The organism is Shinella sp. R2-11 (assembly GCF_055330205.1).
Genome location: NZ_JBVAPC010000005.1, coordinates 1 through 357,517, shown reverse-complemented (window position 1 = coordinate 357,517; position 357,517 = coordinate 1). Strand labels below are relative to the sequence as shown.

329 protein-coding genes, 3 tRNA genes, 1 pseudogene and 2 riboswitches are annotated in these 357,517 nt (G+C 66.1%); of the genes and pseudogenes, 188 read left to right on the top strand and 145 right to left on the bottom strand.

The annotated features are described in order from the left end of the window. The first annotated feature begins 285 nt into the window (after positions 1 to 285). The 3 genes from hrpB (at position 286) to ACZ1A1_RS15840 (ending at position 4,733) form a co-directional block, all read left to right on the top strand. Positions 286 to 2,757 carry an ATP-dependent helicase HrpB gene (gene hrpB / locus ACZ1A1_RS15850; protein ID WP_463620633.1) on the top strand — a complete coding sequence of 824 codons (2,472 nt, stop codon included), beginning with the start codon at positions 286 to 288 and terminating at the stop codon, positions 2,755 to 2,757. Positions 2,758 to 2,785: 28 nt separating this feature from the next. Next, a complete protein-coding gene (locus ACZ1A1_RS15845) occupies positions 2,786 to 4,087 on the top strand; it encodes an ActS/PrrB/RegB family redox-sensitive histidine kinase (protein WP_463620632.1) in 1,302 nt (433 codons plus the stop codon). 76 nt (positions 4,088 to 4,163) lie between these two features. Then, the gene (locus ACZ1A1_RS15840; protein ID WP_119258000.1) at positions 4,164 to 4,733 is read left to right on the top strand and encodes an ActR/PrrA/RegA family redox response regulator transcription factor; all 570 of its coding nucleotides are present in this window, start codon (positions 4,164 to 4,166) and stop codon (positions 4,731 to 4,733) included. On the opposite strand, the gene ACZ1A1_RS15835 is transcribed toward ACZ1A1_RS15840, so the two are convergent. Beyond that, positions 4,734 to 5,264, bottom strand: a complete 531-nt coding sequence (locus tag ACZ1A1_RS15835; protein ID WP_313195267.1) for an MmcB family DNA repair protein — start codon at positions 5,262 to 5,264, stop codon at positions 4,734 to 4,736. It lies immediately after the preceding gene. Positions 5,265 to 5,633: 369 nt separating this feature from the next. Here ACZ1A1_RS15835 and ACZ1A1_RS15830 point away from each other — a divergent pair, with 369 nt between their 5' ends. After that, the gene (locus ACZ1A1_RS15830) at positions 5,634 to 6,299 is read left to right on the top strand and encodes a L,D-transpeptidase (protein WP_313195268.1); all 666 of its coding nucleotides are present in this window, start codon (positions 5,634 to 5,636) and stop codon (positions 6,297 to 6,299) included. A gap of 245 nt (positions 6,300 to 6,544) precedes the next feature. Here the strand turns inward: ACZ1A1_RS15830 and ACZ1A1_RS15825 are convergent, their stop codons facing one another. Beyond that, positions 6,545 to 8,713 (bottom strand): malate synthase G, encoded by a 2,169-nt coding sequence (locus ACZ1A1_RS15825; RefSeq protein ID WP_463620631.1) that lies wholly within the window; start codon positions 8,711 to 8,713, stop codon positions 6,545 to 6,547. A 227-nt stretch (positions 8,714 to 8,940) separates the two neighbouring features. Here ACZ1A1_RS15825 and ACZ1A1_RS15820 point away from each other — a divergent pair, with 227 nt between their 5' ends. After that, complete coding sequence (locus ACZ1A1_RS15820; protein ID WP_162911460.1) at positions 8,941 to 9,513, top strand: hypothetical protein; 573 nt, start codon at positions 8,941 to 8,943, stop codon at positions 9,511 to 9,513. Here the strand turns inward: ACZ1A1_RS15820 and ACZ1A1_RS15815 are convergent. The 4 genes from ACZ1A1_RS15815 to hslV all read right to left on the bottom strand — a co-directional run bounded on the left by ACZ1A1_RS15815 (position 9,458) and on the right by hslV (position 14,088). Next, entirely contained in the window at positions 9,458 to 10,867 is a 1,410-nt protein-coding gene (locus ACZ1A1_RS15815) for a cytochrome P450 (RefSeq protein WP_463620630.1), read from the bottom strand. The genes ACZ1A1_RS15820 and ACZ1A1_RS15815 overlap by 56 nt on opposite strands. Positions 10,868 to 10,979: 112 nt before the next feature. Continuing rightward, the gene (locus ACZ1A1_RS15810) at positions 10,980 to 11,927 is read right to left on the bottom strand and encodes a DUF1402 family protein (RefSeq protein WP_463620629.1); all 948 of its coding nucleotides are present in this window, start codon (positions 11,925 to 11,927) and stop codon (positions 10,980 to 10,982) included. A 181-nt stretch (positions 11,928 to 12,108) separates the two neighbouring features. Further along, entirely contained in the window at positions 12,109 to 13,416 is a 1,308-nt protein-coding gene (gene hslU, locus ACZ1A1_RS15805) for an ATP-dependent protease ATPase subunit HslU (RefSeq protein WP_415213205.1), read from the bottom strand. 111 nt (positions 13,417 to 13,527) lie between these two features. After that, complete coding sequence (gene hslV, locus ACZ1A1_RS15800) at positions 13,528 to 14,088, bottom strand: ATP-dependent protease subunit HslV (RefSeq protein ID WP_184145590.1); 561 nt, start codon at positions 14,086 to 14,088, stop codon at positions 13,528 to 13,530. Positions 14,089 to 14,297: 209 nt separating this feature from the next. Here hslV and hisB point away from each other — a divergent pair, with 209 nt between their 5' ends. From hisB to coaA, 7 genes are read left to right on the top strand one after another with little or no spacing between them, the layout of a single operon-like run. Then, a complete protein-coding gene (hisB, locus tag ACZ1A1_RS15795; RefSeq protein ID WP_119257990.1) occupies positions 14,298 to 14,891 on the top strand; it encodes an imidazoleglycerol-phosphate dehydratase HisB in 594 nt (197 codons plus the stop codon). A 25-nt stretch (positions 14,892 to 14,916) separates the two neighbouring features. Continuing rightward, on the top strand, positions 14,917 to 15,387 hold the full coding sequence (locus ACZ1A1_RS15790) for a DUF2628 domain-containing protein (RefSeq protein ID WP_463620628.1): 471 nt from the start codon (positions 14,917 to 14,919) through the stop codon (positions 15,385 to 15,387). A 1-nt stretch (position 15,388) separates the two neighbouring features. Then, the gene (gene hisH / locus ACZ1A1_RS15785; protein WP_463620627.1) at positions 15,389 to 16,030 is read left to right on the top strand and encodes an imidazole glycerol phosphate synthase subunit HisH; all 642 of its coding nucleotides are present in this window, start codon (positions 15,389 to 15,391) and stop codon (positions 16,028 to 16,030) included. Between the two features lies 1 nt (position 16,031). After that, the gene (gene hisA / locus ACZ1A1_RS15780; protein ID WP_463620626.1) at positions 16,032 to 16,775 is read left to right on the top strand and encodes a 1-(5-phosphoribosyl)-5-[(5-phosphoribosylamino)methylideneamino]imidazole-4-carboxamide isomerase; all 744 of its coding nucleotides are present in this window, start codon (positions 16,032 to 16,034) and stop codon (positions 16,773 to 16,775) included. Beyond that, on the top strand, positions 16,772 to 17,548 hold the full coding sequence (hisF, locus tag ACZ1A1_RS15775) for an imidazole glycerol phosphate synthase subunit HisF (protein WP_454633778.1): 777 nt from the start codon (positions 16,772 to 16,774) through the stop codon (positions 17,546 to 17,548). Before hisA ends, hisF begins: the two co-directional genes overlap by 4 nt. A gap of 10 nt (positions 17,549 to 17,558) precedes the next feature. Next, positions 17,559 to 17,879: a phosphoribosyl-ATP diphosphatase gene (locus ACZ1A1_RS15770; RefSeq protein ID WP_463620625.1), complete on the top strand. Its 321-nt coding sequence runs from the start codon at positions 17,559 to 17,561 to the stop codon at positions 17,877 to 17,879. Further along, positions 17,879 to 18,874, top strand: a complete 996-nt coding sequence (gene coaA, locus ACZ1A1_RS15765; protein WP_463620624.1) for a type I pantothenate kinase — start codon at positions 17,879 to 17,881, stop codon at positions 18,872 to 18,874. The genes ACZ1A1_RS15770 and coaA overlap by 1 nt, the downstream gene beginning before the upstream one ends. A gap of 63 nt (positions 18,875 to 18,937) precedes the next feature. On the opposite strand, the gene ACZ1A1_RS15760 is transcribed toward coaA, so the two are convergent. The 4 genes from ACZ1A1_RS15760 to ACZ1A1_RS15745 all read right to left on the bottom strand — a co-directional run bounded on the left by ACZ1A1_RS15760 (position 18,938) and on the right by ACZ1A1_RS15745 (position 22,273). After that, positions 18,938 to 19,558, bottom strand: a complete 621-nt coding sequence (locus tag ACZ1A1_RS15760; RefSeq protein WP_463620623.1) for an alpha-ketoglutarate-dependent dioxygenase AlkB family protein — start codon at positions 19,556 to 19,558, stop codon at positions 18,938 to 18,940. A gap of 3 nt (positions 19,559 to 19,561) precedes the next feature. Further along, positions 19,562 to 20,020 (bottom strand): peptidoglycan-binding protein LysM, encoded by a 459-nt coding sequence (lysM, locus tag ACZ1A1_RS15755; RefSeq protein WP_313195281.1) that lies wholly within the window; start codon positions 20,018 to 20,020, stop codon positions 19,562 to 19,564. Positions 20,021 to 20,114: 94 nt separating this feature from the next. Further along, positions 20,115 to 20,549, bottom strand: coding sequence for an alternative ribosome rescue aminoacyl-tRNA hydrolase ArfB (gene arfB / locus ACZ1A1_RS15750; RefSeq protein WP_463620622.1), 435 nt, complete (start codon positions 20,547 to 20,549; stop codon positions 20,115 to 20,117). Between the two features lie 113 nt (positions 20,550 to 20,662). Next, positions 20,663 to 22,273 (bottom strand): phosphoenolpyruvate carboxykinase, encoded by a 1,611-nt coding sequence (locus ACZ1A1_RS15745; RefSeq protein ID WP_463620621.1) that lies wholly within the window; start codon positions 22,271 to 22,273, stop codon positions 20,663 to 20,665. A 325-nt stretch (positions 22,274 to 22,598) separates the two neighbouring features. On the opposite strand from ACZ1A1_RS15745, the gene ACZ1A1_RS15740 reads away from it, so the two are divergent. The 12 genes from ACZ1A1_RS15740 (at position 22,599) to trxA (ACZ1A1_RS15685) (ending at position 40,486) form a co-directional block, all read left to right on the top strand. After that, on the top strand, positions 22,599 to 23,327 hold the full coding sequence (locus tag ACZ1A1_RS15740; protein WP_313195284.1) for a response regulator transcription factor: 729 nt from the start codon (positions 22,599 to 22,601) through the stop codon (positions 23,325 to 23,327). Positions 23,328 to 23,418: 91 nt separating this feature from the next. Further along, positions 23,419 to 25,197 carry a stimulus-sensing domain-containing protein gene (locus tag ACZ1A1_RS15735; protein ID WP_415214513.1) on the top strand — a complete coding sequence of 593 codons (1,779 nt, stop codon included), beginning with the start codon at positions 23,419 to 23,421 and terminating at the stop codon, positions 25,195 to 25,197. A 172-nt stretch (positions 25,198 to 25,369) separates the two neighbouring features. Then, on the top strand, positions 25,370 to 25,840 hold the full coding sequence (locus tag ACZ1A1_RS15730) for an HPr kinase/phosphorylase (RefSeq protein ID WP_463620620.1): 471 nt from the start codon (positions 25,370 to 25,372) through the stop codon (positions 25,838 to 25,840). A gap of 150 nt (positions 25,841 to 25,990) precedes the next feature. Next, positions 25,991 to 26,392, top strand: coding sequence for a PTS sugar transporter subunit IIA (locus ACZ1A1_RS15725; protein WP_119257979.1), 402 nt, complete (start codon positions 25,991 to 25,993; stop codon positions 26,390 to 26,392). A 15-nt stretch (positions 26,393 to 26,407) separates the two neighbouring features. Next, entirely contained in the window at positions 26,408 to 26,680 is a 273-nt protein-coding gene (locus tag ACZ1A1_RS15720; protein ID WP_119257978.1) for an HPr family phosphocarrier protein, read from the top strand. Positions 26,681 to 26,777: 97 nt separating this feature from the next. Continuing rightward, entirely contained in the window at positions 26,778 to 28,178 is a 1,401-nt protein-coding gene (gene ahcY, locus ACZ1A1_RS15715; RefSeq protein ID WP_463620619.1) for an adenosylhomocysteinase, read from the top strand. A gap of 293 nt (positions 28,179 to 28,471) precedes the next feature. Continuing rightward, positions 28,472 to 30,919, top strand: a complete 2,448-nt coding sequence (locus ACZ1A1_RS15710) for a sensor histidine kinase (RefSeq protein WP_463620618.1) — start codon at positions 28,472 to 28,474, stop codon at positions 30,917 to 30,919. Positions 30,920 to 30,923: 4 nt separating this feature from the next. Beyond that, positions 30,924 to 32,420, top strand: coding sequence for a tRNA (adenosine(37)-N6)-threonylcarbamoyltransferase complex ATPase subunit type 1 TsaE (tsaE, locus tag ACZ1A1_RS15705; RefSeq protein ID WP_463620617.1), 1,497 nt, complete (start codon positions 30,924 to 30,926; stop codon positions 32,418 to 32,420). A 13-nt stretch (positions 32,421 to 32,433) separates the two neighbouring features. Continuing rightward, complete coding sequence (locus ACZ1A1_RS15700) at positions 32,434 to 33,168, top strand: nucleotidyltransferase family protein (RefSeq protein WP_463620616.1); 735 nt, start codon at positions 32,434 to 32,436, stop codon at positions 33,166 to 33,168. A gap of 175 nt (positions 33,169 to 33,343) precedes the next feature. Then, complete coding sequence (gene addB / locus ACZ1A1_RS15695) at positions 33,344 to 36,520, top strand: double-strand break repair protein AddB (protein WP_463620615.1); 3,177 nt, start codon at positions 33,344 to 33,346, stop codon at positions 36,518 to 36,520. Then, entirely contained in the window at positions 36,513 to 40,070 is a 3,558-nt protein-coding gene (gene addA, locus ACZ1A1_RS15690; RefSeq protein WP_463620614.1) for a double-strand break repair helicase AddA, read from the top strand. The genes addB and addA overlap by 8 nt, the downstream gene beginning before the upstream one ends. A gap of 95 nt (positions 40,071 to 40,165) precedes the next feature. Continuing rightward, positions 40,166 to 40,486 carry a thioredoxin gene (trxA, locus tag ACZ1A1_RS15685; protein WP_119257972.1) on the top strand — a complete coding sequence of 107 codons (321 nt, stop codon included), beginning with the start codon at positions 40,166 to 40,168 and terminating at the stop codon, positions 40,484 to 40,486. Between the two features lie 196 nt (positions 40,487 to 40,682). On the opposite strand, the gene ACZ1A1_RS15680 is transcribed toward trxA (ACZ1A1_RS15685), so the two are convergent. From ACZ1A1_RS15680 to ACZ1A1_RS15660, 5 genes are read right to left on the bottom strand one after another with little or no spacing between them, the layout of a single operon-like run. Next, positions 40,683 to 42,026, bottom strand: a complete 1,344-nt coding sequence (locus tag ACZ1A1_RS15680; RefSeq protein WP_463620613.1) for a bifunctional folylpolyglutamate synthase/dihydrofolate synthase — start codon at positions 42,024 to 42,026, stop codon at positions 40,683 to 40,685. Position 42,027: 1 nt separating this feature from the next. Beyond that, a complete protein-coding gene (gene accD / locus ACZ1A1_RS15675; protein WP_463620612.1) occupies positions 42,028 to 42,930 on the bottom strand; it encodes an acetyl-CoA carboxylase, carboxyltransferase subunit beta in 903 nt (300 codons plus the stop codon). A gap of 38 nt (positions 42,931 to 42,968) precedes the next feature. Further along, on the bottom strand, positions 42,969 to 43,808 hold the full coding sequence (trpA, locus tag ACZ1A1_RS15670; RefSeq protein ID WP_313195293.1) for a tryptophan synthase subunit alpha: 840 nt from the start codon (positions 43,806 to 43,808) through the stop codon (positions 42,969 to 42,971). A 1-nt stretch (position 43,809) separates the two neighbouring features. Continuing rightward, positions 43,810 to 45,030: a tryptophan synthase subunit beta gene (gene trpB / locus ACZ1A1_RS15665; protein ID WP_313195294.1), complete on the bottom strand. Its 1,221-nt coding sequence runs from the start codon at positions 45,028 to 45,030 to the stop codon at positions 43,810 to 43,812. Next, a complete protein-coding gene (locus tag ACZ1A1_RS15660) occupies positions 45,027 to 45,701 on the bottom strand; it encodes a phosphoribosylanthranilate isomerase (RefSeq protein WP_313195295.1) in 675 nt (224 codons plus the stop codon). The genes trpB and ACZ1A1_RS15660 overlap by 4 nt, the downstream gene beginning before the upstream one ends. Positions 45,702 to 45,830: 129 nt before the next feature. Here ACZ1A1_RS15660 and ACZ1A1_RS15655 point away from each other — a divergent pair, with 129 nt between their 5' ends. Then, positions 45,831 to 46,025 carry a YqaE/Pmp3 family membrane protein gene (locus tag ACZ1A1_RS15655; protein ID WP_463620611.1) on the top strand — a complete coding sequence of 65 codons (195 nt, stop codon included), beginning with the start codon at positions 45,831 to 45,833 and terminating at the stop codon, positions 46,023 to 46,025. Between the two features lie 2 nt (positions 46,026 to 46,027). Here the strand turns inward: ACZ1A1_RS15655 and ACZ1A1_RS15650 are convergent, their stop codons facing one another. The 8 genes from ACZ1A1_RS15650 to gabD form a co-directional block, all read right to left on the bottom strand. Beyond that, positions 46,028 to 46,789: a M48 family metallopeptidase gene (locus ACZ1A1_RS15650; protein ID WP_463620610.1), complete on the bottom strand. Its 762-nt coding sequence runs from the start codon at positions 46,787 to 46,789 to the stop codon at positions 46,028 to 46,030. Positions 46,790 to 46,999: 210 nt separating this feature from the next. After that, positions 47,000 to 47,440 carry a DUF2852 domain-containing protein gene (locus ACZ1A1_RS15645; protein ID WP_463620609.1) on the bottom strand — a complete coding sequence of 147 codons (441 nt, stop codon included), beginning with the start codon at positions 47,438 to 47,440 and terminating at the stop codon, positions 47,000 to 47,002. Positions 47,441 to 47,568: 128 nt separating this feature from the next. Continuing rightward, entirely contained in the window at positions 47,569 to 48,858 is a 1,290-nt protein-coding gene (gene phaZ / locus ACZ1A1_RS15640; RefSeq protein WP_463620608.1) for a polyhydroxyalkanoate depolymerase, read from the bottom strand. 152 nt (positions 48,859 to 49,010) lie between these two features. Further along, positions 49,011 to 49,742, bottom strand: a complete 732-nt coding sequence (locus ACZ1A1_RS15635; protein ID WP_463620607.1) for an SDR family oxidoreductase — start codon at positions 49,740 to 49,742, stop codon at positions 49,011 to 49,013. 159 nt (positions 49,743 to 49,901) lie between these two features. Next, a complete protein-coding gene (locus tag ACZ1A1_RS15630) occupies positions 49,902 to 50,348 on the bottom strand; it encodes an RbsD/FucU family protein (RefSeq protein ID WP_313195301.1) in 447 nt (148 codons plus the stop codon). A gap of 26 nt (positions 50,349 to 50,374) precedes the next feature. Further along, on the bottom strand, positions 50,375 to 51,394 hold the full coding sequence (locus ACZ1A1_RS15625; protein ID WP_463620606.1) for an aldo/keto reductase: 1,020 nt from the start codon (positions 51,392 to 51,394) through the stop codon (positions 50,375 to 50,377). Positions 51,395 to 51,509: 115 nt separating this feature from the next. Further along, positions 51,510 to 52,310: an HpcH/HpaI aldolase family protein gene (locus tag ACZ1A1_RS15620; protein ID WP_463620605.1), complete on the bottom strand. Its 801-nt coding sequence runs from the start codon at positions 52,308 to 52,310 to the stop codon at positions 51,510 to 51,512. A gap of 67 nt (positions 52,311 to 52,377) precedes the next feature. Beyond that, complete coding sequence (gene gabD / locus ACZ1A1_RS15615; protein WP_119257960.1) at positions 52,378 to 53,829, bottom strand: NADP-dependent succinate-semialdehyde dehydrogenase; 1,452 nt, start codon at positions 53,827 to 53,829, stop codon at positions 52,378 to 52,380. Positions 53,830 to 54,055: 226 nt separating this feature from the next. Here gabD and ACZ1A1_RS15610 point away from each other — a divergent pair, with 226 nt between their 5' ends. Further along, positions 54,056 to 54,649 (top strand): nitroreductase family protein, encoded by a 594-nt coding sequence (locus ACZ1A1_RS15610; protein ID WP_463620604.1) that lies wholly within the window; start codon positions 54,056 to 54,058, stop codon positions 54,647 to 54,649. A 209-nt stretch (positions 54,650 to 54,858) separates the two neighbouring features. Here ACZ1A1_RS15610 and gyrB read toward each other — a convergent pair whose 3' ends face one another. The 5 genes from gyrB to ACZ1A1_RS15585 form a co-directional block, all read right to left on the bottom strand. Then, complete coding sequence (gene gyrB / locus ACZ1A1_RS15605; RefSeq protein ID WP_463620603.1) at positions 54,859 to 57,291, bottom strand: DNA topoisomerase (ATP-hydrolyzing) subunit B; 2,433 nt, start codon at positions 57,289 to 57,291, stop codon at positions 54,859 to 54,861. A gap of 146 nt (positions 57,292 to 57,437) precedes the next feature. Further along, positions 57,438 to 57,818 carry a helix-turn-helix domain-containing protein gene (locus ACZ1A1_RS15600; protein ID WP_119257957.1) on the bottom strand — a complete coding sequence of 127 codons (381 nt, stop codon included), beginning with the start codon at positions 57,816 to 57,818 and terminating at the stop codon, positions 57,438 to 57,440. Further along, positions 57,815 to 58,381 carry a Smr/MutS family protein gene (locus ACZ1A1_RS15595; protein WP_463620602.1) on the bottom strand — a complete coding sequence of 189 codons (567 nt, stop codon included), beginning with the start codon at positions 58,379 to 58,381 and terminating at the stop codon, positions 57,815 to 57,817. The genes ACZ1A1_RS15600 and ACZ1A1_RS15595 overlap by 4 nt, the downstream gene beginning before the upstream one ends. Next, a complete protein-coding gene (mltA, locus tag ACZ1A1_RS15590; protein WP_463620601.1) occupies positions 58,368 to 59,483 on the bottom strand; it encodes a murein transglycosylase A in 1,116 nt (371 codons plus the stop codon). Before mltA ends, ACZ1A1_RS15595 begins: the two co-directional genes overlap by 14 nt. Positions 59,484 to 59,494: 11 nt before the next feature. Next, the gene (locus ACZ1A1_RS15585; RefSeq protein WP_313195309.1) at positions 59,495 to 60,196 is read right to left on the bottom strand and encodes a Tim44/TimA family putative adaptor protein; all 702 of its coding nucleotides are present in this window, start codon (positions 60,194 to 60,196) and stop codon (positions 59,495 to 59,497) included. Between the two features lie 153 nt (positions 60,197 to 60,349). On the opposite strand from ACZ1A1_RS15585, the gene ACZ1A1_RS15580 reads away from it, so the two are divergent. Continuing rightward, entirely contained in the window at positions 60,350 to 60,808 is a 459-nt protein-coding gene (locus tag ACZ1A1_RS15580) for an FxsA family protein (protein ID WP_415214495.1), read from the top strand. A 69-nt stretch (positions 60,809 to 60,877) separates the two neighbouring features. After that, positions 60,878 to 61,354: a protein-export chaperone SecB gene (secB, locus tag ACZ1A1_RS15575; protein ID WP_313195311.1), complete on the top strand. Its 477-nt coding sequence runs from the start codon at positions 60,878 to 60,880 to the stop codon at positions 61,352 to 61,354. A gap of 77 nt (positions 61,355 to 61,431) precedes the next feature. Here the strand turns inward: secB and dnaQ are convergent, their stop codons facing one another. The 5 genes from dnaQ to ACZ1A1_RS15550 are packed head-to-tail and all read right to left on the bottom strand — an operon-like array spanning position 61,432 to position 65,020. Then, on the bottom strand, positions 61,432 to 62,136 hold the full coding sequence (dnaQ, locus tag ACZ1A1_RS15570; RefSeq protein ID WP_463620600.1) for a DNA polymerase III subunit epsilon: 705 nt from the start codon (positions 62,134 to 62,136) through the stop codon (positions 61,432 to 61,434). Further along, complete coding sequence (gene coaE / locus ACZ1A1_RS15565) at positions 62,136 to 62,726, bottom strand: dephospho-CoA kinase (protein WP_463620599.1); 591 nt, start codon at positions 62,724 to 62,726, stop codon at positions 62,136 to 62,138. Before coaE ends, dnaQ begins: the two co-directional genes overlap by 1 nt. Further along, a complete protein-coding gene (locus ACZ1A1_RS15560) occupies positions 62,723 to 63,583 on the bottom strand; it encodes a shikimate dehydrogenase (RefSeq protein ID WP_463620598.1) in 861 nt (286 codons plus the stop codon). The genes coaE and ACZ1A1_RS15560 overlap by 4 nt, the downstream gene beginning before the upstream one ends. Beyond that, positions 63,576 to 64,175 (bottom strand): Maf-like protein, encoded by a 600-nt coding sequence (locus ACZ1A1_RS15555; RefSeq protein WP_463620597.1) that lies wholly within the window; start codon positions 64,173 to 64,175, stop codon positions 63,576 to 63,578. Before ACZ1A1_RS15555 ends, ACZ1A1_RS15560 begins: the two co-directional genes overlap by 8 nt. A gap of 23 nt (positions 64,176 to 64,198) precedes the next feature. After that, a complete protein-coding gene (locus ACZ1A1_RS15550) occupies positions 64,199 to 65,020 on the bottom strand; it encodes a pyruvate, water dikinase regulatory protein (protein WP_313195316.1) in 822 nt (273 codons plus the stop codon). A gap of 407 nt (positions 65,021 to 65,427) precedes the next feature. Here ACZ1A1_RS15550 and hemE point away from each other — a divergent pair, with 407 nt between their 5' ends. From hemE to ACZ1A1_RS15510, 8 genes are all read left to right on the top strand, one after another. After that, a complete protein-coding gene (hemE, locus tag ACZ1A1_RS15545) occupies positions 65,428 to 66,462 on the top strand; it encodes a uroporphyrinogen decarboxylase (protein ID WP_463620596.1) in 1,035 nt (344 codons plus the stop codon). After that, positions 66,459 to 66,998, top strand: a complete 540-nt coding sequence (hemJ, locus tag ACZ1A1_RS15540; RefSeq protein ID WP_463620595.1) for a protoporphyrinogen oxidase HemJ — start codon at positions 66,459 to 66,461, stop codon at positions 66,996 to 66,998. Before hemE ends, hemJ begins: the two co-directional genes overlap by 4 nt. A gap of 186 nt (positions 66,999 to 67,184) precedes the next feature. Beyond that, positions 67,185 to 68,450, top strand: a complete 1,266-nt coding sequence (rho, locus tag ACZ1A1_RS15535) for a transcription termination factor Rho (RefSeq protein WP_119257944.1) — start codon at positions 67,185 to 67,187, stop codon at positions 68,448 to 68,450. A gap of 126 nt (positions 68,451 to 68,576) precedes the next feature. After that, positions 68,577 to 69,902: a tRNA uridine-5-carboxymethylaminomethyl(34) synthesis GTPase MnmE gene (gene mnmE, locus ACZ1A1_RS15530; RefSeq protein ID WP_463620594.1), complete on the top strand. Its 1,326-nt coding sequence runs from the start codon at positions 68,577 to 68,579 to the stop codon at positions 69,900 to 69,902. 67 nt (positions 69,903 to 69,969) lie between these two features. Continuing rightward, a complete protein-coding gene (gene mnmG / locus ACZ1A1_RS15525; protein ID WP_463620593.1) occupies positions 69,970 to 71,859 on the top strand; it encodes a tRNA uridine-5-carboxymethylaminomethyl(34) synthesis enzyme MnmG in 1,890 nt (629 codons plus the stop codon). Next, positions 71,856 to 72,491 (top strand): 16S rRNA (guanine(527)-N(7))-methyltransferase RsmG, encoded by a 636-nt coding sequence (gene rsmG, locus ACZ1A1_RS15520; protein ID WP_463620592.1) that lies wholly within the window; start codon positions 71,856 to 71,858, stop codon positions 72,489 to 72,491. Before mnmG ends, rsmG begins: the two co-directional genes overlap by 4 nt. Before the next feature lie 12 nt (positions 72,492 to 72,503). Further along, on the top strand, positions 72,504 to 73,298 hold the full coding sequence (locus ACZ1A1_RS15515; RefSeq protein WP_415214505.1) for a ParA family protein: 795 nt from the start codon (positions 72,504 to 72,506) through the stop codon (positions 73,296 to 73,298). Positions 73,299 to 73,322: 24 nt separating this feature from the next. Continuing rightward, positions 73,323 to 74,213 (top strand): ParB/RepB/Spo0J family partition protein, encoded by an 891-nt coding sequence (locus ACZ1A1_RS15510; RefSeq protein ID WP_463620591.1) that lies wholly within the window; start codon positions 73,323 to 73,325, stop codon positions 74,211 to 74,213. A gap of 15 nt (positions 74,214 to 74,228) precedes the next feature. On the opposite strand, the gene holA is transcribed toward ACZ1A1_RS15510, so the two are convergent. The 3 genes from holA to leuS are packed head-to-tail and all read right to left on the bottom strand — an operon-like array spanning position 74,229 to position 78,412. Continuing rightward, entirely contained in the window at positions 74,229 to 75,263 is a 1,035-nt protein-coding gene (gene holA, locus ACZ1A1_RS15505) for a DNA polymerase III subunit delta (protein ID WP_463620589.1), read from the bottom strand. Between the two features lie 7 nt (positions 75,264 to 75,270). Continuing rightward, the gene (gene lptE / locus ACZ1A1_RS15500) at positions 75,271 to 75,795 is read right to left on the bottom strand and encodes an LPS assembly lipoprotein LptE (RefSeq protein ID WP_318910351.1); all 525 of its coding nucleotides are present in this window, start codon (positions 75,793 to 75,795) and stop codon (positions 75,271 to 75,273) included. Then, positions 75,782 to 78,412, bottom strand: coding sequence for a leucine--tRNA ligase (gene leuS / locus ACZ1A1_RS15495; RefSeq protein WP_463620588.1), 2,631 nt, complete (start codon positions 78,410 to 78,412; stop codon positions 75,782 to 75,784). Before leuS ends, lptE begins: the two co-directional genes overlap by 14 nt. Before the next feature lie 175 nt (positions 78,413 to 78,587). On the opposite strand from leuS, the gene ACZ1A1_RS15490 reads away from it, so the two are divergent. Beyond that, positions 78,588 to 79,247 (top strand): YggS family pyridoxal phosphate-dependent enzyme, encoded by a 660-nt coding sequence (locus ACZ1A1_RS15490; RefSeq protein ID WP_463620587.1) that lies wholly within the window; start codon positions 78,588 to 78,590, stop codon positions 79,245 to 79,247. Positions 79,248 to 79,379: 132 nt separating this feature from the next. Beyond that, entirely contained in the window at positions 79,380 to 81,284 is a 1,905-nt protein-coding gene (locus tag ACZ1A1_RS15485; protein ID WP_463620586.1) for a propionyl-CoA synthetase, read from the top strand. A gap of 73 nt (positions 81,285 to 81,357) precedes the next feature. Here the strand turns inward: ACZ1A1_RS15485 and ACZ1A1_RS15480 are convergent, their stop codons facing one another. Next, entirely contained in the window at positions 81,358 to 82,059 is a 702-nt protein-coding gene (locus tag ACZ1A1_RS15480; protein ID WP_415214511.1) for a DUF1013 domain-containing protein, read from the bottom strand. Between the two features lie 230 nt (positions 82,060 to 82,289). Between ACZ1A1_RS15480 and acs the strand changes: the two genes are divergently transcribed. Continuing rightward, the gene (acs, locus tag ACZ1A1_RS15475) at positions 82,290 to 84,245 is read left to right on the top strand and encodes an acetate--CoA ligase (RefSeq protein ID WP_313195330.1); all 1,956 of its coding nucleotides are present in this window, start codon (positions 82,290 to 82,292) and stop codon (positions 84,243 to 84,245) included. A gap of 222 nt (positions 84,246 to 84,467) precedes the next feature. Here acs and ACZ1A1_RS15470 read toward each other — a convergent pair whose 3' ends face one another. Then, on the bottom strand, positions 84,468 to 84,665 hold the full coding sequence (locus tag ACZ1A1_RS15470) for a DUF1674 domain-containing protein (protein WP_313195331.1): 198 nt from the start codon (positions 84,663 to 84,665) through the stop codon (positions 84,468 to 84,470). 157 nt (positions 84,666 to 84,822) lie between these two features. Between ACZ1A1_RS15470 and htpX the strand changes: the two genes are divergently transcribed. The 4 genes from htpX (at position 84,823) to purH (ending at position 90,698) form a co-directional block, all read left to right on the top strand. After that, on the top strand, positions 84,823 to 85,788 hold the full coding sequence (htpX, locus tag ACZ1A1_RS15465; RefSeq protein WP_463620585.1) for a zinc metalloprotease HtpX: 966 nt from the start codon (positions 84,823 to 84,825) through the stop codon (positions 85,786 to 85,788). Next, complete coding sequence (locus ACZ1A1_RS15460) at positions 85,779 to 87,191, top strand: RsmB/NOP family class I SAM-dependent RNA methyltransferase (RefSeq protein WP_463620642.1); 1,413 nt, start codon at positions 85,779 to 85,781, stop codon at positions 87,189 to 87,191. Before htpX ends, ACZ1A1_RS15460 begins: the two co-directional genes overlap by 10 nt. Before the next feature lie 95 nt (positions 87,192 to 87,286). Further along, positions 87,287 to 88,960, top strand: a complete 1,674-nt coding sequence (locus ACZ1A1_RS15455) for a heparinase II/III family protein (RefSeq protein WP_463620584.1) — start codon at positions 87,287 to 87,289, stop codon at positions 88,958 to 88,960. Positions 88,961 to 89,087: 127 nt separating this feature from the next. After that, the gene (gene purH, locus ACZ1A1_RS15450; protein ID WP_463620583.1) at positions 89,088 to 90,698 is read left to right on the top strand and encodes a bifunctional phosphoribosylaminoimidazolecarboxamide formyltransferase/IMP cyclohydrolase; all 1,611 of its coding nucleotides are present in this window, start codon (positions 89,088 to 89,090) and stop codon (positions 90,696 to 90,698) included. 59 nt (positions 90,699 to 90,757) lie between these two features. Here purH and ACZ1A1_RS15445 read toward each other — a convergent pair whose 3' ends face one another. Both ACZ1A1_RS15445 and ACZ1A1_RS15440 read right to left on the bottom strand, forming a co-directional pair. Then, positions 90,758 to 92,143 carry an MFS transporter gene (locus ACZ1A1_RS15445; RefSeq protein WP_463620582.1) on the bottom strand — a complete coding sequence of 462 codons (1,386 nt, stop codon included), beginning with the start codon at positions 92,141 to 92,143 and terminating at the stop codon, positions 90,758 to 90,760. Between the two features lie 89 nt (positions 92,144 to 92,232). Continuing rightward, complete coding sequence (locus ACZ1A1_RS15440) at positions 92,233 to 97,014, bottom strand: NAD-glutamate dehydrogenase (protein WP_463620581.1); 4,782 nt, start codon at positions 97,012 to 97,014, stop codon at positions 92,233 to 92,235. 276 nt (positions 97,015 to 97,290) lie between these two features. Between ACZ1A1_RS15440 and pdxY the strand changes: the two genes are divergently transcribed. Together pdxY and ACZ1A1_RS15430 are read left to right on the top strand one after the other, a co-directional pair. Next, on the top strand, positions 97,291 to 98,166 hold the full coding sequence (pdxY, locus tag ACZ1A1_RS15435; protein WP_463620580.1) for a pyridoxal kinase PdxY: 876 nt from the start codon (positions 97,291 to 97,293) through the stop codon (positions 98,164 to 98,166). A 93-nt stretch (positions 98,167 to 98,259) separates the two neighbouring features. After that, on the top strand, positions 98,260 to 98,901 hold the full coding sequence (locus ACZ1A1_RS15430) for a carbonic anhydrase (protein ID WP_415213301.1): 642 nt from the start codon (positions 98,260 to 98,262) through the stop codon (positions 98,899 to 98,901). Positions 98,902 to 99,028: 127 nt separating this feature from the next. Here ACZ1A1_RS15430 and ACZ1A1_RS15425 read toward each other — a convergent pair whose 3' ends face one another. Together ACZ1A1_RS15425 and ACZ1A1_RS15420 are read right to left on the bottom strand one after the other, a co-directional pair. Further along, complete coding sequence (locus ACZ1A1_RS15425) at positions 99,029 to 99,850, bottom strand: lytic murein transglycosylase (RefSeq protein WP_313195339.1); 822 nt, start codon at positions 99,848 to 99,850, stop codon at positions 99,029 to 99,031. A 215-nt stretch (positions 99,851 to 100,065) separates the two neighbouring features. Continuing rightward, on the bottom strand, positions 100,066 to 101,100 hold the full coding sequence (locus ACZ1A1_RS15420) for an aspartate-semialdehyde dehydrogenase (protein WP_463620579.1): 1,035 nt from the start codon (positions 101,098 to 101,100) through the stop codon (positions 100,066 to 100,068). Positions 101,101 to 101,592: 492 nt separating this feature from the next. Between ACZ1A1_RS15420 and ACZ1A1_RS15415 the strand changes: the two genes are divergently transcribed. Continuing rightward, on the top strand, positions 101,593 to 103,482 hold the full coding sequence (locus tag ACZ1A1_RS15415; protein WP_463620578.1) for an MFS transporter: 1,890 nt from the start codon (positions 101,593 to 101,595) through the stop codon (positions 103,480 to 103,482). A gap of 58 nt (positions 103,483 to 103,540) precedes the next feature. Here the strand turns inward: ACZ1A1_RS15415 and ACZ1A1_RS15410 are convergent, their stop codons facing one another. The 5 genes from ACZ1A1_RS15410 to ACZ1A1_RS15390 form a co-directional block, all read right to left on the bottom strand. Then, positions 103,541 to 104,239 (bottom strand): phosphatase PAP2 family protein, encoded by a 699-nt coding sequence (locus tag ACZ1A1_RS15410; protein ID WP_463620577.1) that lies wholly within the window; start codon positions 104,237 to 104,239, stop codon positions 103,541 to 103,543. A gap of 83 nt (positions 104,240 to 104,322) precedes the next feature. Next, positions 104,323 to 105,435 carry a 3-isopropylmalate dehydrogenase gene (leuB, locus tag ACZ1A1_RS15405; RefSeq protein ID WP_463620576.1) on the bottom strand — a complete coding sequence of 371 codons (1,113 nt, stop codon included), beginning with the start codon at positions 105,433 to 105,435 and terminating at the stop codon, positions 104,323 to 104,325. A gap of 95 nt (positions 105,436 to 105,530) precedes the next feature. Next, positions 105,531 to 105,911 carry a RidA family protein gene (locus ACZ1A1_RS15400; protein WP_119257921.1) on the bottom strand — a complete coding sequence of 127 codons (381 nt, stop codon included), beginning with the start codon at positions 105,909 to 105,911 and terminating at the stop codon, positions 105,531 to 105,533. 4 nt (positions 105,912 to 105,915) lie between these two features. Next, entirely contained in the window at positions 105,916 to 106,521 is a 606-nt protein-coding gene (gene leuD, locus ACZ1A1_RS15395; RefSeq protein WP_415213295.1) for a 3-isopropylmalate dehydratase small subunit, read from the bottom strand. Between the two features lie 146 nt (positions 106,522 to 106,667). Beyond that, a complete protein-coding gene (locus ACZ1A1_RS15390) occupies positions 106,668 to 106,916 on the bottom strand; it encodes a hypothetical protein (RefSeq protein WP_463620575.1) in 249 nt (82 codons plus the stop codon). A 105-nt stretch (positions 106,917 to 107,021) separates the two neighbouring features. Between ACZ1A1_RS15390 and ACZ1A1_RS15385 the strand changes: the two genes are divergently transcribed. Both ACZ1A1_RS15385 and ACZ1A1_RS15380 read left to right on the top strand, forming a co-directional pair. Continuing rightward, positions 107,022 to 107,933 carry an HpcH/HpaI aldolase/citrate lyase family protein gene (locus ACZ1A1_RS15385; RefSeq protein ID WP_463620574.1) on the top strand — a complete coding sequence of 304 codons (912 nt, stop codon included), beginning with the start codon at positions 107,022 to 107,024 and terminating at the stop codon, positions 107,931 to 107,933. Further along, on the top strand, positions 107,930 to 108,136 hold the full coding sequence (locus ACZ1A1_RS15380; RefSeq protein WP_463620573.1) for a DUF1737 domain-containing protein: 207 nt from the start codon (positions 107,930 to 107,932) through the stop codon (positions 108,134 to 108,136). Before ACZ1A1_RS15385 ends, ACZ1A1_RS15380 begins: the two co-directional genes overlap by 4 nt. 182 nt (positions 108,137 to 108,318) lie before the next feature. Here ACZ1A1_RS15380 and ACZ1A1_RS15375 read toward each other — a convergent pair whose 3' ends face one another. Next, positions 108,319 to 108,753: a metallopeptidase family protein gene (locus ACZ1A1_RS15375; protein WP_313195347.1), complete on the bottom strand. Its 435-nt coding sequence runs from the start codon at positions 108,751 to 108,753 to the stop codon at positions 108,319 to 108,321. A gap of 377 nt (positions 108,754 to 109,130) precedes the next feature. Here ACZ1A1_RS15375 and ACZ1A1_RS15370 point away from each other — a divergent pair, with 377 nt between their 5' ends. Next, positions 109,131 to 109,442, top strand: coding sequence for a (2Fe-2S)-binding protein (locus ACZ1A1_RS15370; protein ID WP_313195348.1), 312 nt, complete (start codon positions 109,131 to 109,133; stop codon positions 109,440 to 109,442). Further along, complete coding sequence (gene bfr, locus ACZ1A1_RS15365) at positions 109,408 to 109,893, top strand: bacterioferritin (RefSeq protein ID WP_313195349.1); 486 nt, start codon at positions 109,408 to 109,410, stop codon at positions 109,891 to 109,893. The genes ACZ1A1_RS15370 and bfr overlap by 35 nt, the downstream gene beginning before the upstream one ends. A 181-nt stretch (positions 109,894 to 110,074) precedes the next feature. Here the strand turns inward: bfr and ACZ1A1_RS15360 are convergent, their stop codons facing one another. The 10 genes from ACZ1A1_RS15360 to obgE all read right to left on the bottom strand — a co-directional run bounded on the left by ACZ1A1_RS15360 (position 110,075) and on the right by obgE (position 119,931). Further along, complete coding sequence (locus ACZ1A1_RS15360) at positions 110,075 to 110,602, bottom strand: RNA pyrophosphohydrolase (protein ID WP_415213293.1); 528 nt, start codon at positions 110,600 to 110,602, stop codon at positions 110,075 to 110,077. A gap of 9 nt (positions 110,603 to 110,611) precedes the next feature. Next, entirely contained in the window at positions 110,612 to 111,805 is a 1,194-nt protein-coding gene (locus ACZ1A1_RS15355) for a divergent polysaccharide deacetylase family protein (protein WP_463620572.1), read from the bottom strand. A gap of 70 nt (positions 111,806 to 111,875) precedes the next feature. Continuing rightward, positions 111,876 to 113,198, bottom strand: coding sequence for a S41 family peptidase (locus tag ACZ1A1_RS15350; RefSeq protein ID WP_463620571.1), 1,323 nt, complete (start codon positions 113,196 to 113,198; stop codon positions 111,876 to 111,878). Next, positions 113,188 to 114,618 (bottom strand): murein hydrolase activator EnvC family protein, encoded by a 1,431-nt coding sequence (locus ACZ1A1_RS15345; RefSeq protein WP_463620570.1) that lies wholly within the window; start codon positions 114,616 to 114,618, stop codon positions 113,188 to 113,190. Before ACZ1A1_RS15345 ends, ACZ1A1_RS15350 begins: the two co-directional genes overlap by 11 nt. 139 nt (positions 114,619 to 114,757) lie before the next feature. Continuing rightward, on the bottom strand, positions 114,758 to 115,240 hold the full coding sequence (gene rlmH, locus ACZ1A1_RS15340; RefSeq protein ID WP_424548607.1) for a 23S rRNA (pseudouridine(1915)-N(3))-methyltransferase RlmH: 483 nt from the start codon (positions 115,238 to 115,240) through the stop codon (positions 114,758 to 114,760). Positions 115,241 to 115,319: 79 nt separating this feature from the next. Further along, positions 115,320 to 115,790 carry a ribosome silencing factor gene (rsfS, locus tag ACZ1A1_RS15335; protein WP_454633886.1) on the bottom strand — a complete coding sequence of 157 codons (471 nt, stop codon included), beginning with the start codon at positions 115,788 to 115,790 and terminating at the stop codon, positions 115,320 to 115,322. 40 nt (positions 115,791 to 115,830) lie between these two features. Beyond that, positions 115,831 to 116,439 (bottom strand): nicotinate-nucleotide adenylyltransferase, encoded by a 609-nt coding sequence (locus tag ACZ1A1_RS15330; protein WP_415212933.1) that lies wholly within the window; start codon positions 116,437 to 116,439, stop codon positions 115,831 to 115,833. Positions 116,440 to 116,476: 37 nt separating this feature from the next. Continuing rightward, a complete protein-coding gene (locus ACZ1A1_RS15325; protein WP_463620568.1) occupies positions 116,477 to 117,754 on the bottom strand; it encodes a glutamate-5-semialdehyde dehydrogenase in 1,278 nt (425 codons plus the stop codon). After that, entirely contained in the window at positions 117,747 to 118,919 is a 1,173-nt protein-coding gene (gene proB, locus ACZ1A1_RS15320; RefSeq protein WP_463620567.1) for a glutamate 5-kinase, read from the bottom strand. The genes ACZ1A1_RS15325 and proB overlap by 8 nt, the downstream gene beginning before the upstream one ends. A 1-nt stretch (position 118,920) precedes the next feature. Beyond that, on the bottom strand, positions 118,921 to 119,931 hold the full coding sequence (gene obgE / locus ACZ1A1_RS15315; protein ID WP_313195358.1) for a GTPase ObgE: 1,011 nt from the start codon (positions 119,929 to 119,931) through the stop codon (positions 118,921 to 118,923). 85 nt (positions 119,932 to 120,016) lie between these two features. On the opposite strand from obgE, the gene ACZ1A1_RS15310 reads away from it, so the two are divergent. Further along, the gene (locus ACZ1A1_RS15310) at positions 120,017 to 120,877 is read left to right on the top strand and encodes an endonuclease/exonuclease/phosphatase family protein (RefSeq protein ID WP_463620566.1); all 861 of its coding nucleotides are present in this window, start codon (positions 120,017 to 120,019) and stop codon (positions 120,875 to 120,877) included. Between the two features lie 40 nt (positions 120,878 to 120,917). On the opposite strand, the gene ACZ1A1_RS15305 is transcribed toward ACZ1A1_RS15310, so the two are convergent. The 4 genes and pseudogenes from ACZ1A1_RS15305 to rplU form a co-directional block, all read right to left on the bottom strand. After that, positions 120,918 to 121,508, bottom strand: a complete 591-nt coding sequence (locus ACZ1A1_RS15305; protein ID WP_463620565.1) for a GNAT family N-acetyltransferase — start codon at positions 121,506 to 121,508, stop codon at positions 120,918 to 120,920. Beyond that, positions 121,505 to 122,137 carry a GNAT family N-acetyltransferase gene (locus ACZ1A1_RS15300; RefSeq protein ID WP_313195361.1) on the bottom strand — a complete coding sequence of 211 codons (633 nt, stop codon included), beginning with the start codon at positions 122,135 to 122,137 and terminating at the stop codon, positions 121,505 to 121,507. Before ACZ1A1_RS15300 ends, ACZ1A1_RS15305 begins: the two co-directional genes overlap by 4 nt. 127 nt (positions 122,138 to 122,264) lie before the next feature. Continuing rightward, positions 122,265 to 122,534, bottom strand: coding sequence for a 50S ribosomal protein L27 (gene rpmA / locus ACZ1A1_RS15295; protein ID WP_119257900.1), 270 nt, complete (start codon positions 122,532 to 122,534; stop codon positions 122,265 to 122,267). An 88-nt stretch (positions 122,535 to 122,622) separates the two neighbouring features. Then, positions 122,623 to 122,934: pseudogene (gene rplU / locus ACZ1A1_RS15290) on the bottom strand (50S ribosomal protein L21); the annotation flags it as partial. A 330-nt stretch (positions 122,935 to 123,264) separates the two neighbouring features. Between rplU and ACZ1A1_RS15285 the strand changes: the two are divergent. Further along, positions 123,265 to 123,354 (top strand) — tRNA-Ser (locus ACZ1A1_RS15285). A gap of 37 nt (positions 123,355 to 123,391) precedes the next feature. Here ACZ1A1_RS15285 and ACZ1A1_RS15280 read toward each other — a convergent pair. After that, positions 123,392 to 123,913, bottom strand: coding sequence for a hypothetical protein (locus ACZ1A1_RS15280; protein WP_313196506.1), 522 nt, complete (start codon positions 123,911 to 123,913; stop codon positions 123,392 to 123,394). Between the two features lie 307 nt (positions 123,914 to 124,220). Here ACZ1A1_RS15280 and ACZ1A1_RS15275 point away from each other — a divergent pair, with 307 nt between their 5' ends. After that, complete coding sequence (locus tag ACZ1A1_RS15275) at positions 124,221 to 125,843, top strand: ABC-F family ATP-binding cassette domain-containing protein (RefSeq protein ID WP_313196507.1); 1,623 nt, start codon at positions 124,221 to 124,223, stop codon at positions 125,841 to 125,843. A 94-nt stretch (positions 125,844 to 125,937) separates the two neighbouring features. Next, positions 125,938 to 127,149 (top strand): TIGR03862 family flavoprotein, encoded by a 1,212-nt coding sequence (locus tag ACZ1A1_RS15270; protein ID WP_463620564.1) that lies wholly within the window; start codon positions 125,938 to 125,940, stop codon positions 127,147 to 127,149. Between the two features lie 6 nt (positions 127,150 to 127,155). Here ACZ1A1_RS15270 and ACZ1A1_RS15265 read toward each other — a convergent pair whose 3' ends face one another. Beyond that, on the bottom strand, positions 127,156 to 127,941 hold the full coding sequence (locus ACZ1A1_RS15265) for an IclR family transcriptional regulator (protein WP_463620563.1): 786 nt from the start codon (positions 127,939 to 127,941) through the stop codon (positions 127,156 to 127,158). A 220-nt stretch (positions 127,942 to 128,161) separates the two neighbouring features. On the opposite strand from ACZ1A1_RS15265, the gene ACZ1A1_RS15260 reads away from it, so the two are divergent. Genes ACZ1A1_RS15260 through ACZ1A1_RS15225 form a run of 8 tightly spaced genes read left to right on the top strand, consistent with a single transcriptional unit; the run spans position 128,162 to position 136,321 of the window. Beyond that, positions 128,162 to 129,232: a substrate-binding domain-containing protein gene (locus tag ACZ1A1_RS15260; protein WP_463620562.1), complete on the top strand. Its 1,071-nt coding sequence runs from the start codon at positions 128,162 to 128,164 to the stop codon at positions 129,230 to 129,232. A gap of 18 nt (positions 129,233 to 129,250) precedes the next feature. Next, positions 129,251 to 130,759, top strand: coding sequence for a sugar ABC transporter ATP-binding protein (locus ACZ1A1_RS15255; RefSeq protein WP_463620561.1), 1,509 nt, complete (start codon positions 129,251 to 129,253; stop codon positions 130,757 to 130,759). Next, entirely contained in the window at positions 130,756 to 131,721 is a 966-nt protein-coding gene (locus ACZ1A1_RS15250) for an ABC transporter permease (protein WP_463620560.1), read from the top strand. Before ACZ1A1_RS15255 ends, ACZ1A1_RS15250 begins: the two co-directional genes overlap by 4 nt. Next, positions 131,718 to 132,659 (top strand): ABC transporter permease, encoded by a 942-nt coding sequence (locus ACZ1A1_RS15245; RefSeq protein WP_415212918.1) that lies wholly within the window; start codon positions 131,718 to 131,720, stop codon positions 132,657 to 132,659. Before ACZ1A1_RS15250 ends, ACZ1A1_RS15245 begins: the two co-directional genes overlap by 4 nt. Then, complete coding sequence (locus ACZ1A1_RS15240; protein WP_463620559.1) at positions 132,656 to 133,591, top strand: amidohydrolase family protein; 936 nt, start codon at positions 132,656 to 132,658, stop codon at positions 133,589 to 133,591. Before ACZ1A1_RS15245 ends, ACZ1A1_RS15240 begins: the two co-directional genes overlap by 4 nt. Further along, positions 133,584 to 134,894: an alanine racemase gene (locus ACZ1A1_RS15235; protein ID WP_463620558.1), complete on the top strand. Its 1,311-nt coding sequence runs from the start codon at positions 133,584 to 133,586 to the stop codon at positions 134,892 to 134,894. Before ACZ1A1_RS15240 ends, ACZ1A1_RS15235 begins: the two co-directional genes overlap by 8 nt. 38 nt (positions 134,895 to 134,932) lie before the next feature. Further along, positions 134,933 to 135,277 (top strand): RidA family protein, encoded by a 345-nt coding sequence (locus tag ACZ1A1_RS15230; RefSeq protein WP_119257888.1) that lies wholly within the window; start codon positions 134,933 to 134,935, stop codon positions 135,275 to 135,277. Between the two features lie 30 nt (positions 135,278 to 135,307). Further along, positions 135,308 to 136,321, top strand: coding sequence for a succinylglutamate desuccinylase/aspartoacylase family protein (locus ACZ1A1_RS15225; protein ID WP_463620557.1), 1,014 nt, complete (start codon positions 135,308 to 135,310; stop codon positions 136,319 to 136,321). Here ACZ1A1_RS15225 and ACZ1A1_RS15220 read toward each other — a convergent pair. Next, on the bottom strand, positions 136,311 to 137,498 hold the full coding sequence (locus ACZ1A1_RS15220) for a hypothetical protein (RefSeq protein WP_463620556.1): 1,188 nt from the start codon (positions 137,496 to 137,498) through the stop codon (positions 136,311 to 136,313). The two genes, ACZ1A1_RS15225 and ACZ1A1_RS15220, sit on opposite strands and share 11 nt — an antisense overlap. Positions 137,499 to 137,868: 370 nt before the next feature. Here ACZ1A1_RS15220 and purU point away from each other — a divergent pair, with 370 nt between their 5' ends. Then, entirely contained in the window at positions 137,869 to 138,753 is an 885-nt protein-coding gene (gene purU / locus ACZ1A1_RS15215; protein WP_415212934.1) for a formyltetrahydrofolate deformylase, read from the top strand. 121 nt (positions 138,754 to 138,874) lie between these two features. Here the strand turns inward: purU and ACZ1A1_RS15210 are convergent, their stop codons facing one another. Together ACZ1A1_RS15210 and ACZ1A1_RS15205 are read right to left on the bottom strand one after the other, a co-directional pair. Continuing rightward, a complete protein-coding gene (locus ACZ1A1_RS15210) occupies positions 138,875 to 140,158 on the bottom strand; it encodes an NAD(P)/FAD-dependent oxidoreductase (RefSeq protein ID WP_463620555.1) in 1,284 nt (427 codons plus the stop codon). Between the two features lie 124 nt (positions 140,159 to 140,282). Further along, positions 140,283 to 141,176, bottom strand: coding sequence for a LysR family transcriptional regulator (locus tag ACZ1A1_RS15205; protein WP_313196518.1), 894 nt, complete (start codon positions 141,174 to 141,176; stop codon positions 140,283 to 140,285). A gap of 170 nt (positions 141,177 to 141,346) precedes the next feature. Here ACZ1A1_RS15205 and hglS point away from each other — a divergent pair, with 170 nt between their 5' ends. From hglS to ACZ1A1_RS15185, 4 genes are read left to right on the top strand one after another with little or no spacing between them, the layout of a single operon-like run. After that, positions 141,347 to 142,744, top strand: coding sequence for a 2-oxoadipate dioxygenase/decarboxylase HglS (gene hglS, locus ACZ1A1_RS15200; protein WP_463620554.1), 1,398 nt, complete (start codon positions 141,347 to 141,349; stop codon positions 142,742 to 142,744). 11 nt (positions 142,745 to 142,755) lie between these two features. After that, the gene (locus ACZ1A1_RS15195) at positions 142,756 to 144,174 is read left to right on the top strand and encodes an FAD-binding oxidoreductase (RefSeq protein ID WP_463620553.1); all 1,419 of its coding nucleotides are present in this window, start codon (positions 142,756 to 142,758) and stop codon (positions 144,172 to 144,174) included. Between the two features lie 21 nt (positions 144,175 to 144,195). Next, positions 144,196 to 145,719, top strand: coding sequence for an L-piperidine-6-carboxylate dehydrogenase (gene amaB, locus ACZ1A1_RS15190; protein WP_463620552.1), 1,524 nt, complete (start codon positions 144,196 to 144,198; stop codon positions 145,717 to 145,719). A 6-nt stretch (positions 145,720 to 145,725) separates the two neighbouring features. After that, positions 145,726 to 146,958, top strand: coding sequence for a pyridoxal phosphate-dependent aminotransferase (locus tag ACZ1A1_RS15185; RefSeq protein ID WP_463620551.1), 1,233 nt, complete (start codon positions 145,726 to 145,728; stop codon positions 146,956 to 146,958). 154 nt (positions 146,959 to 147,112) lie between these two features. On the opposite strand, the gene ACZ1A1_RS15180 is transcribed toward ACZ1A1_RS15185, so the two are convergent. After that, on the bottom strand, positions 147,113 to 148,213 hold the full coding sequence (locus ACZ1A1_RS15180; RefSeq protein WP_313196523.1) for a saccharopine dehydrogenase family protein: 1,101 nt from the start codon (positions 148,211 to 148,213) through the stop codon (positions 147,113 to 147,115). Between the two features lie 112 nt (positions 148,214 to 148,325). On the opposite strand from ACZ1A1_RS15180, the gene ACZ1A1_RS15175 reads away from it, so the two are divergent. Next, positions 148,326 to 148,766: an Lrp/AsnC family transcriptional regulator gene (locus tag ACZ1A1_RS15175; protein WP_244763294.1), complete on the top strand. Its 441-nt coding sequence runs from the start codon at positions 148,326 to 148,328 to the stop codon at positions 148,764 to 148,766. A gap of 167 nt (positions 148,767 to 148,933) precedes the next feature. Here the strand turns inward: ACZ1A1_RS15175 and ACZ1A1_RS15170 are convergent, their stop codons facing one another. Both ACZ1A1_RS15170 and ACZ1A1_RS15165 read right to left on the bottom strand, forming a co-directional pair. Next, entirely contained in the window at positions 148,934 to 150,187 is a 1,254-nt protein-coding gene (locus ACZ1A1_RS15170) for an NAD(P)/FAD-dependent oxidoreductase (RefSeq protein WP_463620550.1), read from the bottom strand. Positions 150,188 to 150,267: 80 nt separating this feature from the next. After that, positions 150,268 to 150,921: a GntR family transcriptional regulator gene (locus ACZ1A1_RS15165; protein WP_313196546.1), complete on the bottom strand. Its 654-nt coding sequence runs from the start codon at positions 150,919 to 150,921 to the stop codon at positions 150,268 to 150,270. Positions 150,922 to 151,101: 180 nt separating this feature from the next. On the opposite strand from ACZ1A1_RS15165, the gene ACZ1A1_RS15160 reads away from it, so the two are divergent. Together ACZ1A1_RS15160 and ACZ1A1_RS15155 are read left to right on the top strand one after the other, a co-directional pair. Beyond that, positions 151,102 to 152,448, top strand: coding sequence for a glutamine synthetase family protein (locus tag ACZ1A1_RS15160; RefSeq protein ID WP_409530085.1), 1,347 nt, complete (start codon positions 151,102 to 151,104; stop codon positions 152,446 to 152,448). Then, positions 152,448 to 153,752 (top strand): NAD(P)/FAD-dependent oxidoreductase, encoded by a 1,305-nt coding sequence (locus ACZ1A1_RS15155; RefSeq protein WP_463620549.1) that lies wholly within the window; start codon positions 152,448 to 152,450, stop codon positions 153,750 to 153,752. Before ACZ1A1_RS15160 ends, ACZ1A1_RS15155 begins: the two co-directional genes overlap by 1 nt. A gap of 63 nt (positions 153,753 to 153,815) precedes the next feature. On the opposite strand, the gene ACZ1A1_RS15150 is transcribed toward ACZ1A1_RS15155, so the two are convergent. Beyond that, positions 153,816 to 155,015 (bottom strand): MFS transporter, encoded by a 1,200-nt coding sequence (locus ACZ1A1_RS15150; protein ID WP_463620548.1) that lies wholly within the window; start codon positions 155,013 to 155,015, stop codon positions 153,816 to 153,818. Positions 155,016 to 155,121: 106 nt separating this feature from the next. Between ACZ1A1_RS15150 and ACZ1A1_RS15145 the strand changes: the two genes are divergently transcribed. From ACZ1A1_RS15145 to ACZ1A1_RS15120, 6 genes are all read left to right on the top strand, one after another. Then, positions 155,122 to 155,943 (top strand): AraC family transcriptional regulator, encoded by an 822-nt coding sequence (locus ACZ1A1_RS15145; protein WP_463620547.1) that lies wholly within the window; start codon positions 155,122 to 155,124, stop codon positions 155,941 to 155,943. Positions 155,944 to 156,057: 114 nt separating this feature from the next. After that, a complete protein-coding gene (gene cobF / locus ACZ1A1_RS15140; RefSeq protein WP_463620546.1) occupies positions 156,058 to 156,831 on the top strand; it encodes a precorrin-6A synthase (deacetylating) in 774 nt (257 codons plus the stop codon). After that, on the top strand, positions 156,828 to 158,153 hold the full coding sequence (cobG, locus tag ACZ1A1_RS15135; RefSeq protein WP_463620545.1) for a precorrin-3B synthase: 1,326 nt from the start codon (positions 156,828 to 156,830) through the stop codon (positions 158,151 to 158,153). Before cobF ends, cobG begins: the two co-directional genes overlap by 4 nt. Further along, the gene (locus ACZ1A1_RS15130; protein WP_463620544.1) at positions 158,150 to 158,782 is read left to right on the top strand and encodes a precorrin-8X methylmutase; all 633 of its coding nucleotides are present in this window, start codon (positions 158,150 to 158,152) and stop codon (positions 158,780 to 158,782) included. Before cobG ends, ACZ1A1_RS15130 begins: the two co-directional genes overlap by 4 nt. Continuing rightward, complete coding sequence (locus ACZ1A1_RS15125) at positions 158,779 to 159,510, top strand: precorrin-2 C(20)-methyltransferase (protein ID WP_463620542.1); 732 nt, start codon at positions 158,779 to 158,781, stop codon at positions 159,508 to 159,510. The genes ACZ1A1_RS15130 and ACZ1A1_RS15125 overlap by 4 nt, the downstream gene beginning before the upstream one ends. Continuing rightward, on the top strand, positions 159,507 to 160,271 hold the full coding sequence (locus ACZ1A1_RS15120) for a precorrin-3B C(17)-methyltransferase (RefSeq protein ID WP_463620541.1): 765 nt from the start codon (positions 159,507 to 159,509) through the stop codon (positions 160,269 to 160,271). The genes ACZ1A1_RS15125 and ACZ1A1_RS15120 overlap by 4 nt, the downstream gene beginning before the upstream one ends. Here ACZ1A1_RS15120 and ACZ1A1_RS15115 read toward each other — a convergent pair. Beyond that, positions 160,235 to 161,041: a cobalt-precorrin-6A reductase gene (locus ACZ1A1_RS15115; RefSeq protein ID WP_463620540.1), complete on the bottom strand. Its 807-nt coding sequence runs from the start codon at positions 161,039 to 161,041 to the stop codon at positions 160,235 to 160,237. The two genes, ACZ1A1_RS15120 and ACZ1A1_RS15115, sit on opposite strands and share 37 nt — an antisense overlap. Here ACZ1A1_RS15115 and cbiE point away from each other — a divergent pair. Continuing rightward, positions 160,986 to 162,248: a precorrin-6y C5,15-methyltransferase (decarboxylating) subunit CbiE gene (gene cbiE, locus ACZ1A1_RS15110; RefSeq protein ID WP_463620539.1), complete on the top strand. Its 1,263-nt coding sequence runs from the start codon at positions 160,986 to 160,988 to the stop codon at positions 162,246 to 162,248. The two genes, ACZ1A1_RS15115 and cbiE, sit on opposite strands and share 56 nt — an antisense overlap. A 1-nt stretch (position 162,249) precedes the next feature. After that, complete coding sequence (cobM, locus tag ACZ1A1_RS15105; protein WP_463620538.1) at positions 162,250 to 163,011, top strand: precorrin-4 C(11)-methyltransferase; 762 nt, start codon at positions 162,250 to 162,252, stop codon at positions 163,009 to 163,011. A gap of 76 nt (positions 163,012 to 163,087) precedes the next feature. On the opposite strand, the gene ACZ1A1_RS15100 is transcribed toward cobM, so the two are convergent. Then, the gene (locus tag ACZ1A1_RS15100; RefSeq protein ID WP_463620640.1) at positions 163,088 to 163,942 is read right to left on the bottom strand and encodes a LysR substrate-binding domain-containing protein; all 855 of its coding nucleotides are present in this window, start codon (positions 163,940 to 163,942) and stop codon (positions 163,088 to 163,090) included. A 78-nt stretch (positions 163,943 to 164,020) separates the two neighbouring features. On the opposite strand from ACZ1A1_RS15100, the gene ACZ1A1_RS15095 reads away from it, so the two are divergent. Beyond that, positions 164,021 to 165,055, top strand: a complete 1,035-nt coding sequence (locus ACZ1A1_RS15095; protein WP_463620537.1) for a YeiH family protein — start codon at positions 164,021 to 164,023, stop codon at positions 165,053 to 165,055. Between the two features lie 6 nt (positions 165,056 to 165,061). On the opposite strand, the gene metH is transcribed toward ACZ1A1_RS15095, so the two are convergent. After that, positions 165,062 to 168,856 (bottom strand): methionine synthase, encoded by a 3,795-nt coding sequence (metH, locus tag ACZ1A1_RS15090; protein WP_463620536.1) that lies wholly within the window; start codon positions 168,854 to 168,856, stop codon positions 165,062 to 165,064. Between the two features lie 567 nt (positions 168,857 to 169,423). Here metH and ACZ1A1_RS15085 point away from each other — a divergent pair. Then, positions 169,424 to 177,910: a GH36-type glycosyl hydrolase domain-containing protein gene (locus tag ACZ1A1_RS15085; RefSeq protein WP_463620535.1), complete on the top strand. Its 8,487-nt coding sequence runs from the start codon at positions 169,424 to 169,426 to the stop codon at positions 177,908 to 177,910. Between the two features lie 25 nt (positions 177,911 to 177,935). Beyond that, positions 177,936 to 179,093, top strand: a complete 1,158-nt coding sequence (locus ACZ1A1_RS15080; RefSeq protein WP_463620534.1) for an OpgC family protein — start codon at positions 177,936 to 177,938, stop codon at positions 179,091 to 179,093. 13 nt (positions 179,094 to 179,106) lie between these two features. Here ACZ1A1_RS15080 and ACZ1A1_RS15075 read toward each other — a convergent pair whose 3' ends face one another. Continuing rightward, positions 179,107 to 180,864, bottom strand: coding sequence for a glucan ABC transporter ATP-binding protein/ permease (locus tag ACZ1A1_RS15075; RefSeq protein WP_463620533.1), 1,758 nt, complete (start codon positions 180,862 to 180,864; stop codon positions 179,107 to 179,109). A gap of 303 nt (positions 180,865 to 181,167) precedes the next feature. Between ACZ1A1_RS15075 and ACZ1A1_RS15070 the strand changes: the two genes are divergently transcribed. The 3 genes from ACZ1A1_RS15070 to ACZ1A1_RS15060 all read left to right on the top strand — a co-directional run bounded on the left by ACZ1A1_RS15070 (position 181,168) and on the right by ACZ1A1_RS15060 (position 186,273). Continuing rightward, complete coding sequence (locus ACZ1A1_RS15070) at positions 181,168 to 181,908, top strand: helix-turn-helix transcriptional regulator (protein ID WP_463620532.1); 741 nt, start codon at positions 181,168 to 181,170, stop codon at positions 181,906 to 181,908. 223 nt (positions 181,909 to 182,131) lie between these two features. Further along, complete coding sequence (gene pyc / locus ACZ1A1_RS15065) at positions 182,132 to 185,590, top strand: pyruvate carboxylase (protein WP_463620530.1); 3,459 nt, start codon at positions 182,132 to 182,134, stop codon at positions 185,588 to 185,590. Between the two features lie 131 nt (positions 185,591 to 185,721). Next, positions 185,722 to 186,273 carry a GNAT family N-acetyltransferase gene (locus ACZ1A1_RS15060; protein WP_463620529.1) on the top strand — a complete coding sequence of 184 codons (552 nt, stop codon included), beginning with the start codon at positions 185,722 to 185,724 and terminating at the stop codon, positions 186,271 to 186,273. Positions 186,274 to 186,426: 153 nt separating this feature from the next. On the opposite strand, the gene ACZ1A1_RS15055 is transcribed toward ACZ1A1_RS15060, so the two are convergent. The 3 genes from ACZ1A1_RS15055 to acnA form a co-directional block, all read right to left on the bottom strand. Beyond that, positions 186,427 to 186,801, bottom strand: coding sequence for a DUF2794 domain-containing protein (locus ACZ1A1_RS15055; RefSeq protein ID WP_313194830.1), 375 nt, complete (start codon positions 186,799 to 186,801; stop codon positions 186,427 to 186,429). Between the two features lie 341 nt (positions 186,802 to 187,142). After that, the gene (locus ACZ1A1_RS15050; protein WP_409530037.1) at positions 187,143 to 187,901 is read right to left on the bottom strand and encodes a DUF1223 domain-containing protein; all 759 of its coding nucleotides are present in this window, start codon (positions 187,899 to 187,901) and stop codon (positions 187,143 to 187,145) included. 212 nt (positions 187,902 to 188,113) lie between these two features. Then, positions 188,114 to 190,807 carry an aconitate hydratase AcnA gene (gene acnA / locus ACZ1A1_RS15045; RefSeq protein ID WP_463620528.1) on the bottom strand — a complete coding sequence of 898 codons (2,694 nt, stop codon included), beginning with the start codon at positions 190,805 to 190,807 and terminating at the stop codon, positions 188,114 to 188,116. Positions 190,808 to 191,073: 266 nt separating this feature from the next. Here acnA and ccmA point away from each other — a divergent pair, with 266 nt between their 5' ends. The 9 genes from ccmA (at position 191,074) to ACZ1A1_RS15000 (ending at position 199,672) form a co-directional block, all read left to right on the top strand. Continuing rightward, positions 191,074 to 191,715, top strand: a complete 642-nt coding sequence (gene ccmA, locus ACZ1A1_RS15040; RefSeq protein ID WP_463620527.1) for a heme ABC exporter ATP-binding protein CcmA — start codon at positions 191,074 to 191,076, stop codon at positions 191,713 to 191,715. Positions 191,716 to 191,920: 205 nt separating this feature from the next. Further along, positions 191,921 to 192,580 (top strand): heme exporter protein CcmB, encoded by a 660-nt coding sequence (gene ccmB, locus ACZ1A1_RS15035; RefSeq protein WP_424548865.1) that lies wholly within the window; start codon positions 191,921 to 191,923, stop codon positions 192,578 to 192,580. Between the two features lie 60 nt (positions 192,581 to 192,640). Further along, on the top strand, positions 192,641 to 193,411 hold the full coding sequence (locus tag ACZ1A1_RS15030; RefSeq protein ID WP_463620526.1) for a heme ABC transporter permease: 771 nt from the start codon (positions 192,641 to 192,643) through the stop codon (positions 193,409 to 193,411). Further along, a complete protein-coding gene (gene ccmD, locus ACZ1A1_RS15025) occupies positions 193,408 to 193,575 on the top strand; it encodes a heme exporter protein CcmD (RefSeq protein WP_463620525.1) in 168 nt (55 codons plus the stop codon). The genes ACZ1A1_RS15030 and ccmD overlap by 4 nt, the downstream gene beginning before the upstream one ends. Continuing rightward, positions 193,572 to 194,186, top strand: coding sequence for a DsbE family thiol:disulfide interchange protein (locus tag ACZ1A1_RS15020; RefSeq protein WP_463620524.1), 615 nt, complete (start codon positions 193,572 to 193,574; stop codon positions 194,184 to 194,186). The genes ccmD and ACZ1A1_RS15020 overlap by 4 nt, the downstream gene beginning before the upstream one ends. A gap of 271 nt (positions 194,187 to 194,457) precedes the next feature. After that, a riboswitch (TPP riboswitch) is annotated at positions 194,458 to 194,569 on the top strand. Positions 194,570 to 194,608: 39 nt separating this feature from the next. Continuing rightward, on the top strand, positions 194,609 to 195,616 hold the full coding sequence (gene thiB / locus ACZ1A1_RS15015; RefSeq protein ID WP_463620523.1) for a thiamine ABC transporter substrate binding subunit: 1,008 nt from the start codon (positions 194,609 to 194,611) through the stop codon (positions 195,614 to 195,616). 1 nt (position 195,617) lies between these two features. Continuing rightward, positions 195,618 to 197,240, top strand: coding sequence for a thiamine/thiamine pyrophosphate ABC transporter permease (gene thiP, locus ACZ1A1_RS15010; protein ID WP_463620522.1), 1,623 nt, complete (start codon positions 195,618 to 195,620; stop codon positions 197,238 to 197,240). Then, entirely contained in the window at positions 197,233 to 197,952 is a 720-nt protein-coding gene (gene thiQ, locus ACZ1A1_RS15005) for a thiamine ABC transporter ATP-binding protein (protein WP_463620521.1), read from the top strand. Before thiP ends, thiQ begins: the two co-directional genes overlap by 8 nt. Before the next feature lie 241 nt (positions 197,953 to 198,193). Then, positions 198,194 to 199,672 carry a M48 family metalloprotease gene (locus ACZ1A1_RS15000; RefSeq protein ID WP_463620520.1) on the top strand — a complete coding sequence of 493 codons (1,479 nt, stop codon included), beginning with the start codon at positions 198,194 to 198,196 and terminating at the stop codon, positions 199,670 to 199,672. 107 nt (positions 199,673 to 199,779) lie between these two features. Here ACZ1A1_RS15000 and ACZ1A1_RS14995 read toward each other — a convergent pair whose 3' ends face one another. From ACZ1A1_RS14995 to ACZ1A1_RS14985, 3 genes are all read right to left on the bottom strand, one after another. Then, positions 199,780 to 200,517: a Bax inhibitor-1/YccA family protein gene (locus ACZ1A1_RS14995; protein WP_463620519.1), complete on the bottom strand. Its 738-nt coding sequence runs from the start codon at positions 200,515 to 200,517 to the stop codon at positions 199,780 to 199,782. Between the two features lie 166 nt (positions 200,518 to 200,683). After that, the gene (locus ACZ1A1_RS14990; protein WP_463620518.1) at positions 200,684 to 203,236 is read right to left on the bottom strand and encodes an ABC transporter permease; all 2,553 of its coding nucleotides are present in this window, start codon (positions 203,234 to 203,236) and stop codon (positions 200,684 to 200,686) included. Next, entirely contained in the window at positions 203,233 to 203,946 is a 714-nt protein-coding gene (locus ACZ1A1_RS14985; RefSeq protein WP_463620517.1) for an ABC transporter ATP-binding protein, read from the bottom strand. Before ACZ1A1_RS14985 ends, ACZ1A1_RS14990 begins: the two co-directional genes overlap by 4 nt. Positions 203,947 to 204,005: 59 nt before the next feature. Between ACZ1A1_RS14985 and ACZ1A1_RS14980 the strand changes: the two genes are divergently transcribed. The 8 genes from ACZ1A1_RS14980 (at position 204,006) to ACZ1A1_RS14945 (ending at position 212,254) form a co-directional block, all read left to right on the top strand. Then, positions 204,006 to 204,650: an arylesterase gene (locus ACZ1A1_RS14980; RefSeq protein ID WP_463620516.1), complete on the top strand. Its 645-nt coding sequence runs from the start codon at positions 204,006 to 204,008 to the stop codon at positions 204,648 to 204,650. An 82-nt stretch (positions 204,651 to 204,732) separates the two neighbouring features. Further along, entirely contained in the window at positions 204,733 to 205,314 is a 582-nt protein-coding gene (gene thpR, locus ACZ1A1_RS14975) for an RNA 2',3'-cyclic phosphodiesterase (protein ID WP_415214443.1), read from the top strand. Positions 205,315 to 205,341: 27 nt separating this feature from the next. Further along, positions 205,342 to 205,914: a hypothetical protein gene (locus ACZ1A1_RS14970; protein ID WP_463620515.1), complete on the top strand. Its 573-nt coding sequence runs from the start codon at positions 205,342 to 205,344 to the stop codon at positions 205,912 to 205,914. Between the two features lie 282 nt (positions 205,915 to 206,196). After that, positions 206,197 to 209,226 carry a helicase-related protein gene (locus ACZ1A1_RS14965; RefSeq protein ID WP_463620639.1) on the top strand — a complete coding sequence of 1,010 codons (3,030 nt, stop codon included), beginning with the start codon at positions 206,197 to 206,199 and terminating at the stop codon, positions 209,224 to 209,226. Positions 209,227 to 209,230: 4 nt separating this feature from the next. Continuing rightward, positions 209,231 to 209,650 (top strand): RNA-binding S4 domain-containing protein, encoded by a 420-nt coding sequence (locus ACZ1A1_RS14960; protein ID WP_415212208.1) that lies wholly within the window; start codon positions 209,231 to 209,233, stop codon positions 209,648 to 209,650. A gap of 191 nt (positions 209,651 to 209,841) precedes the next feature. Continuing rightward, a complete protein-coding gene (fdxA, locus tag ACZ1A1_RS14955; RefSeq protein ID WP_313194810.1) occupies positions 209,842 to 210,180 on the top strand; it encodes a ferredoxin FdxA in 339 nt (112 codons plus the stop codon). Between the two features lie 395 nt (positions 210,181 to 210,575). After that, the gene (locus tag ACZ1A1_RS14950; protein ID WP_313194809.1) at positions 210,576 to 211,145 is read left to right on the top strand and encodes a CarD family transcriptional regulator; all 570 of its coding nucleotides are present in this window, start codon (positions 210,576 to 210,578) and stop codon (positions 211,143 to 211,145) included. A 245-nt stretch (positions 211,146 to 211,390) separates the two neighbouring features. Beyond that, complete coding sequence (locus tag ACZ1A1_RS14945; protein WP_415212209.1) at positions 211,391 to 212,254, top strand: RNA polymerase factor sigma-32; 864 nt, start codon at positions 211,391 to 211,393, stop codon at positions 212,252 to 212,254. 3 nt (positions 212,255 to 212,257) lie between these two features. Here ACZ1A1_RS14945 and ACZ1A1_RS14940 read toward each other — a convergent pair whose 3' ends face one another. Genes ACZ1A1_RS14940 through ACZ1A1_RS14920 form a run of 5 tightly spaced genes read right to left on the bottom strand, consistent with a single transcriptional unit; the run spans position 212,258 to position 217,801 of the window. Beyond that, on the bottom strand, positions 212,258 to 212,908 hold the full coding sequence (locus ACZ1A1_RS14940; RefSeq protein ID WP_415212210.1) for a septation protein A: 651 nt from the start codon (positions 212,906 to 212,908) through the stop codon (positions 212,258 to 212,260). Further along, complete coding sequence (gene ftsY, locus ACZ1A1_RS14935) at positions 212,905 to 214,473, bottom strand: signal recognition particle-docking protein FtsY (RefSeq protein WP_463620514.1); 1,569 nt, start codon at positions 214,471 to 214,473, stop codon at positions 212,905 to 212,907. Before ftsY ends, ACZ1A1_RS14940 begins: the two co-directional genes overlap by 4 nt. 11 nt (positions 214,474 to 214,484) lie before the next feature. After that, positions 214,485 to 215,774: a tRNA (N(6)-L-threonylcarbamoyladenosine(37)-C(2))-methylthiotransferase MtaB gene (gene mtaB, locus ACZ1A1_RS14930; RefSeq protein WP_463620513.1), complete on the bottom strand. Its 1,290-nt coding sequence runs from the start codon at positions 215,772 to 215,774 to the stop codon at positions 214,485 to 214,487. Beyond that, positions 215,771 to 216,670, bottom strand: coding sequence for a diaminopimelate epimerase (gene dapF / locus ACZ1A1_RS14925; protein WP_463620512.1), 900 nt, complete (start codon positions 216,668 to 216,670; stop codon positions 215,771 to 215,773). The genes mtaB and dapF overlap by 4 nt, the downstream gene beginning before the upstream one ends. Before the next feature lie 60 nt (positions 216,671 to 216,730). After that, positions 216,731 to 217,801, bottom strand: coding sequence for an MBL fold metallo-hydrolase (locus ACZ1A1_RS14920; protein WP_463620511.1), 1,071 nt, complete (start codon positions 217,799 to 217,801; stop codon positions 216,731 to 216,733). A 317-nt stretch (positions 217,802 to 218,118) separates the two neighbouring features. Here ACZ1A1_RS14920 and ffh point away from each other — a divergent pair, with 317 nt between their 5' ends. From ffh to trmD, 5 genes are all read left to right on the top strand, one after another. After that, positions 218,119 to 219,663: a signal recognition particle protein gene (gene ffh, locus ACZ1A1_RS14915; RefSeq protein ID WP_313194802.1), complete on the top strand. Its 1,545-nt coding sequence runs from the start codon at positions 218,119 to 218,121 to the stop codon at positions 219,661 to 219,663. Between the two features lie 10 nt (positions 219,664 to 219,673). After that, positions 219,674 to 219,994, top strand: a complete 321-nt coding sequence (locus tag ACZ1A1_RS14910) for a chorismate mutase (RefSeq protein WP_203316793.1) — start codon at positions 219,674 to 219,676, stop codon at positions 219,992 to 219,994. Between the two features lie 31 nt (positions 219,995 to 220,025). Continuing rightward, entirely contained in the window at positions 220,026 to 220,391 is a 366-nt protein-coding gene (gene rpsP, locus ACZ1A1_RS14905) for a 30S ribosomal protein S16 (protein WP_415215160.1), read from the top strand. Positions 220,392 to 220,503: 112 nt separating this feature from the next. Then, the gene (gene rimM / locus ACZ1A1_RS14900; RefSeq protein ID WP_203316795.1) at positions 220,504 to 221,079 is read left to right on the top strand and encodes a ribosome maturation factor RimM; all 576 of its coding nucleotides are present in this window, start codon (positions 220,504 to 220,506) and stop codon (positions 221,077 to 221,079) included. 1 nt (position 221,080) lies between these two features. Further along, positions 221,081 to 221,776 (top strand): tRNA (guanosine(37)-N1)-methyltransferase TrmD, encoded by a 696-nt coding sequence (trmD, locus tag ACZ1A1_RS14895; RefSeq protein ID WP_463620510.1) that lies wholly within the window; start codon positions 221,081 to 221,083, stop codon positions 221,774 to 221,776. Here trmD and ACZ1A1_RS14890 read toward each other — a convergent pair. Continuing rightward, the gene (locus tag ACZ1A1_RS14890) at positions 221,758 to 222,504 is read right to left on the bottom strand and encodes a sulfite exporter TauE/SafE family protein (RefSeq protein ID WP_463620509.1); all 747 of its coding nucleotides are present in this window, start codon (positions 222,502 to 222,504) and stop codon (positions 221,758 to 221,760) included. The two genes, trmD and ACZ1A1_RS14890, sit on opposite strands and share 19 nt — an antisense overlap. Positions 222,505 to 222,796: 292 nt before the next feature. On the opposite strand from ACZ1A1_RS14890, the gene rplS reads away from it, so the two are divergent. From rplS to ACZ1A1_RS14865, 5 genes are all read left to right on the top strand, one after another. Continuing rightward, a complete protein-coding gene (gene rplS / locus ACZ1A1_RS14885; RefSeq protein WP_203316797.1) occupies positions 222,797 to 223,315 on the top strand; it encodes a 50S ribosomal protein L19 in 519 nt (172 codons plus the stop codon). Positions 223,316 to 223,463: 148 nt separating this feature from the next. After that, positions 223,464 to 224,261: a basic amino acid ABC transporter substrate-binding protein gene (locus ACZ1A1_RS14880; RefSeq protein WP_463620508.1), complete on the top strand. Its 798-nt coding sequence runs from the start codon at positions 223,464 to 223,466 to the stop codon at positions 224,259 to 224,261. Positions 224,262 to 224,270: 9 nt separating this feature from the next. Then, positions 224,271 to 225,086, top strand: coding sequence for an amino acid ABC transporter permease (locus tag ACZ1A1_RS14875; RefSeq protein WP_463620507.1), 816 nt, complete (start codon positions 224,271 to 224,273; stop codon positions 225,084 to 225,086). A gap of 247 nt (positions 225,087 to 225,333) precedes the next feature. After that, positions 225,334 to 226,743 carry a 3-isopropylmalate dehydratase large subunit gene (gene leuC, locus ACZ1A1_RS14870; protein ID WP_463620506.1) on the top strand — a complete coding sequence of 470 codons (1,410 nt, stop codon included), beginning with the start codon at positions 225,334 to 225,336 and terminating at the stop codon, positions 226,741 to 226,743. 70 nt (positions 226,744 to 226,813) lie between these two features. Beyond that, positions 226,814 to 227,326 carry a SixA phosphatase family protein gene (locus ACZ1A1_RS14865; protein WP_463620505.1) on the top strand — a complete coding sequence of 171 codons (513 nt, stop codon included), beginning with the start codon at positions 226,814 to 226,816 and terminating at the stop codon, positions 227,324 to 227,326. A 232-nt stretch (positions 227,327 to 227,558) separates the two neighbouring features. Here the strand turns inward: ACZ1A1_RS14865 and ACZ1A1_RS14860 are convergent, their stop codons facing one another. Together ACZ1A1_RS14860 and ACZ1A1_RS14855 are read right to left on the bottom strand one after the other, a co-directional pair. Continuing rightward, positions 227,559 to 228,389: an aldo/keto reductase gene (locus ACZ1A1_RS14860; protein ID WP_463620504.1), complete on the bottom strand. Its 831-nt coding sequence runs from the start codon at positions 228,387 to 228,389 to the stop codon at positions 227,559 to 227,561. Positions 228,390 to 228,497: 108 nt separating this feature from the next. Then, positions 228,498 to 229,043: a L,D-transpeptidase family protein gene (locus ACZ1A1_RS14855; RefSeq protein ID WP_463620503.1), complete on the bottom strand. Its 546-nt coding sequence runs from the start codon at positions 229,041 to 229,043 to the stop codon at positions 228,498 to 228,500. A 110-nt stretch (positions 229,044 to 229,153) separates the two neighbouring features. Between ACZ1A1_RS14855 and ACZ1A1_RS14850 the strand changes: the two genes are divergently transcribed. Together ACZ1A1_RS14850 and ACZ1A1_RS14845 are read left to right on the top strand one after the other, a co-directional pair. Continuing rightward, positions 229,154 to 229,837, top strand: a complete 684-nt coding sequence (locus ACZ1A1_RS14850; RefSeq protein WP_119257820.1) for a response regulator transcription factor — start codon at positions 229,154 to 229,156, stop codon at positions 229,835 to 229,837. 19 nt (positions 229,838 to 229,856) lie between these two features. Further along, positions 229,857 to 230,312, top strand: a complete 456-nt coding sequence (locus ACZ1A1_RS14845) for a cyclic nucleotide-binding domain-containing protein (RefSeq protein ID WP_313194792.1) — start codon at positions 229,857 to 229,859, stop codon at positions 230,310 to 230,312. A 223-nt stretch (positions 230,313 to 230,535) separates the two neighbouring features. Here the strand turns inward: ACZ1A1_RS14845 and ACZ1A1_RS14840 are convergent, their stop codons facing one another. The 6 genes from ACZ1A1_RS14840 to tesB form a co-directional block, all read right to left on the bottom strand. Beyond that, on the bottom strand, positions 230,536 to 231,342 hold the full coding sequence (locus ACZ1A1_RS14840) for an exodeoxyribonuclease III (protein WP_463620502.1): 807 nt from the start codon (positions 231,340 to 231,342) through the stop codon (positions 230,536 to 230,538). A gap of 137 nt (positions 231,343 to 231,479) precedes the next feature. Continuing rightward, positions 231,480 to 232,139: an outer membrane lipoprotein carrier protein LolA gene (locus ACZ1A1_RS14835; RefSeq protein WP_415215170.1), complete on the bottom strand. Its 660-nt coding sequence runs from the start codon at positions 232,137 to 232,139 to the stop codon at positions 231,480 to 231,482. 202 nt (positions 232,140 to 232,341) lie between these two features. After that, entirely contained in the window at positions 232,342 to 235,014 is a 2,673-nt protein-coding gene (locus tag ACZ1A1_RS14830; protein WP_463620501.1) for an FtsK/SpoIIIE family DNA translocase, read from the bottom strand. 238 nt (positions 235,015 to 235,252) lie between these two features. Next, complete coding sequence (locus ACZ1A1_RS14825) at positions 235,253 to 236,614, bottom strand: ammonium transporter (protein WP_463620500.1); 1,362 nt, start codon at positions 236,612 to 236,614, stop codon at positions 235,253 to 235,255. Between the two features lie 29 nt (positions 236,615 to 236,643). After that, entirely contained in the window at positions 236,644 to 236,994 is a 351-nt protein-coding gene (locus ACZ1A1_RS14820) for a P-II family nitrogen regulator (protein ID WP_064331794.1), read from the bottom strand. Positions 236,995 to 237,202: 208 nt separating this feature from the next. Next, positions 237,203 to 238,087, bottom strand: coding sequence for an acyl-CoA thioesterase II (gene tesB / locus ACZ1A1_RS14815; RefSeq protein WP_463620499.1), 885 nt, complete (start codon positions 238,085 to 238,087; stop codon positions 237,203 to 237,205). A gap of 110 nt (positions 238,088 to 238,197) precedes the next feature. Between tesB and ACZ1A1_RS14810 the strand changes: the two genes are divergently transcribed. Beyond that, on the top strand, positions 238,198 to 239,418 hold the full coding sequence (locus ACZ1A1_RS14810; RefSeq protein WP_463620638.1) for a ubiquinone biosynthesis hydroxylase: 1,221 nt from the start codon (positions 238,198 to 238,200) through the stop codon (positions 239,416 to 239,418). 163 nt (positions 239,419 to 239,581) lie between these two features. Here the strand turns inward: ACZ1A1_RS14810 and ACZ1A1_RS14805 are convergent, their stop codons facing one another. The 4 genes from ACZ1A1_RS14805 to ACZ1A1_RS14790 form a co-directional block, all read right to left on the bottom strand. Beyond that, complete coding sequence (locus tag ACZ1A1_RS14805) at positions 239,582 to 239,770, bottom strand: Trm112 family protein (protein WP_313194785.1); 189 nt, start codon at positions 239,768 to 239,770, stop codon at positions 239,582 to 239,584. Positions 239,771 to 239,779: 9 nt separating this feature from the next. Beyond that, on the bottom strand, positions 239,780 to 240,460 hold the full coding sequence (locus ACZ1A1_RS14800; RefSeq protein ID WP_463620498.1) for an LON peptidase substrate-binding domain-containing protein: 681 nt from the start codon (positions 240,458 to 240,460) through the stop codon (positions 239,780 to 239,782). 127 nt (positions 240,461 to 240,587) lie between these two features. Next, positions 240,588 to 241,550, bottom strand: a complete 963-nt coding sequence (gene trxA / locus ACZ1A1_RS14795; protein ID WP_463620497.1) for a thioredoxin — start codon at positions 241,548 to 241,550, stop codon at positions 240,588 to 240,590. 58 nt (positions 241,551 to 241,608) lie between these two features. Further along, positions 241,609 to 242,118: a prolyl-tRNA synthetase associated domain-containing protein gene (locus tag ACZ1A1_RS14790; RefSeq protein WP_313194782.1), complete on the bottom strand. Its 510-nt coding sequence runs from the start codon at positions 242,116 to 242,118 to the stop codon at positions 241,609 to 241,611. Between the two features lie 214 nt (positions 242,119 to 242,332). Between ACZ1A1_RS14790 and ACZ1A1_RS14785 the strand changes: the two genes are divergently transcribed. Further along, positions 242,333 to 242,407, top strand: a tRNA-Gly gene (locus ACZ1A1_RS14785). Between the two features lie 81 nt (positions 242,408 to 242,488). On the opposite strand, the gene ACZ1A1_RS14780 is transcribed toward ACZ1A1_RS14785, so the two are convergent. Then, positions 242,489 to 243,493: a helix-turn-helix domain-containing protein gene (locus ACZ1A1_RS14780; RefSeq protein WP_463620496.1), complete on the bottom strand. Its 1,005-nt coding sequence runs from the start codon at positions 243,491 to 243,493 to the stop codon at positions 242,489 to 242,491. Between the two features lie 145 nt (positions 243,494 to 243,638). On the opposite strand from ACZ1A1_RS14780, the gene ACZ1A1_RS14775 reads away from it, so the two are divergent. Next, a complete protein-coding gene (locus ACZ1A1_RS14775; RefSeq protein WP_463620495.1) occupies positions 243,639 to 244,706 on the top strand; it encodes an alpha/beta hydrolase family protein in 1,068 nt (355 codons plus the stop codon). A gap of 67 nt (positions 244,707 to 244,773) precedes the next feature. Here the strand turns inward: ACZ1A1_RS14775 and ACZ1A1_RS14770 are convergent, their stop codons facing one another. The 6 genes from ACZ1A1_RS14770 to ACZ1A1_RS14745 form a co-directional block, all read right to left on the bottom strand. Beyond that, positions 244,774 to 246,678, bottom strand: a complete 1,905-nt coding sequence (locus tag ACZ1A1_RS14770; protein ID WP_463620494.1) for a HAMP domain-containing methyl-accepting chemotaxis protein — start codon at positions 246,676 to 246,678, stop codon at positions 244,774 to 244,776. Positions 246,679 to 246,822: 144 nt separating this feature from the next. Further along, positions 246,823 to 247,839, bottom strand: a complete 1,017-nt coding sequence (locus tag ACZ1A1_RS14765) for an aldose epimerase family protein (RefSeq protein WP_463620493.1) — start codon at positions 247,837 to 247,839, stop codon at positions 246,823 to 246,825. Positions 247,840 to 247,923: 84 nt separating this feature from the next. Further along, positions 247,924 to 248,388 carry a GNAT family N-acetyltransferase gene (locus tag ACZ1A1_RS14760; protein ID WP_463620492.1) on the bottom strand — a complete coding sequence of 155 codons (465 nt, stop codon included), beginning with the start codon at positions 248,386 to 248,388 and terminating at the stop codon, positions 247,924 to 247,926. Positions 248,389 to 248,391: 3 nt separating this feature from the next. Beyond that, positions 248,392 to 249,315 carry a homoserine O-acetyltransferase MetA gene (metA, locus tag ACZ1A1_RS14755; protein ID WP_313194776.1) on the bottom strand — a complete coding sequence of 308 codons (924 nt, stop codon included), beginning with the start codon at positions 249,313 to 249,315 and terminating at the stop codon, positions 248,392 to 248,394. 59 nt (positions 249,316 to 249,374) lie between these two features. Beyond that, positions 249,375 to 249,452, bottom strand: a riboswitch (SAM riboswitch). Between the two features lie 68 nt (positions 249,453 to 249,520). Then, complete coding sequence (locus tag ACZ1A1_RS14750; protein ID WP_463620491.1) at positions 249,521 to 251,347, bottom strand: ABC-F family ATP-binding cassette domain-containing protein; 1,827 nt, start codon at positions 251,345 to 251,347, stop codon at positions 249,521 to 249,523. Between the two features lie 3 nt (positions 251,348 to 251,350). Then, positions 251,351 to 252,016 (bottom strand): thiamine diphosphokinase, encoded by a 666-nt coding sequence (locus ACZ1A1_RS14745; protein ID WP_463620490.1) that lies wholly within the window; start codon positions 252,014 to 252,016, stop codon positions 251,351 to 251,353. A 203-nt stretch (positions 252,017 to 252,219) separates the two neighbouring features. On the opposite strand from ACZ1A1_RS14745, the gene ACZ1A1_RS14740 reads away from it, so the two are divergent. The 4 genes from ACZ1A1_RS14740 to ispG all read left to right on the top strand — a co-directional run bounded on the left by ACZ1A1_RS14740 (position 252,220) and on the right by ispG (position 256,245). After that, positions 252,220 to 252,786, top strand: a complete 567-nt coding sequence (locus tag ACZ1A1_RS14740; RefSeq protein ID WP_463620489.1) for a ClpP family protease — start codon at positions 252,220 to 252,222, stop codon at positions 252,784 to 252,786. Between the two features lie 122 nt (positions 252,787 to 252,908). Beyond that, positions 252,909 to 253,679, top strand: a complete 771-nt coding sequence (locus ACZ1A1_RS14735) for a DeoR/GlpR family DNA-binding transcription regulator (protein WP_463620488.1) — start codon at positions 252,909 to 252,911, stop codon at positions 253,677 to 253,679. 26 nt (positions 253,680 to 253,705) lie between these two features. Then, positions 253,706 to 254,899, top strand: a complete 1,194-nt coding sequence (locus ACZ1A1_RS14730; protein WP_463620487.1) for an MFS transporter — start codon at positions 253,706 to 253,708, stop codon at positions 254,897 to 254,899. A 92-nt stretch (positions 254,900 to 254,991) separates the two neighbouring features. Then, the gene (gene ispG / locus ACZ1A1_RS14725; protein ID WP_234187474.1) at positions 254,992 to 256,245 is read left to right on the top strand and encodes a flavodoxin-dependent (E)-4-hydroxy-3-methylbut-2-enyl-diphosphate synthase; all 1,254 of its coding nucleotides are present in this window, start codon (positions 254,992 to 254,994) and stop codon (positions 256,243 to 256,245) included. Here the strand turns inward: ispG and ACZ1A1_RS14720 are convergent, their stop codons facing one another. The 3 genes from ACZ1A1_RS14720 to ACZ1A1_RS14710 all read right to left on the bottom strand — a co-directional run bounded on the left by ACZ1A1_RS14720 (position 256,246) and on the right by ACZ1A1_RS14710 (position 259,108). Continuing rightward, on the bottom strand, positions 256,246 to 256,890 hold the full coding sequence (locus tag ACZ1A1_RS14720) for a LysE family translocator (RefSeq protein WP_463620486.1): 645 nt from the start codon (positions 256,888 to 256,890) through the stop codon (positions 256,246 to 256,248). Between the two features lie 240 nt (positions 256,891 to 257,130). Then, positions 257,131 to 258,186, bottom strand: a complete 1,056-nt coding sequence (hisC, locus tag ACZ1A1_RS14715) for a histidinol-phosphate transaminase (protein ID WP_463620485.1) — start codon at positions 258,184 to 258,186, stop codon at positions 257,131 to 257,133. A gap of 4 nt (positions 258,187 to 258,190) precedes the next feature. Continuing rightward, on the bottom strand, positions 258,191 to 259,108 hold the full coding sequence (locus tag ACZ1A1_RS14710) for a polyprenyl synthetase family protein (protein ID WP_463620484.1): 918 nt from the start codon (positions 259,106 to 259,108) through the stop codon (positions 258,191 to 258,193). 100 nt (positions 259,109 to 259,208) lie between these two features. Here ACZ1A1_RS14710 and mtgA point away from each other — a divergent pair, with 100 nt between their 5' ends. From mtgA to ACZ1A1_RS14690, 4 genes are all read left to right on the top strand, one after another. Next, on the top strand, positions 259,209 to 259,991 hold the full coding sequence (gene mtgA / locus ACZ1A1_RS14705; RefSeq protein WP_463620483.1) for a monofunctional biosynthetic peptidoglycan transglycosylase: 783 nt from the start codon (positions 259,209 to 259,211) through the stop codon (positions 259,989 to 259,991). 69 nt (positions 259,992 to 260,060) lie between these two features. Then, on the top strand, positions 260,061 to 260,708 hold the full coding sequence (locus tag ACZ1A1_RS14700; protein WP_463620482.1) for a glutathione S-transferase family protein: 648 nt from the start codon (positions 260,061 to 260,063) through the stop codon (positions 260,706 to 260,708). A 145-nt stretch (positions 260,709 to 260,853) separates the two neighbouring features. After that, entirely contained in the window at positions 260,854 to 261,039 is a 186-nt protein-coding gene (gene rpmF / locus ACZ1A1_RS14695; protein ID WP_119257782.1) for a 50S ribosomal protein L32, read from the top strand. Positions 261,040 to 261,192: 153 nt separating this feature from the next. After that, positions 261,193 to 261,600, top strand: coding sequence for a hypothetical protein (locus tag ACZ1A1_RS14690; protein ID WP_119259039.1), 408 nt, complete (start codon positions 261,193 to 261,195; stop codon positions 261,598 to 261,600). 33 nt (positions 261,601 to 261,633) lie between these two features. Here the strand turns inward: ACZ1A1_RS14690 and phaR are convergent, their stop codons facing one another. After that, positions 261,634 to 262,212 carry a polyhydroxyalkanoate synthesis repressor PhaR gene (gene phaR / locus ACZ1A1_RS14685; protein ID WP_313194765.1) on the bottom strand — a complete coding sequence of 193 codons (579 nt, stop codon included), beginning with the start codon at positions 262,210 to 262,212 and terminating at the stop codon, positions 261,634 to 261,636. Between the two features lie 291 nt (positions 262,213 to 262,503). Here phaR and ACZ1A1_RS14680 point away from each other — a divergent pair, with 291 nt between their 5' ends. From ACZ1A1_RS14680 to ACZ1A1_RS14640, 9 genes are all read left to right on the top strand, one after another. After that, the gene (locus tag ACZ1A1_RS14680; protein WP_463620481.1) at positions 262,504 to 263,685 is read left to right on the top strand and encodes an acetyl-CoA C-acetyltransferase; all 1,182 of its coding nucleotides are present in this window, start codon (positions 262,504 to 262,506) and stop codon (positions 263,683 to 263,685) included. 87 nt (positions 263,686 to 263,772) lie between these two features. After that, positions 263,773 to 264,498 (top strand): beta-ketoacyl-ACP reductase, encoded by a 726-nt coding sequence (gene phbB / locus ACZ1A1_RS14675; protein WP_313194763.1) that lies wholly within the window; start codon positions 263,773 to 263,775, stop codon positions 264,496 to 264,498. A gap of 69 nt (positions 264,499 to 264,567) precedes the next feature. After that, positions 264,568 to 264,876, top strand: coding sequence for a 4a-hydroxytetrahydrobiopterin dehydratase (locus ACZ1A1_RS14670; RefSeq protein WP_463620480.1), 309 nt, complete (start codon positions 264,568 to 264,570; stop codon positions 264,874 to 264,876). 87 nt (positions 264,877 to 264,963) lie between these two features. Next, entirely contained in the window at positions 264,964 to 265,353 is a 390-nt protein-coding gene (locus tag ACZ1A1_RS14665) for a YkvA family protein (protein ID WP_463620479.1), read from the top strand. 305 nt (positions 265,354 to 265,658) lie between these two features. Further along, positions 265,659 to 266,162, top strand: a complete 504-nt coding sequence (locus tag ACZ1A1_RS14660) for an invasion associated locus B family protein (RefSeq protein WP_415215411.1) — start codon at positions 265,659 to 265,661, stop codon at positions 266,160 to 266,162. A 227-nt stretch (positions 266,163 to 266,389) separates the two neighbouring features. Beyond that, positions 266,390 to 267,619, top strand: coding sequence for a dual-specificity RNA methyltransferase RlmN (rlmN, locus tag ACZ1A1_RS14655; protein ID WP_463620637.1), 1,230 nt, complete (start codon positions 266,390 to 266,392; stop codon positions 267,617 to 267,619). A gap of 302 nt (positions 267,620 to 267,921) precedes the next feature. Further along, a complete protein-coding gene (locus ACZ1A1_RS14650) occupies positions 267,922 to 268,875 on the top strand; it encodes an ABC transporter substrate-binding protein (protein ID WP_463620478.1) in 954 nt (317 codons plus the stop codon). Positions 268,876 to 268,996: 121 nt separating this feature from the next. Continuing rightward, entirely contained in the window at positions 268,997 to 269,875 is an 879-nt protein-coding gene (locus ACZ1A1_RS14645) for an ABC transporter permease (RefSeq protein ID WP_203316757.1), read from the top strand. Next, complete coding sequence (locus tag ACZ1A1_RS14640; protein WP_463620477.1) at positions 269,875 to 270,669, top strand: ABC transporter ATP-binding protein; 795 nt, start codon at positions 269,875 to 269,877, stop codon at positions 270,667 to 270,669. Before ACZ1A1_RS14645 ends, ACZ1A1_RS14640 begins: the two co-directional genes overlap by 1 nt. An 8-nt stretch (positions 270,670 to 270,677) precedes the next feature. Here the strand turns inward: ACZ1A1_RS14640 and ACZ1A1_RS14635 are convergent, their stop codons facing one another. Then, positions 270,678 to 271,319 (bottom strand): LysE family translocator, encoded by a 642-nt coding sequence (locus ACZ1A1_RS14635; RefSeq protein WP_463620476.1) that lies wholly within the window; start codon positions 271,317 to 271,319, stop codon positions 270,678 to 270,680. Positions 271,320 to 271,389: 70 nt separating this feature from the next. Then, positions 271,390 to 272,241: an SDR family NAD(P)-dependent oxidoreductase gene (locus ACZ1A1_RS14630; RefSeq protein ID WP_463620475.1), complete on the bottom strand. Its 852-nt coding sequence runs from the start codon at positions 272,239 to 272,241 to the stop codon at positions 271,390 to 271,392. 185 nt (positions 272,242 to 272,426) lie between these two features. Here ACZ1A1_RS14630 and ACZ1A1_RS14625 point away from each other — a divergent pair, with 185 nt between their 5' ends. Then, entirely contained in the window at positions 272,427 to 273,650 is a 1,224-nt protein-coding gene (locus ACZ1A1_RS14625) for an argininosuccinate synthase (protein ID WP_203316753.1), read from the top strand. Between the two features lie 72 nt (positions 273,651 to 273,722). Here the strand turns inward: ACZ1A1_RS14625 and ACZ1A1_RS14620 are convergent, their stop codons facing one another. Further along, complete coding sequence (locus ACZ1A1_RS14620) at positions 273,723 to 274,208, bottom strand: MarR family winged helix-turn-helix transcriptional regulator (protein ID WP_313194753.1); 486 nt, start codon at positions 274,206 to 274,208, stop codon at positions 273,723 to 273,725. A 172-nt stretch (positions 274,209 to 274,380) separates the two neighbouring features. On the opposite strand from ACZ1A1_RS14620, the gene ACZ1A1_RS14615 reads away from it, so the two are divergent. Beyond that, positions 274,381 to 275,022 (top strand): LysE family translocator, encoded by a 642-nt coding sequence (locus tag ACZ1A1_RS14615; protein ID WP_313194752.1) that lies wholly within the window; start codon positions 274,381 to 274,383, stop codon positions 275,020 to 275,022. On the opposite strand, the gene ACZ1A1_RS14610 is transcribed toward ACZ1A1_RS14615, so the two are convergent. Both ACZ1A1_RS14610 and ACZ1A1_RS14605 read right to left on the bottom strand, forming a co-directional pair. Further along, positions 275,019 to 276,407: a sensor histidine kinase gene (locus ACZ1A1_RS14610; protein ID WP_463620474.1), complete on the bottom strand. Its 1,389-nt coding sequence runs from the start codon at positions 276,405 to 276,407 to the stop codon at positions 275,019 to 275,021. The two genes, ACZ1A1_RS14615 and ACZ1A1_RS14610, sit on opposite strands and share 4 nt — an antisense overlap. Further along, entirely contained in the window at positions 276,404 to 277,078 is a 675-nt protein-coding gene (locus ACZ1A1_RS14605; RefSeq protein WP_234187436.1) for a response regulator, read from the bottom strand. The genes ACZ1A1_RS14610 and ACZ1A1_RS14605 overlap by 4 nt, the downstream gene beginning before the upstream one ends. Before the next feature lie 77 nt (positions 277,079 to 277,155). On the opposite strand from ACZ1A1_RS14605, the gene ACZ1A1_RS14600 reads away from it, so the two are divergent. The 5 genes from ACZ1A1_RS14600 (at position 277,156) to ACZ1A1_RS14580 (ending at position 281,709) form a co-directional block, all read left to right on the top strand. Continuing rightward, positions 277,156 to 278,223, top strand: coding sequence for an ABC transporter substrate-binding protein (locus tag ACZ1A1_RS14600; protein ID WP_463620473.1), 1,068 nt, complete (start codon positions 277,156 to 277,158; stop codon positions 278,221 to 278,223). Between the two features lie 210 nt (positions 278,224 to 278,433). Beyond that, positions 278,434 to 279,378 (top strand): Bug family tripartite tricarboxylate transporter substrate binding protein, encoded by a 945-nt coding sequence (locus tag ACZ1A1_RS14595; RefSeq protein WP_463620472.1) that lies wholly within the window; start codon positions 278,434 to 278,436, stop codon positions 279,376 to 279,378. Next, entirely contained in the window at positions 279,375 to 279,863 is a 489-nt protein-coding gene (locus tag ACZ1A1_RS14590) for a tripartite tricarboxylate transporter TctB family protein (RefSeq protein WP_463620471.1), read from the top strand. Before ACZ1A1_RS14595 ends, ACZ1A1_RS14590 begins: the two co-directional genes overlap by 4 nt. A 10-nt stretch (positions 279,864 to 279,873) precedes the next feature. Further along, positions 279,874 to 281,391: a tripartite tricarboxylate transporter permease gene (locus tag ACZ1A1_RS14585; protein ID WP_463620470.1), complete on the top strand. Its 1,518-nt coding sequence runs from the start codon at positions 279,874 to 279,876 to the stop codon at positions 281,389 to 281,391. Positions 281,392 to 281,544: 153 nt separating this feature from the next. Then, positions 281,545 to 281,709 (top strand): hypothetical protein, encoded by a 165-nt coding sequence (locus tag ACZ1A1_RS14580; RefSeq protein WP_162911546.1) that lies wholly within the window; start codon positions 281,545 to 281,547, stop codon positions 281,707 to 281,709. 125 nt (positions 281,710 to 281,834) lie between these two features. On the opposite strand, the gene ACZ1A1_RS14575 is transcribed toward ACZ1A1_RS14580, so the two are convergent. Continuing rightward, on the bottom strand, positions 281,835 to 282,941 hold the full coding sequence (locus tag ACZ1A1_RS14575) for a DUF475 domain-containing protein (protein WP_463620469.1): 1,107 nt from the start codon (positions 282,939 to 282,941) through the stop codon (positions 281,835 to 281,837). 379 nt (positions 282,942 to 283,320) lie between these two features. Between ACZ1A1_RS14575 and ACZ1A1_RS14570 the strand changes: the two genes are divergently transcribed. The 4 genes from ACZ1A1_RS14570 to ACZ1A1_RS14555 all read left to right on the top strand — a co-directional run bounded on the left by ACZ1A1_RS14570 (position 283,321) and on the right by ACZ1A1_RS14555 (position 289,911). After that, complete coding sequence (locus tag ACZ1A1_RS14570) at positions 283,321 to 285,381, top strand: M3 family metallopeptidase (RefSeq protein ID WP_463620468.1); 2,061 nt, start codon at positions 283,321 to 283,323, stop codon at positions 285,379 to 285,381. 312 nt (positions 285,382 to 285,693) lie between these two features. Next, positions 285,694 to 287,256, top strand: coding sequence for an alkaline phosphatase D family protein (locus ACZ1A1_RS14565; RefSeq protein WP_463620467.1), 1,563 nt, complete (start codon positions 285,694 to 285,696; stop codon positions 287,254 to 287,256). A 116-nt stretch (positions 287,257 to 287,372) separates the two neighbouring features. Beyond that, a complete protein-coding gene (typA, locus tag ACZ1A1_RS14560; protein ID WP_313194743.1) occupies positions 287,373 to 289,199 on the top strand; it encodes a translational GTPase TypA in 1,827 nt (608 codons plus the stop codon). A 205-nt stretch (positions 289,200 to 289,404) separates the two neighbouring features. Beyond that, positions 289,405 to 289,911, top strand: coding sequence for a GNAT family N-acetyltransferase (locus ACZ1A1_RS14555; protein ID WP_313194742.1), 507 nt, complete (start codon positions 289,405 to 289,407; stop codon positions 289,909 to 289,911). A gap of 24 nt (positions 289,912 to 289,935) precedes the next feature. Here the strand turns inward: ACZ1A1_RS14555 and ACZ1A1_RS14550 are convergent, their stop codons facing one another. After that, positions 289,936 to 290,556: a hypothetical protein gene (locus ACZ1A1_RS14550; RefSeq protein ID WP_463620466.1), complete on the bottom strand. Its 621-nt coding sequence runs from the start codon at positions 290,554 to 290,556 to the stop codon at positions 289,936 to 289,938. Between the two features lie 135 nt (positions 290,557 to 290,691). Here ACZ1A1_RS14550 and ppa point away from each other — a divergent pair, with 135 nt between their 5' ends. Next, on the top strand, positions 290,692 to 291,225 hold the full coding sequence (ppa, locus tag ACZ1A1_RS14545) for an inorganic diphosphatase (RefSeq protein ID WP_119259013.1): 534 nt from the start codon (positions 290,692 to 290,694) through the stop codon (positions 291,223 to 291,225). Positions 291,226 to 291,228: 3 nt separating this feature from the next. Here ppa and ACZ1A1_RS14540 read toward each other — a convergent pair whose 3' ends face one another. The 8 genes from ACZ1A1_RS14540 to hemC all read right to left on the bottom strand — a co-directional run bounded on the left by ACZ1A1_RS14540 (position 291,229) and on the right by hemC (position 297,836). Next, entirely contained in the window at positions 291,229 to 291,543 is a 315-nt protein-coding gene (locus ACZ1A1_RS14540) for a DUF167 domain-containing protein (RefSeq protein WP_463620465.1), read from the bottom strand. Further along, positions 291,540 to 291,830, bottom strand: a complete 291-nt coding sequence (locus tag ACZ1A1_RS14535) for a YggT family protein (RefSeq protein ID WP_119259011.1) — start codon at positions 291,828 to 291,830, stop codon at positions 291,540 to 291,542. Before ACZ1A1_RS14535 ends, ACZ1A1_RS14540 begins: the two co-directional genes overlap by 4 nt. Positions 291,831 to 291,974: 144 nt before the next feature. Beyond that, entirely contained in the window at positions 291,975 to 292,691 is a 717-nt protein-coding gene (locus tag ACZ1A1_RS14530; RefSeq protein ID WP_313194739.1) for a glutamine amidotransferase, read from the bottom strand. A 3-nt stretch (positions 292,692 to 292,694) separates the two neighbouring features. Then, positions 292,695 to 293,180: a tellurite resistance TerB family protein gene (locus tag ACZ1A1_RS14525; RefSeq protein ID WP_463620464.1), complete on the bottom strand. Its 486-nt coding sequence runs from the start codon at positions 293,178 to 293,180 to the stop codon at positions 292,695 to 292,697. Between the two features lie 24 nt (positions 293,181 to 293,204). Continuing rightward, positions 293,205 to 294,836, bottom strand: coding sequence for a heme biosynthesis HemY N-terminal domain-containing protein (locus tag ACZ1A1_RS14520; RefSeq protein ID WP_463620463.1), 1,632 nt, complete (start codon positions 294,834 to 294,836; stop codon positions 293,205 to 293,207). Positions 294,837 to 294,848: 12 nt separating this feature from the next. Then, complete coding sequence (locus ACZ1A1_RS14515) at positions 294,849 to 296,081, bottom strand: COG4223 family protein (RefSeq protein WP_463620462.1); 1,233 nt, start codon at positions 296,079 to 296,081, stop codon at positions 294,849 to 294,851. A gap of 97 nt (positions 296,082 to 296,178) precedes the next feature. Then, positions 296,179 to 296,904 (bottom strand): uroporphyrinogen-III synthase, encoded by a 726-nt coding sequence (locus tag ACZ1A1_RS14510; RefSeq protein WP_463620461.1) that lies wholly within the window; start codon positions 296,902 to 296,904, stop codon positions 296,179 to 296,181. Positions 296,905 to 296,906: 2 nt separating this feature from the next. After that, positions 296,907 to 297,836: a hydroxymethylbilane synthase gene (gene hemC, locus ACZ1A1_RS14505; RefSeq protein ID WP_463620460.1), complete on the bottom strand. Its 930-nt coding sequence runs from the start codon at positions 297,834 to 297,836 to the stop codon at positions 296,907 to 296,909. Between the two features lie 73 nt (positions 297,837 to 297,909). Between hemC and tsaD the strand changes: the two genes are divergently transcribed. The 5 genes from tsaD to ACZ1A1_RS14480 are packed head-to-tail and all read left to right on the top strand — an operon-like array spanning position 297,910 to position 301,428. Next, positions 297,910 to 299,004, top strand: coding sequence for a tRNA (adenosine(37)-N6)-threonylcarbamoyltransferase complex transferase subunit TsaD (gene tsaD / locus ACZ1A1_RS14500; RefSeq protein WP_463620459.1), 1,095 nt, complete (start codon positions 297,910 to 297,912; stop codon positions 299,002 to 299,004). A 2-nt stretch (positions 299,005 to 299,006) separates the two neighbouring features. Then, complete coding sequence (locus tag ACZ1A1_RS14495; protein WP_463620636.1) at positions 299,007 to 299,987, top strand: NAD(P)H-dependent glycerol-3-phosphate dehydrogenase; 981 nt, start codon at positions 299,007 to 299,009, stop codon at positions 299,985 to 299,987. Between the two features lie 15 nt (positions 299,988 to 300,002). Beyond that, on the top strand, positions 300,003 to 300,296 hold the full coding sequence (locus ACZ1A1_RS14490) for a YciI-like protein (protein WP_463620458.1): 294 nt from the start codon (positions 300,003 to 300,005) through the stop codon (positions 300,294 to 300,296). 6 nt (positions 300,297 to 300,302) lie between these two features. After that, positions 300,303 to 300,734 (top strand): EVE domain-containing protein, encoded by a 432-nt coding sequence (locus ACZ1A1_RS14485; RefSeq protein ID WP_463620457.1) that lies wholly within the window; start codon positions 300,303 to 300,305, stop codon positions 300,732 to 300,734. Between the two features lie 43 nt (positions 300,735 to 300,777). After that, a complete protein-coding gene (locus ACZ1A1_RS14480; RefSeq protein WP_463620456.1) occupies positions 300,778 to 301,428 on the top strand; it encodes a class I SAM-dependent methyltransferase in 651 nt (216 codons plus the stop codon). Here ACZ1A1_RS14480 and ACZ1A1_RS14475 read toward each other — a convergent pair. After that, complete coding sequence (locus ACZ1A1_RS14475; protein ID WP_463620455.1) at positions 301,422 to 301,865, bottom strand: hypothetical protein; 444 nt, start codon at positions 301,863 to 301,865, stop codon at positions 301,422 to 301,424. The two genes, ACZ1A1_RS14480 and ACZ1A1_RS14475, sit on opposite strands and share 7 nt — an antisense overlap. Positions 301,866 to 302,165: 300 nt before the next feature. On the opposite strand from ACZ1A1_RS14475, the gene sdhC reads away from it, so the two are divergent. The 17 genes from sdhC to ACZ1A1_RS14390 all read left to right on the top strand — a co-directional run bounded on the left by sdhC (position 302,166) and on the right by ACZ1A1_RS14390 (position 319,589). Beyond that, the gene (gene sdhC / locus ACZ1A1_RS14470; protein ID WP_313194730.1) at positions 302,166 to 302,558 is read left to right on the top strand and encodes a succinate dehydrogenase, cytochrome b556 subunit; all 393 of its coding nucleotides are present in this window, start codon (positions 302,166 to 302,168) and stop codon (positions 302,556 to 302,558) included. A gap of 10 nt (positions 302,559 to 302,568) precedes the next feature. After that, positions 302,569 to 302,949, top strand: a complete 381-nt coding sequence (gene sdhD, locus ACZ1A1_RS14465; RefSeq protein ID WP_119258997.1) for a succinate dehydrogenase, hydrophobic membrane anchor protein — start codon at positions 302,569 to 302,571, stop codon at positions 302,947 to 302,949. Positions 302,950 to 302,955: 6 nt separating this feature from the next. Then, the gene (sdhA, locus tag ACZ1A1_RS14460; RefSeq protein WP_463620454.1) at positions 302,956 to 304,797 is read left to right on the top strand and encodes a succinate dehydrogenase flavoprotein subunit; all 1,842 of its coding nucleotides are present in this window, start codon (positions 302,956 to 302,958) and stop codon (positions 304,795 to 304,797) included. Positions 304,798 to 304,815: 18 nt separating this feature from the next. After that, positions 304,816 to 305,595: a succinate dehydrogenase iron-sulfur subunit gene (locus tag ACZ1A1_RS14455; RefSeq protein ID WP_119258995.1), complete on the top strand. Its 780-nt coding sequence runs from the start codon at positions 304,816 to 304,818 to the stop codon at positions 305,593 to 305,595. Positions 305,596 to 305,738: 143 nt separating this feature from the next. Then, positions 305,739 to 306,278: a protease inhibitor Inh/omp19 family protein gene (locus ACZ1A1_RS14450; RefSeq protein ID WP_463620453.1), complete on the top strand. Its 540-nt coding sequence runs from the start codon at positions 305,739 to 305,741 to the stop codon at positions 306,276 to 306,278. A 37-nt stretch (positions 306,279 to 306,315) separates the two neighbouring features. Continuing rightward, on the top strand, positions 306,316 to 307,509 hold the full coding sequence (gene zapE, locus ACZ1A1_RS14445; RefSeq protein WP_424549514.1) for a cell division protein ZapE: 1,194 nt from the start codon (positions 306,316 to 306,318) through the stop codon (positions 307,507 to 307,509). A 164-nt stretch (positions 307,510 to 307,673) separates the two neighbouring features. After that, positions 307,674 to 308,636: a malate dehydrogenase gene (gene mdh / locus ACZ1A1_RS14440; RefSeq protein ID WP_119258992.1), complete on the top strand. Its 963-nt coding sequence runs from the start codon at positions 307,674 to 307,676 to the stop codon at positions 308,634 to 308,636. 26 nt (positions 308,637 to 308,662) lie between these two features. Next, a complete protein-coding gene (gene sucC / locus ACZ1A1_RS14435) occupies positions 308,663 to 309,856 on the top strand; it encodes an ADP-forming succinate--CoA ligase subunit beta (RefSeq protein ID WP_313194726.1) in 1,194 nt (397 codons plus the stop codon). Positions 309,857 to 309,874: 18 nt separating this feature from the next. Next, positions 309,875 to 310,777, top strand: coding sequence for a succinate--CoA ligase subunit alpha (gene sucD, locus ACZ1A1_RS14430; RefSeq protein ID WP_415212945.1), 903 nt, complete (start codon positions 309,875 to 309,877; stop codon positions 310,775 to 310,777). 119 nt (positions 310,778 to 310,896) lie between these two features. Further along, a complete protein-coding gene (locus tag ACZ1A1_RS14425) occupies positions 310,897 to 313,893 on the top strand; it encodes a 2-oxoglutarate dehydrogenase E1 component (RefSeq protein WP_415212944.1) in 2,997 nt (998 codons plus the stop codon). 49 nt (positions 313,894 to 313,942) lie between these two features. Next, positions 313,943 to 315,169, top strand: coding sequence for a 2-oxoglutarate dehydrogenase complex dihydrolipoyllysine-residue succinyltransferase (gene odhB / locus ACZ1A1_RS14420; protein WP_463620452.1), 1,227 nt, complete (start codon positions 313,943 to 313,945; stop codon positions 315,167 to 315,169). A 75-nt stretch (positions 315,170 to 315,244) separates the two neighbouring features. Next, positions 315,245 to 315,670, top strand: coding sequence for an MAPEG family protein (locus tag ACZ1A1_RS14415; RefSeq protein WP_463620451.1), 426 nt, complete (start codon positions 315,245 to 315,247; stop codon positions 315,668 to 315,670). A gap of 32 nt (positions 315,671 to 315,702) precedes the next feature. After that, positions 315,703 to 316,344 (top strand): LysE family translocator, encoded by a 642-nt coding sequence (locus ACZ1A1_RS14410; RefSeq protein WP_463620450.1) that lies wholly within the window; start codon positions 315,703 to 315,705, stop codon positions 316,342 to 316,344. A gap of 3 nt (positions 316,345 to 316,347) precedes the next feature. After that, positions 316,348 to 316,833, top strand: coding sequence for a hypothetical protein (locus ACZ1A1_RS14405; RefSeq protein WP_463620449.1), 486 nt, complete (start codon positions 316,348 to 316,350; stop codon positions 316,831 to 316,833). Next, on the top strand, positions 316,830 to 317,582 hold the full coding sequence (locus tag ACZ1A1_RS14400; protein WP_463620448.1) for an SDR family oxidoreductase: 753 nt from the start codon (positions 316,830 to 316,832) through the stop codon (positions 317,580 to 317,582). Before ACZ1A1_RS14405 ends, ACZ1A1_RS14400 begins: the two co-directional genes overlap by 4 nt. Positions 317,583 to 317,605: 23 nt before the next feature. Further along, on the top strand, positions 317,606 to 319,012 hold the full coding sequence (lpdA, locus tag ACZ1A1_RS14395; protein ID WP_463620447.1) for a dihydrolipoyl dehydrogenase: 1,407 nt from the start codon (positions 317,606 to 317,608) through the stop codon (positions 319,010 to 319,012). An 82-nt stretch (positions 319,013 to 319,094) separates the two neighbouring features. After that, positions 319,095 to 319,589: a DUF2867 domain-containing protein gene (locus tag ACZ1A1_RS14390; RefSeq protein ID WP_424549522.1), complete on the top strand. Its 495-nt coding sequence runs from the start codon at positions 319,095 to 319,097 to the stop codon at positions 319,587 to 319,589. Here ACZ1A1_RS14390 and ACZ1A1_RS14385 read toward each other — a convergent pair. Together ACZ1A1_RS14385 and ACZ1A1_RS14380 are read right to left on the bottom strand one after the other, a co-directional pair. Beyond that, positions 319,573 to 320,655: a TraB/GumN family protein gene (locus ACZ1A1_RS14385; protein ID WP_463620446.1), complete on the bottom strand. Its 1,083-nt coding sequence runs from the start codon at positions 320,653 to 320,655 to the stop codon at positions 319,573 to 319,575. The genes ACZ1A1_RS14390 and ACZ1A1_RS14385 overlap by 17 nt on opposite strands. Before the next feature lie 62 nt (positions 320,656 to 320,717). After that, positions 320,718 to 321,653, bottom strand: coding sequence for a tyrosine recombinase XerC (locus tag ACZ1A1_RS14380; RefSeq protein WP_463620445.1), 936 nt, complete (start codon positions 321,651 to 321,653; stop codon positions 320,718 to 320,720). Positions 321,654 to 321,928: 275 nt separating this feature from the next. Here ACZ1A1_RS14380 and ACZ1A1_RS14375 point away from each other — a divergent pair, with 275 nt between their 5' ends. The 9 genes from ACZ1A1_RS14375 to ACZ1A1_RS14335 all read left to right on the top strand — a co-directional run bounded on the left by ACZ1A1_RS14375 (position 321,929) and on the right by ACZ1A1_RS14335 (position 332,879). Beyond that, complete coding sequence (locus ACZ1A1_RS14375) at positions 321,929 to 323,062, top strand: AAA family ATPase (RefSeq protein WP_463620444.1); 1,134 nt, start codon at positions 321,929 to 321,931, stop codon at positions 323,060 to 323,062. A 58-nt stretch (positions 323,063 to 323,120) separates the two neighbouring features. Beyond that, positions 323,121 to 325,325, top strand: coding sequence for a primosomal protein N' (locus ACZ1A1_RS14370; RefSeq protein WP_463620443.1), 2,205 nt, complete (start codon positions 323,121 to 323,123; stop codon positions 325,323 to 325,325). A 104-nt stretch (positions 325,326 to 325,429) separates the two neighbouring features. Then, positions 325,430 to 325,813 (top strand): AGROH133_08824 family phage infection protein, encoded by a 384-nt coding sequence (locus ACZ1A1_RS14365; protein ID WP_463620442.1) that lies wholly within the window; start codon positions 325,430 to 325,432, stop codon positions 325,811 to 325,813. 261 nt (positions 325,814 to 326,074) lie between these two features. Further along, positions 326,075 to 326,641: a F0F1 ATP synthase subunit delta gene (locus tag ACZ1A1_RS14360; protein ID WP_119258977.1), complete on the top strand. Its 567-nt coding sequence runs from the start codon at positions 326,075 to 326,077 to the stop codon at positions 326,639 to 326,641. Further along, a complete protein-coding gene (gene atpA / locus ACZ1A1_RS14355) occupies positions 326,641 to 328,170 on the top strand; it encodes a F0F1 ATP synthase subunit alpha (RefSeq protein ID WP_463620441.1) in 1,530 nt (509 codons plus the stop codon). Before ACZ1A1_RS14360 ends, atpA begins: the two co-directional genes overlap by 1 nt. Before the next feature lie 100 nt (positions 328,171 to 328,270). Further along, complete coding sequence (locus ACZ1A1_RS14350) at positions 328,271 to 329,152, top strand: F0F1 ATP synthase subunit gamma (RefSeq protein ID WP_203316700.1); 882 nt, start codon at positions 328,271 to 328,273, stop codon at positions 329,150 to 329,152. A gap of 26 nt (positions 329,153 to 329,178) precedes the next feature. Further along, positions 329,179 to 330,771, top strand: a complete 1,593-nt coding sequence (gene atpD / locus ACZ1A1_RS14345; protein WP_203316699.1) for a F0F1 ATP synthase subunit beta — start codon at positions 329,179 to 329,181, stop codon at positions 330,769 to 330,771. A 67-nt stretch (positions 330,772 to 330,838) separates the two neighbouring features. Beyond that, positions 330,839 to 331,246, top strand: coding sequence for a F0F1 ATP synthase subunit epsilon (locus ACZ1A1_RS14340; RefSeq protein ID WP_313194710.1), 408 nt, complete (start codon positions 330,839 to 330,841; stop codon positions 331,244 to 331,246). A 205-nt stretch (positions 331,247 to 331,451) separates the two neighbouring features. Continuing rightward, positions 331,452 to 332,879, top strand: coding sequence for a mannose-1-phosphate guanylyltransferase/mannose-6-phosphate isomerase (locus ACZ1A1_RS14335; RefSeq protein ID WP_463620440.1), 1,428 nt, complete (start codon positions 331,452 to 331,454; stop codon positions 332,877 to 332,879). Between the two features lie 107 nt (positions 332,880 to 332,986). On the opposite strand, the gene ACZ1A1_RS14330 is transcribed toward ACZ1A1_RS14335, so the two are convergent. Continuing rightward, positions 332,987 to 333,742 (bottom strand): metallophosphoesterase family protein, encoded by a 756-nt coding sequence (locus ACZ1A1_RS14330; RefSeq protein ID WP_463620439.1) that lies wholly within the window; start codon positions 333,740 to 333,742, stop codon positions 332,987 to 332,989. Positions 333,743 to 333,882: 140 nt separating this feature from the next. Between ACZ1A1_RS14330 and ubiG the strand changes: the two genes are divergently transcribed. After that, entirely contained in the window at positions 333,883 to 334,632 is a 750-nt protein-coding gene (gene ubiG, locus ACZ1A1_RS14325) for a bifunctional 2-polyprenyl-6-hydroxyphenol methylase/3-demethylubiquinol 3-O-methyltransferase UbiG (RefSeq protein WP_119258972.1), read from the top strand. A gap of 25 nt (positions 334,633 to 334,657) precedes the next feature. Here the strand turns inward: ubiG and ACZ1A1_RS14320 are convergent, their stop codons facing one another. From ACZ1A1_RS14320 to ACZ1A1_RS14305, 4 genes are read right to left on the bottom strand one after another with little or no spacing between them, the layout of a single operon-like run. Then, entirely contained in the window at positions 334,658 to 335,086 is a 429-nt protein-coding gene (locus ACZ1A1_RS14320; protein WP_463620438.1) for a DUF1178 family protein, read from the bottom strand. Beyond that, positions 335,083 to 335,952: a carbon-nitrogen hydrolase family protein gene (locus ACZ1A1_RS14315; RefSeq protein WP_463620437.1), complete on the bottom strand. Its 870-nt coding sequence runs from the start codon at positions 335,950 to 335,952 to the stop codon at positions 335,083 to 335,085. Before ACZ1A1_RS14315 ends, ACZ1A1_RS14320 begins: the two co-directional genes overlap by 4 nt. Positions 335,953 to 335,963: 11 nt before the next feature. Continuing rightward, on the bottom strand, positions 335,964 to 336,218 hold the full coding sequence (grxC, locus tag ACZ1A1_RS14310; protein ID WP_313194705.1) for a glutaredoxin 3: 255 nt from the start codon (positions 336,216 to 336,218) through the stop codon (positions 335,964 to 335,966). 34 nt (positions 336,219 to 336,252) lie between these two features. Further along, entirely contained in the window at positions 336,253 to 337,044 is a 792-nt protein-coding gene (locus ACZ1A1_RS14305) for a ComF family protein (protein ID WP_463620436.1), read from the bottom strand. A gap of 61 nt (positions 337,045 to 337,105) precedes the next feature. Here ACZ1A1_RS14305 and ACZ1A1_RS14300 point away from each other — a divergent pair, with 61 nt between their 5' ends. Beyond that, positions 337,106 to 337,975, top strand: coding sequence for a methyltransferase domain-containing protein (locus ACZ1A1_RS14300; RefSeq protein WP_463620435.1), 870 nt, complete (start codon positions 337,106 to 337,108; stop codon positions 337,973 to 337,975). Between the two features lie 105 nt (positions 337,976 to 338,080). Here ACZ1A1_RS14300 and ACZ1A1_RS14295 read toward each other — a convergent pair whose 3' ends face one another. The 6 genes from ACZ1A1_RS14295 to ACZ1A1_RS14270 form a co-directional block, all read right to left on the bottom strand. Further along, complete coding sequence (locus ACZ1A1_RS14295) at positions 338,081 to 338,254, bottom strand: Flp family type IVb pilin (protein ID WP_463620635.1); 174 nt, start codon at positions 338,252 to 338,254, stop codon at positions 338,081 to 338,083. Positions 338,255 to 338,303: 49 nt separating this feature from the next. Then, a complete protein-coding gene (locus tag ACZ1A1_RS14290; RefSeq protein WP_415213048.1) occupies positions 338,304 to 338,624 on the bottom strand; it encodes a hypothetical protein in 321 nt (106 codons plus the stop codon). Positions 338,625 to 338,737: 113 nt separating this feature from the next. After that, positions 338,738 to 339,160: a (deoxy)nucleoside triphosphate pyrophosphohydrolase gene (locus tag ACZ1A1_RS14285; protein WP_318910154.1), complete on the bottom strand. Its 423-nt coding sequence runs from the start codon at positions 339,158 to 339,160 to the stop codon at positions 338,738 to 338,740. After that, the gene (locus tag ACZ1A1_RS14280; protein ID WP_463620434.1) at positions 339,157 to 339,915 is read right to left on the bottom strand and encodes a GNAT family N-acetyltransferase; all 759 of its coding nucleotides are present in this window, start codon (positions 339,913 to 339,915) and stop codon (positions 339,157 to 339,159) included. The genes ACZ1A1_RS14285 and ACZ1A1_RS14280 overlap by 4 nt, the downstream gene beginning before the upstream one ends. An 80-nt stretch (positions 339,916 to 339,995) precedes the next feature. After that, positions 339,996 to 341,234: a bifunctional glutamate N-acetyltransferase/amino-acid acetyltransferase ArgJ gene (argJ, locus tag ACZ1A1_RS14275; RefSeq protein WP_463620433.1), complete on the bottom strand. Its 1,239-nt coding sequence runs from the start codon at positions 341,232 to 341,234 to the stop codon at positions 339,996 to 339,998. Positions 341,235 to 341,284: 50 nt separating this feature from the next. Beyond that, a complete protein-coding gene (locus ACZ1A1_RS14270) occupies positions 341,285 to 342,184 on the bottom strand; it encodes a peptidylprolyl isomerase (protein ID WP_415213044.1) in 900 nt (299 codons plus the stop codon). A 237-nt stretch (positions 342,185 to 342,421) separates the two neighbouring features. On the opposite strand from ACZ1A1_RS14270, the gene secA reads away from it, so the two are divergent. The 3 genes from secA to ACZ1A1_RS14255 all read left to right on the top strand — a co-directional run bounded on the left by secA (position 342,422) and on the right by ACZ1A1_RS14255 (position 347,961). Next, positions 342,422 to 345,142, top strand: a complete 2,721-nt coding sequence (gene secA, locus ACZ1A1_RS14265) for a preprotein translocase subunit SecA (protein ID WP_463620432.1) — start codon at positions 342,422 to 342,424, stop codon at positions 345,140 to 345,142. Positions 345,143 to 345,272: 130 nt separating this feature from the next. Next, the gene (locus tag ACZ1A1_RS14260; RefSeq protein ID WP_463620431.1) at positions 345,273 to 346,700 is read left to right on the top strand and encodes an oligosaccharide flippase family protein; all 1,428 of its coding nucleotides are present in this window, start codon (positions 345,273 to 345,275) and stop codon (positions 346,698 to 346,700) included. Next, entirely contained in the window at positions 346,690 to 347,961 is a 1,272-nt protein-coding gene (locus ACZ1A1_RS14255; RefSeq protein WP_463620430.1) for a GNAT family N-acetyltransferase, read from the top strand. The genes ACZ1A1_RS14260 and ACZ1A1_RS14255 overlap by 11 nt, the downstream gene beginning before the upstream one ends. Before the next feature lie 51 nt (positions 347,962 to 348,012). Here ACZ1A1_RS14255 and ACZ1A1_RS14250 read toward each other — a convergent pair whose 3' ends face one another. The 3 genes from ACZ1A1_RS14250 to ACZ1A1_RS14240 all read right to left on the bottom strand — a co-directional run bounded on the left by ACZ1A1_RS14250 (position 348,013) and on the right by ACZ1A1_RS14240 (position 350,395). Continuing rightward, a complete protein-coding gene (locus ACZ1A1_RS14250) occupies positions 348,013 to 349,656 on the bottom strand; it encodes an AMP-binding protein (RefSeq protein WP_463620429.1) in 1,644 nt (547 codons plus the stop codon). Between the two features lie 74 nt (positions 349,657 to 349,730). After that, complete coding sequence (locus tag ACZ1A1_RS14245) at positions 349,731 to 349,994, bottom strand: BON domain-containing protein (RefSeq protein WP_313194694.1); 264 nt, start codon at positions 349,992 to 349,994, stop codon at positions 349,731 to 349,733. Positions 349,995 to 350,310: 316 nt separating this feature from the next. Then, a tRNA-Leu gene (locus ACZ1A1_RS14240) sits at positions 350,311 to 350,395 on the bottom strand. Between the two features lie 169 nt (positions 350,396 to 350,564). Between ACZ1A1_RS14240 and ACZ1A1_RS14235 the strand changes: the two genes are divergently transcribed. Further along, a complete protein-coding gene (locus ACZ1A1_RS14235; RefSeq protein ID WP_415213809.1) occupies positions 350,565 to 351,068 on the top strand; it encodes a disulfide bond formation protein B in 504 nt (167 codons plus the stop codon). 63 nt (positions 351,069 to 351,131) lie between these two features. Here ACZ1A1_RS14235 and ACZ1A1_RS14230 read toward each other — a convergent pair whose 3' ends face one another. Both ACZ1A1_RS14230 and ACZ1A1_RS14225 read right to left on the bottom strand, forming a co-directional pair. After that, positions 351,132 to 351,689 carry an HNH endonuclease gene (locus ACZ1A1_RS14230; protein WP_203316658.1) on the bottom strand — a complete coding sequence of 186 codons (558 nt, stop codon included), beginning with the start codon at positions 351,687 to 351,689 and terminating at the stop codon, positions 351,132 to 351,134. A gap of 103 nt (positions 351,690 to 351,792) precedes the next feature. After that, a complete protein-coding gene (locus ACZ1A1_RS14225) occupies positions 351,793 to 352,443 on the bottom strand; it encodes a DNA-3-methyladenine glycosylase family protein (RefSeq protein ID WP_463620634.1) in 651 nt (216 codons plus the stop codon). Between the two features lie 51 nt (positions 352,444 to 352,494). Between ACZ1A1_RS14225 and gluQRS the strand changes: the two genes are divergently transcribed. Continuing rightward, a complete protein-coding gene (gluQRS, locus tag ACZ1A1_RS14220; RefSeq protein ID WP_463620428.1) occupies positions 352,495 to 353,418 on the top strand; it encodes a tRNA glutamyl-Q(34) synthetase GluQRS in 924 nt (307 codons plus the stop codon). On the opposite strand, the gene ACZ1A1_RS14215 is transcribed toward gluQRS, so the two are convergent. Beyond that, a complete protein-coding gene (locus ACZ1A1_RS14215; protein WP_234190336.1) occupies positions 353,365 to 354,309 on the bottom strand; it encodes a YihY/virulence factor BrkB family protein in 945 nt (314 codons plus the stop codon). The genes gluQRS and ACZ1A1_RS14215 overlap by 54 nt on opposite strands. 192 nt (positions 354,310 to 354,501) lie before the next feature. Here ACZ1A1_RS14215 and ACZ1A1_RS14210 point away from each other — a divergent pair, with 192 nt between their 5' ends. The 5 genes from ACZ1A1_RS14210 to ACZ1A1_RS14190 all read left to right on the top strand — a co-directional run. Continuing rightward, positions 354,502 to 355,350 carry an SDR family oxidoreductase gene (locus ACZ1A1_RS14210; RefSeq protein ID WP_463620427.1) on the top strand — a complete coding sequence of 283 codons (849 nt, stop codon included), beginning with the start codon at positions 354,502 to 354,504 and terminating at the stop codon, positions 355,348 to 355,350. A gap of 100 nt (positions 355,351 to 355,450) precedes the next feature. Beyond that, complete coding sequence (locus ACZ1A1_RS14205) at positions 355,451 to 355,651, top strand: twin transmembrane helix small protein (protein WP_234190340.1); 201 nt, start codon at positions 355,451 to 355,453, stop codon at positions 355,649 to 355,651. Continuing rightward, on the top strand, positions 355,651 to 356,229 hold the full coding sequence (locus ACZ1A1_RS14200) for a cob(I)yrinic acid a,c-diamide adenosyltransferase (RefSeq protein WP_463620426.1): 579 nt from the start codon (positions 355,651 to 355,653) through the stop codon (positions 356,227 to 356,229). The genes ACZ1A1_RS14205 and ACZ1A1_RS14200 overlap by 1 nt, the downstream gene beginning before the upstream one ends. A gap of 67 nt (positions 356,230 to 356,296) precedes the next feature. Next, positions 356,297 to 357,082, top strand: a complete 786-nt coding sequence (locus tag ACZ1A1_RS14195) for a rhomboid family intramembrane serine protease (RefSeq protein WP_415215735.1) — start codon at positions 356,297 to 356,299, stop codon at positions 357,080 to 357,082. Positions 357,083 to 357,265: 183 nt separating this feature from the next. Then, positions 357,266 to 357,517, top strand: a 252-nt coding sequence (locus ACZ1A1_RS14190; protein ID WP_463620425.1) for an electron transfer flavoprotein subunit beta/FixA family protein, incomplete at its 3' end; no start/stop codon positions are given.

The window sequence follows — 357,517 nt, the reverse complement described above, 5'->3', positions numbered from 1 at the left end:
GCATAATCACAAAATTGCAAAAAATCGGCAAGTCGTTGAAATTCAACAGATATCTTCGCTAGAAGGTGCTTCGGAGGCTTGAATAGCTCAGAAAATCCATCGAAAATCTTGTCCAGGTGGTAAAATTTGCCGTTTGGATCGTTTTACGTGTCCTCTCTGCCCCATAGCGACCTTCCGCCCCTTCTCTCGGATATCGGAGCCAGCTATTCAGGCGGAGGAAACAGAAGCGGAGAAATCCATGTCCAGCCTTGCGGCAGGCACCTTCCCGGCCGATCGGCGCGTGTAATGACGGTGTCCCTTATAGACCGTCTGCCGCGCCTGCCCGTTTCGGAGGCTCTTCCTTCTTTGGGTGAGGCCCTTCTTGCGGGCACGCGCGCGGTGCTTTCCGCACCGCCCGGCGCGGGCAAGACGACGCTGGTGCCGCTCTTCCTGCTCGACGCCGGCTGGCGGGGCGACGGGAAGATCATCCTTCTGGAGCCGCGGCGGCTTGCCGCCCGGGCGGCGGCAGGCCGCATGGCGGAGTTGCTGGGCGAAAAGGTGGGCGAGACGGTCGGCTATCGCATGCGGCTCGACAACCGCGTCTCGGCGAAGACCCGTATAGAAGTCGTGACGGAGGGCGTCTTCGCCCGGATGATCCTCGACGATCCGGAACTTTCCGGCGTTGCCGCCGTGCTCTTCGACGAATTCCACGAGCGCTCGCTGGATGCCGATTTCGGTCTCGCGCTGGCGCTCGACGTGCAGGCGGCGCTGCGGGACGATCTTCGCCTCCTCGTCATGTCGGCGACCCTCGACGTGGCGCGGGTCTCGGCGCTGCTCGACAATCCGCCGGCCATCGTCAGCGAGGGGCGCAGCTATCCGGTCGACGTGCGCTACCAGGACCGGCCGGCGGGCGAGCGGATAGAGGACGGCATGGCGCGCGCCATTGCCGAGGCGCATCGCAGCGAGAGTGGGTCGATCCTCGCCTTCCTGCCCGGGCAGGCCGAGATCACCCGCACCGCCGAGCGGCTGGAAGGCCGGTTCGGCCCGGAAACCACAATCGTGCCGCTCTATGGCAATCTCAGCCAGAAGGAACAGGACGCCGCGATCCGCCCCGCCCCCGCCGGCACACGCAAGATCGTGCTGGCGACCTCCATCGCCGAAACCTCCATCACCATCGACGGCGTGCGCATCGTCATCGATAGCGGCCTGCAGCGCCTGCCAGTCTTCGAGGCGGCGACCGGCATCACGCGGCTGGAGACCGTGCGGGTGTCGCGCGCCTCGGCCGACCAGCGCGCCGGCCGTGCCGGGCGAACGGAGCCGGGCATCGCGATCCGGCTGTGGCATGCCGGCCAGACGGCGGCGCTGCCCGCCTTCACGCCGCCGCAGATCCTGTCCAGCGATCTTTCCTCCTTCATGCTCGATCTTGCCCATTGGGGCGTGAGCGATCCGGCGGACCTCCGGCTCGTCGACCAGCCGCCGGCAGCGGCGGTGGAGGAGGCACGGGCGCTGCTTCGCCTGCTCAGCGCGCTGGACGAGACGGGCGCGCTGACGCCGGCGGGCAAGCGCATTCGCGATCTTGCCCTGCCGCCGCGGCTTGCGGCGATGATCCTGCACGCTGCCGGCGATGGCGCCCAGGCGGCGGCCGCGCGGCTTGCCGTGCTGCTCACCGAACAGGGGCTCGGCGGTTCGGCCGTCGATATAGAAGAGCGCCTTCGCCGCTTTGCCAATGAACGCGGCGAGCGGGCGGAGGCGGCACGGCGGATGGCGCAGCGGATGGCGGATGGCTTCGGCAAGGCCTCGGCCGCTCAAGCAAGCACACCGGGCGCATTGTTGCTGCATGCCTTCCCGGATCGTGTCGCCCTGCAGCGTGGCGGGCGCGGGCGATTCGTCATGGCGAACGGGCGCGGCGGCGAGCTGCCGGAGACCGAGCGGCTGGCGGGCGCCGGGATGATCGTCATCGCCGACCTCACCGGCCAGGCGGGCCGGCAGCGCATCCTCGCCGCCGCGGAAATCGACCGCACCACCGTCGAGGCCGAGCTTGCCGAGAAGATCGTGCGCGAGGACCAATGCGTCTTCGACCGGGCGAGCCGGCAGGTGCGGGCGCGGCGGGTCGTGCGGCTCGGCGCGATGATCCTCGAGGAAACGCCGCTTCCGCGGCCGGGCGGGCCGAAGGCGGCGCAGGCGCTTGCCGAAGGCGTGCGCCAGCTCGGCCTTCAGGTCCTGCCCTTTTCCCGCGAGGCGGCGCAGTTGCGCGACCGGATCGGCTTCCTCCACCGTTCCATCGGCGCGCCCTGGCCGGACACGAGCGACGAGGCGCTGCTGGCGCGGCTCGACGACTGGTTCGTGCCCTTCCAGGAGACGACGCGTGGCATCGACGACATTTCCGCGGGCAGCCTGCAGGAAGGGTTGCTGGCGCTGGTGCCCTATGAGGTGCAGCGCGACCTTGCGCGGCTCGCTCCCACCCATTTCGAAGCGCCGACCGGCCAGCGCCATCCGATCCGCTATGACGGCGCGGAGCCGGTGCTGGCGATCCGCGTGCAGGAGCTTTTCGGCTTGAAGCAGCACCCGGCCGTTGCCGGCGGACGTCTGCCGCTGCTCCTGGAGCTGCAATCGCCCGCACACCGCCCGATCCAGACGACGCGGGACCTGCCCGGCTTCTGGGCCGGCTCCTGGCGGGACGTCAGGGCGGACATGCGCGGGCGCTATCCGAAACATCCCTGGCCGGAGGATCCGGCCGAGGCCATGCCGACGGCGCGCGCCAAACCGCGCGGCACCTGAGAGCGACGATATTCAAAGGAGACGAAGGATGACAGGCTACCAGGATATCGATTTCGAGGGCTCCGGCCGGCGGCTTCGCCTCGAAACGCTCATTCGCCTGCGCTGGCTGGCGGTGGCCGGCCAGACGATCAGCGTCGTCGTCGTCGCGCTGTGGCTGAAATTCCCGCTGCCGCTGCTGCCGGCCCTCGTGCTGATCGCGCTGCTGGCGGCGGTGAACTTCTTCCTGGCCGTGCGCTTTCCGCCGGCCCATCGCCTGACGCCGCTTTCCGCCTTCCTGCTGCTCGCCTTCGACCTTTGCCAGCTGACGGCGCTGCTCTTCATCACCGGCGGCCTTGCCAATCCCTTCGCGCCGCTCGTCTGCGTGCCGGTCATCATCTCCTCCTCGCTCCAGCCGGTGCGCTTCAGCCTGACGCTGGGCCTGCTTGCCGTCGCCGGCATCACGGCGCTCGCCTTCACGCCCTTCCCACTGCCCTGGTATCCGGGCACGCTGCTGGTCGTGCCGCCGGTGCTGACGGCCGGCTTCTGGTTCGCCATCGTCTCGACCACCGCCTTCGCCGCCTTCTACTCCTACCGGGTGTCGCGCGAGGCAGGCGAGCTTTCCGATGCGCTGGCGGCGACGGAACTCATCCTCCAGCGCGAAAAGCACCTTTCCCAGCTCGACGGACTGGCGGCGGCGGCGGCCCATGAACTCGGCACGCCGCTCGCCACGATCAGCGTGGTGGCCCGCGAGATGGAACGGGAGCTCGGCACCGAGGACCGCTTCAGGGAAGACGTGCAGCTCCTGCGCAGCCAGAGCGAGCGCTGCCGCGACATCCTGCGGCGGCTGACGACGCTTTCCACCGAGGACGAGGCGCATATGCGCGTTCTGCCGCTCTCCTCCCTCATGGAAGAGGTGCTGGCGCCGCACCGCGAATTCGGCATCAGGCTCAATCTCGTCGAGAACGGCGAGCGGGCGAGCGAACCGGTCGGCAACCGCAATCCCGGCATTCTCTACGGCCTCGGCAATCTCCTCGAAAACGCCGTCGACCATGCCCGCGAGGAGGTCACCGTCACGGTCAGCCACACGCCGGAGCGGGTGACCATCGTCATCGAGGACGACGGCGACGGTTATGCGGCGGATATCCTCCAGCGCATCGGCGATCCCTATGTCACCAAGCGGCAGAAGGACGAGCGGGCCGGCGGGCTGGGGCTCGGGCTCTTCATCGCCAAGACGCTGCTGGAGCGCTCGGGCGCGAGGCTCACCTTCGGCAACCGCACGGGCGACCGGCCGGGCGCGCGCGTCTCGGTCGATTGGCCGCGGGCGCGGATGGAGGCGAAGGGTGCGAAATGACTTTACCCGCACCATCTTACAGGTGATAAGCTGACCGCGATCAAGAATGGACGAAAATCGGCCACGGAAGACGAAAATGGCAGAAAACACCGAACCGCAGACCGCAGCCGACGATATCGGCCCCGATCCCTCGCTCCTGCTCGTCGATGACGACGCGCCGTTCCTGCGCCGGCTCGCCCGCGCCATGGAAACGCGCGGCTTTGCCGTCGACACCGCCGAATCGGTGGCCGAGGGCATCGCCAAGGCCAAGACGAGCCCGCCGAAATACGCGGTCGTCGACCTTCGCCTCGGCGACGGCAGCGGCCTCGACGTCATCGCCGCCATCCGCCAGCGCCGCGACGACACGCGCATCATCATGCTCACCGGCTACGGCAATATCGCGACGGCCGTGAACGCGGTGAAGCTCGGCGCGGTCGACTATCTCGCCAAGCCCGCCGACGCCGACGACATCTTCGCCGCGCTGACGCAGCGGCCGGGCGAGAAGGTCGAGCTGCCGGAAAACCCGATGTCGGCCGACCGCGTGCGCTGGGAGCATATCCAGCGCGTCTACGAGATGTGCGACCGCAACGTCTCCGAGACGGCCCGCCGGCTCAACATGCACCGCCGCACGCTGCAGCGCATCCTCGCCAAGCGCGCGCCGAAGTAATCAGGCCGGCTCGTCCCGGCGTCCGGAGACGATGGCCGAGATATCCGGCCCGTCCCGCCGGGCATCCATGGAGAATTCCGCAAGAAGCAGCCGACCCGCGGCGACGCGGGCGAAGGCGAAGGTCACGGCCTTGCGCGTCGGGGCGGGGAGCCTGTGCTCCGGCGCCTCGCGCAGCATATGCGCGCCGTAGCCGTCGGAAAGGATGAGGCCGCACTCTTCCGGGAAGATGTCGAGCGGCACGTCCTTGTGGGTGGCGAAGAACAGCCGGTCGCAATGGCGGCGATAGTCCGGCCATTTGCGGTCGACGCGGAAATCCTCGATCGACGTCTTGATCTCGATGATCCAGATCTCGCCCTTGTCGGACAGGCTGATGAGGTCGGCGCGCCGGCCGCTCGCCAGCGTCAGTTCGGGCAGGACCGCATGACGCATGTCCATCAGCATGCGCTGGACGCCCCGGCGCACCATCATGGCGCGGTCGGACTGGCGGCCGTCGAGCAGCGGATTGTCGTTGTGCAGCGAAACGATCGTCATGGGGTTCCTCGGCGAATCGCAGTCTAGCGCGAATCACCCGGCCTGAAAAAGTTAAGAGGGGGCCGCTGCCGGATCATGCGGCAAGACTTCGTTAACCGCGCGAAGCGGTTCCTGTGCGATGACGGGTCAGCCGGCGGAATGACCGTTGAACGGCGCGTCAAGGCGTGCTTGGCAAGGAGCCGGGCCCAGCGAAAGCGGCAGGCGACCGGTATTGTTGTTGCAAAAAAACACTTCTCCGGTTTTTTGCTTGCGCGCGAGCCCTTGCCGTGCCGCACAGACTTGCATTGACCGGTTTAATCGAAAATAAACCATAGTCGATAAAAGTTCTGCGTCCCGGAACTTCTTAATTCCTGATCCTAAGAGAATCATATGCGCTTCCGCAATGCCCTCCTTCTGTGCGGCCTGGCAGCGGCCGTTACGCTCGCTGGTTGCTCCACCGCCCCGTCCGACTCCGCGCCGGGCGAAAAGGTGGCGACGAATGCCATCTTCACATCGGATTATGGCCCTGTTGAGGACAACGGCTACGCCCTGCCGGCGATTCCGATCAACAAGGTGAACACCAAGTTCCACCGCCAGATCGTCGATTACGCCACCAGCGAGAGGCCGGGCACGATCATCGTCAACACGCCCAACCGCTTCCTCTATTACGTGCTGCCGGGCGGCAAGGCCGTTCGCTACGGCATCGGCGTCGGCAAGCAGGGCTTTGCCTGGCAGGGCGAGGCCTATATCGCCTGGAAGCAGGAATGGCCGACCTGGCATCCGCCGAAGGAAATGGCGGACCGCAAGCCCGACGTCGCCCGCTACGTCAAGGACGGCATGGGTCCGGGCCTGAAGAACCCGCTCGGCGCCCGCGCCATGTATCTCTTCAACGAGAAGGGCCAGGACACGCTGTTCCGCCTGCACGGCACGCCGGAATGGGCCTCCATCGGCACCGCCGCCTCCTCGGGCTGCATCCGCCTGATGAACCAGGACATCATCGACCTCTACAAGCGCGTCCGCCCCGGCCGCAGCGCCCGCGTCGTCGTGCAGCAGTAAGGCGCAGGGTACCCGCATTCATGAAAAAGGCCGCCGGGATGACCGGCGGCCTTTTTCTTTGCGGCGTTGCCCCTCATCCGCCTGCCGGCACCTTCTCCCCGTAAACGGGGAGAAGGGATATGCCGCGCCGTTTTCCACATTACGGGAAGCCTTTGCCTCCTTCGCCTTCTCCCCGCTTACGGGGAGAAGGTCGCGGCAGCGGGATGAGGGGCGAAGCGGCAGGGAACTTTCCCGCCGTCACATTCTCAGGCGTTCGCAGCCTTCAGTTCCAGCCGGCGGCGATGGAGGACCGGCTCGGTATAGCCGTTCGGCTGCTCGCGGCCCTTCAGGACGAGGTCGAGCGCGGCCTTGAAGGCGATCGAGGTGTCGAAATGGCCGGCCATCGGGCGGTAGAGCGGATCGCCGGCATTCTGCCCGTCGACGACCGCGGCCATGCGCTTCATCGTCTCGAGGATCTGCGCCTCCGTGACGACGCCGTGGTGCAGCCAGTTCGCCATGTGCTGGGCGGAGATGCGCAGCGTGGCGCGGTCTTCCATCAGGCCGACATTGTTGATGTCCGGCACCTTGGAGCAGCCGACGCCCTGGTCGATCCAGCGCACGACATAGCCGAGGATGCCCTGGGCGTTGTTGTCGAGCTCGCGCTGGATCTCCTCCGGCGTCCAGTTCGGACGAACCGCGACCGGGACGGAGAGGATGTCGGAGAGCTTTGCACGCGGACGCGAGTGCAGCGAGGCCTGCACCTCGGCGACATTGACCTTGTGGTAGTGCGTCGCATGGAGCGTCGCGGCCGTCGGCGAGGGAACCCAGGCGGTGTTGGCGCCGGCCTTCGGATGGGCGATCTTCTGCTCCAGCATCGCCGCCATCAGGTCGGGCATGGCCCACATGCCCTTGCCGATCTGCGCATGGCCGGACAGGCCGCATTCGAGGCCGATATCGACGTTCCAGTTCTCGTAGGCGCCGATCCAGGCGGCCTGCTTCATGTCGCCCTTGCGGATCATCGGGCCCGCTTCCATCGAGGTATGGATCTCGTCGCCGGTGCGGTCGAGGAAGCCGGTATTGATGAAGACGACGCGGTCCCTGGCGGCGCGGATCGCCTCCTTGAGGTTGACCGTCGTGCGACGCTCCTCGTCCATGATGCCCATCTTCATCGTGTTCGGGGCCATGCCGACGGCGGCTTCGACGCGGGCGAAGAGCTTCGAGGCGAAGGCGACCTCTTCCGGCCCGTGCATCTTCGGCTTGACGACATACATCGAGCCGGCGCGCGAATTCCGGTGGAGGCCCTTCGGGCCGATATCGTAGAGCGCGATCAGCGCGGTGACCATGGCGTCCATGATGCCTTCCGGCACCTCGTTGCCGTCGCGGTCGCGAATCGCCGGATTGGTCATGAGGTGACCGACATTGCGCACCAGCATCAGCGAACGGCCCGGCAGCGTCAGGGTCGAGCCGTCGGGCGCGGTATAGACGCGGTCGGGGTTGAGCCGGCGGGTGAAGGTCTTGCCGCCCTTGACGACCTCCTCGGAAAGGTCGCCCTTCATCAGGCCCAGCCAGTTGCGGTAGACGACGACCTTGTCCTCGGCATCGACGGCGGCGATGGAATCCTCGCAGTCCATGATCGTGGTCAGCGCCGATTCGATGACGACGTCGGCGATATGCGCCGCATCGTCCTTGCCGGTCGGCGTGGAGGCGTCGATGCCGATGTCGATATGCAGGCCGTTATTGCTCAGGAGGACATGGGTCGGGGCGGAGGCGTCGCCGACATAGCCGGCGAACTTGTTCCCGTCGGCAAGACCCGCCTTGCCGCCGCCCGTCAGCACGACGGCGAGCTTGCCGCCCTCGACCGCGAAGCCGGCCGCATCGCGCCAGGAGGCGCCGGCGAGCGGCGCGCTGTCGTCGAGGAAGCCGCGTGCCCAGGCGATGACCTTCGCGCCGCGCACCGGATTGTAGCCCTTGCCCTTTTCCGCGCCGTCCGTCTCCAGGATCGCGTCCGTGCCGTAGAGCGCGTCATAGAGCGAGCCCCAGCGCGCATTGGCGGCGTTCAGCGCATAACGCGCGTTCATGACCGGAACGACGAGCTGCGGGCCGGCAAGGCTTGCGATCTCCGGGTCGACATTCTCCGTCGTCACCTTGAACGCGCCGCCCTCGGGCAGCAGATAGCCGATCTCGCGCAGGAAGGCCTCGTAGGCGGCCATGTCGCTCGGCGCACCGTTCTCGCGGTACCAGGCATCGAGCTTTTCCTGCAGCGCGTCGCGCTTCTTCAGCAGCGCGCGGTTTTCCGGCGCGAGGTCGTGCACGATGGCGGAGAAGTCGGCAAAGTAGCGCTCGGCATCCACGCCCGTACCTGGCAGGGCCTCGTCGACGAGGAAGTCATAAAGCGCGCTGTCGATCGAAAGACCGGCTTTTTCGGTAAAAGGCATCTGAAAAACTCCGAATGACGGGACGAAGGGGGAGTATCCCGAATGGAGTCACTTTCAGGAGCTTTCATTCATAGTCAATTCGGCAACAGCATAAAGAATTTATTCCGCTCCGGATAAAATCATATTTTTGCCGGCGCCGGACGGTTGCGGAAATGGCCGGAAACCTTTTCAAAACAGGGCCGCAATGGTGTTATGTCGCGCCCATGCCGAAGAATGAGGAACCGCCCGTGATCGCCCTTTCCCCGCCGCAACGCCCTTCGGGCCGGAAGCCGTTTTCGGCGAGCCTTCTTCTCGCCGCCGCCCTCCTCCTTGCCGGCAGCCTGCCGGCGGGCGCGCAGGAAGAGGACGAAGGCCAGTACCGGGCGCAGATCCCCGATGTCGCGATCTACAAGGCGATGCTGGACGCCAACAAGCAGACGGGCTGGGTGCAGTTTCGCGAATTCGCCGGCCAGCAGCTCATCTATTTCACGGCCTTGCAGACCATGCATTGCCGGCTGAAGGAAGTGCGCTACTCGATCAATTCCGACGCGCTCGACAAGACCTTCCCGATGGCGGAATGCGATCCGGAGCTGCCCTTCAACCTGCCGTCGGACGACAGCCAAAACTGGCTCTACCTGAACCTCAAGCCCGGCGAGGCCGAGACCATCGCCGTGCAGGCCGTCTGGGACGACGGCAGCGGCAGCGAGATCGTCGTCTACCAGCCCTGCAAGAACCCGGAGGCGACCTGCGCCTCGATCAAGACGATCAAGAAGGCGAAGAAGCGCTCCGACGAGCCGTCACCCTCAACGCCAGCCCGTTAGCCGGCTGCGTCGTCAGGCGCTGCACCGGCCAGGGCTTCGTCTGCGCCGTCATGTCGAAGCGGAAGCGATGCATCAGCACGCCGAGCGCGATGATCGCCTCCTGCATGGCGAACGTCGCGCCGATGCAGATGCGCGGCCCCGCGCCGAAGGGGAGATACTGGAAGCGGTGGATCGCCTCGCGGTTCTCCGGCAGGAAGCGCTCGGGCATGTAGGCGCGCGGCTTCTGCCAGAGCAGCTCGTGGCGGTGCAGCGTCCAGGGCATGACGAGAATGGTGACGCCCTTGGGGATCTCCACCATCTCGCCGGAGGGGCTCGTCCACACGTCGTCGGCGATCGCCTCGCGGTTGATCGAGGGCGCGGGCGGATAGAGCCGCATCGCCTCCTCGAAGGCGGCGCGGGTCCAGGGCATCCGCTCCAGCCAGTCGACGGGATCGGCGCCGCTTGCCACGACGCGGTCGATCTCCTCCTCCATCGCGTCGCGCACATGCGGGGAATTGGCGAGGCAGTAGAGCGTCCAGGCGAGCGCCCGGGCCGTCGTCTCGTGGCCGGCGCCGATGAAGGTGAGGATATTGTCCTCCACCTCCTCCATGGTCAGGCCCTCCGGCCCCGCCGCGCGCAGCAGCAGCGTCAGGAAATCGCTCGGCACGCTGTCGCCGTCCGCCGCCATGCGCTTGAGGCGCAGTTCCATCGTGTCGCGCACGATGCGGCGGAACTTGCCGAGCACCTTCAGGCCGCCGATCCGAGTCACCCGCGGCACCCATGAGGGCGCGCGCAACAGATCCATCGGGTCGACGCGGCCCATGGAATGGAGGAGGTCGTCCACGTCGTCGGCGAAATTGTCCGAGGAGGTGACGATCTCGCCGGAAAACAGCGTGTCGGAAAGCACGGCGAAGGCGAGCTCCGTCATGTCGTTGCCGATATCGAAGACCGCGCCGTCCGCGCCCTCGTATTTCTGCGCGTAAAGCTCCGACTGCGCCAGCATCTGCGTGGCAAAGCCCCTGGCATGGCGCGGCGTGAAGATCGGCGCGACGGCCTTGCGCGAGCGGCGCCAGACCGCGCCTTCGGCCGTCAGCAGCCCGTCGCGCAGGATCGGGCGCAGCACGAGTTGGCGGACGGTCGCCATCCTGTAGTTCTGGGCGTTGTCGACGAGGAGATGCTTGATGAGGCCGGGATCATTGACGATCAACGTCTTCTCGCCGAAGAAGCTCGTCATGATCCAGGGCAGCGTATAGGAGGGCACGCCCCACAGTTCCAGCGGGTTGCGGAAGACGGTCCGGATAATCTCGATCTTCGAGGGCGGCACCGTGCGGGGAACGGGCGCGGGCGGTTCGAATGGCTCGGGACGCATGTCCATCGTCTTCTTCCTTTCAATCGGCTTGCCCGGAGTGTGGGCCGAGAGCGAGGCAGAAATCAGGGCAGGCTCCCGCAAAAGCGCGCAGCGCCCTTCCGGCCGGACCTGCGGAAAGCTAGAGCAGTCCGCGCAGTTCCGCCAGCTTGTCGTTGATCAGCCAGCCGTAGTAGTTCTCTTCCGGCCAGGTCGCCTCGCCGGCCGCGCGGCGCGCGGCGAAGGCCGCGGCGCGGGCATCGGGATTGCCGATATTGTAAAGCGTCGCCGTCAGGCCGGGATTCTTCGAGATGTCGACGCCGGCGGTCTTCCTGTAGGCGTCGATCGAGCGGCGGATCGCGGCGGCCATGTAGGCGAGCGAGGTGTCCGGGTCCATGATCGCCTGGTAGACGCGGGCCGCGTCGTTCTCGTCGAGCCTGTCATAGCCGGAGATGCGGGCGACGTCGTCGGTGAGCGTCAGGGCCGTCAGCGGGTTGATCTGGCCGAGGCCGAAGGTCTGGCCGGCATAGAAGGGCTGGAAGAACACCGCGCTGAAGCGGTTGTTCGGATAGGATGTGCCGCCGACCGTCCGGCCCTTGAAGGTCTTGTTCCAGACGCCCTCGCGGCAGGTCCAGAGCGCGTAGGAGCCCTTCTTCGACGCGCATTGCGAAAATTCCGGCCGGGCGACGAAATCGCCGACCGTCTCGCCATCATAGGCGAAGCGGAAGTTGCCGGTATAGGACGCGGCCTTCACATAGTAGCTCTGCAGCCGGTCATAGGCGTCGACATTATAGGTATGCTCGCCGACGATGGCGCCGACCATGTGGATCGGGTCGATGCCGTATTTCGCGGCGGTCGACTTGATCTTGCCGGTGAGCTGGCGGTCGTTGGCGATGAGGTCGCGCACCTTCTCGTATTTCGCGTCGAAGGAGGTCTTGCCGGCCTTGGTGCGGCGCGTGGAGGCGCCCGGAATGGCGGGCTGCTCGGCATTGCGGTTGCCGGGCGGCACCACGTCGATGGCCAGCGCCGTCGTCTGGCTCTGGACAAAAAGGGCGGCTGCAAGGGCAAGCACAGGCAAGAACTGTCGCACGATTCCGTTTCCCGTCTGGTCAAATCTGTCGGCGGATGGCGGCGACCGATGCACGACGAACATGTCGGAATGATGCCAAGCGCGGCAAAGGCGTAAGGCGGGAGCGCCCCTCCTGTCGAGAGGCCCTGCCTTCAAAAATGCGGCACCGGCGGCTGCTTTGGCCGCCGCCGGTGCCGAAACGTCACAGGATGTAGCGCGACAGGTCCGTGTTGGCCGCAAGCGCGCCGACATGCTCGCGCACATAGCCGGCATCGATGACGAGCTTGTTACCGCCCTTGTCCGGCGCCTCGAAGGAGATCTCGTCGAGCACCCGCTCCATCACCGTCTGGAGACGCCGCGCGCCGATATTCTCGACGCTGGCATTTAGCTGCACGGCGACGTCCGCCAGCGCATCGATGGCGTCCTCGGTGAATTCCAGCTCGACGTCTTCCGTCTGCATCAGCGCCTTGTACTGGCGGATGAGGCTCGCCTCCGTTTCCGTGAGGATGCGGCGGAAGTCTTCCTTGGTGAGCGCCCTCAGCTCGACGCGGATCGGCAGGCGGCCCTGAAGCTCCGGCAGGAGGTCCGAGGGTTTCGAGACATGGAACGCGCCCGAGGCGATGAAGAGGATGTGGTCCGTCTTCACGGGCCCGTACTTGGTGGCGACCGTCGTGCCCTCGACGAGCGGCAGCAGGTCGCGCTGCACGCCCTCGCGGGAGACGCCGGCACCCATGCCGCCGTCGCGCGCGGCGATCTTGTCGATCTCGTCGATGAAGACGATGCCGTCGTTCTCCGCCGAGCGGATGGCCTCGCGCTGGATCTGCTCGTTGTCGAGCAGCTTGTCGGATTCGTCGTCGATCAACACCTTGTACGAGTCCTTGACCGTCGTCTTGACCTTCTTGGTGCGCCCGCCCATCGCCTTGCCGAACATTTCGGAAAGGTTGAGCACACCGATATTGGCGCCCGGCATGCCGGGGATCTCGAAGCCGCCGGGCATGCCGCCGGTATCGGCGATGTCGATCTCGATCTCCTTGTCGTCCAGCTCGTTGTTGCGCAGCTTTTTACGGAACGAGTCGCGCGTCGCCGGCGAGGCGGTCGCGCCGACGAGAGCGTCGAGCACGCGTTCCTCGGCGTTCATATGGGCTTTCGCCGTCACCTCGGCGCGCTTCTTCTCGCGCACCAGGCCGATGCCGACCTCCACGAGGTCGCGCACGATCTGCTCGACATCGCGACCGACATAGCCGACCTCGGTGAACTTGGTCGCCTCGACCTTGACGAAGGGCGCGCCGGCCAGCTTGGCGAGGCGGCGCGAAATCTCCGTCTTGCCGACGCCGGTCGGGCCGATCATCAGGATGTTCTTCGGCATCACCTCGTCGCGCAGGTCCGGCTCCAGCTGGTGGCGGCGCCAGCGGTTGCGCAACGCGATGGCGACGGCGCGCTTGGCGTCGTGCTGGCCGATGATGTAGCGGTCGAGTTCGGAGACGATCTCGCGGGGGGAAAAATTGGACATGGGCTTTTCCGTTTCTGGCAACGGTCCCGGGCCATGATCAGCGCCGAGCCGTCCCGTCTCTAGAAGTCATCGTTTCATCCGGCCCGCCCTCGAAGGCGCGGGCGGGATGGCTCAGCGGTCGGCGTCCAGCGTTTCCACCACGACATTCTGGTTGGTGTAGACGCAGATGTCGCCGGCGATCTGCATGGCGCGGCGCGCGATCTCCTCGGCCGACTTGTCGGTGTCCATCAGCGCGCGGGCCGCGGCATAGGCATAGTTGCCGCCCGAGCCGATCGCCATGGTGCCGTGTTCCGGCTCCAGCACGTCGCCGTTGCCGGTCAGCGCCAGCGTGACGGACTTGTCGGCGACCAGCATCATCGCTTCGAGGCGGCGCAGGTAGCGGTCGGTGCGCCAGTCCTTGGCAAGCTCGACGGCGGCGCGCATCAGCTGGTCGGGATATTGCTCCAGCTTGGCTTCCAGCCGTTCGAGCAGCGTGAAGGCATCGGCTGTCGCGCCGGCAAAACCGGCGATCACGTCGCCCTTGGCGAGGCGGCGGACCTTGCGCGCATTGCCCTTCATCACCGTCTGGCCAAGGCTCACCTGGCCGTCGCCCGCCATCACCACCTTGCCGTCCTTGCGGACGGTGATGATCGTCGTGGCGTGCATGGAAGCATAGGGGTTGTGTTCACTCATGGATGGACCTTTCGCGCCCGGATACCGGGCATGGCACCGCCGGCGAGGCGGCTTCGTTGCCATCTATGTAAGCAGCGCTTCGGCAATTGCAAACGGGGGAACGGCCGGTGAAGGCGCGGGCCTTTCCTCCTGCGGCGAAGGCCCGCGAAAGACTGGCATTTTCATGACAGCCCTGTTAAGGAGCGGCGGTAAAATCACCGGAGAAACCCATGAGCCGCACAGCCAGCGTTTCGCGCAAGACGAACGAGACCTCCGTTTCGGTCACCGTCGATATCGACGGCACCGGCACGTCGACCATTTCGACGGGCGTGGGCTTTTTCGATCACATGCTCGACCAGCTGTCGCGCCATTCGCTCATCGACATGGAGATCAAGACCGAAGGGGACCTGCATGTCGACGACCATCACACGGTCGAGGACACGGGCATCGCCATCGGCCAGGCCATCGCGAAGGCGCTCGGCGACCGGCGCGGCATCACGCGCTACGCCTCGCTCGACCTTGCCATGGACGAGACGATGACGCGCGCCGCCGTGGACGTCTCCGGCCGGCCGTTCCTCGTGTGGAACGTGAATTTCTCCGCCCCGAAGATCGGCACCTTCGACACGGAGCTGGTGCGCGAATTCTTCAACGCGCTCGCCCAGCATGCCGGCATCACGCTGCATATCCAGAATATCTACGGCGCGAACAACCATCATATCTCCGAGACGTGCTTCAAGGCCGTCGCGCGCGTGCTGCGCACCGCGACCGAGATCGATCCCCGCCAGGCGGGCCGCGTTCCCTCGACGAAGGGTTCGCTGGCCTGACCGAAGGCACAGCAGGAGGCCGTTCATGGCCACGTTCCTCGTTCTGATACCGCCGGGCACCCGAAGTGGCGATGAAAAGGCCCGCATCGTCCGCGACCGCTTCTCCTGGCTCGCGCTCTTCCTGCCGGTGATCTGGCTGCTCTGGCACAGGGCATGGCTCGCCGCCGCCCTCGCCTTCGCGGTGCAGGCGCTCGGCTCGGCCGTCGCCGACCATCCGGTCTTCGGCCTTGCCGGCCTCGGTCTCTGCCTTGCGACCAGCCTTCTCGTCGCGCTCGAAGGTCCCTCCATAGTTGTCGCCGGCCTCGAACGGCGTGGCTGGACGGTCGATGCGGCGATCTCCGCCGACGACCGGGAAACGGCGGAAGACATCTACTACATGGAAACCTCGGCCGGCGAGGTGGAGACGCACGACAACGTTTCCCTGCCGGCCTCCGAAACCTCCCAGCGCCGGCACGCTCCCATGCTCGGCCTCGTGGGTTTCAAGGAAGGACGCTGACATGCGCGTTGCAATCATAGACTACGGCTCGGGCAACCTGCGCTCGGCCACCAAGGCCTTCGAGCGGGCGGCGCGCGAAGCCGGCATCGCGGCGGAGATCGACCTTACCGACAAGGCCGAGCGCGTCGCCTCCGCCGACCGCATCGTGCTGCCCGGCGTCGGCGCCTATGCCGATTGCCGCCGCGGGCTCGATGCCGTGCCCGGCATGGTGGAGGCCCTGCGCGACACCGTCGAGAACAAGGCCCGCCCTTTCCTCGGCATCTGCGTCGGCATGCAGCTCATGTCCTCGCGCGGCCTGGAAAAGACCGTGACCGAGGGCCTCGGCTGGATCAGGGGCGACGTCGTGAAGATGACGCCCAACGACCCGGGCCTGAAGATCCCGCAGATCGGCTGGAACACGCTCGACCGCAGGCACCCGCACCCGCTCTTCGACGGCATCCCGGAAACGCTGCACGCCTATTTCGTGCATTCCTACCATCTTGCCGCGGAAAACCGGGAAGACGTGGTCGCGACCGTCGATTACGGCGGGCCGATGACCGCCTTCGTCGCGAGCGGCAATAAGGCCGGCGCGCAGTTCCATCCGGAAAAGAGCCAGACGCTCGGCCTTGCCCTCATCACCAATTTCCTGCGCTGGAAACCCTGACATGATCCTCTTTCCCGCCATCGACCTGAAAGACGGCCAGTGCGTTCGCCTCAAGCTCGGCGACATGGACCAGGCCACCGTCTACAATCCCGACCCGGCCGCGCAGGCGAAAGCCTTCGAGGACCAGGGCTTCGAATGGCTGCATGTCGTCGACCTCAACGGCGCCTTCGCGGGGGAAAGCGTCAACGGCGCGGCCGTCGACGCCATCCTGAAGGCGACGAAGAACCCGGTGCAGCTCGGCGGCGGCATCCGCACGCTGGAGCATATCGAACGCTGGCTGTCGCGCGGCCTCTCGCGCGTCATCCTCGGCACCGTCGCCGTGCGCGATCCGGCGCTCGTCATCGAGGCCTGCAAGCAATTCCCCGGCAAGGTCGCGGTCGGCATCGACGCCAAGGGCGGCAAGGTAGCCGTCGAGGGCTGGGCGGAAGCCTCCGAGCTCGGCGTGATCGAGCTTGCGAGGAAGTTTGAGGGCGCGGGCGTCGCCGCGATCATCTATACCGACATCGACCGTGACGGCATTCTCACCGGTATCAACTGGGCCTCGACGCTGGAGCTTGCCGAGGCCGTCTCCATCCCCGTCATCGCCTCGGGCGGCCTTGCCTCGATGGACGACATAAGCCGCCTCATCGCCGCAGACGCCCGCAAACTGGAAGGCGCGATCTCCGGCCGGGCGCTCTATGACGGGCGCATCGATCCCGCGGAAGCGCTGGCGCTGATCCGCGAAGCACGAGGAGAAGCCGCATGACTTTGAAAGCGCGCGTCATCCCCTGCCTCGATGTAAAAGACGGCCGTGTCGTCAAGGGCGTCAGCTTCGTCAACCTCGTCGATGCCGGCGATCCGGTGGAATCGGCCAAGGCCTATGATGCGGCCGGTGCCGACGAGCTCTGCTTCCTCGACATCACCGCCTCCTCCGACAACCGCGACACGATCTTCGACGTCGTGGCGCGCACGGCCGACCATTGCTTCATGCCGCTCACCGTCGGCGGCGGCGTGCGCACGGTCGCCGATATCCGCAAGCTGCTGCTCGCCGGGGCCGACAAGGTGTCGATCAACTCGGCCGCCGTCGCGAACCCGGATTTCGTGGCGGAAGCCGCCGACAAGTTCGGCAACCAGTGCATCGTCGTCTCGATCGATTCGAAGAAGGTTTCGGCGGAAGGCGAAGAGGACCGCTGGGAGATCTTCACCCATGGCGGCCGCAAGCCGACCGGCATCGACGCCGTTGCCTTCGCCGAGAAGATGGTGGAGCGCGGCGCGGGCGAACTGCTGCTCACCTCCATGGATCGCGACGGCCAGAAGGGCGGCTACGACATCGCGCTGACCCGCACGATCGCCGACCGCGTCTCCGTCCCGGTCATCGCCTCGGGCGGCGTCGGCACGCTCGACCATCTCGTCGAGGGCGTGCGCGACGGCCATGCGACGGCGGTGCTGGCCGCCTCGATCTTCCATTTCGGCACCTACACGGTGGGCGAGGCCAAGCGCTACATGGCCGAGCATGGCATCGCCATGCGGCTCGACTGAGGAGCATCCTATGAGCACCTTCACCCTTGCCGATCTCGAAGCCATCGTCGCGGCCCGCGCCGCGGCCGACCCGTCGGAAAGCTGGACGGCGAAGCTGGTTGCGGCCGGGCAGCAGAGAGCGGCGAAAAAGCTCGGGGAAGAGGCCGTCGAGACCGTCATCGCGGCCATCGAGGGCAAAAAAGCCGAATTGACGAGCGAAACGGCCGATTTGCTCTATCATCTCATGGTCGTATTGAAAATCGGCGGCGTGCCGCTACAAGATGTCATGGGGGAGCTGGAGAGGCGCACGGGCCAGTCCGGCCTTGCGGAAAAGGCCAGCCGGAAGAGCTGATGATCCAGGCAGCGCGCGACAAGGACCAGGCGGACATACCGGACGATTTCGGCAACCGCGACTATTCTCCCTACCGTTTCTTTCCGGCGGAGGAATGGGCGCGGTTCCGGGCCGATACGCCGCTGACGCTGACCGCCGACGAGGTCCAGCGCCTGCGCTCCCTCGGCGACCCCATCGACCTCGACGAGGTCCGGCGCATCTATCTGTCGCTGTCGCGCCTGCTGTCGGCCCATGTCGAGTCCTCGCAGATGCTCTTCGAGCAGCGCAAGCAGTTCCTCAGCCTTTCCGACGAGGCCAAGACCCCCTTCGTCATCGGCATTGCCGGGTCCGTCGCGGTCGGCAAGTCGACCACCGCGCGCATCCTGATGGAGCTCCTGTCGCGCTGGCCCTCCAGCCCCAAGGTCGATCTCGTGACGACCGACGGCTTCCTCTATCCGAACGCCGTGCTCCAGCGCGAGAACATGATGGACCGCAAGGGCTTTCCGGAGAGCTACGACACCGGCGCGCTCCTGCGCTTCCTCTCGGCGATCAAGGCCGGCAAGAAGGACGTCAAGGCGCCGATGTATTCGCATTTGACCTATGACGTGCTGCCGAACAGCTTCCGCACCGTCGACCGGCCGGATATCCTGATCTTCGAGGGTATCAACGTGCTGCAGTCGCGCAACCTGCCGGCGGACGGCAAGATCGTGCCGATGGTCTCGGACTTCTTCGATTTCTCCATCTATATCGATGCGGAGGAGAGGCTGATCCACGCCTGGTACGTGGAGCGCTTCATGCGCCTGCGCGAAACGGCCTTCAAGAACCCGGATTCCTACTTCCACCGCTATGCGACGATCAGCGAGGACGAGGCGCTGGCCATCGCCGAGGGCCTCTGGCGCAACATCAACCTGAAGAACCTGCACCAGAATATCCTGCCGACACGCCCGCGCGCCGATCTCATCCTGCAGAAGGGCAGGAACCACCTCATCGAGACGGTTGCGCTGCGCAAACTGTAAGCCGGCTAAAGTATTTCCGCATTTCCGAACGCAAAACCGCTTCGCACTTTTGCTGGAAATTCTCTAGGGATTGACGCGGCGAAGCGTCAGGTTGATGCGCCCGGCATTCTTCAAAAGCGTGGATGTATCGGGATAGATGCGGTCGACGCCGTGGAAGATCAGCCGGCTCTCGCCACCAAAGACGAAGACGTCGCCGCTCGACAGCCGGAAGGAGCGGGTCGGATCGCTGCGTGAAACACCGCCGACGCGGAACAGGCATTCATCGCCGAGCGAGACCGAAACGACGGGCGCGGAGAATTCGCTCTCGTCGCGGTCCTGGTGCAGGCCCATCTTCGCATCGGGATCGTAGAAATTGACGAGGCAGGCTTCCGGCGACCCGGGGAAGCCGGAGACCTCTTTCCACAAGGCCAGAAGCATGTCCGGAATGGCCGGCCAGGGACGGCCGGTCTCGGGATGCGTGGACTGGTAGCGGTAGCCGCGCTCCCTGTCCGTCACCCAGCCGAGCGATCCGCAATTGGTCATGCGGACCGACATCGGCTTGCCCGTCTTCGGCATGCGCGGCACGAAGAGCGGGGCCTCGGCCACGACCTGCCTTATGGCGGCGACGAGCGCCTCCTGCGCCGCGCGGTCGAAATGGTCGGGGAGATAGCGCAGCCCCGGGGCGAGGCCGCGCCCGGCCGTCACGGCTCAGGCTTCCGCGAGATCGGGAATGCGCAGCACCTGGCCGGGATAGATCTTGTCCGGGTGAGACAGCATCGGGCGGTTGGCGTCGAAGATCACCGTGTGCTTGGCGCCCTTGCCCTTGCCGTATTGCGCTTCGGCGATCTTCCAGAGGTTGTCCCCCTTCTTCACCGTATAGAAGACCGGTTCCCTGGCCGGGGCGGCCGCCACGGCGAGCGCCTCGGTATCGACCCTGGAAACGCCGAGCGTGTTGCCGACGGCGACGATCGCCTTCTCGAAGACGGCCTGGTCCGCGACGCTGCCCTTCAGCACGACCTTGTCGTCGACCACCTCGACCTGCACCTGGTCGGTGCCGAGGCCGTGCGATTCCAGTTCCTTCTTGACCGCCTCGGCATCCGGCGCCTCGTCGTCGCCGCCGATCCCGAGCTTCTTGCCGGCGTTCTTGATAAAGCTGAAGAGACCCATGTCCATCCTCCTGTTTTTCCCGACTTAAGCAGACCTTGTCCGCAAAGGGAAGGCGTCGTTTCCTTCCCACGCATAAACGGCCAAGTTGCGGCGATCATTCGCCCGAGGGCTTCGCCCGCATGCGTTTCACGTCCGACCGGCCGGACTTCGCCTTGAGCCGGCGCTCCACGGAACCCTTCGTCGGCTTGGTCTTGCGGCGCGGCGGGGGCGGCGGTTCGGCGGCCTTGAGGATCAGTTCCTTCAGCCGCTCGCGCGCATCCTCCCGGTTGCGCTCCTGGCTGCGGAAGCGGTTGGCCTCGATCATCAGCACGCCGTCCTTGGAGACCTTGCGGCCGGCGAGCTTTTCCGCATTCGCCTTGACCCGGTCGCTCAGCGAGGGCGAGTTGCGCAGGTCGAAGAAGAGCTGGACGGCCGTCGAGACCTTGTTGACGTTCTGCCCGCCCGGACCACCGGCCAGCACGAACTGCTCGGTCAGTTCCCAACCGGCAATCGTGATCGAACGGCTGATATAGAGGGGATCGCTGGCCATGGATGTTCCTTTCCAGGCCGTTGTAGCGGGCGGCGGTGCGAACGGGAAGCCGCCTGCAGAGACGAAAAACCCGGCCTTGCGGGCCGGGTTTCACGTGAATCATCGCCGAAACCTTACTCGGCGGCGACCTTCAGGCCCGGGGCCGCGTCGCGGACGCTGCCGTCGACCTGGTCCTCGAACTTGCCGAAGTTCGCGATGAACATGTCGACGAGCTTGCGGGCCTGCCTGTCGTAGGCGGCGCCGTTTGCCCAGGTCGAGCGCGGGTCGAGAATCTTCGTGTCGACATCCGGCACCGAGACCGGCACCTGGAAGCCGAAATTGTCGTCGCGGCGGAAGAGCGCGTTCTTCAGCGAACCGTCGAGGGCGGCGGCAAGAAGCGTGCGGGTCGCCTTGATCGGCATGCGGCGGCCTTCGCCATAGGCGCCGCCCGTCCAGCCGGTGTTGACCAGCCAGCAATCGACGCCGTGCTCGGCGATGAGCTCCTTCAGGAGGTTGCCATAGACCGTCGGGTGACGCGGCATGAAGGGCGCGCCGAAGCAGGTCGAGAAGGTGGCTTCCGGCTCGGTCACGCCACGCTCCGTGCCGGCGACCTTGGCGGTGTAGCCGGAGAGGAAGTGGTACATGGCCTGGTCGGGCGTCAGCCGTGCGATCGGCGGCATCACGCCGAAGGCGTCGGCCGTCAGCATGATGATCGTCTTCGGGTGCGGCGCGCGGCCGGTCTCGCTGGCATTCGGGATGAAGTGCAGCGGATAGGCGCAGCGGGTGTTTTCCGTCAGCGAGCCGTCGTTGAAGTCCGGAACGCCGTTCGCATCGAGCACGACGTTTTCGAGCACGGTGCCGAAACGCTGGGTCGTGGCGTAGATTTCCGGCTCGGCCTCGGCCGAAAGACGGATCGTCTTGGCATAGCAGCCGCCCTCGAAATTGAAGATGCCGTTCTCGCCCCAGCCGTGCTCGTCGTCGCCGATCAGCGTGCGGTTCGGATCGGCCGAGAGCGTGGTCTTGCCGGTGCCCGACAGGCCGAAGAACACGGCGGCATCGCCATCCGGGCCGACATTGGCCGAGCAATGCATCGGCATGACCTTTTCCGCCGGCAGCAGCCAGTTGAGGACGGTGAAGACCGACTTCTTCATCTCGCCGGCATAGTAGGTGCCGGCGATCAGCACGATGCCGCGCGTCAGGTCGCAGGCGATCATGGTTTCCGTGCGCGCGCCGTGGCGGGCGGGATCGGCCTTGAAGGTCGGCAGGTCGATGATCGTCAGCTTCGGTGCGAAGGCCGCAAGGTCCTTCTCTTCCGGGCGGATGAGCAGGTTGCGGATGAACAGCGAATGCCAGGCAAGCTCGGTGACGACGCGGGTCGGCAGGGCGTAATCGGCGTCGGCGCCGCCGACGAGGTCCTGCACGAAGAGGTCGCGGCCGGCCGCGTGGGCCAGCATGTCGGCATGCAATGCGTCGAAGTGCTCGCGCGACACGGCCTTGTTGTTGTCCCACCAGATGGCGTCTTCGGTGTTCTCGTCGCGCACGACGAACTTGTCCTTCGGCGAACGGCCGGTGTGCTGGCCGGTGAGCGCGCGAAGGGCGCCGTGGGCCGTCCTGACGGCCTCGCCGCGGCCGAGGGCCTCTTCATAAAGGGCCTCTGCTGCAAAGTTGTACCGGACCGTGCCGCTGGTGTTGATACCCATCGCGGTGATCCCCAGAGCGGGGTTGCGAACGCCGAGTTCCTGCATGGTCCAGATTTCCTCCGTGGACGAAGAGCCAGGTGAATTTCCGGGGAAGCTAATCCGCGATTGTCGCAAAAACAAGAGCGGAATCGAAATTAGGCAATGATATCAAACTATTAATCGATTTAAATATTTGTCTTACTTTTTTAATCGTTTGAATAATCGATTTAAAAAAGGATGGAAAACACGGCCCGCAACGTCTCCCTTTATCTTTGCCACAATTTGTTCCACCTTTACCCCCAGACAGGCGCTTCATTCGTCCAGGACAGGAACTCGATCCAAGGTCGGGCCGAGGTCGGGAAAGGCGCCCATGAATATGGAGACAAGCAGGATGCAGACGATCGCACTCGTAGACGACGACCGGAATATCCTCACATCCGTGTCGATCGCCCTGGAGGCGGAAGGCTACAAGGTCGAGACCTATACGGACGGCGCGTCCGCCCTCGACGGCCTTCTTGCCCGCCCGCCGCAGCTTGCGATCTTCGACATCAAGATGCCGCGCATGGACGGCATGGAGCTTCTGCGGCGCCTGCGCCAGAAGTCGGACATTCCCGTCATCTTTCTCACCTCCAAGGACGAGGAGATCGACGAACTGTTCGGCCTCAAGATGGGCGCGGACGACTTCATCACCAAGCCCTTCTCCCAGCGCCTGCTGGTGGAGCGCGTCAAGGCGATCCTGCGCCGCGCCTCGAGCCGCGAGGCGGCCGCCTCGGCGGGTGCGGCCGGCACGGCAAAGCCCGGCGAGGTCGCCGCACGCTCGCTGGAGCGCGGCCAGCTCGTCATGGACCAGGAGCGCCATACCTGCACCTGGAAGGGCGAGCCAGTGACGCTGACCGTCACGGAATTCCTGATCCTCCATTCGCTCGCCCAGCGCCCCGGCGTGGTGAAGAGCCGCGATTCGCTGATGGATGCCGCCTATGACGAGCAGGTCTATGTCGACGACCGCACCATCGACAGCCACATCAAGCGGCTTCGCAAGAAGTTCAAGATGGTCGATACCGACTTCGACATGATCGAAACGCTCTACGGCGTCGGCTATCGCTTCCGCGAAACCGCCTGAGGCGATTTTGCTTGCATCGACCGCGGCAGCGATGGCATGCCGCGGTCGGCGGCGTTGCGCCGCATGAAGGATCACCCGCTTGTCGCAGACCGTGCTGGAAAGGGATGGAGAGGACGCCGAGGGCAGGCCAGCGCCGCGCTCGGGACGCCGCTGGACCCATCCTTTCACGCTGGCGCGCCGCATCTTCGGCAATGCCGTCTTCTCCAGCCTCACGCGCCGCATCCTCTTCTTCAACCTCGTCGCGCTGGTCGTGCTCGTCGCGGGCATCCTCTATCTCAACCAGTTCCGCGAGGGGCTGATCGACGCCCGCGTCGAGAGCCTGCTGACCCAGGGCGAGATCATCGCCGGCGCGATCTCCGCCTCGGCCTCGGTCGACACCAATTCGATCACCATCGACCCGGAGAAGCTGCTGGAGCTGCAGGCGGGCCAGAGCATCACGCCGCTGCCGGGCGACGACGACCTCGAATTCCCGATCAATCCCGAGCGCATCGCCCCCGTCCTTAGGCGGCTCATCTCGCCGACCCGCACGCGCGCGCGCATCTACGACACTGACGCCAACCTGCTGCTCGATTCGCGCCATCTCTATACGCAGGGCCAGGTGCTGCGCTTCGACCTGCCGCCGGTGGAGCCGGAAAGCCCGAGCCTGCTCGACCAGCTCAACGTCTGGTTCAACCGCATCCTCCAGCCGAGCAACCTGCCGCAATACAAGGAAGCACCGGGCGGCGACGGCTCGATCTATCCCGAGGTGATGAACGCGCTGACGGGCGTGCGCGGCGCCGTCGTGCGCGTCAACGACAAGGGCGAGCTGATCGTCTCGGTCGCCGTGCCCGTGCAGCGCTTCCGCGCCGTGCTCGGCGTGCTGCTGCTCTCGACGCAGGCGGGCGACATCGACAAGATCGTCCATGCCGAGCGCCTCGCCATCATGCGCGTCGCCGGCGTCGCGGGCCTCGTCAACATCGCGCTGTCGCTGCTTCTCTCCAGCACCATCGCCAACCCGCTGCGCCGGCTTTCGGCGGCGGCGATCCGCGTTAGGCGCGGGGCGAAGGAGCGCGAGGAGATCCCCGACTTCTCCGTGCGCCAGGACGAGATCGGCAACCTTTCCATCGCGCTGCGCCAGATGACGACGGCGCTCTACGACCGCATCGACGCCATCGAGAGCTTTGCCGCCGATGTCAGCCACGAGCTCAAGAACCCGCTGACCTCGCTGCGCAGCGCCGTCGAGACGCTGCCGCTCGCCAAGACGGACGATTCGAAGAAGCGGCTGATGGACATCATCCAGCACGACGTGCGCCGCCTCGACCGCCTGATCAGCGACATTTCCGACGCCTCGCGGCTCGATGCGGAGCTGGCGCGCAGCGACGCGCGCGGCGTCGACCTCGAAAAACTGCTGGGCGACCTCATCGACATCTCCCGCCAGGTCAACACGCGCAAGAAGCCCGTCACGCTCGACTTCGTCGTCGACCGCAAGGACAATCCGAAGGCGCGCTTCGAGGTCAGCGGCTACGAGCTGCGCATCGGCCAGATCGTCACGAACCTCATCGAGAACGCGCGCTCCTTCGTGCCCGATCCCGGCGGGCGCATCGTCGTGCGGCTTTCGCGCGGGCGGAACGACCGCTGCATCATCCAGGTCGAGGACAACGGTCCCGGCATCCAGGCGGAAGACATCGACCGCATCTTCGAGCGCTTCTATACGGACCGCCCGGCAAGCGAGGGCTTCGGCCAGAATTCCGGCCTCGGCCTCTCCATTTCCCGCCAGATCGCCGAGGCGCATGGCGGCACGCTGAAGGCCGACAACATCGTCGACAAGGCGACCGGCGAAAAGCTCGGCGCCCGCTTCACCCTCTCGCTGCCGGCGGGGGCGCAGAAATGAGCGTGGTCTTGCATGATACGGCCCCTCATCCGCCTGCCGGCACCTTCTCCCCCCAAGCGGGGAGAAGGGCGATGTTGCGCCGCCTTCCCAGGACAGTCACCTTTTCTAGGGAAGCGGGGCATCGCCCCTGGTCCCTTCTTCCCGCCTGCGGGGAGAAGGTCGCGGCAACGGGATGAGGGGCATGGCAACCGCTGCGCTGCCCAATATCCACGCAACCGCAATCGTGATCGGCACGACCGGGATTCTCTTTGTCGGCCCCTCCGGCGCGGGCAAAAGCTCCGCTGCTCTCCAGTGCATTTATGAGGCCAGAATGCGCGGGCTTTCCGCCGCACTCGTCAGCGACGATCAGGTTCTCGTTTCCGAAGAAGACGGCCGGCTCATTGCGCGGGCGCCCGCCAGCATCGCCGGGCTGATCGAGGTGCGGGGCGCGGGGATCGTCCGGATGGAGACGGTCGGCGAGGCCGTGCTGCACCGGGCCGTGCGGCCCATCGCACCGCCCTTTGCCGAGCGCCTGCCGCCGGACGGGGAAACGGCGGAGATCCTTCCGGGGCGTTTCCTGCCGCTGACGCGGCTGCCGCTCCTTGCCGGCTGCACGGCTTTCTCGATATTGGCGACGCTGCACCCGGAAATCCTCCGGGATTGACCGCAAAAGCCCCGGCAAAACGCCAAAACGGGCATTTAGGGCTTGCACTTGGGCTTTTCATTGACATGATGGCCACCCCAACGGTGGACGGAATTGTTGCATTGCGGTAATGGGCCGTCCGTTTGTGTCGGGAAACTGGAGCGACTGCTGATGATCGGACTGGTGCTTGTCACCCATGGCAAGCTGGCGGAGGAATTCCGTCACGCCCTTGAACATGTTGTCGGTCCGCAAAAGGCCATCGAGACGGTCTGCATCGGCCCCGAGGACGACATGGACCAGCGTCGCCAGGACATCCTGGAGGCCGTCAACCGGGCCGACCAGGGCCATGGCGTGATCATCCTCACCGACATGTTCGGCGGCACCCCGTCGAACCTTGCGATCTCCGTGATGACCGGCGAGGGCATCGAGGTGATCGCCGGCGTGAACCTGCCCATGCTGATCAAGCTCGCCGGCATCCGCGGCGAGAACAACATGGAAAAGGCGCTGATCGACGCGTCGGAAGCCGGCCGCAAATATATCAACGTGGCAAGCCGCGTGCTGAGCGGCAAGTAAGGTCTCCCGCCGCCCATGACCGTCTCGAAAGAGCTCCTCATCATCAACAAGCGCGGCCTGCACGCCCGCGCCTCGGCCAAGTTCGTCCAGACCGTCGACGGCTACGACGCGGAAGTGACCGTCTCCAAGGACGGCATGACGGTGGGCGGCACCTCGATCATGGGCCTGATGATGCTGGCCGCCAGCCCCGGCTGCAGCGTGCTCGTCACCGCGACGGGCAGCCAGGCGCGCGAGGTGCTCGACGCGCTGGACGCGCTCATCGCCGACCGCTTCGGCGAGGAAATGTAAACCACCCGCCGACATAAGGATATAAAGACTTCTTTATGTCCGGTTGCTCCAGTCGCCGTTTCCTGATAGGAAGCGCCATCACGACTGGAGATTTTTGATGACCACCACGCAGGACTACCACGTCGCCGATATCGGGCTCGCCGATTTCGGCCGCAAGGAAATTCAGATCGCCGAGACGGAAATGCCGGGCCTGATGGCCTGCCGCGAAGAGTTCGGCGCATCCAAGCCTCTCAAGGGCGCGCGCATCACCGGCTCGCTGCACATGACCATCCAGACCGCCGTCCTCATCGAGACGCTGGTCGCGCTCGGCGCCGACGTCCGCTGGGCCTCGTGCAACATCTTCTCCACGCAGGACCACGCCGCCGCCGCCATCGCCGCCGCCGGCATTCCGGTCTATGCCGTCAAGGGCGAAAGCCTCACCGAATACTGGCAGTATACGGACAAGATCTTCCAGTGGGCTGACGGCGGCCTTTCCAACATGATCCTCGACGACGGCGGCGACGCCACCATGTACATCCTGCTCGGCGCCCGCGCCGAAGCCGGCGAGAACGTGCTGACGAATCCCGGTTCGGAAGAAGAGGAAATCCTCTTCGCGCAGATCAGGAAGCGCCTTGCCGCCTCCCCGGGCTGGTTCACGAAGCAGCGCGACGCGATCAAGGGCGTTACGGAAGAGACGACCACCGGCGTCAACCGTCTCTACCAGCTCCAGCAGAAGGGCCTGCTGCCCTTCCCGGCGATCAACGTCAACGACAGCGTCACCAAGTCGAAGTTCGACAACAAGTACGGCTGCAAGGAATCGCTGGTCGACGGCATCCGCCGCGGCACCGACGTGATGATGGCCGGCAAGGTCGCCGTCGTCTGCGGCTACGGCGACGTGGGCAAGGGCTCTGCCGCATCGCTCCGCGGTGCCGGCGCCCGCGTCAAGGTCACGGAAATCGACCCGATCTGCGCCCTGCAGGCCGCGATGGACGGCTTCGAAGTGGTGCAGATCGAGGACGTCGTCTCCAGCGCCGACATCTTCATCACCACCACCGGCAACAAGGACGTCATCCGCATCGAGCACATGCGCGAGATGAAGGACATGGCGATCGTCGGCAATATCGGCCACTTCGACAACGAGATCCAGGTCGCCGCGCTCCGCAATTTCAAGTGGACGAACATCAAGCCGCAGGTCGACATGATCGAGTTCCCGAAGGGCAACCGCATGATCCTGCTCTCGGAAGGCCGCCTGCTCAACCTCGGCAACGCGACCGGCCACCCGTCCTTCGTCATGTCCGCCTCGTTCTCGAACCAGGTGCTGGCCCAGATCGAGCTCTACACCAAGGGCGAGAACTACCAGAACGAAGTCTACATCCTGCCCAAGCAGCTCGACGAGAAGGTCGCGCGCCTGCATCTCGCCAAGCTCGGCGCCCGCCTCACGGAACTTTCCGAGGAGCAGGCCGGCTATATCGGCGTGACGCCGCAGGGTCCGTTCAAGGCCGAGCACTACAGGTACTGATCCTTACCCGGATTATCCACAACATCTAGAGGCGGCGCGCTTGACAAGGCGCGCCGCCTCTTTTTTGCCCCCGTCCCTTCCCGACGATTCGTGAAACAAGTATCGTTTAAGGCGTTGATTCGGCGTGGAGATGCGGACCTTGCGCGCCGGATTGGGATGTCTTGTCGATCAGGCGGCAAACGGACGGAGACATACCGGGGATGATGGCGGAACAGAAACGAGGCCGTTCCGGGCAGGCTTTCAGCCTGCCGGGGCGGGATACGGCGCATAGACTTGCGCCGCAAAATGCAAATATGGTTAACGGCTGGCTGACGGGCCGCGGCAGGCGCATCCTTGCGGCCGGCTCGGCGCTGGCATCGCTTGCCCTTGCCGGCCCGGCGCATGCCGCCGGCCATCTCGCCACCACGGAGATCGTCACCGGATCCATGATGCTCGGCGTCCTGTCGGCGGCGATGATCTCGGCGCTCTGGATGATCCGCCAGCGCGGCCGCATGGAGGCCGAGCACCGCGAGCTGCGCGCGCACCTTTCCGACGCGCGCCACACCGTTTCCCGCCTGCAGGCGCTGATCGGCGACAAGAACCGCCGCATCGTCATGTGGGACGGCCTTTCCGGCAAGCCGGAATTCCTGGGCCAGTTGCCGCCGGAAACCGGCGCGCCGCAGGCCGACCGCGATTTCCTTGCCTTCGGCCGCTGGCTGAAGCCGGCCTCCGCCAGCGAGATCGAGCGCGCCGTCGAAAAACTGCGCTCGCAGGCCCAGAGCTTCGACCTCGTCGTGGAAACCACCCGCGAGGAGGTGCTGGAAGCGCAGGGCCGCGTTTCGGGCGGGCAGGCCTTCGTGCGCTTCGTGGCGCTCAACAATCTGCGCGCGGAAGCCGCCGAGCTGAAGCTGGAGCGCGACCGGCTGGTCGCCGCGCTGACGACCCTGCAGGGCCTGCTCGACCAGATCGACCTGCCCGTCTGGCAGCGCGCCGCCGACGGCTCGCTCGCCTGGGTGAACGAAGCCTATGCCGAGGCCGTCGAGGCGAGGGACGCGGCGGGCGCGGTCACCGAAGGCCGCGAGCTGCTGCCAACCATCGCGCGTGAAAGGATCCGCTCAACCGCCACCTACGACACGCCGTTCCGCGACAAGGTCTCGACCGTCGTGCACGGCAACCGCAGCTTCTTCGACGTGGTGGACGCCCGCAGCACGACGGGCTCCGCCGGCATCGCCGTCAACGTCTCCGATGTCGAGGCGGTGCGCGAGGAACTGGCGCGCACGCTGAAGAGCCACGCCGAAACGCTCGACCATCTCGCGACGCCCGTCGCGATCTTCGATGGCGACCAGCGCCTGCAATTCTACAACCAGGCCTTCCAGACCATGTGGGAGGTCGACACGGCCTTCCTCGAAGGCAAGCCCGGCAACGGCGAGCTGCTCGATCGCCTGCGCGCCGCCGGCAAGCTGCCGGAGCAGCTCAACTGGAAGCAGTGGAAGGAAACCGCGCTTTCCGTCTACCGCGCCATCGATACGCAGACCGACCTCTGGCACCTGCCGAACGGCCAGACGCTGCGCGTCTTCGCCACCGCCCGCCCGCAGGGCGGCGCCACCTGGGTCTTCGAGAACCTGACGGAAAAGGTCGATCTCGAGACGCGCTACAACACGCTGGTGCAGGTGCAGGACGAGACGATCGATCACCTCGCCGAAGGCGTCGCGGTGTTCAGCCCTGACGGGCGCATCCGCCTCTCCAACCCGGCCTTCCGGGCGCTGTGGGGCATCAGCGAGGCCGAGGCGAAGTCCGGCACGCATATCCGCGCCATCGAGCAGGCCTGCGCGCCGTCCTACGACAAGCCTGACGGCTGGAAGCGCTTCGCGCACATCATCACCAGCTTCGACGACGAGCGCCCCTCCTGCCAGGGCGTGCTGGAGCTGCGCACCGGCCTCATCCTCGACTTCGCGGTCATTCCGCTCTCCAACGCGCAGACGATGCTGACCTTCGTCAACGTCACCGACAGCGTGCGCGTCAGCCGGGCGCTGACCGAGAAGAACGAGGCGCTGCGCAAGGCGGATGCCCTGAAGAACGATTTCGTGCAGCACGTCTCCTACGAGCTGCGCTCGCCGCTGACCAACATCATCGGCTTCGCCGACCTCCTGAAGACGCCGACCATGGGCGACCTCAACGACCGGCAGGCCGAATATGTCGACCATATCGCGACCTCCTCGGCGGTGCTGCTGACCATCGTCAACGACATCCTCGACCTTGCGACCGTCGATGCCGGCATCATGGAGCTCGACTATACCGAGATCAACCTGACGGACCTCATCGACGACGTGTCGATGCAGTTCGCCGACCGGCTGCACGACGCGCAGGTGACGCTGGAGATCACCGCGCCCGACAATCTCGGCACAATCGTCGCCGACCAGCAGCGGCTCAAGCAGATCCTCATCAAGCTGCTCGGCAATGCCGCGAATTTCGCGCCGGCCGGCAGCGCCATCGGCTTCCGCTGCTGGCGCGAGGGCAGCGACCTCGTCTTCACGGTCTCCGACCGGGGGCCGGGCATTCCGCAGGACGTGCTGAAGACCGTGTTCAACCGCTTCGAGAGCCATGGCCGCCATGGCGGGGCAGGCCTCGGCCTTTCCATCGTGGAGAGTTTCGTCAGCCTGCACCACGGCACCGTCAAGATCGACAGCCACGAGGGCCGCGGCACGGACGTCACCGTGCGTATTCCCTCGGCGACGATGACCTCGTTCGCGGCAGCGGAATAGGCGCATGGCGCTCGACATCTTCCTTGCCGACGAAGCCGCGACCATCCGCTTCGGCGAGGACATGGCGATTGCGTTGAAGCGCGGCGACTGTGTCGCGCTCTCCGGCGATCTCGGCGCCGGCAAGTCGACCTTCTCGCGCGCGGTGATCCGCGCCATCGCGGACGATGCCTTTCTGGAGGTACCGAGCCCGACCTTCACGCTGGTGCAGAGCTACGATCTCAGGCTCCCCGTCGCCCATTTCGACCTCTACCGCATCGCGGATGCCGCCGAGATCGACGAACTCGGCTTCGACGAGGCACTTGCCGACGGCATCTGCCTCGTCGAATGGCCGGAAAAGGGCGAAGGCGCCCTGCCCGCCGACGGTATCACCCTCACCTTCACGCATGAAGGCGAGGGCCGGCGCGTCGTCATCGACGGCCCGGCACCGGCGCTTGCCCGCATCGGGCGCTCCCTCGCCATCCGCGCCTTCCTCGACGAAGCCGGCTACCGGGATGCCGCCCGCCGGCACCTGACGGGCGATGCCTCCGTGCGTGCCTATGAGCATGTCACGTCCGGCGGCACGCGCTATGTGCTGATGGACGCGCCGCGCCACACGCCCGGCCCGATCCTCGCCCATGGCAAATATTACCAGCAGATCGCCCATATCGCCGAGGACGTGAAGCCGTTCATCGCGGTCGGCCGGCACCTCGTTTCCCGCGGTCTTCGCGCGCCCGCCATCTACGAGGCGGATATCGAACAAGGCATCCTCTTGATCGAGGACCTCGGCAGCGAGGGCGTTCTCGATGCGGAGGGCGCGCCGATCGCGGAGCGCTATCTGGAGAGCGCCGCCTGCCTTGCGCATATGCACGGGCAGGTTTTTGCGCGCGATCTGCCGGTTGCCGATGGCATCGTCCATCGGGTACCGGATTTCGACCGGGACGCCATGCAGATCGAGGTGAGCCTCCTCACCGACTGGTATCTGCCCTGGAAACGGGGCACGCCGGCGAGCGAGGATGAGCGCCAAGAGTACATCGCCATATGGGACGGGCTGATCGCCAGCCTTTCGGCGGCCGAGCACAATCTCCTGCTGCGCGACTTCCATTCGCCGAACATCATCTGGCGGCCGGAGGCGGCAGGCATCGACCGGGTCGGCATCATCGATTTCCAGGATGCGATGATCGGCCCCTCGGCCTATGATGTCGCCTCGCTGGTGCAGGACGCCCGCGTCGATATTCCCGATGACCTCGCGGACGGCATGCTGGCCCGCTACCTCTCGCTGCGCGAGGAACAGGGCGGCTTCGACCGGCAGCGCTTCCTGCGCGACTGGCACGTCATGGCGGCGCAGCGCAATTGCAAGCTAGTCGGCATCTGGGTGCGGCTGATGCAGCGCGACGGCAAGCCCGCCTATATGCGCCACATGCCGCGCACCTTCCGTTATCTGACGCAGGCGCTTTCCCATCCCGACCTCGCCCCCTTGCGCGTCTGGTGCGAAAAGGCTGGAATCCTCGCGACCGAATCATAGCGCGAGTGCCCCGATGAAGATCGAAGACGCCATGGTGCTGGCCGCCGGCCTTGGAACGCGCCTGCGCCCCATCACCGACACCATGCCGAAACCGCTGGTGCCGATCGCCGGCAAGCCGATGATCGACTACGGGCTGGATGCGCTGGCCGAAGCGGGCGTGAAGCGCGCCGTCGTCAACGTGCATCATTTCGCCGACCAGATGACGGCGCATCTCGCCAGCCGGACGGTGCCGGAGATCATCCTTTCCGACGAAACGGACCGGCTGATGAATTCCGGCGGCGGGCTTGCGAAGGGTCTGAAGCTGCTCGGCCGCGAACCCGTGCTCGTCATGAACGCCGATCTCTTCTGGATCGGCGAAAAATCCGACCAGAAGACCAATCTCCAGCGGCTCGCGGAAAGCTTCGATCCCGAGACCATGGACATCCTCATGCTCTGCGTGAAGCTGGAGGACACGACCGGGCACAACGGCAAGAAGGACTTTTCGCTCGATATGGAAGGCCGCCTCACCCGCTACCGGGAAGGCAGCGGCACGCCCGTCGTCTATGCCGGCGCGCTCGCGCTGATGCCGGCGCTGCTCGACGATGCGCCCAGTGACGCCTTCAACCTCAACATCTATTTCGACCGCGCCATCGAAGCGGGCCGGCTGCGCGGCATCATGCTGGAAGGCCACTGGATCACGGTGGGCACGCCCGAGGCCATCGGCGCGGCGGAGGCCGTGATCGGCGCCTTCCGCGAGGCGGCGGCATGAGGGCCGCAGGGCCGCAGGGGATCGCGCCCCTTGATAAGCCTGCCGGCACCCCGGCGAGGAGAAGGACAAGATTGCAAGCCTCTCGTTTTCCCTTCTCCCCTGCGGGGAGACGGTGGCCCGCAGGGTCGGATGAGGGGGGAGGCGCGGCCGCGGCCTCTTCGAACCGGTGGCAATCATGACGACGCGCGCGGGCGGCCGCATCTATTCGATCCTGGCGAGCCTGCCCTTCCTGAAGACGGTCGCGCAAAGCCTCGTCGACGGGCGGCTCGTTCCCGGCTTCACCTACGATCCCGCCGATCCGCTGGCGCTGGCCGACGTCACCATCTATGTGCCGACCCGGCGCTCGGCCCGCGTCATCCGCTCGGAATTCGTCGATCTCTTCGGCGGGCGCTCGGCCATCCTGCCCACCATCCGGGCGCTCGGCGAGACGGACGACGACAGCGGCTTCTTCGACGAGGTGGCCCCCGCCCTTCTCGACATGGCCGAGCCGCTTTCCGGCCCGACGCGGCTTCTCGAACTCGCCCGCCTCGTCCTTGCCTGGCGCAACCGGCTGCCGGCCGCCGTCACGTCCGTCCATGCCGACAGCCCGCTCGTCGCCCCCGCAAGCCCGGCGGACGCCGTGTGGCTTGCCCGCAACCTAGCCGAGATCATCGACGCGATGGAGACGGAGGAGCTCGACTGGTCGGCGCTGGAGAATCTCGACACTTCCAACCATGCGCTCTGGTGGCAGCTCACCGCCGAATTCCTGAAGATCGCCAGCGATTTCTGGCCGGCGCGGCTGACGGAGCTGAACCGCTCCTCGCCCTCCCTCCGGCGCAATGCGACGCTCCACGCCGAGACGGAGCGCTATCGCCATTCCCCGCCCAGCGGCCCCGTCATCATTGCCGGCTCGACGGGCTCCATCCCCGCGACGGCCGGGCTGATCGCCGCCGTCGCAGAGCTGCCGAACGGCGTCGTCATCCTGCCGGGGCTCGACCGCTTCATGTCGGACACGGAATGGATGCTGGTCGGCCGGCAGGACGGCGCCCAGAAGCCGGACGCCGCCTCCCGCAGCCATCCGCAATACGGCCTCCACCGGCTGCTCGCCCGCATGGGCTGCACGCGCGCCGATGTGGAAACGCTGGGCGCACCGCCCGAAATGCTGGAATACCGCACGAAAATCCTCTCCAGCGCCTTCCTGCCGACACAGGCGACGGCCGGCTGGGGCGAGGTCCGCGGCACGCTGGATGCCGGCCGGATGGCGCAAGCGTTCCGCGACGTGTCGCTCGTGGAAGCCGCGAACGAACGCGAGGAGGCGCTGGCCATCGCCATCGCGCTGCGGCTCGCGCTGGAGGACAGCGAGGAGGCGCAGGCGGCACTGATCACGCCGGACCGCAAGCTCGGCCGGCGCGTCGCTGCGGAACTCGCCCGCTTCGGCATCGAGGCGGACGATTCGGCCGGCACGCCGCTGCTCTCCACGCCGCAAGGAACGCTGCTGCGCCTCCTCACGGAGGCGGCGCTACGGCCCGGCGATCCGGTGCCGCTGGTTGCCCTCCTGAAACACCCCCTCGCCCACTTCGGCCTTGCCGAAGCCGCGATGCGCGCGGCCGTAACCGCACTGGAATTGACGGCGCTGCGCGGCGGCACGGCGGAGATCGACATTTCCACGCTGGAACCGCTGCTGGAGGCCGCCATCGCGCAGCAGGCAGGGGATCGGCACCCACCTTTCTGGCGCACAGCGCTGCCGGCGGAAGCCCTTCCGCTGGCTCGTGACCTTGCGCGCCGGATCGCCGACGCGGTCGAGCCGCTGACCGGCCTCCTCGTACAGCAAAGCCGGACAGGGCGGCGCTTCTCCTCGAAGCTGCCGCTCTCCGACTGGGCGGAGCGGACCGGGCGGGCGCTGGAGGCGGTGGTGGCGGACGCGCGCGGCGACCTTGCCGCGCTCTGGTCGGGCGAGGCCGGCGACAGCCTTGCGAACCTCCTGAAAAGCGTCATCGAGACGGACGGGCAGATCGAGGCCGACGGGCCGCAATGGTGCGATATCATCGAGGCGCTGGCGACGAGCGAGAGCGTCAAGCCGCGCTCCATGCGCCATCCGCGCGTGTTCATCTTCGGTGCGCTCGAATCGCGCCTGCAAAGCGTCGATACCGTCGTGATCGGCGGGCTCAACGAGGGCACCTGGCCGGGACAGGCGGCGAACGATGCCTTCCTCTCCCGCATCATGAAGGTGGAGATCGGGCTGGAACCACCGGAGCGGCGCATCGGCCAACTCGGCCACGACCTGCAAATGGCCGCCGGCGCACCGAAACTCATCCTGACGCGGGCGCTGCGCAACGGCACCGCCCCCACCGTCGCCTCGCGCTGGCTGCAACGGCTGCTCGCCGTTGGTGGCCCCGCCCTCGCCGGCGACCTGCGCGCGCGCGGCAAAAGCTTCATCGACTGGGCGAATGCGGTGGACAGGAGCGCGCCGGTGCCGAATGCCCCGCGCCCGGCGCCGCGGCCGCCTGCGGAGTTGCAGCCGAAGAAATATTCCTTCAGCCAGATCGGCCGGCTGCGGCGCGACCCCTACGCGATCTATGCCCAGCATATCCTCCGGCTCGATCCCATCGCGCCGTTCAATCTCGATCCCGGCCCGGCCGAGCGCGGCTCGCTCTATCACCGGATCGTCGACCGCTTCGTGCGGGAGGAGGCAACCGGCGAACCGCTTGCGCTGATAAGCCGGATTCTCAAGGAGGAATTTGATGCGGTCGCCCTGCCGCCGCATATCGACGCTGTCTGGCGGCCGCGCTTCGCCGCCGTCGCCCGCGCTTTCGTGGACTGGCACTTGAAGCGGGCAGGCAGCGTGCGGGAAAGCCTGACGGAAGTGCCGGCCTCGCTCGACCTCGCGCTGAGCGGCGTGCGGCTCACCGGCATTGCCGACCGCATCGACATCCTGCCTGACGGCAGCGCCGATCTTCTCGACTACAAGACCGGCAGCACGCCTTCCCTGAAGGTGGCGCGCGCGCTGCTCGACCCGCAGCTCGCGCTGGAGGCGGCGGCGATCAAGCGTGGGGCGTTTCGTGGCCCCGGTATCCGCGAGCCGGCGAACCTTCTCTATGTCCGCCTCAAACCCGGCGAACGGTTCAAGGAGGAGCAGGTCAACAACGAGCATGCGAAATCCGCCAATGCGACGCCGAAATCGGCATCCGACCTTGCCGAGGAAGCGCTGACGGAGTTGGAGAAGCTGCTGACAGGGCTGATCGCGGGGCGCTACGGCTTCGCCTCGCGGCTGATCCCCGAGCAGGAACGGGACTATGGCGGGGAATACGACCATCTGGCGCGCGTCGCCGAATGGTCGTCCGCCGAAAACAGCGGGGAGGGCGAGGATGCTTGAGGAAGACCGGCCCGTCTCCACCGAGCCCGCCGCCTGGCTGGACTGGACCACGCAGAAACAGGCGATAGCCTCCGATCCGCGCCGCTCGGCCTGGGTCTCGGCCAATGCCGGCTCGGGCAAGACGCATGTGCTGACGCAGCGCGTCATCCGCCTGCTGCTCGCCGGCTGCCGGCCATCGGCCATTCTTTGCCTGACCTATACCAAGGCCGCCGCCTCGGAAATGTCGAACCGCGTCTTCGAGCGGCTGGCGGAATGGGCGACGCTCTCCGACGAGGCGCTCTCCGACCGGGTGGCGGCCATCGAGGGCGAGCGGCCGGACCTCCTCAAGCTCGCCGAGGCGCGGCGGCTCTTCGCCCGCGCGCTGGAAACGCCGGGCGGACTGAAGATCCAGACCATCCACGCCTTCTGCGAGGCGCTGCTGCACCAGTTCCCGCTGGAAGCCAATGTCGCCGGGCATTTTTCCGTGCTCGACGACCGGGCGGCGGCCGTGCTGCTGGCAGATGCGCGACGGACCCTCCTGACCGCGACGGCCAGCGAGGACGACCGGACGCTCGCCGCCGCCTTCGCCACCGTGCTCGACATCGCCGACGATACGGGACTGGAAAAGCTTATCTCCGACATCGTCGCCAGCCGCGGGCCGATCCGCGAATTCCTCGAAGCCACTGAAAAGGCCGGCGGTGCGGAGGCGGTGCTTCGCCGGGAAATCGGGCTGGCGCCGGACGAGACGGCGGAGGACATCCTTGCCGCCTTCTGGCCGCTCGACGGCTTGCAGGGCACGATGCTGGAAAGCTACCTCGCCGCTGCCGAAGCGCTCGGCAGCGAGACGGTGAAGGCTTCCGCCGCCGGATTGCGCGGCGTCGCGCGGCTGACGGATGCCGAGGCGCGGCGGGCGGCGCTGCACGACCTCTTCTTCACCGGCACCGGCACGCCGCGCAGCCTGGAGCGCTCGTTCTTCTCCAAGAAGGTAAAGGACAGCGCGCCCCATCTCGAAGCGGCGCTGCAGGCCGCGCAGGCCCATGTGATCGCCTGCGACGACCGGCTGCGGCGCTTGCGCATGTACGAGGCGACGCTTGCCGCGCTCGTCATCGCCGAGCGGCTGATCGGCGACTACGAGGACCTGAAGCGCGCGCGCAGCCTGCTCGATTTCGACGACCTGATCGACCGCACCGCGTCGCTTCTGACGCGCGAGCGGGTGAGCGCCTGGGTGCATTACAAGCTCGACCAGGGCATCGACCATATCCTCGTCGACGAGGCGCAGGATACCAGCCCGCGGCAATGGCAGATCGTGAAGGCGCTGACGGACGATTTCTTCGCCGGCGAAACGGCGCGCATCGCCGGGCGCACGATCTTCGCGGTGGGGGACGAGAAGCAGTCGATCTATTCCTTTCAGGGGGCGCGGCCGGAGCGGTTCGCCGAGGAGGGACGCGAGGTCTCCCGCCGCACGCAGGTTGCGGAGGCGGCGTTCAGCCCGATCCGGCTGCTGCTTTCCTTCCGCTCGACGCGGGACGTGCTTTCGGCGGTCGACCGGGTGTTTCTCGATCCCGCCAATGCGCGCGGGCTGACGCCGGGCGGCGGCGAGATCGTGCATGCCTCCAATCGCGGGCGCGAGCCGGGCGCGGTCGATATCTGGGAGGTGATCGCCGCGCCGCCGGGGCTCGACGAGGAGGACTGGACGGCGCCCTTCGACGCCGTCGCCGAGGAAGCGCCGATCAATGTGCTCGCCCGGCGCATCGCCGATACGCTGGCCGGCTGGATCGGCCGCGAGAGCGTGACGGAAAAGGGCAAGGCGCGGCCGATGGAGGCCGGCGACGTGATCGTGCTGGTGCGCAAGCGCGACGCCTTCGTCAACGCGCTGACCCGCACTCTGAAACAGCGGCACAACCTGCCTGTCGCCGGCGCGGACCGGCTGGTGCTGACGAAGCATATCGCCGTGCAGGACCTGATGGCGCTCGGCCGCTTTGCCGTGCTGCCGGAGGACGATCTTTCGCTGGCGGCGCTCTTGAAGAGCCCGCTGTTCGGGCTCGACGAGGAAACCCTGTTCGAGCTTGCCGCCCGGCGCGGCGGGAAGCAGACGCTCTGGGCGCGGCTTCGCGACGTGGCGGAGACGGATGAGAGGCTGGCGGCGGTCGTTCGCCGGCTCGAAGGCACCATTCGCGATGCGCGCGGCCAGTCCGTGCATGACTTCTATGCGCGCATTCTCGGCGCAGGCGGCGGGCGACGGGCCTTCCTTGCGCGGCTCGGAGCGGAGGCGGGCGAGATCATCGACGAATTCCTGACCTTCGCGCTGGAGCAGGAGGACAACGGCCTGCCGGGCCTGCAGGCCTTCGTCTCGACGCTGGAACTGGAGGCGCCGACCGTCAAGCGCGAGCAGGACAAGGCGCGCGGCGAGATCCGTATCATGACCGTGCATGCGGCCAAGGGGCTGGAGGCGCCGGTCGTCTTCCTCGTCGATGGCGGGGCGAAGGCCTTCAGCCACAGCCACATGCCGCAGCTACGCTTCCTTGCGGCACCAAGCCTTGCCGGCGGCCTGCCGGCCTGGCTGCCGCTGAAGGACCTCGGAAACGCCATGACCGAGGCGGATGCCGAGCGGATCAAGGCGGGGGCGGAGGAGGAATATCGCCGGCTGCTCTATGTGGCGATGACGCGCGCGGCCGACCGGCTCGTCGTCTGCGGCTATCGCGGCCGGCAGGAGAACAAGGATACCTGGCACCCGATGATCGCGGCCGCGCTTTCCGCCGATGACGCGCGTTGCGTGGAAGCCACCTTCGCGACCGTGAGCGAAAGCTGGCAGGGCCTCGCCTGGCGCGAGGCGGGCGCCGCGGCGGTCGGCGAGGTCATCACGACGGCAGCCGAACAGAAGCCGCAGGCGGCGCTGCCAGAGGCGCTGGGACGTTCCCTGCCGCCGCAGAAATCCCTGCCGCGGCCGCTCAGCCCTTCCGGCGCGGCGGCGGTGATCGAGACGGACAAGGCGGACCTCCTGGTGCCCTCGGCGCTGTTCGGCCGGAAGGGCGGCGCTCAGGGGGCCGGGCTCGCGCTGGAGCGCGGGCGCATCCTGCACCGCTTCCTGCAAGTCCTGCCCGCCTTCGAACCTGTGGAGCGCGCGGCGGCGGCGCGGCGCTATCTGGAACGGGCGGCGGCAAACTGGCCGGAAAGCGCACGGACCGCGCTCATCGCGGCGGCGCTGGCCGTCATCGATGACGAAAGCCTTGCGGCGATCTTTTCGCCCGCGGCGCGGGCGGAGGTCTCGATCATGGGCACGCTGGCGCTCGGCAGCCGGGACTATGCCGTCTCGGGGCGTATCGACCGCATGGCGGTGACGGAAAGCGCGGTCGAGATCGTCGATTTCAAGACGAACCGCGTGCCGCCGGGCTCGGTGGACGAGGTTCCGTTCGAGCACCGGGCGCAGCTTGCGATCTACCGCGCGATCCTTTCCCCGCTCTATCCCGGACGGGAAATCCGTTGCGGGCTGATCTACACGGAAGCGGCAAAAACCTACTGGCTGGACGCCGCCCGCATGGAGGCAAGCCTTGCCGAACTTGCCTCGAAGTGAGATACCGAAAAGGACATTCCGCCGTCGGCCGGCCTTGAAACCGGGCGCCGCCAGCATCACATCCTGACCAACGATCACCATTCAAGGAGAGCCTCATGGCTACCGTCAAAGTCGACCAGTCCAATTTCCAGGCCGAAGTCCTCAATTCCGCAGAGCCGGTCGTCGTCGATTTCTGGGCCGAATGGTGCGGCCCCTGCAAGATGATCGCGCCAGCGCTCGAGGAGATCTCCTCGGAGCTCGCCGGCAAGGTGAAGGTCGCCAAGCTGAACATCGACGAGAACCCGGAACTCGCCGCCCAGTACGGCGTACGCTCCATTCCGACGCTCGCCCTGTTCAAGGGCGGCGAAGTCGCCGACATCAAGGTCGGCGCCGCGCCGAAGACGGCCCTCTCCTCGTGGATTTCCAGCGCCGCCTGAACGGACCGCGATTGGACAAGATCAAGCCCGGCCTTCGTGCCGGGCTTATTTTTTGGCGAGCGTCATCCCACCCGCGACGTCATCCTCGGCCTTGAGCCGAGGATCCATGCGGCAGGAGAGGGACCGCATTTGTCGGCCCTTTCGAACGCTCCGCGCCTGGCTGACACCTGGCGCCACGCATTTCTGCAGGATTGCTTCAGGCCGGCGGCGTGCCGTTGTCGGCGAGGACGTCGCCGACGAGATAGAGCGAGCCGCCGATGAGGATGCGCGGGGGGACGGAGTCCTCCGCGGTGATGCGGGCGATTTCGGCGAGCGCCTCTGCGACGGTCGAGAGCGGCGCGGCGTCGAGGCCGGCGCGGGCGGCGTCATCGGCGAGCGACACCGGGTCGAGGCCGGCATCGGAGCCGCGAATCGGCACCGTGAAGACGCGCTCGGCAAGGCCGCCGAAAGGCTCGAAATAGCCGACCGGGTCCTTCGTGTTGATCATGCCGGTGACGAGGAAGAGCGGGCGCGCCTCGCGCTCCTCGAAATTCGCCATGGTCTCGGAAATCACCTGGCCGGCGCCGGGATTGTGGCCGCCGTCGACCCAGATCTCGCTGCCGCGCGGGGCAAGCCGAAGCAGCGCGCCATCCGGCAGCCGCTGGAGGCGGCCCGGCCATTCGACGCGGGCAAGGCCGATTTCCATGGCATGTTCCGACACCGCAAGGCCCGCCGCCTTGACGGCACGGATGGCGGCGGCGGCATTGGCATATTGGTGGCGGCCCGGCAGGCGCGGCAGCGGCAGGTCGGCGAGGCCGAACTCGTCCTGGTAGACGAGGCGGCCATATTCCTCGTGCGCCATGAAATCCTGGCCGTAGACGGCATAGGGGCAGCCGAGGCGCTCGGCGGTCTCGATCAGCACGTCGCGGGCCGCTTCTTCGCTCTGGAAGCCGATGACGACGGGCGCGCCGCGCTTCATGATGCCGGCCTTCTCGGCGGCGATCAGCTCGACGCGATCACCGAGATAGGCCTGGTGATCGAGCGAGATCGGCATGATGACCGAGACGGCGGGATGCTGAATGACATTGGTCGCGTCGAAGCGGCCGCCGAGGCCGACCTCAATGATCGCGACGTCCGCCGGGTGCTCGGAAAACAGCAGGAAGGTGACGGCCGTCAGGATTTCGAAGACGGTGATCTTCTCGCCGCCATTGGCCTCTGCGACGCGGCGCACCGCATCGGCAAGGACGGCGTCTTCGACGAAGCGGCCGCGCCCGCCCTTGACGCCGAGGCGATAGCGCTCGTGCCAGTTGACGAGATGGGGCGAGGTGTGGACGTGGACGGAAAGGCCCTCGGCCTCCAGGATCGACCGGCAGAAAGCCGTGACCGAGCCCTTGCCGTTGGTGCCGGCCACATGGATGACCGGCGGCAGTTTCAGGTGCGGATTACCGAGCGCGGAGAGAAGCCGCGTGATGCGGTCCAGCGAAAGATCGAACCCCTTGGGATGGAGACCGAGAAGCTTCTCGATCTCCGCCGCCGCCTCGCTGGCCGCCACGCCGGTCATGTCACTGGGCCGCGATGGCGAGGGCGCCGTTCGCGGCCGCGGATGCCGCCGGCTTCTTCATCAGGATTTTGAGAAGACGGGCCAGCGTATCGGGAATGTCGTGGCGCTTGACGACCATGTCGACCATGCCGTGGTCGAGCAGGTATTCCGAGGTCTGGAAGCCTTCCGGCAGCTTCTCGCGGATGGTCTGCTCGATGACGCGCTTGCCGGCGAAGCAGATTTCCGCGCCCGGCTCGGCGAGATGGATATCGCCCAGCATGGCGTAGGAAGCCGTCACGCCGCCCGTCGTCGGGTTGGTGAGCACGACGATATAGGGCAGGCCCGCTTCCTTCAGCATCTCCACGGCGACCGTGGTGCGCGGAAGCTGCATCAGCGAGAGGATGCCTTCCTGCATGCGCGCGCCGCCGGAGGCGGGGAACATGATGAGCGGGCACTTTTCCGCGATGGCGCGCTCGAAGGCCTTGATGATCGCCTCGCCGGCGGCAATGCCGAGCGAGCCGCCCATGAAGGCGAATTCGTGCACGACGGCGACGAGCTTGACGCCGCGCACCTTGCCGACCCCGGCAAGGATCGTGTCCTCCAGCTCGGTCTTGGCGCGGCTGTCTTTCAGGCGGTCCGTGTATTTCTTCGAATCGCGGAACTTCAGCGGGTCCTGCGCGACCTTCGGCTGCTGCAGGGACTCGTAGACGCCTTCGTCGAAGAGGTCCTTCAGGCGGGCCTTGGCCGGCATCTTCATGTGGTAACCCGAAGCCGGGATGACCCACTTGTTTTCCTCGAGATCGCGGTGGAACACCATCTCGCCGGTTTCCGGGCACTTGATCCAGAGATTTTCCGGTACATCCCGGTCAGGGCGGCCAAGCATCGAGTTGATCTTCGGCCGAACGTAATTCGTGATCCAGTTCACGGTCTAGCTCCCGTTACAATGGTTCCCATGTGGGAACTTTACTCCGCCGCCGCAAGGCGCGATGCACGCACGCCCGATGCGAGGCTCATGACCAGCGTCTCGACACCAGCGACGGTGGCGGCGCTTGCCGTGCCTTCCGCCGTGAGGCTGGAGGCGATCTGGTTGACGATGGCGGTGCCGACGACGACGCCGTCCGCCGACGCGCCGATGGCGCGGGCATGCTCGGCCGTCTTGACGCCGAAGCCGACGCAGACCGGCAGCTTCGTATGCGCCTTGATGCGGCCGACCGCGCCGCCGATGAGAGAGGGGTCGGGCAGGGCCGAGCCGGTGATGCCGTTCATCGAGACGTAGTAGACGAAGCCCGACGTGTTCTTCAGGACGGCCGGCAGGCGCTTCTCGTCCGTGGTCGGGGTTGCGAGGCGGATGAAGTTGATGCCCCTGGCGAGCGCCGGGATGCAGAGCTCGTCATCCATTTCCGGCGGCAGGTCGACGACGATGAGGCCATCGATACCGGCTTCCAGCGCGTCGTTCAGGAAACGCTCGACGCCGTAGATATAGATCGGGTTGTAGTAGCCCATCAGCACGATCGGCGTCGCATCGTCCTCCTTGCGGAAGTCGCGGGCCATCTGCAGCGTCTTGGCGAGCGTCTGGCCGCCCTTCAGCGCGCGCTGGCCGGCGAGCTGGATCGCCGGGCCGTCGGCCATCGGGTCGGAGAAGGGCATGCCGAGCTCGATGACGTCGGAGCCGGCCTTCGGCAGCGCCTTCATGATCTCCAGCGAGCTCGCATAATCCGGATCGCCGCCCATGAAATAGGTGACGAGGGCCGGGCGGCCTTCCGCCGCGAGATCCGCGAAACGTTTGTCCATGCGTGCGGTCATCTTAGAGCTCCATGCCGAGGATCTTGCCGACGGTGAAGATGTCCTTGTCGCCGCGGCCGGAGAGGTTCATCAGGATGATCTGGTCCTTGCCCATCTTCGGCGCGCGCTTGATCACCTCGGCGACGGCGTGGCTCGGCTCCAGCGCCGGGATGATGCCTTCGAGCTTCGTCAGAAGCTGGAAGGCCTCCAGCGCCTCGTCATCCATGATCGGGACATATTCGGCGCGGCCGATATCGTGCAGCCAGGCATGTTCCGGGCCGATGCCGGGATAGTCGAGACCGGCGGAGATCGAGTGGCCTTCCTTGATCTGGCCATCGGCATCCTGCAGCAGGTAGGTACGGTTGCCATGCAGGACGCCCGGTGAGCCGGCCGTCAGCGAAGCGCAGTGCTCCTCGCCGTCGAGGCCCTTGCCGCCGGCTTCGACGCCGACGATCTGGACGTTCTTGTCATCGAGGAAGGGATGGAAGAGGCCGATGGCATTGGAGCCACCGCCGACGGCGGCGACGACCATGTCCGGCAGGCGGCCTTCGGCGGCGAGCATCTGCTCGCGCGCTTCCACGCCGATGACGGCCTGGAAGTCGCGCACCAGCTCCGGATAGGGATGCGGGCCGGCGGCGGTGCCGATCAGGTAATAGGTGTCCTCGACATTGGTGACCCAGTCGCGCAGCGCCTCGTTCATGGCGTCCTTCAGCGTGCCGTGGCCGGCCGTGACGGGACGCACTTCCGCGCCGAGCAGCTTCATGCGGAAGACGTTCGGCGCCTGACGCTCGACATCCGTCGCGCCCATATAGACGACGCAGGGGAAGCCGAAGCGCGCGGCGACGGTGGCCGAGGCCACGCCATGCTGGCCGGCGCCGGTCTCGGCGATGATGCGCGTCTTGCCCATGCGCTTGGCGAGCAGGATCTGGCCGATGCAATTGTTGATCTTGTGCGAGCCGGTGTGGTTCAGCTCCTCGCGCTTGAAGTAGATCTTCGCGCCGCCGAGATGCTGCGTCAGGCGCTCGGCATAATAGAGAGGGCTCGGGCGGCCGATATAGTGGGCGCCGAGGTCCTTCAGCTCCGCCTGGAAGGCCGGGTCGGTCTTGGCCTTGTTCCACTCTTCCTGAAGGTCGAGGATCAGCGGCATCAGGGTCTCGGCGACGAAGCGCCCGCCGAAGATGCCGAAACGGCCGTCCTCGTCCGGACCCTCGCGGTAGGAATTCAGGTTGGGTGACTGGTTCACTTGCCTCTCCCTGCGGCGGCGGTTTCGCGTTCCGCCTGTCGTGCCGCCTCAAAAAACGCTTCCATCAGGCCGAGGTCCTTGACGCCGGGCGCGCGCTCGACGCCGGAACTCGCGTCGATGCCGGGAGCGCCGGTCATCCGGATGGCCTCGGCGAGGTTATCCTTGTTCAGCCCACCCGAAAGCATGTAATCGACGCCGCCGTCAAGCAGATGCATGAGGTTCCAGTCGAAGGAGACGCCGTTGCCGCCCGGAAGCTCCGAACCCGCCGGCGGCTTGGCATCGAAGAGGAAGCGGTCGGCAATGCCGATATAGGGGTCGATCTTCTTGAGATCGTCCGCTTCGCGCACGGAAAAGGCCTTCATCACCGGCAGGCCATAGACCGCCTTGACGGTCAGCACCCGCTCCGGGCTTTCCGAACCGTGAAGCTGGAGAATATCGGGGGAGAGCTGGTCGACGATCTCGTCCAGCGTGTCGCTGTCGGCATTGACGGTGACGGCGACGATCTTCGCGCGGCCGCGCGCCCGCTCCGCCAGCCGGCCGGCATCGGCGGGCTCGATGTTGCGCGGGCTTTTCGGAAAGAAGATGAAGCCGATATGGCTGGCGCCGAGCGCGACGGCCCTGTCGACGGCCTCTTCGGTCTTCAGCCCGCAGATTTTGATGTCGAGTGTCATGGTCGAGGGAGTCGCACGAATCACCCGAAGAGTCGAGCCGAAAGACGGCGGCGACAGGGCCGAAGCCGGCACCCTTGCATGGACGGATACAGCGCCCATATGGAGGGGAGACCAAGACCGGAGACGACCATGCGGCTCATCATCGCCATCCTCCTGCCCTTCCTCGTGTTCTTCACCATCGGGCGCCCGATTGCCGGCATCATCTGCCTCATCCTGCAGGTGACGCTGATCGGCTGGCTGCCGGCCGCGATCTGGGCGGTCTATGCACTGGGGCAGTACAATACGGACAAGAAAATCCGCGAGGCGCTGGCAGATCGCCGCTGAAGCTAGCCGAAATCGACCGCGTGCAGCAGGCTGCCGTTGCGCTTGAGCCAGCGCTTGGCCTCCTCCGTCGCAGGGCAGAGCTGCGCGCAGAGCGACCAGAAGGCGGGGCTGTGGTTCATCTCGCGAAGATGGGCCACCTCATGGGCGGCGAGATAACCGATGACATACGGCGGGGCCATGGCGATGCGCCAGGAGAAGCTGAGCGCGCCATCAGCCGAACAGGAGCCCCAGCGGCTGCGCGTGTCGCGCAGCGTCAATGACTTCACGCGCTTGCCGATGCGCCCGGCATGGACGGCGACGAGCCTGTCCAGCTCCAGCCGCGCCTCCTTCTTCAGGAAATCGCTGATCCGGCGGGGAATGCTCTCCTCCATGCCGCCGACGCGCAGCACGGCCTCGTCATCGACGATGACGGCCTCCGTCAGCCCGCGCAGCCTGCCCGTCGCCTCGATGCGGTGGGCGACGCCGCGGATCATGACATAGCCACCGTCTTCCAGCTCGTTGGTCGAGCGGAATTTAGCCAGCTTCGTCATCAGCCAGCCCTGGTGGCGGGCGAGGAACTCGCGGATGTCGCGCTCGGCGATGCCGTTCGGCACCGTCATGCGCAGGGCGCGCCCGCCGGGCTCGATGCGCAGCGTCAGGCGCGTGGCGCGCAGGTCGCGTCGGATGGTGAGCGGCAGGGCCCGGCCATTGACGTCGATCTCGCGCCGTTCCGGCGGAGGCGGGGCCTTCAGGGCCTTGCGGGGCTTGCGAGCCAAGGAAAACATGCTGCCTTTCATAGCCGATTCGACGGCGGCTGAAACGCCTCGACGAAAAACCGGCGCACACGGCGCCGGTGATGCTTTGCTTTATTCACTGCCCTTGCCTGTCGTCATGGTCGGACTTGACCCGACCATCCATGCCGCGAACGGCACGTGGATCCTCGGGTCAAGCGCGAGGATGACAGAGGGTGGGGCAACGGACTGGCCCAAGCGTCCTTACGTAGCCGGGAAGCCCGGGACGTCGTTCTGGCCCCTGGCGCGGCGTTCGCGCATGAAGCGGTCGAACTCCTCCTGGTCCTTGGCGCGGCGCAGTTCCCGGCTGTAGGCGTCGAACTCCTCGCGCATCTCGTCGAGCTTGCGGCGCTCCTCGTCGAGGCGGGCGAGCTCGGCGTCACGCCAGTCGTCGAAGGCGGCGTTGCCGGTGGCGCTGCGGAAGGCGTGGCCACGGTTGCGGCCGCCACGGAACTTGCCGCGGCAGGAGGCGAACATGCCGTCCACGGTGTCGTTGGCGTCTTTCTTGAAGGTTTTCAGGCGGTCGCCGAAGATGATGTAGGCAAGCATGGCAAGGCCGAGCGGCCAGAACACCACGAAGCCGAGCACCATCAGGGCGATGGTCGCAGGCGTCCAGTCCGGACGGATCAGTGCTGACTGGTTCATGTGCAATCTTCCTCACGATCGGCGGAAACCACTCCGGCTTCCGGTGATTCCGATGTGGGCAGACTGGCCCGGGCGTTCAAGGCAATGCCCGGGAGATTCGGGCAAGTGCCTGAAACGAGCCCGGAAAATCAGGCGGCGTCGCCGGATTTCCCGCCCTTGATGACGCGCGGCACCGGCTTTGCCTTCTCGCCCCGGCCATGCGCGGCGATGAAGGAGAGGATGCGCGGCGCGATCTCCCTGCGGAAGCGCGAGCCGTTGAAGACACCGTAATGGCCGACATCCGGCTGGACATAGTGCATGCGCATATGATCCGGGATGCTGGTGCAGATGGTCTGCGCCGCCTCGGTCTGACCGACGCCGGAAATGTCGTCGTTCTCGCCCTCGACGGTGAGCAGCGCCACCTTGCGGATCGCCGTCGTGTCGACGGGCCGCGTCCGGTGCATCATCTCGCCCTTAGGCAGGGCGTGCTTCATGAAGACCGTTTCCACCGTCTGCAGGTAGAATTCGGCCGTCAGGTCCATGACGGCGAGATATTCGTCGTAGAAGTCGCGGTGCTTTTCGGCGGCATCGCCGTCGTTCTTCACGAGATGGGCGAAAAATTCCTTGTGCGCGATGACATGGCGGTCGAGGTTCATCGACATGAAGCCGGAAAGCTGCAGGAAGCCCGGATAGACCATGCGCATGAAGCCCGGCTGCGGCCACGGAACCGGCATGACGACATTGTCGCGGAACCACTCGATCGGCTTTTCCTCGGCGAGCTTGTTCACGGCGGTCGGGTTGATGCGCGTGTCGATCGGCCCGCCCATCAGCGTCATGGTGGCGGGCGAGAGCGGATCGTCCTCGGCCTCCATCACGGCCACGGCCGCCAGGACCGGCACGGCCGGCTGGCAGACGGCGATGACGTGGGTATCCGGCCCCAGCGCATGCAGCATCTGGATGACGTAATCGATATAGTCGTCGAGATCGAAGGTGCCTTCGGCGAGCGGCACCATGCGCGCGTCGATCCAGTCGGTGATGTGCACTTCCGCATGGGGCAGTATCGCCTCGACGGTGCCGCGCAGCAGCGTCGCATAGTGGCCCGACATCGGTGCGACGATCAGGACCTTCGGATCCTTGCGATGGCCGGCAGGCAGACAGCGCTCGAAATGGATGAGGTTGCAGAAGGGGCGCTGCCAGACGACTTTTTCATGCACGGAGACGGGCTTGCCCTCGATGACCGTGGTATCGAGGCCGAAAGCCGGCTTTCCGTAGCGCCGGGTGGTACGCTCGAGCACCTCGAAGCCGGCGGCCATGGTGCGGCCGAAATAGGTGTGGGAGAGCGGGTTGAGCGGATTGCGGAAGGCAATGCGCATCTGGTCCGCCGCGGCGCGCCAGGGCGCCATCATCGCATGATTGAGTTCGTAGAGCTGGTAGTACATCTGCGCGTTATCCCATTTCCCGGCGGGGCTCATGCCCGCGCCGTCTCACCCGGTTTCCGCAATTGCGAAAACACTAACAGGTTTTCGCTGCGTGGCAACATTCCACGGGGAGCATCCTACGCCCGCGAACCTTTCGCCAGAATGAACGGGATTCAGCCGGTCCAGCCGCCGTCGATGACATAGGCCTGGCCGGTCGTGTAGGTAGCGCCGGCAAGGTGCACCGCAAGATCGGCGATCTCCTCGGGCGTACCGATCCGCCCCATCGGCTGGCGGCCGATGAAGGCGGCGCGGGCGGCGTCATAGTCTCCCCCGGCGCGCATCCGGTCCTGCAGGGAGGGGCTTTCCACCGTGCCGGGGCAGATGGCGTTGCAGCGGATGCCCTTGCCGACATAATCGGCGGCGACCGCCTTGGTGAGGCCGATGACGGCGGCCTTGGTGACGCCGTAGGCGAAGCGGTTCGGCACGCCCTTCACGCTGGAAGCGACCGAGGCCATGTTTACGATGGCGCCGTCGCCGCGTTCCAGCATGCCTGGCAGCACGGCGCGAATGGTGCGCACCATGGCGAGCACGTTGAGGTTCCAGGCAAAGGCGAGGTCGCCCTCCTTCATCTCCAGGATCGTGCCGCCATGCACCACGCCGGCGCAGTTGAAGAGCACGTCGATGCGGCCGATATCGGCGACGACGGCGGAAACGGCGGCATCGTCGAGAACGTTGAGAAGGCGCGTTGCCATGCCGTTCTCATCCGCAAGGCTGGAGAGCGTCTCCGGATTGACGTCCGTGGCGACCACCGTCGCGCCCGCCCGCTGGAAGGCCAGCGCCGAAGCGCGCCCGATGCCCTGCCCCGCCGCCGTCACCAGCACGGTCCTGCCCTGAAGATTGCTCATGGATTCCATTCCTTCCTATGCCGCAACGCGCACGATGGCCTTGATGCGGCTGGATTTTTCCGTCGCCCGCAGGCAAGGTCAAGAGGGACGCGGCCGTCACGGATGCTCGAAATCGGCTCCGGGCGCATTGCGGCTGCCAGTATGGTCGAAGGGGTTCTGTTAGACCCGGTAGACCTCATGCGGATGCACGACGCCCTTCTTCAGGATGATATTGCCGTAAAGGCGGAATTCCGTGGTGGCGACGATATAGGCCGCCTTCTTCGCCATCTCGTAGAAGGCGAAGCGCTCGACGGCGTGCACCGTGAAATCGCCGGCGAGGCGGTTCACGAGGCTCTGGAAGGTCGCGCAGACCTCCGGCACCGCGCCCGGATCGCCCACCACCTCCATGCGCCAGGCGGCCTCGGGAACGAAGGTGTCGAGCGGCATATGCGCCAGAATGGCCTCGGTGATCGCCACCGCATCGACGCCGTCGGCCCGGATGACCTTCGGGCCGAGGAAGCTGGAAGGGAAATTGGCGTCCGCGATGACGATGTCGTCTCCATGCCCCATCGTGCGGATGGCATGCAGGAGATCGGGACCGAGCAGCGGGTGAATGCCTTTCAACATGGATTTCGATCCTCCTCGATCGAATGCTATTCGCGGACGGGCTCGAGCCCCAGCTCGGGCGCCACCAGCGTATGAGGCTCGAAAGCCGGGTAAATATCCTTCGGCAGGTCCATGCGCGCCAGCGCCATGTTACGGCGCAGGCTTTCCGGCTTCGCGGTGCCGAGCAGGACCGAGGCGATAGCAGGGTGGCGCAGCGGAAACCGAAGGGCTGCCGCCGCGAGCGGCACGCCGCGTTCCGCGGCGATCCCCATCATCGCGCCGACCTTTTCTGCGACCTCCGGCGTCGCCGGCATATAATCGAAATGCGCGCCCTCGACCGGGCCCGTCGCCAGGATACCGGAATTGAAGACGCCGCCGACCACCAGCGAGGTCCCCTTCTTCCCGCAGAGCGGCAGCAATTCCTCCACGGCGGAGCGGTCGAGCAGCGTGTAGCGGCCGGCAAGCAGAATGCAGTCGAGATCGGCCTCGCGCAGGATATCGAGACAGACGGGCACCTCGTTCACGCCGAGGCCGAAAGCCTTGATGGTGCCGGAGGATTTCAGCTCGGAGAGCGCCTTGAGGCCGGAATCGAGGAGCTGGCGCAGATAGATCGCATTGCGCTTCGCGCCATGCGTATAGACGCCGATATCGTGCACATAGAGAATGTCGATCCGGTTGAGGCCGAGCCGGGTATAGCTCAGCTCGAGGCAGCGCATGATGCCGTCATAGCTGTAGTCGTAGCGCGCGCCGAAGGGCAGCGGATCGACAAAGCCGTAATTCGGCAGCGCGTCGCCCTCGGCCGGCTGCATGACGCGGCCGACCTTCGTCGACAGCACATAGCTTCCCTTCGGCTTGCCGCGCAGGAAATCGCCGACATAACGCTCCGCAAGGCCGAAACCGTACCAGGGGGCGGTGTCGTAGTAGCGCAGGCCCTCCTGCCAGGCGGTCTCCAGCGTCGCCATCGCGACGTCGCGCGGGCAGGCCCGGTAGAGCCCGCCGAGCGGCGCCGTGCCGAAACCGAATTCGGTCACGGCAAGATCCGTCCTGCCGATGGTCCGCGTCTGCATGGTGCCTCCCGGCCGGCGTCCTCCCGCCGGCTTGTTTCGTCTTTATCGGCAATGGATGGATGGCCGTCAATCGCTGCCGCCGCCGGAGCAGCCGGCAAGCTTTTCGCGCCCGGCGTCAGTAACCGCCGCCGCGCTTTTCCGTCACGGTCTCGCCGAGGAACGTGCGGCGCAGGGTCTCGACGGCCGAGACGAGGCAATTGACGTCGGTGCCGATCGCCATGAAGTCCGCGCCGAGATCCCGGTAGACCTCCGCCTGCTGCAGCGAGACCGTCATGATGCCCCGCGCCTTGCCATGGGCCTTGGTGCGCTCGAAGATCCTGCCGATCGTCGCCAGCACTTCCGGCGCGCCGGGATCGCCGAGGAGGCCCATATCCGCGGCAAGGTCGGAAGGACCGATGAAGACGCCGTCAACGCCCTCGACCGCGGCGATATCGTCGATGGCGGCGAAGCCCGCCCGGCTTTCCACCTGCACGATCAGGCAAATCTCGTCATTGGCCGTCGCCAGATAATCCGGCGTGCGGTTGAAATCGCTAGCGCGGCCGAGGCCGGCGCCAACGCCGCGGATGCCGTGCGGCGGATAGCGCAGGGCCCGCACCAGCGCCTTGGCCTGCTCGGCCGATTCGACCATGGGAATGAGGAAAGTCTGGGCGCCCTGGTCGAGGAGCTGCTTGAGCAGCCAGGCCTCGCCCATCGGCGGGCGCACCATGGCGTGGGTCGGCGAATGGCGCAGCGCGCCGATCTGCGCGCTGATCATCGGCATGTCGTTCGGGCCGTGCTCGCCGTCGATCAGCAGCCAGTCGTAGCCGCTGGTGGAAAGGATCTCCGCCGCATAGGGACTGCCGAGCGCCGCCCACAGGCCGAGCTGGAACCGGCCTTCGCGAAGCGCGGCCTTGAAGGCGTTTTTCGGTGCTGCCACGATATATTCCTCTTCAAAAACGAAACCGGCCGGACGATGCCGGCCGGAAAACGAGCTGGGGCTGTTCTCAGCCGATGCCGCCGAGGCAGACATATTTCATCTCGGTGAACTCCTCGATGCCGTATTTCGAGCCCTCGCGGCCGAGGCCGGAGAGCTTGACGCCGCCGAAGGGCGCTTCCGCCGTCGAGATGAGGCCGGTATTGACGCCGACCATGCCGTATTCCAGCGCCTCGGCGACGCGGAAGACGCGCGACAGGTCCTTGGCGTAGAAATAGGAGGCAAGGCCGAATTCCGTGTCGTTGGCCTGCGCGATCACATCGTCCTCGTCCGTGAAGCGGAAGAGCGGGGCGACGGGGCCGAAGGTCTCTTCCCGCGCAACCGCCATGTCCGGCGTCACGTCGGCAAGGACGGTCGCCTCGTAGAAGGTGCCGCCGAGCGCATGGCGCTTGCCGCCCTGCACGACCCGGCCGCCCTTCTTCACGGCGTCGGCGACATGTTCCTCGACCTTTTCCAGCGCGGCATTGTCGATCAGCGGACCGAGCACCACGCCCTCGTCGAAGCCGTTGCCGGTCTTCAGCCTGCCGACGGCGGCGGCGAGCTTTTCGGAGAAGGCGTCGTAGACGGCATCCTGCACATAGAGCCGGTTGGCGCACACGCAGGTCTGGCCGTTGTTGCGGAACTTGGCGATCAGCGCGCCTTCGACCGCCGCATCGAGATCGGCATCGTCGAAGACGATGAAGGGCGCATTGCCGCCGAGCTCCAGGCCGAGCTTCTTGATGGTCGGCGCGCACTGCTTGTAAAGCTCCGCGCCGATTTCCGTCGAGCCGGTGAAGGTGAGCTTGCGGACGGTCGGGTTGGCGGTCATCTCGGCGCCGATCTCGCGGGCCGAGCCGGTGATGACGGAGAAGAGGCCGGCGGGAAGGCCGGCGCGCTCGGCAAGGATCGCAAGGGCGATGGCCGAGAAGGGCGTCTGCGAGGCGGGCTTCAGCACCATCGCGCAGCCGGCGGCGAAGGCGGGGCCGGCCTTGCGGGTGATCATGGCGTTGGGGAAATTCCAGGGGGTGATGGCCGCGACGACGCCGATCGGCTGCTTCATCACGAGGATGCGCTTGTCCTTCTGGTGGCCGGGCATGATGTCGCCATAGACGCGGCGGGCCTCCTCGGCGAACCATTCGACGAAGCTTGCGCCATAGACGATCTCGCCCGTGGCTTCGGCCAGCGGCTTGCCCTGTTCCATCGTCAGGATGCGGCCGAGATCGTCCTTGTTCTCGATCATCAGGTCGAACCACTTGCGCAGCACGGCCGAGCGTTCCTTGGCGGTACGGGCGGCCCAGGCCTTCTGGGCCTCTGCCGCCGCGTCGATCGCTTCCTTCGTCTCCTTCGCGCCGAGCTTCGGCACATGGCCGACAAGCTCACCCGTCGCCGGGTTCTTCACCGCGATGCCGCTCGCATCCGCTTCGATCCAGCGCGTGCCGACAAGGGCTGCCTGGCGAAGCAGGCTCGGGTCTTTGAGGCTCATCGGATATCTCCCATTTCGCGATGCCGTCTGACGTGTCGCAACGGTTATATTGCGTCCCACCCGGTTTCGACAATGCGACGGGGCGGGATTTTCGCCTCCGGCCGGCCATCGGCATGTTTCCCCGTCCGCCAGGTTATTTTCATGTACTTGTCGTCGCAAAAACGCTGCGCAACGGGCCGGACTGCTTTAGGTTCAAGCCGCTGATTTGAACATTCGAGGCTTTGCAATGACCCATCCCACCGGCCGCACCGCGGACCACGCCATCGACCCCGTCTTCCTCGACCGCTGGTCGCCCCGCGCCTTCACCGGCGAGGCCATGCCGCACGAGACGCTGCTTTCGCTGTTCGAGGCGGCGCGCTGGGCACCATCGGCCGCAAATGGCCAGCCCTGGCGCTTCATCTACGGCCACCGCGGCAGCCCAGCCTTTGACGCGATCTACAGCACGCTGGACGAAGGCAACCGGCGCTGGGCGGACAAGGCCTCGGTGCTTGTGGTCATCGTCTCTCAGACCCACCGCAAGGGCGCCGACGGCGAGATGCGCCCGGCCTATACCCACGCCTTCGACACCGGCGCGGCCTGGGCCTATCTCGCCCTGCAGGCGACCCATGCCGGCTACCATGCCCACGGCATGGGCGGCATCGACCGCGCGAAGGCGATGGAGGTTCTCGGCATTCCCGAGGGCTTCCGCGTCGAGGCGGCGGTCGCCATAGGCAGGATCGCGCCGAAGGAGACTCTGCCGGAAGACCTGATGAAGCGCGAAGTGCCGAGCACGCGCAAGCCGGTGGCGGAATTCGTCTCGGAAGGACAGTTCACGGCCTGAGTGACGGGCGTCTTCCCGCCTTTCTGCGGCAGGGCCCGCCACGCCATCCTCGGGCTTGCCCCGAGGATCAACCCGCCCCCGGGGGCGTGGGTGGTCGGGTCAGGCCCGACCATGACGGCGGAGAGGGCGGTGCGAAGTGAAGGCGATGGAGAGCGTTGGTTCAGACCGGCGAGGGCAAGAAGAAAGCCGCCTTTCGGCGGCTTTCGTGATCAGATGTCGAGATTGGCGACGCTGAGGGCGTTTTCCTGGATGAAGTCGCGCCGCGGCTCCACCTCGTCGCCCATCAGGCGGGAGAAGAGGCCGTCGGCATCGGTCGCATCGTTGACCTTGACCTGCAGCAGCGAGCGGACGTTCGGATCGAGCGTCGTTTCCCAGAGCTGCTCGGCGTTCATTTCGCCGAGGCCCTTGTAGCGCTGCATGGAAAGACCCTTGCGGCCGGCCGCGAAGATCGCGTCGAGCAGGGCGCGCGGGCCGGAGATCTCGACCTGCCCGTCCTTGCGGCGCAGCACCGGCGGCACCATGTAGGTCTCCTTCAGGCGGGCCGAGAGCTGGTCGATATGGCGGGCATCAGACGAGCCGATCAGCGCCATGTCGATATGGGCGAATTCCTTGACGCCGCGCACCATGCGCTCGAAGCGCAGGCCCCCGTCGGACGCGACCGAGCCTTCCCAGCCGCGTTCCGTCTCCTCGGCGATGAGGTCGAGGCGGCGGGCGACATCCTGAGCCTTGGCCGCATAGGCCTCGCGGTCGTGGCTGAGCTCGAGGTTCAGCGCACCGGCGATCGCCGCCTGTTCGACGATGGAACGGCTGTAGCGCGAATGCAGGCCGTCGAGCAGCGTGCGCAGGCGCAGCGCATCCTGGATGAGCTCCAGGATATCCTGTCCGGCGCGCACCTCGCCGGAGGAAAGCTCCAGCGCCGCGTCGTCGAGGCCCGTGCCGATCAGGTAGTCTTCCAGCGCCTTCTCGTTCTTCAGATACTGGCTCGATTTGCCGCGCGCCACCTTATAGAGCGGCGGCTGGGCGATATAGAGATGGCCGCGCTCGATCAGCTCCGGCATCTGGCGGAAGAAGAAGGTGAGCAGCAGCGTGCGGATATGGGCGCCGTCGACGTCGGCGTCCGTCATGATGATGATCTTGTGGTAACGCAGCTTGTCGGCATTGAACTCGTCCTTGCCGATGGACGTGCCGAGCGCGGTGATCAGCGTGCCGATTTCCTGGCTCGACAGCATCTTGTCGAAGCGCGCGCGCTCGACATTGAGGATCTTGCCGCGCAGCGGCAGGATCGCCTGGTTCTCGCGCGAGCGCCCCTGCTTGGCCGAGCCGCCGGCCGAGTCGCCCTCGACGAGGAAGAGTTCGGACTTCACCGGATCGCGTTCGGAGCAGTCGGCCAGCTTGCCGGGCAGCGAGGAGATGTCGAGCGCGCCCTTGCGCCGCGTCAATTCGCGCGCCTTGCGGGCGGCCTCGCGGGCGGCGGCGGCCTCGACCACCTTGCCGATCAGCGTCTTCGCATCGGTCGGGTGCTCTTCCATCCAGATGCTCAGCGCCTCGTTGACGAGGCTTTCAACGACCGGGCGAACTTCCGAGGAGACCAGCTTGTCCTTGGTCTGCGAGGAGAATTTCGGGTCTGGCACCTTTACCGAAAGAACGGCGGTCAGGCCCTCGCGGCAGTCGTCGCCCGTCAGCGTCACCTTCTCCTTCTTCATGATGCCGGAGCCCTCGGCATAGGAGACGACCTGGCGGGTCAGCGCGCCGCGGAAGCCGGCCATGTGCGTGCCGCCGTCGCGCTGCGGGATGTTGTTGGTGAAGCAGAGCACGTTCTCGTGGTAGCTGTCGTTCCACCACATGGCGACTTCGACGGTGATGCCGTCCTTCTCGCCCCTGATGGCAATCGGCTTGTCGACCAGCGGCTTCTTGGCGCGGTCGAGATAGATGACGAAGGCTTCGAGACCGCCCTCGTAAATCAGCTCGTCCTGCCTGACGTCGGAATGGCGGCGGTCGGTGAGCAGGATGCGCACGCCGGAATTGAGGAAGGCGAGCTCGCGCAGGCGGTGCTCCAGCGTCGAATAGTTGAACTCGATGTTCGAGAAGGTTTCCGGCGACGGCAGGAAGGTGACTTCCGTGCCTGTCTCGTCGCCGGCCTCGCCCGTGACCTTCAGCGGGCCGTCGGCAACGCCATGGGTGAAGCTCATCTCGTGGATCTTGCCGGCGCGGCGGATCTTCAGCTTCAGCGAGACGGAAAGCGCGTTCACCACGGAAACGCCCACGCCATGCAGGCCGCCGGAGACCTTGTAGGAATTCTGGTCGAATTTACCGCCGGCATGGAGCTGGGTCATGATGACCTCGGCCGCCGAGACGCCCTCTTCCTTGTGGATGTCGGTCGGGATGCCGCGGCCGTTGTCCGTCACCGTCACCGAACCGTCCGCGTTGAGCGTCACCGTCACGATGTCGGCATGGCCGGCCAGCGCCTCGTCGATGGCATTGTCGACCACCTCGTAGACCATGTGGTGCAGGCCCGAGCCGTCGTCGGTGTCGCCGATATACATGCCCGGGCGCTTGCGCACGGCATCGAGTCCCTTGAGGACCTTGATCGAATCTGCGCCATACTCGGCCGGGCCGTTTTCGGTCTCGGGTGTGTCAGTCATTCAAGCGTCTTTCCAGAGGTTTCGCGCCAAAGGCTTCGCGGTGGGCGGGAGCGCGGCGAATCACCGCTTTCCAAGTCTTTGAATATAGGGATTTTGACCCCAAGTTCCAAACCAGAGAGCGGTCAAACACGGCAGAAATCAGGGGATCACCCCGGTTTTACCCGTGAATTGCATGCTTTTTCGAGAATGCCGGCAAGGCGGCGCACTGTCTCGGGCGGCAGGCCGGCGATTTCGGCCGCGAGCCGGTTGGCGAAGGCCGTGTATTCCGGCGGAAGACCGGCCGTGTCGACCACCACGCGGGGGTCGGAAATCTCTGCAATGCGGAAGAGTTCCTCGGCCTCGTCCCAGATGACGTTGAAGTAGCCGGCGACGCGCTGGAGGAAATCGAAGCTCGGCATGCCGCGCTTGCCGTGCTCCAGCGCCGAGAGATAGGCGGGGCTGACACCGAGCGCCAGCGCCATCTCCTTCTGCGACACGCCCTTGCGGTCGCGCAGGTGCCGCACGGCCTTGCCGAAGGGCGTCGTCATCGCTTTTCCCCCGGCAGGCGGGCGAGGCGGACGTACAGCGCGCCCTCGCCGCCATGGTTGCGGGCGGCCGGCTCGTAGGAGGAGATCAGCGGCCGGAACTCCGGCAGCGAGAACCACAGCGGCACCGCCCGCTTCAGCGCGCCGTCGCTGCCGAGCGACGTACCCTTGCCGGTGATGACGAGGACATGGCGCAGGCCCCGCTCATGCGCCTTGATGAGGAAGCCGAGCAGGAAGCCGTGCGCCTCGCTCTGGATCATGCCGTGCAGGTCGATGCGCGCCTCGAGGGCAAGGCGGCCCTTGGCGATCTTGCGCTTGACGGGGCGCTCCAGCGGATGATGGCGGGTTTCCCTGCCGCGGCCGATGGTGAGCGCGATGCCTTCCGCCGGCTTTTCGGCCTTTGCCGCCTTCGGGGCGGGTTCCGGTTCCTTCTCCACCACCTTCTCGGCGAAGGCCTCTTCGAATTCCGTCAGGGCATCGAGCTTTCCCGGCAAGGCGCGCGTGCTGCGCGCCACCTTGCCCCAGAGAATACGGTCCTCGCTGGAAAGCGCCTTATCCTTCGGCATGGAGGTAGCGCTCCGCCGCCGCCCTGGGGATGAGGATATGGAAGGTCGCGGCATTGCGCACATGGCCGGCGAGCGCGCCCGCCGCATCGCCCGAGCCGGTGAAGATGTCGCCGCGCGCCGGGCCGACGATGGCCGTTCCCGTGTCGAGCGCCAGCATCAGCCGCCGGAAGGGTTTTCCGCCGTCCATGTGGGTGAGGCTGTCGCTCGAAATGAAGAAGGGCAGGCCGAAGGTGTGTATCAGCCGGTCGACCGCCAGCGAGCGGCCGGCGACCAGCGGCACCTTAGCGGCGGCGATGGGGCCGAGCGCGGCATCGTCCACCGCCGCTTCCTTGAAGAAGATGAAGGAACGATTGTGCCAGAGCACTGCGTCCACCTGGTCCTCGTGTCGCGCCAGCCAGTCGCGGATCGAGGCCATGGAGACAGTCGCGGCATGGATCTCACCGCGGTCGATCAGGAGCTTGCCGATGGCCGAGAAGGGGTGGCCGGACTTGGCCGCATAGGTGATGCGCTTCATCGCTCCGTCGGGATAGACAAGCCGCGCGGCGCCCTGAACATGGGCGAAGAACACATCCACCTTCGAGCGCGCATAGGCGATTTCCAGCCCGCGGCCTTTCAGGCAGCCGCGCTCGATCTCGCCGCGGTCGGGATGCTCGACGACGGCGCCGTCCTTCGCAAGGCCGAAGGCGTAGCCCTCGGGGAAGCCGGCGGGGCGATTGGCGTCGTCGAGGTCGACCAGATCGTCGGGCCGGCGGTAGAAGGGATAGCGATAGTCCGCATCCGGCTCGGCCTTCACGGCGACCTCGGGCTCGTAGAAGGCCGTGACGAAGCCGGCGGTGCCGTCCGCCTTCTCGATGCGGAAAGGCACGCAATGGGCTTCGAAGAAGGCCCGCACGGCGGCGGCACCCTCGGGCCTTTCATCCGCGGCGGCGTCCAGAAGTGCAAGAAGCTCGCCGGCGGTGATGCCGAGCGAGCCTGTCCTGTAGGGTTTCACGGTGCGGATATGATCGCGGCAACGGCTCATTGCCGCAAGCAAGGGTATCGGATCGTCCTCGTCCCAGCCGGGAAGCGCCGAAAACCGGGCCGGGACCAGACGGTAATCCATCGGAGCCTCGCTCAGCCTTCCGACTCGGTTGCGATCAGCTTCCAGTTCGGGTCGCGCGAGCGGATGTCGCGGGCGAAGGTCCACAGGTCGTTGACCTCGGCCACCGTTTCCGCGTCGCCATCGACCAGCGCGCCGGCCTTGTCATAGGTGGCGGAAATCAGCTGGCTGACGATGCGCAAGGTGACATTGGCCTCGCTGTCCTTGACCTCGGCGGAGACGATGTCGGCCTTCTCGATGCCGACGAAGCTGGAGCGAACGACCTCGCCCTTGGCCTCGCGCTCGGAGATGGCGGCGTCGAAGCCCTCGAAGACCTCGCGCGACAGGAGGTTCTTCAGCGTCTTGCGGTCGCCGTCGGCAAAGGCGACGACGACCATCTCGTAGGCCATGCGGGCGCCGGCGACGAATTCCTTCGGGTTGAAGGCGGGGTCCGTCTTGACGAGGGCACGCAGCTGATCGTTGAGGGGGGTGCCCGGCGCGGCGAAGCTGTCGACGGCGGCGTAGGGATTTTCCTCCTCGTCGGCATCGCGGCGCGGCAGCGTGACGACCTTGCCGCGGTCGGGCGAATCAGTCTCGCCCACGCTCTCGCGCTTCGAATAGGGATCGAAGGGCGGACGCTCGCTGCCGGTGCGGCGGCCAAGCACACTGCGCAATTGCAGGAAGATGACCACCGCAGCCACGAGGAAGAAAATCGTTACAAAGTCGAATGAGCCCATTATCGATCCGCTGCCGGTTCCTGTTCTTTGTTCCTTTTCCATATAGTCCGCAAAGACGCATCATTCAAATGGCGATGACGTGAATGCGGCGAAGACGCGCGGATATGCAGGCCACGGTATCGGCCCGGGAAAATCTGTGCGAGATTGGACACCATGTCGAGACGTCTCATTCCCCTTGCCATTCTTCTGCTGCCGCTGGCGGAAATCGCCTGTTTCATCCTTGTCGGGCGGCGGATCGGCCTCTTCCCGACCCTGTCGCTGGTCGTGCTCTCGGCCGTCGCCGGCATCGTGCTGATGCGGGTGCAGGGCTTCGGCGTCATCGCCCGGCTCCGGCAATCCGGCCAGGAAGGCCGCGCGCCCGGCAAGGAGGTGCTCGATGCGGCGATGATCATGATCGCCGGGATCCTGCTTCTCATTCCGGGTTTCCTCACCGATATCCTCGGCCTTGCGCTCTTCCTGCCGCCGGTGCGCGCGTTTCTCTGGAACCGGCTGATCCGTAACGTCGTTGTGGTCGATATCGGCGGAACGGGCACGAGCCCGCGCCCCGAGACGGGGCCGCGCCGCACGATCGACCTCGACGAAGGCGACTTCCATCGCGACGAGCCGCGCTGAGCCCAGGGTTGTAAGCCCCTTGCCGAAATGCTAGATGGCCTGACTTTCCAGAGTCCCGAGGATACTCCCATGACCGACGCAGTCACCGACAACAACGCCGCGAGCCCCTCGCTCAACATCCTGGCGCAGTATGTGAAGGACTTCTCCTTCGAGAACCCGGGTGCCCCGCGTTCGCTGCAGGCCCGTGACAAGGCGCCGGCGATCAATATCAGCGTCAACGTCAATGCCAACCCGCTCGCCGAATCGGACTTCGACGTCATCCTTTCGCTGAACGCGGAAGCCAAGGACGGCGACAAGGTGCTGTTCAATGCCGAACTCGCCTATGGCGGCGTCTTCCGCATCACGGGCTTCCCGCAGGAGCACATGCTGCCGGTTCTCTTCATCGAGTGCCCGCGCCTGCTCTTCCCCTTCGCCCGCCAGATCATCGCCGACGCCACCCGCAACGGCGGCTTCCCGCCGCTGATGATCGATCCGATCGATTTCGCCCAGATGTTTGCCCAGCGCATGGCCGAAGAACAGGTCAAGGCGAAGGTCCAGGCCAACTAAGGCCGCCATTCCCCTAAACGAAACGCCCGGCCGCATCGCAGCCGGGCGTTTTTGTTTCTGAAGATCGTGAGCCGGATTCAGGCGCCGTATTTCACCCAGATCGCCTTGGCGCCCATCGTCTCCACCATGGCCGCATGGGCCGCGCGCTCTTCTTCCGAAATGCGCGGCGGAAGGGGGCGCGGTCGGACGCCGAGCGGAAGGACGACCTCGTCTTCCGCATCGACCAGCGTCTGGCGGCCCATCTCCGCCGAGCCGAGGCCGAGCGCCGCCTGCCGGCCGCCGATCATCTCGATATAGACTTCGGCCAGCAGTTCGGAGTCGAGAAGCGCGCCGTGCTTGGTGCGGTGCGAATTGTCGATGCCGTAGCGCCGGCACAGCGCATCGAGCGAATTCGGGCCCATCGGATGCTTGCGGCGGGCGAGCGCCAGCGTATCGGTCACCCGGTCGGAGGAAACGGGCGGCAGGCCGACCCGGTCGAACTCGGCATTGATGAAGCCCATGTCGAAATTGGCATTGTGCGCCACCCAGCGGGCATCGCCGAAGAAATCGACGATCTCCTGTGCGACCTCGACGAAGGGACGCTTGTCCTGCAGGAACTCGTCGGTGATGCCGTGGACGGCAAGCGCGTCCGGATGGACCTTGCGGTCGCCGGGATTGATGAAGATGTGCAGCGTGCGGCCGGTCGGGAAATGGTTCTCCAGCTCCACGCCGCCGATTTCAATGACACGGTCGAGCTTGTTGTCGAGGCCGGTCGTTTCCGTATCGAAGATGATCTCGCGCATCAGTTCCGCCGCTCCGTCAGTCTTGCGATTATCTCTTCCACCTGTTCGCGCGCCGCATCAAGCCCCCGGTCCGTATCGATGATGAAATCGGCCCGCTGCCGCTTTTCCGCATCCGGCATCTGGCGCGAGAGGATGAGCTGGAATTTCTCCTCCGTCATGCCCGGCCGCGCAAGGACGCGCTCCCGCTGCGTCTGCGGATCACAGGTGACGACGACGACCTTGTCCACCCGCTTTTCCCCGCCCGTTTCATAGAGCAGCGGGATATCGAGCAGCACGAGCGGCGCGCCGTTCCGACGCTCGGCATCGAGAAAGGCCGTTTCCCGTGCCCGGACGAGCGGATGGATGACCGCCTCCAGTTCGCCGAACCGTTCCGGGGATCGTGCGAGAATGGCGGAAAGCGCCTTGCGGTCGATGACGTCGTCCTCCAGTGCCGCCGGGAAGAGCGCAGCCACCGGCGCCACCGCCTCGGCGCGGTAGAGATCGTGCACCGTCGCATCGGCATCGTGCACCGGCACGCCGAGATCGCGGAACATCGCGGCCGTCGTCGACTTGCCCGTGCCGATCGATCCGGTGAGGCCGAGAACGATCATCGATGCTTCTCCATGTCCGCAAGGATCAGGTCGCGCAGCACAGCATCGACCGTGGGCCGGACGCCGAACCATTTCTCGAAGCCGGGCACCGCCTGGTGCAGCAGCATGCCGAGGCCATCGACCGTGGCAAAGCCCTGCGCGGACGCCTGGCGGAGGATCGGCGTTTCCAGCGGCACATAGACAATGTCCGTCACCACCGCATCGCCTGCGAGCGGCGAGAAATCGAAGGCCGGCGCCGCCTCGCCATCCATGCCGAGCGAGGTGGTGTTGACGAAGAGTCCGGCTCCCTTCGTGACTTCGGCAAGGGCTTCCATGCCATGGGCATGCACCTTCGGCCCGAAGCGGTCGGCCAGTTCCTGCGCGCGGGCGACGGTGCGGTTTACCACATGGATCTCACCGACGCCGCGATCGCGCACCGCCTGGATGATCGCACGGCTCGCGCCCCCCGCCCCGAGGATCACGGCGCGGTCCGTCCGGCTCCAGCCGGGCGCCGCCGCGTCGAGATTGGCGAGAAAGCCGTAGCCGTCGGTATTGGTGGCGCAAAGCCGGCCGTCTTCAAGCCAGAGGGTGTTCGACGCGCCGAGCTCCTCGCTGAGAGCATCCGGCCGGTCGGCCAGCCTGTAGGCCGTTTCCTTGTGGGGAATGGTGACATTGCCGCCGACAAAGCCGGATTCACCGCTTTTCAAACGAGAAATGAAGCCGGCGAAATCTTCGGGGGAAACCTCCTGCCGCGTATAAGATCCCGCAAGCCCCAACATTTCCAGCCAGTGGCCATGGATCAGCGGCGAACGCGAATGCTTGACCGGATAGCCGGTGACGAAGGCGTGGCGGGCGGATGTTTCACGTGAATCATGCATCGATGGCACCGAGATCGCGAAGTTTAGCCAGCAGCGGAAGAAGCGGCAGGCCGAGAATGGTGAAATAGTCGCCGTCGATCCGCTCGAAGAGTTGCACGCCCTCCCCCTCCAGCTGGTAGGCGCCGACGCTGGCGAGCACTCGCGTGCCGACGCGGACAAGATGCCGGTCGATGAACCCTTCCGAAAGCGGACGCATCGTCAGCCGCGCGATGGAGACGTGAGTCCAGAGGGTTTCGCCGTCGCGCACCAGCGCGATGCCGCAGTTCAGGGCATGGGTGCGGCCCGACATCGCCATGAGGTGGGATTTCGCTTCCGCCATGTCGACCGGCTTGTGGAACACCCGGCCCTCGAGCGAGAGGGTCTGGTCCGAACCGATGACGAGCGCGCCCGGATTGCGGCCTGCCACATCCTTCGCCTTCTCGATCGCCAACGCCTCGGCAACGTCCGGCGGGGTGGGATTGCGCGCGGCGAGCGCCGCCTCGGCTGCACGCTCGTCGATCTCCGCCGCGCGCGCTTCGAAGGCAAGGCCGGCATTTTCCATCAGCATGCGGCGGAAGGGGCTTTGCGAGGCAAGGATCAGCGGCGGCGTCATGAAAATCTCCTGTTGCCTTCCGGTTAACGGAGCTTGGGGCGAAGAGCAACGATGGCGGCGGCCGTTTCCTCGATCGAGCGGCGAGTGACATCGATGACCGGCCAGTTGTTGCGCGCGCAGATGGCGCGGGCATATTTCAGCTCCTCGGAGATCTGCGCCCTGTCGATATAGTCATCACCGCGGAAATCCTGCGTCTGGCCCAATATCCGGTTCTGCCGGACCTGGGCGATGCGGTCGGTCGTGGCAATGAGGCCGACGATCAGCGGCTTCGTCGCCGCCGACAGCCGTTCCGGCAGCGGCACGCCGAGCACGATTGGCACATTGGCGGTCTTGATGCCGCGATTGGCGAGATAGATGCTGGTCGGCGTCTTCGAGGTGCGGCTGATGCCGATAAGGATGACATCCGCCTCGTCGAGATCGGCCGGCAACTGGCCGTCGTCATGGTCCATGGTGAAATTCAGCGCCTCGATGCGCGCGAAATATTCCGCGTTCATCACATGCTGCGCCCCGACCCGCCGGCGCGAGGGGGCGCCGAGATAGGACTGGAAGATCTCGATCACCGGCTCCAGCACGGAAACGCAGGGCACCCCCATCTCCCGGCAGCGCTGGTCGATGATCTCCGACAATTCCCGGTCGACGACCGTATAGAGCACGATACCCGGCGCGCCGTCGATGGCATCGAGCACGGGCATGAGCTGCTTGCGATTGCGCACGAGCGGATAGACATGCTCCAGCGCCTGGGAGGACTGGAACTGCGCCGCGGCGGCCCGCCCGGCGGCGATGAGGGTCTCGCCCGTCGAGTCCGAAATGAGGTGCAGATGAAAGTAGTTTTTGGTGCTTTCCACAATATCCTCCGGCCCCTGTTGATGACCCGGGACAAACCCGAGCTAAAAACGGGAGGGGCACGGAGGCAAGAGGATAAGTGCCGGTTTTTCCACAATCGGCAAACAGCGGGAGACGGATTCCGCGCCGCTGTGGACAAGACTCATGGCCACGGCAAAGTGTCGCGCTTGTCCACAGGCCGCCCACAGGAAGGTGCTTTCCGACGTCTTTCGAATCCCGTTGATTCCAAAGGGCGAATCCGGATTTGCCGGATTTGCGCCGCAAAAGCCTTCGCGGACTTTGTCTTTTCCCGCGGGTTCGCGCCGGGAGGGGGATTTTGTGGACAGGATTTAATCCTTGATAGTCACCGACTCTAAGAAATAGAAACCTCTTTAAAAGAGATTATTTCATGATTGGGAGAACCCCAGCGGTGTCTGCGAAAAGCCGGAAGATCGTCGAAGTCCTGAAGGGGAAGACGGTTTCCCCCCCTCCCCTCTGGCTGATGCGTCAGGCAGGCCGTTACCTGCCGGAATACCGGGCAACCCGCGCGGAGGCGGGAAGTTTCCTCGATCTCTGTTATTCGCCGGAGCTGGCGACGGAAGTCACGCTCCAGCCGATCCGCCGCTATGCCTTCGACGCGGCGATCCTGTTTTCCGACATCCTCGTCATCCCCGATGCCCTGAAGCGCAATGTCCGCTTCGAGGAAGGCCATGGGCCGCGCATGGACCCGATCGACGTCGACGGCATCTTCGCGCTGAAGGAGGATGGCGTTCAGGATCACCTCAAGCCCGTCCTGGAAGCGGTTCACCGCATCCGGCAGGCTCTTCCCGAGGAAACGGCCCTGCTCGGCTTCTGTGGCGCGCCCTGGACGGTTGCGACCTACATGATCGCCGGCCATGGCACGCCGGATCAGGCGCCGGCCCGGCTTTTCGCCTACCGGGAGCCGGAGGCCTTCGCCCGTCTCCTCGATCTCCTGGCCGATCTTTCGGCCGATTATCTCGTGGCGCAGATCGATGCGGGCGCCGATGCGGTGCAGATCTTCGATTCCTGGGCGGGCGTGCTCGGCGAGAAGGAATTTACCGATTACGCCGTCCGCCCGATGCGGCGCATCGTCGATGCGGTGCGGTCGCGCCGGCCTCAGGCGAAGATCATCGCCTTCGCCAAGGGGGCCGGCCTCCAGCTCAAGACCTACCGGCAGGAGACGCGGGCGGATGCGATCGGCCTCGACTGGTCGGTGCCGCTGTCCTTCGCGGCCGAGCTGCAGAAGGACGGCCCGGTGCAGGGCAATCTCGATCCGATGCGCGTGGTCGCCGGCGCCGCCGCGCTCGATGAAGGGGTCGATGCCATCCTGCAGGCGCTCGGCAACGGCCCGCTGATCTTCAATCTCGGCCACGGCATCACGCCTCAGGCCGATCCCGAAAACGTCACGCGGCTCGTGGCGCGCGTGCGCGGGCAAGCGCGATGAGCGAGCGGCAGACCAGCGAGAGCGCCGGACGCCGAGCCCGTTTGCGGGCGGCGGTGGCGCTCGCCGTCTTCGCACTGGTGGCGCTCCTCCTCGTCCTCCATCCGCCGGAGGATTTCTATCTCTGGATCAAGGCGCTGCACATCGTCGCCGTGATGTCCTGGATGGCGGGGCTGCTCTATCTGCCACGGCTCTTCGTCTATCACACGGATGCGCCCGTGGGTTCTGCCCAGTCGGAGACCTTCAAGGTGATGGAAGGGCGGCTCTACCGGACGATCATGCAGCCGGCCATGGGCCTTTCCTGGCTGCTCGGCCTCTATCTCGCCTGGTCGGTCTATGGTTTCCAGGGCGGCTGGCTGCATGCCAAGCTCGCCTTCGTCGTCCTTCTCACCGGCGTGCACGAGTATTACGGCCGCGCGGTGAAGGCTTTCGCGGAAGATCGCAACGTGAAAACCGGGCGGCAATGGCGCGTCTGGAACGAGGCGCCGGCCCTCCTGATGGTCCTCATCGTCATCATGGTCGTGGTCAAGCCGTTCTGATCGGCCGCGACAAATCGGACGAAATTGAATCGCCCCCTTGCGGGCCGGCACCGGAACCGCTATTTTCCGCGCATCTCATCTTTCGTGGCATGTGTATTCGTTCAGTGAGCTGCACCAGACCCCGCGCAGTTCGTCCCTGACCCGCACGCCTTTTCCCATCCCGATGACCTGCAGCATGGACCATTCATGGCCGAAATGAAGCTACAAGACCTCAAGAACAAGACTCCGACCGACCTCCTCGCCTTTGCCGAATCACTCGAGGTCGAGAACGCGAGCACGATGCGCAAGCAGGAGCTCATGTTTGCCATCCTCAAGATGCTGGCCTCTCAGGACGTCGAGATCATCGGCGAAGGCGTCGTGGAAGTGCTGCAGGACGGCTTCGGCTTCCTGCGCTCGGCGAACGCAAACTACCTGCCCGGCCCGGATGATATCTACATCTCGCCCTCGCAGATCCGCCGCTTCTCGCTGAAGACCGGCGATACCGTCGAAGGCCCGATCCGCGGCCCCAAGGAAGGCGAGCGCTACTTCGCTCTCCTCAAGGTCAACACGATCAATTTCGACGATCCGGAAAAGATCCGCCACAAGGTCCATTTCGACAACCTGACGCCGCTCTATCCCAACGAGCGCTTCAAGATGGAACTCGAAATCCCGACCTCGAAGGACCTTTCGCCTCGCGTCATCGACCTGGTGGCGCCGCTCGGCAAGGGCCAGCGTGCCCTGATCGTCGCGCCGCCGCGCACGGGTAAGACGGTTCTCCTGCAGAACATCGCCCATTCGATCACGGCGAACCATCCGGAATGTTATCTCATCGTCCTGCTGATCGACGAGCGTCCGGAAGAAGTGACGGACATGCAGCGCTCGGTGAAGGGCGAAGTGGTTTCCTCGACCTTCGACGAGCCGGCGACGCGTCACGTCCAGGTCGCCGAAATGGTCATCGAGAAGGCCAAGCGCCTCGTCGAGCATGGCCGCGACGTGGTCATCCTGCTCGATTCCATCACCCGCCTTGGCCGCGCCTACAACACGGTCGTTCCGTCTTCTGGCAAGGTCCTGACCGGCGGTGTCGACGCCAACGCGCTGCAGCGCCCGAAGCGCTTCTTCGGCGCCGCCCGCAACATCGAGGAAGGCGGCTCGCTGACGATCATCGCGACCGCGCTCATCGATACCGGCAGCCGCATGGACGAAGTCATCTTCGAAGAGTTCAAGGGCACCGGCAATTCGGAAATCGTGCTCGACCGCAAGGTCGCCGACAAGCGCATCTTCCCGGCGATGGACATCCTCAAGTCCGGTACGCGCAAGGAGGACCTCCTCGTGCCGCGCCAGGACCTGCAGAAGATCTTCGTCCTGCGCCGTATCCTTGCCCCGATGGGAACGACCGATGCGATCGAGTTCCTGATCGACAAGCTGAAGCAGACTAAGAACAACGGCGATTTCTTCGACTCGATGAATACCTGATCGAGGCCCGCCTTCGCGAAGACAGCCATGGTCCCGTCGCAAGACGGGGCCATTTTCGTTTGAAGACCCAGAATCGATTCTTATCCGTAACAAACCTCTTCGATTCGCATCCGGAATGTTCATGCCATGCGCGTTGCAGATACGATCTTTGCGCTTTCCAGCGGCGGATTGCCCTCCGGCGTCGCGATCATCCGTATAAGCGGCCCGAAAACCCGCGACGCGGTCACGAACCTATGCGGCCTCGTTCCATCCCCTCGCCGCGCCTCCCTGCTTTCGATTCGGAATCGCAACGGTGAAAAACTGGATGACGGTATCATTCTCTTTTTTCCCGGTCCGAATTCTTTCACCGGTGAAGACTGCGCAGAGTTGCAGATTCATGGCGGCCGCGCCACCGTACAAGCCGTGCTGACCGCTCTGGGCGAACTTCAGGGACTACGCGGCGCGGAGGCGGGCGAGTTTTCCAGGCGAGCCTTCGAGAATGGAAGAATGGATCTGGTCGAGGTGGAGGGATTGGCTGACCTGATCGCCGCCGAGACCGAGATGCAACGCCGCTTGGCCGCCGAACACGCATCCGGCGGTCTCTCCCGACTTTATGATTCGTGGGCGAAACGGTTGACGCACGCGCGGGCGATGATCGAAGCGGAGCTCGATTTTGCCGATGAGGACGATATACCGGGCTCCGTCGCATCGTCGATCTGGGCGGATATACGGGCTTTGGAGAAAGAGATTATTAACCATCTTGGCTCTGCTCGCGCCGGCGAAATCGTGCGCGACGGCCTCAAGGTGGTCATTGCCGGTCCGCCGAATGCCGGCAAATCGAGCCTGCTGAACCATCTGGCCAAGCGCGACGTCGCTATCGTTACGGACATTCCCGGCACGACCCGTGACATTCTGCATGTCGATCTCGATCTTTCCGGCTTTGCCGTTCGGCTTTATGATACGGCCGGCCTGCGCGAGACCGAGGATATCGTCGAGCGGGAGGGAATCCGGCGGACACGTCTTTCCATGGAAGAGGCGCATCTCGTCCTCCTGCTTTCGGATATGCCGACGAACGATTGGGCGAGCTGGCTTGGTACCTATCGCGGCCCGGTCATTCGCGTTCGCACGAAGGCGGACAAGACAACAGCGACTTGGCCCGATGGCGCGGTGGATGCTACGATCTCTGTTCAGACCGGTGCCGGCATGTCAGAATTGCTGGATGCGATCAGCCGATATCTCCCCGATCTCGAAGCAGGGTCCTCATTGGCGCTTCCGACCCGCCGGCGACATCTGGAGAATTTGCAGGCGGCTTGCGCCGAGATTGCATTGGCGCTTTCGATGACGGATATAGGTCTGGATATTCAAGCCGAGCACTTGCGATTGGCGGGCCAGGCGCTGGGAAGGGTGACAGGCCGGGTTGATGTCGAGGATTTGCTCGACGTGATCTTCTCGGAATTCTGCATAGGCAAATGATTCACGTGAAACAATGCAACGTGTGCGAGTCGCATCGTTTGTTTCACGTGAAACAGGTAGGTTTTATATGAAAGAGACCAGCAATTACGACGTCGTTGTTGTCGGTGGCGGTCATGCCGGCGTCGAGGCTGCTTCCGCCTCGGCTCGTCTGGGAGCAAGAACCGCCTTGGTGACGCACAAGGCGTCGACCATTGGGGTCATGTCCTGTAATCCCGCAATCGGTGGCTTGGGTAAAGGTCATCTGGTTCGCGAAGTCGATGCGCTGGACGGGCTCATGGGACGCGTTGCCGACCGCGCCGGTATCCAGTTTCGCCTCTTGAACCGGCGAAAGGGTCCGGCTGTGCGCGGACCACGAACGCAGGCAGACCGAAAGATCTATCGCGAGGCAATGCAGGCCGAGACCGCAGCTATCTCCAATCTCGATGTCATCGAGGGCGATGCCTTCGATATCGATCTGGTGAATGGCCAGGTGTCGGCTGTGATCATGAAGGATGGGCGCCGCCTGACGTGCCGTTCGGTCGTTATTACGACCGGTACGTTTCTCAGGGGTCTCATTCATATCGGAAACGAAAAGATTCCGGCGGGTCGTGTTGGCGAAGATCCCTCCCTGGGTCTTTCGGCTACCTTCGAACGGCTGGGCCTCGCCCTCGGGCGTCTGAAGACCGGCACGCCAGCCCGTCTGGACGGCCGCACGATTGATTGGAATTCCATCGGGCGCCAGGCAGCGGATGAGGATCCCGTTCCCTTTTCCTTCATGACGGATCGTATCACGACCCCGCAGATCGACTGCGGGGTAACGCGGACCACGCCGGCAACGCACCGGATCATCGAAGAGAATATCGGCAAATCCGCCATGTATTCTGGGCAGATCGAAGGTGTCGGTCCCCGCTACTGCCCGTCGATCGAGGACAAGATCGTCAAGTTCGGCGAGCGTGACGGGCACCAGATCTTTCTGGAGCCGGAAGGGCTGGATGACGACACGGTCTATCCCAATGGCATTTCGACTTCGCTCCCCGCGGATGTGCAGGATGCCTTCATCCGGACCATTCCCGGTCTCGAGCGCGTGACCATTCTTCAGCCGGGATATGCGATCGAATACGACCATGTCGATCCTCGCGAATTGTCGGCGACCCTGGAAGTGAAGCGGCAGCCGGGCCTTTTCCTGGCGGGCCAGATCAACGGCACGACGGGCTATGAGGAGGCTGCGGCGCAAGGTCTCGTCGCTGGTCTCAATGCGGCGCGCCGCGCCGCGGGCACGGAAGGTCATATCTTCAGCCGGACCGACAGCTATATCGGCGTGATGATCGATGACCTCACGTCACGTGGCGTGACCGAGCCTTACCGGATGTTCACATCGCGCGCGGAATATCGTCTTTCCCTCAGGGCGGACAATGCGGATGCTCGTCTTACACCCCTTGGCATCGATCTCGGGCTTGTACGGGCCGCACGTGAGGAAAGGTTCGCTGCCTGGTCGACCGAGATGGATGCGGCGCGCGATCATCTCCGGAACCTCCGGCTTTCGCCCAACGAGGCTGCTTCTCACGGCATCCGCATCAATCAGGACGGCGTGCGCCGCAGCGCCTATGATCTGCTGGCCTATCCCGATATCGACTATGCGCGCCTCGCGGCTGTTTGGCCCGAGGAGCTGAAAGCTTTTTCCGCGCGTGCCCGTGACGCGATCGAGATCGAGGCCGGCTATGCGGTTTATATGAACCGGCAGGAGACGGACATTACGGAAGCGCGGCGCGAGGAAGAGCGGCGGATTCCCGATCACTTCGATTTCAGCGCCCTGCCCGGACTTTCCATGGAGCTGCGGCAGAAGCTTTCCGCGGCACGTCCGGCAAATCTGGCGCAGGCGGCGCGGGTCGATGGCATGACACCAGCGGCCTTGACGCTTTTGCTTGCCTATCTCAAACGCCTACCTGCCGAAGCAATGAACCGGACCGCAAACGCATGAATACCCTGCCTCGCGAATTGAGCGGCCTGAATGTTTCACGTGAAACTGTGGACAGGCTGCATAGCTTCGTCGCGCTTTTCAAGAAATGGGCAAAGGCCATCAATCTGGTGGCACCGTCGACCCTGTCCGAGGTCTGGAACCGGCACATCATCGACAGTGTACAAATCTACGCCCTCTCTCCCGGGCCGCACCAGTGGGTCGATCTCGGCAGTGGCGGCGGCTTTCCGGGTATCGTCACGGGCATTCTGCTTGCTGGTGAAGGTGATGGATGGGTTCATCTCGTCGAAAGCAACAACAAGAAGGCTGCTTTTCTGAGGACCGCCATTCTGGAAACCGGCGCGCGCGCGTCCGTCCACGCGATTCGAATCGAGGAAGCGCCGGCGGCGATCGAACGCTGCGATGCCATCTCTGCCCGCGCCCTGGCGGATCTTGATCTGCTGATGGAATTCGGCTTCCCCTGGGCTGAACGCAATGCGGATCTGCGGTTCTTCCTGCACAAAGGGCGGGATTACCAGCGGGAGATCGATAAAGCGCTTGGTCGGTGGAGATTCGATCTGGTAAAACATGCCAGTATCGTCGAGCCGGATTCGGTCGTGCTCGAACTTTCGAAGCTTTCGCGCAAACCTCAGTGATTGGCGGCGTCCATGATAGGCGAGAAGAACCGGATCATCACCATCGCGAACCAGAAGGGGGGCGTCGGCAAGACGACGACTGCCATCAATCTGGCGACCGCCCTTGCCGCAATCGGCGAGCGGGTGCTCATCGTCGATCTCGATCCGCAGGGAAATGCCAGCACGGGGCTTGGAATCGACCGTCGCAGCCGCGAATTGTCTTCCTACGATCTTCTGATCGGCAGCCACAGCGTGGCCGACACCGTTCTCGAAACGGCGGTGCCAAACCTTTCGATCATTCCCTCGACCATGGACCTGCTCGGCATCGAAATGGAGATCGCCCAGCATAATGACCGTGTCTTCCGCCTCAAGCGGGCGCTGGCGGCGGCCGATGCGCTGTCTTACTCTTACGTGCTCGTCGATTGCCCGCCTTCCTTCAATCTCCTGACGATGAATGCCCTGGCGGCCGCCCATTCGGTGCTCGTGCCGCTGCAATGCGAGTTCTTCGCGCTGGAAGGTCTCAGCCAGTTGCTGGAGACCGTCGACCAGGTCCGCCGGACGGTCAATCCGCGCCTCGATATCCAGGGCATCGTCCTGACCATGTTCGATTCGCGCAACAACCTGGCGCAGCAGGTGGTCAATGACGTCCGCACTCATCTCGGCGAGAAGGTCTATCACACGCTCATTCCGCGCAATGTCCGCGTTTCCGAGGCGCCCTCCTACGGCAAGCCGGCGATCCTCTACGATCTCAAATGCGCTGGAAGCCAGGCCTATCTTCAGCTCGCCTCCGAGGTGATCCAGCGGGAAAGGCAGCGCAAGGCTGCCTGAAACCAGTATCTGTGAGTGAAATCGATGAACGAAGACAACTCGAAGCGGCGCCTTGGCCGCGGCCTTGCAGCCCTGATCGGTGAAATGGACCAGCTTCCCGCCGCCGATATCGGCGCGGGGCCGTCGGTCAATCCCGATCGGCTGGTTCCCATCGAGTTCGTCGGCCGCAACCCGCGCAACCCGCGTCGTTACTTCGACGAATCGGAGCTGCAGGACCTCGCTTCGTCGATCCGCCAGCACGGCATCGTCCAGCCGGTCGTGGTGCGCACTACGGCGGACAGCCGCTATGAGATCATTGCCGGCGAGCGCCGCTGGCGCGCGGCACAGCTCGCCGGGCTGATCGAAATCCCGGTGATCATTCGTGACGTCGACGACCGCACGGCGCTGGAAATTGCTATCGTGGAGAACGTGCAGCGTTCGGACCTCAATCCGCTTGAAGAAGCAATGGGTTACGAGCTGCTGATCGCCGATCATGGCTATACGCAGAACGATCTTGGCGAGATCATCGGCAAGAGCCGCAGCCATGTGGCAAACAGCCTGCGCCTGCTGAAGCTGCCGGAGCCGGTGCGTGAGATGCTGGCATCGGGCACGTTGTCGGCCGGCCATGCGCGCGCGTTGATTCCGACTTCCGATCCGGTTGCGCTTGCCAAGGCGGTCGTTGCCAAGGGCATGTCCGTTCGCGATGCGGAGCGGCTGGCCCAGAACGATATCAAGACGCAAGGCGATCCAAGCCACGGGCAGACGCCGCGGAAGGAAGAGAAGGACGCCGATACGCTCGCGCTGGAGCGCACGCTGACGGATGTCCTCGGCCTTGAGGTGACGGTCAACCACAAGGGCAACGGCGGGCATCTGCGCATCGCCTACAAGACGCTGGAGCAGCTTGAGGAAATCTGCCGGCTTCTCGAACGGCGCTGATTTATTTAGCCGGATTCATCGGCGCGCCGATTGCAGCACGGTTGCCAGCATGGTCTGCATGGCGATCGTATCTTCCAGCGCGGGGCGCTGGCGGCTTTGCAGGATGGCGGCCTGGAGGCGCTGGGTTTCACGGCGAATGGCCGGCCCCGTCCAGCTTTTCAGGGCATTTTCCACGATCGGCTTGCGACGGAAATGCAGGTGGCGGCCGAGCGTCGCCATGGCCTGGGCGGCGGGCGTGCGCTTTTCATCCATTTCGGCGCGCATCAGTTCCAGAAGCTGGAACTGGCGAAGGCATCCCTGCAGGACGAGGAAGACCGGCGTCTTCGACGAGACGATCTTCTGGATCGCATGCATGAAGCCCTCGCGGTCGCCCTTGAGGATCGCGTCGACCGCATCGTCCGTGGAGATCGCGCTGGCATCGCCGACGATTTCCTCCACATCCTGTTCCTCCACCAGCGCCTTGCCGCGGCAATAGAGGGCGAGCTTGCGCAGTTCGTTGCGGGAAGCCAGCCGGTCGCCGCCGATGGTCTCGACGAGGCGCTCACGTGCCGCGGGCGAGATTCGCAGCCCTTCGGCGGCGAGCTCCTGATCGATCAGGGCCTGAAGGGCGCGTCCGTCATCGGCATAGCAGGCGATGGCGACGGCTTGTGACGAGGATTCGGCGGCCTTGCGGAGCGCGGCGCCCTTCTTCAGGTCGCCGGCCTCGATGATGAGGGTGGAGGGGCCGGGGGGCATGCGGGCGAGGATATCGAGCCCGTCGGAAATGCCCTTCTCGCTGCCGGCATTGCGGATACAGACGAGCCGGTCGCCGCCGAAAAGGCCGATGGCATTCATCTCGTCGACGAGACGGCCCGGTTGGTTGCCGACTTCGCCGGCATCCAGCTTCACGACGGAGAAGGCATCGTCGAGATCGACGCCGCTTGCGGCGGCGAGCGCCGCGGCCCGTTCCGAAACGAGGCCGCGATCCGGTCCGTAAACCAGAAAGAGCCGCACGGGCAGAGGCTTGCGTTTCACGAAAGCGTCGAACTCGTGCGACTTGACCTCAGCCATCGGCGTTTCAGCGGCGGGCGAGCGCCGAGGCGACGTCCGCGCGGATCAGTTCGGCGAGTTCCCGGGCACCACGATTTTCCGCATCGCGGATGGCACGGAGCTTGGCGAATTCCTGGGTCGGGAAATCGACCATGGCGACGGCGGAGCGCTTGCCGGAAGCGAGCGTTTCCCCGGTGTCGGCCTTGGTGAGGTTGTAGTCCGCCGAGACGGTCACGCGCCCGGCGCGGGCCGTGTCGCGGGTGGCATCGTTCAGAACGCCGACGGTGCGGATGCTGACGTCCATCTCGAGATGATAGACCGGGTTCTGGGCTTCGCCCGCGCCACCGCCGAAGAAGAAGATCAGGTCGTTGCGGACCTGCTGCTCGACGCGGGAGGTCGCCTCGGAAATCGAGACGGAGGCGAGCTTGCCTTCCGTTCCCGCCGCGGTGGAATAGAGCGGCCGCACCTGGCAGCCGGCAAGCACGCCGGCAAGGGCGACGCCGGCCAGCACCCTGGCGAGCCGCGAGAGGCCGGTTCCGTCAGACAACAACATTCACGATCCTCTGCGGTACGACGATGATCTTCTTGGGGCGCTGGCCGCCGAGCGCGGCCTGGACCGCCTCGAGCGCGAGCACGGCCTCTTCGACCGCACTCTGGTCTGCGTCGCGGGCGATTGTCAAATCCGCGCGCTTCTTGCCGTTGATCTGCACCGGCAGCGTGACCTCGTTTTCCGCCACCAGCCGGTCGTCATAGGCCGGCCAGGCGGTGTCTGCGACGAGGCCCTCGCCGCCGATCTCGCGCCAGCATTCTTCCGAAAGGTGGGGCGTCATCGGGGCGACGATGCGGATCAGGATGCCGACGGCCTCGCGCAGCGCGGCGGCAAGGTCGGGCGACGCCTTGCCGGCGGCGGCCGTCGTCAGCGGCGCGGCGAGCGCATTGACGAACTCGTAGATGCGCGCCACGGCCTTGTTGAAGGCGAGCTTGTCATAGTCGCCCTGCACGGCCTTCAGCGTCCTGTGCGCGGCCTGCGAGACGGCGAGCGCTTCGCCTTCCGTGCCCGGACGGGCTTCGGCTGCCTTGAGGGCGGGAGCGGCTTCGGCGATGAGGCGCCAGACGCGCTGGACGAAGCGGTGGGCGCCCTCGACGCCGGCTTCCGACCAGATGACGTCACGGTCCGGCGGGGAGTCGGAGAGGACGAAGAAGCGGGCGGTATCGGCGCCGTAGGAGGCGATGATATCGTCCGGGTCGACGACGTTCTTCTTCGATTTCGACATCTTCTCGATGGAGCCGATGGCGATTTCTTCGCCGGATTCGAGATGGGTCGCGCGGCGCTTGCCGTCGACTTCTTCGATGCGGATTTCCGCTGGCATCACCCATTCGCGCTTGCCGTCGATGGCGCGGCTATAGGTCTCGTGCACCACCATGCCCTGCGTGAAGAGGCCCTTGAAGGGCTCCTTCAGGTCGAGATGGCCGGCGACCTGCATGGCGCGGGTGAAGAAGCGCGAATAGAGCAGGTGCAGGATCGCATGCTCGATGCCGCCGATATACTGGTCGACCGGCAGCCAGGCATCGGCGGCGGCGGGGTCCGTCGGTTTGTCTTCCCATGGCGCGGTGAAGCGGGCGAAGTACCACGAGGAATCGACGAAGGTGTCCATCGTGTCCGTCTCGCGGCGGGCGTCCTTGCCGCAATGCGGGCAGGCGACGTGGCGCCAGGTCGGATGACGGTCGAGCGGGTTGCCCGGCTTGTCGAAAGTGACGTCGTCGGGCAGCTTCACCGGCAGGTCGGCCTTGGGAACCGGAACCACGCCGCAGTGGTCGCAATGGATGACCGGAATCGGGCAGCCCCAGTAGCGCTGGCGCGAAATGCCCCAGTCGCGCAGGCGGAAGTTCACCTTGCGCTCGCCGACCGGCGCATTGCCGAGCGTGGCGGCGGTGAGGCGCCGTGCGACCTCCTCGAAGGCTTCCTCGGTGCTAAGGCCGTCGAGGAAGCGCGAATTGATCATCACGCCGTCGCCGACATAGGCCTCGTCGGCAATGGCGAAGGCGGCGGCGTCTCCGTCCTTCGGCATGACGACGGGCACGACCGGCAGGTCGTATTTGCGGGCGAAGTCGAGGTCGCGCTGGTCGCCGGAGGGGCAGCCGAAGACGGCGCCCGTGCCGTAGTCCATCAGCACGAAGTTCGCGACATAGACCGGCAGCTCCCAGGCGGGATCGAGGGGATGGCGGACGCGGATGCCCGTGTCCATGCCCTTCTTCTCGGCGGTTTCCAGTGCGGCAAGCGAGGTGCCGGCGCGGCGGCATTCCTCGCAGAAGGCCATGATCTCGGGGTTCTTCGCCGAGACTTCCTTCGCCAGCGGATGATCGGCGGAGATCGCCAGGAAGGAGGCGCCGAACAGCGTGTCGGGGCGGGTCGTATAGACGGTGACGTCCTTTTCGCTCGTCAGGCCGGCGGCGTCAGCGACTTCCCAGCGCACCAGCATGCCTTCCGAGCGGCCGATCCAGTTCTTCTGCATCAGCCGGACCTTTTCCGGCCACTGGTCGAGCGTTTCCAGCGAATCGAGCAGGTCCTGGCTGAAATCGGTGATGCGGAAGAACCACTGCGTCAGCTCGCGCTGCTCGACGAGCGCGCCCGAGCGCCAGCCGCGGCCGTCGATGACCTGCTCATTGGCGAGGACCGTATGGTCGACCGGGTCCCAGTTCACCTTGGACTGCTTGCGGTAGACGAGGCCCTTTTCCAGGAAATCGAGGAAGAGGTGCTGCTGGCGGTGATAGTATTCGACGTCGCAGGTGGCGAATTCGCGCGACCAGTCGAGCGACAGGCCCATGGACTTGAGCTGCTTGCGCATCGTCGCGATATTGTCATAGGTCCAGCCCTTCGGATGCACCTTGTTCTGCATGGCAGCGTTCTCGGCGGGCATGCCGAAGGCGTCCCAGCCCATCGGGTGCAGCACGTTGTAGCCGCGGGCGCGCTTGTAGCGGGCGACCACGTCGCCCATGGCGTAGTTGCGCACATGGCCCATATGGATGCGGCCCGAGGGATAGGGGAACATCTCGAGGACGTAGTACTTCTCGCGCGGGTCGTCGTTCTTCGTCAGGAAGACGTTCTCGTCGTTCCATCTTGCCTGCCAGCGGGGCTCGGCATCGCGCGGATTGTAGCGTTCTGTGGCCATGTCTTTGATGTTTCCGGAAAGTCTTTTGGAGGTCTTGGCGGGCGGTCCGCCCATGCGAATATGGTGCCGAGACCTTCATCATGAAACCGCCGGAGCGTCAAGTTTTCCGGGCCGCGCTTGGCAAGCGGCGCCGATTTCGCTAGGTCCGGTGCGTCATAGCCGATGGAGAGTGACCATGGACCTTCAGGATCGCCTCGAAGACGTTCGCAACCGGGTGCGCAAGGCCGCGAGCGAAGCGGGCCGCAAGCCGGAAGCGGTGACGCTGGTGGCCGTGTCGAAGACCTTCGACGCCGAGGCCATCCGCCCGGCCATCGCGGCGGGCCAGCGCGTCTTCGGCGAGAACCGCGTGCAGGAAGCGCAGGGCAAGTGGCCGGAGCTGCGCGCCGAGACCGCCGGCATCGAGCTGCACCTGATCGGCCCGCTGCAATCCAACAAGACGGCGGAGGCGGTGGCGCTTTTCGACGTCATCGAGACGGTCGACCGGGAGAAGATCGCCCGCGCGATCGCCGGGGAGATGAAGCGGCAGGGCCGGGCGCTGCGGCTCTATGTCCAGGTCAATACGGGGCTCGAACCGCAGAAGGCCGGCATCGCGCCGGACGATACGGTCGCCTTCGTCGCCCTCTGCCGCGAGGAACTCGGCCTCACCGTCGAGGGCCTGATGTGCATTCCGCCGGCCGACGAGAATCCGGGCCCGCATTTCGCCCTCCTCGCCAAGCTGGCCGGCCGGTGCAATCTCGACAAGCTTTCCATAGGCATGTCCGGCGACTACGAGGTCGCCATCGGATTCGGCGCGACCAGCGTGCGTGTCGGCTCGGCGATTTTTGGCACGCGCTGATCCTTCCTTTTGACGAAGGGCAAGGCCGAGGCTTGCCGCATCAGGCTTTCGTCTGGCTTTGCGGAAAGGCCGCCCTCTCCTATTCTTCCCTTCGGAGGAACCGGCCGCCCGGCGGCCGGCAAGGAGGATGCGATGCAGAAGACCTATGCCGAGATCTATCGTGCCTGGCAGGACGATCCCGAGGCCCACTGGGCCGCGCTCGCCCGGGCCATCGACTGGTTCACCGAGCCGACGGAAATCTTCGATGCCGCGCAGGGCGTCTATGGCCACTGGTTTCCCGATGCGGTGGGCAATACCTGTCACAATTGCGTGGACCGGCATGTGGCCGCCGGGCGCGGCGACCAGCCGGCGCTGATCTATGACAGCCCCGTCACCGGCCGGAAGGCGCGCTACAGCTATGGCGAGCTGCTCACCCATGTGAATGCCATGGCGGCGGTGCTCGCCGATCAGGGCGTCGTCAAGGGCGACCGCGTCATTCTCTATATGCCGATGATCCCCGAGGCGATTTTCGCCATGCTCGCCTGCGCGCGCATCGGGGCGATCCATTCGGTGGTCTTCGGCGGCTTCGCGGCGAGCGAGCTTGCCGCGCGCATCGACGATTGCGCGGCGAAGCTCATCGTTTCGGCAAGCTGCGGCATCGAGCCGAACCGGGTGGTCGCCTACAAGCCGCTGCTCGACACGGCCATCGACCTTGCCCGCCACAAGCCGGAGCGCTGCCTCGTGCTGCAGCGGCCGGAACTGGCGGCCGAGCTGAGGGACGGCTGGGATGTGGACCTCGGCCCGGCGCTGGCGGCGGCCAAGGGGCGAACGGTGCCCTCAGCGCCGCTCAAGGCGACCGATCCGCTCTATATCCTCTATACGTCCGGCACGACCGGCCAGCCGAAGGGCGTCATCCGCGACAATGGCGGCCACATGGTCGCCCTCGCCTGGTCGATGCGCGCGCTCTACGGGATCGAGCCCGGCGAGGTCTACTGGGCGGCTTCCGATATCGGCTGGGTCGTCGGGCATTCCTACATCGTCTATGCGCCGCTTCTGAACGGCAGCACGACGGTGCTCTACGAGGGCAAGCCGGTCGGCACGCCGGATGCCGGCGCCTTCTGGCGTGTCGTCGAGGACTATCGGGTATCGGTGCTTTTCACCGCACCGACCGCCTTCCGGGCGATCCGCAAGGAGGACCCTGACGGCGCCCTCGTGAAACGCTACGATCTCTCCAGCCTGCGGGCACTGTTCCTTGCCGGCGAGCGGGCCGATCCGGATACGGTGCAATGGGCCGAAAAGGTACTGGGCGTTCCCGTCATCGATCACTGGTGGCAGACGGAAACGGGCTGGGCCATCGTCGGCAATCCGCTCGGCCTCGGCCGGCTGCCCGTGAAGCACGGCTCGCCCACCGTGCCCATGCCGGGCTACGAGCTGCATGTGCTGGACGATGCCGGCCATCCTGTGCCGCCCGGTACGCTCGGCAATATCGCCATCAGGCTTCCCCTCCCCCCGGGTTGCCTGCCGACCTTCTGGAAGGCCGACGAGCGTTTTCGCGCGGCGTGCCTTTCGGAATTTCCGGGCTACTACAAGACGGCGGATGCCGGCTATGTCGACGACGAAGGCTATGTCTTCGTGATGGCGCGCACGGACGACATCATCAATGTCGCCGGCCATCGCCTGTCGACGGGGGCGATGGAGGAGGTCTGCGCCAGCCATCCGGACGTCGCCGAATGCGCCGTCATCGGCGTCGCGGATGCGGTGAAGGGCCAGGTGCCGGCGGGCTTCCTCGTCCTGAAGAGCGGTGTTTCACGTGAATCATCGCTGGTCGAGGCGGAGGTCATGCGCCTCGTGCGGGAACGCATCGGGCCGGTCGCGGCCTTCAAGACGGCGATCTGCGTGAAACGCCTGCCGAAGACGCGCTCGGGCAAGATTCTGCGCGGCACCATGCAGAAGATCGCCGACGGCGAGGAATGGAAGATGCCGGCGACGATCGACGATCCCGCCATCCTCGACGAGATCGCGGCGGCGCTGACGGGCCGAAGGGCGAACCAGGCCTGATCGCCCCTAATCGAGGCAATAAAAAACCCGGCTGCTCGGCAGCCGGGTTTCGATATCCCAAGACAGCCCTTGCTTAGAAGTTGTCGTCTTCGTCTTCGTCCGGCGTCGCCGACTTCAGCGACTTGAGCTTGGCGAAGACGGCATCGGCGTCGATTTCCTTCTCCTCTTCGCGGTCCGTGCTGTAGGGCAGCTTTTCGGTTTCCTGCGCCGATTCCAGCGTCGCGCCGAGTTCGGCGGCGGTCGGCAGCGGGCGGCCCTTGGAGGCGCGCTCGACTTCGAGGTCGAGGTCGATCTGCGAGCAGAGGCCCAGCGTGACCGGGTCCATCGGCGCAAGGTTCGCGGAGTTCCAGTGGGTGCGTTCGCGGATCTGCTCGATCGTCGACTTGGTGGTGCCGACGAGGCGCGAGATCTGCGCATCCTTCAGTTCGGGATGGTTGCGCACGAGCCAGAGAATGGCGTTCGGGCGGTCCTGGCGCTTGGAGACCGGCGTGTAGCGCGGGCCCTTGCGCTTGGATTCCGGCACGCGGACCTTCGGTTCGGAAAGCTTCAGCTTGTGATTTGGGTTCGCCTCGGCGCGGGCGATCTCCTCGCGGGAGAGCTGGCCGGTCGAGATCGGGTCGAGGCCCTTGATGCCCTGGGCCGATTCGCCGTCGGCGATGGCCTTCACTTCGAGCGGATGCAGTTTGCAGAATGTGGCGATCTGGTCGAACGACAGCGCCGTGTTGTCGACCAGCCAGACCGCGGTCGCCTTTGGCATGAGCAGCTGTTGAGCCATGGATATAGTCCTTCTGTCCGTCCGCGCCGGTGTCGCGGGCCGTGGGGTGTAACCACTATTTTCCGGGAATTCGGCCCTCTATAACGCCACTGTCGCAGAAATGCAATTCTTCAAGCGCAAATGACCTTTTGTCTAATTGCCGGAAGGCGTTGACCTGTTATGTATGCTCAAGGAGTGGCGGGGGCCGGAGGAGACTGGTTTCCCGCGCATCGCAGTCTAGGGAGGAATCCATGTCCGAAAAGACCTACCCGGTCCTGAAATCCGCAAAAAGCCGCGCGCTGATCGACAACGAGACCTATCAGAAATGGTATCGCGAGAGCGTCGATAACCCGGAGCGCTTCTGGGACAAGCACGGCATGCGCATCGACTGGTTCAAGCCCTATACCAAGGTGAAGAACACCTCGTTTACCGGCAAGGTGCCGATCAAGTGGTTCGAGGACGGTATCACCAACGTCTCCTACAACTGCATCGACCGCCATCTCAAGGCGCATGGCGACGACGTCGCCATCATCTGGGAAGGCGACAATCCCTATATCGACAAGAAGATCACCTATAACGAGCTCTACGAGCACGTCTGCCGCATGGCGAACGTGATGAAGAAGCACGGCGTGAAGAAGGGCGATCGCGTCACCATCTACATGCCGATGATCCCGGAAGCGGCCTATGCCATGCTCGCCTGCGCGCGCATCGGTGCCGTCCATTCCGTCGTCTTCGGCGGCTTCTCGCCGGATGCGCTGGCCGGCCGTATCGTCGACTGCGAATCGACCTTCGTCATCACCTGCGACGAGGGCGTGCGCGGCGGCAAGCCGATCCCGCTCAAGGAAAACACCGACATCGCGATCGACATCGCGGCCAAGCAGTTCGTCATCGTCAACAAGGTGCTCGTCGTGCGCCGCACCGGCGGCAAGACGGGCTGGGCGCCGGGCCGTGACCTCTGGTATCATCAGGAAGTGCTGACGGTGCCGCGCGATTGTCCGCCGGCGAAGATGAAGGCTGAAGACCCGCTCTTCATCCTCTATACGTCCGGCTCGACCGGCAAGCCGAAGGGCGTCCTGCACACGACTGCCGGCTACCTCGTCTATGCCTCGATGACGCACAAATACGTCTTCGACTACCAGGATGGCGACGTCTACTGGTGCACGGCGGATGTCGGCTGGGTGACGGGCCATTCCTACATCGTCTACGGGCCGCTCGCCAACCGCGCCACCACGCTGATGTTCGAAGGCGTGCCGAATTTCCCCGATGCCGGCCGCTTCTGGGAAGTGATCGACAAGCACAAGGTCAATATCTTCTATACCGCCCCGACGGCGATCCGCGCGCTGATGGGCGCCGGCGACGACTTCGTGAAGCGCTCGGAGCGCTCGTCGCTCCGCCTGCTCGGCTCGGTCGGCGAGCCGATCAATCCGGAAGCCTGGGAATGGTACTACCACGTGGTCGGCGAGGACCGTTGCCCGATCGTCGACACCTGGTGGCAGACGGAGACCGGCGGCATCCTGATCACCCCGCTGCCGGGCGCGACGGACCTCAAGCCGGGCTCGGCGACGCGGCCCTTCTTCGGCATCAAGCCGCAGCTCGTCGATAACGAGGGCAATGTGCTGGAGGGCGCGGCCGACGGTAACCTGTGCATCGTCGACAGCTGGCCGGGCCAGATGCGCACGGTCTACGGCGACCACAAGCGCTTCATCGAGACCTACTTCTCCACCTACAAGGGCAAGTATTTCACCGGCGACGGCTGCCGGCGCGACGAGGACGGCTATTACTGGATCACCGGCCGCGTCGACGACGTGCTCAACATTTCCGGCCACCGCCTCGGCACGGCCGAGATCGAATCGGCGCTCGTCTCGCACCATCTGGTCTCGGAAGCGGCGGTCGTCGGCTATCCGCACGGCCTCAAGGGCCAGGGTATCTATTGCTACGTCTCGCTGATGGCCGGCGAGGAAGGCACCGACGCGTTGCGGCAGGACCTCGTCAAGCACGTGCGCAAGGAGATCGGCCCCATCGCGACGCCGGACAAGATCCAGTTCGCGCCCGGCCTGCCGAAGACCCGCTCCGGCAAGATCATGCGCCGCATCCTGCGCAAGATCGCCGAGGACGATTTTGGCGCGCTTGGGGATACGTCGACGCTGGCCGATCCGGCGGTCGTGGACGACCTGATCGCCAACCGGCAGAACAAGGCCGCTGGCTGACGGGTCTTATGGAAAAAAGCGAAACGGCGGCCGATGGCCGCCGTCAGCTTGTTGCCCAACCTAGCCTCGCCCCACCGTCGTCATCCTCGGCCTTATGCCGAGGATCTGCTAGCACATTGAAAAATCGAGACGTTGCAGATGCTCGGGACAAGCCCGAGCATGACGGAGAAGAGGACGTCGGCTGGGAAAGACCCTGTTCGTTCCTGAGCCGGATTCCCGCCCTCAGAAATCGATCGCCCGGCCCTTGATCTCCCAGTCGCCGAAGCGCGCGGGGTCCTCGCCGCCGCGTCCGCCGATCTCCGGCGCGCGCTCGACGGGCGGGGCGGCCTTGCGCCGTTCCTCGGCTTCCTGGAGGGCGCGGAGGGCCGCCGGAGGAAGCACCTTCCGGCCGTCGGCGTGATTGTCGTTGTCGTTCTGCATGAAACGCGGCATCCTTCCCGGATATTGAAGAATTCCCTTCGGCTTACCATCATATAGGAGCGTGCCTGCGCTGTGGAAAGCGCTGATTCACGTGAAACATGCCCTTGACAGGAAGGGCCTCGAACATAGGCGCCAGGCCCGAAGGAGCCGGAAACGCATGAACCTCGTTCGCACAGCCATGCTGCTCGCCGTGATGACGGCGCTTTTCATGGGCGTGGGCCTGCTGATCGGCGGCAAGAGCGGCATGGCGATCGCGCTCGTCGTCGCGATCGCCATGAACTTCTTCTCCTACTGGAATTCCGACCGGATGGTGCTGTCCATGTATGGCGCCAAGGAGGTCGACGAGCGCTCGGCGCCGGAATATTACGGCATCGTGCGGGATCTCGCCAAACGCGCCGGCCTTCCCATGCCGCGCGTTTTCGTCATCAACAGCGACCAGCCGAATGCCTTTGCCACCGGGCGCAACCCGCAGAACGCCGCCGTTGCCGCCTCGACCGGCCTTCTCCATGCACTGAGCTACGAGGAGGTGGCGGGCGTGATGGCGCATGAGCTCGCCCATGTGCAGAACCGCGACACGCTGACCATGACGCTGACGGCGACGATCGCCGGCGCCATCTCCATGCTCGCCAACTTCGCCATGTTCTTCGGCGGCGGGCACAATCGCGAGAACAACAATCCGCTCGGCTTCATCGGCGTGCTGATCGCCATGATCGTCGCCCCCTTCGCCGCCATGCTGGTGCAGATGGCGATCAGCCGCACGCGCGAATATTCCGCCGACAGGCGCGGCGCGGAGATCTGCGGCAACCCGCTCTGGCTGGCCTCGGCGCTGAAGAAGATCGCGATTGCCGCCGGCCGCATTCCCAATGAGGCGGCCGAGCACAATCCGGCGACCGCGCATATGTTCATCATCAATCCGCTCTCGGGCGAGCGCATGGACAGCCTGTTTTCGACCCACCCCAACACCGAGAACCGCATCGCGGCGCTTCAGGAAATGGCCCGCGGCATGCAGGCACGCTCGACGGAACCGGTCCGGGCTGATAATCGGTCAGGCAAATCGCGCTCCGTACCGACGACCGGCTGGGGACGCGGTGGTTCCGAACCACCCAAGGGTCCCTGGTCTTGAACGACGAAAAAAGAAAAAACAAAGCCTATCCGAAACGACATGGCGGCAAGGGGCGAACGCCCGCCGATCCTGCCGCGATTGCCCCGGAAAAGCCGGGCCTGCGCGCCCGGCAGGCCGCGGCCAAGATCCTTGCCGCCGTCATCGATCGCCGCACGCCGCTCGACGGCATGCTCGATCTGGAGAATGGCAATGTCGCCTACCGCCAGCTCGGCGATGCCGACCGGGCGCTGGTGCGTGCCATCCTCAACACGGCGCTGCGCCACCTTCCCCGCATCGAGGCGATCCTCGACACGCTGGTCGGCACGCCCCTGCCGGAAGGCGCGCGGGCGCTGCACCATGTCCTGACGGTCGCCGCCGCGCAGATCCTCTATCTCGACGTGCCGGACCATTCCGCGGTCGATCTTGCCGTCGAGCAGGCGCAGCTCGATCCACGCAATCGCCGCTTCGCCAGCCTCACCAACGCGGTGCTGCGCCGGCTTTCCCGCGAAAAGGCCTCGCATCTGACGGCCACCCGCGCGGTTTCCGTCATTCCCGCCTGGTTCCACGAGCGGCTTGTCGCCGTCTACGGCAAGGAGCACGCGGCGCGCATCGGCGAAGCGCTGCTGGAGCCTTCCGCCATAGACCTGACGGTGAAATCCGATCCGGAAGGCTGGGCGGCGAAGCTCGGCGGCCGCGTGCTGCCGTCCGGCTCCGTGCGCCTTCCTGCCGCGTCCGGCGCGATCCCGGCGCTTGAGGGCTTCGAGGCGGGGCAATGGTGGGTGCAGGATGCGGCGGCGAGCCTGCCGGCAAAGCTCTTCCACGATCTTGCCGGAAAGCGCGTCGCCGACCTTTGCGCCGCCCCGGGCGGCAAGACGGCGCAGCTTGCGCTTGCCGGGGCCAAGGTGACGGCGCTCGACCAGTCGGGCAACCGCCTGAAGCGGCTCATCGGCAATCTCGAACGGCTCGACCTATCGGTCGAGGCCGTCGAGGCCAACATGGCGGACTACCGGCCCGAAGAGCTTTTCGATGCCGTCCTGCTCGATGCGCCCTGCTCCTCCACCGGCACGATCCGCCGCCATCCGGATGTGCTCTGGACCAAGGGGCCGGAGGATATCGACAAGCTCGCCCGCCTGCAGGAACGCCTGCTGCGCCACGCGCTGACCCTGGTCAAGCCCGGCGGCGAACTGGTCTTTTCCAATTGCTCGCTCGATCCGGGCGAGGGCGAGGACATGGTGGCGCGCGTGCTGGCCGACAATCCCGACTGGCGGATCCAACCCGTCGAGCCCGCCGACTGGCCGGGCCTCGAATCCGCGGTTTCGCCGCGCGGCGAGTTCCGCACCACGCCGGCCATGCTGCCGGCAACCGATAGCCATGCCGGCGGGGTGGACGGCTTTTACGCCGTTCTCCTGCGCAGGAACAATTGAGGCCCGTCATCGTCATCAACAGTCCATCAGCGGTCGATGAATTGACGCCGCTCTCCTCCTCGGCCTACCAATAGGTGAGGAGGCATTCGTTAACCATGCAGCTTTCCGACCGGCAGCGGCTTTCCTATCTGTATATGCGTGAGGGTTGGCGCCGCTTCTCGCGGAGGCTCGCGCTTGGCCGGATCAGCGCCATGCGGTTTTCCGGCAGCACGCCGGACCGGCTGATCGTCGCGCCGACGGATCTTCATCCGGCCGATTCCTTTGCCGGCGAAGAAATTACCGCCGGGCGCTTCCCGCTTGCGGGCCGCGTTCTCGAATGCGACGGCGAATCGCCCTTCGCGCTGGAGCTTCCCTCCGAGGAATTCGCCAACCGGCTGCATTCCTTCGGCTGGCTCCGGCACATGCGGCTGGTCGATCCCGAAAAGGCGGCGCTGACGACGCGCTTCATCGTCGGCGACTGGCTGCAGAGCCATGGGCGGGTCATCGGCGGGCTCGCCTGGCGGCCCGATGTGACGGCGCAGCGCATCATCGCCTGGCTTTCCCACTCCCCGGTGGTGCTGAAGGATGCCGATTATCCCTTCTATCGCCGTTTCCTGAAAAGCCTCGCCTTCCAGGTGCGCTACCTGCGCCACGTCGCCGATACGACGCGGGACGGCGAGCCGCGGCTGCGCGTGCGGATCGCGCTCGCCATGGCCTCCATCGCCATGCCGACCTCCGTTTCCAAGATGCGCAAGGCCGCCCGCAACCTTGATGAGGAACTGGACCGGCAGATATTGCCGGACGGCGGGCATTGCTCGCGCAGTCCGCGGGCGGCGCTCGACCTGCTGCTCGACCTGCTGCCGCTGCGCCAGACCTATGTCAATCTCGGCCACGACATGCCCTCGCAGCTCATTCCCTGCATCGACCGTATCTTTCCGGCCCTGCGCTTCTTCCGCCACCAGGGCGGCGAGCTTGCGCTCTTCAACGGGGCGACCTATACGCTGGCGAACGAGCTGATGTCGGTGCTGCGCTATGACGAGACCGGCGGCGCGCCCTTCAAGGCCCTCCCCTCGATCAACTACGATCGGCTGGCGGTGAAGGAGACGGTGGTGCTGATGGACACCGGCGTTCCGAAATCCGTCGATCTTTCCGCGACGGCGGCGGCCGGCACGCTTTCCATCGAGATGTCGTCCGGCAGGAACCGCTTCATCGTCAATTCCGGGCGGCCGCGCTTTGCCGGTGATGCCATGCGCCAGATGGCGCGGATGACGGCCGCCCATTCCGTGGCGACGCTGAACGACACGTCCTCCTCGCGCATCTCCTCCTCCCGTTTCCTCGGGCCGATCATTATCGGCGGCGTCGGCAAGGTGGAGGTGTCGCGCAGCGAGCGGGAGTCGGGCGCCGACGGCATCACGGCGAGCCATGACGGCTATCTCAAGCGCTTCGGCCTTCTCTACGAGCGCGACATCTTCGTCGCCGCCTCCGGCAACGAGATCCGCGGGCGCGAGCGCTTCTTCAAGGCAGGCCATCCGGTCGAGCGGGGCGTGGCGGTCGTGCGTTTCCATATCCATCCGTCCATCCAGCTCTACAATGCCTCGGAAAACGAGACGCGGCTCGTGGCGCCGGATGGCGAGGCCTGGGCGCTGACCTGCCTCGACGTCGCGGTGGAGGAAGAGGACGACGTCTTCTTCGCCGATCCTTCCGGCGTGCGCGCATCCCGCCAGCTCACCCTCACCATGCCGCTTGCCGAGGTGCCAGAGGTTCAGTGGTCGCTCGTCCGTCGGCGGTAGCGCCGGCCTCGAAAGCTGCGGCGTCGGCGGTTTTCCGCCCTTTCGCGGTTTTCTCGGGACGGCGCCTGTGTTAACGGGGCGCATGACCATCCGGCCCTCCTCCCGGGCCGTCAGAACGGAGCGTCCCATGGCCGTCATTTCCAAGAAAATCCCCGCCCCCGATCGCGTCGCCGTCCGCACGGCGCTCTTGTCCGTGTCCGACAAGACCGGCATCGTGGAGCTCGCCCGGGCGCTTGCCGGAAAGGGCGTGCGGCTGCTTTCGACCGGCGGCACGCACAAGGCGCTGTCCGACGCGGGCCTTGCGGTGACGGACGTCTCGGAGGTCACCGGCTTTCCGGAAATCATGGACGGCCGCGTCAAGACGCTGCATCCTTCGGTGCATGGCGGCCTGCTCGCCATCCGCGACGATGCGGAGCATGTCGAGGCGATGAAGGCGCATGGCATCGGCGCGATCGACCTTGCCGTCATCAATCTCTATCCGTTCGAGGACGTGCGCGCCAAGGGCGGCGACTATCCGACCACGGTCGAGAACATCGATATCGGTGGCCCGGCGATGATCCGCGCCTCGGCCAAGAACCATGCCTATGTGACCATCGTCACGGACCCGGCCGATTACCCCGCCCTTCTGGAAGAGCTTGCCGGCGGTTCGACCACCTACGCCTTCCGCCAGCACATGGCCGCCAAGGCCTATGCCCGCACGGCCGCCTATGACGCGGCGATCTCCAACTGGTTCGCCGAGGCGCTCGATATATCCATGCCGCGCCACCGCGTCCTCGGCGGTGTCCTCAAGGAAGAGATGCGCTACGGCGAGAACCCGCACCAGCAGGCGGGCTTCTATGTCACCGGCGAGAACCGCCCCGGCGTCGCGACGGCGACGCTGCTGCAGGGCAAGCAGCTTTCCTACAACAATATCAACGACACGGACGCGGCCTTCGAGCTGGTCGCCGAGTTCCTGCCGGAGAACGGCCCGGCCTGCGCGATCATCAAGCATGCCAATCCCTGCGGCGTCGCCACCGGCAGGACGCTGAAGGAGGCCTATGCGCGGGCGCTCGCCTGCGACCCGGTCTCGGCCTTCGGCGGCATCATCGCGCTCAATTCGACGCTCGACGGCGAGACGGCGGAGGAGATCGTCAAGCTCTTCACCGAGGTCATCATCGCGCCCGACGCGGATGAGAAGGCGCGCGCCATCATCGCCGGCAAGCCGAACCTGCGCCTCCTGGTGACGGGCGCCCTGCCCGATCCGCGCGTTCCGGGCCTTTCCGCCAAGACCGTTTCCGGTGGCCTCCTCGTCCAGAGCCGCGACAACGGCATGGTCGAGGACCTGGAGCTGAAGGTCGTCACCAGGCGCGCGCCGACCGCGCAGGAGCTGGAAGACATGAAGTTCGCCTTCAAGGTCGCCAAGCATGTGAAGTCGAATGCCGTGGTCTATGCCAAGGACGGCCAGACGGCGGGCATCGGTGCCGGCCAGATGAGCCGCGTCGATTCCGCCCGCATTGCCGGCCTCAAGGCCGAGGAAGCCGCGAAGGCCATGGGTCTTGCCGAGCCGCTGACGCGCGGTTCGGCGGTCGCCTCCGAGGCGTTCCTGCCCTTCGCCGACGGCCTGCTCTCGGCCATCGCCGCCGGGGCGACGGCGGTGATCCAGCCGGGCGGCTCGATGCGCGATGCGGAGGTCATCGCGGCTGCTGATGAAGCGGGCGTCGCGATGGTCTTCACCGGCATGCGGCATTTCCGGCATTGAGCCGGATTCCCAAAAGGGTCCAAGCAGATCGACGCCCCGTTTGCGGGGCGTCTTGCGTTTCAGACCTCGACCTTCGCGGCCGGATAGGGTGTGCGCAGGAGGAGCAGGAAGCCGGCGACGAGGAAGACGATGAGCGCCATCATGCCGAGGCGCGCCGAGCCCGTGGCGGTGGTGAGGATTCCCACCGAGAGCGGCGCGAGGAAGGATGTCGCGCGGCCGGAAAGGGCATAGAGGCCGAAATAGCGGCCGGCCTCGTCCGGATGGACACTTTGGGCGAGATAGGAGCGGGCGGACGCCTGTACCGGGCCGAAGGCCAGGCCGACGAGCAGGCCGTAGAGGATATAGGCCTTTTCCGCCACGGTGCCGAACAGGCCGCCGCTGTCGGCCGTCGGCAGCGGGATGAGGCCGAAGAGCGTGAAGCCGGGGCCGGTGGAGACGATGCCGACGGTCGCGACGGTGAGGCAGAGGAGGCTCATCACGACGACGGCCTTGGAGCCAAGGCGCCTGTCGAGGCGGCTGGCATAGAGGCAGCCGCCGATCGCCACGACATTGAGGATGATGCCGTAGATGCCGAGCTCGAAGGTCTGCCAGGCGAACATGCCGGCGGCGAAGGTGCCGCCGAGCGCGAGCAGGCCATTGACGCCATCCTGGTAGATCATGCGGGCGACAAGGAAACGCAGGATGCCGGGCTTCTTCCTGAGATCACGCAGCGCGGTGGAGAGATCGGCAAAGCCGGTGCGGACGGCAGCGGCGATCGGCAGGCCGCGGCTCTGGTCCGGGGTGAAGAAGAACATCGGCAGGATGAAGACGAAGTACCACAGCGCCGAGATCGGGCCGGTGATGCGCGCATCCTCGCCTGCCGCCGGGTCGAGGCCGAAGAGCGGCGCGATGCCGATGGCGGTTTTCCCGGTCTCGGGATTGGCGGCGAGCAGCGCCACGACGGCGATCAGCACGATCATGCCGCCGAGATAGCCGAGGCCCCAGGCGATGTTGGAGATGCGGCCGGTGTCTTCCGGGCGCACGAGCCGCGGCATCATGGAATCGTTGAAGACGATGGAGAATTCCGCCGCGACGGTGGCGAGCACGATCATCGCCATGGCAAAGGCGAGGCTGCTGCCCGGCACGGCCAGCCAGAGGGCGCAAAGCGACAGGATCTTCACCACCGCGAAGGCGGCGATCCAGGGCTTTCGCGCGCCAGAGGCATCGGCGATGGAGCCCATGACGGGCGCGAGCAGCGCGATGGCGATGCCGGCGAGGGTGAGCGTGTAGCTCCAGGCAGCCTGCCCTGCGACGGGGTCCGCGGTCAGGCGCGAGACGAGATAGGGGCCGAAGATGAAGGTGGTGATGACCGTGAAAAACGGCTGGGCCGCCCAGTCGAACAGCATCCAGCCCGCAATGCCGAGGCGGCCTGCGCGCGGCTCCCGGCTTTCCGTTGCGATCGTCATCGCCCCTCCTCGGTTGCGGGGGCGACGACCGCGCCCGTCCTCAAGCCGGCTAACGGAGCATTGGTCCCGTCAGCCGGCAGGGGACTGTCTCATTTCGCCCTTTCCTGTGCAAGGTCGCTCAGGATGCCTGCGGCGACGCTGACCTTGGCGAGCGTGGCCTCGCCCGTTTCCGTCAGCGCCGAGAGGTTCGCCGTCACACGGGAAAGACGCTCCTTCTCGGCGTTCTGCCAGGCGGCAAGCGGCGCCTTGTCGCCCTTGTGGCGGGCGAGCACGGCGGTCGAGAGGTCGCGGCGGGCATTGGCGATGTCGGTGAGGCTGCGCTGGAGGGCGAGGGCCTCGTAGAGATCGCCGGTCGGAATGCGGCCGGCCGCGGAAAGCAGGCGGCCGATATTCAGCGCGGAGCTGATGCCGGCGAAGGTCTGCGCCGTCTTGCCGAGGGAATCGCCGGTGGCGCCCGCGATCAGCATGACCTCCGGCACGAAGGTCAGCATGGAGAGCGTGGCGATCTCTTCCGCCAGGTCCTCCGGCACGCCCTCGTCTTCATAGGCATGGGCCTTGCGGCGAACCTCGTCGGCCGCCGCTTCCGAGACGAGCGTCGCAAGGTTCGGCCGAAGCTGCTTCAGCGCCTGCTTCAGCTTGTGCACCGCCTGGTCCAGCGGGCCGGAGACGGCGCCGGTGGTCAGCAGCAGGCCCGTGACGGAGGCGTAGATGCGGCCGATCTCATCGTAGAGGTCGTTCTGGACGGAGCCGGAAACCACATTGTCCAGCGCGTCGACGCCGGCATAAAGCGCGGCAAGGCCGTAGCCGTCGCGGGCGATGACCGCGGCCTTCACCGCATCGGAAGGGCCGAAGCCGGTGCCGTCGGTGAGGCCGTTGATGAAGGCCGGGCCGCCGCGGTTGATCACCTCGTTGGCGAGGATCGTCGCGATGATCTCGCGGCGCAGGCGATGCGAGCGGATATCGTCCGCATAGGCCTTCTGCATCTTGGCCGGGAAGTAGCCCGTCAGCGTCGGCTCGAAATAGGGCTCGTCCGGCAGGCTGGTGTGGATCAGCTCGTCGAACAGCACCAGCTTGGCATAGGAGAGCAGCACGCCGATCTCTGGCCGCGTCAGCGGCTTGCCGGCCTGGTAGCGCTCGGCGACGGTGCGGTCGTCGGGCAGCGTCTCGACCTTGCGGTTGAGCTGGCCGGCGGCCTCCAGGCGATCCATCAGGCGCGTCAGCGGCGCGCGGTTGGCAAGGCCCTGCCGTTCCGTCAGCGAGATCGCCAGCGACTGCAGGTAGTTGTTGCGCAGCACGAGATGGGCCACCTCGTCCGTCATCGAGGCGAGCAGCACGTTGCGCTTGGTGCGCGTCAGCCGCTCGTCGCGCATGGCCGAGGCGAGCGCGATCTTGATGTTGACCTCGACGTCCGACGAGTTCACGCCGGCCGAGTTGTCAATGGCGTCGGAATTGCTGCGGCCGCCCTTGAGGCCGAAGGCGATGCGGCCGCGCTGGGTGACGCCGAGGTTCGCGCCCTCGCCGATCACCTTGGCGCGCACGTCCTCGCCGACGATGCGGATCGGGTCGTTGGCGCGGTCGCCCACTTCCGCGTCCGTCTCGTTCTGGCCGCGGATATAGGTGCCGATACCGCCGAACCAGAGGAGATCGACGGGGGCCTTCAGGATCGCCGTCATGATCTCGAAGGGCGTCGCCTTGGCCTTGTCGAGGCCGATCACGGCCTGGGCTTCCGGCGTCAGCGTCACGGATTTCTCCGTGCGCGGGATGATCATGGCGCCCTTGGAGAGCACCGAGCGGTCATAGTCCTGCCAGCTCGAGCGCGGCAGGTTGAACATGCGGCGGCGCTCGGCGAAGGACGTGTCGGTATCCGGCGAAGGATCGATGAAGATGTCGCGGTGGTCGAAGGCCGCGACGAGGCGGATCTTGCGCGACAGCAGCATGCCGTTGCCGAAGACGTCGCCCGACATGTCGCCGACGCCGGCGACGGTGAAGGGTGTCTTCTGGATATCGATGTTCATCTCGCGGAAGTGGCGCTTGACGGTTTCCCAGGCGCCGCGGGCGGTGATGCCCATCTTCTTGTGGTCGTAGCCGGCCGAGCCGCCCGAGGCGAAGGCATCGTCCAGCCAGAAGCCGGCTTCCTGGGCAAGCCCGTTCGCCGTGTCGGAGAAGGTCGCCGTACCCTTGTCGGCGGCGACGACGAAATAGGGATCGTCCCCGTCGATGCGGACCGTATCGGCCGGCGGCACGACGTCCTGGCCGACGATATTGTCGGTGACGGAGAGCAGCGTGCGGATATAGGTCTTGTAGGCCTCGGTACCGGCCTTGAAGATCGCGTCGCGGCTGCCGCCGGCGGGGAGCTGCTTGGGATAGAAGCCGCCCTTGGCACCGACAGGCACGATGACCGCGTTCTTCACCTGCTGCGCCTTGACGAGGCCGAGCACTTCCGTGCGGTAGTCCTGCGCGCGGTCGGACCAGCGAAGGCCGCCGCGGGCGACCTTGCCGAAGCGCAGGTGCACGCCCTCCACCTCCGCGCCGTAGACGAAGATCTCGCGGAACGGGCGCGGCTCCGGCAGGCCGTCGAGGGCCTTCGGGTCGAGCTTGATCGCCAGTGTCTTGCGCGGCCTGCCGTCCGCATCCTTCTGGAAATAGTTCGTGCGCAGCGTCGCCTCTATGGCGTTGACGTAGCGCCGCAGCATCCGGTCCTCGTCGAGGCTCGGGACGGCAGCGAGCGCTTCCTCGATCGCGGTGGCGACCTCCGCCGACTTCTTCTCGCGCTGGCGGTCCGAGAGCTTCGGATCAAGGCGGGTCTCGAACAGGCGGAAGAGGTTGGCGGCAATGGCGGGATACTTGTTGAGCGTATCGGCGATATAGCCCTGCGAATAGGCGATGCCGGTCTGGCGCAGGTAGCGCGAATAGGTGCGCAGCGCCATGATCTCGCGGGCGGAAAGGCCGGCGGTGAGGATCAGGCGGTTCAGCGCGTCGTCGTCCACCTCGCCGTGCCAGGCCGCGAGGAAGGCTTCCTCCAGCATCGGGCTCAATCTGGCAAGGTTCACCTCCTGCCCATCGCGCTGCCGCAGCTCCATGTCGTGCAGGATGACGCGGCGCTCGTCGCCGTCGAGGCCGGCGACGGTCAGGTCGTGCGTCTGCTCACTGACCACGCTGAAGCCGAGGTTTTCGAGCAGCGGCACGCGCCTGGAGAGCGAAACCGGCTCGCCGGCATGGAAGATCTTCAGCTCGACGGAGGCGAGATCCGTGTTCCAGGCCTTGCGGTAGAAGGCGATGCGGATCGGGTTTTCCGGTGTTGCCGTGGTGATCAGGGCAAGGTCGGCATGGGCCTCGGCCGGGGTGAAGTCCTCCTGGTAGCTGCGGTCGGTGACGAGGCGCAGGCCGTCGGCGCCGGACAGCGCCTCGAAGCGGTCGGTCCAGCGCGTGGCGATCTCGCGCACGGCCTGTTCGAGCTTGCCCTGCGGAATGCGCGGCGTCTTGCCGCCGGAGCGGCCGATGATGAAGTGGACGCGCGCGAGGCCGCCTTCCGGGAAGGCCGGGTAATAGGCGGAGACGCGGCCATCATAGGCCGATTTCAGGTAGTTGCCGATCTTCTCGCGGACATCCGAATCGTATTGCTCGCGCGGCACATAGACGATGACCGATACGAAGCGGTCGAAACGGTCGATGCGCGGCAGGACGCGGATGCGCGGCCGGTCGGAAAGCTCGTTGATCTGCTCGCAGAAGGTGGCGAGCAGGCCGGGATCGATCTGGAAGAGATCGTCGCGCGGATAGGATTCCAGCGTGTTGATCAGCATCTTGCCGGAATGGCTCTTCGGATCGTAGCCGAAATGCTCGATGACCGTCTCCACCTTGGAGCGCAGCAGCGGGATCTGGCCGGCGGCGTGCGTATAGGCGGTGGAGGTGAAGAGGCCGACGATGCGCAGCTCCCCGATGACCTTGCCCTTCTCGTCGAAGCGCTTGAGGCCGACATAGTCCATATAGGCGCGGCGGTGGACGAGCGACTTCACATTGGCCTTGGTGACGATGAGGAAATCCGGGCCTTCGAGGAATTCGAGGATTTCCGGCGTCGTCGTCACGGCGTCCTTTCCGAGGCGCAGCACGCGCACGTCGGGATCGGAAAGGATACCCAGGCCCTCGCCGCCGCGCTCGACGGTCGCCGTCTCGCCCTTGCCGGAATAGGTGTATTCCCGCATACCGAGGAAGGTGAAATTGTTGCCGCGCAGCCAGTCGAGGAAGGCGAGCGCCTCGTCCTTGCCGGGCTTGGCCTTGGCGTAGCGTTCCATGTCCGCCATGGCGCTGTCGAGCTTTTGCAGCATCGCCGGCCAGTCCTCGACGGCAAGGTGCACCTGCGCGAGCACCGTCTTCACGCGCTCAGCGAGCAAGGCCGCCTCGCCCGGCGAAAGTTCCGGCAGGTGGATCTCGATATGGCTGACCCGCTGCCTGGGATCGCTCTCCTCGTCCGGCGAGAAGAGCTTCGGCGCCTCGCCCGGCGCGACAACCAGGATCGGGTGGACGGCAAGGTGGATGTCGCGATATGTGCTCGTCACCTCGCCCATGACCGAATCGTAGAGGAACGGCTGGTTATGGTCGGTGACGGAGAGGACCGAGACGGGCTCGCCGGCCGGCGTCACGCCCGGCAGCGTCGTCACGGTGACGCGCGGCGTGGTGCCGTCGAAGGCCTCGATCTCGGCCATGGCATGGGCGGCGGCAACGGCCAGCATCTCGCCGGTGTAGCGCTCCAGATCGTCCTTGCTGGCGCGTCCGAAAAGAATGTCCGGCTGGAGTGTCTTTGCGCCGAGGGCGGCGGCTGCGGCCTTTGCGGCCTCGATGTGTTTTTCTCGTTTCACGTTGGTCCTGGCACCCATGGAATTCTCCCTCGAATCCGATGCCGGGACGTTAGCAGAAGAAAAAATACCTGCGATGAAATTTGTCGTTTTGCGAGAAAATTCAATCGATTTTGTCCAGAACAGGTCAGTTATGCTGTCGTTTCGACGTGAAAACGGGTCTTTTTCGTCGAAAAGCAGCTCATAATCGGCTGAAGCCGTTCAATACGGCCATTCGGCCCGACGGGTTTTTCGGCGCCGGCGTTGACAGGCGGGGACCCCCTTGCCATCACTCGGCGAACGGAAAGGGAGCCGGCTATGGACGAGAGCGAAAAGGGCACGGTCATCGTGATTTCGAGCCATGTGGTGCGCGGCACGGTCGGCAACCGCGCGGCGGTCTTCGCGCTCGAAACGCTCGGCCATCCGGTCTGGGCCCTGCCGACGGTCATCCTGCCCTGGCATCCCGGCCATGGCCGCGCTACGCGCGTCTCGATCTCCGCGGAGGACTTCGACGCGATCATCTCCGACCTGATCCGCGCGCCCTGGCGCGGCGAGGTCAAGGCGGTGCTTTCCGGCTATCTCGGCAGTGCGGCGCAGGCCCGGTCCGTCGCGCGGCTCGTCGAGAGCCTTCGCGCGGACAATCCCGACCTCATCTATATGTGCGACCCGGTCTGCGGCGACGACCGCGGGCTCTATGTCCCGGAAGAAACGGCCGTGGCGATCCGCGACAGCCTGATCCCGCTTGCCTCGGTGGCGACGCCGAACCGGTTCGAGCTTGCCTGGCTTACCGGCGCGCCGCTCGAAACGAACAGGGCGATCATCGATGCGGCGCTTTCGCTCGGCCCGCCGCGCATGCTCGTCACTTCCGCGCTGCCACTGATGGCCGGCAGTACGGGCAATCTCTATCTTTCCGGCCGCAACGCGCTCCTCGCCGAGCACAGGCTCGTGCCGAACCCGCCGAACGGAACGGGCGACCTCCTCTCGGCGATCTTCCTCTCGCGCCTGATGGAGGGCCTGCCGGAAGAGCGGGCGCTGGCGACGGCGACGGCCAGCGTCTTCGAGATCGTCGCGCGCACCGCCAAGCGCGGGGCGGACGAGCTGACGCTGGAGCAGGACGCCTCCAGCATCGCGACGCCCATGGCCATGGTGCACATGCGCCGCCTGATGCATCCCGCCCAGATGCGCCGTCCGTAAATCGGTTCTTGCGCGGCTCCTTTCAGAGTGGTTTATGCACATCCGGATGCGGTCTCATCCGGTAGATCGCCGGCACGGGAGTATTCCGACACCATGAACCGCTTTCCCGATCGTCTTCTGAACGGCTACCGCAATTTCATGTCGGGCCGCTATTCCGAGCAGTCCGCGCGCTACAGGGCGCTCGCCGAAACGGGCCAGAAGCCCAAGACGCTCGTCATCGCCTGTTGCGACTCCCGCGCCGCGCCGGAGACGATCTTCGACAGCGGGCCGGGCGAGCTCTTCGTGGTGCGCAACGTCGCCAATCTCGTGCCGCCCTACGAGCCGGACGGCCAGTTCCACGCGACCTCCGCCGCGCTCGAATTCGCCGTGCAGTCGCTGAAGGTCAGCGACATCCTGGTGATGGGCCATGGCCGCTGCGGCGGCATCTCCGCCGCGCTCGACCCGGACGCCGAGCCGCTTTCGCCGGGCGACTTCATCGGCAAGTGGATGGGCATGCTCAAGCCCGTCGCCGAGCAGATCCAGGGCGCGGAGAGCCTGACGCAGGGCGAACGCCAGCGCGCGCTGGAGCGCGTCTCGATCCGCAATTCGCTCGCCAATCTCCGCACCTTCCCCTGCGTGCGCATCCTGGAGGAAAAGGGGCGCATCCAGCTCCACGGCGCCTGGTTCGACATCTCGACCGGCGAACTCTGGATCATGGACGCCGCGACGGGCGACTTCAAACGCCCGAGCGCATAGGCAATTCCAGTAAAAGCGTGCAGCGGTTTTGCGTCCGGAACTGCATTAGAAAAGCCCGGCGCGGGGTCCCGCGCCAGGCTCTTTTCCGGATTTCCATCCGCGCCGGCCCGAAGGCCGGGCCGCAAGATCAGTTGCCGTCGATTTCCGCGCCGATGATGGCGATCGCGCGCTGGTAGACGCTGGCGGCGTTCCAGCCCTGCAGGGCGCCGAAGTTCGGCTCGCCCGGCTGGTAGCCCGCACCGGCGCTCCAGCCGTGGCCGCGCAGGAAGTTCGCCGTCGAGGCAAGCGCGTCGGCCTTGGAGCCGACGAGGTCGATGCGGCCGTTGCCGTCGCCGTCGACGCCGTATTTCAGCACGTTCACTGGCAGGAACTGCGTCTGGCCGATTTCGCCATGCGCCGCGCCGCGCGCCGTCGTGCTCAGCGTGCCGTTCTGCACGAGCTGCAGGGCGGCATAGAGCTGGTTGGTGAAATATTCCGGGCGGCGGCAGTCATAGGCGAGCGTCGCCACGGCCGAGAGCGTGTGTTCCTTGCCGAGGAAGCCGCCGAAGCCTGTCTCCATGCCCCAGATCGCCAGCAGCGGGCCGGCCGGCACGCCGTAGCGCGCCTCGATGCGCTGGAAGAGCGCGGCATTCTGCTTCTTCAGGCCCTTGCCGCGGCGGATGATCGCCTGGCCGCCGCGCTTCTGCATGAACTGCTCGAGCGAAAGCTTGAAGCTCTTCTGGCCGCGGTCGGCGCGGATCGTGGCGCGGGCGTAGTCGACATTAGCAAAGGCCCTGTCCAGCGTCGAGCGGCTGATGCCGCGGCTGGCCGCCTCGCCCTTGAATGCCTCGACCCAGGCCGGAAAACCGCCTGCATCCCTGCCGCACTGGGCGGCTTCGGCCGCCGCCGGCACTGCCGCCGTGGCGATCATTGCGGCCAGCACCTTGGCCACGCTCCTTGTCATGCCCATGAAAAACCCCGTGATCTCTCGTCAAATCCGCTGCGGGAGCATGGCATGCTCCCCGGTTCCTGTCACCGCACCCTGCTTCGGGCCGTTCCGGCCCAAAGCAAAGTCCCGATTGTTCTCAAACGGAACAACCGGGACTTTTATTTAAACTTGCTTAACGGAACGTTGCCACTTTTCACGAAAATGCGGAAAGGCACCGTTCCGTCGATCTTCTACTATCAGGCAGCCTGCTTCTTCGCCTTGATCAGGCCGCGGTCCACGAGGAGCTCGGCGATCTGGACGGCGTTGAGGGCGGCACCCTTGCGCAGGTTGTCGGAGACGACCCACATGTTGAGGCCGTTCTCGACCGTGGCGTCCTCGCGGATGCGCGAGATGTAGGTGGCGTCTTCACCGGCCGATTCGTAAGGAGTGATGTAGCCGCCGTTCTCGTGCTTGTCGATGACCTGGCAACCCGGCGCCTCGCGCAGGATCTCGCGGGCCTCGTCCGCCGTGATTTCCTTCTCGAACTCGATGTTGACCGATTCGGAATGGCCGATGAAGACGGGGACGCGCACCGCCGTGCAGGTCACCTTGATCTTCGGATCGAGCATCTTCTTGGTCTCGGCGAGAACCTTCCACTCTTCCTTCGTGTAGCCGTCTTCCATGAAGCTATCGATATGCGGGATGACGTTGAAGGCGATGCGCTTGGTGAACTTCTTCGATTCGATCGGGTCGGCGACGAAGACAGCGCGCGTCTGGTTGAAGAGCTCGTCCATGCCGTCCTTGCCGGCGCCCGAGACGGACTGGTAGGTCGAGACGACGACGCGCTTGATCGTGGCGCGGTCATGCAGCGGCTTCAGCGCGACGACGAGCTGGGCGGTCGAGCAATTCGGGTTGGCGATGATGTTCTTGCGGGTGAACTGGGCGATGGCGTCCGGGTTCACTTCCGGAACGATCAGCGGCACGTCGGCGTCGTAGCGCCAGGCCGAGGAATTGTCGATGACGACGCAGCCCTGGGCGCCGATCTTCGGCGAATACTTCTGCGAGACGGTGCCGCCGGCCGACATCAGGCAGATGTCCGTGTCGGAGAAATCGTAGTTCTCGAGGTTCTGCACCTTCAGCGTCCTGTCGCCGAAGGAGACTTCGGTGCCCTGCGAGCGGGCGGAGGCGAGCGCGACGACCTCATCGGCCGGGAAACCGCGCTCGGACAGGATGTTCAGCATCTCACGGCCGACATTGCCGGTCGCGCCGGCGATTGCGATCTTGAAACCCATGTTCTTCAGCTCTCTTTCTCTGTCTCTCCGCGGGGTCAGGAGGGGAAACCCGCCAGCCATGACGCGGGTTTCGGTCCCCGGCCATACCGGGGAGAGAGCGGTGGGCCAGAGACGTCAGACGGTTTTCGTCGTCGTTTTGGCCGTTGTCTTGGAAATCGATACGCAATGGCGAACCCGCCCGGCGTTGAAGGCCGGAGCGATCATGCGGGCGATGGCGATCCCATAGCGGTACATGGCGGTTCCTTTGCGTGCGTGCTGAATACGCTCATCTGGCGAAGAGTCAAGCGTTGCTTGCGGGCCGGCGCATTTCGCCGCCCGACCGCCGTCTCCACTTTAGTCTTACGCCGAAAGTCATAAGCCCAAAGCAGCGCTGATATGACAATTGGTTTTCTGCCATCCTTCCATCAGGCGCACCCTGTCCGGGGTTTGAGGGAGAAACACCGGACCGCATACGGGCTGCCCCCATACGCCGTTTTTGTGGAGGACAAGCAAATGGCCAATGTTTCGACCGTGGGCAACGCCAAGGCGGCGCCCATGACGAGCGAGCAGAAGAAGGTGATCTTCGCCTCGTCGCTCGGTACCGTCTTCGAGTGGTACGATTTCTATCTTTACGGTTCGCTGGCGATCTATATCGGCGCCACCTTCTTCAGCCAGTATCCGGAGACGACGCGCAACATCTTCGCTTTGCTCGCCTTCGCCGCCGGCTTCCTCGTGCGCCCGTTCGGCGCGCTGGTCTTCGGCCGCCTCGGCGACCTCGTCGGTCGCAAATATACCTTCCTCGTCACCATCCTGATCATGGGCTTCTCGACCTTCGTCGTGGGCCTCTTGCCCGGCGCCGCCTCGATCGGCATCGCCGCGCCGATCATCCTGATCGCGCTGCGCATGCTGCAGGGCCTGGCGCTCGGCGGCGAATATGGCGGTGCCGCGACCTATGTCGCCGAGCATGCGCCGGCCGGCCGGCGCGGCTACTTCACCTCCTGGATCCAGACCACGGCGACGCTCGGCCTGTTCCTGTCGCTGATCGTCATCCTGGCGGTGCAGTTCATCGTCGGCAAGGACGCCTTCGCGGCCTGGGGCTGGCGCATTCCGTTCCTTGTCTCGGTCGTCCTGCTCGGCGTTTCCGTCTGGATCCGCATGAAGATGAACGAATCGCCCGCCTTCGCGAAGATGAAGGAAGAGGGCAAGGGCTCCAAGGCGCCGCTGACGGAAGCCTTCGGCCAGTGGCGCAACGCCAAGATCGCGCTGCTGGCGCTGTTCGGCGCCGTCGTCGGTCAGGCCGTCGTCTGGTATTCCGGCCAGTTCTACGCGCTGTTCTTCCTGACGGGCGTGCTCAAGGTCGACGGCCAGTCCGCCAACATCATGGTGGCGGTCGCGCTGCTCATCGGCTCCGGCTTCTTCGTCTTCTTCGGCTGGCTGTCGGACAAGATCGGCCGCAAGCCGATCATCATGGCCGGCCTGCTGCTCGCCATGCTGACCTACTTCCCGCTGTTCAAGGCCATGACCTGGGCCGGCAACCCGGCACTGGCGGAAGCCCAGGCGACGATCCGCGCCACGGTCACCGCCGCCCCGGGCGACTGCAAGTTCCAGTTCAACCCGACCGGCACGGCGAAGTTCACCACCTCGTGCGATATCGCCACCTCGTTCCTGACCCAGAACTCCGTTCCCTATGACGTCGTCACCACGGCGCCGGCCGGGACGGCCGCCACGGTCAAGATCGGCGAAGAGACGATCACCAGCTACGACGCCGTCGCTTCCGGCGAGGACGCCAAGGCGCATGAGGCGGCCTTCCGCAAGGGCATTAACATCGCGCTTCACGATGCCGGCTATCCGCTCCTTCGCGGCGCGGCGAAGGTTCCGGACTCCAAGCTGGACGCCTTCATCGCGGCTAACCCGGAACTCGGCCTCGATGCGGCTGCCGTTCGCGGCGGCGAGAAAGCCACCATGTCTTCGGCCGATCTCGTTGCCGGCAAGCTGCTGACGGCGGAAGAAGCCGCCGGGGCCGCCGACATGCCGGTCTATACGATCGACAAGGGCGGCGCCTTCACCATGGTCGCCGATCCGGCGCAGGTGAACTGGGTCATGACCATCGCCGTGCTGACCGTCCTCGTGATCTACGTCACGATGGTCTACGGCCCGATCGCCGCCCTGCTGGTCGAGCTCTTCCCGACCCGCATCCGCTATACCGGCATGTCGCTGCCCTACCATATCGGTAATGGCTGGTTCGGCGGCCTGCTGCCGGCAATGGCCTTCGCGATGAGCGCGGCCAAGGGCGATATCTACTACGGCCTCTGGTACCCGATCATCTTCGCGGGCATCACGCTGGTCATCGGCCTTCTCTTCCTGCCGGAAACGAAGGACCGCGACATCCACGCCATGGATTGATCACCCCCCTTCCGATCCGTTCATGGCGAGCCGGCCCGTGGCGACACGGGCCGGCTTTTCATTGGCTTTTCGGCGGTGTCGCGGATTTCGGCAGGGGCCAGCCGCGCGCGTCGAAACGGAAGAGCCAGTTTCGGCGGGCGAAGAGATAGGCCGTGGCGATGGCCGTCCAGAGGCCGAGCAACAGGCCGGCGGCCACGTCGCTCGGATAATGCGCGCCGACCACGACGCGCGAGACGCCGATCGCCAGCGCGCCGAGGAGGAAGAGCGGGCGCAGCCGCGGAACCAGCATGGAGAAGGCGCCGAAGAAGGCGCCGACGGCCGCCGAGTGGCCGGAGGGAAAGCTGGAATAGAGATCGTCATAGGCAAAGGGCGTGAGGCTGTAGGCGCCGTATTCGGCGAAAAGCTCCGGCCGCGCCCGCCCTACGATCAGCTTGACGAGATGGACGAGCGCGCTCGTCGCGCCGATTGTCAGGAAGAAGTAGAGCGACAGCCGCCCGCCGGTCCTCGCCCGCCCCGCCGTGCTCTCGTCGGCGCTTGCCCGGCCGACGACATAGGCGAGGATGACGAGGAAACCGGAGCCGTAGATCATCCAGCGGAAGGTGCCGAAATCGGTGATGCGCTCGTTGAAGGCGACCACGCCGCCCGGCAGCCCCCGGGCGCGCTCCGACAGCAGCGGATCGAAGGGAACGAGGGCCGCGACGAGGACGGCGGTGGCGGCGAGGATCCAGAGGGAGGAAGTCGCAAGCGATCGGTTCATGGTCATCCCTTGATACGGCGTTGCTTCCATGTGTTGGCCGCCGCCGGCAATTCAAGGGAGCCTTTTCAACGATCCGCGAAGGCTCAGGCCGAGAGCTTCCTGAAGGCGGCGAGGATGGCGTCGCCCATTTCGGCGGTGCCGACCTTGCGGCAGCCTTCGGCCATGATGTCGCCGGTGCGGATGCCGCTGTCGAGGACTTCGGCGATGGCCTTTTCCAGGTTGTCGGCGTCCGCGACCATGTTGAACGAATAGCGCAGGCACATGGCGAAGGAGGCGATCATGGCGATCGGGTTGGCGATGCCCTTGCCGGCGATATCGGGCGCCGAGCCGTGCACGGGCTCGTAAAGGGCCTTGCGCTTGCCGGTCTTGGTGTCCGGTGCGCCGAGCGAGGCGGAGGGCAGCATGCCGAGCGAGCCGGTCAGCATGGCCGCGACGTCGGAGAGCATGTCGCCAAAGAGGTTGTCCGTGACGATGACGTCGAACTGCTTGGGGGCACGCACGAGCTGCATGCCGCCTGCATCGGCGAGCATGTGCTCGAGCTGGACGTCAGAATAGCTACGCTTGTGCGTTTCCGTCACGACCTGGTTCCAGAGCACGCCGGACTTCATGACGTTGCGCTTTTCCATGGAGCAGACGCGGTTATTGCGCGTGCGGGCCAGCTCGAAGGCGATGCCGGCGATGCGCTCGATCTCGTAGGTGTCGTAGACCTGCGTGTCGATGCCGCGCTTCTGGCCGTTGCCGAGATCGATGATCTCCTTCGGCTCGCCGAAATAGACGCCGCCCGTCAGCTCGCGCACGATGAGGATGTCGAGGCCCTCGACGAGCTCCGGCTTCAGCGAGGAGGCATTGGCGAGCGCCGGGTAGCAGATGGCCGGGCGCAGGTTCGCGAAGAGCTTGAGGTCCTTGCGCAGGCGCAGGAGGCCGGCTTCCGGGCGCACCTCGTATGGCACGGCATCCCATTTCGGGCCGCCGACGGCGCCGAAGAGCACGGCGTCGGCCGCAAGCGCCTTCTCCATGTCGCCTTCCGAGATCGCCGCGCCATGGGCGTCATAGGCCGAGCCGCCGACGAGGCCTTCGTCGGTCTCGAAACCCGCGCCGCGTTCGGCGTTCATGTAGGCGATGATCTTGCGGACTTCCGCCATGGCTTCCGGGCCGATGCCGTCGCCGGGCAGAAGGAGGAGGGTACGCGCTGTCATGGGATTTTCCTTGATGTCACGGAAGGGTTGGCGCTTCTTAGCGCAACTTCCGTTCAAGGAAAATCGCCGAAAGGAAAGATTTTTGCGCGGACGACTCAGCCTCGGCGGAGCGCCGTGACCTCGATCTCGATCCGCATTTCCGGGCGGATCAGGTCGCAGACGATCATGGTGGCGGCGGGGCGAATGGCGCCGAACGTCTCGCCGAGGATCGGGAAGACGCGGTCTGCGAAGGCCGCTTCGGTCACGTAGTAGTGGCAGCGTACCACATCGGCGAAGGAGAAGCCGGCGTCTTCGAGGACCCTGCCGATGGTGGAAAGGCAGTTGCGCGTCTGGTCCTCGACGCTTTCGGGCATGGTCATGGTGGCATAGTCGTAGCCGGTCGTGCCGGAAACGAAGCACCAGTTGCCCTCCACGACGGCGCGCGAATAGCCCGCCGTCGTTTCGAAGGGGGAGCCGGACGAGATCAGCCGGCGCACCGGATCACGCCCAGGGGCGCGAGGCCGCGGTCTGCTTCTCGAAGCTGTCGATCGAGGTCGCCTTCTCCAGCGTCAGGCCGATGTCGTCGAGGCCGTTCAGGAGGCAATGGCGGCGGAAGGCGTCGATCTCGAAGCCGATGCGGCCGCCGTCGGGGCCGGTGATTTCCTGGGCTTCCAGGTCGACCGTCAGGATGGCGTTGGAGCCGCGGCTGGCGTCGTCCATCAGCTTGTCCAGGTCTTCCTGGCTGACGACGATCGGCAGAATGCCGTTCTTGAAACAGTTGTTGTAGAAGATGTCGGCGAAGCTCGTGGAGATCACGCAGCGGATGCCGAAGTCGAGCAGCGCCCAGGGGGCATGCTCGCGCGAGGAGCCGCAGCCGAAATTGTCGCCGGCGACCAGGATCGTCGCGTTCTGATAGGCGGGCTTGTTCAGCACGAAGCTTTCGTTGACGCTGCCGTCCTCGTTGTAGCGCGCTTCGGCGAAGAGACCCTTGCCGAGGCCGGTGCGCTTGATCGTCTTCAGGTAATCCTTCGGAATGATCATGTCCGTGTCGATATTGACGACGGGGAGCGGCGCGGCGACGCCGGTCAGCTTGACGAACTTGTCCATGCGGAAACCCTCGAAATGCGGTGATGTCGGTTGGCCAAGCGTTTAGATCAGTTTCCCCGGAATTTGAAGGAGAATCTTGATCGCCGGCCGCAAACGCAAAGGCCGGGCGTGCGTGACGCCCGGTATCCTGCCGGAGGAAGGCTTCCTCAGAGGTCGATGATCGTGCCCCGGCCGTCGTTCCAGATGCGCGGTTCGCGCTGGCCGGGTGTCCTGCGGTCGTTGCGCGCGGTGGCGCGGACGGGGGCCGGCTGGAGCTTGTTCGCGAGCATGGAGCCGAGCATCAGCACGGTGACGATGCCGGCGATGGCAAGGCCGATGGAGGCGGCGAACAGGAAGGTCGCGCCGGCGACCAGCATGGCGAAGACGGTGAAGACGATGGAGCGGATGCGCTGCATTGATTTGCCCTTTCTATGACAGCAATGTGGGGGGTGATTTTGTCCATTGCAAGGCCGAACCTGCAGGCGCTTGCGGGCTGCGACAAAGCGCGGCAAAAAGGACGGATGAACAGGACACCGCACCATCATCCGCTTCGCCTGCGCCGCTCGGTGCTGAGCGTTCCCGCCGTCAATCCGCGGGCGCTCGCCAAGTCCGCCTCGCTCGATTGCGACGCGATCATCTTCGACCTCGAGGATTCCGTGCTGCCGGAGAAGAAGGCCGAGGCGCGCGCGGCGCTGGTCGCGCATTTTTCGACGCTCGACCGATCGGGCGGCCGGGAGCATGTCATCCGCATCAATCCGCTCGACGGCCCGGACGGCGCGCTCGATCTCGAGGCGGTGCTCGACTGCATGCCCGATGCGGTGCTTCTGCCCAAGGTCAGCGAGCCGCAGGACGTGCTCACCGTCGCCGACTGGCTTTCAGAGGCGGGCGCCGATGACGGTCCGCGCCTCTGGGCGATGATCGAGACGGCGGCCTCGCTCCTCAACCTTGCGGCCATCGCCGAGACAGGGCGCACCCATGGCGGACGGCTCGACTGCTTCGTCGTCGGGCTCAACGACCTGCGCAAGGAAACCGGCATCGCCGATATTCCGGGCCGCCCCTTTCTCGTGCCGCTGCTGCTGCAGGCGGTCGTCGCGGCGCGCGCCTCGGGCCTCGATGTCGTCGACAGCGTCTTCAACGATTTTGCCGACGAGGACGGGTTCGCGGCGGAATGCCGGCAGGGCCGGCAGATGGGCTTCGACGGCAAGATGCTGATCCATCCCGCGCAGATCGACGGGGCCAATGCGGCCTATGGCGTGACGGAGGCGGAGGCCGCCGAGGCGCTTGCCATCGTCGCCGCCTTCGGCGCGCCCGACAATGCGGGCAAGGCCGTCGTCAGCATCGCCGGCCGCATGGTGGAAAAGCTCCATGCCGAACAGGCCGAGCGCCTGCTCGCCAAGGCCGACCTCATCAACGAGAGAAAGAAGAACGCATGAAAGTCTATCGCTTCCTGACCGGCCCCGACGACGCCTCCTTCTGCCACAAGGTCACGCTGGCGCTGAACAAGGGCTGGGAGCTGCACGGCTCGCCGAGCTACGCCTACAATGCCGAGACGAAGATCATGCAGTGCGGCCAGGCGGTTGTGAAGGATGTGCCCGGCAAGGAGTATACGCCGGATATCAAGCTTTCGGAGCAGTAAGGGTATCGCAGCGGCTGCCGGCCGTATCGGCTAGCAGCGTTATCGAGCCCGCTCACCTCCCCGTCGTCATGGTCGGACCTGGACCCGACCATCCATCACCATCACGGTCATGGCAGGTGGATCCTCGGGTCGGGCCCGAGGATGACGGAGCAAAGGTGGGCGGTTCGATCAATCCGGCCGCCCTACCCCGCCGCGATCTCCGCGCTCGCCTCGATGCGTTCCATGTCGTCGTCCGACAGGCCGAAATGGTGGCCGATCTCGTGGATGAGGACATGGGTGATGATGTCGCCGAGGGTCTCCTCGTTCTCCGCCCAGTAGTCGAGGATCGGGCGGCGGTAGAGGGTGATGCGGTTCGGCATCTCGCCGGTCTCGACCGTGAAGCGCTCGCTGATGCCGCGGCCCTCGAAGAGGCCGAGCAGGTCGAAGGGCGTTTCCAGCGCCATGTCCTCGAAGACGTCGTCGCTCGGGAATTCGGCGATCTCGATGATGAGGTTGCCCGTCAGCGCGCGGAACTCCTCCGGCAGGTGGCCGTAAGCCTCCAGCGCCAGGGATTCGAAGGTGCTGATGGTCGGGGCGTGGCGGTTCTGCCAATCCTCGGTCTGGTCGATGCGGGCCATGGGCACTCCTTTGCCCGTCATATAGACGATTTTCAGCGCTTTTCGAGAGGTGAATTTGGGAGTGCCGGCATGCGGCGCGGCAGCGCCACCACGATTCGGAGCCGCCGGCGAAGAGGCCATGGTGCCCCGACGGCGAAAAAAACGCCCTCGACCGGCGTTTTGCAACAAAACGTGATCGGTCAGTTTGACGCACCCCAGCGCGAGGATTCCGTCTGGAGGAAGATTGTAACTCACTGAAAAGGCGATCTTTTTATTCAAGTTTAGAACGACTCTAAAATGATGCGGCAGCAAGGCTGACCCGTTCATTCTTGACAACAAAGGTCCTCTTTTGCTTAATCCCGGAAACTCAGTACTTTGCGTATGGCAGGCAAGACGAAATGCTGGTTTGCAGCTGCAACTTCATCACCGAAAAAGAGATCGTCGACGTGATCAACAGCCTTCTCGACGAGGACTGTTGGCAGCTCATCGTGCCTGCGAAAGTCTATCACGCGATGCAAAAGCGCGGCCGTTGCTGCGGCTGTTTTCCCAATGTCGTCGACATCATCATCCGCACGACGGAGCAGTACCACGCCCGCGGCGACTCGACGGACGCCGAGATATTTGATTTCATGACCCGCCTCAAACAATTCCATGAAGAAAACAGGAGAGCGGATCTTGAAAGGCGACAAAAAGGTCATCGAGCAGCTTAACGAAGCGCTCTATCTCGAGCTGGGTGCTGTCAACCAGTACTGGCTCCACTACCGCCTTCTCGAGGACTGGGGTTACACGCTTCTCGCCAAGAAGGAGCGTGCCGAGTCCATCGAAGAGATGCAGCACGCCGACAAGCTCGTCGCCCGCATCATCTTCCTCGAAGGCCACCCGAACCTGCAGACCGTCGCACCGCTGCGCATCGGCCAGAACGTCAAGGAAGTCCTGGAAGCCGACCTCGCGGGCGAATACGACGCCCGCACGGCCTACAAGAAGTCGCGCGACATCTGTCACGCGGCCGGCGACTATGTCAGCATGAAGCTGTTCGAAGAGCTGCTGATCGACGAGGAAGGCCATATCGACTTCCTCGAGACGCAGCTCGAACTGCTCGGCAAGCTCGGCGAGGAAAAATACGGCCAGCTCAACGCGGCGCCGGCCAACGAAGCCGAATAGGCTTTCAATTCCGCAGATATGGAAAACCCCGGCCTTGCCGGGGTTTTTGTTTGTCGGGGTATGTTTACCTCGCCTCCGTCATCGTCGGGCTCGCCCCGACCATCCATGACGAGGATGACCCCATCGAGGGTTTGAGGGCTGTACTGTCGGTGTCGGAGCGTGGGCTTGCCTCCAAACCCGATCAGGGCGCGAGATGCGCGAAGGTCGCGACGACCTCCTCGTAGACCTTGCGCTTGAAGGGCACGATCAGCTCCGGCAGGTCGCGCATCGCCTTCCATTCCCAGGCGTCGAACTCGGCTTCATGGCCGCCGGGCGGCGGGTTGATGGCGATCTCGCTTTCGGCGCCTTCGAAGCGGAAGGCGAACCAGCGCTGCGTCTGGCCGCGATACCTGCCCTTGAGGCCGATGCCGATCAGGTGGGTGGGCAGGTCGTAGTTGATCCAGCGCCCGGCGTCGGCGAGGAGCGACACGCTCTTCATGCCGGTCTCCTCGTAGAGTTCCCGGTAGGCGGCCTCCAGCGGGTCCTCGCCCTTGTCGATGCCGCCCTGCGGCATCTGCCAGAGCTGCGGCGAGCCGTCATATTCGGAATTGCCGACGGCCAGGCGCCGGCCGGCCCAGACCCTGTTTTCGGCGTTCAGCACCATGATGCCGACGCAGGGGCGATACGGCAGGTCCTCGGCCCGAACCACCTTGTCCTTATCCTTGCCCATCAAGATGTCCTATTTTCTGGCGGGAACGGCTGCGAGCGACGCGACGCCGACGATCTCGATGCCGCGGGTCTCCGCTTCCTCGCACCATTTGCCGATGGCGTCCACACTTTCGTCGAAGGCCGAGGCGATGCCGATCGCCGTGCCGTTGCGGCGGGCGATGCGCTCCAGCTCGTCGAGCTTCTTCAGCACCGCCTCGCGGGAAAGGTCGGCGTCGAGCTGGAGGTCGGCGAAGGCATGCGGGGCCTCCACCGCCCCGGCGATCGTGCCGGAAAGCGACTGGGCGGAGCTGCCGTCGTCGAGGAAGAGCAGGCCGCGGCTGGCCACATCGCGGATCACCGGCTCCAGCGCATCTGCATCGGCGAGGAAGCGCCCGCCCATGAAGTTCACGAGGCCGGTATAATTGGTGATCTTCGCCATGGCGCGGTGCAGTTCGGCAAGGTTCTGCGTCTCGCTGAAATCCGTGCGCAGCGTATAGGGGCCGGGATCGTTCTGCGGATAGTCGAAGGGCTCCAGCGGCATCTGGAGGAGGATTTCATGGCCGCCGCGGCGGGCTTCCTGCATCCAGCGCGACAGGCTGTTGCCGCTGGCGGCAAAGGCGAGCGTCACTTCCGCCGGCAGCTCGCGGATGGCGCGCTGCGTGCCCGTCTGGCTGAGGCCGAGGCCGCCGACCACGATGGCGATGCGCGTGCCGCGCGTGCCGGACCAGGGCCGGGCATATTGGTCCATCGGCCGGGTGCCGTCGAGGCCGATGACGGGGATCTTGCCGTCCGAGGTCTCTTCCAGCAGGTCTTCGTTGGGGAAGGCCGCTGTGCGCGAATCCTGGCCGATGCGGTTCGCCTCGATGAGGAGCGGTCCGTTGCCGTCGCGCGTGCCGGGAGAATAGGTGCGCACGACATTGCTGTCGTCGGTCGTCGTTTCCTCGACGCGGGCGCCGGAAAGACCGTTTGCGCGCCGCACGCCACCCTTCGCCTCGGCGGTTTTCTGGTCGGCCCTGTCGGCTGCTGCCCGGGTATCTTCGGAAGGGGGCGTGAAGGGCGTGGTGGCAAGGCCGCTCGGCGCCAGCGCCGTCCAGCCGGAAAAGCCGAGAAGGCCGGCGGCCACGAGCGCGGACACGAGGGTGCCGGCGGAGAACCGGGAGGGTCCCGCCGGTCCGGGCCTTGCCTTGCGGTCCTGGCCGAGAGGTGCGTGAATATCTGTGCCCAAGGTCAGTCCGCGCTGGCCGAAAGGTGCGGGGGAAACAGGGCCCGCCGACGGCGGGCCCTGCGCAGATGTCTTAGTTCTTCAGCTCGGCCTTTTCCGGATTGGCCGGGAAGGACGGGTCCGTCTTCTCGCCGCGCAGCAGTTCCAGCGCATATTGAAGCTGGACGTCGTCCTTGGCTTCCGGCGGAACGTAGGCGGAGGAACCGGAGCCCTGGTCCGTCTCGCTCTGGCCCTGGATATGGCCGCGCAAGCTCGATTCGCTGGCATTCTCGACCTTGCCCTGCAGTTCCGGCGGCAGCGGCTGGTCGATCGTGATGTCCGGCGTGATGCCGGTGCCCTGGATCGATTTGCCGGACGGCGTGTAGTAGAGCGCCGTCGTCAGGCGCAGCGCGCCGGCATCGCCCATCGGAATGATGGTCTGGACCGAGCCCTTGCCGAAGGAACGGGTGCCGACGACGGTGGCGCGGCGCAGGTCCTGCAATGCGCCCGCGACGATTTCCGAGGCCGAGGCCGAGCCGCCGTTGATCAGCACGATCACCGGCTTGCCGTCGGAAAGGTCGCCCGGCGAGGCGTTGAAGCGACGGGTCTCGTCCTCGTTGCGACCGCGGGTCGAGACGACTTCGCCGCGCTCGAGGAAGGCGTCGGAAACGTTGATCGCCTGGTCGAGCAGACCGCCCGGATTGAGGCGAAGGTCCAGCACGTAGCCCTTCAGCTTGTCGGCCGGAACCTGCTCCTTGATCTTGGCGATGGCGTTTTCGAGGTCGTCGAAGGTCTTCTCGGTGAAGGAGATGACGCGCAGGTAGCCGACATCGTTCTCGACGCGGAACTTCACGGCCTTCACGGCGATGATGTCGCGCTTGATGGTCAGCTCGATCGGCTTGTCGGCGCCCTTGCGGATCAGCGTCAGCTTGATCGGCGTGTTGACGGCGCCGCGCATCTTCTCGACCGCGTCTTCCAGCTTCAGGCCGCGGACGTCCTGGCCGTCGATCTTCGAGATGAAGTCGCCGGCAAGAACGCCGGCGCGGGCGGCCGGCGTGTCGTCGATCGGCGTGATGACCTTGACGAGCTCGTCTTCCATCGTGACCTCGATGCCGAGGCCGCCGAACTCGCCGCGCGTCTGGGTGCGCATGTCCTCGGCGTCCTTGGCATTCATGTAGGAGGAATGCGGATCGAGCGAGGAGAGCATGCCGTTGATGGCGTTCTCGATGAGCTGGTCTTCCTTCGGCGGCGTCACATACTGGGCGCGCACGCGTTCGAACACGTCACCGAAGATGGACAGTTCGCGATAGGTCGACGAACCGGCTGCTTCCGCGGGCAGGGTTATCGTGTTGATGACGCTCATGGCCGTAGCACCCATGAGTGCACCGACAATAACAAGTGAAGCCCTACGAATCATTGCGTGCCTTTCCAGATTTCTTGGCGGACCACCACGGCCGGGAATCAACCGGTTTTCCGTTCTTTCGGAATTCAATGTAAAGTGTCGGCTTGTCCGTTTCCAGCGTCAAAGCGTTGACACTCGCGACCCTTTTTTCACCCATCACGGCGAGCGGTTCTCCCGCCACGACGAACTGACCCTCCCGCACGCTCACCCTGTCCATGCCGGAAAGCACGAGATGGTAGCCTTCCCCGGCATTCAGGATGATCATGCGCCCGTAACTGCGAAACGTTCCGGCAAAGACGATCCATCCGTCCGAGGGGGCCGTGACCAGCGCGCCCGGATTGGCCGCCAGCGTCAGCCCCTGCGAATCGTGGCCGGTGCCGTCTGCCTCGCCGAACTGGCGCAGCACGTCTCCCGCCACGGGATAGTCGAGTTTTGCCTGCAACTGCGAAAATTCGTATGCCGGAGCAATGCGGTTTTTGTCGGGCACGCTGTCGCGGGCGAGCGCCCTCGCCTTCTCGCGTTCCGCCTCGCTCTGTCCGCGCCGTTCCTCTTCCCTGGCTCGGGCGAGCGCGGCGGCATCGCGCACCGAGCCGATCTCCTGCTCCAGGCTGCCGATCAGCCCTTCGAGGCTGGTCGCGCGGGCGGCCAGTTCCTCCGCGCGGCGCCGTTCGGCGGCGAGCGTGCGGGCATTGGTCTCGGTCAGCGCCTCGTTCTCGGCGATCAGCATTTCCGAGCGCTTCTCCTCCTCGATGCGCACCTGCATGGCGTCGGTCAGCTCGGTCTTTTCCCGGTCGATATTGCTCTTGATGTCCATCAGCGCGGCGAGGTCGTCGATGAGTGCATCCGTTTCCTTGCGGATGCCGGGCACGACGGCGCCGAGCAGGATGGCGCTGCGCACCGAGGAAAGCGCGTCTTCCGGCGTCACGAGGAGGGCGGGCGGCGGGTTTCGCCCCATGCGCTGGAGCGCGGCGAGCACTTCGGCGAGCAGGCCGCGCCGCTCGTGCAGCGAGGCGCGCACGCCGGCCTCCCGGTCGCGCATGCCCTCCAGCCGCTTCTCGCCGTCGAGGATCTTCTCCTCCATGGCCTTGCGCTTGGCCGCCGACTGGACGATCGCCTCGCGCAGGCTCTGGCGCGACTTGTCGAGATTGGCGATCTCGGCCTCGAGCTGCCTGGTCTTTTCCGACGAAACGGTGATGGACTGGGAAAGGGTGTCGAGCTCCCGGCGCGTGCTGTCGCGGCGAAGGGCGAGCGCCGCGGCGGGATCGGCTTCGACCTTCGGCAGCGAGCCGGTCTTTTCCAGCGCGACGGATGCCTCGTTGGGCTCGGCGGCGAGCGAATGGGGAAGGAGGGCCAGCGACAGGGCAGCCGAGAGCATGGCCGGCCGCAGCAGGCGGCTGACACCCTCACCCGGATTGGCTGTGCCGGTCTTCCTCATCGCGTTCCGAACGTTTTGCTGGCCGAACGTTTTGCTGGACCTGCTCTATGCTGATTTGCCGATTTCGCCAACAAACAGCGCCAAAAATACGGCCTTCGCCATCATGGGTCGCGAGGCTTGCGCGGCCATGACGCTGCCGTCAGCTGCGGTGGTAGGGATGGCCGGAGAGGATGGTGACGGCGCGGTAGAGCTGTTCGGCCAGCAGGATGCGCACGAGCTGGTGCGGCCAGGTCATCTTGCCGAGGCAGAGCGTGGCGTTGGCGCGCTCGTAAAGGGCGGGGTCGAGCCCGTCTGCGCCGCCGATGGCGATCATCAGCTCGCGTTTGCCGGAATCGCGGAAGCCGGCGAGAAGATCGGCAAAGGCCGGGGAATCGAGCGATTTGCCGCGCTCGTCGAGCAGGATCAGCACGGCGCCGTCGGGCAGCGCCTTTTCCAGCATGGCCGCTTCCTCGCGCTTGCGCGTCTCGGCATTGCCGGCCCGGCTTTCGCCGACTTCGGCAAGCCTGCCGAGTTCGAGGCCGATGGCGGGACCGGCCTTCGCGAAACGATCCATGTAGCGGGCCGCAAGTTCCTTCTCAGGGCCGGCCTTCAGCCGTCCAACCGAAAAAAGTCCAACCCGCATCGCCTCAAGCCCTGTCCGTTCGGGTGACGCGCAGCCGCGCCACCGCCTGCTTTCGCCGGACAGGTGCCCGGCGTCTGAATTAGTGTACCGTGCCGTCCTCGATCTCGGGAGCCGCCCACATCCGTTCGATGTTGTAGAACTCCCGGACTTCCGGCCGAAACACGTGGATGATGATATCGCCCGTGTCGATCAGCACCCAGTCACCCGTCTCCAGGCCCTCGACGCGGGCATTGCCCAGGCCTTCGTCCTTGAGATCGGTGATGAGGTGATCGGCGATCGCCATGACATGACGGTTCGAGCGTCCGGACACGACCACCATGTAGTCGCCCAGCGCCGATTTTCCGGCAATGTTGATGGTGACGATATCTTCCGCCTTGGAGTCCTCGAGGCTTGAGAGGACCAGTTGAAGGGCCCGGTCGGCGGCATCGTCGCTGCGTCCCGCGCTCCTGGAGAAAACGCCGACGACGTTTCCCTTTGCGTGCACTGTTGTCAGGTTCGTTCCTTTCTGGATACAAGCAGCACGTCCCGTACCGGCAAAATGCGCCGGCACCTACCAAATGTAGGCACCGATGGGGGGCAGTTTCAAGACGTCACTTCTGAGGGATGGTTTTCTCTAGCGTCGCGCCCTTGCGCAGCGCCGTGGAACTGAGGGCCGAGCGCGGCCCGTGGATGAAGGTCCAGGCCGGCGCCGGGCGGCCGGGAAGCGACATGGCATCCTCCTCGTCGACGCGGGCATGGTCGAAGGTCTTGGCCATGCGGGAGGATAGATAGGAGAGCGTCGAGCCCGGCCGGTCGATGACGGCGATGGGGAAGGTGCAGGCGATCTTCCGCCAGTTCTGCCAGTGATGGAAGGTGCCGAGATTGTCGGCGCCCATGATCCAGACGAAATTCACGCCGCGGTTCAGCGCCTGGACCCGCTCGAGCGTCTTGGCCGTATAGCTCTGGCCGAGCCGCTTCTCGAAGGCCGTCACCTTGACGCGCGGGCCGGGGGCGATGGCCTCGCTGAGGCGGATGCGCTCGGCGAGCGGGGCAAGCTCCCGGTGGTCCTTCAGCGGGTTGCCGGGCGTCACCATCCACCAGAGCTGGTCGAGGCCGAGGCGGCGCAGCGCGGTTTCCGCGACGAGCGCATGGCCCTGGTGCGGCGGGTTGAAGGAGCCGCCGAAAAGGCCCACCGCCATGCCTTTCTCGACATGGGGCATCCTGAGGTAGCGCTCTGCAACCGTGTCCGCCGTCACCTCAGGGCCGCACCTGTCCGGTGCCGCGCACGCGGTATTTGAAGGAGGTGAGCTGCTCGACGCCGACGGGGCCGCGCGCATGCATCTTGCCGGTCGCGATGCCGATCTCGCCGCCCATGCCGAATTCGCCGCCATCGGCGAACTGGGTCGAGGCGTTGTGCACGAGGATGGCCGAGTCGATCTCGGTGAAGAAGCGCTCGACGACCGCCGGGTCCTCGGCGATGACGGCTTCCGTATGGGCGGAGGACCAGCGGTTGATGTGCTCGATCGCGCCCGATACGCCGTCGACCAGCGCGACGGAGAGGATGGCGTCGAGATATTCCGTCGACCAGTCCGCCTCGGTCGCCGCGACGAGGCCCGGGATGCGGGCGCGGATCTCCTCCGTCGCGCGCACTTCGCAGCCGGCGGCCCTGAGGCCCTCGACGAGCGGCGCAAGATGCGTATCGGCGACGGCGCGGTCGACCAGCAGCGTTTCCATCGCGCCGCAGATGCCGGTGCGGCGCATCTTGGCATTGACGACGATCTTCCTCGCCATGTCGAGGTCGGCCGATGTGTCGACATAGATATGGCAGAGGCCTTCGAGATGGGCGAAGACCGGCACGCGCGCCTCGCTCTGCACGCGGGCGACGAGGCTCTTGCCGCCGCGCGGCACGATGACGTCGATGGCGCCGCCAAGGCCCGACAGCATGGCGCCGACGGCGGCGCGGTCCGTCACCGGCACATATTGGATCGCGTGTTCGGGAAGGCCGGCAGCCTTCAGGCCGGCGACGAGGCAGGAATGGATCGCCTGCGATGAATTCACGCTGTCCGACCCGCCGCGCAGGATCACGGCATTGCCGGCCTTCAGGCACAGCGCGCCGGCATCCGCCGTCACGTTCGGGCGGCTCTCGTAGATGACGCCGATGACGCCGAGCGGCGTGCGCACGCGCTCGATGTGCAGGCCGTTCGGCCGGTCCCATTCGGCGATGACGTCGCCGACCGGATCCTTGAGGGCGGCGATGTCGCGGATGGCGGCGGCAATGCCTTCAATGCGCTCGGGCATCAGCGTCAGCCGGTCGATGAAGGAGGCGGCGACGCCGCTTTCCCTCGCATGGGCAAGGTCGATCGCATTGGCGGAAAGGATCGCGTCGCGGTTCGAAAGGATTTCCGCCGCCATGGCGTCGAGCGCGCGGTTCTTCTGTTCCGCCGTGGCGATGGCGAGCGGGCGGGCGGCGGCGCGGGCATTGCGGCCGATCCCGGCCATCAGGCTGTCGATGTCGGTCTTGACCTGGTCAAGCATGGCTGACGTCCTTCCTCGCCTCGGTCGCGGCCGGCGCCGAAAGCCCGGTCACCACGAGGTCGTCCCTGTGCACCATCGCCGCGCGGCCGGCATAGCCGAGAATGGCGGCGATCTCCGCCGATTTCTTGCCGACGATCAGCCGTGCCTCGTCGGCATCGTAGCCGGCAAGGCCGCGGGCGATCTCGCGGCCGTTCGCGCCGTAGATCGAAACGGTGTCGCCGCGCGAGAAGGAGCCCCAGACGCCGCGCATGCCGGCGGGCAAAAGGCTCTTGCCGGCCGCAAGCGCCGTTTCCGCGCCGGCATCGATCTCCAGCCGGCCGGCCGGCTGCAACTGCCCGGCAATCCAGGTTTTGCGCGCGGTCACCGGCGAGCCGGAGGGCGCGAACCAGGAGGAGCGGGCGCCGTCCTCGATGGCGCGCAGCGGATGGTCGACCTTGCCCGATGCGATGATCATGGCGCAGCCCGCGCCCGTCGCGATCTTGCCGGCATCGATCTTCGTGCGCATGCCGCCGCGCGAGAATTCCGACGCGGCGCCTCCCGCCATCGCCTCGATCTCGGGCGTGATGGCGTCGATGGTTTCGAGGAAGCGTGCGTTCGGATCGAGATGCGGCGGGGCCGTATAGAGGCCGTCGATATCGGAGAGCAGCACCAGGAGGTCCGCGCCCGTCATGGTGGCGACGCGGGCGGCGAGCCGGTCGTTGTCGCCGTAGCGGATTTCGGTCGTCGCGACCGTGTCGTTCTCGTTGATGATCGGCACGGCGCCGAGCTTGAGGAGCTGGCTGATCGTCGCGCGGGCGTTGAGATAGCGGCGGCGCTCTTCCGTATCGCCGAGCGTCAGCAGGATCTGGCCGGCGACGATGCCGTCCGCCGAAAGGCTCTCAGACCAGGCGCGCGCGAGCGCGATCTGGCCGACGGCCGCCGCTGCCTGGCTTTCCTCCAGCTTCAGCGCGCCGGCCGGCACCTTCAGCACCGAGCGGCCGAGCGCGATGGCGCCGGAGGAGACGACGAGCACGTCCGTGCCGCCGGCCCTCAGCGCCGCGATGTCCCGGCACATGGCGTCGAGCCAGGCCTTCTTGAGGCCGGTCGCCCGGTCGACGAGCAGGGCCGAGCCGATCTTGATCACAATCCGGCGGTATTTCCCGAGCGGTTTGCGGTTCTTCGTCATCTCAGTCGTCGGATCCGGCGGTCTTGGCTTGAACGATGATGTCGCGGAGCGCCCGCAGCGTTGCCGTCATGCCGACATTGGCGACGGCGGAAAGCTGCAGCGGCGTCTGGCCGCAGGCCTTCGCCAGCGCCTTGGACTTCTTCTTCAGCTCTTCCTCGTCGAGCACGTCGATCTGCGAGAGGGCGACGATCTCCGGCTTGTCGGTGATGCCGCCGCCATAGGCTTCGAGCTCGCGCTTCACCGTCTTGTAGGCCTTGGCGACGTCCTCCTCCTGCGCGGAGACGAGATGGAGCAGCACGCGCGTGCGCTCGACATGGCCGAGGAAGCGGTCGCCGAGCCCGATGCCGTCATGCGCGCCCTCGATGAGGCCCGGAATGTCGGCAAGGATGAACTCCGCGCCGTCGATGGTCGCGACGCCGAGATTCGGGTGCAGCGTGGTGAAGGGATAGTTGGCGATCTTCGGCCGGGCGCGCGTGCAGGTCGCAAGGAAGGTCGACTTGCCGGCATTCGGCAGGCCGACGAGGCCGGCATCGGCGATCAGCTTCAGCCGCAGCCAGATCGTCTTCTCCTCGCCCTCGAGGCCCGGATTGGCCCAGCTCGGCGCCTGGTTGGTGGAGGACTTGAAATGCGCGTTGCCGAAGCCGCCATTGCCGCCGGCGGCGAGCTTGAAGCGCTGGCCCTCGGCGATAAGGTCGACGATGAGCGTCTCGTTGTCTTCCTCGAAGATCTGCGTGCCGACCGGCACCTTCAGCGTCACGCTGGCGCCATTGGCGCCGGTGCGGTTGCGGCCCATGCCGTGCGTGCCGATCGAGGCCTTGAAATGCTGCTGGTAGCGGAAGTCGATCAGCGTGTTGAGGCCGTTGACAGCCTCCACCCACACGTCGCCGCCGCGCCCGCCGTCGCCGCCGTCCGGCCCGCCGAATTCCACGAATTTTTCGCGGCGGAACGAGACAGCCCCTGCCCCGCCGTCACCGGACCGGATATAGACTTTTGCTTCGTCCAGGAACTTCATCGGCTCGCCGTTCGCTTTATTCTGATCGTCATGGTCATTTTTCCGTCTTCGATATAGACGGTTCCCGCAGAGGTCAAAGACTATCGTGAAATTCGTCAGCTACAACGTCCAGTACGGCATCGGTCTCGACGATCGCCTCGACCTGCCGCGCATCGTCTCCAGCATCCACGGCGCCGACATCATCGCGCTGCAGGAGGTGAGCCGAAACTTCCACCGCAACGGCCATATCGACATGGTCGCCGAGCTGCAGACTTTGCTCGCCAACCATTATTCCGTCTTCTGGCCGTCCTGCGACCTCGATGCCGGCTCGGCCATCGAGAAGGGCCGGGTGGTCAACCGCCGCTTCCAGTTCGGCAACATGATCTTCTCGCGCTGGCCGATCCTGTCCAGCCGCGTGATCCCGCTGCCGCGCACGCGCACGCTCGACAAGCTGAACCTCCAGCGCGGCGCTGCCGAGGCGGTGATCGCGACGCCGGACGGGCCGATCCGCGTCTACTCCGTGCATCTCGACCATGTCCACCGTGACGAGCGCCTCGCCCAGATCCGCTATCTCAAGGATCGCGCCCGGCTTTACGGCGTGGAGGGCGGCGCGATTTCCGGCGCGCATGAATTCGGCCTTCCCGAGCCGCCGGTGCCGGAGGACTATGTGCTGATGGGCGATTTCAACATGGTGCCGGAATCGCCGGAATATTGCGAAATGGCCGGCGGCGTCGATCCGCTCTACGGCCGTCAGATCCGCGCCACCAACCCGGTCGATGCGCTGGCCGGCCTCGGCAAGCGTCATGCGGGAAGCTTCAGCTGGATCAATCCCGAGGATCATGCCGATCGCCTCTTCCTCGATTACTGTTTCCTCGGCCACGGTCTCGTGGAGCGGCTGAAGGATGCCTGGGTCGACGAAACCGCCTTCGGTTCCGACCACATGCCCGTCTGGTTCGAGCTTTCGTGATGGAAAGGGCCGGGGCGGATCGCGCCGCCCCGGCTTCATTCTATTGCCGCGATGCCGCCGGGCGGAAATCGCCCGGTTCCAGCCGCGTCTCGATATGCGGCACCATCGCGCCGCGGGCGACGCAATAGAGATCGCTGCATCCGGTGATGCGGAAGCCCGTCTTCTCCTGCACCCGGAGCGAGGCGGGATTGTCGGCGAAGACGCCCGAATGGATCTCCGTGCCGGGCATCCGCGTGAGGAAGCGTGCCGTCGCCGCGCGCACCGCCTCGGTCATGTAGCCCTGCCGCCAATGGGAGCGGTTCAGCCAGTAGCCGAGATGCCACGCATCGCCGCGCCATTCGAAGGCGACGCAGCCGATATGTGCGTCGTCCCCGGTGGTGATGGCGAAGGCCCAGCCTTCCTCAAGGCCGGAGGTCGCACCCGAAAGCCATTCGGCGGCGTCCTGCCGGTCATAGGGGGCGGGTGCCCGCGCCAGCATGCGCGAGACCTCGAAGTCGCCGAGCGACCGGGCAATGGCGTCCGCGTCCGACATGCGGTGCGGGCGCAGGGTGAGGCGGGCGGTCGTGACGGTCGGGCACGGGCCGGGAGCGGCGATGTGCGCCTCCTGCCTGTGGTTGTGCATGGCGTTCATCGCATGCCTCCCCAGCTCTTCAGCGAGACCCAGGTCTTGCGGTCGAGCCGGTACCATTCGACGGGCACCATGCCGCCGACGGCAAGGCTCTGCACCATGCCGGTCGCCTGGAACTGGAAGCCGCACTTCTGGATGACCCGGCGCGAGGGGATGTTCATGACCCGGCAGCGCGCATCGATCTGCTCGATGTCGCGGGTGCGGAAGACCATGTCGACCAGCGTATGGGCCGCTTCGGTCGCATAGCCCTGGTTCCAGTGGGGCTCGCCCAGCCAGTAGCCGAGCTCGACCGTGCGCCCGTCCTCGTGCGGCTCGATCCCGCAGCAACCGAGGAAGGCGCCGTTGTCGGCTTTCGTAATGGCATAGACGCACTTGCCAATCGCGCCGGCGCGTGTGCGTCGCACGAAATCGGCGGCATCCGCGACCGTGTAGGGGTGCGGCATGCGGGCGACCATGTTGGCGATGTTGGCGTTGTTGGCGAGATGGGCAAGGGCGTCGATGTCGTCTTCGTGCGGGGCTCTCATGACGAGCCTTTGCGACAGCAAGATCGGGCAATCGGTCCTCGACCGGTCGGGCCTCAGCCTTTCCTGGGGAGACCTCGATTGGTCTTCCCGCAACAGTTCGGTTTGCATGGCTCGTTCCTCCAGAGCAAAAAGGGGAGATAAGGTCTTGCCTCATCTCCCCTTTTTTTCCGCAGGTCCGAAACCTGTAGCATCAGCCGGGTCGATGAGACGCCGGCTGTTTTAGAGCGCTACCGGCTTATTCCGCTGCTTCCGCTTTCGGCATTACAGACACGTAGACGCGACCGTTGGCCTTCGTACGGAAATTCACATTGCCAGCCGTAAGGGCGAAGATCGTGTGATCCTTGCCGAGGCCGACATTGGCGCCGGGATGCCACTGCGTACCGCGCTGGCGAACGATAATGTTGCCTGCGAGGACGGCTTCGCCGCCGAACTTCTTCACGCCGAGGCGCTTGGACTGGGAATCGCGACCGTTGCGCGAGGAACCGCCAGCTTTTTTGTGTGCCATGGGAGTTCTCCTTTACCTGTCCGGATTATTCGGCTGCTGCAACGGCTTCGGCTTCAGACTTCTTGGAAGCCTTCTTTGCCTTGCCGCCGGCTGCCGCGATCTCGACGATGCGGACAGTCGTGTTGTGCTGGCGATGGCCGCGCGAACGCTTGGAGTTCTGGCGGCGGCGCTTCTTGAAGGCGATGACCTTCTTGCCACGGCCATGCTCGACGACTTCGGCGGTCACGATGGCGCCTTCGACGAAGGGCGCACCGATCGTGGCATCGGCGCCGACGCCGACCATCAGCACTTCGGTGAATTCGATCTTCGCACCAGCTTCGCCGGACAGCTTTTCAACCGTCAGGACGTCGTTGGCGGCCACGCGGTACTGCTTACCGCCGGTCTTGATGACTGCGAACATTTTATATCCTTTCATGTTCGTGCCGGCTCTTTACCCGGAAAGGGCAAGGCCGTCTTTTTGTCAGTCGCTACGGATGGAGAGGCATTGGCGCCCCGCCGGTTTGGTCGGTTCCTGCCGGCAGGTCCTGCAAATGCGAGGGACACGGCACAAAGAACCTTCGTCGCGGCACAGGTCGGACCTATGCCACTGCACCTTGCGCAATAGGTGAGGCGATGAAAACTGTCAAGGAGATTTCCGTCACCGTTGCAATTAGATGCATTCTGCCCCCTTGCAACCCCGCCCGACACCCGCTATGTACCGCCCCGCGTCGAAGGGCGCCGACCGGCATCCGGAGAGGTGGCAGAGTGGTCGAATGCACCGCACTCGAAATGCGGCATACCTGCAAGGGTATCGTGGGTTCGAATCCCACCCTCTCCGCCATTATCCCGCAAATGAAAACCGGCCTGCTTTATGCGGCCTAGTCTTGTTCGGCCTGCTTTTTCCGAGGGAACAGCAGGGCGGTGAGGATTGCGAGGATCGTCAGCGCGAACAGCCCGACCACCACGGCCAGGGGAATCGTGATGCCGAGTTTTTCCTCGAGCATCCCCACGTCGAAGATGATGCCGCCCATGAAGCCGGCGAGGCCGTACAGGATGCCTTTCTTCTTGTCCTGAGCGGCGGCGAGCCTGTCCTCCTTCGCGGCCTCGAAGTTCTCCTCGGAAAGCGCTGCGAGCTTCTTGGTGCCTTTCGCGCCTTCCAGGGCGAAGTTCAGGATCTGGCCCAGAACCTTCCGCTCCGGATCCTCGTTTCCTTCGAGCCATTCCACGCAGTCGTCCGGGGTGGCGGGCAGGATTTCGACGTCGATCTCCGCGCCTTCGGCAAAGCCCTTGAAATGAGAGGCATGGCCGATCAGGTGCCCGCTTCTCGAGCCGGCGGCGTCCACGCAGAAGACGCCCTCGATGCGGTTGTTGCTCGCATTGCAGGAGGCGACGATGCGCACGAGGTTCTTGGAATAGATTCCGCGACGATCGGCGTTGTAGATGCAGACGGTCCGGGTTCTGCGAACGAAATCCATCTGTTCCATGTCGGAATAGGGGAGATAAATGAGTTTCGCCATTACCGATCCTCGGCCGTTCATTGCATATGCGGGTATTTTCTTGCTGTCCCGGTTGTAAATTCCTTCTTCAAAAACTCAAGCATCTGTGTTGCGGACACGCATGTCCCGAGGCCCGAATGGGCGATGCTGCCGATGGACACCGAACGTCGCCTCGTGGCATAGGGCGCGGGACACGACGAGGCCTCCTTCCATGATCCGCATCGAGAATATCAGCAAGTCCAATAGCCACCGCATCCTCTATATCGAGGCCTCCGCCGCGCTGAACCGCGGGGAGAAGATCGGGCTGGTCGGGCCCAACGGGGCGGGCAAGACGACGCTCTTCCGCATGATCACCGGGCGGGAGCTGCCGGACGAGGGGCAGGTTTCCGTCGAGAAGCATGTCTCCATCGGCTATTTCAGCCAGGATGTCGGCGAGATGGCGGGGCGCAGCGCGGTCACCGAGGTGATGGACGGAGCCGGGCCGGTGAGCTCCGTCGCGGCGGAACTGCGCGAACTCGAGGCGGCGATGGTCGATCCCGACCGGCTGGACGAGATGGATGCGATCATCGAGCGCTACGGCGAGGTGCAGGCGCGCTACGAGGAGCTCGACGGCTACGGGCTGGAGAGCCGGGCGCGCGAGGTGCTGGCGGGCCTCAGCTTCAGTGAGGAGATGATGGACGGGGATGTCGGCAAGCTTTCGGGCGGCTGGAAGATGCGCGTCGCGCTCGCCCGCATCCTGCTCATGCGGCCGGACGTGATGCTGCTCGACGAGCCGAGCAACCATCTCGACCTCGAAAGCCTGATCTGGCTGGAGCAGTTCCTCAAGGGCTATGACGGGGCGCTGCTGATGACCTCGCACGACCGCGAGTTCATGAACCGCATCGTCAACAAGATCATCGAGATCGATGCGGGCTCGCTGACGACCTATTCCGGCGACTACGGCTTCTACGAACAGCAGCGCGCACAGAACGAGAAGCAGCAGCAGGCGCAGTTCGAGCGCCAGCAGGCGATGCTCGCCAAGGAGATCAAGTTCATCGAGCGTTTCAAGGCGCGCGCCTCGCATGCCGCGCAGGTGCAGAGCCGGGTGAAGAAGCTCGACAAGATCGAGCGCGTCGAGCCGCCGCGCCGGCGCCAGACGGTGATGTTCGAATTCCAGCCGGCGCCGCGCTCGGGCGAGGACGTGGTCAGCCTCAAGAATGTCGGCAAGGCCTATGGCAGCCGGGCGATCTACGAGGATTTCAGCTTCCTGATCCGCCGCCGGGAACGCTGGTGCGTGATGGGCATCAACGGCGCGGGCAAGTCGACGCTGCTGAAGCTGGTCGCCGGTGCCGCGGCGCCGGACGCCGGCAGCGTGACGATCGGGGCGAGCGTCAAGGTCGGCTATTTTGCACAGCATGCGATGGATCTCCTCGACGGCGACCTGACCGTGTTCGAATGGCTGGAGGCGGAGTTTCCACGGGCGGGGCAGGGGCCGCTGCGCACGCTGGCCGGCTGCTTCGGCTTTTCCGGCGACGACGTGGAGAAGAAGTGCCGGGTGCTCTCCGGCGGCGAGAAGGCGCGGCTCGTCATGGCGGCGATGCTGTTCGATCCGCCGAACTTCCTCATCCTCGACGAGCCGACCAACCATCTCGACCTCGACACCAAGGAGATGCTGATCAAGGCGCTGTCGGAATACGAGGGCACCATGCTCTTCGTCTCGCACGACCGCCATTTCCTCGGCGCGCTGTCGAACCGGGTGCTGGAGCTCAACGGCGACGATATCCACCAGTATCCGGGCGGCTATACCGAATATGTCGCCCAGACCGGGCACGAGGCGCCGGGCCTCGCAGGCTGACCTGTCGCCGCCGCCGCGATTGCGTTATGACGGGCGCATCGGCGGCGGTATGGCGGCGGACCGCTCTATCGAGGCGTCATTGCGCGGGGACAGGATGGCAAAGCGGATCGGGATCGTCGGCGGCGGGCCGGCCGGGCTGATGGCGGCAGAGATGCTGTCCGCGCGGGGCCATGCCGTGACGGTGCTGGAGGCGATGCCGACGGTCGGGCGAAAGTTCCTGCTGGCCGGCAAGTCGGGCCTCAACATCACCCATTCCGAACCCTATGAGCGCTTCGCCGCCCGTTTCGGCGCGGCGAACGGGCATTTGCGCGCGGCGCTCGATGCTTTCACGCCGGGCGATCTGCGGGACTGGGCATCCGGGCTCGGTACGCAGACCTTCGTCGGATCGTCCGGCCGGGTGTTTCCGACCGTGATGAAGGCCTCGCCCTTGCTGCGCGCCTGGCGGGCGCGGCTGGAAGGGCAGGGGGTCGATATCCGCGTGCGCCATCGCTGGACGGGCTTCGCGCCGGAGGGGCTGGCCGTCGGGACGCCCGGCGGCGCGGTGACGATGGCCTTCGATGCGATCCTCCTGGCGCTCGGCGGGGCGAGCTGGCCGCGGCTCGGCTCGGATGCCGCCTGGGTCGGTGCGCTTGCGGAAAGGGGCGTCGATATCGCGCCCTTCCGGCCGGCCAATTGCGGTTTCGATGTCGAGTGGCCGGCGTTCTTCGTGGAGAAATTCGCGGGCGCGCCGGTCAAGGGCGTCACGGCGCGCTCTGCGGCCGGGACGATCCCGGGCGAATTCGTCATCTCGGCCTCGGGCGTCGAGGGCAGCCTGATCTATGCCCATGCGGCTGCATTGCGCGATGCGCTGGACGAGACCGGGACGGCGATCCTGACGCTTGATCTTGCGCCGGGCCGCACGGTGGAGCGGCTGGCCGCGGATCTCGCCCGGCAGGGCGGCAAAGCGAGCTTTTCCAACCGGCTGCGCAAGGGCGCCGGGCTCGATGGGGTCAAGGCGGCGCTGCTGCGGGCCTGCATTCCCGATGCGGCCGGGCTGGCTCCCGCAGCTCTGGCGGCGGCGATCAAGGCGGTGCCGCTCCGCCCCGTGCGCCCGCGGCCGATTGCCGAGGCGATCTCGTCGGCGGGCGGCGTGAGGTTCGACGCCATCGACGAGGGCTACATGCTGAGGGCGCTGCCCGGCGTCTTCGTCGCGGGCGAGATGATCGACTGGGAAGCGCCGACCGGCGGCTACCTGCTGACGGCGTGCCTTGCGACCGGCCGTGCCGCCGCGCTCGGAATGGATCGCTGGCTATCCAATAAGCGATAGCCCGTATCAGGCGCGCTTCGCCCGCGCCGGCATGTGGCCGAGCGTGGCGGCGGCGTCTTTCAGGCAGGCGAGGTAGCGGTCGCGGTTGGCAAGGCCGTCGGCGCGCGGAGCGACGAGGCAGAGCGTCGCCACGGCATGGCGTTCCTCGTCCATGACGGGCACGGCGAAGCAGTGGGTGAAGCTGTCGACGATGCTATTGAAGGTGAAGAAGCCGTCGGCCGAAGATTGCCGTACCTCGGCGAGGAATGCCTGCGGATCGAGCCATTCGCCGCTCGGCAGGCGGAAATCCTCCGGGGGGATGAAGGCGAGGATCTCCGCATCCGTCATATGCGCGACCAGGAGCCGGCCCGAGGCGGTCCACGGGATCGGCACGGACTGGCCCATGTCGGTGGAGATGCGGAAGGGCCGGGCGCCCTCGCGCATGCGCACGACCGTATACTTGTTGCCGTCCAGCATGCAGAACTGCGCCGTTTCGCGCGTCTCGTCGGCAAGCCGGTCGAGCGCCGCCTCGCATTCGCGGGTGAAGTCGAAATGGTTCTCGTAGGCCGCGCCGAGGAAATAGAGCTTGCGGCCGAGATAGACGCGGCCCTCGCCGCCGGTGAACTCCAGGATGCCGTTGCGCAAGAGGAGGTTCACCAGCTCGTAGACCGATGAGCGCGGCGCGCCGATCTGCGCGGCGATCTCGTTCGGCTTCAGCGGCTGGCGCTTCTGGCGCAGGAAATCGAGGATCTCGAAGGCCCGGTCGAGCCCTCTCGCCCGCTTGCTGCCTGCTTCGTCCGCAATTGCATCCATGCCTGTCCATCCTCTTTTGTCGCGCCAGCTTGTCACGCCGGCCGCGGCATCTGTCAATCCGCTCGTTTTCCGTCCCCGCCAGGGAAATTTTCACGCCCCTCTTGCGGGGCGGAAAAATCGGCATAAGATCGCTTCGTCCGGTATAAAGATCATATGTACATTATATTGGACAAAAACGGATGGCAAGCCCGTTCCTGCTGCCGCACAAAAGGGGATCGACATGAACATTTCCAAGCACCGCCCGTCCGCCTCGCTGCGCAGCCGCCTTCTCGCGGGTGCCGCTGCCGCCGCGGCTCTTCTCGTCTTCAGCGCCGGCATGGCGTCGGCCGCCGCCAACTGCATCAAGGGCGATCGCAAGGCGCCCTACACGATCGGCTGGGCCAACATCTATTCGGTGCCGACCTGGATGAAGCAGACCGAAGGCACGATTGCCGCCGAGGTCGAGACGCTGAAGAAGGACGGCCTCGTCAAGGACCTGATGATCACAGACGCGCAGGGCAACGCCCAGACGCAGATCCAGCACATCCAGTCGATGATCGACGCCAATGTCGACGCCATCGTCGTCATCGCCGGCTCGTCCAACGCGCTCGACCGCGTCATCTCGGATGCCTGCGACAAGGGCATCGCCGTCGTGAATTTCGACAGCCTCGTCAACACCGACAAGGTGACGGCGAAGATCAACACCGATTCCAACGAATGGGGCGCGGGCGCCGCCAAGTGGCTTGCCGACCAGCTCGGCGGCAAGGGCAAGATCATCGTCATGAACGGCCCGGCCGGCATCTCGGTCAGCGACGACCGCCGCAAGGGCGCCCAGCCGGTGCTCGACGCCAATCCGGGCCTCGAGATCATCACCGAGACGAACACCGAATATAACGTCGCCCCGGCGCAGGAGGCGATGACGAGCCTGCTCTTCGCCAATCCGGAGATCGACGGCGTGCTCTCGCTCGGCGGCGCGCTTTCGGCCGGTTCCGTCATGGCCTTCGACCGCCAGGGCCGCGAGCAGGTTCCGATCACCGGCGAGAATGCCCGCCAGTTCCTGGAACTGTGGAAGGAAAAGGGCCTGAAGGGCTGGGCCACCATGCAGCCGAACTGGCTCGGTGCGCTTTCGGTCTACACGGCCGTGCAGGCGCTGGAAGGCAAGGACGTTCCCGCCTTCATCAAGGTGCCGCTGCCGGTCATCGACGACAGCTCGATCGACAGCTACCTCGCCCGCGCCGACCAGTTCCCGGCCGACGGCTACATCTATTCGGATTACGACCAGGCGCTGTTCGACAAGCTGATCGCGCAGTAAAGCCGAAGAGGACGCGTCATGACGGAATCAAGGCCCCTGCTGGAAGCCCGGCAGGTGTTCAAGGGATTTTTCGGCAATCCGGTTCTGAAGGGCGTCGATATCGCCCTTCTGCCGGGCAGGGTTCATGCCCTGCTCGGCGAGAACGGCGCGGGAAAATCCACGCTGATCAATCTGCTGTCCGGCGCTCTCCAGCCGGACAGCGGCACGATTTCCGTCGACGGCAAGCCGGTCGGGCGCTTCAGCCCGGCCGCTGCCCGCGCGGCCGGCATCGCCGTGGTGCAGCAGGAGCTGAGTCTGACGGCCGACCTGTCGATCGCCGAGAATATCGGCCTCGGCGCCTTCCCGCGCCGCTTCGGCCTCATCGACTATGCCGCGCTCCATCGCGGCGTGCGGGAGGTCTGCGACATGGTGGGCCTCACCGAGCCGCTCGACATGCCGGTCGCCGACCTCGCGCTCGGCCGCCGCCAGATGGTGGAGATCGCCAAGGCGCTCTTCCGCAAGCCCCGCGTGCTCATCCTCGACGAGCCGACCTCCTCGCTCTCCGCCCATGAGGCCGGCATCCTCGCCCGCCTCATCGAGACGCTGCGCGACCGCGGCACGGCGCTGCTCTACATTTCCCATCGCCTCAACGAGGTGCAGGCGCTCTGCTCCCATGTCACCGTGCTGAAGGATGGCGGCGTCACCGCCGACCAGTCGCTCGCCGGCATCGACGGGGAGGGGCTGGTGCGCCTGATGGTCGGCCGCGAGACGGGCGATCTCTTCCCGCCGCGCCCCCATCCCGCTCCCGGTGCGCTGCGCATCGGCGTCGAGGGCTTTTCCGCCGGCCTCGTGCGCGACATCGGCTTTTCCGCCCATGCGGGCGAGATCGTCGGCATCGGCGGTCTTGTCGGGCAGGGGCAGGAAGACCTGCTGCTCGGCCTTTACGGCGCAATTCCCGCAAGGGCCGACAAGGCCGAGGTCTCGGGGAAGAACGGCCTGCCCGTCCATGTCGAGGCGGCCAATGCGGCCGGCATCGTCTATGTGCCGGCCGACCGCAAGCACGAGGGGCTGGTGTTGCCGCATTCCATCGCCTCCAACCTCATCCTGCCCTCCCTCGGCCGGCTTGCGCGCGGGGGCCTGCGCGACAGGGCCGCGGAAACCGGGCTGATCGCCGATCTCGCCCGCCGGCTCACCATCAAGGGCGATGTCGCCCGCCCGGTGCAGGCGCTTTCCGGTGGCAACCAGCAGAAGGTGGCGCTCGCCAAGTGGCTGCCGCTCGACCCGTCCGTGTTGCTGCTCAACGATCCGACGCGCGGCGTCGACATCGAGACCAAGCGCGAGATTTACCTCATGCTGCGCGCCTTCGCCGCCGAGGGCCGGCTCGTCATCCTCGCAAGCTCCGATACGCCTGAGCTTGTGCATTTGTGCGACCGCGTCGTGGTGCTGCGCGAGGGCCGCGTCGCGGCGACGCTGTCGGGCGACGCCATCAGTGAAGAGGCCATCGTCGGCGCGGCCATGGGCATCGACAGAAAGGGAGCGGCCGCATGAGCGCTGTTTCGTCCTCCGGCTGGCTCTACGGCGCCGTCCAGCGCCGCCGCAACCGCGGCCTCGGCGGCCTCTATCTCGTCGTCGCCGCCTTCCTCATCCTTTATGCCGTGCTCTTTCCGGGCATCCTTTCCGTCGGCGGCTTTTCCAAGTTCACGCAGAACTGGTTCCCGCTGGCGCTCGTCACCATGGCGCAGGCGCTCCTGATGCTGAACGGCGGCATCACGCTCGCCATCGGCCCGCTCGTCAGCCTCGGCGCGGTGATCGCCGCGACCACCATGGAGGGCGTCCTCGGCGTGCCGGGCGGCTTCCTCGCCGTCGCCTTCACCGGCCTTGCCATCGGCGCCGTCACCGGGGCCATCGTCGCGCATCTGCGCCTGCCGGCGATCATCGTGACGCTGGCCGGCTCCTTCATCATCACCGGCGTCGCGCTGATCCTCCTGCCGCGTCCGGGTGGCTTCATCCCCGGCTGGCTCTCGACGACGCTTGCCGGCCACACGCCGGTCGCCTTCCTGCTGCTCGTTGTCATTCTCGTGCTCTGGAAGGCGTTTCTGGCAACGCCGCTCGGCCTCGGCATCTATGCGGCGGGCGACAATCCCGTCGGCGCCTTCCGCTCCGGCGTTCCGGTCGAGCGGGTGAAGATCGTCTCCTTCGCGCTTTCCGGCCTGCTGGCGGCGCTGGCCGGCCTCTTCGTCGCGGCGCAGACCGGCTCGGGCGACCCGGTCATCGGCACGCCCTTCACGCTGAACTCGATTGCCGCGGCCGTGCTCGGCGGCGTCGGCTTCCTCGGCGGCAAGGGCACGATGCGCGGGGCGATCTGCGGCAGCCTGCTGCTCTCCGTCATGATCAACGTGATGTTCTTCCTCGGCTTCCCGCCCGTCGCGCAATATGTCGCGCAGGGCCTGATCATCGTCGGCGCCGTGGCGGTGCCGGAACTTCTCGGCGTCTGGAGGGCAAGGCGATGAATGCAGTGCGATCCCTGTTCCGCAACCCACCGCTTCTGACCTTCGTGCTGGTGGCGCTCGTCTGGCTCGTCGCCGGCCTCACGCTGCGCGGCTTCGGCGCCTACGGGCACCTGCGCTACCTTCTGGAGCTTGCCGCCGTCATCGGCATCGCGGCGGCCGGCCAGACGCTCGTCATCCTGATGGGCGGCATCGACCTTTCGGTCGGCGCGGTCATCACCGTCACGGCGATCCTCCTGCCGCTGATCTCGCCCGCCTGGGACCCGACGGGCCTCGTCGGCATCGTCCTTGCGCTGGCGATTGCCGCCGGCATCGGCTTCCTCAACGGCGCGGGGGCAGCTTATCTCCGCGTGCCGCCGATCATCATGACGCTCGCCATGGCGACCTTCCTGCAGGGCCTGCTCGTCATCGTCGCCGGTGGCAGCGCGGTCACCGTCAGCAATCCGGCCGTCATCCTGCTCGGGCAGGCCCGGCCGCTCGGCGTTCCCGCAGGGGTGATCCTCTGGGTCGTCGTCTCGGCCGGCGTGCTGCTGCTCATCCACCGCATGCCCATCGGCGCGCGCTTCCTCGCCCTCGGGGCCAATCCGCTGGCGACGCGGCTTTCCGGCGTCAGCGTCACGCGCAACACGCTGATCCTCTATGCGCTTTCCGGCTTCTTCGCCGGCCTTGCCGGCATTCTGGTGCTCGGCATGAACCGGCAGGGTTATGTCGGCATCGGCGATCCCTATCTCCTGACGTCGATCGCGGCCGTCGTGCTCGGCGGCACCTCCATTCTCGGCGGGCGCGGCACCTATGCCGGCACCATTCCCGGCGCGATCCTGCTCGTCACCACGACGGCGCTGATCACGGTGGTCAATGCCTCGCCCGGCTGGCGCTCGATCATGTTCGGCACGCTGATCCTCGCGCTGCTGCTCATTTCCGGCCGCGAGGCGCGGCGATGAGCATGCGCTACGGTGGGCCGGTCATCGACCCGCACCACCATCTCTGGGACCTGTCGCTCGGGCGTCATCCCTGGCTGGAAAGGGCGCGGGCGACCGGCGGCGAGATGGTCTATGGCAGCCTCGCGCCGATCCTGAAGGACTACGGCATTGCCGAATATCGCGCCGATGCCGCGCGGCAGGACATCGTCGCCACGGTGCATGTCGAGGCCGGCTGGTCGGACGCGCATCCGCTGGAGGAAAGCCGCTGGCTGGACGGGCTCGACCGCTCCTCGGGCATCGCGCGGCACTATGTCGCCCGCGTCCCCCTCGACAGTCCCGATGTCCTTCGCCTGCTCGAAACGGAAGCGGCCAATCCGAACGTCGTCGGCATCCGCGACATCGTGAGCTGGCACCCGGAGCCGGCGAAGAGCTTTGCGCCGCGCCCGCACCGCATGGCCGATCCCGCCTGGCGCCGGGGGCTTGCCCATCTTGCCCGCCTCGGCCTCGTCTTCGACCTGATGCTCTATCCCTGGCAGATGGACGAGGCGGTCGATCTCGTGCGCGCCTTTCCCGAAACGCTCTTCGCGCTCAACCATGCCGGCAGCCCGGCCGACCGCAGCGAGGCGGGCATGGCGCTCTGGAGGAGTGGCCTGCGGGCGCTCGGCCGGGAGCCGAACGTGCGTCTGAAGATCTCCGACCTCGTCGCCTATGACAACGACTGGACGCTCGAAAGCCTGCGGCCGGTCATTGAGCACGGGCTCGACTGCTTCGGGCCGGCGCGCGCGATGTTCGCCAGCGATTTCCCCGTGGCCGGCCTGCATGCCTCCTTCGATGAGGTCTACGCGGTCTTCCGCACCGTCGCCGCGCCTCTTTCGCTCGACGAGCAGCGCGCCCTTTTCTTCACGACCGCCAACGAGACCTACCGCCTCGGGATGGGAGAACACCATGTCTGACCTTCACGCCGCCCCTGACAATCCGCTGATCGACGACCGCATCCGCGGCTTTCCGCCGGGCCATGCGCCGCTTGCGCCCGATGCCCTCGGCAGGCAGGGCTGGAAGCCCTTCGACGGCGGCATGGCGCTGCCTCTGATCTCGCTCGACCGGCAGGCCTTCGCCGCCAATGTCGACCTGATGATGGCCTATGTGAAAGGCCAGGGCGTCGAGATCGCCCCGCATGCCAAGACGCCGATGTCGACGGCGATTTCCGGCGCGCTGCTCGCCGCGGGCGCCTGGGGCACGACCGTCGCCGATATCCGCCAGGCCGCCGTGCTGCTTAAGGCCGGCCAGCGCCGGCTGCTGCTCGCCAACGAGATCGGCGGCCTTGCCGCCGCCCGCCGCCTCGCCGCGCTGCTCGCCGGCTATCCCACGGCCGAGGTGCATATTTTTGTCGATTCGCTCCCGCTGGCCGAGGCGCTGCGCACGGCCTGGCAGGAACGCGGCGACCTGCCGCCGCTCGGCCTTCTGGTCGAGTTCGGCGCCGGCCGTGCCGGTGCGCGCAGCGCCGAGGCCGCCGGGGCGATCCTCGACGCGATCCTTGCGGCGGAAACGCCAAACTTCCGGCTGACCGGCATTGCCGCCTATGAGGGCGCCGCCGCGACCGCCGATGCCGATGAGACGCTGAGCCGGATCGACGGCCTGATGCAGCTCACGGCGGATTTCCTGCCGAAGGTGCGCGCCCGCATCGGCAGCGAGCGGCCGCTCTTGGTGACGGCAGGCGGTTCGGTCTTCTTCGACCGGGTCGTCGCCGGGCTTTCCGCCGCCGTCAGGGCCGATCCCGATTGCCTGATGGTGCTGCGCTGCGGGGCGATCTTCTTCCACGACCACGGCATCTACGAGCGCGGCCTTGCCGGCCTCGATGCACGCGGTGGCTTCCGCATCGGCGAGGAGGCCGCGTCGGCGTCCGAGGGCTTCCGGCCGGCGCTCAGGGTCTGGGCGGAGGTGCTGTCGCGCCCCGAGCCGGGCCTTGCGATCTGCGGCATGGGCCTTCGCGACGTCGCCATCGACCAGGGCCTGCCGCGGCCGCTGGCGCTTTACCGGAACGGCGTGCGGCTTGGTGATTTCACCGGCGCCGAGGTGCTGCGCCTCAACGACCAGCACGCTTTCGTCGCCCTGCCGGGGGCAAGCGACGTTGCCGTCGGCGACGTGGTCGAGTTCGGCATCTCGCATCCCTGCACCTGCCTCGACCGGCACGCCATCCTCTACGGCCTCGACCCGGACCATACGGTGACGGCCGTCTATCTCACCAGCTTCGGCTGATCCTCCCCAAGCAAGCATAAAGAAAAGGAAAACACGCGATGATCCAGCGTTACCAGAAGGGTTCGCGCATGAGCCAGGCCGTCAGCTATGGCGGTCTCGTCTACATTGCCGGCCAGGTCGCCGAAGACCGCAAGGCCGGCATCGAAGCCCAGACGCAGGACGTGCTCGGCAAGATCGACGCCCTTCTGAAGGAAGCCGGCACGGATCGCTCGAAGCTCCTCGCCGTCAACGTCTTCCTGCCGGCGATCGTGGATTTCGATGCGATGAACGGCGTCTATGACGCCTGGATCGATCCGGCCAATCCGCCGGCCCGCGCCTGCGTAGAGGCCCGCCTTGCCGATCCCGACCTGCGCGTCGAAATGACCGCCGTCGCCGCCCTCTGAGGGCGGCCCCTGCCCGGACTGGAGACCCCCATGCACAGCGGACTTGTCAACCCGATCGATTTCGCGCTGGACGGCCGGCAGGCCGGGCATCTCGCCATTCCCTATTCGGTCGACCGCTCGCCCTATTACCAGATCCGCATCCCGATCCTGCGCCTGAAGAACGGCGCGGGACCGAGCCTTCTGCTGATGGCGGGCAACCATGGCGACGAATATGAGGGTGAGCTCCAGCTCGGGCGGCTGATGCGGCTTCTCGATGCGGCGACGATCCGCGGCGCCGTCACCATCCTGCCGATGGCAAACCTGCCGGCGGTGATGGCGGCCAAACGCTGCTCGCCCTTCGACGGCGGCAATCTCAACCGTGCCTTTCCGGGCGATCCCGCCGGCACGCCGACGGCGCGGCTGGCACATTTCCTCGAGCACACGCTGTTCCCGCAGCACGACGCGGTGCTCGACCTCCATTCCGGCGGCACCTCCATGGCGCATCTGGCCTGCACGCTCATCGAGCGGCAGGCCGATGCCGCGCGCTTCGCGCGTTCGCTCGACCTGATGCGGGCGATGGGTGCGGCCCATGCCTTCATCGCCGACAACGGACCGGCGGCGCCGACCTCGATGGGCGCGGCCGGCCGGGCCGGCACGATCGGCCTTTCCGGCGAATTCGGCGGCGGCGGAACGGTGACGCCGGACAGCATGGCCTTCACGGCGGCCGTCATCGACCGGTTGCTCCTGGCGCTCGGCATCGTCGAGAAGCCCGTCCTGTCGCGGCAGGCCCTGCCCGCGCCGCCCGCGTTGCAGCTTCTCTCGCTGTCGCGGCACAGCCAGGGCATCTATGCCAGCCGCCGCGGCTGGTTCGAGTCGGCCGTCGCGCTCGGCGCGCATGTCGCCGCCGGCGACCTTGCCGGCTGGTATCACGATCTGGAGCGGCTGGACGACGGCGAGGAGGCGCTGCGCTTCGCCGAGGGCGGCATCGTCATTTCCCACCGGCTGCACACCGATAGCCAGCCCGGCGACTGCCTGATCCAGGTGGCCGAGCCGATCAGCGGCTGATCGCCGCCACCGCCTCGCCCACCCAGTCGAGGCGTCTGGCCGGAATAAGCCCGTAATTGTAGAAATTGACGCCGTCGACGCCCGCTTCGACGGCGTTTTTCACGCGCGCCGTCAGGATGTCCGGGCCGTTGACCTCGGGATAGAAGACGCGAAGGCCGAGTCCCAGGAACTTGTCCGGCCCGAGTAGAGCCCGGCCGGTGCGGATGACCTCGCCGACGGCCTCGGGCGTCATGTCGTAGCAGCAGAGGATCGCCCCGTCGCAGAGCCTGCCGACGGCGGCAAGATCGACGCCGCCGAGCCAGCCGTCCTTGAGGTCGATCAGCACGATGCGCGTCGCCGGGTCGGCGGCGGCCCTTATCTCGCCGATCAGGCTTGTCACCGGCTCGCTGCGCCAGGCAAGGAAGCCGTGAAGCTCGGGATGGGCGCGGAAGGCGTCGATGCCGGCTTCCGGGAAATCGGGGAACTGCCGTTCCGGCACGGCGCGTTCGCAAAGCTGGGCGATGAAGCGGGCGACCGTCTTGCGCGCGCCCTCCACCGGCACGCCAGCCTTTTCGGCCCGCGCGGTGCAATGGTCGCAGAAGCAGAGCGAGAGCAGGAAGTCGTCCTCGGCATTGAGGCCGACGCCGTCCTTCTCGTGGTGGTATTCATGGGCAAAGCCCATGAAGTTCGGGCTTTCCAGCTCCAGCATGTCGGGCCGGTAGTTCGTCGTGATGTCGCGGACGAGCGTCACGACATACTCGCGCGCGGCGGGGCTGGAGGGGCAGAGATTGTAATAGTTGGCATTGCCGAAGGCGTTGCGGGTGACATGCCCGGGATGCAGCATGCCGAGGCGGCTGTTGTGCAGGCAGACCGTCCAGCAGGAGACCTTGAGGCCGGTCTGCGCCCGTGCCTTCGTCAGCGCCGCCAGCATGTCGCCGCGCTCGGCGACGTTTTCGGCCATCAGCGGGCGGATCGTCTTGTCCTGCCAGAGGCTTTCGTCCGGCCGGAAATAGACCGTGCCGTCCTCCGGGAAATAGGCCTTCTGCCGCGGGCTGCGGGGCTGCAGGAAGCGGCCGGCATGGTAGGAGGTGGCCATGCTGACCGTGTTCAGCTTGGCGCGGCCGGCAAGATCGGCGGCGAGCGCCTCCAGCCCCTGGTCCTGGATGTCCCAGGGATAGGTCCACATGGAAAGATGCATGGCGTGCTCCCGTCTATTCTGTCCATTTTATAGAACATATGTCCATAATAGTGTCCATATGGATTTTTGCCCGGAAAGGGCCGAGCTTGCATTTCTGCAAGAAAGCGCCGCCTTCGCCCTTCAGGCGGGATCACGCCGAGCGGGCCGGAACGGCGGCGGGGCGGCTTCGGGCGGGCCCGCTGGCATTTTCGACGCATTGGATGTCGCGAACCGGAGGGATTCCTTGCAAGTCCCGGCGTAGCTTTCCGCCATTGCAGGGGCTTGCGCTGCCGCGAGCGGCCTGAAATATGCACCGAGCCGTTCACGCGGCCGCAAAAAAGGGGATCGCCGGCGCCTGCCCGCAGCACCGGCCGAACGCGAGATGAGACCGATGAAAAGCTATGTGCTGACCGTAACCTGCCAATCGACCCGCGGCATCGTCGCCGCGATCACCGGCTACCTGGCCGAGAAGGAATGCAATATCGTGGATTCGTCGCAGTTCGACGACCTCGAGACGGGCCTGTTCTTCATGCGCCTCACCTTCACCAGCGAGGGCGGCGCGACGCAGGACGAGATCGATGCCGGCTTCGCCCCGATCTCCAAGAAATTCGCGATGGTCCACCGGTTCCACAACAGCGACGAGCGCATGAAGGTGCTGCTGATGGTCTCGCGCTTCGGCCACTGCCTCAACGACCTGCTCTACCGCTGGAAGATCGGCGCGCTGCCGATCGACATCGTCGGCGTCGTCTCCAATCATTTCGATTACCAGAAGGTCATCGTCAACCACGATATCCCCTTCCACCACATCAAGGTGACCAAGGAAAACAAGCCGCAGGCCGAGGCGCGGCTGATGGAAGTCGTCGAGCAGTCTGGCGCCGAGCTGATCGTGCTCGCTCGCTACATGCAGGTGCTGTCGGATGCCGTCTGCAAGAAGATGTCGGGCCGCATCATCAACATCCACCACTCGTTCCTGCCGTCCTTCAAGGGCGCGAACCCCTACAAGCAGGCCTTCGAGCGCGGCGTGAAGCTGATCGGCGCGACAGCGCATTACGTCACCGAGGATCTCGACGAGGGTCCGATCATCGAGCAGGACGTCGCGCGCATCACCCATGCGCAGTCGGCGGACGACTATGTCTCGATCGGCCGCGACGTGGAGAGCCAGGTGCTCGCCCGCGCCGTGCACGCTCACATCCATCACCGCGTCTTCATGAACGGCAACAAGACCATCGTCTTCCCGCCGAGCCCGGGCTCCTACAAGTCCGAGCGCATGGGTTGAAACGATAAAAGGCCGGCGAAATGCCGGCCTTTCTGTTTGCAGTGCCTTGGGACGGCTTTCGCCTGGAAGTTTCGCCGCATTTCCGAACGCAAAACCGCTTCGCACTTTTGCTGGAAATGCTCTAGAGGCGCGCGCCGGCGAAATGGGCGATCTGCGCGCCGAGTTCGTAATAGCCTTCGCGCACCGTGCGGAAGGACTGCGCCTCGGGCTCGGTGACGGGCAGCGGCAGGTCCATTTCGGCGATCTCGCCGGCAATGAGCTGGGCGAGGGTGCGGCCGAAGACCGTGCCGGGCGCGATGCCGCGGCCGTTATAGCCGGAAAAGCCGATGACGTTTTCGGCAAGGCGGTGGAAGCGCGGCAGGCTGTCGGAGGTCATGCCGATCTTGCCGTACCATTCCGCCTCGAAGGCGACGTCGCCGATTGCCGGGAACAGCTTTTTCAGGGCGCGGCGCGCCCAGGCCTTGTGGATGCCGGCGCCGGTACCGCGCAGCGCGCCGACGCTGCCGAAGACGAGCCGGCCGCGCTTGTCGAAGCGGAAGGAGGAGAGGACTTCCTTGGTATCCCATGCCCCCTGCCTTTCCGGCAGGATCTTCGCCTGCATCTCCGGCGAGAGCGGTACGGTGGCGAAGTTGAAATAGGGAAGATGCACGAGCTCGGTGCGAACCTCGTTCCACGGGGCGACCGTATAGGCATTGGTGGCGACGACCACCCAGTCCGCCGTGACCGTGCCGCGCACGGTCTTGACCGTCCAGCGCGTGCCGTTTCGCTCCGCGCCCGTCACGGGGCTACCGGTGAAGACCTTCGCGCCGGCGGCGATGGCGGCGCGGGCAAGGCCGCGCACATAGGCGAGCGGCTGGATCGTGCCGGCGCGCATGTCGAGCAGCGAGCCCGCATAGGCATCCGTGCCGACCTTCACCGCCGTCTCGGCGGCGTCGAGCAGGCGCACCGGGGCGCCGCGGCGGGCCCATTGCTCGGCGCGCTGCTTGAGTTCGTCGAAGCCGGACTGGCCGACGGCGCAGTGCAGCGTGCCGACGGGATTGATCTCGCAATCGATGGCGTGCTTCTCGACGAGGTCGAAGACGAGGCGGGGCGCATTGCCGAGCACTTCGAGCAGGCGGCCGCCGTAAAGGTCGCCGAGCACGCCGGGCAGCTCGTCGGGCATCACCCACATGCCGGCATTGACGAGGCCGACATTGCGGCCCGAGCCGCCATAGCCGATTTCCGCCCCTTCGAGCACGACGACGCGCGTGCCGCGCTCGGCGAGGTGGAGGGCGGTCGAAAAGCCGGTGAAGCCGCCGCCGACAATGACGACATCCGCCTCGGCCGAGCCGGAAAAGGCGGTGGTTTCGGGGGCGGGCGGGGCAGTCATCTCCCAAAGGCCATGGGAGCGCGGATCGTTGAGCATGGTGGTCTGTCTTTTAAAGGAGGAAGATCTTCCCTCGCACAATCGGCCAAGTGCCACCATGACTAAAGCAAAAAATGCGAACGGGGTCATGCCCCCGCCGCATCAAGCCATCCCCGCAGGTCCCTCAGGGAACCTGTTTGGCGATCCAGGCGCGGAAAGCCTGGCTCAGCGGGTTTTCGAGCTTTCCCTCGGGCACGACGAGATAATAGCTGTTCTCGGTCTGCATCGGGCGGTCGAAGACGACGGCGAGGCGGCCGTTCTCCAGTTCCTGCTCGATGAGATATTTCGGCAGCAGCGCGAAGCCGAGGCCGGCGACGGCCGATTCGATGACCATGGCGAACTGGTCGAAGCGATGGCCGCGATAGGCGGTGTCGGCCGAGCCACCGTTCAGCTCGAACCATTGCGCCCAGAGCTTGGGGCGGGTCGCGAGATGCAGCAGCGGCGCCTTTTCCAGGTCCTTCGGCTCGGCGGGGGACCAGGATTTCAGCAGCTCGGGGCTGGCCGCGGGGAGGATCTCCTCGCTGCAGAGATAGGAGCAGGCCGCGCGGGCCCAGACGGGCTGGCCGTAATGGATCGCGAGGTCGAAATTCTCCTCGTCGAAATCGAACGGCGCCGAGCGGGAGGCGATGTTGATGATCGTGCCGGGATTTTCGGCCAGGAAGCCGGGGATGCGCGGCGTCAGCCAGCGGCTGCCGAAGGTCGGCAGCGTGGCGATGGCGAGGCTGTGCTCGGAGGAGGCCGACGCCATGGCGCGCAGCATGGTCTCTTCCGTCTGGTGCAGCAGCTTGCGCACCTCCGGCAGGAAGCGCCGGCCGTCGTCGGACAAAACGACGCGCTGACGCACGCGCTCGAAGAGCAGCACGCCGAGCTGTTCCTCCAGGTCCTTGATCTGGCGGCTGACGGCGCTCTGGGTGAGATTCAGCTCATGGGCCGCCTGCGTGAAGCTGCCGTGGCGGGCAGCGCATTCGAACGCTTGCAGCGTGGTGACGTCCGGGATCAGCCTGCGACTGAGCTTCATTCATTCCTCGCATCAACATAGTCAGAACGGTCGCAATCGCTTGGAGAAACGATCCGGTATTATCCGTTTTGAGAATGATCAGGGCCTCCCACCCTTCTAAAGCAATTTCCGGAAAAGTGTGAGCGGTTTTCCGTCGGAAATTGCGTAACCGTGAGACGAGACTGTTCGCCATGAAAGCAAATGCACAGGTTTCCGCCGACAGGATCCGCGCGGACTTCTCTGCCGCCATGTCCGCCATGTATCGCGACGAGGTTCCGGCCTACGGCACGCTGATGTCGCTGGTCGCGGACGTGAACGCGCAGACGCTCGCCGCCGACCCGCATCTGAAGGCGCGCCTCGACGCGACGGATTCGCTGGAGCGCATTTCCGAGGAGCGCCACGGCGCCATCCGTCTCGGCACGCCGGCAGAGCTTTCCATGATGCGCCGCGTCTTCGCGGTCATGGGTATGTTCCCGGTCGGCTACTACGATCTCTCCACGGCCGGCGTGCCGGTCCATTCCACCGCCTTCCGCCCGGTCGGCGCGGAGAGCCTCAGCCGCAACCCGTTCCGCGTCTTCACCTCGCTGCTGCGCCTCGACCTCATCGCCGATGCCGCGCTACGCGAAGAGGCGGCCGCTGTTCTGGCCGCGCGAAAGATCTTCACCGACGAGGCGGTCGCACTGGTCGAAAAGGCCGAGCGTGACGGCGGGCTCGATGCGACCGATGCCTCCCGCTTCGTCGCGCAAGTGCTGGAAACCTTCCGCTGGCACGACCACGCCATCGTCAGCGCCGACATGTACAGGCGCCTGCACGACGCGCACCGGCTGGTCGCCGATGTCGTCTCCTTCAAGGGCCCGCACATCAACCACCTGACGCCGCGCACGCTCGACATCGACAAGGTGCAGGCGCGCATGCCGGAAGAGGGCATCGCCCCGAAGGCCGTCGTCGAGGGGCCGCCGACCCGTAAATGCCCGATCCTCCTGCGCCAGACCTCGTTCAAGGCGCTGGAAGAGGCCGTCTCCTTCGTCGGCGAGGACGGAAACTGGCAGGAGGGTTCGCACACCGCCCGCTTCGGCGAGATCGAGCAGCGCGGCGTGGCGCTGACGCCGAAGGGCCGCGCGCTCTACGACCGCCTGCTGAACGAGACCCGCGCCCGCGTGCGCCCGGCCGCCGACGGCTCCAATGCCGACGAATACGAAGCGGCGCTCGCCGCCGTCTTCAAGGCCTTCCCGGACGACTGGGACGGCATCCGCAAGGCGGGCCTCGGCTATTTCCGCTATTCGCTGACGGAAAAGGGCAAGTCCGTCACCGGCCGCAACGCCGATCTGGAAACCGCCATCGAAGCCGGCCTCATCCAGTTCGACCCGATCGTCTACGAGGACTTCCTGCCGGTCAGCGCCGCGGGCATCTTCCAGTCCAACCTTGGCGACGATGCGACGCAGGACTTCGTCGCCAGCCCCAACCATGTGATGTTCGAGCGCGATCTTGGCGGCGCGGTGCTCGATGAATTCGCGCATTATGCCGGCATCCAGCGCGCCTCGCTTGAAATGTGCCTCGGCATCGTCAACATGGCGGCCGCCGCGGAGTAATGGACGCAAGCATGATCGAGGCAGGGCATATCGAAGCGCTGAAAAGCCTCGTCGGTGAGAAGGGTCTTCTCACCGGGCCTGCCGACATGGCCGCATACGAGACCGGCGCGCGCTACGACAAGGGCCGCGCCGCTTTCGTCGCCCGCCCGGCGACGACCGCGGAAACCTCCGCCGTCGTTTCCTACTGCGTGCGGAACGCCATCGCCCTCGTGCCGCAATCCGGCAATACCGGCCTCGTTTCCGGCTCGACGCCGGACGGGAGCGGCCGGCAGGGCATCCTCAGCCTCGACCGGCTGACCGCGCCCTTCGAACTGGACCGCGTCAACCGCACGGTGAAGGCAGGCGCGGGCCTGCGCCTTTCCGATCTCAACGGCAGGCTGGAGGAAACCGGCCTCTTCTTCCCCATCGACCTTGGCGCCGATCCGCGCCTCGGCGGCATGATCGCCACCAATACCGGCGGCTCGCGCTTCCTGCGCTACGGGGACGTGCGCCGCAACACGCTCGGCCTCACCGTCGTTCTCGCCGACGAGGCGGGCACCGTGCTCGACCTTTCGTCCGGCCTGCGCAAGAACAATACCGGCGTCGACTGGAAGCAGCTCTTCATCGGCACCTCCGGCGCCTTCGGCATCGTCACCGAATGCGTGCTGAACCTAGAACCCGCGCCGAAACAGTCGGCGACGGCGCTCCTCGTGCCGTCCTCGCCCGAACAGGTCGCGACCCTGCTGGTCGCCATGGAAGATGCGCTGGGCAGCTATCTTTCGGCCTTCGAGGGCATGTCCGGCAATGCGGTGCGCGCCGCGCTCGATCATGTGCCCTCGCTGCGCAATCCCTTCCAGGGCGGCATCGTGCCGGATTTCGTGATCCTTGCGGAAATCTCCCGCTCCAATCAGCCGCGCGAGGGCGAGCAGCCGCTCGACGCGGTGCTGGAGGAGGTGCTGGCCGCGATCTGGGAGCGGGAAGACGCGCCGCTGGCAGACGCCTTCGTCGGACCGCCGCACGAGATCTGGGCATTGCGCCATGCGCTGTCCGAGGGCGTAAAGCATAGCGGGCGATTGATCGCCTTCGATCTTGCCTTCCGCCGGGGTGACATCATGCCCTTCCTCGCCCATATGAAGGCGGAGATGCCGAACCACTTCGAGGATGTGACGATCTGCGACTTCGGCCATATCGGCGATGGCGGCGTGCACTTCAACCTCGTCGTCGCGAAGGACGATCCGCGGCTTGCCGATCCCGATTTCGAGGCGGACCTGCGCGAATGGGTCTTCACCGTCGCGGTCGAGCGGTTCGAGGGAAGCTTTTCCGCCGAGCATGCCATCGGCCGCAAGAACCAGGCCTTCTACGACAGATACACCCCGGACGAGATCCGCAGGCTTGCGGCCGGGTTGAAAACCATCACCTCGCCGGGCCCGCTCGGCGCCATCACCTTCTGAGAGACAACAGGGAGATACCCGATGACGAAAGTCGACGTGAAAACCGAAACCGCAGCCCTTCTCGACAAGCTCGGCGTTGCCCGCGCCGCCTGGCAAGGTGGCGACATGGCCTCCTTCAGCCCGGTCAGCGGCGAGGAGATCGGCAAGCTGAAGACCGTTTCCGCCACTGACACCGACAAGGCCATCGACGCCGCCCATGAAGCCTTCAAGGCCTGGCGCCTCGTTCCGGCGCCCAAGCGCGGCGAGCTCGTCCGCCTGCTCGGCGAGGAGCTGCGCGCCGCCAAGGCCGACCTCGGCCGCCTCGTCTCCATCGAAGCCGGCAAGATCACCTCCGAAGGCCTCGGCGAAGTGCAGGAAATGATCGACATCTGCGATTTCGCCGTTGGCCTTTCCCGCCAGCTTTACGGCCTGACGATCGCCACCGAGCGCCCCGGCCACCGCATGATGGAAACCTGGCATCCGCTCGGCGTCGTCGGCATCATCTCGGCCTTCAACTTCCCGGTCGCCGTCTGGTCGTGGAACGCCGCTCTGGCGCTCGTCGCCGGCAACGCCATCGTCTGGAAGCCCTCCGAAAAGACCCCGCTGACGGCGCTCGCCTCGCAGGCGATCTTCGAGCGCGCGCTCGCCCGCTTCGGCGATGCGCCGGCGAACCTGTCGCAGGTCCTCATCGGCGACCGCGCCATCGGCGAAGCCCTCGTCGACAACCACAAGGTCGCGCTCGTCTCGGCCACCGGCTCCACCCGCATGGGCAAGGAAGTCGGCCCGCGTCTCGCCAAGCGCTTCGCCCGCTCGATCCTCGAGCTCGGCGGCAATAATGCCGGCATCGTCTGCCCTTCGGCCGACCTCGACATGGCGCTGCGCGCCATCGCCTTCGGCGCCATGGGTACCGCTGGCCAGCGCTGCACGACGCTGCGCCGCCTCTTCGTGCATGACAGCGTCTACGACCAGCTCGTTCCGCGCCTGAAGAAGGCCTATACCAGCGTTTCCGTCGGCAACCCGCTGGAGACCTCCGCCCTCGTCGGCCCGCTGGTCGACAAGCAGGCCTTCGACGGCATGCAGAAGGCGCTTGCGGCCGCCAAGGCCGAGGGCGGCACAGTCACCGGCGGCGAGCGCGTCACCGAGGCCGGCAAGGAAACGGCCTACTACGTGAAGCCCGCCATCGTCGAAATGCCGAAGCAGGCCGGCCCGGTTCTCGAAGAGACCTTCGCGCCGATCCTCTACGTCATGAAGTATTCCGACTTCGAAGCCGTGCTGGAAGACCACAACGCCGTTTCGGCCGGTCTCTCCTCGTCGATCTTCACGCTCAACGTTCAGGAAGCCGAGCGCTTCCTGTCGGCCGACGGTTCGGATTGCGGCATCGCGAACGTCAACATCGGCACCTCGGGCGCTGAAATCGGCGGCGCGTTCGGTGGCGAGAAGGAAACCGGCGGCGGCCGCGAATCCGGCTCCGACGCCTGGAAGGCCTATATGCGCCGCGCCACCAACACGGTGAATTACTCGAAGGCCCTGCCGCTCGCCCAGGGCGTCTCCTTCGATATCGAGTAAGCGGCCATGACCGTCTCCACCAAGATCGAGGAGGCGGGCTTCGTGCCCGCCTCGCGTATCGCCGCCATCGGCGTTTCAAAAATCCTGCAGATCGGCGCCCGCGCCGCTGCCATGAAAAAGGAAGGCCTGCCGGTCATCATCCTCGGCGCCGGCGAGCCTGACTTCGATACGCCCGACAACGTCAAGGCCGCCGCCAAGGCCGCCATCGACAAGGGCGACACCAAGTACACCGCGCTCGACGGCACGCCGGAGCTGAAGAAGGCGATCTCGGAGAAATTCCGCCGCGAGAACGGCGTCGATTACGCAATCGTCGAAGTCACCGTCGCGACGGGCGCCAAGCAGATCCTCTTCAACGCCTTCATGGCGACGGTCAATCCGGGCGACGAGGTGATCATCCCGACGCCCTACTGGACGTCCTATTCCGACATCGTGGAGATCTGCGGCGGCGTGCCGGTGCTGATCCCCTGCGACGCGGAAGCCGGCTTCCGCCTGAAGGCCGAACAGCTGGAAAAGGCGATCACGCCGAAGACCCGCTGGGTGCTCTTCAACTCGCCGTCGAACCCCTCGGGCGCCGCCTACAGCGAAGCCGACTACCGCCCGCTGCTCGACGTGCTGCTGCGTCATCCGCATGTCTGGCTGATGGTCGACGACATGTACGAGCACATCGTCTATGACGGCTTCAAATTCGTGACCCCGGTCGCCATCGAGCCGCGCCTGAAAAGCCGCGCGCTGACGATCAACGGCGTCTCGAAGGCCTATGCGATGACCGGCTGGCGCATCGGCTATGCCGGTGGTCCCAAGGCGCTGATCAAGGCCATGGCCGTGATCCAGAGCCAGGCGACCTCCTGCCCCTCTTCGGTCAGCCAGGCCGCTTCGGTCGAGGCGCTGAACGGTCCTCAAGACTTTTTGAAGGACCGCCAGGCGAGCTTCAAGCACCGCCGCGACCTCGTCGTCTCCGCGCTGAACGCCATTCCCGGCCTTGCCTGCCGCACCCCGGAAGGTGCCTTCTACACCTTCTCCGGCTGCGCCGGCGTGATCGGCAAGGTGACGCCGAAGGGCAAGCGCATCGAGGCGGACAGCGACTTCACGGACTACCTCCTCGAAGACGCCCACGTCGCCGTCGTCCCCGGCTCGGCCTTCGGCCTCTCGCCCTATTTCCGCATCTCCTACGCCACGTCGGAAGCGGAACTGACGGAAGCGCTTAAGCGCATCGCGGACGCCTGCGCACGGCTTTCCTGAGCCGCATCAACCAAGTCTGCAAAAGAAAAGGGGCCTCGCAAGAGGCCCCATTTTTATTGATCCGCGCCTTCTGGCGTTCTCTACTTCCCCGCGGCCGAGCCACAGATGCGACAACGCCCCGGTTTGGCCGGGGCGTTGAAAGGGTGAACGAGGATCAGGCGGCGCGGGCGCCGTGGTGTTCCTGGGCGTAGTAGTGGCCGAAGCGGTTGGCGAGGAAGGCGTCGAGGGCGATTTCTTCCTGGCGGACGAAGCCTTCGGCGCGTAGCGAGCCATCGGCCAGCATGTCGAGCACGGCGCAGATCGAGCCGGCCGTCGTGATCTGGATGGCGGAATGCAGCACGCCGGCGACCGGGGCGCTATAGACCTTGTTGGCGTAAGTTTCCTGGATCAGGCGACCGCCCTTGCGACCGGAGACGGTCACGAAGATGATGACGACGTCCTGCGTGGTGGTCGGCAGGGCGTTTTCGAAGATGTCCTTGAGGACTTCGCGGCGATGACGCAGGCCCAGGTCGTTGAGCAGCGCCTTCATGATGGCGGCGTGGCCCGGATAGCGGATCGTGCGGTAGTTCAGCGTGCGGACCTTGCCCTTCAGCGTCTCGCAGAGCGTGCCGAGGCCGCCGGAGGTGTTGAAGGCTTCGTAGGTGACGCCGTCGAGCGAGAATTCCTCGCGCTCCTCGAGGGCCGGGACCTCGATCAGCGCGCCTTCGACGATGGCTTCGCAGGGCTCGATATATTCGTTGATGACGCCGTCCGTGCTCCAGGTCAGGTTGTAGTTGAGGGCGTTGGACGGGTACTGCGGCAGGGCGCCGACGCGCATGCGCACGCTGTCGAGCGTGTCGAAGCGGCTTGCGAGGTCGTTGGCGACGATGGAGATGAAGCCCGGCGCGAGGCCGCACTGCGGAATGAAGGCCGTCTTGGCGTTCTCGGCGATGCGCTTGACCTGCCGGGTGGATTCGACGTCTTCCGTGAGGTCGAGATAGTGCACGCCGGCAGCGGCGGCCGCTTCCGCGATGGCGACCGTCAGGTGGTAGGGCGCGGCGGAGAGGACGGCGAACTTGCCGGTCAGCAGCGCCTTCATGGCGGCGGCGTCGGCGATGTCGACGACGGCGGTGGAGACGGCGTCATGGCGCTCGATGGCGGCAAGCTGGTCTTCCGAGCGGTCGGCGACGGTGACGCGGTAGTCCCCGCTATGGGCCAGCATGCGCGCGATGGTCGAGCCGATCTTGCCTGCGCCGATGACGACGATGTCCTTCATGTGATTACCCTCCGGCATGAATTGATGCGCGCATTTTGATGGCGGAGGCTGTCGATTTAAAGCGCCATATCTAGCATAATGCGCCATCGATATCGGCAGAACGACGGTGGAAATGAGCATTTCGACGCTAGGCCCCAAGGATCGCGAACTCCTCGCCATCCTCAGCGAGAACGCCCGCGAGCAGACGGCGACCATTGCCCGAAAACTGGGCCTGTCGCGCACCACCGTGCAGGCGAAGATCGACCGGCTGGAGCGCGACGGGGTGATCGCCGGCTACGGCGTCAAGCTCTCCGACGCCTATGAGAGCGGCATGGTGAAGGCGCATGTGCTGATCACCATCGCGCCGAAGACCCTCGCCCGCATCACGACGGAGCTGCATGCCATTTCCGCGGTACGCACGCTGCATTCCGTCAGCGGCAGCTTCGACCTCATCGCCGTGGTCGAGGCGGCGTCGATTGCGGAGCTGGACCACCTGATCGACCGCATCGGCGCGATCGACGGCGTGGAGCGCACGCTGTCGTCGATCATCCTGTCGACGCGGATCAGGCGATAGGCGAGGGGGGCCGGGCGGATGACGGGGGAGCGCTACCAAGAGGCTGCCATCGCTCTGCCGTCTCAGTCTACGATTTTCCGCACCCCCTCTCCGTCGTCATCCTCGGGCTTGACCCGAGGATGACGACGGAGAGGGGGTGGCGTCAAGGTATCCAGGGGATACCCACTTCAAGCGATGAACCGCTCCGGCCGGTACGGCCCGATATTGATCGTCGTGCGCTCGCCGAGCATCTTCTCCGCCAGGATGCGGCCGGTGATGGGGCCGAGGGTCATGCCGTGGTGGGCGTGGCCGAAGGCGAACCAGAGGCCGGCGTGGCGCGGGGCCTTGCCGATGATCGGCATCATGTCCGGCGTGCAGGGGCGGGCGCCCATCCACGGCTCCTCGTCGCGGCGTTCGGCGAGGGGGAAGAAGTCGCGGGCGACCTTTTCGGCGCGGCGAAGCTGCACCGGGGTCTTGCGCGCATCGCGCCGGGCAAATTCCGCGCCGGTGGTGAGGCGGATGCCGCGCAGCATGGGGGCGAGGAAATAGCCGCGCTCCGCGTCGAGCACCCAGTTGTTGAGCGTCGCGCCTTCCTCCGCGCCGTAGTGCATGTGGTAGCCGCGCTTGACGGCGAGCGGGAAGCGGTAGCCGAGCTTGCGCGTCACGGTGTCGGCCCAGGGGCCGAGTGCGACGACGACGTCCTTCGCCTCCAGCGGGCCTTCCGGCGTGGCGATGCGCCAGCCCTCGCCTTCGAGCACATGCTCGATGGTCGCCGCATCGCCGGATTTCAGCATGCCGCCGAGCGACTGGAAATAGGCGAGGTAGCGCTTCAGCAGGCTCTGCGGGTCGCGGATCGACCAGGGATCGGTCCAGCGCAGCCCACCGGTCAGCTCCGCGCGGATATGCGGCTCGGCGGCGGCGACCTCGGCGGTCGTCAGCTTCTGGTGGTTGACGCCGAAATTGGCGGAGAGTTTTTCCGCCTCCGCATAGGCCTTGTCCCTCTCCTTCTCGGAGCGGAAGACCTTCATCCAGCCGTCCTTGCGGATGAGGTCGTCAGCGCCGGAGGCGGCGATCAGGTCGGCATGTTCGCTGATCGAATGCTCGATGAGCGGGGCATAGAGATGGGCGATGCTCTGGTGCTGGCGGAAGCCGGAATGCCACCAGTAGCGCGCAAGGAAGGGGATGATGCCGGGGATCGCCGAGGGATGATAATGCGCATCGATCGTGTTGTTCAGCGCATAGCGGAAGAGCGCGCCGAAATCATGCGGGAAACCGTAGGGATAGACGCCCTCGCGCTGGATGAGGCCGGCATTGCCGTAGGAGGTTTCCTCCGCCGGGCCGCGGCGGTCGACCAGCACCACCGACTTGCCGCGCCGCGCCAGGTGGATCGCGGTGGAAATGCCGACCACGCCCGCACCGAGAACAATGACATCCGTCTTCATCTGCATGCCCCAAGGAATCTGCCTTGCCCATCAATGCATCGGCATCCCGGGCAAGGCAACAGCCCATCGGGTCTATTCGCCTACTGGCCGGCGAGCCGCAGCAGGTTCTCGATGGCCGGGCGCTCGAAACCGCCGATCCCTTCGGAAATGTCGGCCTTGATGGCGGCGGCCACGGCATCCTCGTCGCGCTTGCGCAGCGCCGCGATCGCCTCCTGGTGGCGGTCGACGAAATAGAGCTGGGCGACATGCTCCATGGCGATGCCGAGGAAGGGGCCGAGCTGCAGCCAGACGCTTTCCACCATCGGCATGATCACCTGCTCGGGATTGGCGGTATAGAGCGTGCGATGGAATTCCTGGTTCAGCAGCAGCGCCGTCGCCTTGTCCTTGCGCAAGATCGCCTCGTCCTGCGCCCGGTCGATCTCGGCGAGCCGGTCGATGCAGCGCTCGGTGATATGCGGCACGGCCCTGCGGGCGGCGTGCTGCTCCAGCATGGCGCGCAGCGCGACGAGCTCGCCGAACCGGTCGGCCGTCATGCGCGGCACCATGATGCGGCGGTTGTCTAGAACGCGCAGCGCCCCCTCGGAGGAAAGGCGTCGCAGCGCCTCGCGCACCGGCGTCGGGCTTGATTCCATGGCTTCGGCGATGCCGCGGATCGTCAGCGATTCCCCCGGCCGGATCGAGCCCACCATGATTGCCTGGCGCAGACGCCGATGCGCATATTCATGCGTCGTCATGCCTTCCGGCCGCTCCAGCGGTTCCAGCGCCAAATTGCCCAATCCATCCCTCCTGTGAAAGACTGTCGGGTGCTACCCTGTCCTTTGTGACAGGTTCTAGCAGCTTGACCCACGACAAGAAAGTGTGCATATTTTGAAAATGTGATCACAAAAATAATTATGTGATACGGAAGGGGACTTGTGGTGAACGACGATTCCAACTGGCTGATCAATGCCGATGGCGTGGAGAGCATCCAGGCCGTCGTCTGCGACCTGAACGGCATCCTGCGCGGCAAGCGCGTTCCCGTCGGGCAGGCGGAGAAGGTGCTGAAAGGCGGAATCCGCATGCCGCTCTCCATCGTCGGCGTCGATGTGTGGGGCGAGGATATCGTCGGCTCCAGCCATGTCTTCGCCTCGGGCGACATGGACGGCATCTGCGCGGCGACCGGCCGCGGCGCGCTGCCCGTGAGCTGGACGCTGAAGCCGTCGGCCGTCGTGCCGCTCTGGCTGTTCAAGGAGAACGGCGATCCTTTCCTTGCCGATCCGCGCCAGGCGCTCGCCCATATCGTCCGGCAGTATCATGAGCTCGGCCTTCGCCCGGTCGTCGCCTCGGAGATGGAATTCTACCTGATCGACGCCGAGCCGGACCATGCCGAGCCGCCGATCTCGCCCTATACCGGCAAACGCCTCGATTCCGACGCGATCCTCTCCATCGACGAGCTGGACGACTTCGGCCAGTTCTTCTCCGACGTCTATGCGGAATGCGAGCGGCAGAACGTGCCTGCGGATTCGGCGGTTGCGGAAAACGGCATCGGCCAGTTCGAGATCAACCTCATCCATTCCGACGATCCGCTGAAGGCGGCGGACGACGCGCTGTTCTTCAAGCGCATCATCAAGGGCGTCGCGCGCAAGCATGGCTTTGCCGCCACCTTCATGGCCAAGCCCTACGGCATGCGCTCGGGCAGCGGCATGCACATGCATTTCAGCGTGATCGACGAGGACGGCAACAATGTCTTCGACGACGGCACGCCCGAGGGCTCTTCCATCATGAAGCATGCCGTGGCGGGCCTGACGCGCGGCATGGCGGAATCGACCCTGCTCTTCGCCCCGCACTACAATTCCTACCGGCGCCTGCGTCCCGACACCCATGCGCCGACCTCGATCTCCTGGGGCTACGAGAACCGCACCGCCGCCATCCGCATTCCCGGCGGCAACAACAAGGCGCGGCGCATCGAGCATCGCGTCGCCGGCGCGGACGCCAATCCCTATCTCGTCATGGCCGGTATCCTCGGCGCCGCCCTCGTCGGCATCCGCAACAAGTGGGAGCCGCCGGCGCCGGTCTCGGGCCGGGCCTATCTCTCGCAGCTGCCGCGCATCCCGAGCGAATGGGGCTCGGCCGTCACCGCCTTCGAGAACGGCTCGATCGTCTCGGAAATCTTCGACCAGGATCTCCGCTCCATGCTGATCGCCTGCAAGCGGCAGGAAATCGCCGGTTTTGCCGAACAGGTCACCGACTTCGAATTCAGCGCCTATCTGGAAATCGTCTGATGGCCAACAACCAGTCCTATGCCGGCAACGGCGCCTATCCCGACAGCTATTACGCTGCCTCCCGCAACATCATCCGCACGCCGAAGGTGCTGGAAGGCGCGGTCACGGCCGACGTCGCCGTGCTCGGCGCGGGCTATTCCGGCCTTTCGACCGCCATCCACCTCGCCGAAAAGGGCTACAAGGTCGTGATAGTGGAGGGCGCGGGCATCGGCTGGGGCGCGTCCGGGCGCAACGGCGGGCAGGTGGTCAACGGCCTCAATGCCAGCCTCGATACGATCAAGCGCCGCTATGGCGACCAGGCCGGCGCCTTCGTCGGCAGCCTCGTGCAGGAAGGCGGCAAGATCATCCGCCGCTTCGTCTCGCAGTACGAGATCGATTGCGACCTGAAGAACGGCAACATCTACGCCGCCTACACGCCGGCCCACATGAAGGAGCTGGAGCACAAGAAGGCGCTGTGGAAGAGCTACGGCATGGACGACCACCAGATGCTGGACAAGGCGGCCATGCGCAAGCTGGTGAACACCGACGCCTATATCGGCGGCATGCTGGACACGACCGGCGGCCACATGCACCCGCTCAACCTCACGCTCGGCGAGGCCAAGGCGCTGGAATCCCTCGGCGGCGTGATCTACGAGCAGTCGCCCGTCATCCGCGTCGAGCACGAGGCCGAAAAGCCGGTGATCCACACGGCAAAGGGCAGCGTGACGGCGAACACCGCCGTGCTCTGCGGCAATGCCTATCTCGGCCATGTCGTGCCGAAGCTCGTCTCGCGCGTCATGCCGGTCTCGACGCAGATGATCGCCACCGAACCGCTCGGCGAGCGCGCCGACGCGCTGATCCCGAGCGACATGTGCGTGGAGGACGTGCGCTACATCCTCGACTATTTCCGCCTGTCGGCCGACAAGCGCATGATCTTCGGCGGCGGCACCGTCTATGGTGGCACGGACCCCGCGGACGTGCGCGCGAAAATCCGCCCGAACCTGGAAAAGGTCTTCCCGTCGCTCAAGGGCGTGAAGATCGACTATGCCTGGAGCGGCAATTTCGCGCTTTCCTTCTCGCGCGTGCCGCAGATGGGCAAGATCGGCAAGAACACCTATTTCGCCCATGGCTACAGCGGCCACGGCGTCACCGGCTCGCATCTCTTCGGCAGAATCCTGAGCGAGGCGATCCACGGCGACCTGTCGCGCTTCAGCCAGTTCGAGAAGCTGCCCTGGATCCCCTTCCCGGGCGGGCGCATGTTCCGCGCGCAATATTCCACCATCGGTTCCTGGTGGTACCAGTTCAAGGATGCCTTCGGGCTTTGAAAAACCACCCAGAAACGAAAACGCCCGGCGAGAGCCGGGCGTTTTGTTTTGAGGTGGAGGGCCTCAGTGCTTTGCCGGCAGGCGCGGCAGGAAGACCGTGAGGATGCCGAGCAGCGGCATGTAGGAGCAGACCTTGTAGACGAACTCGATGCCGTGGCTGTCGGCGACGCCGCCGAGCAGCGCCGCGCCAAGGCCGCCCGCGCCAAAGGCGAAGCCGAAGAAGATGCCGGCGATCATGCCGACGCGGCCCGGCACCAGCTCCTGCGCGAAGACGACGATGGCGGAGAAGGCCGAGGAGAAGATCAGGCCGATCAGCACCGTCAGGACGCCCGTCCAGAAGAGGTTCGCATAGGGCAGCATCAGCGCGAAGGGGATGACGCCGAGGATCGAGAACCAGATGACGAAGCGCGTGCCGAACCGGTCGCCGATCGGCCCGCCCATAAAGACGCCGAGCGCGGAAGCGCCGAGGAAGAGGAACAGCATGAGCTGTGCATGCTGCACGTCGAGGCCGAAGCGCTCGATGGTGTAGAAGGTGAAGTAGCTGGAAATGCTGGCGAGATAGGCGTTCTTCGTCGTCGTCAGCAGGACGAGGACGGCCAGCGCCCAGGCGACCCGGCCGCGCGGCAGAGGCAGCTCGCGGCTGGCGGCGGGCCGGCCGGCGGCAAGGCGGCGCTCGCCGGCATACCAGTTGCCGACCCAGGTGAGGATGATCATGCCGACAAGCGCGACGGCCGAGAACCAGGCGACGCTCGTCTGGCCGAAGGGCAGCACGATGAAGGCGGCGAGCAGCGGCCCCATCGCCGTGCCGGCATTGCCGCCGACCTGGAACATGGACTGCGCCAGGCCGTGCCGCCCGCCGGAGGCAAGACGCGCGACGCGCGAGGATTCCGGGTGGAAGATCGCCGAGCCGAGGCCGATCAGGCAGGCGCCGAAGACGAGCACGGGGAAGGAATGGGCATAGGCGAGCATGATCAGCCCGACGAAGGTGCTGCCCATGCCGACCGGCAGCGAGAACGGCATCGGCCAGCGGTCCGTCACGATGCCGACGGCCGGCTGCAGCAGCGAGGCCGTGACCTGGAAGGCCATGGTGAGCAGGCCGATCTGCACGAAATCGAGCGCGTAGTTCTCCTTCAAGAGCGGATAGAGCGACGTCAGCAGCGACTGCATGATGTCGTTCAGCATGTGGCACGCGCTGACGGCGACGATGATGGAATAGGTGGTGGCGGCGGCGCTGCGCGGCGCCGCGGGAACGACAGTCGACATATTGGCCTCGAAATGATCCGCCAGATCGGCGTTTTTTGCTGAAATACAAGGATTGCTTGCGGCCTGCTTTTGTGGTGAGGTCCATTTCTTACGCAAGTGGGCCAAAATGGAAAAACTCAACGCCGCGCGCCTCAGGGCGCTGGATGCCGACCACATCCGCAATCTTGCCCGCATGGAGCAATCCAACGAGGATATCCTCGTCCACAGTTCGGATATTCCGGGCGGCTATACCGTGCCGCGGCACCGCCACCGCCGCACGCAGTTCCTCTGCGTCTTTTCCGGCGTCGTGCTGGTTGCGACCGATCGCGGCCGCTGGATGATCCCACCCGGCCATGCCCTCGTCATTCCGCGCGGGCTGGAGCATTCCGTCGAGATGTACAGCGATGTCAGCATGCGCTCGGTCTATATCTATTCGCCGGAAGGCCGCGCCGCCGCGCTGGAGCCGACGGTGCTGGAGGTGACCGACCTTGCCCGCCAGCTCATCGCCGAGGCGGTGCGGCAGGGCGCGCCGGCGGAGGAGCGCGGGCGGGCGGAGCTGATCATGGCCCTGCTTCTCGACGAGATCGGCCGCCTGCCGGAGCGCCGGCTCGGCCTGCCCTTTCCGGCGAGCGGCCGGCTGGCCGGCCTCTGCCGTGATTTCGTCGACCAGCCCTCGCCAACGGCGAAGATCGACGACTGGGCGCGGCGCCTCAACATGAGCCGGCGCACGTTCACCCGCTTCTTCCGGCAGGAAATGGGCGTCAGCTTCGTCACCTGGCGTCAGCAGGCCTGTTTGTTCGCCTGCCTGCCGCGCCTTGCCGCCGGCGAGCCGGTGACACGCGTCGCGCTCGATGCCGGCTACGAGAGCGTGCCGGCCTTCACCACCATGTTCCGCCGCATGCTGGGCACCTCGCCGCGCGCCTATCTCACGAGCCGCAAGGCGGCTTGAGCCAAGGCTTGCGACAATCGGGGACTGTTTTCCGGCGGCGTTTGGCGTTAGGAAGGGGTGCGGGACCCAGACCGGGCCGCAAGCCGGGAGCGCCAGCCGCACGGGAGACGGGTTTTGAGGAAGATACTGGTCATCGGCATCGGCGCGGGCAATCCCGAGCACATGACCGTTCAGGCCATCAAGGCGCTGAACCGGGCGGATGTGCTGCTCATCCCCACCAAGGGCGCGGAAAAGGCCTATCTTGCCGAGGTGCGCCGTGAAATCTGCGACCGTTTCCTGGAAAACCCCGCCTGCCGCATCCTCGACTATGCCGTGCCGGTACGCCGCGCCGACGGCTCCTATGAGGACGGCGTCCATGACTGGCACCGCGCCATTGCCGGCATCTACGAGCGCACGCTGCTGGACGAACTTGGCGAGGACCAGACGCTCGGCCTTCTCGTCTGGGGCGACCCGATGCTCTACGACAGCACGCTGCGCATCGTCGGGCATGTGCGCGACGCCGGCCGCGTCACCTTCGAGACGGAGGTCGTTCCCGGCATCACCAGCGTGCAGGCGCTCTGCGCGGGCCATGGCATCGCGCTCAACCGTATCGGCCTGCCCGTCGAGATCACCACCGGCCGCCGCCTTGCGGAAGGCTGGCCGGAATCCGCCCGCGATGCACTCGTCATGCTCGACGGCGTGCAGGCCTTCCGCACGGTGACGGATTCGGAAGCGGAGATCTGGTGGGGCGCCTATCTCGGCACGCCGCACGAAATTCTGCTGTCCGGCAAGATTGCCGACGTGGCTGAGGCCATCACCGAAACCCGGGCCAAAGCGCGCGAGGAGCACGGCTGGATCATGGACACCTACCTGATCCGCCGTCCGGCCGGCGAGGAGGAAGCCGTATGACGGCCTTCGCAACGAGCGCCCTGCGCCGCGGCGCCTGCCCGTCGCTTTCCGCGCCGATGCAGACCGGCGACGGCCTCCTCGTGCGCCTGCGCCCCGCCGCTCCGGCGCTGACGGCCGAAGACCTGCTCGCCCTTGCCGGCCTCGCCCGCGAGCACGGCAACGGCCTCATCGAGATCACCGCCCGCGGCAATCTCCAGCTTCGCGGCCTGACGGAGGCCTCGGTGCCGCGCCTTGCCGATGGGCTTGCTGTCGCCGGCATCGTGCCGCAGACGGGCGTCGCCATCGAAATCCCGCCGCTGTCCGGCATCGATCCCTCCGAGACCGCCGATGCGACACTGATTGCCGATGCGCTGCGCAAGGCGATCGCCGCGGCCTTGCTTACCCTGGCGCCCAAGCTCGCCATCGTCGTCGATGGCGGCGGGGTGCTCTCCCTTGCCGGGATGGTGGCCGATATCCGGCTCGATGCGCTTGCCGATGGTGGGGCATGGCGGCTTTCGGTCGGTGGCGACCGGCGGACGGCGCGGCCGGTCGCGGCGCTTCCGGCGGAGTGCGCCATCGCCGGCGCGATGGCGGTCGTCACCACCCTTGCCGCCACTGGCCCGGCCGCCCGGGGGCGAGACCTCGATGCTGCGGCGCTTGCCGCACAGTTCGGCACGGTTCCAGAGCCGGCCTTCTCCGAGGTTCTTCTCAGCCATCCGCTCGGCATTCACCGCATTGGCGGTGAAAGCCTGCTCGGCATCGCCCCCGCCTATGGTCAGGCGCAGGCCGACAGGCTCGCCGTCCTCGTGCAGGGCCTCGTCGCCTGCGGTGCTTCCGAATTCCGCCTCGCGCCGCATCGGACGCTTCTTGTGCGCGGGCTTTCCGGGGAGAGGCTGGCGGCCGCCCAGGCCTGTGCGGACCGCGAAGGTTTCTGGTGCGCGGAGACAGCGCCCGGACGGGCCGTCTCGATCTGCGCCGGTGCCGCCGGCTGCGCCTCGGCGCGCTTTGATACCCATGCCGCGGCCGATGCCGTGGTAGCGGAGGCGGGAGGCCTGCTGGACGGCTCCCTCGACGTGCACATTTCCGGCTGCCCGAAGGGCTGCGCCCATCCGGCGCGCGCCGCCGTCACGCTGTGCGGCACGGCTGCCGGCGTCGGGCTCGTCCTCGATGGGCGGGCGAGCGATGCGCCCGCCGCCACCCTGCCTGCCGGCGACCTCAAGCCGGCGATCCAGCGCCTCGGCACCCTTTTGCGCGCGCGCCGCATGGAGGGCGAGACGGCGAAGAGCCTGCTCGACCGCACCGCGCTCGCCGCCCTTATTTCCGCATATCAAGGCCAGCAATGACAGACTACGACTACATGAAGGATGGCACGGCCATCTATGAGAAATCCTTCGCGATCATCCGCGCCGAGGCCGATCTTTCGCGCTTTTCCGAGGCGGAATCGGACGTCGCCGTTCGCATGATCCATGCCGCCGGCCTTGTCGAGGCGGCGGCGCATTTCGTCTTCTCGCCGGATTTCGTGGGTTCTGTCCGCACGGCGCTTCAGGCTGGCGCGCCGATCTTCTGCGATGCCGAAATGGTCGCCCGTGGCGTCACCGCCGCCCGCCTGCCGGCGGAGAACGAGGTGATCTGCACGCTGCGCGACCCGCGCACGCCCGATATCGCCCGGGAAATCAACAATACCCGCTCGGCCGCCGCCATCCGCCTCTGGCTGGAGCGCATGGCCGGTTCGGTCGTCGCCATCGGCAATGCGCCGACGGCGCTCTTCTACCTGCTCGAACTCCTGCGCGATGGCGCGCCGAAGCCGGCGGCGATCCTCGGCATGCCGGTCGGCTTCGTCGGCGCGGCGGAATCGAAGGAAGCGCTGGCGGAGAATTCCTATGGCGTGCCGTTCGCCATCGTGCGCGGCCGCCTCGGCGGCAGCGCCATGACAGCGGCCGCGCTCAATGCGCTAGCAAGGCCGGGAGTATGACCATGACGGGAAAACTCTACGGCGTGGGCACCGGCCCGGGCGATCCGGAACTCCTGACGCTGAAGGCCGTGCGCGCCATCGGTGAGGCCGACGTACTCGCCTGGTTCGCCAAGGCCGGCGGCACGGGCAACGGGCGCGCCATCGTCGAAGGCCTGCTCAAGCCAGGCATGGTGGAGCTGCCGCTCCATTATCCGGTGACGGTCGAGATCGACAAGGAGCACGAGGACTACAAGAGCCGGATCACAGCCTTCTACAATGCCTCTGCCGCCGCCGTCGCCGAGCATCTTGCCGCCGGCCGTACGGTCGCGATCCTGTCCGAAGGCGACCCGATGTTCTACGGCTCGTATATGCACCTGCATGTGCGCCTCGCCGGCCGCTTCCCGACGGAGGTCATTCCCGGAATCACCGCGATGTCCGGCTGCTGGTCGCTCTCCGGCCTGCCGATCGTGCAGGGCGACGACGTGCTCTCCGTGCTGCCGGGCACGATGGGCGAGGAGCAGCTGTCGCGCCGTCTCGGGGATACCGAGGCCGCCGTCATCATGAAGGTCGGCCGCAACCTGCCGAAGATCCGCCGGGCGCTTTCCAGTGCCGGCCGGCTCGGCGAAGCGGTCTATGTCGAGCGCGGCACGACGCCGGCCGGCAAGTCCATGCGTCTCTCGGAAAAGCTCGACGATACCGCGCCCTATTTCTCGCTGGTGCTCGTGCCCGGCTGGAGCGGCCGCCCATGACCGGAAGGCTGCATGTGATCGGCACCGGCCCCGGCAATCCGGACCAGATGACGCCGGAGGCGCTTCGCGCGGTCGAGGCCTCGACGGAGTTCTTCGGCTATTTCCCCTATATCGACCGGCTGAATCTCCGGCCGGACCAGATCAAGGTCTCATCGGACAATCGCGAGGAGCTGAACCGCGCCGGGGCGGCACTGATGCGGGCTGCGGCGGGCGTGAATGTCTGCGTCGTCTCGGGCGGCGATCCCGGCGTCTTCGCCATGGCGGCGGCGGTCTGCGAGGCCATCGATGCGGGACCGGAGGAATGGAAGTCCGTCGATCTCGTCGTGGTACCGGGCGTCACCGCCATGCTGGCGGTCGCCGCGCGCATCGGCGCGCCGCTCGGCCACGATTTCTGCACCATCTCCCTTTCGGACAACCTGAAACCTTGGGAAATCATCGAGAGGCGGCTGCGGATGGTCGCTGAGGCCGGCCTCGTCATCGCGCTCTACAATCCGATCAGCAAGGCGCGGCCCTGGCAGCTCGGCAAGGCCTTCGAGATATTGAGGGAGGTCCTGCCGGCGCAAACGCCCGTCATTTTCGGCCGCGCGGCGGGCCGGCCGGACGAGCGCATGCTGGTCATGCCGCTCGGCGAGGCAGAGGCGGAGCGCGCCGACATGGCGACCTGCGTCGTCATCGGCTCGCCGGAGACCCGCATCATCGCCCGGCCCGACCTGCCTGACCTCGTCTATACGCCGCGCTTCCTGAAGGCACCGAGCAGATGATCGGCAAGCCGCAACGTTTCCTCTATCGTTCCGGCATGGTGGCCATCGCCCTCCGCCCGCTCGACCAGCACGACGGGCAGGCCGAGGATGCGCGCGGCGACGATCTTGCCGTAGGTGGCATCGCCGCCGGAATTCTTGCTGACGACCACCTCGATGCGGCGTTCGCGCAGCAATTCCACCTCTGCCTCGACGGCGAAGGGCCCTCGGGCGAGCAGGTATTCGACATGGGGCGCATCGAGCGGCGGGTCGACCGGATCGACGCTGCGCACGAGATAATGGTGCTGCGGCGCGGCGTCGAAGACTTTCGCCTCCTGCCGGCCGATGGCGAGGAAGACGCGGCGCGGCTCCGCGCCCAGCGCTGCCACGGCCTCGGGGATCGAGGCGACGCGCGTCCAGCGGTCGCCTTCCGTCTCCTCCCAGCCAAGGCGCTCCAGCCGCAGCAGGGGAATGCCGGTGGCTTCGCTTGCGGCGCGGGCATTGGCGGAGATCTGCCTTGCGAAGGGATGGGTCGCGTCGATCAAGAGATCGATGGCCTCGCCGCGAAGATAGGCGGCAAGTCCCTCGGCGCCGCCGAAGCCGCCGCTGCGCACCGGCACCGGCTGCGGCGCGGGATCGAGCGTGCGGCCGGCGAGCGACAGCGTGACGGCAAGATCGGTCCTTCCGGCGAGCCGGGCCGCAAGGTCGCGCGCTTCGGTCGTGCCGCCCAGAATGAGGATGCCTCTCTTGTCCACGCCTGATCCAACTCCCTTGCCCGCCCCATGGCTTACCATCGCCGGCATCGGCGAGGATGGTCTAGCCGGTCTCGGCGACGAGGCCAAGGCCGCCATCGCCGGCGCCGAACTGGTCTTCGGCGGCGCGCGGCATCTGGAGCTTGCCGATGCGGCGATCCGCGGCGAGCGGCATGCCTGGCTCAGCCCCTTCGAGCGTTCAATCGAGGCGGTGCTGGCGGCGCGGGGGCGGCAGGTCGCGGTGCTCGCCTCGGGCGATCCCTTCTTCCATGGCGTCGGCGTCACGCTTTGCCGGCGCATCGCGCGGGCGGAAATGCGCGTCTTCCCCGCCCCCTCCTCTTTCAGCCTCGCCGCATCGCGCCTGGGCTGGGCGCTGCAGGATATGGCCTGCATCTCCCTGCACGGCCGCCCCATCGATCTCATCCGCCCGCATCTCCATCCCGGCAGCCGCATTCTCGCGCTCACCTCGGACAGTGACGGCCCGGCTGAGCTCGCGGCGCTGCTGGCCGAGAGCGGTTTCGGCACTTCGCGACTGACCGTGCTGGAGGCCCTCGGCGGCACGCGGGAACGGGTGAGCAGCCACCGGGCCGACAGCTTCTTCCTTGCGTATGCGAATATGCTGAATGTCTGCGCCGTGGAGGTCGTGGCTGGCGAGCGGGCGCGAATCCTCCCCTATACGCCGGGCCTGGACGACGGCCTTTTCGAGCATGATGGCCAGATCACGAAGCGGGAGGTCCGGGCCCTGACGCTTTCGGCGCTCGCGCCCCGGCACGGCGAGCTCTTGTGGGATATCGGCGCGGGCTCCGGCTCGATCGGCATCGAGTGGATGCTGGCCGACCCCTCGCTCCGGGCGATCGCCATCGAAGGCCATCCGGAGCGCGCCGCCCGCATCCGCCGCAATGCGCGAGGCTTCGGCGTGCCGGGGCTTTCCGTCGTGGAAGGCACCGCGCCCGAGGCACTGGCCGGGCTTGCCGCGCCCGACGCCGTCTTCATCGGCGGCGGCGGCAGCGAGGCGGGGGTGATGGAGGCGGCGCTTGCCGGCCTGAAACCCGGCGGGCGGCTCGTCGCCAATGCGGTGACGACGGAAATGGAAGCCGTGCTTCTCGCCCGTCACGCCCGCCTCGGCGGGTCGCTCATCCGCATCGATATCGCGCGGGCTGCGCCCGTCGGGCAGATGACCGGCTGGCGGCCGGCCATGCCGGTGACGCAATGGCGCTGGGTGAAGCCGGCTCAACAAACTGGGGAATGACATGACCGTTCACTTCATCGGCGCCGGCCCGGGCGCGGCGGATCTCATCACCGTTCGCGGCCGCGATCTCATCGGCAGATGCCCGGTCTGCCTCTATGCCGGCTCCATCGTCTCGCCGGAGCTGCTGCAATATTGCCCGCCGGGCGCGCGCATCGTCGATACGGCGCCGCTGTCGCTCGACGAGATCGAGGCGGAATATGTCCGGGCCGCCGAAGCGGGCGAGGACGTGGCGCGGCTGCATTCCGGCGATCTCTCCGTCTGGAGCGCCGTCGCCGAGCAGATCCGCCGGCTGGAGAAACATGGGCTCGCCTATACGATGACGCCGGGCGTGCCCTCCTTCGCCGCCGCCGCCGCCGCGCTCGGCCGCGAGCTGACCATTCCGGCCGTCGCGCAGAGCCTCGTGCTCACCCGGGTTTCCGGCCGCGCCTCGCCCATGCCGAACCGCGAGACGCTGGAAGGGTTCGGCGCGACGGGGGCGACGCTCGCCATCCATCTCGCCATCCATGCACTCGACAGGGTGGTGGAAGAGCTGACACCGCTCTATGGCGCCGATTGCCCGGTCGCCATCGTCGTCAAGGCTTCCTGGCCGGACGAACGGGTCGTGCGCGGCACGCTCGCCGATATCGCGGCAAAAGTGGCGGAGGAGCCCATCGAGCGCACGGCGCTGATCTTCGTCGGCCGCACGCTCGCGGCGGCGGATTTTCGCGAGAGCGCGCTCTACGATCCCGCCTATCAGCGCCGGTTCCGCGGCAGGGGCGACTAGAGTATTTCCGCTTTTCCTCGAAGCGAGAAAACGCTCCAGCTATTTATTCTAGCGCAATTCCGGGCGTAGAACTGCTTCAAAGCAGCTTTTCGAAGGCAAGGGCGGCCTTGGAGCGATAGCGCTCCTTGTGCCGCAGCAGGCGGAAGGCGCGCTCGGGCAGGTCGAAGGCGACCAGCGCGAGCCGCCCGGTGGTAAGGTCGTCCCGCACCACATATTCCGAGACGGCCGTCAGCGCATTGCCGGCCAGCACGGCGCTGCGCACCGCCTCGTTGGAGGGCAGCGACAGCGCGATATCCAGCGCCGTCTCATCGAGAGCCGAGGTCAGCGCGCTGCGCGTGCCGGAGCCGGGTTCGCGCAGGATCCATCGGGCCTGCGTCAGTTCGTCCGGCATGACCGGCCGGCCGGCGAGGGGATGGCCCGGGGGCGCGACGACGAGCACCCGGTCGCGGGCGACGATGCGCTGCGACAATGCGGGGTGATCGACCTCGCCTTCCACGATACCCAACTCCGCCCGCCCCTCCAGAACGGCCTCGGCCGCCTGCTCCGTATTGCCGCCCACCATGCGGATGTCGATGGCCGGATAGGTTTCGTGGAAGCGGAGGAGGAGCGGGGGCAGCCAGTAACCGCCCACCGTCTGGCTGGCGGCGATGGCGAGCGTGCCGCGCTTCAGGCCGCCGATCTCGGTTAGGAAGAGGTCGGCGCTCGTCGCGCGCGCCAGCGTCGCCCGCGCCTCGGGCAGGAAGGCAAGGCCCGCCTCCGTCAGCTCGATCCGCCGGCCCGTGCGGTGGAAAAGGGCGATGCCGTAACGCTCCTCCAGGACGCGGATCGCCGAGCTCACCGCCGAGGGCGTGAGGTGGAGCGTCTCGGCGGCCCGGGTGAGGTGCTCGCGCTCCGCCACGGCGACGAAGATACGAAGCTGTTCCAATGTCATCATCGTTCGATCCAATCGAATGAAACATCAGATATTTGCCGATGGATCGAACGGTTTTTCAAGCGCATTGATCGGCGCATGGAAAAAACACCCAAAAAACATCCGATCCTTGGAATTCGCGCTCTGGCGCCGGGCGTGCTTCTCTCGGTGCTGGTCTCCGGTCTCGCGCTTATTGCCGAGCGCGCGGAACTCCAGCTGACGGGCGGCGCGTGGATCGAGGCGCTGGTGCTGGCGATCCTCATCGGTTCGCTTGTGCGCCTCCTCCTGCGCCGGCCGGAGGCCTTCGATCCCGGCATCGCCTTCTCGGCCAAGTATTTCCTGGAGGTCGCCATCGTGCTGCTCGGCGCCGGCGTCAGCGCGGCGGCGATCGCCGGCATGGGCCTGCCGCTGATCGCCGCCATCGCGGCGGTGGTGGCGACGGTCCTGGTCGCCAGCTACGGGATCGGGCGGGGGCTCGGGCTTTCGCGCCGCGTCGCAATGCTGGTCGCCTGCGGCAACTCCATCTGCGGCAATTCCGCGATCGCCGCAACCGCGCCGGTCATCCATGCGGATGCGGAGGATGTCGCCTCCTCCATCGCCTTCACGGCGGTGCTCGGCATGGTGACGGTGCTGCTGCTGCCGGCGCTGGTGCCGCTGCTCGGCCTGTCGGCGACGGGCTACGGGGTGATGGCGGGCATGACGGTCTATGCGGTGCCGCAGGTGCTGGCCGCCACCGCGCCGGTCTCGGCCCTCAGCATCCAGATCGGCACCTTCGTCAAGCTGATGCGGGTGCTGATGCTCGGCCCGGTCGTCTTCGTGCTGTCGCTCGTCTCGGGTAAGGCAGGCGGGCGCCGGCCGGCGCTGCACCGGCTGGTGCCGTGGTTCATCCTCGGCTTCCTCGCCATGCTTTTCGCACGCAGCTTCGGTCTCATCGATGCGGGGCTTGCCGGGACCATGAGCAGGGCGGCCACCGTGCTGACCATCCTCTCCATGGCCGCGCTCGGTCTCGGCATCGACCTGAAGCGCGTCCTGCGCGCCGGGCCGCGGGTGACGGTGGCGGTCGTGCTTTCGCTCGGCCTGCTGGTCGTCGCCAGCTATGCCATGGTGCTGCTGCTCAACCTTGCGACGGCCTGAGAGGTCTCAGGCCGCGTCTTCCCGCACGGTAGTCGGCACGTAGTTGAGCACGGGGCCGAGCCAGCGCTCCACATCGCCGACCTCCATGCCCTTGCGGCGCGCATAGTCCTCCACCTGGTCGCGCTCCACCTTGGCGACGCCGAAATAGTAGCTTTCGGGCGAGGCGATGTAGAGGCCGGAGACGGAGGAGCCCGGCCACATGGCATAGCTTTCCGTCAGTTCGACGCCGATCTCCTTTTCCGCGTCGAGCAGGCGGAAGAGTGTCGTCTTCTCCGTGTGGTCCGGCTGGGCGGGATAGCCCGGCGCGGGGCGGATGCCGGCATAGGGCTCGCCGATCAGGTCGGTGGGCGAGAAGGTCTCGTCCGGCGCATAGCCCCACAGTTCCTTGCGGACATATTCGTGCATGCGCTCGGCGAAGGCTTCGGCGAAGCGGTCGGCCAGCGCCTTGACGAGGATCGAGTTGTAGTCGTCGTTCGCCCGCTCGAAGCGCTCGGCGATGGCGATCTCGCCGATGCCGGCCGTCACGACGAAGCCGCCGAGATAGTCCTTGCGGCCGCTGTCGACGGGCGCGACGAAGTCGGAGAGCGCCACGTTCGGTCGGCCGTCCCGCTTGGAGAGCTGCTGGCGGAGCGTGAAGAAGGTGGCGAGGTCCTTCTCGCGCGCCTCGTCGGTGAAGAGCCGGATATCGTCGCCGACGGTGCCGGCCGGCCAGAAGCCGACGACCGCCTTCGGCGTGAACCATTTTTCCGCGATGATCTTGTCCAGCATCGCCTGCGCGTCGGCAAAGAGCTGGCGGGCCACCTCGCCGTGCTTCTCGTCCTCGAAAATCCGGGGATAGACGCCCTTCAGCTCCCAGGTCTGGAAGAAGGGCGTCCAGTCGATGTAGCGGGCGAGCTCGGCAAGATCCCAGTCCTGGAAGACGCGGGTGCCGAGGAAGGACGGCGTCTTCGGTTCATAGGCCGACCAGTCGGCCTTGAAGGCGTTGTCGCGGGCCCTTGCGATGGGAAGGCGCTGCTTTTCCGCCTCGCTGCGCGCATGGGCGTCGGCGACCTTGCGGTATTCGGCCTTCAGGGTGTCGACATAGCCGGGCTTCATCTCCGCCGACAGCAGGCTGCCGACGACGCCGACGGCGCGGCTGGCATCGGTGACGTAGACGGCCTGGCCGCGCTCGTAGCGCGGGTGGATCTTGACGGCCGTGTGCACGCGGCTCGTCGTCGCCCCGCCGATGAGGAGGGGGATGTCGAAGCCCTCGCGCTCCATCTCGGCGGCGACATGGGCCATCTCGTCGAGCGAGGGGGTGATGAGGCCGGAAAGGCCGATGATGTCGACCTTCTCGGCCTTCGCCGTCTCGAGGATCTTCGTCGCCGGCACCATCACGCCGAGGTCGATGATCTCGTAATTGTTGCAGGCGAGCACGACGCCGACGATGTTCTTGCCGATATCGTGCACGTCGCCCTTGACGGTCGCCATCAGGATCTTGCCGGCGCTCTGGCGTTCGTCGCCGCCGCCGCCATTGGCGAGCTTCTCCGCTTCCATGTAGGGCAGCAGCACGGCGACGGCCTGCTTCATCACGCGGGCGGACTTCACCACCTGCGGCAGGAACATCTTGCCCGCGCCGAAGAGGTCGCCGACGACGTTCATGCCGGCCATCAGCGGGCCCTCTATGACGTGCAGCGGGCGCTCGGCCTTCTGCCGTGCCTCTTCCGTGTCCTCTTCCACGAATTCGGTGATGCCGTTGACGAGCGCGTGCTCCAGCCGCTTCTCCACCGGCCATTCGCGCCACGCAAGGTCGCGTTCCTTGGCTTCCTTGCCGCCCGCGCCCTTGAAGCGCTCGGCGATCTCCAGCATGCGCTCGGTGGCGGTGCCGCCGGCCTTGGGCACGCGGTTCAGCACCACGTCCTCGCAGGCCTCGCGCAGCTCGGGCTCGATCGTGTCGTAGACGGCGAGCTGGCCGGCATTGACGATGCCCATGTCCATGCCCGCCTGGATGGCGTGGTAGAGGAACACGGCGTGCATCGCCTCGCGCACCGGCTCGTTGCCGCGGAAGGAGAAGGAGAGGTTCGAGACGCCGCCGGAAATGTGGACATGCGGCAGCGTCGCGGTGATCTCGGCGGTCGCCTCGATGAAGTCGACGCCGTAATTGTCGTGCTCCTCGATGCCGGTGGCGACGGCGAAGATGTTGGGGTCGAAGACGATGTCCTCGGGGGCGAGGCCCGCGACTTCGGTCAGCAGCTTGTAGGCGCGGGTGCAGATCTCCACCTTGCGCGCCTTGGTGTCGGCCTGGCCTTTCTCGTCGAAGGCCATGACGACCACGGCGGCGCCATAGGCGCGCACGAGCTTGGCATAGCGCAGGAAGGCTTCCTCGCCTTCCTTCAGCGAGATCGAGTTGACCAGCGGCTTACCCTGCACGCATTTCAGGCCCGCCTCGATGATCTCCCACTTGGACGAGTCGATCATGACGGGAACGCGGGCGATGTCCGGCTCGGCGGCGATGAGATTGAGGTATTCCACCATCGCCTTCTGGGAATCGATGAGGCCCTCGTCCATGTTGATGTCGATGATCTGCGCGCCGTTGGCCACCTGGTCGCGGGCGACGTCGAGCGCGGCCGCATAGTCGCCGGCGGTGATCAGCTTGCGGAATTTCGCCGAGCCCGTGACGTTGGTGCGCTCGCCGACATTCACGAAGGGAATGGCCTCCGTCAGCGTGAAGGGCTCGAGGCCGGACAGGCGCATATGGCGCGGGATATCCGGGATTTGGCGCGGCTTGTGGCGCGCGGCGGCTTGCGCGATGGCGCGGATATGGGCAGGCGTCGAGCCGCAGCAGCCGCCGACGATGTTGACGAGGCCGTCGCGCATGAAGCCTTCGATCTGGTCGGCCATTTCCTCCGGCGTCTCGTCGTACTTGCCGAAGGCGTTCGGCAGGCCGGCATTCGGATAGGCGCAGACGAAGGTCTCCGCCACCGAGGAAATCTCGGCAAGATGCGCGCGCATGGCGTTGGCGCCCAGCGCGCAGTTGAGGCCGATGGAGAAGGGCGTGGCGTGACGCACCGAGTTCCAGAAGGCCTCCGGCGTCTGGCCGGACAGCGTGCGGCCGGAAAGGTCGGTGATCGTGCCCGAGATCATGACCGGCAGGTGGATGCCCTTTTCCTCGAAGACCTCGCGGGTGGCGAAGATCGCGGCCTTGGCGTTCAGCGTGTCGAAGATGGTCTCGATGAGGATGATGTCGGCGCCGCCGTCGATAAGGCCGCGCACCTGCTCGGCATAGGCGGTGCGCAGGTCGTCGAAGGTGACGGCGCGGTAGCCGGGATTGTTGACGTCCGGCGAGATGGAGGCGGTGCGGTTCGTCGGGCCGAGGGCGCCGGCGACGAAGCGGCGGCGGCCGTCCTTCTGCTCGGCGCGCAGGCCCGCGCGGCGGGCAAGGCGCGCGCCGTCGCGGTTCAGCTCATAGACCATGTCCTGCATGCCATAATCGGCCTGGGCGATGGTGGTGGAGGAGAAGGTATTCGTTTCGAGGATGTCCGCGCCGGCAAGCGCGTAGCGGTAATGGATGTCCTCGATGGCGGCCGGCTGCGTCAGCGTCAGGAGGTCGTTGTTGCCCTGCTGGTGACAGGCGCAGTCGCCGAAACGGTCGCCGCGGAAGTCCTCTTCCACGAGCTTGAGCGTCTGGATCTCCGTGCCCATGGCGCCGTCGAGCACGAGGATGCGCTCCTGCGCGGCAGCCTTGAGCGCGGCCAGGACTTCGCTGCCGTCGCGCGGCGGCTGCTCGGGGCCGAACAGGGTGTCCAGGTGGGAATTGGCCATGGGAGCCCTCCGGTACTGACAAATAGCATATGGGAGATCACATAAAGATATCTTTATGTCAATATGTGCTCATTCGCCTATTTCGATTCAATGCCCGGCAGAAGCCGCCGGGCCATTCCATGGCAATACCCGGATCGGCGCCTGGTTGCGAGCGCTATTGCGGGAGACCCGCCTCAAGGCTGCCCGAAAAGGCGGTTGTAATGCCCGCAGGAACTTTTCGCGCGGTTGCGCGTTGCCCTTCGCCAGTATCCCGTCTTCCCTTGCCTTGAACGAGGGGCGAAGGGATTCACCAAAACCGCAGATGAGGGTCCATGCTGCGCCATCAGGTCCTGTTGACATGTTGCAAGTCTCTGTCCTTACGGCTAAAAAATGCCGTTTTCATGCACCACGCGGCCAGGATGCCAATCAGCGTGTCGCCTGAGCCAGTCCCATCCGTGAAGCGTCCCGAGGGCGCCGTCCGGTGTCATGGCTGATCGCGGCGCCGAGAAGAAGCCTGTCCGCGACAAACCCTCCGGCGCCAAGGCCGCCGCCGGTTGGCTCACCATGGCCGGATCCAGAATCAGAAACATGCCCCTTCACAATACGCCGCAAGCCCCGCGTGATGCCGATGCCAAGCACATCGACTACAACGACTCCATCCGCGCCACCTATCTGACGCTGGAGGAGCTGGCCGAGTGCGGGGAAGCGCTTGCGCGCGACAGGACGGCGGCCCTGCCCGGCTACCAGCCCTTCGAGTTCCGCCCGCGGCACAAGGAGAACGAGAAGGAGATCTTCCGCGTCTACCAGGCGACGGCACGGGACGTGGAGGCGGGCGCGCAGATCACGCCCGCGGCCGAATGGCTGCTCGACAACTATTACGTCATCGAGGAAGCGATCCAGGAGGTCCGGCGCGACTTCCCCCGCCGCTTCTTCCGCCAGCTGCCGACCATCGAGATCGACGGCAGGCCGGTTCCCCGCACGCTGGCCATCGCCTGGCTCTATGTCGCCCACACCCATAGCGGCGTGTCGGTGGAAAGCCTGACGGCCTTCGTGCAGGGCTTCCAGAAGCTCGATGCGCTGAAGATCGGCGAGCTCTGGGCGCTGCCCTCCTTCATCCGCTTCGTGCTGCTCGAAAACCTGCGGCGCATTTCCAGCCGCGTCGAGCGCTCGCGCAAGATGCGCTTCAAGGCGAACGAGGTGGCCGACGAGCTGGTCCGCCTCAACGATCCGGAAAAGTGCATCGCGCATCTGAGCTCGATGGAGAGCTTCGTCGAGGACAACACCTTCGTCATCCAGCTTCTCTACCGCCTGCGCGACGGCCTCCAGGCGTCCGGCGCGGTCATCCAGTGGCTGGAGCGCAGGATCGAGAGCCGCGGCAGCGACCTCGAAGAACTGATCGTCGCGGAGAACAACCGCCTGTCCTCCGGCAATGTGACGATGAGCTCGCTCATCAAGAGCCTGCGCACGGTGGACGACACCGAATGGCCGGTCTGGTTCGAGAGCGTCAGCCGCCTCGACGAGGCGCTGCGCCAGGGCTCGGACTACAGCGACCTCGATTTCGGCTCGCGCAACAAGTACCGCAACACGATCGAGCGCTTCGCCCGCCGCTCCGGCAAGACGGAGCTGGAGGTCACCGAAACCGCCATCGCCATGACGGCCGAGGACGCGGCCGCAAATGCGGACGATCCCGACTACGAGGCCAATGTCGGCGCCTTCCTCGTCGGCAAGAAACGCAAGCTCCTCGAAAGGCGCATCGGCTACCGCCCCTCGCTCGTCCAGCGCGTCGTGCGCCTGACGCGCAAGCTCGACTGGCTCGCCATCGCCGGCCCGAACATCATCCTGACGCTGCTGGCGATGATCGCGGTCTACTATTTCCTAGACCAGCTCGATATCCCGAATGGCGCATGGCTGATCATGCTCGTCCTCTTCGCGCTGCCGGCCTCGGAAGGCGCGACGGGTCTCTTCAACACGCTCGTCACCTTCTTCGTCACGCCCTCGCGGCTCGTCGGCTACGAGTTCAAGGACGGCATACCCGAGGATGCGCGCACGCTTCTCGTCGTGCCCTGTCTGATCTCCAAGCGCGACCATGTGGACGAGCTGGTGCGCAACCTGGAAGTCCACTATCTCGCCAATCCGCGCGGCGAGATCTATTTCGCGCTGGTCAGCGACTGGACCGACAGCCAGAGCGAGGAGACGCCGGCCGATCTCGACGTCCTGGAATATGCCAAGCGCGAGATCGCGACGCTCTCGGCCCGTTATGCCTATGACGGGCGCACGCGCTTCTATCTCCTGCACCGCCGCCGCCTCTACAACCCTTCCGAGGGGGCGTGGATGGGCTGGGAGCGCAAGCGCGGCAAGCTGCACGAGCTGAACCTTCTGCTGCGCGGCGACGGCGACACGACCTTCCTGCCGGGCGCGAACGTCGTTCCGGCCGGCGTCAAATATGTCATGACGCTCGATTCCGACACGCGCCTGATGCGCGATGCCGTGACCAAGCTCGTCGGCAAGATGCACCACCCGATCAACCGCCCGGTCGTCGACGAGGCGACGGGCAAGGTCGTCGCCGGCTATTCCATCCTCCAGCCGCGCGTCACACCCTCGCTGACGACGGGCAAGGAAGCCTCCACCTTCCAGCGCATCTTCTCGGCCGACCGCGGCGTCGACCCCTACGTCTTCACCGTTTCCGACGTCTATCAGGACCTTGCCGGCGAAGGCACCTTCACGGGCAAGGGCCTCTACCATGTCGACGCCTTCGAGGCGGCGGTGAAGGGGCGGATCGGCGAGAACGCCGTTCTCAGCCATGACCTGCTCGAAGGCTCGCTCTCGCGCTGCGCGCTGGTGACGGACGTGGAGCTCGTCGAGGACTTCCCGACGCGCTACGGCGTCGAGACCTCGCGCCAGCATCGCTGGGCGCGCGGCGACTGGCAGTTGCTGCCCTATCTTTTCGGTCCGTCGAGCGGCATTCCAATGCTCGGCCGCTGGAAGATGTACGACAACCTGCGCCGCAGCCTCATCCCCATCGGCTGGCTCGTCGCCTCCGTCATGGGCTGGTACTACATGGAGCCGCGCCAAGCGCTGATCTGGCAGCTCGTGCTGATCTTCCTGCTCTTCGTCGCCCCGACGCTCTCGCTCATCTCGGGCATCATGCCGCGCCGCAGCGACATCGTCGCGCGCGCCCATGTGCACCGCGTCTTCTCCGATATCCGCGCGGCCAATGCGCAGGTCGCCTTGCGCATCGTCTTCATCGCCCATTCGGCGGCGCTGATGGCGGACGCCATCGTGCGCTCGCTCTACCGCACCTTCGTCAGCGGCAAGCTGATGCTGGAATGGCGCACGGCCGCGCAGGCCGACAGCGGCGCGCGTGGCGGCATCCTCGCCCACTACAAGTCCATGTGGCAGGCGCCGGCGCTGGCGGTGTTCTCCGTCGCGCTCGCCATGATCTCCAAGACGGGCCTGCCCTTCATCGGCGTTCCCTTCGCGCTGGTCTGGATGCTCTCGCCGATGATCGCCTGGTCCGTCAGCCAGACGGCGGAGACGGAGGACCAGCTCGTCGTTTCCGACCATGTCGCGACCGAGCTGCGCAAGATCGCGCGGCGCACCTGGCGCTATTTCGAGACCTTCGTCACCGCCGAGCAGCATTTTCTGCCGCCGGACAACTTCCAGGAAATACCGCAGCCGGTTCTGGCCGAGCGCACCTCGCCGACCAATATCGGCGTCTACCTGCTCTCGGTCATCTCGGCGCGCGATTTCGGCTGGCTGAGCTTCGAGGAGACCGTGCGCCGCCTCGAGCAGACCATCGCCACCATCGACGGCATGCCGAAATACCGCGGCCATCTCTACAACTGGTACCGCACCAACACGCTGGAGACGCTCGGGCCGCGCTATGTCTCGGCGGTCGACAGCGGCAACCTTGCCGGCCACCTCATCGCCATCTCCTCCATGTGCCGCGAATGGGCCGAAGCCCCGTCGGCGCATCTCCAGGGCAGCCTCGACGGCATCGGCGACGTCGCCTCGATCCTCTCGGAAACGCTGAAGCAGCTTCCGGACGACCGCAAGACGGTGCGCCCGCTGCGCCGCCTCATCGAGGAGCGCATCGAGGGCTTCCACAACGCGCTCGCCGCCGTCAAGCGCGAGCACGAATTCGCCTCGATCCGCGTCATCAACCTTTCGGTGCTGGCGCGCGACGTCAACAAGCTGATCGTCAACCTCGACCACGAGATCAAGTCGCCGCAGAGCGCGGAGGTCGTGCACTGGGCGGGCGCGCTGGTCTCGACCTGCGAGGCGCATATCGCCGACAGCGTCTTCGATCTCGGCAGCATCGAGGCGCTGCGCGACCGGCTGGCCGTGCTGCGCGACAGGGCGCGCGACATCGCCTTCTCGATGGATTTCGGCTTCCTCTTCCGCCCGGAACGGCGCCTTCTTTCCATCGGCTACCGCGTCGAGACGAACGAGCTGGACGAAGCCTGCTACGACCTGCTCGCCTCCGAGGCGCGCCTGACCAGCCTCTTCGCCATCGCCAAGGGGGACCTGCCGACCGAGCACTGGTACAAGCTCGGCCGCCCGGTCGTTCCGGTCGGCTCGCGCGGCGCGCTCGTCTCCTGGTCGGGCTCGATGTTCGAATATCTGATGCCCCCGCTCGTCATGCAGGAGCGTCAGGGCGGCATCCTCAACCAGACCAACAATCTGGTGGTGGTCGAGCAGATGAACCACGGCCGCCGCCTCGGCACGCCCTGGGGCATCTCGGAAGCGGCCTTCAACGCCCGCGACCACGAGCTGACCTACCAGTACACCAATTTCGGCGTGCCGACGCTCGGCCTCAAGCGCGGCCTCGGCCAGAATGCGGTGATCGCGCCCTATGCCTCGCTGCTTGCCACGCAATACGCCCCCAAGGCGGCGCTGGAGAACCTGGAACGCCTGCGCAAGCTCGGCGCGCTCGGCGTCTACGGCTTCCATGACGCCGTCGACTTCACCCCGACGCGCGTGCCGGAAGGCAAGACCTGCGCGGTGGTGAGGAACTACATGGCGCACCATCACGGCATGTCGATCGCCGCCGTCGCCAACGTCATCTTCAACGGCGTGCTGCGCGAACGCTTCCATGCGGACCCCGTCATCGAGGCCGCCGAGCTGCTGCTCCAGGAAAAGGCGCCGCGCGACATCCCGGTCATCAACGCCAAGCGCGAGCCGGAAACCGTCGGCAGCACGCAGGCCGACCTGCTGCGCCCGGAAATCCGCATCTTCAAGGACCCGATCTCCCGCGAGCGCGAGACCGTGTTCCTGTCGAACGGGCACTATTCCGTGATGCTGACGGCGACGGGCGCGGGCTATTCGCGCTGGAACGGCCAGTCCGTCACCCGCTGGAAGCCCGACCCGACGGAAGACCGCTGGGGCTCCTTCCTCTTCCTGCGTGACATGGCGACGAACGAATGGTGGTCCGCCACCGCCGAGCCGAAGCGTATCGAGGGCGAGGTGACGAAGACCCAGTTCGGCGACGACAAGGCGGAGTTCATCAAGACCGTCGGCACGCTGACCAGCGAGGTCGAGTGCATCGTCGCCACCGAGCACGATGCCGAAGGCCGCCGCCTGACGCTGCTCAACACCGGCACGGAAGACCGCTTCATCGAGGTGACCTCCTATATGGAACCCGTCATCGCGACGGACGATGCCGACAATGCCCATCCGCTCTTCTCGAAGATGTTCATCCGCACCGAGATCGGCAAGCGCGGCGACGTCATCCGCGCGGAGCGCCAGAAGCGCAATCCGAACGAGCCGGACATGGCGGTCGCTCATCTCATCGTCGACAATGCCGGCCCCTCGCGCCGCACGGAGATCGAGACGGACCGCCGCCGCTTCATCGGCCGCGGGCGCTCGCTGGCGACCGCCGCCGCCTTCGATCCCGGCGCGCAGCTTTCCGGCACGGACGGTTTCACGCTCGATCCGATCCTGGCACTACGCCGCGTGGTGCGCGTTCCGGCCGGCAAGAAGGTCAAGGTCATCTTCTGGACCATCGCCGCGCCGAGCCGCGCCGAGGTGGACGCCGCCATCGACCGCTATCGCCACCCCGATGCCTTCAACCACGAGATGATCCATGCCTGGACGCGCTCGCAGGTGCATATGCGCCATGTCGGCGTCACCTCGCAGGAGGCGGCGAGCTTCCAGATGCTCGGCCGGTACCTCACCTATCCGGACATGCATCTGCGGGCCGATACCGGGACGATCGAGACGGGGCTCAAGGCGCAGTCGGCGCTCTGGCCGCTGGCGATTTCAGGCGACTTCCCGATCTTCGTCGTGCGCATCAACGACGAGATCGACCTCGACGTCGCCCGCGGGGCGCTGCGCGCGCAGGAATACCTGCGCCACCGCGGCGTCACCGCCGACCTCGTGATCCTCAACGAGCGCGCCGCCTCCTATGCGCAGGACATGCAGCACACGCTCGACCAGATGTGCGAGAACCTGCGCATGCGCGGGCAATCCGACGGCGTGCGCCAGCATGTCTTCACGGTGCGCCGCGACCTGATGGAGGTCTCCACCTGGCAGGCGCTTCTGGCGGCGGCCCGCGCCGTCTTCCATGCCCGCAACGGCACGCTTTCCGACCAGATCGCCCGCACGGTCTCGCTCTTCTCGACGCCGCGCGGCGATGAGGAGGCGAAGGCGGACGCAGCCCTGCCGAAGCTTCCGGCGCCGGAAGGCGAGCCCGTTGCCATCGACGGGGAGGGGCTTTCGTTCTGGAACGGCTTCGGCGGCTTCAACGTCGACCGGCGCGAATATGTCGTGCGCCTGCGCGGCGGCGAGGCGACGCCGCAGCCCTGGATCAACGTCATCTCCAACCGCGAATTCGGCTTCCACGTCTCAGCGGAAGGCGCCGGCTTCACCTGGAGCCGCAATTCGCGCGACTTCCAGCTCACGCCCTGGACCAACGACCCGGTCGTCAATCGCCCCGGCGAGGCCTTCTATGTGCGGGACCGCGACCGCGGCACCGTGATGACGCCCTTCGCGGCCCTTTCGCGCAAGCGGGCGGTGAAGTTCGAGACCTGGCACGGTCTCGGCTACACGGCCTTCCGCAGCTGGGAGGACGGCATCGAGCTCGATCTCGTCCAGACGGTCGATCCCGAGGACCCGGTGAAATATTCGCGCCTCGTCGTGAAGAACACCGGCGAGACGGCGCGTAGCCTCACGGTCTACGGCTATGTCGAATGGGTGCTCGGCAACAATCCCTCAAGGACGGCGCCCTTCGTCGTGACGAGCCATGACGAGGAGAGCGGCGCGCTCCTTGCGACCAATCCCTACAGCCTCGATTTCTCCGGCCGGACCAGCTTCTTTGGCGTCAATGCGCCGGTCGCGGGCTTCACGGCGCGGCGGCGCGATTTCATCGGCCGCACCGGCGACATCGGGCTTCCCTCGGCCGTCGCGGCGGGACAGGCGCTTTCCGGCAATGCCGAGGGCATCGGCGATCCCTGCGCGGCGCTCGCCGTCGATATCACGCTGAAGCCAGGCGAGAAGCGCGAGCTCCTCTTCGTGCTCGGCGACACCGGCGATGCAGACGGTGCCCGCGCGCTGGCCGGCAAGAGCCGGGCGGCGGATTTCGATACGGTCATGGCGTCGGTCCGCTCCTTCTGGGAGGGCTTCACCGGCACGCTCCAGGTCAAGACGCCGGATGCGGCGCTCGACCGGATGGTCAACGACTGGCTGCCCTACCAGGCGCTCGGCTGCCGCATCATGGCGCGCACCGCCTTCTACCAGGCGAGCGGGGCCTATGGCTTCCGCGACCAGTTGCAGGATACGCTCGCCTTCATCATGCACCACCCGGAACTCGCCCGCACGCAGATCCTCAACGCTGCGGCCCGCCAGTTCGTCGAAGGCGACGTGCAGCACTGGTGGCTGCCCGATACCGGCGCCGGCGTGCGCACGATGATCTCCGACGACGTCGTCTGGCTCGCCCATGCGGTGGAATATTATTGCCGGGTCACTGGCGACCGTACGCTGCTCGACGAAAGGCTCGCCTTCATCGAGGGCCAGCAGCTCGCCGAGGGCCAGCACGATGCCTTCTTCAAGCCCGACCGCTCGTCGGAGGAGGCCTCGCTCTACGATCATTGCGCCCGCGCGCTCGACCTTGCGCACCGGCGCACCGGCGGGAACGGCCTGCCGCTGATCCTCGGCGGCGACTGGAACGACGGCATGAACCGCGTCGGCGAGGAAGGCCGCGGCACGAGCGTCTGGCTCGGCTGGCTGCTCGCCGGCACCTTGCGCGGCTTCCTGCCGATCGCCCGCGAACGGGGCGACCACGGCCGCGCCGAAATCTGGGAAGGCCATCTTGGCCGGCTGAAGGAAGCGCTCGAAACGGCGGGCTGGGACGGCGGCTACTACCGTCGCGGCTATTACGACGACGGGACGCCGCTCGGCTCGGCGGCGGGCACCGAATGCCGTATCGATTCCATCGCACAGAGCTGGAGCGTGCTCTCCGGCGAGGGTGAGCCCGCGCGTTCGCGGCAGGCGATGGACGCCGTCATGGCCGAACTCGTCGACAAGAAAAACGGCATCATCCGCCTGTTCACGCCGCCCTTTGCCGAAACCCCGCAGGATCCGGGCTATATCAAGGCCTATCCGCCGGGCGTGCGCGAAAACGGCGGCCAGTATACCCATGCGGCGACCTGGGTCGTCCTTGCGCTGGCGCGCCAGGGGAGGGGCGACGACGCCTATGCCTGCTTCGATCTCCTCAACCCGGTCAGGCATGCGCTCGATCCGGAGGCGGCCGAACGCTACCGCGTCGAGCCCTATGTCGTGGCGGCCGACGTCTACGGCGCGGGCGAGCGCACAGGGCGGGGCGGCTGGTCCTGGTACACGGGCTCGGCCGGCTGGCTCTACCGGGCGGCCGTCGAGGGCATTCTCGGCATCCGCAAGGAAGGCGGCCGGCTCTTCGTCGATCCGGCGCTGCCGGCGGCGTGGAACGGCTACAGCGCCACCCTCACGCTCGACGGACGGAAGCTTTCGATCCGCGTCGACCGCGGCGAAGACGGTGGATGGCAGGCGACCGTGAACGGCACTGTCATCAAATCTTCAAACGAGGGCTATTTGCTTTGATCCGCACCACGCGGACATGAGTATCATGGCAGACAGACATGGACCGGCGGGCGTCGTGCCGCGGCAACGCGACACGCGCCTCGACGTCTTCCGGGCCCTCGCCCTCCTGACGATCTTCGTCAATCACGTTCCGGGCCAGTACCTGGAGCACCTGACGCACAAGAACTTCGGCTTCTCCGATTCCGCGGAAGCCTTCGTGCTGATTTCCGGCATGTCCGTCGCACTCGCCTATGGCGCGCGCTTTGCGGTCGGCGAGCGGCTCGCCCTGACGCTGCGCATCCTGCGGCGGGCGCTGACGCTCTATATCGCGCATATCATGACGAGCATCATCACCTTCGCGATCTTCGCGGGCGGGGCGCTGTGGTTCGCGCGGCCGGACCTGCTTTCGGAGATCAACCTGCGCGCCGTCGTCGACCGCACGGACGAGGGCGTCGTCAGCATGGTGCTGCTCGGCCACCAGTTCGGCTACAACAACATTCTGTCCATGTATGCCGTGGTCTTCCTGATGCTGCCCGGCTTCCTCTGGCTCTACCGGCAGAGCGCGCGCCTGCTGCTCGCCGTGTCGGGAACGATCTGGCTCTGTGCCGGCATCTGGCGGATCGCGCCGTCGAACTTCCTCGATGACGGCTACTGGTTCCTCAACCCCTTGTCCTGGCAGTTCCTCTTCGTCATCGGCTTCGTCGGCATGATGCGCGCGAAGGGGAAGGGCATTCCGCGCCATCCGGTGCTGACGGCGCTTGCCGTTGCCTATCTCGCCGTCTCGATGCTCTGGGTGGTGCTGTCCTGGTGGTTCATCGACTTCTCCTACGGCCTGCCGGCGGTGCTGACGGGCTTCGACAAGACCTTCCTCTCCGCAACGCGCCTGCTGCATGTTCTGGCGGGGGCCTATCTGATGGCGACGATCCCGGCGCTTACCGGATGGGCGGCGCTGCCGCTTTCCCATCCGCTGGTGGCGGTGGGGCGGCATTCGCTCGCCGTCTTCATCTTCGGCACGATCCTCGCGATGGTCGGGCAGGTTCTGATGTTCGTCACGGGGAAGAACCCGCTGCTCGGGACGCTCTACGTCCTTTTCGGCATCGCCCTCCACTTCGCCTATGCGCGCTATCTCGACTGGCAGGCCGCCGTCATCGCCAATGCAAAACGGCAGGGCCGCGAGGCCCTGCCGGTCAAAAGCGATCCGTAAGCGATGACGCCCGTCAGGCGGCGGTGTGGCTCTTGCGCACATCGTCGTCCGTCAGGATGCCGCTGGCGCGCAGCAGCGCGGCGAAGCGGCCGTTGCTCTGGCTGAGATCGTTGAACGTTCCCATCTCGGCGATCTGGCCGTGATCCATGAAGACCACCAGATCGGCCTCGCGGACCGTCGACAGGCGGTGCGCGATGATGAAGGTCGTGCGGTTGCGGCGAAGCGAATCGATCGCCGCCTTGACGCGCGCCTCCGTCTCCACGTCAAGCGCGCTGGTCGCCTCGTCGAGAACGAGGATCGGTGCGTTCTTCAGGATGGCGCGGGCAATCGCGATGCGCTGGCGCTCGCCGCCCGAAAGCCGGTTGCCGCGCTCGCCGACATGGGTGTCGTAGCCGCTCTGGCGCGAGGTGATGAAGTCGTTCGCCGCCGCCGCTTCCGCGGCCGCCACGATCTCCTCCTGGCTCGCGCCTTCGCGGCCGAGGCGGATATTGTCGGAGATCGAGCGGTTGAGCAGGCCCGCATCCTGGAAGACGGTGGCGATGGAGCGGCGCAGCGACTTGCGCGTCACCGTCGCGATATCGACGCCGTCGATGAGGATCTGGCCGGATTGCGGCTCGTAGACGCGCTGCAGGAGGTTGACCAAGGTGGTCTTGCCGGCGCCCGTCGGGCCGACGATGGCGACCGTCTGGCCGGCTTCCGCCGTGAAGGAGACGTCGCGCACGCCCTGCGTTGCGTTGGCGAAGTCGAAGCTCACGTTGCGGTACTCGACCCTGCCCTTCACCTCGCCGAGCTCGCCGGCATCGCTCGGCTCCTCGCGGTCCTTGACGGCGTCCTCCAGCGTGAAGAAGTCCTCCAGCTTGGCGCGGGCCTCGAAGATCTGCGTGGCGAAGGCCTTCATCTGGTCGAGACGGCCGATGAGCAGGCCCGCGAAGCCGATGAAGGCGATGACGTCGCCGACGCGGATTTCGCCCTTCTGGACGAGCACGGTGCCGATGACGAGGATCGCCATCATGGAGATGGTCGAGGCAATGCGGTTGAGCGCGCTGGCGAGCGCCCACCAGTCGAGCACCGGGAACTGTGCGTTGATCAGGCGCTCGGCGAAGCGCTTCAGCTCGCGGGTCTCCGCCTCGATGCGGTTGTAGCTGTGCACCACCGAGACGTTGCTGATCGAGTCCGACACATGGGAGAAGACGGTGTGGTAGTGGTTCTCCACCGACGCCTGCCCCTCGCGGGTGCGGTTCATCACCACCTTGCCGATGACGACATAGAGCGCGCCAAGCACCAAGAGCACCAGCGACAGGCGGTAGTCCATCGTGAAGGCGGTCGGGATGAGGAGGGCGAGCGCGATGGCGGTGGCCAGGTGCGTGCGCATGAATTCGAGCCAGAGGCCGAACAGCGTCTCGCAGGCGCGCAGCAGCGTGTGCAGCGCATTGGAGGTGCCGCGCTGGCTATGCCAGGCGAGCGGCATGGAGATGATGCGGCCGAAGGCTTCCGTCAGCAGGCTGGCGCGCCGGCCATGGGCCAGCCGGTCCGCTTCGCGGGCGACGAGCACATAGGCGATGGTGTTGAACAGGCCGAAGCCCGCCCACATCAGAAGCAGCGGCGTGACGGCGCCCTTGCTGGAGATGGCATCAATGATGCGGCCGAAAAGGATGGGCTCGGCAATGGTGATGACCGCCAGGATGACGTTGGCGGCGACGACGAGACCGACGCGAAGCTTATAGGTGCCAAGATAGCTGAGGGCTCTTGCATAGACCTGAAACAAAGACACGGGAATGAGGCCTTTCCGGCGATACCAGTTATGCGGTGCAGCGAGCACCTTCTGTCCCTTCGCTGCGGGTATTAATCAGCGGAAGCGACAAAAGTTCTTCCGCGTCAAGCAAATTTCATGACCGCCCTGACATCTTGCGTGATTTTCTCATTTTCACGGCAGCCATGCATGCAAAACAATTGATTTTCAGCATGTGATCCTGCCATTTGTAAGGCGGGGAATACGAATGGGGCGCTTGGGCCGGTTGTCGGCCGGGTTCAGCTTTATCAGTTGGTTAAACAAAGCTAGTCAAGCGCGGGGTACATGAAGATCAACTTGCTGGTGCAGTTCCTTGCACTGATCGACGAGTTGCGCGGTCGGGAAGAGGCAACGGCCGAATTCGAGCGTCTGCTGACGCTCTGCGGCTTCGATTATTACGGTCTCCTGCTGGCGCCGAGGCCGGTGGACGAACCGTCCGGCCTCCTGCTTGCCGGCCGCTGGCCGGAGGGCTGGCCCGAGCTTTACCTGCGCAGGCGCTACATGCAGATCGACCCGACCGTGCGCTATCTCGGCCATGCCCAGCAGGGCTTCCGCTGGCGCGACACGCTCGGCGCCTTCCGCACTAGCCCGCACCGCAAGCGCATGGAACGCATGATGGTGGACGCCCGCAACAAGGGGCTGGAGGACGGCTACGTGTTTCCCGTCCACGGCCGGCGCGGCCTCATCGGCAGCCTCAGCATCGGGGGCAGGCCGGTGGAGCTGGAAAGCGTGGAGGTCGGCCTCTTCGACAGCATCGCCCGGCGGCTCTACTGGAAGCTCGTCCATGCCGCCGACCCTGAGACCGCCGCCCGGCTCGCCGAAGTGGTCGACGTGCAGTTGACGCGCCGCGAGATGGAGGCGCTGACGCTGCTTGCCGAAGGCATGACCTCGCACGAGATCGGCCGCACGCTTGGCATTTCCAGCCATACCGTCGATTGGTACATGAACGGCATCCAGGAAAAACTCGGTGCGCGCAACCGCCACCACGCCATCGCGATCGCCTTCCGGCTCGGACTCGTGTCTTAGCGGGTCCGGGACCGCAGAATTGGATAACCCGTTGCGTTGAAACGATTTTCAGCGGGATGGCGTCTCGCGCCCCCGCCGCGATTGTTTCCAGCGGCGCAAATCTTTTGTTCCGTGACGACTCCAAAATTGCACTTTGGAAATTACCCGCTAATAATTCTCTTCGCGGGTGCAGCATTTTCCCGTTTTCCAAGCCGCCGCTTTCCAAGTCAATGAGGAGTCCGACTTGCCCATTTCCAAGATCCTTGTCGCCAACCGTTCAGAAATTGCCATCCGCGTGTTCCGCGCGGCCAATGAGCTTGGGCTGAAAACAGTCGCGATATGGGCCGAGGAAGACAAACTTGCGCTGCACCGCTTCAAGGCGGACGAGAGCTACCAGATCGGCCGCGGCCCGCATCTTTCGCGCGACCTCGGCCCCATCGAGAGCTATCTGTCGATCGAGGAAGTGATCCGCGTCGCCAAGCTTTCCGGCGCCGACGCCATCCATCCCGGCTATGGTCTTCTGTCGGAAAGCCCGGAATTCGTCGATGCATGCGATGCTGCCGGCATCACCTTCATCGGCCCGCGCCCGGCCACCATGCGCCAGCTCGGCAACAAGGTCGCCGCGCGCAACCTCGCCATCTCCGTCGGCGTGCCGGTCGTGCCGGCGACCGAACCGCTGCCGGACGACGAGAAGGAGATCCACCGCCTTGCGGAGGAGATCGGCTATCCCGTCATGCTCAAGGCCTCCTGGGGCGGCGGCGGGCGCGGCATGCGCGCCATCCGCGATCCGAAGGACCTGATCCGCGAGGTGACGGAAGCCAAGCGCGAGGCCAAGGCCGCCTTCGGCAAGGACGAGGTCTATCTCGAAAAGCTCGTCGAGCGCGCCCGCCATGTCGAAAGCCAGATCCTCGGCGACACGCACGGTAATGTCGTGCATCTCTTCGAGCGCGATTGTTCCATCCAGCGCCGCAACCAGAAGGTCGTCGAGCGCGCGCCCGCGCCCTATCTTTCGGATGCGCAGCGCCAGGAGCTCGCCGACTATTCGCTGAAGATCGCCAAGGCGACCAGCTATGTCGGCGCCGGCACGGTCGAGTACCTGATGGATGCCGACAGTGGGAAGTTCTACTTCATCGAGGTGAACCCGCGCATCCAGGTCGAGCACACCGTCACGGAAGTCGTGACCGGCATCGACATCGTCAAGGCGCAGATCCACATCCTCGACGGCCATGCCATCGGCACGCCGCAATCGGGCGTGCCGCGCCAGGCGGATATCCGCCTCAACGGCCATGCCCTCCAGTGCCGCATCACCACGGAAGACCCGGAGCAGAACTTCATTCCCGACTACGGCCGCATCACCGGCTATCGCTCGGCCTCCGGCTTCGGCATCCGCCTCGACGGCGGCACGGCCTATCCGGGCGCGGTGATCACCCGCTTCTACGATCCGCTGCTGGTCAAGGTCACGGCCTGGGCGCCGGATCCGCTGGAGGCGATCGCCCGCATGGACCGCGCGCTGCGCGAGTTCCGCATCCGCGGCGTCGCGACGAACCTCACCTTCCTCGAAGCGATCATTACTCACGAGCGCTTCCGCGATAACAGCTACACGACCCGCTTCATCGACACGACGCCGGAGCTCTTCCAGCAGGTCAAGCGCCAGGACCGCGCCACCAAGCTTCTCACCTATCTCGCCGACGTCACCGTCAACGGCCATCCGGAGGCCAAGGGCCGGCCGAAGCCGCCGGCCGATGTCGCCAGGCCCGTCGTGCCCTTCATCGAGGGCGGCATCGCTCCCGGCACCAAGCAGAAGCTCGATGCGCTCGGGCCGAAGAAATTCGCCGAATGGGTGCGCGGCGAGAACCGGGTTTTCCTGACGGACACGACGATGCGCGACGCGCACCAGTCGCTGCTTGCCACCCGGATGCGCACGCATGACATCGCCCGCGTCGCCGGCACCTATGCCCGCGCCCTGCCGCAGCTCTTCTCGCTGGAATGCTGGGGCGGCGCGACCTTCGACGTCTCCATGCGGTTCCTGACGGAAGACCCGTGGGATCGGCTGGCCCGCATCCGCGAGGATGCCCCGAACCTCCTCCTCCAGATGCTGCTGCGCGGGGCGAACGGCGTCGGCTACAAGAACTATCCCGACAATGTCGTGAAGTACTTCGTGCGCCAGGCGGCCAAGGGCGGCATCGATGTCTTCCGCGTCTTCGACTGCCTCAACTGGGTCGACAACATGCGCGTCTCGATGGAGGCGGTCGCCGAAGAGAACAAGATCTGCGAGGCGGCGATCTGCTATACCGGCGACCTCCTGAATTCCGCCCGCCCGAAATACGACCTCAAATACTACACCGCCCTTGCGAGCGAGCTGGAAAAGGCCGGCGCGCACATGATCGCGGTGAAGGACATGGCGGGCCTGCTGAAGCCGGCCGCTGCGCGCGTGCTCTTCAAGGCGCTGCGCGAGGCGACGGACCTGCCGATCCATTTCCACACGCACGACACGTCCGGCATCGCGGCGGCGACCGTGCTTGCCGCCGTCGAATCCGGCGTCGACGTGGTGGATGCGGCGATGGATGCGCTCTCCGGCAACACGTCGCAGCCCTGCCTCGGCTCGATCGTCGAGGCGCTGAAGGGTTCCGAGCGCGATCCGGGCCTCGATCCCGAATGGATCCGCCGCATCTCCTTCTACTGGGAGGCCGTGCGCTTCCAGTACGCCGCCTTCGAAAGCGACCTCAAGGGGCCGGCCTCGGAAGTCTACCTGCATGAAATGCCGGGCGGCCAGTTCACCAACCTCAAGGAGCAGGCGCGCTCGCTGGGCCTCGAAACCAGGTGGCATCGCGTCGCGCAGGCCTATGCCGACGCCAACCAGATGTTCGGCGATATCGTCAAGGTGACGCCCTCCTCCAAGGTGGTGGGCGACATGGCGCTGATGATGGTCTCGCAGGACCTCACGGTCGCCGATGTGGAGAATCCCGCGAAGGATATCGCCTTCCCCGAATCGGTCGTCTCGATGCTGAAGGGCGATCTCGGCCAGCCCCCGGGCGGCTGGCCGGCCGGTCTCCAGAAGAAGGCGCTGAAGGGCGAGACGCCCTATACGGCCGTGCCGGGCTCGCTGCTGCCGCCGGCCGATCTCGATGCGGAGCGCAAGGCCATCGAGGACAAGCTGGAGCGCAAGGTCGACGACTTCGAGTTCGCCTCCTACCTCATGTATCCGAAGGTCTTCACCGACTATGCGCTGGCCGCCGACCTGTACGGCCCGGTCAGCGTGCTGCCGACGCCGGCCTATTTCTACGGCCTTGCCCCCGGCGAGGAGCTTTCGCCGGAGCTGGAGAAGGGCGTTTCCCTCGTCATCCTGCATCAGGCGAAAAGCGAGCCGGACGAGCAGGGCATGGTCAAGGTGTTCTTCGAGCTGAACGGCCAGCCGCGCCTCATCAAGGTACCGGACCGCAACCGCGCCGCCACCTCGGCCGTGCGCCGCAAGGCCGAGGCCGGCAATGCCGCCCATCTCGGCGCGCCGATGCCGGGCGTCATCTCGACCGTCTCGGTCTCGGCCGGCCAAAGCGTCAAGGCCGGCGACGTGCTGCTCTCCATCGAGGCGATGAAGATGGAGACGGCGCTGCATGCCGAAAAGGACGGCATGGTCTCCGAAGTGCTGGTCAAGGCCGGCGACCAGATCGACGCCAAGGACCTCTTGATCGTCTACGGCGCCTGAGCCTGCCGGCGGGAAGCCCGCATGACGGGGGATGGGGTTAACCCCATCCCCTCTTTGCCCTTGCGCTTGCGCAATTCCGGCCGCAAAACGCTGCCACCCTATCGGAATTGTTCAATGAAACGCAGGCTTCCATGAGCTTCGTCATCCGTACCGCCGCGCTCGGCGACATCGCCGCCTTCACCGAAATCTACCGCGAATCCGTGCTGAACGGCGTGGCGAGCTACGAGATCGATCCGCCGACGCTCGACGAGATGGAAGCGCGCTTCACGGCGATCACCGGCAAGGGCTATCCCTATATCGTGGCGGTGGAGCAGACCGGCCTCATCCTCGGCTATGCCTATGCGTCGGCCTTCCGCACGCGGCCGGCCTATCGCTGGCTGGTGGAGGACTCGGTCTATCTCGCGCCGGAAGCGCGCGGCAAGGGCGTCGGCAAGGCGCTGCTGGCCGAGCTCATCCGCCGCTGCACGGATCTCGGCTTCCGCCAGATGGTGGCGGTCATCGGCGGCGCGCATCCCGCCTCCATCGCCGTCCACAGCGCCGCCGGCTTCGCGCATTCGGGCCGCATGACGGCGACCGGCTTCAAGCACGGGCGCTGGCTGGACACGGTCTTCATGCAGCGCCCCCTCGGCGAGGGGGCGGAGACGGAGCCGTCGGCGACGGACTATCCGGGGACGATGGGGTAACATCGGAAGAGGGGCGTAGGGCAGACCGTAGCCTCCCTTCCATCATGCTCGGGCCCGGCCCGAGCATCCATGCCGCGAATGCCGCGCCGCATTGGTCCCCGAGTCAAACCCGCGGAGGATCCCATTGCAAATAGGCAAATGGGAAAGGTGCGCTCAGGTCTCGACGAGACGCAGCACCTTGTCGAAGACCTTCAGCACCTGGTTCAGCTCATGGCCGCGCTTCAGGATCATGCCCTGCTGGTTGACGACGCTGTAGGCGCCCTGCTTGGCGGCGAGCCTGGGGTTCTTCTCCACCCGGTAGAGCGGCATTTCGCCGGATCGCTTGAAGATCGAGAAGACGGCCTTGTCGCGCATATGGTCGATGGCATAGTCGCGCCATTCGCCTTCACCCACCATGCGGCCATAGACCCAGAGGATCGCATCGAGTTCGCGGCGGTGGAAGGTCACCGGCAGCGGATCCTTGCTGTTGCGGTATTCCTTGAGGTCGACCACGACACTGGACGCCTGCAAATCCGGCTGATCGGTCATCGAATCTCCGCACCTCGTCTGTGACGGCTGCGTGACAGTGTGCCTGAGCGGCGCCGAAATGCAAGCTGGATGGGGCGAAAGCGGCGATTTCGCAAAAATCCGTCCCGCCGCATTTCAGACAAACAGAAGCCCAAATTAAAAGAGAGAGTTCGCCCGTCGCGGCCCGTACCAGTCTGTTGCCTCAAGCAGGAAGCCGGTTCGGAACGGTGCGCGTCTGTCGAAGTTGCCCTGTATCCGTTGCCGGCAGCTTCGTCCCGGTCCGGTCCGTCTTTCTTCGAACCCTCAAGCCCCAGCCCCTCGAAGAAGCCGGACCGGACCTCCCCCGCGGGGGAGGGAAGAATTCACCGTGACGTCTCGTCGCCTGCCAGAACCGTCGCCCCGAGGATCGCGCCGGGCGTATCGGCCGTCTTCATGCGCTGGAGAAGCACGGCGCAGCCGCCGGGCTTTTCCTTCTTCTTCAGCATGTCGGCGGGAAGCACCAGATTGGTCTCCTTGCCCTCCCACATGCCGATCGTCTCCATGTCCGTCACGGCGTGCCAGTAATTGACGGTCTTGCCGCGGTTCTCGCCCTTGTCGATGTCGATCGTGCGCTCGCGCTCGAAATAGGCGATCACGATATTGGCCTTGCCATGGCCGGGGCCGACGCGGATGCGCAGCTCGTCGTTCTTCACCTCGACATTCACCGGCACGTCGAGCCCCTTGCCTTCCCTCGGCAGGGAATCGATGCGGGTGCGGATGCCGGAAAGGTCGGCGCCGTTGATATGCTCGCGGCCGTTCAGCACGGCCTGGGGCGTATAGACGCCGTTGCGGCCGAACATGCGGGCATAGGCATATTGCCGGGCGGTATTGTCCTTGGAGGCGAGCGTGTCCGCCCAGCCGAGATAGTTCCAGTAGTCGACATGGTAGGCGAGGGCGACGACCTTGCCCTCGCGCGCAAGCGTCTCGAGCGCCTTGTCGGCGGGCGGGCAGGAGGAGCAGCCCTGGCTGGTGAAAAGCTCGACGACGCCCTTCGGCGCGGTCGCTTCCTGTGCATGGGCGGTGCCGGCGCCGAGCGTCAGCAGGATCGCCAGACATTCCGGTACATACGGTCTCGGCATGATCATTTCCAATGCAATGCCGGCCGCAGGCCAGCCTTTCCAGCCCGTCATACGCCCTTGCCGCTTCAACAGGAAGTCACGATGGAGTGAGATTTTTGCCCGTGTCCGCCCGCGGGCTCAAGGCCTGAGATGGCCTCATTGGAAGGAAATCCCGCCGGAAACGAAAAATGCCGGGGCTTTCGGCCCCGGCATCTCGTTTTTCAATCCGAAGCCGCTCAGGCGGCGAGGTCGCGCAGAACGGTCTGCAGGATGCCGCCGTTGTTCATGTAGGTGACCTCGTCCAGCGTATCGATGCGGCAGAGGAGCGGAACCTCCTTCACCTTGCCGTCGGAATAGGTGATCCTGGCGATCTTCTTCTCGCGCGGCTTGATGTCGCCTTCCAGGCCCTCGATGGTGACGATCTCGTCACCCTTGAGGTCCAGCGAGGCCCAGGTCGTGCCTTCCTCGAAGACGAAGGGCACGACGCCCATGCCGACAAGGTTGGAGCGGTGGATACGCTCGAATGACTGCGCCACCACGGCCTTGACGCCGAGAAGGTTGGTGCCCTTGGCCGCCCAGTCGCGCGAGGAGCCGTTGCCGTATTCCACGCCGGCGAAGATGACGAGCGGAACGCCCTCGGCCTTGTACTTCATGGCCGCGTCGTAGATCGACATCTCTTCCTTGGACGGATAGTGGATCGTGTAGCCACCTTCCTTGCCGTTGGGCCCAAGCATGTGGTTGCGGATGCGGATATTGGCGAAGGTGCCGCGCATCATGACCTCATGGTTGCCGCGGCGCGTGCCGTACTGGTTGAAGTCCGCCACCGCGACGCCGTTGCCCGTAAGGTAGGCGCCGGCCGGCGAGGCCGCCTTGATCGAACCGGCAGGCGAGATGTGGTCGGTGGTGATCTTGTCGCCGAAGAGACCGAGGACGCGCGCGCCCTCGATGTTCTTGAGGCCCGAGCCGGTCTTGCCCATGCCGACGAAGTAGGGCGGGTTCTGCACATAGGTCGACTTGTCGTCCCAGGCATAGGTCTGGCCCGCCGGCACCTGCACGGCCTGCCAGTTCTCGTCGCCCTTGAAGACGTCGGCGTATTTCGCGGCGTAGAGCGCGCGGGTGACGTATTTGAGGATGAATTCCTGGATTTCCTGCGAGGTCGGCCAGATGTCCTTGAGGTAGACGGGGTTGCCGTCCTGGTCCTCGCCGATCGGCTCCTTCGTGAGGTCCTTCTGGACGGAACCGGCGAGCGCATAGGCGACGACGAGCGGCGGCGAGGCGAGGTAGTTCGCCTGCACGTCCGGCGAGATGCGGCCTTCGAAGTTGCGGTTGCCCGAGAGGACGCCGGCGGCGATGAGGCCCTTGTCGTTGATCGTCTTGGAGATCGGGCCCGGCAGCGGGCCGGAATTGCCGATGCAGGTCGTGCAGCCGAAGCCGACGAGGTTGAAGCCGAGCTTGTCGAGGTCGGCCTGCAGGCCGGACTTGGCGAGATATTCGCCGACGACCTGCGATCCCGGTGCCAGCGACGTCTTGACCCACGGCTTGGTCTTCAGGCCCCTGGCGACCGCGTTGCGGGCGAGAAGGCCGGCGGCGATGAGGACCGACGGGTTGGACGTGTTGGTGCACGAAGTGATGGCGGCGATGGCGACGTCGCCATGGCCGAGGTCGTAGTCCGTGCCCTCGACCGGGTAGCGGTTCGAAAGCTGGCCGGGCTTCTTGTAGTCGTTATCCATCGACGCGGCGAAGCCGGAGGCGATGTTTTCCAGCGGGATGCGGCCTTCCGGGCGCTTCGGGCCGGCCATGGCCGGGACCACGTCGCCGAGGTCGAGTTCGAGCGTGTCGGTGAAGACGAGGTCGGAGCCGTCGCCGTCACGCCACATGCCTTGAGCCTTCGAATAGGCTTCGACGAGGGCGATGCGCTGCTCTTCGCGGCCGGACATGGTGAGGTAGTTGACGGTCTCGCCGTCGACCGGGAAGAAGCCGCAGGTAGCGCCGTATTCCGGGCCCATATTGCCGATCGTCGCGCGGTCGGCGAGCGTCATGTTGTCGAGGCCGGGGCCGAAGAATTCGACGAACTTGGAGACGACGCCCTTCTTGCGCAGCATCTGCACGACCATCAGCACGAGGTCGGTCGCCGTGACGCCTTCCTTGAGCTTGCCGGTCAGCTTGAAGCCGATGACCTCGGGCAGTAGCATGGAGACCGGCTGGCCGAGCATGGCGGCTTCCGCCTCGATGCCGCCCACGCCCCAGCCGAGAACGCCGAGGCCGTTGATCATGGTCGTGTGGCTGTCCGTGCCGACACAGGTATCCGGGTAGGCGACGATCTCGCCGTCTTCTTCCTTGGTCCAAACCGTCTGGCCCAGATATTCCAGATTGACCTGGTGACAGATGCCGGTGCCCGGGGGAACGACGCGGAAGTTCTTGAACGCCTGCTGGCCCCATTTCAGGAAGCGGTAGCGCTCGCCGTTGCGCTGGTATTCCAGCTCGACGTTGCGGGCAAAGGCGGTCGGCGTGCCGAATTCGTCGACGATGACCGAGTGGTCGATGACGAGGTCGACGGGAACGAGCGGGTTGATCTTCTCCGGGTCGCCGCCGAGCGAGACCATCGCGTCGCGCATCGCCGCAAGGTCGACCACGGCGGGAACGCCGGTGAAGTCCTGCATCAGAACGCGCGCCGGGCGATAGGCGATCTCGTTTTCGACCGTGCCCTTGTTCGTCAGCCATTCGGCGACGGAAAGGATGTGCTCCTTGGTGACCGAGCGGCCGTCCTCGAAGCGCAGCAGGTTCTCAAGAAGCACCTTCATCGAGTAGGGCAGCTTCGAGACGCCGGCAAGGCCGTTCGCTTCGGCCTTGGGCAGGCTGTAGTACACATAGTCGGTGCCGTTGACCGTGAGGGTCGAACGACAATTGAAACTGTCTAGGGATTTGGACACTTTATACCCCGTCTCGTCTGGCGCCAGAAAGCTGACGTACGAACGCCCGAGCGCCTGAGGCGCGAATGGGATGCGGGTGCGGCCATTTCCGCTGTCCGTACGCGGAAATCATTCCCGTGTTCGGCGCTTGGATGAAATTCACGCCGACCGCTGGCGTGTTGCGGGCGTTATAGATAATTTCTAAGAAACGATCCAGACCGCCGAAGGGCAAATCGGGACAATTTTTTTGCGTTGCGACCAAGGTCGTAAAGGGAAAGTGAAGAGACATGCGGCTCGTCGCCGAAGGATTGAGCGCCAAGCGCGGCGAAGACCTGATTTTCCAAGATATTTCCTTTGAAATCGGTGGCGGCGAAGCCCTCGTCGTCAAGGGCCCGAACGGCTCCGGCAAGTCGACGCTGCTGCGCGTCCTGGCGGGCCTCCTGCCGGCGCATTCGGGGAGCGCGAAACTCCTTGCTGCAGCGCAACCGATCGGGCAGCTCGGCGAGGCTGCGCACTATCTCGGCCATCGCAACGCGATGAAGCGGGAGCTCACCGTCGAGGAGAACCTGTCCTTCTGGAAATCCTTCTTCGGCGACTTTGCCGGCGGGGCGGGCGTGCCCATCGCCGAGGCGGTCGAGGCCGTCGGCCTCGGCGGCATCGCGCATCTTCCCTTCGGCTATCTCTCGGCCGGCCAGCAGCGCCGCATGGCGATGGCCAAGCTCCTCGTGTCCTGGCGCCCGGTCTGGATCCTCGACGAGCCGACGGCGGCGCTCGATGCCGCCGCCGAGGCGATGTTTGCCGGCCTCGTCACCGCCCACCTTGCGCGCGGCGGCATCGCGCTCGCCGCGACGCACCAGCCGCTCGGGCTGGAGGGAGCGAAGGAATTGCGGATGAAGGGGTTTGCCGGGATGATGGAGGATGTGTGGTGATGGACGTGTCCGTGGCTACCCCCCTCTGCCCTGCCGGGCATCTCCCCCACAGGGGAGGAGATTGGCTGGGAGCAGGGGTATCCCGTAATTCACACCATCTGCTTTGGGCGAGACCGTGCCACGATTCGATCTCCCCCCCTGTGGGGGAGATGCCCGGCAGGGCAGAGGGGGGTGCGCCAAGCCCTCGACTCCGGAGGATCGTCGCATGATCGCCCTCCTCCTCCGCGACCTCAAGCTCTCCGTGCGCGCCGGCGGCGGCGCCCTGGTCGGCGTCCTCTTCTTCATGACCGTCGTCGCCGTCATCCCCTTCGGCGTCGGGCCGGACCTCAATCTCCTCGCCCGCATCGGCCCCGCCATCCTCTGGATCGGCGCGCTGCTCGCTTCACTCCTCGGCCTCGACCGGCTGTTCCAGGCCGAGCGCGAGGACGGCTCGCTCGACCTGCTCCTGATGCAGGAGACGCCGCTGGTGCTGACGGTCTTCGTCAAGTGCCTCGCCCATTGGCTCGCGACCGGCCTGCCGCTCGTCATCGCCTCGCCGCTGCTCGGCCTCTTCATGAACATGGACGAGACCGCCATCGGCGCGACGACGCTGACGCTCTTGGCCGGCACGCCCGCCATCACCTTCATCGGCGCGGCGGGTGCGGCGGTGGCGGTGGCGCTGCCGCGCGGCGGGCTGCTCGTCTCGATCCTCGTCCTGCCGCTTGCCATTCCCGTGCTGATCTTCGGGGTGAGTGCGGTCTATGCGGCGATCCAGGAACCGGCGCCCTTCCTGCCGCCCTTCCTCATCCTCGTCGCGCTCAACCTCGCCTTTGCCGTCATCGGTCCCGTCGCGGCGGCTGCGGCGCTTCGTCTTTCGAGCGACTGACAGGAAAGTGATTGCGGCAGATCAATTGAAGACCGGGTGCTTCCGCGTTAAAGAACCATCATGAGCGAACCGAGCCTTGCCATCCGAAAATTCAGCGACCTCGCCAATCCCACGCGGTTCCTGGCGCTGGTCGCCATCGTCTGGCCGTGGCTTGCCGGGCTGACGCTCTGTCTCTTTGCGGTGGGGCTCTACCTTTCCTTCACGACGACGGGCGATTACCAGCAGGGCGAAACGGTGCGCATCATGTATGTGCATGTGCCGGCGGCCTGGCTCTCGATGATGTGCTATTCGGTCATGGCGCTTTCCGCACTCGGCACGCTCGTCTGGCGCCATCCGCTCGCCGACGTCTCGGCCAAGGCCGCCGCGCCCATCGGCGCCTGCTTCACGCTCGTCGCGCTCATCACCGGCTCGCTCTGGGGCAAGCCCATGTGGGGTACCTGGTGGGTGTGGGACGCGCGGCTCACCTCCGTCTTCGTGCTCTTCCTGATGTATCTCGGCCTGATCGCCCTCGGCCGCGCCATGGATGACCCGACGCGCGCCGCCAAGGTCAGCGCCGTGCTGATCCTCGTCGGTTTCGTCAACATCCCGATCATCAAGTTCTCGGTCGAGTGGTGGAACACGCTGCACCAGCCGGCGAGCGTCATCCGCATGGGCGGGCCGACCATCGACCCGGAATTCCTCTGGCCGCTCATCATCATGGCCGTCGCCTTCACCATGCTGTTCTTCACGCTGCATATCCTTGCCATGCGCAACGAGATCCTGCGCCGCCGCATCGCGGTGCTGCGCCGCCATGCGGCCCGTGTCGCCGGCCGCGCGGGAGGCGCCGCATGAGCCATACCTTCTACGTCGCGGTGTCCTATATCGCTGCCTTCGCCGTCACGCTCGGCCTCGTGCTCTGGGTCTTCATCGACCATCGCGGCCGCCGCCGCGAGATCGAGCAGCTCGAAGCCGCCGGCATCCGCCGCCGCTCCGCGCACAGCGAGGGCAATCCATGAGCGAGAACGAGGGCAATGCCGAGGGCGCGGGCAAGCGCACGCGCTTGATCCTCGCCGCGCTGCCGCTCGCGGTCTTCCTCGGCCTGGCGCTGATCTTCTGGACCCAGCTCAATTCCGGCCGCGACATCTCGGAAATCCCCTCCGCGCTCATCGGCACCAAGGCGCCGTTCCGCGATCTCGATCCGCTTGCGGGCGCCACCAAAGACGGCGCGCCCGTCCCGGCGCTGACGGCGCAAACGGCCGCGGGCAAGCTGACGCTCGTCAATTTCTGGGCCTCCTGGTGCGTGCCCTGCCGGCAGGAGCACCCGGTCATCCTGGCGCTGTCGAAGGACCCGCGCATCACGGTCGTCGGCGTCAACTACAAGGATGGCAGCGAGAATGCGCTACGCTTCCTCGGCGAGCTCGGCAATCCCTTCTCGGCCATCGGCCTCGATCCCGTCGGCAAGATGGCGATCGACTGGGGTGTCTACGGCATCCCGGAATCCTACCTCGTCGGGCCGGATGGGACGATCCTCTACAAGCGGGTCGGTCCGTTCGATGACAAGAGTTTGAAAGACGGGCTCTATCCGGCGATCGAGAAGGCGCTTGGGACGCCCGCTGCGGGCGGCTGATAACTCTCAAAAGGGTAGGGTAATCGCGGGAGCGTTCGCCCCTCATCCGGCCTGCCGGCCACCTTCTCCCCGCAAGCGGGGAGAAGGGGATATGCCGCGCCGTTTTCCCGAATCTCAAATATCGCGTGGGGCAAGTCCCCTCTCCCCGCTTGCGGGGAGAGGGCTAGGGTGAGGGGCAGCCTCGATGCACGACCCCAACCGTGGAGGGCTGACGCCGCACGGTTTCCGCCTCCACCCCTTGCGCGCCGAAGCGCACGGGATTATGCCTTCTTCCGCTCTAACGGGGTGCCCCGCAGGTTCCGACCTGCCGGCTGAGAGGCGTTTGCCAACCCGAAGAACCTGATCCGGCTCGTACCGGCGGAGGGATTAGACGGCTCAATCCAGCGCCCTATTCCCGTTTGTGACCAGACAAGGAGGCGCTGATGCGCACGGCATTTCTTTCTTCCATCGCGGCGCTCGCCGTATCGTTGGCCTTTCCCGCCTTCGCGCAGGAAAAGACGCTGACCGTCTACACCTATGAGAGTTTCGTTGCCGAATGGGGCCCGGGGCCGAAGGTTAAGGAGACCTTCGAGAAGACCTGCGGCTGCAAGGTCGAATGGGTCGGCGTCGCCGACGGCGTGGAACTGCTGACCCGCCTCAAGCTGGAGGGCGAGGGCACGAAGGCCGACGTGGTGCTTGGCCTCGACACCAACCTGATCTCGGAAGCCAAGGCGACCGGCCTCTTCGAGCCGCACGGCCTGAAGCCGGAAGGCCTCACCGTTCCGGGCGGTTTCTCCGACGATACGTTCCTGCCTTACGACTACGGCCACTTCGCCGTCGTCTATGACACCGAGGCGCTGAAGACCCCGCCAACGAGCCTCAAGGAGCTGGTCGAGGGCGACCCGTCGCAGAAGATCGTCATCGAGGACCCGCGCACCTCGACGCCAGGCCTCGGCCTGCTGCTCTGGGTGAAGTCCGTCTATGGCGACAAGTCCGCGGAAGCCTGGGCCAAGCTCAAGGACCGCGTGCTGACCGTCACCCCCGGCTGGTCGGAAGCCTATGGCCTCTTCACCAAGGGCGAGGCGCCGATGGTGCTCTCCTACACGACCTCGCCGGCCTATCATATGATCGCGGAGAACACCGAGCGCTACAAGGCCACCGCCTTCTCCGAGGGCCATTACATCCAGATCGAGGTCGCCGGCCTGACGCGTACTTCCCATGACAAGGACCTCGCCCGGCAGTTCCTCACCTTCATGACGGGGCCGGATTTCCAGTCGATCATCCCGGAAACCAACTGGATGATGCCGGCCGCCAAGACCCGCGATCCGCTGCCGGCTGCCTTCGACGCGTTGGTGAAGCCGGAAAAGACCTTCCTCATGTCGTCGGACGAGGTCGCGGCGAACCGCAAGGCCTGGATCGACGAATGGCTCGGCGCGATGAGCGCGAAATAAGATGATCTTCGCCCGCGCCGAACGACGGACGCTCGATATCGCCGGGGGCCTTGCCCTCGGCGGCGTGCTCGTCTTCGTCGGCGCGGCGACCGCCGTGCTGCTTGGCCATGCGGGCGGCGGCGGCGCGCCGCTGCTCGACGCCTATATCGGCCGCGTCGCGCGGTTCACGCTGATGCAGGCGGCGCTTTCGACGCTGCTCTCCGTCCTCTTCGCCATCCCCGTCGCCCGCGCGCTTGCAAGGCAGCGGACCTTCCCCGGCCGCGTCTGGATCATCCGCCTCTCCGTCGTGCCGCTCGGCCTGCCGGCGCTGGTCGCCGCGCTCGGCGTCGTCGGGATCTGGGGGCGGCAGGGTGTCGTCAACGACCTGCTGCGCCTTGCCGGCCTCGAAAGCCCGGTCAGCGTCTACGGGCTCGCCGGCATCCTCATCGCCCATGTCTTTTTCAACCTGCCGCTCGCCGCGCGCTTCCTGCTCGCCGCGCTGGATCGCATCCCGCCGGAATACTGGCTGTCCTCGGCCAATCTCGGCATGAGTGGCGGCGCGGTCTTCCGGCTCATCGAATGGCCGGTCATCCGCCGCGTGCTGCCCGGCATCGCCGGCCTCGTCTTCATGCTCTGCGCGACGAGCTTCACCATCGTGCTCACCCTCGGCGGCGGACCTGCGGCCACCACCATCGAGGTTGCGATCTACCAGGCGCTGCGCTTCGATTTCGATCCCCAGCGCGCCGTGCTGCTCGCCTTCCTGCAGATCGCGGTGACGGCGGCGCTGCTCTGGCTCATCTCGCTCTTCGGCCGCCCGCCGGAGGAAGGCATGACCGCCGGCCGTGCCATCCGCCGCTTCGACGGCCGCAGGCGGCGCGTCCCGGATGGCCTCGTCATCCTCCTCTTCACGCTCTTCACCGCCGCCCCGCTCGCCGCCACCCTCGTCTCCGGCCTTGCCGCCGATTTCGGCCGGCTGGCGGTTGATGCGCAGCTCCACCGCGCGCTTGCCACCAGCCTTGCCATCTCGCTCGCCTCCGCCACCCTCAGCCTTGCCGTCGCCCTTCCCGTCGTGCTGGTGCCGCGCCTTGCCGAAAGCGGCGACGGCGGGGCGGCGACGCGGCTGATGGGCCGCGCGCTGCCGGCGGTCGGCTCGCTGATCCTGCTCGTGCCGCCGGTCGTCGTTGCCACCGGCTGGTTCCTGATGCTGCGCACCTTCGGCGAGACGGGCCGCTTCGCGCCCTTCGTCGTCACCGTGCTCAATGCGCTGATGGCGCTGCCCTTCGTCATCCGCGTGCTGGAGCCCGCCTACCGCACGCATCTTGCCCGCACCGCGCGCCTCGCGCTCAGCCTTGGCGTCACCGGCTGGCGGCGTTTTCTGCGCATCGACTGGCCGGCGCTGAAGAAACCCTTCCTAGCCGCCTTCGCCTTCGCCATGGCGCTGTCGCTCGGCGATCTCGGCGCGGTCGCCATCTTCGGCGCGGAGGGCTTCGTCACGCTGCCCTGGCTGCTCTATTCCCGCATGGCGAGCTACCGCACAGCCGATGCCGCGGGCATCGCGCTGATCCTCGGCGTGCTATGCCTGCTGCTGACGCTGCCCTCGACCGCCGCCGAGCGCCAAACCGAAAGACCCGGCTCCGATGCCTGATCCCGCCATTTCCCTTGCCGACGTCACCGTGCGCTTCGCGGAAAAGCGCCTCGCCTTCGATTGCGCCATTCCGGCAGGGGCCGCCGTCGCCGTCGCCGGCCCCTCGGGCGCGGGAAAGTCGACGCTCTTCAACGTCATCGCCGGCTTCGAGAAGCCGGCAAGCGGCAGCGTCGCGCTGTTCGGCAAGGACATGGCCGGCCGCGATCCGGCGGAGCGGCCGGTCTCCGTCGTCTTCCAGGACAACAACCTCTTCGCCCACCTTTCCGCCGCCGACAATATCGGTCTCGGCATCGATCCGGGCCTGAGGCTGGATGCGGCGGGCCGCGAGGCGATCGGCGCCGCGCTCGCCCGCGTCGGCCTTGCCGGATACGAGAAGCGCCTGCCGGGCTCGCTTTCCGGCGGCGAGCGGCAGCGCGTGGCGCTCGCCCGCGCGCTGGTGCGCCGCCGGCCGATCCTGCTGCTCGACGAGCCCTTCGCCGCGCTCGATCCGGCCATGCGGGCGGACATGGCGCGGCTCATCGCCGAGCTTCATGCCGAGACGAAGAGCACGCTCCTCTTCATCACCCACCAGCCCGAGGATATTAGCCGGCTGGCCGAACGGGTGCTGTTCCTGGAGGCCGGCTCGATCCTGCTCGATGCGCCGGCGGCGGATTTCCTTGCACGCCTCGATCCACCTCCCGTTGCAAAATTCCTCGGCCATTCCGGCATTTAGCGAGGGGCGGGGCGATTTGACCAAGGCGGACGCCACAATTTGGTCGCCGCCCTGTGTCACCGGAGCCACAGGAAAACCGTTTGTCGAATCGGGAGTTGCCGGCCGGGTATGGCGCGTCTATCTCATCCGTTCGAAGGCGCGACGATGCGCGCTCGCGCTGCGGCCGAAGGCTGTGGCACGGGCGCGAACCCATTCAGGGGCTTGGGCAAGAGACATGGCGAAAGCGACGCAGGGAGCTGCAATGGTATCCGGGCGCGGGGTCGTGAGGTCCGTCGCGGCCCTGCTGCTCGCGGGCACGCTGCTTTCGGGCTGCCAGTCGCTCATCGAGCAGAGCTATGAGCCGACGATCTCGCCCTCTTCCAATCCGCAGATCGTCGAAGAGGTGCAGAAGAACGATCCGCGCGCCCAGATGGGTGCCCGCGAGCATCCGCGCATCGTGGCGAGCTACGGCGGCGAATACAAGGACGCCAAGACCGAGCGCCTCGTCGCCCGCATCACCGGCGCGCTGACGGCTGTTTCGGAGAACCCGAACCAGTCCTACCGCATCACCATCCTCAATTCCCCGGCCATCAACGCCTTCGCGCTGCCGGGCGGCTATCTCTATGTGACGCGCGGCCTTCTGGCGCTCGCCGACGACGCCTCGGAAGTGGCCGCCGTGCTGTCGCATGAAATGGCGCATGTCACCGCCAACCACGGTATCGAGCGGCAGAAGAAGGAAGAGGCCGAGGTCATCGCGAGCCGCGTCGTCGCCGAGGTGCTGTCCAGCAACATCGCCGGCAAGCAGGCGCTGGCGCGCGGCAAGCTGCGCCTTGCCGCCTTCTCGCGCAACCAGGAGCTCCAGGCCGACGTCATCGGCGTGCGCATGCTGGGCGAGGCGGGCTACGATCCCTATGCCGCCGCACGCTTCCTCGATTCCATGGCCGGCTATGCCCGCTTCACGTCGGTCGATCCGGAGGCGGACCAGAGCCTCGACTTCCTGTCGAGCCATCCGAGCGCACCGCAGCGCGTCGAGCTGGCGCGGATGCATGCGCGGGCCTTCGGAGCGGAGGGTACGGTCGGCGACCGCGGCCGCGACTACTATCTCGCCGGCATCGACGGCCTTCTCTACGGCGACGCGCCGGAAGAGGGCTATGTGCGCGGCCAGACTTTCCTGCACGGCAAGCTCGGCATCCGCTTCGACGTGCCGGAAGGCTTCCAGATCGATAACAAGGCCGACGCGGTCCTGGCGACCGGTCCCGGCGACGTCGCGATCCGCTTCGACGGCGTCGCCGACAGCAAGGGGCAGGACCTCGTCAACTACATTTCGAGCGGCTGGGTGACGGGCCTCAAGCCCGAGACGATCCGGCCTGTGTCGATCAACGGCCTGCCGGGCGCGACCGCGCGGGCCGCCGCCGACCGCTGGGAATTCGACGTCACCGTCGTGCGCATCGACAACCAGATCTACCGTTTCCTGACGGCGGTGCCGACCGGCTCCACGGCGCTGGAGCCGACGGCGGCGATCCTCAGGAACTCGTTCCGCAAGCTGACGGCGGAGGAAGCCGCCTCGCTGAAGCCGCTGCGCGTGCGCGTCGTCACCGCCCGCCCCGGCGATACGATCGCCTCGCTCTCGGCCCGGATGATGGGGACCGAGCGCAAGCTCGATCTCTTCCGGCTGATCAACGCCATGACCGCGACGAGCACGGTCAAGCCGGGCGACAAGTTCAAGATCATCACCGAATGAACGGTGAGGCAGCCGGCTCTTCACCCGGCCGCGCCTTCCGCATGCGCAAACAAAAACCCCGCCGTTTCCGGCGGGGTTTTTTTTATCGGCCATCCGGCCTGCTGGCATCAGTCGCGATTGCCGAGGAAGCGCAGCAGGAACAGGAAGAGGTTGATGAAGTCGAGGTAGAGCGTCAGCGCGCCCATGATGGCCTTGCGGCCGGCCGTGGCGACATCGTCGGCCTCGAAGTACATTTCCTTGATCTTCTGCGTATCCCAAGCCGTCAGGCCGGCGAAGACCAGCACGCCGATCGCGGAGATCGCGAAGTCGAGCGCGGAGGACTGCAGGAACAGGTTGACGAGCGAGGCGATGATCAGGCCGAAGAGGCCCATGACCAGGAACGAGCCGATCGCGGAGAGGTCACGCTTCGTCGTGTAGCCGTAAAGCGACAGGGCGCCGAAGGCGGCGGCCGAGACGAAGAAGGTCTGCGCGATGCTGGCGCCGGTATAGATCAGGAAGATCGACGACAGCGACAGGCCCATCAGGCCGGCATAGACCCAGAAGGTCGTCTGCGCGGCCGAAACGCTCATCGTGTGGATGCGGAAGCTCAGGAAGAAGACCAGCGCCAGCGGGGCGAGCATCACGATCCAGCGCAGCGGGCTCAGATAGATCGCCTGGCCGAAGGCCGTGAGCTGGCCGCCGGAAATTGCGGCCTGGGAAGCGAAGAACGCCACGAGGCCGGTGATCGCAAGACCCAGCGCCATCAGGTTGTAGACCCGAAGCATGTAGGAGCGCAGGCCCTCGTCGATGACGGCGCCGGCCTGGGCGCCCGCCGGTCGGGTCTGGTAATTGCGGAGATCAGCCATGTTGTCCTCTTGGTTCAAGCCCCGGGAGATTACGGTGTCGGTCACTGCCTGCGGGCGGTTCCGGGCAGCCGCTGCGGGGCTCCAGCTTGCCTGATTTGAATATGAGCATGAATTGTGTTCCGCACAAGACCCGCAACCTCGGCGAAGGGCGCGGGCCGGTCGTTTTTCAGAGTTCGCGCAGTACGGGCGCGGCCTTCTGCCCCAGAATGCGCCAGGTCCCTGCAAGGCCGATGCCGACGGTGAGGACGAGCGCGGTCGCCACCGTCATCACCGCGACGTCGGGCAGGAAGCTCGACGGCAGCTTCATGATGCGGCTCACCACGAACCAGGCGGCCACCCCGCCGGCAAAGAGCGCGAAGACGGCGGTGGCGAGCCCCAGCATCAGGTATTCGTAGCTGAAGGCGCGGATGAGCGTCGCCCGCGTCGCGCCGAGCGTCTTCAGCACCACCGCGTCGTGCACGCGCGCCCGGTTGCCGGCGGCAAGCGCCCCGGCGAGCACGAGGATGGAGGCGATCAGCGCGACGGCGGCGGCCGCCCTTATGGCGGTGGCGAGCTGTCCGACCAGTTCGTTCACCACGTCGAGCGCATCCTTGACGCGCACGCTGGTGACGGTCGGATAGGCATTGGTGATCGCCTTCAGCGTCGCGGCCTCCTGCGGCGCCGTCGCAGACGGGTCGATGACCGTGGCGAGCCAGGCATGCGGCGCGCCGGCAAAGGTGTTCGGCGAGAAGACCATGACGAAGTTGATCGACAGCGATTCCCATTCGACATTGCGGAAATTGGCGATGCGCGCGGTGATGTTGCGGCCGAGCACGTTGACGGTCACGGTATCGCCGATCTTCAGGCCGAGCTCGCGGCCCTCGTCGGCGGAGAAGGAGACGAGCGGTTCGCCGGAATAGTCCTCCGGCCACCAGCTCCCTTCCGAAAGCGTCGAGTTCTCCGGCAGGCGCTTGGCATAGGTGATGCCGCGGTCGCCGCGCAGCACCCATTGCCCTTCCGGCGGAACCTTGACCTTGGCGACGTCGACGCCGTTGAGCTCCATCACCCGGCCGCGCAGCATCGGCACCTCGATGATCTTGCCCTCCGGCATGTTCGCCTTCAGCACGTCGCGGAAGCCGTCGAGCTCGCTGCCCTGGATATCGACGAAGAAGAAGTTCGGCGCGCGCTCCGGCAGGTTGCCGGTGAGCTCCCGGCGCAGGTTTCCGTCGATCAGCGTCAGCGTGACGAGGAGGGCAAGGCCGAGGCCGAGCGACAGCACGACGGAGGAGGTCAGCGCGCCCGGCCGGTGGATGTTGCCGACCGCGAGCCGGAGCGCCGGCGAATTGACCCGCGGGCTGCGCCGCGCCAGCGCCGTGATCAGCATGGCGACGGCCCTGAGCACGACGAAGGCGAAGGCGATGGCGCCGAGGAAGACGAGCGCGATGTAGCGGTCATAGGCCGTGTAGACGGCAAGGCCGGCCAGCGCCGCAAGGAAGAGCGCGGCGCCCAGAATATAGGGCCAGCCCGGCAGGCGGCCCGCTTCGAAGCTCTGCTCGCGGAAGAGCGCGGTGGCCGGCACCTCGCGGGCATGGCCGAGCGGCATGATGGCGAAGGCGAGCGCCGTCAGCAGGCCGAAGACGGCGGCGAGCAGCAGCGCGGAGGGGTAGAGCTCGGCCTTGGCCGATACCGGCAGCATGCCGCCGAGGAACTGCATCGCCACGGGCGGCATCAGGGCGCCGACCGCAAGGCCGATCAGGATGCCGATCGAGGCGATCAGGGCGATCTGCGCGAGATAGACGAGCGCGACGAGCGAGGCCGGCGCGCCGAGGCACTTGAAGGTGGCGATCACCGAACGCTTGGAATCGAGATAGGCGCGCACGGCGTTCGCCACGCCGACGCCCCCGACGATCAGCGCCGTCAGGCCGACCAGTGTCAGGAACTGCGAGAAGCGGGTGATGTTGGCCGTCAGCGCCGGCGCCGCGCTGTCGGCCGTGCGGATCGACCAGCCGGCCGTCGGGAAGGCCTTGTTGGCTTCCGCGCGAATGGCGGCCGGCGAGAGATCGGGTTTCGCAAGGCGGATGCGGTAGGCATTCTCCACGAGGCTGCCGGTCTGCACCAGCCCGCTCGCCCGCAGGGCTTCATCGGACAGCATCAGGCGGGGAGCGAAGCCGAAGCCTTCAGAGACGGCGTCCGGCTCGCGGGTGAGCGTGGCGGCGATACGGATCTTCGCCGTGCCGAGCAGGATCTCGTCGCCGACGGCAAGGCCGAGCCGGTCGAGCAGCAGCGGCGCGACGACCGCGCCATAGGCGTCGCCCTCTTTCGCGAAGAGCGCCGCAGCCGGCTTCTGCGGCTCGGTCTCCAGCGTGCCGTAGAGCGGATAGGCGCCGTCGACGCCCTTCGCCTCCACCAGCGTCTGGTCGGAGCCGTCCGGCAGGCGCACCATGGAGCGCAGGCCCGTCGTCCTGGAAACCGCGCCGAGGCCCTCGAAATAGTTCAGTTCCTCGGGCGTGGCGAAGCGGTTGCGGAATTCGAAGCGCACGTCGCCGGCCAGCAGCGTCTGGCCCTGCGAGGCGATAGCCTGGGTGATGGCGCTCGACACCGAGTTGACGCCGGCAATCGCCGCCGTGCCGAGCGCGATGCAGGCGAGGAAGATGTAGAAACCCTTCAGACCGCCGCGCATTTCGCGCAAGGCAAGGCGCAGGGCGAGCGGAACCTGGCGGAGGACCGCGCCCACCCTCATGCCGGCACCGCTTCGGCGAGCGTGCGCAGGGGCGCGGCGCCCGAGACGATCTCGCCCGAGCGCATGGTTACCTGCCGGCCGCAGCGGGCGGCAAGCGCCGGATCGTGCGTCACCAGCACCAGCGTCGTGCCGCGCTCGGCCTGCTTGGAGAAGAGGAGGTCGGCGATCTGGCGGCCGGTCTCCGTGTCGAGGTTGCCGGTCGGCTCGTCGGCGATCAGCAGCTTCGGCGAAGGCGCGAGAGCCCGGGCGATGGCGACGCGCTGCTGCTCGCCGCCCGAGAGCTGGCCGGGATAGTGCGACAGGCGCTCGCCGAGCCCGACGGCCTCCAGCTCGCGCCGGGCGATATCGAAGGCGTCGCGCACATTGGCAAGCTCCAGCGGCACGGCGACGTTTTCGAGCGCCGTCATGTTGGGAATGAGGTGAAAGGACTGGAAGACGATGCCGATATTGCGGCCGCGGAAATCCGCCACCCTGTCCTCGTTCATCGCATGCAGGGCGGCGCCGTCGATATGGATCTCGCCGCCGTCCAGCCGTTCGAGGCCCGCCAGCACCATCAGCAGCGTCGACTTGCCGGAGCCCGACGGCCCGACGATGCCGACCGATTCGCCCGCATCGATCGTGAGGTCGATCCCCTTGAGGACATGCACGGAAGCGGCAGCCCGTCCGAGGGTGAGATCGGCTTTTTTCAGATCGATGATGGTTTTGGCCAAGGAATTCTGCCCTATATGTATGGAAAAGACTGGAATGCCAGCAATCTAGGATCAGCATCATGTCGTTTAAAGCGGCGCTCGGATTTTTCGCCTCACTTGCAATCACAGCTTTGTTATCCACGGGCATCGCCCAGGCCGAACCCCTGAAGCTCGTCGGCTTCGGCGACAGCCTGATGGCCGGCTACCAGCTTCCGGCCGCCGACGCCTTCCCGGTGAAGCTGGAGGCGGCTCTTCGGGCGAAGGGCCATGAGGTCGAGATCGCCAATGCCGGCGTCTCGGGCGACACGACCTCCGGCGGCCTTGCCCGCCTCGACTGGTCGATCCCCGACGGGACGCAGGGCGTCATCCTCGAGCTCGGCGCCAACGACGCGCTGCGCGGCATCGCGCCGGAGGAGACCGAGAAGAACCTCGACGCCATGCTGACGCGCCTCAAGGAGCGCGGCATCGCGGTGCTGCTCGCCGGCATGCTCGCCCCGCCCAACATGGGCGCGGACTATGCCGGGCGCTTCGACGGCATCTACAGGCGCCTTTCGGAAAAGCACGGCGTTCCGCTCTATCCGTTCTTCCTCGACGGGGTCGTCACCAAGGCGAACCTCCAGATCGAGGATGGAATGCATCCGAACCCGGCGGGCGTGGACGTCATGGTCCAGTCCATCCTGCCGACGGTCGAGACCTTCCTCAAGTCGATCAAGGTAGGGGAGTAGTTCTCGCGGGTGCGAAATTAGGGTTGCGCAAAAATCCGTTGCGTGATTCGCTGACGTTACTTTCCAGCAGGGAGAAGTCGCCATGCCGAGACTTTTCGTCGCCCTCGAAGTGCCGCGCAACGCGGCGATGAGCCTCTCGCTCCTGAGAGGCGGACTTCCCGGAGCCCGCTGGATCGACGTCGAGAACTTCCACATCACCCTGCGCTTCATCGGCGATATTGACGGGCGCACCGCCGACGAGGTGGTCGACAGGCTCGACCGTATCGAACGCCCGGAATTCCAGCTCGCGCTTTCCGGCATCGGCTCCTTCGGCTCGAAGAAGCCGCATTCGGTCTTCGCCGGTGTCACGCAGGCGCCGGAAATGTACGCGCTGCAGGGCGAGGTCGAGCGCATCTGCCAGCGCCTCGGCCTTCCCGCCGATCCGCGCAAGTTCACCCCGCACGTCACGCTCGCGCGCCTGCGCAACGCCCGCACCGAGGACGTCGCCCACTACCTCTCCGGCCGCGGCAACTTCCACACCGCCCCCTTCACCGTGAACCGCTTCGTGCTGATGTCCTCGAAGGAATCGGTCGGCGGCGGGCCGTATCTGACGGAAGAGGTGTTTCCGCTCTACGAGGCCGGCGGCGGCTGGGACGGGGCGGACCTGCGCGACCATCTGGCGTGATCGCCAAAGCCTCACGGAGCATATCTGGTGCGCATTGCCGCAATTCGATCGACGGGTAACAGCCGTATCGTTTACTGGGTCGCAGGCGCTCTATTGCTATGGCTAGTGCTTCCGATCGGTATGTTGGATATTCTCATCGAACCAAAATGGTTCGCTCCAAACCCGCAATGCGATAGCCTCGGCGTTCCGATCTCATGGCTGCACCAAGCTCTAATCCCGTGGACATTGCTTTCCCTAGTAGTTCCTGCGATCCCGGTGTTCATGATTGTGCGTAAGCGCGTTGCCGGTGCGGATATTTTCGACTTGCACCTCGGTACCGCGCCTTGGAATTGGATCGTAACGCTTCTGACGGCAGCCGCCCTTTTGCCGATTATTTTCGACATGGGACGATATCTTTGGGAAGTATCTGTTCTCCAGACCATTACAGGAGATTGCGGAGGAAGCGCCGAGCCGGTGACTCTAACCATGCGAAGGCCCATCATTCAATTCACTCCTCTCTGGGAAGCCGGTTTCGCTCTGTGGATACTGCACCTCCGTGCCCTGATCCTTTCGCCGCGCAGGGTTGAGCAGTTCGCCCCTCTTTCGTCGGCGGAAGCTTGATCGCCAGCTTTTGAAGTAAAGCTTGCCAAAGCGCTTACCCCTTGTTGCGATTCGGCATTTCGTGGTGCCCACGGGCACCTCATCAATTCGTTGCAGAGAACAAACCCTGAATCACCCAGAGTCATCGATTCGTCTCCGTTTCGTTCGTGCCCTGTTCCAGACTCTTGCAAAGCATCGGGAAAACCGCCCTATTTCGCCTCCCCCCTTGCCATCGGCCGCCCCGATGGGCATCTGTGAGCCCGAAACTGAAACCTGCCGGGGCATGTCTTGTCGCAAGCACCCATGATCCTGAGCGGCCGCGGGGTGACCGCGGTGCTCGGCCCGACCAATACGGGCAAGACCCACTACGCAATCGAGCGCATGGTGGCACATGAGACGGGCGTCATCGGCCTGCCTCTGCGCCTTCTCGCGCGCGAGGTCTATACGCGCCTCGTCGAGAAGGTCGGCCAGCACAATGTCGCGCTCGTCACCGGCGAGGAGAAGATCACGCCGCATATGGCGCGTTTCTCGGTCTGCACGGTGGAGGCGATGCCGCGCGAGACGCGCGCCGCCTTCGTCGCCATCGACGAGGTGCAGCTTGCCGGCGATCTGGAACGCGGCCACATCTTCACCGACCGGGTTCTGCATCTGAGGGGCCGCGACGAGACGCTGCTGCTCGGCGCGGCCACCATGAAGCCGATCCTCGAGCAGCTCCTGCCCGGTATCCATGTCATCGAGCGGCCGCGCCTGTCGCAGCTCTTCTATTCCGGCTCGAAGAAGATCACGCGCCTGCCGCAGCGCACCGCCATCGTCGCCTTCTCGGCCGACGAGGTCTATGCCATCGCCGAGCTGATCCGCCGCCAGCGCGGCGGGGCGGCGGTGGTGCTCGGGGCGCTCTCGCCCCGCACCCGCAATGCGCAGGTCGCGCTCTACCAGGAGGGTGACGTCGAATATCTCGTCGCCACCGATGCCATCGGCATGGGCCTCAACCTCGACGTCGACCATGTCGCCTTCGCGCAGGATCGAAAATTCGACGGCTACCAGTTCCGCAACCTCAACCCGGCCGAGCTCGCCCAGATCGCCGGCCGCGCCGGCCGGCACCTGCGCGATGGCACCTTCGGCGTGACGGGCCGCGTCGATCCCTTTGACGACGAGCTGGTCAAGCGCATTGAGACGCATCATTTCGATCCCGTGAAGGTGCTGCAATGGCGCACGACCCGCTTCGACTATGCCTCGCTGCAATCGCTCCGCCAGTCGCTCGACGCGCCGCCGCCGATAGGGGGACTGACGCGGGCGCTGCCGGCCGTCGACCAGCAGGCGCTGGACCATCTTTCGCGCTATCCCGACGTCCGCGACCTTGCGACGACCCCCGAGCGCGTGCAAAAACTCTGGGAAGCCTGCGCGCTTCCCGATTATCGCCGCATCACGCCCGCCCAGCACGCCGATCTCATCTCGACGCTCTATGCGGACCTCGTAAAGCGTGGCACGGTGAACGAGGATTTTCTGGCGGACCAGGTTCGCCGGGCCGACAGGACCGATGGCGAGATCGACACGCTTTCGGCACGAATCGCGCAGATAAGGACCTGGACCTATGTGTCGAATCGGCCCGGATGGCTTGCCGATCCGACACACTGGCAGGAAAAGACGCGGGAAATCGAAGACCGATTGTCCGATGCGCTACATGAACGGTTGACGAAACGCTTTGTTGATCGCAGGACATCTGTGCTCATGAAGCGCCTGAGAGAGAATGCGATGCTGGAAGCTGAAATCAGTGTGAATGGCGATGTCTTCGTAGAGGGACATCATGTCGGGCAGTTGGCCGGTTTCCGGTTCACGCTGGCCGCCGGGACGGAAGGCCCCGATGCGAAGGCCGTGCAAGCGGCTGCGCAGAAGGCGCTCGCGCTGGAGTTCGAGGCCCGTGCCGCACGCCTGCATGCCGCCGGCAATGCCGATCTCGCGCTGAGCTCGGACGGCACCGTGCGCTGGCTCGGCGATCCCGTCGCGCGCCTTTCCGCCTCCGACCACATCATGCGCCCTCGCGTCATCCTGCTCTCCGACGAGCAGCTGACGGGCAATGCGCGCGACCATGTCGCCGCCCGTATCGAGCGCTTCGTGAACCATCACATCGCGACCGTGCTGAAGCCGTTGGACGATCTTTCCCGCGCGGAAGACCTGCAGGGCCTTGCCAAGGGCCTCGCCTTCCAGCTCGTCGAAAACCTCGGCGTGCTGTTCCGCCGCGACGTCGCCGACGACGTGAAGGCGCTCGACCAGGACGCCCGTGCTTCCATGCGCAAGCACGGCATCCGCTTCGGCGCCTATCACATCTTCATGCCGGCCTTGCTGAAGCCCGCCCCGGCCGAGCTCATCACGCTGCTCTGGGCGCTGAAGAACGACGGTCTCGACAAGCCGGGCTATGGCGACCTCATCCCGGTGCTGGCGGCCGGCCGCACCTCGGTCGTCACCGATCCGGCCTTCGAGCGCGCCTTCTACAAGCTCGCCGGCTTCCGTTTCCTCGGCAAGCGCGCCGTGCGCATCGACATCCTGGAGCGCCTTGCCGACCTCATCCGTCCGCTCCTGCAATGGAAGCCCGGCACGCCGCGTCCGGAAGGCGCCTATGACGGCCGCCGCTTCATGGCGACGACCGCCATGCTCTCCATCCTCGGCGCGACGCCGGACGACATGGAGGAGATCCTCAAGGGTCTCGGCTACCGTGCCGACAGCGTGAAGGCCGAAGAGGCCGCCGCCTTCCTCGCCGCGCAGGCTCCGGCCGCTGCTGCCGCGGAAACCCCGGCGGAAGCGGAAGCGAGTGCGGGGACCTCCGACGAGCACGACGCCGATGCGTCCGACGAAGGCGAAGCGACGGCTGAAGCCCCGGCCGAGACGGTCGAGGCTCCGGTTGCGGCCACCGAGGTACCCGTTGCCGAGGCCGAGGAAGCCCCGGCAGTGGAAGCGGCCGGCGAAGGCGAGCCGGCCGAGGCCAAGCCCGTCCTCCTCTGGCGTCCGGGCTCGCGCCACGACAACCAGCGTCAGGGCCAGCGCCACGGCGACCGTCAGGGCCAGGGCGAACGCCGCGGCGGCGAGCGTCATCGCGGCCAGCCGGCCGGCGAGCGTGGCGAGCGCCGGGAAGGCGGCCGCGGCCGCCCGGACCAGAACAAGGGCCGCGACGGAAAGCCGCAGGGCGGCAACCGCCCGGATCGCGGCGAGCGCAACGAGCGCGGCGGCAAGCCGCAGCAGGCGAAGTTCGAGGCGCGGCCACCCCGCAAGGAAAAGCCGATCGATCCGGATTCGCCCTTCGCCAAGCTCGCGGCGCTCAAGGAGCAGATGAAGAAGTAGGCCGATGGCGCAGGACGGGGAACAGCCGGCGGGTCAGGCGCGGCAGCGCATCGACAAGTGGCTGTTCTTCGCGCGGCTTCGCAAGTCCCGCTCGCTTGCGGCGAAGTCCGTTGAGGCGGGCGATGTCAGCGTCAATGGCGTCAATGTCCGCCAGCCCTCGCATGCGGTGCGTCCCGGCGACGTTATCGTCCTCTCGCTCGACCGGCACGACATGGTGGTCAAGGTGCTCCAGCCCGGCGCGCGCCGCGGCCCCTATGAGGAGGCCCGCCTTCTCTACAGCGACATGACGCCGCCCCCTCCATCCCGCGAGGAGCGCAATCTCTTCGCGCAGGCGACGCGCGAACGGGGCGCCGGACGGCCGACGAAGCGGGAGCGTCGGGAAACCGACCGGCTCCAGGCTTTTCCCGGCGACGGCGAGGATTAGAATTCTATACCTCGCCCGTGTTCGGCGGCACATGTATTACGCTTGCAAAGCGCCCGCAAAGCCTTTACCTCAGCCACCGGACAGCCTGCGCGAGCGCGGCCCTCTTCTGTCCGGCAAGCCGACTGCGTGACAGGTTCTGCGGCGCCGGACGGCCCCGCCTCCGCCGCCTTATGACGATTCTGGAGTGAAGCATGACGTATGTCGTGACCGACAACTGCATCCGCTGCAAGTACACGGACTGTGTGGAAGTGTGCCCCGTCGACTGCTTCTACGAGGGCGAGAACTTCCTCGTCATCCATCCCGACGAATGCATCGACTGCGGCGTCTGCGAACCGGAATGTCCCGCCGAGGCCATCAAGCCGGATACCGAGCCGGGCCTCGACATGTGGCTGAAGGTCAATTCGGAATTCGCCTCGGTCTGGCCGAACATCACGATCAAGCGCGATGCGATGCCGGAAGCCAAGGAAATGGACGGCGTGGAAGGCAAGTACGAGCAGTATTTCTCGCCGAAGCCCGGCCAAGGCGACTGACCCCGCCGGCCGGGCGCGATCGCCCGGCACCGTGGTGGCAATGACCGAAGCTGGGGAAAAAAGCGTGCCCGCGCCAAAAGGCGATAGGGCAGGCTTGATGACCCATGCGAAGCAAATTATTGATTTCGGCACTTTTTTGTGATAGGGTCTTCCTACTGATCCAAATCGCGGCATTTTGCGTGCCCGAACACCACCACGAAAGCTAACGATCCCTCAACGTCGCTCACCTCCCATAGGCAACCTCGGTTGCTCAAATGTGATCGCGTCGAAAGGGACGTTTTTGCGCATGGCGGACGGACCAGTGGTGACACCCCCAAGGTGCCCCCCGTCTTTCCCGGGTCCCCGGACCCACCCCGGCCGTCGCCGGGGAGCGTAACAGGGAGTATTTGAATAGAATGACGACCCAGCAGAAGAAATCTTCCACGCGCCAGGGCTTCAAGACCGGCGAGTCGATCGTCTATCCCGCTCACGGCGTCGGCCAGATCGTCGCCATCGAGGAGCAGGAAGTCGCCGGCATGAAGCTCGAGCTCTTTGTCATCGATTTCGAAAAGGACAAGATGCGTCTCAAGGTGCCGGTTGCCAAGGCCGTTTCCATCGGCATGCGCAAACTGTCGGAGACCGATTTCGTCGACCGCGCGCTGAAGGTTGTCCAGGGCAAGGCCCGCGTGAAGCGTACCATGTGGTCGCGCCGCGCGCAGGAATACGATGCCAAGATCAATTCGGGCGACCTGATCTCGATCGCCGAAGTGGTCCGCGACCTCTATCGCGCCGAGAACCAGCCGGAACAGTCCTATTCCGAGCGCCAGCTCTATGAAGCCGCTCTCGACCGCATGGCCCGCGAAATCGCCGCCGTGAACAAGATGTCGGAAACCGAAGCCGTCCGTCTCGTGGAGACGAACCTCGCCAAGGGTCCGAAGCGCGGCAAGGCCATCGAGGAAGACGAATCGCAGGACGAAGCGGCCTGATCTAGGGCGCAACGTCGAAATTTAAAGCCCGGCTGGCGACAGCCGGGTTTTTTATTGGAACTTTTTTGCGCCGCACCCGTTTGAACGCCCGAGGACGACCGGCTCCGGGCGGCCGCGGGAGTGGAACAGCCGCTTTCTTCGCTCGAAGCCCTTTTCGAGCGATCCGCAGGCTCCTCTGAAACGTCATCGTCACGCAGACGGGAGATATTGCCTCCCGCCGCTTCGGTTCACGTGGAGAGACCGCCATGGCTACGACGACCGCAGACCGCCGCATGATCAAGCTCGCTATGTCCGCCCCCTATCTGGAGAGGGAGGAAGAGCAGGCTCTCGCCCATGCCTGGAAGGACAATCACGACCAGCATGCGCGCAATCGCATCGCAATGGCCCATATGCGCCTCGTCGTCTCGATGGCCGGCAAGTTCCGCAACTTCGGCCTGCCGCTCGGCGATCTCGTGCAGGAGGGCTATATCGGCCTGCTGGAAGCGGCCGCCCGCTTCGAGCCGGAGCGGCAGGTGCGCTTCTCCACCTATGCAAGCTGGTGGATTCGCGCCTCCATCCAGGACTATGTGCTGCGCAACTGGTCCATCGTGCGCGGCGGCACCAGCTCCGCGCAGAAGGCGCTCTTCTTCAACCTCAGGCGCCTTCGCGCCCGGCTCGCCCGCGGCGACGACCATCTGACGAGCGAAGCGATCCATCAGGAGATCGCGGCCGCCCTCGGGGTCAGCACGGCGGATGTGCGCACCATGGATGCGCGGCTTTCCGCCTCCGACGTCTCCCTCCAGGCGCCGCTTTCGGCGGGGGAGGGCGGCGAAGGCTCGAACCGTCTCGATTTCCTCACCAGCGACGCGCCCCTGCCGGATGAGCAGGCCGAGGGAAGCATCGACGGCGAGCGCCGCCGCCACTGGCTGCATTCGGCGCTTGGCCAGCTCAACGAGCGCGAGATGAAGATCATCCGCGCCCGGCGGCTTGCCGAGAACGGCGCGACGCTGGAGGAGCTCGGCGTCCTCCTCGGCATCTCGAAGGAGCGCGTGCGCCAGATCGAGAACCGGGCGCTGGAAAAGCTGAAAGCCGTGCTGATCAGCAAGACGATGGATTTCGCCTATGCGTGAGGCTTAAGGCGCCTTGCCTTCTTCCGGCTGCTCGGCCGAATGGCGCATGATCAGCGGCATCTGCGAGAGCGTAAAGAGGATCGTGATGGGCATCGTGCCCCAGACCTTGAAGGCGACCCAGAAATCCGTCGAGAAATTGCGCCAGACCACCTCGTTCATCACGGCGAGCACGAGGAAGAACAGGCCCCAGCGCAGCGTCAGCTTGCGCCAGCCCTCGTCCGTCAGCTTGAAGGCGGCGTGGAAGACGTAGCCGAGCAGCGACTTGCCGAAGAAGAGCCCGCCGAGCAGGATGGCGCCGAACAGCGTGTTGACGATGGTCGGCTTCATCTTGATGAAGGTGTCGTTCTGCAGCCAGAGCGTCAGCGCGCCGAAGACGAAGACGACGATGCCCGAGATCAGCGGCATCATCGGCAGGGTGCGCGTCAGGATCCACGAGACGACGAGCGCGATGGCGGTCGCGGCCATGAAGAGGCCGGTGGCGATGAAGATCGGCCCGCCCATCTCGGCCAGCACGGGAAAATGCGAGGCGAGCCATTCGCCGCGCGAATTGGCGAAGAAGAAGACGACGAGCGGTCCGAGCTCCAGCACCATCTTGAGGAGGGGGCTGACCTTCTCCTCGCTCTTGGCCGGTGCGTCCAGCGTTGCCTTGCTCATGCTCCAACTCCTGCGATCGCTTCCGCGAAATCCTTGGCCTCGAAGGGTTCGAGATCGTCGATCCCTTCGCCGACACCGATGAAATAGACCGGCAGCTTGTGTTTTGCGGCAATCGCCACAAGGATGCCGCCGCGGGCCGTACCGTCCAATTTTGTCATGATCAGGCCCGAGACGCCCGCGACGTTGCGGAAAATCTCGACCTGGTTCATCGCGTTCTGGCCGGTGGTGGCGTCGAGCGTCTGGAGCACGGTGTGCGGGGCGTCGGGATCGAGCTTGCCGAGGACGCGCACGATCTTCTCCAGCTCCGCCATCAGCTCGGCCTTGTTCTGGAGGCGGCCGGCGGTGTCGACGATGAGGACGTCGCTCTTCTTCAGCTTGGCCTGCTCGTAGGCTTCATAGGCAAGGCCCGCCGCATCGGCCCCGAGCTTGGAAGAGACGATGTCCGACCCGGTGCGATCCGCCCAGATCTTGAGCTGCTCGATGGCGGCGGCGCGGAACGTGTCGCCGGCCGCCAGCATCACCTTGAGGCCCGCGCCGGAGAGTTTCGCCGCCAGCTTGCCGATGGTCGTCGTCTTGCCGGTGCCGTTGACGCCGACGACGAGGATGACATGCGGCTTGTGGCTGAGGTCGAGCTCCAAGGGCTTCGCCACGGGTTCGAGCACCTTGGTGATCTCCGTCGACATGATGCGCGAGACATCCGCGCCGGTCACGTCCTTGCCGTAGCGCTCGGAGGCGAGCGTATCGGTGATGCGCAGCGCCGTCTCCACGCCGAGGTCGGCCTGGATCAGCAGGTCCTCGAGGTCCTGCAGCGTGTCGTCGTCGAGCTTGCGCTTGGTGAAGAGGCTGGTGATCTGGCCGGTGAGCTGCGAGGAGGTGCGGGCAAGGCCCTCGCGCAGGCGCTGGAACCAGGTGCGCTTCGGCTGCGCCACGGGCGCGGCCTCCTCGACGGGAGCCTTCGCGGTCGCGGCAAAGCCCTTCGGCAAGGCGGGCGTGTCGGCCGGCTTTTCAGCGCGGAGGGCCTCTTCGAGAACGGGGTCCTCGATGTCGTCCGGCGCATCCTCTTCCGATTCCGTTTCGGCGATCTCTTCTTCTTCGGCCGCGACGAATGCTTCGACCGGTGCGGCCGGTTCTTCCTCGACGGTTTCTTCTGCCGCCTCGGCTTCCGGCTCCGCGACGACCTCTTCGATGGCCGGTTCGCCCACGGGCTCCGCTTCGGCCGGCTCTTCGGCGACCGGCGCGGTCGGTGCGTGGGGAAGCGGGTAGATCTCCGGCTCGACGTCTTCCGGAATATGGTAGTCCGCTTCCGGATTGACGGCCTCCGCCTCGTCGAGCAGCGGGTCGCGGTCCTCGTCCTCCTCCTCGGCAGGGGCGGCGGGGATTTCCGCGGTTTCCTCCGATGCGGTCTCTTCCGGCGTGGGCTCGACGGCCGGCTGGTCGCTGACGTCCGGTTCGGCGGCAGGCGTCTCTACCACCTGCTCGGCAACGGGCGCTGCCGCCTCCGGCTTTGGTTCGGCGGCGGTGTCTTTTCCGAAAGTGAAGATCTTCTTGATGAAGCCAAGAGCCATGAAGGTATCCGCTAGTTGCGAAGGGAGGCGGCACCAGCCGCGATAAGGGGCTGCATCGTCAGGTGTTTTCCATTGTGTCCGGTGATCGTCACCGGCACAAGGTCGCGCGGCCTCAGCCCCGCGGCATCGACGAGCGTGAAGTTTTCCGTATGGGCGAGGCCGTTGTTCTCCACGAGGATCGTCTCTTGTCTGCCGATCATCGAAACGAGATGGGCCTCGTGCAGCCGTTTTCCAGTCTCCCGCAGCCGCGCCGCGCGCTCCTTGACGAGGGCGCGGTCGAGCTGCGGCATGCGCGCGGCCGGCGTGCCGGGGCGCGGGCTGTAGGGAAAGACGTGGAGATGGGCGATGCCGCAGTCTTCCGCGAGCCGCGCCGCATTGGCGAACATCTCCTCCGTCTCCGTCGGAAAGCCGGCGATCATGTCCGCGCCGAAGCTGGCATCCGGCCGGGCTGCCCGCACCCGCGCGCAAAAATCCCGCGCATCGGCGCTGGAATGGCGGCGCTTCATGCGCTTGAGGATCAGGTCGTCGCCGTGCTGGAGGGAAAGATGCAGGTGCGGCATGAAGCGCGGCTCGTCGGCGATGAGATCCCAGAGATGATCGTCCGCCTCGATGCTGTCGATGGAGGAGAGCCTGAGGCGCCGGATTTCGGGCACCTGCTTCAAAAGTGTCCTGGCGAGCAGGCCGAGGCTGGGCTTGCCGGGCAGGTCCGCGCCGTAGCTCGTCGCATCGACGCCCGTCAGCACGATCTCGCAGTAGCCGCCCTCGACGAGTCTCCGCGCCTGGTCGACCACCGCGCCCATCGGCACGGAGCGGGAATTGCCGCGGCCATAGGGGATGATGCAGAAGGTGCAGCGGTGGTCGCAGCCATTCTGCACCTGCACGAAGGCGCGCACATGGCCGTCGATCAGCTTCACCATCTGCGGCGCGGTCTCACGCACGCTCATGATGTCGTTGACGCGGAGCTTTTCTTCCGCCGAGACGCCGAAATCCGGCAGTGCCCGGTAGGAGGCGCTTTTCAGTTTCTCCTCGTTGCCGAGCACGGCGTCCACCTCCGGCATGCCGGCAAAGGTGTGCTTCTCCGTCTGCGCCGCGCAGCCGGTGACGATGATGCGGGCATGGGGATTGTCGCGCCGGGCGCGGCGGATCGCCTGGCGGGCCTGGCGCACGGCCTCGCCGGTGACGGCGCAGGTGTTCACCAGCACGGCATTGTTCAGCCCCGCCTTCTCGGCCTCGGCACGCATCACTTCCGATTCGTAGGTGTTGAGCCGACAGCCGAAGGTTATGACCTCGACGCCGCTCAAAGGGCGGCCGCCCCGGTCTCGTCGCGACGGAAGGCGCCGGTCGAAGGATCGAGCGTACCCGACCATTCCCATTCGGCAGGCCCCGTCATCACGACATGGTCGTCCTCGCGCCACTCGATGGTCAGCGTGCCGCGGTTCGGGCTGCTGGCGACCGTCACGGCGACCTTGCGGCCGGTGCGGCCGGTGCGCGCGCCGGAAACCCCGGCCGAGCAGGCGGCCGAGCCGCAGGCGAGCGTCAGGCCCGCGCCGCGCTCCCAGGTCCGCGTCGTCATGGAGGACGGCGAGGTGACCTGCGCCAGCGTGATATTGGCCTTTTCCGGGAACATCGGATGGTTTTCGAGCAGCGGGCCGAAGCGGTCGAGATCGAAGCTCATCGGATCGCGGTCGACCCAGAAGACGGCATGCGGATTGCCCATCGACATGGCGGCGGGCGAATGCAGGATCGGCGCGTCGATCGGCCCGATCTGCAATTCGATGCGGCTCGTGTCGAAGAATTCCTCGGCGAGTGGAATGCGGTCCCATTCGAAGACGGGCTTGCCCATGTCGACGGAGATCGTGCCGTCCGCATGCTCGGTGGCGTTGAGGATGCCGGCGACCGTCTGGAAGGTGAAGGCCTTGCGGCCCGTCTCGGCGGCGAGCGCCTGTACGACGCAGCGCGTGCCGTTGCCGCAGGCCTGCGCCTTGGTGCCGTCGCAGTTGAGGATGTCGATGAAGGCGTCCGTTCCCGCCGTCTTCGGATCGTGGATCGCCATGATCTGATCGAAACGGGTGGCGGGGTCGGCATTCAGCGCAATGGCCGCCTCTGGCGTCACGACATCGCCGCGGCCGCGCATATCCACGACCAGGATCATGTTTCCCAGTCCGTTCATCTTCGCGAAGTCGGCCGTCTTTGTCATCGTGCTCTGCCCGTTTGGGGCGTATATGGCGGAAAAGCCCGCGGATTTCCAGTGCCTTGCTCAGACGGCGGCAGTGGGAACCTCGAAGATTTCACCCGGCCTCAGCGCGCGGAAGCGCGCGCGGGCGATGCCAGCCGCATCGAGCGCCGTCCCCAGCGCGGCGAGCGGCTCGTCCACGCCCTCGTTGGTCAGGCGGAACGTGCCCCAGTGGTGGCCGGCGACATAGGCCGCGCCGCAGGCGACCATGCCCCGCACCGCCTCCTCCGGGTTCTGGTGCTGCGGGCGCATGAACCACCGCGGCTCGTAGGCGCCGAAGGGCAGGTTGGCGAGGCGGATCGCACCGTGCTTCTCGCGGATCGCCCGGTAGTTTATGCCCTCGTGAAAGCCGGTGTCGCCGATATGGTAGATCCTGCCGCCCGGCGTTTCGATCAGGAACGCCGCCCAGAGCGCCTTGCGGCGGTCGCCGAGGCCCCGCGCCGACCAGTGATGGCAGGGCTCGCAATGCAGCGTCACGCCTTCCGCCACCGTCAACGCGCCGCCCCAGTCCATGGACGAGACCCGGCCCGCGCCGACGGCCGGCGCGATGATCCGGTCGTTGCCGAGCGGCGTGACGATCCGGCAGCCGTCCCGCGCGGCGAGCGCCTTGAGGGTCGCAAGGTCGAGATGGTCGTAATGGTTGTGCGTGACGAGCACGAGGTCGATTGTCGGCAGGTCGGCAAGGGCGATGCCCGGCGGGTTGACGCGCTTCGGGCCGGCATAGCTGAGGGGGCTCGCCCTCTCGCTCCAGACGGGATCGGTCAGGATGTTGAGGCCCGCGGTCTGGATGAGCAGCGCGGCATGCCCCGCCATGGTCACGACGAGCCGATCGCCCGTAACGCGCGCCTCCGGCATGGCGGACGGGAACGGGCTCGGCCAGTCGGCCGGCCAGGCGGCGCGGCCGCCGCCGAGCTGCCAGCGCACGAGCTCGAAGAAGCCGTTCGGCTCCTCCCCGCCCGGATTGAAGAAATGCATGCCGTCGAAATGGTCGCTGACCGGCCCCTCATAGTACCGGTTCGCCGCGAGGCTGCGGCTCGCGAAGGTGCCGCCCGCAAGCGTCGCAAGCGCGCCGAGGCCCGACCATTTGAGAAACATTCGACGGTTCATTGACAAAAGATAAGCTGCGCACCGTTCCGCTGCAATGCACGACCGCGACTTCGCGGAAATGTTATGCCGCACGGGATGTGCGGCCGTCCTTGACTTTCCGGCCCCTTTGCTGTTTAAGCCGCGCATCTGCGACAAGTGAGACTGCTTGAAGCCGCCGACCGGGACCCATTGCGGTATAAACAGATCCCGGAGGTCAACACCCGACAGCGCGATGCGCCCTCGGGTGCTTTTTGGCTTTGTGTCTTGTTTTTGACGCCGATTGCACCGACGTTTCCGCGTGACGCGGAAACAAGAAGGAAGACGTGATGTTTGAAACACTCCAGGACCGCCTTGGCTCCATTCTGAATGGACTGACAGGCCGTGGCGCGCTTTCCGAGGCCGATGTCTCGGCGGCGCTGCGCGAGGTCCGCCGTGCGCTGCTGGAAGCGGACGTGGCGCTGGAAGTGGTGCGCTCCTTCACGGATGCGGTGCGCGAAAAAGCCGTCGGCGCGGAAATCCTGAAGTCCATCAAGCCCGGCCAGATGGTCGTCAAGCTCGTCCATGACGAGCTGGTATCCATGCTCGGCTCCGAGGGCGTTTCCATCGACCTCAACGCCGCTGCCCCCGTCGTCATCATGATGGTGGGCCTGCAGGGTTCGGGCAAGACCACGACGTCCGGCAAGATCGCCAACCGGCTGAAGACGCGCGAGAAGAAAAAGGTCCTGATGGCCTCGCTCGACACGCGCCGCCCGGCCGCGCAGGAGCAGCTTCGCCAGCTCGGCGTGCAGACCGGCATCGATACGCTGCCGGTCATCGCCGGCCAGTCGCCGACCGATATCGCCGCCCGCGCCGTGCAGGCCGCAAAGCTCGGCGGCCATGACGTCGTCATCCTCGACACCGCTGGCCGCACCCATATCGACGAGCCGCTGATGATCGAGATGGCGGAGATCAAGCGGAAGTCCGATCCGCACGAGATCCTGCTCGTCGCCGACGCGCTGACCGGCCAGGACGCCGTCAACCTCGCCCGCAATTTCGACGACCGCGTCGGCATCACCGGCCTCGTCTTGACCCGCATGGACGGCGACGGCCGCGGCGGTGCGGCCCTTTCCATGCGCGCCGTCACCGGCAAGCCGATCAAGCTGATCGGCGTCGGCGAGAAGATGGGCGAGCTGGAGGAATTCCATCCCCGCCGCGTCGCGGACCGCATCCTCGGCATGGGCGACATCGTCTCGCTCGTCGAGAAGGCGGCGGAGAACATCGACGCCGAGAAGGCGGCCGCCATGGCCGCCAAGATGGCCAAGGGCAAGTTCGACCTCAACGACCTCGCCGACCAGCTTCGCCAGATGCAGAAGATGGGCGGCATGGGCGGCATCATGGGCATGATGCCCGGCATGGCCGGCATGAAGGACAAGATGTCCGCCGCCGGCCTCGACGACAAGCTCTTCGGCCGCCAGATCGCCATCATCAACTCGATGACCAAGGCCGAGCGCGCCAATCCGGACATGCTCAAGCATTCCCGCAAGAAGCGCATCGCCGCCGGCTCCGGCACCGATGCGGCCGACATCAACAAGCTTCTCAAGATGCACCGCCAGATGGCGGACATGATGAAGATGATGGGCGGCAAGAAGGGCGGCATGATGAAGCAGATGATGGGCGGCCTTGCCGGCAAGATGGGCCTCGGCGGCCTTGGCGGCGGCATGCCCGATCTTTCCAGCATGGACCCCAAGCAGCTCGAGGCGCTCGCCAAGCAGGCGGAAGCGGCCGGTATCAAGCCGGGCAGCCTGCCGGGCCTCGGCGGCAGCGGCGGTCTTCGCCTGCCCGGTCTCGGCGGCGGCCTTCCGGGCCTGCCCGGCCTGCCGAAGAAGAAGTGAGGAACGCCGCATGACGATCGATCCGAAGGTCAGGCAGCAACTGGGGGAATACCGGCAGTCGATCGACAATATCGACGCTGCCCTTGTCCATATGCTTGCCGAGCGCTTCCGCTGCACCAAGGCGGTGGGCGTCTTGAAGGCGACGCATGAACTGCCGCCGGCCGATCCGGCGCGCGAAGAATACCAGATCGAACGCCTTCGCCGCCTGGCGAAGGATGCCAATCTGGATCCGGATTTCGCGGAGAAGTTCCTGAACTTCATCATCCGCGAGGTGATCCGGCATCATGAAGCCATTGCCGCCGAACATGGCGGCGCAAACCACACCGCTTGAAAAGCGGCCCATCTACCCAAGGAGAAATGACATGTCCCTGAAGATTCGTCTCGCCCGCGGCGGTTCCAAGAAGCGCCCCTACTACCAGATCGTCGTCGCCGACGCCCGCTCGCCGCGTGACGGCCGCTTCCTGGAGAAGCTCGGCGCCTGGAACCCGATGCTCGGCAAGGACGACGCCAACCGCGTCCAGATCGACGCCGACCGCGCCAAGGAATGGCTCGCCAAGGGCGCCCAGCCGACCGACCGCGTTGCCCGCTTCCTCGACGAAGCCGGCGTCCTGAAGCGCGAAGCCCGCAACAACCCGGACAAGGCAAAGCCGGGCAAGAAGGCTCTCGAGCGCGCCGCCGAGAAGAAGCAGAAGGAAGAAGACGCCGCTGCTGCCGCTGCCGGCGAATAATCTGCCGCGACTTTTTATGGAGACGGGCGGCGTGCTTCATGCCGCCCGTTTTCGTTTGGCCCACCGGCGCGAACGTCGTAAGAGGCTTTGCAAGACCACACGGAACCGAACCATGGCGAAACTGGAAAATCCCGTCCTCATGGGCAGCGTCGGCGCGGCGCAGGGCCTGCGCGGCGAGGTCCGCGTGAAATCCTACACCATCGACCCGACCGCCATCGGCGATTACGGGCATCTGCACACCGAGGACGGCCGGTCCTTCGAGGTGCTGGAGGTGCGCGAGGCGAAGAACGTCGTCGTCGTGCGCTTCCGCGGCATCAACGACCGCAACGCCGCCGAGGCGCTGAACGGCCTCGACCTCTATATCGAGCGCGACAACCTGCCGGACGAGGAGCTGGACGAGGACGAGTTCTTCTATGCCGACCTCGAAGGGCTGGAGGCCGTCGATACGGCCGGCCGCAGCCACGGCACCGTCACCGGCATCTTCGATTTCGGCGCGGGAGACCTGCTCGAACTCAAGGGGCCGGGCAAGCGTCCCGTGCTCATTCCCTTCTCCGAGGCCGCCGTGCTGGAGATCGACGTCGAAGGCGGACGCCTCTTGATCGACGCCGTCGCCGCCGGCCTTGAGGACGAGGGCAACGAAGGTCCCGGCAGCCGGCGTCGCCGCCCGCCGCAGGGCGAGGGAGAGTGACGTGGCTTTCCGCGCCACCGTCCTGACGCTCTATCCGGAGATGTTTCCGGGCTTTCTCGGCCAGTCCCTCTCCGGCAAGGCGCTGGCGCGTGGCGACTGGTCGCTCGACTGCGTGCAGATCCGCGACTTCACCACCGATCGCCACCGCACCGTCGACGACACGCCGGCCGGCGGCGGGGCGGGCATGGTGCTGAAGCCGGACGTGCTGGCCAAAGCCATCGACCATGCCTCCGCGGGCGACGACCGCCCGCGCCTGCTGATGAGCCCGCGTGGCAAGCCGCTGACGCAGAAGCGCGTGCGCGAACTTGCGGCCGGCGAGGGCGCGATCATCGTCTGCGGCCGCTTCGAGGGCGTCGACCAGCGCGTCATCGACGGGCGGCAGCTCGAGGAGGTCTCCATCGGCGACTATATCCTCTCCGGCGGCGAGCCGGCGGCGATGATCCTCATCGACGCCGTCGTGCGCATCCTGCCCGGCGTCATGGGCAATGCGCTGTCCGGTGAGTACGAGAGCTTCGAGGGCGGGCTGCTGGAGCACCCGCACTATACGCGCCCGCAGGTCTTCGAAGGCATGGAGATTCCCGGCGTGCTGACCTCCGGCAACCACGCGGCCATCGACAGATGGCGCCGCGAGGAGGCCGAGACACTGACGCGCGAGCGCCGGCCGGATCTTCTCTCCGATCAACCCGTCAGGAAGTAATAGGCGGTCAGGGCAAGGCCGACGGCGATAACCAGCGCGCGGATCACCGGCTGGGGCACGCGCCGCGCCGCCCAGACGCCGGACCAGCCGCCGAGGCCCGCCGCCGGCACCATGACGGCGGCCTGCGGCCAGCCGATCACCTTGCCGCTGGCGAAGACGACGATGGCCATGACCGCGATCACCACGGCGAGGAAATTCTTCAGCGCATTCAGCCGGTGATAGTCGCCACCCTTGGTCAGCCCGAGCACGGCGAGCGTCATGATGCCCATGCCCGCGCCGAAGAAGCCGCCATAGATCGAGGTGACGAACTGGCCGAACAGCCCGAGCGGCGTGACGGGCTTTTCCGGGCTAAGGGTCTTCGGCTTGAGATAGGGCCCCGCGGCGAAGACGGCGGTCGCTGCCAGCAACAGCCACGGTACCAGTGCCCGGAAGGACTGGTTGGAGAGCGAGAGCAGCAGCAGCGCTCCGCCGAGGCCGCCGACCAGCGAGAGCGCCCCGAGCTGGACCGCCTCCTTCCAGTCGGCGCGGATTTCGCGGGCATAGGCGAGCGAGGAGGTGATATAGCCGGGAAACTGCGTGATGGCGGAGGTCGCGTTGGCGAGGATGGGCGGCAGGCCGAGCATCGTCATCGCGCCGAAGGTGAGGAAGGTGCCGCCGCCGGCAATGGCGTTGACGACGCCGGACAGAAAGCCGGCAACGAACAGAAAGATGGCGTCGGCAAAGGTCATGATGCTCCCCGGAGCGCCGCCAGGGCCGCGCTCTCCTCCCCGAAAGGGTGATAGCGTCGTGCCGGAGGGCGGGCAAGGGCCGGCGGCGGTGCCGTCGATTCTTTGGCCGCAGGGGATGACAAGCCGCCCCGTTTGGTGTATTGGCCCGCACGGATTTGGGATTACCCAGCCGACCTGCAAGCAAAGAATGGCGAATCCGCTCCGTCCGGCAACGGACCAACCCGAGAGGCATTGACCTCGAAGGCCACCGTCGAGCGCTCTGGCTGTTTCAGAAGAACCGAAGGTTAGACCGATGAACATCATCCAGCAGCTCGAAGCCGAACAGGCCGCGAAGATCGAAGCCAAGCGTCAGCTCCCGGAATTCTCCCCGGGCGACACCGTCCGCGTCAACGTGCGCGTCACGGAAGGCACCCGTACCCGCGTGCAGGCCTATGAAGGCGTCTGCATCGCCCGTTCCGGCGGCGGCATCAACGAGAGCTTCACCGTTCGCAAGATTTCCTACGGCGAAGGCGTCGAGCGCGTCTTCCCGATCTACTCGCCGCTCGTCGAAAGCGTCGACGTCGTGCGCCGCGGCAAGGTCCGTCGCGCCAAGCTCTACTACCTGCGCGATCGTCGCGGCAAGTCGGCCCGTATCGTCGAGAACACCGGCACGCGCGCCCGCAAGCTGAACGATGCCGAGCGCCAGGCAATCGCCGAGGAGAAGGCACGTCTGGAAGCCGAGAAGGTCGCAGCCGCCCAGGCGCTCGCCGCCGAGAAGGCCGCCGCTGAAGCCGCCGAAGCCGCAAAGGCTGCGGAAGCCGCAGCCGAATAATCCGGCAGCGCATGACATCATGAAAGCCGTCGGCGCCTGCCGGCGGCTTTTTGTTTTACGGAAAAGCCTTTGCGCGCAAGCGGCATGCTTGCCTGCCGCCCTGCACCTGTGACAGTGTTTCGCCGCCACAATCCAGGAGCATATTTCGATGTTTTCCCGCCGCGCCGTTCTTGCAGGCCTTGCCGCCGCCGCCCTCATGCCCGCCATCGCCTTTGCCTCGGACCTTCCCGACCTCGGCGGCAAGACCGTCGTGGTCGTCACGGAAAACGCCTATCCGCCGCTGCAGTTCGTCGATCCCAAGAGCGGCGAGCAGATCGGCTGGGAATATGACGCGATGAACGAGATCGCCAAGCGCCTCAATTTCAAGGTCGAGTACCAGAACACCTCCTGGGACGCGATGATCCAGGCCGTCTCCGACAACCAGTACAATATCGGCATGACCGGCATCACCATCAAGGACGACCGCAAGGAGAAGGTCGACTTCTCCGATCCCTACATGCGCTCGCAGCAGTTCATGCTGGTGCGCGCCGACGAGAGCCGCTTTTCCGATGCCAAGAGCTTCGCCGCCCTCAAGGACGGCCTGATCGCCGCCCAGCCCGGCACCTCGCCCTTCTACACCGCCGTCTACGAGATCCTCGACGGCAACGAGCAGAACCCGCGCATCAAGCTGTTCGAGACCTTCGGCGCGACAGTGCAGGCATTGCAGGCCGGCGACGTCGACCTCGTCCTGACCGACAGCGTCGCGGCCAAGGGCTATGTCGATGCCTCGGGCGGCAAGCTCAAGGTGGTCGGTGAACCGCTCGGCACGGAGGATTTCGGCTTCATCTTCCCGAAGGGCTCCGACCTCGTCGCCCCGGTCAATGCGGCGATCGCCGCGCTGAAGGCCGACGGTACGCTGAACGCGCTCGATAAGAAGTGGTTCCTCGACTACAAGATGGGAGAGTAACGGGCGGCCATGGCTCCCGTTTCCCCCGGTGCGGCGAAGGGCGACTATCCCTGGTGGCTGGTCGCGCTCGCTGCAATCGCGCTGGCGCTTGCCGGCGTCATCGTCGCGAACGATCTCTACCGCCAGGTCTTCGGCGTCGTGCTGAAGGGATTGTGGGTCACGATCTTCGTGACCCTCGTCGCCTTCCTGCTTGCCACCCTGCTCGGGCTCGGCGTCGCGCTGATGGCGCTCTCCGAAAGCAAGGTGCTGCGCCAGGTCGCGCGCTTCTACACGGAGGTGATCCGTGGCGTGCCGATCCTCGTCCTCCTCTTCTATATCGCCTTCGTCGGCGCCCCGGCGCTCGTGGCGATCATCAATTTCATCGTCGGTCCGCTGGTTTCCGCCGGCTTCATGGAACCCGTGCAGGTCCGCGACCTTTCCCTGATGTGGCGGGCGATCATCGCGCTGATGATCGGCTATTCCGCCTTCATCGCCGAGGTTTTCCGCGCGGGCATCCAGTCGGTGGACAAGGGGCAGGTCGAGGCGGCCAAGGCCCTCGGCCTCTCGCGCTTCCAGCGCTTCCGCCTCGTCGTCTTCCCGCAGGCGATCCGCGTCATCCTTCCGCCGCTCGGCAATGACTTCGTGGCGATGGTGAAGGACTCGTCGCTCGTCTCCGTGCTCGGCGTCGCCGACATCACGCAGATGGGCAAGGTCTACGCCTCCGGCTCCTTCCGCTTCTTCGAAACCTACTCCATCGTCGCCTATGTCTATCTCTTCCTGACCATCGGCCTTTCGCTGGCGCTCCGGGCGCTGGAAAAGCGGCTGCGGCGCGGCATCGCGCCTTGATTCTTCGCAATTGCCGAAAGGCGCAAAAATCGCTATATGCGGGTTCATGGAATCCAAGTTCGGATGCACGGAAAAGCATGTCGTCGTGCTGCAGGATCACAAGCGCCTGCCGGCACGCTTCTTTGCGCGTGTGTTCGGGGCGCTCATCAGCCGCCTATCCTGATCGCCTGTTCTGAATACACGCGATCCCGCCAGCCACGCGCTGCGGACTTCCAGACCCCTTCAACATGCCAGCGGATGAAGAGCCATGAGCGCACCCCGTACCCTCTACGACAAGATTTTCGACGACCACATCGTCAGCCGCCAGGAAGACGGCACCTGTCTTCTCTACATCGACCGTCACCTCGTTCACGAAGTGACGTCTCCCCAGGCTTTCGAGGGCCTGCGCATGGCCGGCCGCAAGGTCCGCGCGCCGGAGAAGACGCTCGCCGTCGTCGACCATAACGTCCCCACCTCGCCGGATCGCCACCAGGGCATCAAGAACGAGGAAAGCCGCATCCAGGTCGAGGCGCTCGCCAACAACGCCGCGGAATTCGGCGTCGAATATTATTCGGAAAAGGATGTCCGCCAGGGCATCGTGCACATCGTCGGCCCCGAGCAGGGCTTTACCCTGCCCGGCATGACCATCGTCTGCGGCGACAGCCACACCTCCACGCACGGCGCCTTCGGCGCGCTGGCGCACGGCATCGGCACGTCCGAGGTGGAACATGTCCTCGCCACCCAGACGCTGATCCAGAAGAAGGCGAAGAACATGCTGGTGCGCGTCGACGGGAAGCTTCCCGAAGGCGTGACGGCCAAGGACATCATCCTCGCCATCATCGGCGAGATCGGTACGGCCGGCGGCACCGGCCACGTCATCGAGTTCGCCGGCGAAGCCATCCGCTCGCTGTCGATGGAAGGCCGCATGACGATCTGCAACATGACGATCGAAGGCGGCGCCCGCGCCGGCCTCATCGCCCCCGACGAGACGACCTTCGAATACATCAAGGACAAGCCGCGCGCGCCGAAGGGCAAGGCGCTGGAAATGGCGCTCGAATACTGGAAGACGCTCTACACTGAAGACGGTGCGCATTTCGACCGCGTCGTCGTGCTGGATGCCGCCAACCTGCCGCCGATCGTCTCCTGGGGCTCCTCGCCGGAAGACGTCGTCTCCGTTGAGGGCGTCGTGCCGAACCCGGACGATATCGAGGACGAGACCAAGCGGTCGTCCAAGTGGCGCGCCCTTGATTACATGGGCCTGAAGCCGGGCACCAAGATCACCGACATCGCCATCGACCGCGTCTTCATCGGCTCGTGCACCAACGGCCGCATCGAGGACCTGCGCGCCGTTGCCGCCGTCGTCGAGGGCAAAAAGGTTGCCTCCACCGTCAACGCCATGATCGTCCCGGGCTCCGGCCTCGTGAAGGAGCAGGCCGAGCGGGAAGGCCTCGACAGGATCTTCAAGGAAGCCGGCTTCGACTGGCGCGAGCCGGGCTGCTCCATGTGCCTTGCCATGAACGACGACCGCCTGAAGCCGGGCGAGCGCTGCGCCTCCACCTCGAACCGCAACTTCGAGGGCCGCCAGGGCTTCAAGGGCCGCACGCACCTCGTCTCCCCCGCCATGGCCGCCGCCGCCGCCATTGCCGGTCATTTCGTGGATATCCGCGACTGGCAGTAAGCCGGACGCCCGCCGACATGATAAGAGGCCGGGAGCTTGCTCCCGGCCTCTTCGTTTTAGGAGTTTCCCCATGAAGCAGCTTCTCCTGCTCCGCCACGCCAAGTCCGCCTGGCCGGACGGCATCCCCGACCACGACCGCCCCCTCGCCGACCGCGGCCGCCGCGACGCTCCCCGCATGGGCGCCTACATGGCCGCAACGGGCCTCCAGCCGGATTTCGCGTTGATCTCCTCCGCACGGCGCACGCAGGAGACATGGGCGCTGGTGGAACCGGTGCTCGCGAAGCCATGCCCCGCCCGCACGGTGCCGTCGATCTACGAGGCCGAGCCCGAGGCCATCCTCGCGGCGATCCATGACGCATCGGCGGAAAGCGAACGGCTGCTCGTCATCGGCCACAATCCCGGCTTCGAAGAACTCGCGAGGCTGCTTGCGCCTTTCGGGGATGCCGATGCGATTAGCCGGCTAATGATGAAATTCCCAACGGCTGGTCTTGCCGTGATTGCACTGGACATCGAGCGCTGGGTCGAAGCCGGACCCGGCAAGGGCCGCCTCGAATCCTTCATCACGCCGAAGACGCTCCCGTAAGAGACACGGCCGTCTCAGACATGATGGAAAGATTGGCCAAGGCCGCCTTCAGCTTGTTTACAAACCTCGCGTCACCCGCCGCCGTCATCCTCGGCCTTGTGCCGAGGATCCGCCAACGCATTGAAAAATCGAGACGTTGCAGATGCTCGGGACAGGCCCGAGCATGACGGAAGAGAGTTTTTCCACTTTGTCAGCAGTCTGAAGGGTGGCCAAGGTCTCTCCTTTTGCCGCCTCAGAACGTCGCCGTCATCGGGTCCGGCCCGATGCGCCTGCCGTCCTTTTCCAGCGTCGCGAAGGTTGCCATGTCCTCGTCGTCGAGCTTGAAGTCGAAGACCTTGAAGTTCTCCGCGATGCGCGAGGGCGTCACCGATTTCGGGATGACCACCAGCCCGTTGTCGATGTGCCAGCGGGTGATGACCTGCGCGGGCGTGCGGGCGTGTTTTGCCGCGACCCTGGCGACGACCGGGTTTTCCAGCAGCGTGCCCTGGCCGAGCGGGCTCCAGGACTGGGTGACGATGCGGTGCTTGTCGTGATAGGCGCGGGCCTCCTTCTGCGGGAAGTCCGGATGCAGCTCGATCTGGTTGATGACGGGGGTCACGCCCGTTTCGTCGATCAGGCGCTGAAGGTGCTCGGGATAGAAGTTGGAGACGCCGATGGAGCGGGCGCGGCCTTCCTTCTGGAGCTGGATGAAGGCCTTCCAGGTTGCCACATACTGGTCGCGCTTCGGCGCCGGCCAGTGGATGAGGTAGAGGTCGACATAGTCGGTGCCGAGGCGCTTGAGGCTGGCATCGAAGGCCTTCAGCGTTGCGTCGTAACCCTGATCGGAATTCCAGAGCTTCGTCGTGAGGAAGATTTCGGAGCGGGCGACGCCGGAGGCGCGGATGCCCTCGCCGACGCCTTCCTCGTTCTCGTAGATCGCCGCCGTGTCGACATGGCGGTAGCCGGTGGCGAGCGCCGCCTTGACGGCGGTCACGGCCGTCTCGTTCGGGGTCTGCCAGACGCCGAGGCCGACCTGGGGAATGCTGTTGCCGTCGTGAAACAGGATTGTCGGTTGTTCGCTCATCAGAATGTCTCCATGAAAAGGGATGGCGTGCTTGAACCCGAAGGGCTTCCCGTGGCGCCTTGCAGCCCGGCGACGGTCGAGGCTGATATAGGCGCGCCATACGTCATTTCAAAGAACACGGAGGACGGTTCCGCGCCGGAGATAGGGAAGGATGCGCAGCATGTCGCGCCGGGCGATGGCGACGCATCCCGCCGTCGGCTCGTAGCCGGGGCGGATGAGGTGGAAGAAGATCGCGGAGCCGGCATTGCGCCTGCGCGCGGTCACGTTCCAGTCGAGCACGAGGCAGATGTCGTAGAGTTCGTCCTTGCGCGCCAGTTCCTCGTGGCTCTGCCTGAAGGGCGCGTCGACAGGCCTGTTGTAGCTCGGATGCTTCGGTTCATCGCACCAGAGCATGGACGGGCGGATGCGCTTCATCGGAAGCGCGGTTTTCGGCAGGGACAGGCGGTCGCCGCGCGTAAAGCCGGAAAGGAGCGGCATCGCCGCGATGGGGGTCGCGCCATCTCCCTCTCGCTTGCGGCTCGTGCGGCCCGAGCGGCCGATGGCGGCGGGAATGCGCAGCGGTCCCACTTGCACGATGGCACGGGTCTTGCTGCCCGGCGCGGGGCGCACGAGGATCGTCTTCACGCAATGTTCAGGAGATGTGATCCGGTTCATTTCCGTCCGCCATATTCGCGCCATGCGGCAACCTGATCGGCTAAGCCACAGGCGGGCTTGCCAAAAGCGCCAGTTCCCTTACTTTCCAGAGGAATGCCGAGAGGTAAAGCATGACATCCCGCACCATCCTTCTTGTCGACGACGACAACGACCTTCGCGAGACGCTCGTCGAGCAGCTTTCGCTCTACGAGGAATTCGCGACGCTCGAGGAAACGACCGCCGGCAAGGGCATCCAGACGGCGCGCAGCAACCAGATCGACCTCCTCATCATGGATGTCGGCCTGCCCGACATGGACGGCCGCGAGGCGGTGAAGCTCTTGCGCAAGGGCGGCTTCAAGGCGCCGATCATCATGCTGACGGGCCACGATACCGATTCGGACACGATTCTCGGCCTGGAAGCCGGCGCCAATGACTATGTGACGAAGCCCTTCCGCTTCGCCGTGCTGCTCGCGCGTATCCGCGCGCAGCTTCGCCAGCACGAGAGCAGCGAGGACGCCACCTTCACCGTCGGCCCCTATACGTTCAAGCCCGGCCAGAAACTGCTGACGCTGGAAAACGGCCAGAAGATCCGCCTTACCGAGAAGGAGGCGGCGATCATCCGCTATCTCTACCGCGCCGACCAGAAGGTGGTGACACGCGACGTGCTTCTCGAAGAGGTCTGGGGTTACAATTCCGGCGTAACGACCCATACGCTGGAAACCCATGTCTACCGTCTTCGCCAGAAGATCGAGCGGGACCCTTCCAATGCGGAGATTCTCGTGACAGAGAACGGCGGGTACAAGATCGTACCGTAATCAGTAAGGAGCGCCCGACGTGGCTCTCAGCGACGACATCGCTCTTCTCTCCCGCGTGCCGCTCTTCGCCGGCCTTTCCGACGACAAGCTGCGGCTGATGGCCTTCGGCGCCGAGCGCCGGCGGCTGGTGGAGGGGCAGACGCTGTTTCGCGAGGGGACGTCCGCCGACTGCGGCTTCGTCGTCGCCGACGGGTCGTTCCTGTTGACCGCGACGCTTCGCGACGGCACGACGCGCGAGGAGGGCACGGCCACGGCCGGCACGCTGCTCTCCGAGCTTGCGATGATCTCCGCCGTCGAGCGGAAATATACGGCGGTGGCGCTGGAGGACAGCGAGGTCATCCGCATCAACCGCCCGCTCTTCCGCCGCATGCTGGAGGAATATCCGGACGTCGCCGTGCTGGTCGATGCGCGCATCCGCGAAAACCTTGCGGCGATGATCACCCGGATGCGGGGGCTGGCGGGGCGGTTTGCCTGAGGCTCCGTAGCGGGCTGGATTGGCCCCTCACCCTCACCCTCTCCCCGCAAGCGGGGAGAGGGGACTTGCCCCACGCGATATTCGAGATTCGGGAAACCGGCGCGTCATATCTCCTTCTCCCCGCAGCCAAGGAGAAGGTGGCCGGCAGGCCGGATGAGGGGCGGCATCCGCGGCGATCTCCTTATCCGAAGACGCTGGCGCGAAAACCTCCCGCAAGCCCCCCTCAGAAATCGAATTCCGCGATGACCGGCACATGGTCGGACGGCCGTTCCCAGCCGCGGGCCTCGCGGATCACCGAAATGCCGGTGAGGTGCGGATCGAGGTCGGCGGAGGACCAGATATGGTCGAGGCGGCGGCCCTTGTTGGCGGCCTGCCAGTCGGCCGAGCGGTAGCTCCACCACGTATAGAGCTTCTCCTCCGCCGGCACCTTGCGGCGCATCAGGTCCACCCAGGCGCCCTTGGTCATCACGTCAATCAGGCCTTCGGTCTCGACGGGTGTGTGGCTGACGATCTTCAGGAGCTGCTTGTGCGACCAGACGTCATGCTCCAGCGGCGCGATGTTGAGGTCGCCGACGAGGATGGAGGAGATGCCGGCCTCCGCCTCCGCATGCAGCAGCTTCATCTCCTCGATGAAATCGAGCTTGTGGCCGAATTTCGGGTTGATCGTGCGATCCGGCTCGTCACCGCCGGCCGGCACATAGAAATTGTGCAGGCGGATCGACTTGCCGCGGTGGTGGAAGACCACCGAGACATGTCGCGCATCGCCGACGCCGCAATAGTCGCGCCGCTCGACCAGCTCGGTCAGCGGCAGGCGGGAGACCGTGGCGACGCCGTGATAGCCCTTCTGGCCATGCATGACGATATGCTCGTAGCCGAGCGCCTTCAGCGGCTTGGAAGGGAACTGGTCGTTCGGGCACTTCGTCTCCTGCAGGCACAGGACGTCAGGCGAATAGGTCTTGAGGAAATGCTCGACGAGCGGCATGCGCAGCCGCACCGAGTTGATGTTCCATGTCGCGATCGAAAGTGTCATGCCGGCCCCCGGAAAATCGTTCGGCCCGTCAGGCGGGCCGGTCGGGGTGTCTTAAAGCACGTCGCGCGGTTCTGTGCAGCCGTTTTGCGGCAACGGCACGCGAAAAATGAGCGATCCCGGACGCAGGCGCGCCGGAACTACCGGGCGCCGCGGTTGCGGATTTCCTCATAGGGGATGGCGAAGACCTTGTCGTCGAGCGGCACGCCGGTCTTGACGTTGAAGATCATCACGGAGGTATCCTTGCCCTGCGCGTCGGTGATCGTCCACTGGCGCAGGTCGTAGGTCTTCGGATCGAACATCATGGTGATGGTCGAATCGCCGAACATGCTCTTGTCGCCGAGGATGATGGTCGTCAGGTCCGCCTCTTCCTTCACGCCGCGCACCATCTTGGTGGAAAGGTCGATCTTGTTGCCGAGCAGGAGGTTCAGCGGCGTCTTGGAGAGCGGGTAGATGTCCCAGGTCTTGAGCTTGCGGTTGCCGATGACGACCGACTTGCCGTCGGCGATCACGCGCATCGGCGAGGGATCCTCGTAGTTGAAGCGGATCTTGCCGGGACGGTCGATATAGAACTTGCCGCCGGTCTGCTCGCCGCGCGGGCCGAACTGCACGAATTCTCCCATCATCGTCTTTACCGAGGCGAAGTGATCGGCGATCTTTTGCGCGGTGCCGCTCGCCTGTGCGGAGGCGGGCGCTGGCGAAAGCACCGAAAGGCCGGCCGCGAGCGTGAGGGCCACGAGGCTGGTGAAGCCGCGGCGGGTCATGGAGGCGGTCGCGCGACCGTTTGCGGATCGGATCATGTCGGTCTCCTTCATGCGTCTGTCATGCGAGCCAAACGCGGCGCCATAATGGCACTGGCCCGAAGAGCATTTCCGCTTTTCCCCGAAACGCGAAAATGCCCTCTTCTTTCCGTTTTCCCGCAAGGTTGCTACGCACTCTTGCCGGAATTGCTCAACGCGAGACGTGCCGGTTCAAACGCTGCGGAAGGCCCTGCGTTCCCGGTCATCGTCCCGAAATTTCGTCTTCCGTCGGCACGAGGATCTCGCGCTTGCCGGCGTGGTTGGCGGGGCCGATCAGGCCCTCCTTCTCCATGCGCTCGATCAGCGAGGCGGCGCGGTTGTAGCCGATGCCGAGGCGGCGCTGGATATAGGAGGTGGAGGCCTTGCCGTCGCGCAGCACCACGGCCACCGCCTGGTCGTAGGGATCGTCCGAATCGTCGAGGTTCGCGGTGCCGGCCGGGCCATGGCCGCCCTCGCCGTCCTCGTCGTCGTCCTCGGTGATGGCGTCGAGATATTGCGGCGCCCCTTGCGTCTTCAGATGGGCGACGACGGCCTCGACCTCGTGGTCGGAGACGAAGGGCCCGTGCACGCGCTGGATGCGCCCGCCGCCGGCCATGTAGAGCATGTCGCCCATGCCGAGGAGCTGTTCGGCGCCCTGCTCGCCGAGGATGGTGCGGCTGTCGATCTTCGAGGTCACCTGGAAGGAGATGCGCGTCGGGAAGTTCGCCTTGATCGTGCCGGTGATGACGTCGACGGACGGACGCTGCGTCGCCATGATGACGTGGATGCCGGCGGCGCGCGCCATCTGGGCGAGCCGCTGCACGGCGCCCTCGATGTCCTTGCCGGCGACCATCATCAGGTCGGCCATCTCGTCGATGATGACGACGATATAGGGCATCGGCTGGAGGTCGAATTCCTCCGTCTCGTAGATCGCCTCGCCGGTCTGGCGGTCGAAGCCGGTCTGCACGGTGCGGGTGATCGTCTCGCCCTTGGCGAGCGCCTGCTCGACGCGGCTGTTGAAGCCGTCGATGTTGCGCACGCCGATCTTCGACATCTTCTTGTAGCGCTCCTCCATCTCGCGCACCGTCCACTTGAGGGCGACGACGGCCTTCTTCGGATCGGTGACGACGGGGGAGAGGAGATGCGGGATGCCGTCATAGACGGAGAGTTCCAGCATCTTCGGGTCGATCATGATCAGGCGGCACTGTTCCGGCTTCAGGCGGTAGAGCAGCGAGAGGATCATGGTGTTGATGGCGACCGACTTGCCCGAGCCGGTGGTGCCGGCAACGAGGAGGTGCGGCATCTTGGCGATGTCGGTGATGACCGGCTCGCCGCCGATCGTCTTGCCGAGCGCCATGGCGAGGCGGGCCTTCGAGGTCTCGAAATCGCGGCTGGCGATGAGCTCGCGCAGGAAGACGGTCTCGCGGCTCTGGTTCGGCAATTCGATGCCGATGGCATTGCGGCCCGGCACGACGGCGACGCGGGCGGCGATCGCGCTCATCGAGCGGGCGATGTCGTCGGCAAGGCCGATGACGCGGGAGGATTTGATGCCGGGCGCCGGCTCCAGCTCGTAGAGCGTGACGACCGGGCCGGGGCGCACATGGATGATCTCGCCCTTGACGCCGAAATCCTCCAGCACGCCTTCCAGCATGCGGGCGTTCTGCTCCAGTGCGTCGGCGGAAAGCGTCGCGTCGCGCACCTGGCCCTTCGGCTCGGCGAGCAGGTGGATCGGCGGAAGCTGGAAGCCGTCCGGGCCGACGAAGGAGGTCTGCGCCTCGCGGTCGACACGCTGGCCGGGCTTCGGCCTTGCGGCGGGGGCGACGACACGGGCGCCGGGGACGGGCGGCGCCTCGCGGGCCGGCGCGCGGCGCGGCGCCCAGTCGGCGGCGATGTCGTCGGCGTCCTCGTCCGGCAGGATGCCGCTCGGACGGGAGAGCGGCTCGTCGTCCATGTCGAAGGGCAGGTCGTCGTCGTCGAGCGAGATCGACGGCGCGGCGACGGCGCGGCGGCCGTCCATGGAGGGTTCGACGCGCTCGGCGGTGCGGCTCGCGGCGCGGGCGCGCACCGGCTCGTTCAGCGTGCCGAACTCGTCCTCGTTGAAATCGTAGGGCTGCTCGATGCCGCGCGCCTTGCGGCGCTGGCTGGAGAGGCCGAAGATGCGGCGAACGCGCGCCTGCCCGGTGTACCAGGCATGGGTCATCGCGCCGGCAAGCACCGTGAGCGGGCCTTCGCGCTCCTCGTCCTCGTCGTCTTCCTCGGCGACGGCGCGGGCGCGGCTCTGGGCCTGCACCGGCGTGAAGTCGTCCTCGTCGTCGGCCGGGGCGGCACCGACGAGGCCGGCGCTGAACACCATCAGCCAGACGGCGGGAACCGCGATGATGCAGCCGATGACGGTCGCGAACATGCCGGTGGGATAGGCGCCGGTGAAGAGGGCGGGGAAGCGCAGGATCATGTCGCCGAAGACGCCGCCGAGGCCGGTCGGCAGCGGCCAGGTCACCGGGCCCGGCACGCAGGCGAGCGCGGCGGAGGCGAGGATCGCGCCGCCGAGCCAGGCGACCGCGCGCTGGGGAATGCGGTGGAAGCGCCGGCCGCTCACCATCGCCAGCCCCCAGGCGACGACCGGCAGCAGCGCGATGACGCTGGCAAGGCCGAAGAACTGCATGAAGAGATCGGCGAAGACGGCGCCGGGATAGCCGAGGATGTTCTTCGGCTCACCCCCCGAGGCATAGGAGAGGCTGGGATCGGAGACGTTCCAGGTGGATAGCGCGGCGATTGCGAGCGCGAGGCCGGCGAAGATGCCGAGCCCGGCGAGGACCTGTATCTGCCGCAAGACGAATGCCGACAGAACGAAACGGTCGTGACGGTTGTCCAGTCCTGCCGAAATGCTTCTGCTCATGGTTCCAGCCTGTGCCCACACAAGGAAAATCGCGGCGATCCGCATGATTCGCGGAAGTGCCTGACTGCGAACCCTACGAAGGAAGGTTTAATGGCATGTTAACCATGCGGTGCCGCATCATGGTTTCCGCGGCGTAAACGAAAAAGGCCCGGACCGAAGTCCGGGCCAGGGGCGGATATGGCAAGCCATATCCGCGACGGGTTGTTGTGCGGCGGCCGGGCGGGCCGCCGCGAAATGCTTACGAATGGTAGGCCGCTTCGCCGTGGGACGAGAGGTCGAGACCCTCGCGCTCGGCTTCGACGGCCACGCGCAGGCCGACGATCATGTCGACGATCTTGTAGAGGATCGCCGAGCCGATGCCGCACCACAGGATGGTGACGATGACCGACTTGATCTGGATCCAGACCTGGGCGCCCATCGTGATGCCTTCGGCATAGCCGACGCCGCCCAGCGAGGTCGCGGCGAAGATGCCTGAGCCGATGGCGCCGACAATGCCGCCGACGCCGTGCACGCCGAAGACGTCCGCGGTGTCGTCATAGCCGAACTTGTTCTTCACGACGGAGACGAAGAAGTAGCACAGGCCCGAGGCGATCGCGCCGAGGACGATCGCGCCGACCGGGCCGACGGCGCCGGCTGCCGGTGTGACGGCTACGAGGCCGGCAATGACGCCGGAGGCCGCGCCCAGCATGGAGGCCTTGCCGCGGGCGACGGTTTCGATGACGCACCAGGCGACGACCGCGCCGGCCGTTGCGGTGAAGGTGTTGATCATGGCGAGACCGGCCACGCCGTTGGCGGCGGCGGCCGAACCTGCGTTGAAGCCGTACCAGCCGACCCACAGCATGGACGCGCCGACCATGGTGAGCGTCATGGAGTGCGGGGCCATCATGTCCTTGCCGAAGCCCGTGCGCTTGCCGACCATGAGCGCGCCGACGAGACCGGCCACACCGGCATTGATGTGAACCACGGTGCCGCCTGCAAAGTCGATCGCACCCCAGTCCCACATCAGCGCGCCGTCACCCGACCAGACCATGTGGGCCATCGGGAAGTAGACGAAGGTGACCCAGAGGATGCAGAAGAGCACGACGGCCGAGAACTTGATGCGCTCGGCGAAGGCGCCGACGATCAGCGCCGGCGTGATGCAGGCGAAGGTCATCTGGAAGGCGATGAAGACGTATTCCGGGATGGAGCCGGAGACGCTGTCGGGCGTCACGCCGGCAAGGAACAGCTTTTCGAAGCCGCCGACGAAGGTGTTGAGGCCGCCGCCGTTGGAGAAGGCGAGGCTGTAGCCGTAGACGACCCAGACGATCATGATCGCGGCGGAGACGACGAGGCACTGCATGAGGACGGACAGCATGTTCTTGCTGCGCACGAGGCCGCCGTAGAACAGGGCGAGGCCCGGCAGGATCATGAAGAGCACGAGGACGGTGGATGTCAGCATCCAGGCGGTATCGCCGGAATTGATCGCGGCCTCGGCTGCGGCCGGTGCCGCCTCGGTTGCCGTTTCCGTTGCTTCCTGGGCAAAGGCCGCCACCGGTGCCAAAAGGCCGGTCGCGGCGATGCCGACGCGGGTAAGTGTGTTGATAATGGAATTGGACGACATTTAAGAATGCTCCCTGACAGGCCGTTTGCTTAAAGGGCTTCGGAATCGGTTTCGCCGGTGCGGATGCGCACGGCATGGTCGATCGAGTAGACGAAGATCTTGCCGTCCCCGATCTGGCCGGTCTTGGCGGCCGACGCGATCGCCTCGACGGCCTTGTCGACGACGTCGCCCGGCACGGCGATCTCGATCTTCAGTTTTGGCAGGAAGCTGACGGCATATTCGGTGCCGCGATAGATTTCCGTATGCCCCTTCTGGCGGCCGTAACCCTTCACCTCGGTCACGGTCAGGCCCTGGATGCCGACGGCGGTGAGGGCTTCGCGCACCTCGTCGAGTTTGAACGGCTTGATAATGGCCATTACGATTTTCATCTGGTTTCCCATCCTTCGTGCTTGTCCCCCAGCCGGGGCCATCTCGTTGGCCGTTGACAGCGCAACGACTGGAGATACACATTCAAGGGGCGTGCCAGATTCGAATGCCTTGGCTAATTCTTTGAAATAAAAGCAATAAAAATGACGAGCATGCTGCAGCGCAAAAAATCGCCGCCGCATATGCCTAAAAAATAGTCGTCAATGAAATAGTGCGTAAAATTTATTCAGTTGCCTTTTTCCGAATCAGCCCTTCCTGGGCGACGGAGGCAATGAGGGTGCCGGAGCGGGTGTAGATCGCGCCGCGCGTCATGCCGCGCCCGCCGAAGGCCGAGGGGCTGTCCTGGCTGTAGAGCAGCCAGTCGTCGAGGACCGGCGGGCGATGGAACCACATGGCATGGTCGAGGCTCGCCACCTGCAGCGAGCGGTCGAGCACCGAGGTGCCGTGGGCGAAGAGCGAGGTGTCGAGCAGCGTCATGTCGGAGAGATAGGCGAGCACCGCCGCCTGCAGGCGGCGGTCGGCGGGCACGGGGCCGGTGGTGCGCACCCAGATATTCTGGTGCGGGTCCAGCTTCTGCGAGGAAAGGTAGTGCGCGAGCGAGACCGGGCGCAGCTCGATGGGGCGCGGGCGCTCCCAGTAGGCGCGGATATGCGGCGGGGCGGCGGCCATGAACTTCGCCTTCAGCTCCGCCTCGCCGATGAGCTTTTCCGGCGGCGGCACGTCGGGCATCGCCGTCTGGTGCTCGAAGCCGTCCTCGTCGTCCTGGAAGGAGGCGGTCATGAAATAGATCGGCCGGTCGTGCTGGATGGCGACGACGCGGCGCGTGGCGAAGGAGCCGCCGTCGCGGATATTCTCCACGTCGTAGATGATCGGGATGGAGGGATCGCCCGGCCGCACGAAATAGGCGTGCAGCGAATGCACGAAGCGGTTCTCCTCCTCCACCGTGCGCGTGGCGGCGACGAGCGCCTGGCCGACCACCTGCCCGCCGAACACCCGCTGCCAGCCGACCTGCGGGCTCTGGCCGCGGAAGAGGCGGGTTTCCAGCCGCTCGAGGTCGAGCGTTTCGAGAAGGGCATCCATGGCGGGATTGGCGGTCTGGCGCGACATTTGGACGTGGTTCCTCTCTTGGACCCGAGGTAGGAAAGCGTTTCCTCCTCCTCTATATAGGGGAAGGAAAGACCTCAAGCGCCGTGGAGACCGCCATGCCCGAAGCCCAGATGCTCGACGTCCTCGTCGCCGGCGGCGGCTATGTCGGCCTGTCGCTGGCCGTCGCCGTCAAGAAGGCCGCGCCGCACCTCGCCGTCGAGGTGGTGGACGGCGCGCCGGACCATGCCTGGCGCAAGGACGAGCGCGCCTTCGCCATCGTCGCCGCCGCGCGCAACCTCCTCGACGTGCTCGGCATCTGGAACGGGATCGAGCCCGAGGCCGAGCCGATCCGCCGCATGGTCATCACCGATTCGCGCACGGCCGATCCCGTCCGCCCCGTCTTCCTCACCTTCGAGGGCGCCGGATCCGGCGATGACGGCCAGCCCTTCGCCCATATGGTGCCGAACCGCGCCATCACCGCCGGCCTGCTCAAGCAGGCGGAAGCGCTTGGCGTCACGATCCGCTGGTCCACCTCGGTGGAGGGCTTTTCCACCGGCCAGCATGCCACGACCGTCAGCCTCTCCGACGGCACGGAACGTTCGACGCGCCTCCTCGTCGCCTGCGACGGCGTGCGCTCGAAACTGCGCGACATGGCCGGTATCAAGACGGTGCGCTTCGACTATGGCCAGTCCGGCATCGTCACCACCGTCCAGCACGAGCGCCCGCACGAGGGCACGGCGGAGGAGCACTTCCTGCCCGCCGGTCCCTTCGCCACCCTGCCGCTTACCGGCAACCGCTCCTCGCTGGTCTGGACCGAGCGCACGGAAGACGCACGCCGCCTCGTAGAGAGCGACGACCTCGTCTTCGAGGAGGAGCTGGAGCGCCGCTTCGGCCACAAGCTCGGCGCGTTGAAGGTCGTCGACGGCCGCCGCGCCTTCCCGCTCGGCCTGACGCTCGCCCGCGCCTTCGTCGCTCCGCGCTTTGCCCTTGCGGGCGACGCCGCGCACGGCATCCACCCGATTTCCGGCCAGGGCCTCAATCTCGGCTTCAAGGATGTGGCGGCGCTGGCCGAGACCATCGTGGAAGCCGACCGCCTCGGCCTCGATATCGGGGCCGTCTCGGTGCTGGAGCGTTACGAGACCTGGCGCCGCTTCGACACGGTGCGCATGGGCATGACCACCGACGTCCTCAACCGCCTCTTCTCCAACGACGTGACGCCGCTGCGCGTGCTGCGCGACGTCGGCCTCGGCGTCGTCGACCGCCTGCCCGGCCTCAAATCCTTCTTCATCCGCCAGGCCGAGGGCACCACGGGCGGAAACCATCCGCGCATGCTGGTGGGACAGCCGATCTGACAGGCGTCAGCCGCAGGGGCCTGCCCTCCGAGAAGGCCGGCGCGCCCTGTATTGCGCCGTGCTCGCACCGGCGCCCCACCCAACGACGTCATCCTCGGACTTGACCCTAGGATGACGAATGAGCGGTTTGTGAGTGTATGGCGAGGCGAGAGCGTGCCCCGCCTCAGTCCTTGATCTCCCGCGCCTCCGAGATCAGCATGATCGGAATCCCGTCGCGGATCGGGTAGGCGAGCCTCGCCTTTTCGGAGACGAGCTCGCCGGATTTTGCGTCATAGGTCAGCCGCCCCTTGGTCAGCGGACAGACGAGGAGTTCGAGCAGTTTCGGATCGACGCGGCTGGTACTGGCATCCATGGGCGGGTCCTATTGCAACCGCGTATCGACGTCGCCATAGCTGCGCGCCAAGACGATCTCGGTGATCGCGATCAGCGTTTCCGCCCGCGTCTTGAGGTCCGGCGCCTCCAGCAATGCCTGTTTTTCCGCCGGGCCGTAGGGCGACATCATCGCCATGGAGTTGACCAGCGTCATGTTGCTGGCGCGCTCCACGCTCTCCCAGTCCGCCTCCAGCTTGTTGGCGTCGAGATAGGCCTTGAAGGCGGAAAGCAGCGCCTCGCGGTCGACGCTCTGTTCGTCGTCGCCGGCCGAAAGGTCGGTGATGAAGGGGGCGATGCGGAAGCTGCGATAGGACTTGCCGCTCCGCACCTCCTCCAGCAACCGGTAGCGGCAGATGCCGGTGAGCGAGACGATGTAGCGCCCGTCCCCGGTCTCGGCGAAGGAGGTGATGCGGCCGAGGCAGCCGACCTGGCAGAGCGCGGGCATCTCGCCCGCCGGCTCTTCCGCGCGGTGCTCGCCGAAGGCCGGCTGCACCATGCCGACCAGCCGGTGCGAGGCCAGCGCATCGTCGAACATGGAAAGATAGCGCGGCTCGAAGATGTTGAGCGGTAGCTGGCCGCCGGGCAGGAGCAGCGCACCCGTCAGCGGAAAGACGGGAATGGCCTCGGGCAGGTCCTCCGGCTTCAGATAACGCGCATTTCCCACCTGCATGGCATTGCCTTCCCAATTCGCGGCGCGGCGAAACATCTCCCGCCCCTCGTCAGCGCGCCCTTTCCCGAATGTGGGGTAGGCGCGGCGTTTCTCAAGGGACGCCGCGCCCGTGGCCCTGAAAAAAGGCTCAGGAGAACAGGATCGACGACAGCTTGCGGCGGGCGGCGATCGTCGCCGGGTCCTTGGGACCCCAGACGTCGAAGAACTGCAGCAGCTCGCGGCGCGCGCCGTCGTCCTCGAAGGCGCGGTCGCGCTTCATGATATGGAGGAGATGGTCGGCCGCCGCCTGGCGGTCGCCCTCCACATTGCGGATCTTGGCAAGGTTCAGCCGCGCGGCGTGATCGTCCGGGTCCAGCGCAAGCGCCTGTTCGAGCGCGGCCGGATCGCCGAGCTTGCGGGCCTCCTCGATCTGGTCGAGCTTCCTGGCGACCGCCGCGATGGCCGGGTCGGCGGCAAGTGCCTCCGGCAGGTTGGCGAGCGCCTGGCGGGCATTGTCCGGCTGGCCGACGGCGATCATGCATTCGGCGATGCCGGCAAGCGCCGGGGCGTTCTCCGGATCGGCCTGCAGCAGCGCGCCGTAGAGATCGGCGGCGCCGGCAAGGTCGCCCGCGTCGAACAGCGTCCTGGCCTCCGCGAGCATTGCCTCGATCTCGGCCTTCTCGTCCGCGCCGGCCGGGCCGGCCACCTTGTCGATGAACTCGCGGATCTGGCTTTCCGGCACCGCGCCCATGAAGCCGTCCACCGGCCGGCCGCCGACGAAGGCGATGACGGCGGGAATGGACTGGATGCCGAGCTGGCCGGGAATGGAGGGATGGTCGTCGATGTTGAGCTTGACGAGCTTCACCCGGCCGGCGCCCTCGCGCACGACCTTCTCGATGAGCGGCTGGAGCTGCTTGCACGGGCCGCACCAGGGCGCCCAGAAATCGACGAGGACCGGCTGATGGCGCGAAGCCTCCAACACGTCGCGCGAGAAGTTCGCCGTCGTCGTGTCCCTGATCAGGTCATCCGCCGGTGCCGCCCCGCCATAGTTCGCCGAAACGTTCATCTGTCCGCCATAGGACGATGCATAGGGGTTGTCGCCTGCACTCATGGGTCTCTCCTGTGGCGCATGGCGCCATCAAACGCGTGTCTGTGCCCAAAATCGTATGTCAGGCCGTGACTTTCAAGACAAGCGGCTCGTGTCCCGTCGCCTCGATGAAGCGCAGCAGGTCCTTCGAGCCGATCGAGGTGGTGGCGTCGTTGCGCAGCGGGTGGCAGTTGATCGTGTCGAAGGCCATCAGGTCCTCGTCGATGATGATCTTCACGTTCTTCCCCGCGTCGTTGAAGACGCCGAAGGCGGTGACGGCGCCGGGAATGACGCCGAGATATTCCATCAGCTTCTCCGGCTTGCCGAAGGAGACCCGGCTTGCCGCGCCGATCACGGAATGGATGGTCTTCAGGTCCACCGTCGCATGTTCCTCGACGGTCATCAGGAAGTAATTGTCCTTCTTGTCCTTCACGAAGAGGTTCTTCGTATGGCCGCCGGGGATCTCGTCGCGCAGCGCGACGGATTCGGCGACGGTGAAGACAGGGGCATGTTCCTTCGTCGTATGGGCGATGCCCAGCCCGTCGAGAAACTGAAAGAGATCCTTGTCCGTCTTCGGCTGCGCTTCGCTCATGTCCTGTTCCTGCCATGTTGGTCCCGTCCGCTGATAGGGCTTCGACCGCCCGTGCGCAACCACCTGAAAAACCGGGGCTCGGAAAGGGACCGCAATTTTTTCTTCGAATTCCGACATTTCCCTGTTGCATTTGAAAATGGCTTGCGTCATATACCGCCCGTCGCCGCAACGCAGCGACCTTCGGCCACAGACTACCCCAGGCCGTCGACGATGAGCGGGTGTAGCTCAGGGGTAGAGCACAACCTTGCCAAGGTTGGGGTCGAGCGTTCGAATCGCTTCACCCGCTCCATTCTCTCCAAAGTTTTCGAAGCCTCGATTCGCCGGGGCTTTTGTGTTTCTGGACCTGCCTCAAGGGTGGTCAGTCGGTCGGTTATGTCGAGCGGTTCTCCGCGCGCCAGGTGGCTGGGCTCTGCGTGGTGACCCGGCGGAATTCGCGGTTGAAGTTCGATTTGGTCTGGAAACCGGATTCGAGCATGGCCGCGGTCACGGGCATGTCGGTCTCGCGCAGCAGCCGGCAGGCCTCGGTGATGCGGAAATCGTTGATGTATTGCGAGACGTTCTTGCCGGCGAGGCGGTTGATCGCGCCGGAAATCTGACGGCCCGGCACGCCTGCCCGGCGGGCGAGGCGCGCGAGCGTCAGGTTGTCGTCACGAAAAAGCTTCTGCTCCTTCAGCAGCCGGTCGACGCGTTCGAGCACGTCGCGATCGCGCTCGGCCGCGGCGACGTCCTCTTCCGTTTCCTCCGAAGGCGCCGATGGGACATGCGCGCGCGCGGCCACCGTCGCGGTGAGGCCGACGAGGAGGGGGCCGAGCAGATTGGCGTTGCTGACGATCATCGGCACGTCTTCCGCATAGCCCCATTCGATTGCGAGAAGCACGGCGATATCGAAGGAGGCGGAAAGGCAGAGCGCGAAAGCCGCGATGAGAAGGGCCTTGTGGGCCCCGGCGGCGCCATCGAGCCGGGCCGCGTCCAGCCCGTCGGGGCCGGCATGCGCCAGCCGCAGGAGGATGACGGCATAACCGACGAAGATGGCGACCAGCGCACCGTCGATGAACCCCGGCGCCAGGACCAGGAGGGCGACGATGACCAGCGGCGGGGCGATGTTCAACCAGCGGATATCCGCCCGGTCGCGATGGATGAGGCTCTGGAAGCTCGCCAGGGCCAGCGGCGGCAGGCCGCCCGCAAGGACGGGCAGGACGAACCGGATGGCCGTCACGTCATAGCCCCAGCGCAGGCCGACGGCGATCGACTGCAGGACGCAGAGTCCGATCAGCGCGAGAAACGGCCGATTGCCGACCTCCTGCCGGCGCAGCAGCGCGACGAAGCGCAGGAAAAGCAGGAGCGCGATGACGAAGGGCAGGGGAACGAAGAGCACGGAGGGACACGGGGGCGATCGGTTGGCGTTGGCGGCCATCATGATCCGGATCGCGATCCAGGGCGACCTCAAACACGATCGAGGACGCGGCGGCGGACGATCGGGGCGAGGATTTCCCGGTCAAATGCAACCGAACGAGGTCTTCATGTTCGTCCGCTCCCTGTTTTCCTCCCTTCTGCTTGCCGTTGTGGCGGCAGCATCTGCTCATGCCGCGGAGGTCGGCGTCCGCACTCTCGACATGCCCGCTCCCGAACGGAACCGGGATATCCGCGTCACCGTCTGGTATCCCGCCGGCGCCGGCGGCACGCCGACCCTGATCGGCGACAACCAATTGTTCAAGGGCGCGCCGGCACGCGAAAACGCACCCGTCGCGGATGGCCGCTTTCCCCTCGTGCTGCTCTCCCATGGTTCGGGCGGGCGCGTCGAGGCCATGAGCTGGCTCGCGGCGGCACTCGCCGAAGCCGGCTTCATCGTCGCCGGGCCGAACCATCCCGGCACGACGAGCGGCGATTCGACCCCGGCGGCGACGCCGCGGATCTGGGAGCGCACCGCCGACCTCTCCGCCCTGATCGACGGGTTTTCGGCCGATGCCGGTTGGCGCGCGGCGATCGATACGGCGCGGATCGGCATCGTCGGCTTCTCGCTGGGCGGGGCGGCCGCCATGGAAATCGCCGGCGCGCGTGCCGATCTCGAAGCCTATGCCCGCTATTGCGACGGCTACGGGAAGTGGGATTGCGCGTGGTTCACCGGCGGCCGGGGTTATGTCGACGACGCGCCGGTGACGGTGGAGAAGGTCGATCTACGCAAGCTCGACAGGGTGCGCTTCGAGCAGTCCAACCTCGATCCGCGCGTGCGCTCGGTGGTGGCCGTCGATCCGGGACTGGCGCAGGCCTATGTCGCCGACAGCCTGAAGGCGGTCGCCATTCCGCTCGCGTTCATCAATCTCGGCAGCCCGGGCACGATTCCCGAGGCGGTGATTTCCGACAGGCTTGCGGCGCTGGTTCCCCATTCTACCTATGCGGCGGTGGCGGAGGCCGGGCATTTCAGCTTCCTGCCGGAATGCAAGCAAGGCGGCGCCGCGCTGCTGAAATCGCTCGGCGAGGTCGATCCGATCTGCGAGGACCCCGGCAAACGCCCGCGTGGCGATATCCACGCGGAGCTGAAGCGGCTGATCGTCGAGGCGCTCCAGCGCAGCCTCAAAGCATCGTTCTGATCATGAAACAGAAAAGGCCGGCAACCGCTTTCGGCTGCCGGCCCTTTCGGATGCCATGCGATTTGCCTCAGGCAGCCCGGCGCTGCGGCGTGCCGTAGCTCCGCTCCTCGCCGATATGGAACTGCGAGAGTGCCGTCTGGAGCTGTGCGGCCTCGCTGGCGAGGACCTGGCTGGCGGCGGTAGTTTCTTCCACCATGGCGGCGTTCTGCTGGGTCATCTGGTCCATCTGGTTGACGGCCGTGTTGATCTCGCCGAGCGCGGCGGACTGTTCCTGCGCGGCGCGGGTGATCGAGACGACGTGGTCGTTGACCCGGTTCACGAGGTCCTTGATCTCGGAGAGCACGTCGCCGGTCGACAGCACCAGCGAGACGCCGCCCTTCACTTCGCCGGCGGAGGCGTTGATCAGCGTCTTGATCTCCTTGGCGGCATTGGCCGAGCGCTGGGCGAGCTCGCGCACTTCCTGCGCGACCACGGCGAAGCCGCGGCCCGCCTCGCCTGCCCGCGCGGCTTCGACGCCGGCATTGAGGGCGAGGAGGTTCGTCTGGAAGGCGATCTCATCGATCACCGAGATGATCTGGCTGATCTTCTGCGAGGACTGCTCGATGCGGCCCATGGCGTCGATGGCGCTCTGCACGATGTCGCCGGATTTCTCGGCGCTTTCCTTGGTCTCGCGCACGATCTCCGAGGCCTCGATGGCGCGGGCCGTGGAGGTCTTCACGGTCGTGGTGATCTCCTCCAGCGCGGCGGCGGTCTCCTCCAGCGAGGCGGCCTGCTGCTCGGTGCGGTGGGCGAGCTGGTCGGCGGCGGCGGAAAGCTCGCGGGAATTGCCGGTAATGGTGCCGGCGGTCGAGAGGATGCCGCCCATCGTGCTGCGCAGCGTCAGCATGGCGCCGTTGACGTTCGCCTGGAGCTCGGCGAAGTCGCCCTGGAAGTGGCCGGCCATTTCCTGCGTAAGGTCGGCATGAGACAGCGAGGCGATGACGCGGCGCACTTCGCTGACGCCCCGGTCGACATTCTCCACCAGCTCGTTGACGCTGCCGGCGAAGCGGCTGAGGTCCTCGTCCTCGTAGGACTTGGTGATGCGGCGGGAGAAATCGCCGGCGGCGGCGGCGGCGACGATGGTGCTGATGTTCGACTGTAGGTCCTTGCTCTGCGCCTGCAGGGCGGCTTCCTGCGCTTCCATCTCGCGCATCTGCATCTCGTTGGCGCGGAAGACGTCGAGCGTGCGCGCCATGGCGCCGATCTCGTCCTTGCGTTCGGTGCCGGGAATCTCGTCGTCCAGCTTGCCGGCGGCAAGGTTCGACATCACGCCGGTCAGGCGCTGGATCGGGCGCATGATGCCGTTGCGGGCGAAGAGCATGCTGAAGAGCATGCCGGCGACGATGCAGACGAAGGCGGTGGCGAGCAGGAGGACCTGCGTCGTCGCCGAGCGGGAGATCGCGACGGCGCGCGAGGCCGACAGGGTCTCGGCAGAATAGGTGGTGTATTCCTTGAGCGCAGCAGTGACGGCCTTCTGGCCTTCCAGCGCCTTGTCGAGCGCGGCGAGGATAGCGGCGCGATCGTCGCCCTTTTGCGCGGCGACGGCGACCATGGCGCGGATTTCGTCGAAATAGGGCGTCAGCGATGCGCGGACGCCTTCGAGCAGCTTCTGCTCGTCGGCATCGGCGGTGGAGGCGATCTTCGGCAGGCGGTCCAGCATCTCGCCGGCGCGCTTTTCCGTCTCGGCGGCGAAGTCGGCGGCCTTTTCCGGAGCCATGGCGAGCTGGTAGGTCATGCGGCTGATGGCGATGACGTCGATGCGCAGATCCATCGCCTCGCGGGCGACTTCCTCGCGCGCGCCGGTATCCTGCAAGGCCGCGCCGAGCGAGGTGAGGCCGCGGCTGCCGACGGTGGCGATTGTGCCGGCGGCGATGCCCATCAGAAGCACCAGAAGGCCGACTTTCCGGGCGATGGAGAGATCAGAGAGTTTCATGGACAGGCGTCCCCTGGGGCGACCGGCGCTGTCCTGGCGCGTTCAATCCCGCACGACCCGGCTTCATTCCGGGCCAATAAGGGTCGTTTGTCCGTTACAAAAGTTTCGATTTCCTTGCGTTCCGGCAATCCTTTCGCGCGGGGGTCAGGCCTTGCGGAAGACGTAGTCGGTTTCCTGCCGCAGCGTCTCGCTGGGGCGAAGGACCGCCTTCGGGAAATTGCCGTGGTTGACGGCGTCCGGCCAGATCTGCGTTTCGAGGCAGAAGCCGGCGAAGGGGCCGTAGCGCCGGCCGCCGAGGCCGGGAACCGGGCAATCCACATAGGCGCCGGTATAGAGCTGCACGCCGGGCTCGGTGGTCCGCACCTCCAGCGAGATGCCGGAGCGCGGGCTGCGCACCGCGCCGACCGGGCGCTTTGCCTGCCGCTCCGCCGAAAGGCAGAAATTGTGGTCGAAGGCGACGCCGCCCGCTTCCTTCTGGCGATGAAGCGGGGTCCAGCCGGTGAGGTCGAAAGGCGTGCCGGCGACCGGGCGGATCTCCCCCGTCGGGATGAGGTTTTTATCGACCGGCAGGTAGCGGTCGGCGGCGAGGCGGATCTCGTGGCCGAGCGCGTCAGGACCGTCGTCGAGGATAAAATAGCTGTGCTGGCAGAGATTGGCCGGCGTCGCGGCATCCGTCGTCGCCGAATAGGCGACGGAGAGCATGCCGTCGCCGGGCAGGCTATAAGTGCAGGCGATCGCGCAATTGCCGGGATAGCCGGCGCGGCCGGCGGGATCGGTGACGGTCAGCGTGACGAAATCGGGGCCCTGCTCGGCAATGCGCCAGTTCTGCCGGCCGATGCCGTCGCTGCCGCCATGCAGATGCGTGACGCCGCCCTCGTTGCATTCGAGCTGATAGGCGGTGCCGTCGATGGTGAAGCGGCCGCCGGCGATGCGGTTGGCGCAACGGCCGGGCGTCGCACCAAAATAGGGGGAGTGGTCGAGATAGGAGGGCAGGTCCTCGTAGCCCAGCACCAGCGGGGCGTCGTGGCCCTCGAGGCGCAGGTCCTGGATGACGGCGCCCCAGGTCAGCACATGGGCGGTCAGCCCGCCGCCGGCAATCGTGACGCGCTCGACGGCCTCGCCGTTTTCCAGATGGCCGAAGATCTCATTTCCTGCCCGCACGTCTGTCTCCTCTGCCTTCCCCAGTTCTTTCCGGGCGGCAACCTGCTGCAATTTTCGCCCGCCTGCAATCAAAAAGTCATACTTTTAAACCGGGCCTTGGATGTTCTTCTGATAGACGATGAAGGGCGTCTTCTCGGCGATGCGGTCGTAGAGCTTACGGGCGGTGGCATTGAAATCCTGCGTCATCCAGTAGACCTCCGGCGCGCGCGCCTCCTTCGCCCTGGCATAGACGCCTTCGATCAGTGCGCGGCCGATGCCCATGCCGCGCACCTCGGGATCGGCGAAGAGATCCTGCAGGTAGCAGATGCTGTTGAGCGTCCAGCAGGAGCGATGGAAGAGGTAATGCGCAAGGCCGACCGGCTTGCCGTCGAGGGTTGCCATGAGGCCGCGATATTCGCCCTCCGCCCGCTCGCCCGTCAGCCGGGCGAAGGTGGCGGCGAAGATCTCCTCCGGCAGCACCGTCTCGTAGAAGGCGAGATAGGCGGTCCACAGGCGGCGCCATTCGCCTTCGTCGTCATTGTGCAGGGGGCGAATGACGATCCGGCTCATGGCTCAGGCTCCCGTTCCGATTTTCTGAAGGTCGTAGGGCGTCGTCTGGTAGATCTCGTTGATCCAGTTGCCGAAGAGGAGATGCGCGTGGCCGCGCCAGCGGTTCTGCGGCGGCAGGGATGGATCGTTGTGCGGGAAATAGTTCTTCGGCAGCTTGATCGGCACACCCGCCGAGACGTCGCGGAAATATTCGTCGGCGAGCGACGTGGAATCGTATTCCACATGGTTGAAGATATAGAGCCGGTTGCCGGCCTTCTCCTGGATTAGGCAGACGCCCGTCTCGTCGGAATCGAGCAGGATGTCGAGCTCCGGCACCTTGCGGATGTCCTCGATGCGAATCTCCGTCCAGCGCGAGACCGGTACCTCGAAATTGTCCGAGAAGCCGTTGAGATAGACCGACGAGGGCTTCCTGTTATGGTGGCGGTAGACGCCGAAGGCCTTCTCCTCCAGCGTGTGCTTGGGCACTCCGTGGAAATGGTAGATCGCCGCCATGGCGCCCCAGCAGACGTTCAGCGTCGAATGGACATTGGTCTCCGTCCAGTCGAGGATCTGCTTCATCTCGTCCCAGTAGGTGACGTCCTCGTAGTCTAGGGTCTCGACCGGCGCGCCGGTGATGATGAAGCCGTCGAACTTGCGGTGCTTCACCTCCTCCCACGTGTCGTAGAAGGCGAGCAGGTGCTCTTCCGAGGTGTTCTTGGCGCGGTGGCCGCCGACGCGAATGAGAGACAGCTCGACCTGCAGCGGCGAGGCGCCGACGAGGCGCGCCATCTGCACTTCCGTCTTGATTTTGTTCGGCATGAGGTTGAGCAGCCCGATCTGCAGCGGGCGGATGTCCTGCCGGATCGCCACCGTTTCGGTCATCACCCGCACACCCTCGTCGACGAGGGTCTGGAAGGCGGGGAGCGTATCGGGAATCTTGATGGGCATGTCTCAACTCGATCCAAAACAAAACCGGCCGCAACGATGTCGCAACCGGTCCACGTAAGGCTCTTCCTCGCGCGGCCCTTTAGCGACTTGTTTAACGTGGCTGCAAGCCGGCCGGCCAAATCACCACGAGGTTCCTAGATAGCGCTACTGCGCGCGCGAATCAATCCGCCGGCTCTCTGGCGGCGGCGGGCAGGACGAGGGCTCCTCAGCCCTCCAGCTCTTCCCGCAGCATCTCCAGCTCCAGCCATTCCTCCTCCATCTTCGTCAGGCCGTCGCGCAGCTTCTCCATCTCGGCGGCGAGCCGGTTGAAGGTGGCCGGGTCCTTCGTGAAGAGATTGGGATCGGCTATCTTTGCCTCGCGGGCGGCGATCTCCTTCTCCGCCTTCTCCATTTCCTTCGGCAGGTTCTCCAGCGCGAATTTCTGCTTGTAGGAGAGCTTCGACTTGCCCTTTGCGTCGGCGGAAGCGGCGGCCGACGTATCGGCGGCCTTGGTCTTCTCTGCCTTTTCCGCCTTGCGCTTCTCTTCGATCGCGCCGCGGCGCTGGGCCATCATGTCGGTATAGCCGCCGGCATATTCGATCCAGCGGCCGTCCGGGCTTTCCGGGTCGGCGGGGGCGATAGTGGAAGTGACGGTGCGGTCGAGGAAGTCGCGGTCGTGGCTGACGAGCAGCACCGTGCCGGCAAAGCCCGCGACGATCTCCTGCAACAGGTCCAGCGTCTCGATGTCGAGGTCGTTGGTCGGCTCGTCGAGGATGAGGAGGTTCGTCGGGCGCGAGAGGATGCGGGCCAGCATCAGCCGGGCACGCTCGCCGCCGGAGAGGTTGCGGATCGGCGTTCGGGCCTGCTCCGGCTGGAACAGGAATTCCTTCATATAGCCGGTGACGTGACGCTGCTCGCCATTGACCAGCAGCGTCTCGCCGCGCCCGTCGGTGAGGTAGTGGGCGAGCGTGTCGTCGAGGTTCAGGTCCTCGCGGCGCTGGTCGAGCGTGGCGATCTCAAGGTTCGTGCCGAGCTTGACGGTGCCGCTGTCGGGTTCGAGCTGGCCGGTCAGCATCTTCAACAGCGTCGTCTTGCCGGCGCCGTTCGGGCCGACGAGGCCGATGCAGTCGCCGCGATGCACGCGGATCGAGAAGGGGGCGACGATGGTGCGCTGGCCATAGGCCTTCGTGATCTTCTCCGCCTCGATGACCAGCTTGCCGGATTCCTGCGCGTCGGAGGCGCTGGCCTGCACCGAGCCCTGCGGGCCCTTGTGGCCACGGTAGCGGGCGCGCAGGTCGTGCAGCGCGCCGAGGCGGCGCATGTTGCGCTTGCGCCGCGCGGTGACGCCATAGCGCAGCCAGTGCTCCTCGCGCTCGATGGCCTTGCCGAGCTTGTGCTGTTCCAGCTCCTCGGCCTCCAGCACCTCGTCGCGCCAGGCCTCGAAATGGGCGAAGCCCCTGTTGAGGCGGCGCGACTGGCCGCGGTCGAGCCAGACGGTGGCGTTGGAGACTTTTTCCAGGAAGCGGCGGTCGTGCGAGATGACGACGAGGGCCGAGCGGGTCGATTGCAGCTCGCCTTCCAGCCATTCGATGGTGGGAAGGTCGAGATGGTTGGTCGGCTCGTCGAGGAGCAGGATGTCCGGCTCCGGCGCCATGACGCGGGCAAGCGCCGCCCGGCGCGCCTCGCCACCCGAGAGCGACTTCGGGTCCTCGTTACCGGAAAGACCGAGATGTTCGAGGAGATAGGTGACGCGGTAGGGATCGTCGCTCGGGCCGAGGCCCGCCTCGGCATAGGCGGCGACGGTGTCGTAGCCGTCGAAATCGGGGGCCTGGTGCAGGTAGCGGATGGTCGCGGAGGGATGGCGGAAGACCTCGCCCGACTGCGCCTCGGCAAGCCCGGCGGCGATCTTCATCAGCGTCGACTTGCCCGAGCCGTTGCGGCCGACGAGGCAGATGCGGTCGCCGGGCTCCACCTGCAGGCTCGCGCCGGCGAGCAGCGGCGTGCCGCCGAAGCTGAGGAAGATATCGTCGAGTTTGAGAATGGGCGGTGCCAAGGGTCAGGCTCCTGAAAGGTCGTAGGGCCGGGCGATGAGGATCGCGCGGCCGGAGGCGAGCGAAAGGCGGATCGGGCCTTCCGCGACATTGGAGATGGTGCGCGACGAGCCGAAGGGCAACGAAAAATCGTTGAGCGGATAGCGCACATTGTCGATGAAGAGGCCGGAAAGCGGCGAGAGTCCGAGGACGGAAAAGAGGCTGCCCTGCGGCAGATCGATCTCGCGGCTGCCGGGCAGCAGCGGCCAGGCTTCCTCCTCGCCGGAGGTGAGCTTGACCGCATAGCCCTCTTCTTCCAGCGAGACGGCGTGGATGAGGTGCATCAGCGCATGGTCGCTGCGCTCGCCGCCGAGCGCGCCGGCGAGCACGATCCGCCTTGCGCCCCGCTCGGCCGCGACGGAAACGGCGAGCGCACCGTCCGTCTCGTTCTTGGCGGCGGGCCAGGGCTGGCGCTCGATGGCGGGCCAGGCGGCAATGAGTTCCGGCGGCGTCGAATCGAAATCGCCGACCCAGATTTCCGGCGTCACGCCGAGCCCTGCCGCATGCCGCATGCCGCCGTCCGCCGCCACGACGCGGGCGCCGGCGACATCCGCGCGAAGGCGCGGCGTCACTGCGAGCGCGCCGCCGAGAAGGACGACGAAGGTCTGGTCTGTGGGGCCCGGCTTGGTCATGGCCGATGCCCTTAGCGCATGTTTGGCGGAAAGGGAAAGATTTTGGCGCCGGACGCCCGACGGGCCGCCGCCAACGGCTACGCGCAGATTCAAGTGGCGGCAAAATGGGCGTATGCTCGCCAGCTTCGAGGATGCCGTCCAGAGGCGTCTGCAAATCGATCTGACGCCGCCGTCTGCGCGCCGCGACGGTCCGGGAGGCTGGGATGGCAATTCACACCATTCATTTTTTGCGACCGATCGAGCAGGCGTCCTTGGCGTATCTGAACGATGCGGTTCAGAAGGCCATCGCCGGCGGTCATGGTTTCGTCGCCGCCACCGAGCTTCACGTTTATATTTCCAGCGAGGGAGGACAGACGGATCAAGGCTTTGCAGCGTATCACCTGCTCCGGTCCGTTCCCGTGCCGATTGCCACCTATTGCCTGTCGAACGTCGAATCGATGGCGGTGATCATGTTTCTCGCCGGGACAAAGCGCGTCATCGTCCCCCACGGGAAGATCAAGGTTCACCCGCTCAATTGGGGATTCCGGGAGGGCTTCGTGGACCATGACCGCCTCGCCGAATACGTGGACAGCCTCGATTTCGACGCAAAAAGATATGCCGAAATTTTCGAGGAACGGACAGCCGGCGCGGCGGAAAAGCTCGATGTGCGAGCCCATCTTGCAGGGCGCGCGAAGATCCTCAATGCGCAAGAGGCCGTTAGAAACGGCCTGGCGACGGAGGTGGCTGAATGTACCATGCCTGCCAAGGCCCATAGGTGGTGGGTTCCGTAGGGTTGCCGCGGCAGAAGCACCGCCGCCGCGCCCCGCGGCGATCAAGCGCGATATGCCCGTTCATTGACTGTTTTGCCGATTTATGCGTATTGGCGCGCAATCGTGCACGATCCGGTTTGGCAATGTCGGTACAGGACCTTCTTCTTGGCGAGCGGCAGGCGCTCATTCGCACGCGGCTCGACCTTTCGGGGCGGGTGATCGCGGCGGAACTGGCGCAGGAGCTCGGCGTTTCGGAGGATACGATCCGGCGGGACCTGCGCGAGATGGCGGCGTCCGGGCTTTGCCGGCGGGTTTATGGCGGGGCGCTGCCGATTTTGCCGTCTTCGACCACGATGAACGAGCGCATGGCCGTCGGCGGGGCGCGCAAGGCGGCGCTGGCACGGGCGGCGGCGACGCTGGTTCCGCCGGGCGCCACGGTCTTCCTCGATGCCGGCAGCACCAACCTTGCGCTCGCCCGCGCGCTGCCTGCCGGCCATGGCCTGACGGTCGCCACCAATGCGCCGGCCATCGCCGCCGCGCTCCTGGAGCACGATCTTACGACCATCCAGCTCGGCGGCCTGATCGATGCCCGGGCGGGCGCGGCGATCGGCGCCAAGGCGATGCGCGATGCCGAGGCGCTGCGCCCGGACATCCTCGTCCTCGGCGTCTGCGGCATCGATCCGGAGGCGGGCGTGACCGCCGAGAGCTTCGAGGAGGCGGAGTTCAAGCGTTTCCTCGCCTCGCGCAGCCGCACCGTCATGGTCGTGGTGACCAACGACAAGCTTTCCACCGCAGCCCCCTATTCGGTCGTGCCGCTTTCCCGCGTGGCGCAGGCCGTGATCGAGGCGGATGCGGACGACAAGGAGGCCGCCGCGCTGACGGCGGCCGGCATTAAAACCCTGCGGGCCGGCTGAGCCCGGCGCAATCCCGAAAGACCCTCATGACGACGCCCGAAACCGCCCTTGCCGGCAAATCCTTCGCCGGGACTCATTTTCCGCCGACGCGGCTCGCCGTGTCCGGCCTCTTCCTCCTGAACGGCACCTTTGCCGGCGCCTGGGCGCCGAAGATCCCGGAATTTGCAGCGCGCCTCGGGCTGACGGAGGCCGGGCTCGGCCTGATGATCATGTGCTTCGGCATCGGCTCGCTCGTCCTGATGCCGATCGCCGGCGTGCTGATCGCCCATTTCGGCACGACGCGCACGGTCAAGGGCGCGACGATCCTCTTCCTCACCACCATGCTGCTGCTGTCGGTCGCGCCGACGATCCCGCTCGGCGCCATCGCCATCTTCCTCTTCGGCGGGCTGATGGGCGGCATGGACGTCGCCATGAACGGCAATGCCGTGGAGGTGGAGAAATCCATGCGCCGGGCGATCATGTCGTCCTGCCATGCCTTCTGGAGCCTCGGCGCCTTCATCGGCGCGGCGACGGGCGGCTTCCTCATGGAGGCGCTCGGGGTGACGGGCCATGCCGTGCTGCTCACGGTCGCCGGGGCGGCGATGCTGGTCCTCGTCTGGCCGCGCATCCTGCACGATGCGCCCCATCCGAGCGAGGAGCGCCGGAAGGTGCGCCTGCCGCTGACGCCGCTGCCCTGGCTGATCGGCCTGATGGCGCTGTTCTGCATGGTGCCGGAAGGGGCGATCCTCGACTGGGGCGCGCTCTACATGCGCAACGAGCTCGGTGCGTCGCTGGCCCTTTCGGGCTTCGCCTTCGGCACCTTCTCGCTGACCATGGCCGTCATGCGCTTTGCCGGCGACCATGTGCGCGACCGCTTCGGCGCGGTGAAGACGCTGCGCTTCTGCACGGTCACGGCGATCCTCGGCATGGTGGTGGCCGGCATGGCGCCGAATGCCTATGTGGCGATGGCGGGCTTCGCGCTCTGCGGCGTCGGCATTTCCAACATGGTGCCCATCGCCTTCTCGGCCGCCGGTAACCTGCCGGGCTACGCGCAGGGCGTGGCGCTGTCGGTCGCGACGGTCATGGGCTATTCCGGCTCGCTCTTCGCGCCCTCGGTCATCGGCTTCATCGCCGAGCATGTGGGCTTTGCGATGATCTTCACGCTCCTGCCGGTCCTCTTCATCGTCGTGCTGGCGCTTTCGCACCATGCGGTGCATGCGGACGTGCGCGAGCGGCACTGAAATCGCCCTGCCGGTTGACAAGCCACATTTCCTGATCCACCTGAGGGCAAAGACCGCGCCCGCGCGGCCGCTTTCGAGCAAGAGGCTCCAAAATGTCCTTTTCCTTCGATTTTGAACCGAAGCCGCGGCGCGTGTCCGTCGGCGTCGATGTCGGCGGCGTGCTCGTCGGCGGTGGCGCCCCCGTCGTCGTGCAGTCGATGACCAACACGGACACGGCCGATATCGACGCGACGGTGGCGCAGGTCGCCGCCCTTCACAAGGCGGGCTCCGAGATCGTGCGCATCACGGTCGATCGCGACGAGAGCGCGGCGGCGGTGCCGAAGATCCGCGAGCGGCTGCTGAGACTCGGCCTGGACGTGCCGCTCGTCGGCGACTTCCACTATATCGGCCACAAGCTGCTCGCCGATCACCCGGCCTGCGCCGAGGCGCTGGCGAAATACCGCATCAATCCCGGCAATGTCGGCTTCAAGGACAAGAAGGACCGCCAGTTCGCCGCCATCGTCGAGACGGCGATCCGCCACGACAAGCCGGTGCGCATCGGCGTCAACTGGGGCTCGCTCGACCAGGAGCTTTTGACCCGGCTGATGGACGAGAACCAGGACAGGGGTTTCCCGCTCACCGCCCAGCAGGTGATGCGCGAGGCGATCTGCCAGTCGGCGCTGCTTTCGGCCGAGCTTGCCGAGGAGATCGGCCTTGCGCGCGACCATATCATCCTGTCGGCCAAGGTCTCCAATGTGCAGGACCTCATCGCCGTCTATGCGATGCTGTCGGCCCGCTCCGACCATGCGCTGCATCTCGGCCTGACGGAGGCCGGCATGGGCACCAAGGGCGTCGTCGCCTCGTCGGCCTCGCTCGGCATCCTCATGCAGCAGGGCATCGGCGACACCATCCGCATCTCGCTGACGCCGGAGCCCGGCGGCGACCGCACCCGCGAGGTGCAGGTGGCGCAGGAGCTGCTGCAGGTCATGGGCTTCCGCCAGTTCATTCCCGTCGTCGCCGCATGTCCCGGCTGCGGGCGCACGACCTCGACGGTCTTCCAGGAACTGGCGCAGAAGATCCAGGACGACATCCGCAAGAACATGCCGGTCTGGCGCGAGAAATATCCGGGCGTCGAAGGCCTCAAGGTCGCTGTCATGGGCTGCATCGTCAACGGGCCGGGCGAGAGCAAGCATGCCGATATCGGCATCTCGCTGCCCGGCACGGGCGAACTTCCCATCGCCCCCGTCTATGTCGACGGCAAGAAGGCGATGACGCTGCGCGGTACCGATATCGCTGGCGAGTTCGAGGCGCTGGTCAACGACTATATCGAGAAGCGCTACGGCACGGGGCAGGCGGCGGCGGAATAGCTACAGGCGTGTCGTCAGCAGCTTGAAGCCGGCAAAGGCGAAGAAGGCGGCCATCACGCCCTCGATGCCGCGGCGCGCCTTCAGGTAGGCGCGATGGACCGGGCCGAGCGAGAAGACCAGCGCGAAGCCGAGGAAGACGCAGATCCCCATCGCCATGCAGCCGGCGATGAAGGTCGCCATGACGCCGCCGGGAGCGCCGGGCGGCATGCCGAGCGATGTCAGCATGATCCAGTTGAAGATCGCCTTGGGATTGGTGAGGTGGATGCCGAGGCCCTTGAGATACTGGCGGCGCGGCGACAGCGCCGGCAGGGCGGCCATCTCAGCGCGGTAGGTCTCCTCGCTCCTGCGGGCGGCGCGATACGCATTCCAGGCGAGCCACAGCAGGTAGCCGCCGCCGACGATCTTCAGCACGATGATCGCTTCGCCATAGGCGCGGATGAGGGCGGAAAGGCCCGAGGCCGTGAGGATCGCCCAGATATAGGAGCCCGTCAGCACGCCGGAGGCGAGCGCAAGCCCGGCGCGGCGGCCCTGGCTGATCGAGGTCGCGATGATGGCGACGATTGCCGGGCCGGGCGAGGCCGTGGCGATGAGATAGGCCGTCCAGGCGACGGTGAGCTGTGGCAGGTAGGGCGTAAGATCGGTCATGGGGCCACCGGTGAGCGTCGGTGGACGATAGCCGAAGGCTTTTTCCGCTCCAAGCGGGAGAATTGCACCACATGTCCCCCCTCATCCGGTCCTTCGGGTCACCTTCTCCCCATGGGGAAGAAGGTGTGGCGGCGTTATTCCTGCCAGGCCGATAACGAGGGGAGAATGGCGCGCAACTATCCCCTTCTCCCCACGCGGGAAGACGGTCCCGGCAGGGGGACGTGAGGAAGCCCCGAAGCCTCAGACGATCTCTTCGAGCGCCGCGACCAGCCGGTCGCATTCCTCCGGCGTGCCGATGGTGATGCGCAGGAAATCCGAGATGCGGGGCTTTGCGAAATGGCGCACCAGCACGGCGCGCTCGCGAAGGCCCTTTGCCAGCGCCTCGCCGCTGTGCCCCGGGTGGCGGGCGAAGACGAAGTTCGCCTGCGAGGGCAGCACCTCGAAACCACGCTGGCGCAGCGCGCCCGTCACGCGCTCGCGCTGCTCGATCACCTTGCCGCGCGTTGCGTCGAACCATTCCCGGTCGTCGATCGCCGCGGCCGCGCCGGCCTGGGCGACGCGGTCGAGCGGATAGGAGTTGAAGCTGTCCTTGACGCGCTCCAGCGCATCGATCAGCGGGCGCTGGCCGATGGCGTAGCCGACGCGCAGGCCCGCCAGCGAGCGGGACTTGGAGAGCGTGTGGACGACGAGGAGGTTGTCGTATTTCTTCGTCAGCGGGATCGCGCTCTCGCCGCCGAAATCGATATAGGCCTCGTCGATCACCACCGGCTGGTCCGGATGCGCGGCGACGAGCCTCTCGATGGCGGCGAGCGGCAGGCCGATGCCGGTCGGGGCATTCGGGTTCGGCAGGATGATCGCACCGGCGGGGCGGTCGTAGTCCGCAAGGTCGATGGTGAAATCGTCCTTCAGGGGGACTTCCTCCGACGTGATGCCGAAGAGACGGCAATAGGTCGGGTAGAAGCTGTAGGTGATGTCGGGATAGAGCAGCGGCTTCTCATGCTTGAGAAGCGCGACGAAGACATGCGCCAGCACCTCGTCCGAGCCGTTGCCGACGAAGACCTCGTCGGCCTCGACGCCGTGGAAGCGGGCGATGGACTGGCGCAGCGCCAGTGCGCCCGGATCGGGGTAGAGCTTCAGGCTGTCGGCGACGGCGGCCTGCATGGCGGCGATGGCCCTGGGCGAGGGGCCGTAGGGGTTTTCGTTGGTGTTGAGCTTGGTGAGGTTTTGGATGCGCGGCTGCTCGCCTGCGACATAGGGCTTGAGCGTGGCAACGATCGGCGACCAGAATTTGCTCATGACGTCAGTTCCTGCGATTGGCGATGAAATGGGCGGTCTCGACGAGGATACCGGCCCGATGGCTGAACGGCGCAAGAAGCGCCTCGGCCTCCGTCACGAGTTCCTTCAGGCGATGTTCCGCCCATGCCTGGCCTCGGCGGGAGACGAGCGTCGCCTTGCCGCGCTCGGCGTCCTTGCCGGTCGCCTTGCCCATGGTCTTCGCGTCGGCGGTGAGGTCGAGCAGGTCGTCGGCGATCTGGAAGGCAAGGCCCACCGTCTCGCCGTAGCGGCGGAGCGTGGCGCGGTCCTCCGCCGAAGCGCCGGCGACGATGGCGCCGGCCTCGCAGGCGAAGCGCAGCAGCGCGCCGGTCTTCATCGCCTGCAGCGTGACGATGCCGTCCTCGTCGGGCGCGTGCTTTTCGGCGGCAAGGTCCAGCGCCTGGCCGCCGGCCATGCCGCCGATGCCGGCGGCGCGGGACAGCGCCAGCACCAGCGCCGTCTTGGTGGCGTCGGGCAGATGCGTTTCGGGCGCGGCGACGATGTCGAAGGCGAGCGTCAGAAGGCTGTCGCCGGCAAGGATGGCCAAGGCCTCGTCGAAGGCGATGTGCACGGTCGGCTGGCCGCGGCGCAGGTCGTCGTCGTCCATCGCCGGCAGGTCGTCATGGACGAGCGAATAGCAATGGATGCATTCGAGCGCCGCGCCGATGCGCAAGGCCGCCTCGCGCTCGACATTGGGGAAGAGCGCGGCGGATTCGATGACGAGGAAGGGGCGCAGCCGCTTGCCGCCGTTCAGCACGCCGTGGCGCATGGCGGCCAGCAGGCGTTCCGGCCGGGCGATCTCGCCGGCCTCAATCTCGGCCGAGAGCAGCCGTTCGAGAAGGGCTTCCACCGCCTCGGCATTGCTCTTGAGAAGGGACTGGAATTCCTGGTGACGTTCGCTCATCGCCGCTCTTTGGCATGGGCTCCCCGGCGAAGCAACGGGAATGCCGGGATGGCGGCAAAGAATCGCGGCCCGGCGCTGGTTTTTGCCGAGCCGGGACGGTATGAAGGCGCAACGCGGGATGGATGGGCGCCGGCACTTGGACATCGTACCGGAAACACGGACGGACATGGAGGTTGAAACCGGTGAGAGGGACGGCTGGATGAGCCGGCTTCGCCGGAACCGGCGCCGACTGGTCCTTGCCGTGGCGGCCGCGATCGCGCTGCCCTATGCGCTGATCCTCCTCTATACGCTCGCCTTCGTCCATCCCGTCTCCACGCTGATGCTGCGCGACCTCGTGCTGCTGCGCGGCTACGACCGGCAATGGGTTTCCTTCGAGGATATCTCGCCCAATCTCGTGCAGGCGGTCATGATGTCGGAGGACGGGCAGTTCTGCCGCCATTCCGGCGTCGACTGGGGCGAGATGCGCGCGGTGGTGAACGAGGCGCTGGCCGGCGAGCAGACGCGCGGGGCGAGCACCATCCCCATGCAGACGGCGAAGAACCTCTTCCTGTGGAACGGCCGCTCCTTCCTGCGCAAGGCGATGGAGGTGCCGCTGGCGGTGGCGGCGGATTTCGTCTGGAGCAAGCGGCGGCTGATGGAAATCTATCTCAACATCGCCGAATGGGGGCCGGGCATCTACGGCATCGAGGCGGCGGCGCAGCACCATTTCAAAGTGCCGGCCGCAAAGCTCTCGCGCCGGCAGGCCTCGCTTCTCGCCGTCTCGCTGCCCAACCCCTACGAGCGCAATGCCGGCAAGCCCGGCCGCGGCCTGCAGCGGCTGGCGCGGCTGAACGAGCATCGTGCAAGCCGCTCCGGCGAATACATCAAGTGCCTTTATGAGTGAGTTCAGGGCTTTTCATTGGCGCTCGGGGTCCTGAGCGCCTAGGGTCCGGTCCGCTGGAAGGAGCTTCCGATGACAGACCTCGTCCTCTATGTCGGCAACAAGAACTATTCCTCCTGGTCGTTCCGGTCCTGGATCGCCATGGCGGCGGCGGGCGTGCCGTTCACCGACCGGGTGATCCCGTTCGATTTCGCCGCCGGCAACCCGGAAATCCGCAAGGTCTCGCCGACGGGCCGGGTGCCGCTGTTGCAGCACGGCGACGTCAAGGTGTGGGAATCGCTCGCCATCATCGAATATGCCGCCGAGCTCTTTCCGGAGGCCGGCATCTGGCCGCAGGACCGGGTGGCGCGCGCCGAGGCGCGGGCGATCTCGATGGAAATGCTCTCCGGCTTCCGTGCGCTGCGCAATGCCTGCCCGATGAACATCCGCCGCACGCCCGGCAGCATCGACCTTGCCGACGGCGTGACGGAGGACGTCGCCCGCATCGAGACGATCTGGAAGGACGCGCTGGCGCGCTCGGGCGGGCCGTTCCTGTTCGGCGGCTTCTCGGCGGCCGACGCGATGTATGCGCCGGTGGTCAACCGGCTGGAGATCTATCGCCTGACGCGGGACGAGACGATCCTTGCCTATATGGCGCGCATGAAGGCGCATCCGGCCTGGCAGAGGTGGCAGGCGGCGGCGCTCGCCGAGCCCTGGATCGTGCCGGAAGACGAGGTCTGACGGCGGAGTCGAAAAAATCCGCACGGGGACTGGTCAAGCGGGGTTTTGCCATGTATAAGCCGGCCCAATTTCCGAGAAAAAGGCATGTCCTGTCGCCCGTCCGGTGCCGTAGGGATGTGTTTGCCCGATAAGTGGAGTTAGTCAAATGGCTGTACCGAAAAGAAAAACGACCCCGTCCAAGCGCGGTATGCGCCGTTCCGCAGACGCTCTGAAGGGTTCGACCTACGTTGAAGACAAGAACTCGGGCGAACTGCGCCGTCCGCACCACATCGACCTGAAGACCGGCATGTACCGCGGTCGCCAGGTTCTGACGCCGAAGGAAAGCGCATAATCCGCGTTTCCGGCATCAGCCGAGATCGAGGCCCGGGAAACCGGGCCTTTTCTTTTGCGCCGCTTTCGAGGTGACGTTTTCTTGAGCCGATTCTTCCGTTAAGACGATCGGACGGGCTGGCCGCACCGCACAGCCATAGGAGACCGTCGCGCCATGCTTCTGGCCATACCGCTGCTGATCATTCCCTTCGCCCTCTACAACCTCGCCATGACCGGCCTCTTCGGCAATGGCGGCGTTGCGGTGCTCGACAGCGAGGTGATGGCGGTCAACATGCTGTCCGGCACGACCTGGACCATGGCCTTCGGCGACCTTCTCATCCTGATCGCGCTCGTTCTGCTCTTCGTGGAGATCCTGAAGGCCACGCGGCCGGGCTCGCGGGCCCTCCTCGACCACATGCTCTCGATGGTGCTGTTCGTGGTGTTCCTGGTCGAGTTCCTGCTCGTGCAGGGCGCGGCGACGCAGATCTTCTTCATCCTGATGACCATCTGCTTCATCGACGTCATCGCAGGCTTTGCGGTCTCGATCCGCACGGCGAGCCGCGACCTTTCGATCGGGCTCTGACGGCGCGGGAAGGCCCGCGCCGGTCAAGCTTCGTCAGCCGAGATTGTCGAGCTTGGTCTGGAGCGCGCGAAGCTGCTCCTTGAGCTCGTCGATGTCCTTGGCTTCGGCCTTGCGGGTTTCCTTCTGCGGCGCCGCATTGGCGAAGGGCGAGAACATCTTCATCGCCTGCTGGAACATCTCCGTGTTCCGCCGCACCGTCTCCTCGACGATCTGCATCGGCACCTGCAGGTTCTTGCCGAGCGGCGTGTCGCCGAAGGTCTTGTTGATCTGCTCGCGCATCTGCGCCTGCTGCTCGGTGAAGGCCTGCATGGAGTGCTCGAGATAGCTCGGCACCACCATCTGCATCTGGTCGCCGTAGTAGGAGATGAGCTGGCGCAGGAAGGAGATGGGCAGCAGGGTGTTGCCGGTCTTGGATTCCTGCTCGAAGATGATCTGCGTCAGCACGGAATGGGTGATGTCCTCGCCCGACTTGGCGTCCTGCACGGTGAAGTCCTCGCCCTTCTTCACCATGACCGCAAGATCGTCGAGAGTGACATAGGTGCTCGTGCCGGTGTTGTAGAGGCGGCGGTTCGCATATTTCTTGATGACGATCTGACCGTCGTTCCTGGCCATTAGGGTCTCCTCATCCCCGTATTCCTGTTTCTTTTTTGGTTCCGGCGAGTATCGGCAAAAAGCAGCGCCGTGACAATCGAATTGTGCGATGCGGCGAGCAATGCTGCGCAACATGGATTTTCATGCTGCACCTGCCCCGCATGAAATTTTAGCGGCACCGGATATCCCGTTTGACTCTCCTGTCTCGCTTTGCCAGTTTTGATTTCGGGAGAACCGCCGGGCTCGCGCCGTTCGTGCGCCGGCCCGGTTCCAAGGCCGGCCGCATGGCTGTCAGAACTGAGGAATCATACCATGAGCACCCCGTCCATCGTCATCGCCAGCGCCGCCCGCACCGCGGTCGGTTCCTTCAACGGAGCCTTCGCCAACACGCCCGCCCACGAACTGGGCGCGACCGTGATCTCGGCGGTTCTGGAGCGCGCGGGCGTGGCAGTGGGCGAGGTGAACGAGGTGATCCTCGGCCAGGTGCTGCCGGCCGGCGAAGGCCAGAACCCGGCCCGCCAGGCCGCCATGAAGGCCGGCCTGCCGCAGGAAGCCACCGCCTGGGGCATGAACCAGCTCTGCGGCTCGGGCCTGCGCGCCGTCGCGCTCGGCATGCAGCAGATCGCCACGGGCGATGCGAGCATCATCGTCGCCGGCGGCATGGAATCCATGTCCATGGCGCCGCACTGCGCGCACCTGCGCGGCGGCGTGAAGATGGGCGACTTCAAGATGATCGACACGATGATCAAGGACGGCCTGACGGACGCCTTCTACGGCTATCACATGGGCATCACCGCCGAGAACGTTGCCAAGCAGTGGCAGCTCTCGCGCGACGAGCAGGACACCTTCGCCGTCGCCTCGCAGAACAAGGCCGAGGCCGCCCAGAAGGAGGGCCGCTTCAGGGACGAGATCGTTCCCTTCATCGTCAAGACCCGCAAGGGCGACGTGACGGTCGATGCCGACGAATATATCCGCCACGGCGCGACGCTCGACTCCATGGCCAAGCTGCGCCCGGCCTTCGACAAGGAGGGCACGGTGACGGCGGCGAACGCCTCCGGTCTCAACGACGGCGCGGCCGCCGCCCTTCTCATGAGCGAAGCGGAAGCCTCGCGCCGCGGCATCCAGCCGCTCGCCCGCATCGTCTCCTGGGCGACGGCCGGCGTTGATCCGAAGATCATGGGTACGGGCCCGATCCCGGCCTCCCGCAAGGCGCTCGAAAGGGCCGGCTGGAAGATCGGCGACCTCGACCTCGTCGAGGCCAACGAAGCCTTCGCGGCCCAGGCCTGCGCCGTCAACAAGGATCTCGGCTGGGATCCGTCCATCGTCAACGTCAACGGCGGCGCCATCGCCATCGGTCACCCGATCGGTGCGTCCGGCGCCCGCATCCTCAACACGCTCCTCTTCGAGATGAAGCGCCGCGGCGCCTCGAAGGGCCTTGCCACGCTGTGCATCGGCGGTGGCATGGGCGTGGCGATGTGCGTTGAGCGCATGTAAGCATCCGCTTGCAAGTTGCTTTGCCATGACCCGCCGCCGGCGGGGCGACGGGTCGACTCATAAAACAGCCCAAGGGGAGTGAGCCACATGAGCAGGGTAGCATTGGTTACGGGAGGATCGCGGGGCATCGGCGCAGCCATTTCGGTCGCGCTGAAGGCCGCGGGATACAAGGTGGCTGCGAACTACGCCGGCAACGACGATGCCGCCAACGCCTTCAAGGCGGAAACGGGCATCCCGGTCTACAAATGGGATGTCTCGAGCTACGAATCCTGCGCGGAGGGGATCGCAAGGGTCGAGGCCGACCTCGGCCCGATCGACGTGCTCGTCAACAATGCGGGCATCACCCGCGACGCCATGTTCCACAAGATGACGCCCGACCAGTGGGGTGCCGTCGTCAACACCAACCTCACCGGCCTGTTCAACATGACCCATCCGGTGTGGTCGGGCATGCGCGACCGCAATTTCGGCCGCGTCATCAACATCTCCTCGATTAACGGCCAGAAGGGCCAGATGGGCCAGGCGAACTATTCCGCCGCCAAGGCCGGCGATCTCGGCTTCACCAAGGCGCTGGCGCAGGAGGGCGCGGCCAAGGGCATCACCGTCAACGCCATCTGCCCCGGCTATATCGGCACGGAGATGGTGCGCGCCATCCCCGAAAAGGTGCTGAACGAGCGGATCATCCCGCTCATTCCCGTCGGGCGCCTCGGCGAGCCGGAGGAGATCGCCCGCGTGGTCGTCTTCCTAGCCTCGGACGATGCCGGCTTCATCACCGGCTCGACCATTTCGGCGAATGGCGGCCAGTTCTTCGTCTGACGCCTGCCAAAGCGGAACACGGCGCCTTCGGGCGCCGTTTCCATGTCATTGGGCCAAGGAGGACGTGCGATGAAACAGGAAAAGCTCGGCGAGGCGGCGATTTCCGAGGCGCTGGCATCGCTCGACGGCTGGACGCGCTCGGACGACGGCATCGCCATCGAGAAGCGCTACAAATTCCGCAATTTCCGCGAGGCCTTCGGCTTCATGACCGAGGGGGCGCTGGCGGCGGAGAAGTTCAACCACCATCCCGAATGGTTCAACGTCTATAACCGCGTCGAGGTGCGGCTCACCAACCACGACGCGGGCGGCCTGACGGAGCTCGATTTCAAGCTCGCCTCGGCGATGGAGACTTCGGCCGCGCTTCGCACGAAGAGTTGAAGGGACGTTATCGCATTCCCATATGAATTCCGCCGGACGATTTTCCACCCGTTCGAGGCCGGCATCGCCGCCTGAAGGAGGCCCCGCATGGATGACGTGAAGATCGGTGAAATCCTCCTGCCCGGAGACGAGGCCGAACAGGAGCGCCAGAGCGAGCGCGTCAGGAAGCGGTTCTGGCCGGTTCTCAAGCGCGCGATGCGCTACGTGCCGTTTTCCCGCGATCTCGTCGCATCCTACTATTGCGCCCTCGATCCCCGCACGCCGACGAAGGTGCGCGGCATCCTGCTCGCCGCGCTCGCCTATTTCGTCCTGCCGCTCGACGGCATCCCGGATTTCTTCGTGCTCGTCGGCTTTTCCGACGATATCGCCGTGCTGACGGCGGCCTTCGCGGCGATCCGCGGCCATATCCGCGAGGACCATTATGCCGCCGCCGACAAGGCGCTTGCGGACGAGCCGAACATGCAACCCGCGGGATAGGCGGCTTCATCCGTTCGGGTCAAATTCTTGCCCTATTCCTTGTGCCTTTAGGCACTTCGACGGGTTCTATCTCACCAAATGGGGACTGGGCACGCCCGCTTTCCCGAGGAAGGCAGCGGCGGAGATTCGACGCAATCTTGTCCCGGTGCGGCGCGGATGACCTTCTTAAAATGAGCGTATGTTGACGGTTTGGTAACCTGAATTAAGTCAAAATAAATCAAATCGTCATCATGCGTGGCCGACACCGGTATCGAAGGCTCGGGCTTTCGGCCGGAAATCAATGGCAAGACAACCGGCAGGAAAACATGTTCGTAAGAAAGCTCGCAACCGCACTCGCCCTCGTCCTGACGACCGCAGGCGTTGCCTCGGCCCAGACGCCGACGCGCATTCAGCAGTTCAATGCCTGGGGCGCCTATTCCTACCAGGCAAAGGGCGGCAAGGTCTGCTACGTCCTTTCCGTTCCCAAGGAGAAGAACCCCGCCGGCGTCGACCATGGCGACGTGTTCTTCCTCGTCTCGCAGCGCCCGGGCCAGAACATCAGCTACGAGCCGCAGGCGATGATGGGCTATCCGCTGCAGGAAAACTCCAAGGTCAATGTCGTGATCGACAACCGCACCTTCGTCATGTTCACCAAGGGCAATTCGGCCTGGGTGGAGAACGCCGCCGAGGAGCCGGCGCTCGTCGCGGCCATGAAGGGCGGCAAGTCGATGACGGTGCAGGCCAAGTCGCGCCGCGGCACCGGCACCTCCTATTCCTATTCGCTCTCCGGCATCTCGGCGGCGCTGAAGCAGATCGAGGGCTGCCGCTGATCGCGGCACCTTCTCTCCTTTACGAAGGGCCGGCAGAAATGCCGGCCCTTTGCTTTTGCAGGACAGGTGACTTTCCGCCGGAACAATGCTAAAGGGCCCGCAACTGGGCCTCCGCCGCACCTGTCGGCGCCGAAAGGCCCGCTGAACTTCAGTCGAGCATGGACCGCTTGCGGCGCAGGAAACCTGCGCAGGCGCTTCCTGTTCTTGAGGATGACCCGATGGCAAGCATGGACTTTCTCAACACGGCCGCGCCCGTCAAGGCGCCGGTCGTCCGCAACATCCCGGCCGCCGAAAAGCCGACGCTGATCGGCCTTTCGCGCGAGGAGATGGGCCGCGCGCTCGTCGAAAAGGGCGTCGCCGAGCGACAGGTGAAGATGCGCGTCAGCCAGCTCTGGCACTGGCTCTATGTGCGCGGCGTCTCCGATTTCGACGACATGACGAATGTCTCCAAGGACATGCGCGAGATGCTGAAGACGCATTTCACCATCGCGCGTCCCGAGATCGTCGACGAGCAGATCTCCAGCGACGGCACGCGCAAGTGGCTGCTGCGCTTTCCCGCGCGCGGCGCCGGCCGCCCGGTCGAGATCGAGACGGTCTACATTCCCGAGGAGGGGCGCGGCACGCTCTGCATCTCCAGCCAGGTCGGCTGCACGCTCACCTGTTCCTTCTGCCATACCGGCACGCAGAAGCTGGTGCGCAACCTGACGGCCGAGGAAATCCTCTCGCAGCTTCTGCTTGCCCGCGACCGGCTCGGCGACTTCCCGGACCGCGACACGCCGGCCGGCGCCATCGTGCCGGCGGAAGGCCGCAAGGTCTCCAACATCGTCATGATGGGCATGGGCGAGCCGCTCTACAATTTCGAGAGCGTCAAGACGGCGCTCCTCATCGCCACCGACGGCGACGGCCTGTCGCTCTCCAAGCGGCGCGTCACCCTGTCGACCTCCGGCATTGTGCCGGAAATCTACCGCACCGGCTCGGAGATCGGCGTCATGCTGGCGATCTCGCTGCATGCGGTGCGCGACGAGCTGCGCGACATGCTGGTGCCGATCAACAAGAAGTATCCGCTGAAGGAGCTGCTCGACGCCTGCCGCGCCTATCCGAGCCTGTCGAACGCGCGGCGCATCACCTTCGAATATGTGATGCTGAAGGACGTCAACGACACGCTGGAGGACGCCAAGCTGCTCGTCCAGCTCCTCAAGGGCATTCCGGCGAAGATCAACCTCATCCCCTTCAATCCCTGGCCGGGCACGAATTACCAGTGTTCCGACTGGGAGCAGATCGAGCGCTTTGCCGACTTCATCAACCAGGCCGGCTACGCCTCGCCGATCCGCACCCCGCGCGGCCGCGACATCCTCGCCGCCTGCGGCCAGCTCAAGTCGGAATCCGAGCGCATGCGCAAGGTCGAGCGCATGGCCTTCGAGGCCATGATGATCGTCGGGCACGGCGAGGACGACTGAGGGCTTTCCGTCTTCAGTCCTTTCGGGGATTTTTCTGCAAAAAGAAGCTGCCGCCAGCTTTGCCCCACCCGTCGCGTCATCCTCGGCCCTGAGCCGAGAATCCACTTGACGCCCGCGACATGGATGCTCGTGTCGGGCCCGCGCATGACGAAGGAGAGGGGAGTGGGCATGGCGGTCCGCCCTCGTCTTGGGGCGAAAGGCCGCCCATCAGAAAATATGATCGGCCCAACCGATTCCAAGAATTGATTTGAACGGCCGTTTTGCCTAGAAACGGCCTAAAATCATTCTAGGGAGGACCATTCATGCGCCATATCCTGCTCGCCGCCGCTGCAACGCTCGCGCTTGCGCTGCCCGCCAAGGCCGAAGACGTCACGGTTGCCGTCACCGCCATCGTCGAACATCCCGCGCTCGACGCCGCCCGCGACGGCGTGAAGGAAGCGCTGGAAGCGGCCGGCTATAAGGAAGGCGAGAACCTCAAGTTCATCTACGAGTCGGCGCAGGGCAACCCCGCGACCGCCGCGCAGATCGCCCGCCAGTTCGTCGGCGACAGCCCCAGCGTCATCGTGCCGATCTCCACCCCGTCGGCCCAGGCCGTCGTTTCCGCGACGAAGGACATTCCGGTCGTCTTCACCGCCGTTTCCGACCCGCTCGGCGCGCAGCTCGTCAAGGACATGGACAAGCCGGGCGGCAACGTCACCGGTCTTTCCGACATGTCGCCGGTCGCCGAGCATCTGGCGCTGATCAAGGAAATCCTGCCCGAGGCCAAGACCATCGGCTATCTCTACAATTCGGGCGAGGCGAACTCCGTTTCGCTGCTCGCCGTCCTGAAGGAAGAAGCCGGGAAGGCCGGCCTGACGGTCGTCGAATCCGCCGCCACCAAGTCCGCCGAAGTGCAGGGCGCCGCCCGCGCGCTCGTCGGCCGCGCCGACGCGATCTACATCCCGACGGACAACACGATCATCTCCGCCCTCGAAGGCGCGGTCGCCGTTGCCGTGGAAGCCAAGCTGCCGCTCTTCACCGCCGACACGGATTCCGTCTCGCGCGGCGCCATCGCGGCGCTCGGCTTCAACTACAAGGATGTCGGCCGCCAGACGGGTGAAGTGGTCGTGCGCATCCTCAAGGGCGAAAACCCCGGCGACATCGCCGTGAAGGTTGCCGCCGGCACCGACCTCGTCGTCAACAAGGGCGCCGCCGCCAAGATGAGCGTCACCCTTCCGGAAGCCGTCGTCGGCCGCGCGACCCGCGTGATCGAATAATCCGGGGTTCCCGGAACATCGCCAACCGGAATCAACCGCTGCCGGATCGCCCGGCAGCGGTTGATCTGTTAGAAAGACCCATCCGCGCGAGGCGGAAGGGGAACAAGGAAAGCCGAGAGCCGTGAGCCTGATTGCCTTCTGGGGTGCCGTCGAACTGGGGCTGGTCTATGCCTTCGTCGCGATCGGCGTTTACCTTGCCTTCCGCGTGCTGGATTTTCCGGACCTCACCGTGGACGGGTCGTTTCCGCTGGGCGCGGCCGTCACGGCCGTGCTGATCATCGCCGGCCTCAACCCCTGGCTCGCCGCCGCCGTCGCCATGGTAGCGGGCGCGGTCGCCGGCCTCGTGACGGCCATGCTGAACGTGCGCTTCCGCATCCTCAACCTGCTCGCCTCGATCCTCACCATGATCGCGCTCTTCTCGGTGAACCTGCGCGTCATGGGCAAGCCGAATGTCGCGCTCATCAATGCCGACACGATGATCAGCCCCTTCTTCGGCCTCGGCCTCAGGGACTTCTACGTGCGGCCGCTCTTCGTCGGCATCCTCGTCGTCGTCGCCGTCATCGTCGTCTGGCGGTTCCTCGAAAGCGATGCCGGCCTTTCGATGCGCGCGACAGGGGCGAATGCCCGCATGGCCCGCGCGCAGGGCGTCAATACCAACAAGCAGATCTATCTCGGCATCGCGCTTTCCAACGCGCTGGTCGCCCTCGGCGGTGCGCTCTTCGCGCAGACCAACGGCTTTGCCGACGTGACGTCCGGCGTCGGCACCATCGTCGTCGGCCTTGCCGCCGTCATCATCGGCGAGACGCTGTTCGGCGCACGCGGCATCCTGATGGCGCTGATCGGCTGCGTCATCGGCTCGATCCTCTACCGCATCGCCATCCAGCTCGCGCTCTCCTCTGACGTGCTCGGCCTTCAGGCCTCGGACCTCAATTTCGTGACGGCCCTGCTCGTCACCGTGGCGCTCGTGCTGCCGCGCCTTCGCCGCGGGGGAGCCGCCTGATGATCTCCGTTTCCGATATCAAGGTCGTCTTCGGCAAGGGCACGCCGCTGCAAAAGCAGGCGCTGAACGGCGTCAGCCTCACCATCGACCAAGGCCAGTTCGTCACCGTCATCGGCTCGAACGGCGCCGGCAAGTCGACGCTGCTCGGGGTTCTCGCCGGCGACGTCATCGCCAGCGAGGGGCAGGTGAAGATCGGCACCACCGACGTCACCCGCCAGGGCACCGCCGCGCGAGCCGGCCGCGTCGCGCGCGTCTTCCAGGACCCGCTGACCGGCAGCTGCGGCGCGCTCTCCATCGAGGAGAACCTTGCGCTCGCCGCCCGGCGCGGCGAACGGCGCGGGCTTGCCGCGGCGCTCGGGCCGCAGCGCCGCGCGCATTTCCGCGAGCGCATCGCCGAGCTCAATCTCGGGCTCGAGAACCGCATGCGCGACCGGATGGACCTTCTGTCCGGCGGCCAGCGGCAGGCGGTCTCGCTCGTCATGGCGACGCTCGCCGGCTCCGACGTGCTGCTGCTCGACGAACACACTGCCGCGCTCGACCCGGGCATGGCCGAGTTCATCATGACCCTCACCCAGAAGATCGTCTCCGAGCGCAAGCTGACGACGCTGATGGTGACCCATTCGATGCGCCAGGCGCTCGACTACGGCCACCGCACCGTCATGCTGCATGGTGGCGAGATCGTGCTCGACGTCGCCGGCGACAACCGCAAGAACCTCGAGGTCGAGGACCTGATCGCCATGTTCCGCAAGATGCGCGGCCAGACGCTCGACGACGATGCCCTGCTGATCGGCTGACCCGGGGGTTAGCGCGCCTGCGTGAGGAAGATCTTGACGGCGAAGACCGAGAAGACACCCGCGAAGGTGTAGTCGAGGCCGCGCAGCGCCTTCGGGTTCCGCTGCAGCCAGCCGGCGAGCCGGTCGGCGGCAAGGATCACCGCGACGTTGACGGGTATGCCGACGGCGATGAAGAACAGGCCGAGGAAGACCAGCTTGCCCGTGACATGGGGATCGCCGGCGCTGACGAACTGCGGCAGGAAGGTCACGAAGAAGATGACGACCTTCGGATTGAGCAGGTTCACCCAGAAGCCGGTGGAGATGCTGGCGAGCGCCGTGCCGCGCGGGCCGCTGGCCGCCTTGATCGTCAGGCTGGTGCCGTGGCGGATCGCCTGTATGGCAAGCCACAGCAGATAGGCCGCGCCGCCGCTCTTCAGGATGGTGAAGGTCGTCGGCGAGGCGGCGATGAGGGCCGAGATGCCGAAGGCGACGAGCAGCGTGTGCACGAGGATGCCGAGGCAGGTGCCGAGCACCACGTAGAGCGCCGGGCCGCGGCCCTGCGACAGGGCGCGGCTGATCGAGAGCGTCATATCCGGCCCGGGCGTGGCGGCCAGAAGCAGCGTCGCCGCCGCGAAGGTGATGAGCGTCGCAAGCGCGGGCACGAAGTCCATGGCGATCCTCTGAAGGGCGGAAAGAGGCGACTCTTATCCGCCTTTCGGAAAATTGCCAGCCGAAACGCTCTCAGGGACGTTCGGCGAAGGCCTTGAACGTCTCCGCGTAATCCGGATGCCAGCGCGAGAGCGGCGGGCGGTTCTCGATGATGTCGCCCATCGCCCAGGCCATGCGGCGCTCGTCGAGGGCGCGGGCGACATCGTTGTCCGGGCAGAGGATGTAGAAGTCGCCGCGCGCAAGGCTTTCCAGCATGAAGTCGACGGTCTGGGCCGGCGTCCAGGCGGCGTCGGGCTTTTCCGTGCGCTCGCCCTGCGTCAGGGCGGTGAAGACGAAGCCGGGGATCAGCAGATGAGCGGAGATCCTCGCGCCCGCCGTGTTGCGCAGTTCGTGCTGGAGGGCTTCGGTGAAGACCTTCACGCCGGCTTTCGAGACATTGTAGGCCGGATTGCCGGGCGGCGTGGTGATGCCCTGCTTGGAGCCGGTATTGACGATGAGGCCGGGCTCGCCATGGGCCAGCATGTTCGGGCCGAAGACCTGCGTGCCGTGAATGACGCCCATCAGGTTGACCGCGAGGATATGGTCCCAGTTGGCCTCGGCGCTGAAGATGGAGGTGTCCGGCTGGATGCCGGCATTGTTCATCAGCACATGCACGCGGCCGAAGCGCTGGAGAACGGCGCGTTCCAGCGCTTCCAGCTCGTGGCGGTGGGCGACGTCGGTCTCGACGGCCATGATGTTCGCCTCGCCGGCGATGGCTTCGAGTTCGGCGCGCGCCTCGCCGAGCCGGTCGGCGTTGCGGTCGGCCAGCGCCACGCACATGCCGGCCTCGGCGAAGCGCCTTGCGGCGGCAAGCCCGATGCCGGAGGCGCCGCCGGTGATGACGGCGACATTGGCGGGTTTGATGATATCCTCGATGGTCGTCATGGGATCGTCCCCTTCCATGGTCCACTTTCCCCGAATATGGGGAGGCGCGCGGCGCCGTCAAACCCGCTTTGCGTCACGATGCGCCGGGCCTTGCCCTTGCGCCGCGCGCCAATCTCGCTAAAAGTGCCGCGACACCGGGCTTTCGCGGGTTTGCTGCGGCCCTTCATGCAACGGACCTCATCATCATGGCATCACATAAAGACGTGAAGAAAGTCGTGCTCGCCTATTCCGGCGGCCTCGATACCTCGATCATCCTGAAGTGGCTTCAGACGGAACTCGGCGCGGAAGTCGTGACCTTCACGGCCGACCTCGGCCAGGGCGAGGAGCTGGAACCGGCCCGCAGGAAGGCCGAGATGCTCGGCATCAAGGAGATCTTCATCGAGGACGTGCGCGAGGAATTCGTGCGCGATTTCGTCTTCCCGATGTTCCGCGCCAATGCGGTCTATGAGGGCGTCTACCTGCTCGGCACTTCCATCGCCCGCCCGCTGATCTCCAAGCACCTCATCGAGATCGCCGCCAAGACCGGCGCCGACGCCATCGCGCATGGCGCGACCGGCAAGGGCAACGACCAGGTCCGCTTCGAGCTTTCCGCCTATGCGCTGAACCCCGACATCAAGATCATCGCGCCGTGGCGCGACTGGTCGTTCAAGAGCCGCACGCATCTGCTCGAATTCGCCGAGCAGCACCAGATTCCGGTCGCCAAGGACAAGAAGGGCGAAGCGCCGTTCTCGGTCGACGCGAACCTCCTGCACTCCTCCTCCGAGGGCAAGGTGCTGGAAGACCCGGCCGTCGAGGCCCCGGAATACGTGCATATGCGCACCATCTCGCCGGAAACGGCGCCCGACAAGGCGACCGTCATCAAGGTCGGCTTCGAGCGGGGCGATGCCGTCTCGATCAACGGCGTGCGCATGTCGCCGGCGACGATCCTGGCGACGCTCAACAACTATGGCCGCGACAACGGCATCGGCCGCCTCGACCTCGTGGAAAACCGCTTCGTCGGCATGAAGTCGCGCGGTGTCTACGAGACGCCCGGCGGCACGATCCTGCTCGCCGCGCACCGCGCCATCGAATCGATCACGCTCGACCGCGGCGCCGCGCATCTCAAGGACGAGCTGATGCCGCGCTATGCGGAGCTCATCTATTACGGCTTCTGGTTCTCGCCGGAGCGCGAGATGCTGCAGGCCGCGATCGACCGGAGCCAGGAGCATGTCGAGGGTGAAGTGACGCTGAAGCTCTACAAGGGCAATGTCATGGTCACCGGCCGCGAATCGCCGAAGTCGCTCTATTCCGACAAGCTGGTCACCTTCGAGGACGACCAGGGCGCCTACGACCAGAAGGACGCCGCCGGCTTCATCAAGCTGAACGCATTGCGCCTGCGCACGCTCGCCGCCCGCAACAAGCGCGGCTGAGCGGTCTCGCATCGCGGATGATAAGCCCGCTGCCGGGAACGGCGGCGGGTTTTTCGTTTGGAATGGGCCGCGCTAGCGGAGCGCCTGCCTTGCGAGGGAAAGGGCGGCGCCGTCTTCCTCGAGGGCCGAGAGGTTGGCGCGCAGGTGCTTCATGCGCTCATGCATCAGCGAAAGGTCGTCCTCGCCGATGCCGCCCGTCACCAGTCGCATCAGTTCGAGCTGCTCGACGCGGATGCGGGCGATGACCTCGGCGGCGGCCGGCGTCGTGTGGATCAGCTTGGCGCGGCGGTCGGCCGGGTCGGCCCGGCGCTCGATGAAGCCGAGGCTCTGGAGGCGGTCGAGATAGGTGGAGAGCGTCATCGGCTCGATGCCCATCTGCTGGGCGATCTCGAGCTGGCGGCTGCCTTCCAGCGTGGCGATGCGCACGAGCGTGCGGGCCTCGCCCGGCGTGAGGCCGAGGCCGGCGGTGGCGATGCGGCGCTCGAAGGCGCTACGCAGCATGCGGGCAACGTCGATAAGGACGAAACCGAGGGCATCGGGATCGGGGCGCGTGGACATGATGACTTTCTGGCTATTGTAAGTTTTCCTTACTGGCTGGCGGGGGAATGGACAACCGCCGAGCTGCGGCGGCAATGCATGGCTGCCCTGCGCGGCGAAAAAACGCCCGCCGACCCACCTTGACGAAAGCCGCGCGGCAGACTGGAATGCCTGAAATTCGAGGGGATTCCCAATGACCGGTTCCATGCTATTCGGCGCCTTCATGGCTGCCCTGCTCTACGTGCTCATCCCCGGGCCGGCGTTTCTCGCTCTGCTCGGCATCGGCGCGGGGCAGGGGCGCAAGGCAGGCGCGCTCTTCCTCGGCGGCCATCTTGCCGGCGACATGGTCTGGTCGAGCCTCGCGCTCGTCGCCATCGTCGGGGCGAAGACCATCGGCACCACGGTCTTCGACGTGCTCGGGCTGTTCTGCGGCTTCTATCTCGCCTGGCTCGGCTGGTCGGCGCTGCGGGCGAGCCGGCGCTCGGATGGCGCGTCCATGCTGGCGGTCGAGCGGCCGCTGCGCCGCGGCCTGATCTTCGGCCTCACCAATCCCAAGGGCTATCCCGTGGCGCTCGCGACCTTCACGGCGCTGCTCGCCAGCTCCTCGAACGCGCTGGACTTCCAGGCGCTGCCGCTGCTCCTCAGCGCCTCGCTGGTCGGCTTCCTGCTGGCGGACGGGGTTCTCGTCGTGATCATCGGCGCCAGCCTGGTGCGCCGGTTCTACCGCCGCCACGAGCTTGCCATCGTGCGCATGTCGGGCCTTCTCTTCATGGGCTTTGCCGTGCAGGCCATCTGGCATGCCGCGCCCGGCCTTCTCGGCTGGCGCAAGCCCTAGCCGGCGGCCGGAAAGCGGATCGCCACGCGAAGGCCGCGGCCGGCTCGGCCGCTCTCCAGCGTCATCGCCGCGTCGAACAGCGCGGCGATCTCCTCGACGATCGGCAGGCCGAGCCCCATGCCGGGCGCATCGCGATGCTCGCCGCGCGCGAACCGCTGGCGCGCGAGCGTGCGGCGCCCCGGCGGAATGCCGGGGCCGTTGTCCTCGACCGTGAGGCGCACCGCATCCCTTTCCTGCCGCACGCTCACCGTCACCTCCGCGCCGCGGCCGGCATAGGCGATGGCGTTCTCCACGAGGTTGCGTAGCAATTCGCCGAAGAGCAGCGGCTCGACGCGGGCGAAGGCCGGGCCGTCGCCTTCGTAGCCGAGGTCGATGCCGGCCTCTGCCGCGGCAGGCACGCGGTCGGCGGTGAGCTGCTGGGCGAGCGCGGCGATGTCGATGGCGGCGAGTTTCTGCGGCTCGTTGGAGCCGGCGGCGTCGATCTTCGCCATCAGCAGGAGCTGGGCGAGGATGCGCTCGGCATGGGCGACGGCGGCATCGCCCTTGCGTGCGGCCTCCTGCGCCTCCTCCAGCGTCGCCGCCCGGCCCGCCAGCGCGAGCTGGGTGCGGATGATGGCGAGCGGCGTGCGGAGCTGGTGGCTGGCATTGCCGGAGAAGTGGCGCAGCGCATCCAGCGCCGATTGCAGGCGCACCATGAAGGAATTGACCGTGTCGACGAGGCCCTGCACCTCGCTCGGCGCACGCTGCTCGATGGGGTGCAGGTCGTTCGGGCTGCGTTCGGCGATGGCGTCGCCGAGCCTGTAGAGCGGGCGCAGCGAGACGGTGACGGCGATCCAGACGATGGCGGCCGCGCCGGCGATCATCATGGCAAGGCGCAGCGCCGAGCGCAGGAGGATCGTCTGCGTCAACTGGCGGCGGGCGATGGTGGTTTCGGCGACGGTCACGGCGAAGGGCACGGAATTGATGCCGGTGGAGGCGGAGCGCTGGAGCACGGCGATGCGGATCGGCTCGCCGCGGAAGGTCGCATCCGCAAAACCGATCGACCGGCCGCCCATCTCGGCGATGGTCGGTAGGGTCTGGTAGCCGGTGATGAAGCGGCCGGGCGGGCCGTCGACACGGTAGAAGACGCGGTCCTGCGCGGCCGAGGTCAGCATTTCCAGCGCGACATAGGGGATGTCGACCTCCAGCGCGCCGTTTTCCGTCACCACGACGCGCTCGGCGATGGCGAGCGCCGAGCCGGCCAGCACGCGGTCGGAAACGTTGTTCGCCGTCGTCACCGCCTCGTTATAGGTGTCGACGAGGGCGACGACGCCGATCACGGCCGTCGAGACGAGCAGCCAGAGGAGGAGGCGGCGGCGGAGCGAGGCGGCGGGAAGGAGCGTCAAGCGGCCGCCGCCTTGTCGAGATAGTAGCCGATGCCGCGGGCGGTGCGCACGGTGAGGCCGTGCGGGGCGAGGCGCTTCCTGAGCCGGCTGACATATTGTTCGATGGCATTGGCCGACAGGTCGTCGTCGAAGGCGGCGAGCGATTGCATGATGGCTTCCTTGGCGACCACCTTGCCGGCGCGCATGAAGAGGATTTCGAGGAGGCCGAGCTCGCGGGCGGGAATGTCGAGCGGCACGCCCTCGGCCGAGAAGGTGCGGGAATTGAGGTCGAGCGCGATGCCGCCGAAGGCGATGGCGGAGGAGCGCAGCCCCGCCTGCCGGCGCAGCAGCATGCGCACGCGCGCCTCGAATTCGGAGATGTCGAAAGGCTTGATCATGTAGTCGTCGGCGCCGAGATCGAGGCCGCGCACCCGCTCTTCCGGCGCGCCGCGCGCCGTCAGGATCAGGACGGCCGCCTTGCTGGAGCGGGCGCGCATGGCGCGCAGCACGTCGAGCCCGTCCATTTCCGGCAGCGTCAGGTCGAGGATGACGAGGTCGAAATTCTCCGAGGCGATGGCTGCGTCGGCCGAGGCGCCGTCGCGCACCACGTCCACGGCATGGCCGGTGCCCTTGAGGATGGCGGAAAGGCCGTCCGCGAGGGCTTCGTTGTCCTCGACCAGTAGAATGCGCACGTCTTCGTCCTCCCACGGCGAATTTAGCGGCGGCGGGCGCTCTTGTGAACGGGCGTCCGCTTTGGCAAGGTCATGCGATGCGTCTTGTCCTCATCCTTCTTGCGCTTCTGGCGGCTTCTTCGCCCGCCCTTGCCGAGCCGGCCTTCTTCGCGGCGCGCGACGGCAATGCGGACGCGCCCGTCCTCGTCGTCTATTCCTCGCTCGACGAACCGCTCGCCCGGCCGATGATCGAGGGCTTCCAGAAGGCAAATTCGGACGTGGCGGTGCGCTACGAGGAGATGCTGACCGGCGAGGTGCACGACCGTATCGTCAGCGAGACGGATGCCGGGCGGAAGACCGCCGATTTCGCCTTCTCCTCGGCGATGGACCTGCAGGTCAAGCTCAGCAACGACGGCTATGCGCAGCGCAGCGACCTGCCGATGAGCGAGCGCTGGCCGCAATGGGCCAACTGGCGCAACACCGCCTATGCGCTGACCTTCGAGCCCGCCGTCTTCGTCTATCACAAGCCGAGCTTCAAGGGCGGCAAGCCGCCGGCTTCGCGCGCCGAGTTCGTCGACTATCTCAAGCGGCAGGGCGAGAAGGTCCATGGCCGCATCGGCACCTACGACATCGAGCGCTCCGGCGTCGGCTTCCTCTTCATGGCGCGCGACCAGGAGCAGTTCGGCGATATCTGGACCGTGATCCAGGCGATGGGCGCGGCGGGCGTGAAGCTCTATTCGACCAGCTCGGCGATCCTGGAGCGCGTTGCCGACGGGCGCTTCGTGCTCGGCTACAACATCCTCGGCTCCTATGCGGCGGACTGGGCCTCGCGCCACCCGGATGTCGGGATCGTGCTGCCGAAGGACTACACCGTCGTCATGTCGCGCATCGGCCTCGTGCCGCAGGCGGCCGCCTCGCCGGAGCTCGGCCGGCGCTACCTCGCCTTCTTCATGTCGAAGGAGGGGCAGGAGATCCTGTCGCGCGAATTGCAGATCGCCGCCGTCAGCCCCGAGGTCTCGGGCTCCAACACGGCACGCACGATGAACGCGCTACTCGGCGCGCAGCTGAAGCCGGTGCCGGTCAGCCCCGGCCTGATGGTCTATCTCGACCAGGTCAAGCGCGCCCGGCTGATCGCGCGCTGGAACGAGGTGCTGCGCAACCAGTAGCCGGCCGTTCCGCCGCCATGTCAGGTAGATGACAGCTTTCTGTGATCGCTTGGGGGTCTTCATCGTCCGTGGAGGCGGACGGAAGACCGGGAGGAGAATTCTGCCGCAGCCGCGCCCGCCGAAAGGCGGCCCGCGCCGTCATGGCGGCTCTGTCCTCCCGCCACAGGCAACGATGCGCGGGCGAGCCCGCGCCTGACGGAGGACAGACCCTTGAAACATTTCTTCCTGGCATCCCTGATCGCCGGCGCCATGGCGCTTCCAGCCTTCGCCGCGGATTATTCGATCATCGCGCCCGCCGGCCCCGGCGGCGGCTGGGACCAGACGGCCCGGTCGATCCAGACGGTCCTTCAGGACGAGAAGATCGCCGGCAGCGTGCAGGTGGTCAACGTTCCGGGCGCCGGCGGCACGATCGGCCTTGCCCAGTTCGCCAGCCAGAATTCCGGCAACCCGAACGCCCTCATCGTCGGTGGCTACGTGATGGTCGGTGCTATCCTCACCAACCAGTCGCCGGTCACCCTGAAGGACGTGACGCCCATCGCACGGCTTACCGGCGAATACGAGGCGATCGTCGTTCCGGCGGCCTCGCCGATCCAGAACATGGAAGACCTCGTCACGGCGCTGAAGGCCGATCCCGGCGCGGTGTCCTGGGCGGGCGGCTCGGCCGGCGGCACGGACCACATCACGGCCGGTCTCATCGCCAAGGCGGCGGGCGTCGACCCGACCAGGATCAACTATGTCGCCTATGCCGGCGGCGGCGAGGCGCTTGCCGCGATCCTCGGCAACCAGGTGACGGCGGGCATTTCCGGCTACGGCGAGTTCGAAGCCCAGGTGAAGGCCGGCACGCTTCGCCTGATCGCCATTTCCAGCGGCGAGCGCATCGAGGGCATCGACGCGCCGACCATCAAGGAAAGCGGCCTCGACGTCGTGGTCGAGAACTGGCGCATGATCGCCGCCGCGCCCGGCCTTTCGGACGATGAGGTCGCCTCGATCAACGGCGACATCGAGAAGATGGTGACCTCCGCCTCCTGGAAGGACGTCCTGAAGACCAAGGGCTGGCAGGACACCTATCTCGCCGGCGATGCCTTCAAGGAGCAGCTCGACAAGGATGTCGCCGCGACGGAAAGCATCCTCAAGGATATCGGGCTCGTCAAATGAGCGAGGTTCCCTCCTCCCGCCAAACGCGCCGCCCCGACAGGGCGGCGCTGGTCATCGCTCCCGTCCTCCTCGTTCTTGCCGGCATCATCTGGTGGGATGCCGGGCGGCTTGCGGAGATGACCAACTATTCGCGCATCGGCCCCGCGACGGTGCCGCATGTCATCGCCCTCGGGCTGGCGCTGCTCGCCGTCTGGACGGGCTTCGAGGCCTGGCGCGGCGATTTCCCGGAGCGCGAGCCCGTCGAGGTGCAGCCGGTCGTCTGGATCGTCGCGGGGCTTGCCGGGCAGATGCTGCTGCTCAAGACGGCGGGCTTTTCCATCGCCACGGGCGTGCTGTTCGCGCTGACCGCCTTCGGCTTCGGCCGGCGCAAGCTCTGGATCTCCCTGCCTGTCGGCATCGCCATCAGCTTCGTCGTCTTCATCATCTTCGGCCGCTTCCTGCAACTCTCGCTGCCCGCGGGGCTGCCCGAGCACCTGTTCTTCTGAGGAGCTGACGATGAATACATTCGAATTCCTGATGCAGGGCCTCGTCGTCGCCGCCCAGCCGATGAACCTGCTCTATGCGCTGATCGGCGTCACGCTCGGCACGGCCGTCGGCGTGCTGCCGGGCATCGGGCCGGCGCTCACCGTGGCGCTGCTCCTGCCCGTCACCTACAAGCTCGATCCGGCGGGCTCGCTCATCATGTTCGCCGGCATCTATTACGGCGGCATGTATGGCGGCTCGACGACCTCGATCCTGCTCAACACGCCGGGCGAAAGCGCCTCGGTCGTCACCGCGCTCGAGGGCAACAAGATGGCCCGGGCCGGGCGCGGCGGGCCGGCGCTCGCCACCGCCGCCATCGGCTCCTTCGTCGCCGGCCTCATCGCCACGCTCGGCCTTGCCTTCATCGCGCCCTTCGTCGTGAAGTTCGCGCTCTCCTTCGGCCCGCGCGAATATTTCGCGCTGATGGTGCTCGCCTTCGTGACCGTCTCGGCGGCCTTCGGCGATTCGACTTTGCGCGGGCTGACGGCGCTCTTCGTCGGCCTCGGCCTTGCCATCATCGGCATCGACCAGCAGACCGGGCAAGCGCGGCTTTCCTTCGGCATTCCCGACCTTCTCGACGGCATCGAGGTGACGACGCTCGCCGTCGCCATGTTCGCCATCGGCGAGACGCTCTATGTCGCCTGCCAGGGCGACCGCATCCCCGAGAAGGTGGAGGCGGTGAAGGGCTCGGTCTGGATGAACGCGCAGGACTGGGCGCGCTCGTGGAAGCCGTGGCTGCGCGGCACCGCCATCGGCTTTCCCATCGGCGCCATGCCGGCCGGCGGCGCCGATATCGCCAGCTTCCTCTCCTATTCGGCGGAAAAGCAGTTCTCCGCCCACAAGGACGAGTTCGGCAAGGGCGCCATCGAGGGCGTGGCGGGGCCGGAGGCGGCCAACAACGCATCGGCCGCCGGCACGCTCGTGCCGCTGCTCTCGCTCGGCCTGCCGACGACGGCGACGGCGGCCATCATGCTCGCCGGCTTCCAGCAATATGGCCTCCAGCCGGGCCCGCTCCTGTTCGCGACCAATCCGCAGCTCGTCTGGGGCCTCATCGCCAGCCTGCTCATCGCCAACTTCATGCTGCTGGTGCTGAACCTGCCGCTGATCGGCCTGTGGGTGAAGCTGCTGACGATCCCCAAGCCCTGGCTCTATGCCGGCATCCTGCTGTTCGCGACGCTCGGCACCATCGGCGCCAATCCGTCGGTCTTCGAGCTCGGCATGCTGCTGGTCTTCGGCCTGCTGGGCTTTGCCATGCGGCTCTTCGGCTATCCGATCGCGCCCGTCGTGGTGGGGCTCATCCTCGGGCCGATGGCGGAACAGCAGTTGCGCCGGGCGCTCGCCATCAGCCAGGGCGACGTGACGGCGCTCTTCATGTCGCCCATCGCCGCCGTGCTGTTCGGCCTTGCCTTCCTCGCCGTCATCGTCCCGCTCATCCTGCGGGCGCGCGGCAAGGGCGAAGTCCTTTCGCAGTTCGCCGCCAACGAAGACTGACGTTCTTCTTCGACGATCGGAAATATTGCAGGCCGGAAACCTCGTTTCCGGCCTGCATGCGTTGCATGGCTGGGCTGAGATTCCGTCGCTTGTACTTTCGGTCCCGAAGCATCATCTTCCATCCGTAAGCTAGAACAGAAAGCGAGCATTCCAATGACCACCCTCCGCAACTCCTTCGCCCAAGGCTTCTTCGGCCGGGCCTTCGCCGTACTGAGCGCTGCCCACGCAGCCGCCGCGGCCGTAGAGGGGCACCGCCGCCCGAAGGAACGCGACCTGAAGACCCTCGGCATCAACCCCGCCGATTTCCCGCGCGTCTGACGCGGGAGAGAGAATTCCCTGAATGAAAAGGCCCGCCGGTCGGAAGATCGGCGGGCCTTCTGTATTTGGGATACGTTTGTCTTGGGAATAGCGAGCCGGCCGCTTTCGGCGGCCGGCCGCAGGCGTCAGGCGTTCTTGCCGAGGCCGCCCGTCACATGGTCGGCCTCGCGGCGTTCCAGCGCCTGTTCGCGCCGGTTGTGGCGGATCGAGGACCAGAGCGAGATGCCGATGAGCGTCGCGCCGCCAAGGCCGGTGATGACCTCTGGAATGTGCACCAGCGTCTGGCAATACATCACCACCGACAGGATCAGGATCGCGTAGAACGCGCCGTGCTCCAGGTAGCGGTATTCGGCGAGCGTGCCCTTGTCGACGAGCATGATGGTCATCGAGCGTACATACATGGCGCCGATGCCGAGGCCGATGGCGATGACGAAGAGGTTCTGCGTCAGCGCGAAGGCGCCGATCACGCCGTCGAAGGAGAAGCTGGCATCGAGCACTTCGAGATAGATGAAGGCGCCGAGGCCGCCCTTGGCCGCTTCCGACATCGCCTTCTGCGAGGCATCGAGCAGGCCGCCGACGACTTCCACCGCAAGGAAGGTGAGAAGGCCATAGACCGCGGCATGCACGAAGGTATTGGCCGCCTCGCCTTCCAGCAGGTTGGAGAAGATCAGGATGAGCGCGAGGACGAAGGCGATCTCGATGCCCTTGACGGTCGCCGAGCGCGCCATGTGCTTCTCGATGAAGCCGATCCAGTGCACGTCCTTCTCATGGTTGAAGAAGTAGGTGAGGCCGACCATCATCAGGAAGGTGCCGCCGAAGGCCGCGATGGGCAGATGCGCATCGTTCATGATGCGGGCATATTCCGCCGGCTCCCGGGCCGCGAGGACCAGGGCGTCGATCGGGCCGATGCCGGCGGCGATGACGACGATCAGGAGCGGGAAGACGATGCGCATGCCGAAGACGGCGATGACGATGCCCCAGGTCAGGAACCGGTGCTGCCAGGCCGGCGTCATGTCCTTGAGCTTGTTGGCATTCACGATGGCATTGTCGAAGGAGAGCGAGATCTCCAGCACCGCGAGGACGGCGCAGATGAAGAAGACGGTCGCCATGCCGGAAAGCGTTCCGGTCGATTGCCAGCCGAGCCAGGCGCCGAGCGCAAGGCCGAGGGCGGTGACGATGAAGGCCCATTTGAGATAGGAGAGGGTGGATTTGCCTTCGCCGTTGCCGATCATGTCAGCGCCTCCGGGCTGGAGGTACGGGAAGTGAGATCGCGCATACCACGACGGGCATGCGGGTAAGGCATGGTCAGGATGTTCATGTGCGTATGAATCCGCCGGCTGATTGCTGGCGGTACCGACATCACGAGAGCGCCGTAAAAACTCTCGCCAGAGGGGCCCGGCACCAGGGTTCACCGCGGCAACCGATGTCAAAAAGGCCGCGGGTCGGGATTGTTGTCTCCGAAGTCGCCGTCCGCGTCAAGTGGCAGGGTGCCGCACCGGCCTGAACGCGGCTGCGCGCATCCGGTTCCCCTAATTTGCGACGGTGCCCTGTACCAAGGGGCATGTCCGTTCCTATATTCGCCGCACGGTGATTTGCTGGAAAGGACGCCCCATGACCGAAACGCGCATCGATCCTGCTCTTGTCGAGTGGAGCGGCCCGGGCGGCTTGCCGCGTTTCGACCTCGTCAGGGACGAGGCCTTCGCGGAAAGCTTCGATGCGGCGCTGGCGGCGCACGAGGCGGAGATCGACGCGATCGCCAACGATCCGGAAGCCCCCACCTTCGAGAACACCGTCGTCGCGCTGGAGATCGCCGGCGATGCGCTGTCGCGCGTCTCGGCGCTCTTCTGGAGCCGCGCCGGGGCCAATACCAACGACACGATCCAGGCCCTGGAACGCGATATCGCGCCAAAAATGTCGCGGCATTATTCGAAGATCGGCACCAATGCCGCGCTCTTCAAGCGCATCGATGCGCTGTGGGAGAGCCGTGCCGGGCTTAACCTCTCGCTGGAGCAGGTGCGCGTCCTGGAGCGGCACTGGAAGGGCTTCGTGAAATCGGGCGCCAAGCTCGAAAAATCCGGACAGGAACGGCTTTCGGCGATCAACGAGACGCTCGCCGGCCTCGGCGCGAAATTCGGCCAGAACGTGCTTGCCGACGAGAAGAACTGGGCGCTCTTCCTCGACGAGGGCGAGGCGCTCGACGGTCTGCCGGACTTCTTGAAGGACGCCATGGCTGCGGCGGCGCGCGAGCGCGGCGAGGACGGGCGCTACGCCGTCACCCTGTCGCGCTCGATCATCGAGCCGTTCCTCACCTTCTCCGCTCGCCGCGACCTGCGCGAGCAGGCGTTCCGGGCCTGGGTGGCGCGCGGCGAGAATGCCGGCGAGACGGACAATCGCGGTATCGTCAAGGAAACGCTGGCGCTCAGGGCCGAAAAGGCCGGGCTGCTCGGCTACGGGAATTTCGCGGCCCTGAAGCTCGACAACACCATGGCCAAGACGCCGGAGGCGGTGAACGGGCTCCTGATGCAGGTCTGGGAAAAGGCCGTGGCGCGGGCGCGCGAGGAGGAGGCGGAGCTTGCCGCGCTGATCGCCGAGGAGGGGCGCAACCACGAGGTCATGCCCTGGGACTGGCGCTACTATGCGGAAAAGCTGCGCGCGAAAAAATTCAATTTCTCCGAGGCGGAGCTGAAGCCCTATCTCCAGCTCGAAAAGGTCATCGAGGCCTGCTTCGACGTTGCAGAGCGGCTCTTCGGCATCCGCGCCATCGAGCAGAAGGGCGTGCCGGTCTATCATCCCGACGTGCGGGTCTTCGAGATCCGCGACCGGGAGGACAGGCTGGTCGCCATGTTCCTCGGCGATTATTTCGCCCGCTCCTCCAAGCGTTCCGGCGCATGGATGAGCTCCTACCAGAGCCAGCATCGCCTGCCGCTGCCGAACGGCACGGTCGGGGAGTTGCCGATCATCTACAATGTCTGCAATTTCGCAAAGCCGGCGGAAGGCAAGCCCGCGCTGCTGTCGCTCGACGATGCGCGCACGCTCTTCCACGAATTCGGCCATGCGCTGCACGGGATGCTCTCCAACGTCACCTATCCCTCCGTCTCGGGCACGGGCGTCTCGCGCGATTTCGTGGAATTGCCGTCGCAGCTCTACGAGCACTGGCTGACGGTGCCGGAAGTGCTGACGCGCTATGCCGTGCATTACCGGACGGGCGAGGCGATGCCGCAGGCGCTGCTCGACAAGGTGCTGGCCGCCCGCACCTTCAATTCGGGCTTCGCGACGGTGGAGTTCACCTCCTCGGCGCTGGTCGACATGGCGTTCCATACGCGCGGCGCCGTCGAGGACCCGATGGCGGTGCAGGGCGAGGTGCTGGAGACGATCGGCCTGCCGGCGTCCATCGTCATGCGCCACGCGACGCCGCACTTCCAGCATGTCTTCTCGGGCGACGGCTATTCGGCCGGCTACTATTCCTACATGTGGTCGGAAGTGCTCGACGCCGACGCCTTCTCCGCCTTCACGGAAACGGGCGACGCCTTCAATCCGGTCATGGCCGAGCGGCTGAAGACCTACATCTATTCCGTCGGCGGCTCGGTCGACCCGGAGGACGCCTACAAGGCCTTCCGCGGCAAGCTGCCGAGCCCCGAGGCCATGCTGGAGAAGAAGGGGCTGGCGGCCTGAGCCGGCGCCTGGCGCTCGCTCTGCCTTACACGACTTCTGCCGTGACCGTGCCTCCCCACCGACGTCATCCTCGGGCTTGACCCGAGGATCCGCGGCGGCACCCGAGCATGGATGGTCGGGTCAGGCCCGACGATGACGAAGGAGAGGGGAACGGGCTGCGGATAGGCCGGATAGAGCGCGGCACGCATGAACACACCCCTCGTCATCCTCCCGTCACCAAAGCTTGGGTGAAACGTCATCGTCCCGTTACCGGACTGACATGCCGGAGACTCATGGTCTGCCCGTCTTTTCGCGGGCTGGGCCGGAGGTGGCATGGCGATCGTTCCCGAGGTGCTGACGCGGCGCTCGTTTCTGCTGACGGCGGGCGCCGGCGCGCTTGCGACGTCCTCGGCGCTGGCGGTTCCCTATTATGCGCGGCGCCATGGCAGCCCCGCCTTCTCGCATGGCGTCCAGTCCGGCGACGTGGATTGCTCGTCGGGCGTCGTCTGGGCGCGGGTCGACCGGCCGGCGGAGGTGGTGCTGGAATATGCGACCACCGACAGCTTCATCGACGCGATGCGGGTGCCGCTGCAGACGGCGACGGCGGCCTCGGACAATACGGTCAAGGCGATGCTGCAGGGGCTGCTGCCGGATCAGGACATCTTCTACCGCTTCACGGCGGGCGATCCCTATTCCAGCCACCTCGTCTCCGAGCCCACCGTCGGACGCTTCCGCACCGCGCCGATGCGCAGGCGGTCGGTGCGGTTCGTCTGGTCGGGCGATACGGCGGGGCAGGGCTGGGGCATCGACGATGTCGGCATGAAGACCTATTCGACCATGCTGCGCCACGAGCCGGATTTCTTCATCCATTCGGGCGACACGGTCTATGCAGACGGGCCGATCCCGGACGAGATCAGGCTGCGCGACGGCGGGGTCTGGAAGAACCGCATCGTCACCGACGAGAAGCGCGACGTGGCGCGCACGCTGGAGGAATTCCGCGGTCAGTGGAAATACAACCTCCTCGACGACCACCTGCTTTCCTTTAACAGGGAATGCCCGACCTTCTTCCAGTGGGACGATCATGAGGTGCTGAACAACTGGTCGGCATCGAGCGATCTTTCGGGCGACCGGCGCTACCCGGAAAAGGACATCAAGGTCTATGAGGCGCGGGCGCGGCGCGCCTTCCACGAGATGACGCCGATCCGCTATTTGCCTAGCGAGCCCGGCCGCATCTTCCGCAAGGTCGCCTACGGGCCGCTGCTCGACGTGTTCTTCGTGGACCTGCGCTCCTATCGCGGTCCCAACCGGGGCGGCACCGAGAACGACCTCTTCGGCCCGCGGCAGGCCGCGTGGCTGCGCCGCGAGCTTGCGGCCTCCCGTGCCGTCTGGAAGGTGATCGCCTGCGACATGCCGCTCGGCCTCGTCATATGGGACGACTATGCCAACCGCGTCGGCTATGAGGGCGTTGCGGACGGGTCCGACGGCCCGCCGACGGCGCGCGAGCGGGAGATCGCCGACCTCCTCTCCTTCATGCGCGACAATGCGATCCGCAACGTCGTCTGGCTGACGGCGGACGTGCACTATACGGCCGCCCACCACTACGATCCCGCGCGGGCGAAGTTCCAGGCGTTCGATCCGTTCTGGGAGTTCGTCTCCGGGCCGCTGCATTCCGGCACCTACGGGCCGCACCCGCTCGACATGACCTTCGGGCCGGAGGTGCGCTTCATCAAGTCCTCCGCCGGCGGCGCCGACAGCAACCTGCCGCCCTCCGCCGGCCTGCAATTCTTCGGTCTCGTCGATATCAGCGGAGCGAGCGAGGAGATGACCGTGCGGCTGATGGACCGGGAGGACCGGGAGCTCTGGCGCGTGGTGCTGCCGCCGGTCCGCTCGTCGTGAGGCAACAGAGTTGCGGCCCGCCCCTTTCGCATTTGCGGAAAAACATGTATGAGCCCGGCCATTGAAGACGGCGCCCTCGTTTTGCGCGCGCCCCTGAACCTCAGAGATTACAACCTATGTCCATCCGCAATATCGCGATCATCGCGCACGTCGACCATGGCAAGACCACGCTCGTCGACGAGCTTCTCAAGCAGTCCGGCTCGTTCCGTGAAAACCAGCGCGTCGCCGAACGCGTCATGGACTCCAACGACATCGAAAAAGAGCGCGGCATCACCATCCTCGCCAAGGCCACTTCGGTCGAGTGGAAGGGCGTGCGCATCAACATCGTCGACACGCCCGGCCACGCCGACTTCGGCGGCGAAGTGGAGCGCATCCTCTCGATGGTGGACGGCGCCATCGTTCTCGTCGATTCGTCGGAAGGCCCGATGCCGCAGACCAAGTTCGTGGTCGGCAAGGCGCTGAAGGTCGGCCTGAAGCCGATCGTCGCCATCAACAAGATCGACCGTCCGGACGGCCGCCACGAGGAAGTGCTGAACGAGGTCTTCGACCTCTTCGCCAATCTCGACGCCACCGACGAGCAGCTCGACTTCCCGATCCTCTACGGTTCGGGCCGCAACGGCTGGATGAACGTCAACCCGCACGGCCCGCAGGACGAAGGGATGGCCCCGCTGCTCGACCTCGTGCTCAAGCACGTGCCGGAGCCGAAGGTCGCCGAAGGTCCGTTCCGCATGATCGGCACGATCCTCGAAGCCAACCCCTTCCTCGGCCGCATCATCACCGGCCGCATCCATTCCGGCTCGATCAAGCCGAACCAGTCCGTCAAGGTTCTCGGCCAGGACGGCCAGCTCATCGAAAGCGGCCGTATCTCGAAGATCCTCGCCTTCCGCGGCATCGAGCGCACGGCCATCGAAGAAGCCCATGCGGGCGACATCGTCGCCATTGCGGGCCTCACCAAAGGCACTGTCGCCGATACGTTCTGCGATCCGTCGGTCACCGAAGCCCTCAAGGCCCAGCCGATCGACCCGCCGACCGTCACCATGTCCTTCATCGTCAACGATTCGCCGCTCGCCGGCACGGAAGGCGACAAGGTCACGAGCCGCGTCATCCGCGACCGCCTGTTCAAGGAAGCCGAAGGCAATGTCGCGCTGAAGATCGAGGAATCGGGCGACAAGGACTCCTTCTTCGTCTCCGGCCGCGGCGAACTGCAGCTCGCCGTCCTCATCGAGACCATGCGCCGCGAAGGCTTCGAGCTTGCCGTGTCGCGTCCGCGCGTCGTCATGCACAAGGACGAGAACGGCCAGCTCCTTGAGCCCATCGAGGAAGTCGTCATCGACGTCGACGAGGAGCACTCCGGCGTCGTCGTGCAGAAGATGTCCGAGCGCAAGGCCGAGATGGTCGAGCTGCGTCCGTCCGGCGGCAACCGCGTCCGCCTCGTCTTCTTCGCCCCGACCCGCGGCCTCATCGGCTACCAGTCGGAGCTGCTGACGGATACGCGCGGCACGGCGATCATGAACCGCCTGTTCCACGACTACCAGCCCTACAAGGGCGAGATCGGCGGCCGCGTCAACGGCGTGCTGCTCTCCAACGAAGCGGGCGAGGCCGTCGCCTACGCGCTCTTCAACCTGGAAGACCGCGGCCCGATGGTCATCGACGCGGGCGAGAAGGTCTATATGGGCATGATCGTCGGCATCCACACGCGCGACAACGACCTTGAAGTGAACGTGCTCAAGGGCAAGAAGCTCACCAACATCCGCGCCGCCGGCAAGGACGAAGCCGTCCGCCTGACGCCGCCGATCAAGATGACGCTGGAGCGCGCGCTCTCCTGGATCCAGGACGACGAACTCGTCGAGGTGACGCCGAAGTCGATCCGCCTGCGCAAGCTCTATCTCGACCCGAACGACCGCAAGCGATTCGAAAAGCAGCGCGCCGCCGGCGCCGCCTGAGCAGCACGGCTCCCGAAACGGAACAGATCGAACCCCGGCCATCGGCCGGGGTTTTTCATGTGTGTGCCATCGTTTTACGGCTTGTGACGCTTGTTAAAAAAGCGTTAACTTTTCGGTGCGCCGCCGGGAACTCGCCTGTGGGCAAAGCGGGTCTTCGCCTCTTGCGGGATTCCTGTGGAATCGGTGCCGGAATATGAGTCGTGTTATGAAGACACTGTCGATCGATGTGCGGCGCGCCGAACCGCTGGATGCGCGTGCGATATCCGAAACGCATCGGGTCTCGTGGCTGCAGGCCTATGCCGGCCTCATCCCGCACAAGCCGCTCAACCAGATGGTCGACCGCCGGGACGAGACCTGGTGGCGCAAGGCGACGCGCGGTCCCGCGACGCTTCTGGTGGTCGATGTCGCCGGCACGGTGGCCGGCTATGCCACGCTCGGCCTCAACCGCGCCCGCGCGCTGCCGCAGGAAGGCGAGATCTACGAACTCTACCTGCGTCCCGAATACCAGGGCATCGGCCTCGGCCGGCTGCTCTTCGGCGAGGCGCGGCGGCTGCTGAAGTCGCTCGGCTGCAACGGCATGATCGTCTGGTGCCTGGAGGACAGCGAGCATGCCTATCGCTTCTTCCGCTCCTCCGGCGGAAGCGACATCGCCGAGGGCATGGAGAGCTTCGGCGACAAGGAGCTGAAGAAGATCGGCTTCGTCTGGCCCTGATGGGCCAGCGCCTTGCCGGAATGCCTACTTCTCGGTGTCTTCCGGCGGGTAGCGCATCGGGTCTCCCGCCAGGCTTCCCCGCTTTCCGTGCCATTGCGGCTCGTCCTTGCCGCAGGTGAAGCCGCTTGCCTTCGTATCCGCGATTTTGCGGGCGAGCGCATTGGCGTCCCTGTTCTCCAGCGCATCGACATAGCCGACGACGCAGCTCGTCGGGTCCTGCGCCGTCGCCACCGTCGAGACGACGAGGATCTGGCCGTAGCGCGTCTCGATGTCGGACGTCGTCTCCGGATCGGACACGAACCAGCGCACGATGGTCGCCACCGGCGCACCCTTGCCGTCGAGCCGCCATTCGATCTTCGCGTTGCTGTGGTTGAAGGGGCCGAAGCTCTCGAAGGCCTCGTCGAGCCAGGCCTTCGATATCGGGCCGTAGGACTGGCTCTGCCTGAGGTCGCCTTCCTTGAAATAGACGGCGAGGTCCCTGTAGCCATCGCATTGCAGCGTCACGCTCGCGCCTTCCTCCTCCTGCGAAAGCGTCTTGCAGGCATCGAGGTTGCGGTCGGTATAGGCGCTCTCGTTCGCCCGGGCGGGCGCGGCGGCCGCAAGGGCGGCGAGGCTGGCGATGAAAAGGCAGCGGCTCGGGTGCATTGGTCATCCTCCGGTCAAGATGAAGACGGCATATGCCGCCGGTCTATTCGGGTGAGGCGAAAGTCATGTTGCGCTGCAACGGGATTCGCATTAGGAAACCCGCAAACCAACCCATTGCCTTTCAAGGGGACCCCCATGCGTATCGATGCGATTTCCGTTGGCAAGAACCCGCCGGACGACGTGAACGTCATTGTCGAGGTGCCGGTCGGCGGCCATCCGATCAAGTACGAAATGGACAAGGAAGCCGGCGCGCTCGTCGTCGACCGCTTCCTCTACACGCCGATGACCTATCCGGGCAATTACGGCTTCGTGCCGCACACGCTCTCGGAAGACGGCGACCCGATCGACGTGCTGATCGCCAACACCCGTCCGCTCGTTCCGGGCTGTGTCATCAATGTGCGCCCGATCGGCGTCATGGTGATGGAAGACGACGGTGGCAAGGACGAGAAGATCATCGCCGTGCCGGTGCCGAAGCTGACGCGCCGCTACGACAAGGTCGAGAACTATACGGACCTGCCGGAGATCACGCTCAAGCAGATCGAGCACTTCTTCGAGCACTACAAAGACCTGGAGCCCGGCAAGTGGGTGAAGATCGCCGGCTGGCAGGACGTCACCGTCGCCAAGAGGATGATCCTCGAAGCCGTCGAGCGCTACAACAAATCCAAGTAAGGTTTAGCGCGGCACCGCGCTTTCGAGTCTTGAAACGATATCCTCCGGGTCGCCCTCGATCCGGAGGATTTTCTTTCTCTGGGTTTCGCCGGAAACGAGGCTGACGGCGGACTTGGCGACGCCCGCCGCCTTGGCGACGAGCACGATCAGCGCCTTGTTGGCCTTGCCCTTGTCCGGCGGGTCGCTGACGCGGGCTTTCAGGTGGCCCTCGCCGTCGGCGCCGGTTTCCCATCCGTCCATGGCATCGCGCCCGCCGTTCGGCGTCAGCCGGACGGTCAGGCGCACATGGTCGCTGTGGCGGCTCAGCGCCGGCGTCACAGGATCGCGGGGGCCAGCACCGTGCGGACGATCTGTTCCAGGAAGAACAGGATGACAAGCACGACGAGCGGCGACAGGTCGACGCCGCCGAAATTGGGCAGGACGCGGCGGATCGGCCGGTAGATCGGCTCGGTCAGCTGGTAGAGCGAGCGGCCGATGGTGGCGATCACCTGATTGTTCGCGTTGATGACGTTGAAGGCATAGAGCCAGGAGAAGATCGCCGAGGCGATCACCAGGAACCACGCGATATTGATGATGAACAATAGGGTGTTGATGACCGCTATCATTGACGTCTCCAATTGTTTTCGTGCTGACATGTAGCCATTGCGGCTTGCGCCAGCAAGGCCGCGCATCGGACGGGGCGGCAACATGTTTAATGCGCGGCGACCTGCGTGGGTGCAAACCCTGCCGGTTCCCTCGCGAAATGGCGTTCATGCCTCGTGGAAAATGCGGTCGAGGAAGGACGCCATCCAGTGCCGCAGCGCCGCGTCGTGCAGCAGGCGCCCGTCGAGATGGAGGCTGCCGACCTGCGCGCCGGGCAGGTCGAAGCGATGCGCCCCGCGCACCACCCAGCGATGCATCATGGCGAGCGTCAATTCGCCGTGGAACTGGATGCCCCAGGCATTGTCGCCGTAGCGGAAGGCCTGGTTCTCGTAGTGGTGGCCGGTGGCGAGCAGTGTGGCGCCGGCGGGAAGGTCGAAGCCCTCGCGGTGGAACTGGTAGACCATGCTCGGCCAGGCCATCAGCGCCGTGCCGGCCGTCGTCGCCTTCAGGGGATACCAGCCGATCTCCGTCCAGCCGTCCGCATGGCCCGAGACCGTGCCGCCGAGGTTCTTCACCAGCATCTGCGCGCCGAGGCAGATGCCGAGGAAGGGGCGGTTCTCCCTGAGCGGCACCGAGAGCCAGTCGATCTCCCGGCGCACATAGGGCTCGGCGTCATTGGCGCTCATCGGCCCGCCGAAGACGACGGCGCCGGCATGGTGGGCGAGCGTCTCGGGCAGCGGATCGCCGAGCACCGGGCGGCGGATATCCAGCGCATGGCCCATTCGCTGCAGGATCTGGCCGACGCGGCCGGGGCTGGAGCTTTCCTGGTGCAGCACGACGAGGATGGGCCGCTTCCGGGGCTGTGCGGTGGAGAGATCGGGCATGGTTCAGCCTTCGTCCGGCTCCTCGTGCCCTGCCGAAACGCCAAGCCGCCCGGCCACTTCCTGCCGCTTCATGATGCGCTCGCGGCCGGAAACGCCGAGAAGGTCGGCGATACGCCAGATGGCGTGGTCCTCCATCTCGCTGCGCTCGCCGTCGGCATAGACGATCTCCCAGAGGAGGCCGATGAGGGCGACGCGCTGCTCTTCCGAAAGCTGGCGCTTCAGTTCCGAGGTGAAGTGGAAGAAGTCGATCGCCTCGCTCTCGGCATCGGCGCCGGCGGCGGCGAGCGCGTCGAGCTCGGCCTCGTCCACGCCGTAGAACGCCTTGAAGTGGGCGCGCAGCGCCTTCTTCTCGACGGCCAGCACCTTGCCGTCGGCTTCCATGACCTGGATGCAGAGCGCCATGACGGCGACCCGCGGATCGTCTGCGGCAAAGGCGCGCTTGCCGTCGCCGGAAAGGCTCGCAAGAAAATGCTGCAAGCGTTCGAACATCGATTTAAGCCCCGTTTCCCGTACTCAGAACAATCGGAAACTGCTGGTGCCGTCGCGCTTGGCGACCGCGCCTTCCTTGACGCCCGGGTCGTCCGGCAGGCCGTAGAAGGGGCGCTCCTCCTCCATGCCGCCGACCGTCTCGACTTTCGTTTTTTCTGGCGTCTTCTCGGGTGCCTTCTCCGGCGTCACGGTCCTGACCGGCGCGGGTTCGGCCACCGCGGCCACAACGACCGGCCTTGCCGTTTCGGTCTTCTCGACCCTTTCCTCCGGCTCGATCCGGGCGGGCTTCGCCTCGATGGCGAGCGGCGGCAGGGTGCGGATGGCCTCGTCGACAGCATCAGTCGACCCTTCCTCGACCGGTCCCTGCAATTCGCTGACCGGCGTCTTCCATTCGAAGGCGTCGAGGCGGCCGGTGACGGGCGAGACGGCGCGCCATTCCGGCGCGGTGATGCCGTCGGCCGTCCAGGCGGGATCGCGCGGGGCCTTCAGCGCCTGGTTCATCCAGTGGCGGATGCGGCCCTGGTCGCCGGTCTCGGCATCCTCGATATCGGCCAGGAGCAGGAAGGCGCTTTCGCGCGGGGAGAGGCGGGCGGCGGCTTCGGCCTTGGCGCGGGCGCGGGTAAAGTCGCGGGCCTCCAGCGCGGCCTCGGCAACGGCATAGAGCGCCTCGGCATTGTTCGGACGCATCGCCTCCAGCTTTTCCGCCCGCTTCAGCCGATCCGTCGCCGAATCGCCGCTGCGGGCGCGGACATAGAGCCGCGCGACATCGCCATGCGCCGTCGCCTTCCAGAGCCTTTCAAGGATGGAGGCGGCCTTGCGCAGATTGTCCTCGCGGAGATACGCCTTGGCCTCGATGAGGCCGGCAGGCACGAAATTCTCGTCGAGCTTCAAGGCCTGGTGGGCATCCTCGCGGGCGCCCTTCGGGTCGGCGTCGAGCTTTGCCACGGCGCGGGCGGTGAGGAGCACGGCCTTGCGGCGGGCATAGGTCTTCTTCTCTTCCGCCGAGCCGGAGCGGCCGTCGCCGAGGAGCTTCAGTGCCTCGTCCCAGTCGCCGGCCTCGGAGCGGTATTCGAGGGCCGCTTCCGTCGCCCAGGGAAGCTGCGGGGCCTTTTCGGCGGCGCGCTCGGCATATTGCCGGGCCGCCTCGTTGGCGCCGAGGCGGCGCGCTTCGAGATAGAGGCCGCGCAGGCCGAGTTCGCGCGTTTCCGGATCGTCGGCCATCAACTCGAACTTCTTGCGGGCGTCGTCATAGCGCCCCTCGATCATCGCCGCCTGCGCTTCCAGCAGGTGGATGAGCGGTTCCTGGTCGGCGCTGAGGAGGCCCTTGGTGCGGCCCAGCATCTTGCGGGCATTGGCGGCGTCGCCGGCGCCGGCGGCGATCAGGCCGGTCGACAGGGCCTGGTAGCCCCGGTCGCGCTTGCGGGCGCGGAAATAGCGCTGGATGGAATGCGGCGAGGTCCAGGCGACGCGCACCAGCCACCAGCAGAACATGACGGCGGCGACCAGCGAGACGATAAGCGTCGCGGCCACCATCAGGCTCATGTCGGCGCGCTGGCCCTGCCAGATGATGGAAAGCTCGCCCGGACGGTCGGCGAGCCAGGCAAAGCCGGCGGCAAGGGCAAGGACGAAGAGGATGAAGACCAGAATGCGAAACATGAAGCCTTCTCCTCAGCCCTGGTTGCCGGTGGCGGTGGTCTGGCCGTTGAGGGCGCCGGAAACGGCGGCGCCGATCAGGTCCTCGACGCCGACGCGTGCATCCAGCTTGCGCTTGTAGTCCGCCGCCGCCGCCTTGCCCGGCTCCGGCAGGGTCTGCCATTCGATTCCGGCGCCCTTGAAGTCGCCGTTCTGCAGCTTGTTCTCGATGCGGGCGACGACCGCCTCGGGCGTGTCGCCCTCGATGCTGCCGACCGGGCGCACGCGGATTGCCGAGGCGGCGCTCGACATCAGGCGGTTGAAGATGCCCTGGTCGCCTTCCGGCTGGTGCACGGCATCGAGGATGGCGTCCGCCGTCGGCTGGAAGTCGCGCACGAGATCGGCGCGCGAGGGCACGCCGACGGCGGCATGTTCGCGCAGGCCCGTGATGGACGGATCGTCCGGCGCGACGCTGGCGAAGGCCTCCAGCTCGGCAAGGTAGGGGCCACCACGGTCGATGGCGGTCTTCAGCGCGCTTGCCGCGACGGCGCGCGCCATGGCGACGTCGCTGCGCGGCTCGTCGATCTTCTGCTCGGCGGCGGCGATGCGCTCCGTCAACTGGGTCTCGGTGGTGCTGACCGCTTCCGTCGTGCGGGTGACGGCCTCGCGAAGGGTGGCGAGCTCGGTTGTGAGCCGGCTAACATCGCCTTCCAGCTTGCTCACGGCTTCCGGATCCGCGCCGGGCGTGCCGTCGGTCGATTTTTCGAGGGCGGCGAGGCGGGTCTCCAGCGGCTGGAGATCGACGGGGCTTGCGGCGGTGCTGTCGGCAAGCCGCGCCTTCAGCGCCTCGACCTCGTTGGAAAGCGAGGCGACGGCGCCGTTGTCGTCGGGCTTTTCCGGGCCGAGCGACGGCAGGTAGCCGCCATATTGCAGGCTGCCGGCGCCGATGAGGGCGATCAGGCCGCCGAGAATACCGGCGGCGAGCGGGCCGGCATTGCCGCGCTGGCGGGGCGGCGGCGTTTCGGCGCGGACGGGTTCCTCATAGGTGGCGCGGGCGGGCTCGATCGGCTCCGCCCTGTCCTCGACGGGATCGGCAGCGGCCGTTTCGGTGTCGGCGACTTCCGCATTTTCCGGCACGGATGCCTCGGTTTCGACCGTCTCCTCGGCGGCAGGCGCCTCGTTGTCGACGGCGGCGGGGGCGGCTTCGAGATCGATCGTCACGGGCTCGTCGCCGGCCTTCTTACGACGGGACGGGTTTTCCGGTTCCATGGCGGCCTCCTCGCATTCATGTGCATTGCACTCAAGGTAGACAGGGATGGCAGGGAGGGAAAGACCCTTGCGGCAATTTCAACGCCACGGCCTGCATTTAGAGCAGCGCGAAGAGGCTTTCCTCGCTCGGCGCCCGGGCGATGGCGACGCGGGCCGGAAAGCCTTGCGGCACCGCCGCCGCGACATTGGCGCTGATGCAGAGGAGGCGGAGGGCGGCAAAGCGGTCCGGCGCTTCGGCAAGGGGGGCAAGGGCGAAGAAGGCGCGGGCGCTTTCCCGCGAATAGAGCAGCACGGCGTCGGGCACCGGATGCAGCAGGGCGGCCTCCACCGCCTCGCGGGTGGGGGCGAGCGGCACCATGCGGTAGCCTTCGACAGTGCGGAACGGAATGCCGGCCGCCGCCAGCCGGGTCTCGAAGCCCGGGCCGCGCGGATTGCCGGCGAGATAGAGGAGGGGATGCGGCAGCGGCCCCTTCGCGCGGACATGGGCCGCGATCACTTCGGCAAGGCTTTCGCCGTCGCCTTCCGCGTTGAGGACATCGGTGAAGCCGTTCTGGCGCATGGCCTGTGCGGTTGCTTCCCCGACGGCGAAGACGGTGGTGTCCCGATGCGCGGCGGGGGCGCCGCCGATCCTTTCGAACAGGCGGGCCATTTCCGCGCTGGTGACGGCGATGGCTCCATGGGGCTCCGCCAGGGCGGCCTTCACGGCATCGACGGCGTGCTCGGCCTTCGAGAGCGGCAGGCGCACGGCCCCGTGTCCGAGCGCCGCGAGCCGTTCGGCGGTGCGTGCCGCCGCAGGCTCGGGACGAAGGACGAGGACGCGCATGGTCAGGTCCAGCTTTCGAAGAAGTCCGCTCCCGCCATGGCGCGGATATCCTCGCCCGCCTTTTCGCCGAGGGCGGCGGCATCGGCGGCCGGGCCGCTCGTCTCGATCTCGTGGAAGCGGCTGCCGTCCGGCGTGAGGATCGTTCCGCGGAAGCGCAGGTGATCGCCCTCGACGGTGGCATAGCCGGCGATGGGCGTGCGACAGGAGCCGTCGAGCGTGGCGAGGAAGCCGCGCTCGCAGGCGACGGCCGCATGGGTCGGGCGGTCGTCGATGGCGGACAGCAGGCCGTTCACCCGGTCGTCGCCGATGCGGCTTTCGACGCAGATCGCGCCCTGCGCCGGGGCCGGCGGGAAGGTGAGGGGATCGAGGATCTCCGTCGGCACGTCGAGCTTGCCGAGGCGTTTCAGGCCGGCATAGGCGAGCAGCGTCGCATCAGCCTGGCCTTCGGCGAGCTTGCCGAGGCGGGTATCCACCTGGCCGCGGAAGACGATGACATTGAGGTCCGGCCGAAGGCGGCGGATGAGCGCCTGGCGGCGCAGCGAGGCCGAGCCGACGGTTGCGCCCTGCGGCAGGTCGAGGAGGCGCTTTGCCGCGCGGCCGATGAAGGCGTCGCGGATATCCTCGCGCGGCAGGAAGGCGGAGAGGTGCAGACCCTCCGGCAGCTTCGTCGGCATGTCCTTGGAGGAGTGCACGGCAAGGTCCAGTTCGCCGGAGGAAAGCTGCGCCTCGATCTCCTCGGTGAACAGGCCCTTGCCGCCGATCAGCGCCAGCGAACGGTCGGTGATGCGGTCGCCGGTGGTCGAGAGCACGACGATCTCGAACATCGCCTCCGGCAGGCCGTGCGCCGCCATCAGGCGCGAACGGGTCTCGTAGGCCTGGGCGAGCGCCAGCGGGCTGCCACGGGTGCCGATCCTGAAAGGTTTTGTTTGCATCCGCCTTGATCCATTGTTACCGGGATGTCTCGTAACCGGCTTTAGAGCCGCCCGCAATCGATCCTAGTGCTTCATGTCGCCCCACCTGACCATTCTCGGCATCGAAACGAGCTGCGACGAGACCGCCGCGTCGGTCGTCGCGCGCGATGCCGACGGGCGGGGCGAGATCCTCGGCGAGGTCGTGCTGAGCCAGCTTGAAGAGCACAGCGCCTATGGCGGCGTGGTGCCGGAGATCGCGGCGCGCGCCCATGTCGAGGCGCTGGACAGCCTCATCTCCGAGGCGCTTCTGCGCGCCGGCCGTTCCCTCGACGATGTCGACGCCATCGCCGCGACGAGCGGGCCGGGGCTGATCGGCGGGCTCATCGTCGGGCTGATGACCGGCAAGGCGATCGCGCGGGCGACCGGCAAGCCGCTCTATGCGGTCAACCATCTGGAAGGCCATGCGCTGACGGCGCGGCTGACGGACGGGCTCTCCTTCCCCTATCTCATGCTGCTCGTTTCCGGTGGCCATACCCAGCTCGTGCTGGTGCGCGGCGTCGACGACTACGAGCGCTGGGGCACGACCATCGATGATGCGCTCGGCGAGGCCTTCGACAAGACGGCCAAGCTCCTCGGCCTGCCCTATCCCGGCGGTCCCGCGGTGGAGCGCATGGCGAAGACGGGCAATCCCGAGCGCTTCACCTTCCCGCGCCCGCTCGTCGGCGAGGCGCGGCTCGATTTCTCCTTCTCCGGCCTCAAGACGGCGGTGCGGCAGGCGGCGCAGTCCATCGAGCCGGTGACGGACCAGGACATCGCCGATATCTGCGCCTCCTTCCAGCGCGCCGTCTCGCGCACCCTGAAGGACCGTATCGGCCGCGGGCTGGAGCGGTTCCGCACGCTCTATCCCGATGTCGAAACGCCGGCGCTGGTCGTTGCCGGCGGCGTGGCGGCGAATGCGGAGCTGCGCGCGACGCTGCAGGCACTCTGCGACAAGAACCGGTTCCGTTTCATCGCGCCGCCGCTGGCGCTCTGCACCGACAATGCCTCGATGATCGCCTGGGCAGGGCTGGAGCGCATGGCGGCCGGCTTTGCGCCTGATGATCTCTCGGTCGCGCCGCGCTCGCGCTGGCCGCTCGACCGCGACGCGGCGACGGTTCTCGGATCGGGCAAGCGGGGAGCCAAGGCATGAGCATCAGCCGCAAGATCGCCGTGGTCGGCGCGGGCGCCTTCGGCACGGCGCTGGCAAGCGTGGCGGCCGCCAGCGGCGGCGACGTCACGCTGATCGGTCGTGACGCGGTTTCCGTCGAGGCGATGCGCGCCACCCGCCGCAATGAAAAGGCGCTGCCGGGCATCGAACTGCCGGCTTCGCTTGCCTATAGCGCGGATGCGGAAGCCATGCGCGGCGCCGGCATCGTGCTCTTCGCCATGCCCTCGCAGGCGCAGCGCGCGGCGGCGCGGTCGCTGGCGCCGCTTCTTGCGCCGGGTACGGCCGTCGTCATCTGCGCCAAGGGCATGGAGAAGGGCACCGGGAGGCTCCTGACCGAGGTGCTGGAAGAGGAACTGCCCGGCCGCGAGGTCGCGGTGCTTTCCGGCCCCGGCTTCGCCGCCGATATCGCCAAAGGCCTGCCGACGGCGATGGTGATCGCCGCGCGCACGGTGGAGACCGGCGCCGCGCTGGCGCAGGCGCTGTCCGGGCCGACCTTCCGGCTCTATCCCTCGACGGACCGCATCGGCGTGCAGCTCGGCGGCGCGCTCAAGAATGTGCTGGCGATTGCCTGCGGCATCATCGAGGGCGCCGAGCTCGGCGATTCCGCCCGCGCGGCGCTCATCTCGCGCGGGCTTGCGGAGCTGTCACGCTTCGTCGAGGCGCATGGCGGGGAGGGCATCACGGTGACGGGGCTTTCCGGCCTCGGCGACCTCGTCCTCACCGGCACCAGCCATCAGTCGCGGAACCTGCGCTTCGGTATCGTGCTCGGCCGGCACGGCACTGCCGCCGGCTGGTCCGGCGACCTTGTGGAAGGCGCCTTCGCCGCCTCGGTCGCCTCGGTCGTCGCCGCCGAAAAGGGCATCGACATGCCGATCACCGACGCCGTCGCCCGCATCGTCGACGGCACGCTCGACGTGAAGACCGCCATCGGGCAGCTCATGACGCGCCCCATCACCCAGGAATAAGGAAGGGACAGCCGCATGCATTTCGCATTTCTCTGCAAGGACAAGCCCGGTTCGCTCCAGGTGCGTCTCGACACGCGCCCCGAACATCTCGCCTATCTCAATGCGCTCAATGCGGACGGCAAGCTCGGCTTTGCCGGCCCCTTCCTCGGCGACGACGGCAAGCCGACCGGCAGCCTCGTCGTGGTGAAGGCCGAGACCATCGAGGAGGCGCGGCGGATCGCGGCCGACGATCCCTATGCCAGGGCCGGTCTCTTCGCCGAGGTCGAGGTGAAGGCCTGGAACTGGGTCTTCAACAATCCGGAGGCGTAAGACCCGATGGCATACTGGCTCTACAAGTCCGAACCCTTCAAGTTCTCCTGGGAAAAGCTCAAGTCGAAGGGCGAGGCCGGCGAGGAATGGGACGGCGTGCGCAACTACCAGGCACGCAACAACATGCGGGCCATGAAGATCGGCGACAAGGGCTTCTTCTACCACTCCAACGAGGGGCTCGAAGTCGTCGGCATCACGGAAGTCTGCGCCCTGGTGCATCCGGATTCGACCGCCGGCGAGGATCCGCGCTGGGAATGCATCGACATCCGCGCCGTGCGCGACATGCCGAAGCCCGTGACCCTCAAGGACATCAAGGCCAATCCGAGGCTCGCCAACATGTCGCTCGTCACCTCCATGCGCCTTTCCGTGCAGCCGGTGACGGAGGAAGAGTGGATCGAGGTCTGCCGCATGGGCGGCCTCGACAATCCGCCGCGCTGATGGCTTCCGCTTTGCGTACCGCCTTCTCCGGAGCGATGCTTTCGTGAAGACGGACCCCGAAGTCTTCATTCGCGGCAATACGGACGTGCTGTCGCCGCCGCATGTGCCGGAGGTGAAGCTGAGGCTTGCCACCGAGGCCCATGACCTGTGGCTGAAGACCGAGGAGGAGCTGGAAGCGATCGGCCTGCCGCCGCCCTTCTGGGCCTTCGCCTGGGCGGGCGGGCAGGGGCTTGCCCGCCATATGCTCGATCATCCGGCGCTGGTCGCCGGAAAGACAGTCCTGGATTTCGCCAGCGGCTCCGGCCTTGTTGGCATTGCCGCGCGTATGGCGGGTGCCTCGAAGGTGCTGGCGGCGGATATCGATCCCTGGAGCGAGACGGCGATCCGCCTCAATGCCGGCCTCAACGGCGTGACGCTCGACCATACGTCCGACGACCTTATCGGTCGGGACGGCGGCTGGGACGTCGTCCTTGCCGGCGACGTCTTCTACGACCGCGGTTTTGCCGGTCTGCTCGTCCCGTGGTTTTCAGCGCTGGCGGCGCGCGGGGCGAGCGTGCTGGTGGGTGATCCTGGGCGCGCCTATTGCCCGCATGAGCGCATGGAGGCGCTTGCCACCTATGCGGTGCCTGTGACGCGGGCGCTGGAAGACAGCGAGGTAAAGAAGACGACGGTCTGGCGCTTCCGGGCTCAATAACCCGGCCGGATGACGCAGACGCCGGCCTGCCATGCGCAACCGCTCTGGCCCGGCCGCACGGTGATGACCTTCGGACCGCTCCTGTGGCGCCTCACCGGCCGGTCGTACCAGCCGATCGGGCCGTCGTCGCCGTCGACATAGAAATAGATGCCGTTGCCGCGCTCGCGATAGGCCGTCACCGCCCCGCCGTAGAAATCGCCGTCCTGCCGCAGAAGCGGGCGGCCGGCGCGGCCGTAGCGCAGCTCGGTGCCGAGGCGGTGGCCGTCGTGGACGGCATTCCGGTCCATCCTCGGCAGCTGGTGGTAGCGGCCGTGATGACCGTGATGGCGACGGGGATGCCACCCGTCCCCGGCTTCGGCGGCCGTCATGCCGCCGGCGACAAGCACGACCGCCAGCCCTAAGACTTTGGTCGCACGGAGCGCTGATAACAGAGTCATTCTGTCCTGCCTTCCGGGTTACGCTTAACAAATCGTTAACCGCAAGATGGGGCAGGAACCGGCGAAAGTCACGGATCGCGCAGGGTTTTTCGCGCTCTTGGTTAACGGGCGCGGCGGGGTGCGCGAGCGCGCGGATGCATGCCGGCGTCTAATCGATTAAATTCATTTTGCACTGCAATGAGGCTTGTGGTTCCGCCTTCCGGTGATTAAACGTCGCAATCACTGCATTGTGCACAACATACTGCAATTCCGGAGAAAATTTGTCCAGATTTTGGCTCTCCGGGGTTCCGTGAGGTTCAGATGGCGAATGTCACTCGAAGCCGGCCGCTCTCGCCGCATCTCCAGGTCTACAAGCCGATCCCGACGATGGTCATGTCCATCGTGCACCGCGTCACCGGCGCGGCGCTCTATTTCGGCACCGTCCTCGTTGCCTGGTGGCTGATCGCGGCGGCGACGGGCGAGGTCTACTTCGACTGGGTGAGCTGGTTCTTCGGCACCTGGATCGGCCGCCTCGTCCTCTTCGGCTATACCTGGGCCTTGATGCACCACATGCTCGGGGGCCTTCGCCACTTCATGTGGGACATGGGCCGCGGCTACGAGAAGCATTTTTCCACCAGGCTCGCCCTTCTGACCCCGGTCGTCTCCGTCGCCCTGACGGTGCTGATCTGGATCGCCGGCACCCTGGCCCGCTGAGGAGACACCCATGGACATGCGCACGCCCCTCGGCAAGGTTCGCGGCCTCGGCTCGGCAAAGGACGGAACGGAGCATTTCTGGCGCCAGCGCCTGACGGCCGTCGCCAACGTGCCGCTGATGCTGTTCTTCGTCGGCTTCCTGATCTGCTACAACGGCGCGTCCTACGCGGAAGTGACGGCGGCGCTGTCGCATCCGATCGTCGCCGTCCTCATGGGCCTCGTCGTCATTTCCGGCCTCATCCACATGAAGCTCGGCATGCAGGTCATCATCGAGGACTATGTGCATGCGGAGGGCGTGAAGATCGGCCTTCTCATGCTCAACACCTTCTTCGCGATCCTGGTCGGCGGGCTCTGTCTCTTCGCCGTCCTCAAAATCGCTTTCGCAGGATAATCCATCATGGCAGCGATCTCCTCCCCGGCGGCCAACGGCAAGGCCTATACCTATGTGGACCACTCCTTCGACGTGATCGTCGTCGGCGCCGGCGGCGCGGGCCTGCGCGCCACGCTCGGCATGGCCGAGCAGGGCCTCAAGACGGCCTGCATCACCAAGGTCTTCCCGACGCGCTCGCATACCGTCGCCGCGCAGGGCGGCATCGCCGCCTCGCTGCAGAACATGACGCCGGATTCGTGGCAGTGGCACCTCTACGACACCGTCAAGGGGTCCGACTGGCTCGGCGACGTCGACGCCATGCAGTATCTCGCCATGGAAGCGCCGAAGGCGGTCTATGAGCTGGAGCATTACGGCGTGCCCTTCTCGCGCAACGCGGAAGGCAAGATCTACCAGCGCCCGTTCGGCGGCCACATGCAGAACTACGGCGAAGGCCCGCCGGTGCAGCGCACCTGCGCCGCCGCCGACCGCACCGGCCACGCGATCCTCCACACGCTCTACGGCCAGTCGCTGCGCAACAACGCCGAATTCTTCATCGAGTATTTCGCGCTCGACCTGATCATGTCGGCCGACGGGCGCTGCACCGGCGTCTTCGCCTGGAACCTCGACGACGGCACGATCCACCGCTTCGCCGCCAAGATGGTGGTGCTGGCGACCGGCGGCTACGGCCGCGCCTATTTCTCCGCCACCTCGGCGCATACCTGCACGGGCGACGGCGGCGGCATGATCGCGCGCGCCGGCCTGCCGTTGCAGGACATGGAATTCGTGCAGTTCCACCCGACCGGCATCTACGGCGCGGGCTGCCTCATCACCGAGGGTGCGCGCGGCGAGGGCGGCTATCTCGTCAATTCCGAGGGCGAGCGCTTCATGGAGCGCTATGCGCCGTCCGCCAAGGACCTCGCCTCGCGCGACGTCGTCTCGCGCTGCATGACGATGGAAATCCGCGAAGGCCGGGGCGTCGGCAAGAACAAGGACCATATCTACCTGCATCTCGACCATCTCGACCCGGCCGTGCTGCACGAGCGCCTGCCGGGCATTTCCGAGAGCGCCAAGATCTTCGCCGGCGTCGACGTGACGCGCGAGCCGATCCCGGTCCTGCCGACCGTCCATTACAACATGGGTGGGGTGCCGACCAACTATTGGGGCGAGGTGCTGAACGCCGACAGCCAGAACCCGGAGCGCATCGCGCCCGGCCTGATGGCGGTGGGGGAAGCCGGCTGCGCCTCGGTGCACGGCGCCAACCGCCTCGGCTCCAACTCGCTGATCGACCTCGTGGTCTTCGGTAGAGCCGCCGCCATCCGCGCCGGCCAGGTGATCGACCGCAACGAGGCGATCCCGGCGCTCGACATCGCCGCCTGCGACAGGATCATGGACCGCTTCGACCGCCTCAGGAACGCCAATGGCAGCACGCCGACGGCGATCCTGCGCGACAAGATGCAGCGCACCATGCAGGAAGACGCCGCCGTGTTCCGCACGCAGGAATCGCTGGAAAGCGGCTGCAAGCGCATGACGGAGATCTGGAAGGAGCTGCCGGACATCAAGGTCACCGACCGCTCGATGATCTGGAATTCCGACCTCGTCGAGACGCTGGAGCTGGAAAACCTGATGGCCAACGCCATCACGACCGTCTATGGCGCCGAGGCTCGCAAGGAAAGCCGCGGCTCGCATGCCCGCGAGGACTATGTCGACGGCCCCTTCGCCGGCCGCGACGACGTCAACTGGCGCAAGCACACGCTCGCCTGGGTCAACGAGGCGGGCGAGGTGAAGCTCGACTATCGCCCTGTTCACACCGACCTCATCGCCGACGGGATCGATCCGCAGAAGATCGCGCCCAAGGCGCGCGTCTACTGATATCGAGGAGAACTGGACATGGTTGAACTCGCTCTCCCGAAGAACTCGCAGATGACCGAAGGCAAGGTCTGGCCGAAGCCGGACGGGGCCACGAACACCCGCGAGTTCCGCATCTACCGCTGGAACCCGGACGACGGGAAGAACCCGTCGATCGACACGTTCTACATCGATGTCGACGATTGCGGCCCGATGGTTCTCGATGCGCTGCTCTACATCAAGAACAAGATCGACCCGACGTTGACGCTGCGCCGCTCCTGCCGCGAAGGCATCTGCGGCTCCTGCGCCATGAACATCGACGGCACCAACACGCTCGCCTGCACCAAGGGCATGGACGAGGTGAAGGGCACCGTGAAGGTCTATCCGCTGCCGCATATGCCGGTGGTCAAGGACCTCGTTCCCGACCTCACCAATTTCTACGCCCAGCACCGCTCCATCGAGCCCTGGCTGAAGACCGTGTCGCCGACGCCGGCCAAGGAGTGGAAGCAGAGCCATGAGGACCGCCTCAAGCTTGACGGCCTCTACGAGTGCATCCTGTGCGCCTGCTGCTCGACCTCCTGTCCGAGCTACTGGTGGAACGGCGACCGTTATCTCGGCCCCGCCGTGCTGCTGCAGGCCTATCGCTGGCTGATCGACAGCCGCGACGAGGCCACGGGCGAACGTCTCGACAACCTGGAAGACCCCTTCCGCCTCTATCGCTGCCACACGATCATGAATTGCGCCCAGGCCTGCCCGAAGGGCCTCAATCCTGCCAAGGCGATCGGTGAAATCAAGAAGATGCTGGTCGAGCGCCGCCTCTGATCTCCATGAGCGACGTTCATGAAACGTGAGGAGGCGGCCCGATCATTCGGGCCGTTTCATCTTGATTCGCGCGGGCGATTCACGTTAATTCGGCGGGAATTGCTGCAGGGCAGCAGTATCGGGCAGATATCGGGAGTATCGAGATGCGGATTCACCATGCGGCAGGCGGACTGATGATGGCGCTTGCTCTTGCCGGTTGCCAGCGCACCGCTTCGATGGACAGCGTCAATACGCAGCCGAACCTGCGGCCTCTCGAAGCCCAGCCGGTCGGCACCGTTTCCTCGAGCCAGCTTCCCGATCCGACGACCAGCACCGCCGGCGGCCAGTTCCCGGACAAGCCGACGACCGCGATGGCGACCGGTACCGGCATGGGCGGCGATGCCGCGGCGGCGGCCAACGGCCTCGACGTCAAGAAGGAAGGCATGGTCGGCAACTGGCGTGTTTCCAACGGCCCGTCCTCCTGCGACATGTTCCTGACGCTCACCAATCTCGGCAGCGGCCTTCGCGGCGGCACGCGCGGCTGCGCCGGCGAGCTGACGACCATGCGCTCCTGGGAAGTGGCCGGCAAGCAGGTCATCCTCAAGGACCTCAACGGCAATGCGATCGGACGCCTCTACAAGACGGCCGATTCCCGCTTCGACGGTTCGACCAATTCGGGCCAGCCGCTCAGCCTCTCGCGCTGATTTCGCCCTTTCGCACCGATACGGATGATTGCCGCCCATGGGCAAGGACTGGGACAGGGTTTCGACACATCCGGACCACGGCGTCTCGGATAGGCTGGAGGCCCTTGTCGCAAGCGGTGCGCTGAAGGCGGATCCGGCGCAGAAGGCGATGGCCTTGCGCTTCGACCGCCTGCTCGGGGAGGTCCATGCCCAGCGCCCGGCGCGCAAGTCAAGCGCCCTCGGCTGGCTCTTCGCCTCCCGCAAGCCCGAGAGCGCCAGCGTCCCGAAGGGGCTTTACCTCTATGGCGGCGTCGGGCGCGGCAAGACCATGCTGATGGACATGTTCTTCGAGCTTGCGCCGGTCAAGCGCAAGCGCCGGGCGCATTTCCACGAGTTCATGGCCGATGTGCATGAGCGCATCCACAAGCACCGCCAGAAGCTGAAGGCCGGCGAGACCAAGCAGGCCGATCCCGTGCCGCCGGTGGCGGCGAGCCTCATCGAGGAGGCGCGGCTGCTCTGCTTCGATGAATTCTCCGTGACCGACATCGCCGATGCGATGATCCTGTCGCGGCTTTTCGGCGAACTGTTCCAGCGCGGCTGCATCCTCGTCGCGACCTCCAATGTGGAGCCGGACAATCTCTACAAGGACGGGCTCAACCGCGGGCTCTTCCTGCCCTTCGTCGATCTCCTGAAACAGCATGTCGAGATCGTGCCGCTGGACTCGCTGACCGATTACCGGCTCGAAAAGGACAGCGGCCTTCCCGTCTTCCGCCATCCGCTCGGCGCGGAGGCGGACATGGCGATGGATGCGGCCTGGCGGCGGGAGACGGCGGGCATGACGACCGGCCCGCGGACGATCTCCTTCCGTGGCCGGAGCATCGCGGTGCCGCAGGCGGCGGGGCGGATCGCCCGGTTCTCCTTCGCCGATCTTTGCGAGCGGCCACTGGGCGCGGCAGACTATCTCGAAATCCTCGCGCATTTCGACACGCTCTTCGTCGACCATATTCCTCTTCTGGGGGCGGAGAAGCGCAACGAGACGAAGCGCTTCATCAATCTCGTCGACACGATCTACGATCATCGGGCGCGGCTCTTCGCTTCCGCGGCGGCGGCGCCGGAGAACCTGCTGGTGACCAGGAAGGGAACGGAAGGCTTCGAATTCGATCGGACAGTGTCGCGCCTCATCGAGATCCGCAGCACGGAATATCTTGCCGACCATCGGGCAAGATACGATGGAAAGGTGACGGAAGCGTGACGGAAATACTTACGTTTACGTAAGATATTTTGCATCTAACCGATTGAAATATTTCAGTCCAAAAGTATGTGTTGAATTTTTAACCGGGTAGGCGTAAGCCCTTGCCCCGAAAGGTCCCACAACTGCGACATGAGGGACCGTTGATCGGAGCAAAGGAAGCTTTCATGGCCCGCAAGAAGATCGCACTTATTGGTTCTGGCATGATCGGTGGCACGCTGGCGCATCTGGCCGGCCTGAAGGAGCTGGGCGACATCGTCCTCTTCGACATCGCCGACGGCATTCCGCAGGGCAAGGGCCTCGACATCGCCCAGTCCTCGCCGGTCGAGGGCTTCAACGCCTCGCTGACGGGCGCCAGCGACTATGCCGCCATCGAAGGCGCCGATGTCTGCATCGTCACCGCCGGCGTCGCCCGCAAGCCGGGCATGAGCCGCGACGATCTTCTCGGCATCAACCTCAAGGTCATGGAACAGGTCGGCGCCGGCATCAAGAAATACGCTCCGAACGCCTTCGTCATCTGCATCACGAATCCGCTCGACGCCATGGTCTGGGCGCTGCAGAAGTTCTCCGGCCTGCCGAAGAACATGGTCGTCGGCATGGCCGGCGTCTTGGACTCGGCCCGCTTCCGCCTCTTCCTCTCCGAGGAATTCAAGGTTTCCGTCCAGGACGTCACCGCCTTCGTTCTCGGCGGCCACGGCGACACGATGGTGCCGCTCGCCCGCTACTCGACCGTCGCCGGCATTCCGCTGACCGATCTCATCAAGATGGGCTGGGTCACCAAGGAACGCCTGGAAGAGATCATCCAGCGCACCCGTGACGGCGGCGCCGAGATCGTCGGCCTCTTGAAGACCGGCTCGGCCTACTATGCCCCGGCCGCTTCCGCCATCGAGATGGCCGAATCCTACCTCAAGGACAAGAAGCGCGTCCTGCCCTGCGCGGCCTTCCTTTCCGGCCAGTACGGCGTGAAGGACATGTATGTCGGCGTTCCGACCGTGATCGGCGCCGGCGGCGTCGAGCGCATCGTCGAGATCGACCTCAACAAGGCCGAGCAGGAAGCCTTCGACAAGTCGGTCGGCGCCGTTGCCGGCCTCTGCGAGGCCTGCATCAACATCGCTCCCGCCCTGAAGTAATCCGGTAGCCAGACAGGATTTTCCCGATGAACATTCATGAATACCAGGCCAAGGCTCTCTTGAAGAGCTACGGCGCGCCGGTCGCCGAGGGCGTCGCGATCTTCTCCGCGGACGAGGCGGAAGCAGCTGCGAAGTCGCTGCCCGGCCCGCTCTACGTGGTCAAGAGCCAGATCCACGCCGGCGGCCGCGGCAAGGGCAAGTTCAAGGAACTCGGCCCTGACGCCAAGGGCGGCGTGCGCCTTTCCAAAAGCGTCGAGGAAGTCGTCGCCAACGTCAAGGAGATGCTCGGCAACACGCTCGTCACCGCGCAGACCGGCGAAGCCGGCAAGCAGGTGAACCGCCTCTATATCGAGGACGGCGCCGATATCGACCGCGAACTCTATCTCTCGCTGCTCGTCGACCGCTCCGTCGGCAAGATCGCCTTCGTCGTTTCGACCGAAGGCGGCATGGACATCGAGGCCGTCGCGCATGACACGCCGGAAAAGATCGTCACGGTGGCGATCGATCCGGAAGCCGGCGTCACCGCCGCGGACCTCGCCAAGCTCACTTCGGCCCTCAAGCTCGAAGGCGAAGCCAAGGCCGACGGCGAGAAGCTCTTCCCGATCCTCTACAAGGCCTTCGTCGAGAAGGACATGAGCCTTCTGGAGATCAACCCGCTGATCGTCATGAAGAACGGCCGCGTGCGCGTCCTCGACGCCAAGGTCTCCTTCGACGGCAATGCCCTCTTCCGCCACGACGACATCAAGGCGCTGCGCGACGAGACCGAAGAGGACGCCAAGGAAATCGAGGCCTCCAAGTGGGACCTCGCCTATGTGGCGCTCGACGGCAATATCGGCTGCATGGTCAACGGCGCGGGCCTTGCCATGGCGACGATGGACATCATCAAGCTCTACGGCAAGGAGCCGGCGAACTTCTGCGACGTCGGCGGCGGCGCCGGCAAGGAGAAGGTGGCGGCTGCCTTCAAGATCATCACGGCCGACCCGAAGGTCGAGGGCATCCTCGTCAACATCTTCGGCGGCATCATGAAGTGCGATGTCATCGCCGAGGGTGTCGTTGCGGCCGTGCAGGAAGTCGGCCTCAAGGTTCCGCTGGTCGTTCGCCTCGAAGGCACGAATGTCGAGCTTGGCAAGAAGATCCTGAACGAATCCGGCCTGGCGATCACCGCCGCCGACGATCTGGACGATGCCGCCAAGAAGATCGTCGCCGCGATCAACGGCTAACTGAAGGACCCAGACCTCATGTCGATTCTCGTCAACAAGAACACCAAGGTCCTCGTTCAGGGCCTGACCGGCAAGACCGGCTCCTTCCACACCGAACAGGCGCTTGCCTATTACGGCACGCAGATGGTCGGCGGCATCCACCCGAAGAAGGGCGGCGAAACCTGGACCGGCTCCAAGGGGGAAACCCTGCCGATCTTCGCCTCCGTCGCCGAGGGCAAGGAAAAGACCGGCGCGGACGCATCCGTGATCTACGTTCCGCCGGCCGGCGCCGCGGACGCGATCATCGAGGCGATCGATGCGGAAATCCCGTTCATCACCTGCATCACCGAGGGCATCCCGGTTGCCGACATGGTGCGCGTCAAGGCCCGCCTCGACCGCTCCTCCTCGCGCCTGCTCGGCCCGAACTGCCCCGGCATCCTGACGCCGGAAGAATGCAAGATCGGCATCATGCCGGGCTCGATCTTCCGCAAGGGTTCGGTCGGCATCGTCTCGCGCTCCGGCACGCTGACCTATGAAGCCGTCTTCCAGACCTCCAACGAAGGCCTCGGCCAGACGACGGCCGTCGGCATCGGCGGCGACCCGGTCAAGGGCACCGAGTTCATCGACGTGCTTGAGATGTTCCTGGCGGACGACGCCACGACCTCCATCATCATGATCGGTGAAATCGGCGGCTCGGCCGAGGAAGATGCGGCGCAGTTCCTCATCGACGAGGCCAAGAAGGGCCGCAAGAAGCCGATGGCCGGCTTCATCGCGGGCCGCACGGCCCCCAAGGGCCGCACCATGGGCCATGCCGGCGCCGTCGTCTCCGGCGGCAAGGGCGATGCGGAATCCAAGATTTCTGCGATGGAGGCGGCGGGCATCCGCGTTTCGCCTTCGCCGGCGCGCCTCGGCAAGACGCTCGTCGAAGTCCTCAAGGGCTGAGAAACGAAAATGGGATGGGCCGGCTGAAAATGCCGGCCGATCCGTCTCTTCCCGGTGAGGCTCGCCGGGTGGCAACCACACGATCGTTCGGGAGGCGGGCGCGGCGCCCGCAAGACACCATGGCACGGCAAGACGCCAACGAACAATTCCTGGCCACGTCCTTCCTCGACGGGGCGAACGCAGCCTATATCGAACAGCTCTACGCGAAATACGAGGCCAATCCCGCCTCTGTCGGTGAGGAATGGCAGGCCTTCTTCAAGGCCCTCGAAGACCAGCCTTCCGACATCGTGAAGGCGGCCAGGGGCGCCTCGTGGAAGCGCGCGAACTGGCCGATCGCCGCCAATGGCGAACTCGTCTCGGCGCTCGACGGCAACTGGGGCGTCGTCGAGAAGGTGCTGGAGAAGAAGGTGCAGGCGAAGGCCGAGGCCGTCGCCGTGCAGACCGGCACGCCGGTCAACCAGGCCGACGTCAACCAGGCGACCCGCGATTCGGTGCGCGCCATCATGATGATCCGCGCCTACCGCGCCCGCGGCCACCTGCACGCCAAGCTCGACCCGCTCGGCATCGCCGCCCCGGTCGAGGATTATCACGAGCTCTCCCCCTCGAACTACGGTTTCGAGGAGAAGGATCTCGACCGCAAGATCTTCATCGACAACGTGCTCGGCCTCGAATACGCGACCGTGCGCGAAATGGTCGAAATCCTCGAGCGCACCTATTGCTCGACCATCGGCGTCGAGTTCATGCACATCTCCAACCCGGAAGAGAAGGGCTGGATCCAGGAGCGCATCGAAGGTCCGGACAAGGGCGTCGACTTCACCGTCGAAGGCAAGAAGGCGATCCTGCAGAAGCTGATCGAGGCGGAAGGCTTCGAGCAGTTCATCGACGTCAAGTACAAGGGCACCAAGCGCTTCGGCCTCGACGGCGGCGAAGCGCTGATCCCGGCGCTGGAGCAGATCATCAAGCGCGGCGGCCAGATGGGCCTGAAGGAAATCGTGCTCGGCATGGCGCACCGCGGCCGCCTCAACGTCCTCACCAACGTGATGGCCAAGCCCCACCGCGCCGTCTTCCACGAGTTCAAGGGCGGCTCCTACGCGCCCGACGACGTGGAAGGCTCGGGCGACGTGAAGTACCACCTCGGCGCCTCCTCGGACCGCGAATTCGACGGCAACAAGGTGCACCTGTCGCTGACCGCCAACCCCTCGCATCTCGAAATCGTCAACCCGGTCGTCATGGGCAAGGCCCGCGCCAAGCAGGACCAGATGGCGACCGTCTTCGAGGGCGACATCATTCCGCTGCGCGAGCGCGCCAAGGTCATGCCGCTCCTGCTGCATGGCGATGCGGCCTTCGCGGGCCAGGGCGTCGTCGCCGAAATCCTCGGCCTTTCGGGCCTGCGCGGCCACCGCGTCGCCGGCACGGTGCATGTCATCATCAACAACCAGATCGGCTTCACCACGAACCCGGCCTTCTCGCGCTCCTCGCCCTATCCGTCGGACGTGGCGAAGATGATCGAGGCGCCGATCTTCCATGTGAACGGCGACGATCCGGAAGCGGTGACCTATGCCGCCAAGGTCGCGACCGAATTCCGCATGAAGTTCCACAAGCCGGTCGTGCTGGACATCTTCTGCTATCGCCGCTTCGGCCATAACGAAGGCGACGAGCCGGCATTCACCCAGCCGAAGATGTACAAGGCGATCCGCGCCCACAAGACGGTCGTCAACCTCTACGGCTCGCGCCTGATCGCGGAAGGCGTCATCACCGAGGGCGAATTCGAGAAGATGAAGGCCGACTGGCGTGCTAACCTCGAAACCGAATTCGAGATCGGCCAGTCCTACAAGCCGAACAAGGCCGACTGGCTGGACGGCGTGTGGTCGGGCCTGCGCTCGGCCGACAACCAGGACGAACAGCGCCGCGGCAAGACCTCGGTGCCAATGAAGCAGCTGAAAGAGATTGGCCGCAAGATCGCGACGATCCCGGAAGGCTTCCACGCCCACAAGACCATCCAGCGGTTCATGGACAACCGCATGCAGATGGTCGAGACGGGCGAGGGCATCGACTGGGCGATGGGCGAGGCGCTCGCCTTCGGCACGCTCTGCGTCGAGGGCACGAAGATCCGCCTGTCCGGCCAGGACTGCGAGCGCGGCACCTTCTCGCAGCGCCATTCGGTCCTCTACGACCAGGAGACCGAGGACCGCTATATCCCGCTCGCCAACCTCTCGCCGACGCAGGCGCGCTACGAGGTCATCAACTCGATGCTCTCGGAAGAGGCGGTGCTCGGCTTCGAATACGGCTATTCGCTGGCCCGCCCGAATGCGCTCACCCTCTGGGAAGCCCAGTTCGGCGACTTCGCCAACGGCGCGCAGGTCATCTTCGACCAGTTCATCTCGTCGGGCGAGCGCAAGTGGCTGCGCATGTCGGGCCTCGTCTGCCTGCTGCCGCACGGCTATGAGGGCCAGGGACCGGAGCACTCCTCCGCCCGCCTCGAACGCTTCCTGCAGCTCTGCGCGGAAGACAACATGCAGGTCGCCAACGTCACGACGCCGGCGAACTACTTCCATATCCTGCGCCGCCAGGTGAAGCGCGACTTCCGCAAGCCGCTGATCATGATGACACCGAAGTCGCTGCTGCGCCACAAGCGCGCCGTCTCCTCGCTGTCGGAAATGGCGGGCGAGAGCTCGTTCCACCGCCTGCTGTGGGACGACGCCGAAGTGATCAAGGACGGCCCGATCAAGCTCCAGAAGGACGCCAAGATCCGCCGCGTCGTGATGTGCTCGGGCAAGGTCTATTACGACCTTCTGGAAGAGCGCGAGAAGCGCGGCATCGACGATGTCTATCTCCTGCGCCTGGAACAGCTCTATCCGTTCCCGGCCAAGGCGCTGATCAACGAGCTGTCGCGCTTCCGCAACGCCGAGATGGTCTGGTGCCAGGAAGAGCCCAAGAACATGGGCGCCTGGGCCTTCATCGATCCCTATCTGGAATGGGTGCTGGCGCATATCGACGCCAAGTACCAGCGCGTGCGCTATACCGGCCGTCCGGCCGCCGCCTCGCCGGCGACGGGCCTGATGTCCAAGCATCTCTCGCAGCTCGCCGCCTTCCTCGAGGACGCGCTGGGCGGTTGATCCGCCCGGTTCCCCTAACGCAAAGATACGAACGAACGGAACTCAACTCATGGCTACCGAAATCCGCGTCCCGACTTTGGGCGAATCCGTCAGCGAAGCGACCGTCGGCACCTGGTTCAAGAAGGTCGGCGACGCCATCAAGGCCGACGAGCCGCTCTGTGAGCTCGAAACCGACAAGGTGACGATCGAAGTGCCGGCCCCGGCCTCGGGCGTCCTGTCGGAAATCACCGCCAATGCCGGCGACACCGTCGAGCCGGGCGGCCTGCTCGGCCAGATCGCCGAGGGCGCATCCGCCGGTGCGTTGGCTCCCGCTGCCGCCGAGAAGGTCGAGAAGGCTGCTGCGGCCGCTCCCGCCGCCGAGGCCAAGCCCGCTGCCGGCGCGTCCTCCATGCCGCCGGCTCCGGCCGCCGCCAAGCTGCTCGCCGAAAACAACATCGCAGCCGATCAGGTCGACGGTTCCGGCAAGCGCGGCCAGGTGCTGAAGGGCGATGTCATCGCCGCCGTTGCCAAGGGCATCACCGCTTCCGCCGAGCCGGCCAAGGCTGCCGCCCGCCCGGCCTCCTCGGAAGCCGACGCGCCGCGCGAGGAGCGCGTGAAGATGACGCGCCTGCGCCAGACAATCGCAAGGCGCCTCAAGGACGCACAGAACACCGCCGCCATGCTGACCACCTACAACGAGGTGGACATGAAGGCCGTGATGGACCTGCGCAGCCGCTACAAGGACATCTTCGAGAAGAAGCACGGCGTGAAGCTCGGCTTCATGGGCTTCTTCACCAAGGCCGTCACCCACGCGCTGAAGGAACTGCCGGCCGTCAACGCCGAGATCGACGGCACCGACATCATCTACAAGAACTATTGCCATGTCGGCGTCGCCGTCGGCACGGACAAGGGCCTCGTGGTTCCGGTCGTGCGCGATGCCGACCAGATGTCGATCGCCGAGATCGAGAAGGAAATCGGCCGCCTCGGCAAGCTCGCCCGTGACGGCGCGCTGTCGATGGCCGACATGCAGGGCGGCACCTTCACCATCTCGAACGGCGGCGTCTACGGCTCGCTGATGTCCTCGCCGATCCTCAATGCCCCGCAGTCGGGCATCCTCGGCATGCACAAGATCCAGGAGCGCCCGGTCGTCGTCGGCGGCCAGATCGTCATCCGTCCGATGATGTATCTGGCGCTCTCCTACGACCACCGCATGGTCGACGGCAAGGAAGCCGTGACCTTCCTGGTGCGCGTCAAGGAAAGCCTGGAAGACCCGGAACGCCTCGTTCTCGATCTCTGATCGTTCGCGAGACAGAGGCCGCCCCGCAACCGGGGCGGCTTTCGACCGAGCCAGAAGCCAGGAAGCGCAATCGCCATGGACCTGCCCTCCCTTTCCGCATCGCCTTTCCTGCCGATGGTCGGCTGGAGCGCCGTCCTCCTCGCCGTCCATGTCATGCTGCAGGCCTTCACGACGAGCGCGGAAGCCGCAAGGACGCTGGGCGCATCGTGGAATCCCGGGCCGCGCGACGTGGACTTTACGCCTTCGGGCAAGATCGCCGGCCGCGCCGCGCGGGCATCCGGCAATTTCCGCGAGACCTATCCGGCCTTCATCGCGCTGGCGCTGGCCCTCGCGCTGAAAGGCGATGCCTCCGGCTGGGGCATCGGCGGCGCCTGGTTGTGGTTTGCCTGCCGTATCGTCTACATTCCGCTCTATCTGGCTGGCGTGCCCTATGTCCGCTCGCTGGCATGGGTCGGCTCGATGCTGGGCCTTGCCGCGATGTTCGTGGCGCTGGTCTCTTGACGGCGGCTTGCGCCTGAAACGGAGCAGATGCGATGCATCCCTATCTCTTCGAACTCGCTTCCCTGATGGCGATCTTCGCCTTCGCCATCGTCTCGCCCGGCGCGGACCTTGCCATGGTCATGCGCCAGTCCATCGTGCAGGGGCGGCGCGCGGCGATCGTCACGTCCTTCGGCATCGGCGCGGCGCTGATGCTGCATGTCACCTATACGATCCTCGGCCTCGGCCTCATCATCTCGCAGTCGATCTACCTCTTCAACATCGTGAAGTGGTGCGGCGTCGCCTATCTCGTCTATATCGGCATCAAGGCGTTGCGCGCCGGCAAGGCCGATCTTTCCGTCGAGGCGATGGGCGGCGAGGAGGACAGGGGCCGGCAGACGGCGCTGCACGCCTTCGGCCTCGGCTTCCTTGCCAATGCGCTCAATCCCAAGGCCGTCTTCTTCTTCCTGTCGATCTTCTCGACGGTCGTCGGCGCCCATACGCCGATCGCCGTCAAGTTCGGCTACGGCCTCGTCATGGCGACCTGCCTCATCGCCTGGTTCGTCGGCGTCTCGCTGTTCATGACGACGCCGAGGATGCGGGCCGCCTTCTCGCGCATGAGCCAGTGGATCGACCGCACGAGCGGCCTCGTCTTCATCGCGCTCGGCATCAAGCTCGCCACGGAAAAGGCCCACTGAGGAATGCGCGCCGCCCTCGTCCTTGCCGGATTGCTCGCCGCGACCGCCGCCTCCGCGGCGGAATGCCGGCAGGAGCATGCGGTCTATGCGGATCGCGACGGGGGCTATGAGCTCGCCTTCGAACCTGTCGGCTCCGACGCCGCGGTGACGAGCCATCATTTCAAGCTGAAGGTCCTGGCCAGCAATACGGTGCTCGACGGCATCCTCATGCCGGGCGATCCGGCGCGCTCGAACGGCATGGTCATGCACGATTGCCCCGAGGGCGATTCCACCGGCGAGGAGATCGCCGCCTGCACCGTCTGGGAAGGCGTGATCTACGCCCTTGCCGGCGGCGATGCCGCGCTCCTGCCGGAAGAGGGCAAGCCGGCGGCCGAAACCCTGCTTCTTTCCGGCTTCGGCGCCTCGCTGCGCTATTCGAAACTCTGGGACGAGGGCAAGGCGAGCGCCGTGCCGTGGGACGTCTTCAAGCGGAAGGGATGCAAGGCATGAGCGAGGCGCCCGTTCTTCTCGTCACCGGCGGCAGCCGCGGTATCGGCGCAAGCGTCTGCCGCATGGCGGGCGCGGCCGGCTGGCAGGTCGCGGTGAACTACGTTTCCAATGTCGCGGCGGCCGAGGCGGTGGTGGCGGAGATCCGCGATGCCGGCGGCTCGGCAATCCCCGTTCAGGGCGATGTCGGCAGCGAGCTTGGCCTTGCCAATATCTTCTCGACCATCGACGGTACTTTCGGCCGGCTGGACGGCCTCGTGAACAATGCGGGCATCGTCGCCACGCCGCAGCGCGTCGACGAGATGTCGGCCGAGCGGCTGGAGCGCATGTTCGCGGTCAACGTCATGGGGGCGATCCGCTGCGCGCAGGAAGCCGTGCGCCGCATGTCGACGCGCCATGGCGGAGAGGGCGGTTCCATCGTCAATGTCTCGTCGGTCGCCGCGCAGCTCGGCGGGGCGGGGCAATATGTCGACTACGCCGCCAGCAAGGGCGCCATCGAGAGCTTCACCATCGGCCTTGCCCGCGAGGTCGCGGCCGAGGGCATCCGGGTCAATCTCGTGCGCCCCGGCATCATCGACACCGAGATCCACGCTTCCGGCGGCCTGCCGGACCGGGCGCGCGAGATGGCCTCGCTGATCCCGATGCAGCGGCCGGGCACGGCCGACGAGGTCGCCCACTCCATTCTCTATCTTCTCTCCGACGCGGCATCCTATGTGACGGGTGCCGCCCTCAACGTCAGCGGCGGCCGCTAGGCCCCGCACAGGAAGGACTTGCCATGGCATATGATCTCATCGTTATCGGTTCCGGCCCCGGCGGCTATGTCTGCGCCATCAAGGCGGCCCAGCTCGGTCTTAAGGTCGCCGTCGTCGAGAAGCGCGCGACCTATGGCGGCACCTGCCTCAATATTGGCTGCATCCCCTCCAAGGCGCTGCTGCACGCCTCCGAGACCTACAGCCACGCCGCCCACGGCATGGAGGCGCTCGGCATCGAGGGCGTGAAGCCCACGCTGAACCTGTCGAAGATGATGGCGCACAAGGATGCGACCGTGAAGTCGAATGTCGACGGCGTCGCCTTCCTCTTCAAGAAGAACAAGATCGACGGCATCCAGGGCACCGGCAAGGTGCTGGGCGCGGGCAAGGTCTCCGTCACCAGCGACAAGGGCGAGGAACAGGTCCTGGAGACGAAGGCCATCGTGATCGCCACGGGGTCGGACGTCGCGGGCATTCCGGGCGTTCCGGTCGAGATCGACGAGAAAGTCATCGTCTCCTCGACGGGCGGCATCGCGCTCGACAAGGTGCCGGGCCATCTGGTGGTCGTCGGCGGCGGTGTGATCGGCCTGGAGCTCGGCTCGGTCTGGGCCCGCCTCGGCGCCAAGGTCACGGTCGTCGAATATCTCGACGCCATCCTCGGCGGCATGGACGGCGAGGTCTCCAAGCAGTTCCAGCGCATGCTCGCCAAGCAGGGCATGGACTTCAAGCTCGGCGCCAAGGTGACGGGCGTTACGAAGTCCGGCTCCGGCGCCAAGGTGACCTTCGAGCCCGTCAAGGGGGGCGACGCCACCACCATCGACGCCGACGTCGTGCTGATCGCCACGGGCCGCAAGCCCTACACGGAAGGCCTCGGCCTCAAGGAAGCCGGCATCGCGCTCGACAGCCGCGGCCGTGTCGAGATCGACAAGCACTTCCAGACCAACGTTCCCGGCATCTACGCGCTCGGCGACGTGGTGCGCGGCCCGATGCTCGCCCACAAGGCGGAGGACGAGGGCGTCGCCGTCGCCGAGATCCTTGCCGGCCAGGCCGGCCATGTGAACTACGACGTCATCCCCGGCGTCGTCTACACCCAGCCGGAAGTCGCCTCCGTCGGCAAGACGGAAGAGGAGCTGAAGGCCGCTGGCATCGCCTACAAGGTCGGCAAGTTCCCCTTCACCGCCAACGGCCGCGCCCGCGCCATGCTGGCGACGGACGGCTTCGTGAAGGTGCTGGCAGACAAGGAGACGGACCGCGTGCTCGGCGTCCACATCGTCGGCTTCGGCGCCGGCGAGATGATCCACGAGGCGGCTGTCCTCATGGAATTCGGCGGCTCCTCGGAAGACCTCGGCCGCACCTGCCATGCGCATCCGACCATGTCGGAAGCCGTCAAGGAAGCCGCGCTCGCGACCTTCGCCAAGCCGATCCACATGTGATGGCGACAGGCGGCTGCGACAACCGGCCGCCTGTCCTGCCCGGTCGAACAGGCGCAGCATGCGGGCGTTCAAGGAGGCCTGCATGTCGCCCGTGTCGAGACCCGTCTCGCTGCCCCATCCCATCCTTCCCGCCGCCGACTGGGCGGATCGCTTCACGCTCGGCCTTGCGGTCGAGGGGCTGACGGCGCGGGAGGCGGCGCGGCTGGCGCTGGAGCATCCGCCGGGCTGGGTGCGCAGGCTCATGGTGCTGCGCAATGCGCTGGTGGCGCCCTTCGGCCTCAAGGGCGCGGCGGAAAGGGTGGCGACGTCGGAGACGGAGATCGGCGGTTTCCCGGTGGTGAGCGCCAGCGACGGCCGGGTCGTCCTCGGCTTCGACGACCGGCATCTCGATTTCCGCATCGTCATCGACGTGCTGCAGGACCGGCCGAGCGGCCAGACCCTTTCCGTGATGACGCTGGTCCATCGCAACAACCTGATCGGCCGGCTCTATCTCGCCGTGGTCATGCCGTTCCACAAGCTGATCGTGCGCAGAATGCTGTCGGGCATCGGCGAGCGGGTCCTCACTTCACCGCGGTGACCGAAAAACCTTCCTTGCGCAGCAGTTCGACGACGCCTTCCGGGCCTGCCAGATGCAGCGCGCCGACGGCCATGAAGACATTGCCTTCCGCAAGGATCGGCGCGGCGCGCGTCGCCATGACATGGTTGCGGTCGACGATGATGCGCTGCTCGAAATCCGCATAGGCCTTCGCGTCCTCGGTCGTCTCGGGCGCGGCGGCGCGCATCATGGGCATGATCATGCCGGTGTCGCCGGCGAGATAGAGCTGGCTCATCGTCTCGATGACGTCCGTCAGCTTGTCGCCGAGCTCGACCGTCTGCACGAGGCCCTGGATCTGCGGCTCGACCGGCAGGGAATCGAGGGCGGAAATCTGCTCGATGAGCGTTTCGAGGCCCTTCAGCGTCTTGCCTTCGGCAAGCGCGTCCTTGGCGAGGCGCTGGTCGAGGAAGGCGGCGCCGGCCGTCTTGCGGGCGATCTCGCAGGCCGGCAGCGCGACGAAGCTGGCGATCATCCACGGCTTCATGCGGCTGACGGCGGCAAGCGACAGGCCGCGGCTCTTCAGGCCCTCCGCCAGCCTTTCCGCTTCGGCCTTGTCGATGAAGTCGGTGATGGACTTGCCGCCCGCGAACATGGTGAGGTCCGGGCGGGCCATGATCGTCGCGCCGGCCTTCTTCTCGTCGGCAATCTCGTCCGATTCGACGATGACCGTCGAAGCCGCGGCATAGGCGGTGCGGGCGGCTTCCGGCATCGCGAGCACGCGCGGATCCGTCACATGCATGGTGCCGAGCAGCCAGGAGGCGGGGCGGCCATCCTTCTCGATCTTCCAGAAGATGCCCTTGCCGTTGGGCAGCGCATCGGCCTCGGCGCGCAGCTTCGCATAGCCGGCGGGATCGTCCTTCTCGTACTGGACCAGCAGGTTCTCGCCGCCGCAGGCCGGCGGTTCCTGGGCATGCGCCGGGGAAAGGGTCGCCAGCACGAGGAGGAAGGACAGGGCGAGGAGGACGTTGATGGCGGCGAGCAGCCAGAGGCCCGCATCGGCGGCCCGGTCGGCGAGCGCCAGTCGGGTTTTGTGAAGAAGGACTGTCATGGTCGAACGCTCCGAATTTCGCCCGACCCTAGCCGTCGTCCTCCTCACAATCCCTTAACGAATCAGGCGCGGGGATGGGCGCGGTCGTAGATTTCGAGCAGGCGCGCCGAATCGACGCCGGTATAGACCTGCGTGGTGGAAAGGCTGGCATGGCCGAGCAGTTCCTGGATGGTGCGTAGATCCCCGCCGCCGGCAAGGAGATGCGTGGCGAAGGAATGGCGCAGCGCATGCGGCGTCGCGCTGTCCGGCAGGCCGAGCGCGCCACGCAGCTTCTGCATCTCGCGCTGGATGATGGCGGGCTGCAGGGGGCCTCCGCGCGCGCCGCGGAAGAGCGGCCCGTCTTCACCGAGCTGGTAGGGGCAGAGCTCGATATAGTCCTCGACGCCCGTGCGGGCCGGCGTAATCAGCGGCACGATGCGCGTCTTGCCGCCCTTGCCGGTGATGCGCAGCGATGCGGGGCTGCCGGCAAAATCGGCGGGCGTCAGCGACAGCGCCTCGGAGATGCGCAGGCCGCAGCCGTAGAGGAGGGCGAGGACGGCCGCATTGCGCACGCGGATCCAGGGCTCCTCGGCCAGTTGCTCATGGGCATCGACGACGGCGATGGCCTGCCGGTCCGACAGCGGCTTGGGCAGGGATTTCGGCTGCTTAGGCGAGCGCACCGCGGTGGCGCCCGCGGCATTGGCAAGGCCCTTGCGCTCGAGATGGCGCAGGAAGGAGCGCAGGCCTGCAAGGCCGCGGCCGAGCGTGCGCGCACCGGCGCCTTCGCGGCGGCGGGCGGCGAGGAAGCCGCGCAGGTCCGCCGGGCGCAGGGCCTCGATGTCCTTGAGGCGGGCAGGGGCGGCGATATGCTCGGTGAGAAAGGCGAGGAACTGGCGCGTGTCGCGCTCATAGGCTTCCAGCGTGTTGTCGGAAAGCCGGCGCTCACCGGCAAGCGCCGCAAGCCAGCCCTGCCGCTCGGCCATGAGCGCCGGATCGGCGATGATGAGAAGTTCGGTCATGTCCTGCCTCCGGCATTTGCAAGGCTATCGCATAGGGAATTCGAGGTTTCCGCCCTTTCCTTCTCCCCTCGGGGAGAAGGTGGCCCGAAGGGTCGGATGAGGGGATGGAGAGACGCCTTCCTTGCACGTGCGCCTTCTGACGTTCGGGACAGGATGGGCGATGCATGGCTAAGGAATTGCTAACGTTCCGCCCCGGGGCTGGGCAAGCACCGTCGCCTTCCTCTAGACATGGTGGCTCGTATAGAGAGAGCTTTCTTCCGCATCCGGGTAAGCGCATGCTGCTTCGTTCCATGTCCGCCGAAAACTACCGGTCGCTCCGCTCGATCCGCATGGATCTCGGGCGGGTGAACCTGTTCGTCGGCGAGAACGGAGCCGGCAAATCGAACCTCTACCGCTCGTTGCAACTGGTGCAGGCCGCGGTGCGCGGCACCTTCGCCCACGAGATCGCGGCGGAAGGCGGCATGGCCTCGGCGCTGTGGACCGGCAGGCGGCGGGCCAACGAGCCGGTGCGCATCCGGCTGGAGACGGAACTGCTCGACGAGGACCGGGCGATCACCTTCCGCTACCGCGTCGAGGCGGGGTTGCGCCCGCCGAAGGCCTCAGCAGGCTTCGCCTTCGAGCCGCAGGTGAAGGCCGAGGAGCTTTCCATCGAGACCGGCCGCCGGCCGGTGACGGTGATGAAGCGCGCCGGGCCGGGGATCATGGTCCGGGACGAGACCGGGCGCATGGTCGAGCATCCCGAGCAGGCGCTGACCTCGGAAACCGCGATCGCCCTTCTCGGCGATGCCGGGCACTATCCCGAGATCGGAACCTTCCGCCGTGCCGTCTCGCAATGGCGCTTCTTCCACGGCTTCCGCTCGGATCGCGGCTCGGCGCTACGCCAGCCCTGCCTTGCCGTCACCGCGCCGCTGCTCGACGAGGACGGCGCCAACATGGCGGCGGTCTTCGCGACGCTCGTATGGACGCGGGAGGATACGGTCGATCTCGACCGCGCCGTCGCGGAGGCCTTCGGCGGGGCGAAGCTTTCCGTGCCGGAGCCGGAGGAATTCGCGTCCTTCGGCCTCGTCTTCCCGCAGTTTCCTCAGCGCGTCTTCCAGCCGCGCGAGCTTTCCGACGGGCAGATCCGCTTCCTTTCGCTCGCCGCCGCGCTGCTTTCCTACCGCACGCCGCCGCTGATCGCGCTCAACGAGCCGGAGGCGAGCCTTCATCCCGACATGCTGCCGCCGCTCGCCGGAATGATCGCACGGGCAGCGGAGACGAGCCAGATCTGGATCGTCACCCATTCCGAACGGCTAGCGCAGGAGGTGGAGGCGCGCTGCGGGGCGCGGGCGAAGCGCGTCGTGCGCCATGACGGCGCCACCTGGATCGACGGCATGCGGCTCACCGGCGAAATGGACGAGGACGAATGAGCGGCGCGGCGATCTTTGCGGTTCTCTTTGCGCGCCGGCGGGGGCATGTTCGCGGGAAATGAGCAGCGATTCGACCAACCTTTTCGGGGAAAGGCTTTTTCCGCGCACCGTGCCCGTCCTGGTGCCGGTGCCGACGGCCGTCGCCTATTCCTATACGGTGCCGGAGGGCATGGCGGTGGAGCCGGGCTCCATCGTGCAGGTGCCGCTCGGCCCGCGCCTCGTCGCCGGCGTCGTCTGGGACGGCGGGGATGACGGCAGAGTCGATCCGAAGAAGCTGCGGCCCATCGAGAAGGTCTTCGACTGCCCGCCGCTCTCCAAGGAGATGCGCGATTTCCTCGACTGGGTCTCCGCCTATACGGTGACGCCGCCGGGCCTCGTCGCCCGCATGGCGCTGCGCGCGCCGGCGGCCTTCGATCCCGAACCGATGATCGAGGGGCTGCGCTTCACCGGCCACCGGCCGGAGCGGCTGACGAGCGCGCGCGAGCGCGTATTGGAAATGGTCGAGGACGGCATTCCCTGGACCCGATCGGGCCTTGCCCATGCCTCCGGCACGTCGACGAGCGTCATCGACGGGCTGGTGAAGCAGGGCAGCTTCGAGACCGTCTTCCTGCCGCCGCCGCCGGTGGTGGCCGCGCCCGATCCCGATTATGTCGCCCCGCGGCTCGAAGGGCCGCAGACGGAGAGCGCGGCCGATCTGGTCGAGAGCGTGCGCACGGGCGGCTTTTCCGTCTCGCTGATCGACGGCATCACCGGCTCGGGCAAGACGGAGGTCTATTTCGAGGCGATCGCCGAGACGCTGCGGCAGGGCCGGCAGGTGCTGATCCTGCTGCCGGAGATCGCGCTGACGGCGAGCTTCCTCGAACGCTTCCACGACCGTTTCGGCGCCAAGCCGGCGGAGTGGCATTCCGATCTCGCCCCGCGCATCCGCGAAAAGGTCTGGCGGCAGGTAACGACGGGCGACGTGCGGGTCGTGGCGGGCGCGCGCTCGGCGCTGTTCCTGCCCTTCGAGAATCTCGGCCTCGTCATCGTCGACGAGGAGCACGACCCGGCCTACAAGCAGGAAGACCGCGTCTTCTACAATGCCCGCGACATGGCGGTGGTGCGGGCGCGTATCGGCGATTTCCCGGCCGTGCTCGTCTCCGCGACGCCTTCGGTCGAAAGCCGGGTCAACAGCGAGGTCGGGCGCTACCGGAAACTGCACCTGCCGACGCGCTACGGCGATGCGGCGCTGCCGGACCTGCACCTCATCGACATGCGCCGCCATCCGCCGGCGCGCGGCGGCTTTCTTTCACCGATCCTCCTGCGCGGCATCGCCCGCACCATCGAGAAGCAGGAGCAGGCGCTGCTCTTCCTCAACCGGCGCGGCTATGCGCCGCTGACGCTCTGCCGGGTCTGCGGCCATCGCTTCCAGTGCCCGCAATGCTCGAGCTGGCTGGTCGAGCACCGGTTCCGCGGGCAGATCCAGTGCCACCATTGTGGCTATGCCGAGCGCACGCCAGAGGCCTGCCCGGAATGCGGCACCTTCGACCATCTGGCGGCCTGCGGGCCGGGCGTCGAGCGCATCGCGGAGGAGGTGGAGCGGCATTTTCCCGAAGCGCGGACCATCGTGCTTTCCTCCGACCTCATGGGCGTCAAGCGCCTCAGGCTGGAACTGGAGGCCATCGCGCGAGGCGAGGCGGATATCGTCATCGGCACGCAGCTCGTCGCCAAGGGGCACAATTTCCCGCTGATGTCGCTGGTCGGGGTGGTGGACGCCGATCTCGGCCTTTCCAATGGCGATCCGCGCGCGGCGGAGCGGACGTTCCAGCTTCTCTCGCAGGTGACGGGCCGCGCCGGGCGCTCGGGCCTCAAGAGCCACGGCCTCATCCAGACCTACCAGCCGGCCCATCCCGTCATGCAGGCCATCGTCTCGGGCGATGCGGAAGCCTTCTACGACCGCGAGATCGGCGAGCGGGAAAAGGCGCTGCTGCCGCCGTTCGGACGGCTCGCCTCGGTCATCGTCTCGGCCGACAGCCGCGGCGAGGCGGAAGCGCATGCGCGGGGGCTGCGGCAGGCCGCGCCCCATGTCGACGGCATCTCGATCCTCGGTCCGGCGGAGGCGCCGCTGGCGCTGGTGCGGGGCCGCCATCGCTTCCGCCTGCTCGTCCATGGCCGGCGGGGCAGCGACATGCAGACCTTCCTGCGCACGATGCTGGCGAACGGGCCCAGGGAGCGGGCCTCGCTCCAGGTCCAGCTCGATATCGACCCGCAGAGTTTCCTGTGAGGCGCAAGGTTAACAAAGAGTTGTGCGAATTGGCCCCGCGTGCTTCTGCGCGCCGGGCGCCTGTGCGATAGAAAAGCCGCGGCAATCGACGGGAGAGGCGCCAGATGGAATTCTACATCCCCACCGAGACGGGCGAGCTCCTGGCGTTCTGCGCGGCCATCGTCACGGGGCTTTTTGGCCTCTTCGTGCTCTTCGCGCCGGGTACGGCGCTGAAATTCGCCGGGCTCCAGCCGAAGGAGGGCAGCCGGGAGGCCTATGCCTTCGCCCGTTCGGCCGGCGGCTTTCATGCGGGGCTTGCGATCGTGGCGCTGATGATGGCGCAGAGCTGGATCTACATGGCCATCGGCGGCGGTTTCGCGCTGGCCGCCTTCGGCCGCATCCTTTCCCTGATGTCGGACCGGTCCTTCTCGCTGAAGAACCTTCTTTCGCTCCTCGTGCAGGCGGTGCTCGCCGCCCTGCCGCTCGGCTACGCCTTCGGCTTCATCTGACCGGAAAACCGGGCCGCGAGGCCCGCAGAGGCGTAAATAGACCACGCGCAGTCAACTTTTGCCCCGACTGTGGCCGACTTATGGCGCATTCCTGCGTCCGGCGTGTTGCGAGTCCGGGTTTCGTATGCTAGACGAACCGCGAAATTCAGAAAAAGCGGGCGCAAAAGCCTGTGGGAGCTGAAGATTACCGCAACGATTTCAGGGGGTTAGGACCGTAGCTTCGCTACTGCCCTGCTTCTTGAATGATAAGAAGAGAAGCTTGTGCCCGTGGCAGACACATCCCAGCTTGTTTCCGGTGTTGCAGAAAGATACGCGTCTTCGCTTTTCGACCTCGCTCAGGAAGCCGGTTCGGCTGACAGTGTCGGTGCCGATCTCGCCCGCTTCCAGGCGCTGATCGACGAAAGCGACGACCTGAAGCGGCTGATCGCCAGCCCCGTCTTCTCCGCCGAAGATCAGACCAAGGCCATCGCCGCCGTCGCCGCAAAGGCCGGCATCACGGGCCTCGTGGCGAACTTCCTCAAGGTGGTCGCGTCCAATCGCCGCCTCTTCGCCGTTCCCGGCATGATCAAGGCATACCGCGTCATCGCGGCCCGCGCCCGCGGCGAAATCACGGCCGACGTCACCTCGGCCCATGCGCTGACCGCAGCGCAGGAAAACGAATTGAAGGCGGCGCTGAAAGGCGTCACCGGCAAAGACGTGGCGGTTGCCGTCACCGTCGACCCGTCCATTCTCGGTGGTCTGATCGTCAAGGTCGGGTCCCGCCAGATCGACACCTCCCTTCGCACCAAACTCTCTACCCTTAAGCTTGCACTGAAAGAGGTCGGCTGATGGATATCCGCGCCGCGGAAATTTCCGCAATTCTCAAAGATCAGATCAAAAATTTCGGCAAAGAGGCGGAAGTCTCGGAAGTCGGTCAGGTGCTCTCCGTCGGTGACGGCATCGCCCGCGTTTACGGCCTCGACAATGTCCAGGCCGGTGAAATGGTGGAGTTCCCCGGTGGCATCCGCGGCATGGCGCTGAACCTGGAAAGCGACAATGTCGGCGTCGTTATCTTCGGTTCGGACCGTGACATCAAGGAAGGCGACACCGTCAAGCGGACCGGCGCCATCGTTGACGTTCCGGTTGGTCCGGAACTGCTCGGCCGCGTCGTCGACGCGCTCGGCAACCCGATCGACGGCAAGGGCCCGATCAACGCCAAGCAGCGCGCCCGCGTCGATGTCAAGGCTCCGGGCATCATCCCGCGCAAGTCGGTTCATGAGCCGATGTCGACCGGCCTCAAGGCCATCGACGCCCTCATCCCGGTCGGCCGCGGTCAGCGCGAACTGGTCATCGGCGACCGCCAGACCGGCAAGACCGCCATCATCCTGGACACGATCCTGAACCAGAAGGCGATCCACGACAACGGCCCGGACGGCGACAAGCTGTACTGCGTCTACGTCGCTATCGGCCAGAAGCGTTCGACCGTCGCCCAGTTCGTGAAGGTCCTCGAAGAGCGCGGCGCTCTCCAGTACTCGATCATCGTTGCCGCAACGGCCTCCGACCCGGCGCCGATGCAGTATCTCGCACCGTTCGCCGGCTGCGCGATGGGCGAATACTTCCGTGACAACGGCCAGCACGCCCTCATCGGCTATGACGACCTTTCCAAGCAGGCCGTCTCCTACCGCCAGATGTCGCTGCTGCTGCGCCGCCCGCCGGGCCGCGAAGCCTATCCGGGCGACGTCTTCTACCTGCATTCCCGCCTTCTCGAGCGCGCTGCAAAGCTCAACGACGAGATGGGCGCCGGTTCGCTGACGGCCCTGCCGGTCATCGAAACCCAGGGCAACGACGTTTCGGCCTTCATCCCGACCAACGTGATCTCGATCACCGACGGCCAGATCTTCCTTGAAACGGACCTGTTCTACCAGGGTATCCGCCCGGCCGTTAACGTCGGCCTGTCGGTTTCCCGCGTGGGCTCGTCCGCACAGATCAAGGCGATGAAGCAGGTCGCCGGCTCGATCAAGGGCGAGCTTGCCCAGTATCGCGAAATGGCAGCCTTCGCCCAGTTCGGCTCGGACCTCGACGCCGCGACGCAGCGCCTTCTCAACCGCGGTGCACGCCTGACCGAACTCCTCAAGCAGCCGCAGTTCTCGCCGCTGAAGACGGAAGAGCAGGTCGTCGTGATCTTCGCCGGTGTCAACGGCTACCTCGACAAGATCGCCGTTGCCCAGGTCGGCAAGTTTGAGCAGGGCCTGCTCGGCTACATGCGTTCCGAGGGCAAGGCTATCCTCGACACGATCCGCACCGACAAGGCCATCAGCGACGACACGAAGGGCAAGCTCAAGGCTGCTCTCGACGCCTTCGCCAAGACCTTCGGCTGAGCTGACGGTTCAAGCCCTGCGCGCCATGAGGCGCGCAGGCGCCCCGAACTTTGGATTTGACGCATGATCCTTCCGGATCGTGTTACAGGACGGAAAACGGATGCCTTCACTTAAGGATCTGAAAAACCGGATCGCCTCCGTCAAGGCGACGCAGAAGATCACCAAGGCGATGAAGATGGTCGCCGCGGCGAAGCTTCGGCGTGCCCAGGAAGCGGCCGAGGCCGCCCGGCCCTATTCGCAGCGCATGAGCGCCGTTCTCGCCAACATCGCCCAGGCCGTTGGCCAGGACGATTCGGCGCCGCGCCTGATGACCGGCACGGGCAAGGACCAGGTTCATCTGCTCGTCGTCTGCACGGCCGAACGCGGCCTGTGCGGCGGCTTCAACTCGCAGATCGCGCGTCTGGCGCGTGACCATACCCGCAAGCTTCTGGCGAGCGGCAAGACGGTCAAGATCATCTGCGTGGGCAAGAAGGGCTTCGATATCCTGCGCCGCGAATTCGCTTCGCTGATCATCGACCGCGTCGACCTTCGCGAAGTCAAGCGCATCGGCTTCTCCAATGCCGACGAGATCGGCCGCAAGGTCATCGGTCTCTTCGAGCAGGGCGAATTCGACGTCTGCACGCTGTTCTATTCCGAGTTCAAGTCGGTCATCGCGCAGATCCCGACCGCGCTCCAGCTCATCCCGGCCTCCGCTCCCGCGGTCGCTGCCGAGACGACCGGCGCAACGGCGATCTACGACTACGAGCCGGACGCCAGCGCGATCCTCGGCGACCTCATCCCGCGCAACATTTCGGTTCAGATCTTCCGGGCCCTGCTCGAGAACGTCGCCGGCGAAATGGGCGCCAAGATGAGCGCCATGGACAACGCGACCCGCAATGCCGGTGAGATGATCAACAAGCTGACGCTCAACTACAACCGTCAGCGCCAGGCTCAGATCACCAAGGAACTCATCGAAATCATCTCGGGCGCCGAAGCGCTCTAAGGACCAGGACAAAGAGGGTAAGAGATATGGCTAAGGCAGCTACCCCGAAGGACACCGCAGCGGCGAAGAAGCCGGCTGCGAGCAAGACGGTAACGGCGGCGGCTCCGGCCGCAGCGGCAACCAAGGCTTCGGCCGCTGCCGCCAAGGCAAAGGCACCGGCCGCGAAGACCGCTGCGACCAAGGCGGCGGCTCCGGTTGCAGCCGTCGCGACCGGTCGCGTTACCCAGGTTATCGGCGCCGTCGTCGACGTCGCCTTCGACGGCGACCTGCCGCTCATCCTGAACGCGCTGGAAACCGACAACAATGGCAACCGCCTCGTTCTCGAAGTCGCCCAGCACCTCGGCGAGAACACCGTCCGCACGATCGCCATGGACTCGACCGAAGGTCTCGTCCGCGGCCAGCCGGTCACCGACACGGGCGCCCCGATCTCCGTTCCGGTCGGCGACGAGACCCTCGGCCGCATCATGAACGTCATCGGCGAGCCGGTCGACGAAGCCGGCCCGCTCGTCACCAAGGCCAAGCGCGCCATCCACCAGGACGCCCCGGCCTATGTCGAGCAGTCCACCGAAGCGCAGATCCTCGTCACCGGCATCAAGGTCGTCGACCTTCTCGCGCCCTATGCGAAGGGCGGCAAGATCGGCCTCTTCGGCGGCGCAGGCGTCGGCAAGACCGTTCTCATCATGGAACTGATCAACAACGTCGCCAAGGCGCACGGTGGTTACTCGGTGTTCGCAGGCGTGGGTGAGCGTACCCGCGAAGGCAACGACCTTTACCACGAAATGATCGAATCGGGCGTGAACAAGCTCGGCGGCGGCGAAGGCTCCAAGGCCGCCCTCGTCTACGGCCAGATGAACGAACCGCCGGGCGCCCGCGCTCGCGTCGCCCTGACGGGCCTGACCATCGCAGAAGACTTCCGCGACAAGGGCCAGGACGTTCTGTTCTTCGTCGACAACATCTTCCGCTTCACGCAGGCCGGTTCCGAAGTGTCGGCTCTGCTCGGCCGTATCCCGTCGGCCGTGGGCTACCAGCCGACGCTCGCCACCGACATGGGCCAGATGCAGGAACGCATCACCACCACGACCAAGGGCTCGATCACCTCGGTCCAGGCCATCTACGTTCCCGCCGACGACTTGACCGACCCCGCGCCGGCAACCTCGTTCGCCCACCTCGACGCCACGACCGTTCTGTCGCGTTCGATCGCCGAAAAGGGCATCTACCCGGCCGTCGACCCGCTCGACTCGACCTCGCGCATGCTCGACCCGATGGTTGTCGGCGAAGAGCACTACGAAGTCGCCCGCAAGGTCCAGACGACCCTGCAGCGCTACAAGGCTCTCCAGGACATCATCGCCATCCTCGGCATGGACGAACTGTCGGAAGACGACAAGCTGGCCGTTGCCCGCGCCCGCAAGATCGAGCGCTTCCTATCCCAGCCGTTCTTCGTGGCAGAAGTCTTCACCGGTTCGCCGGGCAAGCTCGTCGCCCTCGAAGACACGATCAAGGGCTTCAAGGGCCTCGTCAACGGCGAGTACGACCACCTTCCGGAAGCCGCCTTCTACATGGTCGGCTCCATGGAAGAAGCCGTCGAGAAGGCCAAGAAGCTGGCTGCTGAAGCCGCTTGACGATTGTCGGGCGCCCAGCCGGGCGCCCTTCTCTCCGGCCGTATGAAATCAGAAGAAGTGAATGGTCATGGCTGACAGTTTCAACTTTGAACTCGTTTCCCCCGAGCGCCTGCTGGTTTCCGGCAGCGTCAGCGAAGTCGTCATCCCGGCGACCGAGGGCGAGATGACCGTCATGGCCAACCATGCGCCGACCATGACGACGATCAAGCCGGGCATCGTCACCGTGAAGACGGCCGACGGCAAGAAGGACCGCTACGTGGTCTTCGGCGGCTTCGCCGACATCGTCCCGACTGGCTGCACGCTGCTCGCCGAATCGGCCGTCCATGTCGACGAATTCAACAGCGACGACATCACGCGTCGTATCGAGAGTGCCCGCAAGGAACTCGACCACGTGAAGACGGACGACCAGAAGTTCGGCATCGAGACCTATCTCGCCGAGCTGACGACGCTCCAGGGCATCGTCATGCCGGTCTGATACCGGCCGCATGGAAAACATCGAACCCGCTCCGGCGGGTTTTTTGTTGCCTTGCGTCAGGCGGAAGGACTCCTTTACCTTTCCGCGAGAATGGCCCGCCCTCGGCCCGACAACCCCAGCGCGATTTCCTGTTTCTTTACGGGACGGGGGGAGATTGGCCGGGATGCGGTCGCCATGACGGCGGCTGGATATCAGGATGGAATGGATGAGCAGCAAGATCGTACCCGTCATCATGGCCGGCGGAAAAGGCACCCGCCTCTGGCCCCTGTCGCGCGCTTCGGCGCCCAAGCAGTTCCTCGAATTCCTTGGGGAAACGACGCTGTTCCAGAAGTCGCTGGCGCGGGTTTCCGACAAGGCGCTCTACGAGCCGCCCGTCATCGTCACGAACAGCGATTTCCGCTTCCTCGTCGCCGAGCAGGCGCGGGCGGTCGACATGGCGCTGACCTCCATCTTGCTCGAGCCCGTGGCGCGCAACACCGCGCCGGCGCTCGCCGCCGCCGCGACGCTGATCGCCCGCCTCCATGGCAGCGACGCGATCATGCAGGTGCTCGCCTCCGACCACGAGATCGACGCGGACGCGACCTATTTCGACTGCATCGCCAAGGCGGCGGCCGCTGCCCGCACCGGGCGCCTCGTGACCTTCGGCATCACGCCCAAGGAGCCGGCGACCGGCTACGGCTATATCGAGATCGGCGAGGAGATCGGCAACGGCGCCCATGCGGTGCGCCGCTTCGTCGAGAAGCCGGACCACGACACCGCCGTCGCCATGCTGGCGACGGGTGGCTATCTGTGGAATTCCGGCATGTTCATGCTGCCGGTCGGCCATTTCCTGCGCGAGCTGCAGCAATATGCGCCCGAGGTGCTGAATGCGGCGAGCGAGGCGGTCGCCAAGGCGCAGCACGACCTCGATTTCGAGCGGCTGGACGCCGAGGCCTTCGCCCGCGCGCCGGACATTTCCGTCGACTACGCCATCTTCGAGAAGACGCCCATTGCCGCCGTCGTGCCTTCGCCGATCTCCTGGTCGGATCTCGGCAGCTGGGATTCCGTGTGGAAGACCGGTCTGCGGGACGAGGCGGGCAATGTCGCCGACGGCAGCACGACGATCCTCGACACGCGCAATTCGCTGGTGATCTCCCGCGACATCCATGTCGCCGTACAGGGGCTGGAAAATGTCGCGGTCGTCGCCAGCGAGGACGCCGTCTATGTCGGGCGGCTGGAGGACAGCCAGAATGTCGGCAAGCTGGTGAAGCATCTCGCGGCGCTGCCGAAGACGGCGAAGCTGACGGAGACGCATCCGACCTCCTATCGCCCCTGGGGCGGCTATACATCGGTGCTGAACGGCGAGCGCTTCCAGGTCAAGCGCCTCTTCGTGACGCCCGGCAAGCGGCTGTCGCTGCAGAAGCACCATCATCGCTCGGAGCACTGGATCGTCGTGCGCGGCACCGCCGAGGTGACGATCGGCGACAGGACGATTCCGCTGCGCGAGAATGAATCCGTCTATATCCCGCAGGGCGAGATGCACCGGCTCGCCAATCCGGGCAAGATCCTCCTGGAGCTCATCGAGGTCCAGACCGGCTCCTATCTCGGCGAGGACGACATCATTCGCATCGAGGACGAGTTCGGCCGAGGCTGAGCCTGCTAGAGCATTTCCGCTTTTCTCCGAATCGCGAAAACGCTCTATCCTTTTGTTTCTACGCAATTCCGGCCGCAAAACCGCTGCGCACTTTTGCTGGAATTGCTCTAGAGAAGGGTCTCGCCGTCGGGCGTGACCTTCAGGGCCGTCAGGCGGCCGGTGGCGTAGCAGGTCGTGTCGATGCAGATGCGGCCGGGGCGGAAGACCGGTTCGGGACCGGCCGTGTGGCCGTGGATGACGGTGACGGGCAGGCCCGGTCCCTCGCTGAGAAAGGGCTCGCGGATCCACATCATGTCGTGGTCTTCCTGCTGCCAGAGCGGCACGCCGGGCAGGATGCCCGCATGCACGAAAAGGCGGTCGCCGCAGCGGGCGGCGATCGGCAGGCCTTGCAGGAAGGTGATGTGTCGGGCGGGCATGCGCGCCCGAAGGTCTGAACCCAAAGCTTGCAGGCCGCCGGGACGGCCGAGATAGCCGGACGGCTCCAGCCCGTAGGAGCGCAGCGTCGCATCGCCGCCGAAATCGAGCCAGCGCTGGTGCCGCGGCGGATCGGCGATGAATTTCAGGAACGTGTCGTCATGGTTGCCGCACAGCGCGATGCGCTGGATGCCGTCGCCATGGCGTTCCGCCGCGAGATGCTCGATCACGGCGCTCGAGGCCGGGCCGCGGTCGACATAGTCGCCGAGATAGACGATCAGCGGCTGCACGCCCGGATGGCTGGCCGCATCCTCCCGGATGCGCGCCTCCAGCGCCAGCAGCGCGGCATGGCAGCCGTGCACGTCGCCGATGGCGTAGATGAGCGGCCGGTCGGCGGCAAGGGTGAGGCGCTGGCGGCGGGAGGAAGCGGTGAGGGGTGTCATGGCCATTGTCATAGCCGCCCGGGCGGGGCGCGGTCCAGAGCCGCTTCGGCGCTGCGCAGGGGCGGCCCGCGCTTCACTTCGCCCTCTTGACATCCGCCGCGTTGAGGCCGACTTCACGGGGGGAGAAGACGCGAAGGAGACGAGCCATGAGCGAGGCAGCCCGCACGACGATCGACCAGGCGGAAGTCGACCGCTTTTCGGCGATGGCCGCCGAGTGGTGGGACCCGACCGGAAAGTTCCGGCCGCTGCACAAGTTCAACCCGGTCCGTCTCACCTATGTCCGCGATCTCGTCTCCGCCCAGTTCGGCCGCGATCCGCGGTCCCATCGCCCGCTCGAAGGGCTGCGCATCCTCGACATCGGCTGCGGCGGGGGTCTGCTCTCCGAGCCGATGGCGCGCATGGGGGCGGATGTGCTCGGTGCGGATGCGTCGGAAAAGAATATCGGCATCGCCAAGGCCCATGCGGCCGGCAGCGGCGTTCCGGTCGATTACCGCGCGGTGACGGCCGAGGCGCTGGCGGAGGCCGGCGAGACCTTCGACGTCGTGCTCAACATGGAAGTGGTCGAGCATGTCTCGGATGTCGATTTCTTCCTTGGCACCTGCGCCTCCATGGTGCGGCCTGGCGGCATGATGTTCGTCGCCACGATCAACCGCACGCTGAAGGCGGCGGCGCTGGCGATCTTCGCGGCGGAAAACGTGCTGCGCTGGCTGCCGCGCGGCACCCATCAATACGAGAAGCTGGTGCGGCCGGAAGAGATCGAAAAGCCGCTCACGGCATCCGGCCTGACGGTGACCGACCGCACGGGCGTCTTCTTCAATCCGCTGCTCAACCAGTGGAACCTCTCGAAGGACATGGACGTGAACTACATGCTGGTCGCGCGCCGCGCGTCCGCCTGATCTTCGCATTCTGGGCGATGCGGCGTCAGTTCGTGTCGTCGGGCAGGACGGGAAGGGGGGCGACCTCGACGCCTTCCTCCAGGAGGTCGCGTACCTCGTCCGCGGTCGCCCGGCCGATCAGGCCGCGCTGCTCGGTCTCGCCGTAGTGGATCTTGCGGGCTTCCTCGGGAAAGCGGTCGCCGACATCCTCGGAATTCGCGCGGATGGTCGAGACGATCTCGCGCAGCTTCGCCATCATCTCGCGCTGGCCGGTCTGCACCGCCAGCTCCTGGCGCTGCTGCTTCTTGCGGGCGGTCGAGAGGGAGGGCGCCATCAGCCGCTTGGCGACGTGGGTCGAGCCGCAGGTCGGGCAGGAGACGAGCGCCATCTGCTGCTGGCGGTCGAAATCGTCCGCCGAGCCGAACCAGCCTTCGAAGGCGTGGCCGTTGTCGCAGGAGAGTTCGTAGCGGATCAAGCGGCAACGCCTCCCTTCGCGGGCGCGCGGGGCGCTTCGCCCGTCACTTCCAGGCTGAAGCTGCGCCCGTTGCGCAGGTTGGGGATCTTGTCGCGGGCGGCCCTCACGGCGGCGGTGTCGATCTGCGCAAGCACCACGGCCTCGCCCGTGCCGCCGGCAGAGGCGAGCACGCGGCCCCAGGGATCGACGATCATCGAATGGCCGAAGGTCTCGCGGCCGTCCTCGTGCAGGCCCGCCTGCGCGGCCGCGACGATATAGACGCCGTTCTCGATGGCGCGGGCGCGCAGCAGCGTTTCCCAATGCGCCTCGCCCGTCTGGCGGGTGAAGGCGGCGGGAACGGAGATGATCTCGGCGCCGGCCTGCGCCTCGGCCTTGAAGAGCTCGGGGAAGCGCACGTCGTAGCAGATGGCAAAGCCCAGCCGCCCGAAGGGAAGGTCGGCAAGGCGCGCGACGGCGCCCGGCGAATAGACCGCGCTCTCGCGCCAGCTCTCGCCATTGTCGAGATCGACGTCGAACATGTGGATCTTGTCGTAGGTGCAGATGCGCGCGCCGTCCGGGCCGAAGAGGAAGCCGCGATTGGCGACCTTGCCGTCGGCAAGCGCGATGGCGGTGGAGCCGACATGGACGTGGATGGCGAGTTCGGCCGCAAGCGCTGCTGCGGCGGCGACCACGGGGTCGTCCTCCTCCTGCCGCAGGATGGCCTTGAGACCGGCGCGGTCCCTTTGCAGGGCGCCGGTCATTTCCGGGGTCTGGACATAGGTGGCGCCCCTGGCGGCCGCCTCGCGCACGAGCCGCCGCATCGTCTCCACGTTGCGGACCGGATCGGTCCCGGAGCACATCTGGACGGCGGCGATCGTGACGGTCATGGACGGTCTCCTCAGGCGGCGAGCAGGGCGTCGAGCTCGCCGGCGCGCTCCAGCGCATGCAGGTCGTCGCAGCCGCCGACATGGCGGTCGTTGATGAATATCTGCGGGAAGGTGCTGCGGCCGGCGCGCTGGATCATCTCCTGGCGCAGCTCGGGCGCGTGGGTGGCGTCGTGCTCCTCATAGGCCACGCCCTTCGTCTCGAGGAGTTTTTTCGCGGCGCTGCAATAGCCGCAGAACTGACGCGTGTAGATGACGACCGAAGTCATGCGTTCCTGCTCCAATGCTTGAAAAACCTGCCTTTCATATAGGTCCGGGAAGCGCCCTTGCAAAGGTCAAAACGGTCACGTCGCTGGCGCCGGCCCGTTTCAGGCTGCGCGCCACGGCGGCGACGGTGGCCCCTGTCGTATAGACATCGTCGACAAGGACGACGCGGCGGCCGAACAGGGCTTCCCGGCCGGCGGGCGTGATGGCGAAGGCGCCGCGCACGTTCTCCTCGCGGGCGCGCGGGCCGAGGCCCACCTGCCGGCGCGTGCGCTTCGTGCGGCGGAGCGCGTCGATCAGCACCGGCTTGCCGGAAAGCCTTCCGATGGCGCGGGCAAGCTCGGCCGCTTGGTTGAACTTGCGCCAGACAAGGCGGGAGCGGTGCAGCGGCACGGGCAGGATGACATCCGCCGCCTGCACGCTGCCATCGCCCGCGCGCAGCATCCAGCCCGCCATCATGGGCGCGAGATCGGTGCGGTCGCGGTATTTCAGCGACTGGACGAGGATGCGGGCAAGATCGTCATAGAGCGCGACGGAGCGCAGCCGGTCGAAGGGCGGCGGATTGGCGATGGCGTCGGCGCTGAGGATACCGGGGCCGAGATCGTGCGAGAAGGGCGTGCCGAGCACGTCGCAATAGGGCCGCTCGATCAGCGCCAGCTTCGACCAGCAATGCGGGCAGAGGCTCGCCTTGCTGCCGAGGAGCACGCCGCAGCCCGCGCAGGCCGGCGGATAGACGATGTCGAGCGCGGCGCCGGCAAGGGCGAGAAGCCGGCGGGCGGCGGCCTGCCGGAAGGGGACTGCCGGCAATGGATCCGCCTCGATTTCGCCCATGCGGTTGACAATAGTCGCAGTTCGCGGCCAAAGCGAAGGAAATCCGAACGGGACTTCTCTCATGGAAACGCTCTTCGACCACGCCCTCATCGATGCCAACCGCCTGCGGGCGCTGCGCGGCACGCCGGCGGACTTCCTCCTCAATCTGGTAGCGCGGGAGCTGGCCGAACGGCTCAGCGTCATCGAGCGCCGCTTCGAGCGCGCCGTCGAGCTGCACGGCCATACCGGGGCGGCGGCGCGCGCCATCGTCGAGACCGGCAAGGTGGATGTGCTGGAGCGCGTGGAGAGCGACCGGCGCTTTGCCGGGCAGGGGGAGACGGTCGTCATCTCGCCGCTCGAGACAGTGCCGCTGGAGCCGCAGTCGGTCAACCTCATCGTCTCGCCGCTTTCCCTGCATCTCACCAACGACACGCCCGGCGTCTTCGTGCAGATCCGCCGTGCGCTGAAGCCCGATGGACTGTTCCTCGCGGCCATTCCGGGCAGCGGCACTCTGCAGGAGCTGCGCGAGGTGTTGCTTGCCGCCGAGAGCGAGATTACGGGCGGGGCGAGCCCGCGGGTCATTCCCTTCCCGGACGTGCGCGATGTCGGCGCGCTGCTCCAGCGCGGCGGCTTCGCCCTGCCGGTGACGGACAAGGAGAGCTATACGGTCCGCTACGATTCGATCTTCCCGCTGATGAAGGACCTGCGCGCCATGGGCATGGCCAATCCGCTCACCGGCCGCAGCCGGCGGCCGCTGACGCGCGGCATCCTGCTTCGGGCGGCGGAGCTTTATGCGGAGCGCTTTTCCGATCCGGACGGGCGCATCCGGGCGACGTTCTCGATCATCTATGTCTCGGGCTGGGCGCCGCATGAAAGCCAGCAGAAGCCGCTCAAGCCCGGCTCGGCGACGATGCGCCTTGCCGATGCCCTCAAGCAGGGTGGCCGCGAATAGAGCGTTTCCGCTTTTCTCCGAATCGCGAAAACGCTCTATCACCTTGTTTCTGCGCAATTCCGGACGCAAAACCGCTGCGCACTTTTGCTGGAATTGCCGTAGACGTCAATTCGGCGTCTTGATCTTGTCGTTGATGGTCATGAAGGTGTTGTTCAGGCTGTCGCTGAGCGCCGTCAGGCCCGCGAGCAGGCCGACCGAGATGAGGGCGGCGAGGAGACCGTATTCCACGGCGGTCGCCCCCTTTTCGTCGGAGAGGAACGATCTGACCAGTCTTGCAATCATTCCATCTCTCCTGTGTGCCATACGGCACGTGACTTTCGCGCGCGGCTCAGCAGCCGCTGCCCGCCCCCGGGCCGTCGACGATGCAGACGGCGCCCGGCATTTCCTGCAGCACGCTTCGGCGGACCGTGTAGCGCTTGCCGGTTTCCGCGGGCTGCACGGAGCCCGTCGAGATCATGTCGAACTCGTCCGGCACGTTCGCCATCATGCGCTTGTCGGTCTTGGCCGAAAGGACCGGGGTGAGCACCAGTGCAAGGGCGATCACCGCCGTACCGAACAACAGGGCAAGGTTGAGCGCACCGGTCCGGGTGTCGCCCGCCGGGGTGAAATCCTTCTCCTGAACGGCTTTCCAGAAGTCTTCGTCACGCATCACAGGGTCTCGTAAGCATTCATTGCAACGTTTAGGCCCAATCTTTGAACGAGGGTGCTAAATGATTGCTTAACGGAGACCGGAAAATGCGAGGTTATTCCCTGCCTTGCGGGTCAGAGCAGGTCCATCAGGAAGGGGATGAGCGGCTCGTCGGCCGGCGGCATCGGATAATCGCGCAGCGCCTTCGGCCGCACCCACTTGATCGCCTGCCCCTCGCGGCCCCGTGCGGTGCCCTCGAAGCGCCGGCAGACATAGAGCGGCATCAGCAGGTGGAAGTCGTCATAGGTGTGGCTGGCGAAGGTCAGCGGCGCGAGGCACGGGATCTTCGTGGCGATGCCGAGTTCCTCGTCCAGCTCGCGGATCAGCGTCTCCTCCGGCGTTTCGCCGGGCTCGACCTTGCCGCCGGGAAATTCCCACAGGCCGGCGAGCTGCTTGCCCTCGGGGCGCTGGGCAAGAAGGATGCGGCCGTCGGCATCGACGAGCGCGCAGGCGGCGACGAGGAGGATGCGGCGTTGTTTTGCGTTGGTCTCGGTCATGCCGCGTGCGGTCCCCGGTAGCTGTATTCGTAGATGTCCCGGAAGCCGGCGCGGCGGTAGAGCGCAAGCGCGGCGGCATTGTCCGCCTCGACCTGCACCCAGGCGTGGCGGGCGCCCTTGAGCTTGGCCCAGCGCAGGCTGGCATGCAGGATCGCCGTGCCGAGGCCCCGGCCGCGCCGCTCTTTCGCAACGCCGAGCTGGAGGATGCCGGCAAGGTCGTTGTCCTGCACGGCGATGGTCACGGCGGTCGGGCCGAAATCGGGCTCCTCGAAGATGAAGAGGCCGGCCTCCGGCTTGATGGCGTTGATGATCTCGGTAAGACCCGGCTTGAGGCCGGGATCGTCGCCGGCGACGCGGATCCGCGCATCGACGAAGCGGCCGACGTCGCGGCTCGGCAGGTGGTCGAGGCCTTCGTCGCGCAAGAGGTCCGCAAGGTCCACCATCATGACGATGGTCCGGCCGACATTCGCCCAGCCGGCCTCGTCCATGAAGGCGACGAGCTTTTCGGGGGTGAGGGGCGTCTGGCGCACCAGCAGCGGGCGGCCATAATCGGCAAAGCGCTTGGCCGCCTTTTCGAGGCGGATCCCGATGTCGCGCGTATCGGAGGGATCGAGCGGATTGACCGAGTTCAGCCGGCGCGAGGGATGGCCCGCCGTCAGCCGGCAGAGCCAGCTTCCGTCATACTGCACGCTGGCCGCGGGCCAAGCGCGGAAGCCGACGGCTTCCAGCCGCCGGACTTTCGGGAGATCGCTCATCGTCGTCTTCTGTCCGGAAGGGGTCACGTTCCGGGCCTCCATTCTGGCGCAGTTCCGCTGCGCGCTTTTTCCGGAACTGCCTAGCTGCGGTAGTCGCCGTTGATCTCGACATATTCCTTGGTGAGGTCGCAGGTCCAGACCGTCGCCCGGCCCTGGCCGAGGCCGATCTCGACGCGCACCGGAATATCCTCGCGCTTCATGACGGCGGTGGCGGCCGCTTCGGAATAGGACGGGTCGCGCTCGCCGTCGACGGCGACGCGCACGTCGCCGAACCAGATGGCGAGGCGGTCGCGGTCGGCCATCTCGCCGGACTTGCCGACGGCCATGACGATGCGGCCCCAGTTGGCGTCCTCGCCGGCGACGGCGGTCTTGACCAGCGGGGAATTGGCGATGGAAAGGGCGATGCGCTTGGCCGCCTCGTCGCTCTCGGCGCCTTCCACGGTGATCTCGACCATCTTGCGCGCGCCTTCGCCGTCACGCACCACCTGGAGCGCGAGGTCGCGCAGGAGGTCGCCCAGCGCCGCGCGGAAGCCGTCGAGCGCGGCGTCGTCGGTCGTGACGGGCTTCTGGCCGTCGGCGGCAGCAGCGCCGGTGGCGAACAGCATCAGCGTGTCGGAGGTGGAGGTGTCGCTATCGACGGTGACGGAATTGAAGGTCGGGCCGACGCCGGCCGACAGCAGCGATTGCAGCACGCCAGCGGGAATGTCGGCATCGGTGACGACGAAGGAGAGCATCGTCGCCATGTCGGGCGCGATCATGCCGGCGCCCTTGGCGATGCCGTTGATGCGGACGGTGACACCGCCGAGCTCGGCGGTGCGCGTCGCCACCTTCGGATAGGTGTCGGTCGTCATGATCGCCTTGGCGGCCTCGAACCAGAAATCCTCCGTGCCGGAGGCGGCAAGGCCGTCGAGCACGCCGGAGAACTTGGTGGCGTCGAGCGGTTCGCCGATCACGCCGGTCGAGGCGAGGAAGACCTCACCCTCGCCGCAGCCGACGGCCTTGGCCGCGGCCTCGGCGGTCAGCTTCGTCGATTCGCGGCCCTTGCGGCCGGTGAAGGCGTTGGCATTGCCGGAATTGACCACCACGGCGCGGGCGATGCCGCCCGGAAGGTTGGCGCGGCAGAAATCGACCGGGGCCGAAGGGCACTTGGAACGGGTGAAGACGCCCGCGACGGCGGCGGGACGGTCGAAGACCATCATCAGCACGTCGGTCCGGTTCCTGTACTTGATCCCGGCGGCGGCGGTCGCCATGCGCACGCCGCGTACCGGCGGCATTTCGGCATAGGTTTTCGGGGCGAGCGGGGAGATGGAACCGGACATGGCGCTTTCCTGAGGGGTGGAGGCCCGGCTCGCACCGGGCCATGGTCGTCTTACTGCTGGCCTTCGGTCGCGGGGGCGGCTTCTTCCGCGCCCTCCGCTTCCTGCTTGTTGACCGCGTCATAGGCGGTCTTCAGGGCGGCGTCCGTGATGTCGATCGGCGCTGCGGCCTTGGCTTTCTCAAGCAGTTCCAGATACTTGTCGCGCATGACGAGCTGGCGGACCTGCGGCTCGACCTGGTCGAGCGCCGGGGGCTGCTGCTTGCGCTTGTCCTCGACCTTGATGACGTGATAGCCGAACTGCGTCTTCACCGGCTCCTTGGAATAGGCGCCCTTTTCCAGCGCGAAGGCGGCCGCTTCGAATTCCGGGACCATGCGGCCCTTGGCGAAATAGCCGAGGTCGCCGCCTTCCGACTTGTTCGGGTCGGTCGACTTCTCCTTGGCGATCTCCACGAAGTCCTTGCCGGCGTCGAGATCCTTGATGATGGCCTTGGCCTCTTCCTCGGTCTTGACGAGGATATGGCGGGCGCGGATCTCGTCCTGCGGCTCGATGGCGGCGATTTCCTTCTCGTAGCGCGCCTTGACCTCTTCCGGCGTGACGGCGTCGACGACGTGCTTCTTGAAGTAGGCGTTGTGCAGCTCGCGATCCGTCAGGAAGGCGAGGCGCTGCTTGAAGTCGGCGGTATCCTTGAGGCCTTCCTTGTCGGCGTCGGCGGCGAGCAGCTTGACATCGATGATCGAGGAGAGGGCGGCGACGCGCTTCTGGTCGTCCGGCAGGTTGGCGAGCTGCGGATCGAGGCCGGCCATGCCGAGCTTCAGCTCCGATTCGTGGATCTCGACCGCGCCGACCTTGGCGACGACCGGATCGGCTGCCGCATCCTGCGCACGGACGCTTGTGCCGGCGGCGACGATCGCGACAAGAGCGACCGTTGCGAGCTTGCTGTACTTGAACATATCGAAAAGACCTTTCACATCCTCGCCGGAATCGGGCCGATATCCGGTGCCAGACGGCTCAACAGCACCAGAATGTGGCCGTTGTGCAACCGCCTGAGCCGTTGACATCATTCGACCCCCCTCTTATCTGTCACGCAATCCCGCGTCCAGAACAGTTTCCGGGCGTTTCACGGCTTTGCGCGCAATTATCGTGCGACCTGTCACGCGCCGGGCGCCCACAAAGAAAGGACCATCCTGATGGTCAGCCTCGGCGGCATCGCCCGCAAGTTGTTCGGCTCTTCCAACGATCGCCGTGTCCGTTCCTACAAAACGCGCGTCGACGCGATCAACGCGCTCGAACCCGAGATCAAGGCGCTCTCCGACGAGGCGCTTCGCGCCAAGACCGTCGAGTTCCGCGAGCAGCTCGCCGCCGGCAAGACGCTGGACGACATCCTGGTGCCGGCATTCGCCGTCGCCCGCGAGGCGGCCTTGCGCGTCCTCGGCCTTCGTCCCTTCGACGTGCAGCTCATCGGCGGCATGATCCTTCACGAGAAGTCGATTGCCGAAATGAAGACCGGTGAAGGCAAGACGCTCGTCGCCACGCTTCCCGTCTATCTCAACGCGCTCGCCGGCAAGGGCGTGCATGTCGTGACGGTCAACGACTACCTCGCCACCCGCGACAGCGCCCAGATGGGCCGGATCTACGGCTTCCTCGGCCTTTCGACCGGCGTTATCGTGCACGGCCTCGACGACGACCAGCGCCGTGCTGCCTATGCCTCGGACATCACCTACGCGACGAACAACGAACTCGGCTTCGACTATCTGCGCGACAACATGAAGTACGAGCGCAACCAGATGGTCCAGCGCGGCCACTTTTTCGCCATCGTCGACGAAGTGGACTCGATCCTCGTCGACGAGGCGCGCACGCCGCTGATCATTTCCGGCCCGCTCGACGACCGCTCCGACCTCTACACGACCATCGACGCCTTCATCCCCATGCTGGACGAGGCGGACTACGAGATCGACGAGAAGCAGCGCTCGGCCAACTTCTCGGAAGTCGGCACGGAGAAGCTGGAGAACCTCTTGCGCGAGGCCGGCCTTCTCAAGGGCGAATCGCTCTACGACGTCGAGAACGTCGCCATCGTCCACCACATCAACAACGCGCTGAAGGCCCACAAGCTCTTCACCCGCGACAAGGACTACATCGTCCGCAACGACGAGATTGTCATCATCGACGAGTTCACCGGCCGCATGATGCCGGGCCGCCGCTATTCGGAAGGCCAGCACCAGGCGCTCGAAGCCAAGGAAAAGGTCACGATCCAGCCGGAAAACCAGACGCTGGCCTCGATCACCTTCCAGAACTATTTCCGCATGTACGACAAGCTCGGCGGCATGACGGGCACGGCCTCGACGGAAGCCGAGGAATTCGGCAACATCTATGGCCTCGAGGTCGTGGAAGTGCCGACCAACCTGCCGATCCAGCGTCTCGACGAGGACGACGAAGTCTACCGGACGGCGGAAGAGAAGTACAAGGCGATCATCGAGGAGATCAAGGCGTCCCGCGAGAAGGGCCAGCCGGTCCTCGTCGGCACGACGTCCATCGAGAAGTCCGAGCTTCTGGCCGAACTCCTCAAGAAGTCGGGCTTCAAGGACTTCCAGGTCCTCAACGCCCGCTACCATGAGCAGGAAGCCTATATCGTCTCGCAGGCGGGCGTACCGGGCGCGGTCACCATCGCCACCAACATGGCCGGTCGCGGCACCGACATCCAGCTCGGCGGCAATGTCGACATGCGGCTGGAGCGCGAGCTCGCCGAGATGGAGCCCGGTCCCGAGCGCGACGCCAAGCGCGAGGCGATCATCGCCGAGGTGAAGAAGCTCAAGGAGAAGGCGCTCGCCGCCGGCGGCCTCTATGTCCTTGCCACCGAGCGCCACGAAAGCCGCCGCATCGACAACCAGCTTCGCGGCCGTTCGGGCCGTCAGGGCGACCCCGGCCGCTCGAAGTTCTTCCTGTCGCTGCAGGACGACCTGATGCGCATCTTCGGCTCCGATCGCATGGATTCGATGCTGCAGAAGCTCGGTCTCAAGGAAGGCGAGGCGATCGTCCATCCCTGGATCAACAAGGCGCTGGAGCGCGCGCAGAAAAAGGTCGAGGCCCGCAACTTCGATATCCGCAAGAACCTCCTGAAATACGACGACGTTCTCAACGACCAGCGCAAGGTCATCTTCGAGCAGCGCATCGAGCTGATGGACAGCGAGAACCTGTCGGAGATCGTTTCGGACATGCGCCACGAGGTCGTCGAGAACCTCGTGCGCCTGCACATCCCGGAAAACGCCTATGCCGAACAGTGGAACGGCCCCGGCCTCAAGCAGGGCGTCGCCGAGCAGCTGAATCTCGACCTGCCCATCGAGGCGTGGGTCGCCGAGGAAGGCATCGACGAGAAGGACATCCTGGAGCGCCTGCGCGCTGCCGCCGACGGCGCTGCCGCCGACCGCGCCGAGCGCTTCGGCCCGGAAATCATGGCCTATGTCGAGCGCTCCGTGCTGCTCCAGACGCTGGACCATCTGTGGCGCGAGCATATCGTCAACCTCGATCACCTGCGCTCCGTCATCGGCTTCCGCGGCTATGCCCAGCGCGACCCGCTGCAGGAATACAAGGCCGAGGCCTTCGAACTCTTCCAGGCGCTTCTGGCGAACCTTCGCCAGACCGTCACGGCGCAGCTCATGCGCGTCGAGCTGGTGCGCCAAGCCGCCGATGCGCCCGCGCCGGTGCCGCCGTCCATGGAAGGCCACCACATCGACGGCACGACCGGCGAGGACGATTTCGGCGAAGGCGGCAACCTGATGGCCGACGCGGTCGATCCGGAAGACCGCGATCCGAACGATCCGTCGACCTGGGGCCGCGTCGCGCGCAACGAGCCGTGCCCCTGCGGTTCGGGCAAGAAATACAAGCATTGCCACGGCGCCTTCGAGCAGGCGTGACGATCCGAACATGCCGCCTCCGGGCGGCATTTTCTTTCGGAGGGCGGAGGGCGCCGCCCAACCCTTTGTTAACCCTGATCTGACAAGACTGGCCCTATCGGTTTTGCGTAGCGTTCGGGTTCCTGTGTTGATGGCGGTCATTCAGACGGCGGAGAAATTGCTGCCTGCGGGTCTGCGCGGCAAGGCCGGGCCGTTCGTGCGAACGCTCGCGGGCCTTACCGCCGGCAACGACCCCCACACGCTCGCCCAGCGCATGGCGCTCATCACCTTCGCCATCCGCGTCGCCAGTGCCGCCATCGCCTTCATCACCCAGATCGTCCTTGCCCGCGTGATGGGCGAGTTCGAATACGGCGTCTTCGTCTTCGCCTGGGCGCTCGTCGTGATCTGCGGCGACATGTCCTGTCTCGGCTTCCACACCACCGTCGTGCGCTTCCTGCCGGATTATGCGGGGCGCAATGCCCATGCGGAGATCCGTGGCCTCACCTCGACGGCGCGCATCTTCGCCATGCTTTCCTCCACGGCGCTGGCGCTGCTCGGCTTCCTCGTGCTCTGGCTCTTCCACGAGAGCTTTGCCGGCTACTATGTCGTGCCGCTGTTCATCGGCCTCTTCTGCATGCCGATGATCGCGCTCGGCGATGTGCTGGACAGTACCGCGCGGGCGCATAGCTGGGCGCTGGCGGCGCTGAGCCCGACCTATATCATCCGCCCGCTGCTGATCCTCGTCTTCATGGTGCTGGCCGTGCGGACGGGCGCGCCGCATACCGCGCTGACGGCGATGGTCGCGGCCCTCGCGGCGACTTATCTCACGACCGTCGTGCAGTTCTTCAATATCATCCGGCGGCTCGGCAGGCGCTATGTCGCGGGCCCCCGCAAGGTCGAGATGTCGCTCTGGGTGAAGGCGGCGCTGCCGATCTTCCTTATCGAGGGCTTCGGCTTCCTGCTGACCAATTCCGACGTGATCATCGTAGGGCTCTTCCTCGACCCCGAGAGCGTCGCCATCTATTTCGCGGCGGCCAAGACGATGGCGCTGGTGCATTTCGTCTTCTTCTCGGTGAAGGCCGCGGCGGCGCCGCGCTTCTCGGCGCTCTTTTCCTCCGGCGACCGGCTGGCGCTGGCGCGCTTTGCCGGCGAGACGGTGCGCTGGAGCTTCTGGCCGTCGCTTGCCGTCGGGCTCGGCGTGCTGGCGCTCGGCCATTTCCTGCTGTCGCTCTTCGGCCCCGCCTTCACCGCCGGCCACAGCCTGATGGCGATCCTGCTTGCCGGCATCATGGCGAAAGCCCTCGTCGGCCCCGGCGAGGTATTGCTGACGATGTCGGGCGAGCAGCGGCTCTGTGTCGGCGTCTATGCCGTGGCCTTCGCGGCGAACATCGCCTTCAACGTCACGCTCATTCCGCTCTTCGGCGTCACGGGCGCCGCCATCGCCACGGCCGGCGCCATGGTCGTCGAGGCGGTGCTCCTGCACATCGCCGTGCGCGGAAAGCTCTCGATCATTCTCTTCGCCTTCGCCGATCCGGTGCGGGCGAGCCTTGCCAACGGGATGGACAACCATGACCGATAGCCACGGCCTCGACCATGCGATCGCGGCGGGCCGCGCCCAGGCCGTGATTCCGCCGGCGGCGCCGCTTGCGCAGCCGCCCGCAGACCAGCGCATTCCCGTCGGCCGCCCGGGCCGCTCGCTGTCGCTCTATCCGGCAACGGCCGGCTACGAGCTGCAGCAGGAACTCGATTTCCTGTCGAACCGCGTCATGGATCCGAACATCTTCTTCACCGGCCGCTTCCTCGCGCCCGCCATGCCGCGGCTGGAGGACCGCACGGTGCGCCTCTCCGTCATTCGCGACGAGAGCGAGGGGCGCAGCCGCATGCGCTTCCTCATGCCCTTCTCGGTCGAGAAGCCGGGCTTTTCCATCGGCACCAGCATCCTGCGCGCCTGGTCGAACCCGTTCGGCCCGCTCGGCACACCGCTGGTCGATGCCGAGGATGCCGCCGAAACGCTGGACAACCTGCTCGAAGCGCTCGCGGGGCCGGCCACCGGCCTGCCGCCGGTGCTCGTCCTGCCGGACCTTCGCCTCAACGGTCCCTTCGCGCAGCTCATGCGCGCCGTCGCCATCAGCCGGAACCTGCCGCTCACCGTGACCGACACCTATCGCCGGCCGATGCTGGAAAGCCTGCTCGACGGTCAGACCTATCTGCAGAAGGCGATCTCGCAGCAGCATTTCCGCGAATTGCGCCGGCAATGGCGCAAGCTCGATCGCCTCGGCACGCTCAGCTACAATGTCGCGCGCCAGCCCGCCGATATCCGCCTTCGCATGGAGGAGTTCCTGCTTCTCGAAGCCGGCGGCTGGAAGGGGCGCGGCCGCACGGCGATGATCAACGACCGCTACCGCGCCGCCTTCGCCCGCGAGGCGATCACCAACCTTGCCGAGACGGACGGCGTGCGCATCCACACGCTCGACCTCGACGGCCGCGCCATCGCCTCCATGATCGTCTTCCTCACCGGCGGCGAGGCTTATACGTGGAAGACGGCCTATAACGAGGATTATGCCCGCTATTCGCCGGGCAAGCTGCTTCTTGCAGAACTCACCGAATGGCATCTCGACGACGCCAATATCGCGCGCTCGGATTCCTGCGCCATCCCCGACCATCCGGTGATGAGCCGCTTCTGGGAGGAGCGCGAGGACATGGGTACGCTCATCATCGGCCTGCAGCAGAACCGCGACCGCGACGTGCGGCAGGTGGCGACGCAGCTTCACCTCTACCGCAACACCCGCAATGTCGCGCGGCTGCTGCGGGACAAGATCCGCTCGCTCGCCAAGCGCTAGGGAATTTCCAGCCGGAGCGACGTCGCTCCGGCGTTAGACAATGCGGTTAAACTAGGCGGCGCGGGCCGCCTCTTCCGCCGCCTGCTTGCGCAGGAGATGGCGGATGACCTTTCCCGACGTCGTGAGCGGCAGGGAATCGACGAAATCCACCTCGCGCGGATATTCGTGCATGGAGAGCCGGGACTTGACCCATTCGCGGATCTCGGCGGCAAGGGCCGGCGACGGCGTTTCGCCGGGGCGCAGCACCACATAGGCCTTGACGATCTCGGTGCGCACCGGATCCGGCTTGCCGACGGCGGCAGCAAGCTGCACGGCGGGGTGGCCGGCAAGGCAGTCCTCGATCTCGCTCGGGCCGATCCGGTAGCCGGAGGAGGTGATGACGTCGTCGTCGCGGCCGAAGAAGGTGACGTAGCCTTCCTCGTCCATGCGGCCGAGATCGCCGGTCATCAACCAGTCGCCGACGAATTTCTCCGCTGTCGCCTTGTCGTTCCGCCAGTAGCCGAGGAACATCACGGGATCGGGCCGCTTCACGGCGACCTGGCCGACGGTGCCGCGCGGCAGCTCCCGGCCCTCGGCGTCGATGATCGCGACGACATGGCCCGGCACCGGCTTGCCGATCGGTCCCGGCCGCGACACGCCGAGCTTGCCGATCGAGCCGAGCACGATGTTGCATTCCGTCTGGCCGTAGAATTCGTTGATGGTGATGCCGAGCGTGTCGCGCACCCATTCCCAGGTCTCGCGGCCGAGGGATTCGCCGGCCGAGCCGATGGTGCGCAGGTTAAGCCGGTATTTTTCGCGCGGATTGGCGACCGTCTTCATCAACCGCAGTGCCGTCGGCGGAATGAAGGCGTTGCGCACGTCCATGTCCTGCATGATGCGATAGGCCATGTCAGGGTCGAATTTCTGGCCCGGCGAGGAGACGACCGGCACGCCGAGCAGCAGCGCCGGCAGGAGAACGTTGAGAAGGCCGCCCGCCCAGGCCCAGTCGGACGGGGTCCAGATACGGTCGCCGGGCTGCGGCAGGAATTCGTGGTGCATCTGGAAGCCGGGCACATGGCCGAGCAGCACGCGATGGCCGTGCAGCGCGCCCTTCGGCGGACCGGTCGTGCCGGAAGTATAGATCATCATGGCCGGGTCGTCAGGGCCGCTGTCGACGGAGGCGAAGGGGCCGGCGTGGCGGGCAACGAGGTCGTGGAAATTCTTCGCGTCGGCATCGTCGGCCGCCTCGGTCGCGATGACGATGTCGAGCGTCGGCAAGTCCTGCCGGATGGGCTTCAGGCGTTCGAGGCCGAAGCGGTTGGTGACGATGGCCTTCGCCTCGGCATTCTTCAGCCGGAAGGAAAGGGCGTCCGCCCCGAAGAGCAGGGCGAGCGGCAGGGCGATGGCGCCGAGCTTGTAGATCGCGACATGGGCGATCACCGTCTCGAAGCCCTGCGGCAGCAGGATCGCGACCCGGTCGCCCCTGCCGACCCCTTCCGCCTGCAGCGCCGCGGCAAAGGCGTCCGATCGAGCAGCCAGTTCGCCATAGGTCATGGAGAGCGGCGGGGCGTCGGGCAGGAAATGCTGGAGGCAGACGCGGTTCGGCTCGCGCGCCGCCCAGGCATCGGAAACGGCGGTGCCGATGTTGAAGCGGTCGGGGATCTGCCAGCGGAAATCCCGGTACAGCGCGTCGTAGGTCGATCTTTCGGCAAGCATCCGGTGTCTCTCCAGTTTGCTGCATTGCAACTAGCATTCCGGAGGGCCGCACCGCAATGGCGGCTTTCGAAAGGTCAGAGCCAGGAGAGGCGGCTGTCGACCTCGGTCACCTCCTTGATCGCCGCGGCGATGGCCACGGCGCGGTCGGCCTCCTCCGGGGAGGTGACGCTGCCGGAAAGCACGATCCGCGTGCCCTTGCAGGTGACGGTGATGTCCGAGGCGTCGACATCGCCGGCGAGCGAGAGCGCATCCGCCACCGCCGTCTCCAGCCAGGCGGGATGCGGACCGTCGAAATGCTCGGGCAATTCGCCCTTGAAGGTACCTTCCTTGAAAACCATGATGCGCTCCTATGGCAGGCTTTGCAGGGAAACGTGGACCGGGCGGATTTGTTCGCGCGACCCGCGCGATCCTGCCCGCATTCGGCTCATAGAGAAAGTCCCGGAATGGTTGAGACCCAAGAGCGTGCACATCGCTCTCGGGTCCCCCTCACAACCGCATCCGGGGGTGTCTGCGGCTGCCCCCGATAAATGCGGCCTCGCAAAATTTGTTCCCGCTAAAGAACGAGATTTCGGGGGCGGGATTTTTGCCCGTCGCAGGCAGAAACACGCGGGATGGAAAGCTTACGCTTTGGAGGAAGGGAAAATCTGAAATAAATGGTGCCCCATGCCGGAATCGAACCAGCACTCCTTTCGGAACTCGATTTTGAGTCGAGCGCGTCTACCAGTTCCGCCAATGGGGCACGGCACTTGCAGCAATCGCGTTTACACGAAGCGCCTGCGGGCAGCAACCGGCAAATCGGCGGGCGGGTGCGATCACTTATGCGTGCGGTGCATTTACAAAGGCGGCTCACCTGATAGAACTCGGCGCCGTTTCGCCGGCATGTCCGCCGGTCCTTCTGGACGAGCCCGATGACCGCATCCCTTTCCCGCAAGACTTCCGCAGGCCTCCTTTCGCTCGGCATGGCCGCGACCGTGGGCGGGGCGCTCGCCTTCGAGCATATCGGCGGCTACATTCCCTGCGCGCTCTGCCTTCTGCAGCGCGATCCCTATTACTACGGCATTCCGGTGGCCGTCGCGGCCCTGCTTTCCGCGCTTTTCGGCGGCCCGGCCTGGCTGACGCGGCTGCTGCTCGCCGTGGCCGGCATCATGATGCTGGTCGGCGCCGGCATGGGGGTCTATCACGCGGGCGTGGAATGGGGCTTCTGGGAGGGACCTGCGACCTGCGCCACTTCCGCGCAGGGCGTCACGCAGAATGCCGGCGACCTTCTTTCCGACCTCAATGCCAAGCACGGCCCGTCCTGCACGGAAGCGTCCTTCCGGCTCCTCGGCCTGTCGTTCGCCGGCTGGAACGTGATCGCAAGCCTGATCCTTGCCGCGATCGCCTTTTCGGGCGCGCGGTCGGCGAAAGCTTGATGCCCGCAACCTGATCTCGGATGCATGCCGCAGGTGCGCGAAAGCGCTCCCGCGCGGCAGGCCTCAGGGTTGCAGTTCGACGTCCCAGTAGAGATAGTCCATCCAGCTTTCATGCAGATAGTTGGGTGGAAACAGTCGCCCGTTGTTGTGCAGATCCTGAACCGTCGGCTGGTAGGGCTTCTGATGCGGGTGCATGCCCGCCTGCTTCGGCAGCTTGCTGCCTTTTCTCAAATTGCACGGGGAGCAGGCCGCGACCACGTTGTGCCACGTCGTCTCGCCGCCATGGGCGCGGGGGATGACATGGTCGAAGGTCAGGTCGTCCGGCGACCCGCAGTACTGGCATTCGAACTTGTCGCGCAGGAACACGTTGAACCGGGTGAAGGCCGGGTGGCGTGACGGCTGCACGTAGGTTTTCAGGCACACGACGCTCGGCAGGCGCATCGTGAAGCTGGGAGAGGAGACCGAATGTTCGTATTCGGCGATGATGTTTACGCGGTCAAGAAACACGGCCTTGATCGCGTCCTGCCAGGACCACAGCGACAAGGGATAATAACTCAGCGGCCTGTAGTCAGCATTCAATACAAGGGCTGGCAGGGCCTGTGGTGAAACAGAAATCGTCAAGGGCTTCTCCTGAGCGATTCGGCATCTGCCTTTCTATATTAGGCCTGTTGTTACAGCATTGTGAAGCAAGAAAGAAAAAGCGAAAACAAGGTATTTTGAGGGCTCAGCCCTCCAGCACCGGCGCCACTTCGCGGCGCATTTCCCGCGCGTAATAGGCCCAGAAAAGCCGGGCCGAGACGCCGCGCCAGGGCGACCAGCTTTCCGCGATCCGGTCGAGCTCCTGCGGGCTCGGCCGGACGGCAAGGCCGAGCGCATGGGCGACGGCGTTCTGGAGGGCGATGTCGCCCGAGGGGAAGATGTCCGGATGCCCGCCGCAGAAGAGCAGGTAGACATCCGCCGTCCAGCGGCCGATGCCCTTGATGGCGGTGAGCTTGCGCGTCGCGGCCACCGCCTCCATCGTGCAGACGGCGTCGAGATCGAGGTCGCCGCGGTCGACGGCTTCGGCCGCCCGGCGCAGGGTGTCCGCCTTGGCGTGCGACAGGCCGACGGCGCGGCAATCCTCGTCGGAAAGGCCGAGCATGTGATGGGGCGTGATGTCGCCGGCCGTCTCTTCCAGCCGCCGCCAGATCGCATCGGCGCTCGCCCGCGAGACCATCTGCGCCACGATAATGCCGGCAAGGCCGCGGTAGCCGGGCGCAAGCCGGCGCAGCGGCACCGGGCCGGCCTTGTCGATGACGGTGAAGAGGCGCGCGTCGAGCAGCGCGAGGTCAACGAGCCCCGCGGCGACATCCGCCTCCGTTCTGATCATGTGCAGTTGCATGGTTCCAAGCGGTCCCTGCGCGGTGGTGGCGCGACACGCCTCTTCATGCCAGAAGACCTCATGCAAAGCCCTTTGTCAAAAAATCGCGTCTTCCGTTTCGCGCCGAGCCCCAACGGCCTGCTGCATCTCGGCCATGCATTGTCGGCGATCCTCAACCATGACCTTGCCGCGGCCTGCGGCGGGCGCTTCCTGCTGCGCATCGAGGACATCGATCCGGCGCGCTCGCGGCCCGAATTCGAGGCGGCGATCTATCGCGACCTCGCCTGGCTCGGGCTCGACTGGGAAAGGCCGGTGCGGCGTCAGTCAGAGCATCTTGCCTTCTATGCCGAGGCGCTGGAGCGGCTTAAGGAGATGGGCGTGCTCTATCCCGGCTTCCTCAGCCGGGGCGAGGTGAAGGCGCGCGTCGAGGCGCATGAGGCAACGGGCGGTGTCTGGCCGCGCGATCCGGACGGCGCGCCGCTCTATCCGACGGAGGAGCGCGGGCTCGACCGGGCGCAGGCGCTCGCCTTCATCGCGGAAGGCCGGCAGCATGCCTGGCGGCTCGACATGGAGCGGGCCCGGGCGCTCGCGCCGGCGGCGCTGGACTGGTCGGAGGGCGGCGAGGGGCCGGAAGGCGAGACGGGAACGGTCACGGCCCGGCCGGAGCGCTGGGGCGATGTCATCCTCTCGCGGCCGGATGCACCGGCAAGCTACCATCTTGCCGTCGTGCTCGACGATGCGGCGCAGGGCATCACCGACGTGGTGCGCGGGCAGGATCTTTTCCATGCGACGGCCGTCCACCGGCTGCTGCAATGCCTGCTCGGCCTGCCAGCGCCGCACTATACGCATCACGGGCTGGTGCTAGGCCCGGACGGGCGAAAACTCTCCAAGAGCAATCAGGATACGGGGATCGCGGCCTATCGCGGGAAGGGCGTCTCACCGGCCGGCATTCGCGCCCTGCTCGCGGGCTATGGCTTCGTCCTCCATTGATTCCTCATCGGCCTGCGGCTGCTTCCTGACGCCGCGGATGCGGTCGAGGATCAGGTGCTTGACCCGGTATTTCAGCAGCGCGGCGTTGATCTCGGCGCCCATGATGAAGATCGCTCCGATCATGTAGAGGAAGACCAGCGCGATCATGATCGAGGCGAGGCCCGCATAGGTCGAAACATAGTTGGCGAAGGCGGTGAGATAGGAGGCGAAGGCATAGGCGCCGACCGCCCAGAAGAGCAGGGTCAGCAGGATGCCGGGCAGCACGTCGGCGATCTTGCGCCGGCCGGCGGGAAGCCAGAGATGGGCGATCAGCAGGCCGATCAGCAACACCAGCACGGTGCCGACGAGCCCCCAGCTTTCCACCCAGGAATAGACATAGGAAAGCCAGGGCAGCCAGTCGCCGGTGGCGCGCACCGCAAGCGGGGCGGCGACGAGCACGATGCTGATGACGGCAAGCGCCAGCACGCCCGCGATGACGAAGCCGAGGCTGGCGAGGCGCGTCATGTACCAGTAGCGCGTTTCGGCCACGCGGTAGGCGCGATTGAGCGAAATGCGCAACGCCTCCACGCCGTTGGAGGCGAAATAGGCGGCGGCGAGCACGGAGACGGTCAGCAGCCCGCCGCGCGGGATGGTCAGCACCGCGACGACCTCGCGGGAAATCGGCGCGGCGATCGATTCCGGCCAGGTATCGAAGATGAGGTGGACGGCGGTCTCGGCGAACTGGTCGGCGCCGAGGAAGGAGCCGAGCGCTGTGCCGAAGATCAGGAAGGGAAAGACGGCGAGCAGGGTGGAAAGCGCCACATGGCTGGCCATGGCCCAGCCGTCGTCTTCGGAAAAATGCCAGATCGCATCGAAAATGACCTTGTAGGCGCAACGGATGGCGGTCGGCATCGGCGTATCCCAGTCCCTTGCGGCCGGACGGCCGCCTCTTTCATTGTCTCTCCGGTCATAACCCCTTACATCGGCTTTTGTTTAAAGGTTACGCGCGGATTTGCGATTCGAAGGCCGCCTTGCGTTGCGCAAGCAACGCGGGGCCTGGCGGTGAATATGGGAAACCGGCGCGGATTTGTACAGGAAACCGCCATGTCTTCTCAGAATGCGTCCGTGCCGCCGAGCATCATCGTGACGGGCTGCTCCTCCGGCATCGGCGCCCATTGTGCCCGCGCGCTGAAGGCCGAGGGCTGGCGCGTCTTCGCGACAGTTCGGCGGGAGGAGGACCTTGCGGGGCTCGCGGCGGACGGCATCGAGGCGCTGCCGATGGACTATACCAGGCCCGAGACCATCGCCGCCCTGGTGGAGACCGTGCTGGAGCGCACCGGCGGCCGGCTCGACGCGCTCTTCAACAACGGGGCCTATGGCCAGGCCGGCGCGGTGGAGGACCTCCCGGTCGAGGCGCTGCGCGCGCAGTTCGAGACGAATGTCTTCGGCTGGCACGACCTGACGCGGCGGGTGATTCCGGTGATGCGCCGGCAGGGGCACGGGCGCATCGTGCAATGCTCGTCGATCCTCGGCATCGTGCCCTATCGCTGGCGCGGCGCCTACAATGCCTCGAAATTCGCGCTGGAAGGCCTGTCGCTGACGCTGCGCATGGAGCTTGCCGGCTCGGGCATCCATGTCAGCCTCATCGAGCCGGGGCCCATCGCCTCGCGCTTCACCGCCAATGCGCTGGTGCAGATCGAGAAGAACATCGACCTTGAGAATTCGGTGCATGCGGAGGAATATCGCCGGCAGTTGCGGCGGCTGCGCGGCGAGGCGAAGCCGGCGCGCGGCAAGCTCGGGCCGGAGGCGGTGCATGCGGTGCTGCGCCATGCGCTGACGGCAAGGTCGCCCCGGCCGCACTATGTCGTGACCTCGCCGGCCAGACAGGGCGTTCTCCTGAAAAAGCTGCTGCCGGCGGCGCTCTTCTACCGTATCATCGGGCGGCTCGGCTGACGCGGCGCGGCGTCGCAGGCATCACGCCGCAAAATGCGTGCACTTTGCGCGAAATGCCCTATTTGAATAGGGCTGACAGAAATCAAACCGGATCGTTGGCATGTCTTCCTTCCTCACCTTCCTGACCATGCTCGTCATGGGCCTCGTCGCCATCGTGCTCGTGCGCGGTCTCGTCAACATGGCCAAGGGCGGCAGCGGCAGCACCTCGAACAAGCTGATGCAGGCGCGCGTGCTGCTGCAGGCCATCGCCATCATCCTCATCATGCTGACCTTGTGGGTCACCGGCGGCGGGCGCGGCTGATGGTCAAGCTCAACAAGATCTATACCCGCACGGGCGACAACGGCACGACGGGCCTCGTCGCCGGTCCGCGCCGCAAGAAGCACGACCTGCGCGTGGAGTCCTATGGCGAGGTGGACGAGGCCAATTCCGCCATCGGCCTTGCCCGCCAGCATCTTGCCGATTTCCCGGCGCTCGACCGGATGCTGATGCGCGTCCAGAACGACCTCTTCGATCTCGGCGCGGACCTTGCGACCCCCGAGACCGGCAGGAAGCTCGACTACGAGCCGCTGCGCATCGCGCAGGCGCAGGTGGACCGGCTGGAAAAGGAGATCGATGCGCTCAACGCCGATCTCGAGCCGCTGCGCTCCTTCGTGCTGCCGGGCGGCACGCCCGCGGCGGCGGCGCTGCATCTCGCGCGCACCGTCGCGCGCCGGGCCGAGCGCCGCATCGTCGCGCTGCAGGACAGCGAAGGCGAGACCGTGTCGGCGGCGGCGGTCGCCTATATCAACCGGCTTTCCGATTTCCTCTTCGTCGCGGCGCGCTGGGTGAACGACAAGGGGCGCGCGGATATATTGTGGGTGCCGGGGCAGAACAGGTAAGCTCTCCGGCAAGGTCCCGCGAGCGCATCGAAAATCGCGCAAGGGGCCGCGGGCTGGAAGGGGATCCATGTTCATACCGCTGCATGACGCGAACGCCCTGAAATACATCAAGGTGCAATATGTCACGATCGGCCTGATCGTGGCGAATGTCGCCGTCTGGCTGGTGACGGGCCTTGCTTCCACGCAGGCTTTTTCCGACGCCGCGGTGGTGGGGCTCGGCTATATTCCCGCGGTCGTCTTCGACTTCGCCGATCTGGAGCCGGGCCTCGTCCTGGTGCCGGAGGACGCGACCTACATCACCTATGCCTTCCTGCATGGCGACTTCATGCATCTCGCCTCCAACATGCTGTTCCTCTGGGTGTTCGGCGACAATGTCGAGGATGCGCTGGGGCATTTCCGCTTCCTCGTCTTCTACCTCCTCTGCGCGGCGGCGGGCGCTTTGGTGCACGGGCTGGTGCAGCCGGATTCGGAGGCGCCGCTGATCGGCGCATCGGGGGCGATCTCCGGCGTGGTCGCGGCCTATTTCCTGCTGCATCCGAAGGTGCGGGTCTGGGTCCTGGTGTTCTTCCGCATCCCGCTGCCGCTGCCGGCGGTCATCCCGCTCGCCTTCTGGATCGTCCAGCAGTTCTACATGCTGCTGGCCGACGGCGACAGCGGGGTCTCCTGGGGCGCGCATGTCGGCGGCATCCTGGCGGGGGCGGTCCTCGTGCTCGTCCTGCGCCGGCGCGGCGTGCCGCTGTTCGACCGGACCATCGTCACGCCCAAGGCCGTTCGGCATGTGGAGGCGGGGCCGGTTCCCGCCGAGGAAGCGCCGGCCTCCACCCCGGCGCCGCCGCGCCATTGGGGTCGATGATCGCGGTGCGCAAGGAAAATTGACGTGAACGTAAAGGTAATTTATAAGCCTTCCGTTTTCACCCGGGGAGGGCCGATGATGCATTGTAATTGGGGAAAAAACGCGTATCGATGTCGCCAACCGACAATCAGGTCGCCCCTGAAAGGCGCATTTTCCCTCGCGGGCATTTGAAGGAAGGAAGCCATGAAGATCCTTGTCCCAGTCAAGCGTGTCGTCGACTACAACGTTAAGATCCGTGTGAAGTCGGACGGCTCGGGCGTCGAGCTTGCGAATGTGAAGATGTCGATGAACCCGTTCGACGAGATTTCGGTGGAAGAGGCGCTGCGGCTGAAGGAAGCCGGCAAGGCGGAGGAAGTGGTGGTGGTATCGATCGGTCCCGCGAAGGCCGAGGAGACGCTGCGCACGGCGCTCGCCATGGGCGCCGACCGGGCGGTG

Coding starts and splice junctions, on each gene's coding strand:
- hrpB (WP_463620633.1), top strand. CDS start 286: ATGACGGTGTCCCTTATAGACCGTCTGCCGCGCCTGCCCGTTTCGGAG.
- ACZ1A1_RS15845 (WP_463620632.1), top strand. CDS start 2,786: ATGACAGGCTACCAGGATATCGATTTCGAGGGCTCCGGCCGGCGGCTT.
- ACZ1A1_RS15840 (WP_119258000.1), top strand. CDS start 4,164: ATGGCAGAAAACACCGAACCGCAGACCGCAGCCGACGATATCGGCCCC.
- ACZ1A1_RS15835 (WP_313195267.1), bottom strand. CDS start 5,264: ATGACGATCGTTTCGCTGCACAACGACAATCCGCTGCTCGACGGCCGC.
- ACZ1A1_RS15830 (WP_313195268.1), top strand. CDS start 5,634: ATGCGCTTCCGCAATGCCCTCCTTCTGTGCGGCCTGGCAGCGGCCGTT.
- ACZ1A1_RS15825 (WP_463620631.1), bottom strand. CDS start 8,713: ATGCCTTTTACCGAAAAAGCCGGTCTTTCGATCGACAGCGCGCTTTAT.
- ACZ1A1_RS15815 (WP_463620630.1), bottom strand. CDS start 10,867: ATGGACATGCGTCCCGAGCCATTCGAACCGCCCGCGCCCGTTCCCCGC.
- hslU (WP_415213205.1), bottom strand. CDS start 13,416: ATGTCCAATTTTTCCCCCCGCGAGATCGTCTCCGAACTCGACCGCTAC.
- hslV (WP_184145590.1), bottom strand. CDS start 14,088: ATGAGTGAACACAACCCCTATGCTTCCATGCACGCCACGACGATCATC.
- hisB (WP_119257990.1), top strand. CDS start 14,298: ATGAGCCGCACAGCCAGCGTTTCGCGCAAGACGAACGAGACCTCCGTT.
- ACZ1A1_RS15790 (WP_463620628.1), top strand. CDS start 14,917: ATGGCCACGTTCCTCGTTCTGATACCGCCGGGCACCCGAAGTGGCGAT.
- hisH (WP_463620627.1), top strand. CDS start 15,389: ATGCGCGTTGCAATCATAGACTACGGCTCGGGCAACCTGCGCTCGGCC.
- hisA (WP_463620626.1), top strand. CDS start 16,032: ATGATCCTCTTTCCCGCCATCGACCTGAAAGACGGCCAGTGCGTTCGC.
- hisF (WP_454633778.1), top strand. CDS start 16,772: ATGACTTTGAAAGCGCGCGTCATCCCCTGCCTCGATGTAAAAGACGGC.
- ACZ1A1_RS15770 (WP_463620625.1), top strand. CDS start 17,559: ATGAGCACCTTCACCCTTGCCGATCTCGAAGCCATCGTCGCGGCCCGC.
- coaA (WP_463620624.1), top strand. CDS start 17,879: ATGATCCAGGCAGCGCGCGACAAGGACCAGGCGGACATACCGGACGAT.
- lysM (WP_313195281.1), bottom strand. CDS start 20,020: ATGGGTCTCTTCAGCTTTATCAAGAACGCCGGCAAGAAGCTCGGGATC.
- arfB (WP_463620622.1), bottom strand. CDS start 20,549: ATGGCCAGCGATCCCCTCTATATCAGCCGTTCGATCACGATTGCCGGT.
- ACZ1A1_RS15745 (WP_463620621.1), bottom strand. CDS start 22,273: ATGCAGGAACTCGGCGTTCGCAACCCCGCTCTGGGGATCACCGCGATG.
- ACZ1A1_RS15740 (WP_313195284.1), top strand. CDS start 22,599: ATGCAGACGATCGCACTCGTAGACGACGACCGGAATATCCTCACATCC.
- ACZ1A1_RS15730 (WP_463620620.1), top strand. CDS start 25,370: ATGAGGGGCATGGCAACCGCTGCGCTGCCCAATATCCACGCAACCGCA.
- ACZ1A1_RS15725 (WP_119257979.1), top strand. CDS start 25,991: ATGATCGGACTGGTGCTTGTCACCCATGGCAAGCTGGCGGAGGAATTC.
- ACZ1A1_RS15720 (WP_119257978.1), top strand. CDS start 26,408: ATGACCGTCTCGAAAGAGCTCCTCATCATCAACAAGCGCGGCCTGCAC.
- ahcY (WP_463620619.1), top strand. CDS start 26,778: ATGACCACCACGCAGGACTACCACGTCGCCGATATCGGGCTCGCCGAT.
- ACZ1A1_RS15710 (WP_463620618.1), top strand. CDS start 28,472: ATGGTTAACGGCTGGCTGACGGGCCGCGGCAGGCGCATCCTTGCGGCC.
- tsaE (WP_463620617.1), top strand. CDS start 30,924: ATGGCGCTCGACATCTTCCTTGCCGACGAAGCCGCGACCATCCGCTTC.
- ACZ1A1_RS15700 (WP_463620616.1), top strand. CDS start 32,434: ATGAAGATCGAAGACGCCATGGTGCTGGCCGCCGGCCTTGGAACGCGC.
- addB (WP_463620615.1), top strand. CDS start 33,344: ATGACGACGCGCGCGGGCGGCCGCATCTATTCGATCCTGGCGAGCCTG.
- addA (WP_463620614.1), top strand. CDS start 36,513: ATGCTTGAGGAAGACCGGCCCGTCTCCACCGAGCCCGCCGCCTGGCTG.
- trxA (WP_119257972.1), top strand. CDS start 40,166: ATGGCTACCGTCAAAGTCGACCAGTCCAATTTCCAGGCCGAAGTCCTC.
- ACZ1A1_RS15680 (WP_463620613.1), bottom strand. CDS start 42,026: ATGACCGGCGTGGCGGCCAGCGAGGCGGCGGCGGAGATCGAGAAGCTT.
- trpA (WP_313195293.1), bottom strand. CDS start 43,808: ATGACCGCACGCATGGACAAACGTTTCGCGGATCTCGCGGCGGAAGGC.
- ACZ1A1_RS15660 (WP_313195295.1), bottom strand. CDS start 45,701: ATGACACTCGACATCAAAATCTGCGGGCTGAAGACCGAAGAGGCCGTC.
- ACZ1A1_RS15655 (WP_463620611.1), top strand. CDS start 45,831: ATGCGGCTCATCATCGCCATCCTCCTGCCCTTCCTCGTGTTCTTCACC.
- ACZ1A1_RS15650 (WP_463620610.1), bottom strand. CDS start 46,789: ATGTTTTCCTTGGCTCGCAAGCCCCGCAAGGCCCTGAAGGCCCCGCCT.
- ACZ1A1_RS15645 (WP_463620609.1), bottom strand. CDS start 47,440: ATGAACCAGTCAGCACTGATCCGTCCGGACTGGACGCCTGCGACCATC.
- phaZ (WP_463620608.1), bottom strand. CDS start 48,858: ATGTACTACCAGCTCTACGAACTCAATCATGCGATGATGGCGCCCTGG.
- ACZ1A1_RS15635 (WP_463620607.1), bottom strand. CDS start 49,742: ATGAGCAATCTTCAGGGCAGGACCGTGCTGGTGACGGCGGCGGGGCAG.
- ACZ1A1_RS15630 (WP_313195301.1), bottom strand. CDS start 50,348: ATGTTGAAAGGCATTCACCCGCTGCTCGGTCCCGATCTCCTGCATGCC.
- ACZ1A1_RS15625 (WP_463620606.1), bottom strand. CDS start 51,394: ATGCAGACGCGGACCATCGGCAGGACGGATCTTGCCGTGACCGAATTC.
- gabD (WP_119257960.1), bottom strand. CDS start 53,829: ATGAGCCTCAAAGACCCGAGCCTGCTTCGCCAGGCAGCCCTTGTCGGC.
- ACZ1A1_RS15610 (WP_463620604.1), top strand. CDS start 54,056: ATGACCCATCCCACCGGCCGCACCGCGGACCACGCCATCGACCCCGTC.
- gyrB (WP_463620603.1), bottom strand. CDS start 57,291: ATGACTGACACACCCGAGACCGAAAACGGCCCGGCCGAGTATGGCGCA.
- ACZ1A1_RS15600 (WP_119257957.1), bottom strand. CDS start 57,818: ATGACGACGCCCTTCGGCAAGGCCGTGCGGCACCTGCGCGACCGCAAG.
- ACZ1A1_RS15595 (WP_463620602.1), bottom strand. CDS start 58,381: ATGCCGAAGGATAAGGCGCTTTCCAGCGAGGACCGTATTCTCTGGGGC.
- mltA (WP_463620601.1), bottom strand. CDS start 59,483: ATGGATTACCGTCTGGTCCCGGCCCGGTTTTCGGCGCTTCCCGGCTGG.
- ACZ1A1_RS15585 (WP_313195309.1), bottom strand. CDS start 60,196: ATGGGCTCATTCGACTTTGTAACGATTTTCTTCCTCGTGGCTGCGGTG.
- ACZ1A1_RS15580 (WP_415214495.1), top strand. CDS start 60,350: ATGTCGAGACGTCTCATTCCCCTTGCCATTCTTCTGCTGCCGCTGGCG.
- secB (WP_313195311.1), top strand. CDS start 60,878: ATGACCGACGCAGTCACCGACAACAACGCCGCGAGCCCCTCGCTCAAC.
- dnaQ (WP_463620600.1), bottom strand. CDS start 62,136: ATGCGCGAGATCATCTTCGATACGGAAACGACCGGCCTCGACAACAAG.
- coaE (WP_463620599.1), bottom strand. CDS start 62,726: ATGATCGTTCTCGGCCTCACCGGATCGATCGGCACGGGCAAGTCGACG.
- ACZ1A1_RS15560 (WP_463620598.1), bottom strand. CDS start 63,583: ATGCATGATTCACGTGAAACATCCGCCCGCCACGCCTTCGTCACCGGC.
- ACZ1A1_RS15555 (WP_463620597.1), bottom strand. CDS start 64,175: ATGACGCCGCCGCTGATCCTTGCCTCGCAAAGCCCCTTCCGCCGCATG.
- hemJ (WP_463620595.1), top strand. CDS start 66,459: ATGAGCGAGCGGCAGACCAGCGAGAGCGCCGGACGCCGAGCCCGTTTG.
- rho (WP_119257944.1), top strand. CDS start 67,185: ATGGCCGAAATGAAGCTACAAGACCTCAAGAACAAGACTCCGACCGAC.
- mnmE (WP_463620594.1), top strand. CDS start 68,577: ATGCGCGTTGCAGATACGATCTTTGCGCTTTCCAGCGGCGGATTGCCC.
- mnmG (WP_463620593.1), top strand. CDS start 69,970: ATGAAAGAGACCAGCAATTACGACGTCGTTGTTGTCGGTGGCGGTCAT.
- rsmG (WP_463620592.1), top strand. CDS start 71,856: ATGAATACCCTGCCTCGCGAATTGAGCGGCCTGAATGTTTCACGTGAA.
- ACZ1A1_RS15515 (WP_415214505.1), top strand. CDS start 72,504: ATGATAGGCGAGAAGAACCGGATCATCACCATCGCGAACCAGAAGGGG.
- ACZ1A1_RS15510 (WP_463620591.1), top strand. CDS start 73,323: ATGAACGAAGACAACTCGAAGCGGCGCCTTGGCCGCGGCCTTGCAGCC.
- holA (WP_463620589.1), bottom strand. CDS start 75,263: ATGGCTGAGGTCAAGTCGCACGAGTTCGACGCTTTCGTGAAACGCAAG.
- lptE (WP_318910351.1), bottom strand. CDS start 75,795: ATGTTGTTGTCTGACGGAACCGGCCTCTCGCGGCTCGCCAGGGTGCTG.
- leuS (WP_463620588.1), bottom strand. CDS start 78,412: ATGGCCACAGAACGCTACAATCCGCGCGATGCCGAGCCCCGCTGGCAG.
- ACZ1A1_RS15490 (WP_463620587.1), top strand. CDS start 78,588: ATGGACCTTCAGGATCGCCTCGAAGACGTTCGCAACCGGGTGCGCAAG.
- ACZ1A1_RS15485 (WP_463620586.1), top strand. CDS start 79,380: ATGCAGAAGACCTATGCCGAGATCTATCGTGCCTGGCAGGACGATCCC.
- ACZ1A1_RS15480 (WP_415214511.1), bottom strand. CDS start 82,059: ATGGCTCAACAGCTGCTCATGCCAAAGGCGACCGCGGTCTGGCTGGTC.
- acs (WP_313195330.1), top strand. CDS start 82,290: ATGTCCGAAAAGACCTACCCGGTCCTGAAATCCGCAAAAAGCCGCGCG.
- ACZ1A1_RS15470 (WP_313195331.1), bottom strand. CDS start 84,665: ATGCAGAACGACAACGACAATCACGCCGACGGCCGGAAGGTGCTTCCT.
- htpX (WP_463620585.1), top strand. CDS start 84,823: ATGAACCTCGTTCGCACAGCCATGCTGCTCGCCGTGATGACGGCGCTT.
- ACZ1A1_RS15455 (WP_463620584.1), top strand. CDS start 87,287: ATGCAGCTTTCCGACCGGCAGCGGCTTTCCTATCTGTATATGCGTGAG.
- purH (WP_463620583.1), top strand. CDS start 89,088: ATGGCCGTCATTTCCAAGAAAATCCCCGCCCCCGATCGCGTCGCCGTC.
- ACZ1A1_RS15445 (WP_463620582.1), bottom strand. CDS start 92,143: ATGACGATCGCAACGGAAAGCCGGGAGCCGCGCGCAGGCCGCCTCGGC.
- ACZ1A1_RS15440 (WP_463620581.1), bottom strand. CDS start 97,014: ATGGGTGCCAGGACCAACGTGAAACGAGAAAAACACATCGAGGCCGCA.
- pdxY (WP_463620580.1), top strand. CDS start 97,291: ATGGACGAGAGCGAAAAGGGCACGGTCATCGTGATTTCGAGCCATGTG.
- ACZ1A1_RS15430 (WP_415213301.1), top strand. CDS start 98,260: ATGAACCGCTTTCCCGATCGTCTTCTGAACGGCTACCGCAATTTCATG.
- ACZ1A1_RS15425 (WP_313195339.1), bottom strand. CDS start 99,850: ATGGGCATGACAAGGAGCGTGGCCAAGGTGCTGGCCGCAATGATCGCC.
- ACZ1A1_RS15420 (WP_463620579.1), bottom strand. CDS start 101,100: ATGGGTTTCAAGATCGCAATCGCCGGCGCGACCGGCAATGTCGGCCGT.
- ACZ1A1_RS15415 (WP_463620578.1), top strand. CDS start 101,593: ATGGCCAATGTTTCGACCGTGGGCAACGCCAAGGCGGCGCCCATGACG.
- ACZ1A1_RS15410 (WP_463620577.1), bottom strand. CDS start 104,239: ATGAACCGATCGCTTGCGACTTCCTCCCTCTGGATCCTCGCCGCCACC.
- leuB (WP_463620576.1), bottom strand. CDS start 105,435: ATGACAGCGCGTACCCTCCTCCTTCTGCCCGGCGACGGCATCGGCCCG.
- leuD (WP_415213295.1), bottom strand. CDS start 106,521: ATGGACAAGTTCGTCAAGCTGACCGGCGTCGCCGCGCCGCTCCCCGTC.
- ACZ1A1_RS15390 (WP_463620575.1), bottom strand. CDS start 106,916: ATGCAGCGCATCCGCTCCATCGTCTTCACCGTCTTCGCCATGCTGGTC.
- ACZ1A1_RS15385 (WP_463620574.1), top strand. CDS start 107,022: ATGAACAGGACACCGCACCATCATCCGCTTCGCCTGCGCCGCTCGGTG.
- ACZ1A1_RS15380 (WP_463620573.1), top strand. CDS start 107,930: ATGAAAGTCTATCGCTTCCTGACCGGCCCCGACGACGCCTCCTTCTGC.
- ACZ1A1_RS15375 (WP_313195347.1), bottom strand. CDS start 108,753: ATGGCCCGCATCGACCAGACCGAGGATTGGCAGAACCGCCACGCCCCG.
- ACZ1A1_RS15370 (WP_313195348.1), top strand. CDS start 109,131: ATGCTGGTTTGCAGCTGCAACTTCATCACCGAAAAAGAGATCGTCGAC.
- ACZ1A1_RS15360 (WP_415213293.1), bottom strand. CDS start 110,602: ATGGGCAAGGATAAGGACAAGGTGGTTCGGGCCGAGGACCTGCCGTAT.
- ACZ1A1_RS15350 (WP_463620571.1), bottom strand. CDS start 113,198: ATGATTCGTAGGGCTTCACTTGTTATTGTCGGTGCACTCATGGGTGCT.
- ACZ1A1_RS15345 (WP_463620570.1), bottom strand. CDS start 114,618: ATGAGGAAGACCGGCACAGCCAATCCGGGTGAGGGTGTCAGCCGCCTG.
- rlmH (WP_424548607.1), bottom strand. CDS start 115,240: ATGCGGGTTGGACTTTTTTCGGTTGGACGGCTGAAGGCCGGCCCTGAG.
- ACZ1A1_RS15330 (WP_415212933.1), bottom strand. CDS start 116,439: ATGCCCCATGTCGAGAAAGGCATGGCGGTGGGCCTTTTCGGCGGCTCC.
- ACZ1A1_RS15325 (WP_463620568.1), bottom strand. CDS start 117,754: ATGCTTGACCAGGTCAAGACCGACATCGACAGCCTGATGGCCGGGATC.
- proB (WP_463620567.1), bottom strand. CDS start 118,919: ATGACGAAGAACCGCAAACCGCTCGGGAAATACCGCCGGATTGTGATC.
- obgE (WP_313195358.1), bottom strand. CDS start 119,931: ATGAAGTTCCTGGACGAAGCAAAAGTCTATATCCGGTCCGGTGACGGC.
- ACZ1A1_RS15305 (WP_463620565.1), bottom strand. CDS start 121,508: ATGAACGCCATGCACAACCACAGGCAGGAGGCGCACATCGCCGCTCCC.
- ACZ1A1_RS15300 (WP_313195361.1), bottom strand. CDS start 122,137: ATGCAAACCGAACTGTTGCGGGAAGACCAATCGAGGTCTCCCCAGGAA.
- rpmA (WP_119257900.1), bottom strand. CDS start 122,534: ATGGCACACAAAAAAGCTGGCGGTTCCTCGCGCAACGGTCGCGATTCC.
- ACZ1A1_RS15275 (WP_313196507.1), top strand. CDS start 124,221: ATGATCCGCATCGAGAATATCAGCAAGTCCAATAGCCACCGCATCCTC.
- ACZ1A1_RS15270 (WP_463620564.1), top strand. CDS start 125,938: ATGGCAAAGCGGATCGGGATCGTCGGCGGCGGGCCGGCCGGGCTGATG.
- ACZ1A1_RS15265 (WP_463620563.1), bottom strand. CDS start 127,941: ATGGATGCAATTGCGGACGAAGCAGGCAGCAAGCGGGCGAGAGGGCTC.
- ACZ1A1_RS15260 (WP_463620562.1), top strand. CDS start 128,162: ATGAACATTTCCAAGCACCGCCCGTCCGCCTCGCTGCGCAGCCGCCTT.
- ACZ1A1_RS15255 (WP_463620561.1), top strand. CDS start 129,251: ATGACGGAATCAAGGCCCCTGCTGGAAGCCCGGCAGGTGTTCAAGGGA.
- ACZ1A1_RS15250 (WP_463620560.1), top strand. CDS start 130,756: ATGAGCGCTGTTTCGTCCTCCGGCTGGCTCTACGGCGCCGTCCAGCGC.
- ACZ1A1_RS15245 (WP_415212918.1), top strand. CDS start 131,718: ATGAATGCAGTGCGATCCCTGTTCCGCAACCCACCGCTTCTGACCTTC.
- ACZ1A1_RS15240 (WP_463620559.1), top strand. CDS start 132,656: ATGAGCATGCGCTACGGTGGGCCGGTCATCGACCCGCACCACCATCTC.
- ACZ1A1_RS15235 (WP_463620558.1), top strand. CDS start 133,584: ATGTCTGACCTTCACGCCGCCCCTGACAATCCGCTGATCGACGACCGC.
- ACZ1A1_RS15230 (WP_119257888.1), top strand. CDS start 134,933: ATGATCCAGCGTTACCAGAAGGGTTCGCGCATGAGCCAGGCCGTCAGC.
- ACZ1A1_RS15225 (WP_463620557.1), top strand. CDS start 135,308: ATGCACAGCGGACTTGTCAACCCGATCGATTTCGCGCTGGACGGCCGG.
- ACZ1A1_RS15220 (WP_463620556.1), bottom strand. CDS start 137,498: ATGCATCTTTCCATGTGGACCTATCCCTGGGACATCCAGGACCAGGGG.
- purU (WP_415212934.1), top strand. CDS start 137,869: ATGAAAAGCTATGTGCTGACCGTAACCTGCCAATCGACCCGCGGCATC.
- ACZ1A1_RS15210 (WP_463620555.1), bottom strand. CDS start 140,158: ATGCTCAACGATCCGCGCTCCCATGGCCTTTGGGAGATGACTGCCCCG.
- ACZ1A1_RS15205 (WP_313196518.1), bottom strand. CDS start 141,176: ATGAAGCTCAGTCGCAGGCTGATCCCGGACGTCACCACGCTGCAAGCG.
- hglS (WP_463620554.1), top strand. CDS start 141,347: ATGAAAGCAAATGCACAGGTTTCCGCCGACAGGATCCGCGCGGACTTC.
- ACZ1A1_RS15195 (WP_463620553.1), top strand. CDS start 142,756: ATGATCGAGGCAGGGCATATCGAAGCGCTGAAAAGCCTCGTCGGTGAG.
- amaB (WP_463620552.1), top strand. CDS start 144,196: ATGACGAAAGTCGACGTGAAAACCGAAACCGCAGCCCTTCTCGACAAG.
- ACZ1A1_RS15185 (WP_463620551.1), top strand. CDS start 145,726: ATGACCGTCTCCACCAAGATCGAGGAGGCGGGCTTCGTGCCCGCCTCG.
- ACZ1A1_RS15180 (WP_313196523.1), bottom strand. CDS start 148,213: ATGAAGGACATCGTCGTCATCGGCGCAGGCAAGATCGGCTCGACCATC.
- ACZ1A1_RS15175 (WP_244763294.1), top strand. CDS start 148,326: ATGAGCATTTCGACGCTAGGCCCCAAGGATCGCGAACTCCTCGCCATC.
- ACZ1A1_RS15170 (WP_463620550.1), bottom strand. CDS start 150,187: ATGAAGACGGATGTCATTGTTCTCGGTGCGGGCGTGGTCGGCATTTCC.
- ACZ1A1_RS15165 (WP_313196546.1), bottom strand. CDS start 150,921: ATGACGACGCATGAATATGCGCATCGGCGTCTGCGCCAGGCAATCATG.
- ACZ1A1_RS15155 (WP_463620549.1), top strand. CDS start 152,448: ATGGCCAACAACCAGTCCTATGCCGGCAACGGCGCCTATCCCGACAGC.
- ACZ1A1_RS15150 (WP_463620548.1), bottom strand. CDS start 155,015: ATGTCGACTGTCGTTCCCGCGGCGCCGCGCAGCGCCGCCGCCACCACC.
- ACZ1A1_RS15145 (WP_463620547.1), top strand. CDS start 155,122: ATGGAAAAACTCAACGCCGCGCGCCTCAGGGCGCTGGATGCCGACCAC.
- cobG (WP_463620545.1), top strand. CDS start 156,828: ATGACGGCCTTCGCAACGAGCGCCCTGCGCCGCGGCGCCTGCCCGTCG.
- ACZ1A1_RS15130 (WP_463620544.1), top strand. CDS start 158,150: ATGACAGACTACGACTACATGAAGGATGGCACGGCCATCTATGAGAAA.
- ACZ1A1_RS15125 (WP_463620542.1), top strand. CDS start 158,779: ATGACCATGACGGGAAAACTCTACGGCGTGGGCACCGGCCCGGGCGAT.
- ACZ1A1_RS15120 (WP_463620541.1), top strand. CDS start 159,507: ATGACCGGAAGGCTGCATGTGATCGGCACCGGCCCCGGCAATCCGGAC.
- cbiE (WP_463620539.1), top strand. CDS start 160,986: ATGCCTCTCTTGTCCACGCCTGATCCAACTCCCTTGCCCGCCCCATGG.
- ACZ1A1_RS15115 (WP_463620540.1), bottom strand. CDS start 161,041: ATGGTAAGCCATGGGGCGGGCAAGGGAGTTGGATCAGGCGTGGACAAG.
- cobM (WP_463620538.1), top strand. CDS start 162,250: ATGACCGTTCACTTCATCGGCGCCGGCCCGGGCGCGGCGGATCTCATC.
- ACZ1A1_RS15100 (WP_463620640.1), bottom strand. CDS start 163,942: ATGACATTGGAACAGCTTCGTATCTTCGTCGCCGTGGCGGAGCGCGAG.
- ACZ1A1_RS15095 (WP_463620537.1), top strand. CDS start 164,021: ATGGAAAAAACACCCAAAAAACATCCGATCCTTGGAATTCGCGCTCTG.
- metH (WP_463620536.1), bottom strand. CDS start 168,856: ATGGCCAATTCCCACCTGGACACCCTGTTCGGCCCCGAGCAGCCGCCG.
- ACZ1A1_RS15085 (WP_463620535.1), top strand. CDS start 169,424: ATGCCCCTTCACAATACGCCGCAAGCCCCGCGTGATGCCGATGCCAAG.
- ACZ1A1_RS15080 (WP_463620534.1), top strand. CDS start 177,936: ATGGCAGACAGACATGGACCGGCGGGCGTCGTGCCGCGGCAACGCGAC.
- ACZ1A1_RS15070 (WP_463620532.1), top strand. CDS start 181,168: ATGAAGATCAACTTGCTGGTGCAGTTCCTTGCACTGATCGACGAGTTG.
- ACZ1A1_RS15060 (WP_463620529.1), top strand. CDS start 185,722: ATGAGCTTCGTCATCCGTACCGCCGCGCTCGGCGACATCGCCGCCTTC.
- ACZ1A1_RS15055 (WP_313194830.1), bottom strand. CDS start 186,801: ATGACCGATCAGCCGGATTTGCAGGCGTCCAGTGTCGTGGTCGACCTC.
- ccmA (WP_463620527.1), top strand. CDS start 191,074: ATGCGGCTCGTCGCCGAAGGATTGAGCGCCAAGCGCGGCGAAGACCTG.
- ccmB (WP_424548865.1), top strand. CDS start 191,921: ATGATCGCCCTCCTCCTCCGCGACCTCAAGCTCTCCGTGCGCGCCGGC.
- ACZ1A1_RS15030 (WP_463620526.1), top strand. CDS start 192,641: ATGAGCGAACCGAGCCTTGCCATCCGAAAATTCAGCGACCTCGCCAAT.
- ccmD (WP_463620525.1), top strand. CDS start 193,408: ATGAGCCATACCTTCTACGTCGCGGTGTCCTATATCGCTGCCTTCGCC.
- ACZ1A1_RS15020 (WP_463620524.1), top strand. CDS start 193,572: ATGAGCGAGAACGAGGGCAATGCCGAGGGCGCGGGCAAGCGCACGCGC.
- thiB (WP_463620523.1), top strand. CDS start 194,609: ATGCGCACGGCATTTCTTTCTTCCATCGCGGCGCTCGCCGTATCGTTG.
- thiP (WP_463620522.1), top strand. CDS start 195,618: ATGATCTTCGCCCGCGCCGAACGACGGACGCTCGATATCGCCGGGGGC.
- thiQ (WP_463620521.1), top strand. CDS start 197,233: ATGCCTGATCCCGCCATTTCCCTTGCCGACGTCACCGTGCGCTTCGCG.
- ACZ1A1_RS15000 (WP_463620520.1), top strand. CDS start 198,194: ATGGTATCCGGGCGCGGGGTCGTGAGGTCCGTCGCGGCCCTGCTGCTC.
- ACZ1A1_RS14995 (WP_463620519.1), bottom strand. CDS start 200,517: ATGGCTGATCTCCGCAATTACCAGACCCGACCGGCGGGCGCCCAGGCC.
- ACZ1A1_RS14990 (WP_463620518.1), bottom strand. CDS start 203,236: ATGAGGGTGGGCGCGGTCCTCCGCCAGGTTCCGCTCGCCCTGCGCCTT.
- ACZ1A1_RS14980 (WP_463620516.1), top strand. CDS start 204,006: ATGTCGTTTAAAGCGGCGCTCGGATTTTTCGCCTCACTTGCAATCACA.
- thpR (WP_415214443.1), top strand. CDS start 204,733: ATGCCGAGACTTTTCGTCGCCCTCGAAGTGCCGCGCAACGCGGCGATG.
- ACZ1A1_RS14965 (WP_463620639.1), top strand. CDS start 206,197: ATGATCCTGAGCGGCCGCGGGGTGACCGCGGTGCTCGGCCCGACCAAT.
- ACZ1A1_RS14960 (WP_415212208.1), top strand. CDS start 209,231: ATGGCGCAGGACGGGGAACAGCCGGCGGGTCAGGCGCGGCAGCGCATC.
- fdxA (WP_313194810.1), top strand. CDS start 209,842: ATGACGTATGTCGTGACCGACAACTGCATCCGCTGCAAGTACACGGAC.
- ACZ1A1_RS14950 (WP_313194809.1), top strand. CDS start 210,576: ATGACGACCCAGCAGAAGAAATCTTCCACGCGCCAGGGCTTCAAGACC.
- ACZ1A1_RS14945 (WP_415212209.1), top strand. CDS start 211,391: ATGGCTACGACGACCGCAGACCGCCGCATGATCAAGCTCGCTATGTCC.
- ACZ1A1_RS14940 (WP_415212210.1), bottom strand. CDS start 212,908: ATGAGCAAGGCAACGCTGGACGCACCGGCCAAGAGCGAGGAGAAGGTC.
- ftsY (WP_463620514.1), bottom strand. CDS start 214,473: ATGGCTCTTGGCTTCATCAAGAAGATCTTCACTTTCGGAAAAGACACC.
- dapF (WP_463620512.1), bottom strand. CDS start 216,670: ATGACAAAGACGGCCGACTTCGCGAAGATGAACGGACTGGGAAACATG.
- ACZ1A1_RS14920 (WP_463620511.1), bottom strand. CDS start 217,801: ATGTTTCTCAAATGGTCGGGCCTCGGCGCGCTTGCGACGCTTGCGGGC.
- ffh (WP_313194802.1), top strand. CDS start 218,119: ATGTTTGAAACACTCCAGGACCGCCTTGGCTCCATTCTGAATGGACTG.
- ACZ1A1_RS14910 (WP_203316793.1), top strand. CDS start 219,674: ATGACGATCGATCCGAAGGTCAGGCAGCAACTGGGGGAATACCGGCAG.
- rpsP (WP_415215160.1), top strand. CDS start 220,026: ATGTCCCTGAAGATTCGTCTCGCCCGCGGCGGTTCCAAGAAGCGCCCC.
- rimM (WP_203316795.1), top strand. CDS start 220,504: ATGGCGAAACTGGAAAATCCCGTCCTCATGGGCAGCGTCGGCGCGGCG.
- ACZ1A1_RS14890 (WP_463620509.1), bottom strand. CDS start 222,504: ATGACCTTTGCCGACGCCATCTTTCTGTTCGTTGCCGGCTTTCTGTCC.
- rplS (WP_203316797.1), top strand. CDS start 222,797: ATGAACATCATCCAGCAGCTCGAAGCCGAACAGGCCGCGAAGATCGAA.
- ACZ1A1_RS14880 (WP_463620508.1), top strand. CDS start 223,464: ATGTTTTCCCGCCGCGCCGTTCTTGCAGGCCTTGCCGCCGCCGCCCTC.
- ACZ1A1_RS14875 (WP_463620507.1), top strand. CDS start 224,271: ATGGCTCCCGTTTCCCCCGGTGCGGCGAAGGGCGACTATCCCTGGTGG.
- leuC (WP_463620506.1), top strand. CDS start 225,334: ATGAGCGCACCCCGTACCCTCTACGACAAGATTTTCGACGACCACATC.
- ACZ1A1_RS14865 (WP_463620505.1), top strand. CDS start 226,814: ATGAAGCAGCTTCTCCTGCTCCGCCACGCCAAGTCCGCCTGGCCGGAC.
- ACZ1A1_RS14860 (WP_463620504.1), bottom strand. CDS start 228,389: ATGAGCGAACAACCGACAATCCTGTTTCACGACGGCAACAGCATTCCC.
- ACZ1A1_RS14855 (WP_463620503.1), bottom strand. CDS start 229,043: ATGAACCGGATCACATCTCCTGAACATTGCGTGAAGACGATCCTCGTG.
- ACZ1A1_RS14850 (WP_119257820.1), top strand. CDS start 229,154: ATGACATCCCGCACCATCCTTCTTGTCGACGACGACAACGACCTTCGC.
- ACZ1A1_RS14840 (WP_463620502.1), bottom strand. CDS start 231,342: ATGACACTTTCGATCGCGACATGGAACATCAACTCGGTGCGGCTGCGC.
- ACZ1A1_RS14835 (WP_415215170.1), bottom strand. CDS start 232,139: ATGATCCGATCCGCAAACGGTCGCGCGACCGCCTCCATGACCCGCCGC.
- ACZ1A1_RS14830 (WP_463620501.1), bottom strand. CDS start 235,014: ATGAGCAGAAGCATTTCGGCAGGACTGGACAACCGTCACGACCGTTTC.
- ACZ1A1_RS14825 (WP_463620500.1), bottom strand. CDS start 236,614: ATGTCGTCCAATTCCATTATCAACACACTTACCCGCGTCGGCATCGCC.
- ACZ1A1_RS14820 (WP_064331794.1), bottom strand. CDS start 236,994: ATGGGAAACCAGATGAAAATCGTAATGGCCATTATCAAGCCGTTCAAA.
- tesB (WP_463620499.1), bottom strand. CDS start 238,087: ATGTCGCGCCAGACCGCCAATCCCGCCATGGATGCCCTTCTCGAAACG.
- ACZ1A1_RS14810 (WP_463620638.1), top strand. CDS start 238,198: ATGCTCGACGTCCTCGTCGCCGGCGGCGGCTATGTCGGCCTGTCGCTG.
- ACZ1A1_RS14805 (WP_313194785.1), bottom strand. CDS start 239,770: ATGGATGCCAGTACCAGCCGCGTCGATCCGAAACTGCTCGAACTCCTC.
- ACZ1A1_RS14800 (WP_463620498.1), bottom strand. CDS start 240,460: ATGCAGGTGGGAAATGCGCGTTATCTGAAGCCGGAGGACCTGCCCGAG.
- trxA (WP_463620497.1), bottom strand. CDS start 241,550: ATGAGTGCAGGCGACAACCCCTATGCATCGTCCTATGGCGGACAGATG.
- ACZ1A1_RS14790 (WP_313194782.1), bottom strand. CDS start 242,118: ATGAGCGAAGCGCAGCCGAAGACGGACAAGGATCTCTTTCAGTTTCTC.
- ACZ1A1_RS14775 (WP_463620495.1), top strand. CDS start 243,639: ATGTTCGTCCGCTCCCTGTTTTCCTCCCTTCTGCTTGCCGTTGTGGCG.
- ACZ1A1_RS14770 (WP_463620494.1), bottom strand. CDS start 246,678: ATGAAACTCTCTGATCTCTCCATCGCCCGGAAAGTCGGCCTTCTGGTG.
- ACZ1A1_RS14760 (WP_463620492.1), bottom strand. CDS start 248,388: ATGAGCCGGATCGTCATTCGCCCCCTGCACAATGACGACGAAGGCGAA.
- metA (WP_313194776.1), bottom strand. CDS start 249,315: ATGCCCATCAAGATTCCCGATACGCTCCCCGCCTTCCAGACCCTCGTC.
- ACZ1A1_RS14745 (WP_463620490.1), bottom strand. CDS start 252,016: ATGACCAAGCCGGGCCCCACAGACCAGACCTTCGTCGTCCTTCTCGGC.
- ACZ1A1_RS14740 (WP_463620489.1), top strand. CDS start 252,220: ATGGCAATTCACACCATTCATTTTTTGCGACCGATCGAGCAGGCGTCC.
- ACZ1A1_RS14735 (WP_463620488.1), top strand. CDS start 252,909: ATGTCGGTACAGGACCTTCTTCTTGGCGAGCGGCAGGCGCTCATTCGC.
- ACZ1A1_RS14730 (WP_463620487.1), top strand. CDS start 253,706: ATGACGACGCCCGAAACCGCCCTTGCCGGCAAATCCTTCGCCGGGACT.
- ispG (WP_234187474.1), top strand. CDS start 254,992: ATGTCCTTTTCCTTCGATTTTGAACCGAAGCCGCGGCGCGTGTCCGTC.
- ACZ1A1_RS14720 (WP_463620486.1), bottom strand. CDS start 256,890: ATGACCGATCTTACGCCCTACCTGCCACAGCTCACCGTCGCCTGGACG.
- hisC (WP_463620485.1), bottom strand. CDS start 258,186: ATGAGCAAATTCTGGTCGCCGATCGTTGCCACGCTCAAGCCCTATGTC.
- ACZ1A1_RS14710 (WP_463620484.1), bottom strand. CDS start 259,108: ATGAGCGAACGTCACCAGGAATTCCAGTCCCTTCTCAAGAGCAATGCC.
- mtgA (WP_463620483.1), top strand. CDS start 259,209: ATGAAGGCGCAACGCGGGATGGATGGGCGCCGGCACTTGGACATCGTA.
- ACZ1A1_RS14700 (WP_463620482.1), top strand. CDS start 260,061: ATGACAGACCTCGTCCTCTATGTCGGCAACAAGAACTATTCCTCCTGG.
- rpmF (WP_119257782.1), top strand. CDS start 260,854: ATGGCTGTACCGAAAAGAAAAACGACCCCGTCCAAGCGCGGTATGCGC.
- ACZ1A1_RS14690 (WP_119259039.1), top strand. CDS start 261,193: ATGCTTCTGGCCATACCGCTGCTGATCATTCCCTTCGCCCTCTACAAC.
- phaR (WP_313194765.1), bottom strand. CDS start 262,212: ATGGCCAGGAACGACGGTCAGATCGTCATCAAGAAATATGCGAACCGC.
- ACZ1A1_RS14680 (WP_463620481.1), top strand. CDS start 262,504: ATGAGCACCCCGTCCATCGTCATCGCCAGCGCCGCCCGCACCGCGGTC.
- phbB (WP_313194763.1), top strand. CDS start 263,773: ATGAGCAGGGTAGCATTGGTTACGGGAGGATCGCGGGGCATCGGCGCA.
- ACZ1A1_RS14670 (WP_463620480.1), top strand. CDS start 264,568: ATGAAACAGGAAAAGCTCGGCGAGGCGGCGATTTCCGAGGCGCTGGCA.
- ACZ1A1_RS14665 (WP_463620479.1), top strand. CDS start 264,964: ATGGATGACGTGAAGATCGGTGAAATCCTCCTGCCCGGAGACGAGGCC.
- ACZ1A1_RS14660 (WP_415215411.1), top strand. CDS start 265,659: ATGTTCGTAAGAAAGCTCGCAACCGCACTCGCCCTCGTCCTGACGACC.
- rlmN (WP_463620637.1), top strand. CDS start 266,390: ATGGACTTTCTCAACACGGCCGCGCCCGTCAAGGCGCCGGTCGTCCGC.
- ACZ1A1_RS14650 (WP_463620478.1), top strand. CDS start 267,922: ATGCGCCATATCCTGCTCGCCGCCGCTGCAACGCTCGCGCTTGCGCTG.
- ACZ1A1_RS14640 (WP_463620477.1), top strand. CDS start 269,875: ATGATCTCCGTTTCCGATATCAAGGTCGTCTTCGGCAAGGGCACGCCG.
- ACZ1A1_RS14635 (WP_463620476.1), bottom strand. CDS start 271,319: ATGGACTTCGTGCCCGCGCTTGCGACGCTCATCACCTTCGCGGCGGCG.
- ACZ1A1_RS14630 (WP_463620475.1), bottom strand. CDS start 272,241: ATGACGACCATCGAGGATATCATCAAACCCGCCAATGTCGCCGTCATC.
- ACZ1A1_RS14625 (WP_203316753.1), top strand. CDS start 272,427: ATGGCATCACATAAAGACGTGAAGAAAGTCGTGCTCGCCTATTCCGGC.
- ACZ1A1_RS14620 (WP_313194753.1), bottom strand. CDS start 274,208: ATGTCCACGCGCCCCGATCCCGATGCCCTCGGTTTCGTCCTTATCGAC.
- ACZ1A1_RS14615 (WP_313194752.1), top strand. CDS start 274,381: ATGACCGGTTCCATGCTATTCGGCGCCTTCATGGCTGCCCTGCTCTAC.
- ACZ1A1_RS14600 (WP_463620473.1), top strand. CDS start 277,156: ATGCGTCTTGTCCTCATCCTTCTTGCGCTTCTGGCGGCTTCTTCGCCC.
- ACZ1A1_RS14590 (WP_463620471.1), top strand. CDS start 279,375: ATGAGCGAGGTTCCCTCCTCCCGCCAAACGCGCCGCCCCGACAGGGCG.
- ACZ1A1_RS14585 (WP_463620470.1), top strand. CDS start 279,874: ATGAATACATTCGAATTCCTGATGCAGGGCCTCGTCGTCGCCGCCCAG.
- ACZ1A1_RS14580 (WP_162911546.1), top strand. CDS start 281,545: ATGACCACCCTCCGCAACTCCTTCGCCCAAGGCTTCTTCGGCCGGGCC.
- ACZ1A1_RS14575 (WP_463620469.1), bottom strand. CDS start 282,941: ATGATCGGCAACGGCGAAGGCAAATCCACCCTCTCCTATCTCAAATGG.
- ACZ1A1_RS14570 (WP_463620468.1), top strand. CDS start 283,321: ATGACCGAAACGCGCATCGATCCTGCTCTTGTCGAGTGGAGCGGCCCG.
- ACZ1A1_RS14565 (WP_463620467.1), top strand. CDS start 285,694: ATGGCGATCGTTCCCGAGGTGCTGACGCGGCGCTCGTTTCTGCTGACG.
- typA (WP_313194743.1), top strand. CDS start 287,373: ATGTCCATCCGCAATATCGCGATCATCGCGCACGTCGACCATGGCAAG.
- ACZ1A1_RS14555 (WP_313194742.1), top strand. CDS start 289,405: ATGAAGACACTGTCGATCGATGTGCGGCGCGCCGAACCGCTGGATGCG.
- ACZ1A1_RS14550 (WP_463620466.1), bottom strand. CDS start 290,556: ATGCACCCGAGCCGCTGCCTTTTCATCGCCAGCCTCGCCGCCCTTGCG.
- ppa (WP_119259013.1), top strand. CDS start 290,692: ATGCGTATCGATGCGATTTCCGTTGGCAAGAACCCGCCGGACGACGTG.
- ACZ1A1_RS14535 (WP_119259011.1), bottom strand. CDS start 291,830: ATGATAGCGGTCATCAACACCCTATTGTTCATCATCAATATCGCGTGG.
- ACZ1A1_RS14530 (WP_313194739.1), bottom strand. CDS start 292,691: ATGCCCGATCTCTCCACCGCACAGCCCCGGAAGCGGCCCATCCTCGTC.
- ACZ1A1_RS14525 (WP_463620464.1), bottom strand. CDS start 293,180: ATGTTCGAACGCTTGCAGCATTTTCTTGCGAGCCTTTCCGGCGACGGC.
- ACZ1A1_RS14520 (WP_463620463.1), bottom strand. CDS start 294,836: ATGTTTCGCATTCTGGTCTTCATCCTCTTCGTCCTTGCCCTTGCCGCC.
- ACZ1A1_RS14515 (WP_463620462.1), bottom strand. CDS start 296,081: ATGGAACCGGAAAACCCGTCCCGTCGTAAGAAGGCCGGCGACGAGCCC.
- ACZ1A1_RS14510 (WP_463620461.1), bottom strand. CDS start 296,904: ATGCGCGTCCTCGTCCTTCGTCCCGAGCCTGCGGCGGCACGCACCGCC.
- hemC (WP_463620460.1), bottom strand. CDS start 297,836: ATGCAAACAAAACCTTTCAGGATCGGCACCCGTGGCAGCCCGCTGGCG.
- tsaD (WP_463620459.1), top strand. CDS start 297,910: ATGTCGCCCCACCTGACCATTCTCGGCATCGAAACGAGCTGCGACGAG.
- ACZ1A1_RS14490 (WP_463620458.1), top strand. CDS start 300,003: ATGCATTTCGCATTTCTCTGCAAGGACAAGCCCGGTTCGCTCCAGGTG.
- ACZ1A1_RS14485 (WP_463620457.1), top strand. CDS start 300,303: ATGGCATACTGGCTCTACAAGTCCGAACCCTTCAAGTTCTCCTGGGAA.
- ACZ1A1_RS14475 (WP_463620455.1), bottom strand. CDS start 301,865: ATGACTCTGTTATCAGCGCTCCGTGCGACCAAAGTCTTAGGGCTGGCG.
- sdhC (WP_313194730.1), top strand. CDS start 302,166: ATGGCGAATGTCACTCGAAGCCGGCCGCTCTCGCCGCATCTCCAGGTC.
- sdhD (WP_119258997.1), top strand. CDS start 302,569: ATGGACATGCGCACGCCCCTCGGCAAGGTTCGCGGCCTCGGCTCGGCA.
- sdhA (WP_463620454.1), top strand. CDS start 302,956: ATGGCAGCGATCTCCTCCCCGGCGGCCAACGGCAAGGCCTATACCTAT.
- ACZ1A1_RS14455 (WP_119258995.1), top strand. CDS start 304,816: ATGGTTGAACTCGCTCTCCCGAAGAACTCGCAGATGACCGAAGGCAAG.
- ACZ1A1_RS14450 (WP_463620453.1), top strand. CDS start 305,739: ATGCGGATTCACCATGCGGCAGGCGGACTGATGATGGCGCTTGCTCTT.
- zapE (WP_424549514.1), top strand. CDS start 306,316: ATGGGCAAGGACTGGGACAGGGTTTCGACACATCCGGACCACGGCGTC.
- mdh (WP_119258992.1), top strand. CDS start 307,674: ATGGCCCGCAAGAAGATCGCACTTATTGGTTCTGGCATGATCGGTGGC.
- sucC (WP_313194726.1), top strand. CDS start 308,663: ATGAACATTCATGAATACCAGGCCAAGGCTCTCTTGAAGAGCTACGGC.
- sucD (WP_415212945.1), top strand. CDS start 309,875: ATGTCGATTCTCGTCAACAAGAACACCAAGGTCCTCGTTCAGGGCCTG.
- ACZ1A1_RS14425 (WP_415212944.1), top strand. CDS start 310,897: ATGGCACGGCAAGACGCCAACGAACAATTCCTGGCCACGTCCTTCCTC.
- odhB (WP_463620452.1), top strand. CDS start 313,943: ATGGCTACCGAAATCCGCGTCCCGACTTTGGGCGAATCCGTCAGCGAA.
- ACZ1A1_RS14415 (WP_463620451.1), top strand. CDS start 315,245: ATGGACCTGCCCTCCCTTTCCGCATCGCCTTTCCTGCCGATGGTCGGC.
- ACZ1A1_RS14410 (WP_463620450.1), top strand. CDS start 315,703: ATGCATCCCTATCTCTTCGAACTCGCTTCCCTGATGGCGATCTTCGCC.
- ACZ1A1_RS14405 (WP_463620449.1), top strand. CDS start 316,348: ATGCGCGCCGCCCTCGTCCTTGCCGGATTGCTCGCCGCGACCGCCGCC.
- ACZ1A1_RS14400 (WP_463620448.1), top strand. CDS start 316,830: ATGAGCGAGGCGCCCGTTCTTCTCGTCACCGGCGGCAGCCGCGGTATC.
- lpdA (WP_463620447.1), top strand. CDS start 317,606: ATGGCATATGATCTCATCGTTATCGGTTCCGGCCCCGGCGGCTATGTC.
- ACZ1A1_RS14390 (WP_424549522.1), top strand. CDS start 319,095: ATGTCGCCCGTGTCGAGACCCGTCTCGCTGCCCCATCCCATCCTTCCC.
- ACZ1A1_RS14385 (WP_463620446.1), bottom strand. CDS start 320,655: ATGACAGTCCTTCTTCACAAAACCCGACTGGCGCTCGCCGACCGGGCC.
- ACZ1A1_RS14380 (WP_463620445.1), bottom strand. CDS start 321,653: ATGACCGAACTTCTCATCATCGCCGATCCGGCGCTCATGGCCGAGCGG.
- ACZ1A1_RS14375 (WP_463620444.1), top strand. CDS start 321,929: ATGCTGCTTCGTTCCATGTCCGCCGAAAACTACCGGTCGCTCCGCTCG.
- ACZ1A1_RS14370 (WP_463620443.1), top strand. CDS start 323,121: ATGAGCAGCGATTCGACCAACCTTTTCGGGGAAAGGCTTTTTCCGCGC.
- ACZ1A1_RS14365 (WP_463620442.1), top strand. CDS start 325,430: ATGGAATTCTACATCCCCACCGAGACGGGCGAGCTCCTGGCGTTCTGC.
- atpA (WP_463620441.1), top strand. CDS start 326,641: ATGGATATCCGCGCCGCGGAAATTTCCGCAATTCTCAAAGATCAGATC.
- ACZ1A1_RS14350 (WP_203316700.1), top strand. CDS start 328,271: ATGCCTTCACTTAAGGATCTGAAAAACCGGATCGCCTCCGTCAAGGCG.
- atpD (WP_203316699.1), top strand. CDS start 329,179: ATGGCTAAGGCAGCTACCCCGAAGGACACCGCAGCGGCGAAGAAGCCG.
- ACZ1A1_RS14340 (WP_313194710.1), top strand. CDS start 330,839: ATGGCTGACAGTTTCAACTTTGAACTCGTTTCCCCCGAGCGCCTGCTG.
- ACZ1A1_RS14335 (WP_463620440.1), top strand. CDS start 331,452: ATGAGCAGCAAGATCGTACCCGTCATCATGGCCGGCGGAAAAGGCACC.
- ACZ1A1_RS14330 (WP_463620439.1), bottom strand. CDS start 333,742: ATGGCCATGACACCCCTCACCGCTTCCTCCCGCCGCCAGCGCCTCACC.
- ubiG (WP_119258972.1), top strand. CDS start 333,883: ATGAGCGAGGCAGCCCGCACGACGATCGACCAGGCGGAAGTCGACCGC.
- ACZ1A1_RS14315 (WP_463620437.1), bottom strand. CDS start 335,952: ATGACCGTCACGATCGCCGCCGTCCAGATGTGCTCCGGGACCGATCCG.
- grxC (WP_313194705.1), bottom strand. CDS start 336,218: ATGACTTCGGTCGTCATCTACACGCGTCAGTTCTGCGGCTATTGCAGC.
- ACZ1A1_RS14305 (WP_463620436.1), bottom strand. CDS start 337,044: ATGGGCGAAATCGAGGCGGATCCATTGCCGGCAGTCCCCTTCCGGCAG.
- ACZ1A1_RS14300 (WP_463620435.1), top strand. CDS start 337,106: ATGGAAACGCTCTTCGACCACGCCCTCATCGATGCCAACCGCCTGCGG.
- ACZ1A1_RS14290 (WP_415213048.1), bottom strand. CDS start 338,624: ATGCGTGACGAAGACTTCTGGAAAGCCGTTCAGGAGAAGGATTTCACC.
- ACZ1A1_RS14285 (WP_318910154.1), bottom strand. CDS start 339,160: ATGACCGAGACCAACGCAAAACAACGCCGCATCCTCCTCGTCGCCGCC.
- ACZ1A1_RS14280 (WP_463620434.1), bottom strand. CDS start 339,915: ATGAGCGATCTCCCGAAAGTCCGGCGGCTGGAAGCCGTCGGCTTCCGC.
- argJ (WP_463620433.1), bottom strand. CDS start 341,234: ATGTCCGGTTCCATCTCCCCGCTCGCCCCGAAAACCTATGCCGAAATG.
- ACZ1A1_RS14270 (WP_415213044.1), bottom strand. CDS start 342,184: ATGTTCAAGTACAGCAAGCTCGCAACGGTCGCTCTTGTCGCGATCGTC.
- secA (WP_463620432.1), top strand. CDS start 342,422: ATGGTCAGCCTCGGCGGCATCGCCCGCAAGTTGTTCGGCTCTTCCAAC.
- ACZ1A1_RS14260 (WP_463620431.1), top strand. CDS start 345,273: ATGGCGGTCATTCAGACGGCGGAGAAATTGCTGCCTGCGGGTCTGCGC.
- ACZ1A1_RS14255 (WP_463620430.1), top strand. CDS start 346,690: ATGACCGATAGCCACGGCCTCGACCATGCGATCGCGGCGGGCCGCGCC.
- ACZ1A1_RS14250 (WP_463620429.1), bottom strand. CDS start 349,656: ATGCTTGCCGAAAGATCGACCTACGACGCGCTGTACCGGGATTTCCGC.
- ACZ1A1_RS14245 (WP_313194694.1), bottom strand. CDS start 349,994: ATGGTTTTCAAGGAAGGTACCTTCAAGGGCGAATTGCCCGAGCATTTC.
- ACZ1A1_RS14235 (WP_415213809.1), top strand. CDS start 350,565: ATGACCGCATCCCTTTCCCGCAAGACTTCCGCAGGCCTCCTTTCGCTC.
- gluQRS (WP_463620428.1), top strand. CDS start 352,495: ATGCCAGAAGACCTCATGCAAAGCCCTTTGTCAAAAAATCGCGTCTTC.
- ACZ1A1_RS14215 (WP_234190336.1), bottom strand. CDS start 354,309: ATGCCGACCGCCATCCGTTGCGCCTACAAGGTCATTTTCGATGCGATC.
- ACZ1A1_RS14210 (WP_463620427.1), top strand. CDS start 354,502: ATGTCTTCTCAGAATGCGTCCGTGCCGCCGAGCATCATCGTGACGGGC.
- ACZ1A1_RS14205 (WP_234190340.1), top strand. CDS start 355,451: ATGTCTTCCTTCCTCACCTTCCTGACCATGCTCGTCATGGGCCTCGTC.
- ACZ1A1_RS14200 (WP_463620426.1), top strand. CDS start 355,651: ATGGTCAAGCTCAACAAGATCTATACCCGCACGGGCGACAACGGCACG.
- ACZ1A1_RS14195 (WP_415215735.1), top strand. CDS start 356,297: ATGTTCATACCGCTGCATGACGCGAACGCCCTGAAATACATCAAGGTG.